Here is a 461,373-nt window from a genome sequence, read left to right on the forward strand (position 1 = left end):
CGCGAGGACACACTCTTCTGTCCCGTCTCCGCCGCGCAGGATTTCGGAGCGCATGTGACCTCCGGCGTTGCTGGATTGCAGTCCATGTTCGCCGAGCAAGTCGAGCCGTGGAACCGCTCAGGGTTGACCAAAAGCGAACCCACGCATCCGCAAGCTGAAGTGTTGATCAAAGGCGCAATGGACTTAGCCCACGTACGCGAGCTGCTCGTTTCGTCCGGCGCCATTGAAGACGAGGTGCAGCGACTGGCGGCGCACTACCACAGAAAAGTCACGACGCGCGTCTCACCCAAACACTTTCTCTGGCCCGCGCGGCTAAAACACAAGTAAACCGAAAACGGCGACTCGATGGAGTCGCCGTTTTAGTTACACAAAGAAAGCACCTCGCTCAAACCAGCGTGCTGCACTCGTGCTTCAAGAGCCACGTCTTGCGGTCAATACCGCCCGCGTAGCCGGTGATTTGATTTTTTTGGCCGACGACGCGATGGCAGGGGACGACTACCGCCACCGGATTCATGCCGTTGGCCACGCCGACCGCGCGGGCGCCGTTGTCTATCATAAGACGCTTGGCAATTTCACCGTATGTCGTGGTCGTGCCGAAGGGGATCAACTGCAATTCGCGCCAGACTTCCAACTGAAATTCCGTCCCGCGAAGATCCAGCGGAATCTCAAAATGCGTGCGCAAGCCCGCATAATACTCCGTCAATTCCTTGCGCGCCTGCTGCAGCAATTTGGTTTCGATACACTCGCCGTCGGCCTCGCGTGGCTCGTCACAGAACTCCGCGCGCATCAGCCCGTGCGCGCTGGCGGTCAAGCGCATGCGTCCCAGCGGCGTCTTCAGGTCCGTCCAGTAGCGCTCAACTTGCGGCGCGGCATCGGTCAGGAGTTGTGTAGGAGCGTGTACCATATATAAAAAGTTGCGTACGAACGAAAGGGCCGCCAACTCTCCGTGATGCGTTTCGTCTCGTCCAGCGTGGCTTGTCGGCCTAATCGATACTGCCGCGCCAATGCGTTGCGTAATCCGATGTCTTCATACGGACAGGCGTCCGCATCGCCATGCACGCGCATCATCGCGTACTCTACCGACCACGGCCCGATGCCGCGAATGGCCAATAGGCGCGCCCGAATCTCGGCGGGGTCAGCTTCGCTTAACAGTGATTCATTAAGATAACCCAGCGCAACGTCTCGCGCAAGGCCCTGAAGGTACTCGCCTTTTTGCCGCGACAATCCACACTTACGCAACTCCGCTGCCGTCAGACTGAGCAGCGCCTCCGGCGCGGGAAACCCCTCATAAACCTTATCTTGCCACGCCACCACGGCGTTGCAATACAGCGCTAACCGTGAGCGCACTGCAAACGCAGATGCTACGGATACCTGTTGTCCAATGATGGACCACGAGAGGCATTCCCACAAGCTGTGCACACCCACCAGCCGCAATCCGCAATAGTCACGCGTCCAACTTTGTAAACGGCGATCACTTTCTGAGAAGCGATAGAATGCCAACAGTTCGTCATCGGGCCCGAACGTGCGCTTCACAAAATGTTCAAGCTGCGCCTGCCGCGACGCTGTGCGGTCGCCGACAACGATGCGCGCGTGGATACTGTTCCGCTCACAAGGGGTAATTTCCACCAAGTAATAGCCGCGCTCATCGGCCAGCACCTGACAAAAACGCTCGCCGGACACCGCGTGCGTCTGCGCATTCTCATAGCGGCCTATGTAAAGCGCCGTCCTGGCAAAATCAAACGGCGCGGTGAAGGTGTGAGTCAGCATAGAGTGGAATAGAGACAACAAGCCCCGGCCATTCCAAGGTGGCCGGGGCTGTTGGAGGTGGTAGGTTGGTTAATTGACCTCGACTGCTTCGAACGTCTTCACGCCGTCGCGCACAATGCGGAACAAGACGGCCTTGTTCGAGTTGCGCAGCGCCGCGGCAATCTCCTTGAAGCCGTGAACGTCGTCCACGGGCTTGCGGTCAATCTCAATAATCACGTCACCTTCACGCAGCTTCTCACGCGCCGGCGAGTTCTCATCTATCTCGTTGATGATCACGCCATAGGTGCCATCCAGCCGCAGCGCACGGGCCATGGATTCATTGACAACGCCGACGTCTATCCCCAACCAGTTGCTCGATGGCTCGGGACGCTGTTCGCCTTGACCCATAAATGTGGCCAGCGCCGCGCGATCACCCAACACAAATTCCAACGACTGCGGCTTGCCTTCGCGAATGATCTTGGCCACCACGCCGCGGCCCGGCGGCACGTCGGCCACCGCCATGCGGAACTGCTGCACATCCTTGACGACCTTGCCGTCAAACTCCGTGACGACATCGCCCGCTTCCAAACCGCCCACCGAGGCCGGGGTATTGGGATCCACGCGCTCGACAAACACGCCGTGCTGCTCCGCCGCGACGCCGGTCGCACTGCGCAGCTCCGCCGTCAGCTCGCGCGGCAGCATTCCCAAATAACCGCGCGCAACCTTGCCGTTCTCGCGCAACTGGTCCACGACCTTCATCGCCATGTTGATCGGAATAGCGAAACCGATGCCTTGACCACTCGGGTTGATCGCGGTGTTCACGCCGATAACTTCACCGTGAATGTTGCACAACGGACCGCCGCTGTTGCCGAAATTAATGGAAGCGTCGGTCTGAATAAAATCCTGGAAGCTCGGGCCGCCGCCCGCAATCGCAAGATTGCTGCGCCCGCGCGCCGACACGATGCCCACCGTAAGCGTCCACTCCAGACCCAACGGATTGCCCATCGCGATGGCCCAGTCGCCAACGCGCAGGTTATCGGAATTTCCGATCAAGGACACTTCATTGGCTTCAAAATTGTGATCCACCTAGATCACGGCCACATCCGTTTCGGGATCCGCGCCGATGATCTTGGCCTCGTATTCCTGGCCGTTCTGCGTTTTGACGGTCACCTTGTCCGCGTTTTCGACGACGTGATTGTTGGTGAGGATGAAGCCGTCGCGGCTGATGATCATGCCCGATCCGGTGGACGGAGCATGAAACTCGCGCGGCCGATTGCCACCGCCGCCGCCGCCATCACGCTTATGGAAAAACTCCCAAAACGGCTGATTCTCAAAAAATTCATCCATCGGATTCGCGCCGCTCATGACCTTGTCCGATGAGATATGTACCACCGTCGGACCGACCCGCTCGGCCACGGGCACGAACGGACTCTCGCCGTGGTCATTGATTAACGAATTGTACTGCGCGAATTGCGCGTTCACCGGCGGCGCGACTTCCTGGGCGGTCGCCGTCCGGTCCATCTTCATTTCGGAGGTGAAAAGCACACCCACCACCACTCCGGCCAGCACGAGGCCGAGGCCAATCCAACTCAGTTTTCGCATAGTACGTCTCTATCTGTAGGCTGAAAATTGTTCGATTAGGCGACTCGCGCTGGACAGTCCTCCGTCTCAGCGCGGCGCGTACCACAATATACGAAATGAACCGTAATCAGTTCCCAAGTTCCCGTCTAAAAGTTAAGTTGTTGATTTTCATGTAACTCTGTGGAGAATCGGGGGTAGACTTCTGCTTACTGGACGGGTCAACGGCCAGCAAGTTGCATCCGCCCAGAGTTGCAAATCCGTGGCCGGAAATGTACCTTAAAAGTTGCCTATCGGATATCGCCGGGGAGCAACCGATTTCCCCGCTTCACACTGTCTCTCACCCATTGGACTCTTCCCGCTTTGCCCCGTCGCTTTCGCATTGAACCGCTCCTGATCTTCCTGACCATGCTCCCGGTGACGGGGGTTGTGCCAATCTTGAAGTCGTTTGTCATGGACGGCTTCGGAGTCTCGGGATTCTGGACACACGCATTTCTCGCGGCCAATATGCTCGCGGCGTTCCTGTTTGCGCCAATCGCCGGCGGCTTGGCGGATCGCATGGGGCGGCCGAAGCTCTTTGTGGCTATCGCGGCCGCGCTCGACGGGTTGTGCTTCCTGTTGATGCCACACATTCGTGACTTCACCGTGCTGATGTCCCTGAGGTTTGTGGAAGGCGTGTTTCATATCGGGACGCTGTCGCTGCTTTTGGCCGTGGCCGGCGCGCGCGGTGCAGAGGGACGCAGCGCCGCGATGGGCCGTGTCGGTGCGGCGATTACCTTCGGCGTCGCGCTCGGTTCGCCCATCGGCGGGTGGCTCGGTTCGATTTCGCCGTTCTATTCACTCTCCTTGGGCGGTGTGTTGATGATCGCCGTCGGTGTACTGACGGCGTTGCTCGACATGCCAAGCGATGGATTGGCGCGCCGCCAGCCGCTCGGTGCTATTCTCGCAAATCTCGCGCGCGAACCCCGCCTTCGCTTGCCCTATCTGTTCGCCTTTCTGGATCGTTTCACGGTCGGTTTCTTTGTGGCTTCGTTTCCCATCCTTGCGACGCTGAAATTCGGATTCACACCCGGGCAGATCGGTGGCCATATTGCCGCGTTCATGCTCACGATGGGGCTGCTATGTCCGCCGGTCATTTGGCTGGCGCGGCGTTTCTCGCAGACGCAAATGCTGCTCTGGGGATCGCTGTCCTACGGTCTGTTATTCGCCGGAGTCGGGTGGATTGCTCCGCCGTGGCTGATGGTCTGGATGTTTGCGCTCGGAGCCACATCCGCCGTGATGTTCATCCCCACGCTGCAACTCTCCGCGGCGTTCGCACCGATTGGGCAGATGGCGGCCTCGATGGGCGGCTTTACGTCCGCGGGGTCCCTGGGTTTCCTGCTCGGGCCCTTAGTCTCTGGAACGTTGCTGTCCCTCCTGTCGGGCAACATGACCACCGAGGCGGCCTACGCGATCGTGCTCTGCTGCGGTGGCTTGCTGCAATCGCTCGTCGCGGGCGGGCTGATCGTGCGCGCTTCGCTGGCCGAACGCGAACCTACCTCCTGATCTTCCTGTCGCGGCTTTCCAACGCCCCCTCTTCACCGCGCTAAGTATCTAAATTTGCAACTCATTCCTTGCCGGATTTCCGTTCTAAATTCTTGAATTTGAGAGGCTTTGAGTTGACTTTTCAGGTGATATGTTCTAAATTATTGCTTTCCTCATAAAGAGTGACATCCAACCAGGAGCTCGTGATGCGTCTAAGACTTGCTTTGTTAATGATTTGCTTGATGCTGGCGGCATCGGCTGCGCAGGCGCAGTTTAATGCCATTTTGTACAACTTCTCCCAGCCCATCACGGACAACTGCGCGGGTGGCACTCCTATCGAGGACGGTGCCGCATTCGTCCAGATTTTCTGGGATTCACTCGGTAACGGCCCGACCCCGGACGATCGCTTGCCCCCGAAGGCGGCGGCCCTTACGAAATGAACCTCAATCAGTTCGCCATCAACGGCGTGGAATTCCTCGATGTACCGGGCGGATTCTACTCCGAACCGGCGTTCGGTGCCCCGTTCTTCACCCCGAATCCGGAACAGAACACGGGCCACCCGCTGTTTTGGATCCGCATCTGCTACGACGCCGCTGACATCACGTGGGTTAGCGATACGTTCCGCGTGCAGAACGGCTTCCAGCAGATCGGCTTCGGCACGGATCCCGACGAAGTCGCGATGACCTGTCTCGCTGGCGGTTGCGGCGAATGCCCGATTCCGGACCCCGTGACCAACCTGTCGGCGACCACGGATGAATGCGATTCGATCGTCGTGACGTGGACCTATGGCGAAGACGATCACGACGGTTTCCGCGTGCTCGTGGATGACGTTCCGCCCTACATCTACATCACGAATCCGGATGCCCGGCGTTATTCGGATGTCGTGAGCTCGGGTGGTGTGGATCACTCGTTCCGCGTGCGCGCCTACAATGTTTGCGATGTGGATACCGCCTTCTCGTCACCGCTAACTACCATTGGTCGCAAGCGCGTTGAGCCGCCCCTGCCGCAGAACATGACGGCGTCGGACGATCAGTGCAGCCAAGTTGAAGTGAACTGGACGGTCAACACCGTCCTCGGCTTGGACAGCTTTGTGATATTCCGTAACGGCGTGGCGCTCGATACCTTGCCGCGTGGCAGCGCCGGCGAAGAGCGTCAGTTCTTCGACAACGCTCCGCTCGCGGGTGTGGCCAACTATTGCGTTAACGGCTGGTCGAATATCTGCGGCTTGGGTGACGGTACGTGTGACAACGGTCAGGCGTCCGGTCTGCCGACCTGCACGATTACTAACGTCGTGGCCTCGGATGACGACTGCGACGAAGTGTGTGTAACGTGGACGGCCAATTGCGCCGACGCGGACTCGTTTGTGATCTTCCGCACGGCCACGCGCGTGGGCGCGATTCTCAATGCGGGCGGCCCAAACTTCTCGTTCTGCTACCCGGCGCCCGCCGGTTTGCAGGGCGGTTTCCAGATTCGTGCCAAGAACGAATGCGGCATGGGTGACTTGCAGCCCGCGACGCCCGAACAGGGTCTGCGTCTGTCGCCTCCGGGACAGGTTGCCAACATCGTGGCTTCGGATACGCTGTGCGACAAGGTGCGCGTGACGTGGAACGATCTCGCCGGCGCGCTGCAATACAAGGTACTGCGCAACAACGACACGCTGGCGACTGTGGCTGAAAACGTCAACTCGTATGACGATCTTACGGCCGTCGCCGGAACGACCTCGACCTATCGCGTAATTGCTACCAACGCGTGCGGTTTGGGTGCTGTGGCCGCCGGCAATCAGGGTACGCGTCGCGCGCCGGGCACTGGCACGGCAACGTTCACGCTCGTTACCGCCGGTCCGCCGAACTGGACCTACACGATGGATGTCAACACGGGCTGCTTAAACACCGTGGTCATTCGCGACTTCTGTGCCGGCACGACGGCGACTGCGCCGACGGGCTGGACGGTTGTGGTGGACAATGATTCGATCATCTTCTCAACCACGACGTCCGTCGGTGCGCAGGATGCGCCCGTGACGGGCTTCGTTCTCTCGCACCCGACTTGCGACGGCGATGGCCGTTGGAACGTCGGTCAATCGGGCGGCTCGATCCGCGGCCCGCTGCCGGTGGGCGAGAATGCGGAACTGCCGACCGAATACGGCGTCAACGTCTTCCCGAATCCGTTCAATCCCATGACGAACTTCAAGATTGCGATTCCGCAGTCGTCACTGACTACGATTCGCGTCTTCAACGTCACGGGTCAGCTCGTCAAGGAGATGGACCTCGGCACGTTGCAGGCCGGTTATCACACCGTGCAGTTCGGCGCCAGCGATATGGCGTCGGGCATGTATTTCGCCCGCATTGAAGCTGGCAGCTTCCACTCGACGCACAAGCTGATGCTGATGAAGTAGCCAGCACGGATACTGGACCCATAGCCGCGGGCGCATTGCGCCAGCGGTGGTAGAGTTAAGCAGGCGAGCCAAGTGGCTCGCCTGCTTCGTTTTCTTCGATCCAATTGTAGCGACACGCGCCAGCAGCAACGGGTCCAGCGCCGGCGCTGGCTCGCCTGCTTTTTGCTCTATGGTGCTCGGACGGCGTTTATGTGTTCGAATCGCGACGACATTAATGGGTTGAGGCGCTTCGCATGTTGAGATTGCGTGACATGGTGTTGCTAATTCTTGTTCCGTGGTCATTGGCCCGTGCGGACTATGATTTCTGGACCGTTGAGCAGATCCTGAATGATTCGCTGGCGGTCTATCATGGCAATGTTGCAGTCGAGGTGTATCAGCACGATTCGCTGATCTTCGCCTATCGGTCGGGTTCGCTTGCGGGAGATACGACTCAGACACGTCAAGCCATAAACGAGTGGATCGCCGCGGCTCTGATGCTGACCCGCACCGACGGTTCGCATGGCGCGAGTGATCACGATTTGCCGGACACGAGCCTCACGTCCGCGTCGGATCCGTGGCCCGCGCAGTCCCCCTATTTTGCTTATGGAGTGCCGCCGACGCGCGTGGCGGGCCTGTGGGTCACGGCGTTGCAACCGGAATCGCGTACCATTGAAGAACTGGCCTTCCCGCATGAGAATGGCTCGTTCGTTTGGCTCGATCATAAGCGCGGTTTGCGGGGAGTCCTGTTGACGGATGCTGCCGATCGCCGGGGCCGCGCCGTGTCGAGCGAGCTCAAGCTCGTGCACGCGATTCGAGATGTGATGGACTGCCAATTGCCCGTCGCCGATCTGACGATTAACTACGTGGTCAACTCGGGCGTGGAATTGCGGTGGACCGGACACTTCGCGGGCGTCTATTCGATCTACTCTTCCGATAATCCGGATCGCGCCTTTCCCAATGAGTGGTCGTTCGAAGGGTCAATCCCCGCCGGCGGCGACATTCTTACGGTCTTTGTGGATCCTGAGTTGCAGCAAGAGCAGGCCTATTACAGGATTCAGCGCGTCTGCGGCAAGTAGGCGGCCTGTTTGGATATGCAAGCGGGGCGAACCAGTTGGTCCGCCCCGCTCTTTTTTCCTGAATTTCGCCGCCGGCTATTTGCGCTTGTAGGTCATGTCCATCGTCTTGGCTTCCTGCGGCGTGCCGGGATACTCCAGCACTTCATAGCGCAGTTCGTGCTCATTGACGACGTGCCACGTGTGCCGCACGGGCAACTGGCGGATGTTCTTGCCCGGGCTGTCCATCAAGCCCTCAAACACGATACTCTTTCCGCCGTCGCGCGCCTCGCCCCACATCGAATAGATGCCCGTAGACATATTGTCATTCCACGTGAACCAATAGCGCTGCGTGAAATTGTCATAGCCCATCATGCCGAATCCCGTGAACGGCATGCCCTGAAAGTCCATGGTGAAGTGCTGCACCTGCACGCGGCCGTCGAGCATCATCTCGATTTTCACATCGCCCTTCATCGGCTGACCGCGCTCGATCATGTGCACTTCGTACTCCCCGCACCACTTCGCCAAATTCGCATGCGGCTCGCCCGGCGTGGCGTTGCGCATCCAATTGGCCATCATTTCCTGTTCTGTCATCGTGGGTCCTCTTTCAAGAAACATCTCCTGTGAAAGAACGGCAGCTCATGGCTGCCGTTCAAAATTCTATTCATCTGCATTCACTGCTTTGGAGCGCGACGCGCCAGCGGCAATGGGTCCAGCGTCCACGCTGGTTATTTCTTGCGCGTGTAGGTGATCTCCATCGCCTTGAATTCGTGCGGCGTGCCGATTTCGTCCCAACTTTCGAAGACATGCGTGTTCTCGTCGAGTATCTTTGAGACCATCCGCACCGGCTTGTCCTTAACGTTCATCGTCGGCTCGTCCATCGTGGTATTGAAGACCACGGTTTTGCCGCCGTCCGTGGACGTGCCTTCCATGAACATGAATCCGGTGGACATGTTGTCCATCCACGTGGACCAATAGGTCTTGTTGAAATTGTCATAGCCGGTCAGGCCTTCGCCTTCAAACGGCATCCCCATCATATCGCCATGGAACGTGGACTTCACCGCACGGCCTCCGTTGACCACGGTGTTTGTGCAGGAGCCCTTGCTTTCCATCATCGGCTGGCCGGGACCCATAGCAAACTTCGTCACGCAATCCCATTCGCCAGCCATTTTCGCCAGTCCAGCGTGAGCTTCGCCCGGCGTGGACATTTCCATCCATATCTTCATCATGTCCGCCTCGGACGGCGAATTTCCCTCTTGCGCAAATGACAGCGCAAAACAAGACGTAACCGCAAACAAAACAAATAGTTTTCGCACCATGACCGTTCCTCCGAATCGTTGTTTTGGTGAATTTTGAGAAATATAACATTTGTTCAAATAAGAGTCAAGAGCCAGCACGTGAGAATTCAGCGAACGGGTGGCCAGGGGGCATGGAAACAACGTTGCTAAACCTCTTGGCGGCTGGCGTGTCATACTCCTGTCCAACCGCGTCAAACTGGAGTCCTGTCGTCATGGCCCGTCCTGCTCGCCTGATCTTCCTTACAGCAATTCTCATTCTTTCTTTAGCGCTCGCCGGTTGCAAGTCCACACCACTTGCCGCAGAGTGGTATGCAGCGGCATTTGATATCAACGGCCAACCCGATCTGGGTGAATTCAAAGGACTGCGGATCCCTGATGTGCAGGCGCGCTTTGTGATTGCCAACGACGACGAACGACTGCTGTTGTCGATTCAGACGACGGATGAGGCGCTGCGGCGGCAGGTTCATATTGGCGGCGTGACCCTATGGCTGACCAATCCGCAAGATCGTCGCGAGACGTTTGGCGTGCGCTATCCGGCGTTGCCGCAGCGGGGTGTGCGGCCCCGAGAACAGACTGGCCCGCACGATATCGGCAGTGACGCGCCGCCCTTTATGCAAGATCAACAGCCGCAGGCGTTGGCGATCCTGGACGCCGACGGGCGGGGCGAGCGTGTGATGTCGGCCGATTCGGCCCGCGCACTCGGTCTCGATGCTGTGACACGACACGAGGCCCGGACGGTCGCGCACGTCATCGCGATCACATTGGATTCCCTCGCGCCGTGGCTCAAGGCGGGGGATGAGGTGCTCTTGTCGCTCGAAATTCCGAAGATCGAAGAACCGACACGTGTTCCGGACGACGGCGAGCGTCGCGGTCGGCCGACGGGTGCGATGGGCGGGATGGGCAATGGCGGCAATCGCGGCGGCCATCCCGGCGGACCACCGGGCAGCACGGCTCCTCACGCCGAAACAGGAAAGGCGATCAGGATTACACAGATGCTGGCGTTGGCGCGCGGCCCCCTTGCTGAAAAATAGGCGAAGCCCCGGAAGTCGCGATGCGACGCAGGATTGCTCCTGCACCGTCAATGCCTGAATTGATGACATAGCTCGAGTAACGGTGGACTGGTCTAATCTGAAGTTCCGAAAGTTCGTTGCGGTCATCATAACCAAGACCAACACCATTGACTCGTCGTGTGAATCGCGTTAGGCAAAATAAACAGGGCGAGCCGGTTGGCTCGCCCTGTATTCTGTTCTCTACCCCGTTGAACTCAGAAGCGGTCAGGACCGTCAAAGTCGTTCATTGGCAGCGGATCGCGATCGTGCTTGCTCGACGCGCGCGTTGCGCCCAATTTCAGTTTCTGGAGTGGACGTTTGAGTGTGCTATGGTTGGTCCAACCTTGCATCTCGGAAACACCGTGCGAGTTACCGGAACTGCCATTTACAAGCAGACTGAGTTCCATAACCAATTCACGCAATGACGACGCTTGTCCGGCTGATTCTTCGGACGCTGCGGCCGCTTCCTCTGCATTCGCTGCGTTGGCCTGCGTCGCCTGATTCATTTGCGATATCGCTGTATTGATTTGCCCAATACCGGAGGATTGTTCGTCTGATGCCGCCGAAACTTCGTTGTTCAGACTCGTGACTTTATCTATATGAAGCAATGACTGCTCAATGTTCGATTTCAGTCCTTCAATAATCTGCACGCCGCTGTTCACACGCACCGTATTTTCTTCAATCAGCGAATTTGTGTTCTTTGCGGCTTCGGCTGCGCGCATCGCCAAGTTGCGTACTTCCTCGGCGACAACCGCAAATCCCTTACCTGCTTCGCCCGCCCGCGCCGCTTCCACGGCTGCGTTCAACGCCAATAGGTTTGTCTGGAATGCAATTTCGTCAATGGTCTTTACGATCTTGGAGGTCTGGTCCGACGCCGTCTTGATGTCCCGCATCGCTTCGTCCATGAACCGGGCATTTTCCGAAGATTTTTTCATTGCCTCGCGAGCCTCAACGGCGAGCTGTGACGCTTGTTTCGCATTTGACGCATTCTGATTCGTCATTGCCGAGAGTTCCTCGACCGCCGAACTTGTTTCCTCGATTGAGGCCGCTTGCTCCTGCGATCCTTCAGCAACGCCTTGCGATGACGTGGACACTTGGTTGGCTGCAGAAGCAATCTGAGAAGCGCCTTCGGCGGCAGATGTCGCGATCCGGTTCAGATTCCGCGAGATGCTCAGACTCAAAAAGACTCCAAAGCCGAGCGCGCTCAAAAAACCACCAATCGCGAAGATCAGCGCCATGGACTTGCTCGTGGCTGACCCGGCTATTGCTTCATCGGTTCCGGTGTCCGCGAGACGTGCATTCAATTCAATGATCTTTTGCAGATCCGCGGCGGATTCTCTGGCATTCTTCGCCATTGATCCAGTAGCAAGCTCGGTCATTCTTTGGTATAATACATCCAGCCTGTTGGGATCAGTTTCGCTCAACGAGGCGAGGGCTTCCCGATGATAGGTCTCCCAGTCTTTCCTAAACCCGTTCCATGTTATCTGAAGTTCTTTCCACAATGCTGCCTCTTCTGTAGTTTGGGGAAGGGGCTCGTAGATCTTTTGCCCATCTTCTGCTCGCTGCCACGCCTCTGCAACCAGATCAGGATAGTGTTCACGGGTTTCCAAAGGCAAGTCACGGTTCAACACCAAATAGTTGTTCACACGAACGCGATTCATTCCTGCTTCCATCATAAGGAGGCCTTGGAGCGACGGCATTCTAACAAGGCCGACTTCTGTAATGGATTCCGATGAGCTGACGAGTCCGCTGTATCCGACCCACCCGACGATGCAAGTTATCATAGCGACGATGCAGAACGACCCGATTAGCTTGCTTTTTAGCGAGAGATTTCTAAACATTTATGTTCTCCGTACCATTTACCCTTACGTTATTTCGATCAGGAATCGCCTAAGAATTGCGCTGTAGCGGGTCTCTTAGATGGCGCTTATGCGACGCGTTCGCGTCAGTTTAAGCAAAGCATATGCCGTTCTATCAGAAGTTGAGTCGCTGTCCTCACAGCTTGCCGTGCGTGTTGGTTCGGCAACGGTTGCATAGCAGATTTAGCGGCGATTACGCACAATTGGCGCAATATTGCAGTTTGACGGTAGGCGGTTTCATGCTGCGGGCCTTTACGGCTGCGGACAATCGGACATGCCGCGCTCTTAATTCCCTAACTCTTTGGCAATAATTGTCTTTTTGTCGTGTGACGTCGCCTCCCTTGAAGAATCATTATTGAAAGGCCTTCTTGAAGTTTGAGCAAACATAAACGGCGCAGGATTGCTCCTGCGCCGCTCGTCATTTCCGCCGCGACTGCTCAGTCGCGCTATCTTAGTAGTCCATGCCGCCCATGCCGCCCATGCCGCCGCCACCGGGCATTGCGGGCGCGGGGTTCTTCTCTTTCTTCTCGTGAATGGCGCAATCCGTCGTCAGCAACAGACCACCCACCGACGCCGCGTTCTCGAGCGCCACGCGCACAACCTTCGTCGGGTCAATCACGCCGTCTTCGAGCAGGTCCGCATAGAGTTCGCTGGCGGCGTTGAAGCCGTAGCTGTACTTGCCGTTTTCGCGAATCTTGTTCACCACGACGCTGCCTTCGTGACCCGCGTTCTGCGAGATCATGCGAATCGGCTCTTCCAACGCACGACGCACGATGTTCACACCGAGCTGCTCGTCGCCTTCGAGCTTGAATCCATCGAGGACCTTCTGGGCACGCAGCAGAGCCACGCCGCCGCCGGGGACGATGCCTTCTTCCACGGCCGCACGCGTCGCATGCAGGGCGTCTTCCACGCGCGCCTTCTTCTCCTTCATCTCGACTTCGGTCGCCGCGCCAACCTTCAACACCGCCACACCGCCGGCCAGCTTGGCCAGACGCTCTTGCAGCTTTTCACGGTCGTAATCCGAGGTCGTGGATTCGATCTGCTTCTTGATCATCGCGATGCGGCCCTTGATGTCTTCGCTCTTGCCCGCGCCTTCGACGATCGTCGAGTTGTCCTTGTCAATGATGATCTTCTTGGCCGTGCCGAGATCGCTCATCACCGCATTTTCGAGCTTGAAACCCGCTTCTTCGGAAATCACGCGGCCGCCCGTCAGCGTCGCGAGATCTTCCAACATCGCCTTGCGGCGGTCGCCGAAGCCCGGCGCCTTCACCGCGGCCACACGCAGCGTACCGCGCAGCTTGTTCACCACGAGCGTCGCCAGAGCTTCGCCCTCGACGTCTTCGGCGATGATCAACAGCGCGCGACCGCTCTGCGCAACCTTCTCCAGAACCGGGAGCAGGTCCTTCATCGAAGCGATCTTCTTGTCATAAATCAAAATATACGGGTTCTCGAGGTCCACTTCCATTTCGTCGGGGTTAGTGACGAAGTAGGGCGACAGATAACCGCGGTCGAACTGCATGCCTTCGACGACTTCGAGCGTCGTCTCCATGGACTTGGCTTCTTCGACGGTGATGACGCCGTCCTTGCCGACCTTATCCATTGCATCGGCGATCAGATTGCCAATTTCGGGATCGTTGTTGGCCGAGATCGTGCCGACGGCCGCGATGTCCTTCTTGCCGCTGATGGCCTTGCCGTTCTTCTTCAGATCGGCGACGACCTGCTGCACGGCCTTGTCAATGCCGCGCTTGAGACTCATCGGATCGGCGCCGGCGGTGACGTTTTTCAGACCTTCATGAATGATCGCCTGCGCGAGCACCGTGGCGGTCGTCGTGCCGTCACCCGCGATATCGCTGGTCTTCGACGCGACTTCGCGCACCATCTGGGCGCCCATGTTCTGCACGGCGTCTTCCAGTTCGATTTCCTTGGCGACGGTCACACCGTCCTTGGTGATCGTGGGCGCGCCCCACTTCTTCTCGATCACGACGTTGCGGCCCTTGGGGCCCAGCGTGACCTTCACGGAATCGGCCAGAATGTCTACGCCCTTTTTCAGCGCAGTACGGGCTTCGACATCGAAGTCAATCAGTTTGCTTGCCATGTGTGTATTGTTCCTTGTTTGATGATACTTGTTAAAGGCCCCCTGCTGATTCCCCCGTCGAAGGGGGAAAGCCAGAAGTTACTTCACGACAACGGCCAGGATGTCGTTACGGCTGATGAGGATGTATTCCTTGTCTTCGAGCTTGACTTCCGTGCCGCCGTAGCGCGCATAGACAATCGTGTCGCCCACCTTGAGCATTTCAGACATCTTCTTCTGCTTACGATCCGAGACTTCGACATCGTCGCCCATGGCCACGATTTCACCCATCTGCGGACGGTCTTTTGAGGCGGTGTCGGGGATAATGATTCCGCCGGCGGTCTTCTCTTCTTTTTCGAGCGGCTTGATCAGCACGCGCTCGTCAATCGGCTTGATTTTCATGGTCTTAGGTCTCCTGAACCGTTTAGATTATGGTAAGTTGAATGGAGTTGGGCTGTTAGCACTCACGACACGTGACTGCTAATAATACCCCAAATATACACTCCAAGTTCCCCGGAGTCAACTCGGCCTCCTATCTCTTTACCCCAACAAAAACAAACTCCTGAACAGTGTTCAGGAGTTTACAGAGAGGACTCACAGCCGGGTGGGATGGCCTCGATAGAGTGTCTGCCGTTACCGCTTCGGCGATGCCCAGAGCAGGATCCCCGCGAGCAACGGCGCACCACCGAGCAGGAGTGCCGTGGTGAGGGCGTCACCGGTTTGCATGTTGCGCGGCGGCGAAATCATGTACCCGATCATCAGCGCGCCACCCAAGCCGACCAGCAGACTCGCGCCGAGTTTTTCTTTGCGCCAGGCGAGGTAGGCCAACCCCCAGAGCATGGCCAGGCCGCCGATGATGACCGCATACCCCTTCGTCTGCTCGGACGAAGGCACCGTGTGACGATTGTCAAGCAGATTCGCACCGAGAAAATAGGTCCAGAACAGCACCCACAATCCCAAAATAACGCGGGCGATCGTGCGCAGCCACTCAGGGCGCGCGGCTGCCGTTGCTTCCGTTGCCATTTCTTTGCTCCTTCGTACTGAAACTCTATTCGACGACGACTTCCGGTGTTTCGTCAGCCGGGCGAATCCACAGACACGTTCCCGCGACATACAGCGGCACACAAATCAACAGCGCCGTTGCAAACTGACCGACCGTCAGACCTTTGCCCAAAATGAAGAACAGCAATACCGTCGTCGCCGCAAACACCACCCCGCTAATCGTGCGCGGGAATTTTCGCGCCAGCAGCCCTAATGCAATCATCGTGATCCACGGCGAACCCTCCATCAGCGTTTCGAGCGACAATCCGTGACTCATCACGACGAACAGCAGCGCCATCGCCCCAACGCCAATGATAATCCGCACGGCCGCGCCGCGATAGTCCTTCACCAGCAGCACATTGAACAGCGCCTTTGTTGCAATGCCGAGGATGATAATGATGTTGTACATTTCGGCCTCGGGATCACCCTTAGCGCTTTGTATCGCCGCCAACACCACCGTTGCCACCATCATCACCGCGAACGCGATATTGCCCGAACGGTAGTGAATCGCCATCTGCCGTTCGTCTACCAGACGCTTGGCCACACCGAGCGAGGCGAGCGTAGGCCGCAAAAGATACGAGGCCAGCATCAGCGTCAACCACATCTGCTCGCCCGTGATCGCAAAGATCGCGATGGCGATGGCGAAGATGGCGAGCGCTGACCAAAACACGGCGTCAATCTTAAACATGGTCCTGCTCCTCCAGCACAAACAGCTCTTCCACTCTCGCACCTAATTTCTTGCTCAACAGCAGAGCCAGTTTCACCGACGGCGCGTAATCGCCCTTCTCAATCGAGACGATCGTCTGCCGCGACACACCTACGCTGTCGGCCAACTCCTGTTGACTGAGTTCGCCGTGTTCAAAACGGTATTTGCGCAAGGTGGTTCTCATGGGCGTTGTCTGTCCGCCAATATAATGGAGAAAATGACGATTGTCAAGTAAACTTTACATTGTGGTAATGATACTTGACATTTTGGCAATGCGCTCTATTTTAAATTATTGTTATATAACAATAAAGCCCGACCGGCAGGGTCGAGCTTTGGCGGGCGGAAACCCCGATAGCGGCAGGGAATCTGGGGAGGAATCCTCAGCGGAGCAGAATGGCCCGTTGCGACTGGCGGATGCCGTCCACCGTCACGGAGACCAGATACGCTCCGCTGGCCAGGCCGTCGCCGCTCACGACAAGCCGATGGATTCCCGCAGTCAGTCTACCCGACGCAATGGCACGCACCTCCCGGCCAGTAATATCGAATAGTTTGACGTTGACTTCCGCGGCGCGGAGCAATGAGAACTGTATCTGAGCCTCCGCATTGAACGGATTGGGAAACACCTTCGCCAGGTCTGCACTCCACGGCGAACTCGTTGGAACTGTACTTGTTTCACCAACGGTGCGCGTGACCTCGATGCCGACGTGGAATGCGGTATCCTGCCGCGCTGAGGCCATGACCAGACCTTGATCCGGCGCATTTTCAATCGAGGGTAAATAGGGAACCACGCCGCGCAGCGTATCCCCGTAAGGTTCGATCCAAACTGTGTCGCCCGTCGTCAGGTCGAATTGCACAATCATCGGTTGAATGCTCAGGACATTCGGATCGGGAATGTACTTTCCGCCCGACACTACGATTGACGTCTCATCAATCAATGTGTATGACGTGAATTCATAGAGGTCATTTACCGTGCCGTCCGTACTGTAAGTCTTGAGGGGCAGTCGAAAGGCCAGGTCAATTCGGCCCATCTCATCAGCGACGATGAACTCATTCAAATACAATTCAGGCGGAAAGTCTGATCCGTCATTCACCAGATAGCCCAGCAGCCCGTCGTTGAAGACTCGCAGTCCGACCGCGACTTCCGCTTCATCGTCGTACTCCACTCCGAATATCTCCGCGCTGGTCGAATCTATGCGGTGAGCAACCAAACGGGGCGTTGGCCGCTGGTGAAGAACTGAACCCAACACAACCATTCCATCCTGATAGCGGCGCAGAAAGAACGGCAGGCTGGCGGTCATTTCTCCGAAGGTCTCTTCCCACAATGGTTCGCCTCCGGGCGATACGCGCGCTGCATGCAGTCGCTCCTCGCCCGTGGCGCTGGCGAGAATCAGCCCAGCGACATACGCGCCGCCATCGTTGGCGGCAATCGCCTGACCATTCGAACAGAGCAGCTCTTCGCTTGCAAAACTCCACAGCACATCACCCGTCACTGCATTGATGGCGGTCGCGTAAAGTTGCGATGTCGGCGCTGAATAGTCGGCCAATGTGCCGCCGACGATGAGCGATCCGGTTCCCGCATCATCAATGCCGCCGAAGCTCAGTTGCTCGTCAAGTGTACCAGCTCCATAGTAACGCAGCCATTGGCGCTCGCCATCTGACGATAGCTTCAGCACAAATGCTCGACCCCCAAATTGACTATCGTTCGCGCGACCGCACACGAAGACTTCACCGGCCGCGGTGACGGCATGATCCGCGTAGGTCAGCGAAGTGTCGCCATCGAAATAGCGGTACGACCACGCGATTTGCGGAGGAGTTGGTTGCGCAGCGGCCAACAAAGGGAGCAGAATGAAAATGCAGAGCAGCATTGTTGAACCTTGAGAAAATTTCGCGTGATCTGATGAGATTGCTCCTCTTAGAACGCGCATTTGCAGGCCAAGTTTCGTGTAAGTGCGAGTCTGTGAAACGTCAGCAGCGGAAGGGACAAAACAAAACAGGCAGACGGAGGCCGCCTGCCTGTTCAAAGTCCTACGCGCAGCTTACATCAATAGCACGCTCGGGTCAAGGTTGCCGCCGCTGAGGATGACGCCGACTTTGTCCGGCGTGTCCAGCCCGGCCAACAGGGCCGCGACACCCAAAGCGCCGCTGGGTTCGACGACGAGTTTCATGCGCTCGAACAAGAACTTGGTGGCCGCGATGATTTGCGCTTCCGTGACGTTGACGAACTCATCCACGTTGGCCCGCACAAGCGGAAAGGTGAGTTTACCAAGCGAGGGTGTGCGCGTGCCGTCTGCAATAGTCGGAGGATTCTTCACCGTGTGCAAGGTGCCTGTGCGCCAGGAAAGCGTCGCATCGTTCGCGACTTCCGGCTCGACGCCGATGACTTTGCAGTTCGGATTCACATGCTTCGCCGCCAATGCGCTGCCCGAGAGCAGTCCGCCGCCGCCGCAGGGTGTCAGGAGCATTTCGATATCGGGATAGTCCGTCAACAACTCGAGCGCGGCTGTGCCTTGACCGGCGATGATGTGCGGATGATCGTACGGCGGGATCAACACATAGCCGTGCTGCTCTTTGAGTTCCGCTGAAATTTCTTCGCGTGTGCGCTCTTTAGGATCATATACGACCACCTCCGCACCGTAGCCGCGCGTCGCGGCGAGTTTGGCGGGCGGCGCGTCCTGCGGCATCACGATGACCGTCTTAATATCGAGCAGCGAGCCAACCAACGCGACGGCTTGCGCATGATTGCCGGAAGAGTGAGTAATCACACCGCGGCGGCGCTCGTCGAGCGTCAGGCGCGACATCGCATTATACGCACCGCGAAATTTGAAGGCGCCGACGCGCTGGAAGTTCTCGCACTTCAGATATACATTCGCGCCGGCCTTGGCATCAAGCGTGCGCGACGTGTGCACCGGAGTCTTGTGTGCGACGCCTTTCAAAACTTGCGCGGCATCGAGAACGTCATAGGAGGAAGGGAGGGACATGGGAAAAGGAATCGAGGAACGAAGGTTAATCCGGTGTGAGTGTCAAGCGCTTTGACACATAGCCCCTGACCGGAGGCCAGGGGCTATGTGTGGTTAGCTGCGAATTGAGTTGGTGTGAGGTGTGATCATCTCACCAACATCACTTTGTGTACCGCGCGTTGGCCGGAATTGTTCAGCTCGAGCAGGTAGTTGCCGGACGGCAGCGGCAAGCCCTGCGCGTTGACAGCGCGCCAGTTGGCGCTGTAGGTGCCGGTGCTCATGAACGGCGTGTTGACGAGCGTGGCGACATTCTGACCAAGCAGGTTATAGACGTTCAACGCGACGGCGCCGGGCTGGTTCACCACAAACTCGATCGTCGTTTCCGGATTGAACGGATTGGGATAGCTGCGAATCAGCGCCGCCGAATTCGGCACCGGCACGACGCGCGGGTTAATCGAAGACGTCTGATCCAGAATCAGATCATAAGAAATGCGCTCCTCAAGATCATCGGGATTGTGCACCGTCACGCGCAGCGTGTAGTCGCCGACAATCGTCGAAGTATCCGATCCCCACTCGGGATGTGCGGCCAAATTGTATATGTCGAATATCAAGCCGGTGTCCTCTTGCAGCGGCGCATAGGTCTCCGGTATCACGACCACACCTGAATCGGGCGGATAGCAGCCGACATAGGTGCAAATCGAATACATCCGCAGAGGATCAGGAGTTGAAATCGGTTCGAGCGTCAGGACAAGCTGCCGCTCCGCGTCCAGCAGATTGACCAACTGCCCGTGAAAACCGTAGGTATTGAATCCGTCCACGTACGTCACGAGCGTCTCGTCCATCGTGAATTCAAACGTCGGCTCGTCGAGCGGCAGCCACTCGTCCACGTGCGAGCGAATTGTCTGGATGTTTAGTTGATACGGATTCGACGCATAGCGCACGATACCGTCGGCATCAATGACCACTTTGCGGTAGTTGCCGTTGTTCAGACTGCCATAGGTCGCCGCTTGCGTCAGCAGCGGAAACGTAACGCCGGTCACGTCGCGGAAAACTTCCACAGCCGCGGGCGAGCCGTTGTAAATATCGAGGCCCAGCGTGACGACCGGCTGACCGGCGTAGAACTGATGCACACCCGCTTCCATTTGCCCATCCTGGGCACGACAGGTACTTCAAGTGTGGCCAAAAAACATCAATACCACGACATTGCCGCGGTAGTCGCTGAGCGTATGACTGTTTCCCCAGGAATCCGTCAGCGTGAAATCAGGTGCTTCCGTACCGACGGTGAACGCAAACGCGCTTCCGCAGGTCAGTAACAGCGCAAACAGGGGCGCGAGCCAGCGGCGTGTCGTCATGGTAAGTGTCTCCAAAGTTGTGCTATGTTGGCTCGATCGAATTGTAACCTAAAAGATAATACACCCAGCGCGGCGAAGCAAGCTATTTCGCCGCCTGCGCCCAATCCAGCACGGTGCGCCGCGAAACCACCTCCCGGCGTTCGATGGCTCCCCGAATTCGTGCGACAAGCTGCTCCAACTGGAGCTCGGTCAGCTCGACTCCGTCCGTCGCAAGCAACCGCTTTAAGCCATTCTTTCCTAAGAATTTACCAAAAATGATCCGGTCCTCAAGACGGGCCGTCCCACCCACCCACTCGGGCCCGAACGGCTCAAAAGTCAGGGGATCGGCCAACATCGCCTGCTGGTGCATACCAGCGGCATGGAGGAAGGCATTCTGCCCCACAAGGGCTTTGTTCGGTTGGACGACGACCCCGGAGACCTCGCGCACCTGGCGTGATGTCTCGAGAATCCGCGCGAAATTCACCCGGCAGGAGAGTCCAAGCGCCTCGTGGTATCTCAGGATCACGGCGACTTCCTCCAAGGCCGTATTCCCCGCGCGTTCCCCGAGGCCGTTGAGGGTCCCCTCCACCTGGTCCGCGCCGCCTGCCAGCGCGGCCACGGAGTTGGCGGTTGCTAGCCCGAAATCGTCGTGACAGTGGATTCCCAAGCGCAGCGGTTCGGGGAAATGCTGGCGCAGCCTCCCGAATAGTGACTTTGTCTCATCGGGCAAGCCGCAGCCGACGGTGTCCGCGACTACCAGCGTGGTCGCCCCCGCCTGGGCCGCGATATCCAACGCCCGAATGAGGTCGGCTTCGGCGGTGCGAGTAGCATCGGTCGCAATGTACTCAATATCATCAGCGAGCGTCCGGGCAAAGCGGATCGCCTCGCCAATTTGGTCTTCGGCCTGCGTACGAGTCAGTTTCAGCGAGGCGGTCAGATGGCGGTCGGATATTGGCAAGACTATGGAAATTCTTGCTTTATCAGCTCCATCCAAAGCTTTGGCTGTGGTCTCGATGTCTCCGGTACGGCAGCGAGCTAAACCTGCAATAACGCTGGTCTTGATTTCCTGCGCCGCCAGTTGGACGGCCTTGAATTCTGTTTCCGATGCGGCCGGGAAGCCCACTTCCAGAACATCCAGACCCATTTCCGCGAGTTGCCGCGCCAAGGCCAGCTTTTGCTCAACCGAGAATACCACGAATGGCGTTTGCTCGCCGTCTCGCAAAGTTGTATCGTAAAAGAGGATAGAGCGCATAGGGGGATTACCATTTGGCCTGACTTACCGGAATATACGCCCTTGGGTCGCGAGGCGCAACCGCCCGGCGTTTGAATGACGTGAGGATTATGGCTAAATTATGGGTTATGGCTGTCTACGATCCCCTGGCCGTTGAGCGGCTGACGCGCTACAAAGATATCGCACGCTTCATCACGAGCGATGCGCAGACGCTGTTGCTCCGTCCACGCGACGGCACGCGCGTCTGGATCGCCGGCGGTACGGGGCCGAGCACGAGCAGCCTGCGCATGATGCAGGCACAGCGCGGCGGCACGGCGGAGATACCAATCTGCTTTCGACTCGATTTCGACCGCCGTGAACAGCATATCTGGCAGCCGCTGTGGATGGTCAGCCTCGAAGAGGAGCGGCTGCGCTTCGTCGGCAGCGTGCCCACCGAGTTTGAAGCTGACGAAGATTGGCTCGACCATCGCCCGACGCTACCGCATGAGCAGCCGCTGTTCTTCGAACATAGTTGGCAGACCGCGGTTCGGCACATCCAAAATGAAATCGCGCGCGGCACGCTGCGCAAAGCGGTATTGACGCGGCAAATTGAGATGTGGCATACGCACGCGTGGCCCGCACACGAAGTGGCGGCCGCGTTACTCCATGCGTCGGCGGGTACGAGCGTGTTTGCGCATCATTGGCATGGCGGCGTCGTCTGGATCGGCGCGTCCCCTGAAATCCTCTATCAGCGCGAAGGCCGACAGGTCGTGGTGGACAGCCTGGCCGGAACGCGCCGCATGCTCATGGAGGGTGACAGCTTCACGGCCAAGGATCATGTCGAACAGCAGCTCGTTACGGACTATCTGGTTGAAGTGCTCACGCCGCTGTGCGAACATGTAAACGTGTCGCCGGTGTCGCGGCGCCGGGCCGACGATCTTGAACATGTTTATACGCAAGTCACCGGCGTCTTGCGCCATGGCGTGGGCGACGATGAACTGTTGGGCGTCCTGCATCCGACACCCGCCGTGTGCGGTGCGCCGCGCGCACGAGCGATGGAGTTGATTCAAGCGCTCGAGCCACAGCCGCGCGAACTTTATAGCGGCGTGCTCGGTTATTCCACAGGACATGCGACAACCGCACTGGTCGTGCTCCGCTGCGCCAAGCTGCAAGATTCGACGGCGCGGCTCTACGGCGGCGCGGGGATTGTCGCCGGTTCCGATCCCGAACTGGAGTTTGCCGAATGCGGCTGGAAAATGGACATTATGCGCCGCGCACTGCTGGAGCTCACGTGATTCCGAATCGCAACTATCTGCAAGCGCGCCTGATCTGGGACCAACTCGTCCTGGCCGGCGTTGCGCGCGTCGTGATCTCGCCGGGTTCACGTTCGACCCCGCTGGCCCGCACGGCGGCAATGCATGACCGGCTGCAAGTGCACGTGCTCACTGATGAACGCGTCGCAGGCTTCTTTGCGCTTGGACTATGCAAAGGCGCGCAGGAACCGGTGGCGCTGCTCTGCACTTCGGGAACCGCGTCGGCGCATTACTATCCCGCCGTGATTGAAGCCGCGCAAAGCGGCTACCCGCTGATCGTGGTTTCGGCGGATCGCCCCAAGCGCCTGCGTCATCACGGCGCCGCGCAGACGATAGACCAGCTTGCGCTTTTCGGTCGCTATGCGAAAATGGCGCTCGACTTGCCGGAAGCGGTCTCCGCTGCCGAGCCATACCGCCGGATGCTCGCAATGCTCGGGCGCGGACTTTGTGCGATGAACACAGCGCCGCTGGGACCGCTGCATATCAATGTGCCAACCGACGAACCGCTGGCGCCGGACGCCGCCGATCCCGCGCTGCATACGGCGCTGTATGAAGAGTTGCGTCGGGAGCTTGCGCCGCTGAAACTGCACGTGCCGCAACAGCCTCCCGAACTAACCGCGATCAGCACGGCACTGGAATCTGCATTCTGCGGCTTGGTCGTTTGCGGACCTGATGCCGCGCGCAACGAAGCGGAGCGCGAGGCGATTCACACGCTGGCGCGGAAACTCGGGTGGCCGCTTCTGGCCGACGTCGCATCCGGGCTGCGGGACTGCGGTGAGCCGAATCTGCCCGGCTATGATCTCTTCCTGCGGCATGCGGAGCTTGCACGTCTCGCCCCGGATTTCGTCCTTGAATTCGGATCGCCGCCGACCAGCAAGGCGCTCATAACCTATCTCAATGCGCATCGCGCGCGGACCGTGCGCGTGCAGCGCGACACGCTGCCTCGCGACCCGGAAGGCAGGGCCGCTGAGGTTCTCGTCACGGATGTGGCATCCTGCTGCGCGGCGTTGACAGCTCGCGTCAAAGTATCGCGCGATTCGCTTTTGCTTGATCCATTCTGGCGCGTGGCAGGCGCGGCACGCGCGGCCATGTCCGCGCTTTCGACTTTTCCGCAGGCCGAGCTGGCCTATGTTGCTGCGGCACTCGATACGCTGCCCGCCGACGGAAATCTGGTGCTGGCTTCCAGCATGCCGGTCCGTTATGCCGATATGCTGACCGTTCCAACGGGAAAACGGCTCCATGTCTTCGCACAGCGCGGGACCAACGGGATTGACGGTGCACTGGCGCATGCAGCCGGAATTGCGCAGGCGACGGCACGGCCTACACTGCTCATCTGCGGCGACTTGGCGTTTCTACACGACTTGGGCGGATGGATGGCCGCGCGACAGCAGCCGAATCTGCGCGTCCTGCTCCTCAACAACAACGGCGGCGGCATCTTTCACTTTCTGCCGGTCGCCGCGCACGCCGACACGTTTGAACAGCTCCATGGCACACCGTTGAATATCGAGCTGTCCGCCGCTGGCGACCTGTTTGCGATCCAATGGTATCGCTGCGGTGCCCCGCACGAGATCAGCACCCATTTGCAGTGGGCCTATCCTCACGCGGCAGTCTTGGAAGCCCGCACCCAACGTGACAGCAATCACGCCGCGCACGAGCAATTCGTCCAAACGGTCTTGCAAGCCCTCCACTGATGCAGATCGGCACCGGTGATCTCTTCTGGCGCGCGTACGCCGACGGTCCGGCTCAAGCGCCGCCGCTTGTGCTGCTGCACGGCTTTGCGCAGGGGGCAACGAGCTTTAAGCCGCTCCTTCCCGTGCTCTCACGGACTTTTCGTGTGCTGCGGTTGGACTTGCCAGGACATGGCGAGACGCGGCCACGCCATGAGGTCAAGTTCGATTGGCCGCGGCTGTGCGCCAATCTGCACGAAGCGGTTGCCCAATTGGACGAGCGTCCCGCGCATTGGTTCGGCTATAGCCAAGGCGGCCGCGTTGCGCTGATGGCCGCGCTTGCGCAACCGGAGCGTGTGCACAGTCTCGCTCTGCTCGGCGCAAGCACGGGTATCGCGGATCCGTCGGAACGCGCGCGACGGACCGAAAGCGACCGGCTGCTGGCGCAGAATATCACGCGGCGCGGCCTTGAATGGTTCACGCAGTACTGGGAGGCGCTGCCAATCTTCGCAACGCAACGCGAATTGCCCGAGTCCATAAGGACGCATATTCGCGACGAGCGCAATGCCTGTGATCCGCACGGGTTGGCCCTGGCGCTCGAAACCTACGGCACGGCCACGATGCCCGATTGCTTCGCGCAGCTTACGGCATGGACCAAACCGCTGTGGCTGGGAGCGGGCGAATTGGATGCCAAGTTTGTCGCCAGCAACGCGCGCAGCGCGGCGGCCGCGCACGCGAGCCTGCTCTATCACGTCACGTTTCCCGCCGCAGGTCATGCCGCGCATCTCGAACGCCCGGTGGAATTTACCCAATCACTCATCGCTTTCTTTTCAGCAGCTCAAGGTCTATCCGCATGAATAAGTTTCCCTGGCAATCCGCCGGAGAGTATTCTGATATCCTCTACCACAAGTGGAACGGTATCGCAAAAATCACGATCAACCGTCCCGAAGTGCGCAACGCGTTCCGGCCGCAGACCCTGTTTGATATGCAGCATGCGTTCAATGACGCGCGTGAAGATGAAAACGTGGGCGTTATCATCCTGACCGGTGCGGGTGATCTGGCCTTCTGCTCCGGCGGCGACCAGCGCATACGCGGCGACCAGGGATATGTCGGATCCGACAAGGTCCCGCGCTTAAACGTGCTCGATTTGCAGCGGCAGATTCGCTCGCTGCCCAAGCCCGTCGTGGCGATGATTGCGGGATTTGCAATCGGCGGCGGTCATGTGCTGCATGTCGTGTGCGATCTTTCGATTGCCGCGGACAACGCACGCTTCGGTCAGACCGGTCCGCGCGTCGGTTCGTTTGACGCAGGTTTTGGAGCGGGGCATCTGGCTCGGATCGTCGGTCACAAAAAGGCGCGGGAAATCTGGTATCTGTGCCGGCAGTACGACGCGCAGCAGGCGCTCGACATGGGCCTTGTCAATGCGGTCGTGCCGCTCGCCAAGCTCGAAGAAGAAACGGTGCAGTGGTGCCGGGAGATGCTTGAGCATTCACCGATGGCACTGCGGTGTCTGAAGGCCGCCTTCAACGCGGAAACCGACGGCTTGGCGGGGATTCAGGAACTGGCCGGCAATGCGACGCTGCTTTACTATATGAGCGAAGAGGCGCAAGAAGGCCGCAACGCCTACAAAGAGAAGCGCAAACCCGACTTCTCAAAATTTAAGCGCTTGCCGTAGCTGCAATGAGTGCGCTGCGAAGTTGGGCCTTGGCGGCGCGGCCGAAAACGCTGGTCGCCGCGCTGCTGCCCGTGCTGATCGGTGCGGCATGGGCGCATGCGAATGGCGCGTTTGAATGGTCTGTCGCGACGTGGATTCTGCTCTCGGCAACATGTATTCAGATCGGCACCAATCTCGCGAACGATTACAGTGACTTCAAGAAAGGCGCCGATACGCATGAACGGCTTGGCCCGACGCGCGTCACGCAGGCTGGATTGCTGAGTCCGCGCGCCGTTGCCGGCGGAGCGATGACGGCCTTTGCGCTGGCTGTCGTCTGCGCGATTCCGCTGCTGCTGCGCGGCGGATGGCCAATTCTGGCAATCGGCCTGTCGGGTATATTGTTCGGCTGGATGTACACGGGCGGACCGTATCCGCTGGGCTACAACGGCTTGGCGGAGATCTTCGTCATTCTCTATTTCGGCGTGCTGGCTGTGGCGGGCACGTCGTTCTTGTTCTTGCTCGAATGGCAACGGGCCGCGTTCCTGCTTGGTCTGATTCCCGGGATCCTTGCCTGCGGCCTGTTGGCTCTCAATAATGTGCGTGACGAACAGACCGACCGCAAAGCGGGCAAACGCACGCCGGTTGTCCGCTTGGGCCGCACGTTCGGAAAATGGGAGTATGCCGCGACGCTGTACGTGCCCTACGCGCTGCTGCTGGTGGGCCTTCGTGAATTGAGCTGGTCCGCTGCCCTCCTGCCGCTGTTGGCGCTGCCGCTCTCGATCGCGCCGCTGCGGGCCGTGTTCACCAAGACGGATGGCCCGGCGTTGAACACCGCCTTGGCGCAAACCGCGCGGCACATGCTCGCGTTCGGTCTCTTGCTCACCATCGGATTGATTTGGCGATGAGCGAGATTCAATCAATCCCCTACAGCGTTCGATTTACGCCGCCGCTTGTCACGGCGCGCGGCACGGTGGAGCAGCGGCGCGGGTTCTTGCATGGCATCGAGTACGACGGAAAACGCTTTGTCGCGGAGACGGCGCTGCTCCCGCAATTCGGTACGGAGCACTTTGAACACGCCGAGCGGATTCTGAACGGCGAATCCATGCTGCTGGCGTCGGCGCCGGCCACGGTGTTCGGTCTTGATTGCCTCCGCTACGCACTCGAACAGCGGGACGCCGAGACGCTGCGCGTGCCCGTGGCGAAGCTCCTGCCCGGCGGAACCCTGCAGGAGACAATCGAACAAGCGCGCCAGGCATTGCTGGCCGGTTTCGAGACCGTGAAGATCAAAGTCGGCGTGCGCGACCTGACCGATGACATTCAATTAGTCAACTTGCTGGCGCTCGAACTGCCGGAACTCGTATTGAGACTCGACGCCAATTTGAGCTGGAGCGGTGATGACGTGCGCCGATTTGCCGATGCAATCAAACCGGAGTGCGTCGAGTGGCTCGAAGATCCGTGTCGCGCACCGCTGCCGGTATGGTTGACGTTGACAAAGGAAACGGGCTTGCCGCTGGCGTGTGATGAGGCCTTTCGCGAACGTGAGATCCTGCAGCACGCCGGCAACTTCGGCTTCGCCGCGCTTGTCCTCAAGCCCGCGCGGCTTGGCGCGCTTACAGAGCGCCGCGCAGTGTTGGATTGCATGCGCGAAGCTGAAATTCCCGTCGTGCTGTCGTCGCTAATTGACAGCAGTATCGGACTGGCGTACCTGGCACATCTGGCGGCGGAGTGGAGCACACTCGATCTTGCGCATGGATTGGGCACGCTGGACTTGCTCGGCGAAGACACGCTGGAACAGGGGCTGCGCATCGAGGCCGGACAACTTATCGTGCCACCGTTGCGAGACCTCGCTCAAATGCTTAAGCCGAAATTCGCGCAGGAATTCGGATGGCAATAGAGATCACCAGCGCCGCCGATCTGCTCGACCGTGTCCACACTGTGCCGGGCGGCGTGCATCTGCTCGACGGACCGAATACGCTTGACTATGCTGTTACACTGCTCGCCGCCGCCCACGGCCGCTGCGCTGCGGTGCCGCTAAATACGCGAGCGTCCGCGGCGGAGATTGACGCCGTGCGCGCAATCACGGCCAGACGCGAATTGCCGCCCGGAATCTACATCTCCACTTCGGGATCACAAGGTGAACCGAAGCTCGTGGCGCTGACGCCGGATGCGCTGTTCCGGCATGCGCACGCCGTCAATGCGCATCTTGAGGTGAATGCGCAGGACACGTGGCTGGCGTGTTTGCCGTTCTTTCACGTGGGTGGTATGGCCGTCATCTTGCGCTGTGCCGCTGCGGGAGCAAAATTGTGCATCGTACCGCGACCCGACGCCGAGACCGTGCATGAGCAGCTCGACGCCTGCACGCTGGTTTCGCTCGTGCCGACCGTGCTGCGCCGCCTGCTGACGCTGCGTCCAAACGGCTTGCCCGCATCGGTGCGCGCCGTTGTTCTTGGCGGCGGACCGGTGCCCCTGGATTTGATCGAACGATGTCCGCAGGTGTTGCCCACGTACGGTTTGACTGAAGCCGGTTCCATGGTGACCTGTGCGCGACCGCGCTGTGCCGAAAGTGAACGCACAACCGCCGGCATCCCGCTGCCGGGAGCGGCTGTGCGCATCGTTGACGAAAACGGACACGATGTCGCAACGGGCACCGTCGGCCGCATCCTGGCGCAAAGCAGCGGCGCCGCCAGCGGCTACATCGAAAATGAAAATGAAACAGCCCGCACATTTCGTGCAGGCTGGATTCAAACGGAAGATGCTGGTTATCTTGACTGGGCAGGTTGCCTGCATGTCGTCGGACGCCGGGATCGAATCATTGTCTGCGGCGGCGAGAATATCGCGCTCGATGAAATTGAAACGGCGTTGCGGGCCATCGCGCCGGTGAGCGATGCCCTCTGCATCGCCTTGGACGAGCCTGAGTGGGGACAGATTCCGGGCGCGGTTATTGAGACCCCAAATGCCATCAAACTTGCGGAGCTGCGCGCTGCGCTCCGTGCGCTGCTTGCGCCGCACAAACTGCCGCGCGCCGTGCGCTGCGTCACGGCCCTCCCGCTGCTTCCAAACGGCAAACCGGACTACGTTGCCGCGCGCCGGCTATTCGGGTAGGTAGTGACGGCTCAAGGCCTGGCGAAAGTCGTCGGGCAGCGGCGTGGATTTGTAGGTCTTCACTTCCACGCAGACGTGTACGGTTGCCGCGCGCGCGCACGTGGAACCGTCCGGCGTACGCAGCGCATATTCAACACGAAACGAACTGCGGTTCATCTCAACGACTCGCGCCTCAATCGTGACATGATCGCCCACGCGCGACGGCTTGATGAAATCGCCGTCCAGATGCACGAGCGGCAGGCCGAACGGCCGCTGTTTAAGCAGATAGCCGATACTGTAGCCCAACTCGGCCATCATCGCCTCGTAGGCCTCGTGACAGATGCGAAACAGGTTCGCCGAAAAGATGATCCCCGCCGCGTCACTGTCGTGCAGGCTGATCGTATACGGAAAGAGAAACGGTTCTGCGGCCATACGGTATCCCCGGTAAGTGTGCTGCCAAGATAGAGACTTTCCAACCAACATGCAACCCGCAAAAACGAACGGGCCACAACACAGGTGGCCCGTTCTTCTTTTCATGCAGTTCGTTTGCGGCTTAGCGCGCCAGCACCATTTTGGTGACGTAGTCGCGGCCGCCCATGTTCACACGCAGGAAGTAAAGACCCGTCGTCAGCTCCTGGCCCTGCGCACTGCGCGCGGTCCACGAAACCGTATGGTAACCGGCGGCACGCGATTCGTCGAGAATCGTGGCGACCTGTTGACCCAACAAGTTATGCACCGACATCGTCACATGACCCGCGCTGGGCAAGTCGAAGGCGATCTCGGTTTGACCGTTAAAGGGATTCGGATAGTTGCCGCGCAGCGCATAGACCGCCGGAATCGTTGGCAGCGGCGCCGCCGGTGTGGCCACATCGAGCGTCACAGGAATCGTGATGCGATCCGAAATACCGCTATGGCGCACGTCGAGTTCACCGGTATACAACCCGGCCGGCAGACCATTCGAGTTAAACGTCACCGTAATCGTCGCGCTCGCGCCGAACGGAACTACGCCCGGCTCCGGCGATACGCTGACCCAATCCCCGGCAAGCACGTCAATGGAATAGCTCCAATCGCAATCGCCGTCGTTGACCAACTCGAAGGCCTGCGTGAAGATGCCGCCGCCCGCCGCTTGCTGCACAAGCTGATTCACACTCGCATGGCCGTCCGGCGCGCCGAGCTCAACATTGTGTTGAACGTCCGCATTGTTGACCATAGCGTAGTTAGCCAGTTGAGTGTCGCAGTAGCCGTCGCGCACGAAGTCAATCGTCCACGTTCCGACCGGCAGATAGAGCTCCCACCAGCCGTTGGCGTCCGTGACCGTGCTTACGCCCGCCGCATCGCACGTAACGTGGCATGAGTGCAGAGCGTTTTCAGATTCGTCCGTCGCATAGCCCCAGACCCGGCCTTCGGGAACCTGCGCTCCCGTGAAATGCACCGACCAGTCGTTCAACAACCCCTGATCCTGATTCGCTGCATCGTAGCAGACAAGCTGCCACGTTCCGCGCGAGGGGTGATCGTTAAACGACGCCAGTTCGGCTTCGGGCCAGTAGCGGCCCGTGAACGGCGCGGCAGCGCTGGCGATCGGCATGCCCGCCAGATCATCCAATTGACAATCCAGCATGTCATCGCCGCTCCCACCGTTGCGGTTCGACAGTTCAACGCGCTCGCCCCACGGACTCTCCAGCCACAGCATCAAGTCACCAACATACGTATGCGCAAGGTTCTCGATCCGCACCGCGCAGCCCGATATCGTGACATTGTCCGTCACGTCCAGCTCCGCGTATACGGTGTCGCGGTCGGGAATCGTCATGTTCAAATCTGCCGCCGTGAACTCCACGACCGGAACCACCGACAGCGAAAACGTCCGGTTCGACCACTGATTGGTTTGAATCGTCACGTTCGAGTGCGTCTGATGAGTGTAGCCGAACATACGCGCCGTCACCGTGTAGGTTCCCGTCGGAGCGATCGGGAAGAAGTAGTTGCCGTTGCCGTCGGTCGTGGCGTAGAGGTCCGCTTCCACGAGCTTCACCGTCGCGCGATAGACCGGCTGGCCGCCGCTGCTGACGTTGCCCATTAGCGAACCGTAACCGCCGCGATAGAACCACACGGCGCGGCCGTCAAGCGGCGAGCCGCTGTTGCACGCATATTCCAACGCCGTGCCGCCGACATTCTGCTGAATGCCGATGGTCTGAGCGTTGGCGTGCTGGTCGTAGTTCATATCCTGATATTGCAGCTTCACGCTGCCGTTCGCGTACAGGATGCACTCGAATGTGAAATGGTCGTCCGGACGCTGCGGGAATCCGTAGTGACCGACTTCGTCAAACTGAATCACGATGTAGTCGCCGAAATCGCGCCACGCCACCGTGTTGTTGTTGACGTTGTTGTCACCGTAGTACAGATGCAGGTCGTCCCAGAACATGGCGATGGCCGGGCCGCCGAGACTCGCCACCGGCAGACACGCGTTGAACGCCGAACTACGCTCTTCCGTGAACGTGAGAAAGCCGTTCGCGCAGACGAACAGCGACGTGTAGTTCACCCCGTAAAACGGAAAGTAGAAGCTCAACGGTACCGCCGCCGTGCCATCGTCGGCGTCCTCGAAGTCCACCCATGTGGCATTGGCGTCCCCGCGCAGCTCCACCCACGAGTAGGTGGTGCTGTCGCTATTCTGATTGTCCACATAATAATAGCCGTAACCATCGGGACCACCCACTGCGTCAATGGTCTCCGGGCTGCGGCGTTCCATGGCGCGAACGAAAGGTTCAAGTTCAGCCTTCTCCGCCGAAGTCAGGTGTTCCCCCTGCTCCGCGCGCTGCCACAGTGCTTTCATGGCGGCGTCCGAACCGGCCTGCGCCGACGTCGCGGTCAGCAGGACCACGCACGTCAAAATGTTTAGTACGATTGCTGCGATCTTCAAGTCATCCTCCTGGTCTGAACAGGCTATCGGGTGCGCTCACCCTAATATTGTGTAAGTTCCTGTTGTACGGTCCGCAATTGTTTGCGGAGCACCGCGAACGGGCGCTCTCCTGAACGGGGTATCGGCAGTCCTCAGCCGATACTGTAATGAGAGCAGACCCATCGCCGACCAGTATGGATGCAACTATCTTTCCACTTATCTCCTTGCCGTTTCCTTTGTCACTTGCTCATAAACCGCGAGGTGCGCACGCGCGCAATGATCCAGCGTAAACTCCGCCCGAATGCGCGTAGCTGCCGCATTTCCAAGAGTTGCCGCCAGCGTTCGGTCTGCCAGCAGGCGCTCGAGCTGCCCGGCCAGACTGCGCACGTTGCCTGATTCAAACACAAACCCTTCGCGCTCGTGGCGGCAAACTTCCCTGCAACCCCCGGCAGAAGTGACCACGCCAGGCTTGCCAAATTGCATGGCCTCGGCTAACACAAGCGAAAATCCCTCGACGAGGGACGGCACCGCGCAGATGTCCACGTTGAACATGAAATCGGCTCCCGAGCGTTGGCCGCCCACAATGTGAATGCGTTCGGCGAAGGCACTCGCCTGGCGCTGGGCCGTCAATGTCTCACGAAAATGCGTATCGCCGCCGACGTCGCCGCCGGCAATGACCAGATGAGCGTCGGGATAACTTCCCGCAATGCGATCAAAGGCGGAGATCAACAGATCGAAACCTTTGACCGGTGCAAAGTATCCCAACGCACCAATCACGCGACTCCCCGCAGGTACACGCCAAGCTGCTCGCTGATCGGTCAGCGTCGCCGGGTCGGTTAACGTGATACCATTATATATGGTCGTCGTCCGTGACCGCGACATGCCGACTTGGGCGTAGCTATTCCGCACGTAATCGGACACCGTCGTAATCCGGTCCGCAGCACGCGTCGCCCAAGCGTCACCCAGGCCGTGACGAAAGTTTAAGTAGTGCCGCAACCACGGCCGGCGTAAGCTATCCGGGCCATGGCCGAAGCTCGTCCAAGGTTGGTGCACATGCGGAATCCACACGAATCTGCGCACGCGCTTGCGAATGCGATCCGTCAGCAGATGCGACAGAGACAGGTGCGTGCACAGGACGTCCGGCGAGAAGTCGTGCAATATTCTCTCATAGCCGCGCTCGGCCCCCGCCCAGCGTGCCCATTTCGACAGATTCGTTTGCGGATTGTCGAACGCCAGCACCTTGGCGCCGAGCGCTTCCGCTTTGGCGACCGAGGTGCTTCCGTCAAGGTAGCACAATTGCGCATCCACGCCGAGCCGCTGTTGGGCGGCGCACAGCAGCGCGGCCAACTGATAGGAGCCGCCCCAGTTCGGGCCGTTCATGACGTGCAGGACTTTCAACCGGATACTGAGCCTTGCATCGCGCGGACGGCCCGCTGGCCGAGCACCTCTTCGTACACCCGGATATGCTCTTGCGCGCAACGATCGAGAGTCAACTCAGTGTGCGCACGCGCACGGGCCGCTCGCCCGAGCCTTTCGGCCAAGGCGCGGTCCGTCAAGATGCGATCCAATTGCCTCGCAAGGTCGGCGATGTTTCGCGACTGGAAAACCAGACCCTCTTGTTCGTGCCGACAGACCTCGCGGCACCCGCCGCCCGAGGTGATGACGCCCGGTTTGCCAAACTGCATCGCTTCGACAACAACCAGAGAGAAGGCCTCTTCTGTCGAGGGAATCGCGCAGATGTCTACATTGAACATGAACTCCGCGCCGGAGCGCTGCTCGCCGAGTATGTGAATCCGGTCGGGACAGCGAGATTCGCTGCGCAATTGCAGTAACCGCCGCCGATATTCGGAATCGCCGGACAGGTCGCCGCCCGCGATGATTACGTGCACGTCGGGATGACGATCGGAAATCCGCATGAAGGCGCGAAGGAGCAGATCAAAACCTTTGCGCGGGTCGAAGTAGCCGAGTGTGCCGATGATGCGGCTGGTGCGCGGTATTCCCCACAGCGGGCGCAAGTCAGGCATGTCCGCCGGGTCGTTCAGGACGATTCCGCTCAGGATACTGGTCACGCGCGTGCGCCCCATCCCGACCTTGATGCAATCTTGACGCACCGCGTCCGAGACAGTGGTGATGCGGTCAGCCTTGCGCGTGAACCAGGCGTCGCCCAAGCCGTGCCGCATCATCATGAAGTACTTCAGCCAGGGCCGTTTCATTACATCGTGACTGTAGCCAAATTGCCGCCACGATTGATGCGCCAGCGCGACCCACTTGTGCGGAGCAATGCGCGACCGAATGCGGTCCGTCAAGACGTGCGACAACGATAGATGCGTGTTGATCAGTTCAGGCTTGAACTCGCGAACAATTCGCTCGTAGCCCTGCTCAAGATCGGCCCACCGCGCTAATTTGTTCGGATACTTGCGCGACGGATTGTATGATAGCACCGGTGCTCCCAGAGCTTCCACGCGCTGTGCCGCTGATCCGCATTCCAAATAGCAAACCCAGGCATCCACGCCAAAGGAGCGCTGCCGCTCACAAAGCTGCGAAACAAAGCGATACGAGCCGCCCCAGTTCGGGCCGTTCATGACGTGCAGGACTTTCACGCCGACAATCCTCTTCGGTAGGTCGCTAATTCGCGCAGTGTTCCGGAGAACCGGCGGCGCATATTGCCGATATTCAGTAACGCGGGCAGTCCGGTCATTGCGGCGCGCAGCATAAGCGCCCACCGCATCGCCCGGCGCAATGCCCGGTAGCCGGATTCGCCGTGGTGCTTGCGAAAGTAGGCCATGGCGCTCTGCGCGTGGTATTCCCGCGTCCGTTCGTAGTGGCGGCCCATGGTCGTCGAGATATGGTGTTTTACTTCAACCGAAGGCACAACATGAATCTCAAATCCCGCCTCGCGCACGCGTTTGCACCAATCCACCTCTTCAAAAAAAATAAAAAAACGTTCATCCAAGTCTCCGACCGCTTGCCGAGCGGCCGCGGAAATCAGCAGGCAGCTCCCTTCCACCTGCTCCACTTCATCCAAGCTCTCAAGCGCGCGCTCGCCATACAGATAGCCGTTCCAATAGGGCGAGTGCGGGAATAGCCGCGCCAACCCTGTCGCCGAAAAGACCAGGTCGCGCACGGTTGGCAGGCGGCGCGCCGCGCGATACGGCCGGCCCGCGCCATTCACCATGCGTGCGCCGACAATGCCCCACTGCGGATGCTCTTGCAGTGCTCCGAATAGTGCGCTGACGGCAGCACAGTCGGCTTCCGTGTCCGGATTCAACAACAGGATGTTCGTGCCTACCGCCGCTTGCATCCCGGCATTGCATGCCGCCGCGAAGCCGCGATTTTCATGGAGAAGCAGAACGCGCACGTGAGGATACTGCGCTGTAATCAGCGCAATCGAGCTATCCGTTGAACCGTTATCTGCGACGATAATCTCGCAGCGATTCGAAGCGAAATTCTGCTCAAGCGAGCGCAAGCACGCCAGAATTTCCGGCGCGCTGTTATAATTTACGATCACGATCGCAAGCGAGCTTGAACCCGCGTTCGTCACTCCATCGCCCTCCAGTTTCCGCGCTCGAGCCTAAAGTAAATACTAAAGATAGGCAATTCGACCGGGGCTCGCAAGTTGCGAATTTGTCGTAAATCCGGATATGACATGATTGGCTCTTATCTTGCGTTCGTGTGGGTTTGGCTAAGCGTCCCGAGGCGGGTCACCGACGCTAAATCCATTGATTTCATTGACAAAGCTGGCAAAGGGTTTGCTTGGGCCAATCGCGACATGGCCCCTATTCAGCGAATTCTACCACTCGACCTGACAAGTCTTGCCGTCCAATGAACCGCACCCTGTTGCTTTGTGACGACGACCGGCTACTTGCCCTCTGGTTAACCCGCTTAGTCAAACCGTGGGGTTGGCAGGCCATCGCCACGCATTCTGTGGGCGAGGCTATGGCCGCTCTCAAGGGCGCTAAGCCCGATGTTCTGATCATTGACCTGTTCATTGCCAACGAAACCGCTGCGGACCTGATCAAGCGGATGAGCGCACTGCCGCAACTGGCTAACGTGCCCTCGATCTTGACCACCAGCGCATCGGACAGCGAGATTGATCAAGTTCTCGGGTCGCATGACATGCCTATCTTGCGTAAGCCCGTGGACCCAACACGCTTGAAGACGCTGCTGGACGCGCTGCAGCCGACGGTCGCAGCCGTTGACCCAGGATCGCTCTCGATCCTGATGATTGACGATGGCGGAATTCAGTCCAAGGTGCTGGGCCGCACGGTCGAAGAATCCGGCGCTTTCGTCATCTACGCGCCGGACATCGAAAGCGCGAAGTCTCTGATCCGCAATGTGCGGCCGGACGGTGTCCTGCTGCAATGCGACGGTTCGGCACGGGATGCACTGGAACTGTCGGCCTTCTGTTCGACCAACAGGATGCAGTTGCCGCCGATGGCTGCTGTTTGCTCTGTGATCAATCAAACGCTCGTCGAGCAGCTCCTGCGAGTCGGCGTGATTGATATATTGCTCAAACCGATCTCCACCGCGCGGCTCCATGATACCGTGCGCCGCATGGGTGGAGCCTTGAGCGCGCAACCAGTGTTTGCGCAGGACCGCCGGACGATCATGGTCGTGGAAGATTTCACGATTACGGCCAAGATGCTGGAGCGCCTGCTCCTGCAAGCGGGCTACGTGGTGCATGTCGTTCGCACGGGCGAAATGGCCTTCGAGATGATCCGCCGCGTCCGCCCAAGCATGCTGCTATTGGACTTAAATCTGCCCGGAATCTCCGGCGCAGATCTCTTGCAAGGTTTGAATGCGAGCGGGCAGGCCGTCCCCTCGATTGTGATCACTGGGGAGCGCGATCCCCAGAAGTTGCGGGCCGCGCGCAAATTGGGCACGCTCAGGATCTTTCAAAAACCGCTGCCCGCTGAGGACTTGATCGCCTACATCGGCGGCTACTTCTCCGATCCGCATGCCGTCATGCGCAGCCGCGCTGAGTATGATGTGCTGCTGGCGCTTGCGGATGAAGCCACCGCGTTGGTGGTGGCCGGCGCGCTTGAATCGGCGGGACTCTCCTGCAAGGTCGTGTCCGACGGCTATCAGGCCCTGCACGAGATATCCCGTGAACCTCAGCTCGTCGTGCTGGATATCGTGATTAGCGGTCTGGATGGCACAGAGATTATGCGGCGCGCTAACAATGTCCTCCTGAAGGGCCGCGTGCGCCTGCTGGCCATCGCCGAAGAGCTTGACGATGAAATCATCGCTGAACTACGGACACTCGGCGCGCACGACACGCTGAGCAAACCGTACGGCATTGGTACCGTCACGGAAAAGATTCGAGCGCTTATTGCTGGCTCAGCCCCGGCCATCAGCGTCCGCGAATTGGCCGACGAGATCATTCCGGAATTGCGCCGGGCGGGTGCGCTGCCCGATCAGGAACTATATCAAACCGCCGCGCGATTGGCGCATAATCTACGCAGCACCGGAGATCTGGCCGGACTGCCCGCGCTCTCAAAATTGGCCGCCGCGCTGGGCGACGCCGCCCGCACACAATATCGCAAGACGTGCGAAGACATCCTGTCCGAAATGCGCGTCGAAATTGACCGGGCGTTAATGATGACGCCGCCATAACAAAATTACGAACCGTTACGCATAGATTAACTACTCCATGAATTCTCTTACGCTCATCGCCGAAGCGGCAATGCTGTTATCACCGGGTGATGCCGCCGCCAAGAACGTCGCGGCAATGCTCGACGGCTACGCCAAGGCCGCCGGACTCTCCGCGCAACTGCGCGATACCGCCGTGGCTGGGGCGAAGCTGGCCAAAAAGGTCGCCACGAAAAAAGCCACGGCTGAGGATTTGCAGGCGCTCCTTAATTTGCTCTCGCAATTAGAACGAGACGAGAATCAGGCAGCCGGCTCATCCGTCACCGCGGATCTCGTGGCCGAATATCTGGCCACACAGGGCTCTGTGCTCGAAGATTTTGAAGAAGCAACGATGAATCTCACTGCGCAAGGTGAGGCTGGTCTGCGCGCGCTGCGGCGGCAGGTTCACACATGGAAGGGCGAAACCGGCATTATCGGCGTGGATGAGCTCGCGCGGGAACTTCACAAGATTGAAGACGCGCTGGATAATATCCCCGTAGATCGCTACCCGCAGGTCACCGATGCCCTGCTCGAGCTCAAAGATAATCTCGGCGTCTGCTTCACCGCGTTGCGCAATGGGGGCTCGGCCAAGCTGAACACCCAGCGCATCCTTGATCTTATGGCCGGAGTCGCCCAGGACAACGACGTGCCGCCTATCGCGGAATCGCTCCCGGCGGCAGTTGCCGAACCTGAAGCCGCACCCGTTGCCGCCGCTGATCCTGCAAATGTGCTTCCTTACGAACAGCGGCGCGCGCGTCTGAGCGGCACCAGCGGTGACAACTTCGTAATTCCGTCCGGTGTGGATACTGAATTGGTCGGCGAATTCCGCAACGAAGCCGACGAACACTTTCAGAACATCGAGCTCGGCCTGATGAATCTGGAGTCGGCACCTGACGATCTTGAATCCGTCAATAACGTGTTTCGCGCGTTCCATACTGTCAAGGGCGTCGCGAGCTTTGTCGGCATCAACTACATTACTGAACTGGCCCACAAAGCGGAGAACCTGCTCGACCGTGTGCGCAAAGGCACCCTCGCGCTGGAAGGACCGTTCGTGGATCTGGCGTTTGAGTCCATGGACCTCTTGCGTCGCATGATTCAATCACTGCCCAACGCCGTCGCCGAAGGCAGCTACCCAGTACCGCCGAACTATGCGGCGTTGCTTTACCGACTTGAGCATCCCGAAGAGGTCCGCGCGGCCTTTCATGCTTCCGGCGGCGCCGCGGCGCGTGCCGAGCAGGCCGCTGCCGAAGAGCAGGCCGCAGCGGCAGCCGAAACCGATTCGGAAACCGTCGCGGCTCCCGCGGCTGGTGGTGAACGCAAGAGCGACGCGCAGGCGGCCCCCACCGATGCCACGGTCAAGGTGAATATGTCGCGCCTCGATGCGCTGATCAATATGGTCGGCGAGCTTGTTATCGCTCAAGCAATGGTCAGCCAAGACCCCGACATCTCGCGTTCCAATAACCGCAAGCTCGTGCAGAACGTCGCTCAGCTTGCCAAGATCACGCGCAGCTTGCAGGAACTCGCGCTGTCCATGCGCATGGTGTCGGTCAAGCCTACTTTCCAGAAAATGGCGCGGCTCGTGCGCGATGTCGCGCGCAAATCGAATAAGATCGTCGAATTCGAAATGTGCGGCGATGACACCGAACTCGACCGCAACATGGTCGAGGCGATTGCCGATCCGCTCGTGCACATGGTCCGCAATGCCGTGGATCACGGCGTCGAACCGCCGGACGTACGGATCGCGGCCGGTAAGACGCGCCACGGACTGGTGACCCTGTCCGCCGAACACGAAGGCGGTTCGGTCGTTATTACCCTGCGCGACGACGGCCGCGGACTGAATCGCGACAAAATTTTGTCCAAAGCGATCGAGCGCGGCATCATTGATCCCACCGCGCAGATGACGGATCGCGAAATCTATAATTTGATCTTCCTGCCGGGCTTCTCAACCGCCGATAAGATCACCGACGTTTCCGGCCGCGGCGTTGGCATGGACGTAGTCCGCACCAACATCGAAAAACTCCGCGGCTCAGTCGAGATTGACTCAACGCCGGGCGAAGGATCGGTCTTCCGCGTGCGCTTGCCGCTGACGCTCGCCATTATTGACGGCATGGTCATCCGCGCCGGGTCACAGCGCTTCATTATTCCGACAATCGCCATCACCGAATCGCTGCGGCCCGTGCCGCAGGATGTGGTTACGGTGCACGGACGCGGCGAATTGGTCAAATTGCGCGGCGCGCTTCTGCCAGTTTGCCGCTTGCATAACGCCTTTGAAATCGCCGACGCCAATCTCTCGCTGACCGAAAGCATTCTGGTCGTCGCCGAAGCCAAAGCAAATCGCGTCGCCATCATGGCCGACGCACTGCTCGGACAACAACAGGTCGTCATCAAATCGCTCGGTCAGATGTTCGACGGCATGCCCGGTGTCGCCGGCTGCGCAATTCTGGGCGACGGCCGCATCAGTTTGATTCTGGATATCGAAGGGCTGCTGCGAGTCTCCCAGGCGACGGCCGGCAGCAGGCTTGAAACGGAAGTCCCCGCATGAAAAATCCTACGGCAACGGCACTCGGCGCGACACAATCTCTGAAGATCAGCGACGCCGAATTCCGCAAAGCCTCCGAGCTTGTCAAATCGCTGGCCGGAATCAATCTGACTGACGGCAAACGTGAACTCGTCAGCGCCCGGCTGGCCAAACGGCTGCGCTCGCTCGGACTCGCAACGCTTGACCAGTATCTCGATATCGTGCGCGAAGATCAGACGCAAGAAGAGCTTGTGCTGATGCTCGACGCGCTCACGACCAACCTGACGAGTTTCTGGCGCGAGTCCGATCACTTCGATTATCTCGCCAACCAGTTGCTGCCCAAAATCGAAGCGCGCCGCTCGGGCGAGATTCGTGTCTGGTCGGCCGGCTGCTCAACCGGTGAAGAACCGTACAGCCTCGCCATGTGCATCATGGGCAACTTGAGCAATCCCAATTCTACCAAACTGCGCATACTGGCCACCGACCTCTCGACGCGCGTGCTGGGCATCGCCAAACGCGGCCACTACGGCCCCGAACGAATCAAGAACATTCCGCCCGACTTACGCAACAAGTTCATTACCAAAGAGCGCGGCGACGCGGACGGCGAACTCTTCGCCGTAAATCAACAACTGCGTTCCACGATCTCGTTCGCCCGATTGAACTTGATGGAACAGTGGCCAATGAAGGGACCGTTCGACGTCATCTTCTGCCGCAATGTCATGATCTACTTCGATAAGCCCACGCAGGCCAGACTCGTCCAGCGCTTCCATGGCCTCCTGCGCAGCGGTGGATGCCTGTTCGTCGGACACTCCGAGAGTCTCGCCGGTGTCCAACATGAATATCGCTACGTCAGACCAACGATTTACGAGAAACCGTGAGCTTACTTGCAACTACACAGGCGAAACGCCTGATCGTTGGCGTCGCCGACATGAAAATCGGTCGCGGAGCCGGCAACTCCATTGTCACGCACGCGCTGGGGTCCTGTATCGGGATCGCCGTGTATGACCCCGGCACCCAGATCGGCGGCATGCTGCATTTCATGCTGCCCGATTCCACCGTCAACCCCGGACGCGCGGAAGGTAATCCGTATATGTTCGCCGACACCGGAATACCGCTGTTCCTCGCCCAGCTCTACAAACAGGGCGCGGCCAAACAGCGGCTGATCGTCAAAGTCGCGGGCGGCGCGCAGTTTGTGGATCATAAGGATTTCTTCGCCATCGGCAAACGCAACTACACCGCCATGCGCAAGATCTTCTGGAAAGAAGGTCTGCTCTGCAAGGGGGAGCACGTCGGCGGCACCATCTCGCGCACGCTCTACCTTGATTTGGCCACGGGCAAAACGTGGTTCACCAATGCCGGACAGGAGGTGGAATTGTGATCTCCATTGCCGCCATCTCGCTTGACATTGAACGGCTTGAACCGATCTCGCCGACGGTACCCCGGCTGGCGGGTATCATCGCCGACGACGAGTCGAGTCTTGACGACATCTGCCGCGTGATCGAATACGATCCCGCCCTGACCGCAAATTGTCTGAAACTCGCCAACTCCGCGTACTTCGCGTCACCCGCGCCGGTGAACACCGTGCGCGAAGCCGTTCTGAAGATCGGCGCCGGACGGATTTTGCAGGACGCCGTCGGCCGCGAAGTGGGCCCGCGCTATCTGCGACCGCTGCCCGCGTACGAAATGGAAGAGCTCGAATTGTGGCAGCATTCGATCGCCGCCGCCACCGCCGCGTCACTCCTGCCGCGCTATGCCACGGTTGCCATTCCACCAATGGCGTTCACCGCGTCATTGCTGCACGACCTCGGCAAGTTGATCATCGCGCGTCATTTGGATGAAGAGTCCCGCCGCGAAATTCGCAGCGCCGTGAATGATCAACATCTCACGTATGTCGTCGCCGAACGGCTGGTGCTCGGATTCGATCATGCACAGATCGGCGGACTCGTGGCTCGCCGCTGGCGCTTCCCCGACGAGTTGGCCAACTGCATCACGTGGCACCATCTGCCGCGCCGCGCCAACATCGCCAGCCCGGCCCTTGACGCCGTTCACATCGCCAATGCCGTCGCCAAAACCATCGGCACCGGTCTCGGAGTGGAAGGCATGAACATGCAGGTCGAAACCGCCTCCGTGGAGGCGCTGGGCTTGACCTTGCATTCGCTCGAAGCGCTCTGCGCGCAAACTATGATGGAATTACCTCGTACTCTGGAACTATTTGAGGACGTTCACAGTGGCGTACAACATACTCATCGTTGATGACTCCGCGCTGACGCGCACCGTGATGGAACGCACCGTACGCATGTGCGGCGTGGAAGTCAGTGAAATCCGCATGGCCGAACACGGCAAAGCTGCGCTCGATGCCCTCAACGGCTTCTGGCCTGACATCGTGTTCTGCGATATTAACATGCCTGTCATGGACGGGCTGCAATTCGTCCAAGCCCTTCAGAACAGCGAGGAATGGCACGACCTGCCCGTCGTTATCGTCTCGACCGAAGGCAGCGAAACCCGCATGGAAGAGCTGCGCCGATCCGGCGTGCAAGGATACATCCGCAAACCGTTCGCGCCCGAAGAAGTCGCGGCCATGATTCAGCAAATCCTGGGAGTGCAGAGCAATGCAGGTCAATTCTGAGCAGGCCATTCTCGAAAGCGCCAGCCGCGTCTTCGAGACCTCGGCTTTCTTGTCCGTCGCACCGCTGCATGGAAACGAAGAGCTCGCCGACCCTGATCAGTCGGCTACAATGACGTTCCGCGGCGCCGCCGCCGGACGCGTCTCGCTGCGCGTCTCATCGGAAATGCTGGATATGATCGCCAATAACCTCCTCGAACCCAGTGAGGATCCCAACGAGCAGGCGCAGCGCCGCGGCGATGTGCTCAAGGAAATGCTCAATATGCTCTGCGGCAACTTACTCACCGAGTTCTTCGGCGCGGAACCCGTCTTCGACCTCAGCCCGCCGGAACTGCTGGGTAACGACGAGCTGCCGCCGCCGTCGTCCCAAGATATGCATCGCCTGCTCATGAATGTGGAAGACACGCTGGCCGAGGTGCTCTTCGAAGTCCAAGAACGCACGAACTGCTGAGCGCACCCCATGGTAAAAGTTCTGGTCGTTGATGATTCCGCGCTCGTGCGCCGTGTGCTTACCGAAGAGCTGGCCCGCGATCCCGAAATCCAAGTCGTCGGTTCTGCGCCGGACCCGTATGTCGCCCGCGACAAGATCCTCTCGCTCGCGCCTGATGTCATCACACTCGATATCGAAATGCCGCGCATGGACGGGCTCTCTTTCCTGCGCAAGCTGATGAAGCATAAACCCATGCCGGTCATCGTCGTCTCGTCGCTCACGCCCAAGGGCAGCGAAATGGCCGTGGATGCGCTGGCCCTCGGCGCTGTGGATGTGCTCTGTAAACCCGGCGAAGCCTATTCGATCGGCGAGCTCTCCAAAGAGCTGACTTATCGCGTCAAAGCCGCCGCCCGAGCCCGTATCCGCACCCAGCCCGAGGCAGGCGGAACACCCGTCAAGCCCATGGAATCACTCAAGGCAACAACCCTCAAAATTATCGCCATTGGCGCCTCCACCGGCGGCACTGAAGCTCTGCGTGATGTGCTGCAACGATTTCCCGCCAATGCGCCGCCTACCGTGATCGTGCAGCATATGCCTGAGAAATTCACCAAGGCGTTCGCCGACCGCCTGAACAGCCTGTGCGCGATTGAAGTGCGCGAAGCGCAGGATCACGATACACTCCGGCCCGGATTAGCGCTGATTGCTCCTGGCAACAAACACATGCTGCTCGAGCGCAGCGGCGCCGTCTATTCCGTGGCGGTCAAAGACGGACCGCGCGTACACCACCAGCGCCCGGCCGTGGATGTGTTGTTTAGGTCCGTGGCGCGCGTGGCCGGCAAGAACGCGGTCGGTGCCATCCTCACTGGCATGGGAGCCGACGGGGCCGACGGTATGCTCGAAATGAAACAGGCAGGAGCCAGAACGGTGGCCCAGGACGAGCGCTCCTGCGTCGTCTTCGGCATGCCCAAAGAGGCCATCGCCCGGGGCGGCGTGGACGCGATTCTCCCACTCGAACAGATCGCTCAGGGAATCATGAGCAAACTTTAGAATTACTTGCGATTCTGCCTGAAAAGGCGTATGTTAGCCCTCGTTCCAAATTGAACGAGGGCTTTCTATGTTTAAGATTTTGCTGGTATTGTGCTGTATGGTCTGGGCCGTGGGATGCGTCCCCGAAAAACCGCAGAAAAAAGCGGATTCAGCACCGAATGAACAGAAAATGAATGAACGTCCGATGGGCGACCGGCAAATGGGCGACCGACCTGCTAATCCCCATGAGACCTCTGGTCCCGGACTCGATGTCAACAGCTTGATGGCTGACCTCCCGGCCGGATGGAGCAAAACCCAGCCTTCGTCGAACATGCGCCTCGCCCAGGCCGCACTCGCACGCTCGGACGGCGACAACGCCGACGGTGAACTGGCCGTGTTCCACTTCCCCGGTACCGGCGGCAGCGCCATGGCCAACCTCGAACGCTGGCAGGGCCAGATGAAGGGGCCGCACGGCGAGCCCGGTGCCTCGGTCGCCAAGACCGACACCATGCGCTTGGACAATGGTATTCTCGTGATCACTACGGATATCTCCGGTACGCTGCTGCCCTCCACGATGGGCGCCGGCCCCTCAACGGAGCAGGCCAACTACCGCATGATCGCTTCGGTGCTCGAAACACCCGCCGGGAATTTCTTCCTGAAGCTCACCGGCCCGCAGAAGACTATCGCCGCCAACACCGATAAGTACCGCGCCTTCATTAAGCGCGCCAAACTCGGCGGCGACGCGTAGTCCTAATCGGCCAAGATGACTTAGCCCCCGGCCTTCGGCTGGGGGCGCTTCTTCTGCACGAAAAACGCCCGGCTTGCGCCGGGCGTTTTTGCATACTGGTCGCGCGATCCCGCGTTCGTCTACGCCGGATATCTTCCCAGGACCAGGTTTTCCATCTGTTGCTTGTGGTACTCTGTCTCGTCCAACCGGGCCTTAACCAGGTCGCCAATCGAGATCATTCCCACCAATCCGCTGTGATTTACCACCGGCAAGTGCCGAATCCTGTGCGATGTCATGGTCGCCATCGCTTCGTCCACAGTGTCATCAGGCTTGCCCGTGATGACGTCCCGTGTCATGAACTCGCCCACCTTGAGCTTGACCAGTTCACCGGCGTTCCGCGAGATCAATCGCAGAATATCGCGCTCTGAGAATATCCCCACCAGCCGATCGCTGGTATCGAGGATTGCCAAGGCACCAATGTTGTGCGAGACCAGCGTCTCGACCGCCGACAACACCGGATCCGACTCGTGGGCCATATGGACCCGCGTCCCTTTTTCAAACAGAACTTCGGCCAGCTTCACTCCCGTAGCCTCCCTGTCGTGGAACCGTTATCTCAAATATAGGAGTCCACGTGCCGCAAAGTCAAGCGTTTTCTTGGGTCAAAAAAAATTCCCTAAGACTTGTTATTCCATATCCTACACCTTTTCACCTTGATAAAAGTTTGTGAAATGGCACGACCGGATGGCCCAAGAGGTACAGCCAAACGCAACGCGGCGGCCCAGACGGGTCGCCGCGTTCTTGTTGTTCCGATTGTCCCAAGCGCCTGCGTCAGCGCTGGTTAGGGCTGATAGCCGACCACAACGTAGTAGCGCATCTCATCCGTGGCCGCGCCACCAATGATCGTAAAGCTCGTCTGGTCCGTTTCGCCTTCCAGCACTTGCAGAGGACTGCTCTGATCAAGGGACGAATAGACTCGATACAGCGGATTGCTGTCCGCCGCCCAATGCAGAACCACATCTTCGCCATCCACAAAGATCGTGAGATCTTGTGGCACCGGGATATCAGCCGTGCCGACCGCCTGCACCAGCACGTCGTCAATATACCAGCCTTCGCGCTGCACGCTGTTGTCTGAACCGAAACGGAACCGCACTTGCAGGCTCGAACCCGCATACGCCGCGAGGTCCAGCGTGTACTGCGTCCACGTCGTCTGATTTGTCGCAAAGCATGGCAGCCCGGGCATCGGTCCTTGCACTGGTACGCCGCCGCCGGACAAAATGCGGAACGTGTTCGTGTATCCCGGCGTCGGTGTGACCTGCGTGTACGCGCCACCGTCCACCGAGATCTCAACAATACCACCGTCATACGCCGAATCCGGATACGCCGTCGAAGTCTCGCCTTCAATCTGCATCCAGAAGCTCATCACGGACTCGTCCGGCAGATTGTTCATCACCGGTGACACAAGCCGCGCATCGTTAAACGCGCGGTATTGCCCCGTCGTATTCGAGCCGCATTTGTAACTGTGTGTCGTCGAGCGCGCGCGCTCGGTCGAAATGTGCCAATCGTCCACCCACGTCCCGCCCGCGCCCGCGTGCGTCCAATCGGCCGCGCCGTCCTCAAAATCTTCGCTCAACACAGTGATAATCGGCAGCGGCGTCAGGCTCACATCCGCAACCACCGTGTCACCTTCAACAATCACGATGCCCGTGACGGTATCCGACAGATAAGCAAACTTGCTGAACGCGAAATCATACGTGAAACCGTCCGGCAACGGCATGAAGTAGTTACCGCTGGCATCGGTCGTCGTCGTCCGCGTGCCGCCAATCTGACTCACCGTCACACCAGCAAGCGGCAGCGTCGTCACGTTGTCCGTCACCGTGCCGCGCACGAAGCCGCCCGCCTGCGGATCAAATCCATCCAGCGTCATCACGCCGCTATTACCCGGATCAAGATGCGTGCGCAGGCCATTCGTCATCGAGAGCGAAAATTTGCCGTAGTAGTCGTCAATGTTGTTCGTGCAGCTCGCCGTGCCGCCGTGCAACTGGCCCGTGATACGATGGTTCTGGTCAAACAACGGTGAACCCGACGAACCGGGCTCAGTCGTCCCGTCGTCCCAATTCAAAATGCGCCAATGCGAATTGGCCGGAGTGCCCGACCATGTACTCGATACCGGCGCCTGATTGTCAAATGTGATCTTCTTGATGTCGCCGCTCGGATGGTGAATACACACCGAGCTCGTCCACGCCGCGTCATTCGCGTTCCAGCCGCTGAAGTACGGATTGTACGCGAGCGGCACGCTGCTGTTCAAGCGCACCAGAAATACGTCGGACGCGCTGCTGTTGAACAGAAGCTGGCAGCCCGCCACCGTCTGATTGGTCGGTCCGTTCACGTTCGGACAGCCCGGGCTTTCGTAGTTGAACATGAACACGTCGCTGGTGCTCGGCGTGCAGTGGTTCGCCGTCAGAACGAACGGCGTCGCATCGTTGGCAGTGCTATTGATCAGCGAGCCCGAGCAGTAGCGGGAACCGCCGCTCGTGAGCAGCATCACCACGCCGCGCTTCTGCTCTTGCCAATTCGCGCCCTCAGGGCAGTTCGCGTTGTTGTTGCAGGTTCCGCTATCGCCATAATTGTCGAGCGGATTCTCTGCTCCGCGGCCGAACAGATTGCGATAGGCATGCACGACGCGCATAATCGAGAGCTCGCCTTGCCCCTGTGCTTCGTACGGCTCGATGTACTCAATCGTAATCGCGTCGCCCGGCACCGGCTGTGTGCCCAGATCGCCCGACGGCGCTTCGTTCGCTTCGGTGAACGCGCCAATCACGTAGTCGTAGGCGTCGTTGTAGATAAACAGTCGGCCGCCGGCGGGCACGTCAAACCGGTCAAACACCAGATTGATTGAATACGCCCCGCGCGACTCCACGCGCAGCCGCCACACGCGGCCGTCTTTCGTGTCTTCCCACGTGCCGCTATTGTCCAAATTGAAATTCACTTCGTGCGGATAACCGAACCGCAGCGCCACATCCTTGCCTTCCTGCGCGTCTTCGGCCAGCAGCGCCGCATGATCCACCGCGGGCAGCGTGCGCGACAGCGCGGCATTCAGCGGGTTAGACAAACTCGCCGGCGCGCCGCCCTGCGAAATCTGCGCGACACTCGCCGCCGCACAGCAACACAGTATCACAAGCGTCAACAACATTGGGGACCGTTTCATCGTATTGTCTCCGAAAGAAAATATGAATTATGAAGTATGAAATATGAAATCTTATCCTATGATGCGCCAGGACGGCCGTTACCGCAAACCGCGCTACGCGGACTTGCGCCAATTCACCAGCGCTATCCCCGCGATGATCAATCCGCCGCCGACCACGATGTCCCAGTGCAGCGGTTCATCCAGAAAGAGCACGCCCAGCAGCACCGCCGTCGGCGGAAACAGAAACGTCGTCAACGATGTGCGCGTCGCGCCCCACTGATTGAGCAGGTAAAACCACGCGACCGTCGAAAGCGCCATCCCCAATATCCCCATCCAGCCGCACGCCAGCCACGTCAGCGTTTCGCGCGGAACGAACTTGTCCTCGAACAGCAGCGCCGCCGTCATGATGAAGATCAAACCGCCGAGCATCATCGGCAAACCGGTTTGCAGCGGATGCAGACCGCGCAAGAACTTTCGCTGCGTGACCGTGCTCGAAGCGTACAGGAACGTCGCGGTGATCATCGCACCTTGTCCCAACAGATCGGTGCTCGCGCCAAAATCCGGATTCATCAGCACCCAAATGCCCGCGATGCCGGACAGCAGACCCGCGAGCTTCGGCAGCGTGAAGCGCTCGTCGTGCAGAAAATAGTGCGCGAGCACCATCGTCCACAGCGGCATAGTCGCGTTCAAGACACCCGCAAGCCCCGAGTCAATGCGCGTTTCCGCGAATCCAATCAAGCTGATCGGAATCGCCACGCTGGTAATCCCCAGCACGAACGGCAGCCAAAAAGTCAGACCCGACCACGTCAAATCGAAACGCTTCCACTTGACGATCAAGTATGTCACAACGGCGCCGAAGATCAGCCGCCAGCTAACCATCGTCATAGGACCAATTTCGCGCAGAGCGAGTTTGATCCACAAGAACGACGTGCCCCACGCGAGACACCCCAAATACAAGAAGACAAGCCACTGCCGCATCAGACTTGCCTCCCTGTCCGCTGAATGTGGGTCGCCCCGATGTTCACGTCGTCCTCAGACCCATAAGATAATATCCTCATTCGCTCTTCGCAACTCATTTTTGCTTTTCGGCCTGTCCGGCGTGTGCTGTGGGGCAGTGATGTTTGAAATTGGGAACAACGTGCACAGGAGCTGCGCACAGCCATGAATAACTGCCTGCGTTTTGCGTCATATCGCATACGCAAACGGCCCGGAGGGAGTCTCCAGGCCGATCCGCGCCCGCCGCGCACGCAGGGGCGAAGGAGGTTGTCGCCTACGCCGGCATCTCGTTTTCGACCAGCCCGATCAGATTCCCGCTGGGGTCCGTGAACTGCGCCATGATGACCATCCCCGGTATCACGGTACGTCCCATGACCACCTTGCCGCCGAGCTTCGTCACGTGTTCAAGCACCGGATCAATCTTCTCGACCGCGATATACACCGTCACATACGGCTTGCCGCCGGGCTCGCCTGCGCCGATGCCGCCGCCGATGCTCTTCTCTTCCGCCGCCACCAAACCGTATTGCATCGGATTGTTGGCGTCAATTTTCCAACCGAACAGTGCGCCGTAAAACGTCTGTAATTGCGCGCCATCCTGACCAATGATCTCAAAGTGAACGACTGGCATGCCCATCGCTGTCTCCTCTGTGTTGCTTGCTGTGTCCTGGCTTATCGAGCGGTTGCAGGTCTTGCACCGTACTTCTGCGTGGCCCAACCCAAAATCAGTCCTACCAGCGAACCGGGAATCATGATCTCGAACCAGTAATGCTCACCGTTCTCCCCCGGCATCGCGGCAATCATCGCAGCCAATCCCAGACCGACGATGAATCCAAAGATCATCCCCTTGGTCATGTCGTTCACTTTCCGTGAGAAGAAGCCGATGATCAGCCCGGCCAGGAGGCCTTTGACCGACGACCACATGACGATCCCCGCCAGCATGTCGCGAACCGCCGGCGTGAACCACGCCGTCATACCATCAAACGCACCCAGTACCGTCCCGAGAATGATCCCAAGCAGGGGTTTCGACATATTGCCTCCGTGATGTTGAGTTGCCTTCGCTTGATCATCAATACAGCAAATCCACCGAGCCCTTTAGCGCCGCAAGGCCAAAAAGAAAATGAGTCGTATCAGCATGTATGTTAAGAGGATAATAACGATAAACCGATGTTTGCTGAGCAGTCGCGCCCCGCGTTCGAGAGGTGTTTCGCGCTGCGCCGCCACGGGTTCGCCATCGAGATAGCGCACGACATCCGCGGCTAAGTCAACCGCTCCGGCGTAACGCTGCGTGTAGTCCGGATGCATGGCCTTTCCAACGACCGCGCGCAAGGGCCGCGGCAAACTGCCCACCGCGCGGGGAAACGCGTCATCCGTCGGCGGCACGCGCGTTAAGATGTGCGCCAGCGTCGCACCCAGTGCAAAGACATCGGCGCGTGCATCGAGCGCCTCCCCGCGCATCTGCTCCGGCCCCATATAACCCGGCGTTCCGTGACCGGCAGTGTGCGCACCATGCTGACTGTGTCCGCGCGCCGTGCCCCAATCGAGAATCAGCACTTCGCCGAAATCGCCGACCATGATGTTCGCTGGCTTCAAATCGCGATGCAAAACGTCCTGACTGTGCGCATAGGCCACCGCTTCGCATATCTTCACAAAAACGCGCAGCCGCTCGGCCACCGATTCGCTCTGCGCCGCAAAGGCGTCGAGTCGTTGACCCTGCACGAGCTTGCTGACATAATAGACACGGCCGTCCGGCAACTGCCCCAAGTCGTGTACAGGGATTATGCCCGGATGTTCGAGCCGCGCCGCAACCTGCGCTTCCGCGCGCAGCCGCTCCGCCAATTCACCCGCGCTATCCGCCACGCGCAGCACTTTCAGCGCGACCTTGCGGCGCAGCGTTGTGTCCTCGGCCACATACACATTGCCCATGCCGCCCTGACCGAGCGGCTCGAGCAGGCGATAACGCGTGCCGGACAGATCCGGCTCGTCGAGCGCAACGCTCAAACGGTCCAGCGCGTCATCCGGAATTCTCATCGCGCCCCGCCCCGCGCGCCGAACAGCGCATACGATTCTTCCAAAAACTCCGCTTCACTCGCCGTTATCGAGCGCAATTTCTCCAGCAGCGCCAGCCGCACTTTGACCCGGATCGCGTGCAAGTGGTTGGTCACGGCCGTCACGCTGAGATTAAACTCCCGTGCCAGGTCGTCATACGTCAGTTTCTCCGCCGCGCCGCGCTCGACGTCATAACGCCGGAACAGCGCAAACTGCAACCGCGCCGTGTCAGTCGTGCACAGGCTCTCGATTTCCGCAATCGCCGCCGCGAAGAGACTGTGCCGCCATTCCCGCTCGAAAAGCTCGTCAAGCTGTTCCGGATCGGCGGGATCCAGCGCGGCGCCATCCGCGCCCGCCGTCTCCAAAGACGTCACCATTCCCCCGCCGCGCTTCTGCGCCGTCTGCGCATTATGTTCGTTGATCAGAAAGCGCTCAAGGCAGGTGCGCAGAAACGTGCGAAAACGCGCTTTGTCCGGATCAAACTTCGCCAGCGTGTCGCGTTCCAAAACATAGGCAAAAAAGCTCTGCGTGGCGTCACTCGCGTCAGGCTCGGTCGCCCGCCATTTCAGTCGCACATAACTCTCGACGGGCCGCCAATAGAGCCGCGCCACCACATCCCAACCCAATTGCCGCGCCGCACTGTCGTCGCTTTTGAGCGCGCGGATCGCCGTCCAGCGCGTTTCGGGAAAGGGTGTGAAACCGCTCATGCTACCGCCGCGTGCTCCACTGCGCGAGCCACACCATCAGATCCGCGCCGACCGCCAGTGCGTCCGGATGAATCGTGAACTCACTCGTGTGGATGCCGCCCTCGCCAAGACCGTCTTGCGCTATGCCGAGACTGAAATAGAGGCTCGGAAACTCATGCGTGTAATACGCGAAATCCTCAGCCGTCATCCGTTGTATGCTCTGGCCATCCGCGCGCAGGGCCGGAAATTCGTGCGCCGCCGCGAGCAGCGCATCACACAATTGCGGATTATTTACCGTTGGCGGAGCGCCGCGCCGCAAGCGCAGGGCCGCCGTGCAGCCGTAGGCTTCAGCCGTATTGGTGATGTACTGCGTCATCAGCGATTCAATCGTCCCGCCGTTCTGTATTGAATCGGCGATATCAATATACGCGCGCACCGTGCCGCCAAACGAACACTCGCCCGGCAGCACATTGTACGTGTGCGACGTATCGCAATCAATCCACGCGACGCTCATAATGCACGGCTCTTCGAGTACATTCATCTTGCGCGCAGGCAATGAGGTCAATCCAGCCGCGATATTGGCCAGACACGACGGTACGTCGTCGCCCTGATGCGGGTAGGCTGCATGCGAGCCGCGCCCCTGCACTGTCACGCTGTAGTAGTTGCTTCCGGCCAGCACTGGTCCCGGTGCAATCCGCACGACGCCCACCGGCAATCCCGGGAACACGTGCTGTGCGAACATCTTCTCAACGCCGAGCTTGTGCAGCGTGCTGTCGTTCACCAGATCATCCGCCCCACCCTTGATTTCTTCCGCCGGCTGCCACAGGAACACCACCGTGCCGTTGACGCGCTGGTCGTTTTTCAACCGCAGCGCCGCGCCCAGCAGCATCGCCGCATGCGCATCGTGACCGCAGGCGTGCATGCGCCCCGGCACCACCGAGCAGAGATCGTGCGTTGAATCTTCGAGAATTTCCAGCGCATCCAATTCCGCGCGCAGACAAATCGTCGGGCCGGGCCGTTCCGTCCGCAGCACCGCGATCACTTCGGTCTTGAGCGACGGCGCATCCACGAATTCGCTAAACCCGGCGCGTTCCAATTCCGCGCGAATCACCTTCGCCGTTTCGAATTCCGCGTGCCCCATTTCCGGATTCCGGTGAAGACGTTCGTAGACTGAGCGCACGACGGCATCTGCGTCCGCCCAAGCCAGCGGCGCAACCGTCAACAGCATCATGAGACCGTAGACAACCAAGAGCCTGTCTTTCTGCCGTGAACTTTCCGGCGCGAGATTTTCATCTGACTTCCTGTTAGCACGAAGCCCCACGCTAAAATTGCGCGGGGCTTCAGAGTTTCGGGTGCCCGAGCTCGGATTCGAACCGAGATGCCTTGCGGCGCTACCCCCTCAAGATAGTGTGTCTACCAATTTCACCACTCGGGCGGCTGGTTAAGCCGTGTTTCCCGCTTGCGCGTTGCGCATGGCGGAGCGGGGCTGCTTAGTTACCGCTGTTCGTCGGCTGCTGGGCCGGGGTCGTCGCGGGAGCCGTACCGGTTTGCGCGGGAGTTGTCGCGGGAGCCGTTTCGGTCGGCGTCACCGGACTCACCTGTGTTCCGCCCGGAATGGAAGGAACCGGACTGTCAATCGGCGCACTCTGCACCGCCTGCTGTGTCACCGATACCTGCTGCGTGCTGCCGCCCGAAAGCAACGCCATCAGCAGACAGTTCACGAGAAACAGCGTGGCCAGAATCGTCGTCGCCTTCTGCAGGAAGTTCGCCGCCTGACGTCCGCCGAATACGGTCGAGCTGCCCATGCCGCCCGCCACACCCGCCAGACCACCGCCCTTGGCGTTCTGCAACAGAATCGAGACCACCAGCAGAACCGACACCAGAATCTGAATTGCGATTAAGAGTCCGTAAATCATGGGAAAAACAAATTAGAAATTAGGAAATCGAAATTGGAAATCAGGCCGTCGCCCGCACGCATTCTCGATGCAGTGCAAGCAAACTGTCTACCTGCAAACTCGCGCCGCCGACCAGCGCACCGTCAATATCCGGCTGCGTCATTAGCTCGAAACAATTGTCGGGCTTCACGCTGCCGCCGTAGAGAATCTGCATCTTCGTCGCGGCGTGCGCACCTCGCTTGGCCAACACACTGCGGACAAACCGCTGCGCGTCCTGCGCCTGCTGCGGGGTGGCGACCACTCCGGTGCCAATCGCCCAAACCGGTTCATAGGCCACAATCACTCGTTCGAGCTGATCGTCGCCGACCTGTGACAAACCGATTTCAACCTGCCGCGTGAGCACCGTTTCGAGTTGACCAGCGTTGCGCTCGGCAAGCGTTTCGCCAATACAAAAGATCGGCGTCAAGCCCACCTTCAGCGCGGCGGCGACTTTCTGACCGATCAGCTCATCGCTCTCACCGAAAATCGCGCGGCGTTCACTGTGCCCCAGCACCACATAGCGGCAACCGAGGTCAACCAGCATCTCCGGGGAAACCTCCCCGGTAAACGCGCCGGAACTTTGAAAGTAACAATTCTGAGCCCCAAATGCAAGCTGAGAAGGGCCCTTACCACTCTCTTTACAAGCACTTGCAACCGCGTCCACCGCCGTCGTTGGAGGCAGAAGAACGGTCGGGACTGCCGAATCTGCCAATTTGGCGGCATACTCGCGAACAAAGCCCACCGCATCAGCAGTGAGCTTGTTCATCTTCCAGTTCGCGGCCAGTAGGATCGGACGACTCATTGTGTTTTATGCGTTTGTCAGAGCTGCCACGCCCGGCAGCACCTTACCCTCAAGGAACTCAAGGCTTGCGCCACCGCCCGTCGAGACGTGCGAGACCTGGCTTGCCAAGCCGAACTTCTCCATCGCCGCAGCACTGTCGCCTCCACCCACTACGGTGATTGCTCCGGCCTGCGTGGCCCGTACAAGGGCTTCCGCAACAGCCTTCGTTCCGGACGCAAACTCATCAATTTCAAAGACTCCCATAGGGCCGTTCCAGACCACCGTCTTGGCCTTCAGGATGTAGTCGGCGTAGAGTTTCTCGGTCTCCGGGCCAATATCGGCGGCAAGCATGTCTTCGGGCACTTGATTAGAGGCGGCCGCTGAGGTCGCTTCACCCGATTTCAATTCGGAGGCCACCCGCGAGTCCGGCGGGAGCACGAGCTTCGTCGAGGAGCCTGCGGCCTTCTTGATCAGTTCGAGGGCAAGGTCCATCTTGTCGGCTTCGAGAATCGAGTTGCCGATCTCGCCGCCCTGCGCCTTATAGAACGTGTAGGCCATGCCGCCGCCCACCAGAATCGTGTCCACCTTGCCGATGAGATTCTCAATGACGTCAATCTTGCCCGAAATTTTCGAACCGCCCAATACTGCGACAAACGGATGCTTCGGTTCGGCCAGAGCTTTGCCGAGGTAGTCGAGTTCCTTCTGCATCAGGTAGCCCGCAACGCATGGCTTGATAAACTGCGTCACCCCTTCTGTTGAAGCATGCGCGCGATGCGCCGAGCCGAACGCGTCGTTCACGTACAGATCACCGAGCTTGGCGAGCTTTTTGGCGAACTCGGCGTCGTTCTTCTCTTCTTCGTTGTAGAAGCGCAGATTTTCGAGCAGCACGACCTGTCCCGGCACCATCGCGGCGACGGTCTTCTCGACCTCTTCGCCGATACAGTCCATTGCCATGGTCACAGGCTTGCCGAGCAGTTCCGCCAACCGCACCGCTGCGGGAGCCAGCGACATGTCCGGATTCTTCTTGCCCTTCGGTCGCCCAAGGTGACTCATCAGAATCGCCTTGCCGCCGGCGGCGACAATCTTCTTTATCGTGGGCAGCGACTCGCGAATGCGCGTGTCGTCGGTGACCTTGCCCTCGTCCAGCGGCACATTGAAATCCACGCGCACCAACACGCGCTTGCCGCTTAAGTCAACCTGATCAATTGTGAGTTTGTTCATCGGGGGGATGAAAATTTAGTCTTTCTATTGTAGGGGCGGATGGCCATCCGCCCGTTCTGTATTGCCTGCATGGCGCCCGATCTCGCGGCGGCATGCGCTGCGCGTGCCCCGCAACCGTCGTCGCAAAGCATTCGCGTCGTCATTCTTCAGGCCGCTGCGGCCTGAAGAATCCCGCGGGAGTCTCCAGGGAGATGTTTCACGATGTTCAGCAGGACGACACGCACGAAGGTGTCGCTCTCGCCTGGGGATTTTGCCCAGCAAGCTGGGCGCTACAATGTGCCGTCCCCTCACGCGGGCGGAACTGGTTCCGCTCCTACTCTTCGGCGAAGACTTCGTCGAGCTGATTCTCGATGAGCGTGATGCGCTTGGTCAAGTCCTTCAGCGCCGTCTCGATGCGCGTCAACGCTTCCATGACTTCGGCGTTGCCACCGCCAGCCGGACGCGGACCACGGTCGGCGAAATCACGACGCGGCGGACGATCCGTCCACTCACGCTTCGGGCCGGTCGAACGGCCACGCGGCGGACCGTCACCGTACTCGCGGCGCGGACCACGCGGCGGACCATCACCATACTCACGACGCGGACCACGGGGCGGACCATCCCCAAATTCACGGCGCGGACCACGCGGCGGACCGTCACCAAATTCGCGGCGCGGACCACGCGGCGGACCGTCACCGAACTCGCGACGCGGACCACGCGCCGGGCCTTCACCCGCCGCACGACGCGGCGCACGCGCCGGACGTTCGCCATCATCAAATTTCTTGCGCGGCGGCGGACGATCATCGCCCTCGCTCCACTTGGGCTTGGCCGGACGTCCCGCACCCGCGCCACCCGCGCGCGGCGGCTTCGCCTTGACGTGTTTCTTCTCTTTGTCTTTCAAACGATAGCGGGTCGGCTTGTCAGCAGGCACCGGTTACTCCAATTCGTGAATGTATTGAGCGGCTCGAAAAATAGCGCAGCTCCTGCTTCACGAGCCTGAAGCACTGCGAAAAAATCGGGTGTGAAACGCAGCGGCAGGTGCTTGCACCCGCCGCCGCGTACTACAACTATAGTCCCTTTACCGACGCGCCCTTGATGCTTACCATGATCGCCGGAGCCGGACAGGCGTGGCCTTCCGTTTCGCCCTCGTGCTTCTCTTCCACCGCGCCCGGCGCGTTGGGATCATACATCAGCGTACCTTGCAGCGTGATCTGCTTGCCCAGCGTCTCCTGCGGGAACGTCACCACGTCACCCATGCTCTTGCACAGGATCTTCGAATGATCGGCCTGCTCGATTTCCACCCAGCAGCCCGCGTGCTTGCACATATCCACCACCGTGCCCGATACCAGCACGTCCTTGTCCACGTAAGCCGCCGGATTGGCGTTCAGCTCGGTGATGTTGTGAGACTTCTTCAGGGTCGGCTCTTCACCAAACGACGTACACGCCTTGCTGCCACAGGCACAAGAGACCGCGAACAGCGCGGTGATGGCCAAAATGAGAATGGTTTTTGTCTTCATGTCAAATGCTTGTTTTGATTACTCGTTCTAATCTTGTAAGTCAAACGGTTCAGGATCAATCTGGCGGGATTTAAGGAACCTCCGCAAATCAAACTTCATCAGTGAAAAGAGCTTCGCGACGACAAACGCATCGTCCAGCCAGCCAAAGAACAGGAAGAAATCGGGAATCAAGTCGAACGGCAGGGCCACGTACAACGCAATCGCAATGAGTGCGATGATCGTCGCCCAGGGCGTCCGAGATTTGCCGCGCAGGACTTCCGCCATCATTTTGCGCCACAACGCAAAACGGCGGTAAAGGAATTGCCAGCCGCGTTTCGTCTTCGGGAGAATCGCGAACCAGCCGAGCAGAGCGCCGAAACCGAACCTGCGCTTGCGCGTCACTAACTATGCTTGCGGCTTGTCGTCCAGCGGCTTGCCGTCGTCACCCAGCGCGTAATCGCTTAGTTTCAAATTGCGCTCCGCCGCAAAGCGCTTCAGGTCCACGCGAATCAGCGACAAACAGAGCCCGATGACCAACGCGTCATCGAGGAAGCCCAGGCCCGGAATGAAATCGGGCATCACGTCAATCGGCGAGATCAGATAGAGCAGCGTCGCGGTAAGCGCGGCTACAGTAGCCCACGGCACGTCAAATTCCTGCTTGGCGCTGGCCCGCAGCATCTCCCACAAGAGCTTGGCTTGCTTGCCGAGCTTGACGACGTAGTCCTTGCCCGAATTGAGCAGCTTCTCGATGCCCGATTCGGCCTTGTCCACGGCCTTGGCGACGTCTTCCTTGGTGACCGTGTTCTTCTTCTCTTCGAACCACTTGCCGGTCTTGTCAGCCACTTTCTCAATCGCGGAGTGCGTCTCGGTCGTCACGCTGCCCCACAGCTTGCCAATGGACTCCTTGGCCTCGTTCAGGTTCTCTTTGATTTCAGACGGTTTCTGCGGTGCGTCGCTCATGGGTATTCATCCTTATGCGTTGGCGATTGGCGAACGAAATGCGCTTAAGCACTCATCATGACCAGCAGGTCTACGCAGCGCATGGAGTAGCCCCACTCGTTGTCGTACCAACCGAAGATCTTCACCATCTTGTCGCCCATGACCATCGTGGACTTGGCGTCGAAGATGCACGAATGCGGATTGCCGATGATGTCCACCGACACCAGCTCTTCTTCGGTGTATTCGAGCACGCCCTTCATCGGGCCTTCAGCCGCGGCCTTGAACGCGGCGTTGACCGCGGCAATCGTGACGGGCTTGGTCGTATTGACCACGAGGTCCGTGATCGAGCCGGTCGGCGTCGGCACGCGCAGCGATGTGCCGTCAATTTTGCCCTTGAGCTCCTTGATGATCTTGCCCACGGTCTTGGCGGCGCCCGTCGTCGTGGGGATGATGCTCACCGCGGCCGAACGCGCGCGGCGCAGATCGCTGTGCGGCGCGTCAAGGATGTTCTGATCGTTCGTGTAGCTGTGAATCGTCGTCATGAACGCGTGCTCGATGCCGAAGTTGTCCAGAATGACCTTGGCCATCGGCGCGACGCAATTCGTCGTGCAGCTCGCGTTGGACACGAGCTTGTGCTCGGGCTTAAGATCGTGGTCGTTGATGCCCAGCACGATCGTCGCGTCAATCTCGTCTTTCGACGGTACGGTCAGGAGCACCTTCTTGGCGCCCGCATCAATGTGCTGCTGAATCCCCGCGCGGTCGCGGAACGACTTCGCGCCGGTGGATTCGACCACGATATCCGCGTTGTACTTTTTCCAATCGAGCTTCTTGGCATCCTTCTCGGCGGTGACTTCAATGTGATTCTTGCCGACTTGAAATCCGGTCGCAGTCACTTCCACCGAACCGCCGAACTTGCCCTGCGTCGAATCGTACTTGAGCAGATGCGCCAGCGTCTTGGCGTCGGTCAAGTCGTTAATGGCGACCACTTCAAAGCGCGGATCATTGTAAATTCCGCGAAACACCAGGCGGCCGATGCGCCCGAATCCGTTAATAGCTATGCGAATTGGCATGGGAGAGTTCCGAAGTATGAAGTATGATGTATGAGATCTGAAAACCAGATGTCAGAATGCAAATGTGTTAACCGCTGCCGGCGCGCAATGGTGGTCACTAATTGGGGGACTACCCAAAGAAGATCTCGGCGATTTCGTACATGCGTTCGTCTACGAAACGCGTCTTGCCCTTCATTTCGGAGAGCGGGACGGTGACCAAGTGGCCGTCGCGGAGGGCGACGAAGTGGCCGAACTGGTCTTGCGACGCAGCTTCTACCGCGTGCACACCCATCGTGGTGGCGAGCAGGCGGTCTTCGGCGACGGGAGTGCCGCTGCGCTGGACATGGCCGAGCGCGGTGACGCGCGTCGAGATGCCGGTACGCTGTTCGATTTCACGGGCGACGCGATAGCCGATACCACCGTACACCGGACGACCGAAGTTGTCCAACTGGCCGCTGGTGATGATGCCTTCGCCTTCGGCGACGGCGCCTTCAGCCACCACGACGATGGAGAAGCGCTTGATTTCATGGCGCGTGACGAGCTGCTGGCAGACCTTCTCCCAGCTGAACGGGCGCTCGGGGATCAGAATCAGGTCGGCGCCGCCGGCGATGCCTGCGGTCACGGCGATCCAGCCGGAATTGCGGCCCATCGTCTCGATGATCATGATGCGGTGATGCGATTCGGCGGTGGCGTGCAGGCTGTCAATCGCATTCGTCACCGTTTGCACCGCCGTGTAGAAGCCGAACGTGGCATCCGTGCCCGTGATGTCGTTGTCAATGGTCTTGGGAATGCCGATGATCTTCGCGCCGTGCTTCGACAGCTCGTAGCCTGCGGACAGGCTGCCGTCGCCGCCGATGACGATAATGCCGTCCAATCGGTGCAATGCGATGCTTTCCAGCACATGAGCCAGCGTGTCGGGGTCGTGAACCGGGTTGAAGCGCGAGGTGCCCAGAATGGTGCCGCCGCGATTCAGGATGCCGCCGACCGACTTGGAGGGCAGGGGGATGATATCGCCGTCGTGCAGCCCTTTCCACCCGTTGCGGATGCCGACGGTTTCATAGCCGAAGCGGTTGTTGGCGGTGCGCACAACGGCGCGAATGGCGGCATTCAGCCCCGGGCAGTCGCCACCGGATGTAACCAGGCCTAACTTCATATTATTCAGGGTTCGTTTTGGACGCGGAAAACAGAATTTACGGCTTTGTCGCCCGAGAGTCAACCGGCGCCGTTTGGGGGTCTAAGTCGTGTATTTGCGATTTGGCGCTCACAATTGTCGAAACGGAAGGGTTTAGGAATTGGAGGGTTGATTTTTGTCTTGTGAATCGGATAACGAGAATTTGCGGTTGCGTTGGGCGGCGCGCAAGCTCTGGTAGAGCGTGTTGAGGTGGTGGTTGATGCGGGAATCATAGCGGGAAAGGCGGTCGAGGTGGGGGAGCATCGTCAGGCCGGTACTGTCGAGATTCATGCCGGCGTTAATCGTTTGGTGTTCCAAGCGATAGAAGCGGTATTGACGATAGAGGTGAATGGCGATTTTGTCCACGATGAGTTCTTCGACCGAGGATTGCGGCTGATGTTGGGTAAACAGCATGTCGCGCAGGCGTTCGAGAATGGCTTGCTCATCGGGAGACAGGCGGGACAGGAAGATGGGATCGGTGGCTTCGAGGCCGTGTTTGAGGGCGTTTGCGGGCGACCCGCGATGAGGGGGGATGGAGGGAGAATTCATGTTTTTTAGGGGGTTAGGAGGAGGGAGACGAGGCGGTAGGATTCATAATATATGAACATTTGGGCCAAAAGTCAAGGGGGGGCGGAGAAGTCTGAAATCAGCAGTATGAAGTATGAAGGCGGAGGGTAAACCCAATAGACTTGAGATTGTGTTGGGTTGGTGGTAGATTGGGTGAACTCAGACTCCCTCGTTGTTCTCCGCGCTCGCGATCAGAACAAAGGCAAAACCAGAACGGGCGGATTGCCATCCGCCCCTACATCCAGAATGAATACACTTTATTACGGTGATAACCGCGATATTCTGCCGCGCTAAATTCCCTGATTTGCGACATTGCCTTGGGGGATTTTGCCCAGCAAGCTGGGCGCTACGGCGAACATGGACGGGAAGCGCGTTCGGGGCACCCGCAGCGGGTGCCGCCGCGAGTACTATCCCTGACGGGATGACAAGGCGATAGAATTCTTTTCAATCTTACACATATATGCACTGCTAACTTTGAGGTTTAATCATGCGCATGCTGCTTCTGATTTTCTGGTTGATGCTGGTTGTTGCCAGCTGTACGCCTGAAGGCGATATCAACTACAACACCTACAACAACACACCCAAGAGATTCGGGGGCCGTATCAGTCTAATCACTTCACCAGGCACTGGTCTTGACGGATTCAGGCGCCACGAACTACTCCTGTCCGTGGGGATTTCGGAGCGATACGTTCCTCTATGCCGACGTCACGACCGATATTCCAGGTGTCATTGTGGAGGCGCGTTTGTTCAGACGGATTCAGCAGTATGGGGATTTTAGCCAATACTCTGTCGTGAACTTTCCGACCGGCAGCAGTTTCCGGTTGCCGTTGGCGAGTTTTAACAACAACTTCGCGTCCTATATGTCGGAGGACTTTAGCATCACGTTTTGGGTCAGTTTGATGACCGAAGACAGCGCGAACTACGCCAGCCCAACGATTACGATTCAGACCGTTTCGCGCGTGCATTTCGACACGGCGGCCGCGCCGCTGGCGCCGGTGATTGACACTCTGTTTGAACAGTCGTATCAGCAGCGGATAGATATTCTATGGTGCCGCCAATCGCCGAATGTGGATAGTATCCGTATGGCGATTCGCGCGGACGAGTCAGGTGCAACCGATGCGGGGGGACTCCGGGGAGGGGTTTTGCCGGTCGGTCTGGTGGGGGGGGGGGGGGGGGAGGGGGGGAGGGCCCGACGCTTCATCTGACGACACAGGAGCCTGTGCCGGTGGACAATCTGGCGGCAATCTCGTACTCGGACGGCAGAGTCATTCCCCCGGGGGCGAAAAACCCCCCCCCCGGAAATGGCTCGGGCGCGACGTGGTACGCCCGATTCGTGGGCAACGATTCGAATGCTGGCTTGTCAAAACGGCTACTGCCCGAATAATTTCGACGACTCGACGGCGGTCAGCGGCGCGTTGGCTTACTACCGCATCGGCCTGCAATACGAAAACGGTACGTGGTGGTCGCCGGATTCGGTGGGGGCGTGGATTCCGTAGGTGCAGAAACAGAAATGGCGACCGTTGGCCGCCATTCATCAGTCAGTTCGTCCGTGTCACGCTGGGCGAGGTTGCAGGTCGGGTTTGCGGCCGATGGGAAAACGGACGGTGAAGGTGGTGCCCATGCCCGGTTCTGATTCCACGTCCATCATCGCACCGTAGCGCGAGAGAATCGCGCGCGACGACGACAGACCCAAGCCGGTGCCCGCAGGAGTGCCGTCCGGCACTTCATGCTGTTTGGGTTTGGTGGTGTAGAACGGTTCAAAAATGCGCGCCTGCACGTCCTTGCTCATCCCCGTGCCCGTGTCGGCGACCTGCAAGACGAGATAGCGCTCCTGCACAAACGCCTTGAGCGTCAGGTGCTTCTTGGGCGCTTCGTACATCGCGTCAATGGCGTTTCGCACCAGATTACCGATGACCTGCGACAGGTCAATATAGACGCCGTACAGCGTGGGCAGATCGTCGGCCAGCAGGAGCTGCGTGGTGACGTGATGCTTGAAGAAGAGATTGCCTTCCAGGAAGCGCAGTTCGGTGTCAATTATTTCGCGCACGTCGAGATCGCGCGGCTCAACTTCGCGTTCGTTCCGCGACTTGTGCAACAGATTGCCGATCAGATCCCGCATCACACCGGCCTGTTTGCGAATCTGCTCGATTTCACTGCCCGCCAGGCCGCGCATCTTCATCAGGTCACAGAGGCCGAGAATGCCGGTCAGAGGTCCGTTCAGATTGTGCGCGATGCCCGCGACCAGCACGCCGAACTCAGCGAGCTTGGATTCGCGGGTGAGTTCGAGTTCCAGCAGATGATTCTGCTTTTCCATCATGGCCTGCTCGGTGATGTCCTTGCACATCAGCATCACCTGACTGGGCTTGCCGGTTTCAAACAGGAAGCTGCGCGTCACGAGGAACATGCGGCCGTCGCCAATGTCGAGCTTAAGCGTCTTGCCGCCGTAGGCCGAGGTCAGGCCCTGCAAGTCGGTGCGGTCATCTTTGGAGAATTCCTTGAGCCAGCGGTGACAGACCACAGGCAGCTCGTAAGATTCAAAGAACGTCTCCATCGTGGGATTGGCATAGCGCACGTCGCCGTTCACGTCAAGCAGCGCGAAGCCGTCACGCATGGCGCGGATGAAGGTGTTCAGGCGGTCACGTTCGGTGCGCAAGTAGCGCTCGGACATGGCTCGCTCGCCGACGTCACGACCCACCAAGAGCGCAAACTCGCCGCCTCCGGAATCGGAGCGGCGAGTTGTAAATTCGACCAATCGAGTGTTCAGCGCGGGGTTTGAGGGCGTGATCTCGACGACGTGGACGCCGCCGGCACCCGCATCCTCGTAGAGCGTGCGCACAATCTTGCGTTCGCTTTCGGGGAAGATGGCCAGCAGGGGACGATCAAGCAGGTCGTCGCGCGAGCGACCGGTCCATTCGCAGAAGCGCGCGGAAACTTCCACAATTTCGCCGCGTTCACGGTGGACGACCACTAAACCGTCGGGGCCTTCGAGCAACAGGTCCAGCAGCTCGGGGGCCTGCTCGGCAGGCGCCCCGGTCGGCGCGGAATCACCGCGATGCAATAACCCCGTAATCAGACTCGCCAGCCCACGCGCCCGCTGCGCGGCAGCCGGGGAGGCGGCTGGCGGCGTCGGACCCACTCCATTCCCGTTGGCGACTTGCGCCTCCTCGGAGGGGATGTTGGCTGGATTGAGTTTTGGGGTCATAGACAAATTCAAACGGGCACTCTTTGCCCGTACGGAGCGGGATTGACCCGCTCGGACGATATGAGCAACGAGTTAGCTAAGTAAAACAAATGTTTACACCACAGTGCGCGGGACCCTCCATCGCATTTGCCATATAGGGCAAGAGTAGTGCCAGTTGCGGTCTATCTACACTTGCCGTTCTGTCGGCGGCTCTGCCCGTACTGCGATTTCTTCAAGAAAGTGCCGCGACGGGACGACTTGGCGCGCATCTGCGAGGCGATTCTCTCTGAGGTATCGGCAGTTTGCACCCGGGAATCGAGTTGGGTCAAAGGACCAATTACCTCTGTCTATTTTGGCGGCGGTACACCCAGTCTGCACAGCGCCGAGCAGATCGGGGCCCTGCTGAACGGCGTTTCGATTATGGGTGATGTTCAGCAGTGCGAGGTGACGCTGGAAGCGAATCCGGGGACGCTGACGCTCGACAGCCTGCGGGCGCTGCGGGCCGCAGGGATCAACCGGCTGTCGCTGGGTGCGCAGTCGTTCTCAGCGCGCAAGCTGCACTTGCTGTATCGCGATCATGCGGCCAGCGAGACGCTTGACACGGTACGCAACGCGCGCGCGGCGGGATTTAAGAATCTGTCGCTTGACTTGATCTTTGGGTTACCGGGTGAGACGATGGCAGAGTGGCAGAGTGATATGGAACAGCTCCTGGCCTGTGAACCGGATCATGTGTCGCTTTACAATCTTGAATATCATGAGGCCACGCCTTACGGCAGGTGGCTGGAGCAAGGGCTGATCGAACCGCCCGCGCAGGATTTTGAAGCGGAACTCTTTCTGCTCACGCACGAGACGCTGGAACGCGCCGGTTTTGAGCATTACGAGGTTTCCAACTTCGCGCGTGAAGGCTATCGTTCGGTACACAATCAGGTCTATTGGGAAGGCAAGCCGTATTTAGGCATCGGGCCGTCGGCGCATTCGTTTGACGGACATGCGCGGAGGTTCGCCAACGTCGCCGATTTACACGACTATGAACAGCGCGCGGCGGCAGGCGTGTCGTGCGTGGATCGCGAATGGAAGAACAACGAAAGCGAACGGTGGGAAGAGTGGATTTCGGTGCGCTTACGGCGCAAGGAGGGGATTTCGTGGAGCGCCTGTCATGACGAATGGGGCGGCGCGCATGCGCGGAAGTTGTGGGAGAAGGCGGCGGGCTTGCCGAGTCATCTGCGCGTGCTTGATGAGCAGTGTTTTCGCCTGACGCCGGAGGGGTGGTTTGTGGAGAATGAGGTGTTGCTGGCCAGCGTTGACGCTGGACCAAGTTTCCGCTAGCGCCCGCGCTTCAGGATTTCGAGGCGCTTGGCCAGCGGGGCACCCGCAGCGGGTGCCGCCGTGAAAATGGGTTGAGGATGTCACTGGTCTTGGCCGCCTTTTGGGGAAATTGAGTTTGACGGCATGCAAAGAAGCCCCGGAGAAAATCCGGGGCTTTTGCTTGTCTTGCTGTTGTGTTGCTATGGAGCGAATGTGCGGATGACGTAAAACTGCATCGGTTCAGGAGAATCGAGCGCGAAGCTGTCCACGTAGGTCGTGTCGAAGAGCGCGGATTCGAGGATGTTGAATTCACCGGTGGAGGGATCAGCTTTGAAGACTCCGTACATGCTGCCTGAATCGGCGGGCGTCCAATAGAGTTGAATGTGCGGCGATGCGGCTTGAATCACCAGACTGTCTGGCGACGTAACGAATGCCCAGGGCCGAATCTCCATACAGCCAGAGCAGAGATCAAACAAGCCGTCCGTATTCTCAATGCGAATTGCACGCGCGCCAAGGCCGATGGATTGCGGAGTCATGAACGTCATCGTTTGATCATTGATGATGTTCAGATTCGTGACGGGCAATCCTCCGATGGTGACGATAGCGCCGGGATTGAAACGTTCGCCTATTACAGTGATCAGACGCGGAATGCCGATGTAAGTCCACGTCGGTGTAACGCCCTGAATTTCCGGCGGCTGAACATTGTCCACGGTGAAACAGAAGTTGCATCCGCCCGCGAGGCCGTCGGGATTGATGACCGTCACGTTATAGACATCACGACGCATGTTGGGCACGATAATTTGCGCGAGGTCTTCCGCGAGCACGACGGATACGCAGAGCTGATCACCGATGAAGAACTGCGCGCCGCTGCGGAAGTTGTCGCCGTGGACGTGGATCAAGTTGTCGCGGTCGCCGCGATTGGGCTGCATGTGCGAAATGTCCGGCGGCGGATCGCCCGCACCTGTGACGGAGACTTCGTCAATCAGCCAACCACGAAAGCCGTTGAACAGTGGATCCACGGTGTCAAAACGAAAACGAATCGCGCAGAGGTTCCCGGTGAATTGATTCAATTGGAACGCGTGGTGAACCCAAACACCGGGCTCGCCTACCCCGCCGGAGCTGTAGCCAACATGGTCGGCGGCGTTGACATCGTCAAGTGGATTCAATTGACCAGAGCCGACAGGCGACCATGTCGAACCACCGTCGGTTGATGCTTCGACCAACATCAGGTCGAACCACGGCACATCCACACCCTCGATCTCCCACCATGTCCAAAAAGTCAGGGTCGCTTCGCCGACATTGGTGAGATCAAATTCGGGCGTGATTGCCCAGCCGGTGTTCGAGCCGTTTGATGTGCCGCCAGAATGGCTGCCTTGTATGGGATCAAAGTCTGACCCGATGAAGGAGCCGGTCGAGGTTTCGCCGTACCACAATACGTGATTGCCGTTGTGAGCTGTCGGCAGAAAGCCCTCATCCGGCAGCGACACCATCGTCGGGTTAATCGTCGGGTTCAGCACCTCGTGAGTCTGAGGATCGGCCGTGACATTGAAGAAGCCCGAAGTTGTCCAGAGTGCGCCGCCAGTTTCAAAATCGTCACTCCAGGGGATGTTCACGATGGTAGATAGCGGACTGCGAATCGGAGTTGCTGGTGGCGCGGATCGCGGCGGTAACGGTCGACTGGGAGCGGCGGAGGCCATGATAGCAAACAACAGCAGAGCGGCGTAAAACCATACGGTCTTATTCATTTCATACCTGCAAGATAAGTTGAAGATCAAAGGTGAGACACAGGGAGTTGAGCAAGGAGCCGGAGAGCATATTTGCAAGTGCGGTGCCACACCAGACACGGGTATCCAGTTATTGTATTTAATAACTGTTATTTTTGAGTTTGAGCTTTTGATTTCGGTGCGACATGCTATGTCGTTGTGCAAGACAGGTTCGAATGATATGGGGCACCAATGCCACAAGTCTAAATTAACAAATTGATTTGTTTGATTTTATGGGTTGTGGCGTGAATGGGGCGGGCCGTGGGCGAAGAAAAAGGCTGCGACGCGTGGGCGTGCAGCCTTGAGGTGGTTGGGTGACATGGGCCCGTTGCCCCTACCCGTTTGCCGCGAAAGCGGAAAGAGGAACTGGTTGGAGCCGTCAAGCTGCGAACTCCGGCGGGGAATCGCGCTTTGGGCTTAGACCACTGCTCCGCGGAGATCGTTCTTAGTTTCGGGCAAATGCAGACCTACCGCAGCGACTATCTCTGAATTCCGGAGCGAGCGGGGAGGCGGTACCTTGCGAGGGCGCTCAGGTCCTGACGAACTTGATAGAAGGCCTTGTCAAGTGTTGTCAAGATATTCGTGTCGGTGAATGTCACGTCGGTCGTTGTAGCGATTTCGGTGTAAGGACCGTCGGTCGAGGGTGCGCGTTCAATGTGCATGACTGCGCCGCCGCTATCGCCGGGCTGCCAGCGCAGGACGATGTCTGTGCCACTGGAAGCAATCGTGAGCAGCGGAGCGATCAAAAACGTGTCCACTTGCGTTTCGCTCCAGATGCCGCGATTGTCACGCACGCGGACGCCAGCGATGTAGAGGCCGACGGGTAGACCGCTCAAAGAATCGGTGAATTGCTCGTCGCGCTCATCGTACAGTCCATCGTCGGGAGTCAGGGGCACGCCGTTGCCCACGCCGGGGTCGCTGTTGATGTAATACTCGGCGGCGGTCAACCACAGTGGCGCTCCGGGACTGCGTGGCCCGAACAGATAGAAATAGCCGTCGAGATTGCCGGTGGTGAGACCGCGTTCGTCGCGAAAGTCGAGCGCCAACTTGTGCATTCCCTCGGGCAAAGTATCCGTCCCCAGAGTCACGCCGTGACCTGATTGCGAGCTGTCTGGGAGATCAATCGTGCCGATGGGGATATCGTTCAACGTGAGGTCGGCATTTACGATTTTGAGGTTGTTCCAGCCGGTGTCGGGCGGAAACACGAAAAGATAAGAGCTCCGCGCACGGGATGGACGGCCCGACTCAGTGGTGTAAATAACCGAGATGTTTTGCAAGCCCGGAGTCACGGTATCCGTTTCGAGAGTCTCCGAGAAGTGCACGGTATCGTTTGGCGACAGGGACAGAGAGCGAATGGTCGCTCCGTTCAGCTTCACAGTCGCCAGATTGATGGAATCGAGCGCGGCCGCATTTGCCAAAGGGACATAGTAGTACTGGCGGCCTTGGGATTCGCTCCAACGGCCCGTAGAGTCCTGATAGCGGACAAACAGCGTGTGAAAGCCGGACTGCGAAAGTGATGGCAGGTCGGCGCTTGCGCTGACGGAATCATCGGCCACAATACTCAACGGCGTTCCGGAGCCGTAGCCGGGATCGGTGTCCCAGAAGTATTCGGCGGAGACTATCGTTTGCGCGAGACAGAGCGCCGCGCTCAGCAGTAGTGCTGCAAGCAGGCGCATCAGTATTGCGGGCCGATGCGGCCGACGGAATTCAGGTCAACGTTCGTTCCGACCAAAGCCGTCGCGGGACTGGTGGCGACCGTAATGGCAAATGGATAGGCTGGAGCGCCGGTGTCCACCATGGGCGTGGGGCCGCCATAGATGCCGAGATCGGAAACGCTGCCGTCGAGATCGAGAATGTCCGGATGACCACCGTTGTAGGCGGGCGATGCCGGAACAACACGGAGATCCGACGTGCCGTAAATGAAGTTCTCGCTGTCCACGTAGTTGACAAATGGATTGCCGGGTAAGAGCAGCGCGTGCGTGCCCGGCGGAGTTGAAGCCGTGGACGCATTGTAGTCCCAGACGCTGCCGGGATGCACCGTGCCCCATGACGCCGTGCCCCAGTCGGCGAACAGGTTGTTAATGAACACAGAAGGTTCGGTGCAGTTCATGTTGAAGACATCATTGAAGCCGAGAAACGTGCAGTTGTGAAACTCGGTGCGTGTGGTCGAGCCATCTACGGCGTTGTGATTGTTCGACGCGAGATGACTCGCGAACAGACAATTGCGGAAATAACTGCGGCCGCCCGAGCTGACGCTGACCAAATCAAGACCTGATCCCCCCGTGAAGGTGCGCAGAAAGATACAATCTTCGACATACATGCGGCCATTGGCCGGACCAATGAGAAGGACCCAGAGGCTGGTGTTCTTCAGCATGCAGCGCCGCACGGTCACAGAATCGCTGGATGAAAAAACCATCGCGTCATTGCTGGACTGATCGAAGCGCATGCCCTCGACTGTGCTGCGCGAACCGCCTGTGTTGAAGGTGAATTTGAGTGTCGAGGCCACATCGAAGCCCGCGCCGATGATATGCAGGCGGCGGTTGATGCTGGTAACTGACTCGTTGTACGTGCCGGGGCCGATGAGAATCGTATCGCCGGCAGCTGAGGCGTTGTAGGCGCTTAGAATCGTGAAGTAGTCGCCCGAGCCGTTCGGTGTGACAAAGATAATATTGGCCGCGGCGGCCAGCGACAACAGGAGGGTCAATAGAATCGCAAGAATGGGCATGGTTGGTCGAGGTTATTCAATTGTTTCTGAGGAAAGGGAAATATAACCGCAGGTTGCCAATTTTCCAAGAAAGCGGCGGCAGAAATCTCACATAAACCTTTTGGTTGAAAGCGTGTCAAAGAGAGTGTATATTGGGTAACGGACCCTTGTGACTGAGAACATGGGTAAACAACTAATTTTTCTGGAGTTGGAAATGAGAACTCTGTGGATTCTGGTGCTCGCTCTGGCGAGTTTTTCGTTCGTCGCCTGCTCGGGGGGCAAGAAGGTGTCGCGGATTGACGTCGAGGAAACCGTTGATTTGTCAGGGAATTGGAACGATACTGACAGCCGACTGGTGGCCGATGAGATGATCAGCGATGCGCTGTCGCGGCCGTGGCTCGACAACTTCCTGCGTGACAAGGGCAAAAACCCCGCAGTGATCGTGGGCAACATGCGCAATCTGACCGACGAGCATGTGGCGACGGGTACGTTCGTGGGCGATATCGAGCGCGCGTTCGTGAACTCGGGCAATGTGCGCGTCGTGGCGGACCGCGTCGAGCGTGAAGGTGTGCGCGAAGAACGCGAAGATCAGCAGGCCAATGCCTCGCTCGAAACGATGAAAAAATTCGGGATGGAGCTGGGCGCGGACTACATGCTGATCGGCGAGATCAACAAGATTCTCGATCAGGAAGGCAAAGAGAAGGTCGCGTTCTATCAGGTGGACTTGACGCTGACGGATATGCAGAGCAACGAGAAGGTGTGGATCGGGCAGAAGAAGATCAAGAAGTACATCGCCCGCAAGAACTATAAGCCGTAGTTATGCCACGGCGATCAAGATTCCGGCCGGGTTGCGCTATGCTTAACCCGGCTCGGCGCGTAACAGCGATGCGAGGAAGGCAGATTCCGGCGGGGATGAGCGTTTGTCAGGCCAGAGGCCTGACCCAGGAATTTCCTTGCTCGGCGATGAGGCCCCCCTTGGTCCCCCCAAATCCGCAGACGGACTTGGGGGGAAAATCGGACAGCACGGGCGGATTGCCATCCGCCCCTACATGGTTGTTGCTGGCAGCACTTTTGTTCGTTTTCGGCTGCGCCGGAAAGCGCACGCTGCTGATGGAGCAGGTGCGCACGGAGTTGCGTTCGACGTCCACGGAGCAGGCGCTGGCGGCGTATGAGAAGGGCGTTAAGAAGAACACGGAGCGTGTAGACGAGCTGCTCAACCTGGGGCTGCTGGCGCTGGAAGCCGGGCAGTATGACAAGGCGCTGACGTCTCTGAACGAAGCGGACAAGCTGGCCGAAGAGCGGTTAACCAAGAGTCTTTCGCGTGAAGGGGCGTCGCTTCTGACATCCGATCGCGTGCGAGCTTACCAAGGGACCGTGTATGACCGCGCGATGATTTACTATTATCGCGCGTTGTGTTATCTCTTGAAAGGCGACGCGTCCGCGGCGACGGTCGAGGGACGGAGAATCGCCAGCTACCTCGAAGTCAACGCGCGGGAATCGAAGCACACCTACAAGAACGATCCGTTCTTGCAGTGGTTCTCGGGCGTGATGTACGAATCATTCGGGCAACACAACGATGCTTGGATTTCCTATAAGAACGCCGCGCAGCTTTATCCGTTCTACGACTTTGAGACGCCGGGCTATCTGTGCCGGGCGGAATATGCGGCCTTGAGAGAGGTGGGGGCGAGCGCGGAAGAGGCGCAGTTGCTGGAACGCTGCCCCGACGTTGACAAGGACTTCGATCCGAACTGGGGACGGGTGGTTGTTTTGTGCGAAGCGGGCATTGCGCCCCAGATTCGCGAAAACAACATCATGTTTCCGATCATGAAGTATGAGAAGCGCGAATTCAAGAACGACGAGGAGCGCGAGCACTACGCCGAAGAGGTGTATTGGCGCGGGAGCGACTATCGTTACGAAGAAAGCGAACTGGATTACTTCGTGCGTGTGGCGCTGCCGTACTATCCCGACGATTCCTACGGCACTGAGGTGGCCCGGGTGTCCGTGCGCGGTGAGGGAATTGACAAATTGGCGGAACCGGCGGCCCCGGTGGCGCGTATTCTCAAGCAAGACCTGAATGACCGGATGCCGGCGATTGCCGTGCGGGCGATTGCGCGAGGGATTATTAAATATGCCGCCTCGAAAGCCGCAGAAGACGCAGGCAAGAAAGACAGCGAGGCGCTGGGGCAGATTCTCGGGTGGGGAGTGAACCTGCTCGGAGCCGCGACTGAAGCGGCTGACACGCGCTCGTGGGAGACCTTGCCTGATCAGATCTTTGTGGCCGATTTTCAGTTGCCGCCGGGTGAACACGATTTGCGGGTCGTCTTCGAGGACGGCAGCGGGACGGCGGTCGTGCGCAGTGATTTGCCTAAGGTGAATATCCGAGCTGGTGAGTTGACAGTGTTAAGGGCAAGGTGTTGGCGCTGAACGCAGAATCCTCCCCCCGGCCCCTTCCCGGTGAACGGAGAAGGCGAGCCAGCGCCAGCGTGAACGCTGGACCCATTGCCGCTGGCGCGAAGGCTTAGGTTTCGGCCGGGTTGCGGCGGCATTAACCCGGCTCGGCGATATTTTGCAGTTTTCGATCTGCTTGAGTAGATCCCTGACGGGATGATAAATCTCAAATTGTTCACACCTCTCTTGGGGGATTTTGCCCAGCAAACTGGGCGCTACGGTCGGACAGCACCCCCCTCTTTATCCCCCATTTCTTGACTCATTTTGTTGATACGAAAGACACCGGATGCGGTGAGCTGATCATGGCTTTGCACAAGCTGATGCAGCCGATTGCTCCGGGAGATGTGCTCGACGTGCGCGCCGAGGACGCGGGCGCGCGTGAAGATATTCCGAGTTGGTGCAATATGACAGGACATAAACTGCTCGCCGCACAAACAGGCGAAGACAGCAATCACTACATCATCCAAAAAAAGGAGAGCTGATGGCAAAATTCATGGTAAGCTGTACGTTCGCAAAGGACAACACGGACAAAGCCACGGTGGCGTTCGTCGTGGCCAATGCGTCCGTGGCCTCGGGACAGGACACGGTGGTCTTTCTCTCGATTGAGGGCGTGCGTCTGGCCGTTCCGGGGTACGCCGACGACATTCATGAAGAGGGTTTCGCGCCGCTGAAAGAGCTGATGACCAACTACATCGCGGCCGGTGGCCAGATCTGGTTGTGCAGCCCGTGCTTCAAGAAGCGCGCGCTGAATGAGAACAACCTGACCGGCAACACGACGATAGTCGGCGGCGCAAAGGTGGTTGAATTCCTGACGACCGGCGGTACGTGCATTAGCTATTGACAGGCCCACGGGCAACCCGTAGGGCTGCGCAGGGCAGCATGACTGTGTCCTGCGGTTGATTTTATCAATTTTGAAATATGATCTATGAGTGAGAGCCTCGAAAAACTTGAACAACCTATTGCCACTTCGCATATCTGCGACGGAGGGAATCTCGATTGCGGTTCCGGGTTGCTGCTGGTAATTCGACGGGCGATGGAGCAGGTGCCGGAGGGAGATGTGCTGGAGATTCGTTCGACGGAGTTTTCCGTGTGCAACGATCTGCCCGCGTGGTGCCGGATGACGGAGAATCCGTACTTGGGCTGGATTGAAGGCGGTGCATCAAACCGTTTTTTTGTGCAGCGCGGCGGCAAGACCGAAGATGTCCACGCGGAATTGGCCAAAGCACGCGCGTACAAATTTCAAACGCGGGTGCGCTGGAAAGGCGAAATGACCGCCACGGTCTATGCGCGCAATCACAGCTATGCCATCGGGCAGCCGGCGAGTTTTGACGTGAGCGATGCGGCGCCGAGCGCTCTGGAGTATTTGTTGGGAGCTTTAGGGGGGTGTCTGGTGATGGGGTTGCAGATGCACGCATCGCGCGAGGGTGTGAAAATCGAGCAGATCGAACTTGCACTCCATGGAAAGCCGGATAATCTATTGGTGTTTTTGGGAATTGAAGAAACCGGACACTCCGGCTTGACCGAGATCAGTGGCACGGCGTATGTAGAAAGCGACGCACCGCTCGAGCAGGTACGTTCGCTGTGGGAACATACGCTGCGGGTGTCGCCAGTGACGAATACACTGCTGAGAGGTGCGAAATTGAATTTACAGGTGCACGCACTTGATTAACCATGGATTGCCGGAGTTTCCCGTCACGGTGGTGGGCAGTTTGCCGCGACCGCAGGCGATGCGCGACGCGCTGAAACTGAAGCGCAAGGGGAAGATTGCCGAGTCTGAGTTTCAGAAGATTTCCGACGAAGCGGTGCGCGCGGCGATTGCACTGCAAGTGCGCGCTGGCGTGGACATCGTCAGCGACGGCGAGATGCGGCGCGAGAATTTCTATTCGTTCATCGCCGACGCGGTGGATGGGATCAAGCTCTTGAGTCTGGCGGACTTGCTTGATTACGTCGAGGACAAGTCGGGTTTCGAGCGGCTTTTGCAGTCGCTGGACGTGCCCGCTTTTGCGATTCACAATCCGGTGGTCGAAGGGAAATTGCGCGTGAAGCGCCCGCTGGCACTCGACGAATTCAACTATGCGCGGGGCCTGACCGACAAACCCATAAAGACAGCGCTGCCGGGGCCGTATCTGCTGACGCGCTCGATGTGGGTGAAGAGTCTGTCGTATGACACCTATCCGACCAAGGAGAGCCTCGGCGCGGATGTGGTGGCGATGCTGCGCGATGAGTTGATCGCCTTGCGCGATGCGGGGTGTTTTTTTGTACAATTCGACGAACCGGTCTTGAGCGAAGTCGCGTTCGCGGGACCGCATGCGACGCATACGTTCATGTGCGCGGCGCTGTCCGAGAAGGCTTCGCCGGAGACGGAATTGGCCTTTGCGGTGGAGCTGCTCAACGCCGTCGTGGATGGCGTGAGCGGCATCAAGACCGGTTTGCATGTGTGCCGGGGAAATTGGAGCCGACAGGATGACGTGCTGCTGGCGGGCGCGTATGATCCGCTGATTCCGTACTTTTCACGGATGAACGTCAATCAATTTGTTTTGGAATATGCGACTGATCGCGCAGGACCCGTGGAGAGTCTGCTGGCGCTGCCGGATGATCGCGAGATCGGACTGGGAGTCGTGAACCCGCGCACGAGTGAGATTGAAACTGTGGAATTTGTGCGAGCGAAAGTCGCGCCGCTGCAGGCGAAACGCGCCGCGGGCTCGATCTATCTCAATCCGGATTGCGGATTCGGAACATTCTCGGACCGGCCGGTGAATGACTGGGAGACGGCGGAAATGAAATTGTCGGCGTTAAGTCGAGCGGCCCGCGCCATTCGCTGACGAACACATTTCGCGAAGGCTATGATGACCGTTCAAAAGCTCGGGTGGTTTGTTCTGATTCCGCTCGTGATTGCGGCTATTGCGTTGTATTTGTCGTTGCCGCGCGGAGCAGCGGTCGTGTGCTTGGCCGCAACGCTATTCTTAATTGTTCGGTTGATGTTCGCAAGACGACTATAGAGCGGATGTCGGGCCGGAGGCCCGACCTGTGTTGATGTTTTGTTCGCGAGGGTAAATAGAAGAGCAGAAATGAAATTTTCTACCAAGTGCATTCATGCGGGTGTGACGCCCGATCCGTCGAACGGCGCGATTATGACGCCGATTTTCCAGACGTCCACCTATGTGCAGCCGGAATTGGGAGTGCACAAGGGATATGAGTATTCGCGCACGGACAATCCGACGCGAGCTGTGCTGCAAGAGGCGATTGCCACGCTTGAAGGCGGGAAGTTCGGGTTGTGTTTCGCGAGCGGCATGGGCGCGATTGATTGTCTGATCGCAACGCTGTCCGGCGGTGACCATGTTATCGCCGGTGATGACGTGTACGGCGGCACGTTCCGCATCTTCAAGTTCGTGCGGGAGAAGCAGGGAATCGCGTCGGACTTTGTTGATCTGACCAATCTTGATCTGGTTGAAAAGAGCATTACGCCTAAGACGAAGTGGATCTGGCTCGAAACGCCGACGAATCCGCTTTTGAAGCTCGTGGACATCCGCGCGATTGTCGAGCTGGCCCATGCCAAAGGGGTGCGAGTGGCCGTGGACAACACGTTTGCCACGCCGTATTTTCAGCAGCCGCTGGCGCTCGGCGCCGATCTGGTGATGCACAGCGTGACGAAATATTTGAACGGCCACAGCGATGTGGTGATGGGTTCGATGGTCGTCAATGATGAAGAGCTGTACCGGCAGCTCAAGTATATTCAAAATGCCTGCGGCGCGGTGCCCGGACCGATGGACAGCTTTCTGGTGCTGCGCGGACTGAAGACGCTAGCGGTGCGAATGGAGCGGCATCAAGCGAACGCGGCGATGCTGGCTAAGGACCTGGAGATGGACAGCCACGTCGCGTGGGTTCGCTATCCGGGTTTGAAATCGCATCCGCAGCAAGCGTTGGCCATGCGGCAGATGTCGGGCTTTGCGGGGATGATCAGCCTGGAATTGAAAGGCGGCCTCGAAGCGGCGCGCAAGTTTGTGAGCGGCCTGCATCTGTTTGCGCTTGCCGAGTCGCTCGGCGGGGTCGAGTCGCTGTGTGATCACCCAGCCATCATGACCCATGCGACGATTCCGCGTGAACTACGGGAAAAACTGGGCGTCACGGACGGTCTTATTCGGCTCTCGGTGGGACTGGAAGATGTGGACGACTTGCGACAGGATTTGCAAAACGGCTTTGCAAAGCTATAGCAGCAGTTGCGAGAAAGTTGAAGCGCCCGGCATCCTGCGATGCCGGGCGCTTACTTTTTTTCGATGGTCCATGCTTTGCTCCGCAGAGAGCGGTGCCGGAGCGCCGGCGCGCAGACAAATTCCCCTGAACTGACCACTCTCCAGTGAGGAGCGCAATGACCATACTCTCAGTTGATGATTCCACCACCATTCGCCGCATCGTCAAGCGCAGCTGCGAAGAGATGGGGCACACCGTTCTTGAAGCTGCGGAGGGTGCCGCCGCGCTGGCCGTTTTGGCGGAAAAGGCCAGCGAAGTTAGCCTGGTCATTCTCGACTGGAATATGCCGGGGATGACGGGGCTTGAAGTGCTCAAGGCCATTAAGTCGGACCCGAAGACCAAGAACATCGTGGTGATGATGCTGACCAGTGAAGCAGACATGAATTTTGTCAAAGAAGCCATCGCGGCCGGCGCCCAGAACTATTTGACCAAGCCGTTCGACCAAAAGATGCTCGCCCTGAAGATTCAGGAGAGCGCGGGGATGCTTCCCGCTTAATCCGAATCTAATAGAGGCAAATCATGAGTGCAGAAGTAGCTTTGATCGGTTTCCCCCGCTTGCAGGAGCAGATCGCGACGCGCCTGCTGGAGGAGCATGACGTGCACGTCGAGCGCGTGACCCATGACGAGGCGGGAGCGCGGCTGGCGATGTTTAATTTGGCGCTGTTCTTCTGGCCTGACACAGGCGAAGCGGCCATTCAGCGGCTGCAGAAGATGAAGGAAGAGCAGCCGGCCTGCCCGATTGTCATCGTGACCAGTCATATTGGTCAGCATTCGGCCCAAAAAGAGGTCGGGCAGAATGCGGAAGACATGATGTTGACGCCGCTGCAGCCGCACGATGTTTCGCAGAAGCTGGCCAAATACGCTGGCGTGGGCAAGACGCGCGAAGCCGTTGCGGTGGATGCGGACTACGTCAATCCGTTCATTTCGGGAACGCTCGATACGTTGAAGCAGATGGCCGGGATGACCTGCGAACGCAAAGGTCTGCGGCTGTCCTCAGATGCGACCGCGAGCGGGTACTACTCGGGGACGATCGGCCTGTCAGGTAACGCCGAAGGTTTCGTGTCGGTGACCTTCTCCAAGGAGCTGGCCACGCAGGTCGTGTGCAAGATGCTCTCGATGACTGAGGAGGAGATCACGGAGGAAGACATTCGCGACGGTGTCGGTGAACTCATGAATGTCGTTGCTGGTGCGGCCAAGGCCGAGCTAGTCAACACGAAGCATGCCTTCAGCCTGTCCATACCGCAGGTGTTCAGCGGCGGGCCGCACACAGTGGCGCAGCCGCGCGGAATTCCGGTGTTCATTATCGAGTTTCTGGCCGACGGAGCGGAGTTTGACGTTATGGTCTGTCTGCGGACAAAACACGCATAAGCATAGACGAGAGTGGCTTTGTCAAGGCCGGGTTTTGCCCGGCCTTGATTGCTCTTGCGGGTTGGGGTTGTTTTCGTTACCTTTGTGGATGCAATTGGCCGACCGAACCCGACTGTTGTGAGTCACAACTCCCGCGGCGGAAGCACCGCCATTTACGTGCTGGGCAGCGTGACCGAAGGCGTGCTCGTCATGGCCTTCACGATGGTGCTTGTGCGGCTGATCGCACCGGATGAATTCGGCGGCTGGCGGCAGTTCGCGGTGCTGTCGGGGATTGTGTGGAATGTGGCAACCTACGGGCTGTCACGGAGCCTCGGCTATTTTTACAGCACGGCACCAGCCAACGAGCAGGGGGCGATTGCGCGCCGGACGCTGCTGATCTGCCTTGGACTGGCCGCCATCTGCATGACCGCGTTTTATGCGGCCTTGCCGTTCGCGGCGGAGCGCTTTGACAGTCCAGCCCTGCGGGACGAGGCCGGACTATTCAGTCTGTTTCTGGGACTGAACTTTCCCATTCAGATCTTCATTACGCTGTTGCTGGCGGCCGGGCGACGGACCACGCTGGCGCTGGCTAAGCTGTGTTTCGCGCTGCTGAGGCTGGCCGCGCTGCTGGTGCTCGTGTGGTCGGATGCGACGCTGCATAACTTTCTGTTGGCTATGAACGGGTTCGCGCTGGTGCAGTTGGGGATCATGCTGGTGCTCTATCAGCGTACTGCCGGCCCCGTGCTGTCCCCGCTGTTCCAGAACGCCCGCGCACAAGGGAAATTCACAGCTGACTTGACGGGACAGAGTGCGGCGGGACAGTTCGCGGTGGAGACGGACAAGCTGCTCGTGTCGGCGGCCTATCCGCCGGCGAAATTCGCGGCCTACTCGGTGGGAGCGCGCGAGTTGCCGTTGGTGCCACTGATTCCGTTCAGCATCACGGAGTCCATTGCGCCGGATTTGAGCCGCATGGCCGTGGCACGGAAGCAGGATGAGTTTCGCGATCTATGGCACCGTTGGATGGGCCGAGCCGCGCTATTGATGTATCCGGTGTTTGCGCTGGTGTTGTTTCAGCATGAAGCGATCATCCGCGTTTTGTACACGGCGGAGTATCTGGATGGCGCGCTGCCGCTGTTGATTATTGGCTGTGTCATTCCGCAGCGCGTGACGTCGTTCTATCAGATTCTGCTGTGTTTGAACCGGTCGCGTGTGGTGTTGTGGGCATCGGTGGCGATGCTGTTTTCGAATATCGTGCTAAGCCTGCTGTTCATGCGGCTGTTCGGAATGTGGGGTCCGGCCTTAGCGGTGCTGACGTCCGAGTATGTCATCAACAGTTTTGCGCTGGGGCAGATCGCGCGCACGATGGCTCTGCCGATATCCCGCGTTATGCCGTGGAGCTATTTGCTGAAAGTTCTTGTGACGGCGGTCGGGGCGGGCGCGTTAGCGTTGCCGGTACTGGGGTTATTGCCGGAGGCTGCCGTGCTCTGGCGGCTGGTGGCGTACGGCGCGGTGATGATGGTGATCTACGGCGCGGCGGTGCTCACACTGGGATTGGTCACGCGTGAAGATATGAAGTTGTTGCGCGCGCGTTTGCCGTAATGCCGGACCGCTTGCCGCTACGCCTGACGCTTGGAGTGGGCGGTCACGCTGGCACTCGCTGGCGCTCAATGCGATTGACCGTGCCGGGCAGTTTTACTCTCTTGATTCCTCCGGTGAACAGGGGGAATGCGAAGGACATTATTTGAATCTCTATTTGAGGTGAGCTTTCGTGCAGATTCATTCGTTTGATCGCCTGCAAGCGACGCGACAGAACCGCAAGTGGCGCAACACCTGCGCCGTGGTGGCGGGTGTGACGGGGATCGTCGCCGCGGTGCTGGGGCTGGATCCTGTCGTCTCGAACGAACCGCTGCAAGCGGTACCGCTCCTCATCGCCAGTTTTATCTGTTTCTTGTGCGCGGGGTTGTCCGTGTACTTTCACATGAGGTTTATCAGTCGTGACTAATTTGAGAGTCGGTGTTGTCGGCGCGGGTTACCTCGGGACGATTCATGCGCGCTTGCTGGCGCAGAATAGCGACGTAACCTGGTCGCGGATCTATGATATGGATCAGAATAAGGCGCAGTCGGTGGCCGAACAGTTCGGAGGTTTGGCGGCGCACAGCCTGGAGCAGGTGATTACGGAGAGCGACGCGCTGCTCGTTGTATCGGCGACGTCGTCGCACTATGCTGTGGCCAAACAGGCGCTGGAAGCGGGTAAGCACGTGTTTTTGGAAAAGCCGATCACCACGACGGTAGCGGAGGGCAGCGAGATCGTCGCACTGGCGCGGGCCAAGCATTTGAAGCTGCAAGTGGGCCATGTCGAGCGCTTCAGCCGCGCCTTTCGCGCGCTGGGCACGGAGTACCCGCATCCCAAGTTCATCGAAGCGCATCGGCTGGCACAATTCAAACCGCGGGGAACCGACGTGGCCGTGGTGCTTGATCTGATGATTCACGACCTGGACATGATCCTGAAGCTCATGGGCGAATTCCCGACTCACGTCGAAGCGTCCGGCGTGGCAGTCATCAGTGAAGCGGCAGATATTGCCAATGCGCGGCTGACGTTTCCATCGGGCGGCGTGGCGAATGTCACGGCCTCGCGGATCAGCGCCAATCCGATGCGCAAGCTGCGGATGTTCTCCGAGGACAGCTATATTTCGCTTGATTTTGCCAAAGGCGACGTGCAGCAATTCAGACTCGCGCATGCCGACGAAGTGAGCGAGCCGGGTACGTTGATGCTTGGGGAGATTGACAAGGGCGCGGTGAAACGCAAGATCCTGATGGGTGCGCCCACGGCCCCGGAAGGCAATGCGATTGACATGGAGCAGCGCACGTTCTTCGAAGCAATTCGCACCAACGGCGAACCGCTCGTGACGGGCGAAGACGGCCTGAATGCGCTGCGTGTCGCGGTGCAGATTCTCGAAAAAATGGGCACTTCGGAGATCGCGACGGGCAGAGAGTAGTTGCAGACCCACGATCTCGTCTCCCTTTGACCATGAGCGGAGGGTTAGGGCGGGGTCAATGCGGGGCCGAAGGCCCGACCCAAGGATGCAATTGTTAGCTCTCCCTCCTGCCCTCCCGCAGAATCGGGGGGCGCGGAGGCGGGTTATTTGTGATTGCACCTATTTTTGCGGGGAAAGTTGAGAGAGTTGGCGCGCGTGGCTTGACAAAGCGGGGGTTTGGCCCTTTCTTAAGGGGTGATCACCTTAAGCGTTGCTTCTCTGCCTTTCACCTGAGGAGGTGGGTCATGATGCGGATGCTGTGTTGGGCGACTTTGGTGCTGGTGACGGCGCTGTGGGCGGACCCCCGGCAGTGGGCGGACGGCGGGGTGCCGCTGATGCAGGCCGAGACAATCCTCGAGGTCAGTTCGGCGACGAACGCCGAGGGTTACACGCTGTGCGTGTGGGCAGGATCGTTAGGACAGCAAAGTGTGGTCATCGGACAGATGATTGCACCGACAGGCGAAAGATTATGGGACGTTAACGGCCGGATGCTGGCGCAGGGTAACTTGCGTGCGGGCAGTCCGGCTGTTGTGTCTCTGGACGGTGGCTGGGCGGTGGGTTGGCTCGATGCCTTCCTGATGGAGCCGCTGGATCACGGTGAACGGCAGGCGACCGCCGCGATTCGCGTGACCAAACTTGATGCCGCCGGGGAACCCCTATGGCCCAGCGGGCGGGCGGGGGTCGAAGTGTATGCGCAACGCGACTGGTGGACCTACCGCCCCTTCAAGTTGATTCCGAGCGCAGGCGGCGTCTTCGTGACCGTGGGCGATACCTGGGAAACGGCCGGCATGTCGGCGCGGCGCGTGGATGAAACCGGAGTGGCGTGGGCCGACTCGGCGGAAGTGACCGGCAGTCTGTTAGGCTGTTACTACGATGTCGTGCCGGACGGACAGGGTGGATTGCTGGTGGCGTGGATTCGCGCGTATTATGGCGACTCGATCGTGTATGCCAATCGCCTGTTACCGGACGGCCAGTTGCTGTGGTCGGATGCAGGCTGGCGCTCCATGATCGTGCGGCCCGGTGAACATGCACCGGTACGTATTACGGCGGACGGCACAGGCGGTATGTTTGTTCTGGATGATCTTTATCAAGGTTTCAGCGGCAGTGACGTACGGGCTTTTAGGTTTGACGCGCTCGGTGAACCGCTGTGGGATGCGAACGGCGTTGTGGCCTGCGTGGATGGCAACGCGTGGAGCGGAAATTCCTGCGTCACGTCTGTGAGCGGCGGCATGCCCGATGGAGTCCTGATTTTACTCGGCGGAGACCAGAAACGCGTGCAAAAAATCGGGCTCGACGGCAGCCGGCTGTGGGGTGACTGCGGCGTGACGGTGTGCAACCAGCCGCCGGCGACGCTCAACTACCTCAACGTGGCCACGGATGATGCGGGCGGTGCGATCGTGACGGGCGGAATCGAAGTCTACCAAAACGACGTCTATCAGTATCACGAGCTGCGCATGACACGATTGGGCAGCAATGGCGCGGCGGTGTGGGGAGAAGCCTGCGTACAGGTTGCCCATGCGGTGGTGGACCAGTATTCCGGCAAGGCACCGTACCTGCAGACCGGTAATAACAAGGCGCGGCTGCTGTGGCATGAAGCAGACGATCTCCTGACCTTTCGCGCGCAAACGGTTGACATGTGGAACGGCCAGCTTGAGCAGGCGGAACCGCTGACCGTTAAAGCCTCGGCCCTGCGCACGGTCATCGGCTGGAACAGCGAAATACAATCCGTGCGGCTGCAAGATAATCGCATCGCCCATGTGTGGGGCGAACAGTGGGTCGGTGAGCCTACAGCACGGTTCCAGATTGTTGATTTGACGGGACAGCCGCTGCTCGCGACGGGCGGCGTGCCGCTGGCGATGACGGCGCGCGATGAACCCATGCCGATCCGCTCATTCACAACGTGTGAGGACGGCAGCGGCGGCTTTTTTGCATTCTTCGTGCGCGAGACCGACGCCGGTGCGCTCGTGCGGTGTGTACACTATACCGGCGCGGGCGAATTGCTCACCGATGCGCAGGGTGAGCTGGTGCTCTACGGCAGTTCCCTTGGCAGCGGGTTAATCGTCAGCCTGCCGGACGGCGACGGCGGTGCGTTTGTCGGAGCGGCGCTGCGAGATGCAAGCGAGCTGGTTGTGACACAGCTCATGCGCGTGAACGCGAGCGGCGAAGCGCTGTGGGAAGATCCGGCAGTAGTATATCCCTTGCTTGACGCTATCGGGCCGTTAGCGCTCGTGCCCGGCTCCGACGGTGCGTGCGTGCTGGTGCTGGGCGAAGCCATAAGCTATCCGCAAAACCGGATCACCTGCCAGAGCATCAGTCGCGACGGAGTTTTGGCATGGAATACCGCCGTAACGGATTCGGCGCTCTACGTCGGCGAGCGATCGGCGGTGTGCAGTGATGCCGCGGGCGGGGTGTATGCATGCTGGACGCAATCGCCGGAGGGATCGCGAGTGCAGCGTGTCGGCGCGGAGGGCGAGCTGCTGTGGGGGGAAAACGCCCTGCCGATTGCGGGCGGCGTGTGGTATGATGGGGGTATGGCCTGCGCGGCGGATGCGCTGGGTAATCTGACCGTCGCTGCGGTGCAGGAGTATTGGACCAACTCGGACTTAGTTGCCCAACGCTTCTCGCCCGAAGGGTGGCTCATGTGGGCGGACGGCGGTATGGTGATCTGCGATGCCGAAGGGTACCAGTTAAAGCCGCAGATCGCCGTGGTCAGCGATAACGAACTTTACATCGCGTGGCAGAATCAGGCCTATGAGTCGTATTGGGGCGCTGAGGCCGAAGTGGCTGTAACGCATCTCAATGCCAGCGGAGACATCACGGCGGATAGCTGGTGGCAGCTGGGCGGCACATCGCTTGTAGCCTCGGCGTACCCGAATATCGGCGCGAAGCTGACGGCGGATGCGCAAGGCGGCGCCGTTGTGACGTGGCTCGATCAGCGCACGGGATTTGAATATGACCATTGGTCGCTCTATTCACAGCGGCTGCTCGATCCGTTATTCACCGACGCCAAGCCCGTGCCGACTCTGCCGACGGAGTTTGCGCTGTTGCAGAACTATCCGAATCCGTTTAATCCGGAGACGGTGATCGAGTTTGCTCTGCCGCATGCGGCCAGGACATCGCTGAAAGTCTATGACGTGCTCGGCCGCGAGGTGGCGACGCTCATTGATGCACCGATGAATGCGGGTGTGCAGCGCGTGAAATTCAATGCCGGTGCGCTGGCATCCGGCGTCTATTTCTATCGGATCGAGGCCGGGAAATTTCAGTCCGCGCGCAAGATGGTGGTGATGAAGTAGCGCTGGTCCCGGCCGAGAGTGTTCGTCTTAATTTGGCTCGGTTAGCTTTTTGCTCTTAGAAGTTACGGTTTCTTTGCTACGGAGGTTATCATGATTCGCTTACTTTGTTTGACAGCATTGGTACTGGCCGGAAGTCTATTCGCGGACCCGCGGCAATGGGACGCGGAAGGGTTGTTTGTTTACGGACCGCGGGAGATTGTTGATTTCGCGCGGGCGACGCGCGACGACGGCACGACCCTCGTGGTGTGGTCGCAGTCGCTCGGCGATGAACAGGTGGTATTGGGGCAATTACTCGCGGCGGACGGAGCAGCGCTGTGGCCCGCAGGCGGTCTGCTGTTGGCCCAAGGAGATCATAAAGCCTCGTACCCCGATGTTACCGCCGTCGAGGGCGGCTGGGTGATTGTGTGGGGCGACATGCAGATCATCGCCGGTTACGGACCCAATGCCGGCTGGGACGGATATGGATCGCTGCGCGCCATCAAAATTGATGACAGCGGCACGCCGCTGTGGACCGGTGGCCGCGCCGGACATGAGCTCACGACAGACACGCCCGCCTGGGGAATGCGCTCGCAATTCGTGCTGCCCAGCGGGGATGGCGCGATTGTCTTGTGGTATAATACCAACCGCTCGGCGCTACGGCTGACCGCGACCGGCGAGCCCGCGTGGCCCGAGCCCCTTGAGATCGCCTCCCGGCTGCACGAAGACCGCAGTGATTTTGCGAGCGATGGCAACGGCGGCGTGCTGCTGCTGCGCCGACAGGGCAACGAGCCGCAGCGAATCTTGTATGTCAACAAGCTGCTGGCGGACGGCACGTACGCGTGGCATGACTCGGTCGGCGTCGAAATCCGGCGCGGATCGTTTAGCTATCGCGACGTTCTGGTATGCAATGATGGCAACGGCGGCGCGTACGTGGTATGGGGCGAGCGCGATGGAACACCGCCGCGAGCGCAGCACGTCAATGCCGCCGGAGGATTGCTGTGGGCCGCGGATGGCGCCGCAGTGACTAACGCCGAATATATGACGGAGGTCACGGGCATCGCGCGCTCGTTTAACGCCGGCGTGGACGACGGACTGCTTGTTTCCATGACTGATGACGATGCCGCAGGGTGGAACCGGGCGGCGGTGCAAAAGCTCACGCTCGATGGAGCGCCCGTCTGGGGCGACACGGGAGCGGAACTGTGCGCGGAAGACATGTTTGAGGCCGGATACAGCAACGTGGTGACATCGTCCGATGGCAGCGGCGGCGCGGTGGCCGGCTACACGGTCTGGGACTACGCCGGCTCCTCGCAATCCGCCTACCACGTCGAACGCGTGGCGGCTGACGACAGCCGACCGTGGGGCGCCCCATGCGGTCTCCTGCTCGGCGACTCGTCCCTCGTTTGGCCCGTTGCCTTTGCACCTACAGTGCGCAACAACGTGGTCGAAGTGATTTGGCTCGACCGCTTGCTGGACACGACGCGGGTTCAACAGCAACGGATCGAGATCGGCAGCGGAACACCGGAATATCAAGTGCCGCGCGAATTGAATGAGGGTATTCACCGCTATGCTACGCGGGTCAAGGTGATCGCGCTGGGGGGCGGTGCAACCGCTACGGTGTGGGAATTGAGCGGCTACTCCACGCGGCAACTGTGGTACCAGATGCATGATGCGTTTGGGACGCCGAGGTTCGCCGAGGGCGGACGGATTCTGCTCGATCGGGGTACGGGTGGAGCTGTATATGATGATCTGTGCGCCGTGGATGCGGACGGCCAGGGCGGATTCTTTGTCGCACTTTGGGAAGAAGTGCAGGACCAGCCGCTGCGTATTCTGCATCGTGACCGAAACGGCGAGCCTGTCGGTGAACCGACCGGAGAAGTGCTCGTGTATCCCAATACCTACGGCGTGGATCGCTACACCGTTCATCTCATGGCCGACGGCGCAGGCGGCGTTTACGTGACGATGGGCGTTTTCGACCAGGACTTCATCGTGAAGACCTACCTGGAGCGGCTGGACGGCGAATGCCGGCGACTCTGGGCGGATCCCGTCATCCGCGGCAACAATGCCGATCATTACCCGCAGATACTTGGCCCGGCGGCCAATCACTCGGTGATCGTCGCGTCGTTGCGCTATACGTACACGAATTCGACGCTCTCCGTCATGCGTGTGCGGCAGGACGGCACGGTTGCGTGGGATGTGGATGTGGCGTCTAATGTGCGCGTGCAGTCCAGCCGCGTCAGCGGGTGCTCGGATCATCAGGGCGGCGCGGTGCTGGCGTGGGTGGAAACGCCGGTGGGCGGAACCGCACGGTGCGTCGCTCAGCGCGTGGGCCCCGGAGGGTGTGCGACTGTGGGGCCAGGGACTTGTTTTGGCCGACTCCAGTTCGTTGTTCGGTGTTTCCTGTGACGTGGATATGGCCGGAAACGCGACGATCGCCTGGGAGCAGTACCGAGAAAGCAGCATGGACATCGCAGCACAGCGAGTCAATGCGGCGGGCGTCGCCCTGTGGCCGGACGGCGGATTGCCGGTCGCAGAGCTGCCCTTTGATCAGGACTCACCACAAGTCGTGGCCCTGAGCGATAATGAAGTGTATGTGCTGTGGCGGGACAATCGCAACTCGTCGCAGTACTACTGGTTCAGCGACCTGTACGGGACCCATCTAAACGCGCGCGGCGAAGTGGACGGAGATTCGTATTGGCTGCCCGGCGGGAGCATTGTGTGCAGCGCCGAGCACACGCAGAACGACTTTTCGGCTGTGAACGATGGAGCCGGAGGCTTGACTGTCGCGTGGCTCGATCAGCGCGGTTCGTTTGCATGGGATCACGGCATCTACGCACAGCGGCTGTATGATCCGATCTTCACCGAGGCCGCGGAATCGCCGACCCTGCCCGCTGTGTTCAATCTGGCGCAGAACTACCCGAATCCCTTCAATCCCGAAACAGTCATAGAATTCGCGCTGCCGAAGGCCGCGAATACACTTTTGAAAGTCTATGATCTGCTGGGCCGCGAGGTCGCAACCTTGGCCGATGCGCCGCTCGAAGCTGGTGTGCATCGCGTCGCGTTCAACGGCAAAACGCTCGCGTCCGGCGTCTATTTCTATCGCATCGAAGCCGGTGACTTCCGCTCCGTCCGCAAGATGGTCCTGATGAAGTAATCGCTCGCACGTTGGATCGCACTCCCCCCAGCTCGCTTGCAGAGCTGGGGGGATTCCACTATTATACTGAGGTGAGTCATGCTGTGGATTCTTGCCGTGCTGACATTGGCTCTCGTGGGCAACCTAACCGCCGAGCCGCGCACGTGGGACCTCGACGGAGTCGCCGTTCGTGAAGCGACCTCGCTGCAGAATTCGGGTGGGACCGCAACCGCCGATGACGGATCGCTGTTTACCGTCTGGGCACGCGGTGATCGAGAGTATGCCGCACTATACGGCCAGAAATTGTCACCGGATGGCACAAGATTGTGGGAGTTGAACGGCCGACTGCTCGCTCGCGGCGGCACAATGGGCGTTGACTATCCGAAAATTGTCTTCACCGGCGACGGATTTCTGGCCGTCTGGATGAAACTCGACATGAACAACCTCTCTGAGGAGGTTGTTCTGCTGGGCGATATCCGGGCGATGAAATACAGTCTGGACGGTACCCCGCTCTGGAATGATCCCGAACAGGATGGCGTCCTGCTCTATGATCCCGGTGATGAGAGCATGCGCGAAGAACTGGCGATTTGCGACGACGGCGCGGGCGGAGCGTTCGTGCATTGGCGACTGTATGATCAATGGTTCCTGCAGCGGATTTCGCAATCCGGCGAAGTCTTGTGGAATCCCCCTGCGGAGCTGCCAAGTTCGTCGTATTGGGCGCTCTATGGTCTGGCCGCGGACGGTTCGGGCCATGCGTTTGCCAGCTGGTATAATAATGTCGGCTACTATCTGCAAAAGTATGACGGCGCGGGCAATGCTGTCTGGGAACTGCCGACGCTGATCGTTGCCGAAGCGAATTTCGATCGGCTGCTGGGGTCTGTTACCGCCGATGGCGTCGGCGGCGCGATGGTTTGTTGGTATGACTTTCGAGACTATCCTCAAGACGCGATTTACGGTCAAAGAATAGATAGCAACGGCCAACCCGTGTGGAACAGTGCTGGCCTTCCGTTGACTGTCGGGTCAGATGTGCGTAATGCTGTCGTCGCACAAAGCCGCTCGGCCAATGCCGTTGACGGCCTGCTCCTTGCGTGGCGTGCGAGGCCCGCCACTCTATGGGACCGCGTCCATGCGCAGAAAGTCACGCTGGGTGGAGAAGTGCTCTGGAGCGGCGACGAGCTTTGTCCGCCTGATGATCCCGACACAGACCAATCTTCGGCGCGCATTGCCAGCGATCTGCAAGGCGGATCCGTGGTTGGCTGGTTCGATAACGCCTTTTCCCCTAACGCGACCGTGCGCCTGACGCGAGTCAATGCACAGGGCGATCGTCCCTGGAACGGTTGTGCTGTGACTTTGGTCGGTCCTGGCGGAATATCATCGCTCTATGGAATGTTCGTGGGCGTGGGCGGCAACGACAACGTCCACGCGCTCTGGTCGGTGCGCGGGCGGGACGACGGGATCATGTGGGCAGCCGCGCGCGATTTCGACACGGGACAGGCCGAGGCCGAGCCACAGCGACTCGATGACCAGAATGTCGGCACCACCAGCAATCCCGCGCATTAAATCTTGCACCGGGCGAACGGTGACCGTCTGGGAAGATTCGCGCGACTACAGCCTTGGCCGCAACGCATATTTCAAAATGCTGGACGAAAATGGTAACTCCAGCAACCCGCCCTACGGCGAGGAGCTGGTTGATCTGGACGGCGGTCGTGATGTTGATCTGTGGGGTGCGCCGCTCTGCTCAGATGGCGCGGGCGGCTTTTTCTGTGCCTTTCGAGTCGTCAGCACTGCTGGAGTATACGAGGTGCGCATTACCCGCCGCGCGGCTAATGGCACAAGAGTCGGCCCGAGCAATGGAACGATCGTAGACGAGCCGTTTGTAGACCAAATGGCCCTATTGCGCGCCGGATGGTGCCGGAGGTGCGTTCGTGGCCTGGGGCGGATTCGATGAGAACTTCATGTTAGATACGTGGCTGCAGCGCGTGAACGACCAGTGCGTTCCGATCTGGCCCGAAGCGGTTCGCTTTTCGCAGGACTTGAACAGCGACGACGAGATGATCGGCATCGTACCCGCCGAGAACGGCTCTTGTATCGCGCTCTACAGGACCGGCAATTGGCCGGACTATCAAGTCCGAGCGGTCAGAGCGACTGCTGCAGGAAACCTCCTTTGGGATGTTGCGGTTGGACCGGTCGGTCTCTATTACAACGAAACGGTTATTCCGGATGGCGTCGGCGGCGCAGTGTTTGGCATGCGCACCGAAGATGAGACCGACTTCAGCAAAGTGCGTGTCCAGCGTTTGAATGCCGACGGTGAATTGGCGTGGCCGCTTGATGGCCTCCACGTTGATTCTACTTCGATCCATCAAATCTATCCGGACCTCGCTATTGACGAGCACCAGAACGTCTTCATCGCCTATACTACATGGACAACGACCGGCGAAGCAATGCGAGTGCAAAAGGTAACGCCGGACGGAGTTGGCGTGGGGTGCGCGCGGGGCTGACCTTGGCTGAATCAGAATATGGAGTTTATGATCCGAGCATTGCCGCTGTCAATTCCCAGAACATCTATGTTGCGTGGGCCGAGCCTGAGAACGGCATTTCGCGGCTCAAGCTGGTTCATCTCGATGCCGATGCCGAGTTGGCACCCGACCCCTACTGGACCGATCTTTCGGGTGCGGATGTCTGCGGCCTGCCGGGAATTCAAATGGAACCGCGTTTGATGCCGGATGGTCTGGGCGGTGTGGTCGCGTCGTGGACCGAGCATCTGTGGACCTCGATGGAGTTCAGCATTGCCGCGCAACGCTTCTTCGATCCGATTCCCGTCAGCGCCGAAGAATCACTTCCTGTCCCCAGCGAGTTTGCCCTCGCGCAAAATTACCCGAATCCGTTTAATCCGGAAACGGTGATTGAATTCTCGTTGCCGAGCCCTGCCGAGGCCAAGCTCATCGTGTACGACATTACCGGACGGGAGGTCGCGACGCTGGTGCGCGGACCACTCGCGGCGGGCGCGCATCAGACGCGCTTTGATGCTGCGGCGTTTGCATCCGGCGTTTACTTTTATCGGCTCACGGCCGGCGAGTTTGTCCAGACGCGGAAGATGGTGCTGGTCAAGTAGCCGTCGGATTTCCGAGACCGCCATCTCCTCCCGGCGCGGCGAGGTTCTTCAACGCGCCGGAGGCTTACCAGGCTGCCTCACGTCGCACCCCCGGGAGGACTATGGGACAGCGGCGGTGGAGGCGTTTGCCTTTGGAGGCGGAATCAGGTAACTTGCCAGCCGGAATGATGATTAACTGGTTATCCTGATTTGACGCAGCCCCCTCTCTCCCCCCCGACTCGCGGCAGGGAAATGTACGTCTTCATCTCAGCGGGCGAAGCCTCCGGGGACTGGCACGGCTCGCATGTTGTGCAAGCCCTTAAAGAACAACGACCTAACTTAAGGTTCTTTGGCCTCGGCGGGGATCGAATGGCGGCGCAAGGGGTCGAGTTGCTGTTCCATGCGAAGCGGCTGGCCTTCATGGGCTTCGCCGAAGTCGTGCGGCACCTGCCCTATGTCATGCACGTGCGGCGGACGGTTCTGCACGAAATCCTCGAGCGCAAACCGGAGTTGATTATCCTGATTGACTATCCGGGACTACACTTTAGCCTCCTCAGATACTTGAAATCGCGGCAAACTGTTTACAAGCCGAGAATCTTGTATTATATTGCACCTCAAGTATGGGCGTGGAAGGCCGCTCGGGGTCCGAATTGGCTCGGCTGGCCGACCGATTGCGGTGATTTTTCCGTTCGAAGAGAAGATTTTTCAAGATTTTGGCGGAAACGCCCGGTTCGTGGGCCATCCGTTGCTCGATGAAGCGGGAGAAATTCCGCCAAGAGGCGAGTTTTTCAGGAGATTAGGCCTCGAACCTGATGCCCGGGTCTTGGGCCTTCTGCCCGGCTCACGGAAACAGGAGTTGCGGCGGCACCTGCCCATTGTGGTGGAAACGGTGCGCGTCTTGCGTAAGGTGATTCCGGATTTGCAGGTGGTGCTGGCCGAGTCGCCGACGATTGCACCCGAGTTCTATGACCGCTATCTTGCCAGTGCGCCGCCCATCATACGAGCGCGCGGCGTTTCGCATGAGATTCTGGCGCATGCCAATGCGTGTCTGGTGAAATCCGGATCGTCCACTGTTGAAGCGGCCTACTTCGGTAATCCGTATGTGGTGTTCTATCAAACTTCGGCGCTGAGCTATGCTATCGGCAAGCGGATCGTGAAGGTTCCGCATATTGCGATGGCGAATTTGTTAGCCGGAGAAGAAGTTGTGCCGGAATTTGTGCAGCACGACGCGACGCCGGATAAGCTGGCCGGGGCGCTGTTGCCGCTGTTGACGGTGCCGGATGCAATCCGCAACGCGCGCGAAACTGGCGAAGGTACGCACCCAGTTGGGCGAGCCGGGCGCGGGACGGCGCGTCGCCGAGATGGCGCTGGAGCTTCTGCAAACTAAGTAATGTAACCCGGCACTCGCGGAGTGCCCTTGTCGGATAACAGGATGGGTCCCAATTAACCATCTGGGGAGTCATGATGAGCGCGCTACGATTTGCTTCCATTCTGGGAATTCTGTTATGCAGTTCGGTGCTGTTTGCCTTTGAACAGATGCCGGACGATCCTGCCAATACCATGGCGCCCAAGCATGTCAAGATGTTGCAACTCTGTTCGCCGACGGCTGACGCCGGGGCGGGTTGCAATCCGGCCGACCGCGTGTCGAAGTCGGCGTCGTATGCCATGCGCAACGGCGTGAACGCGACGGTGGCCACGGTCCGCTTCGGTGTGAGCGAGCTGTCGCAAACTCCGCGGATGGTGCGTGAATCCATTTCGGCCACGGGCGCGACGATCCGCGGCGCATCGGAAGTGTCCGTGCAGACCACCGATTCGTTGTTCACCGTCCTCTACACCCTGACGACGACTTTCCTACGCATCGTATTCTCTTCTATCTCGGCACTCGCTTCGGCCATCTGGCCCTTCTGATTCTCGGAGCAACTTGGCGGCTGCGTGTGACGGGCTTCGACGAGGTCGAGGCGCGCCTGCGCGGCGGTGTGCCGCAGGTGATGTTCACGTGGCACGGCCGACTGCTTGGTTCGACCTATCATTGCCGCAACCGCAACGTAGTGGCGATGATTTCGCAGCACAAAGACGGCGAACTGGTGTCGCGCGTCGTCGAGAAAATTGGTTATGACACGGTGCGCGGCAGTTCGACGCGCGGCGGCTCGGGCGCGGCGCTGGGGATGATTGACAAGGTACGCGCGGGGCAGACGGCGGCCATGATTGCCGACGGGCCGCGCGGACCAATCTATAAGATGAAACCGGGCGCCGCATATATTGCGCTGGCATGTGAAGCGGCGGCGGTGCCCGTGATATTCGCCGCGTCACGTTCCTGGGTATTTCGCTCGTGGGACCGGTTTACAGTTCCAAAACCGTTCGCACGGGTTTTTTTGTTTTATGGCGAAGCCATTCCATTCCCCGGAAAGGACGCCGACCTGCGCGCCTTCACGCACTCTGGAAGATGCCTTAGAAGCGCTGAGAGCCAAAGCGGAACTTGTGGCAACAACTTACTAACTGATATTTCTTAATGCCGCTGTCGTGGAACGAGATTCGTAGTCGCGCAATCGAGTTTTCCAAGGAATGGGAGAACGAGTCCTCAGAAGATGCGGAAGCGAAACCTTCTGGGACTCGTTTTGCGTATTTGAGTAACACGCCGCCGCATCGCGTCGTTTGAAGTTCCGGTAAGTACGGACGGCAAGGGCGGTTTTGTTGACTTGCTAGGAAAGGGGAGTTGCTGGTTGAGCACAAGTCGCGCGGCAAAGACCTTGACAAAGCGTTCAAACAAGCCACGGACTACTTTCCGGGAATTAAGGAACGGGACCTACCGCGCTATGTTTTGGTTTCGGATTCGCGCGGTTTCGACCTATGACCTTTGACGAGGACAGGCAGTTTGAGTTCACGCTGCGGGATTTCAGCAAGAACATCCGACTGTTCGGATTTATTGCGGGATATCAGACGCAGACCATCAGTGCCCAAGACCCCGTCAACATTGAAGCGGCGGAACGGTGGCAAGCTGCACGACCTTCTGAAGGAGCGGGCTACGAAGGCCACAAATTAGAAGTCTTGCTTGTGCGGCTGCTCTTCTGCCTTTTCGCGGAAGACAACACGATCTTTGAAAAACAGCAATTTCGAGAATTGCTGGATAAGCGAACAAGTGAAGATGGCCCGATTTGGGCATGTGGTTGAGCAGCCTCTTCCAAGTTCAATCACAACAGAAGAACGTCAGACGAGCCTTGATGAGCACTCGCGGGTTTCCGTATATTAACGGAGGCTTTTTGCTGAACAGCTTGCGGTGGCCTCGTTCAACCGCGCCAGCGAGAGACGCTGCTTGAGTGCACCGCGCTTGATTGGTCACGGGTGTCGCCCGCGATTTTCGGGGCGCTCTTTCAGTCCATCAAGGACAAGGTTGCGCGGCGGAATTTGGGGGAGCATTACACGAGCGAACAGAACATTCTGAAAGCGCTCAATCCGCTTTTTCTGGATGAACTCAGGCGCGAATTGGAACGCGCCAAGCACAACAAGACGCGCTTGCGGGAGTTCCAGAAGAAACTGGCGGCGCTCAAGATTTTGGATCCAGCATGCGGTTGCGGAAACTTCTTGGTCATTGCATACCGCGAACTGCGATTGCTCGAACTTGAGGCATTACACAGGCTAAACACCCGGATCGAGACCTTGCCGTTGCAGGTTGAACTGATGTCCGTGGATGTGGATCAGATGTACGGGATTGAGATTGAGGATTTCCCCGCACAAATCGCTCAGGTCGCGCTGTGGATGACCGACCACCAGATGAACATGGCGTCAGCTGTTTGCCCTGGGTGCGTTTGCCGCCAAGAAGTCGCCCAACATTCTGCGCGATAACGCTGACATATGATGGAAGCTCGTCGCGCCGCAGGTGCTAAGCTATATCGTTGGCAATCCGCCGTTTATAGGCCATCACCTTCAGACGGAAGAGCAGAAGCGCGAGATGCTTGCCTCGTACGGGCCGGATGCGTCATCTGCGGGCGTCATGGATTATGTAGGGGACCCGCAAAGCAGCAGATTATACGCGCACCAAAATCAAAGTCGCATACGTCTCCACGAATTCGATCACGCAGGGCGAGCAAGTTGAATACTGTGGCGAGCGCTGTTCGACGCCGCACCTGCATATTATCTTCGCACACAAGACATTCAGGAGCACGAGGCTAAGGGCAAAGCTGCCGTATTTGCGTGACCGGAAGAGTTGAGCAAGCTCCCCCTGGTGAAAGCGCGAGTGAAAGCAGTGGACGCTTTTAGAAAGTCAAGTAAAGCGAAAACCACGCGCGAGTACTCCTTCCCAATGCTGTTCCGCCAGGTTACGCAGCCAAAGTCTGACTATGTTGTGATTCCTGCGCATACTTCGGAGACAAGGGCGTATATACCCTTTGGACTTTTGAGCCGAAGCCAAATTGTTGGCAATAGTTGCTTCTCGCTCCCGAACGCCAAACTCTTTCACTTTGGCGTCTTGATGTCCTCCATGCACATGGCTTGGGTGCGGTACACCTGCGGAAGATTGGAGAGCCGTTATCGCTATTCCAAGGATATCGTTTATAACAATTTCCCGTGGCCGCAACCAACTGACGCACAAAAGAAGGCCATTGAGAGTGCCGCACAAGGCGTGCTTGACGCGCGGGCCAATCATCCAAAGTCCACACTAGCTGATTTGTACGACCCAGTGGCCATGCCGCCGGACCTTCGCAAGGCGCATCAGAAGCTCGACAAGACCGTGGCACTTGCCTATCGGAAGTTGCCCTTCGCAACCGAGGCTGAGCAAGTAGCCTATTTATTTGACCTGTACTGCAGATTACCGCCCTTGGAAGTTGCGGAGCGAAAGCGGCAATAGACCTGCCTTCGGACCCCCCTTCTGCCTTCCCTCCTGCCCCCATATTTGACGGAGGTGACCTCTGGCCAAGCACGATCTGTTTAGGAAGAAAACGCTCGAAGCCTGTCTGGCTGAAGCTGCCGGCGAAAACCGCCTGCGGCGCGTGCTGACCGCAACGGGCCTGACCAGCCTCGGTGTCGGCGCGATCATCGGCACCGGTATTTTTGTGCTTACGGGGATCGCCGCGCATGACAAGACAGGCCCCGCCTTGATTCTGTCGTTCGTCGTCGCGGGATTGGCCTGCATCTTCGCGGCGCTGTGTTACGCGGAGTTCGCTTCGATGGTGCCAATCGCCGGTTCGGCGTATACCTATGCCTATGCCACGATGGGCGAACTGTTCGCGTGGATCATCGGGTGGGATTTGCTGCTGGAATATACCGTGGCTTCCGCGACCGTGGCCCACGGCTGGTCGCACTACTTCCAGGAATTCATTTCGATTTTCGGATTGGAGTGGCCAAAGATCTTGGCCAAAGCGCCCTTCGATTTCGACCCCGCCGTCGGCAGTTTTGTCATGACCGGCGCGGTGGTGGATTTGCCGGCGGTGCTGGCCGCGCTTGTTGTGACAGTATTGCTGGTGCGCGGCATCAAAGAGAGCGCGACGGTCAACAACGTGATGGTCGCGGTGAAGCTGGCCGTGGTGCTGCTCGTGATTGTCGTCGGCGCATTTTACGTGAATCCTGATAACTGGACGCCGTTCGCGCCGTATGGATACACTGGCATCAGCTTCTTCGGGAATGTGATTCACGGCCAGTCGGGAGCGGGGGGCGTGCCGCTGGGCATGCTGGCCGGAGCCGCAATCATCTTCTTCGCGTATATCGGCTTCGACGCGGTTTCGACGCACGCCGAAGAAGCGAAGAATCCCAAAAAGGATATTCCGCGCGGCATTATCTGGTCGCTGGTCCTGTGCACGGTTCTTTATATCGCGGTTTCCGCCGTGATTACCGGAATGGTCCCTTATGACCAGATCAATATTGACGCACCGGTGGCCGCGGCCTTTGATCAGGCCGGATTGGGATGGGCGCACTTTCTGATTTCAATTGGCGCGATTACGGGAATTTCGTCGGTTCTGCTCGTGATGATGCTCTCGCAGCCGCGCGTGATGCTGGCCATGGCGCGTGACGGTCTGGTTTCCGAAAAAGTGTTCGGCGCAATTCATCCACGCTTCCGCACGCCGTGGGTAGGAACGATCATCAACGGCTTGGTAGTGGCCACTCTGGGTGGTCTGCTGCCGCTGCGTGTGCTGGCGGAGCTTGTGAATATCGGCACGCTGCTGGCTTTCGTGATGGTCTGCATTGCGGTCTTGATCATGCGCTACCGGCATCCCGAAGCCGAACGGCCGTTCCGCGCGCCGTTCTTTCCGTGGATACCGATCGCGGGAATTCTCACCAGTTTGCTGCTGATGATGTCGCTGCCGGTCGAGAATTGGTACCGGCTGGCCGGCTGGCTGCTGATCGGATTCTGCATCTACTTCCTGTACGGTAAGACGCACAGCTACATCGGCCGGAAGCAGACCGCGTGAAGCGCGAGCTGAAGCTGCTCGATGCCACGATGCTGGTCGTCGGTTCGATGATCGGCTCGGGAATTTTTATCGTCAGCGCTGACATTGCCCGCAACGTCGGCTCGGCGGGTTGGTTGTTGGTGGTCTGGATTGTCAGCGGCGTCATGACGCTCATTCCGGCCGTCAGCTACGGCGAATTGTCGGGGATGTATCCGCAGGCCGGTGGACAATATGTCTATTTACGCAACGCTTACAATCCGCTGATCGGATTTTTGTACGGCTGGACGTTCTTTCTGGTCATCCAGTGCGGCACGATTGCGGCGGTGGCGGTGGCGTTCGCGAAATTCACCGGCGTGCTGATTCCGTGGTTCTCGGAGAAACACATCCTGTGGCAGGCCGGTGACTTCAAACTGTCCGCCGCGCAGCTCCTGGCTGTGGTGCAGATTGCGGGCCTGACGTTGATCAACTTGCGCGGCGTGCATGAAGGTAAGACGGTTCAGAATCTGTTTACCTTCGCCAAGATTGCCGTGCTGCTGTTCGTGACGGCCCTCGGTTTGAGTTTCGCGGCCAACCCGGATGTGATCGCACAGAATTGGGCGAACGCGTGGACGGCCATGCGCACGACGGTGTCCGATGGCGGACAGATTTCGCGCCAACTGTTGACGGGCACGGATTTGTGGACGGCCTTTGGTCTGGCCTCGGTGGGCTCGCTGTTTGCGCTCGACGCGTGGAACAGTTCGACTTTTACGGCGGCCGAAACGCACAATCCGGTGCGCACAGTCGGGCGCAGCCTGGCCTACGGCACGGGAATCGTGACGCTGCTCTATGTGACGACAAACATATCTTACCTCGCGATGCTGCCCGTCGTCGGTGATCCGGCGGCGACCGATGCGCTGGGGCGCGGGATGCAGTTCGCGACGAGCGACCGCGTGGCGACGGCGGCGGCCGAAACGCTGTTCGGCGGCGCGGCGGCGGCGTTGATCGCGATCTGCGTGATGGTCTCGACGTTCGGCTGTAACAACGGCATCGTGCTCACGGGTGCGCGTGTATATTATGCGATGGCACAGCACGGCTTATTCTTCGAACAGGTCGGCAAACTCAGCAAGCGCAATGTGCCGGCGGTGGCACTGATCGTGCAAGGAGTATGGGCGTCGGTGCTGTGTCTGTCGGGAAGATACGGCGACCTACTCGACTATGTGACGTTTGCCGCGATGCTGTTTTATGTGCTGACGATCTTCGGCATCATGCGGCTGCGTAAATCGGAACCGCACGCCGAGCGGCCGTTCCGTGCACCGGGCTATCCGTACTTACAGTGGCTGTACATCGCGTTCGCGGTGTTGTTCTCACTCAATCTGCTGATCAACAAACCGGAGTATACCTGGCCGGGCTTGATCATCGTGCTGTTGGGTGTGCCGGTCTATTTTTGGTGGCGACGCAAGAGTGAATCCGCTTGATGCCTCCCGTTGTCCCTCCGCGCTCGCGCGCGAACCCGGGGGGAGATTCAGAATCCATGTCACGCGCTGACTTACATATTCATACTAAGTACTCGAACAGGCCCACGAACTTCTTCTTGAAGAAGCTCAAGGTGTCCGAGTCCATGACCGATCCGCAGGCGGCCTATCTGATCGCCAAGCGGCGCGGAATGGATTTTGTCGCGCTGACGGACAGTGACACGCTGGACGGCTACGCACAGCTCGCGCAACACGCGGACGTGATTCCGGCGTGCGAAACGACCGTGCAATTCCCCGAAGACGGCTGCCCTGTGCGGCTGCTGGTGTATGGATTGAACGACGCGCAGTTGGCCAAGCTGTTGGCTTATCGCGGCAACCTCTACTCGGTGCGCGATTATCTGCTGGCCGAGAATCTCTACCACGTCGTCGCGCAACCGCTCGAACCGCACGACGGCAAGCTGTCCGCGGATCACCTCGAACGGATGCTGCTGCTGTTTGATCATTACGAGGCGCGCAGCGGCGGACGGCAAATGCGCACAAATCTGTTTGCGGCAGCGTTTCTCGATGCCCTGACGCCCGAATATCTTGACCAGTTGCAGCGCAAATGGAAGATTGTACCCGCGAGCGAACGTCCGTGGCAAAAGGGACAGATCGGCGCCTCGAACGACTATTGCGCGCAGTATATCGGCTTGACGTGGACGGAAACGCCGCGCGTCAACAATGCCGCGGAGTTTATGCTCCAGTTGCGCGCGCGCGCAGGAGTGCCGCAAGGCAATCACGGTTCGACGATTGCATCGGCGCATTCGATGTATCGCGTCGGCTCGCAGCTTTATGCGCAGAAAGTCCTGAAGCGCGAAGGCGACCTGCAGGGGATTCTCGAACTCATTCTGACGCGGGTGTTGTCGCCCGAACGCCCGTCCCGCCGACAGGTCGTGCGCACGCTGATTGGGAGCATCAAGGGTCTGTTCAAGATCCGCAAGGCGCCGTCGCCCATCGAGCGCAAGCTGATTTCTGAGATCATTCGCGCCTACCGCGCGCTTCCCAAGGAAGACCGGCTGGGCGGCATTGAACGCGATGATCTGCCGACGTTTGACGCGCGGCTTTACAATATGGCCGACCGCGTGCTGAGCGACGTGAGCTACCGACTGCTGGCCGACGCGATGAAAGATTTCGAACGCGGGCAGATCGGCGGCGGGTTACCGCTTATCGCCGCCCTGCTGCCGATTCAAAGCGTGATGGCGCCGTACCTCTATTCGTTCGACAAGCTCAATCGCGACCGCAAATTGATCGCGGAAGTGACTCAGCGCGTGGATGGCGTGCTGGAGCTGCCGAAAAAGGCGCCGCGCAAGAAGGTCGCGTGGTTTTCCGACACGGTGACCGACGTGAACGGCGTCTCGATGACGCTGCAGCGAATGTCGGAGATCGCCGAAAAACTCGACGAGGATTTGCAGATTATCTGTTCGGTCGCGGAATCGCGCGCGCCGCAGGGCAGCAAGTTCCTCAATTTTCCGCCCGTGGGTGAAATTGCGATTCCTGATTATGAATTGCAAAAACTCTCCGTGCCGCCGATCTTGCGCATCGTGCAATATCTCGAATCGCAGGATTTCGATGAGTATATCATCTCGACGCCGGGGCCGATTGGCTTGATCGCGATGTTTTGCGCGCGGCTGTTCAAGGTGCCGGTGCGCGCGATCTATCACAGCGACTTCCCCCAGCACGTGCGGCAGATCACGGGTGACGAAGGACTGGAAGAAACGACGTGGAAGTTCATGCGCTGGTTCTACGGACTGGCCGACGCGGTCTATTCGCCGTCGGACCACTACCGCAAACAGCTGGTCGAGCACGGCTTCAATCCGCGGCGGTTGTTCATCTACACTCGCGGTACCGATCTTGACTTCTATAATCCGCGGCATCGTGACGAGACGTTTTACCAGCCGCACGGCATTAGCAAACGCGTGATCTTCGTCTATACCGGCCGCGTTTCACGTGAAAAGAACCTCGACGTGGTGATTGACGCCTTCCTGCAGGACGAAGTCTTGCAAAAGAAGGCCGCGTTGGCGATTGTCGGCGACGGACCTTATCGCGAGGAGCTTGCCGCGCGCAATCTGCCGCCGATGATTGTCTTCCCTGGCTTTGTCAAAGGCAAGCAGTTGGCGAAGGCGTATGCGTCGGGTGACGTGTTTGTGTTCCCTTCGACGACGGACACCTACGGAAACTCGGTGTTGGAAGCGCAGGCGTCCGGTTTGCCGTCGCTGGTGTCTAATGAAGGCGGACCCAAAGAAATTATTTTACCCGGCGAAAGCGGACTTGTGCTGCCGGGTTATGACGTCAACGCGTGGCGCGATGCGATGCGTTCACTAGTGGAATCGGACGATCTCAGGCATCGTATGGCCGCGGCTGCGCGTGCGCGCGCCGCGACGCGTGATTGGACCACAGCTTTCCGCGAATTCTGGGATGAAGATCCGTATCCAAAGGCGGACGAAGCCGTGCGCGCGGTCGTCATTGCCTAACCCCCCGCGCCTGCACCAGTGTGAACGCTGGATCTGTCGCCGCTGGCGCGCGATGCTTGAAGTGAGTTGCATTGTTGATTGCGTGACCCCCCTTGCTGCCTGGACGTCCGGGGAGCGAATATGCATAGGAGACGACACAGTTGCCCGTAATTGAACACGCGCGAAAAGCGCGCCCCGATGGCTACACTTCCGATAATCACCGGAAGTGGGAGTTTAACAACTCGCTTTATCAGAAGCACCTCGAGCTCTATCTCGACCACATGTACAAGCTGCTGACTTTCACCGGCGCGCAGAATGTGCTGGACGCGGGCTGCGGCGAGGGCATCGTCTATCGCTCCATGGTCGAACGCGGCTATAAAGGCAAGTGGACCGGATTCGATTTCAGCGCCGAAGCGATTGAGTTCGCAAAGATCGCGTCGCCCGAAGCCGATTGGCACGTTGGCAGCGCGTATGAAGTGCCGTTCAAGGACGAACAGTTTGATGTCGTGTTCTGCTCGCAGGTGCTGGAACACTTGCCTAATCCCGAGAAGGCTCTGGCGGAACTCGACCGCGTCGCCGAGCACTGGCTGTTGATTTCCGTGCCGTACGAGCCGGTGTTCCGCACGTTGACGTGGATTTCCATTAAGCTCGGACTGGGCGGCGACCCGGGTCACGTCAATCACTGGCGACCGGCCGACTTTCGCAGATTCTTGCGCCGTGCCGGAAAACTGCACGCGTGGGAGCGCACAACCGTCTATCAGATCGGCCTGGTGGATGTGCGACCGAAGCATCACACGAAGCCAGTTTGACCATATCGCGCTGGCATCCAACACGCGACGGAGCACCGCAATTGTGTCGCGGAATACGGATTGCAGAATGCATGGAGCAAATGCTATAGGTTGAATGAACACAGCCGTTTGTTGAAATGACGCGACAATGATGGGGCGATGCAGCCCGCGCGAAGCATCGTCTGAATCTCGGGTCACGTTAGTAAACTCAAGTTTGAAATATAGATCGCCGTTCCGCTGACCCGGAACGGCGATTCTATTTGGATCAGGTCCGCGCTTTGCCTTAAGGAAAGCCGAGCATGATGATGATGATAAGGTGACGATACGATGAACAGCTATGGGTGGAACGTGTCCGAACAGCGTGTGCCGATAGACATACTGCTGATCGAAGACCGGGATGAAGCCATCGAAATGGTGGAAGGAGCGATTCAGGAGACGCGTCTCCGCAATCGCATGGTGGTCGCGCGTTCGCAGCTTGAAGCGCTCCACTACTTGCGGCATACGACAGCGCTCGGGCCGCAGGACGCCGACGCGGGCTTGAACAAACCGGGCTTGATCTTGCTCGACATTAACATGGATAAGCAGCAAGGGTTCGATGTGCTGCACGAAATTCGCACGGACCCGCGCTTGATGACAATTCCCGTGGTGGTTCTGACCGACAACTTGGCGGAATCAGACCTTGCTTACACGATCTCGCACGGCGTGACGGGTTACTTCCTGAAACCGATGGACCCCGCTCAACTACGCAAAGTCGTGCGCGACGTGGAAGACCACTGGAACCTGCTGTGGAACGCACCCTGCGCCAATTGATTGCCTGAAACCGTATGTGACGTGACTACGCGCTACGATGAATAAGAACGCCCGCCGATAACCTCGGCGGGCGTTGATGTTTTCGGAACGGCGAGCGACCGGCGCGCTACGAGGCGGGAGCCGGTACGGGTTTCTTGACCGCGTTCAAAGCGGCCAATCGGTTTGAGGCGTCGAGCGCCGCGACCTTGTAGCACTCGGCTAAGGTCGGGTAGTTGAAGACCGCGTTGATGAGATAATCAATCGTGCCGTTATGCGCGATCACCGCCTGGCCGATGTGAATCAGTTCAGTCGCGCCCGTGCCGATCGCGTGCACGCCGAGCAGACGGCGCGACTGTTGGGCCACGATGAGTTTGACGACGCCGGTTTCGTCGCCGAGAATGTGCCCGCGTGCGATTTCGCGATAGCGCGCGACCCCGATCTCATAGGGAATAGACTCCTGCGTCAGAAGTGCTTCCGTCGCGCCGACGGTGGAGATTTCGGGAATCGTGTAAATGCCGTACGGATAGATATCGGCCACCTGCCGATCGTCGCGCACTCCGCACAAATCGAGAGCGACCATGCGGCCCTGTTCCATGGACGTGCTGGCCAGCGCGGGAAAGCCGATGACATCCCCGACCGCGTAGATATGGTCGAGGTTGGTGCAGCAGCGTGAATTCACTTTGACCCGGCCCCGATTGTCCACTTCGATGCCGGCCTTATCAGCGGAGATCAGGTCGGCATTGGCTTGGCGGCCGGCGGAATAGAGCGCGGCGTCCGAGACGACGATCTTGCCGGACGCGAGCTTCGTGACGGCGCGCGGCGTTTCACCCGTGCGGTCAATTTTGACGTCTTCGACTTTTTCGCCGAGCCGGAAGACCACGTTCAACTGCCGCAATTGATAGATCAGTGCGTCCACGATTTCGGTGTCCACAAAGTTCAAGAGCGAAGCGGCCTGGTCTATCACCGTGACATGCACACCCAGCGCCGCGAAGATGCTCGCATACTCCAGCCCGATGACTCCGCCGCCGATACAGGTCAGCGAACGCGGAATCTGGCGCACGTCGAGAATTGAGTCCGCGTTGAGTATCGTCAGGCCGTCATGCTCAATGCCCGGCGGCATGTACGGACGCGTGCCGACGGCAATCACGATGTTCTCACCGTACAGCTCTTGTACTTCGCCGTGATGCTCGACGGCGATCGTATGCGCATCCACGAATCGCCCTTCGCCGACCACGATGGTCACGTTGTTGCGCGTCAATTGATTGCGAATGACCTCCCATTCGCGCATCATCACCATCTGAGTGCGATGCCGCAGGTCGTCGGCGGTGATGTGTTCCTTGTTGCGATAGGCGGATCCATAAAAGGCGCGTTCCTGAATTCCGCTTAAGTGAATCGCGGCTTCGCGCATCGTCTTAGAGGGGATTGTTCCCGTGGCCACGCAGACGCCGCCCAACTCGCGCATGCGCTCCACGATGGCGACATTGCGGCCCAATTTTGCGGAAGCGATGGCGGCGCGCTGACCGCCGGGGCCGCTGCCGAGAACAACTAAATCGTACTTTTGTGATGACATTCGCGATGTCCGGCCTTGACCCGGGAAAGTTGGAGTGACCCGATGTGAAAGTTATCCGCGCATTGAATTGCAACATCTACTCCACGGATGGTTGCAAATCGCCGTCACCCAGATGTTGCAAGAATACAGCGGCGATTTTTCAACTGATGCGTTCTCAGTTAGTTGCGAACTCGAAATTGTTGGCCCCGCAGTTGCGTAAGCAGGAACTGGAATCACCCAACCCGATACTACCATGAATCAGCGCGGCATTACAACACTTGAACTCATGCTCGTCGTTGTGATTATCGGCATTCTGTCCATGATCACGATGACCGAGTTCTTCAAAGTTCACAATCGCGCCTACGTCGGCGCGGCGCTCTCCGACCTGCAAGTGCTCCGGCAAGCGATTGCCATGCATGACGCAGAGTACGGCTATTTCCCAGACGTGGACGCCAACAGCCTGAATGGTCTGGTGTCGCAGTTGATTGATCCCATGGGTCATCCGTATTTAAGTCCGCCTTCCGGACGTAACTGGTCCACGTTTGCGTATGTCGCTCCAGATCCGAGTGATCTCACCGGTGACTACGAGCTCACAGTGGTCTGTATGGATCACCAGCGCACGCAAATCACCGTGCACTGGAATTCTGTCGTCGAGTACCTCCGGCTGGGTCCGTAAAAGTTGTCAGCATGACTGAATTCATGCGGTCAGCACTAATCTGCTGGCCGCATTTTTTTGCGTAGCATCCCAGCCAGAGGCATGCGCTCATGACTGACTGGGAGTTTTTTCGTGCACTTTGCAAAGTGACCCATTCTTCACAACCGTCGTCTATCGGGTCAATATTTGTGCATGTCTATTGGGGGCCTTGGCTTAGTTGTGACGCTCATATTTAACATGGTATGTATAGTGTTATCCTAATGAAAAGCCTGCTCTTGCCTTGTCTCGTTGCCATCTCTCAACGTATATTGTAGCGTAAATTGAAGCAAAAATGTCTTGATGGAATCAACCGCCGAGGAGCAACATGAACAAGCTGAAATTTGTTGTAGGAGTATTTGCACTGACCCTGATTGTGGGTTTCGGTGCCACAAAAGCAAATGCCTGGTGCGACCCGCTGGATATCTACTGCGGGTTCACGATCACGGCAGATATTTGGTCACAGCATGATGACGTTTCGCGTTATCGGCACCTGGGCAGCAGCTCGGACTATTGCACACCGGGCCCGGACTCGTCGCGCTGGCGCGGCCGCTCGGATATCTACCGTATTCACAACCCCGGCGATCCGTTCACGCTGACGCTGGATTGGGAGGATGACCCCAACTCGCTGCTCGATGACCTCGTGTTGGTCGTTCTGGAAGATTGCGACGCCAATCGCTGCATCGGTTCGGACTATCACACGCTGGAGTTCTCGACGGCCAATGGCAATGCAATCGTGGACGACGACGCCAACGGCATTTGGGTTATCGTGGACAGCCGCACCGACATTCACAAGGAATACACGTTGAGCGCATACTGCGGCGACTTCCCGTTCGCCGTGGAGCTGATGTCGTTCTCAGCGAGCCGCAGCGCCGATGGCATCGCGCTGAACTGGAGCACCGCCTCGGAAACGGACAACGACCGCTTTGAAGTTTCGCGCCGTGATCTGACCGGCGACGACTGGATGACCGTGGCCGTTGTCAACGGTCAAGGGAACAGCGCAGCGCGTCACGACTACTCGTTCGTGGATCGCAACATCAACAACTCGGGCTATTCGTACGAATTGGCCGGCTACGATGTGAACGGCGTCCGTCAGGTGTTCGGCACCGTCGAAGTTGAAGCCGCGACCCCCGTCGCGCCGGTGCTGGAGTCGTATGAACTGGTCGGTAACTACCCGAATCCGTTCAATCCGACGACGAACATTCGCTTTGCGCTGGCGAACGCCACGGAAGTGCAGTTGACGGTGTATGACATCGCGGGTCGTGAAGTCGCCGACCTCGTGAACGGCATGGTTGAAGCCGGCGTGCATGACATCGAGTTCGACGCAAGCGGTCTGTCCTCGGGCGTCTACTTCGCACAGTTGCGCGGCGCTTTTGGCAGCGACGTGATGAAGATGGTGTTGATGAAGTAAGCTACCCTGCTTAATACATGGAAGCGGCTGGCGCGCAAGCGTCAGCCGCTTTTTTGTTTTACGGCAAACGGTAGAGCACATTCGGCCGCAGGAAATAGACGCGCAATTCTGCCGGAGCGCGACCGATCACTTCGCGCAGCAGCGCGGCATAGTCCTGCAATTGCGGGCGATGAACTTCCGCCCGGGCCGCGGCCTGGTCTAAGAGCAAATGGTCCGTTTTATAGTCGAGCACAATCCACTCGCCGTGCTCATTTTCAAACAGCAAGTCCACCGCGCGTTGCTGAACGACGCCCTGCGGCGCGGCAAACAGCGGGAGTTCGGTCAGAACACGGCGAGCCCGCGGCAATTCGTGCGCGAAGAGCGCGGAGGCCATGATTTGTTCAAGCAGTGATCGCGCTTCGGCCTGCGCATCCGCTTCCAGCACGACAGCGGCCTCGGCGGCACGCCAGGCGTCAGCAAATGCAGACTGATGGGCAAGTCGTTCCAGCGCGGCATGCATAAACGTGCCGAACCGGCGCGCGCGAACCTGCTCCCACGCGACGACCGGCACATCGTCGTCGGCAGATACGGGCGCCGCGCACAAACGAGCGATCTGCGCGTCGTGAACGGCTGCCCACGTTTGCAATTCGGTCGCATCGGCGGGACCTGCGTCTTCGGTAAGAGCCAACGTGTGCGCGTATGGCCGAAATCCGCGCAGGGGCTCGCTCGCACTCTGTGCGCTGACCACTTCGTGCTGCCCCGCAACGATCTCGGGATGAGCCGCGGGCCAATACCGCGCCGCAAGCACCGCCGGGCGATCAGGATTCAAATCGCTCTTCCGGGACGAGCGGCGCCAGCCCATTGGGACGACGAGCTTGTCGCAAGCACGCGTCAACGCGACGTAAAGCAGGCGGTCATTCTCCGCATGGGTCGCCGCTGTCTCAAGCGTATTGGCCTCCGCATAATTTGTCGTAAAGAGTTCGGCCTTCTTGGATTTACTGAAGGCGATATTCGGCCCTTGCGAGTGGCGACGAGACAACAGCCAACCAGCTTGGTCGCGCTCCTTGTCGGAATACGCGTACAGATACACCGTCGCGAATTCAAGGCCCTTCGATTTGTGTATCGTGAGAATCTGCACGGCATCTTCTTGTCCTTCACTCGCGTCGAGCTCGGTGCTTTGAACGAGCTTATCCATTTCGTTCAGCGACTCCACGATGCGCGACAATGCGGTCACGCCGCCTTGTTCGAGCCGGCGAATAATGGCAACCACGGTGCGAAGATTCTGCACGCGCTGCATGCCGTCCGATTTCAAACCATACACGATATCGAGCGAAAAACTTGCGAGCAGCCGCTCGGCCAGCGCGGATGCGCGTTGCCGCTTGGCGCGCTCGTGCCAAACACGCAACTCCGCCAGTGCGCGGACGACCGGCGAATCATCGCCCTGCGCGATGGTGTACACAAACGATCCGCCGGTGATCTTGTGCTGATAGAGCTCGTCGTCGGACAACGCAAACCACGGCGAACGCAGCACGCCGACCACAGCGACCGTGTGCTGCGGATTGGCGAGCGCCGTCAGCATCGTCAACAGCGACTCGACTTCGACGCGCTCGGCGAACGTGCTGTTCATGAAACTCACGAAGGGGATGTCGCGCGCGCTGAGCGCCTCCAGCAGGTCGTTTAACCGCGTGCCTTTGCGCAGGAGAATCGCCGTGTCGCCGTAGCGATGCCCCTCGACGCGGCGTTGGACGAGATGCTCGGCGATGGCTGCGGCTTCCCAACGGCCGCTGGTGACGGCGGATTTATCGTGGCGGGTGTAACCGGACGGCGGCAGCAGTAATTCAATGGCGTCCGCCGCGTGCTGTGCGCCATCATGCGCGACCAACGGCTCATAGCTCGGAATATGTTCATCCTGCGAATTCATCACTGGTGTGAACAGCGCGTTCACTTCCCGCACGATGGAGGGACGACTGCGGAAATTCGTCGAGATCGCCAGCACACGCCCCGCCTCGGCGATGCGCTGGGCCACATCACGATAGACCAGCATGTCCGCTCCGCGAAAACGATAGATAGACTGCTTCGGATCACCAACAATGAAAAGTTTGCCCGCTTTGAGATTTACATTGCGCCAATCGGCCGCGAAGTCACCGTCCTGCTCGCAGAGGTAGAAGGCGATTTCGACCTGCAACGGATCGGTATCTTGAAACTCATCTATGTGAATGTGGTCGTACTGCTTCTTGAAAAAGTCCCGGGCGATGCGCGAGTCGCGCAGCATGTCCCGGCAATAGAGCAAGAGATCGTCGAAGCCCAGCGCGCCTTGCACCCGAAGTGCGGCGCGATATTCATCAATCCCCGGACCTATCCACGTGACGAGTTCGCGGACGATATTGTTGACGAGCGTGGAGCGGACCTGCGCCGAGATGTCGGCAAGTTGCGCTTGGGCGTCTCGCGCTGCCGCAATCGCCTGTTTGTCACACCAATTCTCCTGCTTTCCGGTTCTGCTATTGCCAAGCCGCAAAGCCCTTAGCCAACGCGCGCCGGTAACGGAATAGATTTCGGCAGGTTGCTCTTGAAGCCAGGAGCGCACACCCTCAATGACAAGCATCATCCCGTCGTCTTGCACGCGACAGTTGCCCGCGTGTGCAAGAAAGCGCTGCGCGGCGGCGATCATGTCGGCGGCGATGGAGTTGAGCGCATCCCCGTCTGCTGCAACGAAGACAATCTCCGCGGGTCTGATCCGCGCCTGCACGAGCTCATTAAAGAGCGACGCCACGCCGCTGCCACCGCTATCCAATAGGTTCCATCCGCAAGCGTCGGCGATCTCGAAGGCGCGCGGCACGTCGCGGTCGAGCGCGGCGGCCAACCAGTTGTCACGAAACTGCGAGAGCCGCGCACGCTGCTGCAATTCATCCAGAGCAATGAAATCCGGCGGAAGATTGGCCTCAACGGGCAGTGTACGCAGCATCTCGCTGGCCAGCGCATGAATCGTGCAAACGGTCATGCGATCGAGTGCGTTCAACGCGGCGCGAACGCGTTCTGTCTGCGCCGTCGTCTGAAGCATGGCACGCAGCCGCTGTTTTAGGTCACCGGCTGCTTTCACTGTAAACGTCACGGCGGCGATGCGGTCGGCAGCCACACCGGCTTCGATCAACGCGAGAATGCGCGTAATCAGCAGACGCGTCTTGCCCGTGCCCGCTCCCGCTTCGACAAGCATCGTCTCGTTGTGCGTGTGCGCGGCATGATCGCGCGCGGACTGGTCACGCAGCATCGGCGTCCTCCCCTTCATCCGTAGGAGCACTCCGCTCGCAACGCAATCCCGCTATCGTCGCCCTGGAAATTTCTTTGGCCGCGTGACGCTGTGCTCCGCAAGCGAGCTTGGCGGTGCAACGTCCGCAAAGTCCGTGTTCGCCGGGGTCGGGATGAGCCACAAAGACGCCATGACGCAAATCGCTGCTCAGATCAACCGCCACGTGCAGGCGTTGATCACGCTCGACCTGATTAATCAGCGTCTCTTCCTTCAAGTCTCCAAAGTAGACATAGCGGCTGGCGACCGTAGCGTTCGGCTCCGTCTGACCGGCAACAAGATGGTAGACGCTTAATTGCAAACGGCACTGTGCGGCGCGCGACTTCTTGGGCGGTTGCTTGCCGGACTTGTAGTCTGTGATCACGATTTCGCGGCCATGCTCGTCGCCATCCCAGCGGTCAATGCGACCGCCGAAACTGATGTGTTCGCCGTTTGCCGCGATGAACCGCACGGCATCGGGGAACGGCGGTTCACCGTAACCGAATGACTCTTCGACGTGACGCGTCCGCAGCGTGGTGCTCGAATGTAACAATTCGCGGTGATAATATGCAAGGTCGTCCAGCAGGTCGCGCTCCAAGCGCTCGGCCGCGTAGCGCGATCCAATATCGTTGCGGCGCGCAAACTGCGCAAGCACGGTGCGTGTCACAACGGCGAGATCATTCCATTGAAAATTGTCCGCCGTGAACGGCAAATTGAGGCGGTCGGCATGGTAGCGTTGGAGAATCGTGTGCAGCAATTGACCACGGTCGAGTGCGGTGACTGGCGCGAGCGGCGACAGTTCCTCCGGCGCATACGCCTCTAACTCACGTTCAACGAAGGCGCGAAACGGACACATCCAGTAGCGCTCGAGGTGCGTCGGAGAGAACACGTGCGCAGGTGCATAGCGGTGCGTGAGATCAGCGCGGGCTGCTTCGCTCGTCAGCAAACCGTCGTACGGTGTGAAAGTTGAGGAAAGAAAGCGCGCCCCTTCCACCCGCAGAGCCCGAACGCAGCGGGGATTCCCGCGCAAGTGGCGCAGTGGCGCGATCGTCCGCTCGCTCAAGGCCCGACCCAGCGACAGACGGTCAAATTCCGCCATATGAAGAGCGACTTCGCGGGGCACGCCGGATAACGCATTGGCCGAGACGATTCGACAGCGCCGGGGATCGCGATACGCAAGTTTGTCAAAATCGTCGGCGGGATCGGCGTCCGGATGGAGGCTGCGCAACAATTCCGTGGCGTAAGACGACACGAGCTGCGGGCGACCTTCTGTGTTGGCGCGCGCGATGCAGAGATACGCATGCCGCGTGGCTGACGACAACGACAGTGCCAGGAAGAAGCGTTCGCGATCCTGCCAGGCCGTGCGCGCGGGCAGGTCGCAGTGAAGTTCGTTGCGAATCACCGCGCGGTCGCCATCGAGCAGAAGCGGATCCTGGCGGTCGGCGTGCGGCAGCGTGCCCTCGTTGAAACCGGGCAGGAAGACGTGGTCGAAGCGCGCACCGAAAAACTGCTCACGCGCCGCAATCAGCGGCGTACTGCTGCCGAACGTGCCGAGACGTTCACCGGGCGTTTCCAGCGCCGCCAACATAAACTCACGCAGCGCGGTCGGCGTGCAGCGCACACGGGCATGATCCAACAGCGCCGCTTGTTCCAATTGCACGGTTACATCGGCGAACGATTCATCCAGCACGATGCGCGATACGTAGAAGTCCCAGAGTAACGCAACAGCCCGGCTCCAGTCGGTCGCGGCTCGCGCAGCCGTGATCACGGCGACAAGAGATTCGACAAACATGAGCAGCCGCTCGCACTGCGCGAACGATTCCTTGACCGCCGCGAGCGTGGCAGTCTCTTCGTCGCCGCTGCGTTCGGCGATGCGTTCCATACGGTATTGCAAGCGCGAGCGCAACTGTTCGAGCCGTGTCCGCCATTGCGCGGCGCCGGCGCGGATACGCGCCTCTTCCGCAAGCCGATGCCACGTTCCGCAATCGGCGGCGATATCGCTATTGAAAGGCGATGCCGCGAGGAAGGATTGTACGGAGGCGAGCGTGAATTCACCGTCCAGCAAATCGGCCAACGCCGCGAAGCCCGCACCGGCGGCGGATTGCGCCAGCGTCTTGGCCTGATACTGATACGGCGTAAGCGGAATTAACGCGCATTGGTCTTCCAGCAGTGCTGCGAGACCACGTGCGCCCGGCGGCAGCACAATGGCAACGTCCGGAGTCTGCGCCGTGTACAGAATATCACGGAGTATTTCCGCCGCGACGCCACTGTCGTCCGGCGCCTTCACAAAGTGCAGTTCGGGCGGCGGCGCGTTGTCCGTCAGCCGTTGTTCTGCGCAGCCGCGATCAAGGTACCATTGGCGCAGCGGCGCTGTGTAGTTGTAGTCGGCGTCATCCGGAATAAATGGCAGCAGCGCGGTGGTGTGAGTCGCCCTCATGGCCGACTCAAGTATGGCTCGTGACAGCGGCGGCAGCTCATACAGAGCATAGAGTACCAGCGGCGGCAGCTTCGGCGTGTCGTGAGTGACCGCGGTCAGGGCTAACTGTTGAAGTAGTGCGCGGTCGCAGAGCCGCAAGCTGCTCAATTCCGCCGCGATGGCGTCGCAAAGCAGGATGAGGTCGCGGACTTTGGCGGCGCGCTCTTTCTGCGTGAACTGTGCCGGGTTCAACTGCTGCGGCGCGATTCGTGCAAGGACAAGCTCTTGAAATGTGCGCATCAGCGCCATACGAAATCCGCGCGTCGCGGCCACGGGTCCAAGATATTGCAAGCGGGCTTGCAACCGCTCAACGATCCGCGCCAGCAGCGGATCCACGATACTCTCGGGCAGCGTACGCCAACCGTCGCGCAGCAACAGCGGTTCGGCGAGCTTGCGCATCAACTCGTGCAGCGTGAGGGCGCGAATGTTCGCCGTCACACCCAGCGACCGCGTGAAAACGCGGCGCAGATGCAGCCGGGTCAGTTGATTCGGTACAACGACCCACGTCTCCGCAAGGCGATCAGACGATTGAAGCGCACGCACAACCTCCGGCAGCTCGGCTTCAAGCGAAGCAAGCTGACCCGTGTAGAGCGTATGCTGTAGCATGGCTTCGGTCATGTGATGCTTGGAAGCGCGATCATGTGGGGCAACAGCACAGGGGGCACGGCTGTTGCGAAGTGTGGAATCGGACGCATGTTAATTTACTGTGTAGAATCGAAGCCACTTCCTTAAGATGCTATGGCAATAGTTGGAATCATCGTTGTGCTCGGCGGCGTGCTGGGCGGATTCATGATGGCAGGCGGCAGCCTTGGTGTGCTGTTCCAGCCATCTGAGTTCATTGTGATTGGCTGCGCCGCGATCGGCGGTCTGCTGATCTCGGTGCCGATCGCGACCTTAAAAAATCTCGTGGCGGACATTGTTGGTATCTTAAAGGGCAACATGGGCCCGTCGCGAGATACCTACATTCAAACGCTGCTGTTGCTCAACGAGCTGTTTCAAATGGCCCGCAAAGACGGTATCATCGCGCTCGAGTCGCACGTGAATGACCCGCACAAGAGCAAGATATTTCAAAAATACCCTAAAGTGTCTCACGATCACGGCGCAGTGTCGTACATCTGTGACACGATTAAGCTGTTTTTGGCCGGGTCCGTACCGCCGCACGAAATTGAGATGCTGATGGATGCGGAAATCGACTCGCATCACGAAGAAGCGGGCATTACGGCGACGGTCATCACTAAGATTGCGGACGCGCTGCCCGGACTTGGTATCGTGGCCGCCGTGCTCGGTATCATTATTACAATGGGTCACATTGACGGCGATCCGGCGGTCGTGGGCGGTCACGTCGCCGCCGCGCTCGTCGGTACGTTCCTTGGCGTGCTGATGGCCTACGGTTTCTTTTCGCCGATGGCCGCCAACCTCGAAGCGCGCAACCGCAATAACTCGCGTTTGCTGCACGTGATCAAAGCAGGCATCTGCGCCTTCGCCAAGGGCATGGCGCCGTCCGTGTCCGTGGAATTCGCGCGACGTTCGATCTTTCACTCCGACCGCCCGTCTTTTGAAGAGACTGAGAAGCTCCTCAAGGACGCCAAGAACGCCAAGTAACCGGCCGACAAGATGGCTGAGCATAACAACGATCCACCTGTCATACGCATTGTCAAGAAGGGCCACGGCCATGCTCACCACGGTGGTGCGTGGAAGGTAGCCTTCGCGGACTTTGTGACGGCAATGATGGCGCTCTTTATTGTGCTCTGGATTCTCGGTCAGTCGGAAGACGTGAAGCGCGGTATCGGCGGCTACTTCCGGGATCCGACCGGTAAAGCGCTGCTCGGCGCCGGTCCGGCTGACGCCTTGAGCAATGCGCAGAGCAAGTCCATCATCAAACTGCCGACGTCGTTGCAGCGCTATGCCATGCCCGACCAGGCGCTGGAGAACGAAGCGCAGAACCTCAAAGAGGTCATTGAAGAGAACGAAGTGCTGAGCGGCATGCGCGATCAGATTACCATCGAAGTATCACACGAGGGCCTGCGCGTCGAGATCAATGAAGGCGAGAAAGCCCCGCTGTTTGAATCGGGCAGCTCAAATCTCTCGCCGAAACTCATTGAAGCGTTGAAAGCGCTGGCCGCCGAGTATCAGAAGGTCTCCAACAAGCTGATCATCGAAGGCCATACCGACGCCGTGCCGTTCTCGAGTGACGGCATGTCCAACTGGGAACTCTCGACGCAGCGCGCCAACGAAGCCCGACGCGTGCTGGAAGGCGCGGGCTTGGCCGAAGATAAAGTGTTAATGGTGCGCGGTTTCGCCGACCGGCGCCCGCGCTTTGATGATCCGCTGGATTCACGTAACCGGCGCATTTCGATGCTGCTGGTCTCAGATCAAGGTATGGATATCGCGTTGGGCAAGTTGAGTTTTTACGGCATCGAGGACAAAGAGACGCCGCCTGCGACGCCGGACGCACAGCCGCAGAAATTCCGCGTGTCGCTCTATGCCACCGACAAAGAGGGAGATGAGTAGTGAGCTCGAACTTGCGCGTCAGAGCGCTCTATCTCCTGCATCCGGATGAACGCAGCGCGCCTGAAGTGGTGCATCTGGCGTGTGAAACGCGCTGCATACGCCGCGGTCACGATCCGGACTTGTCCGTCAAACAGTTTGATCCGGCGGTGATTGTCATCGGAGCGCCGCTCGACCACGAAGGCCATGTAGCGATTGATCGCGTGGCGACGTTAATGCTGCCCGTCGTGGGCTACGGCACCGGACCGAGTGATCGGCTGATGTGCGATGTGACGGCGACGATTTCAATGCCGGATTTCCGTTCACTGCTGTCGCTCTTGGCCAGCCCGGCCGCGCTCTGCAATCTGCCGCCGGGCACCGGCGCCAACGGCATGGGCACTTGGCTTAAGCATTCGGCCGATGACTTCGCGCAGATGATGGAACACCTGTTAGCGCTGCGCATGCCCGACTATCGCGACCGCGCGGAGCGGGTCGTGCAGGCATGTCTGTGGATTGCCTCGCATCTCGGAATGGGCGGCGAAGAGCTGAATACACTGCAGCTCGCGGCGCGCATGCGCGAAATAGGCAAGCTCGGCTTGCCCGACAAGATATTGTTCACGCCGCGCGATCAACGCTCGGAAAATGAACAGAGTATGTACGACCGCTATCCGATGCTCGGGGCGCGCGTGCTGCGGCAATTCCCGGTGTTTACGGCGGCAGCGAAGATCGTCGAGCATCATCTCGAGAACTTCGACGGATCGGGTGCAATGGGGCTGTTCTCGCATCAGATTCCGCTCGGCTCACGCATCCTGCGGGTTGCCGGAGCGTTCGGTATGATCACCGAAATGGGAATCAAGGGCCGCGATGAACTGGTACACATTCTGGGGCGCGGCCGCGGGATTCTCTATGACCCGATGATCGTCGGGCTGGTCGAGAATTACGCGACGCTGGCCACATCCACGATGCAGGTCGGTATTCCAACGCGGCGCGTCCGGATTTCAGACCTTCATGAAGGGATGATCCTGGCCGAGGATATCTGGAGCCGGACCGGCGTGAAGATCGTCGGCACCGGGACCCGGCTGAATGAGCATATCATCCGCATTCTGATGACCCTGCCCCTTAATATGGCAATAGAATCGGTAGAAGTCCAGCGCGATTCGATGTACTGACATGGACTCTTTCCAACTCTGGTGGCTGCTGGTCGTCTTGCCGATTCTGAATATCTTCGGAGCGTTGCGGGACGCGTGGACTGCGCTGCTGCATGCACAGGACGACGAAGAGCGGCGTGAGATCATCGGCAGCGCGGGCGCCCGAGCCTTTGTCAATACGATTCTGGCCATCCTGATTGCCGCCGCTCCCTGGCCATACAAGCTGCTGGGCTTTGTCCCGGCGCTGTTTCCCATCGTCGCGCACATCCTGGCGGAGTATTTCCATATCTACGTTAGCGTCCGCTTCCGGCACCGATAGCGCCGGAGATTGGCCAACAGCTAGAGAAACAGAAAGCCCCTCGGCGTGAGCCGAGGGGCTTTTGTATCGAAAGAGAGGCGGGAACTACTTCATCAACACCATTTTGCGAGTGGCGCTGAATTCGCCGGCTTCAAGGCGATAGATGTACATGCCGCTGGTGAGGTTCGAACCGTCGAAGTTCACCGTGTGCGTACCTGCCGCCGTCTGGCCGCTCACGAGCGTGGCGACTTCCTGGCCGACAAGGTTAAACACGCGGAGGGAAACGTTCGAAGCGACCGGCAGCGAGAAGCTGATGCTCGTTTCGGGGTTGAAGGGGTTCGGGAAGTTCTGCGCCAGGCCGAAATCTTCCACCGCACCCGCCGAACCCGGCGTGGCACTGGCCGTCGCGTACGTCGAGGTCTGACCGCTCAGGTCCACGCCCTGCAGCGTGTAGTGGTAGGTCTCGCCATTGCGCACGTCCGTGTCCACCCACGAGTAGGTGTGGCCGGTCGCGCTGTTCGTCGCATTGACCTGTTCCACCATGACGCCGTCGCGGACGACGTTAAACTGATCCATCTGCGATTCGCTGGCGGTCGTCCAGGCGACATTCACCGAGCCGTCGCCGGCCACGGCGGTGAAGCTCGACAGCTCCACGTCCAACTGATCGTCAAAGGTCAAGCAGAAGCAACCTTCACACAGGCTGAAGATTTCGATTTCCCAGTAGCCGTCGTGGTTCCAACGGTAGGCAATTTCCATGCACTCGTTGTAACCAGCCCAGTCGCCTGCGTCCGGAAAGAAGACGCCGCCACCCAGCACGAAAACGCTCGGCGGGGTAACAGGGCTGCAATTGGCGTCACAATTCGTGCTCATGGGGTTGCATCCGGCCGCTGTCAGAAGAACCGGAATACCGGCTTCATCGCGGTCTGCCCCAAGGAGCAGGAAGTTGACGAAGCTCATCGGGCACACCTTGATGCAGGCCGACTGGCCCAGCAGAAGTTCAGTGTTCAACGTAAACGGGGCGCCGTTAAAAGTCGGGACACAAGGCTGGGCCTGCACCGCAGACGGCAGGGCCAGCGCCATCGCACCGACCAACAGCAGCATAGCAATTATTTTCTTCATACAGTCAATCTCCGTGGTTGGTTTGGTCTGATACTGAGGCGGATCTCAGAGTCGGGACTGCTTACTTGAGGTAAAGCAGCTTGTTGGACTGGCTCACTTCACCAGCCTTCAGGGTGTACAGGTAGACACCCGTCGCGAGGCCTTCCGCCGACCAGTTCACGGTGTGCGTACCGGCGTTCATCGCGCCTTCCACAACCGTCGCCACTTCACGGCCCAGCATGTCATAAACCTTCAGGCTCACGTCCGTCGCGGCCGGCAGGTTGAAGCTGAACGCCGTCTGGGCGTTGAACGGGTTCGGATAGTTCTGCGACAGCGAGAACTCGCTGGCGACCAGACCACCCTGCGGCGTGGCTTCCGCCACCACCGACTGACCATCAATATTGTAAACGGAGATGTTGCCGTTCATGTCTTCGACGTGCAGCTTGTAGTAGTAGGTCGTGCCGTTCTGCACGTCTTCGTCCACAAAGCTGTACTGGGCGCCGGCGGCGCTGTTCTGCGCGTCCACAGAACCAATACCGAAGTAGCCGCCTTCACGCGTCAGGCTCTTGCTGATGCGGTATTCCTTCAGGTCGCTTTCGCTGGCCGCGGACCAATTCAGGCTAACCTGATTGTCGCCGGCAAGAGCGCTGAAGCCATTGATCTCGACGGGCAGAATGAAGTCAGAGCGCCAGATGCAAACGCAACCCGGGGCCTCACCGCAATAGGTCATCGTCAAGAACAGCAAGCAGTTCGGGAACACGCGAATCTGCCAGTTGAACAGCGACCAATCAACACCCGGGCAGTCCGGGTTGTTGCAATGCGAGCCCAGCGCGGGATCGCAACGGTTGGTCACGGTGACTTCCAACGAGCCCGGCGTGTAGCCCGGATCTTCACATTCGATCGGAATCAAATACGAACCGTGGCAGATCGTGGCACAGAATGCCGAGTTCACCGGAATCGTCTGCGGCACGACCGGCGTGCAGTTGTCGTTCAGGTACTCAAGCGTCTGACCATTCAGGGTCTGCAGACCGTTCCAGTCCACGATATTCTGCGTGCCGAAGCTCTGCGACCAGTCGGCGCTGTAAAGCGACACGTTGGCCTGAACATTGACGGCTTCGCCAATCGGCAGGTTGCCGACATACAAATCCAACTCACACCAGTGGCCATCCACATTTTCGGCCACGACGCCCGACACCAGCTCGCCATCTTCATAGCGCAGCGGGAGGCCGCATTCGGCCGGAAGGTGCACAAACTGAATAACAGCGCTGAAATTCTCGTTCGCTTCCAGCAGCAAGTGCATTTTCTGATTAGTCTCATCAAACGCAAGTGTCGCCGTCGTCAGGTCGAGCGCAAAGCTGCGGCCGCCCACGAGGGCCAACATCGCCAATGCCAAAACAAGTCTCATTTTCTTCATCCGATCACCTCTCTAATGGTCAAATGACTGCTCCGAAGGGCGTAGTCCACCCTCAGGGCCTTTTCCGTTTCCTTATAACTGTGGTAAATATACTTCCAGTCACCCAGCATGTCAAGAATTCTGAAGCGAAATGTAATTTTCTGAGGTGTTTAGGTAAGCCTTGAACCTGCCACTTTTTTCTGCCGTTAATATATGAATGTATTGAATTAAACAGACCAAAATGGAGCATAATCGGAGTGATTATATCACATTCAACCACCGTTTGCGGGTCACGAGTGCTCTTTGTGCCTCTTCCAGCCTCTATTTGCTTAGTGTAAGCCGCCGGTCGTTGAGGAACAGTTTCTCGGCTGTCGCGGTCGTAATGCGGGCCACTTCGACAGGACTAACTTTATGTATTTCCGCGAGTTTTAGAGCAATCTCCCGAACATAGGCTGGCTCGCAACGCTTCCCGCGGTAAGGCATCGGGGCCATAAACGGTGCGTCAGTCTCGAGCATAACAAGGTCGAGCGGAATCTGCTGGGCCAGGGCAGGCAAACTCGAGTTCTTGTAGGTCAAATTGCCCGTGAACGAGACGAGGAAGCCCTGGTCAAGCACTCGCCGAGCATAAGCGTAATCCTCTGAGAAACAGTGGAATACCCCTTTGGAATTGCCGGCTGCTTCGATCATCTCAATCGTGCGCTGCCCGGCTGCACGGTGGTGGATGATTACCGGAAGGTCCACCCGCCGGGCCAACGCCAGCAGGCGCTCGAACAGCTTTTCCTGACTGGCGAGATTCGTCTCACCGCGGTAGATATCCAAGCCAATTTCGCCGACAGCCACGACCGCCGGGTCCCCGACGGCCGCCTCCAACCAGTCCAAATCCGCTTCCGTTACCTGATCCGTCTCGCTCGGATGTACCCCAAGCGCGCAATAGACTTGACCGGGAAAACGACTGACCAGATCAAGGCACTGCGAACCCGTCGCACGGTCCACGGCAATCGTAATGGCACGATCCACCCCAGCCGCACGCGCGCGCACCATCACCTCATCAAGATCATCGGCAAACTGTTCGTAGTAAAGATGGCAGTGGGTATCAATCATGGCTATTTGTTCATTTCAGGTAGACGAGCCGCACCGGCGCAAGCAAGGGCGTCTGGTTTGCGCCCACCAATTCTACAAAGTAGCTGCCGCTGGCGAGGTCGGTCGGTGCAAAGTCAACTCGGCCCGACAGCTCGCGCAGTTCTCTGCGCCAAACTTCGCGGCCAAGCAGATTGACAACGCGCAGCGTAGCCGACACGCCGCCGGGAAGTGAGTACGACAATTCGGTTGATCCGTTAAACGGGTTTGGATACGCCTTCAGCGCATACTCGCCGGGGAGCACGACATGGTCGGGAATGGCGGTTGCTTCACCCTCGACAACATCCATTGTGATGTTGGAGACGACATTCGTGAAATACTCTGTGAGCCCCGACGGCCAGCGAATCTCGATGGAATCGGCAAATTCGGCGGCGCTCAAGCCGAAATGCTGAATCAAACTGTTATGGCCGTTGAAACTGTTCTGGGTGTTGACTTCGCGGGTTTGCCACATGGCCTGGCCGTTGATCGCCGCTTTCACCCGGACAATAGCGCCAATCGCCGCGCGATTCGCTGCCGTGCCGGTTAGCCGCAGTTTGAGCCAGTGATTCCCGTTGACCGTTTCATTGCGATAAAAGCCCTGCGCGGCGCCGTCGGCCGTGATAAACAGATCGAGATCGCCGTCGTCGTCATAATCGCCCGCCGCCGGACAGCGAAAACTCCCCGCCACCGTGAACACGGTCGCCACACTTTCAAAGGTGCCGTCGCCGTTGTTGCGGTAGTACTTATTCGTGCCCGTCTCGTTGGCCACAACGCAGTCAAGATAGCCGTCATTGTCAAAATCGGCCCAGCAGTTGCCGAGCGATACCTGCCGATCCGTGACGATTGTGCCCTCAGTTACACGAACATAGGTTCCGTCGTCGTTGCGATACAAGTCGTTGGCACGGCCATTGTTGAATCCGGCCGTGTAATTGGTAATGTAACAGTCGAGATCGCCGTCATTCTCGATGTCAATCCAATTGATGTTCTGGCCGTCGCGCGTCTGATCCGTAAGCTCGACGCCCGTCCAACGCACCAGAGCCGCGTCGCCCGACTCGCGCAGAGTGTTGCGATAGAAGTAGTCAGGACTGGCGGCGCTGACCTCGCCGGTGCCGATGAAGAAATCCAAATCGCCGTCAAGGTCGTAGTCCGCAAAGCTGCCGACGGTGTAGGCGTCAAGGCCCGTCGCGACGTCGCCGGTCGTGACACGCGTAAACGTGTAGTCCGGCGGGCCGTCGTTATGAAACATCAAATTGGGAAGACTCGGATTCCCGAGAAAACCCGCCGGATGTGTGATGATCAAATCAACATTCCCGTCGCTGTCGAAATCACCCCACGCGCCCGACCAGCCGCGATAGTCGTGGCCTGTCGCGCCGATGTCGCCACTGTCTACTTCGGTGAAGACCGCGTTGCCGTCGTTGCGAAAGAGCGCCGAGCGCGGCGAACTGGCAAGATACAAGTCGAGATCGCCGTCGTTATCGTAGTCCGCCCACGAACCGCCGCTGCCAAGGCCGTTCTGCGGCGCGATGCCGATCAACGCATTATCAAAGACGCCGTTGCCGTCGTTGCGATAGAGCAAATTGCGATTAACCCAAAGGTCCTCGTCTCCGTCATTGTCATAATCCACCCACGCACAGCCGCGATAGCCGGTCTGGCCGGGTGTTACCGCCGCTTCATTCTGCGGATCGGTGACGCGAACAAAAGTCTGCGCATGCGCGGCGTGAACAAAGAGTACGAGCAGCAGTACGGTGCGAATCGAAGCAAGCATGGTTCCCTCCAGGGCGTTGTTGTGCTTGCGAATCGGTCTTAGAGGGACCCACCTCTCAACCCCGACTCCGCCGATTCCGCGTGTGAATGATTATGTAGTTTCTTCGGATGTTCCGGGTAATGTTCCGCGTTCGACCCAACGGACTCCCGCGGTGATGGCCAAATTTGTGAATAAGACGATGCAAATCGTGACGGTGATGAATTCCGCGTTGACCTTGACACCGTATTGCAGCGGAATCGTGGCGAGCACCGCCGAGGCGAGACCGCGTGGCATGAACAGGAACAGCGCCCGCGCGGCGGCGCTGTGTTCCGTCTTGTTTTCGCCGATCTTTATCCAAATCACGGTGAGCCACCGCGCAACGAGCAGCGCCAGATAAATTGCGCCCGCTTGGAGCAAAATCTTGACCGAGATTGCGCTATAGTCAAACAGCATTCCCAGAAAGACGAAGAAAAACGTACGCACGAGAAATGTCAATTCGGCATGGAAGCCGCGCACGTTCGCGCCCATCCACTCCCGCAATTCTGCGCGGCCGTTCGTCCCCGGCCAAAACCGCCGCAGCAGGCGCGGCCCGTTGGATAGAACGGTCGCGAACAGAAACACTCCGAAAACACCCGAGCTGTGCACCGCTTCGCAGGAGGCATACACGACAAGCATTGCCGCGAACGTCGCCAGATACACTAACGGCTGATCACTGAGGCGTCCGATGATCCAGCCCCATGCGAACGCGGCTAACGGCCCGATCCACAACGCACCAGTCAAGGATGCCAGAATCAACAACGCCGGATTGCCTCCGTCTGAGGGCTTGGCGAAGATGTTCAGCAGCGTAACGGTAATTAGAACGGCTATTACGTCTGACAGGGAACTCTCAAGTTCGAGCACCGTCTGAACAGGTTTGGCCATTCGCACCTGCCGCACGAGCGGGACGACAATTGCTGCGCTGGTGCAAGACAGCGCGGAGGAAAGGAGTAACGCGTTCAGCCAGTGGTATTCAAAAACATACAGACAGATCGCCGCGATGAAAATGAAAGACAGCACGAAAGCGAGGGCCAAAAGCGCCAGAGAGTTGCGCCATTGTTTGATCACATGCGCGAAATCGAGATGCAGTCCGCCTTCAAACATGATGACCAGAAGCGCGAAGGCACCGAAATAGGGCGCGATGGAGAAGACAAGTGAAGTGTCCACTTTCAAGAACTCGCGCAAAGCCACGCCTGCGCCAATCAACAGCATCGCCTCCGGCACACGCGTGACCTTGAACAGCCATGCGCCGAGGAAGCCGAGGCCGATGATGGCCGCGATCATGAAGAAGAGTGTCGGTACGTCAATCAAAGTTTCAGCAATTCCGTATTCGGATAGTAGTGTGCCAGAATTCTCTCCATACTCCATCCTTCCTTGGCCATCGCCACCGCGCCGAGCTGACACAGACCCACGCCGTGACCCCAACCGCCGCCCGTCAGCGTAATTGTGTCGCCCATAACATGCGCGAAGAAATACGACGACGGCAAATGTGATGCCGACAGTGCGCGGCGGATTTCCAACTCGCCATACAGCGTGATCGTGCCCGCTCCGCCGCGCAACTCAAGAATGGTAATGCGCCCGGACGGACTGCGATGCCGCACTGTCAAATGTTCGACCGCGCCGATACTCTGACCTGTCTTGCGCGTCAGCAGGGCTCCAAGTTCGATCTTATCATACTCCCGCGTCCAGCGAAACAGCGCGTCTTCATCCCATGGCTTGGGATATGGATAGTGCTCAGGATTGCAGAACGCGCGCGGTGGGTTATGCAGAAACTCCTCCGCGATCTTCTCATCGCTGAGATCCGGTACAGGAAAATCGCCACACGGCCGCACGGCGAAATAGCCGGGCTCTTCTTCTCCCCACACTTCCACGAACAGATCACTCGCGCCGCCGCAGGACTTGGCGTAGCGCGCGTCGGCGACGCGACGCTCGTGAAGCAATACGACTCCACTCGTCGCCCGAATCGGCGCAATCACCGCATTGGCTTCGCGCACGATCCCCTGATAGCATTGACAGTGATCGTCGTGGCAAAGATCGAAGCCGTCGCTGTAATGATGGCGATTGGCCGTGGCGAGTACCGTCGAGCGCGCCGCGACGGCTTGCGCTTGTGAGAATGCAGCGGGAAGATCGTGGCGCATCTCGCTGCCGACTGCGGTTTCGACATACTGCTCGAGCGACAGACGATTCGCCGCGCTCAATCCACCGTCTGGCGTGGCGAAGAGTTCGAGTTCACCGCGATAGGTCAACGGCTCGCGGCGTTCCCAATGAAAACCGCGGCCAATCGGAACGCTGTCGAGCGTGAAGGTTGCGTGCTCATTGTGCGGGATCAATTGCACACGCACAACGGTTGTGGAGAAATCACCGAGTGTCAACTCGAAGCGCGTTTTCATCTCGGGACGCGACAGGCGCACGAGCGTCAAGCCGATAGGATGCGTGGCGCGTAAGGCGTGCATGGCCGCGCCGGCATCGTCGCGGGAGTTGAGTTTGATCACCGGCCACCAGACGCGGTTGTCGAGCGCACCGTGCGACGTTTCCCAGATTTTCCCCGCTTCGAGAATTTCGCCGTGCGCGAGCAAATTGGCATCGGTGATTTTGTTCAGGACGCGCTCGGCGCTCTCATGTGTTAGGCATTCGCCTAGGCGAATGGCCCATTGCAGTGGCGCGGGTTGCGAGTCGTTCGCAATCGCCGAAAATTTGCACGCGCTCAACTCGCGTTCGAGCCAGCGGTTGCACTCGGTGAAGCAGCGCGCGGTGAAGGTGCCGGAAAGAGAACCGAGGATGTGGGGCTCGTTCCAGAGGAGGCCGATGGAGACGGAAAGCAAGTCAGAAGTCAAGAGTCAGAAGTCAGTTGATTAGGAACGAGGTATGGAAAATGTCGAGTCGCACTGGTGTCAACTCAAGGCGTAACAAAACACCGCTGCTGCGGTGACGAGGTTTAAACTCTCCGCGTCGCCTTGCGGTTTCAGCGTTAGTTTCTGTGTGCACAGCGCCTCAAGATCGGGATGCAGCCCGCGCGATTCGTGGCCGAGCACGAGCAGCTTGGGCTGTTTCAAATTTGTAGCTTGCGCGAGTTCGGTGCCCCCGTGCGCGACCAGAGCCAGCGAGTCGCCCTTCCATTTGTGAATGAACGACTCCAGATCGGCGACCTCGCGCGCGGGTTGATGAAACAGCGAGCCCATCGAGCCGCGTACGACTTTTTCATTCCATACGTCGGCGGAACCTGCGCCGAGCACGAGTTCGGACACACCGAAGAAATCGGCCACGCGCAGGAGTGCGCCGCAATTGCCGGGATCGCTGACCTGCTCGCACAACAGCGTCAGGCCGCTCTTGCGCGGGTGCAGTTTGAACTGTTTGCCGATGGCCGCGATGCCCTGCGTGGTCTCGACTTGCGACACACGGTCGAAAATCTCCGGCCCGACGCGATAGCAGAGCAGTTTCGGATGCTTGCGCGTCAGCGCTTCCCAGCGCTCGGCCTCGCTATTCAGCACGAGCAAACAATCCACTGATTTGGCGTGCAGCGCTTCGCGCACGCAGACTTCGCCTTCAATCAGGAATTGTCCCGATTCGCGGCGATATTTTTTTTGCGACAGCCGCGCCCAGTCGGCGACCTGTTTGCGCGTGGGGGTGAGAAGATCGGTCATGGTAAAGTTGCTTCTAAACAGTTAATCGGAACCCAGCCCGCTGCGCCCTGGGCATTCACGCACCAGACCCACGACGACAGCGTTTGCAATACGGTGACTTCTTCGCCGGCCTCGACGTCGAGTTCGCGCGCGTCGTAATCCGCACTCAAACATGCGTTCGCGCTGTCATTCACACTCTGATGTACCCACCCCGCACGTCCCTCCGGACCGACGCACCAAATCCAATCAGGATTTTCCGCGTCGGGTTCGCCGATTTCCAGCGCATCACGCAGTTTGCCGCGAATGGGATCGGCGTAGGTTTTGGTGTAGGACTTGGTGATGCACATGTGCTTTCATTCCGTCCTTAAAAACCCGTCTTTCCATAATCCTAAGCCGCCGATGAGCATGACGACTGACCAGACGATGGCGAGCGTGGTGTTGAGCAGGAGCACGTAGCCGAGGCCCAAGGTCAGGCCGAAGACCAGTGCCAGGCCCCAGGCGAAGCCGCGCAGGGCGCGTGCGCTCGATTCGGGTTTGGGCACCATCAGGCCATTCGCACGCGCATACTCTTTAACGGGACCCCAAGCGCCGTAGGGTTTCGTGCGGCGGTAGAACTCGGCGAGCTTATCGAGCGGCGCGGGTTTGGTCAAGAGTGTGACCCCTAACCAGATAACCGCCGAGCCGAAGGTGATCACGAGCAGCCGTTCGCCGAAATGCAGTCCGCTCGCGCTGAACAGATAGACCGTGATCGCACTCGACGCAATCATGGCCGAAATTTCGCTCCACGCATTCACGCGCCACCAGAACCATCTTAAGATGTAGACCGGCCCCGTGCCTGCACCGAAGGCAATCACAAATTTGAAGGCCTCGGTCACGCTCTGCGTGTAGTAGGCCGCCAGTCCCGCGGCAACCAGCACCACCGTCGTCGCGACCATGCTCATGCGAATGTAGTGGCGGTCGGTCTTCTCACGCGCGAACAACGGTTTGTAGAAGTCCGTCACCAGATAGCTCGCGCCCCAATTTAGTTGCGTAGAAATCGTGCTCATGAAGGCCGCAATCAGCGATGCGACCAGGAGACCCTTCAAACCGGACGGTAGCAGCTCCATCATTAAACGCGGATAGGCCTGCTCGGGATCGGCGATGTTCGGGTAGATAATCAGCGAAGCGAGCGCCACAAGCACCCACGGCCACGTGCGAAACGCCAAATTCGTGAGACTGTACCACAGCGTCGCCAACAGCGCGTGCTGCTCGTTCTTGCAGGCGTTCTGCTTCTGAATCACCTTGCCGCCGCCGTCGGAATTGACGTTGGCCCACCACGTCACGAAACTGTACGTTGCAAAACCCAAGAACGCTGGTGTCCAGAAGTCCGCGCTGAGTATTGAACCCGCACCGGGTGTCGGCACCATGTCTAACAACTGCGGATTGGTCGTGACTTTCATCACGCCGTCTTTCAAAGCCTGCAAGCCGCCGACTTCGTTCACGGCATAGATTGCGAAGACAATCGCGCCGCCCTGCATGATGACATATTGCACCAAATCGGTCAGCGCGACGCCCCACTGCCCCGAGAGCAGCGTGTAAGTATAGGCCAGCCCTGTGAACAGAATAATCGCCGTCGGTTTGTCCCAGCCGACGGCTTCATTCATGATCTTGTACATCGCCAGAATCACCCAGCCCATCGCGATCACGTTGATCGGCAGCGCGAGCCAGAGCGCGCGAAACGTGCGCAGGCCGCGCGTCACCGGCGAATCACCGTAGCGCAAGACTGTCAGTTCGACATCGGTCAACACCTTCGCGCGGCGCCAAAGTTGCGCCAAGAAAAACGTCGCGAATAGCGAGCCGATGCCGAAGCACCACCACTGCCAGTTCTCGTAAATCCCCGCCGTGCGCACGAGCTTGGTCACATACAGCGGCGTGTCGCACGAGAACGACGTCGCCACCATCGTCGTCCCGGCAATCCACCACGGCAAGGCCCGCCCCGCCAAAAAATATTCCTCGGTCGAGGAGTGCGCGCGCTTCGTCATGACTAAGCCCACAACCAGGCTTAGCAAATTGTACGCGATGATGAGGGTCCAGTCGAGCGTAGACAGCATGCAGGGTACCTTGAAATGAAAAGCCGGGCGGCAGGGGCCACCCGGCTAATGAACGAAAGTTCAGCCAATCCTGCAAGTGCATCACTTCAGCAGCAGCAATTTCCTCGTCTGGCTCTCGCCGCCCGCTTCGAGGCGGTAGAAGTAGAGTCCGCTGGCGATCTGTTCGCCGTTCAGCATGACGCGGTGGTGGCCTGCGGTGACTGCGCCGTCGAACAGCGTGCGCACGAGTTGGCCCTGAATGTTGTAGAGCTTCAGGGCTGCTTCCATCTGCGCGGGCAGCTCGAATTCAATCACCGTCGTGGCGTTGAAGGGATTGGGATAGTTCTGATGCAAACTGATTGACGTTGGCAGCGAGACCGGAGGCGCGGGGGTTTCAAGATTCTGCGTGCGCAGTAACTCCATTGACGCCTCGAGGATATCCTGCGCTGGCGCCGCGGGTATGAAATAGAGCGGGAACCCAAACATGATTTCACCCGGACCTACTACTCCACAGACTGCATCGACAAATCCCGTAGTGTCATCCTCGTGCAAACGAACTTCGCATAACGGCCAAGTGTTCCCGCGGGGCCAAAAGAGGTCCACGCCCGGCAGGTACTCGAACCCCGTCCATTCGATGAAAACCAGCGCAGCCAGCTTGCTCTCGTCCCAGGAAAAGTGCGGCGGGAACATTGTGGGACCAAAATCTGCACCAGTAACCATCACCTGAGTGCCGGGAATGGATGGGTTAAACTGCGGTGAAGTACGCACAGAGTCAAAAGTCAGAGGCGCAAGCCGAGCAAGTTGACTTGGCGACGATTGAAGGCCGCTTCCCATTCCAGCGGCAAGAAGAGAATGGCGGCCAAAGCGAATCAATTTGCCGCCAATGGAAACGTATTCGCGCAGCGCCGATTCGCGTTGGGTAATCTGCACACCGGTCCGCGAGTTCTGCGGATTTTCGCTGTGCCAAATCACGATTTCATATTGTGCCAAGGACTGCAACGACAGTGGCGCAGCATTGTTGGCGGATCTACGTAATCAAATGTCTCGCCAGAGGCATTCAGCAAGGAATCATACCAGAACCGAACAAGCGAATCGTGAACGGCACCGCGGAATAGGTCTGCTGCCGTTGGCGATTTCGTCTCGTCATACACCAAAATCGAATTCGCCGGCGCAAACGGCGTGAGCGTCACGCTATTCGACGGCAAACTGGTGATACCGAGCGAATTGTGCAGATACAGCGTGTACGAGTAGTGGCGGCCCGAAATGACATTGTCGTCATTGTAACCCGGTGTTGTTAGATTGTCGAATTCGGTTTGTACCGTCGAATCGAGGCGCACGAGGCGGTAATGCGAGAACGTTGGATCATCTGTCGCGATCCACGAGAGCGAGTTGACACCACCGGCGTTGATCCTGCTAAGGGAAATACTGTCCTGGGGATTGCGCCAACACGCACGATCTGCTTGGAGGGTGCGCTTTCGAAACTCTGCGCATCCACAGAAACGACCTCAATCAACCAATCATCACCATTGGTCAGGCCGGTGACAACAAACTCTTCGTCAACAATCGTTCCCGTCGTCAACTCGACGCGCTCACCTTGTCCGCTATCGGGACGGCCATAGACGCGGTAACCGGCAATCTCGCCGTGCGCAGGCGAATCCCATTCGAGCGGAATTTGGCCGCTTTGTGCTTGCACGACCTGCATGTTCTGCGGATGTGAGGGCGGTTGGAAGGTGTAGTCCGAATCATAAACTACCCGAGAGAGAGCGTATGTCCATCGCAGCCCTTCGTAGTGGAAAAGCGTTGAGTCGAGATTGGCCGGATCCGGTTGCGGATGAGCGGGGTCGTGAAAGTACTCCCCGATGAACATAACAAATGTTACAGTTGACGTTTCATGCGGTTCCAGTCGGTAGTGGCATGCACCAGTAGTGTCGGTATAGTCGTATCGTCCGAATTTCTCTATGCCCAACAGGAACCTGACGTCGTAGCCGTCGGCTATATCCCGCTGGGTCTGGTCATCTAGATTGACTTGACGCCATTCATGCTCACCGCCTGTATGACATTCATAGTCATCATTCTGTGCGGGATGTGTGGCTCGAATTGCGTACGTGCCATAGTCAATTTCGTTTCCGGCCAATATGTCGTAGCTTTCGCTATCTCTTATCGGTGTTCCCCGGGACGAAGTCCACGTGGGCGTATCTTGCCAGGCTGGCCCGAAGTCGAGATTGACATCTGGATTGGGATTCCACCAGTTGTATGAACCAGGGTAGTTTGCCGCAATTGAACCAAGTTCAATCGAGAGCGGGGCCATACCGAATGCGTGCGGCAGCACGATGGGACCACCCCCAACTGATCTTCCGTCGTTGTCGGCCGTCCATGCGATCGTCCTATCCGTTTCGCTGTCAATTACGAATGCGCCGGTGATGTCGTCAATATGTTCATTGTTAACACCAGCGACTCCAACATCGCAATCCATGTAGAACCCGATCACGGGATCAACTAACGCGTGTTCGCCGATATTTTCAATTTCATAGTCCAAAATGACAAACCGCGCGAACTCAGGAGCAGTCCAGAGGCGCGCGATTTGGGTGATTTCAAGGCCGAGTGGTCGGTGTTGCCCATCAAGTGGAACCGGCATTACGAACAACTGATCCGTTAGCGTGTCACTATAGACCGCCACGGCTTCAATGTTAGCTTGAGCGTTCGGATCGTAGATGCTGTTGCCAAAACAATCGGTGGCGTCGGGCAGGTTCGAACGTAGGACAATGCCGTTGTTCGGAGCTTCGCCGGCGTGAAACTCGGCAACGGACGGATTTTGCCAGCCGTCCGTACCAACTGAAACACGAGGCACAAGTGAGTCACCGTAGTCAATCAACGCGCCGACCCACAGCCCCCCCTGAAACAGATATTGCGCGTCACTGCCTTCGGGATACTCGAACTGCGGCGCCCATGTACCTGAGCAGGGGTCATCCAGCGAAGACGACTGCGAAGGGCCATCATTGCCGAAAAAGCCGAAGTTGGTGAAATTGAAGGCAAGCGTGCCATTGCGCAGGACGTAGTTTTCATCCTGCGGGTTGGCGATGTCGAGGGGTTGGCGCGGGTTGCGGACGGGGCCGCGGTCCAGGGGGCGGGGCAGGGCGACGGTCGTCGCAAGGAGGGAGAATAGTAGCATCAAGCGGAACATAGGACACCTCCGGCAGCTGTGCGCTGCATGATGCGAATTACCGGGATCCGCTTATAATCTATTGCGCAATTATGGGATTGTCGGGGAGAAGGTGATCGGAATGGGGTCCTTGGCCAGTCGAGTCGGGCGGCGGTTGCCGCGCGGGGGGGGGGGGGGCCCGGGGCCCGGGCCGCGGGGTCATATACAATCCGATACAAATAAAGATAATAGCTGTGGACACCCGCGCCCACCTCTCAAACGACGACAGTCGCGTGAACAGTCTGGCTGTGGCTTGCGCACTGAAGACGATGACGGCCGCGAAGGCTAAGACGGGGAGTGCCGTGCCGAGGCCATAGACTGATGGAAAGATTGCAATGGATTCGTGGCGCACGGCCAACGGGATCAAGCTGCCGAAGAACAGCGCCGCGCTGACCGGGCAAAATGAGATTGCGAAGAGCGCGCCCAACATCAACGCGCCGAGTCCACCCCACCCTTCGGCGCGTTTGGCCAAACGCTCGAGTCCGGCACTGCCGCTGAGTACGGGCAGCTTCAGCCAACCGGTCAGTAGAATACCCACCACGATTAAGAACGGGCCGAGCGCCTGATGCATGTACTTCTGCAAGCCGAACGAGAGTTTCGACAGCGAGAGCACACTCCACACCACCAATGCGCCGACGACGACATAGGCGAGCATGCGGCCAACGGTATAGAGCACGCCCGTCCACAGCGCTTGCCGCGGAGCATGCGCGCGCCGTGCCACAAAGGACACGGCGGCGATATTGGTGGCCAACGGACAGGGGCTAATCGAAGTTAAAATCCCCAACCACAGCGCCGAACCCAAGCCGATGACAAAGTCGTTCATTCGCCGAGGAAGCTCGCGACTTCCGCCGTCACGTATTTCTTGAAGGCCGCTTCATCACCCAGTAACTCCCACACCTTGTCGCAGTTCTTCCACTTGACCTGCGCGCCGTTTTCATAGCGTACCAGCACGAGGGACTTGGTGAAGAGCTTGTACTCGTCAATGAAGTGCGCATTGGCTTCTTCGTCGAGGTTTTTCATCATCCACGCGAGCTGACCAGCGGCGAGCTGGGGCGCGAAGCCCGCTTCAATGGCTTCGTGCGAATATTTCTCGATCTTTTGGCAGCTCGGGCAGCGCACGGTGTTCATGAAATAGTAGGCCACATTTGTGATCTGCGGCGTTTGTGCGCTGTCGGGTGTGGCGACGGCGGCTTCTTCGGCAAGGACAGGCGACGCAAAGAGGGCAAGCAGTAGTACGGTAAACAGTGTTTTCATGATCACTTTCCGCCAGTTGACGTCAGCAGAGTTTGTAATTCCGGCTCGGTGGGAATACGGCCCGAGACTTTGATTTCGCCATCTACCAACAGCGCAGGCGTCATCATCACGCCCGCCGCAAGAATGGCATTGATATCCGTGACTTTCTCGAGCGTGAAATCGAGTTGTTTTTCGCGCGCCACACGCTCCGTTAGCTCGGCCAGTTTGTGACACTTCGGGCAGCCGGTGCCCAGGACTTGAATCTTCAAATTATCGGACTCCTATACAAAATTTCCATACAGCCACCCGGCCAGAGTGGACAACGTTACAACCAAAGAAACAAACGCCATGGTTTTGCGCAAACCTAACAGAGAGTGAATCACCAGCATACTCGGCAGCGACAACGCCGGACCAGCCAGCAGAAGCGCTAGTCCCGGGCCTGCGCCCATACCGCCGCTCATCAGCCCTTGCAGAATCGGCACTTCGGTCAAGGTCGCGAAGTACATGAACGCGCCGATAGTCGCGGAGATGAAATTGGCGACCAGTGAGTTGCCGCCAACTAGTTTAGCGATCCACGACGACGGAATCAACCCGTCGGAGCCGGGCTGACCCAGCAGCAAACCCGCAGCCAGAATACCCAACAGCAATAGTGGTACGATCTGCTTGGAGAAATCCCAGGTGGCTTCTAGCCACTCGCGGCTTCTCCCGCCCGAAAGATACAGAATCAGCGAGAGCGCGGCAATGGCCAGCAGAAAAACTGCCTGCGGGTAGTCGGGAATTGCGACTGCCGCGCCAATCGTCACGACGATTCCTGCTGAAAGATGCGGCAGTCTCGTCTGCATCCATCCGGCCATTTGCACGCACAGTAACACTGCTAATCCGCCCGTCAGCCACCACTTATAGGGATATATCCCCAGAGATGGGCCGAGCGTGGCGGCAACCAGAATTGAGCTGAGGGTCGCAAACCAGACAGCCGTTCTGAGACCGTTTGAAGCGGCCCGCTTCTCCATTGGCGCGGCGGCCAGTCGTGCGACTTCGTCACGGCGGAAGAGCCACGCCATGAGCAGGCCGATGATGATTGAAAAGAGCACGGCGCCAACCGTGCGGGCAATTCCCATGCTCAACCCGAGTACTCGGGCCGTCAGGACGATGGCCAAGACGTTGATCGCCGGACCGGCATAGAGAAATGCCGTGGCCGGGCCGATGCCTGCACCCATCTTATAGATTCCGCCGAAAAGCGGCAGCACGGTGCATGAACAGACCGCCAGCACGCTGCCCGAAACGGAGGCCACACCGTAGGCCACCAGCTTGTTGGCCCCCGCGCCGAGGTGCTTCATCACTTCGCCTGACTGGATGAACGTGCTGATGGCACCCGCAATAAACAGCGCCGGGATCAGGCAGAGGATAACGTGTTCGCGCGCGTACCATTTGGTCAGCGCTAAGGACGACTGCACCGCCTGCGGAAGATGCCACGAGTCCAGGGGCAGGAAATAGGCCCCGCCGAACAAGGCCATCATCGAAATCAGGCGGGTAAACTGGTTCTTTGACATGTAAAAACAAAATGATAGGTACTGGTTCGTTAAAATACGAAATAAGAACCGGGAATACAACGCACGAGGCCAGAATTGGTCCATTGCGTGCGCTTGTCACACGAAACATAAATTGTCGCAGAATGGACCACTATCACCGACCATGCGCTATTGTGCCTCATTGCCTCTCAGATTGGATTTTGCTACCTTTTCTATGTAGTGGTGAGAAAGCGTGTCTTTCTCGTTAACTTAGATTTTTCAATCAGGTACGCATACAATACGGAGTAGCTCCCCATGCACGATCGCCTATTTATTCCCGGTCCGGTGGAAGTTCGTCCTGAATTGCTGCAAGCGATTTCCAAGCCGCAGGTCGGCCACCGCACGCAAGCCTATATGGATGTCCACTCGGCCACCATTCCTCTATTAAAGAAGATCCTCTATACCGAGCAGGATGTCCTGCTGTTCACTTGTTCGGCGACAGGGGTGATGGAAGGTTCGTTGCGCAATCTGTGTCAGAAGAAGGCGCTGGTCACGGTCAACGGCGCGTTTTCCAAGCGCTGGTTCCAAATTGCCGGCTTCAACGGCATTCCCGCCGACAAGCTGGAAGTGCCGATGGGGCAGGCGGTCAGGCCTGAAGCAGTAGACGCGGCTTTGGCGACCGGACAGTATGACCAATTCTGCGCTGTCTTCAACGAAACTTCGACGGGCGTGCGCGCACCGCTGGAGAAGTATTCGGAAGTGCTCAAGAAATATCCCGACGTGATGTTCTGCGTGGATGCAATGTCGGCGATGGCCGGTGACAAGATTGAAACTGACAAGCTCGGTCTCGACGTGTGTTTGGCCGGGACGCAGAAGTGCTGGGGCCTGCCGACGGGGATGTGCGTGACGATGATTTCCAATAAGGCGATGGCTAAGGCCGCGACGGCTAAGGCGCCGGGTTACTATGTGAACTTCGTGGACGCAAAGAAGTACAACGACAAGCATCAGACGCCGCATACGCCGGCGATTCCGATTTTGTTCGGTCTGCATGCGCAGGTTGAACACATCGTCAATGTCGAAGGACTTGACAACCGTTGAGCGCGCCATCTGGAAATGCAGAAGCTGACGCACAGGTGGTGCAAGAAGGCCGGATTTGAACTGTTCCCCGAGAAGGGTTATGAATCCGTAACGCTGTCGTGCATCAAGAAGCCCGATGGGTTTGATTTCAAAACCTTGAACGGTCAGCTTTCAAGAAGCATCATTGCGTGATTTCCAACGGTTATGGCGACATCAAAGAGCAGACATTCCGCATCGCGCATATGGCCGATACGACGGTCGCCGAGATGAAGCTGTTGTTCGGATGGATTGACGCGATTCTGGCTGAGACGAGCGTCACCGCGTAGCAGACGGTCAAGATGACAAGGGATGGTGTAAGGCCATCCCTTTTCTCTCCGAAGCCGCGCAGAACGCGACTTATCATTTACCAAGGGGAGGCGGTATGGCTGGCTGGAAATTTGTACTGTTGTTTGCAGTCGGTTTGTTGGTCGTGTTTCTGTTGCTGTGCCAGGATACGCAAAACGGCGGAGCGCCGCCCGCTCCGGTGCCAGTGCCGGTCCAGCTGCTGCCCGGCGGAGGAACGACCCGTCGTATCGGCAGCCGATTGTCGGAGCGTCTTCGACGGCGCCTGCGCGCTGGACACAATCTGTCCATCCCGGCGGTCGGACTGTGTGACAAAATCGTTTGTTGCTCAGAAAGACACGGTGTACCATTTGTACGCCGTCTATGCCAACAACGACACGGCACAACCGAGCTGCGTCTTGTGCGCGAGCTTGTATCACATTCGCGCGGCGGGCGATACGGTGCTTGTGACCAGTATAGAAACCGCTTGCCCGACCGGCGGGCCGTGGGCGGACCATCCGAGGTTGGCGAAGGACTCGACCTACATGCTGTCGGCGTGCCTACACAAGTGCGGCGACATGTCCAATTGCCAATGCGGCGAGATGGTTGATGCGTTTGCCATCGTTTCAATGCGCGATCTGCTCGATGAGTTGAAGCGGCATTTCAGATAGCTTCTCTGCTCGGCGATCGACGCTCTCCTTTGCGGTGGGTCCCGCTACCAATTTGAGGGAGAAGATTATGCTTGCGGTTATTTTGCTTCTTATGGTGAGCTGCGCTTGGGCGCAGCCGTGTTCTCAGGCCGTATGGGGTGTATGAGTCGGCGTCGCGGATTGGCGACCTTGAAGCCTGTGTGCGCGGCGATACGTTGGATGCAGTGTGGATTTCGGATGCGCAGGTGGTTTGGCAGCGATTCAACCTCGCAGCCGCCGCGCCGCTGGCGATGCGCGGATCGTTGACACACTTCACAATTGGCCAAAGCTCGAATTGCATGACCTCACTGCGCGAAATGACTCGTCGTGGTGTTGTGTGGTGTATGAGGATGAGGCGGTTGGCTACGGTATGCCAGGGCCAATGTTTCCGGTTTCTTGTGTCCCGACAATTACGTATGGTTGGACTCAAGTGTCTCATACTACTACATCGGCAAGGGTCCGCGCAGCTCCCCCGGTGCGCGGACGCGAGGGTGGTCACGCCACCGTCATGTGGCTGGGAGAACATTGGGACCCGCACATGTACGGTATCACCATCTTTGGTGCAACGATTTCCGCTGATGGAGAAATCCTGAATAAGTGGGACGTTGCGGAATCGCCGCTTGACAGGAATCGCGCCACACGAGCAGTTGATTGGTCCTCAAACGACACTTTTGTTCGCACATTGTTCCCCGGCGTCGTCAACACAGGCGTCATTTCCTGCTACGTAACGGCTGAATCAGGAGGGTGCGACTATTCCGGTGACCTAAGCAATCCCATTTACACGATGATCGAGCTTGAGCGCATCACTGGCTCACTTGCCCTTGCCCTCTATTCGGAGGACAATTCGCAAGATGATCCGAGAGTTGCCCGGGTGAGCCGCCCTGATTCCACACAGTTTGAGTTTGAGTATCTCGGCCCGGTCGGCCTAAATTACGTCACATCGTCTTTCTTCCACCGCGACTTTGGGTTTGCAGTGGTCGAGGCCAATCCGGGTTATCTGCTGGTTGCGCGTGTGGACACGACCGGACAACCAGTGCAACCGGTGGGAGTGCTTTACGAAACGGCGGCACGAGCCTGATCGCCAACGCGGATGTCACCATCACCGACGACGGCAAAGTCGTGTGTGTGGAGCGAGTATGACGACGGGCGAAGGCCCGCGCAGGCTGAAGACGGCGTGGGTGGCATGGGACGAGTTTGTAGATACACCTGATCAATCTGCTCCAGCGCCGCAGGAGTTCACCCTTTCCGCCTACCCCAACCCCTTCAACTCGAGCGTGACGATTTCGTTTGAATTGCCGCGCTCCGGAGGTGCGGAGCTTAATATCTTTGATCTGAACGGGCGGCTCGTCGAGACACTTCGAGACGATTTCAGCACGGCCGGAACGCATACGTTGAATTGGTCACCGAAAAGCGCCGCCAGCGGCGTATATTTTGCCACGCTCGAGGCGTCATTCGCCCACACCACGCAGAAGATTCTGTACCTAAAGTAGCAAGGGAATTCGCGCCATGATTCGTTTGTTGACCGCTGTTTGCATGTTCGCAATCGTCTGTACCTTTGGTTACGGGCAAACCAAGCCCATTACCGTCGTTCGCGCCGACACGCACGAGCCCATTGTCGGCGCATGGGTGTATGACGAAGCGCAGCTTGTGGTCGTTCAAACGGATGTGAACGGCGCGTTTGATCTCGGCAAGTTCGACGATCATCAACCCCTGGTGTTTTTTCATCCCGACTACGTGCGGCGGCTGCTGAACCGCGATCAGATCGGCAACGAAAATTTTACGGTCGCGCTCGAGCGCGTGAGCTATACGACCGACGAAGTGGTCATCCAAGGCCATCGCTTCGGCAATGATCCGCGCAAATCGCCCAGGCGATCGCCGAAGTCACCGCCAAGCAAATCGAGTTTCAACAGCCGCGCACGACTGCCGAAGTGCTCGAAAGCGGCGGTGTGTTCGTGCAGCGCAGTCAATACGGCGGCGGCTCGCCGATGCTGCGCGGCTTCACGGCGAACGGCGTGCTGCTCGTGCTCGACGGCGTGCGCATGAACAATGCGATCTATCGCGCCGGAAATTTGCAGAATTCAATACAGGTGGACGCCAATGCGCTGGGCTCGGCCGATATTCTGTTCGGGCCCGGTTCGGTTCAATACGGCAGCGACGCGATGGGCGGTGTGATGGTCTTTAACACCACTGATCCGCTGCCCTCGCTCTTGAAAACGGCGAAGGTTGACGCACGCGCCTTTACGCGCTACGCGACAGCCAATGATGAACGCACGGTCGGCGGGACAATCGAATACGGGATGCGAAAATGGGCGCTCCTCGGGAATGTCACCTACAGTGATTTTGGTGATCTGCGCTCGGGAAACGTGCGCAGCGACGCCTATCCCGATTACGGCTGGCGGCGCGAATATGTGGCGCGCGAAAACGGCGCCGATGTCATTGTGCGGAACGATCACTCGACGGTCCAGCGTTTCACCGGGTATACGCAGGCCAATGTTCTCGGCAAGGTGCGCTATTGGCATAATGCGCATCTCAATCTTACCTACGGACTGGTTTACGACCTCGTCGAATATTCCGCGCTACGACCGTTTGGAACAGTATCGCAACGGTGCGCTGCGCTACGCTGAATGGTATTACGGGCCGCAAGAGTTGCTGCTAAACCGACTGACCGCCCACGCATCGGGTGGCGGAGCGCTATTTGACGAAGCCGAGTTTACGGTCGCGCATCAGGACTACCAAGAAAGCCGCCACGACCGTACGCGCGACAACGACAGCCGCAATGATCGCACTGAAGACGTCAGCATATTCTCCGTGAACGCCGACGCCAGGTCGAGCGCTGGGCTCGGGCACGCTGTTCTACGGCGCTGAAGCGGTACTGAATGATGTGCAGTCTTCCGCGCAGAAGTACAATATTGTGACCGGCGAAACCGCGGCGCAATCCACGCGTTATCCCGACGGCGGGAGCAACACCACGCAACTGGCCGCATACTGCGGTTGGCGGGCGCCAGTGTCCCGCGCGATTGTCATGACTGCGGGCCTGCGCTATTCGCATAACATGCTCACATCAAAGTTTGACGATCAGTCGTTTTTTGCCTTCCCCTTTGACGAGATCAAGTACGACAACGGCGCGCCGACGGCGAGCCTCGGCGCGGTCTACAACGCGGCGGCCTGGCAGGTGCGCGGCGCGTTGGCGAGCGGTTTTCGCGCGCCGAATGTGGATGATGTCGGCAAGATCTTTGACACAGGGAACGGCGTGGTCATCTTTCCCAATCCCGAACTGAGTTCGGAGTATTCTTACAACGGTGAGCTTGGCCTGGCGCGTGACTTCGGCCGCTTCAGCGCCAGCGCTACGGGTTACTATTCGATGCTGCGCGACGCCGTGCTGGTGCGCGACGCACAGTTCAACGGCGCGGATTCGATACTCTATGACGGCGCAATGGCGAAAGTCAAATCGCTGCAGAATGTCGGCGAAGCGTTTATTGCCGGGCTGGATGTGCAGGCGAAGTGCGAGATCAATGAACGATTGACCGCGAGCACGCAGCTTTCCACTGCGCAAGGCCGCGACACCGAGAGCGATTTGCCGCTGCGCTCCGTGCCGCCGCTGTTCGGGCAGACGAGTTTGATCTGGCAGCAGGAGCGCTGGGCGGCGGAGCTGTTCGCGCGTTATAACGCATGGAAACAGCTTGATGACATGCCGATTGCCGGCGGCGAGGTTACGGCGTATACGGATGATGGCGTGCCGTCGTGGTGGACGTTGAATGTACGCGGAGACGTCAAGCTTGTTGAGCATCTCGAACTGGTCGCGGCGCTGGAAAACATTCTCGATCTGCATTATCGCCCGTACGCATCGGGTGTGAGCGCGCCGGGCCGGAATCTGATTCTGAGCTTGAGGGCGGAGTTGTAGGTTCTTGTTTTCTTCTTCGGTGGGTCCCGAGAGGAGAGGTGTTATGCGATGGATTCTTGTGGTCATCGTTTTCTCCACGGTCAGCTTGGCGCAGCCCGTGGAGATGTTTGAGATTCCGTTCAGTGGCGTGGCGGCGCCGCTTGAGGTGTTGGCGGTGGCGAATGACGACAATATCGCGGATGTTTTTGTCAAGTCAACGGACGGTTCGGTGTATAAGCTGACGTATGATTTGGTGGCGCACGAAGTGATCGGAACGCGCGTGCCGATTGCGCTCGGCAGTTCGGTGCGCTACGGTTTGCTGAATGCGGCGTCCTTGGGGAACGGACAATGGGCCGTCGTGCTGAGCGGCTGTTTTAACTGCTCTGTCGCGGCGGAGCGCTACCAGGCCTTTCTGATTACGGGTAGCGGCAATGTGATGGACTCAGACGAGATGATTTATGACGTCGCGGCTGGCGGCATCTTCGCTACGTTCGGACCGTTGACGGACGCGCGAATTGCGCGGCATCCCGAGGGCGGATTCTTTGTCACCGGATCGGCAACCGGAATGTGGGGCGTTGAACCGACGGCCGAACTGTTCAGTTGGGCACATGATCTTAGTGCGCCGTACTATTCCTATTACTCGGTGGGCGACCACATCATGCGCGTGTTTCCGCAATTTCTGACCGGTGACACACTGTTGATTCTGAGCACGCGCAGTCTGGGCGGAACAGCGGCCGCGTGGTTGTCGCCCTGTCTGACGCCGGAGTGTTCAACACAAGTTATGGGATGGGATGTTTCGTTGTTCGCTGAAGCCATGCTGCGGACGCCGGGAGGCCGCATCATCGCGTGGCGTGGGGATCAGATAATGGAGCTGTTGTCTGATGGCGGACTCGACACGCTGAACGATGCGGCAAGCGAGCCGCATTGGTCCGCGCGCTTTGCGGCGCATCCGGATTACGGGTTTGCCGCGATTTGGCAGTACGGGCAGTCCACGATGCTGGCTCGCGTGGATACGAACGGCAGCGCGCCGGCGGCGGATGGCTCTGTCGCCTGGAACGTCGTGCCGCAGTCCGCGTTCGTGAGTTTTGACGGCGACGGTGCGCTATTGGCGGGCTATGCAGTCAATGACACGACGGTGGGCCTGACAAGGGTACCGTGGACTGCGCCGCTGAATGTGCCTGCCCCGCCGATGGTCATTCCTAAGACATTCCTGCTCAGAGCATTTCCCAATCCGTTTAACTCGTCGGTCAGTATTGAGTATGACTTGCAAAACGCCGCCGACGTCCGCCTAAGTATCTTCAACACACTCGGTCAGGAGATCGCCACGCTCGTTGATGGCCGCTCCGCCTCCGGAACGCATAGGCTGGTCTGGTCGCCCGCTGCCGCCAGTGGCGTCTACTTCGTCAAGCTCACGGCGGGTGAACTTGTAATCAGTCAGAAGATTTTGTACATTCGATAGGTTGTGGCCGAATTGTCTGGCCCGAGGCCCAACCTAGGTTTCCCTCGGCATTTTTAATTTTCCCATTTTCAATTTTCTCCTCTCCCATGCCTAAAATTCTGCTCAACGACGGGATTGACAAGTCTGCCGCTGAAGCCCTGATCTCGTCGGGCTTCGACATTGATCTGAATCACTACGAAGGCGCCGAACTGCTCGCCAAGGTCAAAGATGTTGAAGGTTTGACCGTGCGCTCGGCTACCAAAGTCACCAAAGAAATCATTGACGCCGCACAACATCTGAAGATTATCGTGCGCGGCGGCGTCGGCGTGGATAATATTGACGTGGCGTATGCAGAAGCGCAGGGCATCGCCGTGCGCAATACGCCCGCCGCATCGTCCACATCCGTCGCGGAGTGCGCGCTGGGGCTCATGTTCGCGGTGGTCCGCGCCATTCCCGCCGCCAATGCTTCCATGAAATCCGGCGAATGGGACAAGAAGTCGTTCTCGAAAGGCATTGAACTCGAAGGCAAGACGCTCGGCATCATCGGCATGGGCCGGATTGGCACGCGACTCGCCGAGAAGGCCGCCAGCATCGGCATGCGCGTGATCATGGGTTACGATAAATTCCCCGATAACGTGAAAGCCAAGGGCTTCCAACTGCGCGAGCTGGACGACGTGTTTGCCGAGTCGGATATCATCTCGCTGCATATTCCCAAGAGCAAAGATGAACCGGCCCTGATCGGTCCGGCGGAGCTGGCCAAGATGAAAAAGGGCGTGATTCTGATTAACACGGCGCGCGGCGGCGTGATTGACGAAGATGCGCTGTTGGCCGCGATGGAGTCCGGTCACGTATACGGCGCAGGCATTGACGTGTGGGTCGGTGAGCCCAAACCACGCCGCGATTTGGTGGAGCATCCGAAGGTTGTTGCTCTTCCGCATGTCGGAGCGCAGACCATTGAGGGGCAAGGCCGCGTCGGCGGCGAAGTCGCCGATATTCTGAAGGAGTACTTCGGGAAGTAGTAGTTGAGCGGCGGCACGTCGTGAGCATTGCGCGCTAGCGGCCCTGGGCCCAGCAACTGCGCTAGCTTGCGAGTGGCATCGTTCGTGCGTATCTTATCGAAGTGGGCCACACCGGGCGCTTCCTATATATGTAGTGCCCGATGGTGTCCATCCGACCGACATATCCCCTTGTCTTTGTTGCACTTCAGACCGGAGTGCCCTGCGTGCTCTGTTCCAGCTTCGACAAGGTTAATTATCTGATTTTTAAGGCCTTCCGCTGCGAGCCACCGCTCGCCGGGAGGCCTTTTTGCGTTGCGAAAGCAAACCCAGTTCATGCAAAATGGGGAGGTACTACTCCATGAAACACTCCGTGCTGTGCCTCTTGGCATTACTTCTGACCGTTCAGCAGCTTTCCGCGCTGGAAAATCACTTCTGGTTGACGGACGGCGAAACCTCGCTGACGTTCCCCACTGATATTTCGCGCTTCTTCGGGCGCGACACCCTGTGGGGCCCGATACGCTCCAATGATTGGATTGCCACACAGAATGACGTCAATGGTTTGCCGGTGTTCTATGTGCAGCCAGTCACCGCCATGCCGAGTTTTCGCCCGGGCAGTCCGAATCCCCCGGGGCAATTCTTGGGCGGCCCGCCGATATTCAATGCGCCGATCATCGAGTTTCCGGACAGCTTGAGATTCCTGCGCGCGGATGCTCTAGAGCAAGAGCGCTTTCTTTTTGTCGAGGGACACGAATGGTACGGCACGATTTGGAGCACGCAAGTCCGCTTTTACCACTGGCCGGTAGGCACACCACTCGACACGCTCGAAGCCGCGTTCCTTGAGTTTCCACTCAATGACTACAGACAGGTGTTCTTTGTGGACGGCCAACTCGATTTGCGCGGCGAGATGTTCCCCAATGATTGCCAATTGCTGCTGGGCGCAAGCGGGGATATTCGTTTGATTGACAATGTCATGTTCGCGGGAACAAACTGGACGAACGGCACGCTGCCGGATGGTGTGACGTCGCGCATCGCGCTGGCTTCGGAACAGAGCATCGTCGTGGCCAATACGTGGGAGAATGGCCGCGAGAATTGCTCGGGGCCGGGCGGCCTGCACGACCGCTGCAACATCGTCGTTACTGCATTCATATTCGCACTGCGGGGCAGTTTTACATTCGAGCAGCAAAACGACACGGATGACGACTATATCTCGCCGACGCAACCCGATGAGCGCGGAAATCTTGTGATGACCGGCGGCATCACGCAATGGCGGCGCGGCTATGTGCATCGCTCCAATCGCGGCGGCACGGGATACAACAAAAGGTATCACTACGACGCGCGCGCCACTGGCGCACGGGTATTTTTGAGCAAATTGATCCGTGGCGAAAGGCTACTGAGTTCACCGATGTTACCGAGCGGCTCTTCCCGGCGCAGTTCACGCTGATCGTTTCGCCCAATCCGTTCAATGCGAGCACGACGATTCGCTATACGCTGCCCGAAGCGGCGCATGTGCGCGCTGTCGTGTATGATGTCACAGGCCGCGCGGTTACGGAATTGATGGACGAAACCACCGCCGCCGGAAGTCACGCGCTGCAATTCGACGGCGCGAATCTCTCGTCCGGTGTATATCTCCTGCGGTTCGCCGCAGGCGAGCAGATTTCAACTCACAAACTGCTCTTGATTAAGTAACTCTTTCATAAGCCCTGTCTGGAGGGACGGCTGATGAGACGAATGTGTTTTGCTTTGACTTTGCTCGCGGCAGTTCTTGTCACCGAAATGTCGGGCACCGAGAACTACGTGTGGCTCACGAATTGGGAAACACCCGCGCTCTTCCCGGGCACGGCTTTGCCTTTTCGCGGCGGCGACACGCTGTGGGGACCGGTGCATTCGAACGATTGGATCGCTACGATGAACGCGGGCGGTCAGCCAGTGTTCTATGATGTGGTCAGTACGACCAAACCAAGTTTCAGACCGGGTAGCCCCAGTCCGGCAGGCATCTTTCTGGGTGGACCACCGGAGTTCAGTGTCCCTCCGATCATGCTGCCACCCGATCTTGAACGCTTGCGGACATTGGCTATGGTGCGCTCGGCCAACTTTGAGATTGACGGGCAGGAGTGGTTTGCAGAACTTGCGGACGATACGTTGTACGTCGCACACTGGCCGGTCGGAACGCCGCGGGATACCATGCTTCCGCCGTCGTATTCACTTGATCTGGTGACTCACCCTCACGTGTTCTTCGACGGCCCGCTCGACGTTCGCGGCGTTCTTAATCCGAATGAACTTTTCGTGACAATTGGCTCGTCTGAGAACATTCGCGTTCTCGATAATGTGATTATCGCGGGCACTGATACCGTCACAGGATTGGTTCCTGCTGATGCGACCTCGGCGCTGTGTTTGGCCAGCGAACGCTCAATTATTATTGCCAACACATGGGAGAATGGACGGGAGAACTCCTCGTCCGGCTCAAACGTAGTCATTACCGCAATGCTTTACGCGACTCGTGGATCGCTCGAATTCGAGCAGATGAACGATGTCGCAGACCCCTATGTCTCTCCTGTTACGCCGGACGAGCGCGGAGCACTGATGATCACGGGTGGCATTGTGCAATGGCGGCGCGGTTTCGTGCATCGGTCGAACAACAATGGAACGGGTTACCGATTGAAACTTCGATACGACGAGCGACTCCGCTATTGGGATGCGGGCGTTAGTGATGAGAACGCACTTTATCCGGACACGCTCTTCTTCGTTGATACTCGGACTGGTGAGACGGGTATGACACGCTCGTGATTGAGGGAAACGGCGCGTTTTCAGGCGCACTCGCGTCCTATCCGTTCGCCACGAACGCAACCTATCAATTTGCCGGACCGTTTACCGTTCCCGTTTCATTCACGCCGCCGTTCCCGGGGCCGCACACGGGCGTGCTCTCGTTCTTCATCGGCGGGCAGTATCACTCCATCGCTTTGCGCGGGAACGGTATCTCTGCCGGCGCTCCCCCCATCGCCCCCGAAATTTACCCCAACCCGTTTAACAACGTCACATCGTTGAGCTTTACACTTCCCGAAGCTGCGCATGTGCGCGCGGTGGTGTATGATGTGCTCGGACGTGAAGTGGCGCGATTGGCCGATGAAGCCTTCATCGCCGGGCAGCACCGCCTGTCCGTGCAGGCCACCGCGTGGAGCTCCGGCGTCTATTTCCTGCGCTTTGAAACACTTGGGCAAATCGAAACGCGGAAAATGCTGTTGATAAAATAGGGGTTGGAATGTCAACCGTCCCGGGCACGCGCGGCGCGTGCCGCGGCAAGTGTGCCTGAAGGGCCTGACCAGCGCAGAACCCGCTTGACACGCGGTTGCAAATCTGTGCAAAAATCCTTATCTTTCACCCCGTGCTGATTGCCTACTTGGCCCTGCTCGGGGTGACTGTTTTTTGGGGGTTCACTTTCCCCGTCGTGCAGTGGTCATTGGACGATTGCTCGCCCGTGCTGTTCGTAGCCCTGCGCTTCGCACTCGCCGCGCTGCTCTTTCCACTCTTCTTCGGCAAGAAATCACTGTCGCTTGATCCGCAACTGATCAAGCGTGGCTTGTGCTCGGCGCGTTTCTGTGCGGCGGCTATATCTTTCAAACGATCGGACTGCGTTACACGACCTCGGCGCGCGCGGGCTTCATCACCGCGATGTATGTGCCGCTGACGCCAATTCTCGCGTGGTTGTTGTTTCGCGCCAAGACCCGCCGCCGCATCTGGCTCGCTGCGGCAATCGCGTTTCTCGGCATCGTCACGATGTCCCTGCCGGAGACCTTCGTGGACGGCAAACCGATGCTCGAGCAGATGGTGCTTAATTTCGGCGACCAGTTGATTCTGCTGTGCGCGCTGTGCTACGGTTTTCATATTCTCTATATCAACCGCTGGTCGCGCGCAGAAAATGAGTTGACGTTGACATGGCTGCAATTGACCGCCACGGGACTCATCGCTGCCGCACTGCTACCGTTTGAAAAAATTCACTTCGCCCTGACAAGTCAAGTGGCGCTCGCGCTGGGCTTCACCGCGATCTTCGGGTCCGTCATCGCGATTTGGGCCATGATGCGTTTCCAACCACGCGTGCCCGTCGCCGGAGCGGCCGTCGTCTATTCGATGGAGCCGGTCATGGCCGGACTCGCCGCGTGGCTTATGCAGGACCAAGTTCCGCCGCCGCTCACTATCTTCGGCGCGGCGCTGATTATTCTGGCGATGCTCATCGCCGCCACCATCCAAGAACCCGAACCCGCCCGATCATGATGTTTCGTTTGGCAATGCTGTTGCTGTGCGCCGTCTTTACGCTCGTCTCCGCGCGCCCGCGCGTCGTCGTCGAGCGCGATTCCACCTTGATGAACCGCGTTGATCCGAACATGCAGCCTTACTACATTCCCGGCACCGATACCAGCGCGCCGCGCATGGTCATTGATCCGGGCGCCATGGTATACCAAATGCAAGTGGACTCGATCAACAAGGCCGCCGAGGACAAGATCCGCGAGCAGATCATTGCGCTCGAAAAGCACTTCGAGGATCCCGAGTTCGAAGAGAAGACGGGCGCGTCATCGGCGCAATCGTCGTGGAACAGCAGATGGCGCTGCTCGATATCCAGATTGACCGCGCCGTCTCGCTGCGCGATACGCTGCTCCTCATGGGCTTGCAGGTCGGATTGGGCGAGTTACTGAAGGCACATCCCGAATGGAATATGAACTGCTGAACCTCGACAAACGGATCAGCCAGAGCTTTCAAATGCTCTATGAGCACACCACAAAGCCGTAATCACGCATGATTGAATCTCCGTCTCCTTTCGCCAAACCGCATCCCGGCTTACGCGTTAAAGAATATCAAGCGGTCGTCCCGCGCCCCACGCCTGATCAGATCGGGCGCTTCCCGCAGGACGCCACTGAACTGCTCGATCGCATCTGGACGCGGCACAACGAGCTGATTCCCTATGGGCAATACGGGCTCGATTGGATTCGCGGACGACATTTCATTATTGCCGGCGGCACCGGACCCGGTCTCGGCGGCGCGCTTGAAAGCGCGATTCGCCGCTTCGCGTCCGTGGATGGCAGCGTCACCGTCGTGTCGCGCGATTTGTCGCGCTCAGTCGGGTTTGAAATGGGTAAGCAGATGGTGCAGCGCGCGCAAAATATGGGCTTCGGCTCGCGTTACCATCTGTCCAATGACGGTATGGCGCTCGATGGTCCGAGCTTCGATTGGATTTTGCAATCGCTCAAAGAATCCGGCGCTAAAGAGGTCATTACATCAATTGCGTCGCCGCCGCCATGGCCGGGATGCTGCCGGATACGCCGCCGATCTATGTGGAAAGACGTGGACGAAGAAGGATTGTTTCAGTACAAACTTCTGCCGCTCACCGATCAGCAGATTGAGAACACGCGCCACATCATGGGCCGCATGGCCGTCGAGTTTCCCGAAAAGCTCGTCGAAGCAGGCATAAAGGTCGCCGTCACCACGTATATTGATTGGCGAGGCAGTCTTGACGTCATCAGCCGCGATCCCGAAAGCGTGTTCTATGGCAGACAGGGACCGTATTCGACAAGCCTCTATCTGCCTAAGGAATTCCTGCAAGCGGACACGATCAAGTCCTACGGCCACGGCCGCATCGTGCTCGATGTGTTCCTGCCTGTGATGCGGACGCGCGCGTTGGGATTTATTCCCGGCGCCATTCCGCAGTCGTTTATCTTCGAGAAGATGATGAAGCTCTCGGGCATTCGCCATCGCGACGTCCCAGAGCTTGCGCTCGGCACACTTGACCAGATCGGACGCGCACTGTCCGGCGGCACGCACAATCCCTTCCCGCGGCTTGACGAACACGAAATTCCGCTCGAAGAGTGGTATTGGCAGATCGTGCAGCGGCTCAACGACGACCCCGCCAGCGAGTTCTACTGGAAAAAGTGGATCGAGATGTAGCCAGCGGAGACGCTGGGCCCCTTCCCGCTGGCGCGAGCGCCTGAAATAGAGATCGAGTTGAGAATGCGAAAAGCCCGGGGTACCTGGCCCGCTTTGGGGGGGAAATAAGATCAGTTGAGAAGGAAAAGCCGGGTAATCACCTCGGGCTTTTTGTTTGCAGAGTCGTGTCTTGTTAGGGTATTGGTGGGCTGGCCATGTAGTTCAGCATGGCCATCGCCGTGAAACCTGCGACATCGGTGAAAAGTTGCGGCCGCAGCGGGAGGGAGGCCGCAGTGCCGATTTATCAGTGCCTCTTGTCAATATAGCCAACTTCAGCATTCCCCGCAATTCGGACACAAGAAGTCAGATTTCAATCCGTGAGTTTTCGCTATTTTCTATCGTAGGGATTTGATACATTGTGTTGACTAACTATCGTACACAATCAAGAGCATATCCGCACTATGGAACTCGACTACTTCCTGACTGAAGATCAATTGGCACTGCGCGATCTCGCGCGGAAGATCGCCGAAGAGAAGGTCCGCCCGGTCGCCGCGCAGTACGACCGCGACGGGACGTTCCCGTGGGACATCGTCAAAATCTTTGCCGAGTCCGGGCTCTTCGGGATCGTCATTCCTGAAGAATTCGGCGGCCTCGGCATGGGCGTGTTTGAATTGGCCATCGTTACCGAAGAGCTCTCCAAAGCCTGCGGCGGTATTACGCTGGCCTTGGCGGCCTCGGCGCTTGGCACGTTCCCGATTCTGCTCTCCGCCAACGAAGAACAACAGAAACGCTACCTACCCGATCTCGCCGAAGGAAAGTACCTCGCGGCCTTCGGTCTCACCGAGCCCAATGCAGGCTCCGACGCGGGTTCGATGCGTACGCGCGCCGTGTGTGACGGCGACGACTACGTTCTCAACGGCTCCAAGATATTCATCACCAACGGCGGTGTGGCGCATCTCTACACCATCATTGCCGTGACCGATCCTTCCAAGGGCTCGCGCGGCACGACGGCCTTCATCGTGCAGGATGATTACCCCGGCTTCAAGGTCGGCAAGCACGAAGACAAGATGGGTATTCGCGCGTCGGCCACGAATGAAATCGTCTTCGATGATTGCCGCGTCCCCGCGGCCAATCGCATCGGTCGTGAAGGTGAAGGCTTCATCGTCGCCATGAAGACGCTCGACAAATCGCGTCCCGGCGTCGCCGCGCAAGCCTTGGGCATCGCGCAGGGTGCGTTTGATCTGGCGTTGGATTATGCCAAGCACCGCTATCAATTTGGTCATCCGATTCTCAATCTGCAAGCGATTCAGTTCATGCTGGCGGACATGGCCACGTCTATCGAGACCGCGCGCGCGCTGCTCTACCAGACGGCGCGGCACATAGATAAGGGCAACAAGGATATCGGCCGCTATTCGGCCATGAGCAAACTCTACGCAGCCGACGTGGCCATGAAGGTCACGACCGATGCCGTGCAAATATTTGGCGGCTACGGATACATGCGCGACTATCCCATCGAAAAGTATATGCGCGACGCCAAAATCACACAGATTTACGAAGGCACCAATCAGATTCAACGCTCGGTCATCGGGCATTCGCTGGTAAAAGGCTGACCCATCGCGGGGGCAGGCCATAGCACCCGCCCTGCGATTCCCACAATAGAAACGCCTGACCAATCGTGGTCAGGCGTTTTCATTTCCTTCGACGGCCGGCGTGGCTATGCGAATAGCAGGCTCCCGAAATAGACCAGCGACAGACCGCTGATGACGACGACCATCAGCCAGCAGATGATATTGTATAGCGGGCCGTTGACGTATTCATCCATCAGCGACTTCTTGTTCACCATGATCAACATGGGAATTAGAATGAACGGCAGCAGGACGCCGTTGACCACCTGCGACAAAAACATGACGCGAATCAGCGGCAGTCCGGGAATCAACACGAAGGCCGCGCCGAGCACAATCAGCGACGTGTAGATTATGTAGAATTGCTTGGCCTCATCGAACTTGTATTTGACTCCCGACTCCCAGCCTAACGCCTCGCAAATCGTGTACGATGTCGAGATCGGCAGGATCGAAGCGCCGAATAGACTTGCATTCAGCAAGCCTAATCCGAACAGAATCGCTGCGAATTCTCCGGCCGCCGGGGCCAGCGCCTGCGCGGCTTGTGCGGCCTCTTCAATCACAATCCCCAATGGATGAATCGTCTGCGCGCAAGTTACGACGATGAACAGCGCGATCACGCTCACGCCGACGCCGCCGACAATCGTGTCTATCCGCGAGTACTTGTAGAGCTTGAGCGGAATCTCCTTCTCGACCACACTCGCCTGCTGATAGAATTGCATCCACGGCGCGATGGTCGTGCCGATCACGCCGATAATCATCAGCAAGTAGGGAAACCCACCGGAAAGATCAGGCGTGATCAGCGCCGCGCCGACCGCCTGCCAATCGGGATGCGCCTGCACTCCGGCAATGATGTAGGCCACATAAAACAGAACTGCTACAAGGAACACGCGCTCAATCGTCGCATAGTTCGCCTTCAACACCAAGCCCCACACAAGCAGCGCGGCGAGCGGCACGGAGATGTACTTCGAAATGCCGAACAGTTCACCGGCCGCGGCGATTCCCGAGAACTCAGCGACGACGTTGCCGAAATTGGTCAGCAGAAGCGCGACCATCAGATAGAAGGTCCAGCGCACGCCGAACGTCTCGCGAATCAGATCGGAGAGTCCTTTGCCCGTCACCACGCCCATGCGATTGGACATCTCCTGAATCATGATCAGCGTGATCGTCATCGGAATGAAGATCCACAGTACATGCAGTCCGAAATGCGCGCCGGCCTGCGAGTAGGTCGTGATGCCGCCTGCGTCGTTATCAACGTTCGCCGTGATCAGCCCCGGTCCCATCACCGAAAGGAACAACAAAAACCTCGTCCAGGCGGGCGAGGTTTGAGTTTTCAATCTGGAGAGCAGGGAGGACATGGGAATGATGAATTATGACCAAGTGAACGCTATTACAGCCGCGACTTTAATTGACCATTCCGACTTGATCAAGAGATCATCGTCCCATTTTTCTCGGGATGCTGGGACGGCGATGCGAAGAGGTGAACGTCTTCTTCTGCGGACCGACGGTGCCGCTGGTCTTCTGCAGACTGTTGGCCTTCTCCGGCGCGGGAACCATGTAGTCAAAATGATTCAGCGCGGCGCGCGTCATGCCGTGACCGAGATGTCGCTCGATTTCACGCAGCAAAATCTCCTCGTCCGGCGCGACCAGCGAAATAGCGTCGCCTAACCGTTCGGCGCGCGCCGTGCGACCCGTGCGGTGCACGTAATCTTCCGGCGTCGCGGGCAGATCGTAATTGATCACATGCGTGATCCCCGTCACGTCAATACCGCGGGCGGCGATATCCGTAGCCACGAGCACATTGTGTTTGCCCTGCTTGAAACCGTCCAGCGCGGCCATGCGCTGCTTCTGCGTGCGGTCGCTGTGCAGACTCGCCACTTCAAATTTCTTCTGCGAGAGCATCTTCTGTATCCGGTCGGCGCGATGCTTTGTGCGCGTGAACACCAGCACCGCCGGTGAACTCACTTCGTAAAGCAATTCCGTCAGCAGATCGGGTTTCAAATGCGCGGGCACCGGGTAGGCGGTGTGCGTCAAGCCGCGCGCCGCGCTGCCACGCGTGCCGATCGTTACCGTCGCCGGATTCACCAGAATCTCTTTAGAGAGCTTCAACACTTCCGCCGGGAACGTCGCCGAGAAGAGCATCGTCTGCCGTTCCTTCGGGACGCGCGCGATGATGCGCCGCACGTCGGGCAGGAAGCCCATGTCGAGCATGCGGTCCGCTTCGTCGAGAACCAGCGTCTGAATCGTGTCCAGATGCAGCGCTCCCTTCGAAACATGGTCCAGCAATCGTCCCGGCGTGGCGACGATAATATCCGGTCCCTTCTTCAAGCCCTCCAACTGCGGGCCGTAGCCCACACCGCCGTAGACCGCCAGAATGCGCAGCTTCGTGTACTTCGCGTATTTCTTTACCGCGTCTTCAATCTGCACCGCCAATTCGCGCGTCGGAGAGAGGATCAGCGCCACAGGACGCTCGTATTTCCCGGTGAGCACGCGCTGCAATATCGGCAGACCGAAGGCCGCCGTCTTACCCGTTCCCGTTTGCGCCGCGCCCATCAGGTCGCGGCCCGCCAGCGCCACCGGGATCGCCTGATCCTGAATCGGCGTCGGGCGCTCATAGCCCATGAATGCTACCGCGCGCAGCAACCGCTCGTCGAGATTGAATTGCTCGAACGCCGTGTGCACCGCGAGAATCTCTTTGTCTTTGTCTTTTTCTTTCGTCACGTATCCTTCTTCCAAGTCTTGTAGAGCGTCGGCATCAACTCGTCCAGCGAGTCCTTGAAGCTAACCACCCCTTTTTGTACGCCCTTGTCATCCACCACCGGGATGAACAAAAAATTATAGGTCAGGAACAGCTCGGCGATCTCGTGCAATCCGGTGTCCGGCGCAACTGAAATCAAGCGGCCCGATAATATGTTCCCCAATTGCAAGGCCGGGTCGGTCGTGAGCAGACTGCGCAATGACACCGCGCCCAACAGCACGCCGTCGTCGTCGTGCACGTAAACGTAGTAGTACGCTTCTATCTCTTCGGCATTGCTGCGCAGGAGAGCGAGCGCGTCTTCCACGGTCTGATCTTCCGACAGTTCAAGATAGTCGGTCGTCATTAACGCACCGGCCGTCTCTTCTTCGTACGTCATGAGTTCGGCCACTTCGGCCCGCTCATCTTCGTACTCAAAATTCTGAATAATCTGCTCGGACGCCGTCTCGTCCAGGTCCGACAACAGGTCCGCCGCGATGGACGGCTCCATCTCTTCGAGAATGTCCGCCGCACGCTCCGGCTCAAGGCTCTCGAAAATCGCCTTCTGCACGTCGTAATCAGTCTCTTCAAGCGCTTCCGCAGCCGTCTCGGGATCCATGGCCGCAACCATCGCCTGCCGCTGCCCGTGATCGAGCTCCTCGAGAATGTCCGCGATCTCGCCGGGGTGCAGCTCTTTCAGACGTTGAGCGCCGATCTTCAGCCGAACCGGACCGGGAGCACCCTGCGAATCACTCACCGGCTGCACGTACTTCCACGAGATCAGCTCGTCTTCGAGCTTCCGGCCAACCAGCTTCCCGGCCCGCCGCAAGGCATGTTCGTAGCCCAACCGCCGCGCCAGCCCCGACAGCCCCACGTCCACATGCACGACCCACTGCCGCTCGCCGATCAAGAGCTGCACGTCGTTCACCCGCACCACCTTAGCCCCCTCAACATCCACAATCTGTCGGTCCCACAGCATGTCCCGCACGGACATGTCATCCGCCCCCAGCTCCAACGGCACAATCTTGTGCTCGTCAACCTTCAGCCGCCGTGTCTGAAGCAGGTCAAAGTACTCCTGCCCCGTGGCCGGGTAAAGCACCAGCCGACCGCCGTTGCGCAGCACCAGCCCCTTGACTTCCGGGAACATCTCGGTCACCTGCGCCACGACATCCCAGACTTTGCCCATACCCGTCCCTAACGTCCGGGAATAGGCCGGTCGGCCAAGCATCGAGGACAGATAGACCAATTCTTCGGGATGGCGCATCGAGGGGTGGGGGGTTCGGAGCGCTTGGGATAGGGCCCGGCCGCGCTTGGGGAGAGGCGGACACGATGCTGGCTTAACCCTGTAAAATACGCAATCTGAGGCACTTAGTCAAACTGCCCAGCTTGCGGATTTTCACGCATTTGCGTATCTTTTCACAGTCCTTTCACTGTTTTTCCCACACGGAGTTTCCGGATGGCCCGCATTCACCCTTTTCGTGGTCTAACCTATTCCCCCGCTTTGGCCGCGAAGCTCGACAAACTCGTCACGCAGCCCTACGACAAAATTGAAAACCCGCTGCAAGAAAAGTACTACGCGCGCGATCCGCACAACGTGATCCGTGTCATCAAGTCCGACGAAACGCTCAAAGACCCCGAGTCGCTCTACCCGCAAGCCGCAGCCACACTCAAACAGTGGATTGCCGAAGGCACTCTCGTCGAAGCGCATAAGCCGGCCTTCTATCTCTACTACCAGACTTTCACATTCAACGGCAAGACCTACGTCCGCAAGGGCTTCATGGCTTCCGTCGCGCTCGAAGAAGAGCACGTCAAGTCGCACGAACACACGTTGGCCGGCCCCAAGGCCGACCGTCTGCGCCTGCTGCGCGCACTCGAAACCAACGACGAGTGCATCTTCATGCTCTACTCCGATCCGCACAGCACCAGCGTCACGGTGATGGACTCAATTGCCAAGTCGCACAAGCCGCTGCTCGAGTGCCGCGACGATTTCGGCGAACTGCATCAGGTGTGGGCCGTGACGGACGGTGATCTGATTGAACAATTGCAGAAACTACTCGAACCGTGCGACCTGTTTATCGCCGACGGCCATCATCGCTACGAAACGGCCTGCAACTTCAAGCGCGAAGCGGGCGCCGCCGGGTGGAAACCGGTCGGTCACCAGGGCTTTGACCATCGCATGATGGCGCTGTTCCCTATGGAAGACCCCGGCCTCGTCATTTTGCCGACGCACCGGTTGATTCGCAATGTTGAGAATTTCACGGCGCAAAAACTCGTCGCCGCACTCGGTGAGAGCTTCAGCATATCGCCCGTCTCGAGCGCCGATGCACTGTTCGCGCAAATGGACAATGTCGGCACCGATCAGGTGTTTGGCATGAAAGCTGTCGGCACGCGCGACAACTTCTATTTCCTGCGGGCCAATGAACCGCTGGGCACCACGCGCACGCTGGGTGTGACCATCCTGCATTCACAAATTCTCGAAAACGAGCTCGGCATCAACGCGCAGGTGCTCACCGCCGGAACGCATGTCGAATATGTGCGCAGCCGTCAGGAAGCCATTGACGCCGTCGGTCACAATGGCATTCAGGCTGCTTTCCTGCTCAACCCGACCAGCGTGGACGACGTCAAAACTGTCGCCGCCGCCGGGCAACGCATGCCGCAAAAGTCCACCGACTTTTATCCCAAATTGCTCGCGGGTTTGGTCATGATGAAGCTCGACATACAAAAGTGATTCACAACGGGGCATCTAAACAGGGTGCCCCGCGTTGTTTCGCGGCGGCACCCGCTCGGGTGCCCCGAATACCAAGTAATCCATGTCCTTCTCCAACGTTTACGAAGATGATCGCCGTGCCGCGGCCTACGACCAGCTCGAATTCCCCGGCACGTACTACCTGGCGTTTAGAGATGTTCCCGCACTGATTGTCCAGCATGTTCACGGCGACATTGCGCTTGATTTCGGTTGTGGTGCAGGACGCTCGACCCGCTTCTTAAAGAAACTCGGCCTGCAAACCGTCGGCGCGGACATTTCAGAAGACATGCTGGCGCGGGCGAGAGTACGCGATCCGCAGGGACTATATATTCAGACCAGTGAAACGCTCGACGCCTTAGGCGACGGGCGTTTTCATTTGATCTTCTCCGCGTTCACGTTCGACAACATTCCAACCGCCGAACAAAAGCTCGTCTATTTCCGGGAGCTCGCCGCGCGATTGCACGACGGCGGACGCTTCATCAATCTTGTCTCCTCCCCGGAAATCTACACGCACGAGTGGGCCTCGTTCACGACCAAACACTTCCCCGAGAACAAGTCCGCCCGCAGCGGGGAGCAGGTGAAGATCATCATGACCGACGTGGAAGACTCGCGGCCCGTCGTGGATGTGATATGGTCTGAAGCTGCATACCGCGATTTGTATGCGCAAGCTGGCTTGCAAGTTCTCGAGCTGCACCGCCCGCTCGGCAAACCCGAAGAGCCGTTCGCCTGGAAAAGCGAAACCACCGTCGCGCCGTGGACGATCTATGTGCTGGGACGGTAATCGGGGACGCCCGGCTTTTTCTGTTTTTCTATCTTGACCTTTTCTTTATCCCCTCGTGGAGGTGGCTTATGAAGCGCGCCTTATTCACTCTGTTCTGCACCCTCTCCGCACTTGCCCAGTGGCCGACCGATCCCGCGCAGAACCTGCTCATCTGCGATCACACCGGTGAACAAGCGCTGCCGAAGATTGCGGCCCTTTCCGATGGTGGTTGCTACATCGCCTGGCAGGATCTGGCCTCCGGGAACTATGACATCTACTTGCAGCGGTTGGACGCCAACGGCGTTCCGCAGTGGGCAGATCCCTGTGGCATACTGATTTCCGATTACCCGCAAGACACTTGGCTGACCGATTGGGATATTGCTACGGATGTGTCGGACAATTGTATTCTCGCGATTAACGACATTCGCAACGGCAGCGACCGCGACATTACGGTTTACAGCATCGGACCGGAGCAGGACTTTCGGTGGGGTGCGGATGGCATCGCGCTGTCGAGTAACGACGGCTTCGAACCCGACCCGCGAATTCTGGCCATGGCCAACGGAGATGTCGTATTTGCGTGGCAGGAAGAAACCTTTATCCACGTGCGTAAGCTCGACGCCGACGGCAACGATGTGTTTGATCCGGAGTTGATCTACTTCACCCAGGCGAATGGTGTTTCGATTCCGCGTCTGGCGGCGCTCGATAGCACCGGATTTGCTCTGTCCTACCTTGCGCAACAGGGTTCGCAATTCACGTCGCCGCGTTACCTCTATGTTCGCGCCTATAACGACGACGGCAGCGCAAGGTGGGTTGAACCCGGCATCGAGATCATGAACCTGAGCGGCATCGGCATCCAGATGCGCCCTGACCTGATCAGCGACGGCGCGGGCGGGGTCTACGTCTATTGGTACGATGCGCGCGGCAATGTGCATCACTGCTACGTCCAGCATATTGAGAATGACGGCGTGGCCCATTGGACCGCTAACGGCGTGAGCGTGGATGCCTCCGCCGCTGAATTGCAGATGTCGCCGTCCGCAGTCAATACCGGTATCGGGGTGGTGATTTTTTATCAGGCCACCAACACCAGTCAATCGCAAGGCGGCTTGCAAGCACAGTACCTGAACACGAGCGGACAGCCGCAATGGAACATGAACGGCGTGGTGATCGCACCGCTCTCCGCCGAGCCGTGCTTCAACGTGAAGGCCTATGTCCAGAACGGAAACTACGCCGTCTTCTATTCGCAGTATGCGCCGGGCAGTCAGATCAGCACACTCCTTCGCGCCAGCCAACTGACCGAGGCCGGGCAGTCGGCATGGACACCGGCGATCACGACAATGTGTTCCGCGGTCAGCGAAAAAGGCCGCCCGTATACCTGCCTGAATTCGTTCAATCAGATTATCGCGGCGTGGCCAGACGCCCGTGACGGCGACATGGACATCTATGCGCAGAACGTTAATTCCAGCGGCTCGCTCGGGCCGTTGCAGGATATTCCACCGCTCGTCCGCATTGATGCGCCAGAAGACGGTGCTATTGTGCATGCCGCGAGTGTTGATCTTGTGTTCGATGTTGACCACTTTAACCTTGGTCCGAACAACCGCGAAGGCTCCGTCCTGATATTTGATAACGGCATAGCGGTTGATACGCTTCAGCAAGACGGCGTGTATTCCATGCCGCTCGTCGAAGGGTTGAATACAATTCGTGTTGAACTGTTCGACCTTGATTTACAACCGCTCGAGCCGCGCGTGGTGGATTCTGTGCATGTGACTTCCTTGCTTCCCTCCATTTCAATCACGTGGCCCTGGCAGCCGCCGGACACTCTGTGGTGGAGCAATGACAACTATCCTTACATCCGGTTTTCGGTCGAGAATTTTGTCGTCGCTGATTCCGGTGGTGATGGTAGACTTCACTTACTGGTGCGGGATGTATGGCGTGGCGGTGATCCTAATGGATCATACCATGTGACATTTGATTCAATTGAAGTTCCTGTATGGTATTTTACGACAAACGAAGTTGTTCTCTCGCTGGTTGGAAACGATGGTTTTTCGTTGCCCACAGATGTTGCCGATACTGTGTATATCCAAGCCTGGCAAGTCTCCGCCGACCCCATCCCCGACCTGCTCCCCACCGACTTCACCATCACCGGCACCTACCCCAATCCCTTCAACGCCAGCACGACCATCGAATACGCACTGCCCACTCCGGCACACGTGACACTTGACGTCATTGACATCACCGGACGCAATGTGCGCACTCTGCTGGACTCTGAACAGCCCGCCGGATTGCACCGCCTGACCTTCGATGCGAATGGCTTGCCCAGCGGCCTCTACTTCGTGCGCCTGACCGCGCCGGGCCGGACCGATGCCCGCAAAATCGTCCTGCTGAAATAGCTTACTCTACAGCACCACGAAATGACATAACGGCGAGCCGATTCACGGCTCGCCGTTTTCGTTGCGAGAGGCGGGTGGAGGGTCAGCGAAATTGGTTTACTCTAAGTTGTTATAATACAATATCAGTCATATTCTACCTGTTTGTTTTATGGGCACTTCCACATTTATTTTGAGCCGTTTTCTTCGTATATTACCGGGTATTTCGATATTCCAGCTAATTCCGTCATTTTCTTGAAAGGACAACGCATGAAATCGCTTGCGACCGGGCTTCTGGCCCTCATGTTAGTACTCGTCGGCTCTACCTCGGCAACCATCCGTTACGTCTCCGCTTCGGGTGCAGGAACGTACACAACCATCAACTCGGCTGTAACCGCGGCTGTCAGTGGCGACACACTTCTAATCGGACCAGGGTCATTCTCCGTGGCTGCCCAGATCAACGAAGCCAACAAACGCTACGTCGTCATCGGCGCAGGCTGGGATCAAACCTTGATCACTATGACCCAGGAATGGTATCTCAACGGCGCAAATCGTTCGTCCTTTGAGGGCTTTTACTGCAATACCAGTACATTCTTCGGCACGTCGTCCGCCGTCGACTCATCCACGTTTCGCCGGTGCCGCTTTAACTCCACGGTAACCGCCACTCCCATCCTGAGCTGGTCGAGCGCCCGTTCGCTGACCGTGGAAGATTGTATCTTCACGGCTTCCTATACTACGAACGGCACCGGCCAAATAACGATCGCCAACTCGAACTTCCCCACGACGATTCGCAACACCGTCTTCGCGAACTCCGGAACGAATACGTTGACAAAGGCACTCTACGGCACCTCGACTTCCGGCACGGTGGAGCTTTACAATTGCGTCTTCCTCGGCTTCTCCGCACCGCTCACCCTCAGCACCGCCGGTGGTCCGGTCGTCGGCATCAATAATATCTTCCACGACTTCCTCGCCTCGCCGTCAGTCGGTACGTACAACGCTTTGAGCGTGTGGGATTACAACGCCGCCACGACGATTACTCCTCCGGGAACGAATGCGCTGCTGCTCGCTGGCGACCCGTTCGTCCTGTATGACGAAGCGCTGAACTATCAGCACGGCACGAGCGACCTGCATCTCGACCCAACCAACGGCGCGAGCTGCATCAACAGCGGGCATCCGTCACTGCTTGACTTCACCGACGGCTCGCAGTCGGATCGCGGCGTCTACGGCGGTCCCAAGCCGCTCGTGGATAACGGCGTGCCCAACTACCCGTGGGCCGTCAATATCCTCTTGAATCCGAACCTCGTGGGTGTCGGCACTCCTGTCAACGCTACCGCCACGGGCCGCGTCGGACCCCAGTACTAAACCCAAGGAGAATCTCAGCATGAAGAAGATTCTTCTGCTCGCGCTGCTGGCGCTCGGCTCGCTTGCGTTCGCGCAAACCGCCGTCGTCACCGAGTGCGAATGGTACACCGGCGCCGATCCCGGCGTTGGTAACGGCAACGACATCGCAATCGGCACACCCGAAGCAACTGAAGCGCTTGGCTTCACCGTTGCCACGGGTTCGTTCAATGCCGGTGATCTCGTGCGCGCCAAAGTGCGCTGCCGGATGGACAGCGTGCGCTCTGGCGCGACCGGCATCTGGGGCGTGACCACCGATGCGTTCGTACTGCTTAGCCCGGCCGCCGGTACCGCGCGCGTTGTGGCTGCGATGAGCTATCAGTGGAACAACGGCGCATTCACCAACATTGACGTCGCCGATGCCGCAAGCACACCGTTCAATCAGATTATCTCAACGGCGGGACTGCCCGATGGTTTGAACAAGCTGCGCATTCGCGCCACCGACGACCTCGGCCGCACGGGTCTCGTCGTGGACGGTTTCGCGGTGATCTCGAACACCGCAGGTTATACGAATCGCCTCGTCACGCAATTCGAGTACCGCTTCGACGGCGGCGCGTTCACTCCGGTTGATGTCGCCGATGGCGGCATTGTGAATCTGAATGCAATTGTGGCCACTGTCGGCTTGACCAACGGCTTGCATCGCCTGCAAGTGCGCACGACGGATGACCTCGGACGCATCGGACAAGTTCACGACGGCTATCTGGTCATCTCGAATACGTCCGCCAACTCCCCGCGCCTCGTGACGACGATGGAATACCGCATTGACGGCGGCAGCTACACCAGCGTTGATTATCCCGACAACGGTCTGATCAATTTCAGCGAAATCATCGCCACCAATGCGCTGAGCATCGGCCTTCACTTGGTGGATCTGCGCTCTGTTGACGATCTCGGTCGTGTGGGACAGCCGCATCGCGCCTATCTGATCGTCTCATCGCCGTTCGTAGGCGGCATGGATCACGATGTCGTGGCCGCTGAAGTCTTCGTCGGCGCGGATCCCGGCGTCGGCAACGGCGTGGACATTCCGCTGCCGCAAGACGGCGCGTTCGATGAAGGCGCCGAAGACTTCCTGCAAGTTTACACCGACTTCCCCGTTGGCTACTACCGGGTTGGCTTCCGGGTCCAAACGGATGACGGACGCTGGTCACAAGCCGAATACGATTCACTATTGGTCGGCCCGATCCTCGTCGTCTCTTCACTCGGGAACGATGTGATTCTCAACTGGCAATTCCCCGACGGCATTGACCAGTACTACGTGCAACGCGCTGCGGCGACCGGTGGACCCTACACGGTCATTGACTCGACGACCGCCCGCACCTATACAGACACCGGAATCATCTCGACACAAAGCACCGGCTACTACACCGTCACCTTTCGTGACGACTCTATCTCGCTCCAACAGCCCGGCGGAACTCCGGTCGGCAAATGACACTTTCTTAACAAGCTAAGGACAAACGCATGAATTCTCTTGCGACCGGGCTGTTCGCCCTCGTGATTCTGTTGGCCACGAACGCCAACGCCACCATCCGTTACCTCTCCGCTCAAGGTGCCGGACAATATACCACCATTGACGCCGCTGGCACTGCGGCTGTGACCGGTGACACGATTCTGGTCGGACCCGGTGCTTACAGTGTGAGCACGGTCAATCAGTCAACCAAACGCCTGACTTGGATTGGAGCAGGTTGGGACCAAACGACCGTCAACATGACAAGCATATGGTACTTCAACACCACTACCGCAAATCGAACCTCGGTTGAAGGATTTAATATCCAAGGCGGAGCTGGATTCCAGGCGGCAAATAATTGTGACTCGAGCACGGTGCGCCGTTGCCTGATTGCAAACCCGCAAGCAAACTTCAATTTTTCCGGAGGTCGTGGGCTTACGATTGAGGACTGCATCTTGTATTACACCGTAGCGGGATGGCAAAATGTTGCTGTTTCAGATGCTAACTATCCCACCGTCATCCGCAATTGTGTCTTTACCAGCCCGACTGGAAGTAACAGCGGCTCCTCGATCACAGGCAACGCTACGTCCGGCACCGTTGAAATTTACAATTGCACTTTCGTCAATACCCGTCAATGGCTTGCTCTGAACACGGCTGGCGGCCCCGTCATCGCGGTCAACAATGTCTTCTGGGATTGGAATTCTTCAAGCGCAGTTGGTACCTACAATGCCGGATCAGTCTTTGACTACAATGCTGGCCCTGCATCACCCGCTCTGCCCGGCACAAACCTCTTAACCATCGCGAGTGATCCGTTCGTCAACTACGATGAATCCGTCAACTACACCGGCTTTAACGCCGACTTGCATCTGCACCCGACCAACGGTGCCGCGCTGATCAACAGCGGACACCCCAGCTTGCTCGACTTCACTGATGGTTCGCAATCTGATCGCGGAGTCTACGGCGGCCCCAAGCCACTCGTGGATAACGGCGTTCCCAACTACCCTTGGGCCATCAACGTGACCGCTTCCCCGAATCTCGTCGGCGTCGGAACCCCCATCAATGCTGGAGCCACCGTCCGCGTCGGACCCGCGTACTAAACAAGAGGAGAAACACCCATGAAACTCAGGGTTCTCCTGAGCCTCTTGTGCTTGCTGTTCGCGTCAGGCGCGAGCGCACAAGTCCGGCTCATCACAACCGTTGAATACCAAATTGACAACGGTTCCTTCACATCCTTCAATGTTGTGGATGGCGCCTCCGTCAATTGGGCCGAAGTTGTCTCAACGCTCGGTTTACCTAACGGATTGCATCGCTTGCGAGTTCGCGGAATAGACGATCAAACCCGCACCAGCCAAGTCACTGACGGATTCTTTGCCACCATCAGTAACGATGCCTCCGGCCAAGCTCGTGTCGTGACCGACTTGCAATATCAAATTGACTTGGGTTCATTCACCAACGTCAATTTAACGGATGCGTCAGAAGTAACTTGGAATGATGTGCTTGCCACGCTGGGCCTGCCCAACGGTTTGCATCGCTTGCGTGTTCGCGGAACCGATAACGCCGGCCGCACAGGCGTCATCTCCGACGGGTTCTTTGCTACCATCAGCAATGATGGCTCTGGTTTGACTCGCGTCATCACCGATCTCCAATATCAAATTGATGGCGCTGCCTTCACACCTGTGGATGTCACAGACGCGACTTCCGTCAACTGGGCCGACGTGCTCTCCACAATCGGTTTGCCCAATGGCTTGCACAGAGTACGCGTACGAGGAACAGATGATGCCGGCCGCACGAGCGTCATCACCGACGGCTTCTTTGCCACCATCAGCAACGACTTTTCAGGCCAAACACGACTTGCAACTTTGGCCGAATATCGGATTGACGGTGGAAGCTATACACAAATTGACCCTGCCGATGCTCCGATCTTCAACGTAAACCAAGTTATTTCCACGAATGCGCTCGCAATCGGCTTACATGCGATTGATTTTCGCGGCGTTGATGACTTGAACCGCGTTGGACAAATCATGCGCGCCCTCGTCATCGTCACCAGCCCAACGGTAGTAGGTGAGGCCCGCACCATTATCGCCGCCGAAGTTTGGTTTGGAACCGACCCCGGCGCCGGCAACGGTATTCCAGTTCCGCTTCCGGTGGACGGCGCATTTGATGAGAGCGGAGAAGATGTCACGACTGTCTTCACCAATCAACCGGTAGGCTATTCCGTCGTGGGCTATCGAGGCCGCGACAACACCGGACGCTGGTCAAGCAACGTCATTGACTCCGTGCTGGTCGGCCCGATTCTCGTGGTCTCGTCCGCCGGTAACGACGTGATTCTCAACTGGCAATTCCCGGATGGTATTGACCAATACTACATCCAACGCGCCGCCAATACCGCCGGACCGTTCACGACCATTGACTCGACTACCGCCCGCACTTACACTGACGCAGGGATCATTGCAACGCAGGCACAAGGTTACTACACCGTCACCTTCCGCGATGATTCGATTGCGGTGCAATTGCCGCCGGGCACTCCGGCCGCCAAATAGTCGTCCAAGACGATTTCCGCTCACGTTTGAACAATAAGGGCTACGTATGAAAACACTTGCATTCGGGCTGGCCGCCTTCGCATTGTTGCTTTGCTCTTCGGCACAGGCAACTCTCCGCTACGTCTCACAAACCGGCGCCGGTACCTATACGCTGCCCAGCGCCGCGCATGCCGCCGCTGTGAATGGCGACACGATTCTCGTCGGCCCCGGCGCTTACAACGAACCTGTTTCGGTCGTCATTACCAAGCGTTTGACGTGGATTGGCGCGGGATGGGACCAATCTACCGTGAATGGCTTAGGCAACTCAGGAGCTTTTCAATTCAGCGCGACAACCGCAACCGGCAGCTCCGTTGAGGGAATTCGCCTCAACGGTAGCGGAGCCGGCCAGTCCGGACTCTATAACGCAACTGCTAACTGCGACTCCATTACCATTCGCCGGTGTTTGGTCACAGGTGGAGTTAATGCAAATGCGGTGAACTGGACGGCTACAGGCTTGGGCAGACTGTATATGGAAGATTGCATAGTCCTGCATAACTACCAATTCGTGAATGGCATCGAAGGACCACGCGCTGGTGGTATGTTACGCAACTGCATCGTCGCCTCCATGGTCACTCCCAGCCCCGGAAGCGCTTGGGCGATTGGTTCTGGCACCGCCGCAACCGGTCCGCTTGAAGTTTACAACACCGTCTTCCTGAATTGGAACGTGATCTTCAACACCTCCACCGGTTCACCTGCCAGCATCTTGATCAACAACGCCGCTTTCGATTTTGTCGGCACTCCGTCATGGGGCACCATTCCCGGAGCTTCATTAGTAGATTACAACGCGGGACCCGCGGGCGTTACGGCGATCGGCACGAACTACATCACCATTCCCAGCAATCCGTTTGTCACCTATGACACGGCATTGAACTACGTCATCGGCACAACCAACTTGAACCTCATCGGTGGTTCAAACTTGATTGATGCGGGCAACCCGGGCATTCTGGATGTCAACGGCTCGCGTTCGGATGTCGGCGTCTATGGCGGCCCGCGTCCCTTGATTGACAACGGCGTGCCCAACTATCCGTGGGCCGTCAATATTGTCAATGTTCCCAATGTCGTTGGACAGGGCACGCCCGTCAACGCTACGGCCATCGGTCGCGTCGGACCGCAATAATACTCTAACCGCAAAGAGGTACCAACATGAGAAGATTCCTTCTCATACTTGGCCTTGTCGTGGCGTCGGCTGCTTTCGCGCAACCGACCATCACGAATGCTGAGTATTATATCGGCGCGGATCCGGGCCCCGGCCTGGCCACGGCGATCACCGTTGCGGCTCCCAGCGCCGCTGTTCCGCTCGCCTGGACAATTCCGACCGGTAGCTTGACTCCCAATCTCTATCGAGTGTTCGTGCGCGTGCGCACCAATCTCGGCCTCTGGGGTCCCGTCACCAACAGCTATCTGATTGTATCCGCCGCATCGCAAGTGCCGCTGCTCGTGACGCAGTTTGAATGGTCCGTTGATGACGGCTCGTACACGATTGTTGATGTCACCGACGCGAGCACGGTGAATCTCAATCAACTGCTGTCAACGGTCGCGCTGGCGCCCGGCGTTTTGCACAGAGTCAATCTGCGCGTGACCGACAACACGGGCCGCACCGGTCCGACGACCTTGGCCTACCTTGCCATTTCCGCGCCCAACCATGTCACCAGACTTGTCACGCAGTTTGAATACGCGGTGGATGGCGACGCCTTTACGCCGGTGGACATCGCGGATGTTAATCCGGCGAATCTGGCGCAGGTCATCTCCACGGTCAGCCTGACGCCCGGAATCTTGCACTCAGTCAAGTTTCGCATTACCGATGATCTTGGCCGCGTGAGCGTGATCACCAATCAGTACTTGCCGATTGCCGGACCGACGTTTGTCACAAGGAGTGTCGCGTCGTTTGAATATTGGGTGGACTCGAACCCGCCGACGGTGGTTGACAATGTTGACGCACCCATTATCAACATCAGCGAGCTAATTGCCTCCAATAGCATTCCGGTCGGCTTGCATCTGCTAAATATCCGGCCCACGGATAACACCGGAAGAGTCGGCCCGGTACACAACGGCGCGTTTATTGTCATGTCACCGTTTCAGAACTCGCTGCCCAGAACCATCGTCGCCGCCGAAGTTTTTGTCGGCAATGATCCGGGAATCGGCAACGGAGTCAACGTGCCGCTGCCGACAGACGGAACCTGGGACGAAGGCAATGAACCGTTCGCGCAGGTATTCACCGGCTTTGACGTCGGCTATTACCGGATCGGCTATCGCACTCAGGATAACCTCGGACGCTGGTCGGGCGTGGCCTATGACTCACTTCTGGTCGGTCCGCTGTTGACTGTTATCTCGTCCGGAAACGACGTGATTCTCAATTGGGAATTCCCGGACGGCATTGACGAGTACTACATTCAACGCGCCGCGAACACCGCCGGGCCGTTCACGACAATTGATTCAACCACGGCGCGAACCTATACGGATACAGGCATCATCACCACGCAAGCACAAGGCTACTACACCGTCACCTTCCGCGACGACTCGATCTCCGTCCAGTCACCGCCAGGAACGCCGGCTCGCCAGTAGGTTTGCCATTTCTCGGTATTTTGCGTAACTTACGGGGTGGGCCTTGCGGCTCACCCCGTTTTTTGCGGAAACGCTTGTAACCCTTTGAACTACAAGCAGGACCCAGAGAGGTTGACATGAAGGACCCGCTCCTCTACCTCGGTTCGGTCATGATTCTGACCGGCCTGTTCGGCTACACCACTGTTGCCGACGACCTGCGGCATCCCGGCGAGCTGATCGCCGTCAGCGCCATCCTGCTCTTCGGAGTCGCGCTGGTAGCCGCGGCCATGCGTGCTCGCCGCATGCACAGTGCGGTGCCCACGAGTCCAGCTCTCTGGGCGGGCGCGCTGTTGACGCTGCTGGGCATCATCGGATTCGGCTTCGTGGCCGACGATCTCACTCACCTTTTGGAATTCTACATCAGCGGCGCAGTCCTGTTGTCCGGCATCGTGCTGCTGGTCGTTGCGTGGCGGCAGCATCGCTTGCCGTCGCCGCGCTAATCTGTACGACGGTATTGCAACTCACTCCTTCACCTTTCGAGAATAATCATGTGTTGTGCTGAAGGCTGCTCAATGGCGTGTTGCGCCCTGATGGGGATCGGCTGGTGGCTGCTCGCCGCGATCTTGCTGGTTCTGACGTGGAACAAGGTTGTGACCGTCGTCGTTCTGAACGTGAAGCCCATCAAATTCTGGCACGCGCTGCTCGTCGTCGCCCTGCTGATCGTGCTGTTCGGACCCATGACGTGGTGCGGTCAGTCCCGGTGCGGCAGCCAGCCGTGTGACTCGAAGTCCTGGCAATGCAGTCCCGATTCCTGCGGCTGAGTTTCTCAGGCCGGCCCTTTCCTTATCATGCGAACATTTCGCACCGCAAAGACAATTCTGCTTCAATAAGCACGGAGTACCCAATATGCTGTCGAAAAAAATGTACGAAGCGCTGAACGCGCAAGTCAATCACGAACTCGAAAGCGAGTACGTTTATCTGCAACTCGCCGCGTGGTCCAAGGCCAATAACCTCGAAGGTTTCTATAACTGGATGAGCCATCAGGCCGAAGAAGAGCGCGAACACGCCATGAAGATCCACGACTTCTTGATTGACAGCGGTCACGAAGTCGAGTTGACGGGCATTGACAAACCGAAGCTCACGATCAAGTCGCCCGTGGATATTTTCCGCGCGTCACTCAAGCACGAGCAAAAGATTTCCAAGAACATTCACGACTGCTACACCGTCGCGCTGGCCGAAAAGTGCTACCGCTCGCAAGTCATGCTGCACTGGTTCATCGAAGAACAGCTCGAAGAAGAAGCCACCGCATCCTCGATCCTCGACAAACTCGAAGCGCTGAAAGACAGCCCGTCATCCGTCTATTGGATTGACAAGGAATTGAAGAAGCGCGGGAAAGAGTAAAGTTGTCGGCAAGGTATCAAATGGAAGCGGCCCGGTCATTTGACCGGGCCGCTCTTGATCTATTCGGAAATCGGCTTAGGCTTATCCGCGAATTTCTCTCGTATCGAATGCAAGAATGCGATCATCAGCCCGCTGATGATTATTCCTGTGAAGTGGCCGATTGTATTAGCCATCGGGGAATCAATCCGATTTGTGCTCGGATCGGCCAGCGCCCGATATTCGTCCAATCTTGGAATAATCAACAGCCCGTTGATAATTCGATAGATCATCAGTCCGATCATTGCCTTGCGGGCTAGATCGCTCATGCGCAGGAAGCCTATCCCGCAATAGACGACTACGCCTGATTCGAGAAGTCCGATAAGGGCAGCCGGAGTGCCTGTGAGGATCATACCAAGCAAGGTCGTCGGAACATCCAGAAACGAACCCAATAAACCCAGCGACCCAAGAATAATCATCATCACCGCAAGGATGGTGATGCCGTTAGGCCTGTGGCGACCGCCAACCTTAGCACCGCAGTTATGGCAATAAGTATCACTGGCGGCAACCGCCTGGCCGCAGTTTGGGCAGGATTCCATGACTACTCCTCACGTACTATTAGCGCAATTCTAGACCGACACGATTATTTGCGCTTTGAATTTACGACTTAATCATGTAATAGTGAACAGGAACTCTGAAGCACTACTTTACCACTTTTTCAGAATTCGTGCTTACCGCCTCTGTGAACCCCCCCTTCGCCTTGCATCTTACCCCTGAATTCACCATATTTTAAGTGGCCAATGGGCCACCGCAAAGCGGACAGGAGACTGGCCGCTTTTCTTTAATTTCCAATAGCTTAGGGCTTCGCTTGCGCCTCTTTTCGCAAGCCCTGACAGCCCCGTTGATCCCCCCGGACACCCGCGGGGAAATTGAGGACTCGCCTCGTGACTTTTGTCATCACCGAAAAATGCCTCGGCGAACGCTACGCCTCCTGCATGCAGGTCTGCCCGGTCTATTGCATCTACCCGGCAGAACTCAAAGGCGAAATCTTCGCTGTGATTGATCCCGAACTGTGCATTGACTGCGGTGCCTGCGTCCCGGAATGTCCCGTCGAAGCCATCGTGGACGACCCCGATCTGGCGCCCGAATGGGCCAAGATCAACTCGGATCTCGCACCCCAATTCAAAGACAGCCCCATGCCCGACGTGCGACCGGCCACTGATCCGCCGCGCAAAGGCAATGTGTATAACGATCCCCGAAAGAAATAGATAGATGGAAACCAGACGACTCGGAAAATCCGGACTGCAAGTCTCCGAACTTGCCCTCGGAACTATGACCATGGGCTGGCGCAATGATGAGCGCGAATCGCATCAAATTCTGGATGTCGCGTTCGATCACGGCATCACGCTGATTGACACCGCCGACATCTACTCGCGCTGGGTCGAGGGCAATCCCGGCGGCGTGTCGGAAACCTATATCGGCAATTGGCTGAAAACCAAGTCGCGCTACGACGTCGTCATCGCCACCAAGGCGCGCGGCCGTATGTGGGACGGCCCGTCCGGTGAAGGACTGTCGCGGATGCACCTGATCAAAGCGTGCGAAGATTCGCTGCGCCGCTTGAAGATTGATCACATCGATCTCTATCAGTGCCATTATCCTGATGAGAGCACCCCGATCGAAGAAACCGTTGAAGCGCTCGGCGAACTCGTGCATCAAGGCAAGGTGCGCTATCTCGGCCTGTCGAATTTCCCCGCGTGGATGCACGCCAAGATGAACGGCTACGCCGCGATGAAAGGCGAACCCGCGTTCGTCTCCACGCAGCCGAAATATAATCTCGTCTGCCGCCGCGACGTGGAAAAGGAACTCGCGCCCTACTGCACCGATGCCGAAGTCGGCGTGATTCCCTATTCGCCGCTCGAAGGCGGTTTGTTGACGGGCAAATATCGTCCCAACGAAGAGAGCCCGGCTAACGCGCGCCACACGATCAACGGCCGCGCGCAGGACAAACTCACCCCGCAGGTCGTGCGCACGCTCGAATCGCTCGCGCATGTCGCTGCGCAGCGCGGCGAAACCATGACGCAGACTGCGCTCGTATGGATGCTCTCCAAAGAGTTCATCACCAGCCCGATTATCGGCGCGACATCGGTTGAACAGCTCCTCGATTCCATTCCCGCCGCCGGCAAGCGCCTGTCGCTCGAAGAGCTCGACCTGCTCGACGCCGTCAGCGAAGGATTGTAAATCTACGGAAGCACCGCAGCTTCTTCTTCAGGTCATTTTGTAACTCTCATAGATAGAACCTCCCATGCTAAAACACACCTCCATCGGTAACGGCCCGCCGATTGTCCTGTTGCCCTCCATGCTCGGCACAATTGATTCCGAGTGGCGCAACTACATGAAGCCCATCGCCGACCTCGGCTATACGGTGATTGCCATTGATTGGCCCGGCCATGCGCAGAGCGATATGACCAAGTCGTTCACCTTCCGCGTGCTCACCGAAGAACTCGAAGCGCTGTTCCAGTCGCTCAAGACTGAACCCGCCGTGATCTTCGGCTATTCGATGGGCGGCTATGCGGCGATTCACTATGCGCTCAAACACCCGACGCGCGTCGTCGCCATCTGGATGCACGGCACCAAGTTCTACTGGTCGGGCGAAGAGGCCGAAAACATGTCAGCCGAACTTGATCTGGCCTGGATGGAAGAGAATAAGCCCGAGCGCCTCGAACGTCTGCGCGCGGTGCACGGCGACAATCTCGAAACCCTCATGCCGTGGCTGGCCAAGATGGTTTTGAATCTACCGGACACCGGCTTGACCGAATTCGAATTGGAAGACTTCAAGACACCGGTGCTCGTCTCCGTTGGCGACCGCGACGAACTCGTCCCCGTCAATGAAGCCGGTGACTTGGCCGATGCGCTGCCCAACGGTCAGCTGGCCGTCTTCCCCGACACCAATCATCCGTTCCAGTCCGCTCGCGAGCATCTTGTCCTGACCGTCATCAAGGATTTCCTGAATAGACTGGATTGAGCGGGAAAGACCTAGGTCTTGCCTCAGGCAAGACGTTCCGCATGATAAGTCGCGGCGGCCCAATGGGTCGCCGCGCTTTTTTTCAGAAATGCCGTTCGATTATTGACAAACTTAGATTTTGTCCGTATGCTCTTACATGGTGGGTCGCCAACAATCTCAGAAAGGTAGGATGCTATGAAGGCCCTGTTTTTTTTTCGGCTTAGTGCTTAGCGCAAATCTGGCGCTGGGACAATGCACCTTCGCGCCTGTCTCAATCTACGACGTAACCTGCTCCGATTTCGAGGGATGCAGCAACCTCAACGGTTGCGTATCCCAGACAGTCACGGTGCCATGCGATTCATGTTACTACTTAACTGTGAAACTCGATTGCCCTGACAAATGTAAATACTGTCGGGCGTGTGCGGTATTGTACAACGGCGCATTTCGAGTTGGCGATGACTGCCACACTCAAGACTGCGACGGTGATCCCTGTTCCTACAGTTGCGACGCTACGCGCTTCCGCCTAACCGCAAGCACGCCTTACACATTGTATGCATGTCTTATCCATTGCGAGAACGTTGAATGCAGCGAATGTGAAAGCGGCTGCAGAGCGATAGCCACTCTGGAGCGGTCTTCCGTTGCGTGCCCGTGAGTTTTTGACGATTGGCGTCGTGCTTTGCACAGTCGGAGCGCGCTTTGCATGGTCTGAGATTCTCAGGGTCCCCTCCGAGTTCTCTTCAATTCAATCTGCTTTGAACTCTGTGCAGGAAGATGACACGGTACTCGTATCATTAGGCATTTATCAAGAGGCGCTCACTGCGCCTCTTGTCAGTTTCTCGCTGTTGGGCGATGTTCTTCCTGATTCAACACTCTCGAACTTGCCAGTTATAGACCCTTCAAGTTTGCCTCATCCTGGGGAGCTAGCTTGCCTGACATTCGTGCAGTCAATACCGCTTTGCCGCATTGAACGGCTCACCTTTCGCAATGGCCTGGAAATGTATCCGCGTGATGAAATCGGCGGAATAGCAGGGAGTGTTTCGCATTTGGCATTGAAGCATGCTAAATTTGATTCGACCTATTACGGCCTTGCCCGTGTACAGGGCACCGGCGAGTTGATTGAACTCGATTCCTGTCTGTTCGTGAACAACCCGGTGGGTTGTGTCAGTACCGAGGAGCACCGCGTTGTTGCGCGCAACTCCTTCTTTAACGGAGCAGGCTTCACGCTCGTGAATTGTGCTTCAAACAGCCAGTTCGAAAGATGCCGCTTCAGCGGAGCGACCTCGGCTTATCATCTGCTGATTGACGGAGAAGCCACGGTCACGCAGTGTGATTTCAGCGGAAACTCCCCTGACGTCAACGCATGGCTCTTCCTTCTGAACGGCAGCGGACTCGTAGCGGAAAACATTTTTCATAATGGTCAATTCGCAACATTTGCCGTTCATGTTGAACGCGACTGCGCTTTCCCATTATCAATTTCGGGCAATATCTTCAGTCAACTTTTTGATGTCACCCCTATCGTGATTGAGTGCCTTTCCCCTGGCTTGGTTCCAGCGATGGTTGATTCAAATATCTTCACCGCGATTGTAACACCGCGCGCCAAGGCAGTACAAATCCAACCCGACGCGCAAACGCTGATATCTGGGAACCGCATGATCGGACTCTCTCCACCCGACCACGCAACGATATTTTCCGCTTGCGACAGCGTGGTGGCGCGTCGAAACATCTTCATTGGCAACGGCCTGGCTTATCAGGCGTTTTCCTACAACGACGCCCGTCACAACTACTGGGGCGACTCCACAGGACCGTACAACGCGCTGCATAATCCACAGGGCCACGGCGATAACGTCTCCGATTCCGTCGTCTTCAACCCGTGGTATCCGGATACGTCGTTTCTGGTGAATGCCGCCGCGCCGCAAGTGGAGTTGCCGACACAGTTTGAGTTGCGCGCCTATCCCAATCCCTTCAACAGCACCGCGCGCATTGAACTCGATGTTCCGGCCCCCTTCATCGGTGAAATCACCTTGACAAACCTGCTCGGTCAAACCGTTCGCACCATCCATCGCGGACCGCTCTACGGAAGGGAGACGTTTACGCTTCAAGCACACGATCTCGCCTCCGGGCTGTATTTCCTGTACGTCCGCGACGTTATCAAAAACACCGTCGCCGCCTCGACCAAGTTGCTCCTGCTGAAATAGCCACACGATTCCGCTCCAAACTAAAACGGCGGCCACTTGGCCGCCGTTTCTTTATGTTTTTCAAATGATTACGTCTTCGCATTCAATTTCGTATCTTTTTACTTGCTTTTTGTATTTCTTTTTGTATCTTTATTGTATCTGTTTGTACACTATTTTGGAAGCGACTATGAACCTGCGCTCTATTGCAAGAAGCCAGAAGATCGAAAAACTGGATCTACTTCGCCGACTGCTTTCCTCACAGACTCGCCCTAAGTCCGGTTGGATCACGACCGTACGTGAGGCGTTAGGAATGACAACGGAGCAAGTCGCGCGTCGTGCCAATACTACCCGTGCGTACGTCTCAAACAGCGAACGCGCGGAACGGGCAGATGAGATTACTTTCAGAAGAATGCAGCGCATGGCCGAAGCGATTAACTGTGATTTTGTCTATTTTCTCGTTCCACGCGGCGAAATCAGCAAAACCATTGAGGCACAAGCCGAAAAACACGCACGCGCGTTATTAAGAAAAGCCGGCGTTCATATGTCCCTTGAGGGTCAGCAGTTAGATAATGCGCAGCAGGAACAAGAAGTCCGTCGGTTAACGCAGGAGTTGATTGCCAATCCACCTCGAAACTTCTGGAGTGACCCGTCATGACTTTTGAGTATCCCAAAGGCGCGACGCCGCTTGACCCGGATGATCTTAACGGACTAAAACACGGGCACGTCACAACGCGCGGCGAGCTTGATCAACTCGAGCAAGCGAACATTGTGGAAGGCCTTCGATGGCTTGACCGCGTGAGAAATCCCGATATTCTATCCGGAGCTTTCATTCGAGATTTGCACCGCAACATGTTTGGCGAAGTATGGGAATGGGCAGGGCGGTTCCGAACAAGGGAAACAAACATCGGTTGTCCTCCGTATGAGATTCCCGTTTTGCTTCGTCAATTACTTGATGACGTAAAGTACTGGATCGAAAATGAGTCCTATCCAAAAGTCGAAATCGCTTTGCTGTTCCATTTTCGCCTTGTCAAGATTCATTTGTTCCCCAACGGAAACGGACGACATGCACGGATATTAGCAGACGAGCTTCTGCGCAAAGTACTGGGCGGAAATCCTATTGATTGGTCAAAAGGCTACGACTTGCAGGTTATGAATCCCCGACGAATCGAGTATCTTGAAGCTATTTACGCCGCCGAAAAGGGAGATTTAGGACCACTTCTAAGATTTGCGGGAGTTGAGTAGATTGACGGCGGCCAAGTGGCCGCCGTTTTGTCACTCGTTAACTTTATCTTTCGGCGAATCATTCCACCCGCAGCAACTACGCCAGCGCTCACGCATCTTTTCGCGCTCTTCGGAACTCAGATTGTGCAAACGATGCCCGCCGAAATGCTGCCCACCGCAATGCCCGCGATGAAAACCACCGAACAGAATCCGCGCCAGCGCCAGCAGGCCCAGCGATTGCCAATAGCCGATCTCGCGCACGCTCAGTAGGTCGGGCAAAATCGCGTTCCACAAGAGCATCACCGCCAACGCGCCCAACAGCGCGAACGGAATGAACATCAATGGAAAGAAGAACGGTCGTCGCATTTTTGTATCTCCTTCAATAGGTCTTGCGAATTATGCGCCAAGATAGTCGCGGCGCACAAGTTCCATACGCGCTCGCAGCTTCTGTACCGCGTAGCGCTTGCGCGAAATCAGCGTTTTGGGATTCACACCTGTGCGGCGCGCAATCTCGTCAAAGGTCAGCCCGTCTATTTCGTTCTGAATGAACACGTCGCGCTGTTCGGCCGGCAGCTCGTTGACCGCGATCCGAAACTCTTCCCATAACAGGCGGTTTAACGTCTCCTGCTCGGGCGTGCTCGTTTCAATGAACATCAAGTCTTCGAGCGTCAGCTCATCCTCACCGTGCTGTGGCAGTTCGCTCATGGTCAAGGCTCGCCGTTTGCGTTGATTGTCAATGATCTTCGAGCGCGCCACCGTATATAACCACGCGCCCAGCTCTTCAATCTGATCGAGGTCACCCGCCCGACTGAGCTGCAGCCACACATCCTGCAGCAGGTCTTCGGCTTCCTCGCCGCGCACCCGCTGACGAATAAAACCCAGGAGCCGCCGACCATAGGTTTGGACGGCCGCTACAATCCGCGTTTCACGCACGCTGCTCATGGATGGGGTGAGGGCCTCAGTCATACAACATTAAAGACGAACCAACCCGCAAATTACTTTAATCAAACGCTATATGCCAACCTCTGACCTAATTGTATACGAAACAAGCTCCCCGCCTGTTGGCGGGGCGTTTCAATTGAGCCCAGATCATCTTAACCCTGACGCGCTACTGAAGTTATAGCAAAGAAATCATGAAGAATTGGTGGTTGCTTCTTCCGTCCTCGATGCCGCTATAAGCGCCCATGTTCAGTGAGAAGACCGTCCAAACGAGCGAAATCGTTTCATTGTGAATGGGCAATTCCGCTTCTTTGGTACCCGGCTTTATCAAGGTATGCGTATCGAGTTGCGTTGGCCGTCTACCACTCCCTCCCAGGTTGAAGGCTGGACCTTTGGAACTGCTAATACCGAATGCCTTTTGTCGAGTGATGTGTGCACTAAGATGCGTTTTAGGCTGGAAGAAGATGTTTCGATCTTAATTCGACAGGAAGAGGATCCAGCCCGCGCCTCCTCGCCCTCGATGCGTCACGGTGACCTGACGATGTGGAACCTGCGACGCCTCGCCCTGACGCACCCTCACCCCAATCGCCAGCACCCACCGGAGGCAGACGATAGTAAGGGTGATTAGTTGTTGCACGGCCCCACCTCCCCGGCGGGGCCGCTCTTTTTTCCCCTCTTCCTCCCCCATTAAACCTCTCCCCCTTCCGCTTGTCCAACTTGCAGAAGCGCTTAAGAACCGGATTCTCGAAGAGGGACCCATGACCCGCTACATCATCATCATCGCAAGCCTGTCCGCTCTGCTGGTCGCCGCGCCGCTTTTCGCGCAGGACGACCCGGACCGCCAGCCGCCGCGCCCATCCGAACGCCCGCTAACCAAGGACGAGCGCCAGGCCCTGCGTAAGCACATGAAACATCGCCAGATCGCTCAAGAGCTCGAGCGCAAATCCATGAAACACAGAATGCTGGCGCATGAATACGGCCGCGAATTCCGCCACGAGCGCTTCGGCCCGCCCAGCGGGTCCGGACCTCAAGGCGGACCGCCCCCCATGGAAATGCGCCGGAAATTCCGCCGCGACGGCTTCGGCCCCGAGATGGGCTTTGGCCCACACATGGGACCAGATCGGCCCATGGGACCCGGACCGCAGGCCGACATGCCGCGCCACTTCCGACACCAGCAATTCGGTCCGCAGATGGCCCCTGAACATCCGCAGACTCCACAGCACCTGCGCCGTCAGCATGGCCGACATGGCCCGCGCGCGATGTAACCGCACCCATAGCCTGAAGGAGAACTCAAGATGAACAAAACCCTGATCTGGACGGCGTTGCTCTGCACCGCCCTCCTGACCACCGCCGCCAGCGCGCGCCATAGTGACGACCTCGACCGCATCCGCATCGAAGGACGCATCGAATCCATCCGCGGCCAAATCGCCTATATCGAAGACGACTGCGGCGAGACCTTCCGCGTCCACCTCGGTCCGCAATGGTATTGGGATGACCGCGACTACTACCTGCGCAGCGGCTGGTACGTCACCGTCATCGCCTGGCAGGATCCCTACGAAGACTACTGCTATGCCGGCGAAATCCGCGGACGCGATTTCTGCTACGACCTCTGTGACAGCCGCGGCTACCCGCGCTGGCGCAATGACGACGGCTGCTATTCCGGCTGGCGCCCCACCCGCTCGTTTTTCGAGATCTACTTTGTGATCGGCGACCCGCTATGGCATTGCAGTCACCACCGCCACTATTCCCTGTGCAGCGATGCCTGCTGGCACGACGGCCCGCGCCATCGCCGTTGGTATTCACACGATGATCGCGACCACGACCGTCACGGTCGCGACGGGCGCCGTGATCACGGCGGGGGAGGCCGCTTCAGTGACAACGATGACCGCGGCGGTTCCGGCAGCGGCGAAGATGTGAAAATCGTGAAGCCGCGCAGCTCCGACCGTATCCCCGGTGGCGAATCCAAGGGTGGCTCAAACTACAAGATCGAGAAGCCCCGCAAGATCGAGAAATCGCACGTCTCGACGCGTAGCAGCTCATCACGCGCCAATACCAAATCCGAACGCAAGGTTCAGGTGAAATCGGAAAAGTCGTACGCGCGGAAATAGCAACGCTTGGCCTAATGTTCAAAGGCGGTCCGCACGGGCCGCCTTTGTCATTTTCGACTGGTCACTTGCAACTCAATTCTGGCCCGCTATCTTGAAGCTCTGGGTCCCGCGCACATCACATCTGAGCCCGGGAGGTTACATGTATCCGTTCGCTATCCTGTCTCTCATCTTCCTGTCAGCAAACCTGACCCTCGCGGTCATGCACCGCGTCCCCGCCGATTTCACGACCATCCAATCCGCGATTCTCGCCGCGACTCACGGCGACACCGTGCTCGTCGCTGAAGGCACCTATGTCGAGAACATAGACTTCCGCGCGCGCAATATCGTCGTTGCGAGTGAATTCCTGCTCGATGGCGCGATTGAACACGTTCCCCTGACGATTATTGACGGCAGCCAACCTGAACATGCCGACACAGGCTCCGTCGTGCGCATCATCGGCGGAGAAGATTCCACTGCTGCGTTAATCGGATTCACCATCACCGGCGGCACAGGTACCAAGTTCCGCGATCAATCCGACAACCTGTTCTACGTTGAAGGCGGCGGCATTCTCATCGAGAACTCCGATCCGCTCATCGCCTACAACTACATCCGTAATAACGCCGCCACGCGGCGGCCGCAAGGCGCGCAAAGCGCAGGCGGCGGCGCCCTGCGATATGGCTATTGCGCACCGCGAATCTACAACAACGTCGTAGTCGAAAACGAAGGCCGCTATGGCGGCGGCATCGTCAGCTTCTTTGCCGACGGAGACTTGCGCAACAACGTCATCGCCAACAATGACGGCGGACAGGATTACGGCGGCGGCGGTCTTTGGATCGGCGGCGCCGGACACAGCACAACGCTGCGCAACAACACTATCGTCGGCAATACCAGCACTCTCACCGGCGGCGGCATTCGCTTATACGCTGGCGTGCTGAATGCAGAGGGCAACATCGTCTGGGGCAATCAGTCCGCAGCGGGTTTCGATCAGGTCGGTGGCGTCAATACGAATTTGCATTTTGACTACGGCTGCGTGTCGCAAGACCTTACCGGCGTCGGCAATATCAACGCTTACCCCGATTTTCTCGAGCAGAACCTGCGCCTCGCGCCGACCTCACCTTGCATAGATGCGGGTAATCCGGACGCCGCCGGGAACGACCCCGACGAAACGCGCAACGATCTCGGCTGCTACGGTGGACCCGGCGCGACGTGGTTCTTTCCATTCAGCATACCGCGCATCGTGCTGCCCGACGCCGTCTATCAGTTCATCGGCGACCCGCGCAACGCCACGGCCGCCATTTCCAACTACGGCACCGCCACGTTGGTGCTCGATAGCTTGCGCTTCGTGGACGGATCGTGGTTCAATATCCTGTTCTTCCCCGAATTCGTGCTCCCACCGGTTTCTGGCACTGACCTAATCATTGCCTCCGAAAATGGCGGCGGCGTCACACTGTACGATACTTTGCTCGTCTATCACAATGACCCCAGCGTGCCGAATCCGTGGCCATTGCCCATCCGTGACGAAGGCACCCCGATCCATGGCGAAGCGCCGCTTCCCCTCGACTTTGCGCTCCACCCGGCTTTCCCGAATCCCTTCAATCCCCTCACGACCATTTCCTTCGACCTACCCACCGACCAATTCGTAAGCCTGACCGTTTCTGACCTTCAGGGCCGCAAAGTTGCCGACTTGCTCTCTGAGAGGTTGGCCGCAGGCACCCACCAATTCACGTGGAATGCCGCGGGTATGGCCAGTGGAACCTATTTCGCCACGCTGCGCGCCGGGAAGTGGAGTGAACACACTAAACTTGTGCTGCTAAAATAGCATGTCCTGCCTGCGAGCATTTCTCTTTCTCCTGTTGTGCTCCACAGCCTTGGCGCGAATCGTCAGCGAGTCGGAACCGAATGACTTTTTCGACGACGCAAACGATATCGAATGCGGCGACACCGTGCAATGCGCGAACCTCGGTCTGCTCCAGCCCGACTTCTACCGTTTGGTCATTCCCGGCGGTGATTCAGTCTATATCACGTCCTTCCCTTGTCAGGCAGACGTGAATACGACCATTGTACTCTATGATAGCCTGTACCAATTGCTCGGCATTGATCTCGACAGCGGCCTGGGCAGCTACGCGTCATTGGGTTGGTTTGCGCAATTCAATCAAACATGCTATCTTCAAGTGTTCTGCACGCAGGGCCCCGGCGGAGACTACTCTCTGACGGTCACCTGCGAAACACAAAACAACTCGGGGCACGCCCTCTGCTCAACGGCCCGCCCGGTGACTTTCTGGCCCTACTATGACGAAAGCTCCACGCTCGGTGCCGGCAACGAAATGGGCACAGCCGCTCCCGACGTGTACTATACCTTTTCGCCCCCCACCTCCGGCGATTTTTTGGTGCAAGTCTGCTCGGCAGCCTTCGATTCCCGCGTGCAGCTGTTCGGTTTCTGCACCGGCGAGCTTATGGATGATGCCAGCGACGGAACCTGCCAGTTCGGCGCCGACCTCTATCTCTTCGGTCTGACCACGCGGACCTATTTCATCGTTGTCGAAGGCATGTCCGCCAGTCAGTTCGGCGAGTTCACGATTGAAATCAACCCGATTCTGCAAGAGTGCCCCGCGCCGCTTGAGCTCGTGCTGTTCACGGTCGGCGGTCTTCCTTTCCTTGATTGGCAGACCGTTCCCGAAGCGGATTACTACCTCATTGAACAGTCGTCATCCGCCGCCGGACCGTTTGAAGCGCTCGCGACAACAACGGAATCTTTCTGGCAGGATAACCTCGGCTTTGCACTGGCCACGCGCTTCTATCGCGTCCGCAGCATCTGTCAATAACCTAATCCCGATTCCATGAGCCTGCTCGCCGACTTCGAAGCCTATCGCGCCAAAATGAATGCGCGCATTCTGGCCGAAGATCATCAGCCCGTCAAGCGCTTCTTCGGCGTGGACACCCTGACCTACCAGGACGGCGCGCTGGATCATAGAACCAAAGAGATGCTCGGTCTCGTCTCATCGCTCGTCCTGCGCTGCGACGATTGCGTCAAATATCACATCCTTGAGTGTCACAAACTCGGCGTGACCGTCAAGGAATTCTTCGACATTTTCTCCGTCGGCCTCGTGGTGGGCGGATCCATCGTGATCCCCCACATGCGCCGCGCCGTCGAATTCTTGGATGAGTTAGAACAACTTAAGCACACGCAAACTGTGTAAGGAAGGAGCAGGCGCGAGAGCGCCTGTTTGTTTATGGAAGATTCAAAACTTCGCGACGCTATTGAAAAATTCTACCTGCGCTACGGATTCTCGACTCGCTGTCTGCACGCCGGTGAAAAGGTCGGGCAGCCCAAGCTGAAAAGCCACACTAACGCCATCTTCGCCACCTCGACGTTTACCTTTGACAATGCCGAAGAAGGTGCCGACCTGTTCGCACGCCGCAAATCGGGTTACATCTATTCGCGCATGGGCAATCCCACCGTCGTCGTGGCCGAGGCCAAACTCAACGCGCTCGAAGGCCGCGATCTGAAATTGCAGGACCCCGATCGCTGCATCTCGTCGCTGCTCTATTCGTCCGGCATGGGCGCCATTGCCGCGCTGGCCTTCGGGCTGCTCCGCCCCGGCGACGTGCTGCTGCGCGGTGAAACGCTGTACGGCTCAACCGACGACTTCTTTCAAACCATGCTGCCAAAGTTCGGCGTACAGTCTGTCGTCGTCAATACCGCCAAGCCCGTCGAAATGCGCCAAGTCATCGCCGCCCATCCCGACGCGCGCATGCTGTTCTTCGAAACGCCGACCAATCCGCTGCTCGAATTGACCGACATCACCGAGACCGTCAACATCGTGCGCGCAGTCAATCCTAAAACCGTCATCGCCGTGGACAACACGTTCGCCACGCCGTACCTGCAGCAGCCGCTGTCGCTCGGCGCCGATGTCGTCATGCATAGCACGACGAAATATCTGTCGGGCCACGGCGCCCTGATTGGCGGTTCGCTCACCACCTCGCAGGATTGGATCAAGGAAGAGCTGTTCCACACCATGAAGGACACCGGCGCGTGTCCGTCACCATTTGACACGTGGCTGCTCAACATGGGCATGAAGACCCTGCCCTTGCGCATGGACCGCCATTGCAGCAACGCGCAGACCATGGCGGAGTGGATGGAAAAACACCCGCGCATTCGCAAAGTCTTTTTCCCCGGCTTGAAGAGCTTCCCGCAATATGAGTTGGCCAAGCGCCAGATGCGTCTCCCCGGCGGCATGATCTCGTTTGAGATTGACGGCGACTACGCCGCCGCCGCGCGTGTGCTCAACAACGTCCATCTGCACACGCTTGCCGTCAGCCTCGGCTGCGTGGATTCGTTGATTCAGCATCCGGCTTCGATGACGCACGCCATGGTATCGCCCGAAGCCCGCGCCCATGCCGGCATCACCGATAACCTGATTCGGCTCTCCGTCGGTATTGAAGAAGTTGAAGATTTGATCGCCGATCTCGATCAGGCTCTAAAAGCCATCTGACGCCTGCCGATATACGCCACAAGAAAAGGGTCTCGCGAGAGACCCTTTTTTATTTACAGAGATTATGACCGCTACATCCACCCGATAATCGTCACCGTTTCAAACATCCATACACCGGCAAACAAACCGAGCGCCATTAACAGCGAGAGCCTCCGCCACGGCGGCGCGCCGTTCCACGGCTGCTGCTCCACATAGGCCGCCGCGCCTAATATCACCGCGGGCATCAGCGGAAAATGATAGCGCGGCAAACCGTAGCTGACAAACGCCGCCAACGCGCCCAGCGACAATTGCAGGATGAAGAATCCCCGCGCCGGAAATTTCTTGACAAGATAAAATCCGCACAACCCCAGCAGCACCAGCACCGCGTACGGTATCGCCATCAAGATCAAGGCCCCCAGCGGCTGCATGTGCAGCGTCTCGGCCAACGACGTGGAACCGCGCACCGGCGCAAAATGTGCCAACATCGCCATGTCCGTGGACCACAAATGCGCAAACTTCGTTGGCCACATCTCAATCGTCTTGCGCAAATTCCCCTGAGCATACTCGCGCGCCGCATGATTCGCCGCCACGTCGCGCTGCGCCTCCGTGCGGGCTTCAACGGGAATGATCGCCTGCACCCGATCGTCAAACTGATACGCCCCGTTCCCGTACGGATTGTTGCCGATCAGCAGATTGATCCCGCCGTTCGTGTTCAACGCGAACCGCTCCATCACCATCTGATTGCGCACCATCCACGGCAGCATCAGCAACAGCGCGCCGATCAACACAAACGACACGGCCTTGGCCCGCTGTGCCAGCGGCGTCTCGTAGCGAATGAACAGCACATACGCAAACACCGTCGCCAGCAAGATCGCCCCCGCCGCGCGTGTCAGGCACAACAGGCCCAGCGTCCCTCCCAACAACAGCGCGTCGCCGACCCGGTAGCCGTGCGCGTCCAGCCGATCGTGCAGCCAAATCGCCAATACCCACCAGAACACAAACAGCGTCTCCGTCAGCAGCAGCGACGTGAACAGCGCCGTCGCCGGATAGAGCATCCACACCGTCAACACGAGGTAGGATATAGCCTCGCTGAAACGCGCCCGCGCCACCTGATAGAGCAGCAATCCCGTCAGCAGGCTTAACACCAACTGCACATAGAATATCGGCTTGAAATCCCCGCCGGAAACTGTCATCACACCGGCAATGAGATAGGGCAAAAGCATATCCCGATAGCCCGTCGGCGCACCGTCCAGCGCAAACCCCTGTCCCGACCAAATATGCTGCGCGATCTCCAGATACTCAGGCTCGTCCGGCGCGTATAGCAACGCCGCATCCGGCCGCAAATCCAGCACAAATAACCGGAAACCTGCGCCGATAACCAGCAAAGATAAGAGGATCGAGAGTCGTTGCATGCGAAGTTTTTTACTCAGCGAAATGAGAAAACGGAGAGGCCTTCCTCTCCGTTTTGCTAACTACTCCGTCCGTGAATCAGGCGGAAATCTTGATCGCTTCGTCCATCGTTGCCCGCAAATTCACTAAACAATCCGGGCTCGCGTACTGGCCGCCGGGGCAGTTTGTGACGTGCTTTACGAAAGCCGCCAAACGCTCCAGCGTGTCCTCCTCAAGGTGATGCTCCATCACCGACGCTTCGCGCTCAGCGGCCTCTGCGCGGACACCCAGAACTTCTATCAAAAATTTGCGCGTCAAGTCAAAACGATCGCATATCTGACGGCCGATCTCTTCCCCTGTCGCCGTCAACTGTATCTTGCCATAATTCTCCTGCGTGGCTAAGCCCAACTCGCGCAAACAGTTGACAGCATGGCGCGCCGTCGGCAGGCGAACACCTTCCGTCCGCGCCAAATCCGTCAGCCGCACGCCATCCGTGCCGCGCGAAAGTTGAAACAGCGTGCGCAGATAGTTCTCGCGCGTCGCAGTCAATCCCTCAATATTGTTTTTCGAGAACTTGCCGTATGTGTGGCCTGCGCCATTTCCGTTTTGAAACGACTTGCCGTTCCCCAGTCCGTTGTTATGCATAGCTCCTTCTGGATAGTGTCACTTCACGAGGCGCATGGGCATGAAGTATACTGAAATTTTCCCGCCAAGGCAAGCAATTCCGAGTCGCATTGCTCATCGTTTCGCAACACAATACGCGACTTACGATAATCAAGAGGAGCAAAGCCTGCACACCCCGCCCGAAGCCCGCAATTCTAAGTTGAGTGATGTCAACAACCACAAATTCTGGAGCGACTCGTCTATCATATACCCCCCGCGCAAGCCTTGCAACCCGGCACCGAGAGGCGCATCATCGCCTCTTCCCGCATGCCTCAAATACCGCGTGTTATGCGCTCTTCTCACGGCCGGATCCTGCACCAACTCGCCATTTGAAATCGGCACACCTGTCCTCTACCGATCCCACGGGTCTCGGGAATTCTCTGTGCAAATTCTTGTTTTACTTTGTTTTTTATTTTCGTTCCGAGCGATTAAGTGTTTTATGTCGCGTGGCCCCAATCGAATCATAACTTTGTTTTGGTATTATGTACCTCCTCACCAAATGATTAGGAGAAAGTCCGAATGTACCGTTCCCTGCGACTGTTTGTTCTCGCCCTTGGCCTGTTGGCCAATCTGAATGCCGCGCTCGCCGTCGGCCCCGCACTGACCTTCGTCGGTCAATACCAGACTGGAATCTATGATGCCGGCGCCTGTGAAATTTCGGCGTTTGATCCCGTTACCGAACGCCTGTTCGTCGTCAGCGCCGCCGCTTCCAGTATTCTCGTGCTCGATCTCAGCAACCCGGCGACCCCCACGCTGCTCTTCACCATTGTTGGCGCTCCCTTCGGCGCGTCCTTCAACAGCGTCGCCATTCACAACGGCATCGTCGCAGCCGCCGTGGAAGCTGCACCGCAGACCAACCCTGGCAAGATCGTGTTCTTTGATACGAACGGTAACTACCTTAACGATGTTCCCGCCGGTGCACTGCCCGACATGGTAACCTTTTCACCCAATGGCCGCTATGTGCTGTCCGCCAACGAAGGCCAGCCCAATGATGCCTATACCATTGACCCCGAAGGCAGCGTCACCATCGTGGACCTCGCCGGCGGCGTGCTGAGCCCCGTTGTGCAAACCGCGTCGTTCGCGGCGTTCAATGGTCAGGAAGCTGCCCTGCGCGCACAAGGGATCCGGATCTACGGACCCGGCGCCAACTCCGCCATGGATTTCGAGCCCGAATATATCGCCGTGGATGCCGCCTCCGCGACGGCCTACGTGACCCTGCAAGAAAATAACGCGATGGCCGTGATTGACATCGCCACCGCCACGGTCACTGCGCTGCATCCCTTCGGATACAAGAACCACAACCTCGCGGGCAATCGTCTCGATCCGAGCGATCAGGCCGGCGACGGAATTGACATCGCCAACTGGCCCGTCTTCGGTATGTACCAGCCCGACGGTATCGCCGCCTATGAAGTCGGCGGAGCAACCTACCTCGTCACCGCCAACGAAGGCGACGCGCGCGCCTACTCCGGTTTGAACGAAGAGATTCGCATGCGCTCCGGCATCACGCTGGATCCGGTGCTCTATCCCAATGCCGCGACGCTGCGCGATAACTTGAACCTCGGCCGCCTGCGCTTGACCAATCAGCTCGGCAATACCGACAGTGACGCGCAGTTCGAAGCCATGTACGCCTACGGTGCGCGCTCGTTCTCGATCTGGGACGAAAACGGTAATCAAGTGTTCGACAGCGGGGACGATTTTGAAGTTCGGCTTGCCGGCATGCTGCCCGCCGTCTTCAATTCGAGCAACTCCGGCAATCAGTCGTTTGACTCGCGCTCGGATGACAAGGGCCCCGAACCCGAAGGCGTCGTCGTCGCCGAGGTTTGCGGCCGCACCTTTGCCTTCATCGGCCTCGAACGCATCGGCGGCGTCATGATCTATGACATCACCGACCCCGCCAATTCCTACTATGTGGACTACGTCACTGCGCGTGATTTCAGCGTCGTCGTCAATCCCGCCGACAGCGCCTCACTCGCCGCGGTTGTTGAACTGGGCCCTGAAGGCGTCCTCTTCGTATCCGCCAACGATTCGCCCAACGGTCAGGCAATGCTCGTGCTGTCCAATGAAATCAACGGCAGCGTAACCGTCTACACCATGGAGTGTGATGAAATCCTGCCCGTCGAGTTTGGCAGCTTTGACGCCGTCAGCGGTGACGCCGAAGTTACGCTGAACTGGAACACGTTGAGCGAAAACAACAATGAGCGCTTTGAAGTTACCCGCAACGGCGTGATCGTTGCCAATGTGGCGAGCCTCGGCAATTCGGCCCATGGGCACCACTACGCCTGGACCGATCACGCGGTCAGCAATGGCACGACCTACAGCTACACTCTGAGTTCCGTCGCCCTCGACGGTACACGCGAAACCCTCGGCAGCGCCAGCGCCACCCCGAGCGCCGCGACCGGTCTGCCGACCGATTTCGCCTTGCATGCCGCCTATCCCAATCCGTTCAACCCGAGCACCTCGATCAGCTTCTCGCTGCCCGCGTCGTCGCACGTCACGCTCCAAATCTTTGACGTGAACGGCCGCGGCATCGCGACGCTTGTGGACGGCGCTCTCAATGCCGGAACGCACAGCGTCACCTTTGACGCCGCCAATCTCGCCAGCGGCATCTACTTCGCCCGCATCAACGCCGGCTCGTTCAGCGCGTCGCACAAGCTCGTCTTGATGAAGTAAATGATTTGATGCGTTAGATCTGGACACGATGAAAACAAACGGCCCGTCCAACTTGGACGGGCCGTTTCGTGTCTATCAGCATGACCGCAATGCTACCGGCAGCGCGCGCCCGCACTCTCCAGAAACTCTTCGATCGTCCCGAAATGATCCACCGCCGCTTCCAACGCGGAATAGCCGCGCAGTCGCCCGACCTTCCACTCCTTCAATCCTTCCATGTCGAGCAGAGGCCGCAATTCCGGATCGTCATAGCGCATGTCCTGCAGCAATTCACAAAAGCGCGCGATGTCCTTCGTCGGCGCGCCGTCCAGTACCGTGAAATTACAATGATCATAGAGCGGCGTGCGCAATAACACCTTCGTCGCCCCGGCGGTCAGCGTCCCTTCCTGTTGGAACATCGCGTAGTTCGCTTCGAGCATGCACGCCGCTTCCGCCGCGCCGCCCGCCAATGCCCGCGCCGCGTCACGCTCGCCGCCCACGTGATCACCATGCAGACCGACCAGCACGTCAAACGGTACCACTTCGAAATCGTCGTGCGCTTCCAACCCGGCCAGCGCCAGCATATGCAGCGGAATCAACGTTGCTTGCGGCGAGTCCTTGGCTCCGACCGCCACGCGCCGACCTCGCAGGTCGGTCACCGAGGCAATGCCGGCGTCGCTTCGTGTCACAATCACCGATGTCAAATCGCAATCGCTGTCGCGCATCATCACCGCCACAGCGTGCCGGTTCGTCTGCTGCGCCAATCGCTGCGCCTGAAGCCACGCCAACGGCGAATTCCACGCGACATGGATCATCCCGTCAAAATGCGCCTCGACTTGCCGTTCATAGTTGCTGAACAAAACATAATCGAAGTCCAGACCATTGCGCATAAAATATTCGCGGAAACCGTTCCAGATCGTCACGACTTTTGGGTCGTAGGCCACCGCGCCCATCAGCAAGGTGCTCAAGAGTCCTCCTTAGAACAACGGCAGGCCGGTCACAGCCTTGCCGATAAAATCGTACAACACATCCGTCGTCGGCGCCATCACTCCCGCTGCGCGCGCGTCGCGGAACAAACGCTCCACTCCAACGTCCTTGCGAAACGCCATGCCGCCGCATACGCGCATCGCTAAGTCGAGTACCTCCGTCGCCGTCTCGCCTGCCGCCGCTTTGCATTCCAAAACGCGCAGCATCGCATCGGCCCGCCCCTGTTCCAACGCCGTGATCGTATCATCGAGCAGCGCCTTGGACATGTCGGTCTTGATCTGCATGCGCGCCACATACGCGCGCACCGTCGGCAATTCGTTCAGCGCCGTGCCCGAATATTCGTACTTCGTCCCCACGTGTGCCGCCGTGCGCGCCACTGCGCCTTGCATCAGCCCGATCGCACAGCTCGCGTTGCAGACATTAAAGAGCGGCAGCACGATACCCATCATCACGTCGAAACCCTTGCCGTCTTCCCCGAGCATCGCACTCTGCGGCACATGCACCGCTGTCGCCGTCGCGGGCGAGGAATCGTTGCCGCGTAATCCAAGTCCGGTAAACGGTCCCTGCACCTTTAGACCGGCCACTGTCGCCGGCACAAGCCAGATCGTACTTAACCCCTCCGCAGCAAGCGGCCTCGAAGACCACACGTATGCCGTGGCTTTCGAGGCCGAGGTAATCCAACTCTTCTTGGCATCCAGCACCACGCCGCTGCCGTTCTGCTTTGCCGTGCTCACCGGCGCCCAAAAATGACTCCGCGATCCCGCCTCGCTGAACGCTAACGTCGAGAAATGCTCGCCCGTGGCCGCCGCTTTGCGCGTCGCAACATCGCCAAACGCTTCCAGCACCGCCGTCCCGCAGAAATGCATCGCCACCACCATCCCCGTCGAACCGCACTCCTGTGACACACGCCGCACGATTTCGCTCGCGCCGCGCGGTCCTAATGCCAATCCACCGACCTCCGTCGCGCTCACCGCGCCCAGCAATCCCGCTTGCGCCAACGCCTTCACGGATTCCTCGGGAAATCTTCCCTGCTCATCCACCTGTGCCGCGTGTCGGGCGACAACCTCCGCGGACACGCGATCGAGCGCTTCCTGCCAACTCGTACTCACATCTGCCTCCTTGTTGTGCGCGACACCCCCGTGCACGAACAAGCAAGCGCCTGCTCCTACACCGGTGTGTCGTGCCGTTGTGGTCTGACGCCGTCAGACCGTTGTCTGCTTCACCGATAGTAGGTCATCTTATTCACCTTCAAATTCCGCAATCTGGGTTACACTGCCCACGGAACTGTCAAAATACTCCTGCCGCACCGCCTTGTAGCGCGGATCACCAAAAAAATCCCGCGCATGTTCTTTCGACGGAAACACCATCATGAACACCCGATTGATCTCCACGTCGCAGCACTTCTTCAAGACCTCCTTGATCGTGAAATCATAGTCGAAGCGCCCGCCGTACTCCTCCATTAATGGCGTCATCCGCGCACGATACTCGGCGTAGCGCCCTGCATCCGTAATCTGCATCGCCATGATTCGCCGATAGCTCATCCAGCTACGCTTGCACCAAAATGAAGGTCATGCCGTCGTAGCCCTTCGCCCCGACGGTCTGAATCGTCGTCACGTCCAGCCGCGGCTCGCCCTTTAAATACTCGTTCATCCGCCGCACGCCCTGCGTCATCGGCGACGTGCTGTCCGGATTGATTACGTCCCCGTCGCGAATCACATTGTCCACCACAATCAGCGCCCCCGGCCGCGTCAGCTCAAGCGCCCATTTCACATAGTGAACGTTGTTCTCCTTGTCCGCGTCAATAAACACAAAGTCGTAGACGCGCCCCGCTTGCTTCAGAAGCGGCAGCGTCTCCAGCGCTGCGCCTTCACGCAGCTCAATCTTGTGCGAGAATCCGGCGTGCGCAAAAGCTCTCCGCGCCGCCGCCGCGTGCTTCGCATCCACCTCCAAAGTGGTCACCCGGCCGTCGTCCGGCAGCGCGCGCGCCAGCAGAATCGCGCTGTATCCGCCCAACGTGCCGATTTCCAGCACTTGCCGCGCCTGCATCAGGCGCACCTGCATCTGCAATAGCTTGCCTTCTAACGGCGTAACCTGGATCTCCGGCAGTCCGTGCGCTGACTGCTCCCGCAACACGAATTCCAGCGCGTCGTCGGGCCGGACAAAATGCTCGCGGGAGTATTGTTCCACCTGGTCCCAAAGATGCTGCATGCTCATTCCCTCGTCCGCCCCATTCGATATTGATGCCGCACAAATTCGCGTCCGCCGCCGTCGTAGGTCACATAGCGAGTTAGTGTCACTGAATCCGCCACGCCGATGTAGAGCGCGTTGCGCACATGCGCCGACCGCGCATTGTCCTGCGCCGGACCCTCAAACACCATCGTCGTCCCCGCCGGCGTTTCCCGCGCAGCCGAGACATGCCACCACTTCCCGTCCATCCAGAGCTTCTTCCCGTCCCGCGTCACGCATAGCGCCGTCGTTTTGTCATCTGACGTCAACCCGAACAGCTTCGCCACCGACTCCACAAGCGTCACCCCCGAGTCATTCGCCGCAATCTGCCATTCCGCATCTCGCACGACCAGCGTACTATCGTCTTCCGTATCCACCAGCTTCAACGATCCCGCCCAATTCCCCACCAACGGCGAAAACGTGGATGCCGAAAGCGTTATCGGCGTTTGCGCGAAAGAAAGACACGCAAGAACAAGGAACGTGACAATGAAAACCAGGTTAAACCTCCGAAATTGCGCGCAAGTAGTCGTCAATCGAAACACTGATTTCGTTTAGAATATCGCGAATCAAAGGTCTCGTTAAATCGCGCCCCGGATGGTTCGGCACAGCGGTTCCGCGCCCGTCAGGATGCTTGAACACAACGTGGCTGCCGCGTTGTCGTACCGGGTCAAAACCGAGCCTCTTCAGAACCTTTTCAAAAGTCCTGAAGTCAACAACCGGGAGCTTCGTCATGCAGAGAGTTCGATTTGCTGCAATCCGATGAACCGCGGAATCTCTTCTTCGTCAAGGTGAAACTCCTCCATGCACAACGCGATGACTTCCTTCAGGTTTACCTGCAATTCATCAAGCGTCGCCGCCTGCGTGTGCGCACCGCGAATGCCCACCACCGAGCCGATGTACATTTTGCTCTCTGCGTCGTATTCTACCACGGCTGTGTACACTCTGTTATGTCCGTTTGTGGCCATTTGAGGTTCCTCTTGGTCTTATCGTGGTCTTGGTGAATACAATATCGTCGCATGTGTATCGGCATAGTCCGCTGGTGCCGGTTCGCCATGTACCGGAGTGCCACATTCGCCGCCATCCGAATGCCCCAGCACAACAATCAGCAGGCTTGCTTCGATGCGAGTTATTGTGTCGGGCTTCATCTGGCAAGGAATGAGCAATGTATAGTAGCCGAGGGACATTACCTGGACGGTATCCACTCCAGGCTGCAAACTGTCAAGCACGCATGTGCCATTCATTTCTGTCGATGCACCTCGCCCGTTTCCCAATAGTTTGACTGAAGCGCCCGGAACTCCGTAGCCAGCATCAACCACGCACCTGACCGCGCCAAACTGTGCGAGCACACTACCGCTCAACACAAGCCAGATGCTAAACAGCGCACCCACCCACCTCACGTCTTCAATTCCTTCTTCCGCGCCGCCGGGAAAAGCACGTTGTTCAAAATCAGCCGATACCCCGGTGAGTTCTTGTGCAGCGCCAGTTGCGTCGGCGGATCCCCCACCTGGTGCCGGTAATCCTCCGGATCATGGCCCCCATAGTAGGTCCAGAATCCGTCGCCGAATTTGCCGTGAATATACTTGATCTCTTCGGTCCCTTCCCGCTGCGCCAGCACCGTCACCGTCGGCTTCAGATATTCCTTATGAAACGCCGTCGTCTGCCCCAAGAAACCCTTCACCACATTCGTATGACACTGCGTCAGCATCGTCGGCACCGGATCAAACTTCGCCGAAAAATCAAACAGCGTGAAATAGTCGCCCTCGCCGCCCTGCGCCAACATCCCCGAAGTCGGACTGACGTCAATGGACGAAAATTCATACACCATCGGATCGGTAATCAGATTGTAATTCTGAAACGCGAACGCGCTGCCGTAATCCATCTCTGACGCATAGTTCGGGCTGATGCCGTCCCCGTCAAACACCGGCGCGACAATATCCGTCGCCGCCGCCGCCAACGAAATGTCGTAGCTGTCCGTCGCCGAACACATCGCAAACAAAAAACCGCCGCGCCCCACGTAACCCCTGAAGGTCCGGGACACCGCCAGCTTCATCTCCGAAACTTTGCCGTAACCAAGCGCTTTCGCCGAGGCCTCTTCCTGCTGCACCTGCCGAATATACCAATCGGCGTTGCGGTACATCGAATAGAACTTTCCGTACTGTCCCGTGAAATCTTCGTGATGCAAGTGGACCCACTCATACTTCGACAGCGCGCCGCCCAGCACGTCCGCATCGTAAATTACTTCAAACGGAATCTCCGCGTACGTCAGCGCCAAATTCACCGCGTCGTCCCACGGCCCCTCGCGCACCTCGTCCGGCGCGTAGATCGCCACCTTTGTCGCCTTCTCAAGCAGCACCACTTCCATGTTGCTGTTCTCGATTTCGAGATAGATGTCACCCGCGCTCCCCGCGTCTTCGGCACGCACGCCCCGCAAACGGCATTCGTTGGCGATACCGTCATCGCTGTCAATCATGAAACTGCCGCCGCGATAGTTGAGCAGCCACTCGACGTTGATCCCCTGCTGCAGCGCCTTGTACGCCACGCCGTAGGCCTTGAGATGATCCGTCTGCGTCAGATCCATCGGGATCAACAGCTTCTGAGCAAATGCCGGAAGTGCGGAGAAAGTGATTATCGAGAAAAGAAAAAGTCGAAGCATGGAGATTGGGTTGAGGGTCGGAAAAGCGAGGCGCCTCGCGCAGCGGCCAAGGGTCCGGAGTTTACGCTGTTTGGCGCTCGCGCCGCTTGTCGCGGGCGTGCAGAAGTTCACGCGGAATCGTCAGCATCAGCAAATGCAGCACAATCCCGATGAGAATCGAGAGAAATAGCAGCCGGAAGCCGATCTCCCACGTCATCACGAAGTAGTAAAATGTGTAAAGCGTCAGCGGCAGCAGCACCATGATGCTCGTAAAAGTGCCCGGCGAATAGCGGTTAGAAGTAAGCGATGTCGCGATGTGAAACCACGCATTCACGAATAAGATGCCCATCGCAGGCATGGCCAGCCACATGTTCCCCAGCCCCATGAAACCGACCGCCGCAAAGAGCGGCCAGCCGAAAACAATATTGATAACCACTGCCGCCACATTTGAAATCGGCGCGCGATCATCGTCGCTCTTGAAGACCTCCCGGTTAAACCAACGCAAGAAGCCGCCCGGGATGACGTATTCTTCAAGTTGATGCAGCATCAACGCGGGAAGTGCGGCCCAAAACACCCACTGCGGATGCCGATAGAGCCAGTCAAATAATTCAGCCAGTGGAATGTCCTGAAGGTGAAGGTGCTTTATGAAACCTTATTCGCCAGCACGCGCGCCTTGCGCCGGGCTTGCTCAAGGTAAAGAGATCGCGGGTACTCAACCAAATAGTCCTGCAGCAGCTTCAACGCCTGATCTTCGTTCTTAAGATCTTCAAGCGTGATGACCGCCTGCAAATACTTCGCGCGCGGAAGGTCCGCCGATTCCGGAAAACTCTCGGCAAACTTGTCCAGCGCCGCAATCGCGTCCGCGGGCCGACCCGACAGCCTGAGCGCCTCGGCCTCCGAGATGCGGCACCACTCGGCCAACCGGCCATAGTTCAATTGCGTCGCCGCCTCGCCGTATTTCGCCGCCGCCGTCGCGTGATCACCGCGAAAATCAGCGTAGTCCGCATCCGCGAACGCGCGCAACGCACCGTGAAATCCGCCGCCTTCCAGTAGCGCTTGAAATAGAATCGCGTCGTTAAATGTCGTGTTCTGCGTGCTGCCTTTCAAAATCGAATCGAGCGCCGCACCGGCCAGCGCCGTCGAGTCGCGCCACATATTCGCCCGCGCTATGCGCAGCAGCAACTGCCCAAGCTCGTCGGTTATCTCACCGCGCGGACCCGGCGCCGCCTTGCCCCACGCATCAATCGCCGGCCCGTACTCACCCAGATATGCGTGAGCATCGCCAATCCGCATCCCCGCGCGCGACTTCAACGGCGGCTTGCTGCGCTGAAAAATTCCGTTGAACTCAACCAGCGCGGCCTGCGGATTGTTCTCGCGCGTAAGCAATATCTCGGCAATGTGAAAACGCGCTTCTTCGAGCTCCGGTGACTTCGTGCGACCCGCGATGAAACGCTCATACGCCGACTTCGCGTCCGCATAGCGCCCCTGGCCCTCTAAACATTGCGCAAGTCCCAGTTCCGCGCGTTCCGTCAACTGATCCGCCGCTTTCCAGGCGATCACCCGCTCAAATCCCCGCCGCGCCAACTCAATTTCTCCTTCGGCCAAGAGCTGTTGCGACGTCGTCAGCACCGTCGCGCCGCCCGCTTGCGACAACGAATCCGCAGCAATCGTCGCATCTAACGACTTTTCGAGGCGCCCCGTCTTCATCGTGTAACCCGCGTACATCCGCCAGACCGCCGCGTCCTTACGCTCCCGCTTGATGGCCTGTTCCAGCACCCCGGACACACTCGCTTCAACCGTCGTGTCGTCGGGGAAACGGCTCAAATAGGTTTGCGCAATCTGCCACGACGTCGGCGATGTCTTCGCATAGAGCAGCAGCTCTTCGGTCGCGCCGACAAAATTCATCTGCGCCTGCAGGCTCGACGCGAGCTCCAACGCCATGTAACCCGGATTCCGCTGCTCCTTGCGATAGTCGCGAATGAGCTTCTCGCTCTCTTCCCACCGCCGGTTGCGCTGCAGCAACAACACCAGCGACCGCACCGCGTCCGGATTGTTCGGCTGCGTCGCCAGCGCGCCCCGCCAAATCTCCCACGCCGCGTCCGAAGCATCCCGCGCCAGCTTCACTTCGCCCAACGCCAACGTCAAGCTGAACACGCTCGCCGGATCCTGCCAGGTCGTCATCATCTCATAGAGCTTCGCCCGTTCGATCTGTGTTGTCAAGAACTGCTCAGCTTCGTCAAACTTGCGCAGTTGAATCAAACAGTTCGGTATCGAGGTAATCGCCCCCGGATCGCGCGGCGCACCCTTCATCACCTCGCGCCAGTTCGTCAACGCGGCTTCATAGTTGCCGCGCTGCTCGTCACGGCGCGCCCGTTCCGCAAAGACCTGCTCCGCCGTCTTCTGGACCGGCTGCTTGGTCGGTTTGGTCGGTGCCACAAGAATCTGTTGCGCACTGAGCGGCAGTGCGCACCACAGCAAGGCGATCAGAATGATTCGAAGTTTGGTCATTTCATTAGGGTCAGCGGCAGCACGCGCGTGGCGTGATCCGCGGTCAGTCGAACAAAGTATCTCCCGCTCGCCAAATCACCGGCGTCCCACACAACCTGCTGTCGGCCCGGCGCGTAGGTCTGCTGCGCGATCGTCGCCACTTCGCGGCCCAACAAATCATAGACGGCCAACCGCGCCGTCGTTGCGTGCGCCAGCGTAAACGTCAACTGCGTCTGCGCATTGAATGGATTCGGATAGGCCCCCAGCGACAACTCGAACGGCAGCGGCATCGGTGAATCCGGCGCGTCGAGCAGCGTCGTCAATGGAAAAGCCGCGACTTGCGCTCCGCCGCCAAACGAACCGTCCGCCGTAATTTCCGTGATCGCATACACCACCGAGCCGGCATGCTCCGCAATACGCAGCCCATTCAGCGCGTGCGTCGGGTCTATCCCCTGTGTGTGTATGCTGCCATTGAACGTGCCGTCGCCGTCCAGCCCCATGAACCACAGCTCCTTGATCGCGTCGTTGCGCACAAACGCCGCCAGCACAAAACGCGCATCCGAAGTCCGCAGCACACCCCAATGCGTGATGTACGCGCCGATCGGCAGCGGACCCGGATCCCACGGCGGAGCAGTCATCACCGCTTCACCGTCATAGCTCGTTAGCCACACACGAAAATTGTTGAGCGAAGCCCCCGGCGTCACCGACCCCGCCACGACCGTCAGCACACCGTGATTGAACTGGAACGCGTAGCCCGCGTTGTTCTCCCCGGCCGCCAAATCAACGCGCCGGATCAGCGTGCTGTCAACCAGCGTCGCGTTGCCGTCAAACTCATAGGCCACCGTGCGCACGACCCAGTGACCGGCCTCAATATCATACTGCTGGGACACCAGCCGCGGCTCGCCGTCGTACGCAAATGAATAGAAACACTCACCCAGGGTCAGCGTGTCCCCATGCACCAGCGCACCTTGCGCATTGTAATGGTAAACCAACTGCCCATACTCAAAATTGCGCACCGATACGAAATAACCGTCATTCACCTGCAGAAAGTGCGGCAGCAGCGCCGGTGTCAAGTGAATATCTTCCAGGATCTGCCCCTCCGGGGAGAAAAACTGGAGCGCGGTCTGCTGAAGTCAGCCGTGATAAGTCATTTTGCACCACGCGCCGCCCGTTAGCCGCTGATACTCCACAAGCGGCGGACAGCTCACGATACTTGTGCTGGCGATATCCAGTGTGTCCAGCGCGCCGACGATCGCTCCGTTCATGTCCACTTCGCGGCCGTACGCCCCGATCCAATCCGGATTCGCGCTCGCCCATGTGCAGCGCACATGATTCTCCGGCGTGATTGCAATGGTCGGAAAATAGAAATTCTCATCCGTAGCCGGATCGAGACGGACCGGACCGAACTGCGGCTGACCGTACGCCGCCCCGGACAGAAGGCAACAGAGCAGGATCAACGCAGACGCGAATTTCATCAACTTCCTCATCGTTCAATGCTGGAATCGCAACCACCGGCAACTGTTGACGGCTGCGCTCTGTTCGGTGGCCGCGGTATAGGCGACCAGAATATCCTCACCAGACTCTGCGGCGCAAAACTCCTGAATCGTCGGCTCCACCGCGGCGCTCGCCTCCAGCGCCCAAGCGCCTTCGCTGTTCTGTGCGAGCAGGACAAGCTCACTGCCCTCCGCTGACTGCGCGAGCGCGACGATCAGCGGAAACTCACCGCCCGTCGCCACCGCGCGGCACGCCACGTACGGTTCTCCGCCGCGCAACTCCGCCGACGCTGTATGGTGCGACTGCACCTTCGCGCCCGCAATATAGAACGTCTCAAACTCCACGGCATCCCGCGTCGGCGCGTAGCCGCTGACCATAACCAGCTCGCCGTCCTGCACGAAGTAGTCCGTGCCCAGCGACGCTCTCGCGGTATATGCCCGCTGCACAATCGCGCTATCCACCCAACTGCACGCTCGCCCGATGTGATAGATAGTGAAATGGTCGTCATAACCCTTCACCATCGTCACGCCGCCCCCCACAGCCGCCGCATGATCCGGACCGGGCAGCGCCAGCGTATCGCGGCTAAGCTCCCGGCCGCGCCGGTCCATCCAAACGACGATTAGACCGTCTTCCGTTGAGCTCTCGTGCAGCACCACAAACAGCGAATCCACTTTCAACGGATACGTTTGAACCGCCGGAGCCGCCAGCCACGCCGCTTCGCGTTTGCCCAGGCTGTCCTGCCACACCATGAAGCACTCTTGAATGCACGAGTGCGCCACGAATGTTGCCGTGCCGTGTTCGCGATTCGTCCAGCGCACCAATTCCGGCACACACACGACATACTGCCGTTCAATGAACCCGTAACCGCGCGTGCTGTCAAACGTCTGCGCCGCCGGATTCCATGTCGCCCCCGCTCCACCGATCGAATCGCGGTGAAACTCGACCCACTGACAATTCAATGAACCGTCATCCTGCGCTATGAAGCGCGGCAAAAACACCTGCTCGCACGAACCCGTATCGAGCCGACCCGTCTGCAGAGAACGCGAACAGCCAACCAGCAGCAGCAATAGCGCCGATAACAAATAGGTGCGTGAAATTTGCGTGGTAATCAAAATGGAAAAAGGTCCAACATCCGCGTGCGCTCCGCCTTCCGACGGCTCCCGGCATCCACGCCGGTTACTGCCACTTCGAAAGCGCGTCGAAATATTTGCGGATCAGATCTTCATAGTCCGGCGTGTATTTCGCGTCAAGCGCGCGCAACAGATCTTCGCGCAATTGATCCTCGCCCGGCTTCTTCGGCAGCTCGCGCGGTGAAGCCCGCACCATGTCAATGCCCGTGCTCGATTTGCGCTGCGGTGAAAACTCGCGCTCGCGGTTCGCGCGCTGGAAGTCCAAAAGTTTCGACTCGATCTTGTTCTGGCGCTCTATCGTCTCCGGCGTGATCTTGCCGGAACGCAAATCCGCCGCAACTTTCTCCATCTCTTCCTTCATCCCATCGAGTCGCCCCACGGTCTGCTTCGACGCCGACGCTTCCGCCGCCAGCTCGCCCGCCGACTTCGCCAACGCTTCCTGCTCCCCAGCCAGCCGCTGCATCGCCGCCGCCTGACCCTGTGACATCGTGCCCGGATTCGTCATCATGGACGATGTCTGCTGATTGATCTGCCCCTGCTTCTGGCACATGCCGCCGGCCTTGTTGCAGTTGGAATTGCTGTTCGGCTTATTGCACTGACTTTGACACTGCTTGCACGCGCTGTTCTGCTGCTTCAGCGTCTCGTTCAGAGCCGCCAAGGCCTGCTTGCGATAGTGCGAAGCCGTGCGCGAATCGCGCTCTTGCGTCGCGTTGCAGGCCTTCTGCATCTGATTCAGCGTCTCTTCCATCGCGGCCATCAGCTTCGGAGTCACCGCCATGCTCTTCTTGGCAAGCTCCTGCATGTCTTCCTGCACCCGCTTCATCGCCTGCTTCAAATTCTCCTGCTCTTCGGCAAGCTCGTTCATATGCGGACTGTTCGGATCCGTCTCCTGAGATTCCTGCCAAAGCTGCTCCTGCCGCATCGAAAGATCAAGCATCTTGTCGCGCGCCTTCTCCATCTCCATCATCGTTTCCATGTCCTGATTGGACTGCATCTGCTGCCGCAAATCCTGCATCTGCTGCGCCATCTCCTGCATCTTGCGCTGCATCTGCTTGCCCTGCTTCTTCGCCGACTGCTTCTGCCCCATCTTCATCTGCTGCTCGTTCTGCTGCATCTGCTGCGAGAGCTGCTCCTGCTGCATCTCCTTGTTCAACTCTTCCATCTTCTGCTCGCCCTGCAGTTGATCCTTCTTCATCTGCTCGGCAAGCTCTTTCATCTCCTGCTCGATCTTCTTCATCTCCTGCGACAGCTTATCCTGCTGCTGTGCATTCTGATCCGCGTTCTTCTTATCCTGATCGAGCTCGTTGTTGAGCTGCTCCTGCTGCTTCGATAGTTCGTCCAAACGCCGCGACAATTCGTCCAGCTTTTTCTCCGCCTGCATCTGCTTCAGCATGTTCAAGGTCTGATCCAGCGCCAGATTGAACTGCTCCTGCATCTTCTGGAAATTCTCGAGCGCCTTGCGCATCTCCTCCGGCGACGGCTGCTGCATCGCTTCCGACAGCTTGCGCATCGCCTCGCGCATCTCCGGAGTGATCACCTCTTCGACCAATTCCTGTATCTGCTGCATCTTCTCCATCACTTCCGGTGAATAGAGCGAGCGCATTTCGTTGGCGATCTGCTGCTTCTCAATGGCCTGCGACACCTGTTCGAGCACCTGCGACATCTGCTCCTGCTTCTCCATCAACTGCGCGATCTCCTGCTTGCGCTCGTAGCTCATCTCAGGATTCGACTTGTACTCCTCAACCGCCTTCTCCACCTCTTCGCGCAGGTCCTGCGATTCCTCTAACAGCTCTTCAAGCGTGATCGTTCGCTTCTCTTCAACCTGCTCCTGCTGCTCGAAGATCTCCGCCATCGAGGGGAAACGCAGCACGCGCACGTCGCTCTTGGCCCGCTTCGGTCCGCTGATTCGGTCGTTATCCCACACCTCGACGAACATCAGCACCTGATCCTCAGGAAGCAGTTGCAGCGGCGTCAAATCGAATACCGTCTCAACCACGCACCGGCCCGGCTCCGTCAACCGGTAATCCAGCGCCATACGCTCGTAGCTGTCATCCGGCACGTCCCACGGCTGATCCCACGGCGACGTGCGGTAGTAGCGCAGCGTCATCTTCGAAAAACCGTAGTCATCCGCCGCGTCCGCCACCAACGGTATCTTGATGTCCGCCGCGATTTCCAGATCGTTCGCTGGTTCCACAAGGGAAATCACCGGAGCTTCGTCCGGTCGTGCGTTGATCCGGTAGCTGATCTCGTCGCGGTTCTCACGGCCTTCGCCGTCCCGCAGTTTGATCTGGTACGTGCCGCTCTTCGTCACCGTAAATTGGCCCGTCGCCTTGCTGCCTTCGAGCGTCAGCGCTAACGTCTCGCGCGGCGTCGTCAGATTCTCCCCGGTAATATCAAAGAACTCTATCGCCGCCGATTGCAGGGTCTTCGTCGCTGAAATCACCAGCTTCGCCTGCGTCCCCACCACCGCCGATATGTCCCCCACGTTTTCTTCCAGCGTCAGCGGCTGCAACTCCGTATAGGCGGGCGGCGTCAGCGTCAGCGACAGATAGCGCACCGCCGGCAGCTCCTGAATCGTCGCCGTATATTTCGCGCTCGTCACCGCGCCGCTGTAAGCCCAATATTCAAACGATGTCGCCAGTCCCGTCCATGTTACGGTGTATTGGCCATTCTCATTACCTTCAACGGTCAAGGGAGCATCTGCCGTGCGGCCTTTCTCCTTGCGCGTGATCGTAAGTTCTTTGGGAAGCGTGCCGGTGGCTGTGACAATCACTTGAAGCGAGTCGCCACGTACGAGTTCGACGTCGCCCGGAGCCACGTGCAGCACAAATTCCGGGCTCGGCGAATAATCCTGACTCGGATTCATCACACGCTCAGCCGCAGACATTAACGGACGACCGAACACCACCAACAGCGCCACCGCCGCCACCGAAGAAAACAGCGCATAGCGCGCGTGCTGCTTCAGTCGCGCGCGATCCGGCAGCGCCGCCGGTGCAATCGGAACCAACTCTTCGGCCACACCGCGCCCCGCCGCTAAGATCAACTCCGGCGACACACCATCGCGCTCGGCATTGTCCACCTTATCAAGCAACTGGAGTGCATTCAACACCCGGTCACGAATCCCCGGAATGCGCTCGGCATACTGCCCCGCCAGCTTCTGGTCCGTCGGCGCAAACAGCGTGAACTTCAAGATCGGCCAGACGACGCCCAATCCCAGCGCCGCAATCGCTGACGCAGCCCACACGCTCAACAGCGCCGTGCGCGCACCGCCGCCAAAATGACCGAGCGATTCCAGCACGAGCACAAGAAGCGTCACCGCGATAAACGCCGCCACCGCCAACAGCGCATGGCTCTTCAATGTATTCAGAAGAACAGCGCGCCTCAAGCCCGCCATCCAGTTGCGTATCGTCGTCAAAACTTCTCGTGCACCCATTGTCGTCTGTTTCTTTCTTCTATCGTTAGTGCGTCACTCGCACAATTCCCATCCTAGTCTCGCGGCGGCACCCACCGCGGGTGCCCCTATGCCTATATACTCTTCCTGACTTCCTTCAAGATCCGCCGTTGCTGTGTCCGCCAGCGCGCCATCGCCACCTTCAAGCGCTCGCGCACCACCGACGGCGGCAGTTCACCCGTCTGCAAAAATTGATAACCTTGAATCGAGTGAGTGAAGTACCAACCCGTCAATTGCTCCACGGCGTGCTTCACAGGTCGCCGCGACGTGCGTGCTCGAAGAAGTGCCAAGTGAACCGTCCTTAGTTACCGAACATTGCCGAAAACAACAACACCAATCCCACCACCGCCGCCAACGGGTGTATCAAGGCGATCCCCGCCGGAATCGGCGCCTTCATGCGCCGCAGCGCAAAGAGTCCCACACCGCCGAAAAATGTGATCAGCAGCACCATGAAGGCAAACCACGGCGTCGGTCGCGGCGACGATGTCGCGTGCAGAACCATGAATGACATCCCGATAAACGCCAGGCTGCCGTGAATCCACACAAATTTCATCTTGGCTGGCAGCTTGCGAATCAACTGCCACAGCGGATTCGTCCCCACCAGCGCCGCCAAAATCAAAAATATTGATGCTAGTCCGAGATACATCGAATCTCTCCCAAGTTGCTTTCTCAGTCCCCCTCGCTTAACCGGGGGCAAAGGGGGTCAAACACCCAAGCGCGTTATCTTCTCATAGCGCCCAGCTTGCTGGGCAAAATCCCCCAAACAATATCGCAATCGTCCAAGTCTTTCCCATTCCGCGCCAGCGGCAAGGGGTCCAGCGTCCACGCTGGCGTCAGCGCAGCGTTGCCCACTTTTCAAGTGGGCTACTCGCTTCCTCGCGTCAGCGCATACACCAGCACATTCGTCCCCATGTCGAGTGCCGCTTTGCGCTTTTCCGGCGGATCGTTATGAATCTCTTCGGCTTCCCAGCCGTCGCACAGATCGCATTCGTAGTTGTAGTAGCACACCATCACCCCATTCACAAACAGCCCGAACCCTTGCGCCGGTTGCTTATCGTGCTCATGAATCTTCGGCAGTCCGCTTGCAAAGCGGGTCGTTGAGGAATAGATCGGGTGCGTAAACGGCAGTTCGTACCATTCCGCGTCCGGCAAAACTTTTTTCATTTCGCGCCGGAAGCTCGCGTCCATCCCGTAGTCATCGTTGGCGAACAGGAAGCCGCCCGCGTTGAAGTAGGCGCGCAGGTTGTTCACCTCATTTTCCGAGAACGAGACATTCCCATGGCCGTTGATGAAGGTCACCGGATAGCTGAACAGCTCGTTGGAGGACGGCTCGACCGCGCGCGGTTCCGGATCGAAATCGGTGCCGGAGGTCCCTTCGGCATAGCGCAAAAGATTGCCCAAAGCTCGCCCGCCCGAGTACCAATCGCCCCCGCCGTTATACTTCAGCAGGCCGACTTTCAACCCACTTTCCGCACCGAAAGAGGCCGAGCACACCCCCAGCCAGAGCGCGCAAATCACCAGCCAACCCAGCCCCAGCCGGGAAGTCCTATACAAAGGTAGTATTTTCAATTTGTTATTGTCTGTGTACCGATCCGTTCACTCAACCCTTAAACTCTTGGAAATTAACGTTGGTTGCGGGGGGGCGAAGAATTCGCTTCTTAGACCGTTCATTGCTGCCTGCCTGACCTGTTCATAATAATCGCAGATATTCTCAATTGCCGCGCCCTCCCTTTCAGCCTATCGACGATTTCTTGGTCAACGGTTTTTGTTTCAAACTGCACTATCGCCGCGTCGTCCGCCACCCATGTAATGCTGGGCATCATGATCCCGCGTTCGGCCGCGATACTCTTCAACTCAGCATCGAGTATTTGCTTGATTGGCAATTCTCGCTCGATTGGGGAATAGCTTAGGTCGTGGAGCCTCGGTCCGAGTGTGATCATTCTTGACTCGTTTATTTGGGTTTGAATCAAACCCGACAAGTATTCGATCTTTTCTTCGACGGAAAGCGGCGGTCTAGAACTCTGCGTGTGCAACCGCATTCCCAAGTACTTCCATAGCGAGTTCTCTGCTCCGCTTCTCTTAACAGATTCAAGTATATGCTCTTTCAGGAGATTGATGTCCCCCTCCTTTTTCCAAGAAAAGAGAGCTGCATCATAAGTGTAATGATTGATCATCCCCGTGTCGAATGGAATATTCTCGGTTAGGCTATCTCGCAAGAGGCAGACCGGCTTGTTCAGCGCCGTTCGGACACCAAGCTCAAAGAACACATTGGGGTTTAGAATCGAGATGTCGCATAATACCAAATCACTGTCTTCAAGATTGTGAATTATGTCTGCCTGAATAATCTCAGACCCCGCCGATGATGGCGGAATAGGTTCAAACCCCGCCGCTTCAATCGCAGGCCGGAAAAGACACTCATAAACGTGCGTAAAATGATCCGGTCATCTCTGTATTTGGGCACGAGATGCCCGGGAGTCGTAATTGGCATTATGACAAAGCACTTTGGCATTACTATTCCTTCGCAATTGTGGGATACTTCTTGAATCGCTCGTCCAGTCGAACTTCCCGAAATATCGGCCATTCATGTAATGAGTCAATGCTGAGTTCTTGACGTTCTATCAGGATATCTATTTCTTTGAATGCTTCATCAAGCTTTCCAAGCAGCACGTTTTTCACTGTGAGGAAGATCGGCTCTTTTGCAGAAACATCGAATCGTTCAATTTCTGTCTTTACTTCCTCAAATTGGCCGGTCCATTTTCTGGCCTGCCAGTAATTGACTTGACCGATCAATCTGCTCTTCTCGGAAAGACCTTTGTCATACATTACGAATTTTGACAGCCACTCGCCCGTCTGATACCGTTCTTCGTTTATGGCTTCCTGTTCTTAGGCCGAACAAGCGCACAATTGTGAGCAAGTCCTTTATGTGAGTCCCGTTGGTTGAACTGCTTTGCGCCTTCATGAGGAAGTCAAAATGGATTCGCACTGAGCCAAACGATGTCCGAACTGTGGAGTTACTGGCTAGCATGAAGGCCTTTGCGCCTTTGATTTAAATTTGTATTTTTGTGTTTAAAGGAAGTGTGTCTAGAATTAACCATGCGCTTGTGCACAACAGATGTCCTACTGTTGCCAGACTCCTCGAGAGTCCGGTTGTTGGAGATCTTGGATTAGGCTCTATTGAAAGGTGACCATGGGTCTCGCTCTTAGGAACGGTTCCGGCTCTTTCGGAGGAGACCCGTCAGCAAACAGACTCGTCGTTTGGATTCAATTGTTTCATATTTGCACTTTCCAAATGCCGACTTGGAAAGAAGAAGTCCTGAAGTGTGAATCGGTTTCACCGGTCAAAATCTGCGGCTGGTTGCGCGCAATGGTGGTTCTATGTGTACCTGGACAATGCTGCTGACCAAGCTGATAATTCGCACTTCGTCTAAGACTGCGGTGAGGTGTTCCCGGTCATGAAAGGCCGTCAATTGCTTGAGGGCAAGTCAAGGAATCTGTCTGTAATGACTCTGGCACTGTTCGGCCTTAGCCGATGTCCGGCTTATTTCTCAGTACTCAAAGGTAATCCTGACGAGCGGCAGCTTGCTGGGGTCGACCCGGGGTATTAGCTGCGGGAAAGCGCTTCCGTGTTTCAGTCGACAACGTTTGACCAGATTCAAGAGGTTCATCTGATTCGCTTTGCAGTTCCTGCATGGGAAGCAGATCTCTTGACGCTGGGCCTTGAGATCTCCATCAATCTCTGCCTTGCTCCCAACCCATCGCCCGCACAAGCGCAACAACGAATACCAAATTGCTCCTGTCCCTTGCGGTGCTTTTATCGGTCGAGCACAACTGATTTCACTCGCCTACGGACGTTACGTTGCCTACGCTCGAAACGTCTGAAGCTGCTTTATACATGAATTGCCATCTTGTCAACTGGAAGAAATTCTGCAAATTAGGCCAAATTACTTTCTCCCGCACCTGCACACTGCCCGCCTTTCATCCCCCCCTCTCCTCCTCCCCAAATCCCTAACTCCAATGCCAATCCGCGCAACCCCACATTGCACAAACGTTTAGCTAAATGCTTGTTTTAAGCAAATAATTCTTGACAACACGTCTACAATGTTGTATATTGTACGCACAAAATCGCTCCTTCCCATACCCCCACGGGCCAGCGCTCTCGACCTCTGCCGCGTATGATACACCCCCCCCCGGGTCCCTTTACAGCGCGCCACGCCGACTACCCTAACCGAAACACGATCGAAAGATCGTGATACAACCGTGGAAAACTCTCGCGGATTTCCCCCGCCCCGCGTTCCCATCCATCAAAGCTGCCTCTCGACCAAACTACCGTGCGCCCACACGCGCTAGCGGCAATAGGTCCAGCGGTACGCTGGCTCTCGGAATAGAACAATCGCTGCAGTAGCACTCAGCGATGACGGCAAAGCGGTCACGGGGCGATCTGCCTGAGCGTAAACCTCAACTCTCCGGCCCTAATCCCAGCCCAATCAACTGCTTACAAACAGCCAAACCCCCGCAATCCCCCAATCTAAACACCGAATATAGCAGTTTTTAGGGTAAAATACCGCTCCCGGCTTGCCCAACTTATAGAAAAATGAGTATCTTGGGCGGTCAAAACGGTCAATTCCCCACAGGATCCCCCTTGAGCCACACCTACGACGATAACCGCCAGCTCGACAGCCGCATCGGCGCCGACGATACCCTCTACGACCCGGGTAACAAGGCCCGCACCGAGCGCCTGATGAAAATGCTCAACGCCTATTGGGAAAAATACCCCCTGCGCGAACGCTGGCTCGATGTCGGCTCCGGCGAAAGCTACATGCGCGACGTCCTCCGCGACCGCACCGGCCTAAAAATCGAAGTCAGCGAAGCCGACCTCGATGTGGACCGCTACGACTATCCCGATAACTCGTTCCACACCCTCACGCACTTCGAAGTGCTCGAGCATCTGTTCAACCCGCTCTTCCATGTGCTCGAAATGAAGCGCATCATGGCCCCCGGCGCAAATCTGTTTCTGGTCACACCCAACGACTACAGCCTGATCTACAAAGTCGAACACATCTTCTCGCGCAAATATCGCCCGCACTTTCATCAGTTCAACGAGCGCGACCTGCGCGACCTGTTCCAGCGCGCCGGCCTGAAGATCGTCCACTTGCAGACCTTCTACAAATCCCCCACCGGCACCATCGCCAGAATCAGCCAAAACGGCTTCTTCCTGCACGCTCAAAAAGCGTAAGCGGTTCAAAGTCATAAGGCATATAGAAAAGCGGGCCAGAGAAAAACTCTCCGGCCCGCTTTGCATTATCGCGTCCTTGCAGACTAAATCAGATTTCTCTGCTGCGCCGCGTACTTCAGTTCATCGCGGAACTGCGGATGCGCCACGCGAATCAACGCCTGCGCGCGTTCCCGCAGCGTCTTGCCGTGCAGATAGGCCACGCCAAATTCCGTCACGATATAGTGCACGTCCGCACGCGACGTCACCACACCCGCGCCCGGCGACAGCGACGGCACAATGCGCGAAATCGAACCGCTCTTGGCCGTGGATTCCAGAGCGATAATCGGCTTGCCGCCCTTCGAACGCGCCGCGCCCCGCACAAAGTCAACCTGTCCGCCAAAACCCGAGAAGATCGTATGCCCGATCGAATCGGCGCACACCTGACCGGTCAGGTCCACCTGCAGCGCGCTGTTGATCGAAATCATGTTGTCGTTACGCGCGATGATAAACGGATCGTTCGTGTGATCCACCGGACGAAACTCGACTAACGGATTGCTGCGCACGAAATCATAAAGCATCTTCGAACCCAGCACAAAACTCGCCACCATCTTATCCTTGTGCAGCGTCTTCGCGCGGCAGTTGATCACACCCTTCTGCACCAGCTCCACCGCGCCGTCCGAGAACATCTCGGTGTGCATGCCCAAGTCGCGCTTGTCACCCAGACTCGCCAGCACCGCATCCGGAATCGCACCGATTCCCAATTGCAGACAGGCGCCGTTCGGCACCAGCTCCGCGCAAAACAGACCAATTAGTTTTTCCTGATCACTCGGCGTGTTGCGCGGCAGCTCCGGCAGCGGATGATCGTAGTGAATCAGCGCGCGGAACATGGACTTGTGCAAGAAATTCTCGCCATAGACCCACGGCATCTGATCGTTGACCAAACCGATGACGTTCTTGGCATTGCGCGCCGCTTCAAGCGTACACGCGCAGTCAATTCCCAAACTGCAATGGCCGTGCGTGCCCGGAGGAGTTACCTGCAGCAGGCAGGTGTCCACCTTCAGCGCCCCGCTGCGAATCAGCCCCGGAATCTCCGACAAAAACACCGGCGTATAGTCGCCGCGGCCCTCGTTGACCGCCGTGCGCACGTTTGCGCCGGTAAACAGCGCGTTCGCCCGGAAGCTCTTCTCCATCCCCGGTTCCGCGTAGGGAGCCGGACCCATGGTCATCAAGTGCGCGATCTGAACGTTTTCCAGCTCTGCCCCGCGCGCGGACAAAGCGTCCACCAACAACTGCGGTACGGCCAATCCTGACCCCACGAAAACACGGTCACCAGACGATACACACCGGAGGGCGTCTATCGCCTCAGCCAGCACTTCGGGCGGGGCAGCAGAATGCTCTGCAACATGCGAACTCATTGCTTCTATGTCCTTAGATATTTGGCCCGCGAAAGCTGACACTCACAGTCAGTTTATGCAACGCGGGAACAATTGTTTGCGATGAAGAATGTAACTTATACGGCCTACAACAACCGTTCCAAAATACGCAATTGCTCGCAAAATTTCAACGAGCCATTTTCGGAGGTGTATCATGCTATCTTTCCGCAAGATCTTGTGCCCGACCGACTTCTCTGACCCGTCCTTTCGGGCCTTGGCCACGGCGGACGAGCTCGCCCGCCGCTATCAGGCCGAGCTGCACGTGCTGCACGTCGTTTTGCCCGTGCCGCTGGTCGAACTGCCTCCCGGTGCCGGTTCCGTCGCCTTTGATGTGAAGCAATACGAGGCCGACATGCTCAAGGCCTTCCGCGCCAGGCTGGACGAAACGCTGGCCCAGTTCGTAAAACCGGATATTCCTATCCACCGTTATGTGGAGATCGGCGATCCCGCCCATGAGATAGTGCAGCTCGCCGACAAAATCAAGCCGGACGTCATTGTGATTGCCACGCACGGCCGCACGGGACTTAAGCGTTTCATCTTCGGCTCCGTTGCCGAAGCCGTCGTCCGCCGATCGCCCTGCGCGGTCCTGACGATTCCGATGCACTAACCTTGCGGCCCGCCGTTCATGAGCGGGGCAAGCGCTTCAGCAAAATTGAAAAGCCGAGTCGGGTGACTCGGCTTTTTGATTGTGCGTTGCGACGGTTTTTAGAGCTTGCGTTCGACGTAGGTTTCGTCGGCGATCTTTTCGACCCAACGCTTGAACTCGCCTTCTTGCTTTTTGGCGAGCGTCATCTGCTCGATACGGCTGTAGTCTTCGTTGAGCGTGATCTTGCGCGAGAAGACGCGGTCGGTCACTTTCAAGATATGCACGCCAAAGGCCGTGCGAAACGGATCGCTGTACTCACCCTTCGACTTGCCTTCAATCGGCGTCTTAAACTCGTCCGGCAGCTCGGTTGGACTGAACCAACCGAGGTCGCCGCCGCTGGCCGCCGTTTTCGTATCCGCCGAAAGGTTCAGCGCGAGTTCGGCGAAATCATCGCCGCCGCGCAGCCGCACCACCAGCGACTCCGCCGCACTCACCGTGCTCTGCAAATCTGCCTCCGCCGGCACGATCCGAAACAGAATATGATTCGTGTTAACCTTCTCGCCCGTGCGCTCGTTTAACCGAATGACATGCACACCGAACGGCGAGACCGTGGGCGCGCTGATCGAATCGGGCTCCAACACGTAGGCCGCCGCCTCATATTCCGGCACCAGATCACCGCGATTCGTCGTCCCCAACGCACCGCCGCGCTCCGCCGAACCCGGATCCTCGGAATAGCGCGAGGCAAACTCCTCAAACGTAATCGAACCCGATAAGATCGCTTGCCGCGCCGAGTCGGCGCGCGCAATCGCCGCGTTCGTCGAAGCCTCGGCAATCCGATCGGCCAGCAGAATGTGCGACAGCCGAATCGCATCCCCTGAGCGGCGGCAGCGAATCCTTGATCGTCTCCCAGAACTCCAGCACCTCGTTCCGCGATACGCGCACCTGCTGCATGTGCTTGCCGCGCGTGCGCTCGATCAACAACGTCTCTTCCACCAGCGGACGAAACTGCCGCTTGATCTTGGGCAACGGCATGCCGTAGTACGATTCGAGCTTCTCCTGCCCGCCCACCTGCGTCAAGAGATTGCTGACACGGTTGTCGAGTTCGCGGTCAATCTCCTTCGGAGTGACCACAATCGAGTCCTTGCGCGCCTGTGTCAACAGCAGTTTCTGCGCGATCAACTCCTCGAGTACTTCCTTGCTGAGCGTGTCCATCTGCGCTTCAGAAAGCGAGTCCAGCGCCACGCGCGCTCCAAGCGTGTATTGCAAATACTGCAACACTTCGCTTTCGAGAATTATCTCGTCATCCACCACCGCGACAACCCGGTCAATCACCTCTTCGCCGCGCGCCAACGCGGCGCACAACGCCAGCGTGATAAGCAATGCTCTGATCATTTCGTGTCACCCATTAGACGCGGCTGATAGCGGCCGCGCAATTCCGTTTCCCAACGCTCCTGCCTTCTTTGACTCTGCTCGGTCAACAGTCGTTCCCGTATCTCCTGCCGCACAGCATCCAGACTGAGCTGCGCCCCCTCCGGATAGAGTTCATGCAGCCGCAACAGCCGATAGCCCTCGCCGAACGGCAGCACCGGCGTCATCCGCCCGCGGGCAACTTGCGCACAGCCTCAAGCAGTATCGGATCCAACTCGCGCGAGTCCGTCAGCCACTTCCCTTCCCAAATCACCATGTCCGAACGCAACTGCGACGTGTCCGCCCGCTCTAATGCGCGGCGAAACGCCTTCAGCGTGTCGTCCGACTCGCACCAAAATCCCTCGATCAGATAGCTGTCCATCGGGCGCCGAAACTCCGCCAGATTCGTCGTGTAGTAGTCCGCGATCAACGAATCGGTAATCTTCGGTTCCGGCAGACGCGCCAACAACACGGCACGATGAAAACGCGCCAACAACTCGCGCTCCTGCCGGGAAACGTCGGCGTCTTTGCGCAGCCCCGTGGCCTCGACCTCCTGCTCAATCATGGCCAGCTCCAGCCATGCATTGACCAGCGGCTGCCGCGCTTCCGCACTCAAACTGTCGAAGGGCACGCCCGCCCACGTCGCGAAGTCCGCGCGACTAAGCGTTCGTTCGCCTACGCTTGCCACGAGGTCGGCGGTGTTTGTGCGATTGCAGGCCGCCAAAAGCAAACACAGCCCGACCAGCCAGATGCCCTTATTGATCACGAGCCGCGCGTTCCTGTCGTTCGGGGGGAAGCGGCCACATCGATCCGAGCAGCTCGTCGTTCACTTTCAGGGGATAGCGCGACACCAACAGTTTTTCCAACTCCTCTTGCAGCTGCTGTGTGCGCGCCACGCGGTTCTCGCGCCGCGCATCGCCCTTCGCTTCGTCCCACGTCTTCGTACGCGACGGATAGGCCGCGATGAGCTGGAGCACCGAGTAGTTCTTCCCAACCTTCACAACCTCGGACACCGCGCCCGGCTGTCCGAGCTGAAAGGCCGACTTGCCAATCATGCCAAAGCGTTTTTCTTCAAATGGCCCGATCCGGCCCGAGTCGCGTTTCGTGGATTCCTTTTCGTTGAACTGCCAGGCGAGCTTCGCAAAGTCTTCGCCCTTCAGCGCGCGATCGCGCACGCGCACGGCCTTCGCGCTGTCTTCCTTAATGAAGATCTCGCGGATCAAGCGCGTCTCCGGCTGAATAAACGACTCCAGGTTGCGCTCGTAATACGCCTTGTCCGATTCTTCGCTGCCTTCGAGCTTCTCGGTGATTTCCACCTTCTCGACCATGCGCTGGATCGCCGCCTTCTTTTGCGCCACGACGTTCGAATCGGCATAGGCCTTTTTGATGTAACCGTCTTGGCCGGCCTTGTCCTCAAGGAACTGCGGTTCACACAGAGCGTTCACGAGATCATGCACCGACTGCGGATTCTTCCAATCCACGCGATAGGCGTTGCTGCCGACCTTCTGAATCATATCTTCAATCGTGATCTTGCCGAGCTTGTGCGTTGCCGCCACGAGCGCCTTCTCGTCGCCCGTGAACATCGGCCCGAGCTCCTTGTTCAGCGACATCTGCGGATCCGTCAGCTTGCCCGTGAACATCGCCAGCGCGTTTTCGTCATACTGCAAGGAGTACTCCGTATGCAGCGCGTTGACAAAATCCCGCGCGCGCGCGCCGAGCTTCAGACTTTCGACCTCGCGCAGCCGCATCGCCAAATCCTTCTTCATCTCTTCAAACGGCGGGCGGCCCGTCACATCACGAGTCGAATCCACCCAGATCAGGTGCCAGCCGAACGGCGATTCCACGGGACCCGCCGTTTTGCGCAGCGGCGCGGACCACACCGCGCGCTGAAACTCGTCTACCATCCGGCCCCAGGGGAACCAGCCCAAGTCACCGGAATCAACAGCCGTCGTCGCGTCTTCCGAGAGCAGCGCCGCCGCCGCTTTGAAATTGAGACCGTTGTCTATCGCGGTCTTGATCGAGTCAATGCGACTCTTCAGGCGCGCCGCCGCCGCCGCGCTCGAATCCGCCGCGCTCTTCTTCACCAGAATATGCCGCGCGCTGATTTCCTTCGCTGACCTGTCATAGTGCTCACGCAACAGCTCATCGGTGATCACCGGCGCGATGATGCGCTCTTCGTACAGCAGATCGAGCGCTCGGCGCTTGGCCGCCGCTTCGAGATTTGTAGCGATCTCCGGGTTCTCGTCGTACTTGCGGGCCAGACCCTCAAGATATTTCGCTTCTTCGATCGCCATGTCGTGCGCGATTTTCTTGCGCTCTTCAAGGGGCCGTTGCTTAATGTTGTCGTCGGTGCGAAATTTCGAGAGCATCGCGGCGCGGTATTCCTGCTCCGTGATGGTTTCGTTTCCGATTTTGGCAATGTAGTCTTTCTTGCCTTCGCAGCTCGCCAGCCACATCATGGCCAGCAGACTCAACAGAAGTCCTGTTCGTTGCATGGTGTTCCGGTTCATTTATGTTGTTTGCAGATTCAAAACAAAATGGTAGCTCGTGATGCTCATCCCGTGCTTGTGGTAGAAGCGGTGCGCGTCATATCGGCCAGCGTGGGTTCCGCTGTCCAGATGGACGGCTGCCAGGCCCTCTTCCCGCGCCTGATTCACGATAAAATTGAACAAATGGTCAGCGCGGCCCCGCCCACGGGCCGCCGCAGCGGTGACCAAATCGTCAATATACAAAACTTTTCCCCAATGTAGCAGTTCCGTTCGCCGGTACCCCGCCGCCGCCAATGGCTGACCGCTCTCCTCTATGTGAGGATGTAGCCATGTTCCCGCATCTGTCGCAATACCTGCTCAACGAATTGGTCCGCGGTAAGGTGCGGCCGGAGTTCGCGCATGACATTGTATACAAGCCGAATCTGTTCCGGAGATGTAGCGTGGTGGATCGTCATGGGCTGTAGTGGTTTTACCTTGTTCGCAGGTCCGGCGAGGAACGGTTGTAAGGTTGGTTACGTATACGCTATTCTTCCCATACGCGCTTCACCATGATCACACTCATCCGGTTCCCCGCCATGGCGGTCGGCACGAATGCAAAATGATTCACGTCCGCCACGCCGAGTAGGTAGTAGCCGCCCATACCGGCCGGATATTCGTGCACCTCATAGAGCGAATCGTAGTACGCGCCGGTCCAATTCAGCCGCAGAGAATCGCCGTCCACCGTGATCGTCAAATCGTGAATCACGCTGTCCGCAATGCCCCATTCCGCGTGAACGCCAGGACATTGCCTGCCATGTCGCGCGCGCGCAGGGCAAAACGATAGCGCTCGAGCGGCGGAGTCAGCAATGTGAAGCGCTGCATCGCCGTGTGCTGATCACCAGAGCCGTATAACTGGCGGAAGTGGCGCGGGTCACGCGCGGCGACAGTTCCGACAGCTCGGTCGTGTCGTACACAATTTCGTAGGTGTCAAAATGCTGGTCGTACGCGACGCCATCCCAGCGAATATCTACTGTGGACGCGTTCACGCGCGACACCTCGCGCAGATAAACCGCTTCCGGAGCCAGCGTGTCCGGCACCTCGTGCCACGTCAGCGCAGAATCCACCGCAGTTACGAACGGCGCGAAATAGTCTATCACCAATCGAAAGTTCGCCAACCGCGCGGGCGGGCGCCCGGCAGCCAGCGCGCAAAATCCGTCGGCTGCCACAGCGCGTCAGGATACTCGTCGAGTTCGATATGGACGAAATTCTCCGTGTCGAAGCGCTCGTCGTGATTCGCATGGCATGCGTTGCCCTGCTGGTTCTCCGGCACGCCCAGAAAATCGAACACACTGCGCAGCGCGACGGTGTCCGCGCCGAAATAGCTGTAGGCCGGGCTGCACCATAGCGACACGTATTCGTCCACGCGTGTGACGACGCTTTCATCGCCGTCGAAGCCGTTGATCGGAAACAGCGGCAGCGCGTGGATATAGTCCCGATGCCGGGACACGTCACGCAGCGGCGGATTGGGAAAATGATCGTCGAAGAAGCACGAAATCTGCATGTCGCCCAGCGGCCCATGCTCATTGTGATCGTACGAATGCAACTGGATTACCACAAACTCGCTGACCGGCGGCGCGTCCCAGACCGCAATCGCCGCTTCCGTGGCCACGGCGAACGGATGTCGGCCGTTGCGCGACGGATCCGAAAGCGACAGGCCGTTGTTGTACGTTGCGAAGGTCGTGTCCCACAGCACTTCGCGGCCTGCTCCGGCAATCATCAATTGCGCCAACCCGTCGCGAACAAACATCTCTGTCGCCACCGGCGGCGCCATGTAATCATCTTCCGGATGCGGCACCTGCACAATCGCCCGCGCATGCCGCGCCTCCGGATTGAACACGAACACGCCCCAGCCGTTGCGAAAGCCGCCGATCACAGCACGCGCGCCGGTCGAATCGCCGTTGGTGTCCACATAACTCGAATCCAACCGCTCGCGCAGCAGATAGTAGTGCCGCCGCACGCCCGGCTCCTGCAAGCGCACAAGTTCATAGCGCCACTCGGCTTCGTGCCGCATGAGCAGCGAATCCACTTGCGCCCACTCTTCGGCAATCGCGAAGTCAAACACCTGCCGCCAACGCGCCAGCGTCGAATCGCCCGTGCTGTCGTCGGTAATGTAGGTGAATCCGCCGAAACCGTTCGTCACCGGGTCGAGATTGGGCGGACCATAGTCGTTGTAGTTCGGTCGCACCAGGCGTTCCGAGACATGTGACAGCCAATTGTCATACGCGCAGGCCGAGCAACTGTCCAGGAGAAATCCGCGCAGAAAACCTGTCTCATGCACGATTCCCACGCCGAGGCCGGCAGCCACAGCAACAGCACGGCCCACCACTTCACCGTTCGTCGGTCCGATTCGTCATTCGCCGGCCCCCCTCTTAGATTACCCGCGCTATTCGATCACCCGCTTCACCATGAGCACACAGACGCCGTTCCCGGAGTATCCGGTCGGAACAAACACAAAATTGTTCGTCAGTGTCGTGCCCAAATAGTAGTAGCCGCCCAATCCCGGCGGGAATTCCCAGACTTCATAACGGTCATCATTCGGCTGCGCGCTCCACGTCATTCGCACGGAATCACCGTCGCAGAACGCTGCCACGTCACGCACCATGCCGTCCGTGATGCCCAGCGCGGGCGACAGCTCCGATTCGTAGCCCAGCACATCCTTCGCGCGAATTGCAAACGTGTAATCCCACACCGGCGTGCGCAGGCCCGACACCGTGATGGACGTCCCCAGCATGTTGCCCAGCGCGTTATAACCCGTGTTCGTCCGCGCAATGTGCGGCGACGACAGCGACACTTCATTGGTATCGAAGAATACCTGATACGTGTCAAAGTGCCGGTCGTAGGCGGGCGCATCCCAAGTAATGGTCACCGCGCCATTCGCTAAATCATACGCGCCAGTCAGATTGCATACCAGCGGCGGCTCTTCATCGGGGATTTCATGCCATGTCAGCGCCGAATCCACCGCGGAAATGAACGGCTGATAGTAGGCCAACGCGTGACGGTACGTATTCCACTCCGTCGGCGGCGTCCCCGGCAGCCAGCGCGGCCAATCGAGCGGCGCCCACAATTTGTCAGGATATTCGTCCAATTCGATGTGAATGAAATTCTCGGTGTGCCGTTGCACGTCATGCCCTGCATGGAAATAGTCGCCCACGACATTATCCGGCGCGCCGATCAAATCACCGACTACGGGAATCGTCAGCGTCGTCTCCGCCGTCGTATACACGTACGCCGGATTGCTCCACAGGCCGATGTAGTTGTTGACGGCCACGTCAATCGTGTCGTCGCCGTCCACGCTCGTCACGGGAACACCGGATGCGCGTGAAACAGGTCGCGCTGATTCACGAAGTTTCGCAGCGGCGCGTTCGGGAATTCGTCGTTATGATAGCAGGAAACCTGAATGTCCGGCAGTGGGCCGTGCGTGGCGTGATCGTACGAGTGCAATTGAATCAGCACCAGCGGATTCACCGGCGGAGAGTTCCATGAGTCCTTGATCACGCGCGAGAGCTCCGAAAATGGATGCCGCGCATTGCGCGATGGATCGGAAAATGTGCGCGCGTTATTGTACTGACCGGCCGCGCTGTCGTACATCACTTCGCGACCCGCGCCCGCGATCATCAGAATCGCCATTTCCGCCTGTTGAAACAGCTCGATGCCAACGGGAATTGACATGAAATCGTCTTCGGGGTGCGGCATCTGCACGACCGCCCGCGCGTGCCGCGGAGCGGCGCTGAACACAAACACGCCCCAGCCGCGGCGAAATCCGCCGTGCACGTCGTTCGCCGTTAGCGTGTCGCCGTTCACGTCCACGTAGGATGAGTCGAGCCGTTCACGCATGACATAGTAGCTTGCGCCGGTCGGCTCTTCGATGCGGGCGAGTTCATAGTTCCACGCGCTGTCCTGCCGCGCGATCAGGGAATCCGCGCACTCCCAATCGCCATGGATGGCGCACAAAAACACCTGCCGCCAGCGCGCCATGATTGAATCCCCGTGCGCGTTCGCATAGATGTATTGAAATCCGCCGAAACCGTTCGTTTGCGGGTCCAGGTGCGCCGGACCGTAGTCATTATAGCCGGGCCGTTGAATGCGCTCCGACACGTGCGATTGCCAGTTGTCGTAGGCGCATGTCGCGCATGTGTCCATCAAGAATCCCGTCAACGTTCCATTTTCGATCACCAACGCGCGGGAGAGCGCCGGTGATAGAAGCATTAAGACAAACAATAGCCGACCCGTCATCGCAGGGCCTCGTATGATTAAAGTGACTCCACTAATTCGCCATTTACCGCCGCCAAATATTCCTCCGCATAGCGCAACTTCGCGCTCCATTCAGGCCGCTTGCTCAAGTTCAACCGGACCGTCACTCCCCTCGTCGCGTCCAACTCGATCGGATAGCCGTCGCTGCGCCGCCAGCGCCAGCATCTTGTCACGCGCCGCATGATCCGCCGCAAAGCCCAACTCCATACGCGCCGCCATTACGTTCACTTCATCCGCGCCCAATTGCTCCGCAAGAATCCGGATGCGCACCATGTCAAACAGCGTGCGCGCCGGGTCCGGCAAGCTACCGAAACGGTCTTCGACTTCGCGCGACAGCTCCATGACCTTCTTCACGTCCTTCGCGCGCTAATTCTCGATAGATGTTCAGCCCCAATCCGCCTTCAGGCAGATAGTGCTCGGGCATGAACGCGTCCGTGTCTATCTTCAATTTGACTTTTCCGTCTGCACCTCGCGGACGGCTTCCTCGATCAACTGCTGATACATCTCAAACCCGATGGAGTTGATGTACCCCGACTGCTCGCGGCCCAGGAGATTTCCCGCGCCGCGAATCTCCAAGTCGCGCATCGCCAACTGAAAGCCTGCGCCTAACGACGAGAAATTGGTCAGCGCAGACAATCTGCTGCGGGCGATCTGCGACATCTCGAAATGCGGCGGCACGAGCAGGGTACGCGTAGGCCTTGCGCGAACTGCGCCCGATGCGCCCGCGCAATTGGTGCAACTGCGCCACGCCCAGCCGGTCCGCGCGATTGACGATCATGGTGTTGACATTCGGCATGTCCAAGCCCGGATTCGATAATCATCGTCGAGATCAACACGTCAAGATTCTGCTCTCGGAGAAATCGAGCATCACCTGCTCCAGCTCGTGCTCGTTCATCTGACCGTGCGCCACGCCGATGCGTATGTTCGGCAGCAGACGGTGCAGCATCTCGGCGACAGGCGATGCTTTGAATGCGGTTGTGCACGAGAACACCTGACCGCCACGCGTCAATTCGTGCTGCACCGCTTCCTTGATGACCTTTTTCTGAAAACGGCACGACGTCGGTTTCAATCGGCTGCCGTCCCGGAGGCGGTGTGGTGATCTGCGACAGATCGCGCGCGCCCATCAACGCCATGTGCAGCGTGCGCGGAATCGGCGTCGCGCTCATCGCGAGCACGTCAACATTCGCGCGCAGCGAACGGATCTTCTCCTTCTGCACTACGCCGAAGCGGTGCTCTTCGTCTATGATCAGGGACCGAGTTCGTCGAACTGCACATCCTTCGACAGCAGCCGATGCGTGCCGATAATCACGTCCACGTCACCCGCCGCGAGCTTCTTGAGCGCCTCGCTTTGCTCGCGCTTGGATTGAAAACGCGAGATCACGCGCACGTCCACGGGCCAGTTCTTGAAGCGCTCGCGGAATGTGCGATAGTGCTGCTGCGCCAAAATCGTCGTGGGCACGAGCACCGCCACCTGCTTGCCGTCGGTCACGGCTTTGAAAGCCGCACGCATCGCGACCTCCGTTTTGCCGTAGCCCACATCGCCGCAAATCAGTCGGTCCATCGGCATCGGGTTTTCCATGTCGCGCTTGACCGATTCGCTGGCCGTCAACTGATCGGGCGTGTCTTCGTAGGGGAAACTCGCTTCCATTTCGCGCTGCCACGGCGTGTCGCCCGAAAAGATGATCCCGCGCTCCGCGCGTCGTTTGGCGTAGAGTTTGATCAAGTCTTCGGCGATGGAGACCAAGGACTCTTTGGTCTTACGTTTGACTTCGCGCCATTCCTTGCCGCCGATCTTCGACAGCGGCGGCTGAAAACCTTCCTTTGCCGAGTACTTCTGCACCGAGGCGAGGTTTTCGAGCTTGACAAACAGATGGATGCCGTCGCGGTATTCGATCTTCAGCACTTCGCGCTGCATGCCGCCCACCGCGATTTTCGTCAAACCGCAATAGCGGCCGATGCCGTGCTCGACGTGCACCACATAGTCTCCGACCTGCAGCGCATCAATGTCATGCAGCGGCACCGCGTTCCCGAACTTCGGTGAACTGGCGCTTGCGCCGCTTGCGCCCGAAGATGTCGTGGTCCACGAGCACTACGAGTCCGGCCGCCTCGAGCATGAAACCGTGCCGCAGGCCACCTTCGCGCGCGCTGAAGGAGTGCTCCGGCACGCCGCGCTCGACCAACACTTGCGCCAGGCGGTCCGCCGCCAATTGATTGTCGCACAGCAGCACGGTTTCCAATTCGCGCGCGGTGTATTCCTTCACGCGTTCGGCAAGCAACGGCAGATTCGACGCGAAGCGTTCCTGCGGCGCGCCGGCAAAGTCGAGCGTATGCGACGGCGGCTGCGGTGACGTTTGCAGGAACACCTGCGCGAATCGCTGGACCGCACCGTAAATCAACTCCGGCTCCATCCACTTCCCGGGCTCGTGCAGCGCACGTACCTGTTCGGGAATCGTGACCGGAATCTCTTCGTCGTCTTCATAGACGATGTCGTGCAGGTCTTCGCTGAGATGCGCGTCATCTTCGTCGTCTTCGTCCGGCGCGGAGTTTCGCAAATCGCGCAGCCGCAGGCCGGGCTTGGCCGTGCGCTCTTCATAGCGCTCCTTGACGGCCATATGCGCCGGTCGGCCTTCGGACCAGACAATGATCGTGTTCTCCGGCAGATGCTGGAGCAGATGTGAATTCCCCGCGCCGGGCGTCTCCGCCGCCATGATCGTCACGTCACCGAGCTTGCCGGTCGAACGCTGCGTCTGCGGATCGAAGCTGCGCAAGTCGTCAATGTCATCGCCGAAATATTCCACGCGCACCGCATGCGATCCGCCGAACGGATAGATGTCGAGCACCGCTCCGCGCACCGCGTATTGCCCCACGCCTTCGACCATACTTCGCGCGTATAACCCGATTCGTGCAAGAATTGAATCAGCGAGTCGCGCGGCAGCGTCTCGCCCTTGGCGAGCGTGTAGGTATTGCGCGATACCTCCTGCAAGTCGGGCAGCGGATCGGGCAGCGCGCCGCGGCGCGACGATCAACGGCTGTTTCGACCGCGCGAGCGTCATCAGCACTTCGGCGCGCTCCGACAATTCAATCGGATTCAACTCGCGGTGGTAGTCCGGCAGCCCCGGAAAAGGCTCGTGACATTTTCACCCAGCAGTATCGTGAGATCGTCGGCAAATTCCTCGGCGTCCTCGAGCGTTTCGGCCACCAACAGCAGCGGCCGCCGCGATTTCTCAAACAGGTAGCTTGCCACCAGCACCGGCAGCGCGCCCGGTACGTTTTTCACGAGCACGCCATGCCGCGCCTCCGACAGCGCGGCCAACGTCTCGGCAAAACCTGCGTATGAGTATATTCGTTGCTTTAATGAATCCATTATTGATCAGACGCTCCGCCAATGTATCTCCAGCGTCTGCAGTCCTTATTCACTTTCAGAGCACGTCACTTCCACTTTGATCCGGTCGGGGTCTTCGAAAAACACGGCGTAGCTGTCTGGCCCGCCGGCGTGCGGATGGCGGTCTTGATATAGGATGGTCACACCGCGCTCCCGCAGCTTGGTTGTCAGCGCGTCCACCTGCGCGGGTGACTGCGCGTGAAAGGCCAGATGATTCAGGCCCGTCCGGCAGCGATGATACTTGACATCCAGAAACCTCGGCTCGGTCTGGACGAACACCTTATATGTGGAACCAGCGCGAAAGCTCACGCCCTGATCCCACTGATGATAGACGGTGTAGCCTAACTCATCGCACAAGAGCCATGACCAGAACGCCAGGTGCGCGCCAAGTCAAAGACATAAATTTCAATATGATGGAGCATGCTTCGCTTGTCAGGCTTTTGCGCTTGGCTTGACCCATTTGCTCGTGTCGCCGAGTACCTTCTCGCCCCACACCACACTGGGATCGCGGGAACGAAGGCCGACCTGCTTCACATCCTCAACCGTCAGAAAGGCCTGCGGATCGAGCTCGTTAATCGTGCGCAAGAGCTTGGGCACGTTGCGGCGCTTTTCGGCCACGAATAGGATGTCCACTTCGCCGGTCTTGGTCTTGCCGTCCATCTCGACGACCGAGTAGTTACGCTCCCACAGCTTGTCGGCCAACCCTGCTTCACGCCGGGCAATCACGCGTACCATTTGATGACCAATGGCTATCCGCGACTCGATCCACATGCCCACGAAGCTGCCCGCCGCGAAGCCCGCCGCATAGACGACCCCGAGATACCACTCGTTGAGATTGCGGATGACCTGCGCGACGACGTTGATCCAGATCAGAACCTCGAGAAACCCGAATAGCGCGGCCAATACTTTGAAGCCGCGCACAATCGAGATCGTGCGCATGGCGCCAAGCTCTGATCGGCGATACGCGCGCAAAATATCCCAACGGCCAGGAGCCAGACTTGCCCCTGGCCGACGCTCGTCAGCCAATTGGCCAGCTCCGTCAGCAAGCCTACTTGCCTTCCTTCGGCTGCTGCTGCATCATATAGTCCATGCGCTCCTGGCCTTCACGCATGTGCCGCCCGCGCAGCGTCTCGAGCTTGGCCTCGGCCTCTTTGAGTTCGCCTGAAGACTCGAACCGCGTCCACTCGCGCTCTTTGGCCCACTTGCCCAGATCGCTCTCCCAATTCACCGCTCCGCCGAACAACACCACCGTCGGCTTGGAATATTGCTCGAAAGCCATTTGAATCGCTGTCGCCAGGGCCGCCGAGTAGATCTGTCCGCTCGAGCTTACGCGCCGCAGGTCTAACAGCAGCCCGTCCTTCTTCGACAAACTGTCCACGGCTGCCGCCAACTCGCGATCAATCTTCACACTGTCCGCGTGCGGCAGGATGGTTATCTGTCCTGAATGTTCGCCCGTGGACTTGTACCCGACCATCTGCGCCGCTTCGACATTTGTCCACAGCATCACACAGATTGTCCACAGCAGAATTCCCGTCATCCGTCTCATCTGTCGTCCTTCTCGAAATTATTGGTGGCTTTCTTGTCCCAATTTACTCAATTCCAAGCGTGATTTCCGCGCACTTCCATTGAGCTTCCGCAGTTTTACTGCTTATCCACGCACTCCACACATCCACAATGCTTGTCCACAATAGTACACATTGTGTGGATGAGTAGTGTGGAGAGTTTGTGCCGCGCTGCATGCTCACGACTCAGGCGATCTCCTCCCAGGCTTGCTCCCAGGTCGTGAACAAGTGCGTGGTTATCCTCGCTTTGTGCGCGGCTTCACGATTTTTCGCCAGATCGTCAATGAACAATATTCGCTCTGGTGCAATGCCTGACTCCGCGACAATTGTCTCAAAAACACCGGGATCGGATTTCATCTTGCCGCGCTCGTAGGAGGTCAGCACCTGCTCCACTTCGAGTGCCCACGAGAACTCGCGCCGAACCCATTCGATATGCAGCGGATCGGTATCGGATAGCACCCAGACCGTGCCCCACTGCTTCAACTGTGCCAGCGCCGCACGCGCTCCGGGAAATTCGTCAAAAATATCGCACCAAATCAACCGCAGCCGCTCGCGGTTCGCTGTGGTTGCCGACCAGCCCAGAAACTCGCGCAGCTCTTCAATGAACTCAGGAGCCGAACGCTGGCCCCGTTCGAAGCGCTTATTGCTCTCACCTACTATGTACCGCTCGCGAATCTCCTCCCGCGACCGCACCCCACGCTCCGCCGCACGCGAGACAAACCGCTCAAAGTCAAGCTTCAAGAGGACGTTGCCGAGGTCGAGGAGGAAGAGAGGGGGTGTCATCGGTGTCGTACAATGTCACTTAGCCAATGCATTCCCGCTACTTCCCCTTCGCTTCGACAATCGTCTCGAAGCCTGCCCAGTACATCTTCTTCATGTCGAAGAGCGGTTTTTCTTTCATCATCTTCTCCATGCGCGGGTCGTGGAGCATCGCGAGCATCGTTTTGTCGCGGTGCTTGCGCGACTTGAACTCCAAAACCGAGGTGATGGCCACCTCGCCGCGTTTCAAGGGCAGCACGTTCGTAAAGGGCGGTGCATATTTCGGCTTCAAATCCTCGCCAATGAACTCGCGATAGTGCAGCGCGCCATGATCCACCGCCACCCGCCCGAACCGCCGCGCCAGCTTCTTGTACTCCGCCAAATTCTTCTTCGGCAGCGGCAACAGGAATAGAACTACATAGCCTTTCATTTTTGGTCTCCCTTTGTTCAAATGGTTGTTCCCACTCATTTTGTCAGCGTATCACTAGCAAAACGAGCACTCGATTAGCGTGGACTTTCTACCCTGCCTTATTCAGATAAGTCGTCGATTTCGCCAGTTAACTGCTCGCGATAAGTTTGTGCACGATTTTGCCAATCCCGAAATTCACTTTCGCTTAGCTCGTCAATGTTCGAAAGGTGGTACTTTGCTTTGTAGTACTTGGTTGTTCCTGACATGAAGATGTATGGCTGCCTAACGGCCGAAGCTGTCAGGCGAAGATAGTGATTGTCTTGACCAATCGTGTAGCATCCGGCTATCTGGATTTGACCAAGCTCGTCTTCAAATGCTAGCGGGGCGGTCTGTAACAAGTCAATTACACCCGGAAGCAAGAATGTACTTTCCCGAACTTGGTTCTTCGTCCGAATCGAAAGCAGATCGCCGCCTTCGCTCATGTACCATTTGCGAAAGGCCTCGCGATACTCTTTTGTGTCTTCTATCTTTTCCCACGACTTCTCTGTCATCTTAAGCTTTTTATACTCTAGGGTTGTCTTGAATGTCGCCTCTGCTTCGCCATCAAGCGATCTTCTCTCTCTGAAGATGAAGCTCACGTGATGACGCAAGCCCGGAACGAAGAACTCTCGATCAACCAGAAATCCGCTCCAGAGTTCTTCAAATTCACTTGTGTCGGCGGGTGGTACGCTGGTCGCTGGATACGAGATGGCCGGAAAAGACCAGAGGAGGTCGCGAAACATATAGTTGCTGCTTGTCCTTATGTCTCGCGAATCAAGCGGGATAAACACGTCGCCCCGCCATAGTTGGCGGTTTGTCCCAATTTCATACAACTCAACCGAAATTGACGCTTCAAAATAGATCGCCTGCGTTCTTCTGGACCACGTAGCCGTGCTAATCGAGGCAGATTGCCATAATCCCCCGATTAATGACAACCCCGTCAGGAATTGAGCGGATCCTGGAATTGCTGTGTAACTCAAGCTGCGCAATTCGGTTTCATCAGTGCGTTTTTCTTCGACGCCAAAATAGACTCTCAGTACGGCCGCTGCGCTGTCGTCAACGATGTGATATCCTTTGCGCTCAAGTAAGAGTGACGCTTCTGTAAGCAAGTACTCTTCCAGAATCTGGTTTCGAGATTGATCGGGCGTGCCTCGCTCGCGCAAATCCAGTTTTAGTTTGTCGTATTTTGACCAATCTACGCCAGGTGACGAATATACTCTTGTCTCTAGCGGCGGGATTGGCCGAGGTGGCACTACTTTAGGAACCGTCGAAGCACAGCCCAGAACTACTGCCAAGCAAAACTGAAAGAGAAGTAATCTGTACATAAAGACAGCTCCAGATGAAAATAGAGACGAGTGATCGCCTGCTCTTTGCCCAAACGTTCGCGCCAGCGGCACTGGGTCCAGCGTCAACGCTGGGTGCGCATATCCTTCTTCCACATGACATACGCCTGCAGGTAGTTGCCGAACTCGGTCCAGCCCTGGCAGTTTTCGAAGGCGTATTTCAGGCCGCGCGCGCTCCAGCCGGACTCGGTAATGGTCAGCGTGACTACGCCTTTTTTCTCCGTGAACTCGAACCGCACCGTTGAAAGCTGCGTCTTGGAGCCATGCAGCGGCCAGTGAAACTCGAGAAATTGCTCCGGTGCATATGCAACAGGATAGAGCGGAAACGTGCCGTGACTCGGCCAAGTCCAGAACACCGTTTCGAAATTCTCGTTGAAGTCGCCCTTGACCTTGTGCACGAAGAACTTCTCAAGGTGCTTGGCCTGCGTCGCCGCTTCCCACACCTTCTTGAGCGGTGCGCGCATCGTCGTCGCCACCGTGAACCCGATCTTGCCCGAGGCCAGTTTCACACCGGCGCTCGTGGTCACCGTCTTCTTTTTGGTTGCCATGGATTATCCTTTATCCCTTGTCCTTTAATCGTCGTCTCGTTCGCCGCCTTTGTCATCTAAGACTGGGACGGCGCCGCCGCGCACTTCCGGATGATTAATCTTGCCCCCCGCCGCACCGACGTTGGTGAGTAACGAGATTGCCACCACCATCACCACGACCGCTCCCCAGGCCGCCCACGGCGGCAGCAGCGTGTGCTTGCGCGTGAACCACCATAGCCCGAGAATCAAGATACCAAACGGAATGATGATATTCCGCGCCGTTTCCGCCAGCTCTTCATGCGGATGAATGTAGCCTTCCATATTCCGCGCGTCGGGCTGCGCCTCGATGATGTGCTCGGCGTCTTCGCCGAATGAGAACACCACGCCGGTGCTGATGGTCGCGGCGACGATGAACCCCAATGCCACGCGCTGCCAGCGCCCGTCTCTCCACAGCGTCGCCAAGACTAACATGGCCGTGCTGACCATCAACAGGATCGCCGGAAAGTGGGCCAGCACAATATGCCAATGCGCCGCGTTTACAGGAATCGGAATCATTGTTTTTACTCCGTTTGTCTACGGTATATTCCGTGAAATATTTCGTACCAATTTGCGCCATCGTCGCTCGAGGCGTTCCATGAGCTGTTCGACTGATCCATCCGGAAGCGGAGTCATGGTCATGCGGGCGCGATAGGGCGGCAGTCCGGGATCGTTTCCGGTCCCTTCCAACACCATCGCGCCATTCCGCAATCCTCCGGTGTATTCCATCTGCCCCCCGTCGCGGTCAATCCATGTCTGGTGCCACAGGCTGTCGGCGCGGCTGAAGTAGTTGATGCTCTGGCCCGGTGGCCCGACTCTGACTGCCATTGTTCGTGGATGAAACAGCCGTGCTCTGTCGTGGTCAGCGTATTGACGCCGGCCTTCTGGTTGTTGCTCAAAAAGTACACATCCCATACGCCGACCCAGAAATCCAACTCGCGCATGCGTTGATCGTACAGGCAGGGTTCGACATAGCGGTTCAACTGCTCGCGCAGGCTCGCCCACTCGCCGCTCGTGCGCAGCGGAGCGGATCTGTGTCGCTGTCAATCTGTGCGCCCGGATAGCCGTTGCTCAATCCGGTCTCGAGCTTGATCGCTGAGGTGCGCAAGTCTCCCAATTGAGCCAACGCGCAGGCCCAGTTGTAGTTCGTGTAGGCCGGGTTGAACTTCAGCGAATCGGCTTTGTGAAAATGTGCGGCAGCATCCGCATAGAGCGCGGCTTTCAGCTCGCAGTAGCCGAGGCGGTACCAGGCGCGACCCGACTCGGGATGCTCGGCCACGAAGGCCGAGTATTCCGGAATCGCCGCCGTGTAATTTTGTGCGAAGTACAATGAATCACCGCGCGCCGGAGTTTCCGCGGCGAGCAGCCTCGGTACCCACAGTGCGCATATAATAAGGAGAGCGAGACGAGACAAAATGGCCTCCCGTGGGAAAATTGAAAGCTCTGTTGGCTACTTCGTTTTGCGCGGCGTCTTTTCGCGCATCACATCCACGCCGAACTTGAGGTAGGCCTTCAGATAGGTGTGGAATTCCGTCCAGCCTTCGCACATCATGAACGCGACTTTCAGGTCCTTCTGCTGGTAGCCGTAATCATGCACGCGGAAGATGGTCTCGCGGGGGCCCTTCTTGACGAATTCGAAGGTCATGGTGGTCATGTACTTCGGGCCGTAGGCCGGGCCGACGAAGACGATCTTCTCGTATTTCTTGTATTCGATCGGGTACATGTCCATGGTCTCGTCGCCGTACGCTTTCCACCACCAGCGCACCGGCGCGAGGTCTGGACCCCATTCACCGATCTGCTTGTCGCAGAAATATTTCTTGAGGTGCTTGTCTTCCGTCACCGCTTCCCAGACTTTTTGAGCGGCTGCTTCATAATGTGCGAGGTGGTGTATCCGAGTTTACCTTTGGATACGGGAGTTTTTGGTTGTGTGGCATGGTGGGGGGTGGGTGTTTGTATGTGATGTTGGTTTGGTGTATTTGTAGGGGCGGATGGCAATCCGCCCGTGCCGGACAGGATCGAAACCTGTGGATCTATTCTTCCCAATACACGCCTTGGAGATCGGGATTTTCCTTGTCCAATTCCCAGTTCAAGGGATTGTCCATGATGTATTGCCGCGCTAGTCCCAATTCATGTTCGTTGCGGATAATGCGATCGTAGAAACTGCGCTGCCAAACTTCCACGCCTTTTGTTCCACGGATTTCGTTGATTCGTTTCGTGGTCGCGCGTTTGAAGGCGGCGATGATTGTGCTCAAGGGTGCCGTTCGCGCATACGTGGTTTTGACGGTGACTCTGGAATGATCCGCCTCGCTTGGGGCGGGCGGATTGCCATCCGCCCCTACATCAACGTTTCGCGCGGGTCCTGCAAATGGGCCGATATAAGTATCGTCAATCCGCAGAATCGCATGAAAGTGATTTGGCATGATCATGAATTCGTCCAGCCAGATAGCCTCCCGAATCTCAGCGGTCTTCTTCCATTCAATTTTAACCGCCTCGCCAAACTCGTTGAGCAACATGGTTGCGTTTACAACTTCACCAAAGAGTTTGTGTCGCCCCTCCACGCAGATTGTCACAAAGAACGTCCGCGGATGGCGGTAATCATGTCTCTGCAACCGCAGTGAATTCTTGCGTGTGTATCGCTCTTTCATACCTTAGGTCGGATTCACGAATCTATGTAGGGGCGGATGGCAATCCGCCCGCGCAGAACAGGGCATCAAACGAATGATCTGATCTGGTAATCCGTTAGGAATTTCCTTTTCTCGATCGCCCCCGCCACCTTCCCACCATTCTCCTCCAGCCAATCTCGCGCGTGCTCGGCGGTGACGCCGCGGAAGTGCATCACTAACGCGGTTTTGAGTTCGCCGTTCGCCATGGTCAGGAGTTCGTCGGCCCACTCGTAGTCGCAGCCGGTGATCTCGATCAGAATCCGGCGCGCGCGCGCCTGCAGCTTGCGGCTCCCCATCCGCAAATCCACCATCAAATTCCCGTAACACTTCCCCATCCGCACCCAGGCCGCCGTCGTGATCATGTTCAACGCGAGCTTGGTCGCCGTCCCCGCCTTCAGCCGCGTCGAACCCGTCAACACCTCCGGCCCCACGGGCAACGAGATAATGACATCGGGCTGTGCGCTGGTTTCCTCATATCCCATACTCTCGGCATCGAACTCGTTGCAGATGAGGAGCGCTGTGAAGCATCCGTGTTGCTTGGCGTATGATAAACCACCCAAAACGTAGGGCGTGCGCCGCGACGCCGAAATGCCGACGACCACATCGGTCCGGCCCAAACAGCAGAGCTCGAAATCGTGAATCGCGCCGTGAGGATTATCTTCGGCACCTTCGGCGGCTTTGCGCAGGGAGTCGTAGCCACCAGCGATGAAGCCCTGCACCATGGTCGGATCGGTCCCAAAGGTCGGCGGGCATTCGGACGCATCGAGCACGCCCAAGCGCCCGGATGTGCCGGCCCCTATATAGAGGAGACGGCCGCCAGCTTGGAAGCTGGTCACAACGCGTTCCACGAGCTTTTAAATTTCGGGAATGGCCCGCGCGACCACGTCGGGCACTGTCCGATCTTCGGCGTTCATCGCTTCCAGAATTTCGCGCGTGGTCATGCTGTCGAGATTCAGCGTGCGCGGATTGCGGGCCTCGGTTGCGAGCCCCGCGAGTTCTTTGAATACGTCTTCTTTCACCGGTCAATAACGAGTTTTAGCAAGCGCCCGCCGTCGGGTAAGTTGAGTTCGGAGAGTAGGTTAAGTCCCAGTTCTTCGGGCCAGGCCTCGTGGCGCCAGTCCTGCCCTTTCCAAAACAGAAAGTAGCCGTCCCGCGCCAACAGGGGGCGGCACCACTTGGACAGAATCGGCAATTCGGCCAGCGCCCGCGCCGTAATGCAGGCGTAGCCGGGATGCTCGGAGTGGATAAGGTCTTCAACACGTGAACAAACCACTGTAAGCCGTTGTGCGAGCTCTGTTTCACGTGAAACACGCGTCAGAAAGGCGGCTTTTCGCTGGTTCGACTCGACCAAAGTCCATGTCAAATGAGGAGTTAGAAGCGCGAGGGGGATGGCTGGAAAGCCCCCGCCGCTGCCCACGTCGAGGATGTGTCCGGCCTCGGGGAGCAGGTCCAGCCCCGCGAGGGACGGGGCAAGGTGGCGCTCCTCCAGTCGGCCACGATCGCCGTGCGAAACCAGGGGAATCCCCGCCTCGGCGACGCGCTTCATGTAGTGCGCAAGGTGTTCTTGAGGGGTCAATGTAAATCGCTATTCACAGCTTGTTCACAGTGCCGGCCTCGCCGGACTCATCCGATCCTATTATCTTGGAGCCTGAAAAAGCAGAACTTGAATGCTGTAGTGAGAGTGTATCCTGAGCAAATCCAGAGAGTTATCCACGAGCGAGTGTGGATGTTTCACGTGAAACGCTCCAAAACAAGAGCTTACAAATGGCCCAGCCGTTTCAGGTGAATCAGCAGGGCCGACGTGTCGGACGGACGAACGCCGGAAATCCGGCCTGCCTGCCCGAGCGTCAGCGGTCTAAAGAAGGTGATCTTCTCGCGGGCCTCGTGCGACATGGAGTGCACCTGCCAGTAGTCCAGCGTGTCCGGTAGCCGGACCTCTTCCCAGCGTCGGACCTGCTCGGCACGATGTCGCTCTCTTTGGATGTAACCTTCATATTTTACATCCATTTCCACACCAGCCAGGAGATCGTCATCCGGATCGGTGATGCGTGCGGAAAGCTGCGCGCTGTCCTGAATCATCTGGCTGAGGTCGGCCTCAGGACGTTTTAGGATGGCGGCGAAGCGGCTACCCTTCAGCTTGGGGTCTGAGAGCAATCCTGACTCGGCAAGCTCGTCGAGCCGCGTTTCGTATAAGAGCGAAGTGATTTCGTTAAGTTTTTGTTTCTTTTCCAAATAACGTTCGTGCTGCGCTTCTGACACCAGACCGATCTCGCGCCCAATTTCCGTTAACCGTAGATCCGCGTTGTCCTGGCGCAAGAGCAAGCGGTGCTCGGCGCGCGACGTGAACATACGGTAGGGTTCCTCGGGCGTTTTGGTGATCAGATCGTCAATGAGCACCCCGATATAGGCTTGGTCGCGGCCCAATGTAAGAGGTTGCTCACTTTTCAGCATGGCCGCTGCGTTGATCCCTGCCATTAGGCCTTGCGCTGCCGCCTCTTCGTAGCCCGTAGTCCCGTTGATCTGCCCGGCGAAGAACAGACCTTCTATCACTTTGGTTTCTAACGAGTAATGAAGCTGATGGGCGGGAAAGAAATCGTACTCAACGGCATATCCGGGTCGCATCATCTCGGTCTGCGCGAGTCCGGGTACGGTCCTAAGTGCTTCAAATTGAACGTCTTCGGGTAGACTCGAACTGAACCCGTTCATGTACACTTCCGACGTGTCCCAGCCCTCGGGCTCGAGGAAAATCTGGTGGCGGTCCTTGTCGGCGAAGCGGACGATCTTGTCCTCGATAGATGGGCAGTAGCGCGGCCCGCGCCCGGTGATGCGCCCCGCGAAGAGCGGAGACCGGTGCAGGCCACTCCGTAAGATATCGTGAGTCTTTGTATTTGTATAAGTTAGGTGACACGCCAGTTGGCCGCTAATGGTCTTTCCACTGCGCACGGAGAATGGCACGATCCGGCCGTCGCCGGGCTGATGCTCGCACTGACTGTAATCAATGGACCGACCATCCAGCCGGGGTGGTGTACCGGTCTTCAGCCTGCCGACTTCAAACCCATGTTTCATCAGCATTTCGCTAAGACCGAGCGCCGGGGCTTCGCCGATACGCCCGCCTGGGAGTTGCCAATCCCCCATATGCAACAGTCCATTCAGAAACGTGCCGGCGCAAAGCACGGCCGCACGGCACTCCAGGCGCTGGCCGCTGGCTGCGATGCAGGCGGCCAGGCGGCCGCCTGTAGTCTCGAAGTCTATGATTGTATTCTGCTTGAGATCGAGATTGCGCTGTCCATTCAGGGTTTTGCGAGCTTCATGAGCATACAGTGTACGATCGCACTGCGCCCGTGGTGACCAGACGGCAGGGCCTTTCGAGCGATTCAGCATGCGAAACTGCACGGTGGCCAGATCGGCCAGCCGACCCATCTCTCCGCCGAGTGCATCTATCTCCTTGACTAATTGGCCTTTAGCAAGTCCACCGATGGCGGGATTGCAGGACATTTGACCGATTGTCTGGAGGTTCTGCGTCACCAAACAGGTGCGGAAGCCCAGGCGGGCCGTGGCCAGCGCGGCTTCGATGCCTGCGTGGCCGCCGCCGATCACGACTACATCATATATATGTGTTATGGCCATCTACTTCTTGCTAAGTCGAGTACAATGAGTTGTTTGAGAAAAGTTTGTGAATCAACGAGCAATTCGTGATCAAGGGTCAATTTTATCGCTAAGTTGAGCGCAGAGAGTGGTTTAACAGGGTGTTGGGCCGGCATTAGGAGAGAGATCCTTCAGGCCGCGACGGCCTTCAGGATGACAATGCGATTAGGGTGACTGGTGCATTACGCGGGCGGATTGCCATCCGCCCCTACATAGGCGTTGTAACGAGCTTGAAATGCTCGATTTGCACGGGGGTTTTTGCCCAGCAAGCTGGGCGCTACGGAGGAAGGCAGGTTCCGGGCGGATTGCGGCGGACCTTGACCCGGCTCGGCGAGTCGCTGTGCAAATTGTTCGGCTTAGCCCTCTAACCTGTTAAGTTGAGTGCAGAGAGTGGTTTAACAAGGGATTGACCTAAGGCATGCCGCACCATGGTAGCGGGGGCCGCGGCTCTGGCATGCCCCGGGCGAGAGTCTCGAATCTCGCTGCTTGTTCAGATTTCCCGATGCTCTTTGCCGCTGCGGCGGCTTTCAAAAAGGCATCGCGATCCTTCCAGCCCTGCGCAATCATATGTTCGGCCAATGCGATGACGCGCTCCGCCGGTTCAAACTCGTAGGCAACCAGGACACGGCTACTCGAGACCCTTGATGAGTCGGCGAAACTCGCAGCCTGTTGAAATTTCATTCCGTGACGCAGTGAAGCGCGGCGTGTTCCATCTGGAAAGCGCGCGACGGCAAGGAGTGAGACATAACTGCCGGCCAGCGCTTCCGGAGCGCGCCCACGAAAATACCAAGTCGGCAAGCTCCCCTCACGCCCAGGATTTAACGGGCCCGGCACGACAGAATACATCTCAAGATCGCCAAGTGTGAGCGGTATTGAGGTTCGATCCGCGAGATCTTCTTTGCTAAACTGAAGAGTAATCTCGATCGCTTGGGCAAGCTGGAGAATTGAATCCAGCTCGCTTGGCCGCTCATGCATCAACGAGACTTCCACAAAAATCTCGGAACCCACCAGAATCGAGGATCGCGGGTTGCCGATGACACCTCCCATTCCTGCACGTCCGAACTGCGCAATCGGCTGGGCGGCGAAAAGAGCTACGGTCAGGATGTGTGAAAGCAGAATGTACTTTAGCATGAGTTCTCTACGGGCGGGTTGTCATCCGCCTTTACATACATTTCGTAAGGCGCTCTTAATGCTCGATTTGCACGAGGGTTTTTGCCCAGCAAGCTGGGCGCTACCGTCAGAACCCTGAGAGATCCTTCGGGCCGCGACGGCCTTCGGGATGACAATGCGATTAGGGTGACTGGTGCATTACACGGGCGGGTCGCGGCGGACCTATGCTTTGCGCGGGCGTTTTGTCCGGCCAGAGGCCGGACCTAGGTTCTTCGCTGCGCGTTCTGCGGCTTCGATGGCGAGTTTGCCCAATTCGCGTAATGCGTCGTCGTCCTCCAAATCCTCAGAAGACAAGGAGTAGTAGTGCATGCGCATGTTCGGTTTGTCATCGAAGGGCGCGAACTGTTTCATCTTGCGCGACTCGAAGCGGGCGCGCGTTTCCTCGTCGCCCTTTATGTAGACATCATCGCCGTCCGTGAGCGCGAACATCTTGCCGTTCAAGTAGAAGCCTGCGCCACCGAACATCCGCCGCGCGGTGATCTTCCCGCACAGTCCGGCCGGGAGGCCGGACCTATGGGCTACAATGACGTTCAGACGTTCGGTGTAGTAGTTGAGGATGTCTTGGTTGAGGGGCATATCTATTGCTCCACGTGAAACGTATGCTATCCTGCAACCGCGGGCGGATTGCCTGCCGCCCCTGCGGTAGCTTTGCTCCTTGAAAACACCTTCACTGCTTCCCACAATAATAATACAGCGAGAACAATTAACACGAGCGCAACCCATGGGACGAAGTTCGTGGGTAGCGCGAGGCCATCGGGTGTAACAAATCCTCTGGAAACATATTGTAAGAGCGCCCAGCCGCTCATCACATACATGATGATGGTTGGTATACCAGCGATGGGCCAAACCCACTTGGCGCGATAGGTACGGTGCAGCCAGACGGTGATGCCTAACAGGCCGATCGCCGCGAGCAGTTGATTGCTTGCGCCGAACAACGGCCAGAAGACACGCCAGCCGGGAATGACATTGCCCGCAGCATCGGTTGTGGTTTGCAGAACGAAGATCAGCGGAATGAATGCGGTCAATGCCGTCGCGAAGTAGCGGCCGAGATTGCCCTGCCAACCAAACAGCTCCTGCAAGATATAGCGGCCCAGGCGCGTGCAGACATCGAGTGTGTCATACACAAAGGTCGTGAAGGCCATCAGCCCGAACAGCACGCCGAAGCTGGCGGGAATCCCCAGCACCTCCATGAAGCGCCCCAGCCCAAGTGCATAGATGAAATTGGGTTTGCCACCCAAATCGGCAATGGCTTCCTTGGACAGGATCATCACGCAGGAGAGCGAGACAACCGCGACCATCGCTTCAAGCAGCATCGCGCCGTAGCCGACTTTCTTGGCATCGGGTTCCGTGCGCAACTGTTTTGAACTCGTGCCGCTGGCGATGATCGAATGAAACCCGGAGCAGGCGCCGCAGGCCACGGTGATAAACAGAATCGGGAAGAGCGACGACGTCCCCGCGCCGGCGGGCACGTTCCAACCGATGAAGGCGGGGTATTGGATCTCGCTGCCGCTCAACAGCACGCCGACTGCCCCCGCGATCAGCGCCGCGAACAGAAAGAAGCCGCCAAGATGCCCACGCGGTTGGAGCAGAATCCACATCGGGGCGATTGCGGCAATGAAACAATATATAAGGAGAGCGACGATCCAGAGTTTCTGCGCGATGAGGTCGGAGACGCCGAACCAGCTTGCCAAATCGAGCGGCAGATATTGACCGAACCAGATGGCAGCGCCGACCAAGGGCAGGAAAATCAAAGTGGTCGTTAACAACGACAGTTTGGTCCAGCGGAGGACGAAGGCCATCACGATGGGCAGCGCGAGATAGAGCAGAGATGAGGTGGCGATGCCCGCGCCGCTCACTTGCTGGCCGCTCTCGAGGGTGATGTTGCCCACGAAGCTGCCGGCCACGATGTCCGTGAACGCTACAATAATATAGATGAGCGCGATCCAGACAAAGGTCAGGAAGAGCAAGTAGCTGCGGCGGGTCATGTGCTCGCGCACGACTTCGGCGATGGAGCGCGCTTTGTGGCGAATCGAGGCGACGAGCGAGCCGAAGTCGTGAATGCCGCCGATGAAAATCGCGCCGAGCAGTATCCATATTAATGTGGGCAGCCAGCCGAACATCATCCCCGCTACGATCGGCCCGACGATGGGCCCGGCGGCGGCGATGGCTGAGAAGTGCTGGCTCATCAAGAACTTCCAGTCAATCGGGTCGTAGTCCACACCATCGGCCAGCTCGACCGCGGGAGTCTTGCGATTGGGATCCAACCGGAGCAGACGCGCGAGCAGATTGCCGTAGGTTTTGTAGGCAATCAGCAGGACGAGGGCGGAGGTTAGGATGATGGTGAGGAGCACGTTTTTATAAAGAGGAAATTAATCTAAGCCTTTTCTGTCATCTTTTGTTGGGGTCTATTTTGGGGAAGCCGGTTTTTCTTGATCAAGCTTTTCGAGAAAGTAAGTGCGTTCTCTCTTATATAAATCCGCTTGTTCGGCTTGGGATCCTCTCGATGCAATTCCACTTAGCGCTACTTTTTCAAATGAGTTGTACAGGGTATCCAAGTAGCTGATTGCTTTTTCCCAGTTTTGAGATCGAGATGCGGCGCTCTTGCCTTGGTCGGCGAGTTCAATGAAGCCATAAGCCATACCGGAATCGGCGGTCATAAGACATTCTTCAAAACGTTGGGCTCTTAGAAGATTGTTTGCCTTGAATATGAAAACTCGAATAGAGTCGTTCTTTGTTTGCGGTTGCTTGACGTACACGAGATCTTCCAGTTGCTCGCCGAAATACCCGGTTGCAATCGGGCCGTATGGCAGCGGGTCGAAACGCGGTATAATTCTGATTGTCTTGCCGGCAAGTTCTTGCGGAACCTCGAAATAAAACTTATAGTCCGGGTACAATAAGCGAAGCTTCTCTCGCTGATAGTTCTCGTGGCCTGCTCGAAACATGCTGTCACACAGCATGTCATACCAGTCGTTAAAGTAGTCGAGTTTTGGAGGTTGAATCTCTATTGTCGATAGCGGTGCGAACTCGCCGTTTGGTTGAAGCTCGGCGAACTCTATTTGCAGCCACTTTGGACACTCTTGCGGTAAACCGTGGTACTCTTGATCCAAATCTATTTCACCTTCGCTTGGGTTCAGCGTCAGGAGAATGGTTTGTCCGGAACCGACGAGGATTGTGTCAACTTCCGACGAGTTAAACGGGTCACTTGAAACTGCGCTTACTGATATTCCGTAACATGTGTTGCGAGCGTGGGCAAGTGACGCGCAGACAAGACATGCCGTTATGAATAGAGACATCTTCATGTGCTGACTCGGATTGCGCTTGGGGTGATTGGGTCCTTTTACAAGATCCTTCACTGCGTTCAGGATGACAAGCGTTTGAACTTCATGCCATCGTGATCACAACCTTGCCGCGGGCGTGGCCGGTTTCTACGTGGCGGATGGCTTCTGGGACTTCGGCGAGCGGATAGGTTTTTTCGATGACGGGACGAAGTTTGTTGGCTTCGATTAGATTTTTAATGTCCGTCAATCGGTCGGGGTTGGGGCTTGATGCGACCAGTTTGAATTTCTTGCTGCCGAGCGAGTGGAACGGGCCGAGAAACATGACTTCTAAGAGCAGCTTGTTGCCGCCGCCGGGCATGGCGTAGATGCCGTTGGGTGTGAGCACGCGCTTGAAGTCGCGGATGGGATAGTAGCCGTTCACGCACAAGATGGCGTCGTAGCGTTTGTCGCCTTGCGTGAAATTCTCTTTGGTGTAATCTATCACGTGATCCGCGCCGAGTTCGCGCGACTGTTCGAGGTTGCGCGTGCTGGAGACGGCGGTGACTTCGGCGCCGAGCGCTTTGGCGATTTGCACCGCGTAGGTTCCAACGCCACCGGCGGCGCCGTTGATCAGGACTTTGTGGCCGGGCTGAACTTTGGCGATGTCGCGCAGTCCATAGAGTGCGGTGACTGCGGCAAGCGGTATTGCGGCAGCTTCGACGAACGACAGATTCATGGGTTTGGCGACCAGCATTTTGGCGCGCGCGCAGGTGTATTCGGCAAATGCGCCGAGGCCGTCGTTAAACACATCGCCGAAAATTTCATCGCCGACTTTGAATTCGGTGACGTTCTTGCCGACTGCTTCAATCGTTCCGGCGATGTCGCCGCCGAGGATGTGAAATTTTGGTTTCGGCTTGGTCAGGCCTAGCATGAAGCGCACGGGAAACGGTTCGGCGCGCAACAGGTGCCAATCGGCGGCGTTTACCGAGGCGGCGTGAATCTTGATTAAGACTTCGTCATCGTTCGGCGACGGCGTGGGGACGTCTTCGTATTTTAATACATCGGGGGAGCCGTAGTTGCGGAAGGTAATGGCTTTCATAAGGATATGATTTTGTCTAATTCATTCCTGCCGGGTTGCGCTGTCGCCGGGCCGGAGGCCCGACCCAGGTTTGTCCGGCGCGGCGGAATTGGGTGACGAGAACGCGACAGATTCTCTGAGGGGTCCTTCACTACGCCGAGCCTTCGTTCAGGATGACAGTGCGCCTGATGTTGCTGAATGCGCTCGGGGGTTTTTGCCCAGCAAGCTGGGCGCTACGGCGGAGCGGATTCCAAATTCAAGATTCTTGTTTCGGCGAAGATCTAATTCAAGCCTACGAGTTTGCGGAAGTCGGGGTCTTCTTGGTAGGCTGCGAAGTCGGGGTCTTCGCGGGCGTTTAGTTTGGCCAGTGAATCTGTGGCGATGGCATCGGCGAGTGCGGTTAGTAAGCCGTCGCGTTGTTTCAGCTTGGCGTAACAGCAGGCGCGGTTGTATTTCACCCAGACTTGATTGGGCACGAGCTTGTCGGCCTGATCGAGCGTTGTGATCATGTCAGCGTAGCGCTCAAGCTTGTAGAGCGCGATGGCTTTGTCCAAGTAGCCGAAGTAGTGTTTCGGATTCAGAGCGAGCGCGGAGTCGTGATAGGCGATGGCTTCTTCGCACTTGTTGGTCATGCAGAGCAGCCAGCCTTTGAGATTCACGAGAAAGTAATAGTCTTCGACCGACTTGTTCTGGAAATCCGGTTCGATTGAAGCGAGCGCTTCTTCGGCGCGGCCCATCTTGGCAATGATCATCGCGCGGTACCAGCGCGTGTTGGCGCTCGCGGAATTCAGAGTTAGGGCCGAGTCGAGCGCCGCCAGCGCTTCCGGAAATTTCCCGAGATCGTTCAGGATGGCGCTCTTGGCGACCAGCGCGCGCGCGTTGCGCGGACTGATGGCTAAAGCGGAATCTATGCTCGATTTGGCCGATGCATAGTCACCCATGATCACGCGCTCACCGTTGGCGCGCAGCACATAGTAAACGACCGCCATACTGTCGGGCAGCGTATTTCTGTTCACGCGCGAGATCAGATGCATCGCGCTGTCCATCTCCAGCGCCGCCATGTAGAAGAGCGCGCTGTCCAGCGTCGTCTTCTGCGTCGGCAGAATTTGACTTAGGTTGGCTTTGTAGCGGTTCGGCGCTCCATCGGCGCGCCCGCCAGTCATTCCGGTCAGATCAATCAGGTCGAGAGATGCGAGAAAGACGCGCTTGTCTCCCTTGTCCTTTTTTGATTCAGAGTTCGTGTCCGGCTGCTTGCATCCCGCCGTTAACAGAGTTAAGAGACATGCTGCCGTCAGCAACGCCGTGAGAATGGACTTCATCGCGTTTTCCCCAAGGTTCTTTCTAAATTTCTTTGCGTAGCTGATTTGGCGATCAACTTCCTAAACGCCGAGCTTGTTGGCGCGCACAGCGTGAATGTAATCCACGTACGGCGGATCGTAGCCCTCAGCGCGCAGCTCGGCATTGATCTGGCCGCGATGGTGCGGTGCATGCAAGACCAGATGCACGAGAATATCGCGCACGCTGCTCGCGTAGCGATCACCCTGCGAGTTTACATAGTTCACCGCGCGCGCCAGCGACTCCTCCGACAAATTCTCCAGAAACAACGACCAGCGCTTGTCAAGCTCGCGCTGCTGTTCGTCGCAATCGAAAATCTGCCAATCGGGCCACACGAGATGGTTGCGCGGCTCTTCGCCAAGGCGATCAAGCCACAGATGCTCCGCGGCCAACATATGCGCCAGCAGCCGCACGGCGCGCGCCGGCGGCTGTTCGAGGTTGAGCAAACACTCTAACATCTCAGAGTTCGCCCAGCGCGTGTAGTGAAGCAGGTGCTTCAGGTCGGATACAGTCATCACGACACTCCGTGCCCCGCGCGGCACCCGCGTTGGATGCCGCGCTGGGGCGAGTAGTGAATTTCAGTGCTTGGAGAAATACTCGTGCCAGCTGAAGCTCGAGTCCGGCTGTTCCGGCAGAGCACTCAAGTAGCTAAACAGCGCGGCCATTTCCAGACTGTCGGCGAACTTGGTGGCGTAAATCGGCATTGCCAGCGTATCCACCACGGTGCCGTCGGCGCGAACGCCGGTTTTGAGAAAATGCGCGAACGACTCGTTGGTGTAGTGCTTCATGTGTTTCGTCAGATTCGCGGCGGACGGCCATTTCGGATCGCCTTCAAACACCTTGCCGCCCGAGTAATTCTGAGCGTGACAGCCCATGCACGCGATTTCGGCGAGGTACTTGCCGTATTCGGCGGTCGGGGCAATCTCTGGGCGCTTCGGACTCTTAAAGTTGTGATCCGTGATCGCGGCTTCAGTCAGCAATCCGCCTTGTACCAGCACCATTTTGCCGATGGGGCCAAGCGAAAAATTCGGCCGTTCTTTGTCCACCTTGGGCGCGGTTTTCAAGTATGCGTAAATCGCCGCGAGGTCTTCGTCAGAAATGCGGTTGAGATGAAAGCTCGGCATGATCAGCGCGCCGGTTTTGTCGCGCTTGATGCCGTGACGCACGATCAAGTCCAAATCCTGAATCGAGTAGTTCGCCGGCAATCCGCCTTTGCCAAATGTGATGTTGGGCGCGACGTAGTAGGCGAACGGGCCCATGTCCTGCTCCTGGCCGCTCAAGTCCAGGCCGTGGCACGCGCCGCACGTGCCGACGCCGCGCATTAGCTGCCGTCCGCGCGCGACCGTGGCGCTGTCGCTCGGGACGTAGATGTTCTTCCCTTTGATGTCGGGGTAGGTTTGGCTCATAATGCTCGACGCTTGCCAGAAGATATAACCGGCGAACACGACGAGCACAAGCACGAGGATGCCGAGCGCAATGCCCAGCCATTTCAGAAACGGTTTCATGCAATCTCCCCTTATTGAGTTGCTGATTGGTTTGGTGTGTTTGTTTACGTTTTGCGGGGTTTACCTGCTTTCGATGATATCATCACTAATTCGTTGTAGGCGAGCGAAGCGGGCTATTCGAGATATTCGGGCGCTTGTTCGCTCAGAAGCTCTTCAAGTTGAAAAGAGTGCCGGAGCGGGTGAACGACGGCATGTTCGAGCATGGATTCGATGGCCATATCCACGCCCCAGCGTGACGCGAACACCAGATCAAGCTGATCGTCGCGAATGTTGGCGAGCGGCTCGCGCCACTGTTCCAGCAGATGATCCAGGAATTCGTCGCCCTCTTCTTCGATCTTTTCCACGGCGGGAACCGGATTGATGGCCGGGTCGGGCAGTTCGAGTTTTTCGCAGATCCAGGTCATGTAGCCGCGCCCGGCGCGCAGCACGTGAACGAGCAGATGATCAAGGCTCAGATAGTCCGGGTCGTCGGTTTTGGGCAGCTTGATGTCGGCGGACTTGGCCGCCCACCAGATATCGAGGAAGTCCTGCATGAACTGTTCGTGCATCAGTACGCAGGCGCGGGCGCCGCGGGCGCGGTAGTGTGAAAGCTCGGCCATAGTTGTGCTCCTATGAAGACAGAATCCACCAATTTACCTAAGCTGAGAATATACGAAACTTGAGGGACTCTAATGCGACCAATTGCGCTGATTGGGAGTACGGCTCCGGAGTAGGATTTTTGTGTTTTTCTTTGTGCAAATACAAAAATAATAGTTGCTTGCGTGTGCATTCAGGATTAGGTTGAACGAGAGGGATGAACAATCAAAAACCCCGGCGTGTGGCCGGGGTTTTTGTAATGGGAGTGTGTGCTTTAACTGTTTAAGCGCGGGCGGCGATGCGGTCAATCATTCCTGTGAAGATGAGCTTATGCAGCGGGTAGATAGAGTACCAGTAGATCTGGCCGCTTAAGCCTTTCGGCTCGAAGAAGGCGGTTTGCTCAAGTGAGCAGGTTCCATCGTCGTGCGGCTGAACTTCAAATTGCAGCCACGCACTGCCGGGCACTTTCATTTCGGCATGTAGCCGCAAGAGTCGCGGCGGTTCGACGGCCTCGACCCGCCAAAAGTCCACCGGGTCGCCGACTCGTAGGTCTGTGTGGCTCCGTCGGCCGCGCCGCATGCCTACACCACCGACGACGCGATCCCATAAACCGCGCAGCTCCCACAATGCATCGGCATATGGCCAGCCAAAGTCGCCACCGATCCGAGTTACGCTCTCGAAGAGGCACCCGGCAGGTTTGGCGACACGGCGAATTCGGCGTTCGAGCACCATGCCTTCAATCTGCCGCATCGTGAATGTCGGCGGCAACGACTGACCGAGCGCGGAGAAGGAATCGCTCCAACGCGTGGTGACCTTGTCGTTTACGACGCGGGCCAGCGCGAGATTGATGGCTTCTTCGACCGTCGTCGGGCGAATCGCAAATTCGTTACTCGCGCGCAAATCTCGCAAGATCATCTCCGTGCGCAAGCCATCAATCAACGGGCGCGACACCGAGGCTGGAACCGCAGTCACGAGGTCCACCCAGTACGACGACAGACGAGGAGTCAGAAACGGAACATGAATCATGCGTCGCTTCAGACCGCGCAAGCGCGCGTACATCAGCATCAGGTCTTGATAGCTGACGACGTCCGGTCCGCCAATCTCGTAAACTTCGGTTGCCGCCAATCGCCGATCGTGCGCGGCTATGAGATAGGATAGAACATCGCGGATGGCAATTGGCTGTGTGCGGGTGCGTACCCAACGCGGACAAATCATGATTGGCACGCGCTCGGTCATATCGCGTAGAAGCTCGAATGAGAGGCTCCCACTGCCCACCACCATGCCAGCGCGAAACTCGATGACGGGTGTCGCACCACGGCGTAAGACCTCGCCTGTGACATGTCTGCTTGACAGATGCTTCGAGAGCGGTTCGTTGTCCGCGCCAAGTCCGCCGAGATACACGATGCGTTCGATACGGGCGGCAGCCGCCGCGCGCGCAAAAGAGGAAGCCAACTCCACGTCGCGTTGCGCAAAGTCACCCGGACCACCCATCGAGTGTATCAAGTAGAAGGCGGTCGTTACGCCATGCAGCGCTGCGGCCAACGCGGCCGGATCCAACCCATCGCCCTCGACGATTTCAATGTTCTCCCACCCGGAACGCCGCAACCGACCGGCGCCGCGCGCAAGACAACGCACCTTGTCGCCGCGCTCCAAGAGCGCGTTGACCAATCTTCCGCCAATGTAGCCCGTTGCGCCCGTTACGAGAATCATGAGAGCGCTTTTTGCAATTCGTCCATGTGTTCCACTATCCGCGCGACGCCGATGGAGCGAAGGCGGTCGGCTGCGCCGGGGGATTGGTGGCGGCCGCCGATGAAACCCCAGACGGTCATGCCGGCACTCAGAGCCGCGGTTGCGCCGACGACAGAGTCCTCAATCACAAGACATTGCGACGGCGCGATATTATTTTGCTCGGCGGCAAAGAGATACACGTCGGGTGCGGGTTTGGGGCGCGCGACCATCGAGACGCTGTAAATGTTATGCCCCTTGCGGCTGCTCGTCAGCAGCGGGGTCGCCGCAGCGGGGGCGGCCGCGTGCAATTCGAAATGGTGCAAGAGGCCGACGTGCTCGAGCATCATTTCGATTTCGTGCGGGCTACTGCTTGACGCAATCGCCTTGGGGCGATGTCTGATGCGCTCGAGCAGGTCGGCGACGCCGGGGATGGCTTCAAGTTCTTCGTGAAACGCGCGCTCGACGCGAACCCTCATGATGTCGCGGAACTCGGGCGGCAAGCCGTTCAAACTCTCAAGATATTCGGGTGAGCGCGTCGAGAGGCCGACGTAACGGCGAATGTACTCTTCGATCGAAATCTGCTGGCCGAACTCGGCGCGAGTTTCCACTTCGATACGCGCGACAAGCCATTCGCTGTCTACCAGCACGCCGTCGCAGTCGAAGATCAGGAAGAAGTCTGAGGTCAAAAGTCTGAAGTCAAGAGTTTGGGGCAAGCGCAGGCACCTGCCGCCGCGAATCGTCGCCTTACGCCTTGCGTTGGTCGGTGAAGCTGGCGCTGATGGCGATGCCGCCGCGGGTGTTGAAGTGGACGACGACTTCGACGTGCAGCGGCTTGACAAACTTCATGAAGTCCTTGCCGATGTCCACCGCGAGATGCTCGTGAAAGACGCCGACTGCGCGAAACGTCTCAAGATAGAGTTTCAGTGACTTCGACTCGACGACATATTGGTCGGGCGTGTAGATGATTTCGATTTGTGCGAAGTCGGGCTGGCCGGTCACCGGACAGAGGCAGGTGAACTCCGTGCAATTCAGCGTGACTTCGAGCATGCCAGGCGAGTGATTGGGAAAAACTTCGAGTCTGCGCGCGGCTCTCGCCTTGCGGCCCAGCGATTTCAACGCCTTGGTGTCGGTTTTCGTAGTGGGCACGATGCTACTCGCCGCTGCGATTAAAGCTGGCAACCGGCGCCGGGTCGGGTTCCGTGATCAACTGCTTGAAGTTGCTCAGCGCTTCTTCGACTTCGTACGGCTCCAGAGCGAGCAGCGGCTCGGGAATCGTATTGAAAAGCAGCAGGCGTTTTTTGGTGACAATTCCTAACTGCTTGGCGCCGTTGCGCGTGCCGGTAAACAGATAGACGTGCTTCGGCCAGAAATTAAGATAAGCGCCGATGCGCATCGCCACCTCGTAGGCATAGAGATCATTTAATCCGGGAATCGGGAGCACGGCGCGCTCGACGGTTTCAAGGACCGCGTCAAACGTCTTGGCCGTTTGCAGAGCTTCGAGGCGCTGCACGAGAATTTCCTCGGCCTGCTTGAACGCGGCTTCGGTGCCGCGGCGGGCCTGCCGCGGACGCTTGGCGCCCGAAAATGAACCGAGTGCAGCGGCGCGCACGGCGGATTCCAACGATTCTTGTTCGACGAACCACGTGAACTCCGCCTTGTTGCGCGGCCGGTTCATTTCAATGTAGTTCTTGACCACCGACTTCAATACCGTGTCACTAAGTACGGCCATGTCATACCCCTTTGTCTACTTACCAATACAAAATTGCGAGAAGATGCGATCGAGGATCGCTTCGCCGATGGATTCGCCCGTGATCTCGCCTAAGGCGTTGGCGGCGTCGCGCAGGTCGGCGGCCTGCAGCGCGGATTCGTGAAACAGTTTGGCTGCGCGCGTGAGCGCCGTGTGGCTGCGCAGCAGAGCGTCGTGGTGGCGCGCTTCAGTGATCAGAAGCTCGCCGCCCTGTGACGCGTCATCAGAGAACGTAAGAGCGATCGCAGCGAGCAGCTCTTCGACGCCGCTGCCCGACAACGCGGAAATATGAAAGATGCCGCGGTGGGTCGGGAACGGAGTGGGCCACTCGGTATGACTGAGATCACTCTTATTATACACAACTAACGGGGCTTTCGCCGCAATTTCGGCTAACATTTCGCTCGCAGGAAGGTCGCCGGTAGCGCTATCAATCAAGAGAAGTGTAATATCGGCCCGCTCGATTGTGGTTCGGGCGCGCGCAATACCAATGTTTTCAATCTCGTGATTCGTGTCGCGGAGTCCCGCGGTGTCCTGAAAGATGACCTCGTGGCCAGAAAGTTCGAGATGTGCCTCTACCACATCGCGGGTCGTGCCGGGGTGCGGGGAGACGATGGCGCGGTCGTCGCCGACGATGCGATTTAGGAGCGTGGACTTGCCTGCATTGGGTGCGCCCACGATCGCGACACGCAGGCCTTCGCGCTCGAGACGGCCCCGGGCGAAGGTTGAAATCAGGAGCTGAATCTGGGCCTGCAGATCAGCGAGATCTGTTGCGCGTGATTCCTGGGACTGGAAGCTCACATCTTCTTCGCTGAAATCCAGTTCGAGCTCAAGCAATGCCAATAAATCCAAAATCTTGGAGCGCATCTCGTGGATGCGGCGGGAGAGCTTTCCAGATAGCTGAGTAAGCGCTGCACGAGCGGCGGCCTCGGAGCGGGCGTGAATCAGGCTGGCGACGGCCTCGGCTTGGGCCAGATCGAGCTTGCTGTTGAGAAAGGCCCGCTCGGTAAATTCACCGGGCCGGGCAAACCGAATATCCTTCGACAATATCAATTTTAATAATCGCTTCGAGGATATGTTGCCGCCGTGACAGGAGATCTCGACAACATCCTCGCCTGTGTACGAATGCGGGGCCCGAAAAAAGCTGATCAACGCTTCGTCAATCAGCTCGTGGTCTTCATTATATATGTGGGTGTGGCGGATGGTGTTCGGGGCGACTCCTTCCAGCCCCCCCGCAGAAGCGCGGGGGGAAGCGGAAAGCTCGATCGCGACATCCCACGCCTTCGGGCCGGAGATACGGATGACGGCGATGCCGCCGATGCCGGGAGGCGTCGCGAGGGCGGCGATGGTGTCGGGGGACAACGTCATGGAGTAAACGCGATCAGCCGCGAATCGCTGCGAGCATAGAGCGGATGTTTGGGCGAGCCGTCGCGATTATGGGCGATGCAATGAAGTTGCGCGGGAAGTTGGGACAACACTTCGCGCGCGCGATCTTGCGCGTAGAGATGGGCGCCCCATGCGACAACGATCGGGGCTTCGAGCTTTGCCAGATGCAGATCGTTGCGTGGGCCGATGCGCTCGCGTTCACCATATTGCTCGCGCAACTTCGTGGGGCACGTACAGACGCGCGCGTAAAGGTTCGCCACTAACACCGATCCAAAACCCCAACTGCGCGACAGACCAATAACTTGGCGAATCGTGGGATCGTCTTCGTGTTCGTTCGCCCGCGACGGATTCAACAACACCCACGTGACGCGCGGCAACGCGTCCTCCCAGACGCGCGTGAGCGTGTAACGATAGTTGCGGTCGGTGGAGAATTGGGCGCTTGATTGCATCACGATGCGGGGCATGCGCAGCGCATGCCGCCGCGACAGTTTATTTCAAGCGCTTCTTGACGGAGTCAATCTTTTCGGCGAGCTGCGCAATCTTGCTGTCAACGTCGGCGAGCTTGGCTTCCTTCTCTTCGCGCCAGCCGGCGACTTGGTTGGCGAACTCGTCGGTGCGCGCGTTGCGTTCCATGTCGTTTAAGCGCGCAATTTGCTCTTCCAGGCGCACGCGGAAATCACGCATCTTGACGAGCTTGTCTTCCCACTCCGTGACCAGGCCCGATGTGCGCTCGGTCCACTGTTCGTATTGTTTCTTGCGTTCGGCGCGTTCACCTTCGATGCGCGCGGCGGCGATTTCCCACGCCGCGTCGAGCGCTTTGCGAATCTCGTCGCGCTGCTCGCGCGAGAGCTCGGCGGAGCGCTGCCACGGGCGCAGCTCTTTAATCTTCTTGTGACAATCAAAGGGATCACCGGTCGCGGCGAGTTCGGAGCAGCTTTGCATGTGCTCTTTGCCTTGCGCGTAGTTATCCTCGCGCACGGCTTTGCGCTGCGCCCAGACGGAATCGTCGGTCGTCTTCCACAGCTTCCACAGCGCTTCGCGATCCTTGGGCACGAGCGGACCGGGGTGGTCTTTGGTGCCCGTGAAGGCTTCGCGGATGTGTTTCAGTTTGTCCGCGAGCGCGTTGAAATCGTCGGCGAATTTCGCGTTGCCGCTGTTCTGCTGCAATTCGATCAATTGCGCTTCGAGCTTGCCGCGCAGTTCGAGCGACGCGAGCTTCTGCTCTTCGCGCTCACTGTTCTGCTGAACGCGGACGTCGTCGCAGAGCGCGCTGAACTCCTGCCAGAGGCGCTCGCGGTCGGCGTGCGGCAGCGGCTTGAGTGTTTTGAAGAGCGCGCCGACTTCTTTGGCGTGATCGAAAAATTCCTTGTACTGGCGCACGCCGTTCTGCATGTGACCCCGGTCGAGCGCGGCAATGGCGGCGGCGAGCTGCGCGAGATTTTCGGCGGCGTCGCCCTCTTCTATCGGGGACGGTGAATGGGGGATAGGGGATGAAGTGTCGCCGCTCTCCAGCGAGTCGGTGGAAAACGATTCGGTCGGCTGTTCGGGCTGTGCGTCCGCAGTCTGTTCAGGTTGCTCGTCGGGCGTAGTCGGCTCGGCGGTGTTGGGGGTCTCGTCGTCGGGGTACATGGGGGTGAATGAAAGGTTTATTCTTCGAAGTAATCTGAGTCGAGTCGCTTTATGGTGTAGTTCGTCACGGTGCTGACGCCGATGTCGTGGTCTATCATGAGTTGGGCGAGTTCGTATCCATCTATCAAGACAATCTTCTTTGCGCTCAAGTTCTCTGCGTATGAGCGTGCCTCTTTTGTATAAGTACTCGTTGTGATGAACACGCCCTTTTTTGCGCCGTGTGGATCCAAGCTACCGGAGAAGTCGCCCACAGTCCGACATCTACCAGGCCGTCTTTCCATCGCTTTGCTTGCACATAAATCATGTCCAGGCCGAGCTTGTCCTCTTTTATTATGCCATCAATGCCACCATCACCGCTTCGGCCTACGACCTTGCCCGCATCTTCAACGGAGCCGCCATAGCCCATTTTCACCAGAAGTTCAACTACAAGCTTTTCAAAGAAACGGGGCGAACAAGACTTTACCCGCGCAAGTGTCTCGTCCGCAAGAGCAGCGCGAGACTGGGTGTAGCCCTCCGCGATTCGCTCGAGGGGTGTGCTTAGGCGGGCTAAAGTGATTGAGTCCTTGTCGTCATCATCTTGGTCGCCGCCAAACTGGTTCTTCCACTCATTGTACGCAGGAAACTTCTTTAAGTAGCGCATGTCTATTCTATCTGGCGCCGTTTTCAGAGTCTTTCTGCCTAAATCGGTGATGACATATTGGCCTCGTCCTCGTCGCTCTAGCAGTCCCGCTTTCATCAAATACACAAGCGCCCAATTCGCACGATTATCATACATTGGCTGCGCTCCGCTCGGAAGGGGGTGGCTTCTTTCCTCCTCCGTCACGCCCAATGCCTGCGCAAGTTGGTCGTATGTCTCGCGATTTGAGCGAACGACTCCGTCCGCATGAATGCGAAGTATTGGCAGCATCATCGTTTGAAAATCAGGGATTGCCATATTTCAACGGAGTTTGTGTGACTTGACAAGTTTCTTCACCCGCGGCGGGTTCAGGACGACGATGCGCCTTGTGGTTGTAAATCGCGTCTGGGGGTTTTTGCCCAGCAAGCTGGGCGCTACAATGCGGATGAGGAACCGGGTGACAAGGTGTTGAGCGTCGTTGGTGTTCTGACTGCGGGCGGCAGGGTTGCCGCCACTACATTACTTCTTCGGCTTCTTGCGCGGTTTGTCTTCTACTACCACTGCGGGGGCGAAGTCGGTGGGGAGTTTGATCAGCCGTTGCTCGACGATGGCCCAGACGTTAAACAGCGTATAATAGAGCGACAGACCGCTGGGGAAGTTGTTGAACAGGAAGACCATCATGAACGGCATGATGTAGAGCATCGCCTTCTGATTCGGATCGGTGAGCGTGGCCTTGCTCATGAAATATTGCGACACACCCACCACGATCGGCAGCAGACCGACGCCCGCGCCGTACAACGGAATCGTGAACGGCAGGTGAAACAGAAAGTCGGGTTGGCTCAAGTCGCTGATCCAGCCCATGAACGGCGCCTGGCGGAATTCAATCGTCGAACGGAAGACGATGAACAGACCGTAGAGAATCGGCATCTGCAAGATCATCGGGATGCAGCCGGCGGCGGGGTTGGCGCCGCGATCCTTATAGAGCTGCATCATGGCGGCGTTGAGCGCCTGCGGATTCTTGGCGTGCTTTTCTTTCAGCGCTTCGAGCTCGGGCTTGAGCGCGGCCATCTTCTTCATGGCGATCTGCGACTTGCGCGTCAACGGCCAGAGCAGCACCTTGACAATGATCGAGAAGATAATAATCACCACGCCGTAGTTGTGCAGGATCTTGCCCATCTGCTGCAACAGCCATAGCACGGAGAGCGAGAACGGCTTCACGATGGTCCAGCCCCAGTTCATCGTGTTCTCTAAGCCGACATTGTAGGCTTCGAGATTTTTCTTGATGATCGGGCCCCAATAGACTTGTACGCGCTGATCAAAGGTCGCACTTTCCCACGGCAGGCGCAGCCCGGCATCGTAGAAGTGCGGCTGCGTTTTGTCTTGAGGGTTGCGCGTGCGGCCGAGCAGATCGGCACCGACGCCGGGTGCGACGGGAATCAGCGCGGCCATGAAATACTTCGAACGCGTGGCGACAAACGGCGTGCGGCCGGTGGCCGAAAATTCCACCTTGGGATCGCTGCCCAGCGCGTGATTCTCGAGCTCCTCGCCGATCAGCGCGTAGGTGCCACCAAACTCATGATCCGATGCCGGATCCGGTTCCGTCGAGGGTACGCCGCCTTGCCAGGTGAGTTTGGCTTCGCGGGTTTCGGTGGGCTGGAAACCAGTCGCCTGGATATTCAAGTCGAAGCCGTAGCGTTCGGCATCCACTATATAGTAGAGCGACATGCGGCGGCCTTGCGGATCGGTGCTCACCAATTCGAGCGAATCAAGACCGCTGGAGATGTTCAGGCCGCGGCGGTTGGATTCAAAGTGGAAGCTACGTAAAGACGTGAAGCTACGCGGACCAAAGTCCAAGTCCCACGTGCCCAGAGCTGAATCGCGGCCTGAGGCCATCGTGTGCAGGTTAACCGGCGGGCCGTTCTTCAGGTTGTAATTCTTGAGGATGTAACCACTGGGGCGACCGTCCGAGCCAACGATCAGGCGAAACTTGGGAGTCTCGATCGTGACCAGTTCGGGGTTGTAGGGGCGCGCAGGGACAGAGTCGGTGAATGAGCCCTGAGGGGTGAACGAGGAATCGGGAGTTCTTGTCGCCGTTTCTTGCGCTACAATTACCGATTTATCAGGTGTTTCGCGTGGTTTGACCGGTTCGACAATGGTCTCGGTCGGTGGTGTCGGCGGAGGGGGATTCAACCATTTCATGTAGGTCGGCATGAAGAGCAGGATCAGGCCGACGAAGACGAGGGCAATGATGGTGTTGCGATCGAACACGGTATCTCTCAGTTAAGCGGTTGTTGTTTTTGACTCTGGCACGTTGTCTACGCCTCCGGGATGCCAGGGGCCACACTTGACCAGACGGCGAACGGAAAGTGCAAATCCTACGACAAACCCTTTTTTACTAAGCGCTTCTATGGCGTATTCGGAACAGGTCGGGTGAAACCGGCAGCGGCCCCCGAAATGTGGTCCGAGCGAAGCCTGATAGGCGCGAATCAAAAGAATAAGGACGCGGGACACTGGACTATTGAGTGGAGGGTGGGGGATGAGGGATGGAAGCCAGAATACGGCTTAGTCTACCCTCGATGTCGGACCAGTCGGAAATGGGGCGGCGGATGAGCACAAGATAGTGTGTCTGCTCAGGCCAAAGGTGCTTGTTCAGGCGGTAGAACTCCTTGAGTTTGCGCCGGAATCGATTGCGCACGACAGCCGAGCCGACCTGACGAGTGGCCGCACAGCCGAGCTTGCGCTCGAATTGACCGGGCAAAAAAAAAGAACCAGCTCCGGAATTGTCCGGCGCTGGCCCATCTTACGTACCCGTTCCAGCTCCGAACGGCCCGACAGGCGCTCGGATGATCGGAACTTAGTGTCGCTCATCAGAGACGGTCAGGCGCTTGCGGCCCTTGGCACGGCGGCGGGCCAGCACCTTGCGGCCCGTTCTTGGTGGCCATCCGCGTCCGGAAGCCGTGGCGATTCGCACGGCGGCGGCGCGATGGCTGATAAGTTCTCTTCATGGCTGGGGTTATCCTTCTATTTTCAGTAAATCTTTAGCGATTGTAGGCGAACCTGAAAAATAGGGAAATCCATGATGAGAGGCAACCGGGGGAGCGAGAATTTAAGTGTTTTGTGGGACTGGGGTTGCGGGAAATGGCGGCACGGCGGGGGAGGCGCTGGGGGAGCCGGATGAAAGACAAAGGATGAAATGCGGTTGGCGGAGGGTGAAGCGAGGTGCTCCTTGGGGCTCGAGCCCAGAGCCGGCGACGGAGCGGTATGGGAAAAATGTATGATGGGTTGCAGGCCAGGCAGAAGTTGCCATTATTAACGCACAGAGTGGATAGGGAAATTTTGACCTTGTTGACGAGTTAGAAAGTAAGAACTCCTCCGGGTCGGTTTTGCCTCTCTGAGAGAAGGCCAAGAGGGGGCACCAGAGCACGAATTAACAACTCTCTAACGGTTGTAAGTGCGAGAAAAAGAGGAGTTATTCTCCTTGACACTCCCTGTGGATGTGTTATATTATGAGCCCGTTACGTGAGGTATGTGGCTACGTGCATGTCTCACAACGCTCTGGCTAATCCTTCCGCTCACCTCTTTAGTTTTCGATAGATCTCACCTATGGCTTCAGTTGCCACGTCTCCCGCGACGGATTTGTGGACCGCAATTATGTCTGCGGTCGCGCCGTCTGTGTCAGAGACCACCTTCAGCTCGTGGATCGAGACGCTCAAACCTGAGAAGCTCGAAGACCGCGTCCTGACCTTGCTTGCCCCTTCGAAATTCCACCGTGAATTTGTAGAAGAACACTTCGTCACGGGCCTTGAGGCCGTGGCCCAGGAAACGACCGGCGAGCCGATGCGCGTGCGCGTGCGGGTGCAAGGCGGCGGCGAGATACCGCGGCAACGCAACCTGCGTTTCGTACCGCCGAGCCCGACACCTGAAGCCCCGAGCAGCAACGGACATGGCGTGAGCGTGACCGAGGCGGCCATCGAATCGAACCTGAATCCGCGCTATCGGTTCGAGAATTTCGTGGAGGGTGATTGCAACAGTTTCGCGCGCGCGGCCTGTTTAGCAATTTCAGATTTATCACGGCCCACGTTGTGGAACCCGCTGCTCATCTATGGCGGCACGGGCCTGGGCAAGACGCACCTTCTGCAGGCCATCGGCAATCGCGTGTTGTCGGTGCGCCGGAATGACGGCATTCGCGTGCGCTATGTCTCATCGGAACGCTTCACGCAGGATTTCATTCAATCTGTGCGCTTGCAGCAGGGCTCGGATTTCACGGACAAGTACCGCAATGTGGACCTGCTGCTGGTGGATGATATTCAGTTCTTTGCCACGAAAGAACGCACGCAGACGGAATTTTTCCACGCCTTTAACACGCTGCATCAGAGCGGACGGCGAATCGTGATGACGTCGGACCGGCCCGTGCATGAACTTGCGGGATTTGATGAACGCTTGATCTCCCGGTTTGATTCGGGGCTTGTGACCAACGTCAATCCGCCGACGTATGAAACGCGGCTGGCGATTTTGCAGGACCGGGCGAAATTTGAGAAATTTCCGCTGCCATTAGATGTTGCGGATCTGTTGTCCACGCATATCACCAGCAATGTGCGGGAGCTGGAAGGCGCGTTCGCGGCGCTTGTGGCACATTGTCAGTTCGGGCGCGTGCCGCCGACGATTGAATTAGCGCAGCGAGTGATTCAAGAAAAAACCGGTAAGCGTACGGGACGGCCGCCGGTGGAATTGATTCAAGCGACGGTATCCGAATACTTCCGCATCAGTCAAGATGCCTTGCGCGGCAAGACGCGCAAGCAGGAGATCGCCTATGCGCGCATGGTGGCGATGTACTTGATGACGGAATTAACGGAACATTCGCTGAAGGCGATTGGCGGATTCTTCGGCGGGCGAGACCATTCAACCGTGATTCATGCGCGTGACACGATTGCCGATCTGCGCAAAGACGACGATGTGAAGACGGTAGCCGCATTAAATGACTTGGAACGCCGGCTTTCATTGGGTCCGTTGATGCGGACAAGTATGTGAATTGTTGTCAGTAAGTCCGCATGTTGTTGACTCGCGGAGTGGACGGCGGGGGATCAGGGCACAGTTAACAGACGCGGCGGGTAAAGAGCGGATAGGTCAGGTGAGTGGTACACTCGGTTATGCAGGAGACAGAGTACCACAAACACAGATAGTTCGCGCGGTTGTCCACGAATTCACCGGCTCTGTTACTACAACTACTCTTTTTTCTCTTCTCTTCAGATTCAGATTCAGAACCCTTCCATGAAATTTTCCGCACCTCAAAGCAGTTTGGCAGCAGCACTCGCTCCGCTGTCCACCGTTGTTCCGCAAAAGAGTCCGATGCCGGTGCTCTCGCATTTTCTGGCTGAACTGAAGGGCAACAAACTTGTTCTGACCGGTTCCGGATATCGAGGTCACGATGCAGACCGAGCTTGAAGTGCAGGGGCAAAAGGACGGACGCACGCTGTTGCCGTCGCGCAAGTTTTGGAACTGATGCGCGGGCTGCCGGACGTGACGGTCACGATTGAGGCATCGAAAGAGCATCGCATCACGATTACCGACACCGAAGGCAAGAAGTACCAGTGTTCCGCGGAATCGGTGGATGTGTATCCGCAGGTGCCGCAGCTTTCGGAGACGCAGATTTTCAAGATGCCGCGTAACAAGCTGCGCCGCATGATCAACAAGGTTTCGTTCGCCGTATCGCGCGACGAACTGCGGCCGCAGTTGACCGGAGTGTTCATGGAGCTGTCGCAGGATCATTTCCGACTGGTGTCCACGGACGGTCACAGGCTTGTGAAGATGAGCACGAAGGCCGATGGATTCAAGGGTGAGATGCAGACCGCGATCGTGCCGTCGAAGGCGATGAACGCGGTGGCGCGGATCGCCGAAGGGGAAGGCGACATCGAGATCGGTTTCGCGGGTTCGCAACTGGGATTTCGCGCCGGCAACACGACGCTGATTACACGATTGATCGAAGGCCGTTATCCGAACTACGACGCGGTCATTCCGACCGAAAACAGCAAGGTGTTGACGGTCGGTCTTGATCCGCTGTTTTCGGCGGTGCGACGCGCGAATATTTTCTCCAACGAGATTTCGCGGCAGATCCGCGTGAAGTTAGAGAAGCAGGAATTGCAGATCAAGGTTGAAGACATCGAGCAGGGCAACGAGGGGTTTGAGACGATTCCGTGCGAATTCAATGGGGATTCGATGGACATCGGCTACAACGCGAACTACGTGACCGACATGCTGCGGCAGATTGACACGCCGGACGTGCGCTTTGAGTTAGGCTCGGCCACGTCAGCGGGCATCGTCAAGCCGACCGAACAGGAAGAAAATGAAGACCTGCTGATGCTGATCATGCCGGTGCGCCTGAGCTGAGTCGCAGCGGCAGAGACTCGTTCGAGAACATTGGCGGGCTAATAACAACCCCCGGCGTGCGGCGCCGGGGGTTGTGTGTTTGTGGGGGCGGAGTGCTTGAGAAGGCCGGGCAGAAAACGTAAATTGTGGCTATGGGGTGGAATGCGGAAGCCAGATCCCGGTGGGGAATCGCGATCGTCAGGCCAGAGGCCTGACCCAGGTTGATCCCCGGGCGGCGGAAGGCCGCGGTGGCCTTCAGGATAACACGGTGAGGTCCGCTTGTCTTTCAGTAAGTACAAAATAAACAACATAGTATGATACGAGTTCGGCCGATTGATAAGGTCCTTGATGCGTTGCTGCGGGACAAGAGGTACCAGCGGGGGCTACGGCTGGCGCGGATTGAGGAGCATTGGGTGGAAATCGTGGGGGAGCAGATCGCCAAGTACGCGCACGTCCAGGGGTTTGAAAAGGGGCGGCTCATGGTGCAGTGCGACCACGACGTGTGGCGGGCAACGCTACATCATACCAAGCCCGAACTGCTGGCGCGGATTGAACAAGTTGTGGGCAAGGGCGTGGTGAGGGAGATTTTTCTTTCGTGACGGACAACGGAAAAGGGATATAGGATGAACAAGAGATTCGCGATTATCGGGACCATGCTGGCGTTGACAGTCATTGTGACGTGCTATACGAATCCCGAGACGGGACGGCGCGCGTTGATGCTGTTTAACTCGTCGCAAGAGGCGGAGCTGGGGTTCTCGGCCTTCGAAGATATTAAGAAGAACACGCCGCGCACGCGCAACAGCGACGAACAGGCGCTGGTGGAAAAGGTCGGACGCAAGATTTCGAGCGTGGTCAGTCTGCCGAGCGCGAAGTGGGAATACGTCTGCTTTGACTCCGACGAGCCGAATGCGTTCTGTTTGCCGGGCGGGAAGATCGGCGTGTATAACGCGATATTGCCGATTACGAAAAACGAAGCGGGGCTGGCGGCCGTGATGGGGCACGAGGTTGCGCACGCCACGGCGCGGCACGGCGGCGAACGGATGAGCGAGCAGATGGTGATCGGGCTGGGCGGCATCGCCCTGGATGTGGCATTGTCCACCAAGAAAAAAGAGACGCACGATCTGGCCATGACGGCGTATGGCGCGGGCACCACGCTGGCGCGCACGCTGCCGCATTCGCGCTCGCAGGAATTGGAGGCGGATAGGCTGGGCCTGATGTACATGGCGCGGGCGGGTTATGATCCGCGTGAAGCCGTGAAATTCTGGAAGCGCTTCAAGGACTATAAAGGCGGCGGCGCGCCGATCGCGTTTCTATCCACGCATCCGACGGATGACCGGCGCATTGCGCAGCTTGAAAAGCTGATGCCGGAGGCGGTCGCGGAATGGGAGAAGCGCGGGAAGTGATGGAATGATAAATGATGAGTGATGAACAGGAGGACCATGAAGATAGCTCTGTTGGCGATGTTAATGGCGACGACGCTTGCGGCACAGACTCCGGCAAGCCCGCCCGCTGACGCGAGTGGGGATCGGAGTGCGACGCATTTACGCGTCGAAGTGGAGACGAAGTATGCGTGGATCTATCAGAAATCGGTGGCGCGGGTGTGGGCGACTGTTTCTAAAGATGACACGACACGGGTGAACGTGGGCGAGCTGTGTTTGCAACTCGATTGCTATGGACAGCATAAGATCTGCGAAACCGACACGAGCTACCTTGAAGTCAGCGAAATCAAGCGGCGCATCGGCGTGTCGAAAAAAACCGCCTACGTGAAAGCGTGGACGAATGACGCGGCGCTGGATACAGTGCGGGTGGAGATGAAGCCTTGAGATAATCGTGCAAGGTCACATGAACGAAAGGAACACTTAATGAGCAACTCTGTAAAGTTCATGCTGGCGGCGCTGCTGGTCTGTGCCGCAAATGCGTTGGCGCAATGGAACATGACCAATCCGAATGAAACCGCGCCGGGACGACCGCGCGGAGGCAAAGGGTTGGCGGTGGATCCGCCGGGGAATGCGTATGTACTGCCGGTGGTGAGTGGCGATCTGTATATGCGCTGGCGCTCCGTAGGGTCGGGTCAATGGTCGGCGAATGAATGGGTCAGCGATTCCAATGCAACCGCGCCTGTCAACGACGCAGCGATTGCGTGGAATGTGCAGCTTGACCAGCCGGTTGTGGCGTACGAAGCGAACAACCGAATCTGGTTTGCAGCACGCAACGACTCGACGGGCTGGGTGCGCACGGCGCTGAGCGCGGCCGATGAAACGGCGTGGACGCCGGATATCGCGTGCAACGCTGATGGTATCCTGTACGTCGTGTGGGTGGACGAGGACGGCGACGAATATCAACTCAATTATGCCTACTTTGACGGCGGAAGTTGGGAGACCAATGATATCGCGGCAGAATTGGGAGCATTCGGCACGGGCGCCGCGCCGCGCGTGGCCGTAGGACCGGACGGCGAGGGGCATATCACCTTTCGCGGCGTGGTTGTCGGCGCCTATGCCGCGCAGCATGCGACAAATGAAGCGCTCGGCGAGGACAATTGGATTATCACGACGCTGCAGGTCCCGCACGCGGAGAGCTATCCGGGAGATGTTGCGGTGGACGCCAACGGCGGCGTGCATTGCGTGTCTCAGGGGAGCGAAGGATTCGGAATACCGCGACAGGTTTACTACCACACGCGTGATACCGCAGGGGAGTGGGCGTTTGGCACCAGCGTATCGGGGGAAACAAACGCAGGCGATGGACGCGTGGCTGTAAACAGTTTGTCCATGCCGCATTGTGTGTGGTTGGAGATTTCCGGAAACTTCTATACAGGGATGCTCGGCTATGCCACGGCAGAAACGGGCTGGACGGTCGGCACCGTGTATGGGAACTCGGACGGCGACGTCGCCTTGGCGATTGACGGCGGCAACTTCGGGCATCTGCTGATCAATGACATGTCGGGCAACGCGATTTATGAACGCTCGACGCTGCCGCTGGCGCCGCCGGAGCATTGGCCGGAGGTGACGCTCTCGCCGGACACGATTGATTTTGACACCGTCGTAGTTGGTGAAGGCGGCGAGATCATCGGCTGGGTACATAACTTCGGCGAGGTTGGTCTTGAGTTGGAGCGCGGGTTTGTTGCCGGAGACGGTTTCTCGGGCGGCGGAGTACTGCACGGCACGCTGTCTCCCAATGGCGGCGGGATGGGTACGAGTATCCACTTTGCGCCGGACGCGCCGGGCGAATACAGCGGTTGGTGGGTTGTTGAAACCAATGCGCCGACGTCGCCGGATTCGGTGGTCATGCGGGGCGTGGCGGTGCCGGATACGGTCTTTACGCCGGAGCTGCTGATTGATCCCACCGATATGCGATTTGATTCGGTGCGTGTCGGCGCGGACAGTGTGATGGCGGTGCGGTTGGAAAATGTCGGCGACAGCGTGCTGACGCTGTTTGACTTTGAGGTATTCGGCGAGGTCTTCAACGGGCCGCCGGGCTGGATCGTTGTCAATCTTGCCCCCGGCGCGTTCATGACAACCGGCGTGCGGTTCGCACCGACGGATGAGCGGATGTACGAGGGCTATGCCGTGGTGTTCAGCAACGCAGCGTCGAGCCCGGACACGATTTCGCTCGAAGGATTTGGAATTTGGCCTGACGCCGCCGGTGACGCACCGCTGCCGGACGAATTTTCGTTTGCGCCGCTCTATCCGAATCCGTTTAACGGCGCGGTGAATGTATCGTACACGTTGGCACGCGCGAGCTTGGTGTCGCTGCGGGTGTATGATGTGCTGGGTCGCGAGGTGAGCGTGTTGGTGGACGCGGCGCAGAGCGCGGGCGAACACACGCTGCAATGGAACTGCGACGAGTGCGCGGCGGGAATCTATCTGCTGCGGTTGGAAGCGGCGGGGAATGTGCTTGTGCAGAAAGCGGCGTTTGTGAAATGAGAGATTAGAGAGCTCGAGGCGGAGCGATGCCGGAAGGCTGGGTGATGTTCCTGAAGATCGCCGGGCTGTTGATCTTGTGGGTCGTGACGGACAAGATTGGCGATTTTCTGCTGGGGTTTTGGTCCACGGATAGCGGATCAATACCCGGGATGATCGTGCGGGTGTTTTTCTATCTCGGCATCGTGTCACTGATCTGGTGGCTGGTGCCGTAGGGGAAAAGAAGCAATTAGAAACGGGGTCGGCCGATGGATGATCCTGAACTTGGCACGTATTTAGTCTTTGGCGGCGCGTTCTTGTTGTGGGTCGTGTTCGAGCTGTGGTATTGGTTCGGGCGCCGCTGGTCGCCGGGCGAGGATTTCAAAGACGAAATCGTGCGGCAATATGGCGCGGCGAAGGCGTGGCGCTATTTGTTCATGTTCGTGATGATGCTGTTGGTGATCTGGGTGGTGATGACGAGCGGGTAATGAAGTCAGAAACATGGTCATGAGAACTATCGTAACGATTGCGCTGATCGGCGCGTGGGCGGCGTTAGAATATTGGTGGTGGCGCTGGGAAAAACGGCGCGCAACGCAGCCGGAGTTAGCGGCGAAATATGGCGCGGCGCGGCGGGTGTATTATCTCGCGCTGGTCGGGTTGGTGGCCGTGGGGGTATGGTGGGCCTCGACGTGCGGTTGGTCGCCGGCTTGACGTGTGCCACCCCCCTCGGGTAGGGGCGAAGTGACGCAGTGACGGAAGGCGGACCCCCATCCCATGACCACATTCCTCTTGAACAGAGGAAGGGGGAGCGGAACGGGATGTGGTGGATTGTTGTTTAATGTGGACTATTGCTCGCGCCGGGCCATCGAAATGAGGAATGTTGTATGCTGCGAAAACTGACTATCTCCAGTGGAATCCTGCTCTTACCTGTGTTGGTTTGGGCACAGTTCTATTGGCCCCAAGACGGGATGGCAATTCGTCAGGGGGCGCATCTCGGTTGGAGCGGCGCCGCAGTGGCGGCGGGTAACGACGTGGCGCTGTTCTACTATGATTGCTTGCGGGATGGTACGCGCGACGTGTGGGGGACGCGCATCGCTGCAAATGGCGAACACGTGTGGGGCCAGGACGGGACGCTCGTAGCGGGCAGCAGCAGCGAACAGCGCGCGCCCGTGGCAGCGGCCTACGCGGATGGGAGCGTGCTGGTGGTGTGGGAAGACTATTCAGTCGGGCGCTTCCGCGATCTGGTGGCGCAGCGCTATGATGCCAGCGGCAATGCGCTGTGGTCACCGCAGAGTGGCGTGGTTGTGGTGCAGCAGGAGCGCGATCAGTTTGACGCAAAGCTCGCCATAAATGCAAACGGCTTCGCATTTATCGCGTTCACAGACGACCGCTTGACCGTGGGCGCTGAGACGCGCCTGAATAGTTTTGCGCAGGTGCTCACACCGGATGGTCAGCGCGTCGGGCCACCCGACGGGATTCAACTGCTGGACCGATCGGTGGAGTACAATCAGGCGCTTGACGTATCGTGCGTGGGCGATGACGCGTACGTTCTGAACAGCATGAACAGCGTTACCAACGACTTGGTCATCCAGAAAATTTCCACCGACGGTGCGTTAGGTTTTCCAAACGAAGAAGCGGTGGCCGAGTATGCCGACTTCGGTACGCACCGGTTGATCGCCATTGAAAACGGACTGGCGCTGTCGTGGGCGGCGCGGGGCGGCGACAACTATGGCGATGCGCGCCTGACGCTGCTGGATACAAATCGGCAGCCGCTGCCGGGCTGGTCGGCGGCGGGTGTGCTTGTTGCGGAGGGACCGCAGGTGCAGGCGATTCGCGCAATGACCGAAGCGCCGGACGGCGGAGTCGTTGTGGCGTTGGCGGACTTTGAATTTGATCCCGATGAAGCGGGACTCGCACTCTATCGCTTCAGCCGCGACGGAGCGCTCCTGTGGGGGCCGATTGAATTCGGCACGGCGGCGCTGCGTACGACGCCGGTGGATTGGTATTGGGAGGGTGATGAGTTGGTGATCGTGTGGACGGAGATCGAGAATTTTACGCACTATGTGACACACACCCAGAAGCTGGCCAACAACGGTCAGAAGCTGTGGGGCGAAGCGGGCAATGTCGTGTGGGAACGCGAGGGTAAGAAGCTGCGCGCGGAGGTTGAGAAGCCTGCTAACGCGGCGGCGCGGCTGGTCGTTGTATCGGGGCGTTCGATCATGCAGCCGGAGAGTTTGTTCGTCGGCGAACTGAATAGCGCCGGACAATTGGCGCAGGCGGAATTTGTCAGCGGCGGTTTGACGTATGACACCTACGATCCGCGGTCGGCAGTGATGGGCGACGATCGGTTCGTGGTGATTTGGAGCGACAGCCGGTCGGACCTGAATCGCGACGTGTACTTTCAAATTCTGGATCGCAGCGGGAACGCGCTGTTGGAACCCAACGGACGGAAGCTGACTTCACACACTGAAGTTTCGATCTATGATCCACCGGCGGCGAGCGGTGACGGCGCCGGCGGCGCATTCATCTCGTGGATCGCGGATTCGGTCGGCGTGGCCAACATGCTGAACATCCAACATATTGATGCCAGCGGAGCCTTTCTGTGGGATGCTCCGGCGACGGTGTACACGCAGCACGGGTATCATGGACAGACGTACTTGATTCCCGACGGAGCGGGCGGCGTCTTTGTGGTGTTCGCGCGGTTCAACGAAGCCTTTGTGGCGCGGCCCTGCGTCGCGCACATCAACACGAACGGCGCGTTCACTTGGCAGCCCGAGTATCACGAGTTTCCCGGTGAAGCGGGCAACGACGTGATCTTGAGCGGCGCGGTGAGCGACGGAAATGACGGAGTGTTTCTGTCGGGAATTACGGGGCCGTGGACGGACACGCAGGCGGTGCTCTATCACATCGAGCGCGACGGTAGTTTCGGCGACGGATGGACGGATGCGGGGCGCACGTACGGCCCGGCGAACTCACGTGAACGGAACTCGCAGTTGCTACGGGTCGAAAATCACGCTTTGTTGACGTACGAGGTGCCGCACAGCGCAAACTCGGCGTTGTATCACGTACACGGTGTGCTGGTCACGGCGGAGGGCCAAGACGTGTGGGGCGCGGACGGCCGGCGGCTTTCACCGGATGGCGCGGCGGTGGTGCGGCACAAATTATCGGAGGATGGATTGGGCGGATTCCTGCTGGGCTATGAGGATTTCCGCACCGGTGATCACGCGCACGCCTATGTTGCGCGCTTTGATCAAAACGGCAATGCACTTTGGTCGAATGTCGAACGGCGCGCCGCTTCGCACAACGGTGATCAATCTGCGCTGGCGCTCACGCATGACGGACAGGGCGGCGCGTGGCTGGTGTGGGAAGACCTGCGAAACAGCGACCTCTATTCGGAGATAGACCTCTACGGCACGCATATCGCAGGCAACGGCGAGTATGCGACAATCGGCGGATTTACTTGGCCCGCGGAAGGCTACCCGATTTGCGATGTGCCGACCTACCAGCAGGAACCGGTGCTGATGCCGTGGGTAAGCGGCAGCGCGCTGGCGGTGTGGAAAGACCTGCGCTCGAGCAATCCGGGGCGCTGCTGCGGCGCAGGGGCGGTGGGAGATATTTTCAATAATGTTTACGGGCAGGTGCTGTCGGAAGTGTCCTTGGGGGTAGACGACGAACGTAGCGCGGTGCTGCCGGACGCAATAGAACTCGCGGCCTATCCCAATCCGTTTAATCCAAGTTCACAATTGGCGTTTACGCTGCCGCGCAACTCGCATGTGACGTTGACGATTTACAATCTGCTGGGTCAGGCGGTCGAGACACTGCTTGATCGGCCGATAAGTGCAGGCGCTCATGCGCTGATGTGGGACGCGAGCGCGCAAACCAGCGGGCTGTATTTTGCAAAACTCGAAACGGATGCGGGGTTGAGCGCCGTGACGAAGTTGGTGCTGGTAAAATAGCCAGCGCAGGCGCTGGACCCGTTGCCGCTGCCGCGAACATGGAAAAGCCGAGGTGATCAACCTCGGCTTTTTGTTGTGTGTCGCCGCGCCAGTGACGCGGCTTAGGTTTGTCGAAAGCAAGGCGAGGGGAAGCCGAGAACTACCGGATGTCCCACTCGCAATTGTTGGCCGAGAAGACGGTGAGGATGTTGGCTTCGTAGCGCAGGCCGGTGACATCGCCCGAGGAGCGGCAGGTTTCGCCGATCTGATTTCCCGTGATCACATCGTACGGTGTGAAGGATGAGCCGCTTTGCGCAATGGCGAGCGTGTTGTCGGGTGACAGCCAGACGCGCTCGGCGCCGCGAATCTGCATGAACATGTCGCCGCGCGGAATCGTGCCGTCAAAGAAGCCGGCGTTGACGAGCGTAAGTGTGCCGGTGTTCTCCCAGATGCCCGCGACGGTGCAGGATCGGCCAAATCCGTAACCTTTCGCGGAGAGCGAGTATTGCTTCAGGCCGATGCGCTGATTCTCGGGCAGATTGGAATTGTCGTCGCACTCTTGACCTTTTTCCTTCAGTAGATCGTAGAACGCGATGCGACCGTTGGCAACCTTCGCGCAGATGTTGCGGCACTCGACGGAGTTACCCAGCGTCTGCAGCACTTCGAACGATCCGGTTTGGCGCACGACTTCGACTTCGATTTGCAACTCGGCGGGAGTCTTCATTCCAAAGGCCGAAGCCAGCAGCGTGAAACTGTGTGTGCCGCGGCGAGCTTTGCCAAGATCAGGCGTGATTGAGACCACGACTCTGCCCGGCGGGTCCACGATGGCAGGTTTGATGGCGACATTGAGCCACTCAGGAGTGTCGGCTGCGGGTGCGAGCTGTATGGCGTACTCTTGTCCATTCTTCCACGAGACGTTGATGGGCACTTCGGCGGTCGTGCCCCACTCAACTTGCAGCGAAGATTGCTGCGCTTCGATAACAAGATCGCTTTTCTGCGCGGTGCCAAAACCTTCGGGCGCACTCTTGGAGCCGCCGCTTTCGGGGCCCTGGCAGGCACGCGTGAAGACAGAGGCCGCAATAACAAACAGGGCAATGGTTTTCATGGGTGGGACACTTTCTATTTAATGAGCAGAATCACGTTACTTAATGTCGAACGACCGCGGGAAGAATGTATTGCTCGATGATGGCTTCGGGCTGCCAGAAGCGGCCATTGCGGAAGTTGCCCGAGGTGACGACGATGACCAAATCAAGTTCCGGGATCACGGAGATATATTGTCCACCTGCGCCGCGCGCTTCATGCGCAATGAACGACTTGCCGCTCCAGTCATATTGGCGCTCCCACCAGAAGTAACCATAGCCGTTGTGCTGCTCGGTATTGGCGAGGGTGGTGTGGCGGCGCCAGGAATCCGCGACCCACGCGGACGGGAGCACGCGCCGACCTTGCCACTCGCCGCCATTCAAATAGAGTTGACCGATCTTGAGCATGTCGCGGGGGCGCATGAACATGCCGCCTGCGCCGTAGGTCTGTCCGGAGAAGTCGGTTTGCAAAATGTAATCGGTGATGCCGAGCGGCAGAAAGAGCGTTTCGTCCAAGAAGAGCTGCGGTGGCAGCGGCGATACGCTTGCGAGTATCGCACCGGCCAGACAGGCGTTGGCGGATCCGTAATTGGCAACAGCGCCGGGTTCGTTGATCAGCGGGGCGCTAAGAATCGTGCGTGGCCAGTCGGGTGTTTGCTGATAGGCATCTTCCGAGGCCGCGGATTCGTGGTCGGCGCCGAAATCCACAGCATCGAGTCCGGAGCTCATGGTCAGCAGATGGCCCACGGTGATGCGCGCTTTGCGCTCGTCGGTTGCGCGCGTGTCGAGCAACGCGGCGGGCAGATAGTCGTAGATGGGCGTGTCAAGACTCTTGAGCAGTCCGCGCTCGATCGCGCTGCCGATGGCCGCGCCGGTGAAGGTCTTTTGCGCCGAGCGCAGGTCGTGCGGTGTGACCGCGTCGTAACCCGCAAAGTACTGCTCGTAGGCTAATTTGCCGTGACGCGCAATCAGCACGCTGTGCGTGGCCGTTACAATTCCGGCGGCAACGCTGTCGGCAAGCCGGGATAGCGCACGCTCATCAAATCCGGCCGAGCTTGCTGAAATCTGTGTCCACTCGTCGGCATCGGACGATTTGCTTGGTTCAGCGCGCGGGGCCCAGGATTCAGTTGCACGCCGCAGCGGAATTTGTGCAACCAGTCTTCCTGCCAGTTGCGGCATGAGCACGATCTCGTCGGCGCGCAGAAGTGCAGCAAACTGTAATCCGGTGCGAAAGTCGCCAAAGAGCAGCGTGTCACCGTTCGCGGAAAAATTTCCGCACATGAGGCGCGGTGCGCGGCTGTCGCCGAGGATCAGGTAGGCTTCGTAGCTGTCGGCGGTGCAATTCTCTATACTGAGCAGGACGCGGTTGTCCATCTCGGGGAGCATGAACGGAGACCAGTAGCCTGTGAAGGCCGACGCGTCGCTGCGTGTGAACGCGATGTGGTATTGGTGCACACCGGACTGGATAAAGCCGCGCATACCGAGCGAGTCCCGCAGCCCGTCAAACGTGACGCCGCCAAAGTCGGCGTGATCACATCCGTTCTGAGGTTTTAGCTCGGCAAGCCACTGCGTTGTGCCATTCGAGAGCGAGAGCAGCGTGGCCGTGTCGTTCGACAGAGACAGCGACACATTGAATCGGAATGGCGTGGGTGAAGCGATGGTGCCGCTCCAGCCACCTTCGTAGGTGCGAAGGTCGGCCGAGAAAGCTGCGGCAGTCAGCATGAGACAGAGCAGGCAGGGGCGAAGCATGGGTGGTCCTACATGGTTGGGTCTGCGGGACCTCAACATGTTGCGGCGAAGAGCGTCACGCCAGAGGCGTGACCCAAGGCTGTGATCAAGATAGGAGGCGGGATTTCAGCGCGGCGAGGTGTTCGGGACCGATGCCGCAACAGCCGCCGAGAATATCAGCGATGGCGGAGACTTTAATGGCCCATTCGGCGAATTCGGCGGGTGACAACGTCTCGTCATGTGCGTTCGGATAGACGCCAAGCAATATGCCTTGCGGCACGTGCATACTCATGTTCATCACGGCTTGCGCGGCGATGTGCAGCGGCGTGCAATTGATCAGCACGGCGCCCGCGCCGAACTTGACCACCGTGCGCGCGGCTTCTTCGAGTGAATCGCCATTCAACAGCTCGGTCGGTGACTTCAAAATGAACGATGTCCAAACCGGAATTCCTGTAGCGCGCGCGAAGTGCGTGGCGATGCGGGCTTCGCGCAGGGAATTGTGCGTCTCGACCAAGATAATATCCACGCCCGCGTTGGCCAGCGACTGTGCGTTGTGACGGTGCTCGGCTTGCAGGACTAAGTCACCGGGCGCAAGTTCAGGGTGGAAGCAGTCTTCGAGCGGGGCGAGCGATCCTGCCACCAGCGCAGGCGCTGGACCCATTGCCGCTGGCGCGTCTTCGCTAAGTTGAGTTGACCGCGCTTGGGAGTTTACCCCCCCTGGCCCCGCCGCGCCAGAGGCACGGCCTAGGTTGGGGACGGCGGAGCGGGCGAGTTCGACGGCTTGCTTTGTTAGGTGTTCGGCTTCATCGGCGCGATTGACCTTGGAGAGGGTCCAGCGTGTGGTGCGGAAGGTCGCGGCGGTGATGACGTGAGCGCCAGCTCTAATGTAGCTCTGGTGGATGGCGCGGACGAGATCGGGGTGCTCTTCGACCGCTTGCGCGGTCCAAAGTGGGAGCGGCAGATCGAGGCCACGGCACTCGAGCTCCGTGCCGAGCGCGCCATCTAATAGGATAGGCCGCGTGGTCAGGCTCTGCATGCTATGCGGCCCGGCGCAGGGTTTGCGCGGATTTTCTCCTGCAAACCATTGTTTTTATTGGTAGGTACATGGTTTGCAATCGAAGCAGGGGGGAGTTTGAGCCTTTGTGAGCAAGACACACAAGGTGGTCGGCGCGTTGCTCACGGTGTGTGAAATCCGTATCTTAAGTTGTTGCAACTGCTCGAATTTGCCGAAATCTGTGGAGAAAGGCAAGGTGGGCGATGGGACGGAAATATCTAATCCTATTCTGGTGTTATGTGGTGCGGTGGATGCGCTGGGGCAGGAGAACCTTGACACGCTGTGGACACAGACGATTACATCGCCAGGCATCGAGAAGTATTGCCCGGGCTTGTTCAGGTGTACGCCCGCAACTTTAGCCATGGGGCCTACGAAGTACCCGCATTGCAGACAAGAAGTCTTAGCCAGCGTCACAGCATGTCCGTACTGCCCTCGGGACATATTACGCAACGAGCAGGCCGACGCTCAACGGAAGAATAAACGCCTGCAAGGCCGGCGCGGTACTGGTATGCGGAATTATCTTTGCTGGCTGTGTTGCGACAGGCCACAAGGACGCGACCCCAAAGGCGAAAGTTCAAACCAACCCTGCTTCCCAAAGACGCAAAGACCGACGGCAAATTGTCAACACCGTCATTTGAAGAAATTGGGAAGTCCATAGAAGAGCTATCAAATTCGGGGCTTGTGAAGAGGATAGATAGTCAGACCAGAGAAGCGTTCGTTGACACCAATATCTGGAGCATGTTGGCATACGACTAAAAGCAAATGGCGGCAGTCCTCTTCGCCGAGTACATGGCCCGGCTCCATAATGACAAGCACCCCGATGTGGCAATTCGTGACAACATGTCTGGACAACGTTTGATGAAATACTCGTCTGTTTTTGGATTTTCAGACAATTGACCTGGAACTACACAGCGCACGGCAAAGTGCTGCTGCTGAAATAGATCACAATCAATAGCCATAGACCCATGTACGCATTCCTCGCACTGCTTCTGCTTGCCTCGTCGCTGTTCGCGCAACAGCGGCCGCCAATCAATGTGTTCGACCAGCTTGAGCCGTTCCGGCAATATTACAGTTCGCGGGACGAGTGGCCGCGCGCGCATGGCTATAAGCCGTACATGCGCTACTTGTATGATGTGGAACAGCGCGCCTATCCCGATTCGACGATTCCCGCCGGTGCGCGCTGGGAAGCATTTCAACAGATGGGGCGCATGCCGCGCGTGACACTCGACGAGCCGTGGGCCGCGCTCGGGCCGTTTAATCACGGCGGCCGCACACGTGTGCTGAGATTTCATCCCAACAATCCCGAGATCATGTTCGCCGGGTCGGTCGGCGGCGGCCTGTTTCGCAGCGACGACGGCGGCGATTACTGGTATCCGATTACGGACATGCTGCCGAACCTGGCGGTCGGCTGCCTGGATATTGCGGCGTCCAATCCCAACATCATGTACATGGGCACGGGCGAAGGCTACTTCAACGGCGACGCTATCGGCGGAGTCGGTCTGTTCAAGTCCATTGACGGCGGCGTGACGTGGGCGCTGACCTCCATGAACTACAACTACAGCAGCGGCACGTGCATTTTGCGCGTCAACGTTGACCCGCGCGACGCGAATATCGTGCTGGCCTCGACGGGCGAAGGCCTGTATCGCTCGACGAACGGCGGGGACAGTTTTACGCTGGTGCGTGCAGGCAACATCAACGAAGTTAAACGCGATCCGCAAGACCCGGATGTGCTTTTGTGCGCAGCGGGTTACCCGTACGGGTCGGGAGTGAACGGCGTCTACCGCTCGACGGATAACGGTGCGACGTGGGTGAATGCAAATACCGGTCTGCCCAATCCGACGATTATTGGCCGCATCGTGCTTAGTTTTGCGCCGTCGAATTCGCTGGTCGTGTACGCGGGTATATCGGGCGACTTCGATTTTAACGGCTCGGAAATGATCGGCGTTTATCGCTCGGCGGACAACGGACAGACGTGGGAGCGCATGTCGCAGGACGGCGAGACGAGTCACTACGCCTCGCAAGGCTGGTACGACATGGCGCTGGCCGTGGATCCCGATGACCCGCTGACGGTGTTCAACGCGGGTCTGGATATCTATCGCACGGTGAACGGCGGCGAGTCGTGGTCACAGCGCTCGTGGTGGTGGCACGCTTACGGCGAACCGTCGTTTGCACACGCGGACCATCACGAATTGATCTTTCACCCGGAGAATTCGGACGAGCTGTGGGATGTCAGCGACGGCGGCATCTTCGTATCGTATGACAACGGTCAGACTTGGAACGAGAAAAACCTCGGTTACAACACGTTCCAGTTCTACGCCATGGGGAATGCGACGCTCGACACGGTGTTCGCGCTGGGCGGCACGCAGGATAACGGCACGACGCGCTACAGCGGATCGGGCGACTGGGAATCCGAGTTTGGCGGCGACGGCGGCTATTGCGTGATTGACTACACGAATAACAACACGTTCTACGTGGAGTATCAAAACGGCAATCGCTATCGCACGGACGACGGCGGCAGCAATTTTGCGGAAATCAATCCGGGCATCATCGGCGGCGGACCGTGGGTGACGCCGATCGTACAGGATCCGTTCGCGCCGAACACGATTTACACCACAACCAACAGCTCGGGCGCGAGCGTGTGGATGTCCACGAATCAAGGCCGCAACAGCAGTTGGGTGAATATCGGACCGGTGGGCAACTCCAACCAGGTGCTGGCGGCATCACCGGCTGTGCCGGGACGGTTGTACCTGGGGAGCGGCAGCAGCGTCTATCGCTACGATGCGGCGGACGGCAATTGGGTAAACGTCTCGGGGAATATGAACGGCAGCTATATCACGCACGTTATTCCCGATCCGTTCGATCCGAATACGGTTTATGTCACGAAGTCGGGATTTAACGGCGGGCAGGTGTGGCGATCCACGACGGCCGGGGGGCAATGGACGAACATCACGGGCAATTTGCCCAACGCTCCGGTCCAGGATCTGGCTGTGGACTTGAACAATCCGACGACGCTTTATGTCGGCGGCGATTTGGGCGTGTACTACACGACTGACGCGGGCCAGACGTGGGCGATCCTGGGCGAAGGGTTGCCGGTTGTGCGTGTGGATGATATGGACATTCAGCCGCAAACCGGTGCGCTGCGTGTGGCCACGCACGGGCGCGGGATGTGGGAGATTCCGACGAGCGCGGCGACGCTGGCGATGCTCTACCCCAATGGAACGGAAACATTGGCGACGGGCGGCAGTGTTACGATTCGCTGGTCGGGGATCGCCGTGGGCGGAGATGTTACGCTGGCGGTGAATCGCGGCTATCCGGGCGGTAACTGGGAGACGATAGCGGCGAATATTGACAATGACGGGGCGCATCCGTGGATCGTCACGGGGCCGGTAACGGACCACGCGCGGTTCAGAATTGTGCATACAACCGACGGCAGTCTATCCGATACTTCGAACGCGGATTCGCGCATTGCCAACCCCGGCGTAGTGGTGCTGTCGCCGAACGGCGGCGAGACGGTATTCACCGGTACGAATGACATGATTTGGTTCGAGCGCACGTTGACGGACGGATTTTTGACGATTGAGATCAACCGCAACTTCCCGAACGGACAGTGGGAGATGCTGGCGGACAATGTGACGCATCCGCAATACTACGTTTGGCGCGTGATGCAGCCGGGTGGGGAAAACTGCCGCATTAAGATCACCAGCATCGAGCAGGAGTGGCTGAGCGATGAAAGCGACGGTGACTTTGTGATGCGGGCGCCGATGATGACGATTCAGGCGCCGAACGGCGGGGAGACGGTGCAGCTGGAGCAGCCTTATGACATCATGTGGTCGGCGGCAGAATTTGTCGGAACGTTCCGTATCCTGCTAAACCGCAGCTACCCCAATGGGAATTGGGAGCTGCTGGCGCCGACGACAGAGAATGACGGCAGTTTTGTGTGGACGCCGCGCGGAGCGGCGACAACAACGGCGCGCATTCGTTTGGCGACGGCGCTCGATCCGCTGGGTACGTTTGTTGAAAGCGCGCAGGATTTCACAATTGACGACGGTACCCCGGCGACCGAGGAAATACCCCGGGCCTTTGCGGTGAGTGAAGCCTATCCCAATCCGTTTAATCCACAGACGCAGATTTCCATTGCGGTGCCGGTGCGCACGCAGGTTACGGCGCGAGTGACAAACGAACTGGGACAGACGGTTGCGACGCTGTTCGACGGAACGCGCGAGGCTGGTCAATACACGCTGACGTTTGACGGCGCAGCCTTCGCGTCGGGAATCTACTATTTGCGCGTGGACGGCGCGGGCACCACGATATCGCGCAAGTTAGTGCTGCTAAAATGACATTTGAATTAGATCATCATAAGGAGATGCGATGCGACTCTTAGGTAACTTGTTTACGCTGTTGCTGATGGCAACGGCGGCCGGGGCGACGACGCACAACGTGAGTTTGAGCGGCACGACGTTTACACCGTCCCTGCTGACCATCAACAGCGGCGACTCGGTGCGCTGGACGAACAACGGCGGATTTCATAATGTCGTCCACGTGGGGCAGCCGCCCGCGTTTGACAGCGGCGATCCGTCGAACGCCAATTGGGTGTTCATCCATCACTTTACCGACCAGACGGCGGCAGTCTATCCGTATGTTTGCGAAGTTCACGCGGACATGGGAATGGTCGGAGCGATCACGGTCCTGCCGCCGAGCGCGGTGGGAGATGCGCCGCTGCCGACCGAGTTTGCGGTAAGCGAAGTCTATCCCAATCCGTTCAATGCGCTGGCGCATCTGGAGTTGCATTTGCCCGCCGCGGCGAATGTGCGCGCGGAAGTGTTCAACAGTTTAGGGCAGAGCGTCGCGGTGCCGCTCGACGGATTCTCGGCCGCGGGAACGCACAGCATCGCCGTGGATGGGTCGCAGTGGACGAGCGGATTGTATTTTGTGAAGGTGAGCGCACTGGGTCGCGACGTGTTCAAAAAGATGGCGCTGCTGAAATAGTGACGCCGCTTACCACGCGCGCGAAGAAGATCGCGGCGGAACTCCTGCGACTCTATCCGCAGCCCGAGTGCGCGCTCACGCACGAGAATGCGTTTCAACTGGCCGTGGCGACGATTTTATCGGCGCAGTGCACCGATCTGCGCGTGAACATGGTGACGCCGGTGCTGTTCAGAAAGTTTCCGACGCCCGAGACGCTCGCGCGCGCGACACAGAAAGAAGTCGAAACAATTATCCAGAGCACGGGATTTTTTCGCAACAAGGCGAAGAATATTTTAGGGTTTGCCAACGCCATCGTACATGAGTACGGTGGCGTTGTGCCTCAAGAGCTTGACGCACTTGTGACCTTGCCGGGCGTCGGGCGCAAGACGGCGAACGTGGTGCTGGGTACCGCGTTCGGAATAGCGTCGGGAGTGGTGGTGGATACGCACGTGATGCGATTGTCGCAGCGCATGGGTATGACGAAAGAAGATGACGCGGTGAAAATCGAGCGCGACTTAATGAAGCTATTGCCGCAAGAGTCGTGGATCGTCTTTTCGCACGCGATGATCTGGCACGGCCGAAGAGTATGCAACGCGCGCAATCCGAATTGCGCGGACTGCACGCTGGTGAAGCTGTGCGATCGAGTGGGGGTGGAGCGATGAGGCATCGAAGGAGGTTGATGTGTTGAAACATGGACGCGTATGTATATATGAAATAGAAAAGAGAGAGTTTGTCACACTTCACAAAAAGTACTTGACCCCCCCCCCATTCGTTTTCTTATATTATGATTAGCCTCTTGCGCAAGGGCATGTGTTGTGTATGGATGCAATAACAAATCATAACTGGGGGTTCAACATGAATCGCGCGCATTATCTTGCGATGTTCGCCGTGGCCTTTTTGGTGGGAATCATCGGCACGGCATTCGCAACCTATGACAGTCACGTGCATACTGGGAATGGCACGATTGACACTTGGCCGACGATTACGGTCACCAGAGTTCACAAGATTCGCGTATGTGCGCCAACAACGGGGACATTGAGCGCATACACGTGGATAAGCGGATCTGGAATCGTTGACCAAACGGACGCGAGCAACGGAAACGCCAACACGTCGGTTGGGGCCACGTTGACTCAAGGATCCAGCGTATTATTCTCGTCGTGGGTATCGAACTACGGCTCGGGAATAGGCAAGGCGTATCTCGCTGACACTGGCAGATCACTTCCCAATTGCGGCACGGAAGCACCGTAACAACTAACAAGCCGCCCCCGCAGCAATAGCTGCGGGGGCGGACCATATCAGAGGTAGAACTAATGCCACGACTCAAAGTCTGGGCTTGCATAACTCTATTTGCTGTACGGGCGGCGTATGCCGATACATTATATGTTGCTCCCGGATTTGATATTGCTGACGCTATCGCGGCGGCGGATTCCGGTGACGTGATTCTGCTCGAGCCGGGTACGTTTGGCGGTCCAGTCTTGCCTTACGGGAAAGATCTAACCATTGCCAGCCGCTACCTGCTCGACGGTGACACGGCTTGGATTCGACAAACGATAGTAAGTGCGCCGGATGGTGATTCGTCGAGTACGGTGATTGCAGCGTATGGCGAGACCGCGCTGAATCTCGTTGGGTTCACCCTGCAGGGGGGATCGGGGACCTATGATGAACGCAACGAAATCTCCGGTGGGGGCGGGATGTATGTTCACGCAGCAAATGTCAATGTTCAGGCTTGCCGGTTCGACGGGGGACGAGCGCCATTGGGTGGCGGGGTGTTTGTCAGCGGCTCGGCATGGGAGTGGAATGCCCACGTCCGCATTCGTGATTCAGAGTTTAACGGCTGCAATGCGGATTACTGGGGGGGTGGCATTTATGCGGATTTCTGCTCGCTGACGGTGGCAAAATCGCTACTGGTAAATTTGACTTGCGACATGGCCGCAGCCGGAATCCACTCCGGAACGTCGCAAATTGCTATGGACTCGGTGGTTGTAGCGGGGTGCTTTGGTGGTGAAGGCGGAATTGGCCTTTACGAAGGATGGGGACGAATTTATGCCTGTGAATTCGTTGGCAACGGAACTCCCTCGACGGGATTTTGCAACGACATTTCCGCAAACAACTTCTGGGGCGAAATCACGCGGTGTGTGTTTCGCAATACAGATGGATTGTGGCCGTCTGTTCACATAGGGGGACGGTATGGCAGCACGAGATTTGTCGGAAACGTCTTGGAAAACAACTCGACAAGCATGGCAACGGGAACGCTGATCGTCAACGACCCCAACAACACGGAGGTATCGCATAACATTTTTCGGAACAACACGAATGTTGAGGGTGGCGCGGTTTACGCGTTCGGGCGGGCAACCGCGCGAGTAGAGTACAATACTTTCGTTGGAAACTCGAGCTTAAACCCATCCAAAGGGGCCGTGCTTCAGTCCGTCACGTTTGGTAGCCCACGTTTCAGCCAAAATATCATTGCTGGCAACGAAGGCGTCGCGGTGACGTTTTTTCCCGACTATCCGGTGGTTCTTGATGTACGATACAATTGGTGGGGGCACGCGAGCGGTCCGTATCACGAAGGGCTAAATCCGAACGGACAGGGGGATACGCTCTTCGGTGATTCCGTGTTATTTAGCCCGTGGCTGACCACCCCACCGGACACGTCTATGCTGTTCGTGGTTGATCCGCGCGAGGTGCCAATAGCAGGCACTTGGGATTTACAGAGGGTGTTTCCAAACCCGTTCAACAACGCCTTCACTGTGTCGGTGTCAGGTTTTGCAGATGAAAAATTCGAACTGGCGCTGCACAACATCCTCGGCCAAAAAGTAATGACCTTGCACCGCGGCTCTGCGACAGGTGGGATGTTCACGTTTTCCGTATCACCCGATATCGCAAGCGGTGTCTATTTCCTCGTTGCACATGACGGTCAGATTCGGGAGTCCATCAAGGTTGTGCTGTTGAAATAGTGTCATGATCTTCCGAGCAAGACAGAAAAAACCCCGGTGATGAGCCGGGGTTTCTGTTTTCATTGTGCGAGAAGTTTGTGATGATGTCCGGCCGCTTGATCCCCCTTACCTTCCCAGAGGACCAGAAGTACGAACGTTCCTACTGCTCCAGAATTTGCCGGGGCTTCTGGCCTTTGCTGGAGAGCGCGTAGGACAGCGCTTCGATTTCGATGGCCATGTTTTCGTTGCGGACGGCAACGCCCTTCGGGACGAAAATCGAGATTGGCGCGAAATTCAAGATGGCGCGAATGCCCGCTTCGACGAGCTGATCCACGACTTTCTGCGCGGCGTGCGCAGGCACGGCGACCACGGCGATCTTGATGTTCTCGTCTTCTATCACACGCTTGGCCTGCGCGAAGTCGCGTATGATATGCTCGCCGACGCTTTGGCCAACCTTTTGCGTGTCGCTGTCGAACACCACGCGAATCATGAAGCCCTGCTCCGCGAACTGCTTGAAATGTACGAGGGCGGTGCCGATATTACCGACGCCGACCAGACAGACATTCCAGGTGCGATGCAGACCCAGAATCTTGCTGATCGCGCGATGTAAATCCACCACGCTATAGCCCAGACCACGCCGACCGAACGCCCCGAAAAAGGAGAGATCCTTGCGCACCTGGGCGGCCGTCAAGCCGTTCAAGCGGCCGATCTCTTCCGAGGAGATTGTGGTCTTCTCGGCGCTGAGCGCGTTCTGAAGCGTGCGATAGTATTTGGAGAGCCGCTTAACCGTGGCATCGGAGACGCGGTTGCCCGGCTTGCCGTTCTTGGCGCTGGCGCGGGGCTTTTTGCGCGGCTTGCGCGCCTTCTTTGACTGTTGCTTTCCGGATTGCTGTTCCGCCATAGGAGATTACCTACATTGCTCCCTTGCCCGAGATGACTGCCGCGAACGTGCGCAGCAGAATACGAATATCCAGCCAGAGGCTCCAGTTCTCGACGTAATACAGATCGTAAGCGGTGCGTTCTTCAATCGTGGTTTCACTGCCACGGAAGCCGTTGACCACCGCCCAGCCGGTCAGACCGGCCTTGACACGATGGCGATCGAGATAGTTCGGAATGTACTCAGCGAACTTGTAAACAAATTCGGGACGTTCGGGACGCGGACCCACCAGCGACATGTCGCCGCGCAGCACGCTCCAGAATTGCGGTAGTTCGTCCAGCGACCAGCGGCGCAGAAAGCGCCCCACGCGCGTGACGCGGGGATCGTTGCGAACGGCCCAGACGGCGCCGGTGCCGGATTCGGCATCAGTCTTCATCGTGCGGAATTTCAGCATGTCAAACTCATTGCCATCCATACCGACGCGCCGCTGACGGTAGAGGAGCGGCTTGCCGCTGTCGAGATAGACCGCAATGGCAATGAGTGCGTACAGCAAAGAAAAGCCTACGATGATGAGAGCAGAGACAGAGAAATCCATTAGGCGTTTGGCAACGTAGCCCAAACCGGCCATCGTTAACGTCTTCAGCTTGAGTACGGGTTTGCCGCTGATTTCAGTAACGACGACACGGGAGCGTGAGTAATCCACCGCGAGGGGCATATAGAGCAACTCAAGCGGCGTGCCTTCTGCAGCGCGCGCGACTTCGCCCAGCCGCGGCTCTTCATCGGAAGAAGGCGCGAGCATCACCGCATCGAGCTCATGCTCTTGCCACAGGGCGCGCAGGGCGGAGACATCGCCGAGAGTGCGCCAGTCGGCAGATGGGGCTGGTCCAAGGGCACCGACGAGATCAAAGCCGCGGCTCTTCTGATCCGCAAGATTCATCCAAAGCCGGACGGCTTCCTTGCCGCTACCCCAGACGGCGATGCGCAAGACGCCGATGCCGCGCTGAAAAAGGCGCGCCGCATCCGTTGATAAATAGCTCGGGCAACCACGAGCAGCGGTATCATCAGCGCCAGCGTCAAGAGAAATGTCAAGCGGGAGTAGCTGAACTCGCGATAGAAGAAGATCGCGGCCATGACGAGTCCCATCGCGAAGATCGCCCCACGCAAGATCCGTGCGATTTCGCGGTCGAGTGGGACGGAAACTTCGGTCGCGTAGTGATGATAGATAATCTCCGCGCGTGGGAATCATCACGGCAGGATAGAGATCATTAATCGGACCCCAAAACCTGAGCAAGAACGCGCCTTCCGCCGCAGCGATGACTGCGGATATGTCCATAACACTGCCTGCCAAGGGCAGCCAGAAGCTGGACAACAGAGACCGCTTGCGAGTCGAACCGCTGTTCGTGCGCGCGGTCGTTTTGGGTTCACGCCGAGTCACAGTCATGCCATCTCGTTATGCCGGAGTTTCGAGTTCCATCTCATCGCCGTCATCCTCGTTGACGACCTTGGCGACGTCGGCGACCTTGTCGCCGTTGTCGAGCTTGATGACGCGCACGCCTTGCGTGACGCGGCTCATCGAGCGGATGTCCTTCACGCATTGGCGAATCACGACGCCCTGCTCGGTGATGATGATCAGGTCGTCGGTGTCGCCGACTTCCTTCATGGCCAGCATACGCCCCGTCTTGTCCGTGGTTTTGAGTGCCAGCACGCCGCCCGCACCGCGCTTGGTCAGGCGATAGTCGGTCACGTCGGAGCGCTTGCCGTAGCCCTTTTCAGTAACGGTGAGAATCGTCGAATCGCCGCGCACCACGATCATGCCGACGGCATCCACAGTCGGCTTGAGCAGCACGCCGCGGACACCGGTGGCCGAACGGCCCATCGCGCGTACGTCCGTTTCATGGAAGCGCACGGCTTTGCCTTCGGTCGTGCCGATGATCACTTCATTGCCGCCGTCGGTCAGCTCCGCGCCAAGCAATTCGTCACCGTCTGCGATATTGATGGCGATGATGCCGTTCGAACGCGGGTTAGAGAATTCAGAGAGGGCGGTCTTCTTGACCGTGCCGCGCTTGGTGCACATGAGCACATAGCGGTCGTCGGAGAACTCCTTGACGGTGACGTAAGCGCGCACCTTCTCGTCGGCGCTGCGTTCAATCAGGTTAACGAGCGCCTTGCCGCGCGAGCCGCGGCCCATGGATGGAATCTCGTATACCTTCAGCCAATAGCACTTGCCGCGGTCGGTGAAGAAAAGGATATAGTCGTGCGTCGAGGCGATGAAGAGCTGTTCGACCCAATCATCTTCCTTGGTCGTCGCGCCTTGCGAGCCGCGCCCGCCGCGGCCCTGTTTGCGAAAACCCGAGACCGGGAAGCGCTTCACGTAGCCCGCGTGAGAAATCGTGACGACCATCTCTTCGGGCGCGATCATGTCTTCAATCGTGACTTCGGCCTCGTCGTCCACGACTTCGGTGCGGCGTTTGTCGCCGTACTTTTCCTTAATCTCCTCGAGTTCCTGCTTGACGACCGCCAATCGGAGCGCGCGATTCTCATCGCGAGCCAGCGGCTCGAGTTCGGCGATTTTGGCTCTGATGTCCCTAATCTCATCGGCGAGCTTCTGGCGTTCAAGTCCGGTCAGGCGAGCGAGACGCATATCAAGAATCGCCTTCGACTGCTTTTCGGACAGACCGAAGCGGTCGCGCAATTCCATCGCGGCGGTCTCGGGCGATGAGGCGCCGCGGATGATACTGATGACTTCATCAATATGGTCCACCGCGATTTGCAAACCGTCCAAGATGTGCAGGCGATCGCGAGCCTGCTCAAGTTCGAAGCGAACACGGCGCAGCGTGACTTCGTTGCGGTGCTCGAGGAATTCGGAAATCAGATCGCGCAGCGTCAAGACGCGCGGCACTCCGTGCACGAGGGCGAGCAGAATCACGCCGAACGATTCCTGCATCGGCGTATGCTTATAGAGCGACGCCATGACGACTTCAGGCACCGCTTCGCGCTTGAGCTCGATGACGAGGCGCATACCGTCGCGGTCGGATTCGTCGCGAATATCGGCGATACCTTCGATCTTTTTGTCGTTGACCAATTCCACGATGCGCTCGATCAGGCGCGTCTTGTTTACCTGATAGGGAATTTCGCTGACGACGATTTTGACGCGGCCACTGGCCTTCTCGGGCTGCTCGATATTGGCTTTGGCGCGCACGATCAGCCGGCCGCGGCCCGTCGTGTAGGCGTCGCGGATACCTTGACGGCCAAAAATGATGCCACCGGTGGGGAAATCAGGCGCGGTGACGTACTGCATCAGTTCGGCGGTCGAAAGCGATTCGTTGGCGATCATGGCGATCGCGGCGTCGCAGGCTTCGTGAAGATTGTGCGGCGGGATGCGCGTGGCCATACCCACCGCGATGCCGTCCGAGCCGTTGACGAGCAGATTGGGAAACTTGGCGGGCAACACCGACGGAATCTGGATGGATTCGTCGTAGTTGGGAACAAAGTCCACGGTGTTCTTGTCAATCTCGTCGAGCATCTCTTCGGCGATGCGGCTCATGCGCGCTTCGGTGTAACGCATGGCGGCCGCGCCGTCACCGTCCACCGAACCGAAGTTGCCCTGGCCATCCACGAGCGGATAGCGCAGCGAGAAATCCTGCACCATGCGCACGAGTGTGTCATAGATCGCCTGATCGCCGTGCGGGTGGTACTTACCCATGACGTCGCCGACGATACGCGCACATTTCTTGTAGGAGCGCCCCGCCCCGAGGCCCAGCTCAAGCATGCCGTAGAGTACGCGGCGGTGCACCGGTTTCAGACCGTCGCGCACGTCGGGCAGGGCCCGCGATACGATGACGGACATGGAGTAGTTGATGTACGAAGACTTCATTTCGTCTTCGACATTCACCGGGATGACGCGAGCGTCGCCGTTGCCGTTGCCGGCAAGCGGCAATTCGAGATTATCTTTGTCGGACATTTGCTATCGTGTTAGACTGTCAGCGCTTATTCTTCGTCTATCGCACAGTGGTTCACACTGCCGTCGCTTAGGTGCCGTCGAGATGCTTGTACCAACTGAAGCCGTCACCCGAGATCGCCTTGGCGCGCATGACGATTTGGCCCGTGTGGTACGAGAAATGTTCGACGGAGTGGTAGATCGCCTTCAACAAGGTGTATTCATAGCCCTGCACCGTGCGCTTCTCGGTCATCCGGGCCGGATCGAACTTGGCCAGCACGTGGCAGGCCTCGAGCACCGTTTGACCGAGCGCATCGAGCAGTTCTTCGCGCGACGCTCCTTCGCGCGCAGCGAATTCGCGCGAACGCTGGCGCTTGTCAGGCAATCCGCCGCAGTTGGAAACGATCCACTGGCGGACATTGCCCTCAAGATGCATTAACAGATTGGCCACGGAGTTCGAAGCTTCGTTGGGCCGCCACCACAACTGCTCAGGGGTCAGGCGTTCGCACGCCTCGCAGATGCGGTCGAAATGCTCGCGCAGAAAAGTCTCGCTGGCGAGCAGGAATTCAGTATTGGCGTCTGGCTTGTGCATGTGCGGAAAATATGAAGCATAAATTGCAGAGCGGCGCCGACCGGGCATGGCTTACGTCTCATTCTGCATACCCAACTCAGTACTCGAAGGAGTCCTTCTCCTGCTTGCCGCCGGCCGGCTCGAATCTGAAATTGCAGTATACTTCCTTGCCGTCCACATAGGTGTGCACACCGATGGAGCTCTTGTTGCCCGGAAGCACATCCACGAGACGATCGTAGGCGATTTCGGCGGCGCGAATCATATTGGCGTAGCCCTTCTGTTCGAATAGGATACGCAGGTGCGTTAAAATCTGCTGCTTGTTCTTGCATTGAGCAATAACCCGCTCAAAAGCATCCCAATTCACATCGTCAACGGGCTGCCAGCCGCGCTTGATTTTATCTTCAGACATTCTGTCTCGTACTCCGCGGCTTACTTGGATTTCTCGGCTTCCTTGGCGGCCCGGCGTGCTTCCTTGTCCGCGCGCTTGGCCTGCTTCTTTTCCATCTTGTGCTGCTTGGCGTCAATCTTGAGTTCCTTCATGCGCTTGGCAAGGTCCTTCTGCGAGATGTTGTTGCTCTTCAACTCGAGTTTGGCAGCTTGCAGGCGGGCGGTCAGGTCGGTGATCTCCTGTTGGAGTTCAATTGCGCGCTTGTCGAGCATCGTCTGCTCTTCGCGCATGGCGCGGCGGCGCATTTCCAGCGAATCGGCTTCATCGGCCAATTGCTCTTGCTTGGTGGGAGTGCTGTCCTGCGCGTAGTTCAACTTAGCGCCGGACACCAACAGTAACGCACACATCAAAAATAACAGCTTCTTCATCATTCCTCCGGGAAAGTCAAGAGTTTTAGTCTAAAAGGTGAAGCGAATCAGGCCGCGCGGCCTGGATCGGGAAAGTCGCGATAGAGCGCGGACTTGAAATCGGTGACCATGACGAAGACCTTGCGATGAAGGTCTTCCATTTCGCCGACGCGCTGGGCGACGTCGCCGAAGGTGTTTTCGAGTTCGACCAGCGAAGGGAATTCCATCGTGATATGAAATTCACCCAACTCCGCCGGCCCGAAACCCAATTTGCGGCGCGTCATGCGCCACGCTTTCATCTGCCCGTGTGCGATCAGAAATTCCATATAGCCGCGCACGTTCTCGCAGAACTCGAGGTCGCGGCGGGATTCCTTCAGGTTCACCCAGACGTGGTAGATGTTCATCGGGATTTGGTCCCCAACTTCGCCAAAACCATCCCGCCGAACGCCCAGCGGATAGCACCGTCCAGGATGTTCACGAGGACGTAGCCGGATGTGAAACTCCACCAAATCCACTGCTCAAGCTGCACCAGCGCCATGCCGACCGTGCCGGCAATCACCACGAACAACACCTTGCCCATGAACGTCAAGTTGGGTACGGCTTGCAGAAGAAACAGCATCATGAACGACATCAGCACGAGGGCCGCGAAGTCGAGAATCATCGGCGTCGCCATGCCGTCCTTACCTTCGCGATGGAACGACATGAAGATGTTCGGCCCCCTCGCACCCTTGTCCCACGCTTCGTTCATGCGCCGCTCTTGTTGCTCGCTTGTCAACCCCTCGTCGAGCATTCCGGCCATGGGCGCCACGTAGATTCCCGAAACGGGCGCTTCCTTCATCAGCACCTCGGCAACAAGGTCTTCATCACGAAAAGTCTGCATCGTCGCCTCGTGCCACGGCAGCATCATGTGCGAGGCCGCGCCCCAAGCAAACATCACCAGTCCGGATAGAATTCCCGCCAGCCAAAAGCGTGCACCCATGACGACCTCCTTGTGAGTGTGATGCTACCAGCCGTAACGGCGGCGCGCGGCATGAATCTGTGCCAGATGATGGCGGCAATGCCAAGCGGCATACTCAACCTGCTCGTCAAGCGACACTGGACCTTCGCCGTGCCACTCAAACATCCGGGCATAATCGGACACCGTCAACGAGTCGAGCACGGCAGACCATCGCGCGTGCGCGCCTTCAAGCATGGCAAGCGTCGGCGCAACGGGCAAGCGGTGGTCGGGCGTCTTGACCCAGTCGTTCTCTTCGAAGCCAACAATCAGCGGCGCAGGTTCGGCGACTACCGCTTTGACGCGGCAATAGATATGCACGTTAACATCGCCAAGATGGTGAACGATTTGGCGAATCGTCCAGCCGCCGTCGCGGTGCGGCGTATCCAACTGTGTGTCGGTTAACTCCGCGACCGCTGTGCGCAACTCCGCGGGAAAGGCGGCGATGACGCGGGCGCGTTCCTGACAATGTGCAGGCGACGCCGGCCCGGCATAGACAAATTCACCGATAGGAAACCGAATATCCGGCAAGCGCGTTACCAGCCCATCCGCTTGCGCAGTTCGCTGATGTGCGCCGTGTGATGACGGCCGTGCCACGCCGCGTAGGCCACGATGTAATCGAGTGGCTCCTCGCCGCGCTGCGAGTGCAAGTACTTGCGGTCGAAGTCTTCCTGCTTCAAGGATCGCAAGATCGCCGCCCAGCGCACATGCAGCCCGGTCAAGAGTTCCAGCGCAGAATCCACGGGCAGCGCGTAATCCGGAGTCTTGAGCCAATCCTGTTCGTCGAAGCCCATAATCGTGGGCACGTTGTCGGTCACGACAAATTTCGTACGGCAGTAGAAGTGGATATTCGCGTCGGTCAGGTGGTGTACGACCGTGCGCACGGTCCAGCCGCCGTCGCGATAAGGTGTGTCGAGCTGTGCATCGTTCAGCGTGGCAACCGCGTTGCCCAGTTCGAACGGCAGCTCTTCAATCATCTCGACCGCCAGCTTACGCTCAGCCGCGTTCATGCGGCCCGCAAACTGAAACGGCCCGATGGGATAACGAACATCAGTCATGTGTCACCAGCCCATTCTGTCGCGCAGCCTGGTGATGTGCGCGACATGATGCTCTCCGTGCCATGAATAGAGACCGAGCAGCCACTTGATATCGAGCGTTTGTCCGGGCCGCTCGGGATGTGTCATCGTGCGGTCGAATTGATCGTGGGACAGGCGCTCGAGGAGCAGACACCACTTAGCGTGAACGGCGTCGAGCACTTGTAATGAGACTTCCGGCGGCAGCGCGCCATCCGGAGTGTTGACCCAATTCGATTGGTTGTAGGGACGAATCTCGAAATTATCCTCGGTCAACGCGAATTTCGTGCGCAAATAGGCGTTGATGTGCGAATCGCTCAGATGATGCACCAGTTGCCGCACGGTCCAGCCGCCTTCGCGGTAGGGTGTATCAAGCTGTGTGTCACTCAGTCCGGCGATTGCGGCGCGAAGCGCCGCGGGCAGGGCGCGGATCACGGCGATACGGGACGCACGCTCTTCGGCGGTCGCGGGGCGGGTGCCGTCGTATTTCCCGATAGGATACTTTAGAGCTTCGAGGTCCATGAGCTATCTTTTCCTTTTGCGGTCTTGGATCAACTTCGCTAAACTCGCGGGCATTTCGCGGCACGTGCAATGCTTCGCGTGCTCTTCATGCCAGTCTAATCTCTGCTCTAATGTCGGATTCTTCGGCATCTTGTGCGCCAGATGCCATTCCTTGTTAATCGTGCCCATACCAAACACTCGATAGAATTATCAATCAGCGGACAGTTGCTTGCCCCACCATTTCAAACTTTCGTCGTAGCGCCACTGCACGTTGAAATGGCCGCCTTCGTATTCTTCGTGCGTGTGCGGAACTTCGGCGTCAGTCAATCTTGTCGAAAGAATCCGCGCACCCCACTGCAAATGAAATTCATCATTAATTCCGCAATCAATGTATAGTCCCGCGAGTTTCTTCAAATTGGCGATGACACGGTCGTCGGCGGCCATGCGCACAGGATCGTGCACGAGCCAGCGCGCCCACACGTCCTCGCGCAATTCGCCGGTTTCCAAATCAAAGGGATAGTCAAAACCCCACGGCGAATCGGGATTGGGCGAATAGCAGGCCGACATCGCGGTAATGTTGACGGCTTCATTGGAAATGCGCTTCTGCTGATTACCATAGAGGGCAATCATGTCGCGCGGCGAAGCGTGTTTGCGCAATTCGATCAAGGCGTTCGGAAACTCGGCCAGATAAACGTAGTCGAAGTAACAGTCGCCGGAATGCATGACGCACCAGCCGAATAGTTCTGGATGGCGGGCGGCCAATACGAACGCGCCGTAGCCGCCGGAGGACTTGCCAATGATCATGGCCTGATCAGCCGTCACTCCCGCGCGGTATTCGCTGCGCATCCACGGCAGCAGTTCACCGCAAAGATAGTCTTCGTAGTCGCCGGTCGCCGAGGAGTTAATATACTGCGCGCCGCCAAGCCGCGTGAAGCAATCCGGCATGAGGACAACGCATGGTGGAATGACGCCGCTGTTGATCAGCCGTTCGATACGCACGGGAAACGGTTCGAGCCAGGCGCTCCAATTGACATGCGTGAGTCCGCTGCCGGTGAAGCCCGAGAGTACGACGAGCAACGGATAGTCGCGCGACTTCGAATAGCCTTCGGGCAGATAGACGGGAGTTTCGCGCACCGGGTCGTCGCCCAGCGGGTTGCCCGTCAGGCAGCGCGAGCGAAATTCCTCGATGATTACTTGTCCGCGCAGACGCATGCTATTTCAACACCACAAGTTTTGTAATTTCCCGCCGATTGTCCGCGGTCAGCACCGCGAAATAGACGCCGCTCGGCTCGGCTTGGGCATTCCATGCGACGACGTGTTCACCGGCTTCACGGCGCGCGTTCACGAGCGTCGCGACTGCGCGGCCCGTGACGTCAAACAGTGTCAGCGCCACAGCACTCGACCTTGCCAGCGAGTAGCTCAAACGAAATTCCGCATTGCCCGGATTGGGGTAGACCGCCAGCGCAAGCTCCTGCGGCAGCGGCGCATCTTCGGCCGACGACAGAGCCGAGCCGACCGCTACCAGCGCAAGGTATTCACTGCGATCGGTCTGCACGCGCAGGGACGATGTGAATTCACCCGCGATGCCCGGCGCGAAGGTGACGTCCACCGTCATGTCGGCGCCGGGAAGGAGAATAACGTCCTGCCCACAGCAGTTGGCGATGAACGGGCCGCTATCGAGCCAGTCGGTCACGGTGATCGCGGCATCGCCGATGTTCGTCAGGACGGCTTGCAGTGTTTGTGTCGCGCCAGGTTCGGCGGCAAACGCGAGCGTGTCCTGCGCAAAGACCAGCACGGGGCCGGCGGAATCCGGATATTGCAGATGCGAACGCCATACGCCGCAGCGAAAATCGGCGAAATAACCCGCAGCGATAATGTTGATATAGCCGCCGCTTTCGCGGGCGTAACCGAGCTCGGTGATTTCCGCTTCGACTTCCAGTTCAAGGTCCCACGTCACGCCGCCGTCAGTCGTGCGCCAAACCCTGCCGATGGCATCGTTGGCCGAGCCGCCTGCCGCATAACCGAGCGTGTCGTCCATAAACAGCACAGTGCGCACCGGAACGTCGGTGTTCAACGTGCGCTCGGACCAGGTTTGCCCGAAGTCGGTCGTGTAGCGCACCCAGCCGACGGGCGGATCGGTGCGGCCTCCGCTGACCAGAGCGCGGGCGCTGTTGGGCGCGAAGTCAATGTCCGTGTCGCCGAGCGGATCAGCGGACGTCATGGTTTGCCATGAGAAACCGCGATCGAGCGAGAGCCAGAAGGCGGATCCCGCAGCGTAGAGAAAATTTCCCGCCGTGGTCAATTCGCCGACCCACGAACCGGTGAACTCGTAGGGCAAGTCATCCCACGGCGTCGGCGCCTGCATCGAGTCGTTGCGGAAAATGCGCGCATCCAGCCCGGCCAGAGCGACGCAGATGCTGGAATCGGGAGCGGCAACCGCCGTGATCCAATCGTCGACCAGCAGCAAGGTGTCCGGCCACAGCACGTGCGTGGTACCACCACCGCGCATCATGCGCACCATGCCCGTCTCGCCGGCGCTATTGTAGACCGCGAGATAGAGCGAATCGCTGTTGAGTTCGACGCGGCGGATTGGCCGCCAGCAGATATCGGAAATGAAGTTCGGCGAGCGAACAGACAGGTAAGGCGAGACGGGAATAGGCGGCGGCTGGGGGTCGAGGTTGGTCCACGACCGGCCACCGTCCACAGTGCGGAAGACGGTGTGAAGCGAGGCGATAAAGGCGCGGCCGAGCGGTGCTTTGGCAAAACCAACGGGAACCGCGCCCCAAAGTTCAGGGAGCGCCGACGACGCATCGTAGAGCGTCGTGACGTAGAGCCAATTTTCGTCGAGCGTGTTCTCGCGCGGCACGCGAAACTCGGGCAGTACCGCCGGTTTCTCGGGCGGCGCGAACGGTGGCCGGGCGAGCGCAAGGCTGCCGCACAGCAGCAGCAGACTGACCAAGATCAATTTGGGGCAGGTCAAGGCACCTGCCACCGCGAGACTATTGGCAATACGTCGCCGCATCTTCAACTCGCGGTTAGAGTCTGTATTTCGGCTTGGGCGGGCAGGCGCGCAGATAGACGAAGATGGACATGACGAGCCAGCCCGTATTTTCGAGCACCTTGGTCCAGCCGACCTTGGTGGCGAGTGCGGCGGCGGCAGGCGAGCTGCCGAAGCAACCACAGTCAATGTTCAATCCCCGCAGTACGGCCTGAATGATCATCACGGTGAAAAAGGCCATGAGCAGCATGATCATCAGGGCCGCGCCGCGCCGCAGTTTGGGCACGAACAGGCATACTGCCGCGACCATCTCCAGCGGCGGTAGTAACATGGCGGCCAGATAGACGTAGTTCTGCCCGATACCCGGCAGACTGACCCGATAGTTCGTGATGGACTTGGCGAACTCTTCCGGGCCGAGAAGTTTGGGCCAAGCGGCATAGAGGAACAGACCTGCCAGCGCTAACCGGAAGGCCCAATCCAGGCCGATCAAAACCTGCTGTCGAGGGCTGCGAATCATAGCCTTAAATCTTAATGAGATTTTTTCACAAAGTCAAGCCAAACTCACCCAATTTTCAAGAACTTACGGGGAAAAAAACGACGCAAACCGAGACACGGAGAGGCAGAGCAAATGCCGGCCGCTTCGACCACCTACTGGGCGACTCCATTACAACTCGACAAGGCATCCCAACCGATCCCGTATTGGGTTCTCTTTGTGACCATTGCCGTAGCCATCTTGACCGTGGGGGCCCACCCCGGCAACCGGTGGAAGCGGTGGAGCTTGAAACAGAAAAGCCCCGATGATGAGTCGGGGCTTTGTGCGATCTTGAAAAGGGTGCACCCTCAGCGGGTGCCGCCACGCGCTGGCTATTCGCCGCCGGTGGCGATCATGTCCGTCTCTTTGCTCCACTCGGCCCAACCGCCGGTGAAGACCGCCAAGCGGCCGAAGCCGTTGGCCAGCGCAAACTCGGCCAAGTCATGCGACAGATGGCAATCGCCGCCATCGCAATAGAGGACAATCAAATGGTCCTTGGGCAGCGCCAGAAACTGCTCGCCGTACGTGTCGAGATGCTCAAACGGAATGTTCACCGCGCCCGGAATATGCCCCGCCTTATAAAGCGTGTCCTCACGCGCATCCACAAAATGCACATTGTCCTTTTTGCGCTTCATATAGAGCACCATCGTCGTCGCCAGATTCACTTCGTAAGGCTTATCCGACACGGCAAAGGCGCTGTCCACGGGCGCCGAGATCGCTTCATCCGCCAACGACAGCTTCGGCGCAACCAATTCAATCGGCTGCCAAAAGCCCCAGAAGGGCAAGTCGCTCTTGGTCGTCACACGCGCACCCAATCCCAACAAGATGGCCGCTACAAACAGCGTCGAAATTTGTTTCCCCAGACTCATGCTTCCTCAGTTGTTTCAAAACCCCGTGATACGTCAATCTGACCGACCAAAAAGTTGAAGGCTTCATCCACGTCGTCGGTGAGATGAAACAGGTCCATGTCGTCGGGCGAAATCACGCCCCAGCGAATCAGCGCGTCGAAATTCACGACGCTGTTCCAGAAATCCGTGCCGTACAACAGAATTGGCAGCTTGCGTCGAATCTTCTGCGTCTGCACCAGCGTCAGGCACTCAAACAGCTCGTCAAACGTCCCAAAGCCACCGGGAAACGCCACCAGCGCCCGCGCCAGATACACGAACCAGTACTTGCGCATGAAGAAGTAGTGAAACTCGAACGTGTAGGGCGGTTCGAGATAGGGATTCACACTCTGCTCGTGCGGCAAACTGATTGAAAGCCCGACGGTCTTGGCGCCGATCTTCTGCGCGCCGCGATTGGCCGCTTCCATCATGCCCGGACCCGCACCGCTGCAGATCACATGACGATCGCGCGGATCGGGCAATTGCTGATAGTGCGCGGCGAGCTTGGCCGCCAGACGTTCGGCTTCGTGATAGTAGTGCGTCAGGCGGCGGTACGACTCTTCGCGCTGCGTGCGCGCCGCGGCGGACAACCCCAGCTCCTGCGACCACTGTTCATGCAGCTTGGCCAATTGGCCGTCCAACTGCTCCTCGGGCACCGAGCGTGCCGAGCCGAAAAAGACAATCGTGCTGCGGATCTTTTGAAGACGCAGGCGCGACTGGGGTTCAAGATATTCAGACAGAATGCGCAGCGAACGGGCGTGCGCGCTGTGCAAGAAGCGCGGGCTATCGTAGGCCTTGGGGTAGAACTCTTTGTCGCTAAAGGTCAAGCTGGCAGGTCCTTTCACCTTCGCCGAGGGCGAACGTATGTATTCTCAAACCCATAAGTTGCAAATGTTGTTCCGCAATGTCCAACCACGGCTTATAGGTAAACACCTGTTTTTATTGGGTCAATTGCGATGTCGGGTGAGCAGGGGAGGCTATTTAGGGAATTTCACCCTGACTTTGAACTTGGTCTTGATCTCTTCGTTGGGCGGGAGAATCATCGTGAAATGCAGATCGTCCCGAGCGACGCGGTCGTCGCGGCGCCGCACATTGTATTCGACATCGGCGGATTCAACGGTCAGTTCACCGTTGAAACGCACCTGACAGGACACGGCGACGGTGTCGCTCTTGCTGCTCTTGAGGGTGTGCTCGAATTCGAGATCGCGCGTGCGCTTTTCGCCCGTCTGCGAAAGCGTCCTGCTCACGCATTGAATCTCGGGATCGCCGCCGAGATTCACACGCACCGTGTCGCCGGCCTGTGTGCGTTCGAGCCGGTGGCTGCCGACAAACTGTTCGAGTCCGTCTTTGGTGCTGCGGAACAGCTGCAATTCAGCAGCGGGCAACGCGAGTCCTAAACCCTCCTGCTCTTTGTTGACCAGTTGCAAGGTCACCGCCGCCGGGCCGCTGCGGTCGAGACCGCCGAAGCTGTAAATCTGATAGGCTTTGACCTTGGAACTTTCGAGCAAGACAATCTCGGTCTGTGCGCTGTCCTTGAGCGTGGCTTCAAACGGCAGCGAATAGAGCGTCAAGTCGCCATGGCGCTCGGAGGAATATGTTGCGGCGGGGGCGCGCTCAGGGATAACCGCGATTTGGTCTCCACCGAAACCCTGCAATTCTGCACCAGTGAGGCGGCTTGATTTCGAGGCCACGTCAAGTTGAACCGTTGGTTGTCTTGCCGTAGTGATCGAAACCCCGTCTTCCGTGAACATCATTTCTGAATCGCGCCCACCGCGAGCATGCAAGCCGCCGTCAACTTGAAACCCTGCTTGTGAAGACACAATTCCGGCGATCTGATTCTCATCCAGCCGATTCCCGAGCGAGAGATTGCGATAGCGCCCCAGATTGCCCTCAACCAGCACGACATCACAATGGTCATAAGTCTTGCCCACGCGATTGAGAATGCTGGCCCAGCCTTCCAAGAAGCCCGTCGAGTCATCGTTCAACAGCAAACGATAGCGCGCGTCCCACTGCATCCCCGCGGCCTCATAGCGCAGATCAACCTGCTTGCTGCCCGCCGCATCGCTGTTCAGTTCGCAGCGAATCTCGGCGGCCTTGCGCTCCTCCTGCAAGGTGGGGTTGACGAATGACCAATCGCGAGAGGAATTCTTGTAGAACATCCGTACCACGCTGTCCGGCGACTGCACAAAGATATAGCTGTCGGTCGCCTGTAGGAGTTTGCCCTTGACGACCGTGGCCGAATCTATACGGAACGAAATGAGCTTGCCGCGCGCATCCTTTAAGAAGCCTTCAAACGAATAATCCGCCGTGCGCGGCTCCAGGAAGTTGAACTGCCGCACCGCCACGCCGCGCCCGCCGATCTGAAACGATTCGCCCAGAATATTCTTGGGCAGATCGGAAACCGTGACGGCGTTGTCCCCGGCGGTGAGATTGAAAGATCGGCTCTCGCGAACGACGGCATAGCCGTCGGAATAGATCGTGACCACCGTGTTGTCCGCAGCAAAGAGAGCCGCGGAAAATAGCAAGACACACAATATCCGCATGACTAATCTCCCTTTCAGGTTCTTTATGCCGATTCCGCTTGTAGCGCCCAGCTTGCTGGGCAAAAACCCCCAGAGATCCTCGAGCGTCCCCGGGGATTTTGCGCGTCAAGCCGCGCGCTACAACAGAAACACCAATCTACTAAATCCTATCGTCTATTTCACGCTCACCCGCGCAATCACCAACACATGCCCGTCGGGGTCGCGGTAGTAGGCCGCGTCATCCCCCCACGCGCGGGGCTGCCAGGGCGATAGTTCGACCGCTCCGGCGGCCAGCAGTTTGGCGCATTGCGCGGCGGGGTCGGCGCAGTGAAAATAGAGTTCCGCGCCCGAGAGTGCGCCGGGCGCGACCTGCGGCGGCACAATCCCGGTGTTCGCGCCGAAGCTGTGACGCTCGTACAGCCCGAGCCTGCGGCCATCGGGCAGCTTGAACTCGGCATAGACCGGCACATCCACGGTCTGCTTGAAATCAAACGCCGCGCGATAAAATTTCAGCGCCGCCGCGAAATCGTGCACGGCCAAAATCGTCAGGACATGTTGAATCACTTCAGCAGCACCATTTTGTGTGTGGCGACAAAATTTTCGGTTTCAATTCGGTAGAAATATACCCCCGAGGCCAGCCCGGCGGCATCAAAGCTGACGCTGTGCGTTCCCGCGTTCAGCGTGCCGTTGACCAACTGCGCCGCTTCGCGGCCCGCGAGGTCGTAGATGGCGAGCCGCACCGTGCTCGCTGCGGGCAGTGCGAAACGAATCGTCGTCTGCGCGTTGAACGGATTGGGATAGTTTTGTTCCAGCGCGTATTCTGTGGGCAAGCCGAACACCTTGCTGTCATGCTCATCTTCCGGTGCGGGTACGAGTTGCGTGATGTTGTCGAGATCGCGCAGCGTCGAAAGATAGAGCCGGATTTCGTTATCCCCCGCCGCGAGAATGTCGGTGTCGGTATCGCCGTCGGCATCGAGTGTGCTCACGAACGAAGCCTGCGGCAGATTGTCCGTCACAACATTGCGATAGAAGCGGTTACTTGTGTTGCGCCACCATGTGACTTCGTTGCCGCTGGCAAGCACAAGGCCTTCGTAAAGACCGTTGTCAATACGACCGGTTGCGACGTGGCGGGGGGAGGCAATAATAGAAGAGATCGTCATCACCGAGTCTCCAGATTCATCCCACAATCCGAAGAGTCCGTTGTCCGTGCAGAATGCGACATCGGTCGAGCTGTCCGACGGCGAGGCCAGAATGCCAATCACCGAGGCGGTGATGCCGGGAATCGTGGCCAGAGTGATTCTTACGTATGATTCGCCCGTACGATACCAGACCGCCAATTCGCCTGTGTCATGTGCGACACCACAGACCCAGAGAAACCCTGGCGCCACATACCAACGGCTCGTCAGCGCGCGTACGCCCGGCATGTTGGCGGCAAACTCTCCACGCGTGAAATTGCCGTCGCCGACATAGTTCCAACGGGAAACCTCGCCGTCCGTCGCCGCCGCCGTGAGAATTTCCAACGGGCCCGCATTGTTCAAATTGGCCAACTCGACGTCGCTGGCACCATTCACCGCGCCCGCGATGGGATGCACCGTGAAGCCGTTCGCCGCGCGTTCAAACCACACCAGTGAGTTTTCGAAATGCGCCACCGCCGCAATATCCCAATCGCCATCTCCGTCAATATCGCCGACATCCACGGCCCGCGCGCCCTGCCAGCGCTCGATAAGCACATGCTCGGTGAAATTCCACTGGCCGTCGTTCTCGTACCACGCCACCTTGTCCGCGAACATGCCCGCACCGACGACATCCACATCGCCGTCATCATCCAAGTCCGCAGCTTCAGCCGACATCACTCCGGCAAGATTGTTGGTGACACGGACTTCACCAAAGATAACCGGTTCAACCGTTGAGCGCCGACCGCGGGCTTCTACGCTTAAAGGGCCGGCGCCGCATACTGTGTCAAAGCCTCGTACCCGGTAGAGGTATTCTTGACCGGGCGCGGCCGTGTAATCCGCAAAATGGACCACATCGGCCGTTGTTGTCCCAATCACTTCATAATGCGGCGTGTGGGTGAACTCGCTGCGGAGAATTTCGTAGCCCGATTCACCAACAGCATCCACCCAAGCTATCTCAACGTGATCATCGACATTTGCGCTGGCGGTCGTGGCGGATGGCGCGAGCAATACTCCGGACGCGTAACCTTGGGTGCCCCACGCAATCCCACCTGGACCACATTCGTTGACTGCAATGACTCGATAGGTGTATGTGACAGACGGTATTGCTGTCAAGTCTGAGTAGAAAGTCGCATCTAGAACCGTTGCAATTGTGTCATTATTGCGCAACACATAGTAGAAGTCAGTGCGCGGCACAGCATTCCAACTAACCAATACCTCACGACAGAGATCATCAGATGCTTGAAGCTCTTCGACCGCATCCGGCTCGAACACCGCACAACCCTGCACGGGATCACTAATTGGCCCGGCTCCGGCTCCATTATGTGCTTGAACTTCATAGCTGCGGCAGTTGGTGCCGGGCGGCAATTGGTTGTCGCTAAAAGACGCCGCCTGAATCGCTGCAACTAACATCCCGTTGATGTAGATTCGATAGCCGGTCGCCGCTTCAACGGGGTTCCAGGTAACCATGACCTCGTGGCATAAATCCTGTGAAGCTTGCAGCCCAGTTACTGGTTCGGGCACTTCATTAGTCGGACACGGCCCGCACGTCCATTCGTCAAGTTCAATAAAATTGTGTACTGGATGGATTGTGAATACTTCAGATGCCCAGCAAAAGTTCTCGTCACCACCAATTAGGGCACGCACATAAAACGCGCTTGGCATCGGTATGTCTGCTGGGAAAAAGAACGGCGGTTCTGTCCAAAACGTTCCTTGTATGCCAATCATCTCGTTGCCGTTCATTTCAAAGCAGCTAAAAATAATTCCTTCCGGGAACGGATCGGTTTCATCAGGCCCATCGTTGTCTTGATCCCAGAATATACAAACAGGTGTGCCATCCGGAAGCGGATTGCCGCCGTCACACGCGTTGGTCAAGGGCACAAATGTAGAGATTTCAACATAGGTCTGCGCAAACGCCCGCTCAATTCCCAAGCACATTACCAGAATCATCAATCCAACAGTCATCATCTTCATGGCATCCTCCCTTAGAATGCTGTCTTCCGAAGTGTTCTGTTGCGCACAAAAAAATCGGGCGGATTACTCCGCCCGGAAACCTACTTCCTAAATCCGATCCAACGCGCCTCGAGTTCTGCTTTCATCGTCTCGAAACTCATCACCGCTTCCTGCGGATGCGCGCCGGGTGGAATCTGACCGAGCAAAATCGCTCGTGTAATCGCCGCCGAGGGGAACGAGGTCATCTGGCCCATCGCCGAGATGTTGTTGACTTCGTCTTTGATGACATTCAGTTCAAGCGTTTCCTCGCGGCCGCCGTCGCCCGTCGCCCACACACGCACCAATACACGGTCGGGAGCATTCTTCGGCAGCGTCTCTTCCAAAACATTCCCAAGCACTTCGCGCGGTGACACGCTCGTACCGCCAAAAATATAGGCACGTGTCGAAGTCAAGCCGACTTCGCGCAAAAACTGTAAATAGTTGGCGTGGCCCGGAAAACGAATCGTCTTGTAGTCGAGCCGGTCCACCTTGCCCAGCAGCGTCCGCGGCAGCGTCGAAGTGCCACCCGCCGTGATAAACGCTTCCAGCTCGCCGACGCCCTCAAAGTGCAGCGTCTCGACCTCTTCCAGCGATGGTACGGTCACCTCGCGGCCGCCGCGAATTTCGCGCGCATCTTCGAGATACTCGTTCAGCAATCCGTGAATGGAGAAGAACTGCGCATACTTCAAACGGCCCTCGGGAACCTGCGGCAGACCGCCGACGCGCACATGCACGTCGTTGCACTTCGTAAAGCGGTGGACGAGTTCCATCGCTAAAATATTCGTCAGGCCGGGCGCGAGGCCGGTGTCCGGAATCAGGCTGATACCCTTGGATTTGGCTTCGGCGTCCATCGAGAGAATGCGGTCGGTGACTTCGGGATTGCCGCCAAGGTCCACGAACGACACGCTCTTTGCCAAACAGGCGCGCGCGATAATCGGGTTAAGAAAATAGGGCACGCACGACTGACAGACCTTGATGCCCGCGAGCACCTTGTCGAGCGAATCGTCGCGGCGCACATCTACGACGGTGCCTTCGACATATTCCGAGTTCAGCCACGCGACCGCGTCATCCACCGCGCCGCGCGACAGATCGGCCAAGCGCACGCGGTAGGGCCCGGCGTGATGATGCACAAAAAAATGCGCGGCCACACGGCCCATCAGGCCGGCGCCGAGTATCAGAATTTCAGGCTGCATGGGGTCCTTACCACCCGCCAAAGCGGGCTATATTTAGGCTGGTTCGAGGGTGCGCTCGGTGGGCTTATTCAGGCCAGCGGGCACTTGGTCCAGGTCAACCAGCACATTTGTGCGATAGGTCAGCAGTTCTTGTTTGACAGGCGGGTATTCGCGCACCAGCTTGTCAGCCTCAGGGATATGGCGGACCTTCAAGAGCCAGATTCCGCCGACCGAAGAGAAGTAGCGGCCCGCGAGAATCAGGTAGCCGCCGCCGCGCAGCGTGTCGAGATAGGTCGCAATATCGCGGCGCAATGCGTTAAGAATACGTTTCGTGGTGCCGGGTTTACCGGCGAAATGTACTTGTACAATGAATCCGTCAGCCAGTGACGAGGGCAATTGACGGGTGGTACGCCGTCCGCGGAAGTTACGTCCGCCTTTTCCAAAACTCATAGCCGTGTGTGTCTGTCATGTTAAGTGGTGCGAGCGATAGCCAACATAGTCCTCCCCAGGATTTGTATGGTAGGTTTCTCAGGCCTCTTGTGTGAAGTGCGCAATCAGCGCACGATCGTGGCCAATTCCGTATGGCGGATATGACCCGGATAATGTGCTCCGCGCGTGGCGCCGCGCGTGAAGTTCGAGGCGTCTTGCGGACTAACCGACTCCGCAACCTTTCCGATCTTTTCCAAATAGTAGCCGCCCCACGAGTTGCGCATCATCGTGGCTGCGGCTTCGTCGGGAAAACCGGTCATCTTCAAATGCAGCGTCGTCTTGCCCGCATGCGCTTCGAGCCAAAACTCTTGCCGCACAAGGTAGCTGCCCTCTTCAGGTTCTTCAGGATTCTTGGGAACGGGCGCCAGACAGGCCAGCCGCGCGCACATGTCGTAAAGCAGAATCTCGGCTTCAAAGAGCAGCCCGTCTTCATTACGCGCGCGCAGTTTGCCGCCGACGCAGGCGTCGTTCTGCGCCCAACGGTTGCCATCCCACTGCGTCAAATACTTAGGATCCGTCAACGCCAGCCAAAGCTGCGCCGCCGACGCGGTTGTAGTGTGTTTTAGTTCAAAGGTGTGCATGGATAATATCCTTAGGTCGCGAATGGATTCATCCTCATTAGACGAAGAATGAACCGCGCCGCGTCATCGTGTCAATAATCGTCGGATGCCATCACAACTCTCGTTCGGCAAGTGCGACGAACATCTCCGCCCTTTCAATCTGGAGCAGGGCAACCTCCGGTTCAACGGTGTGCGGTTTCTCATAGTCCGCTTCTGACCGATAGTCGTAAGCATCAATGATGAAGCGATGAAAGTCGCCCGGGACGCGGCCTGCGAGGCAAAACTCCTTGCCAAACGCGCCAATGGTTCCTTGGTGCTTTGAAAATGCGAGGCCCTTTTGAAGCAGAAAGGCTTGCGCGACATAGAACATGGCATAATAAGCGCGCGACGCGGCGATTCCGGGCAAGTCGAGATCCATCATCCCTTTCGCACCAACGATGTTCTTTCGCGCCGCTTCAAGCAGTTCTTCTTGATCAATCGTCACAGTCTCAATCCTTCACGCCTCACGTTCAGAATCAACGGACTGTTGCGCGTATGATACCGTTCTGCGCTCATCAAGTGCGGCACGACCAGCAATCCATACTTAATATTCATGTCGCACATGATATCCAGCCGCCGTTCATGCTCTTCATGAGTCTCCTTGCCCCCCTCCAACACCACCAGCACATCCACATCCGAATCTTCGGTGGCGTCACCCCGCGCCTGCGAGCCGAACAGAATCAACTGCGATAGGCGCTCGCCGTAAAGTTCGGTCAGGCGCTGCTTCAGCTCGGCGAGAATGGGTTTGAGAGATTCGTTCATCTTTCCTACGCATCAATCGCCGTCGCGTACTTCGCGTTCTTCTCGATGAACTCGCGGCGCGGTTCGACCGCGTCGCCCATCAGCATCGAAAACGTGTGGTCGGCGGCGGCGGCGTCTTCGAGCGTCACGCAGAGCAGCGTGCGGTGGTCAGGATCCATCGTGGTTTCCCAGAGCTGATCGGGATTCATTTCACCGAGCCCCTTATAGCGCTGCACCATCACGCCCTGCTGCGAACCGCCGAATTCCTTCTGGATAATCGCGTCGCGCTCAACCTCGTCCATGGCGTAGCGCTTCTTCTTCCCCTTTGAAATGCCGTAGAGCGGCGGCTGCGCAATGAACATCTTGCCGTGCTCAATTAACGGCCGCTGGTAGCGGAAGAAGAACGTCAACAGCAGCGTGCGAATGTGCTGGCCGTCCACGTCGGCGTCGGTCATGATGATGATCTTGCCGTAGCGGCAGCGCGTGATGTCGAAATCCTCCTCGGTCGCGATGCCCGCGCCGATGGCCGTGATCAGCGTGCGCAATTCCTCGTTGGCCAAAATCTTGTCGAGCCGCGCCTTCTCGACGTTGATGACCTTGCCGCGCAGGGGCAGAATCGCCTGAAACTCGCGGTTGCGGCCCTGCTTGGCGGATCCACCGGCCGAGTCACCTTCGACAATGTAGAGCTCCGACTTGTCTATGTCCTTCGTCGAGCAGTCGGCCAGCTTGCCGGGCAGCGAACCCGACTCGAGCGCAGTCTTGCGGCGCGTTAAATCACGCGCCTTGCGCGCCGCATCGCGGGCCCGCGCCGCCAGAATGGACTTCTCCACGATCTTCTTGGCGTCGTGCGGATGCTCCTCGAAATATTCCGCGAGCTTGTCGTTCACCGCCTGCTCGACGATGCCTTTGACTTCGCTGTTGCCGAGCTTGGATTTCGTCTGACCTTCAAACTGCGGCTCCTGCACACGCACCGAGATCACCGCCGTCAGACCTTCACGCACGTCGTCACCGGACAGGCTCATCTTGTCGTTCTTGAAGAGCTTGTTCTTGGCGGCGTAGTTGTTGAGCGTGCGCGTCAGCGCGGCCTTGAAGCCGACCAGATGCGTGCCGCCCTCGATCGTGTGAATGTTGTTGACGTATGTGACGATATTGTCGGTATAGCCGTCGTTGTATTGCAGCGCAATCTCAATCGGCACGCCGTCGCGGTCCGTGGCGAAATAGATCGGCTTCGATTGCAGCGGGTTGCGATTTTCGTCGAGATACTTCACGAATTCGGCGATGCCGCCCTTGAATTCGAGCGTCTCTTTGGCGCCATCGCGCTTGTCTTCGGCGATGATGCGCAGGCCGCGATTGAGGTACGCCAGTTCGCGCAGCCGTTCGAGCAGGGTGCCGAAGTTGAACTCGTTGTTCTTGAACATCTGCGGGTCCGGCATGAACGTTACCGTCGTGCCGCGCCCCCGCGCCTTGCCCATCTCGTCCACTTTCGAGGTTGGCACGCCGCGCGCATAGCTCTGCTGATAGCGCACGCCTTCGCGGACGATTTCGACCTTCAACCACTCGGAGAGCGCGTTCACGACCGACACGCCCACGCCGTGCAGACCGCCCGAGACTTTGTAGGAGTCCTTGTCGAACTTACCGCCCGCGTGGAGCACGGTCATCACCACTTCCAGCGAGGACTTCTTTTCGGTCGGGTGCATCTCGACGGGAATACCGCGGCCGTTGTCGCGCACGGTCACCGAGCCGTCGGTGTTGACGATCATCTCGATTTCCGTGCAATGCCCGGCCATGGCCTCGTCCACCGAGTTGTCCACGACTTCATAGACCAAATGGTGCAGACCGCGCACGCCCACGTCGCCGATATACATGGCGGGGCGCTTGCGCACGGCCTCTAATCCCTTAAGCACCTGAATTGCAGATGCACCGTAATCTTTGCTCACATTGCTTTCGAATAGTGTGTCGGACATGAGATTCTTCGTTTATGATTGCTCGCCGTACCCCGAGCGAGGATCAATCGTGTTTATCCCGAATACTTAAAGCGCCGAATGAGTCATCCACGTCATCCAACGCCGGTTCATACTTCGCCCGTTCGAGATAGTCCAGCTTTTCCAACAGGTAATCGTGATAAAGTGAATACGAACTCAGCGTGTCAATCTGGCCTGCCGCGAGATCGTGGCTCACGAAATCCAAGCTCTCCGCTTCCACCGGCCAATAGCCCGCAATCCAATAACGCTCGTCGTCGGACAATCCCTGCAAAGAATAGAACAGCCGCCCGTTCTCAACCAGGCAATTGTCCTGCACATACATGGTGACATTGCGAATACCCTTCCAGCCGTCACCGCACACCGCCGCGATGTTCACGTTGAAAGCCGGATATGCTTCAACTGCGGGCAGGATTTCCGGAATGCGTAGAATGTCGCCATTTAACGCAGCTTTCAAATCCGCCAGCCGCTTGTCAAACTCTTTACGTTCCGCGCCGTGAAAAATCGCGCGGTATTTCTTGATGTCGAGCGCACGTGCGTGCGCTTCCAACGGGCTGAACCACGGCGTCAGCGAATCACCTTCGAACGCGATGCAATCATGTGTCGGCCAGCCGTTAAGAAAAGGCGGCTCGTCGCTGTGGTTTGGGATGGCAGCGATTTCGAGTCGCATCGTCGAATTTGTACCGCGACCCTCTTCTAACTGAATAAGTCGCGATCCACTCGTGCATCCGACGAGCAGAAGAGCACACAACACCCAGCGCATCAAACCGCCACCCTCCTCCTATCCAACCAACCCGCCAGAGCACTAAACACCACATACATCACCAACCCTGTGCCTGCCAAAGCCGTCGTGTCCGGCGGAGCTTGACCGGAGAAAGTTGTCATGGCAAACGTCGCGAGCAAAAACAAACACAGCGCGAGGATGCCCCATTTGCCGCGCTGGCCGTCGGGCTTCGTGGATTTCAGATAGACCCACAGACCGCCGAGCAGAAAAGCGCTCTCGATAGCGACCGTTGCAATCGTACTCTGCCACAACCCCAGCCCCACCATCGGCGAATCGCCGAACGCCAGCGGCAAATCCGGTAAATGCACTGGCACATCGAGAAACCAATGCGAGATCGTCACCGCGCCCAACACCAGCGCCGCGCGGGCATTCCACAAAAACCGGGCAACGCCATAAACGACCGCGCCCCAAACGATCGCCATCAGCAAGCTATGTGAATACGGATACGAAACGAAATTCAGCGGACTGGCCGCCGTGTGCCCCGGATGGATCTCCACACGCTCAAGCCCAACCAGAATAAACAGCGTCCACAAAATATCTACGAACTGCGATGCCACAAACAGCCACCCGAGCGAAAGCGTCGGTTCCACACGCTTGGCCGCCAGAGCAATGCCGTAATGCCCGATAAACAAGTGGTCTCCCCTGTATCTGAATATACCCGCTGCGCGGCGGAGCACATACTATGGCTCCGCCGCGCAGCGCAATCTTCACCGTTGTTTAAACGGCCTACGCTTCCGCGAGAATCCCTTCGCGCGCCGCTTCCATTTCGGCGACCGTCGTCACGTGCTGGAAGTTCGCGAACGTCACCGGGAAAGCGTCAATCTCTTCAATCGTGGCCTTGCCCACCAGCGATTGCAGGATGCGATTCATGCCGAAGCCGCAGCCCGCATGCGGCAGCGCGTGCGAAGAAACCTGCTCGATATAGGGCGCAAAGTCGGCCAGCACCGAGGCTTCAACTTCGCCTTCGGTGACATTCTTTCCCGCGCGCGCAAACCACTCAAAGCGGCGCGACACAAGATGCTCAAACATCAGCGAATTGGTCAGGCGCTCCTTCAAAAGATCGAGCAAATGCAGCCGCACCGCCGCGCCGACGCTTTCACCGCTGCCGGGCAAAATCAAATCCGCGCTGTCAATCCGGCCCTTACCATCGGGGAACATGTTGAAGAACTTGATCACCCGCAGTTCGCGGCCTTCAAGTTCCGGATGGTCCCACATCGGATCGGGGAACTTCGTCAGAAACACCGGGCCGTACATGTCGGCGAGCTTGAGTTCCTGCCAGTGCGTGAAGTCCATTCCCCACTGAATCTGCTCACCGCTCTTCTGCAGAATCGCGATGGCTTCGTCGTAGGTCAACTTGGCGAACGGCGTGGTCGCCCACTTGTGCAGCTTCTGCTCGTGCGTCTTGGAAATGCCGAGGTCGTGCGCGTTGGCCGAAATATTCGAGGCCAACGACTGCACAAAGCCTTGAATCTCATGCAACAGCGCGCCGTAGAGTTCGTTCTGCTCGCCCGTGAATTCGATTTCATGCAGGCTGAACTCCATGCAGTGGCGGCCGTCGGAAGGATTGTGACGCTCGCCACGGAAGCTGCGGCCCACCGTGAAGGTCTTGGGGAACAAACCCAATGCGCCTTCAAGGTGCAACTGGCCGGTTTGCTTCAGAAAGACCGGCTGCGCGGCCCAATTCAGACTCGAATCGAGCGACGCTTCCATCAGAGAATCCACAAATTCGCAGGCGCCTGACGCGCGCACCATCGAAGGAACTTCGACGTAGTGATAACCGCGCGCCCACCAGTGGCAGAAAGACGTTTGCGTGGCCAGGTGCCACAGCTTAACTTGCTGTCCGAGAGTCATGATCGTACTCCTTGTGTTACTAACCGTGAAAAATTTCGGTGCGGCTCACTGTCCGCGCCATGCCGAATCCAAGCGGCGGCTCGCTGTCCGCCATTACTTACCGGTAGCTACCGGAGCAGGCTTTGCCTGCAAAGAGTATGGTTTGTGGGGTCTCCTTGAGAATGCTGATTTTCAAAAGTCGCTGACGTGACTGCTGTCGCGATATTGAAGAGACTTCCGAAAGAAAATTTCGTTCATCGCGATTCAACCCAAATCCGATAAAGATACCGATTTTCAACCTTTTAATCCAATCCTGCGGCGCAATGAGCCAAATCCCGCTTGTACCCCAAAACCACCCAAAACTGACCCGCAGTCGAGAACACAAAGACAACTAACACAATAATTTATAGGCATTCACGCGACGCGATCGTGCCACCTCGCAATCTGCCCTTGCAGAATCCCCGCTATCACCACCCGTCAGCGACAGAGGAACAAGTTAACCACAATAAAAACAATCTCCGGAAATTGGCCCCTGCGTTGCAGTAGTATGAACCGAAGCAAAGGAGCCCGGATCATGCAAAAACAACGCGGATTTACCCTGGTCGAGCTGCTGGTCGTGATCGTCGTCCTCGGCATCATCGCGACTATCGCTGTGCCGCGTTTCCTGGCCTCCCAGGACCGCGCACACGTCGTGGCTGCCGTCGCTGACGTAGATCACTTCCGCAAGGCGCTGGCCGTCTACGAAGTGGATTACGGCGCATACCCCGACCAAGGATTCGGCAGCGTGGCCGCCATCGCCGCAGCCCTGATTGACCCGTCCGGCAATGACTATATGATCCTACCCGACGGCCAGAACTTCTCGTCGTTCACCTATACCCCGGTCAATAACGGCGAAAGTTACGAAATCAGCGTCGTGGCCACGGATCACGAAAGTACCCCCGTCAGCGCCGATCCCGAAGGCACGGCGGTACAATAAGTCCGACGTTTGAAACCTGAAATATGAACAGCGGCGGCTCAGCGGGAGTCGCCGCTTTGTGTTTCTCGCGGCTTCGGGGCACCCGTAGCGGTTGCCGCCGCGGGAAACCGTTTCGGTATCGCCCCGGACAACGGCGGGCAAACAGAAGCCCCGCAGCACGAGCTACGGGGCCTTCTTTTATCCAGCCACTATCTTACCGGCCACCACGCCAGCGGAAACCGGGTCCAGCGTCCACGCTGGCGCTGGTTACTTGGCGGCGCTGAGGTGCTTGCTGACCAGCTTGGTCATCTCGAACATCGAAACCTGCTTCTTGCCGAACAGCTTCATCAGCTTCTCGTCGGCATTGATCATACGGCGGTTCGCCTTGTCCTGCAGGCCGTTCTTCTTGATGTAGTCCCAAATCTTCTTGGTCACATCGGTGCGCGGCATCGCCTTGTCGCCAATCACGGCGCCCAGCGTGGCCGACGGCTGCATCGGAGCCATGAACGCGGCATTGGGCTTACGCTTGGCAGCGGCTTTCTTCTTGGTGGCCTTCTTCGGCGCGGCCTTCTTGGCAACCTTCTTCGGGGCGGCCTTCTTGGCGGTCGCCTTCTTCGGGGCGGCCTTCTTGGCGGTCGCTTTCTTCTTGGTGGCCTTCTTCGGCGCGGCCTTCTTGGCAGTCGCTTTCTTCTTCGTCGCCTTCTTGGCGGTAGCCTTCTTCTTCGTCGGCATGGGAGTAACTCCTTTGGGGTTGGTTTCCTTGAACAGGGATTATCGTGCAGTCTGTTGTCGTTATCTGTCAGCAAACAGGGGCTGCTGGTCCCCGGATGTGCGGGCCGTGCGGCGGCCCGAAATCTATGCGAAAAGCCCGAGTCACGAGCACTCGTCAGCTGAAACAAAGGAGCACGGCGGGTGCGCTAATCAAACGCGCACATCCGTATTCGCAAATATACTCTCTTCGAGAATTTTGTCAAGAGGGGGCGAGCACCGTTTCCCTATAGACAAAACCGGCCGCCACAGTGTTGCAACACCGTCTGCGCTGCGCATTAGACGCACGCACTTCCCGCGAAAGACGCTGCGTGAAGATGCGGATCAGAGCACGCCCTGCCGCAGCACGCCTTGCGCAACACGCCAAGCCATGAGGCGAGAAGTCATTGAAACAGAGTAAGTTGAGACCACGCCCTGCAACGGCGCGTGCGCACGCGATGCCGTGGCGCGGTGCCTTGCCTGAACAGTCGTCTGCCGCGATGATCGGGCACGCACGGGCATTCCCCTATGGCACGCGCACACTGCGAAAAGCATCCGTCACGGGCATCCCGCTGGGGCGACAACGAAAAAGTTGACCAAGAACGCCTCCTCTGTAGGGAGAAAGACGAATGATGAAGGATGAATGCAGCGCGCAGCAGGCGGATGGGATGAAGCATGGCGGATGGGCCATGGATCTGCCGCGCGGCTTCATCGTTTAGCCATAATTCGCCCGGAGCCGTCCGGTTTGAGTTTCCAAGGGGAAATGGGTATATTTAGGGTTGAGCAAAAACAGAAATTAGATCCCGCCCGGGGGTGCCCCGGCCGGAGGCTCACGACAGGAAAGGACCTAACATGAGTTCAGAAACGCACACCGAGCCGAAGCTGTCGCTGGAAAATATCCACGATGGATCGGCCTATAACCCATATCGCGGCGAGGCGCTCCCCGAAGATGTCGAAATCCGCGAGTGGATCGAAGCCCTCGACTACGAATTCGAGACCGGCGGCCCCGAGCGCATTCAAGCGCTGCTGTCGTGGCTGCAGATCCACGCCCAGAAGAAGGGCGTCTCCGTCCCCTTCCCGCTGACCACACCCTACGTCAATACGATTCCCGCCGACAAGCAATCGGCCTTCCCCGGGCACCGCGAGACCGAGCGCCGCATCAAGAGTATTATCCGCTGGAATGCCATGGCCATGGTCGTGCGCGCCAACCGCGCCGAGGAGGGCATCGGCGGCCATATTTCGACCTATGCGTCTGTAGCGACGCTGTTCGAGATCGGCTTCAACCACTTCTTCCGCGGACCCGAGCACCCGGACGGCGCCGACATGATCTACTTTCAGGGGCACGCGTCGCCCGGCATCTATGCGCGCGCGTTCCTCGAAGGTCGGCTTTCGATCGAGCAGCTGCGCAACTTCCGGCACGAACTGCGCCCCGAAGGCGGCCTGAGCTCCTATCCGCACCCGTGGCTCATGCCGAACTTCTGGCAATTTCCCACAGTCTCCATGGGATTAGGCCCCATCACCGCCATCTATCAGGCGCGCTTCAACCGCTATCTGGAAAATCGCAGCCTCAAACCCAAGCAGGATGCGCACGTCTGGGCCTTCCTCGGCGACGGCGAAACCGACGAACCGGAAGCACTCGGCGCCATCGGTTTGGCCGGACGCGAAAAGCTCGACAACCTGATCTTCGTCGTCAACTGCAACCTGCAGCGACTCGACGGGCCGGTGCGCGGCAACGGCAAGATCATCCAGGAATTGGAGACGATCTTCCGCGGTGCCGGCTGGAACGTCATCAAGCTGATCTGGGGAAATGACTGGGACTTCCTGCTCTCCGAAGACACGAGCGGCAAGCTCGTCAAGCGGATGGGTGAAGCGCTGGACGGCGACTTCCAGAAGTACACGGTCGAGTCGGGGCCTATATCCGTGAGCACTTCTTCGGCAATGACCCTGATCTCCTGCGCATGGTGGACCATCTGTCCGATGAGCAGCTCGCCAAGATGCGCCGCGGCGGACACGACCCGGAAAAGGTCTATGCCGCGTACAAGGCCGCCGTGGATCACAAGGGCCAGCCGACTGTGATTCTGGCCAAAACAGTCAAGGGCTACGGCTTGGGCGAAGCGGGCGAAGGCCGCAACATCACGCACCAGCAGAAGAAATTGAACGACGACGAACTGCGCCATTTCCGCACGCGGTTCGGGATTCCCATCTCCGACGAAGCCATTGCCGCGACGCCGTTCTACAAGCCGCCGCAGGACAGCCCCGAGATGAAGTACATCAGGGAGCGCCGCGAACAGATGGGCGGATTCGTCCCCGCGCGCGTCGTCAAGGTCGAGCCGCTCGCGCCGCCGGTTGAGGAGTTCTGGAAGGAATTCCACGAAAGTTCGGGCGACCGCGAGATGAGCACCACCATGATCTTCGTGCGCATCCTCGCCAAGCTGCTCAGGACGAACAGTGGAGCAAGCTGATTGTGCCCATCGTCCCCGACGAGGCGCGCACGTTCGGTATGGAGGCGCTGTTCCGCCAAATCGGCATCTACTCCTCCATCGGTCAGAACTACGAACCGGTGGACCGCGCGTCGCTGTTATACTATAAAGAAGCGAAGGACGGCCAGATTCTCGAAGAGGGCATCACCGAAGCCGGCTCGATGTCAAGTTTTATCGCGGCGGGAACGGCCTATGCGAATCACGGGCTCAACATGATCCCGTTCTTCACCTTCTATTCGATGTTCGGGCCGCAGCGGATCGGCGACTTGATCTGGGCCGCCGGCGATGCGCGCTGCAAGGGTTTCATGATGGGCGCCACCGCCGGACGCACAACTCTGAACGGCGAAGGCCTCCAGCACGAAGACGGCCACAGCCACGTCCTCACCCTGCCCACCCCAAACCTGCTGACCTACGACCCGTCGTTTAGCTACGAACTCGCGCTGATCATTCAGGACGGCATGAAACGGATGTATCTGGATCAGGAAGACGTCTTCTACTACCTGACCATTCAGAATGAAAACTACGCGCATCCCGCCATGCCCAAGGGCGTCGAAGCAGGCGTCCTGAAGGGCATCTACCTCTATAAGAAGAACGACGACAAGAAGGCCAAGCTGCGCGTCAATCTGTTCGGCTCAGGCTCGATCATGCTCGGCGTGTTGGAAGCGCAGAAGCTGCTCGCCGAGAAATACGGCGTGGCGGCGGATGTGTACAGCGTCACCTCGTACAAGAATCTCTACAGCGAGGCGCTGAACTGCGACCGCTACAACATGCTCAATCCGACGGCGCCGCCCAAGGTCCCGTTTATCACACAGGCCATGAAGGGCGCGGCGGACGTGACGATCGCGGCGTCCGATTTCATGAAGACGATGCCTGACTTGGTGCGCAGTTGGGTCCCCGGTGAATTCCACTCGCTCGGCACCGACGGCTACGGCAGAAGCGAAAGCCGCGAAGCACTCCGCGACCACTTCGAAGTCTCCGCACCCTACATCGTGCTGGCCGCGCTGCACAAGCTCGCCGCCCAAGGCAAACTCAAACCCGAAGTCGTAGCCCAGCACGTCAAAGACTTCGACATCAATTCAGAGAAGCTCGACCCGTGGGTGAGCTGATTCTGCCTTCCCCCCGGTCCTCCGGGGGGACAAAAGGGGGGTCAAGCGGAAATGCGCTGCGCACCCGCTGTAGCGCCCAGCTTGCTGGGCAAAATCCCCCAAAGAGGAAAATAAACGTCACGCGCATTGTCATCCTGAAGGCCGCCGCGCCTGAAGGATCTCTCTGAGAGAACGGTAGTTAGTCTGAGCATTCCTGGCGGACATCGCCGCAAGATTTCACGAAAAAAGCAAATGAAGCAGACATTCACCGACCCTTTGAAGACGTTTGATTTTGCCGATCTGGACGATCCGGACTACTAGGAAGATGCTGTCCGTGAAGACGTGTGCATGCCCCTTATTCACGCTCTCGGTTTCTCTAACAAGAAACCGAACAGGGTAATACGGAACAAGACATTTGATCACCCGTATGTAAAGGTTGGGGCTAGAAAGCGACAACTTCAATCTACGCCTGATTACCTATTTGAGAGAAATGGGAAGTTTGTCGCGCTACTTGATGCGAAAGCTCCAAATGAGCAAATCGGCGACGGAGAACATCGTCAGCAAGCCTACTTCTATGCAATTCACCCAGAAATACATGTTGGTGTTTATGGGTTATGCAATGGAAGAGAAATCGCAATTTATCGAACAACCGACACGAATCCGGCCTTGTTTTTTCATCTGTCCGACCTTCGCGAGAATTGGGACAAGCTGACCTCTATTCTATCGCCAAGGGACGAGATGGAAGAGGCACCCGAAGTTCAGCCAGTCGCGCTGCAAAGCAATTCAACTGAAGACTCATTCTATCTTGCAAGGCCTTTGCTACAAGAAATTGCCGTGCGAAAACAGCAAGCGAGAAGGCATTTCCGGAGTACACGGATGTTTCACAAAGCAGGCATGGAATGTGGTACAGGAGTACATTCGAAACTTTTTCACGGCCAGGAGACGTCGTGCTCGACCCTTTTGGAGGAAGCGGAGTTACAGCTGTCGAAGCACTGGTCTTGGAAGCGTAAGTATTCATGTCGATATCAACCCTCTGTCGGTGTTCTTGGTTGAGTCGCTCTTAGCAGATGCGCCGATAAGCAAAATCACCGCACGTGCAACCAAGGTCTTTGAATCGTTTGGGAAAAGACGGCCAAAGTCAAAGAGCCAGATCAAGAAGCTTCTTGAAATCCTGTGGTATCCTCGCGATGTTCTGCTCCCGCCCACTGCCGACGTAAGTGTTATACAGGATCTCTTTACAGAGAGGCAACTCGCAGAACTTGCCCTTTTGAGAGACGAGATAGCAAAAACGCGCGATAGTAAGGTTAGAAAGGTATTGCTTTTAGCCTTTTCTGGTACATTAAGCAAGATCAATCGAACATATCATCCATCTGGGTCCAGAGGAGATAGCGGCGGGAGATAACGCACCTTCCGATACTATCGATATCGACTCGCGAATAGGGAAGTCCATCTTGACATTGCCGAAGTTTTTCGTACAAAAATTGAGAAAATTGTGGCCGCTAAGAAGGACATTCAAACACATGTCTCATCCCACGAATTGGCAGGAGTAGATGCGCGCAAGGGAAACGCCGCAAGACTTGATTTTGTGAAGTCAGACTCTGTGGACTATATCTATACAGATCCGCCATACGGCGAGAAGATCCACTACCTCGATCTGTCCATAATGTGGAATTCTTGGCTTGGGCTGGAAACGACCGGGGACCGATTTCCTGAACGGGACGATAGAAGGGCGGGTCAGGGGGCTACAGTCGAGCGATTACCAAGTCGCCAGGGAAGGCGATTGCCGGGGATGTATCGAGTGCTCCAAGTACAACAGATGGATGAGTTTCGTTTTTGCTCACAAAGACCCAAAGTACTGGCATTTCATTGTTCAGACTGCCGAGGCGGCCGGATTTGAGTATGCGGGTTGCGTAGTTCAAAGCAATGGCGCTCATAGCTTCAAGAAGAGGCAACACCCTTTCTCCGTGCTTTCAGGTCAGCTGATAATAAACTTCAAGAAGATCAAGAACCCAAAGAGAGTCGAGAAGCTGGTACACGGGACAAGTGTATACAGTCTGATTATCGAGACAATAGAGTCCGTGATTGCCAGCAAAGGTGGAGCAAAACTCGAGCAGATAAATGACGAACTAATCATAAAAGGTTTGGAATTTGGCTTTCTCGACATCTTGAGCAAGGAATACCGCGATCTCACGCCACTCTTGTTTGATAATTTCGACTATGACGAAACAAGTCAACAGTTTCACATTAAACGTGAACGAAAATTCAAGGCGCAACTTCCACTTGAAGTAAGAATTAAGTACTTCTTGATCTCCTATCTAAAGCGAAGCGAAGCCGAGAAAAGATCGCCAACAACAGACGAAATCATATTGCATATTATGCCCCTCTTGAAGAATGGCATAACCCCCGAGAATCAGACCATTTTAACAGAACTTGAGAAAATTGCCGAGAAAGTAGATGTCGATCAGTGGAGGCTTCGCAGCGACGGGAACTTAGAGTTAGACTTGCGTTGATTGCTGATTCTTGTCTACACATCAAACATCACCCACCATGCCAAATTTCAAAATACCATTTCTCGGAGACGGCATCACCAAAGGTGATGTCGTCAAGCTGCTGGTCAAGGAAGGCGACACCGTTGCCAAGGACCAAGCGCTGTTTGAACTCGAAACCGACAAGGCGGTCGTCGAAGTGCCGTCCGATGTCGCCGGAACCATCCGCAAAATTCTGGTCAAGCAAGGTGACAAGGTCGCCATTGATCAGGTTGTGATGGAAATCGAAGGCGGGGCATCGGCCGTAATCGAAACGCCCAAACCTGCGGCCGCTCCCGCACCGGAGCGCAAGCCCGAACCGATGGTCGCGCCCAAAGCAGTTGCGGCTCCCGTCGTGCCCGCGTCCGTCGCCACCTCCAATGGCCATCATCAAGACGACCGCATCTCTTCCCGCTGGACCTTCCGTGCGCAGATTCGCGCGCGAACTCGAGTGGTTTGGGTCAAGTCAGCGGCACCGGCCCACGCGGTCGCATCTTGATTGACGATGTGAAGCTGTTCGTGCGCACGTCGGCGAAAGTGCCAAGCGGTGGAGGTACTACAGTCGGTGCAATCGGCCCGCAGCCGTTACCCGATTTCAACAAGTGGGGCGCTACGCATCGCGAGCCGATGTCGAATGTGCGCCGTGCCACCGCGCAAAAACTCGCGCGCGACTGGAGCACCGGCCCGCAGGTCACGCAGTTCGATGAAGCCGATGTGACACAGCTAAGTCTTGCGCAAAAAGTTTGCGCCCGCTGCCGAAAAAGCCGGCGGCGCGCTGACGATGACCGCGATTCTCTTGAAAATTTCCGCCGCCGCGCTAAAAGTCTTCCCACAGTTCCGCGGCAGTCTCGATTTCAACAGCGAAGAAGTCGTCTTCAAGGACTACTATCACATCGGCGTTGCGGTGGACACCGAGCGCGGCCTGTTGGTGCCTGTGATTCGTGACGTGGACCAGAAAAACCTCGTACAGATTTCCGTCGAGCTGACCCAATCTGCTGAACGCGCGCGCGAACGCAAACTCTCGCTCGACGAGATGCAGGGCAGCGTGTTCACGATTTCCAATTTAGGCGGCATTGGCGGCACGAACTTCACACCCATTGTCAACCAGCCCGACGCCGCCATTCTCGGTGTCTCGCGTGCGGTGATGAAGCCTGTCTGGAATGGCAAAGAGTTCGCGCCGCGCCGCATCATGCCGCTCGCGCTGTCGTATGATCACCGCCTGATTGACGGTGCCGACGCCGCTAGATTCCTAAGATGGATCTGCCAAGCCGTAGAAGAACCGTTCGTGCTCAGCGTGGAAGGATAATCTCCCCCGCTCCCCCCCCCCCCCCCCCCCCCGGGGGGGAACCAGGGCGGGCCCCCCCCCCGCCGGCCCCCCCCCCCCCCCCCCCCCCCCCCCCCCCCCCGGCCCCCCCGGGGCGGGCCCCCCAGGGGGGCCGGCCGGCCCCCCTGCCCCCCCCCCCCCCCGGCCCCCGCCGGGGCGCCGCGGCCCCCCCCCCCGCGCCTCCCGGCGCCCCCCGGCCCGGGCCGCCCCCCCCCTCCCCCCCCCCGCCGCCCGGCCCCCCCCCCCCCCGCCCCCCCCCCCCTCCCCCCCCCCCCCCCCCCCCGGCCCCTCGCCCCTCCCCCCCGGGCAGCTGCCCCCCCCCCCGCACCCCCCCCGGCCCCCCCCCCCCCCCCATGTCCGATAAACTTCAAGTCACCGTTCTTGGCGCGGGCCCCGGAGGCTACGCTGCCGCATTTCATGCCGCCGACCATGGCCACGATGTCACCCTGATTGACCTCGAAGCCAACCCCGGCGGCGTGTGTCTTTATCGCGGCTGCATTCCCTCCAAGCGCTGTTGCGCACCGCCAAGCTCATCACCGATGCACGCGACGCCGCCGCGCACGGCGTGACCTTCGACGCACCGAAAATTGATCTTGACAAATTGCGCGCCTTCAAATCCTCCGTCGTGACCAAACTCACCGGCGGCCTCGGCCAGTTGACCAAGCAGCGCAAGATAAAATACGTGCAAGGCCGCGGAAAATTCGTCTCGTCCAACGCCATTGAAGTCGAGTTGGTCAAAGGCGGCACAGAGCGCGTCGAATTCCAAAAATGCATTCTGGCCAGCGGCTCCGCGCAGCGCAAATCCCCAGCTTCCCCAACGACTCACCGCACCTCTGGCACTCGCGGGCCGCGCTCGACTTGCCCCGAAATCCCGAATCGCCTGCTCGTCATCGGCGGCGGTTACATCGGACTCGAACTCGGCTCGGTCTATAGCGCGCTCGGTTCCAAAGTCGTCGTCGTCGAAATGCTCGACACCCTGCTCGCCGGTGCAGACGCCGATCTCGCGCGCTATCTCGTGCAGCGCTTGACCAAAGAGTTCGAAGCGATTCACACGAGCACGAAAGTCGCGGCCGTGACCGCCGACAAAACAGGTGTGACTGTGAAATTCGAAGGCAAACACACCGCCGAAGAGCGCTTCGACAAAGTGCTCGTCTCAATCGGCCGCAAGCCAAACGTCGAGAACCTCGGCTTGGAACACACGCGCGTAAAAGTCGGAAAAGACGGCTTCGTCGAAATAGACGCCGCACGCCGCACGCACGATCCGAATATCTGGGCCATCGGCGATTGCGCCGGACAGCCGATGCTCGCGCACAAAGCCAGCGCCGAAGCGCGTGTCGCCGTCGAGTCGCTCTCAGGCAACAAGAGCATTTTCTCACCCCGCGCAATTCCCGCGGTCGTCTTCACCGATCCCGAAATCGCCTGGGCCGGGCTGACCGAAAACGAGGCCAAAGCCGCCGGACGTGAAGTCAAAGTCTTGAAATTCCCCTGGCCCGCCTCAGGCCGCGCGCTCTCGATGGTATCGGCGAAGCCGTCCTCGCCATCGAAATGGGTGCCACCGCCGAAGACGTCGCCCTCTCCATCCACCCGCACCCCACGCTAAACGAAACACTAATGGAAGCGGCGGAAATGATCTACGGCAGCAGCGTGCATTTTGTGGGGAAAAAATAATGTGGGGGCGGATGGCAATCCGCCCGCGTGAAGAACAACACACCCGAATTCGCCGGAGGGGATTAAGCGCGTCAGCGCGGTTCCCCGCCGGAATCCGCTCCGCTGTAGCGCCCAGCTCGCTGGGCAAAATCCCCCAAGCGGGATCGCATCATCCAAGCGCAATCTCGCGGCGGCACCCGCCGCGGGTGCCCCGCAACCCAAGTTGCGCGCATGATACTACAGCTATTCGCCGTCTCTTGCCCAGCAAGCTGGACGCTACAATAGCATCACTATAACTTCCCTATTCATGAAAACACTATCCATCCTACTGCTCTGCTGCTTGCTGACGTCAACAGCCTTCGCTTCCCCGCGCTTCGGCGTCAAAGGCGGCTTGATGTTCGGCAACGTCGAAGAAGACGTGCTCGTGCATCCCATCGCATCCGAAACCACCACACGCACCGGCTTGGTTGCAGGCCTTTGGGGCGAAATTCCGCTCGTGATCCTCGAGGGTTTCGCCATTCGCGGAGATGTGCTCTACGCGCAAAAGGGCGCCAAGTTCGAAATATTCAATGAAGATGTTAGCATCATCGCCGACGAGTTGACCTTCACGCCGTTCGCAGTCTATTACCTGCCCATCCCCACCGTGCGGCCCTTCGTGGAAATCGGCCCGGAAGTCGGCATCACCGTCAAAGACGGAGTTGCCATTGATGACGAATACTGGGACTCCAACGGCACATGGGAAGATGTGAACTTCTCGCTCAACATCGGCGGCGGTCTCGATTTTCAACTCGGCAGCCGCGCCATCACACTCGAACTCAAATACAATCGCGGCCTGACCAACATGGGCGGCTGGGCCGAGAACGTACCCGGCTACCCTGCGCCCGAAGCCAAGACGCACGGCGTCCAGCTACTGGCCGGCATTCAGCTGTTTTGATTTGCCCCTCCTCTTGACTTCTTGCCCAAATGTTCATATATTGACCGAGGCGGTCAAACGGGAGCCTTGCACCAGCAAGCACAAGAAGAAATGCTAAACTTCTGTTTGTAAATAACTCCCGTTCCGACCATTGTTAGCACGAACACCCAGAAACACGACTTACAAGGACCCCCCCATGCAGATGTCGAAGATGATGATTCAGCCCCGCCTCGACTACTTCCACATGATCCACGGCGTCACCCGCCGCATCGTTGACCAGATTCCGGCCGACAAATTGGACTACAAGCCAACCGATGCCGTGCGCACCTTCTCCGAAACCGTGCAGCACATGTACGGGTGCCTCGATTCAATGATGAAGATGACCAAGGAAGGCACGTTCTGCGAAGACACCAAAGCGGACATCAAGACCAAGGCCGATCTTAATAAGTTCGTGGATGACATGTTCGCGTCAGCGATGAAAACATGGGAAAGCGTCACCGATGCGGAGCTCAACCGCAAAGTGGACGCCTACGGCACCTCCTTTGATGCTTGGCAGTTCCCGTTCTTCGCCGTGGACGAACACTGGCACCATCGCGGCGCACTGACGATTTACCTGCGCATGCTGGGAATCGCGCCCATCATGATTTACGATTACCAGGGTTGATCACCCGGTCGGTAGAAGAGACTCTCGCCTGGGCTGAGTCGCTTGCACAGCGGCTTGGCCCGGGCGATGTCGTCTGTCTGAGCGGTGAACTCGGAGCAGGGAAATCCGTTATCGCCCGCGGCGTGGGCCGTGGACTCGGTGTAACGGATGAAATCGTCTCGCCGACGTTCAACTACGTCCTCGAATACGCCGGCCGGGTCCCGTTCTTCCACGCCGACCTCTACCGCCTGCAAGGGATTCAGGACTTTGTAGCACTCGGACTCGAAGAGTACTTCGAACGCGACGGCGTGTTCGTCATCGAATGGCCTGAACGTGTCGCCGACCTGCTGCCGGACAATTGCTATAGAATTCACGTTGACATTCTCCCGAACATGAGCGAACGCCAAATCCTGCTCACGGAGCCGCGCCGATGATCCTCGCTCTGGACAGCTCCGGGAAGGAGACGCTCCTCGGAATCGCCGGCAACGGGCGGCAGCGCGCCGTCATGTTGCCTGATCGCGACAGCCTGATTGGGGCGTTCCGGGACCTCCTGAGTGACGTAAATTGCTCTCAGGCGGAGCTTGCCGCAATTGCTATAGGGGCTGGGCCGGGCTCTTTTACGGGTTTGCGGGTCGGGTTTGCCTTTGCGCAAGGGTTGGCACGAGGTTTGGATATTCCAGTGTGGCCTGTGCCCTCGTTCGAGGTGCTCGCGCACAACCTGTTGCCGAATCACGACACCGTAACGGTCGTGGTCCAAGCGCGCAAAGAGCGCTGGTTTGTTGAGAGTTTCGGTCGCGATGCCCGTCACCGGGTGGTCGTTGCACCCACTGCCTTAGAGGACGCAATCCCCGCCGACAGCGCGCTGTGCGGCCCCGGCTGCCTTACGCTGCCCCGCGAAATCGGCACATTCGGCGAGCGGATCTTTCCGGATGAGTGGGCGCACCATCCCCAGACGGCGACGCTGATCGCGTTAGCACAGGCGAGATGGCAACACCGTGAGCCGCTGCCCTTGGGACAGGTGCTCCCGGACTATGGACTGGAATTTGGAGCGATGTGACGACTCTTGTGAGACACTCTTCTGCTACTCGCTACCTGACGTTGTGCATGACCATGCTGTCGTGCGCGGCGTCGTTGTTCGCACAATTCCCGGTCTCCATGATGCCGGGCAACGAGCGTGCGCCAGAACCTGCTTGGGCACGGCACTTCGGCGGCCCTGAAGATGACGGCGCCTATGCCGTGATCGCGCTCGAGGACGGTTTTGCCGTCGCAGGCGATTGCATTGATGAACAGGGCAATCGCCAGATGTGCCTGAAGCGGTTGGGCCGCCACGGCGATCTGCTGTTTGACCGGCTCTATCCCGGTGCCGGGATTTCTGCGGCGCGCACCGTGCGGGCTACGAACGACGGCGGCTTCGTGCTGGCCGGCTCCACACGAGGTGCGGGCGGCTTCGGCACGGACTTGTATGTCGTCAAGACCGATGACGAAGGCGACATCGAGTGGTCGCGCATCTCGCAGGATCGCGGCGGTGACTTTTCCGAAGACATCCTGCACGCGCGCGGCGGCGGCTTCGTGAGCGCTGGGCGCAATGCACTCGACTTGCAGGGCGGCTACCATCTCGTCAAAATGAACAAGCCCGGCACGGTCGTGTGGACGCGCAACTTCACAGGCGAGCAGGCCAACGCGATTATCGAAATCAGCAACGGACACATTGCGGCGTTGGGGTTGACGCGCACTATTCCGGCGGCGGCGCGTCCGCTGCTGCCCGAGGAGAATCCGCCCTTCCCGTGGGTGGAAGACAAGAAGAAGACCGTGCGGCCCTGCGAAGAAGAAGCGGGTTGGCTATTTACGGAAGTAGATTGGAAGGGCGCCGTCGTGCGCGAGCATGTCTACTTCCAGAGCGGCTTCTGCGAAGGCAATGCGCTGGCGCAGACGGGAGACGGTGGCTACCTCCTGGTCGGCTCCGCGGGCGGTTGTCCGCAGGACGTGCGCGGCTATGACTGCTGGATCGTGCGCACGGACAGTTTGGGCGATACCCTCTGGACCAAGAGCTTTGGCGGACCCGGTGACGATCAAGCGTTCTCGGTGCTGGCCGAATACGGCGGCTATGTGATCGCCGGTTCGACGCGCTCGTGGGGCGCGGGCGCGCGCGATGCGCTGCTGTTCAAGATTGACGAACAGGGGACGCTGTTGTGGAGCACCGCGATCGGCGGACCCGGCGATGAAATCTGTTATGAAGTGCAGGCCGCCGAATACGGCTACATCCTCTCGGGGACAACCACTTCCTACGGCGAAGGCGACAGCGACATGTACTTAGTCAAAGTCGAACCGCAGGCCAAACGGTAGCGCGGTACTCACCACACCCTATGCAAAGCGGGCAGCCCATAAGGCTGCCCGCTTTGCGTCCAAGCACAACAAAACTAATAACAGGTCACGCGGCGCGTCACGCGCAATCAGTCGTCCTTGCGGGAGATGTCGAAGTCGTAGAGCAGCTCGACGCGAAACGTGCGCGGGGGCATGCGGTAGCGCTCCATCTCCTCGTAGGCGTCATTGAGCAGGTTCTCGACGTGCAAACTCAGACGCGTGCTCTGGCGGAATTGAAACGCCATGCGCGCCGCAACGAGTGTGTAGGCGTCGGGTGCGTCATTCTGATAGAACACCACCGTGTCCGTCTTCGTGACATGGCGCGCTTCAACGCCGTAAGTCGTGCGGCGGTGCGTGTATTCCGCACCGACGAAGAAGCGCCATTCGGGAACGTAGGTCAGCGGCCCCTGATCGTTGATGTCGGTGTTCAGATAGGTCGCGCTGAACACCGTGTTCACATTGCGCGGCCAGGCGCTGCGCAGGCTGAATTCGCCGCCCTGAATCTGCGCATCGGCTAGATTCTCTGTCTTGAACGTGCCGCCCGCCAACACCTGCCAACGAATGATGTCTTTGTAATTGTAGTAGAATCCAGCCGCGTCAATCACGGCGTGATCGTTCAACCGGTAGTTGACGCCAATCTCGCCGAAATCCACGGTCTCGGGATCGAGATCAGGGTTCGGTTCAAACTCGTAGTCCTGCGTGCCGACGCGCTTCAAGAACATCTCGGCAATCGAAGGATTGCGGAATGCATGACCGACCGAGCCGCGCAACACGAGATTCTGCAAGGCCTCGTAAGACATGCCAGCCTTGGGCGAGAGCTGCTTGGTGGTGCGGCCGCCCACCAGATGCCGGTGGTCAAGACGCCCTCCGGCGGTCAGATGCATCCGCGGATGCACGGTCCAATCGTCCTGCGCAAAACCCGCCAGCGATGAGGCCTGCTGCTTGCCATAAAGATATGACACGGGCGCTCCATCCACAAAATCCCACGTCGCGTCAAAGCCGAATACGAGCGTATGCCCGCCGGGCAAAATGCGCGTGGACTGCTCGAGTACACCGAGCTTCTGTGAGAGTGAACGCGTCTGAAAGTCGAGCGGCGTGTCGCCGTCGCGCGGATCGCTGGAGGGATTGAACAGCGAACGTGTGAGATCGCGGTTGTAGAACAGCCGCAGCGTATAGTTCGAGCGCGGCGATTCGATGCGGCGATAGACCAGATCGGTCGAGAACGTCTGCTTGCGCTGTAAGTCGTTGCTGTAGATGTCGCGCACGCGCAGCGGCTCGGCGAGGCTCTCCCACGGATGCGGATAGTCGTTCTCGCCGCTCAAGAAAATCGTCGAGAGCGTCAGGTTGCGCTCGGGCGTGTAGTCGTAGACGAGCTTCGTGAACGCCGTGAGGTTTTCAAGCGCCGACGTCTGCCGCCAGCCTTCTGAATTGCGGCGGGTGAAGTTCGAGAAGTAGCCCAGACGACCGACGGAATTGGAGTGGCTGAATGAGAGATCGCTGCGCGTAGTCAGACGCTCGGTGTAGCGCGCCCAAACCGGCGGGCGTTCGTAGATCCCGTACCCGGCGCGGATACGCGTGTACTCACGGTGTGAGGGCGAATGCGTGATGACATTGACCACGCCGCCCATGGCGTTTGAGCCATAGAGCGCGCTGTAGGCGCCCTTGACCACTTCGACTCGGCCGATGACATCTTCGGGATAGAGCGACCAGCTCGCGCCATCGGTGTCGGAGATCACGGCGGGCCGGCCGTCCACCAGCAGGAGCGTGCGATTGCCCACGCCGCCGCCGAGCTTGTCGGATGAGCCGCGGATCGAGACGTTCGAAACGATGGCCCCGCCGGTGCGGTGCACGTCCACTCCGGGGACGGCGTCGAGCACGCGGTCGAGTGAACTCGGCGCACGCGCCTGCACTTCGGTGGAACGCACGACTTCAACGCGCGTCGTCGAGAGCCGGGCGGTCGTCTCGCGGGCTTGCGCCGTGATCACGACTTCATCAGCTTGGAGCGGATCTTGATCGAGGCTGAGCGTAACGCGCTGCGTGTCGTCCGCGGCGATCGTGAATTCGTGTTCGAGCGTGCGATAGCCAATACTCGAAACCCGCAGAGTGTGCCGCCCGGCGGCCGGGATGTGCAGATGGAACTGACCGGCTTCATCGGTCGAAGTGCCGCGCAACGTGCCGACAAGCTGAATATTCACACCGAGCAAACCCTCGCCGGTGTGGTTGTCCACGATCGTACCACGCAGCACGGTGGCGGCGAAGGCGGAAGACGATACCAGAGTTACGGCAAGAAAGAATAGATAAATGTATCGCTGCATATGAGATATCGTGCGGCGGGAGTCTTCCCGCCGCGGTAATTTACGTTCATGTCGTCATATTGAACGACAGTCAAACATCCCCCCTGAGACGTTTAGCGCGCTTCTTCAGCCCCCAACGGGCCGTAGAATGAGAAAGCGCTTTGTCGGAGATGGTCGTTGACAACAAGAGCCGTCACGGACGGCTCTTGAAGATAACAAATCGCGGTGAAAATCGAAACTCAGTTGCTGAGATTGATATTCAGATGGCCGAGCGTCGTGCCGTCGAAGACCAGCGGGTCCGCTTGACCATTCTCGTCTGCATCGTAGCTGCCGTGCAGGGTCGCGCTGCCGTTGGTGATGTTGTCGTAGAGCAGAACATAGAACGTACCGTCGGCCATCCCGGTCAGGGCATAGACGGTTTCGGTCGGGTCGAGCGCGTACCAGCCAGCCGGCGGTCCCATCAGCACAGGCGTCGGGCTCAGCACGACGGCCAGGCCGACAGCGGGACGCTCACCGGTAAACGTGACCGTGCCGGACACATAGTGCGGCGCGGGCGCGGCGAGGTTCATCGCGGGCAGTGAGGCCAGCGGAGCGTCGGCGGAAAGCGTGATCATATCGCTGGCGGCATCCTGGGGGCCAATCGGCGAGACATTGGTGAAGACTCCGTAGGCGCCGAGATACCTGTTGTTAGGCGGCTGCTCGTTGGTCCAGAACGAGACGTAGTAGCTGCCGTACGGCTGCGAAAAGCTGAAGGTCGGGTTGTTCTGATCCGTGATGGCCGAACGACCGCGATAGCCTGCGATACCACCCGGCTCCCATACCGTGTAGGGCATGGTCGTGATGATCGCGGCGATGCCGCCGGAGCCGCCCGTGGGCCAAGTGCCCGTGAAGTTGATCGAGCCGTCAATGCGGCCCAGATCGTTGCAGCCGGCAACCGGGAGCGTACGCTGGAACCAGACGTGCATTTCGACAGCCTGAGTGGCGGCGTTGCTCGAGAAGGTGATCGCGTCGGGAATCGTGTCATTCGTACCGGCGACCGCGCCGTACATGCCGATCACGGGTTCATCACACTCGACATTGCCGGTTTGCGATGCTGCCGGCACGCGCCAGCCCGCCACGGCAACATCATAGCTGCCAAGCGTAATACCGGTCAAGGCAAAGGTCAGCGTGTCGGCCGCGCTGGTGTTGGTCGGGTCCGGGTCCTGGAAATGCGAAGAGGGCGTGTAGTAGGAGGGCGGTCCGCCAGCGGACATCGCGCACCACCAGCAGCCAGTGCCTTCGTTGTTCCAGTTCTCGAAGAGCGAGACTTGCACCGTGCCGGAATCCGGCCAGTCGCCGTGGAAAATAACGGTCCCGTTGAGGGTTCCCGTGGTCGGCTGCGAGTCGCCGTCGTCGTCGCTGTCACAGGCCACGAAGAGCGCCATGACAAGGCCGAGGGTCAGCACAATCGCAGGGAATCGTAGAGAATAGAGCTTCAACATGATGAATCCCAGCTTACTTTGTGAAAAGAGACGCAAACAGACACAATATAGAAGTTCGACCGGTCTTATTCAATAGGCAATATTGTGCGCTTGCGGGTTTGAGAGGAAATCGTTACTCTGCGCTCCCCCTCGGGAACTTCTGCTTGACAGGGAGCGTTCATGGAGTAATGGGTTAACCCGTCCCCACCTCCATTATCTCCCTCAACCCCCCACTTATCCAGTATTTACATGAATATTCGAGCCAATCAAAGTCTTGAACGATACCTCCAGGAAATCGGCGAAGTCCCGCTGCTGACCCCGGATGAGGAGATAAAGCTCGCAAAGCGCATTCGCAAGGGCGATCAGATTGCCCTCGAGAAGCTGACCAAGGCCAACCTCCGATTTGTGGTTTCGGTGGCCAAGCAGTACCAGAATCAGGGGCTGTCGCTGGGCGACCTGATCAACGAGGGGAATCTGGGCCTGATCAAGGCGGCCAAGCGGTTTGACGAGACGCGCGGCTATAAGTTCATTTCCTACGCGGTGTGGTGGATCCGCCAGAGCATCCTGCAGGCGCTGGCCGAACAGTCGCGCGTCGTGCGCTTGCCGCTGAACCGCGTCGGCGCACTGAACAAGATCGGCAAGACCTTCTCGTCGCTGGAACAGGAATATGAGCGCGAACCGACCGCATCAGAAATCGCTGACGCGCTGGACATTTCGGCATTTGAGGTGACGGACACGCTGCGCATGTCGGGGCGGCATCTTTCCATTGACGCGCCCTTCGCGCAAGGTGAAGACAACCGCTTGCTGGATATCGTTCACAACGATACGCAGCCGCCGCCGGACGCGACGTTGATGAAAGAATCGCTCAGGCAGGACATTGAACGGGCGCTATCGTCCTTGACGCCGCGTGAGGCCGAGGTGATTCGGCTCTATTTCGGACTCGACCGTGAGCATCCGCTTACGCTCGAGGAGATTGGCGAATTGTTCAAGCTGACTCGTGAACGCGTACGCCAGATCAAGGAGAAGGCGCTCCGCCGACTGCGGCACGCATCGCGCTCGAACGCGCTGCGGAGCTATCTGGGATAAGCCCAGCGAACCATGTTGTGAAATTCAAACACAAAAGCGGCGGCCTTGGCCGCCGTTTTCCGGAACAGGACTCGAAATTGCTTGTTATTCCACCGAAAATGCTCGACAATTCGAACTTAGTTCCTTATCTTCAGGCATGGATAAGCAGGATTAGCTGATATATGATGAACTTGGTTGAAACGGATGTAATGAATCGTCACTTGGGCTCGCTGGCGCTGAAGCGCTTCCTCGGGCGCAATTTGATGATCGGACTGGCGATCAGCATTGCCGTCCACGTCATCGGCGGACCTTCGCTGTATTATGCGTGGTCGTCGCTGTTTGATCGAAAACCCGAAAAGGTGCCGCAAGAGAAGATGATCGCGCTGCACCTTTCGCCAAGGGTTGTGCCGCCTAAGCCGGAATTGAAGCGGCTGGAACCGGCGCCGGCCTCGCGAGGGTTGCGGGGGTCGAAAGGCGGTGGATCGCCCGGACAGATCGCGAAGCCGTCCATCACGATGCGGATGCAGCCGGTGGCCTCGCTGGACCTGCCGCAGTCTGACAATCAGGCGATCAATACCGAACCGGTGCCGAAAAGTCCGCGGCCGGACTTTCCCAATATGTTTGTCAAGCCCGTCGCGTCGGCGACCGAAGACCTGTTTGTCGAGGTCAATGAGCCGGGCTTTGCCGGAGGAGCGCGAGAAGGCCCCAAGACCTATGGCGGACCCGAGACGCTCGAACCCTCGATGCTGCCGACGCGCGGTGTGCCGGGTGGGCCGCCGGGGACGGCGCTCAAGGGCAGTTTCGGAGATGAGATGGGCGTCATCGGAGCGGGTCGCGGCGGCAGCGGGCCACCGCCCGGAAGCGGTGTGGGCGGCGGCGGCGAAGGCTCGGGCTCGGCTGCGTACGGCGTAGGCAGGGGCAGCGGACCAGAGGGGGTCGGCCGGGCGGCGGAAGGTGATTACAGTTCAAGCGTCGGGTCGGGCGGTACAGGTTCGACAGGTATCGCCGACGGCGAGCCACCGATTTCAAAAACCGAGTTAGCTGGCTTGGTCGGGTGGCTGAAGACGCAGAACGCTGCGTTCTCACCCGTGCTGCGGGCGTATTTGGGAACGAAAGACAGCGACCTGTGCGGGGTGACGAGTTACAGCGGGTGGAACATCTTTGTGCAGTTCTCGGAAGTGTCGCATCAGCTCAAGATATTCCTGACGCAGGGCGCGCATGGGATTCTGTTGGCGGACTCGGATTTCCGGCAGCGGTCACAGTATTTCGCGGCCGGGAATGTTACGCGCGCGGAAGACAGCATCACGGCCATTGAAGCGGTGCGCGACAAGCCGAGCAGTCAACGAACGGACGAATTCTATCGCGTGTTCGGCAATTGGATGAGCTCGCAGGGATTCGCGCTTACCCAACGCGCCAGCCGATAACAACGGCGCACCAGCGCGTACAACACAACATCATCAACTGGCGGCCCATCGGCTGCCAGTTTTTTTGTCCGTGCCGTAGGTCGAAAGCTCATGTAATGCGTCAACAATAACAGGAGTAATCTCGCAGATTCTGCTGCGGCATGGCGCGTTTATTGCGCAGAATTTCCTCACAAGAAAACGTTCACATTCGACCAGAGGAGAAAATCGCTGATGCAAGAGGCGAAATCCATTAAAGTTCATACCGCGCAGACCCTGGAGTCTGACCCGCGCGCTGCGGTTGCCGAACTGGCGCAAGCGTTGAGTTGCCCCAACATGGCGGCCGTGGTGTTCTTCTGTTCTATTGACTACGATCTTAAGGAGTTGGCAGCGGCGCTGTGTGAGACATTCACCTGTCCGCTGGTCGGGTGCACGACAGCGGGCGAGATCGGGCCGGCGGGCTATCGTGATCACAGCATCACGGCGTTCTCAATCGAGAGCAAGCTACTGCGGGTCTACCCCAATTTCATTCCAAATGTAGAAGAGTGCGAATCGCAGACAATTGAAGCGCTCGCGAGCGATGTCGCTACGGAGATCGGCGATGCGCGGGTCGAGCTGCCGGGCGCGATGCCGTTCGGATTCCTGTTAATTGATGGTTTGACCGCCAAGGAAGAGCAAGTCATCGGCCAGCTTTATCACGCGCTGGGTAATGTCCCGATTGTCGGCGGATCGGCAGCGGGCGGCGACAGTTTCAAGAGCACGTACGTCTATTACAAAGGCGAATTCCACACCAAGGCCGCGACGTTTTCCGTGTTTGCGACGACGCTGCCGTTTGAGATCTTTCGTACCCAGCATTTCATTCCGAGTAACACGAAGCTCGTGATTACGCAAGCGCGGCCCGAGGAGCGGCTGGTCCTGGAGATCAACGGCAAACCGGCGGCACAAGAATACGCGCGCTGTCTGGGACTTGACAAAAATAACCTGACGAGTGAAATCTTCGCGATGCATCCGGTGATGCTGAAGCTCGGCGGCGAGTACTACGTGCGGTCTGTGATGCAGATGCTCGACGACGGGACGCTCAAATTCGCCTGCGCGATTGACGAGGGACTTGTGCTGACGATTGCCGAGGGTGTGGACATGGTCGAGAACCTGCGCGACTCGCTTGAGGCGCTGCAACGACGGATGCATCCGCAGGTGATTATCGGCTGCGAGTGCTTCTTCCGCAAAATTGAAGTGCTGGAGAAGGACATTAAGGAATCCATGGGCCGGATCATGAAACACCACAACGTAATCGGCTTTCATACTTACGGCGAGCAGATCAATTCGGTGCACGTGAACCAGACCTTCACCGGCGTGGCCATCGGAGGCGAGTAGTGTCGGCGGAAGCAACTTGGCAGGCACGAATCGCCGAATTGGAAGCGGAACTCGGCGCCCTTGAGAAGATCAACCGCGCGCTGATGAGCCGCGTCGAGCGGAGTACGGACTCGGCGGGCAACGCGTTTTCCCTGTTTGAATCGAATATCATCCTGCAGCAGCGCGTGCAAGAGCGCACGCAGGATCTACAGCAAAGCAACGCGCGGCTGCAAGCTGAAATCGCGGAGCACCGCCAGACGGAAGGCGAGCTGCGCAAGCTGCAGCGGCAGACCCGTTTGATCATTGACACGGCGCTGGACGCCGTGATCGCGTTTGACCGGTCGTGGCACATTCTGGATTGGAACCCGCGCGCCGAGATCACGTTCGGCTACGAGGCCGGCTTCGCGACGGATCGGCTGAACTTGGCTTCGCTGATCGCAGCGGGCGGGCACGATCAATTGAGCCAGTATTTGCAAGAGCGCGCGCAGCACGAGGGCGACGCGGTGTATACGCTCGAAATGGTCGGTCGTCACCGAGACGGTCACCAGTTTCCGATGGAACTCGCGGTATCGGTGCTGAGCGGCGGCGAGGCGCCGGTCTATAGCGCGTTTATCCGTGATATTACCGAGCGTAAGCTCGCCGAAGAGGCGCGCTATCGCACTTTGTTTGACAATTCGCCGGTGTCGCTGCGTGAAGAGGACTATTCGGACGTCAAACGCTACGTGGAGAAGCTGGCGGGGCAGGGCATCGCCGACCTCAAAAAGTACTTCGCGGAATTCCCCGAAGCGCTGACGCACTGCATGTCGCTCGTGCGGATCATTGACGTGAACTTAGCGACAACGCGGCTGTTTCGCGCGCGCAGCAAGCAGCATTTCCGTGACCACTACAACGAAGCGCTGCGGGGGAGTGCGGCGAATCTGTTTGTCGAGGAGCTGTCTGGACTATGCGGTGGCCGGTCCGCGCTCGAAGCCGAAGCGACACTGACAACGTTTGACGGACAGACGCTCCATGTTGTGATCAATCTTTCCGTGGCGCCGGGGCATCGCGAGACGTGGTCCAAGGTTTTTGTTTCGGTGCAGGACATGACGGACCGCAAGCGTGCCGAGGACGAGAAGGCCAAGCTCGAAGGGCAATTGCGGCAGGCGCAGAAGATGGACACGATCGGCACGCTGGCGGGCGGCATCGCGCACGACTTCAATAACATGCTGGCGCCGATTTTGGGTTACGCGGAGATGATCGCCGACGCGACCGACGATGAAGCGGGCATCCGCGACGCGACCGAACAGATTATCGCCGCAGCGCGGCGGGCGCGTGATCTGGTGCGGCAGATTCTGACATTCAGCCGGCAGGTGGATCAGGAGCTGCGGCCCGTACGGATGGAGTCGGTTGTCAAAGAGGCGCTCGAATTGATGCGGGCATCGCTGCCGTCCACGGTAATTCTACAGACGAATTTGTCCAGCGGCTCGCACGTCGTAATGGCCGAGCCGACACAGGTGCATCAGGTGATCCTGAATCTGTGCACGAACGCGTTTCAGTCGCTGGAACAGGCTACGGGATTGATCGAGGTGGAGTTGCGGAATGTGAATGTCGGCGTGGATCTGGCCTTGCGGTCGTCCGTGCTGCGGCAGGGTCCGCATATCTGCCTGACGGTGCGCGACACCGGCAGCGGCATTGATCGCAAGCTCTTGCACCGGATCTTCGAACCGTTCTTCACCACGAAAGAGGTCGGCAAGGGCACAGGAATGGGATTGGCCGTCACGCACGGCATCGTGCAAGGATTAGGCGGCGAGATTCTGGTCGAAAGTCAGCCCGGACGAGGGTCGAGTTTCCACGTGTATCTGCCCGCGATTGACGAGGAACCGGCCGCCGATGCAAAGCCGACAGCTCGGCCCGTCGTTGCGGGGTGCGGACGACTGCTGGTCGTAGACGATGAGCCGATGGTGGCGCAGGTCACGGCGCGGATGCTCGAACGCCTGGGATACTCCGTAAAGGCGATGACCAGTCCGGTCGAGGCGCTGCGCCTGTTTGCAGCGTCGCCGGAGCAGTTTGATGCCGTGGTGACCGATCAGACGATGCCCGAACTGCCGGGGCACGTGCTGGCCGAAGAGCTGCGGCGGATTCGTCAGGGAATTCCGATTGTGATGCTGACCGGTTACAGTCAGATCGCTGCCGATGGCGACAAGCGGTTCACGAATGTCAATGAGGTGCTGCTCAAGCCGGTTTCGGCGGGCGACTTGTCTTTGGCCTTGCAACGAGTGCTGTCCGAGGTGGCGGGACGTCCGTAGGGGAAACTGTCGTACCCTTTGTCGAAGCCGATCCGGGAGGGTCGGCTTCTTTGTTCGGGAACTTTGGACTGGGAAACATAGTTGTTTTGATATGAAGCTAATTCATATTGAAGCAAAACGAAAATTGGGAGTGGGAGCCATGATCAAAGTACGCAAGGCAGGCGACCGGGGATACGCAAACCACGGCTGGTTAGAGACTTACTTTACTTTCAGTTTCGCCGACTACCGGGACCCCGAGCGTGTACACTTCCGCAGCCTACGGGTCATCAACGACGACAAAGTCGGACCGAGAGCGGGGTTTGGAATGCATCCGCATGATAATATGGAGATTATCACCTATGTCATGGAGGGCGAGCTGACGCATCAGGACAGCCTCGGCAACAAGGGGGCGATCCGGGCCGGAGAGTTTCAGATGATGCACGCCGGAACAGGTATCCTGCATGCTGAGAAGAACGACTCGGACTCGCGGACGCACCTCTACCAGATTTGGATTTTCCCGGACAAGCGCGGACACACGCCGGGCTACGACCAGCGGCCAGCGCTGAATGGCGACTCGGCAAACAAGCTGAACCTGATCGTCTCCGCTGACGGCCGGGACGGCTCGATGCAGATGCATCAGGATGCGAGTTTGCATTTAGGGAAACTCGATACGGGAACGTCGCTGGAGTATGCGATTGCACCGCAGCGCTACGCCTGGGTACAGGTCACAAAAGGGATGTTGACGCTCAATGGGCTGACGCTCGCCGCTGGCGACGGCGCGGCGGTGTCGGGGGAAACAACGCTGGCGTTTACGGGTGGAACAGGCGGCGCGGAATGGCTGTTGTTTGATCTGAATTGAGCAGACTGTAAGCGTGCGAACCAGAAAGCAGCCGAGGTGGTAAGCCTCGGCTGCTCGTATTTTGTCTGGACAGTTGAGTCGCGCGTTTGCAGGAGAGGTTGGCATGAGCAAAGAGCCGGCAATTCGGCAGAACTTGTAACTGTTGTGAATGGTCACTAAATTAAAGCACGTACTATATCGAAAAAGGTGATCGAAATGAACCCATCTAGCAAGATCCGAAGGGCAACGAAGGCGCTACTCATGCGCCGACTACTGATGATTGCCATCCTGTACTGTGGCTTGCTTACGTGGGGCTGTGACAAAACATGCGAGTGTACCTACTCCCCTTCACCGACGGAACCGTCAGACGAAGCGAGCATTGTGGTGACCGGCCCGGACTCCACGGTCACGGCGTGGCGCGGTCATCCTCTGCGCATCACGTGGACATCGGCAAACGTCGTGGGCAGTGTGAAAATCCTTTACAGCCGGAATGATGGCGATACGTGGCCGTTCACCATCATAGAGAGTACGATCAATGAAGGCGAGTTCTTCTGGACCGGGGACGCTCCACTGACACGTCATTGCCGCGTTCGCATACAAACCACCGGATCACCGCTTGCCTACGGCGAAAGCCCGTCCTCTTTCACACTTCAGACTTATGGCTGGACCATTGATGGTCCGGCTTCGCTATTCACCGTTCGCGCTACTGCTACCAACGGAGTTGACCTGTTCGCTGTGGGTTCAGGCGGGTCCATCAATCAGCGCTTTGCCGCAACCGGTGAGTGGAGTGATCGAAACAGCGGCACAACGCGGGGACTCAACGACGTGCATTTCGTGGATCAGCAGGTAGGTTGGATATGCGGAGGCAACGGCGTGATTCGACGCACAACGAACGGCGGCGTCACTTGGAGTTCGATCCCCAGTGTCAATACGATTGAGGTCCGCGCGATCCATGGATTTGACAGTATGACGGCCATGGCCGCCAGCAATATGTTGTGGCACACGGCCAACGCCGGCGCATCATGGGACACCGTGGCAGGCATGGACACCGCTATCGTGAATCGGCTGTTCTTCCACGACAGCCAACGCGCCTGCGCTGTGGGTAACAACGGATTCATTGCGATCTCCGAAGACGGTGGTGAAACGTGGGCCGTAAGGAACTCTCATCTCTTTGCGACACTGGTTGATGTTCACTCCGCAGACGGGCAAACATATTATGCTGTGGCCTTGGAAGGCCAGGTGGTCAAGTCTGAGGATCGCGGGGAAACGTGGCGAGTCCTGGACCTTGACAACGCTCCGGCGCTAAGCTCCGTGCGTTCGCGGTCAGCACTCGAACTTCTGGTGGCGACCGGTGACTCGCGGCTGCTGCACAGCATTGACGGCGGCGATACATGGGTCTACTACAACGTTGGATCAGAACACTACTTCAACACCCTCCTGATCGAACCGACGGGTGATGGTTGGGTCGGAGGTTCGGGCAACGTGCTTTATCGCTTAGGTATCGTAGATTCCGAATAGGAGCGATTGGCGTCCAGTTGTTGCAGAGACGCGAAAAAGCCGGGGCAGTTGCCTCGGCTTTTCGCATTTTTCGCCGAGCGCCGATGTGTTATTCCGGGTCAGATTTGCTTCTATGCGAGGAGACGGGTAAATTCTTGTGCATCGAGTTTGGTTATATAATGTCCGGGTATATTCATGCGAATCTTCTTGTATTTATCAGTGGTCGGACAGTTACTGCTGTTCGCGGCGCCGTCCGTAGCAGACAGTTTGAATGTAAGCCGATTGAGCAGGTTTACGGCAACTTGGAATGAATGCTACGCCGTGAGCGTGCGCGACTCCTTCGCCTATGTGGCGGCGGGAGACTACGGGCTGCGGATTATCAATCTTGCGAACCCCGCGCAGCCCGTCGAAGTCGGATCCGTGGTGACGCCGGGTTGGATGTGGGGTATGACGGTGGCCGGCAACTACGCGTACGCCGGCGATGGATCGAGTGGCGTTCAGATTCTTGACATATCGAATCCGGCAGCACCCGTTCTGACTGGGACCTATAACACACCCGGCTTCGCGTGGGGCGTCGTCGTGGCCGGGAGTTACGCGTATGTCGCCGACTTGGACCGCGGATTGAGAATTCTGAATATCACCAATCCCGCCGCACCGACGCAAACGGGATTCTTTGACACGGCGGGCGAAGCCTCTGACGTGGTGATCGTCGGGAATCTTGTCTATTTGGCGGACGGCACCGGGGGACTCAGGATATTCAACGTCACCAATCCTGCCGCGCCAACGCAGACGGGAACCTACAACACGCCGGGCGTCGCGTATGGAGTGGCGGTGGCAGGAAACTACGCGTATGTTGCCGATGAAGCAGCCGGACTGCAAGTCATCAACGTCACCAATCCCGCGGTGCCGACGCTGACCGCTACTCTGAACACCGCGCAGACCGCGCTGAGCGTGAAGGTCTGGGATGACTTTGCCTTCGTCACCGACGGTTCGGGAGGGTTGCGGGTGATTGACATTTCAATGCCGTCAGCACCATTCGAGGTTGGCTTTTATGATGGACCGGGAACGTCGTGGAGTGTCGCGGTTGACGGCTGCAAGGCCGTTGTCGCGGAAGGAACGGCTTTAAGCACCTATGATGTGTCCGCGTGTGCCTGCCAAGTGCGACCGAATCCGCCGGGACAGTTGGTCATTCGCTGCGCGGATGTCCCGAACACCATCCGTCTGCAATGGAACCCCGTTGAGCAAGATGAAGCCGGGAACTCCATCAGCATCGCACGCTATGTGATCTACCGCGCACCGAGCCTCAACAGTGCCGTGTGGGATTCAATCGGAGTTCCAACGCCGCCCGACACGACCGTATTCATGGACGCAAACGCCACGGCGGAGATTCGTTTCTATCGTATCCGGGCCATAGGCGAGTAAGCGACCCTATAGGAGACAACAAGAAAGCCGAGGCTCATCACCTCGGCTTTTTGTTGTCGAGCCGGAAGCTCGAGCTATCGGTATCGCGTCAAACGCGGGCGGATTGGCATCCGCCCCTACATAAAAAACGCGGCGACCCCTTCGAGCCGCCGCGCAAGCGCAATGGTCCAGCGTCCACGCTGGCTACTTCATCAGGATCATCGTGCGGCTGAATTGGTTGTCGCCGACCTTCATTAGATAGAGATAGGTGCCGGTGGCGAGGTTTGAGCCGTCGAAACTGACCGTATGCGAACCGGCGGACTGATAACCGTTGACGAGTGTGGCCACTTCGCGGCCCGTCAGATCGAAGACCTTCAGCGAAACTTCCGCGCCCTCCTTCAACTCGAACGGAATCTGCGTCGTGGGGTTGAACGGATTCGGGTAGTTCTGCTTTAGCTCGAAGTTGCCGACCAGTTGCGGCGCTGCTTCGAAAGTCGGCGCTTCGGTATCCGTGCCTTCAATGATGCGTTCGACCTGGCCGTGCTCAGCATGCATTGCCTTTAGTTCTTCGGCTGTAATGGTCTTCTCACCATTCACCGTGAAAGTCTTGCCGCCATCCCGGCTTTCAATAACCATCGTCTTTTCCATCGGGCCCGAGCCGTCGCCTTTGTCTGTCACATCGGCTTCGACGAACACCATCTTCTTTGCGCCATCTTTCTTCAGCAATTCGGCATTGGCCGGATCGGCCGGATCAAAAGTCCACTCGCCATTGCCGCATTCGGTTCCCATCCGCTGCATGTGCGCGGCAACGGAATCGGCCGGGCCTTCGATCTCCATCGTCTGAATATGATACTCCTGCTTGCCGTCCGCGGACGTGAAGAAGGCCTCATGCCGGACGACGCGCACGACATCGTTCACCCAATTGGGATTGGCGACGGTCAAACCCGTCAAACCCACGACAAAGACGAGCGTGGCGGCGAGTACGGATGCGCGCATGCGGGCACGCGGCTTGGTCGAATGCAACTTGTTGCGCAGGGCCTGACGATGCGACGGGACCGACGAGTCGGGCGCATCAACATGATTCAGCTTCTGTTCCCAGTTTTCCATTAACGGTTCTCCATGGTTACCTGACCTGCCTCGATGCTGAATTCGCTGAAGTCTTCGCGCAGGCCCTGATCCGCGCGAAGTTGTGCGATGCCACGGTGAATCAGGGACTTCACCGTGCCGACCGGCCGCCCGAGGATGGCGGCAGTCTCCTCTATGGACATATACTCAAAGTACCTTAGGATCAACGGTGCGCGATAGCGCTCGGGCAGCTTGCGCAACGCCTTTTGTAAGAGTTGATAGCCTTCGTTGCGCTCGATTTGGAAATTTACGGCTTCGACTTCACCGTGGTCGCACTCAATTTCGCCGGTTTCCCGCCACCAGTGCTTGGGAAAGGGGATGACCCGAGTGATCTGCCGCCGCCGGAGTTCGCGCCGCCACTCATTCACGGCGATGCGAATCAGCCAGATCCTGGCCGGAACCTGCTCCCGAAAGCGCGGCCAAGCCCGGCAGGCGCGGCTCATCGTCTCGGCGGTCAGCTCCAACGCTGCCGCTGTATCTCCTGTAGTGTGCAGAAGATAGCGCCAGACATCGTCGTAATGGCGGTCGTAAATCTCTTCAAAAGGGGTCACGTTCATCGAGGCTCCACAGTGGGGGTTCATGAGAAGGAACCTGCGTCGAGGGGAAAGGTTGCACCAGCGTGGACGCCGGACCCATTGCCGCTGGCGCGTGATGCAAAAGCCGAGGTGATGAGCCTCGGCTTCCTTGTGGTCGAGCCGGAGGCTCGACCTAAGTACATTTGTCGAAGGCGGGCGGATTGCCATCCGCCCCTACATTTACGGGCGTCTTCGCGCTTCGACCTGCTCTTTCAGCCAGACCAGAGTCTCGAGAGTGTTCTCGGGATGATTGTTGAAGACCGCACAAGGCTCGCCTTCGGGGTTGATCAGGTAATAGCGCGGGTGCTCGGAGATGCCGCCGAATTGCTCGGAGAAACGACTCGTGCTCCAGACGAAGTTGAGATTCCATTCGCGACCGTTGGCGTCGGTGCTGTCGAGAAGCGCGCGCGCACCTTCAAGTTCACCGCCGGTGTGGAAGCAATAGAGCGGAAAGGGAAGATTGTTTTCGTATGACAATTGGTTCATAAGAGGCAGCGACCGCTGCACGCAGGTCTGTCAAAGGTAAGTCCAGCACTCGATGACCGAGTAGTGGCCCCGGAAGACATCTTTGGAGAGCTTGCTGCCGTCCTTGGCAAGCGTCACATCCAGTTCGAGCGGTGCGGTCGGCAAGGCTTGCGGCACCAGCGCAAAATACTCATCAGGCATCTTGTGCGTGGCATAGTGCGTCAGACGAAAGTCGCGGATGATCTTGTCGGCAGGGTCGCAAACCGCGCCGGCCTCGAAGGCCTTGATGGCCTTGTCGTCTTGTCCGAGCTGCTTGTAATAGAAGCCCGTGTAGAGATAGGTGTCGGGTCGCTCCGGATTGGATTTTATGGCGCGCTCCATGAGCTCAATCACGCGCGGCAGAGAATCCGGGCCACCCGCACCAATGGCGACGCCTTTGAGACGCAATCCCCAGTAGTCATTGGGATTGCCGGCGAGAATCTGATCGGCGACGCGATTCGAGATGGCTCCATCATTGGCGGCGCGAGCGTACAAATAGTGAGCGGCATTGCTGTTGTGAGAGTTGGCAAAATCTGAAAAGAACTTGACCGGGTTGTCAAGCAACGGAGTCAACGCATCCTGCGCGATGCGGCCGATGCTCACGTCGTCCGGGAATTTCTCCAGTGCGACGATCGCGATTTCCTTGCGCTTAATGTCATCCGGGGCATTCGCGAGGTCGGCGCGCAGCTTGGTCTCCGCCTCCGGAACGACATACAGCCTGGGCGAGTACTGCGCCTCCGCCTGGGCAAGCAAAGCCAGTAAACATAACAAAGTCAAAAGTTTCATCGGGCACCTCGGATTGGGTTGCGGGACCTCACCTATTGGCTTAGACGGGACGTAATCGAAAAAGTTACCGGCGCGGAAACAGAAGCCGAGGTGTTTGCCTCGGCTTTCTTGTTGGGCCCAACTGTTTGACCCCCCCTAACCCCCGGAGGACCGGGGGGAATGCCGAATCAATCGTATCTGCCCAGCCACCAGACCATTTTGGCGTCTTGCTGGATGACTTTGTTCAGTTCATCAATGGTCATCTTGCGCAGGCTGGGGTTGGGCGATTGGCGTTTGGCCGTTTCGTAATTCGTGCCGTTGATAAAATTCTCAATCGGCGTCACGCCTTTGTATTGACCGATCGGGCATTGGAAGATGTAGCCGTCGGCAAATTCGGCCAAGGTGAAGCCCGGGTAGCCCTGCGCGTAAACAGACGTTTCGCCGGGAAGTTGCCCGAACGGCGTGTCTTTCAAATCGAAACCGACGGGATAGTACGATGGGCCGAGTTTAGCGAATAGCGCGTCAATTTGCCCGTTCGCGGGATAGACGAAAATTCCGCCGTAGCCGTCGCGCGGCGGCCAGATGGCGTGCAGATAAATCGTCATCACGCGGTCGCCGAGCGTGTTCTTAAGAAAGTTGCCCATACGGCCCGTTTCGAAGCGCACAAATTCGCCGTCTATAACGATGGGCTGTTTGTAGCTCGAAAAACCGTGGTGAATACCGCAATGGACCAGCACTTTGTCTCCGCGCAAAGTGGCATCCACGACCGTTTGCGCCCACAGGTGCTCGCCGCCGCCGCGCCAGACCTTGCGCTTGATCTCGGAGTTGTCGCGATCTTCCTCCTTTTGGATGAAGCTCCAATCGGGCGAGTCGTTCACGCCGACAATACGAAATCTCGGTGCGCTGTCGGGCAAGGTCTGATTGAATTGCCACGCGACTTTGAAAATATCAACGTATTCCTGAAAGCCCCAGAACGGCAACTGGTTGAAGGTGATTTCCCTTGCCAATGCTTCATCATAAGCAGCGCCGCTTAACAAGCGGTCAATCAGCGGCTGGTCCTCGCGGCGCGCGAACTCGGTGGCGAAGACGCGCACGCCGTTCATGTAGCATTTGGGGATCAGCTCGTGATAAAGCTCGAGGTTCTGCTTGATGCGGTGGAACTCGCCGAGAATGACAACATCGTGATCCGCGAACTTGCTCAACACATAATCCGCCGGTGCGAGCTTGTTGTAATCGAGATAGTTCTGCAGCGCAGGCGCGAGCTTCTCATTCAGCGGCGGCGGCGCGTGCCGGTTCGTAGCGCAGGCGGAGAGGAGGAGAAGAGAAAGGAGAAGGATGTATTGCATATAGTTGAATAAAAATCAGCACATCATGCGCTGCCTTAACAAGTGCGCTATTTCTTGGGTTTCTGACCCGGAAAGCGGCAGAGTTTTCGAATTTCATCAATGATATCAGAACTAGTCAAGCCGACTGCTCCCGCACTGTCAGGTGCGATATTGGCAGGAGCATTGACCTCATAACCTATATGCTCCCAAGCATCGGGAACTATGCTTCCATGATGTGTGTAACTCTGCGTAAAATTGATAGCTTTTGCCAAACGGGCGATACGCAACACTTTAGCTGTATCGCAGCGTCCTTCGGTGACCGTATCGGCATGGTATGAATGAACCTTCAAGCGCCCATCAGCATAAAAGAGGACGGTAACCTGTCCTCCCATTGTCGTGCGTTGGAAGGTTATCACAGCTTCCCTCTTCAGACCGTCTAACAGATTGGGTTGAGCAAGTGACGGAGCGGCAATTGCCATGACAAGAAGCAGAAGTAGAGTTCTCATATTGACCTTCAAATCTTGCGATGAACCTACCGCATCAACAGCAATTTCGCCATCGCTTGTTCACTCCCAGCCGAGAGCTTGGCGAAATAGACGCCGCTGGGCTCTGACAGTTCGAGCGCGTGCGTGTGTGTACCGGACGCGCGATAGCCGAGATTCGATCTCAGCACTTGTTGACCGAGTGTGTTATAGACGGTTAACGACACGTCGGCGGGAGACGTGAGCGAGTAGCTAAGCGTGGTGCTGCCGTTGAAAGGATTCGGGAAGGCGGCGGAAAGGATGAAGGATGAAGGATGAATGTTGAATGGATCAGCGGCGGCATTTGGCTCGAAGACGGAATCAATGATCGCGACGAAGGCGTCCTGATCACCTAATCTGGTGTCGGTCCAGACGCAGACGGCTTTGTCGGCGGAGGCATGCCAGCCGATGTATTCGCCGATTAAGCCTGCATCGAGCGTGCCGGCGCCGGGATTGCATGAAACCTCGGTGATGCGCTCGTTGGCGCGCCACGTCTGACCGCCGTCTTCGCTGACGGTGAAATAGACATCCATCAACAAATTGTTGGGATCGTTGCGGCGGTCGTACCACGCGCACCAGACGCGGCCCGCTTCATCCACGGTAATCCACGGGTGAAACTGATCTACGGGATAGGCACGGTTTTCGTCATCAATCAGAACCGGTGTCGTCCATGTGTCACCGTGATTGTCGCTGCGCGTGAAAAAGACCTCGGTGTGATCGTGCGTCGCGTTGTCGTTGGTGTAGAGCGCGTAGATGCGGCCGCGGTTCGGGCCGGTCGTATTGTCCACGGCCATGACCATGTACGAAAAGACCAGCAGCGCCGGTTCGATGTTGGCGCTGGTGAAGCTCGTCGGAAAGAGATCGTCTTCGGCGGTCCAGGTCGTGCCGCCGTCTAATGAGCGCGAGAACATGATCGCGTCGTTGCTGTAGCTGCCCCACGTCAGATAGACTTCACCGTTGGGACCGGTCGCGACATTAGCCCATTGCACGGAGCGCGTGTCAGAAATAATTTGCGGAGGCGCATAGGCTTCACCGGGACGCTTATAGACGAGATTGATGTGCGTCGAGTCGTAGTTGCCGGTGTCCGGGTTGCGATAAAAGCGCGCCCAGGCCAGATAGTGCGTGCCCTGATAGGGCGAATCGGGCGAATTGTCAATTGCAAACATCTGCTTGTCTTCAAACGACGATTCGTCGGTTGTCAGCATCCCCCACACGGAGTCCTGCCACGTCACGCCGCCGTCGTACGATGACACGGAGAGCAGGCCGTTGTCGGTATTGCCGCCTTCTTCAAACGAGATGACGTTGGCCGTGAAGACGCCGTTGTGATCCACGGCCAGCGTGGGATCGCTCTGCCACGCGTAATACATCTGCGGGAAAAGCGTATCGTGCCACGTCGTACCGCCGTCGAGCGTATAGCCCACACCACAGCGCCGATAGCCTTCGCGGAAGTCGCGCCACACGGCCACCATGTTATCGGGATCGGTGGGATTGATGAGCACCTGCTCTTCATTCTGGATCTCACCCGAGTGGTCGCTGTTCAGCCGCTGATTCAGATATTCGTCAAAGCGCGGCGTGAAGGCGCGGTGCTCAAGCGGCACATGCTGCCAAACCGAGTGCGGCTTCTGAAATTCCTCAAGCGGCGTGACGCGGGCAAAGGCGAGGGAGGAAAGGAGGAGGAGTATTGGGATGCGGAACATGGTGCAAACCTCGTAAGCTGTTAGCTGTAATATACCTCTCCCGTTCGCGAGAGGCAACGGCACTTTTGTTGCAGAAGCGAGTTATTCTGCTATCTTAAGCAAGACGGCGGCGAATATCCCGTCGCTAACATGTTGATATTGTTATGGTTGAAACGATTGTTGTCCTTTCATAAGTCCTTGAATTGCCCCGAGTTGCCCAAGGGGCGTTAGAAATATGTCAGAACCTCTGCAAAACCCCCTGCCGAAAGGCGCTTTCCGGATGACGTACGAGCAGCAGTTGGCGCTCGTGCCGTGGCCGTTCAAGGGCTACTGGAAAACGCTGGCGGCGCGGAACCGCTACTACAATCACGAATTCATGCAGGCCTTCGGCGACGGACTCGAACACGAGCCGGTGCTGGAAGCGGGCTGCGGCGAAAGCAGCGACTTGACGCGCCGCGAAGTCAAGATGCACCACCTCGTGGGCATTGATCCGCTGCCGGATGATATTCTGAAAAACGAAGGCCTTAAGTTCAAGGCCATCGGCGTCCTGGAAGACCTGCCCTTTCGCGAGGAGTACTTTTCGGCGTACTACAGCGATTCGGTGTACGAGCACATTGACGATCCGGCCAAGTGCTGCAACGAGGCGTTTCGCGTGCTGAAGCCGGGCGGCAAGATTCTGATTAACACCAACTCCGTGTTCAATCCGTTCATGTTCCCGAACAAATTTCTCTCGATCAAGTGGCGCGAGCGACTGAAGCGCTCAGCTAAGATTCAGAGTGAGGGGACATTCCGCGCACCGTACAAGATCAACACCGCGCGACGGCTAAAAAAATACCTGCGCGAGGCAGGTTTTGTGGATATTCAGATCTATCGTTGGGGCGTACCCTCGATGTACCGGCCCAAGTGGGTGCTCTTTCTCTTGCTGTGCATGGAACTCTTGGGCGAGACGCCGCTGTTTTGCGGGCTCAAACATAGGTTGATGGCGACGGCGCGGAAGCCAGCGCGCTAACCCCCGTGCGCAGCATCAGAATTTCCAGAGCGGCTTCGGCAGTTTGCTGTTGATGAAATCGCGTTCTTCTTTTGAGAAGCCGCGATTGATCAGTGAGAACAGCAGGAACAGCACGCTGAAGATGAACACACTGGCGATGACGCCGAGCAGGCTGTTCAGATAGGGTTTCAGTAAATAGATGACGGCTCCGGCCGCGACAGCATTCAGCCAGATGCGAATGTTGCCCCAGACATCCATGCGCGCATTGGCGATGCGCTTGACGTTGTAATAGACGATGTTGTTCTGTAACACCATCGCCAGCCCCGTAATCCAGGGCATGACATTGTAGCCGTATTTCGGCAAGAGCAGCACGCCTGCGATGATCTTCAACACGCCCGCGATCTTGGCGTAGATAAGAATATCCACCCGCTCGTGGTTTTGCATCATCAGCCCGAGCGGCTGTCGCAGCGAGACGGCCGGGAGAAACAGCGCCATCACCGCGACGAGCATCCAGGCGTCGGCATAGCGCGGATCGAAAACGTAAATGATCACTTCCTTGGACATCACGGCCAGCCAAACGGCGACCGCAACGGTGGGGAAGAGCGTGGCTTTGATCAGCAGGCGGAAGCCAAACTCGGCTTTCTCCTTATTCGCGCCGTACTCGCTGAAAAAGAGCGGCTGCACGACCGGGCCAAGCATCTTCATCGGCAGCACTTTTTGCGCGAGGTCGTTGATGCGGTTGGCCAGTCCGTAAAAGCCCGTGGCGATGCCGCCAAGCATCCCGCTGACCAGAAAGAAATCCGTGGCGACAGAGAGAATCGAAACGCCAATCTCATTGAGATAGCTCAGGCTCGCGAATCTCTTCATCCGCGGCCAGTCAAGCGCGGGCGCGGCGGATTCCGACGGGGATACGTTCGTGCGGCGATAGGCGAGGGCGTAGAAGATCAGGCAGCCGAGCAGCGCAAGACCTTCGGCGATGACGACGGCCATGAAATCGCGGTAGAGAAAATACACGCCGCCCAGCAGTAAGAGCCGCACGGTGTTGTAGGCGAGCGTGACATTGAAGATCGTCTGCTGACGAAAGACCGCGCTGAAGACCAGATGATAGACTTCGGTCAGCAGATAGAGTATCGCGGCAAGACTGAAGACGCGCAGGATGTCCGTGTCGCCGGGGAAATTGATCCAGCGCGAGATCTGCGGCGCGAGGAAGAAAACCACCGCACTCGTGCCCAGCGCGACCAGGAGTTGCGCACGCATTACCGTCTTGAAAATCGTGTGTACACCGCGCCAATCGTGCAGGTTGAAGCGCTCGGGAATGTAACGCGTCAAGAGATTGGGTGCGCCAAGCTGAAAGACCATCGAGAGATTGACCATCACTCCGATGAACAGCAGCGAGTAGAGTCCGTACTGTTCTACGGTCAAAACATCGAGCAGCAATTTGATGACGATGTAGGAAAACACGGCCCCAATCGCCTTGCCCAACAGGGAAAAGGCGGCGTTGCGCAGCGTGCGGCGGCGCGGCTTCGTGCCGGAAGATGTGTTTAAGTCGTCGGACAAGATGCGGTTGACTTGATTGTCTCTGAAGAAACTGGTATGTTACTGACTCAGTTGAAGAGGTTGCGAACGCCGAAAGGCCGCTGATTCACCGTGTTTCGCTACGATCTGCATACGCACTCCTGCGCTTCGCATGACTGTAAGACCCGTTACCGCGATCTGGTCGAGATGACTCGGCGCCGCGGACTAACGGGCATTGCCCTGACGGATCATGACACAATCGAGGGCTGCGCAGCGCTCCAAAGTATTTGGCCGGAGGATTTGCATTTGATCCACGGCTGCGAACGCACGCTGGAGGACGGCTCACACATCATCGGACTGTTTCTGAGTGACGTTCTGCGCGGCTCTACGCTGCGCGACGTGGTAGCGGAGATTCGTGCACAGGGCGGCCTGATCTATCTGCCGCATCCGTATCGCGAATATTCAGGCGTGCTCGGTGCAGCGGCGCAGCATTCGGAAGACGATCGCGCTTGGATCGCCGCCCAGGCCGACTTAATCGAGATCTACAATCGCAAATGCACCGCGGCGGAAAACGCCCGGGCGCTGGCGCTGGCGAACGAACTGCAGAAAAACTTCGCGGGGGGCAGCGACGCGCATCGCCCGCATGAAATCGGTTTCGGCGTGACTGAATTCGCGGCGCGCCTGAGTCCGACGGAATTTACCACACACGCCGCCCTTGGTCTGTCCGAGCAGGCCGCCGCCTTGCAGACGGCGCATCGTGAGGTGACGCCAAGCACGCGGCCACGAGACGTGGTACGCAATTTATTGAAAGACACCGGACTGCTGAAACCGGCGCGCTCCTTGCGCAATCGCTGGCTCAGCCGTCAACAACCTTCGCTCATACGATACCGATGAACCCGAACGCATTTTCCGTCAATCGGCTGGATACGATTCAGCCGTATAAACCAAGCAATCAGGTCGCGTGGTTCCTGCCGCCGGAATCCCGCCCGCTTAAACTCGATTGGAACGAGTCCCCGTTGCCGCCGTCTTCGAAAGTGCAGGCGGCCGTGCGCAAGTTCCTCGAACATCCAAACGCGCTGAACTGGTATCCCGATGCGAACTCGCATGATTTGCGCATTAAACTCGGGCAGCATTGGCAGGTGGCTGAGGAGTGCGTGCAAACCTACTGCGGTTCGGATTCAGCGCTGCATTCGGCGGTGCGGATTTTCACGCGGACCGGCGAAACGGTGCTGATGGTGTCGCCGACGTATGACAATTTCCGCATTTATGCGCTCGAAGCACAGTGCAAGGTCGTGCTCGACGGTCCGCAGGACATCTACACGCTTACGGGAGCCGAGCTGGCCGCGCTTGTCGAAAAACACAAACCGCGTCTCGTCTACCTGTCCAATCCCAATAATCCGACGGGTTGGCTTGTGCCGGAGCGTGACATCGTCGAGACGGCGCAGCGCTTCCCCGAAACAATGTTCATCGTGGATGAGGCGTACGCCGAGTTCTCGGGGGTGACGGTGATTCCGCGCGCAGTGGACCTGGCCAATTTGGTCGTGTTCCGCACGTTCTCCAAGGCCTACGGGTTGGCCGGACTGCGCATCGGTTACGTGATTGGCTCCCCCGGCAATATCGCCAATCTAAACTTGATTCGCAACGGCAAGAACGTCTCCATGATCGGCCAGGTGGCGGCGATTGCGGCGCTGGACGATCAAGATTACCTCAAGGAGATCCTCGAGCGCGTCCGGGCCGGCGAGCAGATTCTCGAGGACGGGCTGACGCGGCTGGGCTTCGGTTACCGTGCCTCACCCGCGAATTTCGTCTTGGTGAAATTCCCCGATGCCAAGCGCGTGCAGGACGGCTTGGTCGAACAGAATGCGTTCGTGCGTTCAATGAGCCACCTGCCGGGCATGGAAGGCTATTTGCGCATTACGCTGGGCGACCGTGAGCAGATGACGCGGTTCATGGCGGCCTTGGAAAAAACGCTCTAAGACCCTCGATGTGGATTGCCTTCACGCTGAAGCGTGGTGAAGCCGCGGACGCGGCGCGCGTCGTGCGCGGCGCCACGTGGAATCTGGTCATCGAGCGCGACGACCACAACGGTCCGTTCTATCCGCACGTTCTCGAAGCGGATGGAGCGGATCGTTTTCGTTTTGTGGCCGGACGCATCGTCGGACACGCACATAACACGCTGCCCGATGTGCCGCCCTTCGCGGGCGCGCGCGAGCCGGACGGCGGTTTCATTGCGCTTGAGTTTGACAAAGCGAGCGGCACACTGAAGATCGCGTCGGACGTGTTCAATGCGCAGCGCTGGTTCTATCGGCAGACGGAAGACGGCTGGCTAATCGCCAATTCGCTGCGGTGGCTTTATCGCGTGAGCGCCGTGAAACCTGCGCTCGAACTACGCGCGGTGCCGTATCTGTTGCGCATGGGCTACATTCCCGAGCCGTACACGCCGCTGACCGGCGTGTTAAGTTTAGCGACGGGCCAGCAGCTCGAGATCGAGCACGGCACTGCGACCGTCAGGCAGCGCGCGGCCATTCCCGTTGAACGGCGTGCAACAACGATCAGCGCCGACGCACCGCACCAGATCGCCGAACTGCTGCGCGACGAAGTGAAGCGGCAAATCGGCGGACTCGAACAGGTGTGGATTCCTCTGTCAGGCGGCATTGACTCACGCTTTCTGCTGGCATGCGCACTGACAGCGGTGCCCGCGGAGGCGATTCACACGATGACATTCGGCAGCAGTCATTCGCTCGACGTGCGCATCGGTTCGGCGCTCGCCAGACAGTGCGGCGTGAAGAATGTCACCTTGCCGTTAGACGAGCGCTCGATTGCGCCGATACTTGACGACAATTTCGCCGTGGCCGAGGGCGTATATTGGACGGTGCCGGACTACCCGGTGCGCGCATTCGGCGAAGCGCTGCCAGACAATACGATTGCTCTGAGCGGATTCGTCGGCGACCCCGTGTTCGGTTCCAAGGAAGGCAAGTTGAGCATACTCGAAGCGGCGGCGGGACGCGAGAATGAGCTGGCGAAGACGTTCTGGAAAGGCGGTACGTATGTCAGCGAAGAGATTGTCAACGCGCTGTGCGACTCAAACGAACACGACCCGCTGAAGGTCAAAGACATCTTCCGCGCGATCCCCGGGCGCACGATGATGGAGCGCTACGACTATTGGTATTTTGGGCAGCACAGCGTCAACCGCACAATGTTCGCCGTAACACCCGCACGGGCCAAAGCGTTTTACGCGATGCCGTTTATCGCGAACCCGGTGCTTGATCTGGCCTTTGCTCTACCGACTGAATTGCGCCGCGGGCAACACGCATATTTTGCCGCGCTCGAAACGGGCTTTCCCGAGTTCTACAACTTTCCCACTACGCGCAATCACGGTTTTCCGCTGCACGTGCGGCGTTCGCCGGCGCTGGCATTGACACGCGTGCGGCGCGGACTGTTGCGCGCGTTGGATGAAAAGCTGGGAAACCGCTTCGGCTGGCACCTGTTTCATTCACCGCGCGCCAACTACGCGCATCCGCGCGAATTGCTGCGCCGGAAGCATCGCGCCGACGTGTTGAGCGCGCTCGACGCGCTGCGTGCGATGCCGGTGTTGAACCGCGCACAGTTGGAAAAAATCGGGCGGCACGTGACGCGCGGCTACGGCGTGGATCCGTTGCTGCTGCGCGGACTCTTGACACTGGCGCAGTGGTTGAAGGAATATCGGTAGCGAAGGAGCGCAAGTTGCCGAAAATTCTCTTCGTCACGCAGTACCACTATCTGCGCTATACCGGCGGCGCGGAATTGCAGTGCTGGATGCTGGCGCGGGAGTTTGCGCGACGCGGGTGGGACGTGCATTACGTGAGCGAGAACAACCGGCCCGACGCCCCGCGTGAGCTCGACTCGATTCGACTGCACTATCTGCCCGAACTGCCGCATTGGCGCGATGGAAACCGCCGACAATTGGCCGATGTGTTCGAGAAGGTGCGGCCGGACGTGGTGTATAACCGCGTGTTCAACCTCTACACGCATCACGCTATGACACTCGCGCCGCGCGAGGCCGTGACGGTCTGGGCGTCGGCTTTTGTGCATGACGGAAGCGTCACGGCGACGCTGCCGGAATTGTGGGCCACGAAATCGCTGAAACAGTTTCTCGTGCTGGTGCATCGCACGCTCACGATTCGCGCGCGGGCGCGAAGGGCGGCGCTGGCCGCGAAAATTCAATTGGCGCAATCCAACGAGCAGATCGAAATACTGCGCTCGCGCGATTTTGCGCCGGTGCTCTTGCGCAATAGCTTCGAGTTTCCTGCCGACATGCAGGTGCAGACGCACGACGGCAAGCCGCTCGTCCTGTGGGTGGGCGGCGTCAAGCAGCGCAAACGACCGGAGCTCTTCTACGAATTGGCGCGGCGCTGCCAGGACATAGATTGCGAGTTTGTGATGGCGGGCGAACTACAGGACGAACAGAGCAAGCAGCCGCTCGCTGCGGCGCAGCGCGAGCTGAAGAACTTCCGCTATGCGGGATTCGTGCCCGCGGATATTGTGGGCAAGCTCTATGAACGTGCGCATGTGTTCGTCTCGACGAGTCAATCGGAAGGATTTCCGAACACGTTCATTCAAGCGTGGCAGCGGGGTGTGCCCGTGCTCTCGCTCGACATTGATCCTGATGGCTTGTTGTCGGACGAAGGAATGGGCGTGCTGGCGCAAAACATGAATGACATGGAATCGCAACTTCGAGGAATGCTGGCCGACCCACAGCGGCGCCGCGTGATGGGGCAGCGCGCGCATGACGTGGCGCGGCGCGAATTCAATTTGGAGGCCAACGTAAATCGGCTGGAAGAGATGATCCGCGCGAAGATGCGGAGTTAGTGCGGCCGGTTCCGCTATTCCCGTGAGCAGTTGGAAATGGAAAATGAAGCGGGCGCCGTGAAGCGCCCGTTTGCTATTTCATTTTGGAAAGCTCGATGCGTTCTCGAGCTTTGCGGATTTCGATAATCGGACAGCTATCACAGGCCTCCACATGGCCGGTGCTCCAATCACGTGCAATCGTCTTGGCCTTTCGCAGCTTGCGCCACGCGAGATAGAGAATCGCGGCGGCGACGACGGTGATGACCAGAAGAATGTCAAGAGTCGGGGTCATCTACTTGGCGACGGTTAGCTGAGGCCGATCAGTTTGCCGCCTTGATAGACGGCGAAGGCGCCGACCCACGCCAACACGGTCATATAGGCGATCATGAAAACGGGCCAGCTCCAGGAATTGGTTTCGCGGCGCACGATGGCGACTGTGGACATGCACTGACAGGCCAGCACAAAAAACACCATCAAGGCGATGCCGACCAAGGGAGTGTAGAGCGGCGCACCCGCTTCATTTGTCGCGGATTGTAAAGTCTGGCGCAGCGTGGTGGCATCTTCGTCGTCGGCGGAGATGCCGTGTACGACCGCCAGCGAACTGACAAAAACCTCGCGCGCGGCGAAGCTGGCGATAATGCCGATACCCATGCGCCAATCAAATCCCAGCGGCGCGATGACCGGTTCAATCAGCTTGCCCATCTGACCGCCAATGGAATTCTCGGTGTGCTGCGCGGCCTGCCGCATGTCAATCTGGCTCAAAGCCGCGGCTCGCGCGTCGGCATCGAGGACGCTATTGGTGAGCACAGCCTGCCGTTCCAGATCGAACCCGGCGACGTTCGTGGGCGCCAGCTCGATGTTCATCAATGCCCACAGAATAATCGTCACGGCCAGAATCACCGTGCCCGCGCGAATCATGAAGAGCTTGGCACGGTCCACGAGATTCATCAACACGGATTGCAGCGACGGCAGCTTATAGGTCGGAAGTTCGAGATAGAGCGGCGGCGGCGGACTTCTCAGAATGGTCTTCTTGAACAGCGCCGCAATCGAAATGCCCGCGAACACGGAAAGCAAATACATGCTCATCAGAATGAGTCCGCCGACCGTGAAGACGCCCCAGACTCGCTCGTTGGCCGCGAACACGGTGCCGATGATCAAGGTGTAGACGGGTAGCCGCGCACTGCATGACATCAACGGCGCGACGAGTATCGTGACCAGGCGATCCTTCTTCCCGGCAATCGTGCGCGTAGCCATGATGCCCGGGACGGCACAGGCGAAACTCGAGAGCAGCGGCACAAATGCGCGGCCATCGAGGCCGACTTTGGCCATAATGCGATCCATGAGAAACGCGGCCCGCGCCATATAACCCGAGTCTTCCATCAGGCCGATAAACAAAAACAACAAGAGAATCTGCGGCAGGAAAACGATAACATTGCCCGCTCCGGCAATCGCACCGTCAATCACGAGATTGCGGAACAGGCCGGGTGACATGATCGAGGCCACATGGTTCGAGATCCAGCCGATCAGCCCTTCGGCGGCGCCCATCGCGGGTTCAGCCCACGAAAAAATGGACTGAAAGACAAAGGCCATCACGCCCAGAAAAATGATCGGTCCGAACAGACGATGCAGGAGCACACGGTCGAGTGCTTCGGTCACGCGGTGCGGCAGGTCCTGCTCGACCGCCGCTGACAGCACCATTAGGTTACGCAAGTACTGATAGCGCGCACTGGTCTCGATGGCGCGAATTTCTATCGTGGTTAGCTTGCGTTTGTCGAGCACGCGCTTGGCCAGCGCCGTTTGCGTGGGCGATACGTGTATGGCTTCGTCGCCGTCCAAGGTCGAGACCAGGAGCCACAGCGCTTCGGCGCGGGCGTTCTCTTCCCGCGCAAGACCGCTCTGTTCGAGCCCTTCGGCCAATTCGCGGACCGTGCTTTCGAGCGGCTCGGGCAACGCGTCAATAAAGCGCGGCAACTGCGCGGCCGGTCCATCCGTGTGACGGTCGGCGGCAAGTTGTGCGAGCAGGTCGCTAACGCCTTCGCCGGTGCGCGCAACGATCGGAACAACGGGGCAGCCGATCGCGGCGGAAAGTTTCTGACTATCAATATGGAAGCCGCGCTCGCGCGCGATGTCCATCATATTCAACGCGACGATCAGCCGCACACCCATGTCGCGCAATTGCGTCGCGAAATACAGATTGCGGCGCACATTGGAAGCATCGAGCACTACGATGACCGAGTCCGGACGACCAAGCCCCGCGCTCTCGCCGACTAAGACGTCATGCGAAATCTGTTCCTCGGGAGAGCGCGCGGCGAAGCTGTACGTGCCGGGCAAGTCCACGAGATCCACAACCTCCCCGGACGGCAAGGTGAGCAGTCCGACCTTGCGTTCAACGGTGACGCCCGGATAGTTGCCGACTTTGTGACGCGCCCCCGTCAGACGATTGAACAGCGTCGTCTTCCCGGAATTGGGATTGCCCGCAACAGCAACAAGCCGACGTGTTGGCGTCGGCTGGTGCGAAATCTCACGCGAAGTAGGCGTCATTAGTCCGTGTTCAGGGCTGGCAGGGGATTCACCAGAAGATGGCGTGCGTCTTCGCGACGGACCGCCAAGGTGCAACCGGGCAGGCGGATGCTAAATGGGCTATTCAGCGGCGCGGTACGCTCGACGGTCACGGACGTACCGGGAATAAGCCCCATTTCCATCAGACGGAGGATGTTCTCGGAGGGATCCTGGATCTCAATGATCTCGCAACGGCTCCCAAGCGGCATGCTGTCCAAGGGACACAGGTCTTCGGCATTTCCTGTGTACTGGCACCTAAGACACTGATAGCACTTATCTTCCATCTTATTTGTTAGAGCTCTCTAACTTTAGGGCATTATTCTTCGAGCAATCTTAGCTTTTCATGTGCAAATATGCACAATTTGTAGCCCGAAGTCAAGAATCCGTACTATTAGAGAGATCGTCTTTCTTTGCTTATCCCCGCAAATTTAGCGATATTCCAAGATTAACGATGACCCTTCCAGCCTCCTCGTGCGCATTCTATTTAGCAATGCCTCATTAATGTGGGGCGGCAACGAAAAGTGGACCCTTAACGCCGCCGAAACTCTGGCCCGGCGTGGCCACGACGTGTGGATCGCCGTCCGCGCCCGGGAGTTGTGGTTGGCGCGGCAGAAATCAGACAAGGTCCGTTGGGTTGAGCTGCCGTTTCTAAATGATGCGGATATCCGCACTATCTGGAAGTTGCGACGCATCCTACAGGATGAGCAAATCGAGATCTTCCTGCCGACGCGCAGCCGTGACTATTGGCTGGGCGGCTTCGCACGTTTGGGAACACGCGCGAAATACGTCATGCGCATGGGAATCACACGCACGCTGCCCAACACCATCAAAGAACGCTTGCGCTACAGCATCTGGCCGGACGGCATTATCGTCAACGCCGAAGCGGTGCGGGCCTCCCTAACGGCCCATCCGTGGATCAAGGCCGACCGCATTCGCGTCATCTACAATGGAGTAGACGACCTAACGGCCGAACCTTCGCCACACCCGCGTCCAACCCGCCAGGAATCAGAAATCCTGGTCCTTGCAGCAGGCCGCGTCGAAAGTGAAAAGGGCTTCGATGTCTTGATTGATGCGATGAAACTGGCGGTGGAGCAGGAGCCCCGGCTGATTTGTGAAGTGTGGGGGCAAGGTGATCAGGTAGATGTACTCAACGCGCAGATTGAACGCCTCGATCTCGGCGAACACGTGCGCCTGCGCGGATTTACTCCGAACCTGACACAGCAGCTCGCGCGGGCGCACATCGCCGTCTCCTCGTCATACCGCGAGGGTATATCAAATTTCATTCTCGAAGCGTGGGCGGCGGGCGTGCCGCTGGCCGCAACCGCGATTGAAGGATCCGCCGAAATCGTGCATGACCGGCAGCGCGGCCTGCTGGTTCCGCCGGGCGATGCGCCAGCCATGAGCCGGGCTATTTTGGAATTCGCGCGCGACCGGACGTTGCGCGAAACGTGTATCGCCGGCGGGAAACAGGCTATCGCCAGCACGCACAACTGGGACGCGATGGCGGACAAAATGGAAAAGTTCTTCCGCGAAATTGTAACAAAAAATTAGATAACCGAAACGTCGAATAGGGCCTCTGCTTCCACATTCTCCATTTCAAGTTTGACATTCTTCCTTGATTACCTATTTAAGCTTCATAAATCCCTTCAAACGCTATCCGCGCCATCTGATCCTGACCGGGTTGGCGACTTTGTGTTATGTGGTGTTTAACACGCTGTCTATCTGGCTGATCGCGCCGGTGTTGAATATCATTTTCCTGCCTAACAAGGCCGGTGAATCCGCACAGACTGAAATGCTCACGGGCGGTATGCGCGGTATTTACGACAGCATGAAGCAGTGGTCGTGGGAAATCATCGGCGCGGGTGACCCGCTATCCGTGCTGCCCCGTTTGTGCATCGCTCTGATTGCGGTGTTCCTGCTGAAGAATATCTTCGCCTATCTGCAGCTGCACTTCGTGTCGTATGTCGAACAGCGCATGATCAAAGATCTGCGCGACCGTGTCTATGCCCATGTGATCCGGCAACCGTACGAATTCTATGACCGCAGCTCGACCGGTGAACTGATGAGCGCGGTGATGAACGACGTTAACACTCTGTCCGTGACGTTCCAGCGCGTGTTCACACAGGCCGTACGTGACCCGATTACCGTCGTGACGCTGCTGATCATTCTGTTCAGCATCTCGTGGCAACTGACGCTGGCCGCGCTTGTGATCGTTCCCGCGTTTGGAGTGCTGTTCCGCAAAACCGGAGGCAGCCTCAAACGCAAGTCCGGAAGGATTCAAGAAGGACTCGCCGAAATCACCGGCGCCCTGCAGGAAACCATCAGCGGCGCGCGCTTGATCAAGTCATCGGCCACGGAGCAGCCCGAAACCGAGCGCTTCGAATCGCGCTCGGAGCGCCTGTTCCACAATTCCTTGCGACTCGCGCGGCTCGAACGACTGGCCTCGCCGCTATCAGAAACAATCGGCGTGATGATCATCGCGCTGGTGCTGTTGCTGGGTGGTCAACAGGTGCTGTCGGGTTCGCTGTTGGATGCCGAGGATTTCATTCGCTTCATCGTCGTGCTGTTCTCAATGCTCGCGCCTGCGCGGGCGGTGGGAAACCTAAACAACTATCTGCAAATCGGCTCGGCAGCGGGCGCCCGCATTGATGCCCTGCTGGCACAGCCGATTGAAAGCGATGTCGCCCAGGATGGCGGCCAGCCGGTCAGCGACCTGCGGCAAGAACTGCGCTACGAAAACGTCTGGTTCCGCTATCCGACATCTGAGCAATGGGTCCTGCACGACGTGTCGCTGACCATTCGCTGCGGTGAACGCGTCGCTCTGGTCGGCAGGTCCGGCAGCGGCAAAACGACGCTGGCGAATCTGCTGCCGCGCTTCTACACTCCTGAACAAGGCCGTGTGCTGTGGGACGGCGCGGATGTGCAACAGCTCGACCGCGCGGCGTTGCGGCGCCAGATTTCACTCGTGAGTCAAGATGTCTTTCTCTTCAATGAAAGCGTGCGCTACAACCTGACTTACGGCTTGCGCGATGTCACCGACGACAAGTTGGCCACCGCCATGAAGCGCGCCCAATGTACGGATTTCGTGGCCAAACTCCCCCGTGGTTTGGAGACGATTGTCGGAGAACGCGGAGCGCAGCTTTCCGGCGGACAAAAACAACGCATCGCGATTGCACGCGCGCTGCTCAAAGATGCGCCGCTGTTGATCTTTGACGAAGCGACGTCAGCGCTCGATAACGAGTCCGAACGGTTGATTCAGCACGCGCTGGAAGAACTGTTCCGCGAGCGCACCGTGATTATCATCGCGCATCGGCTGAGCTCGATTCGCTTCGCCGACCGCGTGGTCGTGCTCGACGAGGGCCAGATCGCGGTGGAAGGCCAGCACCCGGCACTGCTGGACACGAGCGAACTCTATCGCACGTTGACGCAGCTATACGAACGCGAAGCGCACAAGTTGTGAACGTCCTGCTGGTGAATTCCGCCGCGCCCGCATTGTGGGGCGGCGGTGAGAAGTGGTTCGTCGAAGCGGCGGAATGGTTGCGCGGACAAGGTGCGCAGGTGACGATCGTCGCCAGACCAGCCTCGCAATTGCTCCACCGCGCCCAGTCCAAGACTATCGCAACCATTGCCTTTGGTTTCGGCGGAGACTTTGATCCGCTCGCGATGCTGCGTGCGAAGAAAGTCGTGCGCGAGACGGGCGCCGATGTCGTCGTGACGAATTTCAACAAAGAGAGTTGGCAGTTCGGCATCGCCGGGAAATTCGTCGGCGTTCCGGTTCTGGCGCGGCACGGATTCACGCTGTGGACAAACAAGCCGCATCATCGGTGGCTCGCCGCGCGTATCTTGACCGGTGTGGTGGTGAATGCGCAAAGTATAGCCGATCACTACGCGCGGCATAACATCGTCCCGCAACGACTCGACGTAGTGGCCAACGGCGTGAAGATCGCCGCGCACAAGCCGGGACGGCTGCGCGCCGAATTGGGTCTGTCTCAAGATGCACTGCTGCTCGTCGCGGCCGGACGACTGGAAACACAAAAACGCTTTGACAAACTGTTGCGTTGCGCCGCCGCGTTGCGTCAGCACCTACCGTTCACGCTGGCGATCTTCGGCGTGGGCCCGCACGACAGTGAATTGCGCGCACAATGCGAAGTTCTGCAGATCGGCGATCTTGTTAAGTGGCGCGGTTTCGACGAAGAGCTTGCTGACAAAGTTGGTGACGCCGATCTATTCCTGCTGACGTCGGACAGTGAAGGAACACCAAACGCCGCGCTCGAGGCGATGGCCGCGGGCGTGCCCGTGCTCGGGTTTGACGTGGGAAACATGGCCGAGATCCTGAACGGTGAGTTGAGCACGTTTCTCATCCCGGCCGGCCGCGACGAGCTGTTCGTGGAACGATTGCACGGTATCTGCGCGAACCGCGCGGCCTTGCACACGGTACGGCAGGCGTTTCGCGAACGAGCGATTAATGAGTTTAGCTTTGAACGATCCATGCAACGCTATTGGCGTATCTTGCAGGAAATAACGGGACGGTCATGAACGAACAGCGTGAGCGAATGGCCGGCGCGGCGCTGTTTCTCGTGCTCATCGGGGCGGGTTGGGCGCCCTATCTCGTCGCGACAATGCGCGCGGGTTTTTACGATGCGCCGGCGGTTCTGTTCGGCGGTTTGTGCGGCATCGTCGCGGCGGCGTTTACGTACGACGCGGCGGAACGGATGCTTGGCGCGGGCCGCGGCGTTTACGCCAGTGCCGTTTTGGCGACGTTCATACCGACTGCGATTGTCATCAGCGAGCCGCCGCTGATGTCCTACGCGAGTCTGCTCTTTGTCACGTCAGCGGCGTTGTGGATGGCGGCGCGCGCCACCGAGAGCAATGTGCGCGAAGCGCTGGCCCTTATCGGGCTGCTGTCAGGTGTCGTACTCGCAGTCTTTGGTGTATGGCCGCCCGCCATGCTGCCGCTGTTAGCGCTATTCGTTTTGCGTGCGCGGGTGCGTGTGAGCATGCAGGCGATCTTGGCGACTTTGAGTCTGGCCCTGCTCGGCATTGTGGCGGAGAAATTCATCGCGCTGCCTTCGTTGTTTGAGAAACAGCCTGACGTGGCCGTCGTGCCGTGGGAAGCGGCGTTGCTGATGGCGCCATGGGCCGGATTTGCTGTTTGCACTGCTGCGGTCGGTGCGCGGTGGTATCGGTATGTGCTGATTTCTCTGGTGCTGTTGGCCGTCCTGCATGGAAAGGTCGGCGGCGAGTGGTTGGCGCTGCTTGGCGTCGCTGGACCATTTGCGGCAATCGCCATTGCCGCGTTTGTGCTCAAGTGGTTTGAACACGAAAGCGAAAACCGCTGGAAAGAAGCGCGCTGGATGGCGCTGATCGCGATGGCTTTGCTGCTTGTTCCGCCGCTGGCCCGAATCGCGCACTGGGAGCAGATGACGACCAATCGCAACTGGGCGATGGCGTGCGTCGCGGTGGCGACGGCCTTGGTAGTCGGCATGATCAAGGACAATCGGCGCTGGCTCTTCGGGGTTCATGCCCTGGCGGGCATGTTCATCGGTTCCTTGTGGTGGTATTTCTGGCCGCAGGAAGAACTCTACGTGGATGATGATGTTCGATCGGTACTTCCGCTCGATATCGTCCCGTGGTTCTTTGTGGCCTTTGCATTGGTGCGGATTACCGTACGCGTGCTCTATGGCCGACGGATGCCGCGCTCACTGCGTAAACCGGTCGCCGAGCATTCGTTCGAGCCGGTCATGTTCCGCCGCTTCGATGAACTTGGCCGCGCCGAGTGGAGTGGCGCGCCCGTGGCGGTCAATCTGCCGGATACGGACAGCGTCGACTTCGCCATCTTTGGTGACACGGCCGGATCGGAGTTTCCCTTTTCGTCGCGCCGCTCCGGCTACGCGGCGTTGCGTGCGTTAATGGCGCGACTAATCGAGCGTAAGCCGCGTTTTGTCGTGTCCACGGGAGACTTGGCCACGCAGGCCACGCATCTCGCCTACCGTCGCTTGCGTAAAACGCTGGGACATCTTCCCCTTCCGTTTATCACCACACCGGGGAATCATGATCTGGTTGAGCGCCGCATTGTGCAGGCGCAGTATTTTCGCGCGCTATTCGGGAGTGACCATGGCGACATCACGGTCGGCCCGGCGCGGTTGATATTGATCAATAACGCGTGGGGCAGTCTGAGCGACGCACAACTTGACTGGGTGGAGACGACGCTGGCCCGACCGACTGAGGCCGCGTTCACCCTCGTGTTTTGTCACAAGCCGATCTTTGATCCGCGCAGCGACGCCTACTACGGCATGGAGCACCGGCCGCACGCGGAGTGGCTGCATGAACGCTTCGCGCGCGCCCAAATCAGCGCGGTCTTCTCGGGTCACATTCACAGCCTGCTGCACACCGAGCGGGACGGAGTGAACTATGTCATCTCCGGCGGAGGCGGCTCGAAACTGAAAAACACGGACGACCGCCACCACTATCTGTGGTGCCGCGTCGCACCGGACCACATGCGGATCACGGCGCACGACGTGGCCGCCGACGCCGTACTATTTGAACTGACGCTAACTCCGCGCAGATGAAGATTTCCCGCTCCGTACCCAATCTGAATCCACACCGCATTCTGATGGTGCAGTTGCGGCGCATCGGCGACTGCCTGCTGTGCACCCCGGCGATTCGCGCCTTGCACGAGCGCTTTCCAGCCGCGACGATTGATTTTCTCGCGGAATATCCGGGCCGAAGAAACGCTGCGCGAACATCCGCTGCTGCGCAAGGTGTGGGTGGCTCCGATGGAAGGGCTTGGCGCAACAATTGAACTCATGCGTGCCTTGCGGCGTGAACGCTACGATCTGGCGATTGACTTCTTTGCGAACCCGCGCAGTGCACAGTTTGTCTTTCTGTCGGGCGCGAAAGTCCGCGCCGGTTTGCGCCGACGAGGCCGCACGTGGGCTTACACACATCACTTTGAAGAAGAGCCTCACGATCGCGACGCGTATGCCGTGGACCTGCGGCTCGATATGCTGCGGCTGCTGGGTATTCCCGCGCATACGCGAGCGCTGGAAATTTTCTGCGATCAAGGCGACGCTGCCGCGCGCGCCCGCGTCAACAAACTTGTGGATGCCCAGACGGGCGTGCTCGTGGCCGTCGCCGCAGGCGGCGCCAATCCCGCGAAACGCTACCCGGCCGATCTAACGGCGCAGGTCATCGAGCTATTGCGCGCTTCCCATCTGGAGGTGATTCTCACGAGCGGTCCGGGTGAAGCGGAATTCGCGCAGCGCATTCTGAAATACTTGCCCCGCCCTGTGCCGCATTTCGCTGATGCCCGTGTTCCCGATTTGGCGGCGCTCTATCGTCATTGCGCACTCTACATTGGACCCGATTCGAGCCCGAAGCACATTGCGGTCGCGTGCGGCTTACCGACGGTTACAATCTTCGGTCCCGGAAATCCCCAGAATTGGAACGATCCGCAGAATGAGCGCAACGTCCTGCTGGCCGCGCCCTGCGCGATGCGGCCGCACTGCGTCGAACTCGACTGCGCAAAACTCGGACATATCGCCAAAATTCAGCCGCGTGAGATCTTGGCCGCGACGTTGAAGCTGCTGTTGGAATAGAAAAGGCGACATTGCTGTCGCCTTGCGTGCTCGGTTGATTCGCACCGCGCCGTCGCGGTGCGTTCGATGGTCAGCTCCCGCGAAATTTATCAATGTCGCGGCGGTCCTTTTTCGTGGGACGGCGGCTCTGTTCCTTCTTGCCTGAATCGCGCCAGATTCGGTCGGACTCCTGAATCTGCCGAAACTTCTCGGCGGTCGCCGCATCCGTAATCTCTTCATACATGCGCGGCGCTTCTTTTTCGACAAATTGATGTCTTCGGCCTCAAGAATGCGAAAGGTGCGGTAAAGCCCCTTCATGCGAATCTTGATGATCACGCCGACATCCACGGTGTCTTTGGGATCGGCGAATTTCTCGCCGACCATGATCTTGCCCTTCTTTGCAGGCCTCCGTGGCCTGGGTGCGCGATTTGTAGAGCGCGCGCGATTCAGCCAAATATCAACCCGGAGTTTCATGCGAGCCTCAGCCAGCCGTCTGCGGCGGCAATAGCGGCGGCCCGATGTTCCGGATCGAATTCGGCGTCGGCCAACAAATGCGCCAAAGCCGCGACCACCGTGCCGGGCAACACGCGGTAGTGGTCATGCTCGCCGCGAGCAAGCTGCGCATAGACCGTCGGAAATTCCGTGATAATGCCCGTGAGGCGCGCCCCTTCACCTTCGGTCACCTCAAGCGCAGTCAAGTCCAGCAAGAGCGACGAAATATACGAGGCCGCGTCATCATCCGCCGCGCACAGCAGAGTGGCCAACGCCGTGAGGGCCCAGCCGTTTAGTCGGCCGTCCACGCCAGCATCGTGAAACGCGCAGACGCGCTGAAAGGCGTACACGGTTAAGCCCTCCGACCAGCGTTCCAGATGAATCTCCTCTACCGCACGTAGCGCGTGATCCTGCCGACTTACGTTGTCCGTCCACGATGGAAACAGCTCGCCCAGCAGGTTCACCGCATTGATCATAGCCAACGCGCGCCCGCGCTCGGGATACGAGAGAATGCGCCACAGGTAGTCGCGGGCAGCGGCGGGCTGCGAGATACGCGGTGGCTCGAGTTCGGCCACAGCTACCGCCAGCGCACGCGGCGGCACCGCGCCGCCAGCCGCCCAGTCCGCGCAAGCCCCCAGAAATTCCGAACAATCTTCTGCATTGTTAACTCGCCGTAGATATTCTGATAAAGATAAACTTTCCCGTCCACACTTGCCACTCCGGGGTGTCCCGCTCATGAAACACTTGACTTTCCTTTGTTTGCTCTGTCTTCCCTTGTCGCTCTTCGCCGCGCCGGATGTCGCGCAGTTGCGTAAAGATGTGGGCGTCCTGGCCGCCGACGCGTTGGAAGGACGCGGTATCGGAACTAAGGGGCTGGATAGCGCCGCCAGTTATATCGCGCAGCGCATGGCGCAGATCGGCCTCGATCCCGCGTTTGACGGCAGCTACTTTCAACCGTTCAAGATGGGCTGGGGCTTCACGCTCGGCGAGAAGAACTTCCTGACGTATAAAGACCAGACCATTGACACCAAGACCGGCATTATGCCGACCGGCTTCTCGGCGAAAGGCGAAGTGACGGGCAAGGTGCTCTTTGTCGGCTACGGCATCACCGCGCCCGAATTCGAATATGACGACTATGCCGGCATGGACGTGAACGGCGCCATCGTGCTGTGCATGCGCAAGGAGCCCGGCGAGTTCGATTCGACCAACAAGTTTGAAGGCGTGAACGCCACGCTCCACTCGGCGCTGCGCACTAAGGCCAGCAACGCAAAACAGCACGGCGCGGCGGCCATGCTGCTCGTGGATGGACCGCTCTATGCCGACACCTCCGAAGTCGAAGAGTTGGCAGCGCCCGCGACCAATGAAGCCTATATTGACTGCGGTATGCCCGTGCTGCGTATTACGCGCGCCGCCGTGGCCAGGTTATTTCCCGAGTTTGAGCTCGACAAACTACAGCGTTCGATTGACTCCAACACGCAGCCCCGCAGCCTTGACGTCGTCGAAGACTCCGTCACGTTATCCACCGACCTCTCGCGCGAAGAAGTAGACGTCAAAAACGTCGCCGGTATTCTGCGCGGCGGCGATAACATCCTGGTCGTCGGCGCGCACTACGACCATTTGGGCTACGGTCAAAGCGGAAGCCTCGACGAGAAGCTCAACGTCATTCACAATGGCGCGGACGACAACGCCAGCGGTGTTGCGGGTATGCTGGAAACAGCGAGCATGCTCAAGGCCCAGCCGCTCAACGCAACCGTGCTGTTTGTGGCTTTCACCGCCGAAGAAACCGGATTGGGTGGCAGCGGTCATTTGGTGAAGAACTTCCCCTTGCCGTTCGAAAATGTCCGCCTGATGCTCAATCTTGACATGGTGGGCCGCTTGAATGAAAAGAACGATTTCACAGTTCTCTCGTGCAAGTCAGCCGAAGAGCTCGCCGACCTCGTCACACGCGCCGCAGTGGGAACCGGCCTCAACATCACCTGCAAAGGCGATGGATACGGACCGTCGGATCACATGAATTTCTACCTCGCGGAAAAGCCCGTGCTGTTTTTCTTCACCGGCGCGCATGCGGACTATCATAAGTCCACGGATGACGCCGAGTTGGTAAATTATGACGGTGAAGCGAAGGTCGTGCAACTGGCGGTCAATGTCTTGCGCGAATTAGACGCGCCGCGAGTCCGTTGACGTACGTGAAGGCGACCGAACCCGCGGAGCAAGGCGGCGGCAGCTTCCGCGTCTATTTCGGCTCGATTCCCGATTACGCGCAGCCGGATTCGCTCATCGGTGTGCTGCTCTCCGGCACGAAAGAGGGCGGTCCCGCTGCGCTCGCGGGTATCAAAGGCGGCGACCTGCTCGTGCGTATGGGCAAGGTGACCTTGAACAATATCTACGATTTCGTCTTTGCGCTGCGCACCTACGCGCCGGGCGACACGGTGGATGTGGAATACGTGCGCGAGGGCAAGCATGAACTGGCCAATGTCGTGCTGAAGACGCCGCCGATGAAGCATTAGTATGCTCACCAACGCGATACTGTTCTGGTTCGCCTTGCTGGTGACGGCGGTCGTCAATGCCGTGCTGCGCGAAAAAGTTCTGAAGCCGTGGCTCGAGCCAGCGATCGGGAAGTGGGCGCACCAGCTAAGTGTCTTCACCGCGTTTGGCTTGATGTTGGCGCTGACGGTGCTCTTTCTCAGCTTGCAGCGCGCGCCGTATACTGATGCGGATTTGTGGCGCATCGGATTCTTGTGGTGCGGCATGACCGTGCTGTTTGAGTTTGCGTTCGGCCGCTCGCGCGGCTTGAGCTGGGACAACCTGTTCGGAATGTATCGCTTCTGGACGGGCGAACTGTGGAGTCTGCTGGTGCTCAGCATGCTAATCATGCCCTTGCTGGCGGATAGACTTCTGAAATAGAAAACTGAACATAGGATACTGAAATGAGCAAGGTAACCATGCTGGGGATATGCGTCTTGATGATCGCGTCGCTGGCCGTCGCGCAAACCGCCGATTCACTCTGGTACGAAGGCGAAACGCACATGCGGAACGTCAAACAATTGACATTCGGCGGCGAGAACGCCGAAGCCTACTTCTCCGCCGACGGAAAGTGGTTGGTCTATCAGGCGACGCGGGACAGCTTTGACTGCGATCAGATCTTCACATATAATCTCGAATCGGGCGAATCAAAACTGGTCAGCACAGGCACGGGTGCGACAACGTGTTCATTTTTCGTACCGGGCCAGGATGAACTCGTGTTCTGCTCTACGCATGAACACGGCGCGGAATGTCCGCTGAAGCCGGACCGCAGTCTGGGCTACGTGTGGGGTCTGTTTGAGTTTGACGTGTATAAATGCAAAACGGACGGCTCGGGGCTCGTGCGGCTGACCAATGAAAAGGGCTACGATGCCGAGGCCGCGGTCTCGCCCGACGGCAAGGAGATTGTGTTTACGTCGGGCCGCGACGGAGATCTCGAACTCTATAAAATGAACATTGACGGCTCCAACGTCACGCGCCTGACGCATACTGTCGGCTATGACGGCGGACCGTTCTTCTCGCCCGACGGCAAGCATATTATCTATCGCGCCTTTCATCCCAAGACCGCCGACGAATTCGCGCGCTGGCAAACGCTGTGGGCCAATCAGGCTGTGTCGCCCGTCCGCTTGGAAATCTGGATTATGGACACCGACGGCAACAACCAACGGCAGGTCACGAATCTCAACTCGGCGAGCTTCTGTCCGTACGTTCATCCCTCCGGTGAGTGGGTGATGTTTACCACAACCTATGCCGATAGTATGGGCAACCGTCGCATGCCTAACTTCGACCTGTTCCGCATCAAGCCTGACGGGTCAAACCTCGAACGTCTCACCTACGGCCCAACCTTTGACGGCTTCCCCATGTGGTCCTACGACGGCAAGAAAATCGTCTGGGCCAGTAACCGCGGCAAGCACGAAAAAACCAGCGAAACCAACATCTTCATCGCGGATTGGGTGGAGTAGATCGACAAGTCACCAACAATGCCTGCGCCGATGCCTTTGCGAGGTGGTGTGAGGCGAGATTTGCGCATTCAATTGTTGAGCGAAAAACGTTGCAACTCTGCAACGATTTGAATAAATTCTAAACATTCCGAGCAGACAGATATTATTCCGGAAAGGCAGGAAACAATGAGGCATCGTAAGATTCTATGGTTGGCGCTGCTGGGGCTGGCGTTTGCAGCCGCGCTGCTGGTAAGCTGCAGCTCCGACGACGGCGGCGACGATGGCGGCGGTCAGGCCGAATGGACCATCATGCTCTACGGCGCTGGCAACAACGACCTTGACCAGGCCAACAACGGTACGTCCTACATCGTGCAGGATGTGCAGGACATGGAGAAGGTCGGCAGTCAGGATGGCATCAACATGATCGCCATGGTATCGCGCTTCGGTGGCGGCGGAAATGCCCGCTACTACAAGATTGGCTTTCACCCGAACGAGAATCCGAATGCGATAAGCTCCGAAGAGCTTCTGAATCTCGGCACGAAAGATATGTCCGACCCCGCGACATTAAAGGCCTTCATCAACTATTGCAAGCAGAATTTCCCCGCAAATAGGTATCAGTTGATTATTGACGACCACGGCGCGGGTTGGCCGGGCAGCTGCTCGGATGATCTCGCCGGTGCGGGCGGCCTATTGACGATGCCCGAGTGCCGTGATGCGATTGCCACATCCGATCTCGGACGCGTGGACATTCTCACCTGGCATGCCTGTCTGATGAGCATGGCTGAAGTAGCTTACGAGTTGCGCAGCGTCTGCGAATACATGACCAGCTGCCAGTTCACGATGCCGATGGAAAATATTCTCGGCGCGGATTTGTGGCTGGGCTGGCTCAAAGACAACAAGACCTCGTCCAACGAGAACTATGCGCGCAAAGTTGTGGAAAGCGTCATCCAACGCGCGCAGTTCAAGCAGAAGACGACGCACTATGCGATGATCAAGATGTCCGAAATGCAAAACCTCGGCGCGGCGCTGGGTACGTTCGGCAATATCCTCGTGCAGGAAGGCGGCCAGCATTGGGGCGAAGTCTTGAATGCGTGGAACAGCACGCATGCGACGAATCTTGATAATCCGACCTATGTGGACATTCGCGAATTCACCAATCAGATTCAGGCACAGCCCACGCTCTCGACGATTAACCTGATCGTCTCGAACTGCAACAACGTGCGCAACGCCATCAACGCCGCTGTGCCCTTCACCGACACGTACTTCCACCTCACCGACGCAGCCTGTACCGCGCGGTGGTTTGAATGTCTATATTCCGTGGCAGGTGAATCAATACGTGCCCGACTCGGTGAGCTATTCGAGCTTGCAATGGCGCGCCACGAATTGGCATTCGTTTGTTTCGACCTTCGTGCGTTCGCTCGGCGGTGGTGATCCTACCGCCGTTGCTGCTACAACAACAACACACAGTGCGCTGACAACGCGACGCAAGCCGACTGCAACGGCGTCGGCGGAGTGTGGACCGAGGGCGCGACATGCGCTCAGGGCTGCGGCGGCGGCGGACAGCAGTGCGCCACAACCTGCGATCAGGCCTCTGCCATTCAACTCAACCAGATCTATTCCTGTGACCTGCAGGGCGGTCGCGGTGCGGCGAATTGGTTCCGCGTGGGCATCACAACGGGAACCTTCCGCTTTGAAGTGGCTACGGCGCAAGGCAACGACTATGATGTGTACACCTTCTCACCCTGCGGCAGCGGACCTCGGATGTCAAAGCGAAGCGACCGGTTCGACGGAAGACTTCACTTGCGACTTCACCGGCTCGGGGATCTCTTTATCGCCGTGGCCATCTGGGACGGCGGCGGCCCGTTTGATTTCCGTGTTACCCAAGTCGGAATCACCGACCAACCGGGCTCGATCGCGCTGAAGTAGCGCGGTTTCTTCCTTTCAATCGGGGGCGGTTCAGCGATGAGCCGCCCCTGTCTTTCATGCACAATGCGCATACGAATTCTACTGCTGTTTCTGAGTCTCTGGATTTCGGCATCTGCCGCGCCGATGTCGCCGCGCGAGCTGCGCGTCTATTTGCCGCCGGACTACGACAGCACGGCGCATTATCCAGTACTCTATATGCATGACGGGCAGAACCTCTTTGACACGCTCGCCACGCACGCCTTTGAATGGCGTATAGACGAATCGCTCGACAGCATGATTCGCGGCGGATTAATCGAGCCGCTCATCGTGGTCGGCATTCCGCACGGCGCGGAGTTTCGTCGCGCTGAGTACGTGCCCGTAGATGTGCTTGACAAGCTTGACGATTCTGTACGTGGCGAGTTCATGCAGTTGATTGCGCACGAACCGCGATCGCGCGAGTATCTCGACTATCTCATCGGTACAGTCATTCCGTCTGTGGACAGCCTCTACGCGACAGACACCACGCGCCGCTATATCGGCGGCTCAAGCACCGGCGCCATCGGCGCTCTGGCGGTCGCGCTTACGACGCCTGCACGCTTTGCTGGCGTCTTGTGCTTCTCGACGCATTGGACCGGACTCTTTCGCCAAAACGACCCAATCCCGCAAGCCTACCTGAACTATCTTGCGGAAAACATACTCGCGCCCGGTGTGCTGCGCTTCTACTTTGATCACGGTGATGAAGGATTGGACAGCCTTTATGCACCCCATCAATCGCGCGTGGATTCACTCTTTCACGCTCGCGGTTATGAGTCAACGTCTTTCCGGTCGCAGAGCTTTCCGCTTCACACTCACAGCGAGCAAGATTGGGCACGACGCTTCCCTGCGGCCCTGCAGTGGATGCTGAAACCATAACTCCCTCCCGGCGGCATCCGCCGCGGATGCCCCTTCTAATGTATTTCCGGGCGGCCCCAAAGGCCGCCCGGTTTCGTTTTCTTCCGATTGTAGCGCGCGGCTTGACGCGCAAAATCCCCCAAAGCGGCGCGAGCGTCTTAGGGGCTCTTGCCCACAAACCTGGGCGCTACATTCCGTCTTCATACTTGACTTCATACTTCATACTTCTCCGCCCCCTTGACAAATTGAACAAATGTTCATATATTATACCCTGCCCGTAACCCGCCCCGACCCCACCCAATCCTCTCGCACCCCCGTTCACACCCCCAAAACCAACCCCCTGTTTCCCATCACCCTCCGTTCCGACCATTGTTAGCGCCGCCCTGTTCTTTCCCAACTTACAGCCTCCCCTCAAAACTCACCCTCCCTAAGCGCAACGCGCCAGCGGCAACGGGTCCAACGTCTACGCTGGCGGGTGGCATGAGGGTTGCGTTGTTGAAGTCCGGCAGAAGGTGCTGTGGCATCTGTTATACCGAGTCACATGAAAGCTAAAATTTTAATTCTACTTCTCTTGGTCGGCTCCTTGGAGGCCCTAAGTTGGCCCTCCGGGGCGCGTCCCGACCTATCCGCAGGGGCAAACCTGTCCCTGCCGGGCACTTCCGGTTGAGCGGATTTGGGGCACAATTGACCAATGACACGTGGGACGACCAACGCCTCGGCATCCGGTTCGAACTGGGTGTGGCGCGCGGTCTGGCCCTCGATCTGGCGTCAGGCTCAAGAGATGTATCAGGACACGGCGCGTTCCAAAACGGTGCCGAAGACATGCGCGTCGGGCTGGCACTGTGGCCGCTCTCTTATAAGGATAAGCTCAGCCTCGGCGTCAGCGGTCACCTGCTTCTGCCGACAGGCTTCCGGGATGGCCAGAGCTACTACGACTCCACCACCAATGCCGTCGTCAGCCTGCCCGCCTTCTCCTTAGAGCAAACCGCCGGACAGTTCGCACTCGGCGGAGCCTGGACCCCGGGCCGCGCCGCGGAACTCAGCGGCTATCTGGGCTACTTTGGGACCTCGGACAATAGTGAACAGGCCTTGCGCTGGGGGATGAACTTCGCGCTGATGCCGTTCGGCAAGCGCATCGGCGCCTCGATGGGCTATGCGCAATCCATCACCCGCGTGGGCAAGCTGCCCGACACCGAAGCGCTGCGCGCCGGATTGGACATACAATTGCCGTGGGGCTTCGCGCTGCATCCGGGAATCTATGCCGAACTCGAAAGCGACCCGCTGATGGGCGGAGCCGTCGGACTCAGCTTCACCAGCCGCATGCCGCGCTCAGTGTTCCCGCCGCGACCCATGCCGAAGTCGGCGCCGCTGCGAACCGGCGCGATCATGCTGCCGCCGCCGCTGGCCGAATCGCCAATGGCTGGCAATCAAGAACTCTGGAACGAACTGCGCGAAGGACTCGCGCCCGCTTTTGAATATGTGGTCCCGCTCGAATCGCTGGACCGGCCCGGTCTGCCGTTTGACGAGATGAACCGCGCGAGCTTCTGGAATTCGATGGCGGCTCTGCACGCGGCCTATCCCACCGTCCGCTGGCTGTTGATCACGCACGTCGAAGACGAGACATTCACGCGTGACCGTGGCCTGGGCATTCCGCTGCTCGTCGCACAGCCGAAACTCGAAGCGGCCTGCAAACTGCGCGTGCAACTGGTGGACCTGTTCGAGCAGACCGCCTATCCTGAGCGCACCGTGCTCGCCACCGCCATGATGAGTGACGGCGTCAAAAGCCCGCTGCTCTCGACGATTGAAGACGAGAAAATCAGCGTGGCCCAAACCCGCGAAATCACCCTGCTGGCCTATCGCAATGCAGGCCGCGAAGTGGCGCTGGCCTTGCCGCCGCGCGAGGACGGCGAATGAGAGTCCTCCTGCTTTACGCGCTGCTCCTGACTGTCGTGTCCTGCACGTCGCCGACCGCCTCGCAAGATGAACAGCCGAATACGCAAGATACGCGCGTGCTGTCGGTCGAAGCGCTGCCCGACGCGATTCCGGCCGACGGCGTCTCAACGATGACGATCTTCGTCGAGTATCGCGTCAACGGAGAACCCGTGGCGGACTCGACGCGGATCATCCTGCTAAACCCGATGGGTACGCTCGCCGCCGGGACAATCTACACCGCCGACGGCGTGGCGCTCGATACGCTGACCGCCGATACGGTCGCAGGTTTGGGATGGCTGATGGCCTACGCCGACGGCGTCCGCGATTCAATTGAGATCATGTTCACGAGCGTGGACGCCGGACCCGGTGCGTTGGCGCGACCTTCGTCAGGAACTCATGAAACCAGCAACTAATCAGATACTCGCAATGGCCAAGACCATAACGGCACTCACGCTCATCGCCCTGCTCTGTTCAGCCTGCGGCAGCGGCGGATCTTCGGGACCGACCACACCCATCGGACCGGACGCGTTCGCCGTTGACTACTGCCGCGTTGTAGACGTGGATGGCCGGATGCGCGTAGAGTGGTCGGCCAACCGACCGACGACGGGTGAACTGCGCTACGGCGTGTCGGTGTTCACGCAACTGCTCAACATCAACGTGCTGGCCGATACGCACAGCGTCGGGCTGAACAACTATGCGTTCAACACGAACTACATCTATCGGCTGACCGTGATTGACGCAGAGGGCGAGCGCCTCGACTGCTCGGGTGAATTCATCACGCCGGACAAGGCGACGCCTGAACCGGTTGTCACGCAACTGACGATCACGGAGATTACCGAATCATCCGCGCTGGTGACTTGGGAAACGGACGAACCCGCGCGCACAATTCTATACTACGGCGTCGGCGCGGCGACGGACTCATTCGCGCTGGCCGACCTGTATATGGATCATACCGTACTGCTCGAAGACCTCGCGCCGTCAACAATCTACGCGATTCGCCCGGAAGCCGTGGACGCCGACGGCCTGCGCGGTTACGGCGTGGACTCAAGTTTTGCCACTGCCGCGCAATTGACGCTGTGGATTCCCGCGACACAAATCGCGCTGGGTGACACTGCCTTGATTCCAGTCCATATCGAAGCCGCCAACGACTTGGCCGCGCTGCAATACGCGCTGACTTTCAGCAGCGGCAACGTGGAAATCGTCGGCATCACCGAAGGCGCGTTCTTCGACGATCATCAGGGCTTCAACTTCTTTCGCAATATCGCCCACGCCGACAATCGCCTGACCAACGCGATGACATGGGCAATCGAATACAACGGCAATGAGCGCGTCGGCACGGCCGCCGACGGCGAAGGCGTGCTCGCCTATCTCGAACTGCGCGGACTCGAACCCGGCGCAACGGGCGCGGCATTCGATCCCGATTCGACTTTCGGCCTCGACATGCTGGCGCATGCGCGCACCTGTTCGCTGCGGGTCGGAACCATCACGGTGACGCCGTGAACCATCACATGAAGATTGTACACTTCAACATATCCGGCTACATTTGCCGGAACATCCGGAGCATGACCATGCGTAATTGGCACATTCTCTTTGTCACGCTGCTTATCGGCATTCTGAGCGCGACGACGGCACAAGCTGCCGCCACGTACCGTTCATTCATTGAATGGAACGGACCGTACTATCAGGTGCGGCACGGCTTGACTGCCGACTCCAGCAGCTATTTGGATTATCAAGTGAACAGCCCGCTGCCGCTGTTCTCCACACCGTTTTCGACGCCGAGCGCGGTTGAGTTGTTCGGATCGGTTGACGCGATGCGCGCCTTTGTCGTGGACCACGACCATCGCCGCGTGCAGGTGTTCGCCGTCCCGGTCAACTGGAACGTCGAAGGGCTGTTCTTCAGTGGTACGCCCGTGCAGGGCAACTACGGCGGACGGTCCATCAAATTCTCGCTCGGCGAAGTGGTGCCGGGCAGTGAACGCGTGTGGATAAACGGCAAGTTCTTCCGTCGCGTGAATTCTCTGACCGGTTACACGTCCACGGACTCGGTTTACACCATCGTCTATACCGGTGTGCCGAACGCAGGCGGTGTGGCAACGCTGCCGCTCGGTTGGGACTTGCAGTCGGCAGACAGCGTGCGCGTGGAATATGCGTTCGCGACGCCGCCCGGTACGTCCGGAGCCGGCGAAGTGGACTACGTGCTCTATCAAAACGCACCGACCGACATTCCATTGCAATTGCATGAAGCCACCTCGTCAACGGATCCGGCCATGACTGACTTGACTTCACTGGCGATCAATGCCTCGGTGCGCTCAGGCGCGGTTGTGGATCTGTACTTGGTCAACGCGTTGACCGGCGAGAATGGGACGCTCGCCAGCTACGATCTCACCAATATCGGCTCGGCGGGAACTTTCTCATTCGTAGACGAATATCCGGGCGCGATGGGGCGGCCGTATGACGTTGAAGTCGTGGATCGCGGCACCAACACCGACGGCATCGTCGCTGAAGGCACACCCGCTGGCGCGGCGAACGGCACGCTCACCGAGAGCATCACCAATCAGAACACCTATCTCGGTCACGATTACCGCATCACGTTCAGCTTTGACACGAGTACGGCCATGAACGGTTCAGCCGCGCCGGACGCCGAAGAAGTGGACCTGGCATGGGATGTGGCTCGCGGTCGCTTGCACATGGTTATGACGTCTGACAATGACGATCCCGGCACGGCCTACAGCTACAGCGATGACTACGGTCAATCGTGGTCGGATCCGATCACCATTTCGGCGGCAACGTTGACGGGGGCGCATGATCGCCCGCGTATTGCCCTCGAGAGTACAGGCAATCTGCACGTCGTGTACGAGGCCGTGAACGGTTCCGGCGATCGCCACCTCTATCACTCGATTTCATCTGACGGTATTAGCTGGTCAACCGGCGTGGAACTCACCACGACGCTGACTCCCGCAACCGTGACCGAGAATCGCTACGCAAACTTGCTGGTTGACCCGTCCGACAACGTGCATCTGTTGTGGGCGGGTGACGACGACGTCTACTATCGCGTTTACAACGGATCGTGGGGCGCGGCGTCGCTGATCGCAAACGGCGGCGGAACCGGTTTCGCGGCGCCGCATGCCGTGATAGACGCCGTGGGCCGCATCTACCTGGCCTATGTGTCGGATGCTGCCGCACCTGCGGATATCAGCTTCCTCCTGTTCAATGGCGCGGTGTGGGGCAGCTATGAAACCGGCGGTTTCACGGCCGCCACGCCTGATCCGGTGACCACGGCAGCGGGTTTCGTGGCCGATGGCGGTGGACGCGGCGAAGCGTTCCCCTTACCGCAAGTTGCCCGAGTGGATCAAAGCATCTACGTGTTCTGGGCCGGCACCGGCACGGAGACGTACGGCGTTGATCAAGCCGACTTGCGCTACAACATGATCTCAGCACTCGACGGCAACTTCACGAGCGGCGCTGGAACGGCAGTCACAACGGGTGACGATGTCGCCCCGATGTCGTTCAGCGTGGCCGTGGACGCCGATGACGACATCCATATCCTCTATCCGTTCGGTACAACCGTGGATCAGGAAGGCTTGCGTTACAAGAAGTACTTCACGGCGACGGATACATGGTCGCCGCTCACCACGGATGCGGGCCGCGAAATTCTGGCCGTAGGCGGCGCCGCGACCGAGTTTGCGCTCGAACCGCGTCTGGTTTGCCCGGATGTGGCAGGACGTACTGCTCCGTTCATGGCCTGTGCCAAGGCCTACACTACGCTCGGCGGCGGCTCACCGCGCGGCATGTTCAAGGTGCTCGACGGTGTGGTAACCGTGACGGATCAGACGACGCTGGCGATCATTCAGTCGTGGCGCGTGTGGACGCACGGCGAAGCCGATGCGGCCGGTATTCCGGGTCTGTCGTTCACCATCACGAATACGTCCGATGCGATCTCTTCGACCGACGATGTGGACGCCACAAACTTCAACGTCGGCGACTACTACGAACTCGACGGCACGCCCGCCGAAAAGAACGACCTGCTGTTCATTTCTGATACGGACAATCATCGCGTGAAGGTGATTCGCGCGTATGAGAACATTGACAACTGCTTCGCCGGCGACGAGCGCTGGGACGTTCCCGGGCAGTCGGATGGCACGCCGGGACAGACCTTCAAGCTCGCAACGATCGGCGGCGAGAACAGCTTCACCGTCTGGGCGAGCGCCGACAGCGTGCCGTGGACGATTGTGGACAATCTGTTGATCGCGGGTCCGACCGACCGCTACTGTGAAGTGAACCGCTATACGCGTGAACTGCGCTTCGGCGACGGCGCCCATGGCGCGATTCCAGCGGATGGTATCTTCATCCGGGTGCGCTACGAAGAATCGGTGGACGAGGCGGAGTTCGGGATGATGGGCAGCGCGAGCGGTCAATTGTCCTATCCGCGTGGTATCGCTGCGGCCTACAACGAAAATCTGGGCGCCTATGACGTCTACGTCTGCGACACGGGCAATGACCGTTTGCAGAAGTTCTCATACACGCCGGACGAAAGCGTCAATCCCGATTCATGGTCGAGTCCGATTGTGAATTGGCAGCAGGTGACCGGCGGAACGGATCTGCTTAGCGCACCGCAGGACATTGAAGTCGTGACGCTCAACAACGAGTCCTACCTTGTTGTCAGCGACAACGGCAACGACCGGGTGGTGATTTACAAGGACGGTGAAGCGACCGGATCGGGCGGCAGCTCGGCGCCGGAATACGTGGCGCTGGCCGGAGCCTTGGGCAACTCACTCAATCAGTTCGTCAATCCGCTCGGTCTGGGCGTCATGTCCGAGGACAGCGGGTTGGTGATTCTGGCGGCCGACGGTGACCGCGACCAAGTGATGAAAATCGTCAGCCGCGATTGGCTGGTGGAATTCGGCAGCGACAGTACGGACGGAACCGACAGCACCAACGTGACGCCGGAGCTGGCGTTTGTTGACGGCCTCGATAATGACAGCTATCTGTTGTTGCAGCCCGGCGCCGTGCGCACGCTGTCGCTTGTGCTCAACAATCCTGATTCACTGATCTCGGTGCGCGCCTCGTGCACGTTCCCGCCGGCGATGATTCAGGTCTTGAGCATCAGCGAAGGTAGTCTGTGGAGCGGCGAACGCTTCACCAACACGGTGTTCCTGACCGACGTGGATAACGCCGCGGGCACGTTTGATATTAACGCGGCGATGGTGGGTGACGACGACGGTCTGTCGCTCTCGGGTCGCCGCACCGTTGCCTCGGTGACGGTACGCGCCTTGACGGCGTTGACCGTGCCGGCGACCGGCGCAATCAGCTTTGCCGCGGCGACGGATTTGCGCGGCGTCGGCAATGTGGCTGTGACCAACGGCGTGCGCACGGGCATTTCGCTGCGCGTCGGCTATCTGGCCGATCTCGCGACGACCGGCGGAACACCGGGTACGGCGCCGACGATGCGGCCCGAACCGGACGGGCAGATCAACTTCGCCGACGTGAATGTGTTCACGCAAGGCTGGAACGGCGACGGTACAATCTTCGATCCGATCGCGGACATCGGGCCGTACATCGGCACGACGGTACCGGCGCTGATCGCTAATCCCGACGGCAAACTTGACGCCTTCGACCTGCTCTCGCTCTCCACGATGTATACGTGGTTTACAAGCCAGGGCGGTGCGTTTAGTGAGCCGCGCCGGGACGACGCGGGCGCGCTTGATGACACCGAACAGCTCAATATCACTTATGCGACACAGAACGGTATGACGACCGTGACGATCAATCTGCCTGAGGCCGAAGATCTCACGAGCGCGCACTTGTATGTCGAAGTGCTCAATCCGGGCGCGGTGATCAGTGACGTACGCGAAGGCAATCTGCTCGCGCGCGGCGCCCAGACGATCTTCCTGTCGCATAACGACCGCGGTGTGGCTGACATCAGCATGGGCCGCTTGAGCCGCACGGCACCCGGCGTGTCGGGCAGTGGATCGCTGGCCGTGTTAACGACGACGTTGCCGGAGAATACGCTGCCGATGCTGCGCGTGCGCTATGAACTGCGCGACAGCGAGAATAATCTTGACGGCATCGGTGAAACGCAGACGATCAGTGCGGCGACGCTGCCGACCGAGTTCGGTCTGAAGGGCGCCTATCCGAATCCGTTCAATCCGAGCACGACTCTGAGCTTTGTGCTGCCCGCAACGGCGCAGGTCAGCATCCGCGCATTCAACGTGCTGGGTGAAGAGGTCGCCACGCTTACCGAAGGCCGCTTCGAAGCGGGCGAGCACACCCTGACATGGAACGCGGAAAACTCCAGCGGCAAGTCCTTGCCGACGGGCGTCTACTTCGTACGCCTTGACGCGCTGGGCCGTCAGAGTCTGCAGAAGGTCATTCTGCTAAAATAGTTCGCCATTCGCCTTGACAGAAAAAAACCGGGGCGGCTCTACTGAGAGCCGCCCCGGTTTGTGTGTAAACTATAAACAGGATTATAGGTCCGGCAGATACCGGCCGCCCTTGTCCATGTAGTCGCGCACGTAGCTCTGCACGAACTCGCCGAAACGATCGGCGAATTTCGGCAGGCCTGCCGCGTTGAACTTACGCATGTCGGCGCAGGTCTCGTATTGATAGCGATTGCGCAGGTCTTCAGGCATCGGAAAATATTCGATATTCACCGGCTTGCCCAGCGCGTGAAAGACGTTCTCGGCCAACTGATTGTAGGTGTGCGGCGTCCCCGTGCCCAGATTAAAGATGCCGTTGACTTCGGGCTTCTCCAGAAGGAACTTGATGCCCGTCAAGACTTCGGCGATGTGTATGAAGTCGCGGCGCTGTTCGCCGTGCTGAAAATCGGAACGATGCGATTCGAACAGCCGCACTTTGCCGGTGTCGCGCGCCTGCGGATAGGCGTGCAGGATGACGCTGGCCATGCGCGCCTTGTGATACTCGTTGGGACCGAATACGTTGAAAAAGCGCAAGCCCGCGACCTGATTCTGCAGGTGATGTTCGAGTACCCACATGTCAAACAGCCACTTCGAGAAGCCGTACGCATTCAACGGACGCAACCGCGGCGTCAAGCTGTCGTCGTCGGAAAACCCCAGCGCACCGTCGCCATAGACCGCGGCCGATGATGCGTAGATGAAACGCACGCCATGGCCGAGAGCCCAATCACATAGCAGCTTCGAGTACTCATAGTTCCACGTGAGCAGATAGTCGCTGTCCACCTGCGTGGTGTCGGCACAGGCGCCCATGTGAATGATCGCTTTGACTTCGAGTGCCCAGTCGGCGTGCTCGAGGTCGTCGAACAGGTCGCCGCGCTCCACGAACTCGCGAAAGCGAAGCCCGCGCAGATTCTTCCACTTCTCCGCCTTGCCCAGACTGTCCACCAACACAAGGTCGGTGATGCCGCGCTGATTGAGCGCCCAGGCACAGGCGCTGCCGATGAATCCCGCCGCTCCGGTAATGAGAATCATTTCGAGACTTTGATCTTCCAATTTTTCGAGTCGCGCAGCATGGCGGACTCGTGCTCTGTGTCCGTGAAGTCCGTCACCGCCGCGGCGTCGCGCACTTCACATTCGAAGACGTGCGATTCCCACGGTTCCAAATCCAAATACAATCCGCGCAGCATCAGTTCCATCCCGTCGCGAATATAGACCTTCGACGAAATGCGATCGCGCAGCAGGACCTCCTTGCCCTGCAAATTGCCGAAGCCCAAGTCCACCCAGCACTGACTGCGATAGTCGGCCCAATTGACGAACACGCGCAGGTGCTGTTCGCCCAAATCCCATGCTTGAGAAAGCACCTGCCAATGCGAATCATTGCCTTGCCAGGCCTGCCGCGGATGCAAAAAGCACCATGCGCCTTCGTGCACTGCAGGCAACGCCAGCACGGGCAGAAGCTGATCGTAGAACTTCACAATCTCGGGATCGGGATCTTCCTTGGGCATCCGCAGCAGTTGCACCGGAGCTTTGAGCTTGTTGCCGAAGATCTGCCCGATGTAGAAGAGATTCGCCGACGGCAAGAGATAGATCCAGGCCGCCGCCGCGCGATGCACGGGGAAGGAGAGCCGCGCCGCGATGCGTTCTTCGTCGTGGTTTTCGAGGAAACGCAGGCGGTTGCGATGCTTTACATCGTCATAGTCAAACTGCACACGGGAGAAGCCCGTCGGACCGACGGCCCAATCGAGCGGCTCTTTGTCGTAGGTGAAGTCGAAACCCATGTCGGTCAGCTCTTTGTCGAGCCCCCAATAGACTTCGGCGACGAAGATGAACTCGGGATATTGGGCGCGAATGCGCTGCACGGCCTGCGGCCAAAACTCGCGCATCTCACCGCCCCACGTGCGCTCAAAGACGTGCGACAATATGAGCATCGCCATGTCGCAGCGCACGCCGTCGCAGCGGTCGGCCACGGACAGCATGCACTCGATAATCGCGGCCTGCGTCTCGGCTTTCCGCAGATCGGGTTGAGCCGTATCGGTCCAAGCGGGGAAATAGGGATCGCGGCCGTGCGCGATGACCTTCGGTCCGAAATCGCTCTCGACTTTAAAAAATGAGTCCGGATCGCGCGCCAAATCCGCTTCGGTCGCCTGCACGTAGTACTCGGGGTGCGTCTTCGTCCACGGATGATCGCGGGCGGTGTGGCTGGGCACAAAATCAAGCATCAGCGCGAGGCCGTGCGCGTGCAGCAATTCGCGGAATTTGCGCAGACCGGTTTCGCCCCCCAGTTCGGGATTGACCTCATAGCCTACGATAGCGTAGGGCGAGGCCGTCACGTCGGCCGGGGTCCAATCCGGCAAAACGGCCGCGTAATCTTTCTTGAGGCCCTCGTGCGTGCGGGCGATTTCGCGTGACGCAGCGCTGGGGAGCCAGACACCCATCATCCAGACGATGTCAATGCCGCGCGCCTTCCAACGGGCCGGAAACTCCGCCGACACCTCGCCCAGCGGGAGCGGCGAACCACCCCCCAGCTCGCGCAGCCAGAGCCGGGTATTGATTTCGAGTATGTTACGGTTCGCAGGCATGGCCAGAGGCCTTTCAAGAATAAATGTATGTATGAGTTGCGCCAGACGGCGCTTTTCTTATATTAAGGCTTTGCACAGTGAAAAACAAGGCCATTTCCGGCCCGATTCCCGTCAAGAAGGACTGTTATGAAGCAATTCCTGCGACTTACCGCCGCGTGCGCCCTCGCAGCCCTGATCGGCTGTGGCAATAAGACCACTGAAACCGCCAAGACCGCGCCTGCGGAACCCAAGAAGACCGAAAATACCAAGACGACTCCCGTGACTGATGACTCCAAGCCTGCCGGACCGCTCGATGTGGAAGGTGACCGGCGACACCGTGACCACCGCGTCCGGGTTGCAGTATGTCGTGATGACTCCCGGCACGGGAGACAGCCCCAAACCCGGGGACAAGGTGCAGGTGCACTACAGCGGCTGGTTCCCCGATGGCCGCAAGTTTGACAGCTCCGTGGATCGCGGCATGCCGTACAAATTTCCGCTCGGACAAAAGCGCGTTATCGCCGGCTGGGATGAGGGCGTCGCATTGATGAAAAAGGGTGGCAAGACGCAGTTCATCATCCCCGGCAAACTGGCCTACGGCGAGCGCGGCTATCCCGGCGTGATTCCGCCCAACGCCACACTCGTCTTCGACATCGAATTGCTGGGATTCGAATAGACCGGATTGCGTAGTAGGTCTGCACCACAAAACTGACGATTGTTATTGGTGTGAAGTTATTAGAGTGCACAGAGGCGAGCCATACGGCTCGCCTCTGTTGCTTTACAGCACATTTGTAGGATCAAATTTACGCGGTCGCGTGTTCGGTGCGCGCGTGTCTCAAACGCGTCAGATCATCCTGATAGTAACGAACGCGCTGACAGAGTTGCGCGATCACCGGATGCTCGGGCGAAACGCTCTCGCCGCGCGCCAGAAACTCGTGGCACTTGGCACCCAACGCTTCCTGCGCCGTGCGCAGCCGCCGCTCCGTCTGAGCTTCATCCATCCGGATGCGACCCTGCCGCGCCAGCTCTTCGCCGCGCTCGCGCCAGTCGCCCAAACCGCCCAACACCGTTTCGCGTACTTCATCCCACAAATTCTTGCCCGCCGGGGGCACGGTCGTTGTGGACATCTGCGGCTCACTTTCCAATTAATTCAGCTTACTCATTCAACGAACTCCCTGCGGTTTCTGTTCCAGATCGCAAGGATCGCGCCGATTGCTATGGCAATTGCTACAATCCGATCTCCTTCATCAGCCAGGCGCGGTAGCTGTCGCCAATGCCGGCGACGTCGAAAACGAGCAGCTCCGGTTCACTGTACGGATGCTCGTCGGCAAAATAGCTTTCGATCTCAGACAATCGCGAATGATGCGATTTAATCAATAACACGATCTCCGGGTTATCGGTCACTTCAGCGAACTCCCAGCGATACATCGAATGTCCACCCGGCAGGCGCGTTACACAGGCCGCCAGCCGCTTGTCCAGAAGGCCTTTGGCAAAGCGCACCGCCTTCTCTTCATGGTCAATCGTCGTAAGGATCAGAATCTCGCCATGTCCTTTGGCCATCGCCGCCTCCTATCAGTGGAATTGCAGGTCTATGGTAATTTCCTGTGTGTCGGAGAGCTTCATAAACAGGAAGGCCGGGCGCGGGATCTGGTGATCCTTCAACTGCACGGGCCAGATGTATTGGGCGCGCAGCGTCCCGTCGGTTTTGTCAAATGACAGCGAACCGAGAATCTCGTACTCCTGCTTGACGCCATGGAGGTCGAGTTGACCCCGCACGAGCGTTGCCGCGACGCCGCCGCCGGAAATGTCAGATGGGTCAGCGGATGCAATGGAGGTAACGGTAAAAACGGCATCCGGGTGCTCGGCTGTATGCAGATGATTCTCACGCATATGCTGATTGCGCAGCGACAGGCCGGTGTCGAGCGTTTTCAAGTCCACGGTCACTGTGCCCGCAGCCCCGTCTGTCAGGTTGGACAGATTGAGGCTGATTTTGCCAGAAATTCCGTCGGCGCGCCCGACGATGCGTTCGAGCGGAGCGTCCGAGACAAACTGGACAACCTGCTTGGCCCCTGTTGTCTGTAGTGAAAAATCCGTATTTTCGGCTATGCTGGAACTGGACAGGACCAGCAGCGTTGCAATCAGAGCGAACCGTATCATCAGGCCTCCGGGGACCGCAGTTTCAGCGAACGAGCTCTTCAAAGTAGGGCGCGGGAGCAAATTTGGGATACTTGCGCGTAGCGGGAGGGGCCGGGGTCTCAGGTGTAGCAACGGCCCGGGCTTTGCGCTCGGCAAGATAAAACGACCCGAAGTTGTTTATCGTCACCTTGTCGCCATCCCACACCGCATCTTGGATGGTTGCGACGACAACTTGCAACATCTCACGGACGGTCTGGTCCGGCAAGGCGGTGCGGGCACAGACGGCGGCTATCAATTCCCGTTGGGTCATTCTACAACAAATTCTTCATTAACATAGGATAAAACCCATGCCGGTGTACGAGTACAAGTGTGAAACCTGCGGCAACGTGGTCGAAGTGCTTGAGAAGCGCATGCAAGATCGCACGCAGGGCTATTGTCCAAACTGCGAAGCCGAGCGTAACCTACAGAAATTGTTCTCTTTGACAGCATCTCCGCACAAACAGAACTTTGAAAGTGTCGGCATGTGCGGGGAGCCGAGAGGCACGTGCGGAGGCGGCGGCTGCGGTTGCGGCGGACACTAAGTCAGGCGCTTTTTGAGCTCCGCGATGGCGGTTTTGACTCCGGGAAATTCCTGTTCCTCGCGCAATGGAGGCACTGGTTCCAGGGGTGTGGGCGTTTCCGTTAGCCGTTTGGGCCGCAGCACGATGGCCCCCGGCTCGACCGGATGTGCTGTCGAAGTGATTTCAAATTCAACGAAATCACCCTCCTTGAGACCGATATGGGTGACCAGCCGCTGCGGGAGTGTGATCTGATTTTTGGGGCGAACCCGGGCGGACAAACGTTTGGCCATCTTGTGGTCTCAGTGGGAATTTCCAACTTTCCTAAGATACGCTTTTGGCCTGACCCATGCAATATGCACAGTGGGGCGCGAAAAGTGTGGAAAACTTGGCCGCAGATTTGCAATATTTAGCTTGACAAGTTGCTATTTATTTGTTACTTTCGGCCTGCATTGTGAGAAGACGCACATGGTGTTTTAAGCGCTTTCAAAACAATACCCTAACGTTCATCGTCCGGCCACTAATTGCTATAAAGTTCGCGCTGGTGCCCCCGGAGATTGGGTCCCGCAGCCCGCTGAACCCCAAGATGTTGTGGTGACAAGAATTCGAGTTGAATGGCGAATCGCAAGTTTTCATTAATCTTACTATCGCACGACCTGAGCAAGAAGGTCGAGTTCACGTTCTCGCGAGCCAAGGCGAAGGCCTTGCTGGCGGGTTTGGTGGCGAGCTTCCTGCTCTTTAACGTCGTGACCGGATTCCTGGCCAGTCGAATGGTTGGGGATTCCGATAAAGCTCAGCTCGAGGCCGAGAATCAGGCCTTGCGCGAGCAGTTGGCTACTTTTGATAACAAGATCAAGTCCGTCGAACAGAAGCTCTCGACTCTGGCTGAAACCGATAACATGCTGCGCCTGATGGCCGACCTGCCGGTTATTGCCGAGGATGTTCGCAAGGTCGGAGTGGGCGGTACGGTCGAATTGCTGCCGCCGGGACCGATGGTGCCCGAGGCGACGGAATTGGCTTCGGTGCTGGATAAGCTGGATCGCGAGCTTGAATTGCAGAAAACGAGCTTCCGGGAGATCCATTCCAAGCTCGAGCAGAACGTGCAGCTCCTCGAGAGTCTGCCGACTTTGCGCCCGTGCGAAGCGGGCTATTATACGTCGGGCTTCGGTGTGCGCGTTGATCCGTTTACCAAGAAGGCAACGCACCACGACGGCATGGATATTTCCGCGCCGCGTGGAACGCCGGTCATTAGCACGGCCGCCGGTACGGTGATTTATGCCGGACGCTACTACAACTATGGCCAGTTCATCGTGATTGATCACGGCGGCGGCTATCAGACGGCGTATGGCCACCTGCATAAGATCTCGGTGCGCAAGGGCCAAAAGGTCAACAAGGGAATGGTCATTGGGCAGGTTGGCTCGACAGGCCGTTCGACGGCGCCGCATCTGCACTATGAAGTCCGCGTGAACGGCGTGGCCGTCAATCCGCTGGATTACGTGTTCGAAGAGATTGACACCTTCCCGGGTTTTGCGCGTACTGATGCGCCGGCCGTGGCCGAAGACACCGAACAGGTGGATGGGTAGTTTACCGAAGGAGTGAGGGCACTCCGATCATGAGATATTGCAAGCCCGAAGCAGCAGCTTCGGGCTTTTTTCGGCATTGGACTTGCGCAGTCAGTGGAAGTGAAGTACATTAAAGTACGGCGGGAATATGACGTTAGGTCGCTGGATCGGTGCATGGTTGTTGCTGTTGGGCTCGACCGGGCTGGCTGCTGCGCCGCGGTGGGGCTGCGATCTCTCGATCGTACCCAGGCTTGAGGCCCACGGCGCGACCTTCGCCCGAGCCGATTGCACGCGTTCGGCGCCTGAAATTTTGCGCGCAGCGGGCGTGGATGTCCTGCGCTTACGATTGTGGCACTCGCCGAGTGAACCATGGCACGGCATTGACTCAGTGCTGGCCTTTGCCGCGCGCGCGCAGGATTTGGGTTACGAACTGCTGCTTGACCTGCATTACAGCGACACTTGGGCAGACCCCGCGCACCAAGCTTTGCCCGCCGCGTGGGAGAGTCTGAATTTCGCGCAGCTTGAAGACTCGGTCTATCGCTACACGAACAACGTGATGCGACGCTTCCGTGACGCGGGCGTGCTGCCGGAGGCCGTGCAGATTGGCAATGAAATCGGCGGTGGAATGTTGTGGAATTGGGGACGCATCGGCGGCGCGTTTGACACGCCGACGCAGTGGAACCAATTGACCAGTCTGCTCGATCAGGGTGTCCGCGGCGTGCGCGACAGTCTGCCGCCGGTGTCGTGGCCGCGCATCGTGATGCATCACCAAGAGGGCGGCGATGCTGACGCGTGCATCTGGTTCTTCGATCATCTTGTCGGGGCCGGAGTCGTCTTCGACGTGATAGGTCTGTCGTACTATCCATGGTGGCACGGCACGATCAATGATCTCGTGAATAATGTGACGGCGCTCAACGCGCGCTACGGATGCAGCGTGCAGATTGTCGAAACGGCATATCCGTACACGACAGGCTGGTGCGATAGCGAGCCGAACATCGTCGGTGAAGATACGCCGCTGTTGCCCGCGTTTCCGGCGACGCCGCTGGGACAGGCGTTCTATCTTGGAAATCTGCGCGACCGATTGGCGGCGATACCGGGATTGGATGACCCGCTGATTTGTCTGTGGGAACCCGCGTGGATTCCGACTGCGACATTTATGTCGCCCTGGGAGAATCTGGCATTGTTCGATTGTGCCGGCGACGCGCAGCCCGCGTTGGATGTGTTTCCCGGATTGACGCCGCGAGGTTTGACGATTGCGCTCGCGGGCAATGACTTACGGTTGCGGTGGAACGACGATGCAAATCTGTACTATCAAGTGTTCGCCTACGACGCGCAGAGTGACGCGGCCCCCGTGCTGCTGGGGACGACCGGTGAACACGAGTGGATACTGGAGAATGAAATACTAACCTATGACCGGCGCTGCTATTTTCTGCGCGGCAGCGTGACGCCATGACAATCCGTACATGATCTACGAGTGCCATCCTGCCAACCCTAACGCGCGCGCGATTCAGAAAGCCATCGAAGCGCTGGAACGCGGCGAACTGATCGCGTACGCGACCGACACGGTCTACGGACTGGGCTGCGACGTGCAGAGCAAGTCCGCCATGGAGCGCGCGCTGCAGCTCAAGGGCTACTCAAAATATCATGCGCTCTCGTTTTTGTGCGCCGATCTGTCCGACATCAGCAACTACGCCAAGATCGAAACGCCGGTTTACAAGATGATGAAGCGCTGCATTCCCGGACCGTTTACGTTCATTCTACCGGCGACGCGGCAGGTGCCTAAGCTCTTGCTGACAAAACAGAAGACGGTCGGCGTACGCGTGCCAGCGCATCCCGTGTGCCGCGATCTGTTGAAAGCCTTCGGCCGCCCGATTCTCTCGACATCGGTAACCGACCGAGACGGAGATCCGATGCTCGACCCCAATGAGATCGTGCATCATTGGGGCGAGGCCATTGCCGTGATACTGGATAGCGGTGTGCTGAAGAGCGATACTTCGACGATTGTGGATTGCACCGACCCCGATAACCCGGTCGTGCTGCGCGAAGGCCGCGGCGATGTCAGTTTGATCTATTAGCCGGCCAGCGCAGCCGCCGGATCCAATGTGCCGACGCGGGCGCTTGGTGTGGCAAAGTTGCTTTGGTGTTTGCTCCTTCCTTATCCCCTGTCCGCGGGGGAAATCTGATGCATGACTACTCCTGACTTCACACAATTTACACGGCGCGAATTGCGTCGGCGTGCGCGCACGTGGTTTCCCGTGCTCGTACGCTCGATGGCGATGCGCACACTGCTGTACGTCATCGTGCTGCTGGCGGTGGGTGTGACGTGCCGACCGTGGGAGTGGGATTGGCTTCGGCTCGATGAAGCGGGCGCGATAGCCGAAGAGTTCTTGTTCAAGCAGGGCGTCAAGCTCGATGAGTACTCGCTGATTCAGGCGGCGGAGTACCGCCATGACGGTGTATGGAACGCGGCGCGGGATGAACATGCGTTCGGCTACGCACCCGCAGTGGGCTATGTCAACCGCTATTTCCATGTTGAACGCCGCGATGACAGTTGGACGATTCTCGTTTCTCCGGCCGGCAACATCTATGGCGTCGAGCGCGATATAGATGATTTCGAGCCCGGATTGAAACAGGGCAAGACGGAAGCGTACTTCGCCGTGATGGAGCAGTTGGCCACCGGACTGGGCATCGGTGCGGACCGGCTGACGTTGGTGAAGGATTCGCTGGCGCAAATGCCGCAGCGCAACGACCATTACTACACGTTCACCGACGCGCAGGCGACGGGCCAGACGCGTTACTACGATGTGTGCATGACGGGGCGCGAGCTGACGTCCTTTGCGGTGCGCGCGGCGCCGGAGGCGGTGCCGCTGATGGCGCGGCCTCCCGGCGCACGGTTGCGCTTGCTGGCTTTTGTGCTGATCATTTTTGGAGTCTTCCAGATCATCCTGCACCATCGTCACCCGATTTCGTGGCGACGCGGCGCGTGGTGGGGTGTGGTCTCGATGCTGGTCGTGCTGATAGCCCGCGCACTGACGATGTCGCAAGCGACGCTGCTGATTCCCGGCGGGAGCGAGGCCGAAGATTTTGTGCTGCGCGTGTCACTTGCCGCGGCGGTCGAGGCGTTACAGACCGGCATTCTCATCACGCTGATCGTGGCATCGGGTGAATCCATCTCACGCGATCTGATGCCGAATATTTCGACGCTCACGCGGATTGCCCCGTCGCACCGCGGCTGGACTGGCGCGTGGATTCAGTCGGCACGGTGGGCGTTGCCCGCTGCGGCACTGTTTCTGACGTTCGAGGCGGCGTTCGGGTATTGGGATGAAGTCGGCGGACTGGCGGGTGAAAGTCTGCGGCACATCGCCGAGATCATCGCGTCGCCGGCGCCGATGCTCGCCACGCCAATACTTGTTGCGAAGTCGGTGCTGTGGGAGGAAATGGTCTTCCGGCTCTGGCTGTTCCCGCTGCTGATTTTCTGGGTGCGCGGGACGATGACGGCGCTGCTGCTGATGGCAGGAACGGCGGCCTATTTCGTGGGTTTTGACGCTTCAAATTGGCTCTCGGTCGGGGCCTTGCACTGGGTCGTTTGGTCGCTGATGGCCGGTTGGCTATTCATGCGTGTGGGAATTCTGGGGGCGCTGCTGTTCCACGCGCTGGTGCTCGGCGGCTACTTGGCTCTGGCCCTAATATGGACTGGTTTTGCCATGCCCGCCGGGGTGGCTTTCATCACGCTTATTGTCGGGACGCTGGCAGTTGTGGCCATCAAGGGAGAGCACCTGCACACGAAGAGTGTGGCAAATACTTGAAACTTTGAGCAAAAATGGCTAAACTTACTACTTGTTCTCCCCTTTTGTAGCCATTCATTTTATTTGACTTACGCAACCCGTGAACATTCTTTTGCTGCTTAAGGCCGTCGCTGACAGCGAGGCCAACATCAAGCCCAGCATGGACGGCAAGTCCGTGCACCTCGACGGCGTTACCTTTGTGCTCAATCCATTCGATGAATTTGCCGTGGAAGAAGCGCTGAAAATGCGCGATGCCGCCGGCTCTGGCGAGGTCGTGGCAGTCAGTCTGGGCGGCGATGACGTGCCCAAAGTGCTGCGCACCGCGCTGGCCATGGGCGTGGATCGCGGGATTCATGTGAAGGCCGAGACCGGCTTTGACGCGTTGGCTACTGCCCGCGCACTGGCCGCCGCCGCGAAGACGCAGACTTTTGATTTGATTCTGTGCGGCAAGTCCGCGATTGACTCGGATAATCACGGCGTCGGCTTGATGGTCGCCGAGCTGCTGGATCTACCCTCGGTCAGCGTGGTCGTCAAGATCGAACAGAAGGACGGCAAGCTGTTGTGCGAGCGCGAAGTGGAGGGCGGCGTCGTTGTGGTTGAAACGCCGATGCCGTGTGTGATCACGACGCAAAAGGGTCTGAACGAGCCGCGCTATGCATCGCTCAAGGGCATCATGGCCGCGAAGAAGAAGCCGATTGACGATGTGGCGGGCGAAGCAGGCGAGATTCAAGTGATGGCCCTGGAAGTGCTGCCCAAGCCCGACCGTCAGCCCGGCCAGATTCTGGGCACCGGCGTGGATGCCATCCCCGCGCTGATCCAGAAGCTGCGCGAAGAAGCGAAGGTGCTGTAATACAGCGTTCATGATTCTCTCTCCGAAGGCGGCGATTCAGGCATTGCGCGAGGGGAACACGCGCTATATGAACGGTATGCCGCAGCCGTGGCGCGCTGACGCGGCGTTGCGGGCCAGGCTTGTTGAGTCACAAGAGCCGTTCGCGTGTATAGTCACCTGTTCGGATTCGCGCGTCGCGCCGGAGATTTTGTTTGATCAATCACAGGGCGACCTGTTCGTTGTACGCGTGGCGGGAACGATTCTGACGCCGGAAGTCGTCGGCTCGGTCGAGTTCGCCGTTGAAGCGCTGGAAGTGAAACTCGTCGTGGTAATGGCGCACTCGAGCTGCGGCGCAATTCAAGCCGCCGTCTCGGACCTGCCGCTGCGCGGCGCCGTTTCAGCCGTTATCGCCCGACTGGGCACCATCGTGGTCGCCAAACGCAAAGAGGGCTTTTCGGGCGACGAGCTGGCCGCCGAAGTCTCCCGCCAGAACACGCGCAATATCGTCGCGCAGCTTCCCCAGCAATCTCCCGCCATTCTCGATGCGCTCGAAATCGGCACTATCGCTATCGTACCGGCGTTCTACGACCTCGCGACCGGGGCCGTCCGCTGGGATGTCTAATCCGCAATCCACTATCCATTCATCCGCACTAAGCTCCGGCAGGAACCGCTTATGACCGACGCTCGCACTGTTCACCATGTTGCTCCCGACCGCGCAGGTGCGTTTGCCACGCCCGCAGAGGCCGTGGCGAAGGCCGTCTCCGGTGACGTCATTCACATTCATCCGGGGAAATACACCGGATCGTTCTCGATAGACAAAGACTTGGAAATCGCCGGCATCGGCTCACACGAAGATATTGTGCTGACAACCGACCGCGATTCCGTGATACTCTGCGCCGCAACAACCGTTGTGCTGAAAAACCTCTCGCTGGTCGGGAAGGTGCGCACCCAACCGGTACTGCACATCACGAGCGGCAATTGCGACGTGACCTTCTGCTCGATCGAGGGCGGGAAATACGGCATCGCCGCAGATTCGAGTTCGCGTATAACGGTGGCGAACAGTTCGATCGCCGATTGCGAACGCGGCGCACTGTTCGCAAAAGAAGCGCGCATCGTTCACCTTGACAATTCTCTAATTGAGCGCATCGGCGGCAGCGGGGTGATCACCGAAGGCTGTCAAGAGGTGCGTGTGCTGCACAGCACCTTTAGCGACACGACGCCGCACGCGATTGAAAGCACCGGCAACGGCATCTTTGAAGTCGTGGATACCGAGTTCACGGCCGTATCACACGCACAAATCCTGGACAACTACAAGCCGATCAAATTTGAAAACGAAGAGCGTTCGTGGTATGCGCGCAAGCTGGTCGGCGATAGCGATGCGTAAACTTTCGGCCATGATCTGGCTCGGCGTGCTGCTGCTGGCGGCCGGTGCGGCGGCGCAAACACCGCTCTCCGACATCCGGCGACAGCTTCTGATCCCGGGTGATTCCGTGTCCATCGAGCTGTCGCTGATGAAGGGCGACTTGCTGCACTGGTCCCTGCTGCTCGAAGAGGGGCAGATGGACGACGGGGAGACGCGGGTCAGCGTCAACTCGAACATCGGCGGCGAGATCTGGTCGCGCGCCTTTGGTCCAGCCCGCGAAGATTTGCAGGAAGAGCTCAAGATCGCAACGGACGCGCTCTATCGCATCGTCGTGCGCAAGGCCGGGACACGTGCGCGACCCATCGTGCTCGCCGCCTGGCCGCAATTCGGCAAGAGCGGTCGTACGCCGTTTCCGGTACAGTCGGTGCAGAAAGATGTTGTGGTGATGGCCGCTGGCGACCGGTTCAGCGTGGACTATGAGTTCATGATGCCGGACACGACGCGTTTTGAGACAATTCTGAATCTCGAATTACCGTCCGATCTCGTGCGCTTCTGGGCGATGACGCCGGCGGGCGATTCGATTCCCGGCGATGTGACCGTGAAGCGCTGGCTGGGAGACGCCGGCACAATCTCATTCCGGGACCGCGCCAAGCGCGGCGGTAGTGTTACGCTGCGACTCGAATGCGACATTCCTGAGGCCGGGGAGATCATCTTTCACCGCGCGCCGGGCCGCACGCCACCGCCGTGGTTACCGCGTGAAGCGCGTGTTGCCACGCAGGTTGAGCACTCGCCGTGGCTGGCAATTACCGTGCTGCCGTTTACAGTGTGGCGCGAGGGGAAATTGCAGGAAGAAGTGTTGCCGCCCAAAGCGAAGTATGCCGCCCAGGGATTACGGGTCAGCGGCGTGGATTCACTGACCGTCGCGGCACTGCGGCAGGTGTACGAGCAGCGCGATTCGATCTATCTCGAACGGCGCGGCCGGTTGGGCACCGTCAGCGGATACGACTCGACGTTCATCGAGCATGCTCTGGCCTTTGACCCGCCGCGACTGCACGTAACGACGACAACGACGCTGTCGGGTGAACCCGGCGCCAAAGCGCCGACCAAGGCCCTTAGTTGGTTCGTGGAATCCGCGTCGGGCCGTGAAGTGACGGGGACGCTATTCGCCTGGCAGTATGACGAAGTCGTATTGACCTATCCAAGCGCACCGAACGATCCGTTCTGGTCACGCGAGATGCTGCCGCTGTCCAAGAGCTTGCGCACGTTTACTCCGACAAGCCGCGACTATCCTAATACCATTCCGCTGCCGCCCGCGCAGACGCTGCGCCCGAAGCAGGCGACGTTTGACGGTCGGGCAACGCGCGATGACAGCCGCCGCGTGTTAGGGTTGTTTTTCCACAATACTTCGCCGGAAACGGTTTATCTCGCCTATCGCGTGGCCCTGCCGATCGAACGCACGGCGCTGAGTTCATTCAAGAAATGGCCGAAGGCCGCGCGGTGGGCAATTGGCGTGGCCATCGTCTGCGCCATCATCGGCGGTTTTGCGATTTGGGAATTGCGGCAACGCGACAAGCGCCGCCGTAAGCAGGCGGAAGAGTATGCGCAGGAACTCGAAAGCGCGCGGCAGGTGCAGCAAAAGCTCCTGCCTAAGGGACCGATGGAGGTGCGCGGTCTGCAAGTGCTTGGTCTGCACCAGAGCATGCAGTCGGTGGGCGGCGACTACTACGACTTCTTCCCGCTGGAGGACGGTCGCGTATTGATCTGCGTGGCGGACGTGGCCGGGCACGGTCTGCCCGCCGCACTCTTGATGTCGAATTTGCAGGCGACGCTGCACGCTATTGCCAACCAACGCCGACCGGTCAATGAAATGGTCGCGCTGCTTAACAATGAAATGGTGCGGCGCACCTCGCCGGATCGTTTCGTGACAATGATGATGGCCGAAATTTCCGCCGACCGCTCGATGCTCACGATCTGCAACGCCGGTCACAACCCGGGCTATCTCGTGCGCAAGCACGGCGGCATCGTGGAGCTTGACGCCGGCGGCATCATGCTCGGCGTGATGGAGATGTTCCCCTACATTCACATGGAATATTCGATTGAACCGGGCGACCTGCTCGCGTTTTACACCGACGGTATTCCTGAAGCGGAAATCGGATTCGAAGATATGTTCGGCTACGAACGTTTGCAGTACTTCCTGTCCGAACATCGCGACAAACCGCTGCCGGATATCGCGCAGCTTCTGTTCCAACGGGTGACGCCGGACAACACAAGTCTGGGCGACGACATGGCCGTCGTGCTCGTGCGCATTGCACTGGGCGCGGGCAAAGTTGAATTGAACAAGAGTGATAAGGCTCAGGCGTAGCCGATTTCCTGCACCAAGTTTGATTCCATGCGCGCACTGATTACCGGAATCACCGGACAAGACGGCAGCTACTTAGCGGAGCTGCTGCTGGCTAAAGGCTATGACGTCTGCGGCATGGTTCGGCGCAGCTCGGGCGATAATCTGGGACGCATCGAGCATCTGCGCGAGCGCGTGACGCTGCTGCCGGGCGACCTGCTGGACACGAATTCTCTGCAGCACGTCGTGCGCGAAGCCAGGCCTGACGAAGTGTATAATCTTGCGGCGCAAAGTTTTGTGCCGTCGTCGTGGGCACAGCCGAATCTGACCAGCGAATACACCGCGCTGGGCGTGACGCGCCTGCTGGAAGTGATTCGTCAGATCAACCCGGCGATCAAGTTCTATCAGGCGTCGTCATCGGAAATGTTCGGCAATGTGCGCGCGACGCCGCAGAACGAATTGACACCGTTCCATCCGCGCAGCCCCTACGGTGTGGCCAAGGTGTACGGCCATTACATTACGGTCAACGCACGCGAGAGCTACGATTTGTTCGCGGTGTCGGGGATTTTATTCAATCACGAATCACCGCGGCGCGGTAAGGAATTTGTCACGCGCAAGATTACGCGCGGCGCGGCGGCGATCAAGCTCGGTCTCGTGGATGTGCTCGAATTGGGCAATCTGGATGCGCATCGCGACTGGGGTTTCGCCGGGGATTATGTCGAGTCCATGTGGCGCATGCTCCAGCAGGATGCCGCGGAAGATTTTGTCATCGCCACTGGCAAGACGCATTCCGTGCGCGAGTTCTGCGCGCTGGCCTTCGGCGGGTTAGGGCTTGATTACGAGCAGTACGTGCGCGTCAATCCGAAGTTTGTGCGGCCCGCCGAAGTTGATTTGCTTGTTGGCGATGCGAGCAAAGCTAAACGGCTGCTGGACTGGGAGCCGCGTGTGCAGTTGCCGGAGCTCGTCCAGATGATGGTGGCGCAAGATCTGTCCGAACTCAAAGCCGGCGCGCGCGATTTTCCGCGGCCGGAGTGATGGCTGTTTCCGATTTCATTCCTCATACCTCATATTTCATACCTTCCTCGATGATTCTCGTATTCTGTGATTCCAAGGGCGGCAAGCTGAAGCCGTCCGCGCGCGAAGCCGTGAGCGGCGCGCACAAGCTCGCGCAAATGCTCTCCACCGAAGTGGTGGCCGTGACGTTTGCCGAATGCTCCGACGCGGCGACGCTCGGTGCGTTTGGCGCGAAGAAAGTCATTCAATTGACTAATCCTGAACTGGCGCAGTATTCCTCCGAAGGTTACGCGCAGGCGGCGGCGGAAGTCATCAAGGCCCATTCGCCTAAGGCCGTCGTGCTGAGCGCGAGTGCACAAGGCAAAGATTTTGCTCCACGCTTGTCAGCGCGCGTCAACGCGCCGTTGCTGACTGATTGCACGGATCTGAAAGTGGATGGCAACGCAGTCTGTGCGCTCCGTCCGATTTATGCAGGGAAGGTGCAGTTGTGGGCGAAGGTCACCGGGCCGTTTGGTATTTTGAGTTTGCGTCCAAAGGCATTTCTGCCTGTGGAAGTGGGCGGCAGCGCCGAGGTCACGAGTACGAGTGTGGCCCTTGATGCATCGAAAATTCGCGCGAAGATTGTCGAAGAGAAGATGCAGGAAGGCGGTATGGTGGATGTCACCGAAGCCGATGTCGTGGTTAGCGCGGGCCGCGGCATGAAGGGCCCTGAGAATTGGAACCTGATTGAAGACCTGGCCAAGTCGCTCGGTGCAAGCATCGGCGCGTCGCGCGCGGTCGTGGATGCCGGATGGCGGCCGCATCATGAGCAGGTCGGTCAGACGGGTAAGGTCGTTGCGCCGAGTTTGTATGTCGCCGTCGGTATCAGCGGCGCGATTCAGCACGTCGCGGGCATGAGCACCAGCCGCACGATTGTCGCCATCAACAAAGATGCCGATGCGCCGATTTTCAAGCTCGCCACTTACGGTATCGTCGGTGACGCGTTCGAAGTTCTGCCCAAGCTGACGGAAGAGATTAAAAAGGTTAAGGCGGAGTAGGGGCTGCCAGCGTGGATGCTGGACCCATTGCGGTGACGCGGCATCCGCCTAACTGCGCCTTTGCATATCTGCTTGTTTCAGGCTTACAGCGCGGGTGCACATACCCTCGCGCTTGAAGCCGACCACCTGGCGACTGGACTCTACTTCGTGCATTTGCGATCCGCCGATTTTTCCACTACCCGCAAACTGCTACTCGTGAGATAGACGATTGAAAGCAATTCTTTTTGGCATTCTTCTACTTGGCTTGGGTCTCGCGGGGGCGTCGGCGCAAACGCTCGATTCACTGCGCATCGCCGCGCAGACCGCCGTGGACGAAGGACGCTTTGAAGAAGCCGAACTGACGGCCTTGCGCGGACTGCGGGCGGCCGAGGGCGTGGATGATTTGGCCGAAATTCCCTTCCGCTTTGTGCTCGCCACAATATATGTCGCGCGTGAACAACAGGGCTTCGCGCTGTCCGAGTTCCGCCGCATTATCGCCATCAATCCCGCCTTCGAAGTGGACCCCGTGTTGACCTCGCCGAAGATCGTGACGGTGTTCGGTCAAGCCAAACGCGAATATGTCGAGCAGGTGCTCTCGCAACCGGAAGCCTATCGTTTGCCTGAAGCGGATGCGAAACTCTCAGCCTCTTGGCGCAGCGCGATGCTGCCCGGCTGGGGTCAAGTCTATAAACAGCAGCGCGTGAAAGCGACTGTGTTTGGTGTCCTGCAAGCGGCTACGCTGGCGGCGTTTGTCGCGTTCATCGTCGAGACGAACACGCGCAAGAGTGACTATCTGGACGTGAACGTATACGGCAGTCCGCTGCTTGAAGAGCGCTACAACGATTACCAGAGCGCCTACCGCACGCGCAATATTCTGGGTTACCTGACGCTCGGCGTGTACTTAGCCAACTACTACGACGCGCTTTATGCGCCGGTGAGGAAGAATAGTAAGCCTTGAACATCGTCTTTGTCGGGCCGGCATGGCCATATCGCGGAGGCATCGCGGAAACGACGAACGCGCTCTATAAGACGTTTGTCGAACGCGGGCACAATGTGCATATCGTCGGGTTCAAGAAGCAGTTTCCCAAGCTGCTCTTTCCCGGGCAGACGCAGCTTGACACGTCGCGCGACATGAGCCTGCCATCGCAGCGCACGCTGATTCCGTGGATGCCGCATACGTGGCCCGCGACTGCCCAAGCGATTCGCGCCCACAAGCCCGATCTGCTGATCTATAAGTGGTGGATACCGTTCATGGGCCCGGCGTTCTGGGGCGTGTCGAAGCTGCTGGGCGACGACTACATTCGCAAAACGGCCTTCGTCTGCCATAATGTGCTGCCGCACGAGAAGCGCTTCGGCGATATTCCGTTTACGAAGATGGCGCTGGGACGCGGATCGTTCATCATGACCTTGAGCATGGCCGAAGCCGATACGGCGCGCGGTTTGTTTCCTGACTGGAAGTCTGAACAGATTCGCGCCACGCCGCTGCCGGTCTATGAATGCTATGAGCCGTTCACCGAAGGCCCTGCCGCCGCGCGCGCGAAACTCGCTATTGACGCGAAGAAGCTGCTGCTGTTTTTTGGCTTGGTGCGGCACTACAAAGGCGTTGATGTGCTGCTGCAGGCGATGCCGGAAATCATTCGCCGCGATCCGGAGATCAAGCTCGTCGTTGCCGGTGAATATTACGACGGCCAGGAGAAGTACGAGAAGCTCATTGACGACCTGGGTATTCGCGACCATGTGATCGTGCGGCCCTATTTCATTCCGTCGCACGAGATCGGCACGTATTTGGCCGCAGCCGACTTGAACGTCTTGCCGTATCGTCACGCGACGCAATCGGGAATTCTCGTGACGGCCTATTCGCACGGCTGTCCGGTGCTGGTTACCCGCGTCGGTGGTTTATGGGAAGTCGTAGACGAAGGCAAAAGCGGTTTTGTCGTAGAGCGCGAGAACCCGCAAGCGATTGCGGATACGGTCGCAAAATTTTATGCCAGCGGCGGCCGCGCCACCTACGAAACGCACGTGCGCGAAAAGGCCAAAGAATTCTCATGGCACCGGCCCTGTGAGATATTAGAGGCTTTTGCAAACAAACTGTAGCTGCACAACGATGCGGGGCACCCGCAGCGGGTGCCGCCGCGAAAATTGTCCGGCCAGAGGCCGGACCTAGGTTTATCCTTCATCCTACATCCCTTATCCCTTGTCAGATCACGCCATAGATTACGATCCCGTCAAAGCATCGCTGGGCCGCGTCGTCGCGCGTCAGGCGCTGCTGCGCCGGTTGTTTTACACGATGCTGGGCGCGCTGTTCCTGCGCAATTGGTATATTCGCCGTGAGCTCAACCGTGTTCGCAACACGAAGCCGAAGTGGGATATCTTTGACGCCGGTTCGGGGTTCGGTCAGTTCTCTTACAAGATGGCCAAGACTTTTCCCAACGCCACGGTCTATGCGATAGACGTGAAGGAAGAGCAGATCGAAGACTGCACGTGGTTCTCGAAGGCCGTGGGTCAGACCAACGTGAGCTTCAACATCGGCGATCTGGTCGAGTACCGCAAGCCCGAAGCGTACGATCTGATTCTCAACACCGACGTGCTCGAGCACGTGCTGGAAGATGAGAAGATGTGGGGAAACTTCTTTGCGAGTCTGCGCAGCGGCGGCTACATGATCGCCACCACGCCAAGTTCAAGCGAAGGCCAGCGCGAATACGCCGAAGGGGATATCTCAGTCATCGGCGAGCATGTGCGGGAAGGGTACTCCAAACAGGAATTCATAGACAAGGCGACCCGCGCCGGATTCAAGATTGAGCGGCTCGACTATTCCTACGGACCCTTCTGGGGCGCGTTGGCGTGGAAGATTCTCCAGCGCATTCCGATGCAAATGCTGTCCATCTCCAAACTGTTCTTCGTCATCGTCGCGCCGTGGATGGTTTTGCTCTACCCAATTGCGGCGTTCGCGATGTGGATGGACATGCGGACCAATAACGCCAAAGGCGGCGGCTGGATCTTCGTGGGCCGCAAGCCGTAACGAAATCGTTCGGCCAAACCAGAATGAGACGAGGTGGTTTTTTGAAACCACCTCGTTTTGTTTTTCTGGGCCGTGGACGAATGAAAACACCCGAAACGCAAATTGCCCACGCGGTTGAATTCGCGCAACGCAGTTCCACCAATGGTTGAGAAGGCGCGACACACGCCTACAGGGTCGTCAATCTAAACGCTGATTCTTCCTACTGTTCGTTGTACCCATTGCATTATACGACACTGGCGCATGGCTTGCCAAAAGCAGATACGTCAGATGGAATCACATGCATGCACGAACTTGTGCGAGGAGAATAACGATGAAAACCCTATGGATGATCGTGACCCTATGCGGACTGTTGCTCGGTTCGGCTTTCGCTCAGAGCTTTGACGTGGTGGCAACGCCGGAATTTGCTACCGAGGTATACAGCACCGTCGCGTGGGGCGATGTTGACAACAACGGCTACCCAGACCTGTTCTGCGGCGCGTCGGGGGACGCCGTCAGCCAGCTCTACCTTAATAGCGGGAGCGGTTGGAGCGATGGCGCGGAGTGGTTTGACTTCCCGTCAATCACTAATGTGCGCACCGCGCGTCTGGTGGACTACAATCAGGACGGTTTGCTCGACCTGTTCTGTCTGACGAGCGAGGGCGATGGAGTCGCGCTGTATCGCCAGACTGAGTCGCGCCGCTTCCAGCCGGTAGCGCTCGACCTCGATGGTCAAACCGATGAGGCCATTCGCGCCGCCGTTTGGTGCGACGCCGACTTGGACGGCAATCTCGATCTGCTGCTCAGCAACCGTTCGACCGACGATCAGTCCACCGTACTGCTCGTGCCGTCCGATGAAAGCATGATTGAAGTACGCGGCGCGGACGGACCGTTCGCAGAGACCGACGTACTGCAAATCAGCGCGGTAGATTTTGATCAGGACGGCGACCTTGACTATTTCATGAGCAAGGGCGACGGCTCCACCAGCCTGTGGGTTCAGCGCGATGGCGGCTACTCGAATTACTCGGACTATCTGTGGTTCCCGACCAAGATCGCCACAACCGGCATCACGTGGGCCGATTTCGACCGGAACGGCACGCTCGATCTGTTCGCCAGCGGTTCGTCGAAAGACAATTGCATGTATTATCAGGGCGACGGCAACAACGTCTTGCCGTGCAGCTTTGATAACGTGTCGGAACAGACCGGCCTGCGGGCCCTCGCTGCGGGCGCCGTGGATGCGCATGCCGTGGATGTCAATGCCGACGGGCGCACGGACCTCTTCCTCAACTGCGAAACCGACAACAAGCTCGTGTTCAATACGGCTGACGGTTGGGAAGCCGCGCCGCGCCACCATGCGCTGATTCAGCCGGGCCTGATGACCACGGGCAGCGCTTGGGCGGACTTTGATCGTGACGGCGATTTGGATGTCGCGCTGATTTCAGCCCGCGGCGGCGTGCGGCTGTATAGCAATCAGGTCGAGCAAACGCGCGAGTACATCGGCTTGAATCTGTGCAGCGCGCAAGGGACCGCACCGCTGATGAACTGTCTGGTCAAGGTGCAATTTGAAAGCGGCAAGCAGTGGGCGGCGACGTCCATGTACACCGCTTCGGTCGGCGCCGACGAGCAGACGGTGCTCCTTTATAACCCGTCGTGGTATCACAGCGAGCAGTGGGTGGTCAGCGTGGCTTGGCCGAATGGCATGGTTACGGAGCTGACGCAGGATGATCTGCCGCTCAACGCCAACTCGATCTTGTGCATGCCGCTTGTGCCGCTGATTGAAGCGCCGAATCAGGGTGTGTCACTGGCGGCAATTCCCGACATCAACAACTATCCCAATCCGTTCAACCCGACGACGCAAATCGAGTTCAAACTCGACGCGGCGGCGGAGATTACTCTGAGTGTGTTTAACCTGCTTGGCCAGGAGGTCGCTGTCCTGGCCCGCGGAACGTACGACGCCGGGCAGCACTCCCTGGCGTTCGATGCGGCCGCCCTGCCGTCCGGTCTCTATCTCGCGCGCTTGGACACGCCGGCGGGATCGGTCGTGCACCGGATGCTTCTGACCAAGTAGGACGGGCCTTGAGCAAGCCCGAGGCTGCGTAGGACCCCTCCCTTTCTGCGCTGCCCACCTGCAAAGCCCCGCGCCCCTACGCGCGGGGCTTTGCTTTTGGCCGCGCTGAAGAACGCGAAATCGGCGCTCTGCGGCCCTTGACTAATGGCGCAAATTCCCTTAGCTTCTCGGAGAAACTTGCGTCTGGAGGGACAAGCAAGATGCTCGAACGACACTTCACAAGACTGCTCGCGCTGCTGACGGGCGTGTTCGCGGCGGTCCGGCTGCTGGCCTATCAGCAGATGTCCGGATCCATTGTCACCAAAATTCCCGTGCTCGACAGCGATACCTATTTCAAATGGGGCTATCAGTTGTCGCAGGGCGGAGGGCACCCGCCCGGACCGTTTTGGCTCGGGCCGGGTTATGCGCAGTTTATCAGTTGGGTGTTCCGGGCAACGGGCGACATTTCACCGCAGATCGTGCTGCTCGCGCAGATGTTTCTGTCGGTCGTGACGTTTGTGCTGATAGTGCTGCTGGCGCGGCGCTGTTTCGGCCGGGCGGCGGCTGTGGCCACAGGCGTCTTAGCAATCTTCTATGCGCCGTGGCTCTACTATGACGGCATTCTGCTGTCGGCGTCGTGGATTCTGTTCTTGAACAGCGCGATGCTCTATCTCCTCGTTGAACACGGCGGAGTCATGGACGATGCGCCGCGCAGCATTTGGGCATGGGCCGTGGCCGGTGCGTTGTGCGCGCTGTCGGCGATTGCGCGGCCTTCGGTGCTGCCGTTCGCCGCGCTCCTGCTGCTATTTGTCTGTTGGCGCGTGTGGAAACAAAACTGGAAGGTCGTTTTCCCGCTCGTCTTCACGCTGGCGCTTGTGCTCGTGCATCTTCCAATTAGCGTGCGCAACAGTTCCGCGGGCGGCAGTTCCGTGTTTGTCACGGCGTCGGGCGGCGTGAATTTTTTCATCGGAAATCGCAGCGGCGCGACCGGCGTCTACGACGAATTGGATTTTGTGCGGTCGTTTGACGCGCAGCGCGAAGCGGAAGGCTACCGCGCGGAAGCGTCGCGGCGGTCCGGCAAACAGTTGACGCTTCCGCAATCGGCGGCGTTCTGGCGCGACCAGGCGCTGCGCGACGTCTTTCAAAAACCGCTGCTGTGGGTCGGCGTGCAACTCAAAAAGTTCTGGTGGCTCATTCGCAATGAAGAGGTCGCCAATAACTTCTCGTTTCGCGCGATGGAGATGAGCAATAGCGTCGTTAATCTGTTGCCGCTGCGCTGGGGGCTGCTGCTGCCGCTGGCGCTGGCAGGGCTCTTTCTATTGTGGCAAACGCGGCGGCGTTTGGTCGTGTTTGGATTGTATGCGGCAAGCTATGTGGTCACGGTGATGCTGTTCTTTGTGTCATCGGAGTACCGCTTCCCGCTAATCGTTCTGTTGCTGCCATTGGGCGGCGCGGCGATAGCTCAACTATTGGATTCAGTGCGCAGCAAGCGCACGACAGCGGCGGCGATCGGATTGGGGATCTATGTCGTGCTGGTGCTTGTGGCGAATGCACCGTCGCGCGAAGCGGCCCACACCGTCGAGCCGCGCGTAGACTATGCCAACCTTGGTTCCATTGCCTTGAGCTATCAGATGTATCCCGAGGCCTTGGCGATGTTCGCGCGGTCGTTGTCAGTAGATCCGGATTTTCAAATTGCGCGCCTGGGATTGGCGGAAGCGCTGTGGGCTACGCGCAACTATGATCAGGCGCGTGAAGAGTATGCCCGCGCCGGGGTCGCTCCACCGGATAGTCTGTCGGGCGCTCCGCTCGACGCCTTGCGCGCCATGCTCGACAGTGTGAGCACCAGTCAGGGTGACTCGGCAGCGCTGGCGATGCTGGATCGCGAAATTCCGCATCCGGAAAGTCTGGCCATTCGGGATCTGTGGGTGGAGCGCGCGCGCTTGCAGGCAGCTTCCAACAACTATGGCGGCGCGTATCTCTCGATTCTGGAAGCGCACAAGCTCGATCCCGATGATCCTGAGTGGCTGTTCTGGGCGGCGCAGTATATCTTGGAACTGGACTTCCCGCAGCAGGCTGACTCGCTCTACCAAGAGGCGATCAACCGCTATCCGGCCTATGCGCCGGCGCGGGTGGAGAAGGGCTTCCTCGCCCTCGAGCAGGGGGACATTGACGAGGCTGTCCGACAATCGCGCGAGCTGGACAAGATCCAGATCGGAAATGACACGATTCAGGCCGCAGCCGACACACTTGATGCGGCGCTGCGGAGGCTTAACTGGTAGAGGGTTCTCTGCTATATGTTGAAAGCCCCGCCTCGAAAGAGGCGGGGCTTTCTCGTTCTGCCTTTCGCGGCGCACGCCTCATTTTGCTTGACTTTCACCTGGTCGAGTTGTATATTTCGAGGCATCGAATTAAGGAAATCGAGAGATGAAAGAGCTGTCGAGCGCCGCAGAAGACTGTTTATTATTCGCTTACAGACTGTCCGAGCGAGGCGAAGAGCTGTCAATTTCAGCACTTGCGCGCGGCCTGGGGCTCACGGATTCAACCGTGACGGCCATGATCCAGAAGCTGGCGAAGCAGGAACTGGTTAACCATATCCCCCGCCGGGAAGTCAGCCTGAGCGAGCGCGGGGCGGAACTGGCCCGCAACCTGATCCGCCGCCATCGGCTGATCGAGACCTACCTCCACAATAAGCTCGGCTACACCTGGGATGAAGTCCACGATGAGGCCGAGCGCATCGAGCATGCCGTTTCGGAGAAATTCGTCGAGGCCATTGACCGCGAGTTGGGTTTTCCCAAGTTCGATCCGCACGGCGACCCGATTCCCGATGCGCAGGGCCACAGTGCGGTACGCAAGCTGCGGAAGCTCTCCGAGATGCACGTCGGCGAATACGGTAAAATTGCGCGGGTGGTCGGCGGTAAGCCCGACGCGCTGCTCTATTTGACGCGACTTGGCATTACGCTGGGCACAGACGTCGAGGTGACGTACGCGCCCGCGCAGGATGAGATCGTCCACCTGTCGGTGGAAGGCGTGCAACGCACGTTGGGCGCGGCCGTCGCGTCAAATATTCTGGTGGAGTAGTTCTTGGCAGTCCCCCCGAATCCGAGATACATGCAACATGCGCCACAAGCAATTTGATCCGCAGATCAAAACATGAGTACTGAAAACCACAACGTCTCACTGTCTGAAGTCCATCGCACTGTAGAGATTCCACAAAAGTCCACCGTGATCCGACGGATGCTGGCCTTTGCCGGCCCCGCGTATCTCGTCAGCGTGGGCTATATGGATCCGGGAAACTGGGCGACAGACCTCGAAGGCGGGTCCCGCTTCGGTTACGCGTTGATCTGGGTGCTCTTGATGAGCAATCTGATGGCCGTACTCCTGCAAGCGCTGTCGGCCCGATTGGGAATCGTCACCGGGCACGATCTGGCGCGGGCCTGCCGGGAAAACTACTCGAAGCCGGTCAGCGCCGTCCTCTGGGTAATATGCGAGATTGCCATCATCGCCTGCGATCTGGCCGAAGTTATCGGTTCGGCTATCGGCTTACAACTGCTGTTTGGCATCCCGTTGTTGTGGGGTGTGTTGATCACGGCCGTTGACGTCTTTTTGCTGCTGCTGTTTCAACATCTCGGTATTCGCAAAGTTGAGGCCTTCGTATTGACCTTGGTCGCCACTATTGGCGGCTGTTTCTTAGTCGAAATGATGCTGGCGCAGCCGAGCATTAGCGGAATATTCAGCGGCTTTGCACCGACCTTGACCGGCGAGAGCCTGTATGTCGCGATCGGTATTCTGGGAGCGACCGTCATGCCGCACAATTTATACTTACATTCGGCGCTGGTCCAGACGCGCGCCGTCGGCAACAATCCGGCCAGCATTCGCCAGGCGTGTAAATACAATTTAGTGGACTCGGCCGTCGCACTGAACCTGGCGTTCTTTGTGAATGCCGCCATCTTGATTCTGGCCGCCGCTGTATTCCATAGCAACGGCGTTGAAGTCACCGAGATTCAGCAGGCGCACGAACTGCTGACGCCGCTGGTGGGCGTAAAGATCGCCAGCACCGCATTTGCCATTGCCCTCTTGGCCAGCGGGCAGAGCTCGACCCTGACCGGAACGCTGGCCGGGCAGGTGGTCATGGAGGGCTTCATCAACCTGCGCATTCGTCCGTGGCTGCGGCGAATGATCACCCGATCGCTGGCTATCGTACCTGCGGCGTTCACGATTTGGATTCTGGGTGAGCAGGGCAGCTATCAGCTCCTGATCCTCTCGCAAGTCGTGCTGTCCATGCAACTGCCGTTTGCGGTGATCCCGTTGATCCAGTTCACGAGCGACCGACGGTTGATGGGCGAATTTGCGAGCAAGCTATGGGTCAAGATACTCGCTTGGTTGGCGGCGGCGGTCATCATCAGTCTGAATATCTGGCTCGTGATCACGACGCTCGGCGAATGGATCGGCACGGCGCCTAACGGTATGGAGTGGTATCACGCGCTGGTGCTGGCGGCGGCGGCAGGGTTGGGAGCGCTGTTGGCATACCTGATTACCGTTCCGCTCTTCCGGCGGCTGGCGCGGCCCGAAATGGTGGTGCCGTCGTTTGAAATTCCCGTTACCGCAAACGTGCAGTACAAGAAGATCGCCGTTGCCTTGGAAGGTACGCACAGTGACCGGGTGCTGTTGGCCCAAGCGCTGGCGATGGCCGAAGATCAGCACGCTCAATTACTCCTCGTGCACGTTGCCGACACCGTGGGACCGCGAGTCTGGCAACAAGAGTCTGAAGATCGCGAAGTGTTGGCCGATGAAATCTACCTGTCCCGCTTGCAAGAAGAACTGCTGGCGCGCGGTATCCAGGCGAAGCCCGTGCTCGGTTATGGAAATCCACCGGACGAGATCGTGCGACTGGTTAAGCAAGAACAGGCCGAGCTGCTCATCATCGGGACGCACGGCCACCGCTTGATCAAAGACCTGCTGCTGGGTGCAACTGCTACTCGCGTGCGACACTTGATCGACATTCCGGTCTTCATGGTCCGCGTAGACCCGTAGGCTGGGGAGCCTGGGGCGGCACCAGGTCCGATGCCCGCGAGCAGAGCCGGGGGAGGCGGCTCTGCAGAATTTCAAACAAAGCGAGGCGACACGGCGCGCATGAATTGCACCTTGTCGCCTCTCTTTTCATAGTGCATGATTGAATACGATAAGAAGGCACCAGTTCAAATTGCAGATCCTGCATCCACAAGAACAATAATTACAATATCTTAATACGATAAACCCTGTCAGCTTTTCGACCAGCGGTCGGTATGTCCAGCTGGGTGCGCCTTTTGCAATTTTAGCAGAGGTGCTTGAAAAGCCCTGAGAAAGGGCTATATTATTAGACAACTGTCTTTTTCCTTGGCCTGAAACTACATTGGACCGGCAACGGAGGAGTTATGATGCTTCGTTTGAGAAGTCTGTTTACCGTGATGACCTTGTTGGCTCTGGCGGCGTTGGCCGTCGCAGTACCGCGGCAGTGCGTCGTCCTCGAGCACTTTACTAACACGTCCTGTGGGCCGTGTTTTGCAAACAACCCGTTCCTGGAAGCGGCTGTCAATGACATGGGCCGCGATACGCTGGTGAAGATCAGCTACCACGTTAACTGGCCGGGACCCAACGACGCCTTCTATCTCCACAATTCCACGGAGAATTCGCAGCGTTGGAACTGGTACGGCGTAACGGGCGTGCCCGATATGTACATCGGCAACCTCTCGCCGAATTTCAATACCGCGCAGATCAAGAGCATGGCGCGCAACGAATTCGCCGAAAACTGCCCGGTGGCCATTGAAGAGTTCCTCGCCTATCAGTTGGACGGCGAAGAGACCACGGTGCATTTCTCCGGTCGTTTGAACGCGGAATCCACGATGCCGGCGACGGCGCGCCTGTTTGTCGCGCTGATCACGACCAACGTTGATCCGTACAATTCTCCCAACGGCGAAGATCATATTGCCGAGCCGTTCCGGGATCATGGTTATCATGCAACGCAGGGTTTGACGATCACCGCCGTTCCGGGTTCGCCGCAGGAATTTACGGGCACGCTGTCGAAGCTCGCCGCGTGGAACGCCAGCGACCTCGAAGCCGTGGCCTTTGTGCAGAATACTTCGGGCCGCGAAATCTTGCAGGGCGAAGTGACTGATGTCATGGCAGAGTATGACATGGCCCAGTCGAACGTGGATGGCCCGACGCAACAGATCGTGCCGGTCGCCGCGGGTGAACATGGTTACATTCTCGAGCTGGCCAACAATGGCATCAGCGACGACGTTTATACCGTCGAATTGGACGGCACGTGGCCGGCCAACTGGACGTTGACGGTTGAAGAGCAGGATGGAACGCCCAGCCCGGATCAGATCACCGTATCGCTGGCCAGCCTCGAAACGCGCTACCTGTTCGTGCGCGCGAACACCAACGGCAACCCCGGTTCGGCTTCCTTCACGGTGCGTTCCACCTCGCAGAATGCCGACGGGCTGGTGGTTGAGAACAGCTATCGCATGATGGCCGGACTCGACGTGCTCGTCATTGACGGCGATGGCGGCGAAACCTACGAAAGCTACTACAACGAGGCCATGGCGGCTGCTGATGACCAGGTGAGCATGGTGTGGGGTTGGTGGGACGCCACGCTTGATGATGTGGACGGTTCCATGTTTGACGGGGTGGACGTGGTGCTGTGGTTCACGGGCAATCGTTGGCAGGAAACGCTGACGCCGCTGGACCAGCTCAATCTGCAAGACTATCTTGATGCCGGCGGCAACCTGTTCCTGACCGGTCAGGGCATGGGCTTCGACATGCGTAACGACCAGTTCTTCCAGGAATACATGCACGCCACCTATCTGCGAAATTTCCCCATCGGCACTTCGGTGACCGGCCTGCCGGGCACGTTGGCGGATGGCGAGGCGTTCGCGATCGCAAGCGGCACGGGTGCAAATAACCAGAGTCGTCAGTCGGCGCTCGCGCCGCGCAGCGATCAGGCGCAGCTCGTGTTTAACTACGATCAGGAATTCCAGGGCGAGTCGCAGGGCGCCGCGCTGCAAGTTGACAACGGCACGTACAAGCTGTTGTACTTGGGTTTTGGCTTTGAAGCAATCGCGACTGAAGAGGCCCGTGTGAGCATGATGACGAATGCTATGGAATGGCTGCTGGGCACGAGCGCTACGCCGGAATCGCCCGCTACGCTGCCGACCGAGTTCAGCCTCGCGCAGAACTATCCCAACCCGTTTAACCCCGAGACCTCCATTCCGTTCGCCCTGCCGGCGCGCGCCAATGTGAAGCTCGCGGTGTTTGACCTGCTGGGCCGTGAAGTCGCCACGCTGGTCGAAGGCACATTTGAAGCCGGCGAGCACACCGTCAGCTTCAATGGCGCGGATCTCGCAAGCGGCGTCTATTTCTACCGCCTCAATGCACAGGCCGGTGAGCAGAGCTTCAACAGCACGCGCAAGCTGGTCTTGATGAAGTAACTGCCTTGCGCGGCGCGGTTGCCATCGCCGGTTTCCGCTCTCTGATTCCGCATCTTTGATTCGCAACCTTTTACATTGGGACGCCGCCAGCCGAGATGACGGCTGGCGGCGTTCTTCCTTTTTCTTGGAGGGGAAAGGACCCATGAACCCTTCGCGTTTGGTTTCCCGACTCTTATGGACCGCCGCCTTTGCGGTGGTCACGCTCCTCAGCCTGCCGTTTAATACGAGCTATCGTTCCACGACGGCCGAAGCCTGTTGGAACAATCAGTTGATCGAGTGTTTCGACTCGACACGCATCGCCTGGCCGTGGTGCAAGCCCACCGGCTCGGGACGTTGCTGGCGTTTCTCGCCAAATCCTCCGGCCCCCTTCGCATGGGGCGTGCAGGATCGCAACTACAGCGTGCGCATTCAATCGTACTGTGGCAATGACGACGACCAGTCTCTCTGGATTATCGGCGAACCGGGAACGGAAGATCCCGACTTTGACAATTATCCCCCGAATCTTAACACGTTCGTCACCTATGGCCCGCTGGACTTGACCGGCGCAGCCGAAGCCCGCGTGCTGTTCAGCCTGCTGATGTATAACGGCATGGATCCGCAGGATACGCTTTGCTGGGGCGCCGACTCGGTCTTCAGCCTGGCGACGACGCACATCTGGATTGACTCGGTGTTTTCCGGCCAGACCGATCAAGGTTGGGAGCTATTTGAAATTGACTTGAAAGACCTCTATCGCAACGTCCCGACGCGCGACAGCGTTTCGGCCTTGGGGCGTCCTGCGGTTTACATCTACTGGTGGTTCCGGTCGGATGCGGACGCCATTCGCGATCGCGGCGCATTCATTGACGATATTATCGTGTCCATTGACAATGGCACGGTGGACCTGCAGCTCGGCGGCATGAGCGTCGTGAATACCGATAGCTTCACCGTCCCGTCACGCATTGAAACCGGTGATTCTGTCCTCGCGCGCATGACGTGGGCGGCGTGTGATGGCGGCGTCCTGTTCTATCCCGATTTCCATGCGCAACTGTTCCTCGATGGCGTGATCGTCTTCGACTCCGTCGTGACCGGCGTGGAGCCAGGCACGACCGAGACGTGGTATACCGAACCGATCGCCATGAACGAAGCCGGCGACCACAGTTTCCAGTTCGTGATTGACGCGTTGGACGAAGTCGCGGAAAATAACGAGGGCAACAACTCGACGGCCTATCCATTCACGGTCTTCCCGCCGAACGAACCGCCGACATTTGAGTGGATCACACCGGTCAGCGATACGTTGGAAGGCGTCGGCTTCGCGCGCCTGCGCTGGTCATTGACCGATCCGGATGACGACGCGTATGTCACCATTCACGTGGACCCCGACAACGAAGGTTGCGTCGGTCCGATTGTCCCCGGCACTCTGAATCGCCCCGAAGTGGGATTGGATTCAGTGGACTGGACGATGAGCGGATTGCCGGTGGGCGCGGTGCGTTGGCTCTACGCGGAGTACGGCGACAATCTATTCTTGGGCTGCGAGTACTCGCCGTTCCCGGTGGTGGTCGGGACCACTGACGCTGATGGCCACCAAGAGTTGATTCCGATTACCTTTGCGCTCAATCAGAACTATCCGAATCCGTTCAATCCGGCCACGACCATTAATTTCAGCATCACGCGCGCCGGTCACACGACCCTCAAGGTGTTTGACATCACGGGCCGCGAAGTCGCAACGCTGATTGATAACGATCTGACGCCGGGACTCTACGATGCGGGCTTCCACGGCGCGAGCCTCCCGTCGGGCGTTTACATCTATCGCCTTGACGCGCCTGAAGGCAATCTGACGCGCAAGATGATCCTGATGAAGTAACCGGCGCCCAGTCGTTTGGCGCAAATCGAAAGTGAAACGAAAAGCCCCGCAATGCTTATTGCGGGGCTTTCTTTATGTCGTTGCCGACCGATGGCAAATTCTCAATGTCCGCCCGGCGCGCTGGGATCAAACGTGAAGCCCGCGTCTTTCAGCACGCGCGCAACGTCTTCCTGAATAGAATCGAGTTTGGCCTGCGATTTCGCTTCAACGCGCAGCACGAGCGTCGGCTGCGTATTTGAAGCGCGCACGAGCGCCCAGCCGCCGTCGAAATTCACGCGGACGCCGTCCAGATCAAACGTATCGAGGCCCCGGCCTTTGAAAGTCGACTTGACCTTGTCCACTACGTCGAACTTCACATCGTCGGGGCAATCCACGCGGATCTCGGGTGTGCTGAACGTCGCCGGCAAATCCGATAGCTCCTGCGTCAACGAATGCGGCAAGCGCGACACGATTTCCAGCAGGCGGCCCGCCGAGTAGATTCCGTCATCAAATCCGAAGAAGCGATCGGCGAAGAAGAAATGCCCGCTCATTTCGCCCGCCAGCGCGGCATGCTCTTCCCACAGCTTGCTCTTAATCAGTGCGTGGCCGGTCTTCCACATAATCGGCTGCCCGCCGTGCTGTTTCACGTCCGCAAAGAAATTCTCGCTGCACTTCACGTCGGCGATAATTTTTGCACCGGGCCTATCCTTCAGAATCGAACGCGCGAACAGCGTCATCAGCATGTCGCCCCACAGCACTTTGCCCTGGCCGTCAATCGCGCCGAGCCGATCAGCGTCGCCGTCAAAGCCTACGCCCACTTCGCACTTGTTGTCGGCAACAAGCTGCTTCAGCGCGACCAGATTCTTCTCCACCGTCGGATCGGGATGGTGATTAGGGAACCGGCCATCCACGTCGCTGTAAATGTCAAACACCTCGGCGCCGATTTCGCGGAAAATCTGCGGACCGCACAGGCCGCCGACGCCGTTGCCGCTGTCTACCGCCACGCGCACCTTGCGATCCAACTTCAGATTCGCCGTGAGCCACGCGATATAGTCCGGCATCACCGTGTAGCTCGAACTGGAGCCTTGGCCCTTTTCGTAATCCTGCCGCTCGCACAGCACGCGAATCTCTTGAATCATCGCGCCGTGAATCGAGGTCTTGCCATAGGCCATCTTGATGCCGTTGAATTCAGGCGGATTATGCGAACCCGTGATTTGAATGCCGCCGTCGGTCTTCAGATGCACCGCCGAGAAGTACAGCACGGAAGTCGGCACCATGCCGACTTCGATCACCTTCAGTCCAGTCGTGAGCAGTCCGGCCTTCAGATCGTTGGCGATGCGTTCACTGGTCAAGCGGCCGTCGCGCCCGAGCGTGAACGTCGTCGCGCCCTTGCGCCGAATAAAGGTGCCGATACCGCGGCCCAGTTCATAGACAACATCAGGCGTCAGGTCATCGGCGACAATGCCGCGAATATCGTATTCGCGAAAAATGTGAGGATTAAGCATGGGGGAAAGAAAAAGTATGAAAGATAAAGTACGAGGGATGAAAGCGGATCAGACGCCCTTGACGCTTCGTGCAAGCTCAGCGTTCAGCATCGCCAGCACATCGGCACGATTCTCAATCGAGCGCAGGCTGGAGCGCGTGGTGCTGCCGTCCGTGCGCGTCACCACCAGCTTGTCTTCGTCCAGCGCGAAGCTCTTGACGTCGGACCACTTGCCGGAAATTCTGTAAATCGGACGAATGCGCATCGCAAAACCTTCGTCCGTGCATCTGAGAGTGCGGAAAGCCAGCAGTCTCTCGTGAAACAAACCGACCGCGACAAACAGCAGACCCGCCAGCATCTGCACCGTGCCCGGCTGAAACCACTCGTCGCGATGCAGTTTGTGAAAGCCCTCGATCATCACCACGACTCCGGCGATCACTTCAAACCACGCGACTTTGCCGTGCGAGTGGCCTTTGTGCATCAGTTCACGTTTCAGCACAAACAACAGTGCCAAACCCGCCGCGATGCCGAGCAGATCAACCCACAGATGCTCGACGTGCCCGCCGAACAGGTTGGACACGCCGTTCAGGATCAGATAGAGGCCAGGCACGGCGTGATACATCATCTGCCCGCGTTTGGCGCGATCCGACAGATGCAGCTTTAGAGAGCGCGCATTCACGCGTGCACCCACACGTCGTGCGGATGATCCCACTTGATGATCTGCTTTTCAATCGTTGCGCCCAGCCGCTTGGCCACATTGGCCGACGGCACATTCTCCGGACGAATCAGCGAAATCACACGCTCCGCGCCACGCACCGCGCGGGCGAAGGCAATGCATGCGCGGGCGGCCTCGGTCGCGTAACCGTGATGCCAATGTTTGCGCAGCAAGAGGTAGCCGACTTCGGTTTCGTCCACGCTGTCAATGTCCTGCATCAGTACGCCGCACTGACCGATGAACTCACCGGTCGCATTCAATTCGAGAGCGTAAAACGAACACCCATCGCGCTCGTAGCGCATCAGTCCGCGCTCGATCCAGCCTTGCGTTTCCGTGCGGTCCATCGGATGCGGATAGTGGCGCATCACCTCCGGATCGCCCAGCAGGTCGCACAGCGGCTCAAGATAGTCGAGTGTCAGCGCACGAAAGCGAATCCGCTCGGTCGGCGGCGGCAGAACGACCCTAAGCAAGCGTCGCTTCGAGAGTGATCTCAGCCGAGCCCATCAGCAAGCGCGAAATCGGGCACGCGCCTTTCGTCTCAACCGCCGCTTCATGAAACGAGGCTGCATCCATGCCCGGCACCTTGGCCTTGCACACGATGTGCGACTTCGTCACCGTTGGCTTGCCTTCAATGAAATCAAGCGTGACGTGCGCAACCGCTTCGATAGATTCCGCGGGATGTCCGGCCTTTTCGAGACCGCCCGACAGCGCCATCGCATAGCAGCCCGCATGCGCCGCCGCGATCAGCTCTTCAGGATTAGTGCCGACGCCGTCGGCGAAACGATCATTGAATGAGTAGTTGAGTTGCTTAAGCGCGCCGGATTGCGTCGAGAGTTTGCCGTCGCCGCCTTTAAGTGTACCGTGCCAAACAGCGGTAGCCGTACGAATAGCCATGGGAGGAGATTGGGGTAAATTAGAAATTGGAAAAAAGAGAGTCGAAGGGGATTGCAGGGGCGGCAGGTGCGCCGCCCGGAAGCTGTTTCGTTACTTGGATGATGCCGAAGCGCGGGCAGCCGTTCGTTTCAGGCAGCGCTCCTCTGTCTTGTGCAACGTGTCCAAGTACAATTTCTCATACTGCGGCATGATGGTGTTGATGTGAAAAACCTGTTCCGCGCGAAGACGACCGGCCTGCCCCATCACGCGCCGCTGATCGGCGTCTTTGACCAACTGCAAAATGCTCGCCGTCATCCCGTCAAGATCGCCCACCGGATGCAGGTAGCCCGTCTCGTCGTGAATCACAACTTCCGGCAAACCGCCGACGTCGTAGCCCACGACCGGCATTTCGCAGCTCATGGCCTCGAGTGCAGACAGACCGAAGCTCTCCTTGTTCGACGGCAAGAAATAGATATCGCTGACACTCAGCAGGTCAATCAGACCCGTTTGCTTGCCGAGGAAGCGCACTTCGCCTTGAATACCCAATTCGCGGACTTGAAGTTCCGCGTTGCTGCGCATCGGACCGTCGCCAACCATCACCAGCTTGGCCTTCGTTTGCTCCCGCACGCGCGCGAATACGCTGATGATATCGGGAATGCGTTTGACAGGCCGGAAGTTCGAGATATGCAGGATGATCGGTTCGTCTTGCGGCGCCAGCCAGTCGCGGCGCTGCACGCACACGTCGCGTTTGTAGAGTTCCGTATCAATAAAATTGTAGATGACTTTCGTCTCGCCCGTGTAGCCGATGTTGTCGCGCGTTTCATTGGCAAGATCGTGCGACACCGCCGTCACCGCGTCAGACTGTTCGAGCGTGAATTTCACCACGGGCGCATAGGCAGGATGCGCGCCAACCAGCGTGATGTCCGTGCCGTGCAGCGTCGTGATGACCGGCGGCAGACCGCCGTTCATCTCGCGCGCCAGATAGGCCGCCGTCGCGTGCGGAATCGCGTAGTGCGCATGCAGCACGTCGAGATGATGCATCTTCACCGCGTCATGCAGCGTCGAGGCGAGGGTCAGCGTGTATGGCGTGTTCTCAAACAGATCATAGCCCACAACCGGCACTTCGTGAAAATATACATTCTGCTGAAACGCCGGCAAACGAAACGGCCGCGCCGTCGAGAAGAAATGCACCTCATGCCCGCGCACGGCCAAAGCGCAGCCCAACTCGGTCGCCACAATGCCCGAGCCGCCGTAAGTAGGATAGAGGATGATGCCGATCTTCATGCTATTTCTTGGCGGCAGCCTTCTTCTTCGCCTTCACAGTTCTTTTCTTCTTCGGCTTCACCAGCATGTTGCCCGAGCAATTAGGCGCGCCGCAGTTGCAGCGGTACTTCTCTTCCCAATCATCGTGCTCTTCGCCTTCGCCCGTAAGGCCGTAGTTGTAGGTCAATTCCTCACCGGTCTTGATCGCGCGCATCGCTTCAATGAACACACGCCCGCGATCTTCCACCGCTTCGCAATTCGGGTCACAGGAGTGATTGATGAAGCGCGCATCGTTGCCGCCGACTGCCGCGTCAATCGCCACCGCGCCGTCACAAATCTGAAACAAGAACGTGTGGTGGCGTTTCATCTTCGAATCGTCGTAGCGAGTGTCCGCTTCGTCTTCCGGAATCAACTGGCCGGTATATTCAATCAAGCGCGTGCCCTTGCGAATGGACTTGACCGCAAACGCGCCTTTGCCCTGAATATCAGAGCCGCGTACAATAAAGTAAGGGGAATCAGGCATGGATGTATGGGTGATGAATGAGTGTTTGACTGCGGTCGCCGAATGGGGATTGGGCGCTGCGGTTCCCTACGCGGTTAAGCCGACTGGTATTTCTTGGGAATCTTGCGGTCGAGCATGATCTTGCGGCACTTGCGCGCGCCGCAATGGCACACGTAGTCGGTCAGCCAGCTCTTCTGAAACGGTCCAGCCAGATAGAGATGATAGTCGTAGAGAATTTCCGCGCCTTTGGGAATCTTCTTCAGCGCGATGATATAGATGCGGCCGTCTTCTTCAATCGTCTCGGCATTCGGCGAGCACGAGTGATTGGCGAACATCGCCGCGTTGCCGCGCTTGTTCGCGTCAATGAAGCTGCCATCGTCCAGCGAAAAAATCACCGTATGATAGGCGTCCGGTTTGTGCTCGTCAATATCCGGCAGCGCGTCGGAGGCGATGCGCTTGCCCTGATATTCGATGATCCGCGTCCCTTTGGGAATGTCCTTGCGCGCGAACAGGCCGCGGCCATGGAGCTTGCTTTGCTTGACGAACCAGAATTCGCCGCGAGTCGCTATTGGCATAGTTTCATCGGATCGTGAACGGGAATCGGCTCCCGCATGTAAAAGACTTCGGCATACTTCACGCCGATTTGGTCGCCAAAATAACGTGCGCGCATCTCCAACCGGTCGAAGAACACAGGCTGCGAGAGAATCGTCATCGGATCACTGCTGTTGGGATCAAAAAACTGCGACTTGTGCGCCCGCGCCGCGCGAATCTTGTGCTCCCAGAAATCCGTGACGTCCACGTACACATTGCAGTCCATCATCCACGACGACGGCCAATAGAGCAGACGTTTCGGATTGTGCGGCGCGTAGTCCGCCGGAAAATTCGCCGCGCCCGCCACGAACATCGAGTGCTTCACCAGATCGCTCGTGCCTTCATGATCGGGATGCTTGTCCTGATTCCAGTGTGTCAACACGAGCTTCGGCTTGTGCCGACGAATACACTCGACGACCTTCACGCGGCGCTCATGCGTGTCCTGAATCTGCAAATCACCGAGGTTCAACACCTCGCGAAACTCGAAACCTAAGATCGCCAGCGCTTCCTGCGCTTCGACGGCGCGAATCTCCGCGTTGCCGCGCGAACCGCGTTCGCCGCGAGTCATGTCCACGATCCCAACCTTGTAGCCCAACTGCTTGAGCTTCAGCAGCGTGCCGGCGCACGACAGTTCAATGTCATCGGGATGCGCGCCGATCGCCAGCACATCCACCACCTGCGTGTTCACTTCACTCATAGGCTATTCCGTGATCACTATTTGATGCGCCGCGCCGTCGGCGGGCAATTTGTCCATCAATTCGAGTAGTTCAGTTACGCCGTAATGCGCCAGCGCCCACGCCGTGCCATAGATGCGCTCCATCGGCTTGCCGCCCGGTTTCGCCGCGAAGAGCACTTTATGCAGCCGCGCCAGTTCCACCGCGTGCTGCTGCTTGATGGCTTTGTTGGCTTTCTGTTCCAACTGTTCGAGAGGATGCAGCGCTTTGCCAGCCGACGAGCCCAGCGCTCCGGCCAGCGTCGGGTCTATGGTTTCCAGCGCGGGCTTCAGCTTCTGAAAGACCGCTTCAATCTCAGCGCGCGCACCGGCGAAAAGTTCGCTCGTGTTCTGTTCATCCGCCGCGCGCAGCACACGCTTCGACAACTCCGGCTCGGAAGTCGTCAACAGCTCTTCCCATGTCAATCCGAGCTTTTCGCGCAGGCGCTCGCACTTCTGATCCACAAGCGTCGCTGACATTCGTGGAAACAGACTCGGCGCGGTCACGCCGAGCATCTGATAAAACGGAGCAAGCTGTGCGTGATATTCCAATTCGCCCGGACCGCCGACATAAGCGACGGTAGGCAAAACAAAATCCTGAAATAGCGGACGCAGCGCGGCCTTGGGACTGACTTGCCACGTCCCACTGCGCAAGCGCGATTTCAATTCCACGGCGGTGACCTGTTCGCTCGATCCGTCGGGGTGCTTCACCGCGCCGTCGAGCAGCACCGGACGACGGACGTAGTCATCGCTCACGACATAGAAGAAATGCGCATCCGGCGTCGGGCTCATCGGCGCGGAGTAGCCGCGCATGCGCACCTCGTCCGAACGCACTTGAAACGCGTCGTGCAGCTCACGACGCGCATCGATCGCACGTTCCCATAACGGCAGCGCAAGCTGCTTCAAGCGTTCATTGCGCCCTTCACAGATCAACAGACCGCGCGGGCCCAGCGTCGCGGCGAGCAGTCGTCCAAAGGCCGTCGACAGGTCACCGTCACCGTAGGCATGCTCAAGCGCTTCGGCGGCTTCACCCGACACGTTGCCCCACTGCGCCAGCAATTCGTGCAAACCTGCCAGCGCCTGTTCGCCGACCGCATAGCGGCCCACTTCCTGATGCGCCACTTCTTTAGCCGGAGAAAACTCCATCGCGCCGAGAGTACCGTCCGCTTGCGGATAACGGCTGGCGCGAATTTCCTGCAAGTCGTGATCTTCACCTTCAAGCCAAAACAACGGCAGCACTGGCAACTTGAGCGTCGCTTCGAGCGCTCGCGCCAGCCGCACCGCATGATAGGCCTTAATGAAGGTGAACAGCGGGCCGCCCAGAAATCCTACCTGTTGCCCCGTCACTACCACCACCGCTCGACCTTCGGCCAGACTCTTCAGCCGCGCCAGTGTCTCTTCCGGCACACCATAGAGCAAACCCTCCGCGTGGAGAATGCCGGCGGCTTCCGCGTAAAAGGGGAAGTTGCGGAGCCGCTCCTCAGCTACCGTTCGGCAAGCCTGCGGATGCGCCGACGACTGGGCAAACAGCCATTCCGCGTCCGGGTGCTCGGCGACGACCGCTTGCCAGGCCGGACCGAATCCCGGCAGTCGCTCATAAGAAATCGCCAGCCGGTTCATGCGGAGAGGCGGGACTGCGGCCCGCGCCAAGGTTGGGGTGTAAGCATTTGCAAAATATACCGATTCATGCACGGTTTGTCAAACACTTGGCCCGTTGGAAAGCCGCTACGATTTCTATCCCTCATTGCTTTTCTGTAAGATAAGTCTATATTTACTTAGATATGCGCCTGATTTTGATTTTGTCTATTCTGTGGGTTCTGGGGCTGGGTAGCTACCTGCTCTATGACCGTTTCTGGCCCGGACACACGGGGACAGTCGTTGTCCTTAGTGATCCCGCTGGAGCAGATATCTGGATGGACCTTGTCCCAACGGGTCGGGTAACGCCGGCCGAAATGCGCGATGTGCCTCAGGGCAAGCACTCTTTCACCGTTCGCAAAGGTGGGGAGCGCCCTTCGCCGTTCGTCCAGGTCGTACCCGTGGCACGCGCCTCAGTTGATACGTTAACATTTGTTTTTGAAGAATCTGGCACAGCTCCTGCGGGATCGGATCTCTACGGTTCAACAACTCCACCGACCCTCGTGCCGCCTGCCGCAGAGGACATCAGCGACCGGGTCAAGCGCGAGCTGCCGTGGGAGGTCGAGCGCAAGATACCGCTTTCGTCCGAGACGACGCACGTCAGCCGAAGCTCGACGCGAACGACGACCTCTTATATAGAAGAGGGCGAACAGCTCAGCGGGATTACCTCAGGCCGCGACCACGGTGCCTTTGTCCGCGACAGCTCGAACACCGATGCCGCCGACATCTCCACGAGCAACGTGGAGATTTCGAGTTCGGTTCCCGGTGCGCTGATTATCGTCAATGACAAGCCAATCGGCAAGACCACGCCCGCCGTGGTCGCGCTGCCGCTCGGCACGCATACGGTCCGCGTCGAACTGGCGGGTTACAATACTGAGCCCGAACAGCACGTTGTGCGGCTGTCGCGCATCGCGGGCGGACAGTTGGTGTATTTTACACTGACCGAAGAGCTGCGCGCGCGCAAAGAAATAACCATTACCACCGAGCCCGTCGCTGGGCCGATCTTTGTCAACGGCGATTCCGTGGGCATCGGACTCGCCGTGATTCCCCATGACTTCGGGGTATTTGAAATCAGCTTTGGTCATATGGAGGGCTACCTGACGCCCGAGCCGCAGCGATTGGTGGTCACACCGACGAAACCCAACCCCACCATCACCGCGAAGTATCCGCGCGCGTTCGAAGTCTCGGCGACCTGTCAGGGCAATGGTGAGGCGGCGCGCACTGGCGACATCCGCTGGGAGACGGGCATTTATGATCGTGACAAAGGCGTGCGAACATCGGACACGCATGGGCCGAAGATTAACGAGATTCCCGGTTCAAGCAAGTCGGGTTGGGAGCTCGCCATGGGAGATCCTAATCGTAACCCGACCGGCGCGGACTACATCGAGTTCATCTTCACGCTGCCCGATGAAGTGCCGCCGTCGTCGCCGCTCAACCTGCGACTCTACCTCTATCGCTCCAACCGCAAGTATCCGCTGTCGCTGTCGTCACGCTGTGAAGTCACCGTGACGGTCAATGGCCGCGTGTTCCTCGATAACTTCCGACCGCGTAACGACCAAAGTTTGGCTGACGCGGGCCGCTACGAAGAGTGGTCGCTGCAGCACTCGCTGGTGACCGGCGAAAATCGCATTCTGATTCGCACCGGAGACAAAAATCAAATCTTCAACTACCTTTGGAAGTTCGAGGTGCTGTAAATCATGAGACAGCGCTTCGCCAAAATTTTCGAACAACCGCCCCTGCGCTTCATCAATCCCGAGATGGCGTGGACAGACGTAGTCAAGTATCTCATCTTGCTCAACGTCACCGTCTTCGCAGCGCAGGAGATTCTTGGACTTTATCCGCAATTCATCGAGAACTTCGCGCTCGTTCCCCGCGAATTCTTCCATGGACACGTGTGGACGCTGTTTACCTACATGTTCCTGCACGGCGGCTTCAGCCACATCCTCTTCAACATGCTCGCGTTGTGGATGTTCGGTTCGATGCTCGAACGCGTGTGGGGTTCCAAAGAATTTCTCAAGTACTATCTGCTTACGGGACTCGGCGGCGGACTCTGCTACGCGCTGTTCAACATGGATTCGTTCGTGCCCACCGTCGGCGCGTCGGGCGCGATCTACGGATTGCTGTTGGCCTATGCCGTGCTCTTCCCGGATAACATCATCTATATCTGGTTCGTGATTCCGGTCAAGGCGAAATACTTCGCGATGATCTTTGGCGTCATTGAGTTTCTGGCCAGCTTCAATCCCGGCTCCGGAGTCGCGCACCTTGCGCACTTAGGCGGCATGTTGATGGGCTACGGCTATCTGAAATGGGGCAAATTGCGCTACAGCGCGCCCGGTCGGCGTATGCGCGAGTGGAAACAGAAAATGGAGGTCGCGCAGCAGGAACGCGAAGTGCGCGAGGTCGATGAGGTCCGCCGCGAAGTGGATGAGCTGCTCGACAAGATTAACAAAGTCGGCATGGACGGCCTGACCAAAGATGAACAGAAGCGGCTCGAAAAAGCCTCAAAGTTCCTCCGAGACAAAGGCATAAGTTGATACACTGAAAAGGCCCGCGCAAGCGGGCCTTTTACTTTGTGTTCATTCCTGCGCAATTTGGAAAATCGTGGCGAGAAGAGACGCAGCATATCACGGCGCAAGGGCGGCGCGCACGATGTAGTATTTTTGTTCAGCGTCCAGCACGGCGTTTGTATCCAGCAGCGTCGTGTTTACCGTGACGCCCTCGAGGGTGGAGAATGAGTCGTGGGTGGAAAGCGCGCTGTAAACATGGTACCACGGCGCGCCGGTCGATTGCCAACGCAGTTGAATACTCGTGCCGATGCGGTAGGCCGTCAACCGGGCCGGAGCGGCCAAGGCGTTGATGGCAAAATCGGCGTCGCTGGTGTCGCCAACGTCGGGGTGATTTAAACCGACGATGCGCAACCGTGCAGCACTTGTTCCCGGTCCGGTCGCGTTCCAACTCCATTCGTGCTCGTCGCTGCGAATGGTGTCAAGCCGCTCCCAGACTCCGGCAGGATAGCTGCGATTCAATTCCACAAGCAGAGTATCTGGCGCATAGCGCAGTGTCCATCGAGCCATGCACGCCGAATTTGCATTCCAGGTCTCGCCGCCGTTCGGGCTGGTCAGCGCCAGGCTGTCGCCGTTGTTCCACCAAGCCGCGTAAATATCGCTGTAATCGTTGCGCGTGTCCGTCCACGCGCTGTGAAATCCGAGATTCGAGAAGGTCAGGCCCGTGTAGTCGCCTAAGAAACCGCGGTTATGCGTATCAAGTTGACGGTCGGAGATGCGCATGTTCGCGCTCCACGTCGCGCCGCCGTCCGTTGAAATCGTGCCGTAGTAGGCATAGTCGCAATTCGCAGGGTCCTCGCGGCGATCGCACCATGACACCGCGACATCGCCCGTCCGCGGATGCACGGCGATCCACGGCCACCACTGATGGCTGCCCGTATCGTCGTCGGGCAGAATGACCGGCTCAGACCACGTCGCGCCTTGATCCTCCGACTTGGTGAAATAGATGTCGTAGTTGTCTTCGACGATCGTGTGCGCGTAGGCGACATAAATCGCACCGCGATGCGGACCATCTGAGATGTCGACCGCCGGTACCGGATAGTTGGTCATGCGATAACCGCTATTGCAATTCAGGTCGTGGTAGACGAGCTGCGGATTGCATTCGCCGATCGTGATCATCGGCTGCCACGTGATGCCGCCATCGAGTGACTTACGAAACTGCAAATCCTCACTCGAAAGATCGGTCCACACAACATACACTTCACCGAGCGGCCCGGTCGCCAGAGTCGGCATGATGGCGTCGGCTTGACTGGAGATGACCAATGGCGTCATGAACGACTCGCCGTTGTCGGTCGAGCGCGTGAAATGCACGTGAAAACCGATCCACGTGACGTAGATATTGTCGCGGTATGGTGAATCGTCGCTGACATCGCAGGCGATCATCTCGCGGTCAATCTGGCTGTTGATCTGCGGAACTGTTGAGATCGTGGTCGGCGGACTCCATGTCACACCGTGATCATCGGAGTAGTGCAGATAGGCGCCATCGTTCGGGTAGTCGCAGCCCATGGCCAAATAGGCCGCGAACATCCGGCCGCTGCTGTTGATCGTCACGACCGGATCGAAAATGCTCGTGCAGTTGCCGTTGACGGCGCCGCTGCCGATTAGGCTCTGCCGCCATGACGAACCCCCGTCGGTGGAGCTATAAAAACGGGTACCGGAATTGCTCCCGAGCGCGTAATCATTCGCTCCGACGAGCAGGATATCGGGATTGGTGGGATCGGCCGCGATCGGGCACTCATTTTGAGCGCGATTGGTTGTGTCCTGATTGCAACGATGATTGGTCCCCACATCATCGAGCGGCGACCAGCGACGGTACGGCACGTCCACGTCGGCCGGGTCCATTCGCCGGGGTGGTCGTCCGGCGAGGCTGGTCTCTTTGATTGCCGTACGTTCGTTGGGTTGCGATTCGCCCAATAGCCAAAGACCGGCCGCGCAGACAACGGCCACAAGCCCCAACCCAACCCAAAATGTCCGAATGGTATTGCGAGATGTCATGGTTCTTCCGGCAAGCTGAGTTCTCGACCTACCTTGGAATGTAACCCTACCGCCGCAGTTTGTCAAGCGATTTCAGATCGAAGCAAAGGCCCGCGAGTGCGGGCCTTTGCTGGTTGCCCCGATGTTCCGGGGGGTAATTGGCATCCAATTCAAACACCGGCGTCACGCGATAGAACTCCTGCGTCGCGCCAGCCCACGGAGTGAGCACGATCTCGCGTCACTAACTCACACTTTCCCACGCCTATCCGCAACACCCCGGCGCACAGCCGCAATCGAGCGGTTTGTAGGCGCGCACCTTCACCGATGCGACCGCTTCGAGCGCTTCGTTGCGCAGCGCGTCGCCGATGCTGTCGAGACCGACATCGTATTGAATCTCGTTGACGATTTCAACATTGATCAAACCCGCCGCGCGCGCGTAGTGCAAATATTCTTCTTTCAACGATGCACCGGAGACGCAGCCGACATAGGCTTCGACATTGTTCTTCAGTTCCGGCGACAACGGGCGATTCAGCACGAGATCGGAAACGAGCATTCTGCCGCCGGGTTTCAACACGCGTGCGATTTCAGAAAACACGCGCGGTTTATCCACCGACAGATTAATCACGCAATTCGAGATCACCAAATCCACCGAATTCGCGCCGACCGGAAGCTGTTCAATGATGCCCTCGCGAAACTCCACATTCGCGGCATTGATCGTTTCGGCGTTCGCGCGCGCCTTGGCCAGCATATCCGGCGTCATGTCCACGCCGATGACTTTGCCGGTCGGCCCGACCTTGCGCGCCGCGAGAAATGCATCAAAGCCCGCGCCGCTCCCCAAATCAAGTATCGTTTCGCCCGGCACAACTTCGGCGAACTGCAGCGGATTGCCGCAGCCCAAACCTAAGTTCGCGCCGTCGGGCACGGCCTTCAAGTCTTCTTCGGCATAGCCGATCGCCGTGGCGATATCATCCACATTGGTTGCGCCGCAGCACCCCGCCGTGCCGCAGCAGCTTTCACCGCGTGCCGCCTCGCCATACTTCTCGCGCACAATTTCGCGAATGTTCAAAAGTTCCATCTTCAGAGTCCCGCCTTCTTCTGTTAGTTCTCTTGAGCCAACTCAATCAGCTTGCTCATGGTGTTGAAATTGCGCGTGGTGGCCGCCACGCCGATTTTCTTCTCGAGAAAATTGTTACTCAGTTTACTGCGTGCCGCACTTCCGGGAATATAGAGATAGGCCGCGCGTTTGGTGATGGCAAGTTCTTCCTCACCGTAATCCTGCGCGAGCAGCTCTTTGATTTTCGCCGCCGCGGGCGCAGATTGAAATTGCATGAAGAACACCCGCGCGATGTCGTATCCCTTGCCGAACGGATTCTCGTCCAGCACCTTCTGCAACTCCGCCGCCGAGCGCACGACAACCGCGAGTTCCGGGCCAATGTGCTTCTTGATTAGGTGTTGCACGTCGGCTTCAATCTCGCGCGGACTTTTGTTCGAATCTACAAGAGCGTTGCCGCTCGCAATGTAGGTTCGCGCATTGCCGTAACCCGCTTGCGTCAACACCTCGCGCAACTGCGCCATCGGCACGCGGTTCTTGCCCGTCGGCATCACGCCGCGCAACAAAATAATGTAGGTTCGCACGCTAACTAACAACAGCTTTCGGTCAGCCCCTCAAAGACCTTGCGAAAACGCGCGATGGCTTTCGGATCTATGCAGTAGCAGATCTTCGGGCCGTCAATCTCGCCGCGAATCCAGCCCGCTTCCTTCAGCTTGCGCAAATGCTGCGACACCGTTGAAGGGGCGACCGGCAACTGCTCGACAATATCCCCCACGATGCAGCCGGGCGAGCTTAACAAGAACCGCAGAATAGCCACCCGGTGCGGGTGACCTAATGCCCGGGCCAGCTTGGCCAGCTCGGTATCCTCCAGGCTATTGTCGGGAGGATGGATGGTAAACTCAGGGGCGTTTTGCATAATTTCCTTTCGTTATTCGTAAAAGTACGAAATGATTTTCGAAATGTCAAGAGAAGAATTGGGCGACCTTTCGGCCGCCCTATTTGCTCACGGATGTACCGTAACTTATTGAGCAGTAACGATATAAGAACTCTTCGCCGGTGTTGGTGCGATATCAAGGTAGCTCGGAGCCGCTGTCTGACCAATCAAATTCGCCGGAATTGGAGTCACAACCTCGACCGTGTCACGGTAGACATTATACAGTGCGGCATTCGTCGAGGTCTCCCAAATTAGCCGGATACCACCCTCTTCCACCAGCGCCATGAGATGCTGCGGCACCGAAGCAGCCGGTCGAACCGTGAAGCTCCACACCGGCCCGGGTGTCGCCCCCGCCGCATTGCGCTCATCTATCCGCCAAAAATACGTCGCACCACGAGTCAGATCGCCCACCGGATCAAATGTGACTGCCGCCTGATTCCCCGCGAACGCCGGCGGATCCACCGGACCAAAATATACGTCGTGCGACGTCGCGCCAGCGCCCGCAGACCAAGTCAATACCACAGTCTCCAAGACGTTTGTGGTAAGATCCGCCGGCAACGGCGACGTGGCAATTCCGGGAAGCGCAGCCGCTTCGGTGGCCGTCAAGACAATCGTATTGTTATTTCCATCAACGTTGCTTTGCAGCGCGGCCGCGTACAGTCTGACCGTGCCCGTCCCGGCGGCTGGCGCCGTCCACGTAAATTGACCGGAGTCATGATTCATGCTCGTGAAATGCACGCCGTTGGTTTCGCCGCTCACATTATACGTCGAGGTGAACTGGCCCGCAGTGATCGCGCCCGCATTGGCCGTACCGCTGAGGCCCACGCGACATGAAGAATTGAAGTTGACAATCGTCCCGCCCGAGATCTTCTTGATCGTCAGCAAATAGGCCGCTCCGGGAGTGTAGGTTGCGGGAAAGCCTGTGACCTGTACCGTGTTTGTCACCGCTCCGCCGTGACAACTGCTCGCGCAAGTTTCAAGACCGGGTGCACCGGACCGCCCGGTGTAGGTTGGGAATGCCGAGGCGCTAATGGCCCACAACAACATTGTAATAACGACGACTGCGTTGCGCATGACTGCTCCTTTAAATACTGGATATTCATCTACACCCGGCGACATCCCGGATTGCCTAATTCATCTGTGTGCTGCGCAATCGTCCGCGATTCAGCTTGTATCGTGGCGATTTGTCAACATCAGAAATCAAAGCACGCGTTCGTTGCGCATAAACCTTGATTGCTGATTGACGCACTCATACTAAACATTTGTGTGCGAACTGTACAGGAATTCCCGCACGACCGAGCAAGAAATGTTATACAATAATCTATGCGAGTACATATAGAAATCACCAATTCCGCCACGAGGAGTCAACTTTGAACAACAAAAAGAGAGGCGCGACCCTCGCGGATCGCGCCCAATTGCTGCCCCTGCACCGGACATTCAGTCCAAAACTTTTGAATCTACCGACCGTTCACACGGTTGCGGCTTGGCAACAATCACCGCCGCCTAACCATGCTGAGCCTGCTTCTGACCAACATACTCAATCGAAAACCGATTGCCCTCCGGGTCCTCGCCCTCGCAGATCCAGATGTTTGGTGCCACCATCCGCGGTTCGCCCATCGGCACCCCACGCTCGGTCAGCTCGTCCCGTGCCACCTCCAGGTCATTGACCCGAAATACGATCGAGGCAGAGTCCTGACCAACGCGCCGCTTACCGCCCGAATGGAGGCAGAGGCGACAGACCCCGGTGTCGAGCTCAATCCACTCCTGCCGCCGAAAATCCGTCACCCCAGCCGGTTGAGCAATGGTTAAACCCATGGCATCCCGGTAAAATTCCACCATTTCCTGCATATTCTCGACATACAGAATCACTTCGGAAAGTCCCTTTAAGCAGCCCATGGAAACCTCCAGTCATTGGATGGTGGCGAATCCCTACAATATAGTAACGGTAAAATCCATCGGCAAATGCCCAGGACTTGCGCTCGCAGCTTAGACCCGTTAAATTAGGGGGTAACCTGTCTAAGGATGATTAAGATGCGACTTCCGTTGTTCTGTCTGGCGTTCCTCTGCCTTGCCGCCGGCTCCGTATGGGCCGACGACACCTCGCAATTGACCCTGCCCCCCTCGTCCCCGTCCGAATTCCACGAACAGGAAGCCACCCGCTGGCGGCTGGCCCTCGAAGCCCGCGACCAGCTGACGTTGGACGAAACTCAACTCGACTACGACGTTCGGTACTACGAACTCTGGGTTGACCTGCGTAATTACACGGGCCGGCAAATCGCCGGTCGAACCGACGTGTACGGCACCGCCCTCACCGCAAACTTCCGGGATGTCGTGCTTGATCTGTGCGATACCCTGAGCGTTGATTCCGTGCGCGGCGCGGGCAACACGACGCTCGCTTACAGCCGCGGCAGTCAACAGATCGTCGTTTCGCTCGAACGCGACTACGCACTCAACGAAGATTTCGCCCTGACAATCTACTACCACGGCACTCCCTGTCTCGGAGGCGGGATCTCGACCTTCGATTGGTACGACCGTTTCGTTTCATCGTACGTCGTGCCGTCTATTCACACGCTGTCCGAACCGTTCGGCGCGCGCGACTGGTGGCCGTGCAAGGATGTTCCCAGCGACAAGGCCGACAGCGCGCGCATCCACCTGACCGTCAGCGACACGCTCGTGGCCACTTCAAACGGCGTGCTGCAAAGCGTTACACCCGTGCCGTCGAACGCCTTGCGGTATAGCTGGTTCGAAAGTAATCCAATCTCGACCTACTTGATTGTGGCCAACGCCTCAAACTACCAGTCGTTCACCGATTGGTACGTAAACTCCGGCGGCGACAGCCTGCCGATAGTTTACTACGTCTATCCGGAAAAACTCGCGGCCGCGCAGACCGATTGGGATTTCACTCCCGACATCATTACAGTATTTGCCGAGAAATTCGGCGAGTATCCGTTCATGGACGAAAAGTACGGCCACTCGATGTTCCGCTGGAGCGGCGGCATGGAGCACCAGTGCAACACCTCGATGGGGTCCGGCATCGTCAGCGGATTCCATTGGTATGACTACATCACCGTCCACGAACTCGCGCACATGTGGTGGGGGGATATGGTCACGCTGGATGACTGGCCGGACATCTGGCTCAATGAAGGCTTCGCCAGCTACAGTGAAGCCGTATGGGTAGAATCGCAAGGCGGAGCGGCGGCGTTGCGAAGCTACATGATTTCAGACCTTGTTGTGAACGATCCTTCCGGCCCGGTGTACAATCCGGCGTCGCTGTTTTCAAGCAACACGGTCTATCACAAGGGCGCGTGGGTGCTGCACACGCTGCGCGGCGCCATCCGCAACGACTCGTTGTTCTTCGCGGGCCTGCGGGAATATCGCGCGCGCTATCAATATAGCACCGCAACGACCGCGGAGTTTCTGGCGGCCATGTCTGACGTCGCGGGTTACGATGTTACGCCGTTTGTGTACGGCTATCTCTATCTGACCAATCGCCCGAGTTACCGTTATTCCTATGGAACCGGCATGTGCGACGGCGTGCTGACAACCGCCGTGCGCCTGCGCCAGATTCACGCGACCCCAGCGCAGCCGTTCACGAACCGCGTGGACCTGCGCTTTGGCGGCGCGCAAACGGTCACACAGACCGTCGTTAGCAACAGTTATCGCGCCGAGTATCTGTTCAATATGGGATACACGCCCAGCTCGATCGCATTGGATCCGGATGAATGGATGCTTGAAACCAAAATGAACGAGCCGCTGCAGCCCATCTTCTTGAATGCAGCGCTGACCATCGGCACGGAAGGCGCGCCTTATGCCGACACCCTCGTTGCGATTGGCGGAGCGTCGGCGTACACGTTCACTTTAATCGGCGGTGCGCTGCCCACCGGTATCACACTCGGCTCCAACGGCATCTTTGCGGGAACGCCGTCTGTCAGCGGAAACTTTCCGCTGACTTTGCGCGTGAACAACACGAGCAACCAATCTGACACGACGCAGCTTGTGCTAAACGTCCTCCCGGTCCTCGACGCGCCGGAGGAGTTGACCATTCTGGCCAACGGTGACGATACGGTCACGTTGCGTTGGATCGCGTCGCCGGACGCGCTGCACTACGACGTAATGGCGGCCACGCTGGCGGACTACTCCGACTTGGTCATACTGGCTACCGTTACAGATACGTTTTACGTGGACGCGGCGACGGTCCCGGAAAAATATTACATGATCATCGCCCGGCCGTAACTGCGGCCCTTCGCTTCAGAGGGCAGACCCGGCGCAGCAGGCCGGGTCTTCTCGTTAGATGTCGCGCGGCATGGGTTGAAAATGTCCGCGCAAAGCGCTATACTCTGGTCTGCCCGGCGCCCCCCAATTTGCATGCTCTGCAACATTAATCATACAAGAGGTTGACCCCATGGCCTTCACGGCAAAAGACTTCGGTACCAAGATTCTCGAACTCGACGGCATCTCGCGCAAGACCTGCGAAGAGCACCTCAAGCTCTATAACGGCTACGTGAACAAGACCAATGAAGTGCTGGAAAAGCTCGCCGCCCATGACGGCGCCGGCGCCAATCAGGTCTATTCGGAAATCCGCGGCTTGAAAGTGGATTTGAGCTTCGCCGTCGCGGGTATGCAGAATCACGAAATCTACTTCGCCCATCTGACGCCCGGCGGCACCGCGCTGTCCGGCGATCTGAAAAAGCAGATCGAAAAAGACTTCGGCAGCTATGACAAGTACATCGCGGATTTGAAGGCGTCCGGCATGGCCGCGCGCGGTTGGGTTTGGCTCGTGTGGTGGGAGGACGGTAAACGACTGATCAACTGGATCGGTGATGCGCAAAATTCGTATCTCGGTTGGAATCTCAAACCGATCATGGCCATGGACGTGTATGAACACGCCTACTTCATAGATTTTGGCGCGGCGCGGCCGGCCTATATCGAAGCGTTCATCAAAAACCTCTGCTGGGAAACCGTCGGCAAGAACTACGACGCCGCCAGAAGGTAAGCATCATGCCCGCTATCAAGTACGGTTGGGAGAAAGCGCTGCCCACGGTCACCTATGACGACGCCATCGCGCGTGTCACCGACTGCCTCAAAGAGGAGGGCTTCGGTGTGCTGACGGAGATTGACGTCAAGACGACGCTGAAGAAGAAGATAGACCTCGAATTCCGCAAGTACGTCATCCTCGGCGCTTGTAATCCGCATCTGGCGTCGCGCGCGCTGGCCGCCGAGCCGCAGATCGGGCTCATGCTGCCCTGCAATGTCGTCGTGCAGGAAGACGAACACGCGGGTTCCATCGTCTCGATCATTGACCCCAAAGCGATGTTCCTCTTCATCGAAAATGACGCGCTTAAACCCGTCGCGGCTGAAGCCGAGGAGAAGTTACAGCGCGTACTCGCCAAACTCTGACGGCTAACAGTCTGGTAAATGAGAACGGGACGCACACACGTGCGTCCCGTTTCTGTTTAGGCAATTTCGCGCCGCTTCAGCGGTCTGAGTTCTTCACGAATCGCCGCCGAGCAAATGTGACATCGGCAACAAGCGACTCGTCACTCCCGCTGAAAATACACCTCAAACTCCAAGCGGTTGCGAAGGTATGTCACGCGCAACGGCCATTCTGCGGTATCAGCGAGCACACGGAATTTACGCGCATACTCAAATTGAGTCGGCTTCCCGTTCGCCTCCGCAACACGAAACAAGAGAGTGTCCGCGCGCACGTTGAAGCGGCCGCCTTCGGTGTACTCCGCGCCGGACGTATCGCGTTCCGTTGGCGCATTGCGAAAATAGTAACGATACGTCGAATCGGTGCGCAGATCCAACGCCATACGTGCAATGTTCAAATAGCCTATGGATTGCGCACTGGCAAACCATGTCCCCACAACTCGCGGCGAGCTCGCAGGTTTAGCGCAGGCGAGCAAGAGCATGAGCGGAATACTGACCAATACGCGTTTCATTTGAGGAGAATCAAGCGCTGTGTGTCACGCACGTCTCCGGCGCGGGCCTGCAGCATATAAACACCGCTTGGCAAGTCGCGTGCGTCGAGAGTCAGCTCCGAATTTGGCGAGTGCATCATTCGGCCAAATAGCATCACGCGCCGACCGCGAATATCATAAAGCGAAAACTCCACCATCTGCTCCCGGGCGATGTCCACGCGAATGCGCGTCTCGGCATTAAAGGGATTGGGATAGGCCGCACGAACCGCAAAATCACGCGCGATGGCCGTGGACTCCGCCGAGACTTCCATCAGGACAAGCGACTCCACTGCCAGCACCTGTGGATCGATTGTTTGTTCTGCATACATCTGAGCGAAGCGCTGCGTCTCCGGCGTGTCATGCTGCGCCAAATAGTTTACCAGACGCGGTTGCACAGTCTGAAACAGCACCGCTACGGTGACGGCGGATGCGCGCGGCAGGCGATACGTGACCACATCCGCGCCGCTGCCCTCGATGCCGTTGGCACGATTGAAATTGTCGTCGCTGTCGGATACTCCGAAAATTTCCGTCGTATCGTACGACGCATGGGTGGACGTAAAACCGAGCGGCGGAAGGCGATTGTCCTTCAGGTGCGCGCCCGCGCGCAGCAGCGTCCACGTCCGCGCGCCGCTGTCGTCGCCCATGACCGCTTCGTACACCTGCACCTGATCGGGCGCAGTGATGAAATCGTAGTGCGGTTCGAATTCGAAATCATAACCGACAATTTCACCGGCCTCATCCACCGCGCCGGACTGGAATACCGTCTGACCATTCCCGTCGCGCGCGTCCACCGCCAGCCACATGCGGCGCAACGGAATGCCCGTCGGTAACTTATGTCCCGTTAGATTTGTCAATGTCACGGTCAGCAAGATCGAATCGCCGACCGCCTGTGCGTCGAGATCAAGCTCGCACGAGCGCTGCGTCAAACTGCGCTGCGTCTCGGCGATCGTCGAATCGAACTGCGCGGCCGTCGCCGTTACACCCAATGAATCGGCGTTGTCCCGCAACAGCCGCAGCATGGACACGTTTCCACCAACAAAAGCATGCTGCATGTAAGGCGCGCGCATCTCCGTATGCCACGGCGGCATTAACGCTATGTCCTGCGGATCACGCGCCGCGCGCATGTGACAATCCTGGCAGCTCGTTTGATTCGCATAGAAACTGTTTTTCCATTCGATATACGGCGTCTGTTCGGGAAACTCACCGATAATGTCACCGGCCGCGTTGAGCGTGGGCGTGATCAGCGTATGACACGTCGCGCAAAGTTCCGAGCGCCGCGTATGTTCGCCTTCGACGGGCGTATAATTGACATGATTCTGCATCGGGCCCGGCAGCGGATCGGCAAACGGACCGAAAATCATCCGCGCGTCGGTGATCTCATAACCGCCGCCGTAACTCTGCGGTGTGCCAAGATTGTTCGGCTGGATCTGATGACAGACGCTGCACGTCACACCGTCGCGATGCAGCGCGTTCTCAGCAAGCTGCGCCAGATTGTATGTCGAGTCGCCGTCGAATCGCGTCTGGGTATTCCCCGCTGGAACGTGACAGACCGTACAACGATTTTGAATCAAGTCCGCATGTTGTGGGAATGCCGCGAGTTCCGTCGCCACTTTCGCCCGCCACAGCGGATCTTTGGCTGAATTGCCCATCATCGTCGCGCGCCATTGCGTAACAGGAGAAATGTCCACACCATCTTGCGTCATGGCGACGCCGTTCGAGACGTGGCACATCTGACAATTGCCTGATCCGGAAAATAGCGTCGTTTCGTCCGTCGGCAGCTCCTGCGCCATGGCGGCGGCGACCCACAAAATTGAGAGAATGAAGTATAACATCAATATGTCCTTGCAGTGTATTCTGCAATGTACAAAATCTTCGTAAACAAATCCACGGCACAGACCCGCAACAAAAAGGGGCAGCCGGCCCCGGCTGCCCCTTGAATAGTCTTGAAAAACGGTTACTTCGTCAACACCATTCGCGTGGACTGCACTTCGCTGCCCGCCATAACCCGCGCGAAATAACTCCCGCTCCCCCACGCGCTGCCGTCAATTGGGAGGACATGCTGGCCCGCGCCGAGATCATAACTCATGTGCTGCACCGCTTGGCCGAGCTCGTTGTAAATCGTCAATTCGACGTGTGAGCTCTTGGCCAATTCAAACGGCAGATTCGTCGTCGGGTTAAACGGATTGGGGTAATTCTGCGACAGTCTGAAACTCTCTGCCACCGGGCCACGCACCGGATCGGCATTCACACCGCCTTCGGATGTGTAAATCAGATCACCCGTCGTGTATTCCGGTCCCGTCGCACCTGAGTTGGTGAACGTCATTCCACGCAAAGGATTGGCGGTCAACCAAGAGTACATCCACGATTCAAACGTGGCGCCGATCTGGATGCCGTTCACGAATGTCATTGAGTAGCCGTGCCGTAACTGGCGCAGCGCAGATTCCGTCCATCGCGGCGTTATCAAGTTGCCCCAGGCGTTGACCGTGTTGATCGCGCTGTCGAGCGAAACATACGTGACGCCCGGAGTCGGCTCCGCGGTCACACGGAATACCGTCGTCCAAGTCGTTCCGTTTGTGCACGGAAAAGGAAGAGTCAACGCATCGTTGTCGGAGATGTTTACAAGTCCGCCGCCAAGGTCCGTCGCAAAACCCAAATACCACAGACCATCGTTAGCTGCACGAAAATATGACCAGTATGATGTGCCCGGCACGCTGCCGGCAGTAGTAGCGGTCGGAAAGTCATCGCTGTACGGCGTTGTGGAGGGATCAAGATACTCGATTCCACCCGTCGTTCCAAAGTCAAACGATGTCATGTCCCAAGTCTGGTTGCCCGATCCCGTCGCGCCGTTCCACACTTGCGTCCCTCCGGAGTGATTCGACACCGATGTGCCAACTTGCGGGGCGCTGTTTTGGTTCAATGTGATCTGTCCGAAAGCGGTGGTGACAAAAACGATTGCCGCGAGCAAAGAGAGTCTCTTCATGCGATAGTCTGTTCCTTAGTTGTATTCCTTACTTCACCAACACCATACGTGTGCTTTGCGCTTCGACTCCGGCCGTCACTTTGGCGAAATAGCTGCCGCTGCCCCATGCGCTGCCGTCAATCGGCAGGCTGTGCGAACCGGCGCTCAGATCGAACGACTGCTGCATCACGACTTGTCCCGTCTCATTGTAAATTGTCATTTCCACATGCGAGTTCTTCGCCAATTCGATCGGCAAATTCGTCGTCGGATTGAACGGATTGGGGTAATTCTGCGATAGCCTGAAGCTCTGGGCAACCGGGCCGCGAATCGGATCGGTGGGGCTGCCGCCGCTGCTCGAGAAGCTCAAATAGCCGCTCGTGAAGTCTGGTCCAGTTCCGGATTCCGCGGCTGTGAAGCTGCCGCCGGTAACTCCGTTCTGCCCGAACCAGTTATAAGACCAGTTCTCTTCCGTATCTCCCTGCGGTATTCCGTTCATCAACACCCAATTGTAACTGTGCGCGAGATCGCGCAGCACGGGAAATGTTTCGACGACCGGGGTTGGTACGGTCAAGTTGCCCCAGCCGTCGATCTCATGCAATTCGCTGTCAACGGAAGTAATGGTGAAGCCTGGCATGAACTCAATGGTCGTGCGTAAGACGCTTGTCCAATTTGTGTTCATCGTGCACGGGAATTCAATCAGCAAGTATTCTTCGTCATAAGGGTTCGCATACGTTGTGTCAACATCCACGACGCCGAAGCCAAGATTGAAGAGGCCGGCGGAAGCGGCGCGGAAGAAGCTATAGGATCCTTCTCCTTCTGCCGCGTGTGTCGCGGTCGGAAAATCTGCCGCAAAGGGCGTCGAGGACGGCGCGACGAACGTGCTGACGTACCCACCTGAGTAGTCAAATGACGATATGTCCCAGTTCTGATTCGAACCGCCCGCACCGGGATCAAATGTTACTTCAGCGTCCGTCGAAAACGACGAAAACTGTGTTCCGACGCCCGGCATATTAGCCTGCGTCAACGTAATCTGAGCAAACGCGCAGCTCGCAAGAAGCGCACTCAGAACGATACCAAGTGGTGTTCTCATGGTTGCTCCTTTAAGGAGTGAATTAACGAAATTAAGCTTCGATCTTCTCAATGTTCGCGCGCGGCAGCGTAACCACTTCGCGCGAAGATTCCAGTTGCACTTTCAGCACGCGAACCTTCGCCTCCGTATCCAGCGCGGTCAGCTCAGGCGGCAACTCCGTGACGGTGCCGATTTGACCGAACCAAGGTTCGCGAATAATGCGCACGAGATCGCCGAGTTCCAGTCCGGCCGGCTCGTGCGTGTGCCCCGCATGGTGCGGAACGTCCTTTCTGGCAATGATGATCTCCGGTCGCATCACGCCCGCGCGAATCTGCGTCGCGCCGCTCACCGACGCCTTGTGACCTTGATTGCGCTGCAGCAGATCAAAGGTCCGGCGCGCCATCGTGATCTTGCCGAATCCTTCGGTGAGCACCAGCGTGACGCCAATTTGCTCGCCGCCCGTAATCGCCACGCCCTGTTCGTAGCCCAACAACTTTTTCAAGTCAAGACTGTCAAAGCCGCCCACGACCAGCGCGGCCGCGCCGCCGGCAATCGCCTTCTTCACCGCTTCATACGTCGCAAATGAGCCGCCCACCAGAATCTCGCGCTTACATGATGACGGTATCTTGCTCTCGTCTATCACTTCGTCCGGCGAGTTTGCAATCATGCGAATGTCGCCGGACGTCTCGCCGCCAATGCCGAAGATGCCTTGAATGAACGAGCCGACCGCCTGAACTTCTACACCTTCGTTCGGAAATATTTCCGTGACGCGGCCCTCGATATACGCCTCAATTTCGACGGGCACCGGCGGATCGCGGAATATAAGCTGCCCCGTCACATCGGACACCGACTCCAGCGACCCGGTGATCGGCGACTTCAGCTTGTTCTTGAACATGCCGAAGAAAGACTTGGCTTCGGCGATGATCTGATCCTTCGCGACCTTGTCACCCTCCTTGATCAGCAGCGCTCCGCGCACGTCGCCCGGCAATATGCCCAGCAGATTCGCCGCGTTAAGCGGAGTCACATTGCCGGGCAGATTCGTACTGGCGACGACCTGCTCAGCGGCCATGTGTTCGCCGACCCGAACCGTAACCTCGCCCTTTAGCGGCAGAATTCGGTCCTTCGTAATCAGCGTCGTCTCGGCGACGCGCAAACCCGGTGTAAATGATGTCGCCATGCTACTCTTTCTTGTCTTCGACGGCGGCAGGCTTGGCGAACAGCTCGGAAAGCATGACACGCATCTCTGTCATGGACGCCTTCTCCGCTTCGGCGTCATATGCTACACCATCCAACCCCGTCTTGTCCGCGTTGGGATTGGTGAAAGCGTGCTTTGCACCCGCGTAGTGGATCACTTTGTAGTTGACCCCGGCTTCCGTCATGGCCTGGTCAAATTGCGTCACCTGCTCATTCGGCACAAAGGGATCGGCGTCACCATGTAAGACCAGTACACGCCCCTTGATGTTGCGTGCCCGCTCCGGATTGGGCGCGGCCAATCCGCCGTGAAAGGACACGCAGCCTTTCAACGGCGCACCGCTCCGCGCCAGTTCGAGCGCGGCTGTGCCCCCAAAACAAAAACCGATCGCCGCCGTCCGCGCCGTGTCCACATGCGCCTGCATGAGCATCTGCTCGTAAGCCGCGTTGGTCATGGTTTCGAATTTCGCAAAGTCCTGATAGAAAGCGCTCGCCAACTTGTTTGCCTCTTCGGCATTGGTTGTCGTCATGCCTTGGCCGTACATGTCCGCGACAAACGCGACGTAACCCAAGTCCGCCAGTTCGCGCGCGCGGCGCTTCACATACTCATTGATGCCCCACCACTCGGGAAAAACGACCACCGCCGGGCGCGGTTCCGTGATCTTCTCATTCTGAACGAGATAGCCCTGATACTCTTTCCCGTCCACGGTGTAGTCCACCAAGGTGGCTTTGAGCGCGGCATTCGCCATAACAGCTCCGCATAATAAAACAGCCAAACACACAAACGTCTTCATCGGGTCCCCTTTGGTTTCTTCTTCTTGACAGTCGTCTTCTTCACCGCCGCGGCCTTGCGCGACGCGGTTGGTTTCGTCTTGGCCCGCTTGATGCAATCTTTGATCACCTGTTCCGCTTCCCAACGGTCCTTCCAACCCATGGAGGTCACATGCTTGCCTTCGAGCTCCTTGTAAACACGAAAGAAGTGATCCATCTCGCGCAGGAAATGCGGCGGCACGTCGGATAGGCTGTGATATGTTTCAAAGGACGGATCCGTTGAAGGCACGCACAAGACCTTCTCGTCACCGCCCTTTTCATCGTGCATCAACAGCACGCCCAGCGGGCGCGCCGCCACCACACACCCCGGAAAGGTCGGCGTCTTGACCAGTACCAGCACATCCAGCGGATCGCCGTCGTCCGCCAATGTTCCGGGGATAAATCCGTAATCTCCCGGATAGTGCACCGGAGAAAATAGTGGGCGATCCAGTACGATCGCGCCGAGGTCACTGTCATACTCGTACTTGTTGCGGTGGCCGTAGGGCACTTCCACCACGACATATATCTCATTCGGAATGCGCGGTCCGGGCGGTAATTCGTGCAGCTTCAAAATAGGGTCCTGCTATAATTGTGGTCGTTTAGGCAAGCGATGTTCCAAGCGCATGCCGCGGAGCATGGCGCCTTGAACCTCACTGCAAATTTGATTAATCATTTTCAGCCCTCCGGAGTCCTTGCGTAGCGCGACCCGTAACGGGCGCGTGCCCGGAGTGGCTTCAAGCATCATAAGCATGGCGTTGCTCACGTCCCGCGGATCGGGCGCGGCCCCGCTGGCCAGGTACTGCTTCGTCTGCGCGTCCGATTGTTCGGCCTCGGCCTGCTCGTCCGGATAGCCGGCCAGCCGCGCCGCATCGTCCGTATCAAGTATGTTGGCCCGAAAATTCGACGGATAGGCGCCCGGCTGAATAATCACTGTTTCAATGCCGTGCGTGATGACTTCGTAGGCCAATGATTCGGCGTACGCCTCAAGCGCGAACTTGCTGGCGCAATAGCCCGACAGATAGGGCAGCACCGTCCGGCCCAATCCGCTCGAAACATAAATCAGCAAACCGCTCCGCTGCGCCCGCATCGCGGGCAGCACGGCACGATTGAGCCGATGCACGCCCACCACATTCACGTCGAGAACATAGCTCAATTGCGCGGGTGTGCTCGCTTCGGCCACGCCGTTCACGCCCATCCCCGCATTGTGTATCACGCAGTCCAGCGCAGCGTCTATTCCCGCGATTGCATTGGCAACCGACTCGTCGCTCGTTACATCGAGCGCGAGTACGCGCACATTGTCGAGTCCGCTTAACTCATCCGCCGCCGCGCGGTTCCGGCCGACCGGATCCCGCATCGTCGCGAAAACCGTATGCCCCGCCGCCGCAATCTGTCGCGTTGCCAAATGACCGAAACCGCTTGAACAGCCCGTGATCAATACCGTGGCCATCGCTATACTCCGTGGTGCTCGTGCTTCTCGTGAACGCGCTTCGGGAAAACCAGCGACGCGACGATCGAAAGCGCCAGCATGCCGCCGACCGCCGCCAGCGCCCAGCCAAGCGGAATCGCGAAGGCCGTGTGGCCGATCAGCATCTTGACGCCAATAAACGTCAGCACGCCGGCCAACCCATATTTCAAGTAGTGGAAACTGTCCATCATCCCGTGCAGCGCGAAATACAGAGATCGCAGTCCAAGGATCGCGAACACGTTCGACGTAAACACGACGAAGGGATCGAGCGTAATCGCAAAAATCGCCGGAATCGAGTCCAGCGCGAACACGACGTCCGTGAAATTGATCACCTGCAGCACCACAAACAGCGGCGTCGCCGCCCAGAAACCGCGCCTGCGAATGAAGAACTTCTCGCCGTAAAACTGGCTGGTGATCGGGAAAATCTTCTTCGTCAACGTCACCAGCGGATTCTTGTCCGGGTCAACGCCCTGCTCGTCCTGCATGGCCATGCGGATACCCGTGTAGATCAGGAACGCGCCGAATACATAGAGCACCCAGTCAAACGCCGCGATCAACGCCGCACCCAACGCAATCATCAGGCCGCGCAAGATCATCGCGCCCAAAATACCCCAGAACAGCACGCGATGCTGGTACTTCGGAGGTACCTTAAAATATTGGAAGATCAGGATGAACACGAACATGTTGTCCACCGACAACGACAGTTCAATCAGATAGCCGCTCACATACTCAACGGCTGTCTGCTCTCCTTTCCACCAATAGACGAACCCGCCGTAAAACATCGCCAGCGTAAACCACACCGCGCACCACGCTAACGCTTCTTTCTTCGAGACGACGTGCGCCGTCTTATTGAAAACACCCAGGTCGAGCAGGAGCAGCGCCATGATCCCGGCGACAAAAAAGACCCATTGTAAAATTTCGAAATCCAAAGCTGCCTTCCGTATCCGACTAATGTTTCTCGATCGCCGTGCTCGCAACGACCACGACGAAACGGTTGCTTAAAGTCAATTTGCCCGACTCATCCGTAAACTGCTGCGCCGCGGCAGCCATGGCCTGTTTCACCGGCTCCGCTCCCAGTTGGCTCACCGAATAGCGCGTCGCCCCTGCGCCGGACTGGCCTTCCCACAGCTCCTCAAAGTGCGCATGGCTGCGCACGAGGTCTATCTCCGCAGTCTCCCGAATCACCAGACCTGCCTGTGAGATCACGTCAAACAGCTTCGCCGGCGGTGACAGAGAAAACGGTCCTTCAAAATGCGGCGGCTGGACGAACAGCTTGCGAACCGCCGCGCCGAGCGTCGCAAAATTGGAATGCTCCGGCGCTGCAAAGCAGCAAATGCCGATCAGTCCACCGCGCTTGGTCACGCGCGCAAGTTCCCGTAACGCAACGACTGGATGCTCCGTGAACTGCAGCGAGTTCGCGGCGAGCGACACGTCAAACGCCGCGTCCGCGAACGGCAGCGACTCCGTATCGGTGACGATGAACTCTCCAGCCGGTACACGTGAGCGCGCGATAGCCAGCATCTCCGGCGCCACATCAGTCCCCGTCACGCGCGCGCCGCGTTCGGCCGCCAATACCATTGCGCCGCCTGCTCCGCAGCCCGCATCCAATACATGTTGTCCCGCACTCACGCCGCATTGCTCAATCAGCCACGCGGACAACGGCAGACTGTAAGCCTCTTGCCGTTCCGCCCACATTGGCGCACTCGGTCCCCACAGCTCAGCTTGTCGTTTCCCGGATGCCATCAGTTCAGGTACAATGCGGCCAGGCGCATCACAACTTTGCTATTCTGCAAAAACACAACACTGTCTTCGCCCACCATGCGGTAACGGTTGACCAATTCCAAACCGCGCAGGAATTCCCGCTCAACCTCCATGGCCCCGTCGCAATTGACTTTTGTCGTCAACATCTCGCTGAACGCGAGTTGTTCACCGTCAACCGAGTAGGTGCCGCCGAAGCGATTGCAGCTGGCCGCGCCTTTGGCGCGATTCGTCTGCAAACTGAGCATAATATAAGGCTCCTGGCGAAAACCCTCCGCCATCGCAACCGCTGCCCCGTTCAGCTCGTACAGCCGCCAGCGCTTGTTTTTCAGCGGCTCGTGCGGTTGTCGCGGCGTCTTCGGCGGCGGCGAGGAAATCGTATCGGGTGACTGCACCACGGGAGCGGGCTTTACCGCATCAGGCGTCGGTTGAAGCACGCGTGACGGTTCAGCAGCCTTGGGCGGTTCGTTTGACTTGCTGCCGCAGCCGGTGACAAGCACGACTGCGAGCGAACATATCAGAATAGTTATGCGAGCAGATGTTTGCACCAGTCCTCGATCGTCATGAGCGGTCCGCGGAGTAAGGCCGCAGCCGCCTGTGGATTTCCCGTTTCACCGTACTGTTCAAACTTCGCCATGAAATCGGCAAAACTGTCAAGCCAGGCCATCTCTTCATCCTGGGCCGCAAGCTCCTTGGCCTCTGCAATCGAAACCTGCTCAACCGGCAGGCCGGGCCGCAACTGTTCACAATAATATTGCAGCGCGTCCAGCATCTTCATGCCGCGCGGGCCGTGTACGGTATACCGGCGGTGGCCCTGCCATTCCTCCTCCTCCATCAACGCCGATACCATCTTCGCGTAGTCGTGCGCCGCGACAAAGTGCCACGTGAGCGGCTGCTCGCCGACCATCAGGCCGCGATCCGGCATGACAAAATAGTCGAGGCTCTCAAAAAACCACGTGCAGCACCACACAACCGTCGGTACGCTGCCCGCTTCGAGCGCAAGAATGCCCTTTGATAACGCCGCGCGTCTGCTCCACGCATGCTGCGGGTCGGGTTCCCAGTCGCCGGAAATAAGCGAGATCTTCTGAATACCGCACTCAGCCGCGGCGTTGGCCACGTTGACCAGGCCCTCGTGCAGAACGTCGTCCGGCGATGCGTCATGATCCGTATTCAGATTGATATGCACCGCCGTGCAGCCCTCGAAACCATGCACGAGCGAATCGAAGTCCGTCACGTCGGCATGGGCATACTCCGGGCGGTTACCCAATTGCTCCTTGGCGGTAATCGGCGTGCGGCTCAAGACGCGCACTTGAAATCCGTCGTCGAGCAAGCGCTCCACCACAGGCCCGCCCAACAATCCTGTCGCACCAATCACTGCAATCATCGTTCTCAGTCGTTAAGGGTTAACAAAATCTGTTTCTGAAAGTGTCACGGCCGGCAACTCGTGTCCGGCCTGAGCATCGTAATCTCCTCAATCACCAGACCCGCGCGCACGCGGCCGTCGGTCGAGTCGGCCTCCGAGCGTCCGCGAAACTCAGCATAGGCCGGTGCGCCGTCAAGCTGCATGCTCACATACGCCCGTTCGACTTCCAGCCAATCGCCCTTGAATTTCACGACGAACATTTCACCCGTCGCACATTCGATGAGTGACGCGGCGTCGGCTTTGTAGGAAAGCATGCCCCGCATCGGCACCGCCTCGGCCCGCTGCTGTTTCGCCGCCTCTCGCGCCTTTCGCCCGGCATTGAATACCGGAAGCAGGAGGAGTATGACGACAACAAGCGCAATGACAGCGGCGGCAATCTTCAAATACTCTCCGTCATCGTTGAGCTGATGCTGAAGGCCGGGTAGCGGCCGCCCGCAATCGCGGCGGGGTCAGCCAATTGGTCCAATTCCGACACATCGCCTGCCGACAATCTAATCTCGAGCGCCTTCAGATTTTCTTCCAATCGTTGGATCTTCTTCGTGCCCGGAATCGGAATCATGTCCTCGCCCTTGGCCAGCACCCACGCCAGCGCAAGCTGCGCTGTGGTGCAACCATGTTGCTTGGCCTTGTCTTCAATCTTCAATAGCCAAGCGCGATTGCTGGTCAGATTCTCACCTTCAAAGCGCGGGAAATGCGCCCGCGCATCGCCCGGCGAGGAAATCTGTGCGGTGTCGGCATAGTGCCCTGTCAAAAAACCGCGACCCAACGGACTGTATGGCACCATCGCGATTCCCAGCTCGCGGCAGACCGGCAGTAGCTCCAGTTCGATGTCGCGCGTCCACATGGAGTATTCATACTGTGCCGCCGCCATGGGATGCACGGCGTGGGCGCGGCGAACCGTCTTCGGGCCCGCTTCCGATATGCCAAGATACTTCACCTTGCCCGCGTCCACCAGTTCCTTCATAGCGCCCCACGTCTCTTCAATCGGAACCTTCGGATCAATGCGATGTTGATAGTAGAGATCAATCTGCTCGACGCCCAACCGCATCAAACTCGCGTCGCAGCAGCGTTTCACATATTCCGGCTTCCCGTTCACACCCAGAAACGAGCCGTCGAAGCTGCGCACATTCGCAAATTTCGTGGCGATAAACACCTCATTGCGCCGTTCACGCAGCACGTGCGAGAGCAGCACTTCATTGAGCCCGACGCCATACATATCCGCCGTATCCCAAAAGCTGCATCCCAAATCCAGCGCGCGATGCAATACCTTGATGTTCTCTTTCATGTCCGATGTTCCGTAAAACTCGGACATCCCCATGCACCCAAGCCCCAGCGCCGAAACACTCGGACCAATCTTACCTAATTTACGTTGTTGCATTGTTGATCTACTTTCTGTCATCCTTCAAAACTACTATTCAGCCATACTATTCACCAGATAGGGGCGGATGGCAATCCGCCCGTTCTGCTTTCAGTTCTCCCCTTCTCCATTCATTGGGATGGGGCCGGGGGATGGGGCCTGCGTTCCGCCGAGCGGGGATTTAGCGCAGCGGTTCCCAACCGGAATCCGAATCGGCGTAGCGCCCAGCTTGCTGGGCAAAATCCCCAAAGCAACGTTGTGAATCCCAGCCCGCTTCTGTCATCCTGGACTCGATGCGCCTGTGCCAGCGCAATGTTGAGCACTTGTTAAGTGCCCTTCCTCACCGTCGCCACACCATCATCATGCGCGTCGGCTAAGATGAAGTCCTGTATCTTCGTCCACTTCTGGATCTTGGCAACGCGATTTTCCGTCTGCGGTGACAAATCCAGCGGACGACCGCGCGTGTCAATCAGCAGGCCGACCACACCGCCGTGCAGCGTCGCTTGAATTTCTTTGCCTGATCCGGCGCCGACGTCAAAGCCTTTTTCAGGCTTAATCGTCGCCTTGATTTCATCACCCGGTGCCAGCGGGAACAGCAGCAACTCACCGAACGGTACGCTCTGATTGAATGCCTGTCCGCTCTTGCTCGTGCCGGTGATCGTCACGCACGGCTTGCCTTCTTTGCTCTTGCCCACGGGACAAACGCATGAACCAAGTCGCACCAGACAATCTTTTTCAAACACCTGAATCGCTGCTTGCTCGTGCACACTCGCCAGCACGCCGAGGTGCGGCATCATGAAGATCGAATCCACCGCGAGTTCAGTCACCCCTTCCGGCTGAAACGCGTCCATCATCATGTGCGCGGCCTGACTGCGCCGCGGCGCATGCGACAGCACACCGCCCGACCCTACGATGATGTTCAAACTCATCATGTTCACCACCGTTTCACCCGAGCCGCTCTGGTCGAAGGTATCCGAAATCGTGCGCTCCTGCTGTATGCCCTTTAATGACGTGGCGAAATTCTTATGCTGCACGAACGCCAGCCTGAGCGCTTCGCGCGAAATCGCCTGCTCGATTTGCAGCTCTTCTTTCGTCTGCGGAATCGTCGTCGGGCGAATCATCTTGTTGGCGATGCGGTTGCGCAATTCGCGCTCGTCAATCACAAACGGCACCCAGCGCATGATGTTCTCAATTCCCGCTTCGGCCAGAACATTCATCACCGAATAGCTCATCCCCAAATTCGCGGACACCGTGCGATTGAACACCGTCTCCTTCGTTTCCGATCCCGGCACGCGGAAAATCGAGAATACGTCCGTCGTCGCGCCGCCGATGTCCACACCCACAAGCGTAATGTCGCGCGCCTTGGCCACGCGCTGCATAATATCTCCCACCGCGCCCGGCGTCGGCATAATCGGCGCATCCGACCACGCCATCAGCTTGCGATAGCCCGGCGCCTGTGCCATCACGTGCTCCATAAACAGGTCATGGATCGCGTCGCGTGCGGGGCCGAGATTCTCGCGTTCGAGCACCGGCCGCAGATTGTCCACCACGAGCAAATCCACCTCATCCCCGAGCACATTCTTGATGTCGTCGCGCGCCTCTTTGTTCCCCGCGTAAATCACCGGCAGCTTGTAGGACGACCCCAAGCGCGGCCGCGGTCGCGCGGCCTTCAAGAGCTCGGCAAGCTCGATCACATGTTTCGTCGTGCCGCCGTCCACGCCGCCCGAGAGCAGAATCATGTCAGGCCGCAGCTTGCGAATGCGCTCTATCTTCTGATGCGGCAAGCGGCCATCATTTGACGCCAGCGTGTCCATCACAATCGCGCCCGCACCGAGCGCCGCGCGTTCCGCCGATTCCGCGGTCATGGCCTTCACGACACCCGACACCATCATCTGCAAGCCGCCGCCCGCCGACGAAGTCGAAATGTATATGTCGCAACCACGGTCGCCCGACTTCGTCTTGATGATGCCGTCTTTTTCCGTGAACTCGCGCCCCATGATCTCGCCGATCTCGGAGATCGCGTTGAGCACACCTTTCGTCACGTCTTCAAACGGCGCTTCCACGGTCGTCGGCGCCTCACCGCGGCACACCAACCGATACTCGTCCCCCTGCTTCTCGATCAGAATTGCCTTAGTGGTCGTCGAACCGCAGTCCGTCGCCAGAATTGTCGTGATGTCAGATGGTTTTTTCATGTGCTATTGCCAATCGTGTGACCTGTCTCCTATTATCTTCAATATGACGCTCACAGTAACTACTTAGATAGACTCTTCTTCGCAGGCTCCACATATTCCAAATAGGGAACTGACGGCACAACTTGCATCGAGTCAAGCACCCCATAACCGCTCCAAGTCTGCGTCGGCGGATAATACACAAATCGCTTTCCCTCCCCATCGGGCATCCACTGCGTCGAAACCGCCACCACCGAGTCAATCGGATATCCGTACAGCTTGATATCCCAATTCGCGCGAATGTACATCGGCAGTTCGACATATCGGCTCTTCACCAAACTCACGACAGTCGGCGCAGCGCCACGGTCCTGATAAAAGACGTCTGCGCTCTTGACCAACGCCAGCACTTGCGATTGTGCGCCGACCGCAAGATCATGTTCTTGTTCTTTGGTCAAACTGCCGAAATGGTAGCCCGGCACACCCGAACCGTGCCACATCCCGGTTTCAACATCATAGCAAACACGGTGGAAATCCGGCAGGCTCACCGTGTTGGCGTTCTTCGCAAGATGCTTCTGCTGCGCACAGAGCTTCAAGAACGAGTTTCCGGTGAAGCGGATCCACCAATCCGCCGTAACGGCAGAATCTAACGTGACATACTTGAGTTCAACAAGCTCGTCAACAGACTCAGGCCAAGCGCCGCGGTCTTGAAAGAAGATCTGTGTTTGCCGCAGTATCTGCGGTATGACCCGTTTCACCTGTTCGATCTTCACCGAATCTTCCGGCAGCACCTCCGGCGCGCGCGGCTCACCGGCGAAAACAATGAAGGCGCCGATAAACGGCCCGGAGATGAGTGAGAACAGAACGATGCGCATGACTAACCCCTGAACAGATGGTTACCATTCTATTGACATCGGAACAATACTGTACAGCTGTCCCATCTAATGAGTTCTAAAGAGAAGCGCAAGTTCCCTTTGAACTCTGTCCCCAATCTAAAGAAAACACCCCATTCTCTTTAGATTCTCTCCGGTGTCTCAAGCTGGCTCAGTTTCTTGGCCAAACCCGCTCGCCGGTCTCCTTGTCCACCAGAAAAATCGCGTTCATCGGGCAGGCGTGCGCGGCCGCGAGAACACCTTCGTCATCCAGGGTGTCCGGCGCAATCACATGCGACTGAAACTCCGCGTCGAGCGCGAAAATATCCGGCGCTTCCATCATGCACAACGTCGAACCGACGCAGCGATTCTTGTCAATGGTGATATTGTATTTCGACATATGCTGTTTTGATCTCCCCCAAGATCTGCCGCAGATTTGGGGAGATTAAGGGGGGCTTCTGAATTACGCTGAATGTTGTATCGGGCACGTCTCCCACACCACCGGGAACTCGTTCAACGCACGCGACACAATCGCCGGTTGATACTCAAGCACATTCGCCGCGAGCTTCGGCAGCTCCATCCGCTCCGCCATGATGCGGAACGTCTCACCCGCTTCCATGCGCGCCAGCGGGCCGCCCACGCAAACGTGTATGCCGTGCGCGAACGACACGTGCGGATTCGGATTGCGCGTGATATCGAGTTTGTCAGGATCCTTAAACACTTCCGGATCACGGTTCGCCGCCGTCAGTGCCAGCAGCAGGCGCTGATCCTTCTTGATCTGTTTGCCGCCCACTTCCTGATCATACTTGGCCCAGCGCACCGTCGCCTTCACCGAAGTATCAAAGCGCAGCAGCTCTTCCACCGCGCTGTCGGTCAACTCCGGGTGCTTCTTGAGCAGCTCCCACTGATCCGGATTCTGAATGAAGGCCAGCGAACCGTTGTTAATCAGGTTCGTCGTCGTTTCGTGACCGCCGAACACCAGCAGCACCACCGTCGCAATCACTTCGTCGCGGCTCAGGATGCCGTCCTTCTCGGCCTGCGTCAACATCGAAATCAGATCATCCTGCGGACGCTGACGGCGCTCTTCAACCAGCGGCGAAAGATACTCGACAAACGAGTTGATCCCCTCGCAGGCAATTTCGCGGCGGCGCGGTTCGTCGGCGCGAATGAAGAACAGCACGCCGATCTGTTCGCTCCAGTACTTAATGTCGTCGCGGTCTTTGTCCGCTTCGGGAATGCCGAGCATGTTCAGAATCACGGTCAACGGAATCAGGTACGAAAACTCCTTAACCATGTCGTACTGCTTCCCCGCTTCGATCCGGTCTATCACCGAATGCACGATCTGCTGAATGCGCGGCTTGTATTTCTCCAGCGCAATCGGCGTCAGCACCGGATTGAGCAGCCGGCGAATGCGCGTGTGATCCGGCTGATCCTTGAAGATGAACCAGTTGGCCAACACGTCGAAGATCGGCTTAAACCGAATCTCGTCGCCGGGTTTCATCTCTTCACCCAAATACTTGATCCGCTGGGACGACCATCCCGCCGGATCGCGCAGCACCTTCACGATATCGTGATAGCGCGTCAGCACCCAGCCGCCCCACTTCTCGTTCCAGTAAACCGGATCATGCGCGCGCAGCTTGTGATAATACGCATGCGGATCGTTCATCACGTCCCGCGTCATCATGTCATTAAAATTGAGTGTGGTCATGGGATGGGTTCGACTAAATTAGATATGTGAAACTAGAAGAGTGTCCTCGGGGAAACGAAAGGCAAAATCAGGTCCGGCCGGCTTCATTCTTGATCGCCTCCAGAAGGGAATCAACATTGATATCAGAAAGCTTTCTGAATTTGATGCAATATCCGGTAATGCTAGCTTTGCCAAGCGATTTCGCGTAAGTCTTGGCAAGGTGCGTCTTGTCCTTGAGGCCCATGATGTACACGGAAATGCCCGTTGTGTTCGCGCTCAAACCAATTTGAAAGAATTCCTTGGTTGAACCGTTTGCATACTTGATGGTGTAGGCACCATATCCAATGTTGGGATTGGAGACCACTTTCCCTACGGTGTTCTTGCCATCGGCGAACCACAGCTTACACTTCGGCAAAGCGCGAACAATCATCTGATGCAATTCTTGCATCTCGCCACGTTTGGGTTCTGCCAGGCTGGCGATGTATCGTTTGATTTGGTCTTGTACGGCCATGTGAGACGGTGCCAGAATGAATGTTCCACTGCGTTTGAGGCTCCGGCATCGGCTGCAACCACGGCAAGAGCGGTCGGCAGGACTTATTGCACGATCCCCGCATTCAACTCCCCCAACACCTCCGCGTACGGACTCTTCCGCACCAACGCTAACACATCCGCGACATACTCCGCGCGCCCCGGAATAAACAGCGGCCAGCCCGTGTCGAGCAGTTCGAGCGCCAGCGCGCCCTGACCCTGGTAGAGCAGCGTCACAAAATCCCGGTGCAGCTCGGCCATCGCGCCCGGCAAGAATTCATCCTCGGCGAGCGTCGTGTAGTCCTTCCACAGCTTCCCATCGCGGGATGCACGCAGCATCGCCAGCACTTCGCTCGCCGTCGGCGTGCGCGCCTGCATCAGCTCCGCATTGGGCACAAAGCCTTTGCGCGTCGCTTCCAGAATTACTTCCGGCAGCGGCGAATCGCTGTGCGGCAGCTTCCAATAATCAAACGTCAAATCGTTGACCGTCACTTCCCACAACCCGTCGCCGTCGCTGTCGCTCCACCGCCCGCCGTGATAGACCGTATCCAGCACCTCAAACTTTGTCCCCAACGCCACGATATACTGCGCGAAACAGCAGTGCGCCCCGCCTGAATAGGTTTCCACAATCGCATCCGGCACGCGGTCGCCCGTCAAATCACGCGCAATTCCCAGTGAATCGCTATTGAGCACCGTCACGAGAAAATCACTGAGCGTCCACAACACCTTGTCGCGCTTAAACACCGTCAATTCGTGCGCCATGCCGTCCTGCACCGGCGCAACCGAAAAAGTGTAATCACCGATCCGCGTCACCACCGGTTCGTCCGCGGCAAATAGGGTGGAGGCAAACATGAGTAACACGACCATTATGCGCATGCCGCACTCCCTTTCGGACCAAAGCTCGCGTAGACCTCACCGTCCGTGCCGCGCACATCCACGGTTTCCCATCCGGCGCGCTTCACCCACTCGCGCACAACAGCGTTGCGCTGCTCCTGAGCGAGCGCATAAAGCTCCTGCAACTGTTCGCGCGTCGGTTCACCGCCATACGCCGCTCGATAGAGATCCGCAAAGCTATAGGCACAATGTGATGACATGATTACCTCGTTCCCTGTCTTCATTGCGGGCCGATCGTCTTGTCCCAGCTCAGAGTCAAATCCGCGTTCAACGCAATCAGCTTGCCGTAGTGCAGGCCATCCTCGCGGCCCGAATTCGTCGTCGCCGCAATCAGCACGCCGCCATTCACCAATGACTCCGCGCCCGTCAAATACGTGCGGTCAAAATGACTCAACCCGGTTTGCGCGATGAACCCGCCGCCGATTGTGACCCTAAATACTTGGATCATCACCGCGTCCCCGCACAGCGGACGATTGCGGCAGACGAGCACAAGATCATGCGTCCATTCGCTATAGAGCACATGCACCGAATCCTGACAACCGGCAAACGGTACGCGAAAACTGTCAATGAAGGACCCGTCGCGTTCAACCATGTACACAAACGCATCCGAATAACCGTTCTGATCCGGCACGCTGCCCGCCAACACTATCGCCGAGTCACCCAAGTTGGCCGCCGAGTATGGGAAATACGGCGCGCCGAAAACGTGAGCGTCGAGAGTTCTGAATGTTTCACCCTCAGGCCCGATCAGTTTCGCTCCCGATCCGCTCGATATCGCCGCGTATTCGCCGTTCGCCAACGGATAGTATGTATTCAGCAATACCGAGTCGCCGCCGCTGTCCTCCGTCCACAGCAGCTCGCCGTGGCTCGATACCTTGCATAACCGCGTGCCCCCGCCAAGGCGCGGACCGATAAACAAAAAGGCGCCGTCCGTCGTGGCATGAATCCGCGTCTGTTTGTATGATAGATCGTAATCGTCGTAGCCAAGACCAAACAGATGATCCGACAGCACCGCGAAGTGAGTGACCTCACGCACCGCGTCAAGCGCGATCACAACCGGCGCCAGGCCTTGGTTGCGTCCGTCCCAAAAATAATCAAAGGCTGCAAACGTTGTCGTGTCGCCGTGCACCTGCACCGCCTGCACTGCGCCAGAGAAGTATACCCCTTCGCGCGGAAAATCATCGGTCCACATTTCACTGCCCGCCGTGTCGTATCGCCGCGCGAGCGCGCGGTTCCACGGACCCGGACACGAGCAATCTAACGGCGAGCGCTGTTCACTCTCGACGTGCTCCCAGTCCAGCATCATGGCGGTCATCTCGCCGCCGTGAACGTCAACACCCAGCAGCAGCATTTCCGAGTCGAATTTGGGGCAGTGGCAGTCCGGGCCGTTCAACCCGCAGCCGCACAGCATCATCCCCGTGAGGACTGTCGCGACGTACCGCATACTCTCCTCGCGCAAAGTTGTCGCTGATAACCCAACAAAATACGAATTTCCCCCCTAATTTCCAACCTAACGCACCCCTAACTCGAACCCACGAGAGGAGTTACAACCGCAAAATGTAAGGGACTTCGTCACAGCGAAATTCCCCCCGGGTGTCGTCCACGTCGCTTCCCCATGCGCAAAAAAGAGCGCATCCAATCAAAACGATACGTTGTTTAAATACAACATTCGCCTATCTTCAACTCCTGTCGTATCTTGAATAATGATTTAATAAAAACAATATATTATGAATAACTCCAATATCTTCAGAGAGGCCGACCCGAGGCAACATTTACCAGATATGCCTCCAGAATCGTAACTTCAATAAACTGCAAATCTAATATTTCAAATCTTTTATTAAGAAAGTATCACAACTTTTTTGAACAAATGGGCCATGGAACTCTGTTGAAAACAATCACTTGTGGTATTTATGCAGAAAATGCTTGACATCCGGTCTCTTTTATCGTACATTATGCCTGTCCACAACGGAGACCCTATTCTATGTCTAAGCCTTCCTCGCATCCCCTCATTACGGCCCAATCCCTCCTGGCCGACCCCACCAACCTCGATCTCGATACCCTTGGGCAACAACTGAATATCGCCGCCATCGAAGCCGATGCCCAGTCCGCACTCATCGCCCTATACGAGGACGAGCTCCGCCGCGAACTGCGCGCTAAGGTAGATTTGGCCGGACCGATCCCCACCTGCCCCGATCCGGAACTGGCCTTCACCCTCAGTGGCGAACAGCTCTTGTCCGCCCGCCGCCAAGCATCCCTCCACTTCAACCGCGTCTTTCAACTCGCCCCGATCGCGCGGAGCGCTAAACCCTCCTCATCGTCCCGCCTGCCGCAAGACCTGTTGCTCCGCACAGGCCTCGGCAACCCCGCCTGATCCCCCCCGCAGAGTTTCGCTCAAACCCAACGCCCCGGCCATCCCCCGCGGACATCTCGCGTCGGCACCCGCATGTCCTTGTCACGACAAGGAGGCTCCGAGTCTCTCGCGCACGGCCAATTTCCCCATAGGAGCGATCACACTCTGATCTCCCCCCGCGAACGCGCGGGGGGAATATTGGGGGGAAGCACTCACAAATAATCTCTTCTCCGAGCGGGGATGAAACGCGTCCGCGCGACTCCCCGCCGGAATCCGCATTCCACGCGGCGGCACCGCTGCGAGTGCCCCGCATCATCCACCAAACAGCACACAACACATGTCTTCAACCTACAAAGTCAACAACGAGGGAGCCGGTGCCAACCTGCTCCTAACCTTCGAAGTAGATACCACTGCCAACAAAGACTTCACGTGGACCGACATTGACAACAACCTTACCGCTGCCGCAATGGCTGACAATAACAAAGTCGGCATGGGCTCGGCCGGTTCGCGCCTAATCGGCAAAGTGATCTCCGTCTCTGACGAGCTCGCCAGCGGTACCGCCGTGCCCGCCTTGTCCACCGTGCAAGTCACCGGCGTGGCGCGCTTCCTCTATTCCGGCACCGCGCCGTCCGTCGGCAACAAAGTCGAGTGCGACGGCACCGGCAAAGTGCGCAAAGCCTTGACCGCGACCGATGTTCCCGCCGGCGGCACCGCTCATCGCGGCCTTGTCATCGCCGTGGACACCACCAACACCACCTGCGACGTCCTCCTCGACGCTTAGGTCCACTTCGCTCGAGGCTTTCCGGGGCGGCCGGGTCCCTCCGCATCCATCCTTCATCACTCACCACTCATCATCCCCAACATGACTCTCGACTTCTCCCAAGCCTATACGCTCCGTGACAAAATTCAGGAGCACTCCCGCAGCGGCAACTTGTCGCTCTATTCCGAAGCGCAAGAGCGCGGCCTTACCTTCACCGAAATGCTCGAAGAGCTCGATCCGTCGCCGCGCAAGCCCGACGGGTCACTCGACGCGCCGCTCGATGCATTCGAACGCCAGCTCTTCCTCGCCGATATCGCCATCGCCGGACGCAATGCCACCACGCTCGAACAGTTCCTCTCCGGACCCGGCATGATCCTCGCACCCGAATACGTCTCGCGCGAAATCCGCCGGGGCTATAAGCTCGTCCAAGACCCCGAAGAGCTCGTCGCCGCCATCGTGCCCGAACGCGGACCCACCGTCACCCCGCTCTATATCAAGACGGACTTCGCCAAGAAATCGCAGCGCCGCAACGACTCCGCAGCCTACCCCGTCGTCAAGCTCGCCTATCGCCAGAAAGAAGCCGGAATGGTGGATCGCGGACGCCAGTTTGACTTCAGCTATCGCATGCTGAAGAATCAAAAGCTCGCCGAGTTCCGCGTCTTCCTGTGGTGGATCGGCGCACAGCTCGCCAACGATGAGATCGCCGAAATCTACAACATCGTCATCAACGGCGACGGTACTTCACCCGCCCCGGCCAACGTCTTCAACGGATCCGCTGGAACCTTTGCCTACACCGACCTCGTGCATCTCGCCATGTCGTTCGACGGACCCGCGCGCATGACGCACCTGCTCGGTGCCAAGTCCGACATCGAAGCCGTGCTCAAGATCAACGAACTGCAGGACGCGCAGGCGTTTCAGGGCGGTGCGTTCCAGAGCACCGGCGATTATCGCACCTTCCTGCCGCTTAACACGCGTCTCGTCGCCGTCGAAGGCGCCACCGCCACGAAACTCGCGGCCCTCGACCATCGCTTCGCCATTCGCGAATCGGTCGCGCAGCCGCTGCTGATCGAAGCTGAAAAAATCATCACGCACAAGCTCGAATCCGCCGTCGTGTCGAAAGAATCCGTCTATACCGTCATGGTGGACGAAGGTATCGCTATGAGCGACTACTAAGTCGCCGCGCCGCCCGCTCCCTCCCCCCGGGTCGTCCCGGGGGGAAGCGGGACGGCAACGCGTCCATCCCCCAACCTTCACTCCAATTCCCCTCCCCACACATGTGCAAAGCCACACTTGCCTACGCGCTCGCCAGCCAACCGCTCCAGATGCTCCACTTCAGCGGCACCGTGACGACCGCATCCATTCACCTGCCCACCGCCGGAGGTATCGCCGGTGACGGCATGCCGATCCCCTACGCCGGCACGCTGATCAAGATCATCGTCTTCGACGGATCCACCATCCGCACCGATTCCACCAACGTGCAATTCGCCGCCAACGATCGCTTCAGTCTCTATTGCCAAAACGTCGGCGCGACCTTCACCCTCAAAACACGCGTCAACGGTGTGTCGAGCAACTTGCAAATCGCGTCCGTTCCCTTCAATTCCACCCTGCAGGTCACGCTGGTCTTCGCGCTGAACCGCAACTAAGGAGCCGACATGCCCTTCATTGATTTACCAACGGTCCGCAAGCATCTGGTCGCCGCCAATATCCCGGCGCTGAAAATTGAAAACACGCGCGTGACCATCACTTCGCTCGGACCCGTGCCACTCGAACATGCCAATTTGGTGGCCAATTCCGAAGCCGTCAGACTCTTGGCTTCCGACGTGCCATATCTCGAAAGCGCTTTGGTGGTCAGTAACGAAGAACCTGTCGGGCTGGCCTTCAAACAGATCGTGCCCGGTACCGTTGTCATTGCCGCGGACCGCGCCTTGACGACCGTCTTCACCGAAGAGACGGACTATCAGGTGGACCACACCGCCGGATCGATAACGCGGCGCGCCTCTGGCGCCATCCCCAACTTCTCACCCGTCTACGTCTGGTACAGCTACTACACCCAATTTGAGATCACCACCGACTACACGCTGGACTTCGCGGCCGGAACGATTCGGCGCGTGGCCGGCGGCGCCATCCCCGAAGGTGCTAACGTCTATGTAGACTATTTCGTCTCGCAGGGCTCCGCCGAAGATGTGCTCATTGATCAGGCGATCATCGAAGTACAGGACATTATCGTGCGCGGCTTGCGCCCGGGATATTCGGCAAGCTCCACAGATCAGGGCCTTAAGACCGGCGCGTGCTATCTTACACTCGCCCATGTTGCCCGCTGCATGAGCGCGCTGGTCCTCACCCGCAGCACCGGCACCGACGCCAATTCGCGCGCCCGCGAATGGATGACGCTCGCCGAAAAGTGGGAAGCCCAAGCCTGGAACATCCTTGCCCCGTTCGTCACTCCGCATCTGATGCGATCCAGCGTCGTGGAGTGAGATGAACGTCTTTAGCGAAGAAGCCAAACAATCGGTGCTCGAAAACCTCCTCGAACTCGCCCGCTCAAGCTCGAGCATTCCCGCCGTCAAACTCTACCTCGATCTCGCCGCCGGTCAATCGCCCGCCGAAGCCCTCACCGTCGAGCAGGCTCTGCTGATTCTGCGGCAGGCCAACGACGCCCCCGAAGATCGCGAGATTCAATCATGACTCACGCCGAATTCTCCGAACTCGCCCGCTGCTGCCGCTCACCGTGGTATTTTCTCACCACGCATGTCAAAACGCAGGATCCGCGGCATGGCGCCCGCGCCTATCCGAGCTACGATTACCTGCGCGCCGTGATTGAAGACGCCCAGCGTCGGCAGTATCTGCTCGTCCCCAAGTCGCGGCAGATGATGGTCACATGGAGCATGGTGGCACTCTATCTCTGGCGCGCCCTGTTCCAACGGCCCGGCGACTATCTCTTCCTCTCGCGTAACGAACGCTGCGCCGAAGAGCTGCTCGATCGCGTTCGCTTCATCCTCGAACATCTGCCTCCGTACATGCGCCCGACTTTCGCTGTGGACAATAAATCCGAGTTGGCCTTCGACGGTCTGCATACGCGATTGCTTAGCCTGCCCGCGACACCCGACGGACCCCGAATGTACTCTCCCGCCGCCGTCTTCTGGGATGAGATGGCCTTCACGCCGTTTGATCAGCAAATCTGGACGGCCCTGCAACCTGCCATCGAGAGCGGCGGTTCCTTCGTTGGCGTCTCATCCTCCGGCGGCGCGCACAACCTTTTTGCAAAACTCGCCCAGTCGAGTTCAACTCGTCATCCAGAACGCAGTGGAGGATCGCCCGGCTCCGACTCGCTTCCTCCGTTCACGGAGGAGGAGCCGGAGCCGGGCGGCTTCCACATCCACCGCATCCACTACTCCCAACACCCCGAACGCAACTCCGCCTGGCAAGCCCGCGCGTCGCAGGGGCTGTCCGTATCGCAATGGCAGCGCGAACAGGAAATCTCGTTCGCGCCTATCGAGGATTTGGTCTATTCCGAATTCGATCCGGCCGTGCACATCCTCACGGAAGAGTTTCATCCGCGGCCCGAGTGGGAACTCTATCGCACGATTGATTTCGGCTATCGCAAACCGTTCGTCTTGTGGCTGCAAAAACTCCCTGCCGGAGAGTTCGTCGCCTTCGCTGAATGGCATGGCAAAGATGCCACCACCGAAGCCATGCACGCCGCTCTCACTCGAACCGATATCTTGTTCGGCCTCTCCGAGTCCGCTTTCCGCTGGACGGCCTGCGATCCCGCCGGCGCGCATGCCCAAGACAGCGGAATATCTCCCGTGGACTATCTCGCGCGCCAGGGAATAAAATTGCGCTATCGGCCGTCGCGCATTCTCCCCGGAGTCGAGCGCGTCAAAGCCGCGCTGCGCGATGCCACGGGGCGCGTTTCCCTCTTCATCTCGCCACGCTGCCAGAAGCTCATCCTCGACCTCCATCGCTATCGCTGGAATGCCGCCCGCGATGAACCGCTGAAGGATGGCGACAGCGACCACTCCCTCGATGCCCTGCGGTACTTCTTCGTCAATCACGATGCGCAGGATGACCGCATCCCGGCCGGTCCGCGCATCGCAAGATGGTGACACAAAAAAAACGGCCCGGTTGCCCGGGCCGCTAAAAGCCAATCAGATTTCGTCAGACCTAATGCTTCTCTTCGTTCAACAATTTCGCCGGATCAGAGACTGGTGCCGACACCGGGGGCACAAAACCGCAATCCACAACCAGCACTGCGTTGACATACGACGGGAACGGACCAAAGAGCATCTCGGAATTGTGGCCCGGTACGCAATAAACCTGAGCATAGTCCAAATAGCCTGATGGAAATACTGCATTCTGATTGGTCGTCAGCCAGACGTGAACATTCCCCGCGCGCGGCTGCCACCAATTCAGGACGATATTGTCCGCTGGGGCCCACTTGATGGTCACGCTGTCCGCCGGAAGACACGGACTTCCCAGACAAAACGCCAATTCTTCGGCAATCCCGGAAGGATGGATGTTGTCTCCGGCAATGGAGGTTGACCAATACCACTGACAACCCGCGTCTCCCAATTTCGCAATGCTCACGTTGCCGCTCGGGATGCCGCACGGCGGATCAAGCACAACATCGTACTGCGACAGGTGAAAGGCGTCAAAGTAAACTTCCGGCAATTGCAAGCCCGTCGCCGTGACATCGTACTGGCACGTATTCGCGCCATCGGTGAATTCTATACGAAACGTCTCCGGTGCGCCGTTGCAAACGACCGGAAACCCCCAGAAGCGCGCTGAAGAAATCGCAGTTGCGGATGCATAATTGTCGAAGTGAACAACCCCGTAATCAACGTGCGACACATGACCCGTTCCGGGTTCTGTCGGCATCATCGGAGGCTGGCTGACCACGCCATTCTCCGGGCACTGTGGGCGCACTGGACAAGGAATATCACAACTCGGCCCTTCGGTGAAAACACCGCCGAAGTCATTGCAAATGGTCAGGCTGGTGAAAAGACAGCTGGGGCTGTCATACAAGTCACCATAACAGCAGCGCCCGGTGCAGGTGCTCACGTCTAAGACAAATGGGCCACAGCCTTCCGAATAGTGTTCAACCGTCAAATAGTAAGTGCCGGGCATCAGCTCCACGCAACTGATCTTCGACAATCCAACACCGCCGCAGCCGTCATCATTGTCCGCCAGTACACTACTGTTGCAGAACGTGGACAAATAAATATGGCTGTCCCATATACTGTCGCCATTGCACATCGAAAACGTCCAGTCAGAAGCGAAGGGAATGTTCACCATGTACGTCAAGTCTTCGCTGGCAGCAAGACTGTTGTGGTTGCCTGCGCCGCAAGTATTTCCCGCAATCGTGCCCGGCGCTTGCAAGAATGCATCAATTCTGCACCCGCTGCAAGGCAAAGCGTCAACACGCACACGGTATTCGCGGAAATCACTGGCAATATTAAGCGCGTCAGTGGCAAGAAGTAGAGTATATTCCCCCGGTTGAACACATGGAACTCTGTACGTCACCGTCGAACAGGGAAAGGCCAGAAACTGGTTGAAGTAAGTCGTGAAGTTGCAATCAAAAGAAGGATAACTGTTGAGCTGAAGCCGCAGCGGCACCTCGGTTCTCAGCGTGATATCCAGTGAGCAAGGCTCAAAAATCTGGAAATAGTACCAATCCTCGTCATGGTGCCCGTTCGCGGCCCAGGTGCGGCCGCAAACCGTTTGAAAAAGATTGATACTTTGAACGTCATTGTACCCGTTACAAAAGTAGTTACAATCGTAAACAGGGTCGCCACCTACTTCCTCAAACCCGCATTCAGAAACATCACCCGGCTGGCACTCAATACCGCAATTTCCCGTGATATTCAAAACATAGCTGCCCGCGTTGTTGTTGTACCCGTCCACGATAATATAGTAAACCTGTCCAGCCGTCAAAAACAGCGACAAGTACGATTGAAAGCTCGGACTACTGTCGTCGTTACATCCAACAGAAAAAAGACCGGGACATGCGCCTAATGTATGCACATACAGATAGGTATCATACGACGATCCCATCAGCGAAATATTGTAAAAATCGCTCACGGTCGGCGTAAACTCGTAAACAACATCCGGAGCGTTCGTCGAGTTGCACGGACTGATTGGACTGAAATCATTCGCAAGTCCGACAGTCGATCCGGTATCATAGAACGGAATTTCCGTAATGACCAATCCCGGGCAATCGTCTTCACCTTGATCCAGTGGATTGCGCTCTTGATTCTCGGGACGAAGCGCATACAACTCGTTGAGCTGCTCTTTCAAATTCGCGAAGCTCACTTCGTCAATGGTCTGAGGCGAGCCGTTACCGAATGCCTGACGTTGAAGTTCCGAAATCTGTGCCTCGAGGGGCGACAGTTCATTGGAGCGGATTATCGTCGATTGACCGAAGCCATCTACTTCGATCGCATGCAAAGTCTTCTTGGTCGCCTCACTCGAATGGGTCTCTAATTCTCGCTCGCCAACCGTCGGCGCGACACTTGATGAGGCTTTCTTCGCCTGCAACTGTGCAGCCAACTCGTTCAACGAATTGAGCGGTGCCACTTTCGCTGTCGACCCTGCCACCACAACGGCAGTCATAACAAGAACTAACACAAATACCTTCATCGACTCCGTCTCGCTTTCCTGAGTTGTTAACGTAACAGCACAAAGTCGGTAATATTACAGGCGTTGTCAACTTTTCTCGACAGATTTTCAACAATTCTGCATGGCTCCAACGAACCACTTTCCCGCCCCCGTTCGGCGATCATTGCCGCAAACAAAAGCGGCCCGATCACTCGAGCCGCCTTTTCCTTGCTAACCTGCCGGACGGGATATCGTGAACTACTTCAAGATGTCCAGCTTACGGAAAACTCCATCCATTGCCGGATTCGGCTCATGCAATGCCGGACCCGAGCAAGACACCGTCAATACGGCATTCAGATACGGCTGGGCCGTGAAGAACGTGCCGCTCTGGTGGCCCGGTACGGCAAACAGCGATCCGTAAAATGTATAGTCCGCGGGATAGACCGCATTCGGACTCGTCGCCGTGTACAAGTTCACGAAGCCGGACTGCGTCTGCCACCAATTCAAAACGTATAAGTCCGCGGATTGCCAAAGTATCGTCACGCTGTCCAGTGGCACGCAACTGAACCCGAGACAGAAGGCCTGATCGCCCGCAATCTCCTGGTATAAGCTGCCGTTGAGCCGCTGGATCGCTTGGCCATTGCCGTCGGCGGACGCCATCCAGGCGAATCCGCATCCCGCTGGATTGCTTCCCCGCGCAGAGAACCAGCCCGACGTGATGGTGCACGGCGGGAACAACTCAGCGTCGTATTGATACATCGGATAAATGCCAAAGTAGGTCAATCCCGTCGCCGTCGGCGTCAACTCAACATCGTAACTCTGCGTTACGTTGGTCACGCTGTCCACAAACGATAGCTCAAATGGCGAGGGGGTTTCAACACACAGACCACCCCAGGCGCCCCAGAAGCGCACCGAGCCGATCTCGCCCGGCACAGTGTAATCGTCATACACCTGAAAACCATTTCCGACGTCGCTGAACGGAACAAACGGTGATTCATCCGGCAGCTTCGGTTGCTGCGTGAATATTGTCAGCTCGTCTTCATTGCAGGTCGGACGGACAAAACACGCGCCCGAGGAACACGGCTCCATGTAGCTGAACACGCCCCCTAACGCGAGACATGCGTCAGGACCAACGTACTCACAGGAGGGATTGATCGGATCGCCGTAACAGCACGAGCCTAAACACTCGAAGACGTTTAACTGAAACGGTCCGCAGTCCCCGGTGCTCCAACCCTCGATCGTGACATAGTAGCCGCCAGGTTGCAACGGGACGCAGTCAATCGTCGAAAGTTCAAAGCCGCCGCAGCCCGCGTCAGCTTCGGCGATGACCCCGCCGCAGCAGGCCGATGATAAATACAGGTAGCTGTCCCACACGCTGTCGTCGTTGCACATGCTGAAAGTCCAATTCCCCGCGTAGGGAATATTCACCCAGTACGTGTAATCCTGCGAATCGCGCAGGTTGCAATCGTTGCCCGTCACGCAGCTATGCCAGGCGCCCGAACCCGGCGCGTTGATCGCCGCGTCAATCCGGCAGCCGTTGCAGGGAATCAGCTCCAGAGATACGCGATAATCCCGCATCTCATTCACGCCCGTAAACCCGGTCGTGCCAACCCACAACGTATAGTTGCCCGGCGCAAAACACTGCGTAATGAACGTCACCGTCGAACACGGGTAGCTGAAAGATTGCACGAAGTAAGTAGAGAACGGACATGTGTTCGCGCCGCTGCCAACCAGAATCGTCGTCGCGGTTTCGCTGCGGAGTCTGATGCGCAGCGAGCAGGCTTCCGTCAGCGTGAATCCGTAGAAATCCGTGTCACGGCGGCTGGACCCGAACGTGTCCACGTACGTGAAGATCTTGCCGCAGATCGTCTGATACGGACTGATCATCTGCCACGGTTGGATCGGACTCTGGTTGTTGCAGGCGCCGTTGCAATCTTCCGTACGGTCCCGGTCGTCACGGAACTCATTCGCGCATTGCAAGACGTCGCCCGGCTCGCAGGGGACCGCGCAATTGTCAAAAACATTCAGCGTGTACGCGCCCGACGCAGTGCTGAAGCCGTCCACGACGATGTAGTAGACTTGCCCGGCGTTGAGCGTTACCGTGATCGAAGACAGCGTGCCCGAGCCCCCGTCGTCATCACAGGCCACATGCGCCGTTCCCGGACACGCGCCGCTCGTGTTGACATACAGGTACGTGTCGTAGCTGCCGCCTTCGGTGTTGATCGTGTAGCTCTGCGTCGCGGGCGGAGTGAATTGATAGATCACGTCCGGTGCGTTACTGGAGTTCGGGCAGTTGACATCCAGTTCCGTATAGTTGTTGGCCCGACCTACCGTCGTGCCGATATCCGTGTAGGGCAAACCGGCAACCACCGTGGCCGGACAGACATCCGCGCCCTGATCCAACGGATTACGTTCGCGATTTTCCGTCCGCTGCGCATAGAGTCCGGCCAGCTGATCCTTCAGACTCAGCATCATGCTTTCATCCGGCTCAAGCGATCCGTAACCGCCGTCCATTTGAAACTCCAAATCACGAATCTGCTGCTCCAGCGGCGATAACGCCTGCGGGCGAATCACCGCGCCAACGGCAAATCCGTTGTCAGCCGGAAGGGAAGGCAGAGAAACTCGCACATTCGCGGCATGCCCTCGCACCAAGGGTAGCAGCTCTTCCAGCCGCGCCTGCCAGGCAGGGTCAACGGGAAAACCAGCCTCGCGTGTGGCCAGCATTCGGGCCTCAATCTCAGCAATTTCAACCGCTGCCGAACTAAGACCGGCGGACGACACAACTTGCTGGCTGCCGGCAAACAGCGCCGACCAACAGGCCAAACCCAAAAAAATCAATAATCTCTTCATCGTGTTCTCCTTATACGTTGAATACTACCAATATAGTCTATTTACCCTCATGAAACAACAAATAGCCTCGCTACCAAAACAAAAGCGGCCCGGTTGCCCGGGCCGCCTAATCAGCAAATCTCGAAACTGACTACTTGATATCTTCCAGCTTCATAAACACTGGATTCGTGGGAACTCCGGCCGCTGATGTCGGAACGCCACAGTCCAAGGTCAAAACGTAGATCACCTCTGCCGACGGATCCGGTGCAAAGAACGAGTTGCTGTACGATCCTTCCGGGACATAGAAGTTAAACAACTCCGTGTAAGTCGCCGGGAACACCGCGGTCGGATCTGTTGACCACCACGCACGCACTACTCCCGCTGGTTGCCACCAGCTTAGAGTGTAAGCATCCGGAACGTCTGGAAACAATTTGATCGTTACACTGTCGGGCGCAACACACCCGGCGCTCAAACAGAAAGCCATTTCCACAGGTAACTGAACGATCTCGTATTGGCTTTCGTTCTGAAGAATTGTGTATCCTAATTGCCCATTGCCGAGCACAGTGTTGAACCAGTTGAAGTAACAAGTCGGCGAAGATGTTTCCGCAATGCTTAACCAACCATCGGTGATAGTACAAGGCGGATTCAGTTCGGCCGTGTACTCCAATAATTGATACACGCCGAAATAAACCAACGGGAGCTCGTTCGCTGTCAATGTGACATTGTAAGTCTGCGTTTGGTTGTTCACGCTGTCAATGAACGTAATCTCGAAACCATGAGGGACTGTATCGCATTCTTGGAAAGCGAAAACACCCCAGAACCGAATGGAGCCGATAGCCGAAGATACCGAATAGTCCTCGTAAACCCGGAATCCCCCCTCTGAATCCGATTGGGATGAACCAAACGTTTCGCCCGGAACAATGGGCAACTGGCTGAAGATCACCTCACCGTTGCCGCAGTCAGGGCGTACGTAGCACGCACCGGTCGAACACGGCTCCTGAGCTGTCCATGCTCCGCCTAATGCATTACAATCGCTTTGTGAGATATAGTCGCAAGCAGGAAATAGAGGATCTCCGTAACAGCAGGAACCCAAACACTCAAAGACGCTCAGGGCAAACGGGCCGCAATCGTCCTCGAAGTATCCTTCCACCGTCAAGTAGTAAGTGCCTGCCGTGAGAGGCACGCAGCTAATCACGGACAAGCCGACTCCGCCGCAACCATCGTCATCAGCACCATAAATCGGGCCGTAACAGGGGCTGGTGAGATACAACACTTCGTCCCAGATACTGTCGTCGTCGCACGTCGAGAACGTCCAGTTGCCGTCATAGGGGATGTTTACGGCAAAAGTGTACTCTTCGCTCGGACGCAGATCATTGTCGTTTCCAGCGCCACATGTATTCCACGCGCCCGTGCCGGGTGCTTGCAGATACTCGTCAACCTGACAGCCGCTGCACGGGATTAGATCAACACGCGCGCGATAGTTGCGCGGCTCGCTATAACCCGTTTGACTGGCAGGAAGAACGGCTAGGGCGTATGTGCCTGGCTGGATACAATCCGTCACGAATGTCACTGTCGAGCACGCATACGTCCAAGTGAAGAAATTGGACGCGAACACGTAGGGGCAAGAGCCTTGAATCACAATCATCTGTGACGCAAATTCAGCGTTGATCGTGAGCGCAAGCGAACACGGCTCTGTAACTGTAAAACGATAGGTGTCCACGTCCCGAAAGGGGTTGCCTGCGACGGTCAAGTAGGTGAACCCAAGACCACAAATGGTTTGGAACGGCGTGATCTCCTGCCATGATTCGCTGCCGCCAAACTCGACGTTCTGACAAGAACCATTGCAGTCGACTGTTTCGAATCCCGGGATGGGGTTCTCAAAGCACTCGAAGATATCACAGAAAGGGATGGGGATTTCACAGAGGTCGTCGATGAACAAAACGTAGTCCCCTTCCCTGCCCGTGCTATATCCGTCTACAATGATGTAATAAGTTTGTCCGGCGTTGAGAACTACTTCAACATAAGACTGCAAGCCAAAGAAGTCATCGTTGCATGCCACCTGAGTCGTACCCGGACAACCGCCATCGGTGTTCACGTAAAGATACGTGTCGTAGGACGAAGCGGCGAGGCTTATGCTGTACGTCTGAGTGGACAGCGGTGTGAACTCATAAATCACATCATTGGAAGCACTCAACTGCGCAGGGCGCAATCGGATTGAAGTCGTTGCCCATGCCGACCGTCGTGCCGGTGTCCCCCCAAGGGACTTCGGGCACAACCACACCCGGACAAACGGAACTGCCCTGATCAAGCGGATTGCGCTCGCGGTTTGCCGGTCGCTGCGCATAGAGCGCGTTCAACTGCTCTTTCAAGCTCGCAAAGGTGACTGGGTCAACACCCTGGAACGACAGACCTCCGGAAAGCTCAAATTCGAGAGCACGAATCTGCTGCTCGAGCGGGGTCAACTCCGTTGGACGAATCACCGCACCCGCTGCGAAGCCTCTTTCTACTTGAAAAGCCTCGAGGCCCGCTGGCACCTTGCTGGCGTGACCCCTTACCAGTGGAACCAGCTCTCGAATGCGAGTGGTCCAAGCGGGATCAGGTGTCTGCTCTGAGGCTTTTGCCTTGGCAATCATGTCCTCAAGTTCAGCAAGTTCAGTCGCTGGTGATTTCACATTCGACAACAACGATGCACTCGGATTAGCTGCAATAGCATAGAATGCACAACACAGAACAACAATCAGTATCGACAATCTCTTCATCTCTTCTCCATGGGATTGGGTATTCCACAACTTAATATAATCTGACTATCTTTGTCAACTATTTGAGTGGTGTACAAACAAAAGCGGCCCGGTTGCCCGGGCCGCCTATCACGATGCGACGCGAAAACTACTTTTGCGCGTCCCGCAAGTCCAACACTGCTGGCGGCGCAGCAGCGGCAGCGGCCGCAGCAGGCGTGCAATTCAGTGTGAGGATAACGCGGACATTGTCTGCTAAGTCGGCATTCGTGCCAATCGAATTGTTCCCGGCAGCGTAACCAAATGTTGCCGAAGCCCATCCGGCAGGATAGACCAAATTCGGATCAGTCGTGAACCAAATGGTCACAGCGCCGCCTTGACTCTGATACCAGCGTAAGGTGGCAATGCCTGGGGCACTCCAGATCCAGGTCACACTATCCACGTCGCACGGTGCTTCATTCAAGCAGAATGCCAGATCAGGGAAAACATTAACCGGATTGCCGTTGTCCGTCTGCACACTCGTGCCATCGCCGAACGGTGAGTTGCACCACGTAAAGTAACAGCCCGCCGGATTATTGCCATAGACTGACAACCAGCCCGTGGTGATTTCGCACGGCGGGAACAATACGGCGTCGTATTGATAAAGCGGGTAGAATCCCAAGTACGTCAGACCCGTTGCCGTCTCTGTCAGCGACAAATTGTACGTCTGCGACGTGTTAGTGACGCTGTCAACGAACTGAAGTTGGATCGGAGCCGGCGACTCCAAACACCCGTCGGCCCAGAAACCCCAGAAACGCACGGCGCCAATCTCCGACGTCACCGTCGAGTAGCTCTCCCACGCGCGGTAGGTGCCTTCCGCGTCGCTGAACGGCGCATCTAAAACCTCGTCCGGCAAGACCGGAGTCTGTGACAGTTCCAAGGCATTCGCGTTGCACTCAGGCCGCGTGAAGCACGCACCGCTCGAGCACGGCTCTTGCGATGTCCATTGTCCGCCCAAACTGGCGCACGCGTTCGGCCCGATGTAATCACAACTGGGATTCAATGGATCACCGTAACAGCACGAGCCTAAACACTGCGAGACATTCAAGACAAACGGCCCGCACCCGAAGGATGACCAGCCCTCAACAGTCAAGTAATACGTCCCCGCGGTCAGCGACACACAGTTGATCGTGGACAAGCCGATGCCGCCGCAGGCATCATCATCCAGCGCAATCACGCCGCCGTTGCATGCCGTGCTGAGGTAAATATAGCTGTCCCAAATGCTGTCGTCGTTGCAAGTCGAGAACGTCCAATCACCATCGTACGGAATGTTTACGCAATACGTGTAATCTTCGCTCGGACGCAAACTGTTGTCGTTACCTGCGCCGCACGTGTTCCAAGCCACCGATGCCGGAGCCGTAAACGCCGCGTCAATTCTACATCCGCTGCAAGGAATCAAATCCAAGCGCATCCGGTACGTACGGAAATCATCGATTCCCGAGAACGCGGTCGGTACGAGAACCACAGAGTATGTTCCCGCTGGAAGGCACGTTGAAATGATGGTCGCCGTCGAACAAGGGTAAACGTAGGGTGCCGAATTCCACAAGAAATCCCACGGGCAGCTTCCGCTCAAGACATAAATCTGATAACCAACCTCCGAGTTCACCGTGAAAGCAAGCGAGCAGGCCTCGGCCAGCGTGAGACGATAGACGTCCACATCGCGGGAGTTGCTTCCGTTCGGACCAATGTAGGTGAAGAAACGGCCGCAAACCGTCTGGCACGGCTGAATGTCCTGCCAGGATTCAACTCCACCATAAATCGGGTTTTCGCAGCCTCCGTTGCAGTTGACCTGAGCATGGGTGCTGTCACGAGTTTCAAAGCACTCCTGAATATCACCCGGCTGGCAGTCAACATTGCAATTGTCAAACACGTTCAACACATAGTTGCCGCTGGCGCTGCTGTAACCGTCCACGATGATGTAGTACGTTTCTCCCGCATTCAAAACGCGCGTAATCAGCGACTGAAGGCCAACACCGTCATCATCGTCGCATTCCACCGTCGTCGTGCCCGGGCATGCGCCGCCGGTTTGGATGTAGAGATACGTGTCAAACGAGCTGCCGTCTGTTGAAATCGTGTAGCTCTGCGTGTACGGCGCCACAAACGAATAGATGACGTCCGGAGCGAAGTTATTGAAGCACCCGCCTATCAATTGGGCCGGATTGTAGTTGTCCGCCTGTCCCGTTGTCGTGCCCGTGTCCGTGAAAGGCAATCCGCTGATCACAGTCGCCGGACAAGCGTCATTTCCCTGATCCAACGGATTGGCAGGATCGCGCACTTCCCGTTGCGCATACAGCTCGTTCAACCGGTCTTTGAGATTGAAACGCGTGATTTCATCCGGCTCCTGTGCGCTGAAACCACCGTCAATCTGCGACTCCAACTCATGAATCTGTTGCTCAAGCTGGGTCAACTCCGTTGGGCGAATCACAGCGCCCGGAGCGAAGCCTCCGGTCAGGTCCGCCGCCGGAAGATCAAATCGAACATTTCCGGGGTGATTCTTGGCCAGCGGGCGCAGCTCGAGCAAACGCTCAGTCCACGACGGATCCACCGGAAAACCGGACTCCTTGGTGGCCGCAATCAGCCGCTCAAGTTCTGCAATTTCAATACGCGGGTCCGTCAAAGAAGACTTCTTCTCCAGACTAGAACCGTTCGGCGCGGCAGCAAACACAGCCATCGCACATACCAGAACCATCCACACAGTGGCAAACATCTTCATATTATCTCCTTTTGGTGATGATAATACAAGATAATCAAATACTACTATTTTTGTCAACAATTCGATTGGAATAGCAGCAATGAAAAGCGGCCCGGTATCCCAGGCCGCTCAAGAAAACTCTTGAATGACTGGCTACTCAGGTCGTTCAGCTGGCAGCAACGGGCCTTGCTCCAATATTGCTCCCGTCGGTTGCGGAGCACAATTCAACGTCACAAGATAACGACGGTTTGGTGATGCCGGGTTCACGTCGGGCCAGATATACCAACCCGCCGGATACCAAATCGGCGCGAAGGCCTGCTGGTAGTTGGTTGGATAGACCGAGTTGATCGAATCCGAATAGTAGCCGCACAGGAATCCATCCGCGAGCGAGCGGAAATTGATGTAGTACGTGAAGTAGTTGATGTGAATGTTGATCGTCACACTGTCCGGCGGTGGACAGCCTTGCTCTAAACAGATGGCCATGTCGTTCGGCAAGGCAACGGGACCTCCCGGATTATGCAGCACGACCGAGCCATTGCCCTGCGGCGATGTCACCCATGCAAAGACGCATGAATTGTTCGATGTGCCACGCACGCTCACTCGGCCGGACAAAATGCTGCACATCGTCGGCAAATCGACGTCATATTGATAGACAGGGAAGTTCGGGCCGTAGTTCTGCAACAGCGCCATGCCCGCCGCTTGCACAGTGTAAGTCTGCACCTGCGGACCGTTCGAACTGTCCACAAACGTGATTTCGAAGTCCTCCGGCTGCGTGAAACAGGCGAGGCCGTTATTGAAATCTATGTACAAGCCCCAGAAGCGCACGGAAGTAATCGGGCCGGTAGCGGTGTAATCTTCCCACAATGCATAGCCGACATAGTCGTCTGAAGCAATCGCTGTCCATGTTTCATCCGGCACGTGCGGCTGTTGTGAAAACGCCGAAGGCTCTTCACAGCCCGGCCGCGGATAACATAAGCCCGGCGTGCATTGACCGCCTAAGGTGAAATTCCCGCCTAATGCCGCGCATTCTCCCTGTGTCATATTGCCGCACGACGGGTTCCACGGGTCGCCGTAACAACACGAGCCTGAGCAATCCGAAACGTTCATGTAAAATTGCCCACAGTCTCCCGCGTTGGCTCCCTCAATCGTGAGATAGTAGGTTCCCGGCATCAGCAGAACACAGCTCATGACCGCGTGCAACCCGTCCGCACAGTCGTTGTCATTCTGCGCGATGATGCCGCCGTTGCATTCGGACGTCAAATAGAGATAGCTGTTCCACTGTGTCGAAGATCCGCACAAGGAGAACGTCCACTCTGACGCGTAGGGAATCACGACGCAATAGGTCGCATCCGCGCTGGGCCGGAGAGAATTGTGCGAGCCTGTTCCGCAGCCAGATGCGAGGAATGATGCCGGCGCAATGAAGCTGCCGTCAATGCGGCAGCCGGAGCAGGGAATCGGATCCACCTTGAAGAAGTACGGCTGTGGAGTCGTCATGCCTTCATAGAAATTCGGCGAAATCTCGAACGCATAGGTTCCCGCTGGTAGACACTGCGTAATGTATGTACCGCCATTACAAGCCGGGATATTCAAGAGCGTTACAAAGTTCTGCGGCACGCAGAAGCCGTATTCGTTGATCTGGACATTGTAGGAAAATGTCGAAAACATCGAGAGTGCAAGACTGCACGGCTCGGTCAGCGTAAAGAAATAGCTATCAATGTCGCGGATACTGATGTTGTTGGGGTCCTGATAGGTGAAGCACTCGCCGCGCTGGAATTGACACAGGTTCATCTGCTGCCACTGCGGAAAACCGCCGTACCACTGATTGTTGCAGCCGCCGTTGCAGTCCCACACCGCGTGCGATGGATCGCCGACCGCCTCGGCGCACTCCTGCTGCCAGTCCGGTTGGTTGCCGATGATACAATCGCCGCTTACACGAAGCGCGAAATTGCCGGAATAATTGCTGAAGCCGTCCACGATGATATAGTAGGTCTGGCCTTGAAACAGAAAGGCTGACACTCGCGATTGCGAACCCCCGAAATCATCGTTGCAAACGACTGCCGTATTGCCCGGACAAGCGCCGCCGGTTCGGATATACAACTGCGTATCGAAGTTTGACCCAAAAGTGTCGAAAGCGTAGTAGCCGCCCTGCACCGGAACAAAGCTGTAGATCTTGTCCGGAGCGGAATTCCCACTACAGGGCGCAAACGAATTGAAGTTATTGCCCGCGCCGACGGTGGTGCCGTAATCGGTGTAAGGAACAGCGCCGGACGGGAAAACCGTCGCGGGACAGGTATCCGAGCCATCGTCAAGCGGATTCTGTTCGCGTGGACGCTGTTCGTAGAGCGCGTTCAATTGATCTTTCAACTGCATGTAGCTCGCGTCATCGAGCGGATTTGAGTGCCCGACATTCTGGAGCCGCCGCTCCAGATCTTGAATCTGCTGTTCCAGCTCCGAGAGCGGCTGAATGTAGATCGGAGACTCAGCATGAAAGTCAATTTCGCTTGCGTTCGTCTCCGCATAAACCTGACCCACAACCACTAACACTAACAGCAACAATGTCTTCATCGCGCGCATGTGCTTACCCCTTGAGTTTGAAAGTGCCACAATGTAAGGGAATTGTGAGCGCGTGTCAATGAATCCCCGAGCAAAACCAAAAAAAGAGCGGCCCGGTCGCCCGAGCCGCTATAGCGGACTAGTTCAAATTGCGGCGGTAGCCGCCGCGGGTGCCCGGCAACTGGTCATTTCACCAACACCGCTTTCTGTGTCGTAGTGAACTGCGGCGAGGCGAGCTGCACGAAGTAGGTGCCGCTCGAGAGATTCGCGCCATTAATTTGCATCGAGTGAGTTCCCGCACCGAATCTGCCTTTGAAAATTTCATCCACTTCTCTGCCTAAAACATCATACACCGCCAGTCGTCCCGTCATTGCGCGGGGCAGATCAAACGAGATCGTTGCCGTGTTGTTGAACGGGTTGGGGTAGATGGCATTCAGCGTGAACGCCGACGCGAACGGCGCGTGCTGTTCGGGAGTGTTGAGCGCGGCGGAAATATCGTAAACCGTTAACTGTTCGGTTTCCGCGGAGAACACAAAGTTGCCATAGCGAAGCGCGTGCGCGGTCTCGGGGTCGCCGTCAAAAAAGGCCAATTCGCGCAGCGCCGTGGGTTGGGAAATATCCAGCACGAGCAGGCCGCCCGGTCCCGTGCCGACCAGCGCAAGGTGGCCATCCACCGTTACCGTCGTCGGAGAGAATGCCGTGACAAACGTATCAAGCACTTGCGGCGCGGCGGGGTTGGTGACATTCAAGGAGATGATACCGCTTGCTTCCGCGACCAGCATGGTGTTTCCCGCGAGGGCAACATCAAATATCGGTCCCTCCGGTTCGAAGAGACCGATCTCCTGCGGATGAGCCGGTTCGTTTAGACTGAAGACGCGGATGCTGGTCTGCTCGGCCAGATAAACGTGCGTGGTATTGGCCGCGACGCCCTGGCACCAGTGGATAGGCTGCGAATCCACGAAGATCGGATCCATCGGATCGGCGATGTCCACCGTGCCGAAGTAATCAAAGGTCGCCAGATAGGCGTAATCGCCCTGGATCACCATGTCCGTCGTGAAGCCATCCATCCACAGTCCGCCAACCGGTATCGGCTCGCGCGGATCCGAGATGTCCGCCGCGACAAAGTTGCTCGATGTTTTCAGCAGCAGAATGTCGCCCGCGACTGCAACAGCGTTCGGCGCGCCATACGCATTCATGGCCTCGATCACGACCGGCGCGGCGGGGTTCGTTATGTCCACAAGATCCAGGCGATCGTTGCTGCCCACGCTATACAGGACGTCGCCCGCGCGAGCGAGGCGCAGCACAGCTTCGGGAGCGCGAAATTCGCCGATCAAGCGCGGTTGGTCCGGATCGGCCAGATTGATCGCCATGAAATCCCGGGAGACGCCGCTGGCAAACAGTGTGTCGCCCACGCTGGCAACGATGTTGCACAGATTCGCCAAGGTCACGTTCGTGACAAACTCAGGCTGCAAAGGATCGCTCACGTCGTACTGATACACTCCACCGTAAGCGGTGGTCAGATAAACGCGGTCTGCGATGCAGGTCACGTCCAGAGCGTCAAACACGTCGGGCACCGTCGCCAGCAGAACGGGCAGCGCCGGTTGTAAGACATCCACCACGTGCAATCCGCCCGTGCCCGCGATATAGAGCAGGTTTTCCCGCACAACCAGACGAACGCCGCCCGCCAGATCAAGGCGCGACAGCCGCACAAGATTGTCCGGTGTGTTTATTCTGAGAATTTCCAGACCGGTGCCGCAGGCGACATAGGCCAGCGTGTCCACAATAACCATCTCGCCGGCCGTAGATTCGGTCGCGAAGGTCGAAACGAGCATCGGTTCAAACGGATTAGACACGTCCAACACATGCACGCCCGTGCCGCGATTGATCAGGTAGGCATAGCTGCCGGACAGCGCGACATAGCTGTAATAGCTGTTGCTCGGATCAATCTCGGCCACCACGAACGGCGCGCGCGGATCGCTGACATCGGCAATGCGCAGACCGCGCGGTCCATCAGCGATGTAGGCATATTGATCGCGAATCACCAGATTGTTCGTACTGCTGTTGGTCGTCAGGCGGCCAATCAGGCGCGGCGCGGTGAGGTCCGCGATGTTCAGAATCTGTAGGCCCGTGGTCCCCGTGGGAATATAGGCCAGCGTGTCCACGATCACGATGTCACCGGACTGATTCCAGGTAAACAGGCCGTCGGCGACGCGCGTGATATTCAGGCTGTCCTGCGCCAAGGCTACGAGAGGCCAACAAAGGAAGGCGACGATGATGCTGCGCATGGCTGTGCTCCTTTGCAAAGTAGTCAAGTTCAAAGCTGCGCGAAGCGGAGAGCGGCTATTTCAACAGCAGGGCTTTCTGCGTGGCACTGTGGGTCGGCGTCTCCAACCGCACGAGGTAGGTTCCGCTGGCCAGCCCGTTCCCCATGAACGGCATCTGGTGCGCGCCCGCCGCCAATCTCCCCTGATAAAGCTCCCGGACAGCACGCCCCGTCACATCATACACCACCAACCGTCCCGTGACCTCGCGCGGCAGATCAAACGATATGTTCGCCGTGTTGTTGAACGGATTGGGGTAGATGGGGTGGAGGGCAAAAGCGGAGATGAAAGAAGGATCAATATCGTGAACGGGAAGCGCGGTGGTCACGTCGAAGATGATGAAATATGGACTCGCGGCACAGTAGACCAGCCCGTCTCGAATGCTCACGTCAGAAATGCCACCTTCACAGCGATAGTAGCCGACTTCCGCCGGCTGCAAAGGATCGGAGATATTTAAGACTTGCAGCGTCGTACCAACGTCCACGACGGCGTGATCCCCAAACAACTCGATGCCGCGAAACACAACGCCTTCTTCTATGAGCCATTCCAAAGAAGCGACCTCCACCGCGTTGGTGGGGTCGCTGATATCGAGCACATGCAGACCATCGAGCCACGTCTCGACATAGGCATAGTCTCCAGCCACCGCGACGCCAGTCGTGCCGCCGACAAATCGCATGGTGTCAACCGTTACCGGAGTAGTTGGATCGGACACGTCAACAATGCGCAAGATCCCGCCCTCCCAATCGGCAACGTAAGCATAGTTCCCCGCGACAGCAACGTCGAGCGCGTACTCCCATTCGTAGCCAGATGAGGAGAATCCGATTTCAGTCGGTGCCAGCGGATCGGAGATGTCGAAGATGGCTATGCCATCGGTGTATAAAGCCGCATAGAGATAGTCGCCGACAAGGGTCATGTTGCCAAACGGGTGATCTGTCGCGAGACTCGCGACTTCCAAAACATGTTCAGGGTCGGTGATGTCGTACACCCGCAGCGTTGTTCCGTCGCCCAAGAATGCGAAGTTATCTCGCACTCTGATCGTATTTGCGCTGGCTGGAGTGTTATAAAGCCCGCGCAATCGCGGTGCGCCGAGGTCTGAGATATCTATGACTCGCAGCCCGTTCGCGCCCTGGGCCACATAGGCATACGATCCTTGCACCGAAACGCCATTCACATAGAGCGGCAGATGGATCGAACTCACGAGCGTGACGTTCGCGCTATCCTGCGCGATGGCAAGGTAAGGCAAACAGAGCAGAGCAATGATGAAGCTGCGCATCGCGGAATCCTCCGCAAGAAAGTGATTTGGAGACCCGTCAACAAGTTACTGCTGAATCAAGCAAGAGTCAAGCCCGAGCGCAGGCGCTGGACCCATTGCCGCTGGCGCGACGGCTTCAAGTCAGGGGCGCCTGCAGCGGGTGCCACCGCGAGCATGACAACGCGTTTCCTATTTCTCGGGGTATTTTGCCCAGCAAGCTGGGCGCTACAGACAGAATTCATCCCCCATCCCATATCCTTCATCCTTTATCCTTTATCCTTCCACCCAACCCCCACCACCATGTTTCCCTTCCGCAAGAAAAACAACACTCAAGAGCCGCCCGCCAAGATGACCACCGTGCGCGCCGCCCAGGCCCGACCCGTCTTCCCGTCGGCTGAACCGATCCAGCCGCCGCGCAATGTGACGGGAAATCTGTTCAGCGCCACGCTCGACGGCAATGAATTCGTCTGGACCGGCACCAACCGCGCCGAGTTCTACCGCTATCTGCGCGACCATGTGCCCATCATCTCGTCCGCTGTGTGGGCGTGGGTCCACCTGAGCGCCACGCAGCAAAGTTACGCGCTGACCGGCAGCGAAGACGAAAAGCGCAAAGCCGACGGAATTCTCGCCGCGCTCGACAAACGCATTCTGGAAAATCCCCTCGTACGCCGCGACGGTCTGGCGCATCTGACCGAACAATTCTTCCTCGAACTCTTCACCACCGGGCGCTTCTGCGGCGAGATTATTCCGCTGCCCGACGGCAAGGGGATTGACTACTTCCACACCATTGACGCCGATTTGATTCAATGGGAGCGCGACGGGAGATGGCGGGCCTATATGGAGGACGACAACGGCAAGCGCACGTATCTGAATCCGCAGCGCTTCTTCTACGCGTCGCTGGGCGCAGACATTCATCATCCGCGCGGTATCGAACCGCTGGCCTCGATTCCGTTCGTGGCGCAGATTCAGGAAGCAATGCTCGCCGACATGGCGCGCAGCGCGCGCATGGCAGGCACGCCGCGCTTGCAGATCAAAGTCAAACCGCCCAAGGCCTTTCAACACGAAGCCGACAAGGAGTATCAGGCGCGCGCCAACCGCTACTTCGACGACACCGTGGCGCAATTCCGCTCGCTTGAACCTGACGACAACATCTTCACGTGGGACGACGTGGAAATCGCGCTCATCGGCGGCGACAGCAATCGCAACTTCACGTGGAGATTGAATCGCGAGCAGGTGGTCGAAGACGTCATCACCGGCCTGCGCCTCTATCCGTGGGTCGTGGGCCGTTCGCACGGGACGAC

General features: G+C 58.3%; 433 protein-coding genes, 1 tRNA gene and 9 pseudogenes (2 of these 443 cut by a window edge). 196 read left to right on the plus strand and 247 right to left on the minus strand.

Features of this window, described 5'->3' with window-relative positions:
* Nucleotides 1-327: the 3' portion of a DUF4433 domain-containing protein gene (locus IPH10_11825; GenBank protein ID MBK6911595.1), read on the plus strand. It extends 324 nt beyond the left edge of the window; the window shows 327 of its 651 coding nt (coding positions 325-651); the start codon falls outside the window, past its left edge; the stop codon is at nt 325-327.
* Between the two features lie 58 nt (nt 328-385).
* Here IPH10_11825 and IPH10_11830 read toward each other — a convergent pair whose 3' ends face one another.
* From IPH10_11830 to IPH10_11845, 4 genes are all read right to left on the minus strand, one after another.
* Nucleotides 386-817, minus strand: coding sequence for a methylated-DNA--[protein]-cysteine S-methyltransferase (locus IPH10_11830; GenBank protein MBK6911596.1), 432 nt, complete (start codon nt 815-817; stop codon nt 386-388).
* Nucleotides 818-876: 59 nt separating this feature from the next.
* On the minus strand, nt 877-1,767 hold the full coding sequence (locus tag IPH10_11835) for a DNA-3-methyladenine glycosylase 2 family protein (protein ID MBK6911597.1): 891 nt from the start codon (nt 1,765-1,767) through the stop codon (nt 877-879).
* 69 nt (nt 1,768-1,836) lie between these two features.
* Nucleotides 1,837-2,832: a PDZ domain-containing protein gene (locus IPH10_11840; protein ID MBK6911598.1), complete on the minus strand. Its 996-nt coding sequence runs from the start codon at nt 2,830-2,832 to the stop codon at nt 1,837-1,839.
* Nucleotides 2,833-3,348 (minus strand): trypsin-like peptidase domain-containing protein, encoded by a 516-nt coding sequence (locus IPH10_11845; protein MBK6911599.1) that lies wholly within the window; start codon nt 3,346-3,348, stop codon nt 2,833-2,835.
* A 339-nt stretch (nt 3,349-3,687) separates the two neighbouring features.
* On the opposite strand from IPH10_11845, the gene IPH10_11850 reads away from it, so the two are divergent.
* The 4 genes from IPH10_11850 (at nt 3,688) to IPH10_11865 (ending at nt 8,295) form a co-directional block, all read left to right on the plus strand.
* Nucleotides 3,688-4,869, plus strand: coding sequence for an MFS transporter (locus IPH10_11850; GenBank protein ID MBK6911600.1), 1,182 nt, complete (start codon nt 3,688-3,690; stop codon nt 4,867-4,869).
* A 185-nt stretch (nt 4,870-5,054) separates the two neighbouring features.
* Nucleotides 5,055-5,288 carry a hypothetical protein gene (locus tag IPH10_11855; GenBank protein ID MBK6911601.1) on the plus strand — a complete coding sequence of 78 codons (234 nt, stop codon included), beginning with the start codon at nt 5,055-5,057 and terminating at the stop codon, nt 5,286-5,288.
* Nucleotides 5,285-7,240, plus strand: a complete 1,956-nt coding sequence (locus IPH10_11860) for a T9SS type A sorting domain-containing protein (GenBank protein MBK6911602.1) — start codon at nt 5,285-5,287, stop codon at nt 7,238-7,240. Before IPH10_11855 ends, IPH10_11860 begins: the two co-directional genes overlap by 4 nt.
* Before the next feature lie 233 nt (nt 7,241-7,473).
* Nucleotides 7,474-8,295, plus strand: coding sequence for a hypothetical protein (locus IPH10_11865; protein MBK6911603.1), 822 nt, complete (start codon nt 7,474-7,476; stop codon nt 8,293-8,295).
* A 75-nt stretch (nt 8,296-8,370) separates the two neighbouring features.
* On the opposite strand, the gene IPH10_11870 is transcribed toward IPH10_11865, so the two are convergent.
* Nucleotides 8,371-8,865 carry a DUF1579 family protein gene (locus IPH10_11870; protein ID MBK6911604.1) on the minus strand — a complete coding sequence of 165 codons (495 nt, stop codon included), beginning with the start codon at nt 8,863-8,865 and terminating at the stop codon, nt 8,371-8,373.
* 134 nt (nt 8,866-8,999) lie between these two features.
* Entirely contained in the window at nt 9,000-9,590 is a 591-nt protein-coding gene (locus tag IPH10_11875) for a DUF1579 domain-containing protein (protein ID MBK6911605.1), read from the minus strand.
* A gap of 191 nt (nt 9,591-9,781) precedes the next feature.
* Here IPH10_11875 and IPH10_11880 point away from each other — a divergent pair, with 191 nt between their 5' ends.
* Nucleotides 9,782-10,600: a hypothetical protein gene (locus tag IPH10_11880; protein MBK6911606.1), complete on the plus strand. Its 819-nt coding sequence runs from the start codon at nt 9,782-9,784 to the stop codon at nt 10,598-10,600.
* A gap of 233 nt (nt 10,601-10,833) precedes the next feature.
* Here the strand turns inward: IPH10_11880 and IPH10_11885 are convergent, their stop codons facing one another.
* The 11 genes from IPH10_11885 to IPH10_11935 all read right to left on the minus strand — a co-directional run bounded on the left by IPH10_11885 (nt 10,834) and on the right by IPH10_11935 (nt 21,835).
* Nucleotides 10,834-12,459, minus strand: a complete 1,626-nt coding sequence (locus tag IPH10_11885) for an MCP four helix bundle domain-containing protein (GenBank protein ID MBK6911607.1) — start codon at nt 12,457-12,459, stop codon at nt 10,834-10,836.
* A gap of 469 nt (nt 12,460-12,928) precedes the next feature.
* Nucleotides 12,929-14,572, minus strand: a complete 1,644-nt coding sequence (groL, locus tag IPH10_11890; GenBank protein ID MBK6911608.1) for a chaperonin GroEL — start codon at nt 14,570-14,572, stop codon at nt 12,929-12,931.
* A gap of 78 nt (nt 14,573-14,650) precedes the next feature.
* Nucleotides 14,651-14,950: a co-chaperone GroES gene (locus IPH10_11895; protein ID MBK6911609.1), complete on the minus strand. Its 300-nt coding sequence runs from the start codon at nt 14,948-14,950 to the stop codon at nt 14,651-14,653.
* 231 nt (nt 14,951-15,181) lie between these two features.
* The gene (locus tag IPH10_11900; GenBank protein ID MBK6911610.1) at nt 15,182-15,571 is read right to left on the minus strand and encodes an LPXTG cell wall anchor domain-containing protein; all 390 of its coding nucleotides are present in this window, start codon (nt 15,569-15,571) and stop codon (nt 15,182-15,184) included.
* A gap of 25 nt (nt 15,572-15,596) precedes the next feature.
* The gene (locus IPH10_11905; GenBank protein MBK6911611.1) at nt 15,597-16,277 is read right to left on the minus strand and encodes a hypothetical protein; all 681 of its coding nucleotides are present in this window, start codon (nt 16,275-16,277) and stop codon (nt 15,597-15,599) included.
* Nucleotides 16,270-16,479 (minus strand): helix-turn-helix transcriptional regulator, encoded by a 210-nt coding sequence (locus IPH10_11910; protein ID MBK6911612.1) that lies wholly within the window; start codon nt 16,477-16,479, stop codon nt 16,270-16,272. The genes IPH10_11905 and IPH10_11910 overlap by 8 nt, the downstream gene beginning before the upstream one ends.
* A gap of 196 nt (nt 16,480-16,675) precedes the next feature.
* Nucleotides 16,676-18,160 carry a T9SS type A sorting domain-containing protein gene (locus tag IPH10_11915; GenBank protein MBK6911613.1) on the minus strand — a complete coding sequence of 495 codons (1,485 nt, stop codon included), beginning with the start codon at nt 18,158-18,160 and terminating at the stop codon, nt 16,676-16,678.
* 171 nt (nt 18,161-18,331) lie between these two features.
* A complete protein-coding gene (locus tag IPH10_11920) occupies nt 18,332-19,273 on the minus strand; it encodes a threo-3-hydroxy-L-aspartate ammonia-lyase (protein MBK6911614.1) in 942 nt (313 codons plus the stop codon).
* Between the two features lie 125 nt (nt 19,274-19,398).
* On the minus strand, nt 19,399-20,394 hold the full coding sequence (locus IPH10_11925) for a T9SS type A sorting domain-containing protein (protein MBK6911615.1): 996 nt from the start codon (nt 20,392-20,394) through the stop codon (nt 19,399-19,401).
* A 27-nt stretch (nt 20,395-20,421) separates the two neighbouring features.
* On the minus strand, nt 20,422-20,604 hold the full coding sequence (locus tag IPH10_11930) for a redoxin domain-containing protein (protein ID MBK6911616.1): 183 nt from the start codon (nt 20,602-20,604) through the stop codon (nt 20,422-20,424).
* An 82-nt stretch (nt 20,605-20,686) separates the two neighbouring features.
* A complete protein-coding gene (locus IPH10_11935; protein ID MBK6911617.1) occupies nt 20,687-21,835 on the minus strand; it encodes a 2-isopropylmalate synthase in 1,149 nt (382 codons plus the stop codon).
* Between the two features lie 89 nt (nt 21,836-21,924).
* Here IPH10_11935 and IPH10_11940 point away from each other — a divergent pair, with 89 nt between their 5' ends.
* From IPH10_11940 to IPH10_11970, 7 genes are read left to right on the plus strand one after another with little or no spacing between them, the layout of a single operon-like run.
* A complete protein-coding gene (locus IPH10_11940) occupies nt 21,925-23,088 on the plus strand; it encodes a chorismate-binding protein (GenBank protein MBK6911618.1) in 1,164 nt (387 codons plus the stop codon).
* Nucleotides 23,085-24,797 carry a 2-succinyl-5-enolpyruvyl-6-hydroxy-3-cyclohexene-1-carboxylic-acid synthase gene (menD, locus tag IPH10_11945; protein MBK6911619.1) on the plus strand — a complete coding sequence of 571 codons (1,713 nt, stop codon included), beginning with the start codon at nt 23,085-23,087 and terminating at the stop codon, nt 24,795-24,797. Before IPH10_11940 ends, menD begins: the two co-directional genes overlap by 4 nt.
* Nucleotides 24,797-25,630 (plus strand): 2-succinyl-6-hydroxy-2,4-cyclohexadiene-1-carboxylate synthase, encoded by an 834-nt coding sequence (gene menH / locus IPH10_11950; protein MBK6911620.1) that lies wholly within the window; start codon nt 24,797-24,799, stop codon nt 25,628-25,630. Before menD ends, menH begins: the two co-directional genes overlap by 1 nt.
* On the plus strand, nt 25,627-26,448 hold the full coding sequence (menB, locus tag IPH10_11955) for a 1,4-dihydroxy-2-naphthoyl-CoA synthase (protein MBK6911621.1): 822 nt from the start codon (nt 25,627-25,629) through the stop codon (nt 26,446-26,448). Before menH ends, menB begins: the two co-directional genes overlap by 4 nt.
* 5 nt (nt 26,449-26,453) lie before the next feature.
* Nucleotides 26,454-27,332 (plus strand): 1,4-dihydroxy-2-naphthoate polyprenyltransferase, encoded by an 879-nt coding sequence (locus IPH10_11960; protein MBK6911622.1) that lies wholly within the window; start codon nt 26,454-26,456, stop codon nt 27,330-27,332.
* Nucleotides 27,329-28,321 (plus strand): o-succinylbenzoate synthase, encoded by a 993-nt coding sequence (gene menC / locus IPH10_11965; GenBank protein MBK6911623.1) that lies wholly within the window; start codon nt 27,329-27,331, stop codon nt 28,319-28,321. Before IPH10_11960 ends, menC begins: the two co-directional genes overlap by 4 nt.
* Complete coding sequence (locus IPH10_11970) at nt 28,312-29,529, plus strand: AMP-binding protein (protein MBK6911624.1); 1,218 nt, start codon at nt 28,312-28,314, stop codon at nt 29,527-29,529. The genes menC and IPH10_11970 overlap by 10 nt, the downstream gene beginning before the upstream one ends.
* On the opposite strand, the gene IPH10_11975 is transcribed toward IPH10_11970, so the two are convergent.
* From IPH10_11975 to IPH10_11995, 5 genes are all read right to left on the minus strand, one after another.
* Nucleotides 29,518-29,940 (minus strand): acyl-CoA thioesterase, encoded by a 423-nt coding sequence (locus IPH10_11975; protein ID MBK6911625.1) that lies wholly within the window; start codon nt 29,938-29,940, stop codon nt 29,518-29,520. The genes IPH10_11970 and IPH10_11975 overlap by 12 nt on opposite strands.
* A 121-nt stretch (nt 29,941-30,061) precedes the next feature.
* The gene (locus IPH10_11980) at nt 30,062-32,419 is read right to left on the minus strand and encodes a carboxypeptidase regulatory-like domain-containing protein (protein ID MBK6911626.1); all 2,358 of its coding nucleotides are present in this window, start codon (nt 32,417-32,419) and stop codon (nt 30,062-30,064) included.
* A 195-nt stretch (nt 32,420-32,614) separates the two neighbouring features.
* Nucleotides 32,615-33,796, minus strand: coding sequence for a glycosyltransferase family 4 protein (locus IPH10_11985; protein ID MBK6911627.1), 1,182 nt, complete (start codon nt 33,794-33,796; stop codon nt 32,615-32,617).
* Nucleotides 33,793-34,998, minus strand: coding sequence for a glycosyltransferase family 4 protein (locus IPH10_11990; GenBank protein ID MBK6911628.1), 1,206 nt, complete (start codon nt 34,996-34,998; stop codon nt 33,793-33,795). The genes IPH10_11985 and IPH10_11990 overlap by 4 nt, the downstream gene beginning before the upstream one ends.
* On the minus strand, nt 34,995-35,939 hold the full coding sequence (locus IPH10_11995; protein MBK6911629.1) for a glycosyltransferase family 2 protein: 945 nt from the start codon (nt 35,937-35,939) through the stop codon (nt 34,995-34,997). Before IPH10_11995 ends, IPH10_11990 begins: the two co-directional genes overlap by 4 nt.
* Before the next feature lie 281 nt (nt 35,940-36,220).
* Between IPH10_11995 and IPH10_12000 the strand changes: the two genes are divergently transcribed.
* From IPH10_12000 to IPH10_12040, 9 genes are all read left to right on the plus strand, one after another.
* The gene (locus IPH10_12000) at nt 36,221-38,014 is read left to right on the plus strand and encodes a response regulator (GenBank protein MBK6911630.1); all 1,794 of its coding nucleotides are present in this window, start codon (nt 36,221-36,223) and stop codon (nt 38,012-38,014) included.
* A gap of 37 nt (nt 38,015-38,051) precedes the next feature.
* Nucleotides 38,052-40,571: a chemotaxis protein CheA gene (locus IPH10_12005; GenBank protein ID MBK6911631.1), complete on the plus strand. Its 2,520-nt coding sequence runs from the start codon at nt 38,052-38,054 to the stop codon at nt 40,569-40,571.
* On the plus strand, nt 40,568-41,425 hold the full coding sequence (locus IPH10_12010; protein MBK6911632.1) for a protein-glutamate O-methyltransferase: 858 nt from the start codon (nt 40,568-40,570) through the stop codon (nt 41,423-41,425). The genes IPH10_12005 and IPH10_12010 overlap by 4 nt, the downstream gene beginning before the upstream one ends.
* Before the next feature lie 50 nt (nt 41,426-41,475).
* A complete protein-coding gene (locus IPH10_12015) occupies nt 41,476-41,925 on the plus strand; it encodes a chemotaxis protein CheD (GenBank protein MBK6911633.1) in 450 nt (149 codons plus the stop codon).
* Nucleotides 41,922-42,800, plus strand: coding sequence for an HDOD domain-containing protein (locus IPH10_12020; GenBank protein ID MBK6911634.1), 879 nt, complete (start codon nt 41,922-41,924; stop codon nt 42,798-42,800). The genes IPH10_12015 and IPH10_12020 overlap by 4 nt, the downstream gene beginning before the upstream one ends.
* Entirely contained in the window at nt 42,775-43,173 is a 399-nt protein-coding gene (locus IPH10_12025; GenBank protein ID MBK6911635.1) for a response regulator, read from the plus strand. The genes IPH10_12020 and IPH10_12025 overlap by 26 nt, the downstream gene beginning before the upstream one ends.
* Nucleotides 43,157-43,621: a chemotaxis protein CheX gene (locus tag IPH10_12030; GenBank protein MBK6911636.1), complete on the plus strand. Its 465-nt coding sequence runs from the start codon at nt 43,157-43,159 to the stop codon at nt 43,619-43,621. The genes IPH10_12025 and IPH10_12030 overlap by 17 nt, the downstream gene beginning before the upstream one ends.
* Before the next feature lie 9 nt (nt 43,622-43,630).
* On the plus strand, nt 43,631-44,647 hold the full coding sequence (locus IPH10_12035; GenBank protein ID MBK6911637.1) for a chemotaxis response regulator protein-glutamate methylesterase: 1,017 nt from the start codon (nt 43,631-43,633) through the stop codon (nt 44,645-44,647).
* A 67-nt stretch (nt 44,648-44,714) separates the two neighbouring features.
* A complete protein-coding gene (locus tag IPH10_12040; protein MBK6911638.1) occupies nt 44,715-45,374 on the plus strand; it encodes a hypothetical protein in 660 nt (219 codons plus the stop codon).
* A gap of 119 nt (nt 45,375-45,493) precedes the next feature.
* Here IPH10_12040 and IPH10_12045 read toward each other — a convergent pair whose 3' ends face one another.
* From IPH10_12045 to IPH10_12135, 19 genes are all read right to left on the minus strand, one after another.
* The gene (locus tag IPH10_12045) at nt 45,494-45,934 is read right to left on the minus strand and encodes a CBS domain-containing protein (protein MBK6911639.1); all 441 of its coding nucleotides are present in this window, start codon (nt 45,932-45,934) and stop codon (nt 45,494-45,496) included.
* A gap of 257 nt (nt 45,935-46,191) precedes the next feature.
* Nucleotides 46,192-48,558 (minus strand): choice-of-anchor J domain-containing protein, encoded by a 2,367-nt coding sequence (locus IPH10_12050; protein ID MBK6911640.1) that lies wholly within the window; start codon nt 48,556-48,558, stop codon nt 46,192-46,194.
* Nucleotides 48,559-48,651: 93 nt separating this feature from the next.
* Nucleotides 48,652-49,515 carry a DMT family transporter gene (locus IPH10_12055; GenBank protein MBK6911641.1) on the minus strand — a complete coding sequence of 288 codons (864 nt, stop codon included), beginning with the start codon at nt 49,513-49,515 and terminating at the stop codon, nt 48,652-48,654.
* Between the two features lie 292 nt (nt 49,516-49,807).
* Nucleotides 49,808-50,167 carry a VOC family protein gene (locus IPH10_12060; GenBank protein ID MBK6911642.1) on the minus strand — a complete coding sequence of 120 codons (360 nt, stop codon included), beginning with the start codon at nt 50,165-50,167 and terminating at the stop codon, nt 49,808-49,810.
* Between the two features lie 35 nt (nt 50,168-50,202).
* Nucleotides 50,203-50,562 (minus strand): hypothetical protein, encoded by a 360-nt coding sequence (locus tag IPH10_12065; protein MBK6911643.1) that lies wholly within the window; start codon nt 50,560-50,562, stop codon nt 50,203-50,205.
* A 63-nt stretch (nt 50,563-50,625) separates the two neighbouring features.
* Nucleotides 50,626-51,561 carry a serine/threonine protein kinase gene (locus tag IPH10_12070; GenBank protein MBK6911644.1) on the minus strand — a complete coding sequence of 312 codons (936 nt, stop codon included), beginning with the start codon at nt 51,559-51,561 and terminating at the stop codon, nt 50,626-50,628.
* Nucleotides 51,558-52,286, minus strand: coding sequence for a sigma-70 family RNA polymerase sigma factor (locus tag IPH10_12075; GenBank protein MBK6911645.1), 729 nt, complete (start codon nt 52,284-52,286; stop codon nt 51,558-51,560). The genes IPH10_12070 and IPH10_12075 overlap by 4 nt, the downstream gene beginning before the upstream one ends.
* A gap of 1 nt (nt 52,287) precedes the next feature.
* On the minus strand, nt 52,288-53,514 hold the full coding sequence (locus IPH10_12080) for an amidohydrolase (protein ID MBK6911646.1): 1,227 nt from the start codon (nt 53,512-53,514) through the stop codon (nt 52,288-52,290).
* 104 nt (nt 53,515-53,618) lie between these two features.
* Nucleotides 53,619-53,700: transfer RNA gene (locus IPH10_12085), tRNA-Leu, on the minus strand.
* A 55-nt stretch (nt 53,701-53,755) separates the two neighbouring features.
* Nucleotides 53,756-54,181 (minus strand): preprotein translocase subunit SecG, encoded by a 426-nt coding sequence (gene secG, locus IPH10_12090; protein MBK6911647.1) that lies wholly within the window; start codon nt 54,179-54,181, stop codon nt 53,756-53,758.
* Nucleotides 54,182-54,221: 40 nt separating this feature from the next.
* Nucleotides 54,222-55,001 carry a triose-phosphate isomerase gene (locus tag IPH10_12095; GenBank protein ID MBK6911648.1) on the minus strand — a complete coding sequence of 260 codons (780 nt, stop codon included), beginning with the start codon at nt 54,999-55,001 and terminating at the stop codon, nt 54,222-54,224.
* A 6-nt stretch (nt 55,002-55,007) separates the two neighbouring features.
* Nucleotides 55,008-56,201: a phosphoglycerate kinase gene (locus IPH10_12100; protein ID MBK6911649.1), complete on the minus strand. Its 1,194-nt coding sequence runs from the start codon at nt 56,199-56,201 to the stop codon at nt 55,008-55,010.
* Between the two features lie 313 nt (nt 56,202-56,514).
* Nucleotides 56,515-57,111, minus strand: coding sequence for a hypothetical protein (locus IPH10_12105; protein MBK6911650.1), 597 nt, complete (start codon nt 57,109-57,111; stop codon nt 56,515-56,517).
* A gap of 136 nt (nt 57,112-57,247) precedes the next feature.
* Entirely contained in the window at nt 57,248-57,697 is a 450-nt protein-coding gene (locus IPH10_12110) for a DUF4920 domain-containing protein (GenBank protein MBK6911651.1), read from the minus strand.
* A gap of 27 nt (nt 57,698-57,724) precedes the next feature.
* A complete protein-coding gene (locus IPH10_12115) occupies nt 57,725-58,078 on the minus strand; it encodes a DUF1232 domain-containing protein (protein ID MBK6911652.1) in 354 nt (117 codons plus the stop codon).
* A gap of 3 nt (nt 58,079-58,081) precedes the next feature.
* Nucleotides 58,082-58,636: a DUF1232 domain-containing protein gene (locus IPH10_12120; protein MBK6911653.1), complete on the minus strand. Its 555-nt coding sequence runs from the start codon at nt 58,634-58,636 to the stop codon at nt 58,082-58,084.
* A gap of 44 nt (nt 58,637-58,680) precedes the next feature.
* On the minus strand, nt 58,681-59,685 hold the full coding sequence (gene gap / locus IPH10_12125) for a type I glyceraldehyde-3-phosphate dehydrogenase (protein ID MBK6911654.1): 1,005 nt from the start codon (nt 59,683-59,685) through the stop codon (nt 58,681-58,683).
* Nucleotides 59,686-59,794: 109 nt separating this feature from the next.
* Nucleotides 59,795-60,817: a 6-phosphofructokinase gene (locus IPH10_12130; protein MBK6911655.1), complete on the minus strand. Its 1,023-nt coding sequence runs from the start codon at nt 60,815-60,817 to the stop codon at nt 59,795-59,797.
* 132 nt (nt 60,818-60,949) lie between these two features.
* Nucleotides 60,950-61,384 carry a hypothetical protein gene (locus IPH10_12135; protein MBK6911656.1) on the minus strand — a complete coding sequence of 145 codons (435 nt, stop codon included), beginning with the start codon at nt 61,382-61,384 and terminating at the stop codon, nt 60,950-60,952.
* Nucleotides 61,385-62,034: 650 nt separating this feature from the next.
* Between IPH10_12135 and IPH10_12140 the strand changes: the two genes are divergently transcribed.
* A complete protein-coding gene (locus tag IPH10_12140; GenBank protein ID MBK6911657.1) occupies nt 62,035-62,607 on the plus strand; it encodes a hypothetical protein in 573 nt (190 codons plus the stop codon).
* 96 nt (nt 62,608-62,703) lie between these two features.
* Complete coding sequence (locus IPH10_12145; GenBank protein ID MBK6911658.1) at nt 62,704-62,898, plus strand: hypothetical protein; 195 nt, start codon at nt 62,704-62,706, stop codon at nt 62,896-62,898.
* 56 nt (nt 62,899-62,954) lie between these two features.
* Here the strand turns inward: IPH10_12145 and IPH10_12150 are convergent, their stop codons facing one another.
* Nucleotides 62,955-64,604 (minus strand): PAS domain S-box protein, encoded by a 1,650-nt coding sequence (locus IPH10_12150; GenBank protein ID MBK6911659.1) that lies wholly within the window; start codon nt 64,602-64,604, stop codon nt 62,955-62,957.
* A gap of 171 nt (nt 64,605-64,775) precedes the next feature.
* Between IPH10_12150 and hemW the strand changes: the two genes are divergently transcribed.
* Complete coding sequence (gene hemW, locus IPH10_12155; protein ID MBK6911660.1) at nt 64,776-65,909, plus strand: radical SAM family heme chaperone HemW; 1,134 nt, start codon at nt 64,776-64,778, stop codon at nt 65,907-65,909.
* A gap of 179 nt (nt 65,910-66,088) precedes the next feature.
* Here hemW and IPH10_12160 read toward each other — a convergent pair whose 3' ends face one another.
* The 3 genes from IPH10_12160 to IPH10_12170 form a co-directional block, all read right to left on the minus strand.
* Entirely contained in the window at nt 66,089-67,633 is a 1,545-nt protein-coding gene (locus tag IPH10_12160) for an IPT/TIG domain-containing protein (GenBank protein ID MBK6911661.1), read from the minus strand.
* A gap of 497 nt (nt 67,634-68,130) precedes the next feature.
* Entirely contained in the window at nt 68,131-69,327 is a 1,197-nt protein-coding gene (locus IPH10_12165) for a hypothetical protein (GenBank protein ID MBK6911662.1), read from the minus strand.
* Nucleotides 69,327-70,376, minus strand: a complete 1,050-nt coding sequence (locus IPH10_12170) for a hypothetical protein (GenBank protein ID MBK6911663.1) — start codon at nt 70,374-70,376, stop codon at nt 69,327-69,329. Before IPH10_12170 ends, IPH10_12165 begins: the two co-directional genes overlap by 1 nt.
* A gap of 193 nt (nt 70,377-70,569) precedes the next feature.
* Between IPH10_12170 and IPH10_12175 the strand changes: the two genes are divergently transcribed.
* The 29 genes and pseudogenes from IPH10_12175 (at nt 70,570) to IPH10_12315 (ending at nt 102,841) form a co-directional block, all read left to right on the plus strand.
* On the plus strand, nt 70,570-71,172 hold the full coding sequence (locus IPH10_12175; protein MBK6911664.1) for a penicillin-binding protein activator LpoB: 603 nt from the start codon (nt 70,570-70,572) through the stop codon (nt 71,170-71,172).
* A gap of 158 nt (nt 71,173-71,330) precedes the next feature.
* Nucleotides 71,331-72,779, plus strand: coding sequence for a hypothetical protein (locus IPH10_12180; GenBank protein ID MBK6911665.1), 1,449 nt, complete (start codon nt 71,331-71,333; stop codon nt 72,777-72,779).
* A 326-nt stretch (nt 72,780-73,105) separates the two neighbouring features.
* Nucleotides 73,106-73,285, plus strand: coding sequence for a sulfurtransferase TusA family protein (locus IPH10_12185; GenBank protein MBK6911666.1), 180 nt, complete (start codon nt 73,106-73,108; stop codon nt 73,283-73,285).
* Nucleotides 73,282-73,644: a DsrE family protein gene (locus IPH10_12190; protein MBK6911667.1), complete on the plus strand. Its 363-nt coding sequence runs from the start codon at nt 73,282-73,284 to the stop codon at nt 73,642-73,644. The genes IPH10_12185 and IPH10_12190 overlap by 4 nt, the downstream gene beginning before the upstream one ends.
* 84 nt (nt 73,645-73,728) lie before the next feature.
* Nucleotides 73,729-74,472, plus strand: a complete 744-nt coding sequence (locus tag IPH10_12195; protein ID MBK6911668.1) for an OsmC family protein — start codon at nt 73,729-73,731, stop codon at nt 74,470-74,472.
* Between the two features lie 58 nt (nt 74,473-74,530).
* The gene (locus tag IPH10_12200; GenBank protein MBK6911669.1) at nt 74,531-75,625 is read left to right on the plus strand and encodes a cobalamin-independent methionine synthase II family protein; all 1,095 of its coding nucleotides are present in this window, start codon (nt 74,531-74,533) and stop codon (nt 75,623-75,625) included.
* A gap of 246 nt (nt 75,626-75,871) precedes the next feature.
* Nucleotides 75,872-77,014: a PLP-dependent transferase gene (locus IPH10_12205; protein MBK6911670.1), complete on the plus strand. Its 1,143-nt coding sequence runs from the start codon at nt 75,872-75,874 to the stop codon at nt 77,012-77,014.
* A 155-nt stretch (nt 77,015-77,169) separates the two neighbouring features.
* Nucleotides 77,170-77,547: a response regulator gene (locus IPH10_12210; protein MBK6911671.1), complete on the plus strand. Its 378-nt coding sequence runs from the start codon at nt 77,170-77,172 to the stop codon at nt 77,545-77,547.
* A gap of 23 nt (nt 77,548-77,570) precedes the next feature.
* The gene (locus IPH10_12215) at nt 77,571-78,419 is read left to right on the plus strand and encodes a chemotaxis protein CheX (GenBank protein ID MBK6911672.1); all 849 of its coding nucleotides are present in this window, start codon (nt 77,571-77,573) and stop codon (nt 78,417-78,419) included.
* 117 nt (nt 78,420-78,536) lie between these two features.
* Nucleotides 78,537-79,997 (plus strand): polysaccharide biosynthesis protein, encoded by a 1,461-nt coding sequence (locus tag IPH10_12220; GenBank protein ID MBK6911673.1) that lies wholly within the window; start codon nt 78,537-78,539, stop codon nt 79,995-79,997.
* A gap of 169 nt (nt 79,998-80,166) precedes the next feature.
* A complete protein-coding gene (locus tag IPH10_12225) occupies nt 80,167-80,400 on the plus strand; it encodes a hypothetical protein (GenBank protein ID MBK6911674.1) in 234 nt (77 codons plus the stop codon).
* 1 nt (nt 80,401) lies between these two features.
* Nucleotides 80,402-81,394 (plus strand): Gfo/Idh/MocA family oxidoreductase, encoded by a 993-nt coding sequence (locus tag IPH10_12230; protein ID MBK6911675.1) that lies wholly within the window; start codon nt 80,402-80,404, stop codon nt 81,392-81,394.
* Nucleotides 81,395-81,678: 284 nt separating this feature from the next.
* On the plus strand, nt 81,679-84,726 hold the full coding sequence (locus IPH10_12235; protein ID MBK6911676.1) for a T9SS type A sorting domain-containing protein: 3,048 nt from the start codon (nt 81,679-81,681) through the stop codon (nt 84,724-84,726).
* Nucleotides 84,727-84,816: 90 nt separating this feature from the next.
* A complete protein-coding gene (locus IPH10_12240) occupies nt 84,817-87,108 on the plus strand; it encodes a hypothetical protein (GenBank protein ID MBK6911677.1) in 2,292 nt (763 codons plus the stop codon).
* Nucleotides 87,071-87,856 (plus strand): T9SS type A sorting domain-containing protein, encoded by a 786-nt coding sequence (locus IPH10_12245; protein ID MBK6911678.1) that lies wholly within the window; start codon nt 87,071-87,073, stop codon nt 87,854-87,856. Before IPH10_12240 ends, IPH10_12245 begins: the two co-directional genes overlap by 38 nt.
* Before the next feature lie 78 nt (nt 87,857-87,934).
* Nucleotides 87,935-89,395, plus strand: a complete 1,461-nt coding sequence (locus tag IPH10_12250; GenBank protein ID MBK6911679.1) for a hypothetical protein — start codon at nt 87,935-87,937, stop codon at nt 89,393-89,395.
* 19 nt (nt 89,396-89,414) lie between these two features.
* The gene (locus IPH10_12255) at nt 89,415-89,783 is read left to right on the plus strand and encodes a hypothetical protein (GenBank protein ID MBK6911680.1); all 369 of its coding nucleotides are present in this window, start codon (nt 89,415-89,417) and stop codon (nt 89,781-89,783) included.
* Nucleotides 89,761-90,333: a hypothetical protein gene (locus IPH10_12260; GenBank protein ID MBK6911681.1), complete on the plus strand. Its 573-nt coding sequence runs from the start codon at nt 89,761-89,763 to the stop codon at nt 90,331-90,333. Before IPH10_12255 ends, IPH10_12260 begins: the two co-directional genes overlap by 23 nt.
* Nucleotides 90,318-90,947, plus strand: coding sequence for a T9SS type A sorting domain-containing protein (locus tag IPH10_12265; GenBank protein MBK6911682.1), 630 nt, complete (start codon nt 90,318-90,320; stop codon nt 90,945-90,947). The genes IPH10_12260 and IPH10_12265 overlap by 16 nt, the downstream gene beginning before the upstream one ends.
* Nucleotides 90,948-91,178: 231 nt before the next feature.
* Nucleotides 91,179-91,682, plus strand: a complete 504-nt coding sequence (locus IPH10_12270; GenBank protein MBK6911683.1) for a hypothetical protein — start codon at nt 91,179-91,181, stop codon at nt 91,680-91,682.
* Nucleotides 91,603-92,313, plus strand: coding sequence for a hypothetical protein (locus IPH10_12275; GenBank protein MBK6911684.1), 711 nt, complete (start codon nt 91,603-91,605; stop codon nt 92,311-92,313). The genes IPH10_12270 and IPH10_12275 overlap by 80 nt, the downstream gene beginning before the upstream one ends.
* A 77-nt stretch (nt 92,314-92,390) precedes the next feature.
* The gene (locus IPH10_12280) at nt 92,391-92,834 is read left to right on the plus strand and encodes a hypothetical protein (GenBank protein ID MBK6911685.1); all 444 of its coding nucleotides are present in this window, start codon (nt 92,391-92,393) and stop codon (nt 92,832-92,834) included.
* 26 nt (nt 92,835-92,860) lie between these two features.
* The gene (locus tag IPH10_12285) at nt 92,861-93,436 is read left to right on the plus strand and encodes a lysophospholipid acyltransferase family protein (GenBank protein ID MBK6911686.1); all 576 of its coding nucleotides are present in this window, start codon (nt 92,861-92,863) and stop codon (nt 93,434-93,436) included.
* A pseudogene (locus IPH10_12290) lies at nt 93,436-95,766 on the plus strand (N-6 DNA methylase). Before IPH10_12285 ends, IPH10_12290 begins: the two are co-directional and overlap by 1 nt.
* Nucleotides 95,767-95,842: 76 nt before the next feature.
* Entirely contained in the window at nt 95,843-97,324 is a 1,482-nt protein-coding gene (locus IPH10_12295; protein ID MBK6911687.1) for an amino acid permease, read from the plus strand.
* Nucleotides 97,325-97,353: 29 nt separating this feature from the next.
* Nucleotides 97,354-98,757, plus strand: coding sequence for an amino acid permease (locus tag IPH10_12300; GenBank protein ID MBK6911688.1), 1,404 nt, complete (start codon nt 97,354-97,356; stop codon nt 98,755-98,757).
* Nucleotides 98,758-98,873: 116 nt separating this feature from the next.
* Nucleotides 98,874-101,264 carry a glycosyltransferase gene (locus IPH10_12305; GenBank protein ID MBK6911689.1) on the plus strand — a complete coding sequence of 797 codons (2,391 nt, stop codon included), beginning with the start codon at nt 98,874-98,876 and terminating at the stop codon, nt 101,262-101,264.
* 140 nt (nt 101,265-101,404) lie between these two features.
* Complete coding sequence (locus IPH10_12310) at nt 101,405-102,052, plus strand: class I SAM-dependent methyltransferase (protein MBK6911690.1); 648 nt, start codon at nt 101,405-101,407, stop codon at nt 102,050-102,052.
* 306 nt (nt 102,053-102,358) lie between these two features.
* On the plus strand, nt 102,359-102,841 hold the full coding sequence (locus IPH10_12315) for a response regulator (protein MBK6911691.1): 483 nt from the start codon (nt 102,359-102,361) through the stop codon (nt 102,839-102,841).
* Nucleotides 102,842-102,947: 106 nt separating this feature from the next.
* Here IPH10_12315 and sthA read toward each other — a convergent pair whose 3' ends face one another.
* Nucleotides 102,948-104,390, minus strand: a complete 1,443-nt coding sequence (gene sthA / locus IPH10_12320) for a Si-specific NAD(P)(+) transhydrogenase (protein ID MBK6911692.1) — start codon at nt 104,388-104,390, stop codon at nt 102,948-102,950.
* Between the two features lie 232 nt (nt 104,391-104,622).
* Between sthA and IPH10_12325 the strand changes: the two genes are divergently transcribed.
* Together IPH10_12325 and IPH10_12330 are read left to right on the plus strand one after the other, a co-directional pair.
* Nucleotides 104,623-105,045 carry a hypothetical protein gene (locus tag IPH10_12325; GenBank protein ID MBK6911693.1) on the plus strand — a complete coding sequence of 141 codons (423 nt, stop codon included), beginning with the start codon at nt 104,623-104,625 and terminating at the stop codon, nt 105,043-105,045.
* A gap of 343 nt (nt 105,046-105,388) precedes the next feature.
* On the plus strand, nt 105,389-106,471 hold the full coding sequence (locus IPH10_12330; protein MBK6911694.1) for a T9SS type A sorting domain-containing protein: 1,083 nt from the start codon (nt 105,389-105,391) through the stop codon (nt 106,469-106,471).
* A 58-nt stretch (nt 106,472-106,529) separates the two neighbouring features.
* Here IPH10_12330 and IPH10_12335 read toward each other — a convergent pair whose 3' ends face one another.
* On the minus strand, nt 106,530-109,715 hold the full coding sequence (locus IPH10_12335) for a UvrD-helicase domain-containing protein (GenBank protein ID MBK6911695.1): 3,186 nt from the start codon (nt 109,713-109,715) through the stop codon (nt 106,530-106,532).
* Nucleotides 109,705-112,824, minus strand: a complete 3,120-nt coding sequence (locus IPH10_12340; protein MBK6911696.1) for a PD-(D/E)XK nuclease family protein — start codon at nt 112,822-112,824, stop codon at nt 109,705-109,707. The genes IPH10_12335 and IPH10_12340 overlap by 11 nt, the downstream gene beginning before the upstream one ends.
* A 120-nt stretch (nt 112,825-112,944) precedes the next feature.
* Here IPH10_12340 and motA point away from each other — a divergent pair, with 120 nt between their 5' ends.
* Genes motA through IPH10_12360 form a run of 4 tightly spaced genes read left to right on the plus strand, consistent with a single transcriptional unit; the run spans nt 112,945 to nt 116,160 of the window.
* Nucleotides 112,945-113,808: a flagellar motor stator protein MotA gene (gene motA, locus IPH10_12345; GenBank protein MBK6911697.1), complete on the plus strand. Its 864-nt coding sequence runs from the start codon at nt 112,945-112,947 to the stop codon at nt 113,806-113,808.
* Between the two features lie 12 nt (nt 113,809-113,820).
* Nucleotides 113,821-114,717, plus strand: a complete 897-nt coding sequence (locus IPH10_12350; protein ID MBK6911698.1) for an OmpA family protein — start codon at nt 113,821-113,823, stop codon at nt 114,715-114,717.
* Nucleotides 114,717-115,862, plus strand: coding sequence for a hypothetical protein (locus tag IPH10_12355; protein MBK6911699.1), 1,146 nt, complete (start codon nt 114,717-114,719; stop codon nt 115,860-115,862). The genes IPH10_12350 and IPH10_12355 overlap by 1 nt, the downstream gene beginning before the upstream one ends.
* A gap of 1 nt (nt 115,863) precedes the next feature.
* Nucleotides 115,864-116,160 (plus strand): hypothetical protein, encoded by a 297-nt coding sequence (locus IPH10_12360; protein MBK6911700.1) that lies wholly within the window; start codon nt 115,864-115,866, stop codon nt 116,158-116,160.
* 84 nt (nt 116,161-116,244) lie between these two features.
* Here IPH10_12360 and IPH10_12365 read toward each other — a convergent pair whose 3' ends face one another.
* From IPH10_12365 to IPH10_12440, 16 genes are all read right to left on the minus strand, one after another.
* Nucleotides 116,245-117,258 (minus strand): T9SS type A sorting domain-containing protein, encoded by a 1,014-nt coding sequence (locus IPH10_12365; GenBank protein ID MBK6911701.1) that lies wholly within the window; start codon nt 117,256-117,258, stop codon nt 116,245-116,247.
* A gap of 61 nt (nt 117,259-117,319) precedes the next feature.
* Nucleotides 117,320-118,642: a T9SS type A sorting domain-containing protein gene (locus tag IPH10_12370; GenBank protein ID MBK6911702.1), complete on the minus strand. Its 1,323-nt coding sequence runs from the start codon at nt 118,640-118,642 to the stop codon at nt 117,320-117,322.
* Between the two features lie 309 nt (nt 118,643-118,951).
* On the minus strand, nt 118,952-119,731 hold the full coding sequence (locus IPH10_12375) for a TatD family hydrolase (protein MBK6911703.1): 780 nt from the start codon (nt 119,729-119,731) through the stop codon (nt 118,952-118,954).
* Between the two features lie 10 nt (nt 119,732-119,741).
* Entirely contained in the window at nt 119,742-121,511 is a 1,770-nt protein-coding gene (locus tag IPH10_12380; GenBank protein ID MBK6911704.1) for a VCBS repeat-containing protein, read from the minus strand.
* A 90-nt stretch (nt 121,512-121,601) separates the two neighbouring features.
* On the minus strand, nt 121,602-122,837 hold the full coding sequence (locus tag IPH10_12385) for a cation:proton antiporter (protein MBK6911705.1): 1,236 nt from the start codon (nt 122,835-122,837) through the stop codon (nt 121,602-121,604).
* A complete protein-coding gene (locus tag IPH10_12390) occupies nt 122,834-124,360 on the minus strand; it encodes a SpoIID/LytB domain-containing protein (protein ID MBK6911706.1) in 1,527 nt (508 codons plus the stop codon). Before IPH10_12390 ends, IPH10_12385 begins: the two co-directional genes overlap by 4 nt.
* 57 nt (nt 124,361-124,417) lie before the next feature.
* Nucleotides 124,418-125,167: an RNA methyltransferase gene (locus tag IPH10_12395; GenBank protein MBK6911707.1), complete on the minus strand. Its 750-nt coding sequence runs from the start codon at nt 125,165-125,167 to the stop codon at nt 124,418-124,420.
* Nucleotides 125,164-125,493, minus strand: coding sequence for a hypothetical protein (locus IPH10_12400; GenBank protein ID MBK6911708.1), 330 nt, complete (start codon nt 125,491-125,493; stop codon nt 125,164-125,166). The genes IPH10_12395 and IPH10_12400 overlap by 4 nt, the downstream gene beginning before the upstream one ends.
* 6 nt (nt 125,494-125,499) lie before the next feature.
* Nucleotides 125,500-127,236, minus strand: coding sequence for a Na+:solute symporter (locus IPH10_12405; protein ID MBK6911709.1), 1,737 nt, complete (start codon nt 127,234-127,236; stop codon nt 125,500-125,502).
* Nucleotides 127,237-127,317: 81 nt separating this feature from the next.
* Entirely contained in the window at nt 127,318-128,214 is an 897-nt protein-coding gene (locus IPH10_12410) for a T9SS type A sorting domain-containing protein (GenBank protein MBK6911710.1), read from the minus strand.
* The gene (locus IPH10_12415) at nt 128,184-128,552 is read right to left on the minus strand and encodes a hypothetical protein (GenBank protein ID MBK6911711.1); all 369 of its coding nucleotides are present in this window, start codon (nt 128,550-128,552) and stop codon (nt 128,184-128,186) included. The genes IPH10_12410 and IPH10_12415 overlap by 31 nt, the downstream gene beginning before the upstream one ends.
* Entirely contained in the window at nt 128,510-130,396 is a 1,887-nt protein-coding gene (locus tag IPH10_12420) for a fibronectin type III domain-containing protein (protein ID MBK6911712.1), read from the minus strand. The genes IPH10_12415 and IPH10_12420 overlap by 43 nt, the downstream gene beginning before the upstream one ends.
* A gap of 58 nt (nt 130,397-130,454) precedes the next feature.
* Nucleotides 130,455-131,237 carry a sulfite exporter TauE/SafE family protein gene (locus tag IPH10_12425; protein MBK6911713.1) on the minus strand — a complete coding sequence of 261 codons (783 nt, stop codon included), beginning with the start codon at nt 131,235-131,237 and terminating at the stop codon, nt 130,455-130,457.
* A complete protein-coding gene (locus IPH10_12430) occupies nt 131,234-131,668 on the minus strand; it encodes a hypothetical protein (protein ID MBK6911714.1) in 435 nt (144 codons plus the stop codon). Before IPH10_12430 ends, IPH10_12425 begins: the two co-directional genes overlap by 4 nt.
* Nucleotides 131,669-131,670: 2 nt before the next feature.
* Nucleotides 131,671-131,916: a TM0996/MTH895 family glutaredoxin-like protein gene (locus tag IPH10_12435; GenBank protein ID MBK6911715.1), complete on the minus strand. Its 246-nt coding sequence runs from the start codon at nt 131,914-131,916 to the stop codon at nt 131,671-131,673.
* Nucleotides 131,917-131,928: 12 nt separating this feature from the next.
* Entirely contained in the window at nt 131,929-133,197 is a 1,269-nt protein-coding gene (locus IPH10_12440) for a permease (protein ID MBK6911716.1), read from the minus strand.
* 273 nt (nt 133,198-133,470) lie between these two features.
* Here IPH10_12440 and IPH10_12445 point away from each other — a divergent pair, with 273 nt between their 5' ends.
* The 18 genes from IPH10_12445 (at nt 133,471) to IPH10_12530 (ending at nt 147,489) form a co-directional block, all read left to right on the plus strand.
* Nucleotides 133,471-134,253 (plus strand): alanine--glyoxylate aminotransferase family protein, encoded by a 783-nt coding sequence (locus IPH10_12445; protein ID MBK6911717.1) that lies wholly within the window; start codon nt 133,471-133,473, stop codon nt 134,251-134,253.
* 15 nt (nt 134,254-134,268) lie between these two features.
* On the plus strand, nt 134,269-134,424 hold the full coding sequence (locus tag IPH10_12450; protein ID MBK6911718.1) for a hypothetical protein: 156 nt from the start codon (nt 134,269-134,271) through the stop codon (nt 134,422-134,424).
* Nucleotides 134,421-134,558 carry a hypothetical protein gene (locus IPH10_12455; protein ID MBK6911719.1) on the plus strand — a complete coding sequence of 46 codons (138 nt, stop codon included), beginning with the start codon at nt 134,421-134,423 and terminating at the stop codon, nt 134,556-134,558. The genes IPH10_12450 and IPH10_12455 overlap by 4 nt, the downstream gene beginning before the upstream one ends.
* Before the next feature lie 324 nt (nt 134,559-134,882).
* Nucleotides 134,883-135,224 carry a hypothetical protein gene (locus IPH10_12460; GenBank protein ID MBK6911720.1) on the plus strand — a complete coding sequence of 114 codons (342 nt, stop codon included), beginning with the start codon at nt 134,883-134,885 and terminating at the stop codon, nt 135,222-135,224.
* A gap of 493 nt (nt 135,225-135,717) precedes the next feature.
* Nucleotides 135,718-136,320, plus strand: a complete 603-nt coding sequence (locus IPH10_12465; GenBank protein MBK6911721.1) for a hypothetical protein — start codon at nt 135,718-135,720, stop codon at nt 136,318-136,320.
* 58 nt (nt 136,321-136,378) lie between these two features.
* Nucleotides 136,379-136,732 (plus strand): T9SS type A sorting domain-containing protein, encoded by a 354-nt coding sequence (locus tag IPH10_12470; GenBank protein ID MBK6911722.1) that lies wholly within the window; start codon nt 136,379-136,381, stop codon nt 136,730-136,732.
* A 369-nt stretch (nt 136,733-137,101) separates the two neighbouring features.
* Entirely contained in the window at nt 137,102-137,866 is a 765-nt protein-coding gene (locus IPH10_12475) for a TonB-dependent receptor plug domain-containing protein (GenBank protein ID MBK6911723.1), read from the plus strand.
* On the plus strand, nt 137,829-138,107 hold the full coding sequence (locus IPH10_12480; protein MBK6911724.1) for a hypothetical protein: 279 nt from the start codon (nt 137,829-137,831) through the stop codon (nt 138,105-138,107). The genes IPH10_12475 and IPH10_12480 overlap by 38 nt, the downstream gene beginning before the upstream one ends.
* A gap of 16 nt (nt 138,108-138,123) precedes the next feature.
* Nucleotides 138,124-139,143, plus strand: coding sequence for a TonB-dependent receptor (locus tag IPH10_12485; protein ID MBK6911725.1), 1,020 nt, complete (start codon nt 138,124-138,126; stop codon nt 139,141-139,143).
* 43 nt (nt 139,144-139,186) lie between these two features.
* Nucleotides 139,187-140,581, plus strand: a complete 1,395-nt coding sequence (locus tag IPH10_12490; GenBank protein MBK6911726.1) for a T9SS type A sorting domain-containing protein — start codon at nt 139,187-139,189, stop codon at nt 140,579-140,581.
* An 86-nt stretch (nt 140,582-140,667) separates the two neighbouring features.
* Complete coding sequence (locus tag IPH10_12495) at nt 140,668-141,579, plus strand: D-2-hydroxyacid dehydrogenase (GenBank protein MBK6911727.1); 912 nt, start codon at nt 140,668-140,670, stop codon at nt 141,577-141,579.
* A gap of 1,242 nt (nt 141,580-142,821) precedes the next feature.
* A complete protein-coding gene (locus tag IPH10_12500) occupies nt 142,822-143,244 on the plus strand; it encodes a T9SS type A sorting domain-containing protein (protein MBK6911728.1) in 423 nt (140 codons plus the stop codon).
* Nucleotides 143,245-143,277: 33 nt separating this feature from the next.
* Nucleotides 143,278-144,342: a hypothetical protein gene (locus tag IPH10_12505; protein MBK6911729.1), complete on the plus strand. Its 1,065-nt coding sequence runs from the start codon at nt 143,278-143,280 to the stop codon at nt 144,340-144,342.
* A complete protein-coding gene (locus tag IPH10_12510) occupies nt 144,339-144,806 on the plus strand; it encodes a T9SS type A sorting domain-containing protein (GenBank protein ID MBK6911730.1) in 468 nt (155 codons plus the stop codon). The genes IPH10_12505 and IPH10_12510 overlap by 4 nt, the downstream gene beginning before the upstream one ends.
* 131 nt (nt 144,807-144,937) lie before the next feature.
* Nucleotides 144,938-145,240, plus strand: a complete 303-nt coding sequence (locus IPH10_12515) for an EamA family transporter (GenBank protein ID MBK6911731.1) — start codon at nt 144,938-144,940, stop codon at nt 145,238-145,240.
* Nucleotides 145,135-145,824 carry a DMT family transporter gene (locus IPH10_12520; protein ID MBK6911732.1) on the plus strand — a complete coding sequence of 230 codons (690 nt, stop codon included), beginning with the start codon at nt 145,135-145,137 and terminating at the stop codon, nt 145,822-145,824. Before IPH10_12515 ends, IPH10_12520 begins: the two co-directional genes overlap by 106 nt.
* Complete coding sequence (locus IPH10_12525) at nt 145,821-146,243, plus strand: hypothetical protein (protein MBK6911733.1); 423 nt, start codon at nt 145,821-145,823, stop codon at nt 146,241-146,243. Before IPH10_12520 ends, IPH10_12525 begins: the two co-directional genes overlap by 4 nt.
* A gap of 100 nt (nt 146,244-146,343) precedes the next feature.
* On the plus strand, nt 146,344-147,489 hold the full coding sequence (locus IPH10_12530) for a hypothetical protein (GenBank protein MBK6911734.1): 1,146 nt from the start codon (nt 146,344-146,346) through the stop codon (nt 147,487-147,489).
* Nucleotides 147,490-147,800: 311 nt separating this feature from the next.
* On the opposite strand, the gene IPH10_12535 is transcribed toward IPH10_12530, so the two are convergent.
* Nucleotides 147,801-147,860 (minus strand): DUF1610 domain-containing protein, encoded by a 60-nt coding sequence (locus tag IPH10_12535; protein MBK6911735.1) that lies wholly within the window; start codon nt 147,858-147,860, stop codon nt 147,801-147,803.
* 69 nt (nt 147,861-147,929) lie between these two features.
* Here IPH10_12535 and IPH10_12540 point away from each other — a divergent pair, with 69 nt between their 5' ends.
* Nucleotides 147,930-149,078 carry an acyl-CoA dehydrogenase family protein gene (locus IPH10_12540; protein ID MBK6911736.1) on the plus strand — a complete coding sequence of 383 codons (1,149 nt, stop codon included), beginning with the start codon at nt 147,930-147,932 and terminating at the stop codon, nt 149,076-149,078.
* Between the two features lie 104 nt (nt 149,079-149,182).
* Here IPH10_12540 and IPH10_12545 read toward each other — a convergent pair whose 3' ends face one another.
* The 3 genes from IPH10_12545 to IPH10_12555 all read right to left on the minus strand — a co-directional run bounded on the left by IPH10_12545 (nt 149,183) and on the right by IPH10_12555 (nt 153,085).
* On the minus strand, nt 149,183-150,445 hold the full coding sequence (locus IPH10_12545; protein MBK6911737.1) for an Nramp family divalent metal transporter: 1,263 nt from the start codon (nt 150,443-150,445) through the stop codon (nt 149,183-149,185).
* Nucleotides 150,446-150,521: 76 nt separating this feature from the next.
* The gene (locus IPH10_12550; protein ID MBK6911738.1) at nt 150,522-151,808 is read right to left on the minus strand and encodes a DEAD/DEAH box helicase; all 1,287 of its coding nucleotides are present in this window, start codon (nt 151,806-151,808) and stop codon (nt 150,522-150,524) included.
* Nucleotides 151,805-153,085 (minus strand): magnesium transporter, encoded by a 1,281-nt coding sequence (locus IPH10_12555; GenBank protein MBK6911739.1) that lies wholly within the window; start codon nt 153,083-153,085, stop codon nt 151,805-151,807. The genes IPH10_12550 and IPH10_12555 overlap by 4 nt, the downstream gene beginning before the upstream one ends.
* A 192-nt stretch (nt 153,086-153,277) precedes the next feature.
* Here IPH10_12555 and IPH10_12560 point away from each other — a divergent pair, with 192 nt between their 5' ends.
* The 12 genes from IPH10_12560 to IPH10_12615 all read left to right on the plus strand — a co-directional run bounded on the left by IPH10_12560 (nt 153,278) and on the right by IPH10_12615 (nt 167,050).
* The gene (locus tag IPH10_12560) at nt 153,278-154,549 is read left to right on the plus strand and encodes a DUF1015 domain-containing protein (protein ID MBK6911740.1); all 1,272 of its coding nucleotides are present in this window, start codon (nt 153,278-153,280) and stop codon (nt 154,547-154,549) included.
* 82 nt (nt 154,550-154,631) lie between these two features.
* Nucleotides 154,632-155,348: a class I SAM-dependent methyltransferase gene (locus tag IPH10_12565; GenBank protein MBK6911741.1), complete on the plus strand. Its 717-nt coding sequence runs from the start codon at nt 154,632-154,634 to the stop codon at nt 155,346-155,348.
* A 68-nt stretch (nt 155,349-155,416) separates the two neighbouring features.
* A complete protein-coding gene (locus IPH10_12570) occupies nt 155,417-157,714 on the plus strand; it encodes a T9SS type A sorting domain-containing protein (protein ID MBK6911742.1) in 2,298 nt (765 codons plus the stop codon).
* 246 nt (nt 157,715-157,960) lie between these two features.
* Nucleotides 157,961-159,052: a hypothetical protein gene (locus tag IPH10_12575; protein MBK6911743.1), complete on the plus strand. Its 1,092-nt coding sequence runs from the start codon at nt 157,961-157,963 to the stop codon at nt 159,050-159,052.
* Between the two features lie 19 nt (nt 159,053-159,071).
* Entirely contained in the window at nt 159,072-160,514 is a 1,443-nt protein-coding gene (locus IPH10_12580) for a hypothetical protein (GenBank protein ID MBK6911744.1), read from the plus strand.
* 29 nt (nt 160,515-160,543) lie between these two features.
* Nucleotides 160,544-161,626, plus strand: coding sequence for a hypothetical protein (locus IPH10_12585; GenBank protein MBK6911745.1), 1,083 nt, complete (start codon nt 160,544-160,546; stop codon nt 161,624-161,626).
* Nucleotides 161,627-161,644: 18 nt separating this feature from the next.
* Nucleotides 161,645-163,069 (plus strand): hypothetical protein, encoded by a 1,425-nt coding sequence (locus IPH10_12590; protein ID MBK6911746.1) that lies wholly within the window; start codon nt 161,645-161,647, stop codon nt 163,067-163,069.
* Nucleotides 163,070-163,115: 46 nt separating this feature from the next.
* A complete protein-coding gene (locus tag IPH10_12595) occupies nt 163,116-164,225 on the plus strand; it encodes a hypothetical protein (GenBank protein MBK6911747.1) in 1,110 nt (369 codons plus the stop codon).
* Between the two features lie 26 nt (nt 164,226-164,251).
* The gene (locus tag IPH10_12600; protein ID MBK6911748.1) at nt 164,252-165,670 is read left to right on the plus strand and encodes a hypothetical protein; all 1,419 of its coding nucleotides are present in this window, start codon (nt 164,252-164,254) and stop codon (nt 165,668-165,670) included.
* A gap of 116 nt (nt 165,671-165,786) precedes the next feature.
* Complete coding sequence (locus IPH10_12605; GenBank protein ID MBK6911749.1) at nt 165,787-166,149, plus strand: hypothetical protein; 363 nt, start codon at nt 165,787-165,789, stop codon at nt 166,147-166,149.
* A 48-nt stretch (nt 166,150-166,197) separates the two neighbouring features.
* Entirely contained in the window at nt 166,198-166,470 is a 273-nt protein-coding gene (locus IPH10_12610) for a hypothetical protein (GenBank protein MBK6911750.1), read from the plus strand.
* An 85-nt stretch (nt 166,471-166,555) separates the two neighbouring features.
* Nucleotides 166,556-167,050, plus strand: a complete 495-nt coding sequence (locus IPH10_12615) for a ferritin (GenBank protein MBK6911751.1) — start codon at nt 166,556-166,558, stop codon at nt 167,048-167,050.
* Nucleotides 167,051-167,109: 59 nt separating this feature from the next.
* On the opposite strand, the gene IPH10_12620 is transcribed toward IPH10_12615, so the two are convergent.
* A complete protein-coding gene (locus tag IPH10_12620; GenBank protein MBK6911752.1) occupies nt 167,110-167,625 on the minus strand; it encodes a zinc ribbon domain-containing protein in 516 nt (171 codons plus the stop codon).
* A gap of 345 nt (nt 167,626-167,970) precedes the next feature.
* On the opposite strand from IPH10_12620, the gene IPH10_12625 reads away from it, so the two are divergent.
* The 6 genes from IPH10_12625 (at nt 167,971) to IPH10_12650 (ending at nt 173,443) form a co-directional block, all read left to right on the plus strand.
* A complete protein-coding gene (locus IPH10_12625; protein MBK6911753.1) occupies nt 167,971-168,294 on the plus strand; it encodes a ferredoxin family protein in 324 nt (107 codons plus the stop codon).
* A 4-nt stretch (nt 168,295-168,298) separates the two neighbouring features.
* Nucleotides 168,299-169,264 (plus strand): aldo/keto reductase, encoded by a 966-nt coding sequence (locus IPH10_12630; GenBank protein ID MBK6911754.1) that lies wholly within the window; start codon nt 168,299-168,301, stop codon nt 169,262-169,264.
* Nucleotides 169,265-169,328: 64 nt separating this feature from the next.
* Nucleotides 169,329-170,048 (plus strand): alpha/beta hydrolase, encoded by a 720-nt coding sequence (locus tag IPH10_12635; GenBank protein MBK6911755.1) that lies wholly within the window; start codon nt 169,329-169,331, stop codon nt 170,046-170,048.
* 917 nt (nt 170,049-170,965) lie between these two features.
* Nucleotides 170,966-172,222, plus strand: a complete 1,257-nt coding sequence (locus IPH10_12640; GenBank protein MBK6911756.1) for a T9SS type A sorting domain-containing protein — start codon at nt 170,966-170,968, stop codon at nt 172,220-172,222.
* A 166-nt stretch (nt 172,223-172,388) separates the two neighbouring features.
* Nucleotides 172,389-172,856, plus strand: coding sequence for a mobile mystery protein A (locus IPH10_12645; protein MBK6911757.1), 468 nt, complete (start codon nt 172,389-172,391; stop codon nt 172,854-172,856).
* Complete coding sequence (locus tag IPH10_12650; GenBank protein ID MBK6911758.1) at nt 172,853-173,443, plus strand: mobile mystery protein B; 591 nt, start codon at nt 172,853-172,855, stop codon at nt 173,441-173,443. Before IPH10_12645 ends, IPH10_12650 begins: the two co-directional genes overlap by 4 nt.
* A 30-nt stretch (nt 173,444-173,473) precedes the next feature.
* Here IPH10_12650 and IPH10_12655 read toward each other — a convergent pair whose 3' ends face one another.
* Together IPH10_12655 and IPH10_12660 are read right to left on the minus strand one after the other, a co-directional pair.
* Nucleotides 173,474-173,764 (minus strand): hypothetical protein, encoded by a 291-nt coding sequence (locus IPH10_12655; protein ID MBK6911759.1) that lies wholly within the window; start codon nt 173,762-173,764, stop codon nt 173,474-173,476.
* Nucleotides 173,765-173,818: 54 nt separating this feature from the next.
* Nucleotides 173,819-174,364 (minus strand): sigma-70 family RNA polymerase sigma factor, encoded by a 546-nt coding sequence (locus IPH10_12660; protein MBK6911760.1) that lies wholly within the window; start codon nt 174,362-174,364, stop codon nt 173,819-173,821.
* A gap of 755 nt (nt 174,365-175,119) precedes the next feature.
* Here IPH10_12660 and IPH10_12665 point away from each other — a divergent pair.
* From IPH10_12665 to IPH10_12690, 6 genes are all read left to right on the plus strand, one after another.
* Nucleotides 175,120-175,626, plus strand: a complete 507-nt coding sequence (locus IPH10_12665; protein ID MBK6911761.1) for a hypothetical protein — start codon at nt 175,120-175,122, stop codon at nt 175,624-175,626.
* Nucleotides 175,627-175,656: 30 nt separating this feature from the next.
* Nucleotides 175,657-176,469 carry a hypothetical protein gene (locus tag IPH10_12670; GenBank protein MBK6911762.1) on the plus strand — a complete coding sequence of 271 codons (813 nt, stop codon included), beginning with the start codon at nt 175,657-175,659 and terminating at the stop codon, nt 176,467-176,469.
* 139 nt (nt 176,470-176,608) lie between these two features.
* Entirely contained in the window at nt 176,609-178,267 is a 1,659-nt protein-coding gene (locus tag IPH10_12675; protein MBK6911763.1) for a T9SS type A sorting domain-containing protein, read from the plus strand.
* Between the two features lie 49 nt (nt 178,268-178,316).
* Nucleotides 178,317-179,270 (plus strand): hypothetical protein, encoded by a 954-nt coding sequence (locus IPH10_12680; GenBank protein ID MBK6911764.1) that lies wholly within the window; start codon nt 178,317-178,319, stop codon nt 179,268-179,270.
* Nucleotides 179,271-179,285: 15 nt separating this feature from the next.
* Nucleotides 179,286-179,645 carry a carboxymuconolactone decarboxylase family protein gene (locus tag IPH10_12685; protein ID MBK6911765.1) on the plus strand — a complete coding sequence of 120 codons (360 nt, stop codon included), beginning with the start codon at nt 179,286-179,288 and terminating at the stop codon, nt 179,643-179,645.
* Nucleotides 179,646-179,678: 33 nt separating this feature from the next.
* Nucleotides 179,679-180,941: a PLP-dependent transferase gene (locus IPH10_12690; GenBank protein MBK6911766.1), complete on the plus strand. Its 1,263-nt coding sequence runs from the start codon at nt 179,679-179,681 to the stop codon at nt 180,939-180,941.
* 71 nt (nt 180,942-181,012) lie between these two features.
* Here the strand turns inward: IPH10_12690 and IPH10_12695 are convergent, their stop codons facing one another.
* Together IPH10_12695 and IPH10_12700 are read right to left on the minus strand one after the other, a co-directional pair.
* Entirely contained in the window at nt 181,013-182,332 is a 1,320-nt protein-coding gene (locus tag IPH10_12695; protein ID MBK6911767.1) for a glycosyltransferase family 39 protein, read from the minus strand.
* Between the two features lie 76 nt (nt 182,333-182,408).
* Nucleotides 182,409-182,954: a metal-dependent transcriptional regulator gene (locus IPH10_12700; GenBank protein MBK6911768.1), complete on the minus strand. Its 546-nt coding sequence runs from the start codon at nt 182,952-182,954 to the stop codon at nt 182,409-182,411.
* 537 nt (nt 182,955-183,491) lie between these two features.
* On the opposite strand from IPH10_12700, the gene IPH10_12705 reads away from it, so the two are divergent.
* Nucleotides 183,492-185,642: a T9SS type A sorting domain-containing protein gene (locus IPH10_12705; protein ID MBK6911769.1), complete on the plus strand. Its 2,151-nt coding sequence runs from the start codon at nt 183,492-183,494 to the stop codon at nt 185,640-185,642.
* A 92-nt stretch (nt 185,643-185,734) separates the two neighbouring features.
* Here IPH10_12705 and IPH10_12710 read toward each other — a convergent pair whose 3' ends face one another.
* From IPH10_12710 to IPH10_12805, 20 genes are all read right to left on the minus strand, one after another.
* Nucleotides 185,735-186,571, minus strand: a complete 837-nt coding sequence (locus tag IPH10_12710; GenBank protein ID MBK6911770.1) for a PhnD/SsuA/transferrin family substrate-binding protein — start codon at nt 186,569-186,571, stop codon at nt 185,735-185,737.
* Nucleotides 186,572-186,595: 24 nt separating this feature from the next.
* Nucleotides 186,596-187,714 carry an acyl-CoA/acyl-ACP dehydrogenase gene (locus IPH10_12715; protein ID MBK6911771.1) on the minus strand — a complete coding sequence of 373 codons (1,119 nt, stop codon included), beginning with the start codon at nt 187,712-187,714 and terminating at the stop codon, nt 186,596-186,598.
* A 129-nt stretch (nt 187,715-187,843) separates the two neighbouring features.
* Nucleotides 187,844-188,146: a DUF1330 domain-containing protein gene (locus tag IPH10_12720; protein MBK6911772.1), complete on the minus strand. Its 303-nt coding sequence runs from the start codon at nt 188,144-188,146 to the stop codon at nt 187,844-187,846.
* 4 nt (nt 188,147-188,150) lie between these two features.
* Nucleotides 188,151-188,819, minus strand: coding sequence for a class I SAM-dependent methyltransferase (locus IPH10_12725; GenBank protein ID MBK6911773.1), 669 nt, complete (start codon nt 188,817-188,819; stop codon nt 188,151-188,153).
* The gene (locus IPH10_12730) at nt 188,816-189,364 is read right to left on the minus strand and encodes a hypothetical protein (GenBank protein ID MBK6911774.1); all 549 of its coding nucleotides are present in this window, start codon (nt 189,362-189,364) and stop codon (nt 188,816-188,818) included. The genes IPH10_12725 and IPH10_12730 overlap by 4 nt, the downstream gene beginning before the upstream one ends.
* Nucleotides 189,330-189,563 carry a type II toxin-antitoxin system HicA family toxin gene (locus IPH10_12735; GenBank protein ID MBK6911775.1) on the minus strand — a complete coding sequence of 78 codons (234 nt, stop codon included), beginning with the start codon at nt 189,561-189,563 and terminating at the stop codon, nt 189,330-189,332. The genes IPH10_12730 and IPH10_12735 overlap by 35 nt, the downstream gene beginning before the upstream one ends.
* On the minus strand, nt 189,560-189,796 hold the full coding sequence (locus IPH10_12740; GenBank protein MBK6911776.1) for a type II toxin-antitoxin system HicB family antitoxin: 237 nt from the start codon (nt 189,794-189,796) through the stop codon (nt 189,560-189,562). The genes IPH10_12735 and IPH10_12740 overlap by 4 nt, the downstream gene beginning before the upstream one ends.
* An 18-nt stretch (nt 189,797-189,814) precedes the next feature.
* A complete protein-coding gene (locus IPH10_12745; GenBank protein MBK6911777.1) occupies nt 189,815-190,072 on the minus strand; it encodes a hypothetical protein in 258 nt (85 codons plus the stop codon).
* Between the two features lie 152 nt (nt 190,073-190,224).
* Nucleotides 190,225-191,484, minus strand: coding sequence for an asparagine synthetase B (locus IPH10_12750; GenBank protein ID MBK6911778.1), 1,260 nt, complete (start codon nt 191,482-191,484; stop codon nt 190,225-190,227).
* A gap of 61 nt (nt 191,485-191,545) precedes the next feature.
* Nucleotides 191,546-192,010, minus strand: a complete 465-nt coding sequence (locus tag IPH10_12755) for an HXXEE domain-containing protein (protein ID MBK6911779.1) — start codon at nt 192,008-192,010, stop codon at nt 191,546-191,548.
* A 95-nt stretch (nt 192,011-192,105) separates the two neighbouring features.
* The gene (locus IPH10_12760) at nt 192,106-193,971 is read right to left on the minus strand and encodes a tetratricopeptide repeat protein (protein ID MBK6911780.1); all 1,866 of its coding nucleotides are present in this window, start codon (nt 193,969-193,971) and stop codon (nt 192,106-192,108) included.
* Entirely contained in the window at nt 193,968-195,023 is a 1,056-nt protein-coding gene (locus tag IPH10_12765) for a T9SS type A sorting domain-containing protein (GenBank protein ID MBK6911781.1), read from the minus strand. The genes IPH10_12760 and IPH10_12765 overlap by 4 nt, the downstream gene beginning before the upstream one ends.
* A gap of 60 nt (nt 195,024-195,083) precedes the next feature.
* Entirely contained in the window at nt 195,084-195,425 is a 342-nt protein-coding gene (locus IPH10_12770) for a hypothetical protein (GenBank protein ID MBK6911782.1), read from the minus strand.
* A 15-nt stretch (nt 195,426-195,440) separates the two neighbouring features.
* Nucleotides 195,441-196,556 carry a hypothetical protein gene (locus IPH10_12775; GenBank protein ID MBK6911783.1) on the minus strand — a complete coding sequence of 372 codons (1,116 nt, stop codon included), beginning with the start codon at nt 196,554-196,556 and terminating at the stop codon, nt 195,441-195,443.
* 64 nt (nt 196,557-196,620) lie between these two features.
* Nucleotides 196,621-199,959 carry a DUF4175 family protein gene (locus tag IPH10_12780; GenBank protein MBK6911784.1) on the minus strand — a complete coding sequence of 1,113 codons (3,339 nt, stop codon included), beginning with the start codon at nt 199,957-199,959 and terminating at the stop codon, nt 196,621-196,623.
* Nucleotides 199,960-200,099: 140 nt separating this feature from the next.
* The gene (locus IPH10_12785; GenBank protein MBK6911785.1) at nt 200,100-200,315 is read right to left on the minus strand and encodes a hypothetical protein; all 216 of its coding nucleotides are present in this window, start codon (nt 200,313-200,315) and stop codon (nt 200,100-200,102) included.
* A gap of 11 nt (nt 200,316-200,326) precedes the next feature.
* Nucleotides 200,327-200,671, minus strand: coding sequence for a hypothetical protein (locus IPH10_12790; GenBank protein ID MBK6911786.1), 345 nt, complete (start codon nt 200,669-200,671; stop codon nt 200,327-200,329).
* Between the two features lie 218 nt (nt 200,672-200,889).
* Nucleotides 200,890-201,546 (minus strand): DUF4159 domain-containing protein, encoded by a 657-nt coding sequence (locus tag IPH10_12795; GenBank protein ID MBK6911787.1) that lies wholly within the window; start codon nt 201,544-201,546, stop codon nt 200,890-200,892.
* Between the two features lie 146 nt (nt 201,547-201,692).
* Nucleotides 201,693-202,292, minus strand: coding sequence for a hypothetical protein (locus tag IPH10_12800; protein ID MBK6911788.1), 600 nt, complete (start codon nt 202,290-202,292; stop codon nt 201,693-201,695).
* A gap of 244 nt (nt 202,293-202,536) precedes the next feature.
* Entirely contained in the window at nt 202,537-202,815 is a 279-nt protein-coding gene (locus tag IPH10_12805; GenBank protein MBK6911789.1) for a hypothetical protein, read from the minus strand.
* Nucleotides 202,816-204,664: 1,849 nt separating this feature from the next.
* Here IPH10_12805 and IPH10_12810 point away from each other — a divergent pair.
* Nucleotides 204,665-205,258, plus strand: coding sequence for a methyltransferase domain-containing protein (locus tag IPH10_12810; protein ID MBK6911790.1), 594 nt, complete (start codon nt 204,665-204,667; stop codon nt 205,256-205,258).
* Between the two features lie 83 nt (nt 205,259-205,341).
* Here the strand turns inward: IPH10_12810 and IPH10_12815 are convergent, their stop codons facing one another.
* A complete protein-coding gene (locus tag IPH10_12815) occupies nt 205,342-206,652 on the minus strand; it encodes an acetyl-CoA hydrolase/transferase family protein (GenBank protein MBK6911791.1) in 1,311 nt (436 codons plus the stop codon).
* A 172-nt stretch (nt 206,653-206,824) separates the two neighbouring features.
* Here IPH10_12815 and IPH10_12820 point away from each other — a divergent pair, with 172 nt between their 5' ends.
* Entirely contained in the window at nt 206,825-207,277 is a 453-nt protein-coding gene (locus IPH10_12820) for a universal stress protein (GenBank protein MBK6911792.1), read from the plus strand.
* A gap of 98 nt (nt 207,278-207,375) precedes the next feature.
* Here the strand turns inward: IPH10_12820 and IPH10_12825 are convergent, their stop codons facing one another.
* From IPH10_12825 to rpmH, 53 genes and pseudogenes are all read right to left on the minus strand, one after another.
* On the minus strand, nt 207,376-207,951 hold the full coding sequence (locus IPH10_12825) for a peptidylprolyl isomerase (GenBank protein ID MBK6911793.1): 576 nt from the start codon (nt 207,949-207,951) through the stop codon (nt 207,376-207,378).
* 55 nt (nt 207,952-208,006) lie between these two features.
* Nucleotides 208,007-208,648 carry a SurA N-terminal domain-containing protein gene (locus IPH10_12830; GenBank protein ID MBK6911794.1) on the minus strand — a complete coding sequence of 214 codons (642 nt, stop codon included), beginning with the start codon at nt 208,646-208,648 and terminating at the stop codon, nt 208,007-208,009.
* Nucleotides 208,645-208,851 carry a hypothetical protein gene (locus tag IPH10_12835; protein MBK6911795.1) on the minus strand — a complete coding sequence of 69 codons (207 nt, stop codon included), beginning with the start codon at nt 208,849-208,851 and terminating at the stop codon, nt 208,645-208,647. The genes IPH10_12830 and IPH10_12835 overlap by 4 nt, the downstream gene beginning before the upstream one ends.
* On the minus strand, nt 208,848-209,429 hold the full coding sequence (locus IPH10_12840; protein ID MBK6911796.1) for a hypothetical protein: 582 nt from the start codon (nt 209,427-209,429) through the stop codon (nt 208,848-208,850). Before IPH10_12840 ends, IPH10_12835 begins: the two co-directional genes overlap by 4 nt.
* Nucleotides 209,419-211,158 carry a peptidylprolyl isomerase gene (locus tag IPH10_12845; GenBank protein ID MBK6911797.1) on the minus strand — a complete coding sequence of 580 codons (1,740 nt, stop codon included), beginning with the start codon at nt 211,156-211,158 and terminating at the stop codon, nt 209,419-209,421. Before IPH10_12845 ends, IPH10_12840 begins: the two co-directional genes overlap by 11 nt.
* Nucleotides 211,159-211,173: 15 nt before the next feature.
* Nucleotides 211,174-211,607: pseudogene (locus IPH10_12850) on the minus strand (GNAT family N-acetyltransferase).
* 68 nt (nt 211,608-211,675) lie between these two features.
* Complete coding sequence (locus IPH10_12855) at nt 211,676-211,897, minus strand: hypothetical protein (protein ID MBK6911798.1); 222 nt, start codon at nt 211,895-211,897, stop codon at nt 211,676-211,678.
* Nucleotides 211,898-211,991: 94 nt separating this feature from the next.
* Nucleotides 211,992-212,306, minus strand: coding sequence for a hypothetical protein (locus IPH10_12860; protein MBK6911799.1), 315 nt, complete (start codon nt 212,304-212,306; stop codon nt 211,992-211,994).
* Nucleotides 212,285-213,496 (minus strand): hypothetical protein, encoded by a 1,212-nt coding sequence (locus IPH10_12865; GenBank protein MBK6911800.1) that lies wholly within the window; start codon nt 213,494-213,496, stop codon nt 212,285-212,287. Before IPH10_12865 ends, IPH10_12860 begins: the two co-directional genes overlap by 22 nt.
* A gap of 78 nt (nt 213,497-213,574) precedes the next feature.
* A complete protein-coding gene (locus tag IPH10_12870; protein MBK6911801.1) occupies nt 213,575-214,492 on the minus strand; it encodes a hypothetical protein in 918 nt (305 codons plus the stop codon).
* Nucleotides 214,489-215,424: a hypothetical protein gene (locus IPH10_12875; protein MBK6911802.1), complete on the minus strand. Its 936-nt coding sequence runs from the start codon at nt 215,422-215,424 to the stop codon at nt 214,489-214,491. Before IPH10_12875 ends, IPH10_12870 begins: the two co-directional genes overlap by 4 nt.
* 90 nt (nt 215,425-215,514) lie before the next feature.
* The gene (locus IPH10_12880) at nt 215,515-215,796 is read right to left on the minus strand and encodes a hypothetical protein (GenBank protein ID MBK6911803.1); all 282 of its coding nucleotides are present in this window, start codon (nt 215,794-215,796) and stop codon (nt 215,515-215,517) included.
* Between the two features lie 90 nt (nt 215,797-215,886).
* A complete protein-coding gene (locus tag IPH10_12885) occupies nt 215,887-216,120 on the minus strand; it encodes a hypothetical protein (protein MBK6911804.1) in 234 nt (77 codons plus the stop codon).
* Between the two features lie 151 nt (nt 216,121-216,271).
* A complete protein-coding gene (locus tag IPH10_12890) occupies nt 216,272-216,511 on the minus strand; it encodes a hypothetical protein (GenBank protein MBK6911805.1) in 240 nt (79 codons plus the stop codon).
* Nucleotides 216,512-216,688: 177 nt separating this feature from the next.
* A complete protein-coding gene (locus IPH10_12895; protein MBK6911806.1) occupies nt 216,689-217,462 on the minus strand; it encodes a DEAD/DEAH box helicase in 774 nt (257 codons plus the stop codon).
* The gene (locus IPH10_12900; GenBank protein ID MBK6911807.1) at nt 217,449-218,534 is read right to left on the minus strand and encodes a hypothetical protein; all 1,086 of its coding nucleotides are present in this window, start codon (nt 218,532-218,534) and stop codon (nt 217,449-217,451) included. Before IPH10_12900 ends, IPH10_12895 begins: the two co-directional genes overlap by 14 nt.
* The gene (locus tag IPH10_12905; GenBank protein ID MBK6911808.1) at nt 218,531-218,806 is read right to left on the minus strand and encodes a hypothetical protein; all 276 of its coding nucleotides are present in this window, start codon (nt 218,804-218,806) and stop codon (nt 218,531-218,533) included. Before IPH10_12905 ends, IPH10_12900 begins: the two co-directional genes overlap by 4 nt.
* A gap of 45 nt (nt 218,807-218,851) precedes the next feature.
* Nucleotides 218,852-219,246: pseudogene (locus tag IPH10_12910) on the minus strand (VOC family protein).
* A gap of 10 nt (nt 219,247-219,256) precedes the next feature.
* Nucleotides 219,257-219,763 carry a DUF2179 domain-containing protein gene (locus IPH10_12915; protein MBK6911809.1) on the minus strand — a complete coding sequence of 169 codons (507 nt, stop codon included), beginning with the start codon at nt 219,761-219,763 and terminating at the stop codon, nt 219,257-219,259.
* Nucleotides 219,764-219,872: 109 nt separating this feature from the next.
* A complete protein-coding gene (locus tag IPH10_12920) occupies nt 219,873-220,370 on the minus strand; it encodes a hypothetical protein (protein ID MBK6911810.1) in 498 nt (165 codons plus the stop codon).
* A 202-nt stretch (nt 220,371-220,572) separates the two neighbouring features.
* Nucleotides 220,573-221,169: an HAD-IA family hydrolase gene (locus IPH10_12925; protein ID MBK6911811.1), complete on the minus strand. Its 597-nt coding sequence runs from the start codon at nt 221,167-221,169 to the stop codon at nt 220,573-220,575.
* 37 nt (nt 221,170-221,206) lie between these two features.
* On the minus strand, nt 221,207-221,575 hold the full coding sequence (locus IPH10_12930; GenBank protein MBK6911812.1) for a DUF1428 domain-containing protein: 369 nt from the start codon (nt 221,573-221,575) through the stop codon (nt 221,207-221,209).
* Between the two features lie 98 nt (nt 221,576-221,673).
* Nucleotides 221,674-223,032, minus strand: a complete 1,359-nt coding sequence (locus tag IPH10_12935; protein MBK6911813.1) for a hypothetical protein — start codon at nt 223,030-223,032, stop codon at nt 221,674-221,676.
* Nucleotides 223,002-223,484 carry an SRPBCC domain-containing protein gene (locus IPH10_12940; protein ID MBK6911814.1) on the minus strand — a complete coding sequence of 161 codons (483 nt, stop codon included), beginning with the start codon at nt 223,482-223,484 and terminating at the stop codon, nt 223,002-223,004. Before IPH10_12940 ends, IPH10_12935 begins: the two co-directional genes overlap by 31 nt.
* A 24-nt stretch (nt 223,485-223,508) precedes the next feature.
* On the minus strand, nt 223,509-224,018 hold the full coding sequence (locus IPH10_12945) for a hypothetical protein (protein MBK6911815.1): 510 nt from the start codon (nt 224,016-224,018) through the stop codon (nt 223,509-223,511).
* Between the two features lie 18 nt (nt 224,019-224,036).
* Nucleotides 224,037-224,327 (minus strand): hypothetical protein, encoded by a 291-nt coding sequence (locus IPH10_12950; GenBank protein MBK6911816.1) that lies wholly within the window; start codon nt 224,325-224,327, stop codon nt 224,037-224,039.
* Between the two features lie 151 nt (nt 224,328-224,478).
* Nucleotides 224,479-224,913, minus strand: a complete 435-nt coding sequence (locus IPH10_12955) for a tetratricopeptide repeat protein (protein MBK6911817.1) — start codon at nt 224,911-224,913, stop codon at nt 224,479-224,481.
* Nucleotides 224,914-224,949: 36 nt separating this feature from the next.
* Nucleotides 224,950-225,339: a hypothetical protein gene (locus IPH10_12960; protein ID MBK6911818.1), complete on the minus strand. Its 390-nt coding sequence runs from the start codon at nt 225,337-225,339 to the stop codon at nt 224,950-224,952.
* A gap of 190 nt (nt 225,340-225,529) precedes the next feature.
* Entirely contained in the window at nt 225,530-226,144 is a 615-nt protein-coding gene (locus tag IPH10_12965; protein MBK6911819.1) for a transposase, read from the minus strand.
* 65 nt (nt 226,145-226,209) lie between these two features.
* Nucleotides 226,210-227,103: pseudogene (gene murQ, locus IPH10_12970) on the minus strand (N-acetylmuramic acid 6-phosphate etherase).
* Between the two features lie 74 nt (nt 227,104-227,177).
* Entirely contained in the window at nt 227,178-227,738 is a 561-nt protein-coding gene (gene rsmG, locus IPH10_12975) for a 16S rRNA (guanine(527)-N(7))-methyltransferase RsmG (GenBank protein MBK6911820.1), read from the minus strand.
* Nucleotides 227,739-227,920: 182 nt separating this feature from the next.
* Complete coding sequence (gene mnmG, locus IPH10_12980) at nt 227,921-229,789, minus strand: tRNA uridine-5-carboxymethylaminomethyl(34) synthesis enzyme MnmG (GenBank protein MBK6911821.1); 1,869 nt, start codon at nt 229,787-229,789, stop codon at nt 227,921-227,923.
* Nucleotides 229,790-230,218: 429 nt separating this feature from the next.
* Nucleotides 230,219-230,938, minus strand: a complete 720-nt coding sequence (locus IPH10_12985) for a hypothetical protein (GenBank protein MBK6911822.1) — start codon at nt 230,936-230,938, stop codon at nt 230,219-230,221.
* Nucleotides 230,939-231,139: 201 nt separating this feature from the next.
* Complete coding sequence (locus IPH10_12990) at nt 231,140-231,553, minus strand: TfoX/Sxy family protein (protein MBK6911823.1); 414 nt, start codon at nt 231,551-231,553, stop codon at nt 231,140-231,142.
* A gap of 26 nt (nt 231,554-231,579) precedes the next feature.
* Nucleotides 231,580-233,328: a carbon starvation protein A gene (locus tag IPH10_12995; protein ID MBK6911824.1), complete on the minus strand. Its 1,749-nt coding sequence runs from the start codon at nt 233,326-233,328 to the stop codon at nt 231,580-231,582.
* A gap of 54 nt (nt 233,329-233,382) precedes the next feature.
* Entirely contained in the window at nt 233,383-234,276 is an 894-nt protein-coding gene (locus IPH10_13000; protein ID MBK6911825.1) for a hypothetical protein, read from the minus strand.
* Between the two features lie 82 nt (nt 234,277-234,358).
* Entirely contained in the window at nt 234,359-235,333 is a 975-nt protein-coding gene (locus tag IPH10_13005; protein ID MBK6911826.1) for an NAD(P)-dependent alcohol dehydrogenase, read from the minus strand.
* Nucleotides 235,334-235,593: 260 nt separating this feature from the next.
* Nucleotides 235,594-236,631 carry a hypothetical protein gene (locus IPH10_13010; GenBank protein ID MBK6911827.1) on the minus strand — a complete coding sequence of 346 codons (1,038 nt, stop codon included), beginning with the start codon at nt 236,629-236,631 and terminating at the stop codon, nt 235,594-235,596.
* 60 nt (nt 236,632-236,691) lie between these two features.
* Entirely contained in the window at nt 236,692-237,162 is a 471-nt protein-coding gene (locus tag IPH10_13015; protein MBK6911828.1) for a DinB family protein, read from the minus strand.
* 63 nt (nt 237,163-237,225) lie between these two features.
* Nucleotides 237,226-238,152 (minus strand): cytochrome c, encoded by a 927-nt coding sequence (locus IPH10_13020; protein ID MBK6911829.1) that lies wholly within the window; start codon nt 238,150-238,152, stop codon nt 237,226-237,228.
* 113 nt (nt 238,153-238,265) lie between these two features.
* Nucleotides 238,266-238,751 (minus strand): hypothetical protein, encoded by a 486-nt coding sequence (locus IPH10_13025; protein ID MBK6911830.1) that lies wholly within the window; start codon nt 238,749-238,751, stop codon nt 238,266-238,268.
* A gap of 259 nt (nt 238,752-239,010) precedes the next feature.
* On the minus strand, nt 239,011-240,438 hold the full coding sequence (locus IPH10_13030) for a DUF2867 domain-containing protein (protein MBK6911831.1): 1,428 nt from the start codon (nt 240,436-240,438) through the stop codon (nt 239,011-239,013).
* Nucleotides 240,435-241,169, minus strand: coding sequence for an HAD family hydrolase (locus IPH10_13035; protein MBK6911832.1), 735 nt, complete (start codon nt 241,167-241,169; stop codon nt 240,435-240,437). The genes IPH10_13030 and IPH10_13035 overlap by 4 nt, the downstream gene beginning before the upstream one ends.
* Nucleotides 241,170-241,200: 31 nt before the next feature.
* Nucleotides 241,201-241,602 (minus strand): NADPH-dependent 7-cyano-7-deazaguanine reductase QueF, encoded by a 402-nt coding sequence (queF, locus tag IPH10_13040; GenBank protein MBK6911833.1) that lies wholly within the window; start codon nt 241,600-241,602, stop codon nt 241,201-241,203.
* Nucleotides 241,603-241,606: 4 nt separating this feature from the next.
* Nucleotides 241,607-242,185 (minus strand): hypothetical protein, encoded by a 579-nt coding sequence (locus IPH10_13045; protein MBK6911834.1) that lies wholly within the window; start codon nt 242,183-242,185, stop codon nt 241,607-241,609.
* A gap of 15 nt (nt 242,186-242,200) precedes the next feature.
* Nucleotides 242,201-243,568 carry a tRNA uridine-5-carboxymethylaminomethyl(34) synthesis GTPase MnmE gene (gene mnmE, locus IPH10_13050; GenBank protein MBK6911835.1) on the minus strand — a complete coding sequence of 456 codons (1,368 nt, stop codon included), beginning with the start codon at nt 243,566-243,568 and terminating at the stop codon, nt 242,201-242,203.
* Nucleotides 243,565-244,050, minus strand: coding sequence for a DUF1643 domain-containing protein (locus IPH10_13055; protein ID MBK6911836.1), 486 nt, complete (start codon nt 244,048-244,050; stop codon nt 243,565-243,567). The genes mnmE and IPH10_13055 overlap by 4 nt, the downstream gene beginning before the upstream one ends.
* 25 nt (nt 244,051-244,075) lie before the next feature.
* Nucleotides 244,076-245,215: a hypothetical protein gene (locus IPH10_13060; protein ID MBK6911837.1), complete on the minus strand. Its 1,140-nt coding sequence runs from the start codon at nt 245,213-245,215 to the stop codon at nt 244,076-244,078.
* Nucleotides 245,216-245,232: 17 nt separating this feature from the next.
* Nucleotides 245,233-246,149: pseudogene (locus tag IPH10_13065) on the minus strand (restriction endonuclease).
* Between the two features lie 201 nt (nt 246,150-246,350).
* The gene (yidC, locus tag IPH10_13070; GenBank protein ID MBK6911838.1) at nt 246,351-248,099 is read right to left on the minus strand and encodes a membrane protein insertase YidC; all 1,749 of its coding nucleotides are present in this window, start codon (nt 248,097-248,099) and stop codon (nt 246,351-246,353) included.
* A 12-nt stretch (nt 248,100-248,111) separates the two neighbouring features.
* A complete protein-coding gene (gene yidD / locus IPH10_13075; GenBank protein ID MBK6911839.1) occupies nt 248,112-248,342 on the minus strand; it encodes a membrane protein insertion efficiency factor YidD in 231 nt (76 codons plus the stop codon).
* Between the two features lie 4 nt (nt 248,343-248,346).
* Nucleotides 248,347-248,589: a ribonuclease P protein component gene (locus IPH10_13080; protein ID MBK6911840.1), complete on the minus strand. Its 243-nt coding sequence runs from the start codon at nt 248,587-248,589 to the stop codon at nt 248,347-248,349.
* Between the two features lie 96 nt (nt 248,590-248,685).
* A pseudogene (rpmH, locus tag IPH10_13085) lies at nt 248,686-248,836 on the minus strand (50S ribosomal protein L34).
* Between the two features lie 646 nt (nt 248,837-249,482).
* Here rpmH and dnaA point away from each other — a divergent pair.
* The 11 genes from dnaA to IPH10_13140 all read left to right on the plus strand — a co-directional run bounded on the left by dnaA (nt 249,483) and on the right by IPH10_13140 (nt 260,046).
* Nucleotides 249,483-250,859, plus strand: coding sequence for a chromosomal replication initiator protein DnaA (gene dnaA / locus IPH10_13090; GenBank protein MBK6911841.1), 1,377 nt, complete (start codon nt 249,483-249,485; stop codon nt 250,857-250,859).
* 240 nt (nt 250,860-251,099) lie between these two features.
* Complete coding sequence (locus tag IPH10_13095) at nt 251,100-251,273, plus strand: hypothetical protein (GenBank protein MBK6911842.1); 174 nt, start codon at nt 251,100-251,102, stop codon at nt 251,271-251,273.
* 48 nt (nt 251,274-251,321) lie between these two features.
* Nucleotides 251,322-252,215, plus strand: a complete 894-nt coding sequence (gene dnaN, locus IPH10_13100) for a DNA polymerase III subunit beta (GenBank protein ID MBK6911843.1) — start codon at nt 251,322-251,324, stop codon at nt 252,213-252,215.
* Nucleotides 252,216-252,508: 293 nt separating this feature from the next.
* Nucleotides 252,509-252,793 carry a DUF721 domain-containing protein gene (locus IPH10_13105; protein MBK6911844.1) on the plus strand — a complete coding sequence of 95 codons (285 nt, stop codon included), beginning with the start codon at nt 252,509-252,511 and terminating at the stop codon, nt 252,791-252,793.
* A 24-nt stretch (nt 252,794-252,817) separates the two neighbouring features.
* Nucleotides 252,818-253,597: a M48 family metallopeptidase gene (locus tag IPH10_13110; GenBank protein ID MBK6911845.1), complete on the plus strand. Its 780-nt coding sequence runs from the start codon at nt 252,818-252,820 to the stop codon at nt 253,595-253,597.
* Nucleotides 253,598-253,633: 36 nt separating this feature from the next.
* Entirely contained in the window at nt 253,634-254,017 is a 384-nt protein-coding gene (locus IPH10_13115) for a hypothetical protein (protein MBK6911846.1), read from the plus strand.
* Between the two features lie 39 nt (nt 254,018-254,056).
* Nucleotides 254,057-256,114 (plus strand): T9SS type A sorting domain-containing protein, encoded by a 2,058-nt coding sequence (locus IPH10_13120; GenBank protein MBK6911847.1) that lies wholly within the window; start codon nt 254,057-254,059, stop codon nt 256,112-256,114.
* Nucleotides 256,115-256,140: 26 nt separating this feature from the next.
* Nucleotides 256,141-256,326, plus strand: a complete 186-nt coding sequence (locus IPH10_13125; protein MBK6911848.1) for a hypothetical protein — start codon at nt 256,141-256,143, stop codon at nt 256,324-256,326.
* A 33-nt stretch (nt 256,327-256,359) separates the two neighbouring features.
* Entirely contained in the window at nt 256,360-256,578 is a 219-nt protein-coding gene (locus IPH10_13130; protein MBK6911849.1) for a hypothetical protein, read from the plus strand.
* A 19-nt stretch (nt 256,579-256,597) separates the two neighbouring features.
* Nucleotides 256,598-256,801 carry a hypothetical protein gene (locus IPH10_13135; GenBank protein ID MBK6911850.1) on the plus strand — a complete coding sequence of 68 codons (204 nt, stop codon included), beginning with the start codon at nt 256,598-256,600 and terminating at the stop codon, nt 256,799-256,801.
* 173 nt (nt 256,802-256,974) lie between these two features.
* Complete coding sequence (locus IPH10_13140; GenBank protein ID MBK6911851.1) at nt 256,975-260,046, plus strand: T9SS type A sorting domain-containing protein; 3,072 nt, start codon at nt 256,975-256,977, stop codon at nt 260,044-260,046.
* A 139-nt stretch (nt 260,047-260,185) separates the two neighbouring features.
* On the opposite strand, the gene IPH10_13145 is transcribed toward IPH10_13140, so the two are convergent.
* The 3 genes from IPH10_13145 to IPH10_13155 all read right to left on the minus strand — a co-directional run bounded on the left by IPH10_13145 (nt 260,186) and on the right by IPH10_13155 (nt 263,868).
* Entirely contained in the window at nt 260,186-261,130 is a 945-nt protein-coding gene (locus tag IPH10_13145) for a hypothetical protein (protein MBK6911852.1), read from the minus strand.
* A gap of 40 nt (nt 261,131-261,170) precedes the next feature.
* Nucleotides 261,171-262,853, minus strand: a complete 1,683-nt coding sequence (locus IPH10_13150; GenBank protein MBK6911853.1) for a serine hydrolase — start codon at nt 262,851-262,853, stop codon at nt 261,171-261,173.
* Nucleotides 262,854-262,938: 85 nt separating this feature from the next.
* Nucleotides 262,939-263,868 (minus strand): homocysteine S-methyltransferase family protein, encoded by a 930-nt coding sequence (locus IPH10_13155; GenBank protein MBK6911854.1) that lies wholly within the window; start codon nt 263,866-263,868, stop codon nt 262,939-262,941.
* A 983-nt stretch (nt 263,869-264,851) separates the two neighbouring features.
* On the opposite strand from IPH10_13155, the gene IPH10_13160 reads away from it, so the two are divergent.
* From IPH10_13160 to IPH10_13180, 5 genes are all read left to right on the plus strand, one after another.
* Nucleotides 264,852-268,223: a T9SS type A sorting domain-containing protein gene (locus IPH10_13160; GenBank protein ID MBK6911855.1), complete on the plus strand. Its 3,372-nt coding sequence runs from the start codon at nt 264,852-264,854 to the stop codon at nt 268,221-268,223.
* Between the two features lie 31 nt (nt 268,224-268,254).
* Entirely contained in the window at nt 268,255-268,872 is a 618-nt protein-coding gene (locus IPH10_13165) for a T9SS type A sorting domain-containing protein (GenBank protein ID MBK6911856.1), read from the plus strand.
* Nucleotides 268,869-269,513 (plus strand): endonuclease III, encoded by a 645-nt coding sequence (nth, locus tag IPH10_13170; protein MBK6911857.1) that lies wholly within the window; start codon nt 268,869-268,871, stop codon nt 269,511-269,513. Before IPH10_13165 ends, nth begins: the two co-directional genes overlap by 4 nt.
* Nucleotides 269,514-269,706: 193 nt before the next feature.
* A complete protein-coding gene (locus tag IPH10_13175; protein ID MBK6911858.1) occupies nt 269,707-270,099 on the plus strand; it encodes a hypothetical protein in 393 nt (130 codons plus the stop codon).
* A 62-nt stretch (nt 270,100-270,161) separates the two neighbouring features.
* Nucleotides 270,162-271,805 (plus strand): T9SS type A sorting domain-containing protein, encoded by a 1,644-nt coding sequence (locus IPH10_13180; protein ID MBK6911859.1) that lies wholly within the window; start codon nt 270,162-270,164, stop codon nt 271,803-271,805.
* A 139-nt stretch (nt 271,806-271,944) separates the two neighbouring features.
* Here the strand turns inward: IPH10_13180 and IPH10_13185 are convergent, their stop codons facing one another.
* The 28 genes from IPH10_13185 to IPH10_13320 all read right to left on the minus strand — a co-directional run bounded on the left by IPH10_13185 (nt 271,945) and on the right by IPH10_13320 (nt 298,247).
* Entirely contained in the window at nt 271,945-272,685 is a 741-nt protein-coding gene (locus IPH10_13185) for a redox-sensing transcriptional repressor Rex (GenBank protein MBK6911860.1), read from the minus strand.
* A gap of 10 nt (nt 272,686-272,695) precedes the next feature.
* The gene (locus IPH10_13190) at nt 272,696-273,994 is read right to left on the minus strand and encodes a sugar transferase (GenBank protein ID MBK6911861.1); all 1,299 of its coding nucleotides are present in this window, start codon (nt 273,992-273,994) and stop codon (nt 272,696-272,698) included.
* A 117-nt stretch (nt 273,995-274,111) separates the two neighbouring features.
* A complete protein-coding gene (gyrA, locus tag IPH10_13195; GenBank protein MBK6911862.1) occupies nt 274,112-276,622 on the minus strand; it encodes a DNA gyrase subunit A in 2,511 nt (836 codons plus the stop codon).
* 67 nt (nt 276,623-276,689) lie between these two features.
* Nucleotides 276,690-277,190, minus strand: coding sequence for a DUF1572 family protein (locus tag IPH10_13200; protein MBK6911863.1), 501 nt, complete (start codon nt 277,188-277,190; stop codon nt 276,690-276,692).
* 76 nt (nt 277,191-277,266) lie between these two features.
* The gene (locus IPH10_13205; GenBank protein ID MBK6911864.1) at nt 277,267-277,578 is read right to left on the minus strand and encodes a hypothetical protein; all 312 of its coding nucleotides are present in this window, start codon (nt 277,576-277,578) and stop codon (nt 277,267-277,269) included.
* 20 nt (nt 277,579-277,598) lie between these two features.
* Nucleotides 277,599-277,985, minus strand: a complete 387-nt coding sequence (locus tag IPH10_13210) for a hypothetical protein (protein ID MBK6911865.1) — start codon at nt 277,983-277,985, stop codon at nt 277,599-277,601.
* A gap of 47 nt (nt 277,986-278,032) precedes the next feature.
* Nucleotides 278,033-278,368, minus strand: a complete 336-nt coding sequence (locus tag IPH10_13215; protein ID MBK6911866.1) for a hypothetical protein — start codon at nt 278,366-278,368, stop codon at nt 278,033-278,035.
* A complete protein-coding gene (locus IPH10_13220) occupies nt 278,365-278,943 on the minus strand; it encodes a hypothetical protein (GenBank protein MBK6911867.1) in 579 nt (192 codons plus the stop codon). Before IPH10_13220 ends, IPH10_13215 begins: the two co-directional genes overlap by 4 nt.
* 24 nt (nt 278,944-278,967) lie before the next feature.
* Nucleotides 278,968-279,489, minus strand: coding sequence for a putative metal-dependent hydrolase (locus tag IPH10_13225; protein ID MBK6911868.1), 522 nt, complete (start codon nt 279,487-279,489; stop codon nt 278,968-278,970).
* Between the two features lie 5 nt (nt 279,490-279,494).
* On the minus strand, nt 279,495-280,016 hold the full coding sequence (locus IPH10_13230; GenBank protein MBK6911869.1) for a putative metal-dependent hydrolase: 522 nt from the start codon (nt 280,014-280,016) through the stop codon (nt 279,495-279,497).
* Nucleotides 280,017-280,019: 3 nt separating this feature from the next.
* The gene (locus tag IPH10_13235; protein MBK6911870.1) at nt 280,020-280,553 is read right to left on the minus strand and encodes a putative metal-dependent hydrolase; all 534 of its coding nucleotides are present in this window, start codon (nt 280,551-280,553) and stop codon (nt 280,020-280,022) included.
* Between the two features lie 189 nt (nt 280,554-280,742).
* Nucleotides 280,743-281,744: an esterase gene (locus tag IPH10_13240; protein MBK6911871.1), complete on the minus strand. Its 1,002-nt coding sequence runs from the start codon at nt 281,742-281,744 to the stop codon at nt 280,743-280,745.
* 1 nt (nt 281,745) lies between these two features.
* Nucleotides 281,746-283,554, minus strand: coding sequence for a T9SS type A sorting domain-containing protein (locus tag IPH10_13245; GenBank protein MBK6911872.1), 1,809 nt, complete (start codon nt 283,552-283,554; stop codon nt 281,746-281,748).
* A gap of 13 nt (nt 283,555-283,567) precedes the next feature.
* Complete coding sequence (locus tag IPH10_13250) at nt 283,568-284,047, minus strand: DoxX family membrane protein (protein ID MBK6911873.1); 480 nt, start codon at nt 284,045-284,047, stop codon at nt 283,568-283,570.
* A 347-nt stretch (nt 284,048-284,394) separates the two neighbouring features.
* The gene (locus IPH10_13255) at nt 284,395-284,931 is read right to left on the minus strand and encodes a rhodanese-like domain-containing protein (GenBank protein ID MBK6911874.1); all 537 of its coding nucleotides are present in this window, start codon (nt 284,929-284,931) and stop codon (nt 284,395-284,397) included.
* Nucleotides 284,928-285,773: a TIGR00730 family Rossman fold protein gene (locus IPH10_13260; protein ID MBK6911875.1), complete on the minus strand. Its 846-nt coding sequence runs from the start codon at nt 285,771-285,773 to the stop codon at nt 284,928-284,930. The genes IPH10_13255 and IPH10_13260 overlap by 4 nt, the downstream gene beginning before the upstream one ends.
* 150 nt (nt 285,774-285,923) lie before the next feature.
* The gene (locus IPH10_13265; GenBank protein MBK6911876.1) at nt 285,924-287,471 is read right to left on the minus strand and encodes a DUF4140 domain-containing protein; all 1,548 of its coding nucleotides are present in this window, start codon (nt 287,469-287,471) and stop codon (nt 285,924-285,926) included.
* Between the two features lie 171 nt (nt 287,472-287,642).
* A complete protein-coding gene (locus tag IPH10_13270; protein MBK6911877.1) occupies nt 287,643-288,032 on the minus strand; it encodes a VOC family protein in 390 nt (129 codons plus the stop codon).
* Nucleotides 288,029-290,614, minus strand: coding sequence for a T9SS type A sorting domain-containing protein (locus tag IPH10_13275; GenBank protein ID MBK6911878.1), 2,586 nt, complete (start codon nt 290,612-290,614; stop codon nt 288,029-288,031). The genes IPH10_13270 and IPH10_13275 overlap by 4 nt, the downstream gene beginning before the upstream one ends.
* Nucleotides 290,615-290,694: 80 nt before the next feature.
* On the minus strand, nt 290,695-291,825 hold the full coding sequence (locus IPH10_13280; GenBank protein MBK6911879.1) for a saccharopine dehydrogenase NADP-binding domain-containing protein: 1,131 nt from the start codon (nt 291,823-291,825) through the stop codon (nt 290,695-290,697).
* Between the two features lie 33 nt (nt 291,826-291,858).
* Nucleotides 291,859-292,254 carry a hypothetical protein gene (locus tag IPH10_13285; protein ID MBK6911880.1) on the minus strand — a complete coding sequence of 132 codons (396 nt, stop codon included), beginning with the start codon at nt 292,252-292,254 and terminating at the stop codon, nt 291,859-291,861.
* A gap of 104 nt (nt 292,255-292,358) precedes the next feature.
* A complete protein-coding gene (locus IPH10_13290) occupies nt 292,359-292,874 on the minus strand; it encodes an SRPBCC domain-containing protein (GenBank protein MBK6911881.1) in 516 nt (171 codons plus the stop codon).
* 91 nt (nt 292,875-292,965) lie between these two features.
* Complete coding sequence (locus tag IPH10_13295) at nt 292,966-293,337, minus strand: HEPN domain-containing protein (GenBank protein ID MBK6911882.1); 372 nt, start codon at nt 293,335-293,337, stop codon at nt 292,966-292,968.
* Nucleotides 293,334-293,654, minus strand: coding sequence for a nucleotidyltransferase domain-containing protein (locus IPH10_13300; protein MBK6911883.1), 321 nt, complete (start codon nt 293,652-293,654; stop codon nt 293,334-293,336). Before IPH10_13300 ends, IPH10_13295 begins: the two co-directional genes overlap by 4 nt.
* A 5-nt stretch (nt 293,655-293,659) precedes the next feature.
* Nucleotides 293,660-295,597 carry a DNA topoisomerase (ATP-hydrolyzing) subunit B gene (gene gyrB / locus IPH10_13305; protein ID MBK6911884.1) on the minus strand — a complete coding sequence of 646 codons (1,938 nt, stop codon included), beginning with the start codon at nt 295,595-295,597 and terminating at the stop codon, nt 293,660-293,662.
* A gap of 43 nt (nt 295,598-295,640) precedes the next feature.
* On the minus strand, nt 295,641-296,375 hold the full coding sequence (locus IPH10_13310; GenBank protein MBK6911885.1) for a hypothetical protein: 735 nt from the start codon (nt 296,373-296,375) through the stop codon (nt 295,641-295,643).
* A complete protein-coding gene (locus IPH10_13315; GenBank protein ID MBK6911886.1) occupies nt 296,375-297,028 on the minus strand; it encodes a hypothetical protein in 654 nt (217 codons plus the stop codon). Before IPH10_13315 ends, IPH10_13310 begins: the two co-directional genes overlap by 1 nt.
* A 94-nt stretch (nt 297,029-297,122) precedes the next feature.
* A complete protein-coding gene (locus tag IPH10_13320; GenBank protein ID MBK6911887.1) occupies nt 297,123-298,247 on the minus strand; it encodes a hypothetical protein in 1,125 nt (374 codons plus the stop codon).
* A gap of 553 nt (nt 298,248-298,800) precedes the next feature.
* Here IPH10_13320 and IPH10_13325 point away from each other — a divergent pair.
* Nucleotides 298,801-299,202, plus strand: coding sequence for a prepilin-type N-terminal cleavage/methylation domain-containing protein (locus IPH10_13325; GenBank protein ID MBK6911888.1), 402 nt, complete (start codon nt 298,801-298,803; stop codon nt 299,200-299,202).
* Nucleotides 299,203-299,448: 246 nt separating this feature from the next.
* Here IPH10_13325 and IPH10_13330 read toward each other — a convergent pair whose 3' ends face one another.
* Nucleotides 299,449-299,913: a hypothetical protein gene (locus tag IPH10_13330; protein MBK6911889.1), complete on the minus strand. Its 465-nt coding sequence runs from the start codon at nt 299,911-299,913 to the stop codon at nt 299,449-299,451.
* 867 nt (nt 299,914-300,780) lie between these two features.
* Between IPH10_13330 and aceE the strand changes: the two are divergent.
* From aceE to IPH10_13380, 10 genes and pseudogenes are all read left to right on the plus strand, one after another.
* Nucleotides 300,781-303,514 (plus strand): annotated as a pseudogene (gene aceE / locus IPH10_13335) (pyruvate dehydrogenase (acetyl-transferring), homodimeric type).
* 327 nt (nt 303,515-303,841) lie between these two features.
* Nucleotides 303,842-304,546, plus strand: coding sequence for a hypothetical protein (locus tag IPH10_13340; GenBank protein MBK6911890.1), 705 nt, complete (start codon nt 303,842-303,844; stop codon nt 304,544-304,546).
* A 626-nt stretch (nt 304,547-305,172) separates the two neighbouring features.
* The gene (locus IPH10_13345; GenBank protein ID MBK6911891.1) at nt 305,173-306,003 is read left to right on the plus strand and encodes a hypothetical protein; all 831 of its coding nucleotides are present in this window, start codon (nt 305,173-305,175) and stop codon (nt 306,001-306,003) included.
* Nucleotides 306,004-306,040: 37 nt separating this feature from the next.
* Nucleotides 306,041-307,324 (plus strand): annotated as a pseudogene (locus IPH10_13350) (2-oxo acid dehydrogenase subunit E2).
* A gap of 371 nt (nt 307,325-307,695) precedes the next feature.
* Nucleotides 307,696-309,010, plus strand: a pseudogene (locus tag IPH10_13355) (dihydrolipoyl dehydrogenase).
* Nucleotides 309,011-309,296: 286 nt separating this feature from the next.
* Complete coding sequence (locus IPH10_13360; GenBank protein MBK6911892.1) at nt 309,297-309,923, plus strand: PorT family protein; 627 nt, start codon at nt 309,297-309,299, stop codon at nt 309,921-309,923.
* A 175-nt stretch (nt 309,924-310,098) separates the two neighbouring features.
* A complete protein-coding gene (locus IPH10_13365) occupies nt 310,099-310,566 on the plus strand; it encodes a DinB family protein (protein MBK6911893.1) in 468 nt (155 codons plus the stop codon).
* Nucleotides 310,563-310,979 carry a tRNA (adenosine(37)-N6)-threonylcarbamoyltransferase complex ATPase subunit type 1 TsaE gene (gene tsaE, locus IPH10_13370; protein MBK6911894.1) on the plus strand — a complete coding sequence of 139 codons (417 nt, stop codon included), beginning with the start codon at nt 310,563-310,565 and terminating at the stop codon, nt 310,977-310,979. The genes IPH10_13365 and tsaE overlap by 4 nt, the downstream gene beginning before the upstream one ends.
* The gene (gene tsaB / locus IPH10_13375) at nt 310,976-311,602 is read left to right on the plus strand and encodes a tRNA (adenosine(37)-N6)-threonylcarbamoyltransferase complex dimerization subunit type 1 TsaB (protein ID MBK6911895.1); all 627 of its coding nucleotides are present in this window, start codon (nt 310,976-310,978) and stop codon (nt 311,600-311,602) included. Before tsaE ends, tsaB begins: the two co-directional genes overlap by 4 nt.
* Nucleotides 311,603-311,610: 8 nt before the next feature.
* Nucleotides 311,611-312,888, plus strand: a complete 1,278-nt coding sequence (locus IPH10_13380; GenBank protein MBK6911896.1) for a hypothetical protein — start codon at nt 311,611-311,613, stop codon at nt 312,886-312,888.
* A 107-nt stretch (nt 312,889-312,995) separates the two neighbouring features.
* On the opposite strand, the gene IPH10_13385 is transcribed toward IPH10_13380, so the two are convergent.
* Nucleotides 312,996-315,221, minus strand: a complete 2,226-nt coding sequence (locus IPH10_13385) for a TonB-dependent receptor (GenBank protein MBK6911897.1) — start codon at nt 315,219-315,221, stop codon at nt 312,996-312,998.
* A gap of 218 nt (nt 315,222-315,439) precedes the next feature.
* The gene (locus IPH10_13390; GenBank protein MBK6911898.1) at nt 315,440-316,681 is read right to left on the minus strand and encodes a hypothetical protein; all 1,242 of its coding nucleotides are present in this window, start codon (nt 316,679-316,681) and stop codon (nt 315,440-315,442) included.
* Between the two features lie 228 nt (nt 316,682-316,909).
* On the opposite strand from IPH10_13390, the gene IPH10_13395 reads away from it, so the two are divergent.
* The 7 genes from IPH10_13395 to IPH10_13425 all read left to right on the plus strand — a co-directional run bounded on the left by IPH10_13395 (nt 316,910) and on the right by IPH10_13425 (nt 326,499).
* The gene (locus IPH10_13395) at nt 316,910-317,746 is read left to right on the plus strand and encodes an RNA polymerase sigma factor RpoD/SigA (protein MBK6911899.1); all 837 of its coding nucleotides are present in this window, start codon (nt 316,910-316,912) and stop codon (nt 317,744-317,746) included.
* Nucleotides 317,747-317,907: 161 nt separating this feature from the next.
* Complete coding sequence (locus tag IPH10_13400) at nt 317,908-319,149, plus strand: hypothetical protein (GenBank protein MBK6911900.1); 1,242 nt, start codon at nt 317,908-317,910, stop codon at nt 319,147-319,149.
* Nucleotides 319,150-319,359: 210 nt separating this feature from the next.
* Entirely contained in the window at nt 319,360-320,499 is a 1,140-nt protein-coding gene (locus tag IPH10_13405) for an FIST C-terminal domain-containing protein (protein ID MBK6911901.1), read from the plus strand.
* Nucleotides 320,499-322,763: a PAS domain S-box protein gene (locus tag IPH10_13410; protein MBK6911902.1), complete on the plus strand. Its 2,265-nt coding sequence runs from the start codon at nt 320,499-320,501 to the stop codon at nt 322,761-322,763. Before IPH10_13405 ends, IPH10_13410 begins: the two co-directional genes overlap by 1 nt.
* Before the next feature lie 139 nt (nt 322,764-322,902).
* Nucleotides 322,903-323,601 (plus strand): pirin family protein, encoded by a 699-nt coding sequence (locus tag IPH10_13415; protein MBK6911903.1) that lies wholly within the window; start codon nt 322,903-322,905, stop codon nt 323,599-323,601.
* 240 nt (nt 323,602-323,841) lie between these two features.
* A complete protein-coding gene (locus IPH10_13420) occupies nt 323,842-325,098 on the plus strand; it encodes a hypothetical protein (protein MBK6911904.1) in 1,257 nt (418 codons plus the stop codon).
* Between the two features lie 174 nt (nt 325,099-325,272).
* Nucleotides 325,273-326,499, plus strand: coding sequence for a hypothetical protein (locus IPH10_13425; protein MBK6911905.1), 1,227 nt, complete (start codon nt 325,273-325,275; stop codon nt 326,497-326,499).
* 183 nt (nt 326,500-326,682) lie between these two features.
* Here IPH10_13425 and IPH10_13430 read toward each other — a convergent pair whose 3' ends face one another.
* The 7 genes from IPH10_13430 to IPH10_13460 form a co-directional block, all read right to left on the minus strand.
* Nucleotides 326,683-327,585, minus strand: coding sequence for a T9SS type A sorting domain-containing protein (locus tag IPH10_13430; GenBank protein ID MBK6911906.1), 903 nt, complete (start codon nt 327,583-327,585; stop codon nt 326,683-326,685).
* Nucleotides 327,585-328,160, minus strand: coding sequence for a sigma-70 family RNA polymerase sigma factor (locus IPH10_13435; protein ID MBK6911907.1), 576 nt, complete (start codon nt 328,158-328,160; stop codon nt 327,585-327,587). Before IPH10_13435 ends, IPH10_13430 begins: the two co-directional genes overlap by 1 nt.
* Nucleotides 328,161-328,358: 198 nt before the next feature.
* A complete protein-coding gene (locus tag IPH10_13440; GenBank protein MBK6911908.1) occupies nt 328,359-328,664 on the minus strand; it encodes a hypothetical protein in 306 nt (101 codons plus the stop codon).
* A gap of 30 nt (nt 328,665-328,694) precedes the next feature.
* Complete coding sequence (locus IPH10_13445; GenBank protein MBK6911909.1) at nt 328,695-329,468, minus strand: hypothetical protein; 774 nt, start codon at nt 329,466-329,468, stop codon at nt 328,695-328,697.
* A gap of 167 nt (nt 329,469-329,635) precedes the next feature.
* On the minus strand, nt 329,636-330,793 hold the full coding sequence (locus tag IPH10_13450; GenBank protein MBK6911910.1) for a ChaN family lipoprotein: 1,158 nt from the start codon (nt 330,791-330,793) through the stop codon (nt 329,636-329,638).
* A 47-nt stretch (nt 330,794-330,840) separates the two neighbouring features.
* Entirely contained in the window at nt 330,841-331,278 is a 438-nt protein-coding gene (locus IPH10_13455; protein ID MBK6911911.1) for a hypothetical protein, read from the minus strand.
* A 26-nt stretch (nt 331,279-331,304) separates the two neighbouring features.
* The gene (locus IPH10_13460) at nt 331,305-332,990 is read right to left on the minus strand and encodes a T9SS type A sorting domain-containing protein (protein MBK6911912.1); all 1,686 of its coding nucleotides are present in this window, start codon (nt 332,988-332,990) and stop codon (nt 331,305-331,307) included.
* 214 nt (nt 332,991-333,204) lie between these two features.
* Between IPH10_13460 and IPH10_13465 the strand changes: the two genes are divergently transcribed.
* Nucleotides 333,205-333,978 carry a methyltransferase domain-containing protein gene (locus IPH10_13465; GenBank protein MBK6911913.1) on the plus strand — a complete coding sequence of 258 codons (774 nt, stop codon included), beginning with the start codon at nt 333,205-333,207 and terminating at the stop codon, nt 333,976-333,978.
* 15 nt (nt 333,979-333,993) lie between these two features.
* Here the strand turns inward: IPH10_13465 and IPH10_13470 are convergent, their stop codons facing one another.
* A complete protein-coding gene (locus IPH10_13470; GenBank protein MBK6911914.1) occupies nt 333,994-335,514 on the minus strand; it encodes a polysaccharide biosynthesis protein in 1,521 nt (506 codons plus the stop codon).
* Nucleotides 335,515-335,604: 90 nt separating this feature from the next.
* Between IPH10_13470 and IPH10_13475 the strand changes: the two genes are divergently transcribed.
* Genes IPH10_13475 through IPH10_13490 form a run of 4 tightly spaced genes read left to right on the plus strand, consistent with a single transcriptional unit; the run spans nt 335,605 to nt 340,320 of the window.
* Nucleotides 335,605-336,366, plus strand: a complete 762-nt coding sequence (locus IPH10_13475; GenBank protein MBK6911915.1) for a PHP domain-containing protein — start codon at nt 335,605-335,607, stop codon at nt 336,364-336,366.
* Nucleotides 336,363-337,448: a histidinol-phosphate aminotransferase family protein gene (locus tag IPH10_13480; protein ID MBK6911916.1), complete on the plus strand. Its 1,086-nt coding sequence runs from the start codon at nt 336,363-336,365 to the stop codon at nt 337,446-337,448. The genes IPH10_13475 and IPH10_13480 overlap by 4 nt, the downstream gene beginning before the upstream one ends.
* 8 nt (nt 337,449-337,456) lie before the next feature.
* Nucleotides 337,457-339,181, plus strand: a complete 1,725-nt coding sequence (locus IPH10_13485) for a hypothetical protein (protein MBK6911917.1) — start codon at nt 337,457-337,459, stop codon at nt 339,179-339,181.
* A gap of 14 nt (nt 339,182-339,195) precedes the next feature.
* Nucleotides 339,196-340,320 carry a glycosyltransferase family 4 protein gene (locus tag IPH10_13490; protein ID MBK6911918.1) on the plus strand — a complete coding sequence of 375 codons (1,125 nt, stop codon included), beginning with the start codon at nt 339,196-339,198 and terminating at the stop codon, nt 340,318-340,320.
* A 73-nt stretch (nt 340,321-340,393) separates the two neighbouring features.
* On the opposite strand, the gene IPH10_13495 is transcribed toward IPH10_13490, so the two are convergent.
* The 3 genes from IPH10_13495 to IPH10_13505 are packed head-to-tail and all read right to left on the minus strand — an operon-like array spanning nt 340,394 to nt 343,142.
* A complete protein-coding gene (locus tag IPH10_13495) occupies nt 340,394-340,591 on the minus strand; it encodes a hypothetical protein (GenBank protein ID MBK6911919.1) in 198 nt (65 codons plus the stop codon).
* Between the two features lie 14 nt (nt 340,592-340,605).
* On the minus strand, nt 340,606-342,840 hold the full coding sequence (gene feoB / locus IPH10_13500) for a ferrous iron transport protein B (GenBank protein MBK6911920.1): 2,235 nt from the start codon (nt 342,838-342,840) through the stop codon (nt 340,606-340,608).
* Nucleotides 342,840-343,142: a ferrous iron transport protein A gene (locus IPH10_13505; protein MBK6911921.1), complete on the minus strand. Its 303-nt coding sequence runs from the start codon at nt 343,140-343,142 to the stop codon at nt 342,840-342,842. Before IPH10_13505 ends, feoB begins: the two co-directional genes overlap by 1 nt.
* Before the next feature lie 187 nt (nt 343,143-343,329).
* Here IPH10_13505 and IPH10_13510 point away from each other — a divergent pair, with 187 nt between their 5' ends.
* The 6 genes from IPH10_13510 (at nt 343,330) to IPH10_13535 (ending at nt 350,456) form a co-directional block, all read left to right on the plus strand.
* The gene (locus tag IPH10_13510; protein MBK6911922.1) at nt 343,330-344,409 is read left to right on the plus strand and encodes a glycosyltransferase family 4 protein; all 1,080 of its coding nucleotides are present in this window, start codon (nt 343,330-343,332) and stop codon (nt 344,407-344,409) included.
* A gap of 64 nt (nt 344,410-344,473) precedes the next feature.
* Complete coding sequence (locus tag IPH10_13515; GenBank protein ID MBK6911923.1) at nt 344,474-346,318, plus strand: ABC transporter ATP-binding protein; 1,845 nt, start codon at nt 344,474-344,476, stop codon at nt 346,316-346,318.
* Nucleotides 346,315-347,394 (plus strand): glycosyltransferase family 4 protein, encoded by a 1,080-nt coding sequence (locus tag IPH10_13520; protein ID MBK6911924.1) that lies wholly within the window; start codon nt 346,315-346,317, stop codon nt 347,392-347,394. Before IPH10_13515 ends, IPH10_13520 begins: the two co-directional genes overlap by 4 nt.
* Nucleotides 347,391-349,427 (plus strand): metallophosphoesterase, encoded by a 2,037-nt coding sequence (locus IPH10_13525; protein MBK6911925.1) that lies wholly within the window; start codon nt 347,391-347,393, stop codon nt 349,425-349,427. The genes IPH10_13520 and IPH10_13525 overlap by 4 nt, the downstream gene beginning before the upstream one ends.
* A complete protein-coding gene (locus IPH10_13530) occupies nt 349,424-349,660 on the plus strand; it encodes a hypothetical protein (protein ID MBK6911926.1) in 237 nt (78 codons plus the stop codon). The genes IPH10_13525 and IPH10_13530 overlap by 4 nt, the downstream gene beginning before the upstream one ends.
* Nucleotides 349,661-349,664: 4 nt before the next feature.
* Nucleotides 349,665-350,456 carry a glycosyltransferase family 9 protein gene (locus IPH10_13535; GenBank protein MBK6911927.1) on the plus strand — a complete coding sequence of 264 codons (792 nt, stop codon included), beginning with the start codon at nt 349,665-349,667 and terminating at the stop codon, nt 350,454-350,456.
* Nucleotides 350,457-350,526: 70 nt separating this feature from the next.
* Here IPH10_13535 and IPH10_13540 read toward each other — a convergent pair whose 3' ends face one another.
* Nucleotides 350,527-350,679: a hypothetical protein gene (locus IPH10_13540; GenBank protein MBK6911928.1), complete on the minus strand. Its 153-nt coding sequence runs from the start codon at nt 350,677-350,679 to the stop codon at nt 350,527-350,529.
* Between the two features lie 226 nt (nt 350,680-350,905).
* Nucleotides 350,906-351,502: a hypothetical protein gene (locus IPH10_13545; protein MBK6911929.1), complete on the minus strand. Its 597-nt coding sequence runs from the start codon at nt 351,500-351,502 to the stop codon at nt 350,906-350,908.
* A 160-nt stretch (nt 351,503-351,662) separates the two neighbouring features.
* Here IPH10_13545 and IPH10_13550 point away from each other — a divergent pair, with 160 nt between their 5' ends.
* The 11 genes from IPH10_13550 to IPH10_13600 all read left to right on the plus strand — a co-directional run bounded on the left by IPH10_13550 (nt 351,663) and on the right by IPH10_13600 (nt 366,000).
* Nucleotides 351,663-353,108, plus strand: coding sequence for a M20/M25/M40 family metallo-hydrolase (locus tag IPH10_13550; protein MBK6911930.1), 1,446 nt, complete (start codon nt 351,663-351,665; stop codon nt 353,106-353,108).
* Between the two features lie 5 nt (nt 353,109-353,113).
* The gene (locus IPH10_13555) at nt 353,114-353,434 is read left to right on the plus strand and encodes a PDZ domain-containing protein (GenBank protein MBK6911931.1); all 321 of its coding nucleotides are present in this window, start codon (nt 353,114-353,116) and stop codon (nt 353,432-353,434) included.
* 1 nt (nt 353,435) lies between these two features.
* Nucleotides 353,436-353,831 carry a hypothetical protein gene (locus IPH10_13560; protein ID MBK6911932.1) on the plus strand — a complete coding sequence of 132 codons (396 nt, stop codon included), beginning with the start codon at nt 353,436-353,438 and terminating at the stop codon, nt 353,829-353,831.
* Nucleotides 353,832-353,854: 23 nt separating this feature from the next.
* A complete protein-coding gene (locus tag IPH10_13565) occupies nt 353,855-354,910 on the plus strand; it encodes a PD40 domain-containing protein (GenBank protein ID MBK6911933.1) in 1,056 nt (351 codons plus the stop codon).
* Between the two features lie 165 nt (nt 354,911-355,075).
* Nucleotides 355,076-356,320: a hypothetical protein gene (locus IPH10_13570; protein MBK6911934.1), complete on the plus strand. Its 1,245-nt coding sequence runs from the start codon at nt 355,076-355,078 to the stop codon at nt 356,318-356,320.
* 81 nt (nt 356,321-356,401) lie between these two features.
* Nucleotides 356,402-356,815, plus strand: coding sequence for a hypothetical protein (locus IPH10_13575; protein ID MBK6911935.1), 414 nt, complete (start codon nt 356,402-356,404; stop codon nt 356,813-356,815).
* 63 nt (nt 356,816-356,878) lie between these two features.
* The gene (locus tag IPH10_13580) at nt 356,879-357,706 is read left to right on the plus strand and encodes an alpha/beta hydrolase (protein ID MBK6911936.1); all 828 of its coding nucleotides are present in this window, start codon (nt 356,879-356,881) and stop codon (nt 357,704-357,706) included.
* A 663-nt stretch (nt 357,707-358,369) separates the two neighbouring features.
* Nucleotides 358,370-359,599 (plus strand): hypothetical protein, encoded by a 1,230-nt coding sequence (locus IPH10_13585; protein MBK6911937.1) that lies wholly within the window; start codon nt 358,370-358,372, stop codon nt 359,597-359,599.
* The gene (locus IPH10_13590) at nt 359,596-360,030 is read left to right on the plus strand and encodes a hypothetical protein (GenBank protein MBK6911938.1); all 435 of its coding nucleotides are present in this window, start codon (nt 359,596-359,598) and stop codon (nt 360,028-360,030) included. Before IPH10_13585 ends, IPH10_13590 begins: the two co-directional genes overlap by 4 nt.
* 13 nt (nt 360,031-360,043) lie before the next feature.
* Nucleotides 360,044-361,117: a hypothetical protein gene (locus tag IPH10_13595; protein MBK6911939.1), complete on the plus strand. Its 1,074-nt coding sequence runs from the start codon at nt 360,044-360,046 to the stop codon at nt 361,115-361,117.
* A gap of 68 nt (nt 361,118-361,185) precedes the next feature.
* Nucleotides 361,186-366,000 (plus strand): T9SS type A sorting domain-containing protein, encoded by a 4,815-nt coding sequence (locus tag IPH10_13600; GenBank protein ID MBK6911940.1) that lies wholly within the window; start codon nt 361,186-361,188, stop codon nt 365,998-366,000.
* A gap of 81 nt (nt 366,001-366,081) precedes the next feature.
* Here IPH10_13600 and rfaD read toward each other — a convergent pair whose 3' ends face one another.
* Nucleotides 366,082-367,062: an ADP-glyceromanno-heptose 6-epimerase gene (gene rfaD, locus IPH10_13605; GenBank protein ID MBK6911941.1), complete on the minus strand. Its 981-nt coding sequence runs from the start codon at nt 367,060-367,062 to the stop codon at nt 366,082-366,084.
* Nucleotides 367,059-368,609 (minus strand): alpha-amylase, encoded by a 1,551-nt coding sequence (locus IPH10_13610; protein ID MBK6911942.1) that lies wholly within the window; start codon nt 368,607-368,609, stop codon nt 367,059-367,061. The genes rfaD and IPH10_13610 overlap by 4 nt, the downstream gene beginning before the upstream one ends.
* Before the next feature lie 265 nt (nt 368,610-368,874).
* Between IPH10_13610 and IPH10_13615 the strand changes: the two genes are divergently transcribed.
* Nucleotides 368,875-369,261, plus strand: a complete 387-nt coding sequence (locus IPH10_13615; protein MBK6911943.1) for an FKBP-type peptidyl-prolyl cis-trans isomerase — start codon at nt 368,875-368,877, stop codon at nt 369,259-369,261.
* Between the two features lie 127 nt (nt 369,262-369,388).
* On the opposite strand, the gene IPH10_13620 is transcribed toward IPH10_13615, so the two are convergent.
* From IPH10_13620 to IPH10_13635, 4 genes are all read right to left on the minus strand, one after another.
* A complete protein-coding gene (locus IPH10_13620; GenBank protein ID MBK6911944.1) occupies nt 369,389-369,712 on the minus strand; it encodes a hypothetical protein in 324 nt (107 codons plus the stop codon).
* 100 nt (nt 369,713-369,812) lie between these two features.
* Nucleotides 369,813-370,145, minus strand: coding sequence for a divalent-cation tolerance protein CutA (locus IPH10_13625; GenBank protein MBK6911945.1), 333 nt, complete (start codon nt 370,143-370,145; stop codon nt 369,813-369,815).
* Between the two features lie 12 nt (nt 370,146-370,157).
* Nucleotides 370,158-370,742 carry a YceI family protein gene (locus IPH10_13630; GenBank protein ID MBK6911946.1) on the minus strand — a complete coding sequence of 195 codons (585 nt, stop codon included), beginning with the start codon at nt 370,740-370,742 and terminating at the stop codon, nt 370,158-370,160.
* A gap of 22 nt (nt 370,743-370,764) precedes the next feature.
* Nucleotides 370,765-371,031 carry an HU family DNA-binding protein gene (locus IPH10_13635; GenBank protein ID MBK6911947.1) on the minus strand — a complete coding sequence of 89 codons (267 nt, stop codon included), beginning with the start codon at nt 371,029-371,031 and terminating at the stop codon, nt 370,765-370,767.
* A 37-nt stretch (nt 371,032-371,068) separates the two neighbouring features.
* Between IPH10_13635 and IPH10_13640 the strand changes: the two genes are divergently transcribed.
* Entirely contained in the window at nt 371,069-371,302 is a 234-nt protein-coding gene (locus IPH10_13640) for a hypothetical protein (GenBank protein MBK6911948.1), read from the plus strand.
* On the opposite strand, the gene IPH10_13645 is transcribed toward IPH10_13640, so the two are convergent.
* A complete protein-coding gene (locus IPH10_13645; protein ID MBK6911949.1) occupies nt 371,299-371,571 on the minus strand; it encodes an AbrB/MazE/SpoVT family DNA-binding domain-containing protein in 273 nt (90 codons plus the stop codon). The two genes, IPH10_13640 and IPH10_13645, sit on opposite strands and share 4 nt — an antisense overlap.
* 321 nt (nt 371,572-371,892) lie before the next feature.
* On the opposite strand from IPH10_13645, the gene IPH10_13650 reads away from it, so the two are divergent.
* From IPH10_13650 to IPH10_13740, 19 genes are all read left to right on the plus strand, one after another.
* On the plus strand, nt 371,893-372,861 hold the full coding sequence (locus tag IPH10_13650; protein ID MBK6911950.1) for a peptidoglycan DD-metalloendopeptidase family protein: 969 nt from the start codon (nt 371,893-371,895) through the stop codon (nt 372,859-372,861).
* 127 nt (nt 372,862-372,988) lie between these two features.
* Nucleotides 372,989-374,293: a glycosyl hydrolase 53 family protein gene (locus IPH10_13655; GenBank protein MBK6911951.1), complete on the plus strand. Its 1,305-nt coding sequence runs from the start codon at nt 372,989-372,991 to the stop codon at nt 374,291-374,293.
* Nucleotides 374,294-374,303: 10 nt separating this feature from the next.
* Entirely contained in the window at nt 374,304-374,915 is a 612-nt protein-coding gene (locus tag IPH10_13660; GenBank protein ID MBK6911952.1) for a threonylcarbamoyl-AMP synthase, read from the plus strand.
* Nucleotides 374,916-375,026: 111 nt separating this feature from the next.
* The gene (locus IPH10_13665) at nt 375,027-376,646 is read left to right on the plus strand and encodes a hypothetical protein (protein ID MBK6911953.1); all 1,620 of its coding nucleotides are present in this window, start codon (nt 375,027-375,029) and stop codon (nt 376,644-376,646) included.
* Between the two features lie 79 nt (nt 376,647-376,725).
* On the plus strand, nt 376,726-377,475 hold the full coding sequence (locus IPH10_13670; protein MBK6911954.1) for an electron transfer flavoprotein subunit beta/FixA family protein: 750 nt from the start codon (nt 376,726-376,728) through the stop codon (nt 377,473-377,475).
* Between the two features lie 10 nt (nt 377,476-377,485).
* Nucleotides 377,486-378,076, plus strand: coding sequence for a carbonic anhydrase (locus IPH10_13675; protein ID MBK6911955.1), 591 nt, complete (start codon nt 377,486-377,488; stop codon nt 378,074-378,076).
* Between the two features lie 51 nt (nt 378,077-378,127).
* On the plus strand, nt 378,128-378,838 hold the full coding sequence (locus tag IPH10_13680; protein ID MBK6911956.1) for a right-handed parallel beta-helix repeat-containing protein: 711 nt from the start codon (nt 378,128-378,130) through the stop codon (nt 378,836-378,838).
* Nucleotides 378,831-381,179 carry a serine/threonine-protein phosphatase gene (locus IPH10_13685; protein MBK6911957.1) on the plus strand — a complete coding sequence of 783 codons (2,349 nt, stop codon included), beginning with the start codon at nt 378,831-378,833 and terminating at the stop codon, nt 381,177-381,179. The genes IPH10_13680 and IPH10_13685 overlap by 8 nt, the downstream gene beginning before the upstream one ends.
* Nucleotides 381,180-381,206: 27 nt before the next feature.
* Nucleotides 381,207-382,190, plus strand: coding sequence for a GDP-mannose 4,6-dehydratase (gene gmd, locus IPH10_13690; protein MBK6911958.1), 984 nt, complete (start codon nt 381,207-381,209; stop codon nt 382,188-382,190).
* A 50-nt stretch (nt 382,191-382,240) separates the two neighbouring features.
* Nucleotides 382,241-383,206: an electron transfer flavoprotein subunit alpha/FixB family protein gene (locus IPH10_13695; GenBank protein MBK6911959.1), complete on the plus strand. Its 966-nt coding sequence runs from the start codon at nt 382,241-382,243 to the stop codon at nt 383,204-383,206.
* Nucleotides 383,207-383,414: 208 nt separating this feature from the next.
* Entirely contained in the window at nt 383,415-384,143 is a 729-nt protein-coding gene (locus tag IPH10_13700) for a hypothetical protein (protein ID MBK6911960.1), read from the plus strand.
* Nucleotides 384,140-385,279, plus strand: a complete 1,140-nt coding sequence (locus IPH10_13705; GenBank protein ID MBK6911961.1) for a glycosyltransferase — start codon at nt 384,140-384,142, stop codon at nt 385,277-385,279. Before IPH10_13700 ends, IPH10_13705 begins: the two co-directional genes overlap by 4 nt.
* A 100-nt stretch (nt 385,280-385,379) precedes the next feature.
* Entirely contained in the window at nt 385,380-386,204 is an 825-nt protein-coding gene (locus IPH10_13710) for a methyltransferase domain-containing protein (GenBank protein MBK6911962.1), read from the plus strand.
* 310 nt (nt 386,205-386,514) lie between these two features.
* Nucleotides 386,515-388,248, plus strand: coding sequence for a T9SS type A sorting domain-containing protein (locus IPH10_13715; protein ID MBK6911963.1), 1,734 nt, complete (start codon nt 386,515-386,517; stop codon nt 388,246-388,248).
* A 200-nt stretch (nt 388,249-388,448) separates the two neighbouring features.
* Nucleotides 388,449-390,506: a tetratricopeptide repeat protein gene (locus tag IPH10_13720; GenBank protein MBK6911964.1), complete on the plus strand. Its 2,058-nt coding sequence runs from the start codon at nt 388,449-388,451 to the stop codon at nt 390,504-390,506.
* Nucleotides 390,507-390,651: 145 nt separating this feature from the next.
* Nucleotides 390,652-391,305, plus strand: a complete 654-nt coding sequence (locus tag IPH10_13725; GenBank protein ID MBK6911965.1) for a metal-dependent transcriptional regulator — start codon at nt 390,652-390,654, stop codon at nt 391,303-391,305.
* 72 nt (nt 391,306-391,377) lie between these two features.
* Complete coding sequence (locus tag IPH10_13730) at nt 391,378-393,258, plus strand: Nramp family divalent metal transporter (protein ID MBK6911966.1); 1,881 nt, start codon at nt 391,378-391,380, stop codon at nt 393,256-393,258.
* 383 nt (nt 393,259-393,641) lie between these two features.
* Nucleotides 393,642-395,693: a T9SS type A sorting domain-containing protein gene (locus IPH10_13735; GenBank protein MBK6911967.1), complete on the plus strand. Its 2,052-nt coding sequence runs from the start codon at nt 393,642-393,644 to the stop codon at nt 395,691-395,693.
* Between the two features lie 142 nt (nt 395,694-395,835).
* Nucleotides 395,836-397,533 (plus strand): T9SS type A sorting domain-containing protein, encoded by a 1,698-nt coding sequence (locus IPH10_13740; GenBank protein MBK6911968.1) that lies wholly within the window; start codon nt 395,836-395,838, stop codon nt 397,531-397,533.
* Between the two features lie 101 nt (nt 397,534-397,634).
* On the opposite strand, the gene IPH10_13745 is transcribed toward IPH10_13740, so the two are convergent.
* The 9 genes from IPH10_13745 to bshC all read right to left on the minus strand — a co-directional run bounded on the left by IPH10_13745 (nt 397,635) and on the right by bshC (nt 405,271).
* Nucleotides 397,635-399,017 (minus strand): phosphomannomutase/phosphoglucomutase, encoded by a 1,383-nt coding sequence (locus IPH10_13745; GenBank protein MBK6911969.1) that lies wholly within the window; start codon nt 399,015-399,017, stop codon nt 397,635-397,637.
* Between the two features lie 48 nt (nt 399,018-399,065).
* Nucleotides 399,066-399,674: a hypothetical protein gene (locus IPH10_13750; GenBank protein MBK6911970.1), complete on the minus strand. Its 609-nt coding sequence runs from the start codon at nt 399,672-399,674 to the stop codon at nt 399,066-399,068.
* Nucleotides 399,671-400,180: a GNAT family N-acetyltransferase gene (locus tag IPH10_13755; GenBank protein ID MBK6911971.1), complete on the minus strand. Its 510-nt coding sequence runs from the start codon at nt 400,178-400,180 to the stop codon at nt 399,671-399,673. The genes IPH10_13750 and IPH10_13755 overlap by 4 nt, the downstream gene beginning before the upstream one ends.
* Nucleotides 400,173-400,604: an OsmC family protein gene (locus IPH10_13760; protein ID MBK6911972.1), complete on the minus strand. Its 432-nt coding sequence runs from the start codon at nt 400,602-400,604 to the stop codon at nt 400,173-400,175. The genes IPH10_13755 and IPH10_13760 overlap by 8 nt, the downstream gene beginning before the upstream one ends.
* A gap of 90 nt (nt 400,605-400,694) precedes the next feature.
* Complete coding sequence (gene bshA / locus IPH10_13765; protein MBK6911973.1) at nt 400,695-401,867, minus strand: N-acetyl-alpha-D-glucosaminyl L-malate synthase BshA; 1,173 nt, start codon at nt 401,865-401,867, stop codon at nt 400,695-400,697.
* A gap of 1 nt (nt 401,868) precedes the next feature.
* Entirely contained in the window at nt 401,869-402,369 is a 501-nt protein-coding gene (locus IPH10_13770; GenBank protein MBK6911974.1) for an SET domain-containing protein-lysine N-methyltransferase, read from the minus strand.
* Between the two features lie 74 nt (nt 402,370-402,443).
* Entirely contained in the window at nt 402,444-402,923 is a 480-nt protein-coding gene (locus IPH10_13775) for an SET domain-containing protein-lysine N-methyltransferase (GenBank protein ID MBK6911975.1), read from the minus strand.
* On the minus strand, nt 402,914-403,636 hold the full coding sequence (bshB1, locus tag IPH10_13780) for a bacillithiol biosynthesis deacetylase BshB1 (protein MBK6911976.1): 723 nt from the start codon (nt 403,634-403,636) through the stop codon (nt 402,914-402,916). Before bshB1 ends, IPH10_13775 begins: the two co-directional genes overlap by 10 nt.
* 3 nt (nt 403,637-403,639) lie before the next feature.
* Entirely contained in the window at nt 403,640-405,271 is a 1,632-nt protein-coding gene (gene bshC / locus IPH10_13785; protein ID MBK6911977.1) for a bacillithiol biosynthesis cysteine-adding enzyme BshC, read from the minus strand.
* Nucleotides 405,272-405,450: 179 nt separating this feature from the next.
* On the opposite strand from bshC, the gene IPH10_13790 reads away from it, so the two are divergent.
* Nucleotides 405,451-406,980: a PEGA domain-containing protein gene (locus IPH10_13790; GenBank protein MBK6911978.1), complete on the plus strand. Its 1,530-nt coding sequence runs from the start codon at nt 405,451-405,453 to the stop codon at nt 406,978-406,980.
* 3 nt (nt 406,981-406,983) lie between these two features.
* Nucleotides 406,984-407,820, plus strand: a complete 837-nt coding sequence (locus tag IPH10_13795; GenBank protein MBK6911979.1) for a rhomboid family intramembrane serine protease — start codon at nt 406,984-406,986, stop codon at nt 407,818-407,820.
* A 90-nt stretch (nt 407,821-407,910) separates the two neighbouring features.
* Here the strand turns inward: IPH10_13795 and IPH10_13800 are convergent, their stop codons facing one another.
* From IPH10_13800 to IPH10_13830, 7 genes are all read right to left on the minus strand, one after another.
* Entirely contained in the window at nt 407,911-409,845 is a 1,935-nt protein-coding gene (locus IPH10_13800) for an exo-alpha-sialidase (GenBank protein ID MBK6911980.1), read from the minus strand.
* A 46-nt stretch (nt 409,846-409,891) separates the two neighbouring features.
* On the minus strand, nt 409,892-410,053 hold the full coding sequence (locus IPH10_13805) for a hypothetical protein (protein MBK6911981.1): 162 nt from the start codon (nt 410,051-410,053) through the stop codon (nt 409,892-409,894).
* 33 nt (nt 410,054-410,086) lie between these two features.
* Entirely contained in the window at nt 410,087-410,899 is an 813-nt protein-coding gene (gene arsM / locus IPH10_13810) for an arsenite methyltransferase (protein ID MBK6911982.1), read from the minus strand.
* Between the two features lie 23 nt (nt 410,900-410,922).
* The gene (locus IPH10_13815; GenBank protein ID MBK6911983.1) at nt 410,923-411,459 is read right to left on the minus strand and encodes a DUF1697 domain-containing protein; all 537 of its coding nucleotides are present in this window, start codon (nt 411,457-411,459) and stop codon (nt 410,923-410,925) included.
* Between the two features lie 5 nt (nt 411,460-411,464).
* Nucleotides 411,465-411,791 carry a winged helix-turn-helix transcriptional regulator gene (locus IPH10_13820; protein ID MBK6911984.1) on the minus strand — a complete coding sequence of 109 codons (327 nt, stop codon included), beginning with the start codon at nt 411,789-411,791 and terminating at the stop codon, nt 411,465-411,467.
* Between the two features lie 105 nt (nt 411,792-411,896).
* The gene (locus IPH10_13825; GenBank protein ID MBK6911985.1) at nt 411,897-412,883 is read right to left on the minus strand and encodes a hypothetical protein; all 987 of its coding nucleotides are present in this window, start codon (nt 412,881-412,883) and stop codon (nt 411,897-411,899) included.
* A gap of 429 nt (nt 412,884-413,312) precedes the next feature.
* Nucleotides 413,313-413,705, minus strand: a complete 393-nt coding sequence (locus tag IPH10_13830) for a VOC family protein (GenBank protein MBK6911986.1) — start codon at nt 413,703-413,705, stop codon at nt 413,313-413,315.
* A 135-nt stretch (nt 413,706-413,840) separates the two neighbouring features.
* Between IPH10_13830 and IPH10_13835 the strand changes: the two genes are divergently transcribed.
* From IPH10_13835 to IPH10_13845, 3 genes are all read left to right on the plus strand, one after another.
* Nucleotides 413,841-416,042 (plus strand): M1 family metallopeptidase, encoded by a 2,202-nt coding sequence (locus tag IPH10_13835; GenBank protein MBK6911987.1) that lies wholly within the window; start codon nt 413,841-413,843, stop codon nt 416,040-416,042.
* 169 nt (nt 416,043-416,211) lie between these two features.
* Nucleotides 416,212-416,802 (plus strand): superoxide dismutase, encoded by a 591-nt coding sequence (locus IPH10_13840; GenBank protein ID MBK6911988.1) that lies wholly within the window; start codon nt 416,212-416,214, stop codon nt 416,800-416,802.
* Nucleotides 416,803-416,807: 5 nt separating this feature from the next.
* A complete protein-coding gene (locus IPH10_13845) occupies nt 416,808-417,206 on the plus strand; it encodes a DUF302 domain-containing protein (GenBank protein ID MBK6911989.1) in 399 nt (132 codons plus the stop codon).
* Nucleotides 417,207-417,346: 140 nt separating this feature from the next.
* Here the strand turns inward: IPH10_13845 and IPH10_13850 are convergent, their stop codons facing one another.
* The 22 genes from IPH10_13850 to IPH10_13955 all read right to left on the minus strand — a co-directional run bounded on the left by IPH10_13850 (nt 417,347) and on the right by IPH10_13955 (nt 437,388).
* A complete protein-coding gene (locus IPH10_13850; protein ID MBK6911990.1) occupies nt 417,347-417,751 on the minus strand; it encodes a hypothetical protein in 405 nt (134 codons plus the stop codon).
* Nucleotides 417,748-419,601 (minus strand): T9SS type A sorting domain-containing protein, encoded by a 1,854-nt coding sequence (locus IPH10_13855; GenBank protein MBK6911991.1) that lies wholly within the window; start codon nt 419,599-419,601, stop codon nt 417,748-417,750. The genes IPH10_13850 and IPH10_13855 overlap by 4 nt, the downstream gene beginning before the upstream one ends.
* Nucleotides 419,602-419,723: 122 nt before the next feature.
* Nucleotides 419,724-420,749 carry a T9SS type A sorting domain-containing protein gene (locus tag IPH10_13860; protein MBK6911992.1) on the minus strand — a complete coding sequence of 342 codons (1,026 nt, stop codon included), beginning with the start codon at nt 420,747-420,749 and terminating at the stop codon, nt 419,724-419,726.
* Nucleotides 420,750-420,777: 28 nt separating this feature from the next.
* The gene (locus tag IPH10_13865) at nt 420,778-421,818 is read right to left on the minus strand and encodes a T9SS type A sorting domain-containing protein (protein MBK6911993.1); all 1,041 of its coding nucleotides are present in this window, start codon (nt 421,816-421,818) and stop codon (nt 420,778-420,780) included.
* A 31-nt stretch (nt 421,819-421,849) separates the two neighbouring features.
* The gene (locus tag IPH10_13870; GenBank protein ID MBK6911994.1) at nt 421,850-422,974 is read right to left on the minus strand and encodes a hypothetical protein; all 1,125 of its coding nucleotides are present in this window, start codon (nt 422,972-422,974) and stop codon (nt 421,850-421,852) included.
* A 1-nt stretch (nt 422,975) separates the two neighbouring features.
* Complete coding sequence (locus IPH10_13875) at nt 422,976-423,737, minus strand: dienelactone hydrolase family protein (GenBank protein MBK6911995.1); 762 nt, start codon at nt 423,735-423,737, stop codon at nt 422,976-422,978.
* Between the two features lie 41 nt (nt 423,738-423,778).
* Entirely contained in the window at nt 423,779-424,369 is a 591-nt protein-coding gene (locus tag IPH10_13880; protein ID MBK6911996.1) for an inorganic diphosphatase, read from the minus strand.
* Between the two features lie 12 nt (nt 424,370-424,381).
* Nucleotides 424,382-425,245 carry an SDR family oxidoreductase gene (locus IPH10_13885; protein MBK6911997.1) on the minus strand — a complete coding sequence of 288 codons (864 nt, stop codon included), beginning with the start codon at nt 425,243-425,245 and terminating at the stop codon, nt 424,382-424,384.
* Between the two features lie 2 nt (nt 425,246-425,247).
* Complete coding sequence (locus IPH10_13890) at nt 425,248-426,147, minus strand: TerC family protein (GenBank protein ID MBK6911998.1); 900 nt, start codon at nt 426,145-426,147, stop codon at nt 425,248-425,250.
* A 64-nt stretch (nt 426,148-426,211) separates the two neighbouring features.
* A complete protein-coding gene (locus tag IPH10_13895) occupies nt 426,212-427,006 on the minus strand; it encodes a class I SAM-dependent methyltransferase (protein ID MBK6911999.1) in 795 nt (264 codons plus the stop codon).
* The gene (locus IPH10_13900) at nt 427,006-427,458 is read right to left on the minus strand and encodes an META domain-containing protein (protein ID MBK6912000.1); all 453 of its coding nucleotides are present in this window, start codon (nt 427,456-427,458) and stop codon (nt 427,006-427,008) included. Before IPH10_13900 ends, IPH10_13895 begins: the two co-directional genes overlap by 1 nt.
* 89 nt (nt 427,459-427,547) lie before the next feature.
* Nucleotides 427,548-428,405 (minus strand): NAD(P)H-binding protein, encoded by an 858-nt coding sequence (locus IPH10_13905; protein MBK6912001.1) that lies wholly within the window; start codon nt 428,403-428,405, stop codon nt 427,548-427,550.
* A 44-nt stretch (nt 428,406-428,449) separates the two neighbouring features.
* Nucleotides 428,450-428,827 carry a hypothetical protein gene (locus IPH10_13910; protein MBK6912002.1) on the minus strand — a complete coding sequence of 126 codons (378 nt, stop codon included), beginning with the start codon at nt 428,825-428,827 and terminating at the stop codon, nt 428,450-428,452.
* Nucleotides 428,824-429,822, minus strand: coding sequence for an aldo/keto reductase (locus IPH10_13915; protein ID MBK6912003.1), 999 nt, complete (start codon nt 429,820-429,822; stop codon nt 428,824-428,826). Before IPH10_13915 ends, IPH10_13910 begins: the two co-directional genes overlap by 4 nt.
* Nucleotides 429,823-430,127: 305 nt before the next feature.
* Nucleotides 430,128-431,993 carry a glutamate mutase L gene (locus IPH10_13920; GenBank protein MBK6912004.1) on the minus strand — a complete coding sequence of 622 codons (1,866 nt, stop codon included), beginning with the start codon at nt 431,991-431,993 and terminating at the stop codon, nt 430,128-430,130.
* A gap of 59 nt (nt 431,994-432,052) precedes the next feature.
* Nucleotides 432,053-432,841: a hypothetical protein gene (locus IPH10_13925; GenBank protein MBK6912005.1), complete on the minus strand. Its 789-nt coding sequence runs from the start codon at nt 432,839-432,841 to the stop codon at nt 432,053-432,055.
* A 169-nt stretch (nt 432,842-433,010) separates the two neighbouring features.
* A complete protein-coding gene (locus tag IPH10_13930) occupies nt 433,011-433,238 on the minus strand; it encodes a ferredoxin (protein ID MBK6912006.1) in 228 nt (75 codons plus the stop codon).
* 63 nt (nt 433,239-433,301) lie between these two features.
* The gene (locus tag IPH10_13935; GenBank protein ID MBK6912007.1) at nt 433,302-434,546 is read right to left on the minus strand and encodes a cytochrome P450; all 1,245 of its coding nucleotides are present in this window, start codon (nt 434,544-434,546) and stop codon (nt 433,302-433,304) included.
* A gap of 67 nt (nt 434,547-434,613) precedes the next feature.
* Entirely contained in the window at nt 434,614-435,036 is a 423-nt protein-coding gene (locus IPH10_13940; protein MBK6912008.1) for a DUF1801 domain-containing protein, read from the minus strand.
* An 83-nt stretch (nt 435,037-435,119) separates the two neighbouring features.
* Nucleotides 435,120-435,929, minus strand: coding sequence for a hypothetical protein (locus IPH10_13945; protein ID MBK6912009.1), 810 nt, complete (start codon nt 435,927-435,929; stop codon nt 435,120-435,122).
* A complete protein-coding gene (locus tag IPH10_13950) occupies nt 435,920-436,147 on the minus strand; it encodes a hypothetical protein (protein ID MBK6912010.1) in 228 nt (75 codons plus the stop codon). Before IPH10_13950 ends, IPH10_13945 begins: the two co-directional genes overlap by 10 nt.
* A 20-nt stretch (nt 436,148-436,167) precedes the next feature.
* Nucleotides 436,168-437,388: a hypothetical protein gene (locus IPH10_13955; protein ID MBK6912011.1), complete on the minus strand. Its 1,221-nt coding sequence runs from the start codon at nt 437,386-437,388 to the stop codon at nt 436,168-436,170.
* 537 nt (nt 437,389-437,925) lie between these two features.
* Between IPH10_13955 and IPH10_13960 the strand changes: the two genes are divergently transcribed.
* From IPH10_13960 to IPH10_13990, 7 genes are all read left to right on the plus strand, one after another.
* Nucleotides 437,926-438,315, plus strand: a complete 390-nt coding sequence (locus tag IPH10_13960; protein MBK6912012.1) for a hypothetical protein — start codon at nt 437,926-437,928, stop codon at nt 438,313-438,315.
* A 316-nt stretch (nt 438,316-438,631) separates the two neighbouring features.
* Entirely contained in the window at nt 438,632-439,075 is a 444-nt protein-coding gene (locus IPH10_13965; GenBank protein ID MBK6912013.1) for a hypothetical protein, read from the plus strand.
* Nucleotides 439,076-439,156: 81 nt separating this feature from the next.
* Nucleotides 439,157-440,227, plus strand: a complete 1,071-nt coding sequence (locus IPH10_13970) for a hypothetical protein (protein MBK6912014.1) — start codon at nt 439,157-439,159, stop codon at nt 440,225-440,227.
* Nucleotides 440,228-440,328: 101 nt separating this feature from the next.
* Entirely contained in the window at nt 440,329-440,697 is a 369-nt protein-coding gene (locus IPH10_13975; GenBank protein ID MBK6912015.1) for a hypothetical protein, read from the plus strand.
* Nucleotides 440,698-440,706: 9 nt separating this feature from the next.
* Nucleotides 440,707-441,531 (plus strand): hypothetical protein, encoded by an 825-nt coding sequence (locus IPH10_13980; protein ID MBK6912016.1) that lies wholly within the window; start codon nt 440,707-440,709, stop codon nt 441,529-441,531.
* Nucleotide 441,532: 1 nt separating this feature from the next.
* Nucleotides 441,533-441,739: a hypothetical protein gene (locus IPH10_13985; GenBank protein ID MBK6912017.1), complete on the plus strand. Its 207-nt coding sequence runs from the start codon at nt 441,533-441,535 to the stop codon at nt 441,737-441,739.
* A complete protein-coding gene (locus tag IPH10_13990) occupies nt 441,736-443,160 on the plus strand; it encodes a hypothetical protein (GenBank protein MBK6912018.1) in 1,425 nt (474 codons plus the stop codon). Before IPH10_13985 ends, IPH10_13990 begins: the two co-directional genes overlap by 4 nt.
* 58 nt (nt 443,161-443,218) lie before the next feature.
* Here the strand turns inward: IPH10_13990 and IPH10_13995 are convergent, their stop codons facing one another.
* From IPH10_13995 to IPH10_14030, 8 genes are all read right to left on the minus strand, one after another.
* A complete protein-coding gene (locus tag IPH10_13995) occupies nt 443,219-445,630 on the minus strand; it encodes a hypothetical protein (GenBank protein ID MBK6912019.1) in 2,412 nt (803 codons plus the stop codon).
* A 279-nt stretch (nt 445,631-445,909) separates the two neighbouring features.
* Nucleotides 445,910-448,501, minus strand: coding sequence for a PPC domain-containing protein (locus IPH10_14000; GenBank protein ID MBK6912020.1), 2,592 nt, complete (start codon nt 448,499-448,501; stop codon nt 445,910-445,912).
* A gap of 130 nt (nt 448,502-448,631) precedes the next feature.
* Nucleotides 448,632-450,674, minus strand: a complete 2,043-nt coding sequence (locus tag IPH10_14005; GenBank protein ID MBK6912021.1) for a hypothetical protein — start codon at nt 450,672-450,674, stop codon at nt 448,632-448,634.
* Nucleotides 450,658-451,239, minus strand: a complete 582-nt coding sequence (locus IPH10_14010) for a hypothetical protein (protein ID MBK6912022.1) — start codon at nt 451,237-451,239, stop codon at nt 450,658-450,660. The genes IPH10_14005 and IPH10_14010 overlap by 17 nt, the downstream gene beginning before the upstream one ends.
* Nucleotides 451,240-451,366: 127 nt before the next feature.
* Nucleotides 451,367-453,967, minus strand: coding sequence for a PPC domain-containing protein (locus tag IPH10_14015; GenBank protein MBK6912023.1), 2,601 nt, complete (start codon nt 453,965-453,967; stop codon nt 451,367-451,369).
* A gap of 132 nt (nt 453,968-454,099) precedes the next feature.
* Complete coding sequence (locus tag IPH10_14020) at nt 454,100-456,511, minus strand: hypothetical protein (GenBank protein ID MBK6912024.1); 2,412 nt, start codon at nt 456,509-456,511, stop codon at nt 454,100-454,102.
* Between the two features lie 173 nt (nt 456,512-456,684).
* Nucleotides 456,685-458,784 (minus strand): T9SS type A sorting domain-containing protein, encoded by a 2,100-nt coding sequence (locus IPH10_14025; GenBank protein MBK6912025.1) that lies wholly within the window; start codon nt 458,782-458,784, stop codon nt 456,685-456,687.
* Nucleotides 458,785-458,839: 55 nt separating this feature from the next.
* A complete protein-coding gene (locus IPH10_14030) occupies nt 458,840-460,093 on the minus strand; it encodes a T9SS type A sorting domain-containing protein (protein ID MBK6912026.1) in 1,254 nt (417 codons plus the stop codon).
* A 279-nt stretch (nt 460,094-460,372) separates the two neighbouring features.
* Here IPH10_14030 and IPH10_14035 point away from each other — a divergent pair, with 279 nt between their 5' ends.
* A protein-coding gene (locus tag IPH10_14035) for a hypothetical protein (GenBank protein MBK6912027.1) crosses the window boundary here: on the plus strand, nt 460,373-461,373 show its 5' portion. The gene runs 292 nt beyond the window's last position; 1,001 of the gene's 1,293 nt are visible here — the first part of the coding sequence; it begins with the start codon at nt 460,373-460,375; the stop codon falls past the right edge of the window.

The sequence above is a fragment of the bacterium genome, assembly GCA_016702305.1.
GTDB lineage: Bacteria > Electryoneota > RPQS01 > RPQS01 > RPQS01 > JABWCQ01.

What these genes read in the sequence shown, in the direction of transcription:
- IPH10_13000 (MBK6911825.1), bottom strand. Translation starts at nt 234,276, where the DNA reads ATGAAGATGTCTCTATTCATAACGGCATGTCTTGTCTGCGCGTCACTT.
- IPH10_12905 (MBK6911808.1), bottom strand. Translation starts at nt 218,806, where the DNA reads ATGGATTCATTAAAGCAACGAATATACTCATACGCAGGTTTTGCCGAG.
- IPH10_12030 (MBK6911636.1), top strand. Translation starts at nt 43,157, where the DNA reads ATGCAGGTCAATTCTGAGCAGGCCATTCTCGAAAGCGCCAGCCGCGTC.
- IPH10_11940 (MBK6911618.1), top strand. Translation starts at nt 21,925, where the DNA reads ATGGCTAAATTATGGGTTATGGCTGTCTACGATCCCCTGGCCGTTGAG.
- IPH10_13875 (MBK6911995.1), bottom strand. Translation starts at nt 423,737, where the DNA reads ATGGCGAATGCCGCGCTCAAAGCCACCTTGGTGGACTACACCGTGGAC.
- IPH10_12945 (MBK6911815.1), bottom strand. Translation starts at nt 224,018, where the DNA reads ATGATTCCGATTCCTGTAAACGCGGCGCATTGGCATATTGTGCTGGCC.
- IPH10_12070 (MBK6911644.1), bottom strand. Translation starts at nt 51,561, where the DNA reads ATGAGAATTCCGGATGACGCGCTGGACCGTTTGAGCGTTGCGCTCGAC.
- IPH10_13625 (MBK6911945.1), bottom strand. Translation starts at nt 370,145, where the DNA reads ATGGCCAAAGGACATGGCGAGATTCTGATCCTTACGACGATTGACCAT.
- IPH10_11830 (MBK6911596.1), bottom strand. Translation starts at nt 817, where the DNA reads ATGCGCTTGACCGCCAGCGCGCACGGGCTGATGCGCGCGGAGTTCTGT.
- IPH10_13675 (MBK6911955.1), top strand. Translation starts at nt 377,486, where the DNA reads ATGATTCTCTCTCCGAAGGCGGCGATTCAGGCATTGCGCGAGGGGAAC.
- IPH10_12600 (MBK6911748.1), top strand. Translation starts at nt 164,252, where the DNA reads ATGAGAAGATTCCTTCTCATACTTGGCCTTGTCGTGGCGTCGGCTGCT.
- IPH10_11875 (MBK6911605.1), bottom strand. Translation starts at nt 9,590, where the DNA reads ATGGTGCGAAAACTATTTGTTTTGTTTGCGGTTACGTCTTGTTTTGCG.
- IPH10_12790 (MBK6911786.1), bottom strand. Translation starts at nt 200,671, where the DNA reads ATGTATCTCGGACTAGCATCAATATTTTTGATTTTGGCGGCGCTGGTG.
- IPH10_12170 (MBK6911663.1), bottom strand. Translation starts at nt 70,376, where the DNA reads ATGCCCATTCTTGCGATTCTATTGACCCTCCTGTTGTCGCTGGCCGCC.
- IPH10_13975 (MBK6912015.1), top strand. Translation starts at nt 440,329, where the DNA reads ATGTGCAAAGCCACACTTGCCTACGCGCTCGCCAGCCAACCGCTCCAG.
- IPH10_12585 (MBK6911745.1), top strand. Translation starts at nt 160,544, where the DNA reads ATGAATTCTCTTGCGACCGGGCTGTTCGCCCTCGTGATTCTGTTGGCC.
- IPH10_13840 (MBK6911988.1), top strand. Translation starts at nt 416,212, where the DNA reads ATGGCCTTCACGGCAAAAGACTTCGGTACCAAGATTCTCGAACTCGAC.
- IPH10_12525 (MBK6911733.1), top strand. Translation starts at nt 145,821, where the DNA reads ATGATGTTTCGTTTGGCAATGCTGTTGCTGTGCGCCGTCTTTACGCTC.
- IPH10_13180 (MBK6911859.1), top strand. Translation starts at nt 270,162, where the DNA reads ATGCCACGACTCAAAGTCTGGGCTTGCATAACTCTATTTGCTGTACGG.
- arsM (MBK6911982.1), bottom strand. Translation starts at nt 410,899, where the DNA reads ATGGAACTTTTGAACATTCGCGAAATTGTGCGCGAGAAGTATGGCGAG.
- IPH10_13550 (MBK6911930.1), top strand. Translation starts at nt 351,663, where the DNA reads ATGAAACACTTGACTTTCCTTTGTTTGCTCTGTCTTCCCTTGTCGCTC.
- IPH10_13325 (MBK6911888.1), top strand. Translation starts at nt 298,801, where the DNA reads ATGCAAAAACAACGCGGATTTACCCTGGTCGAGCTGCTGGTCGTGATC.
- IPH10_12240 (MBK6911677.1), top strand. Translation starts at nt 84,817, where the DNA reads ATGATTCGCTTACTTTGTTTGACAGCATTGGTACTGGCCGGAAGTCTA.
- IPH10_13570 (MBK6911934.1), top strand. Translation starts at nt 355,076, where the DNA reads ATGAGGCATCGTAAGATTCTATGGTTGGCGCTGCTGGGGCTGGCGTTT.
- IPH10_13255 (MBK6911874.1), bottom strand. Translation starts at nt 284,931, where the DNA reads ATGAGTCTGGGGAAACAAATTTCGACGCTGTTTGTAGCGGCCATCTTG.
- gyrB (MBK6911884.1), bottom strand. Translation starts at nt 295,597, where the DNA reads ATGTCCGACACACTATTCGAAAGCAATGTGAGCAAAGATTACGGTGCA.
- IPH10_12280 (MBK6911685.1), top strand. Translation starts at nt 92,391, where the DNA reads ATGAGCGCGCTACGATTTGCTTCCATTCTGGGAATTCTGTTATGCAGT.
- IPH10_12745 (MBK6911777.1), bottom strand. Translation starts at nt 190,072, where the DNA reads ATGAATGGCACATGCGTGCTTGACAGTTTGCAGCCTGGAGTGGATACC.
- IPH10_12740 (MBK6911776.1), bottom strand. Translation starts at nt 189,796, where the DNA reads ATGGCCACAAACGGACATAACAGAGTGTACACAGCCGTGGTAGAATAC.
- IPH10_13915 (MBK6912003.1), bottom strand. Translation starts at nt 429,822, where the DNA reads ATGCAACAACGTAAATTAGGTAAGATTGGTCCGAGTGTTTCGGCGCTG.
- IPH10_13235 (MBK6911870.1), bottom strand. Translation starts at nt 280,553, where the DNA reads ATGGACCTCGAAGCTCTAAAGTATCCTATCGGGAAATACGACGGCACC.
- IPH10_12505 (MBK6911729.1), top strand. Translation starts at nt 143,278, where the DNA reads ATGAGACGAATGTGTTTTGCTTTGACTTTGCTCGCGGCAGTTCTTGTC.
- IPH10_13735 (MBK6911967.1), top strand. Translation starts at nt 393,642, where the DNA reads ATGCTTCGTTTGAGAAGTCTGTTTACCGTGATGACCTTGTTGGCTCTG.
- IPH10_14030 (MBK6912026.1), bottom strand. Translation starts at nt 460,093, where the DNA reads ATGCGCAGCTTCATCATTGCTCTGCTCTGTTTGCCTTACCTTGCCATC.
- IPH10_11885 (MBK6911607.1), bottom strand. Translation starts at nt 12,459, where the DNA reads ATGTTTAGAAATCTCTCGCTAAAAAGCAAGCTAATCGGGTCGTTCTGC.
- IPH10_13445 (MBK6911909.1), bottom strand. Translation starts at nt 329,468, where the DNA reads ATGAAACTTTTGACTTTGTTATGTTTACTGGCTTTGCTTGCCCAGGCG.
- IPH10_14020 (MBK6912024.1), bottom strand. Translation starts at nt 456,511, where the DNA reads ATGAAGACATTGTTGCTGTTAGTGTTAGTGGTTGTGGGTCAGGTTTAT.
- sthA (MBK6911692.1), bottom strand. Translation starts at nt 104,390, where the DNA reads ATGTCATCACAAAAGTACGATTTAGTTGTTCTCGGCAGCGGCCCCGGC.
- menB (MBK6911621.1), top strand. Translation starts at nt 25,627, where the DNA reads ATGAATAAGTTTCCCTGGCAATCCGCCGGAGAGTATTCTGATATCCTC.
- IPH10_12210 (MBK6911671.1), top strand. Translation starts at nt 77,170, where the DNA reads ATGACCATACTCTCAGTTGATGATTCCACCACCATTCGCCGCATCGTC.
- IPH10_12555 (MBK6911739.1), bottom strand. Translation starts at nt 153,085, where the DNA reads ATGCGCCATCCCGAAGAATTGGTCTATCTGTCCTCGATGCTTGGCCGA.
- IPH10_12605 (MBK6911749.1), top strand. Translation starts at nt 165,787, where the DNA reads ATGAAGGACCCGCTCCTCTACCTCGGTTCGGTCATGATTCTGACCGGC.
- IPH10_12130 (MBK6911655.1), bottom strand. Translation starts at nt 60,817, where the DNA reads ATGAAGTTAGGCCTGGTTACATCCGGTGGCGACTGCCCGGGGCTGAAT.
- IPH10_13645 (MBK6911949.1), bottom strand. Translation starts at nt 371,571, where the DNA reads ATGGCCAAACGTTTGTCCGCCCGGGTTCGCCCCAAAAATCAGATCACA.
- IPH10_12350 (MBK6911698.1), top strand. Translation starts at nt 113,821, where the DNA reads ATGGCTGAGCATAACAACGATCCACCTGTCATACGCATTGTCAAGAAG.
- IPH10_11905 (MBK6911611.1), bottom strand. Translation starts at nt 16,277, where the DNA reads ATGTTTAAGATTGACGCCGTGTTTTGGTCAGCGCTCGCCATCTTCGCC.
- IPH10_12005 (MBK6911631.1), top strand. Translation starts at nt 38,052, where the DNA reads ATGAATTCTCTTACGCTCATCGCCGAAGCGGCAATGCTGTTATCACCG.
- IPH10_13990 (MBK6912018.1), top strand. Translation starts at nt 441,736, where the DNA reads ATGACTCACGCCGAATTCTCCGAACTCGCCCGCTGCTGCCGCTCACCG.
- IPH10_12380 (MBK6911704.1), bottom strand. Translation starts at nt 121,511, where the DNA reads ATGCTTGCTTCGATTCGCACCGTACTGCTGCTCGTACTCTTTGTTCAC.
- IPH10_13980 (MBK6912016.1), top strand. Translation starts at nt 440,707, where the DNA reads ATGCCCTTCATTGATTTACCAACGGTCCGCAAGCATCTGGTCGCCGCC.
- IPH10_14015 (MBK6912023.1), bottom strand. Translation starts at nt 453,967, where the DNA reads ATGAAGATGTTTGCCACTGTGTGGATGGTTCTGGTATGTGCGATGGCT.
- IPH10_13030 (MBK6911831.1), bottom strand. Translation starts at nt 240,438, where the DNA reads ATGATTCTCGTAACGGGCGCAACGGGCTACATTGGCGGAAGATTGGTC.
- menC (MBK6911623.1), top strand. Translation starts at nt 27,329, where the DNA reads ATGAGCGAGATTCAATCAATCCCCTACAGCGTTCGATTTACGCCGCCG.
- IPH10_12725 (MBK6911773.1), bottom strand. Translation starts at nt 188,819, where the DNA reads ATGAGCATGCAGCATCTTTGGGACCAGGTGGAACAATACTCCCGCGAG.
- IPH10_13045 (MBK6911834.1), bottom strand. Translation starts at nt 242,185, where the DNA reads ATGGCCGTACTTAGTGACACGGTATTGAAGTCGGTGGTCAAGAACTAC.
- IPH10_13740 (MBK6911968.1), top strand. Translation starts at nt 395,836, where the DNA reads ATGAACCCTTCGCGTTTGGTTTCCCGACTCTTATGGACCGCCGCCTTT.
- IPH10_12665 (MBK6911761.1), top strand. Translation starts at nt 175,120, where the DNA reads ATGACCCGCTACATCATCATCATCGCAAGCCTGTCCGCTCTGCTGGTC.
- IPH10_13540 (MBK6911928.1), bottom strand. Translation starts at nt 350,679, where the DNA reads ATGTATGAAGAGATTACGGATGCGGCGACCGCCGAGAAGTTTCGGCAG.
- IPH10_12050 (MBK6911640.1), bottom strand. Translation starts at nt 48,558, where the DNA reads ATGAAACGGTCCCCAATGTTGTTGACGCTTGTGATACTGTGTTGCTGT.
- IPH10_12770 (MBK6911782.1), bottom strand. Translation starts at nt 195,425, where the DNA reads ATGAAATTCGCGTCTGCGTTGATCCTGCTCTGTTGCCTTCTGTCCGGG.
- IPH10_13010 (MBK6911827.1), bottom strand. Translation starts at nt 236,631, where the DNA reads ATGAAGTCCATTCTCACGGCGTTGCTGACGGCAGCATGTCTCTTAACT.
- IPH10_13935 (MBK6912007.1), bottom strand. Translation starts at nt 434,546, where the DNA reads ATGACCACACTCAATTTTAATGACATGATGACGCGGGACGTGATGAAC.
- IPH10_13565 (MBK6911933.1), top strand. Translation starts at nt 353,855, where the DNA reads ATGAGCAAGGTAACCATGCTGGGGATATGCGTCTTGATGATCGCGTCG.
- IPH10_13560 (MBK6911932.1), top strand. Translation starts at nt 353,436, where the DNA reads ATGCTCACCAACGCGATACTGTTCTGGTTCGCCTTGCTGGTGACGGCG.
- IPH10_13385 (MBK6911897.1), bottom strand. Translation starts at nt 315,221, where the DNA reads ATGCAGCGATACATTTATCTATTCTTTCTTGCCGTAACTCTGGTATCG.
- IPH10_13855 (MBK6911991.1), bottom strand. Translation starts at nt 419,601, where the DNA reads ATGTTATACTTCATTCTCTCAATTTTGTGGGTCGCCGCCGCCATGGCG.
- IPH10_12110 (MBK6911651.1), bottom strand. Translation starts at nt 57,697, where the DNA reads ATGAAGACAAAAACCATTCTCATTTTGGCCATCACCGCGCTGTTCGCG.
- IPH10_13390 (MBK6911898.1), bottom strand. Translation starts at nt 316,681, where the DNA reads ATGTTGAAGCTCTATTCTCTACGATTCCCTGCGATTGTGCTGACCCTC.
- IPH10_13760 (MBK6911972.1), bottom strand. Translation starts at nt 400,604, where the DNA reads ATGGCTATTCGTACGGCTACCGCTGTTTGGCACGGTACACTTAAAGGC.
- IPH10_13865 (MBK6911993.1), bottom strand. Translation starts at nt 421,818, where the DNA reads ATGAGAACACCACTTGGTATCGTTCTGAGTGCGCTTCTTGCGAGCTGC.
- IPH10_12695 (MBK6911767.1), bottom strand. Translation starts at nt 182,332, where the DNA reads ATGCAACGACTCTCGATCCTCTTATCTTTGCTGGTTATCGGCGCAGGT.
- IPH10_12470 (MBK6911722.1), top strand. Translation starts at nt 136,379, where the DNA reads ATGACGACGGGCGAAGGCCCGCGCAGGCTGAAGACGGCGTGGGTGGCA.
- IPH10_13505 (MBK6911921.1), bottom strand. Translation starts at nt 343,142, where the DNA reads ATGGAAGATAAGTGCTATCAGTGTCTTAGGTGCCAGTACACAGGAAAT.
- IPH10_11920 (MBK6911614.1), bottom strand. Translation starts at nt 19,273, where the DNA reads ATGTCCCTCCCTTCCTCCTATGACGTTCTCGATGCCGCGCAAGTTTTG.
- IPH10_13640 (MBK6911948.1), top strand. Translation starts at nt 371,069, where the DNA reads ATGCCGGTGTACGAGTACAAGTGTGAAACCTGCGGCAACGTGGTCGAA.
- IPH10_12495 (MBK6911727.1), top strand. Translation starts at nt 140,668, where the DNA reads ATGCCTAAAATTCTGCTCAACGACGGGATTGACAAGTCTGCCGCTGAA.
- IPH10_13015 (MBK6911828.1), bottom strand. Translation starts at nt 237,162, where the DNA reads ATGACTGTATCCGACCTGAAGCACCTGCTTCACTACACGCGCTGGGCG.
- IPH10_13190 (MBK6911861.1), bottom strand. Translation starts at nt 273,994, where the DNA reads ATGGACATATCCGCAGTCATCGCTGCGGCGGAAGGCGCGTTCTTGCTC.
- IPH10_13465 (MBK6911913.1), top strand. Translation starts at nt 333,205, where the DNA reads ATGTCAGAACCTCTGCAAAACCCCCTGCCGAAAGGCGCTTTCCGGATG.
- IPH10_12700 (MBK6911768.1), bottom strand. Translation starts at nt 182,954, where the DNA reads ATGCATAACAACGGACTGGGGAACGGCAAGTCGTTTCAAAACGGAAAT.
- IPH10_12430 (MBK6911714.1), bottom strand. Translation starts at nt 131,668, where the DNA reads ATGAAAACACTGTTTACCGTACTACTGCTTGCCCTCTTTGCGTCGCCT.
- IPH10_13715 (MBK6911963.1), top strand. Translation starts at nt 386,515, where the DNA reads ATGAAAACCCTATGGATGATCGTGACCCTATGCGGACTGTTGCTCGGT.
- rfaD (MBK6911941.1), bottom strand. Translation starts at nt 367,062, where the DNA reads ATGATTCTCATTACCGGAGCGGCGGGATTCATCGGCAGCGCCTGTGCC.
- IPH10_12820 (MBK6911792.1), top strand. Translation starts at nt 206,825, where the DNA reads ATGCTATCTTTCCGCAAGATCTTGTGCCCGACCGACTTCTCTGACCCG.
- IPH10_12705 (MBK6911769.1), top strand. Translation starts at nt 183,492, where the DNA reads ATGTACCGTTCCCTGCGACTGTTTGTTCTCGCCCTTGGCCTGTTGGCC.
- IPH10_12160 (MBK6911661.1), bottom strand. Translation starts at nt 67,633, where the DNA reads ATGAATAAGACCGTATGGTTTTACGCCGCTCTGCTGTTGTTTGCTATC.
- IPH10_13415 (MBK6911903.1), top strand. Translation starts at nt 322,903, where the DNA reads ATGATCAAAGTACGCAAGGCAGGCGACCGGGGATACGCAAACCACGGC.
- IPH10_13720 (MBK6911964.1), top strand. Translation starts at nt 388,449, where the DNA reads ATGCTCGAACGACACTTCACAAGACTGCTCGCGCTGCTGACGGGCGTG.
- IPH10_13155 (MBK6911854.1), bottom strand. Translation starts at nt 263,868, where the DNA reads ATGCAGAGCCTGACCACGCGGCCTATCCTATTAGATGGCGCGCTCGGC.
- IPH10_13455 (MBK6911911.1), bottom strand. Translation starts at nt 331,278, where the DNA reads ATGAGAACTCTACTTCTGCTTCTTGTCATGGCAATTGCCGCTCCGTCA.
- IPH10_12915 (MBK6911809.1), bottom strand. Translation starts at nt 219,763, where the DNA reads ATGCGCACGATCTCGATTGTGCGCGGCTTCAAAGTATTGGCCGCGCTA.
- IPH10_12035 (MBK6911637.1), top strand. Translation starts at nt 43,631, where the DNA reads ATGGTAAAAGTTCTGGTCGTTGATGATTCCGCGCTCGTGCGCCGTGTG.
- IPH10_13185 (MBK6911860.1), bottom strand. Translation starts at nt 272,685, where the DNA reads ATGGCGGAACAGCAATCCGGAAAGCAACAGTCAAAGAAGGCGCGCAAG.
- IPH10_13495 (MBK6911919.1), bottom strand. Translation starts at nt 340,591, where the DNA reads ATGACCCCGACTCTTGACATTCTTCTGGTCATCACCGTCGTCGCCGCC.
- IPH10_13330 (MBK6911889.1), bottom strand. Translation starts at nt 299,913, where the DNA reads ATGCCGACGAAGAAGAAGGCTACCGCCAAGAAGGCGACGAAGAAGAAA.
- dnaA (MBK6911841.1), top strand. Translation starts at nt 249,483, where the DNA reads ATGTCTGCGGTCGCGCCGTCTGTGTCAGAGACCACCTTCAGCTCGTGG.
- IPH10_12635 (MBK6911755.1), top strand. Translation starts at nt 169,329, where the DNA reads ATGCTAAAACACACCTCCATCGGTAACGGCCCGCCGATTGTCCTGTTG.
- IPH10_12195 (MBK6911668.1), top strand. Translation starts at nt 73,729, where the DNA reads ATGAGTGAGAGCCTCGAAAAACTTGAACAACCTATTGCCACTTCGCAT.
- IPH10_13965 (MBK6912013.1), top strand. Translation starts at nt 438,632, where the DNA reads ATGTCTTCAACCTACAAAGTCAACAACGAGGGAGCCGGTGCCAACCTG.
- IPH10_13430 (MBK6911906.1), bottom strand. Translation starts at nt 327,585, where the DNA reads ATGGAAAACTGGGAACAGAAGCTGAATCATGTTGATGCGCCCGACTCG.
- IPH10_12615 (MBK6911751.1), top strand. Translation starts at nt 166,556, where the DNA reads ATGCTGTCGAAAAAAATGTACGAAGCGCTGAACGCGCAAGTCAATCAC.
- IPH10_13005 (MBK6911826.1), bottom strand. Translation starts at nt 235,333, where the DNA reads ATGAAAGCCATTACCTTCCGCAACTACGGCTCCCCCGATGTATTAAAA.
- IPH10_14000 (MBK6912020.1), bottom strand. Translation starts at nt 448,501, where the DNA reads ATGAAGAGATTATTGATTTTTTTGGGTTTGGCCTGTTGGTCGGCGCTG.
- IPH10_13905 (MBK6912001.1), bottom strand. Translation starts at nt 428,405, where the DNA reads ATGATTGCAGTGATTGGTGCGACAGGATTGTTGGGCGGGCCTGTGGTG.
- IPH10_13435 (MBK6911907.1), bottom strand. Translation starts at nt 328,160, where the DNA reads ATGAACGTGACCCCTTTTGAAGAGATTTACGACCGCCATTACGACGAT.
- IPH10_13630 (MBK6911946.1), bottom strand. Translation starts at nt 370,742, where the DNA reads ATGATACGGTTCGCTCTGATTGCAACGCTGCTGGTCCTGTCCAGTTCC.
- IPH10_13245 (MBK6911872.1), bottom strand. Translation starts at nt 283,554, where the DNA reads ATGCGGCGACGTATTGCCAATAGTCTCGCGGTGGCAGGTGCCTTGACC.
- IPH10_11925 (MBK6911615.1), bottom strand. Translation starts at nt 20,394, where the DNA reads ATGGAAGCGGGTGTGCATCAGTTCTACGCCGGTCAGCCGGTCGTCACG.
- IPH10_13745 (MBK6911969.1), bottom strand. Translation starts at nt 399,017, where the DNA reads ATGCTTAATCCTCACATTTTTCGCGAATACGATATTCGCGGCATTGTC.
- IPH10_12340 (MBK6911696.1), bottom strand. Translation starts at nt 112,824, where the DNA reads ATGACCGAAGCCATGCTACAGCATACGCTCTACACGGGTCAGCTTGCT.
- IPH10_12095 (MBK6911648.1), bottom strand. Translation starts at nt 55,001, where the DNA reads ATGAGTCGTCCGATCCTACTGGCCGCGAACTGGAAGATGAACAAGCTC.
- IPH10_13425 (MBK6911905.1), top strand. Translation starts at nt 325,273, where the DNA reads ATGCGAATCTTCTTGTATTTATCAGTGGTCGGACAGTTACTGCTGTTC.
- IPH10_13680 (MBK6911956.1), top strand. Translation starts at nt 378,128, where the DNA reads ATGACCGACGCTCGCACTGTTCACCATGTTGCTCCCGACCGCGCAGGT.
- IPH10_12630 (MBK6911754.1), top strand. Translation starts at nt 168,299, where the DNA reads ATGGAAACCAGACGACTCGGAAAATCCGGACTGCAAGTCTCCGAACTT.
- IPH10_13525 (MBK6911925.1), top strand. Translation starts at nt 347,391, where the DNA reads ATGAACGAACAGCGTGAGCGAATGGCCGGCGCGGCGCTGTTTCTCGTG.
- motA (MBK6911697.1), top strand. Translation starts at nt 112,945, where the DNA reads ATGGCAATAGTTGGAATCATCGTTGTGCTCGGCGGCGTGCTGGGCGGA.
- IPH10_13480 (MBK6911916.1), top strand. Translation starts at nt 336,363, where the DNA reads ATGAACCCGAACGCATTTTCCGTCAATCGGCTGGATACGATTCAGCCG.
- IPH10_11930 (MBK6911616.1), bottom strand. Translation starts at nt 20,604, where the DNA reads ATGACGACACGCCGCTGGCTCGCGCCCCTGTTTGCGCTGTTACTGACC.
- IPH10_11835 (MBK6911597.1), bottom strand. Translation starts at nt 1,767, where the DNA reads ATGCTGACTCACACCTTCACCGCGCCGTTTGATTTTGCCAGGACGGCG.
- IPH10_12450 (MBK6911718.1), top strand. Translation starts at nt 134,269, where the DNA reads ATGCAGAAGCTGACGCACAGGTGGTGCAAGAAGGCCGGATTTGAACTG.
- IPH10_12540 (MBK6911736.1), top strand. Translation starts at nt 147,930, where the DNA reads ATGGAACTCGACTACTTCCTGACTGAAGATCAATTGGCACTGCGCGAT.
- IPH10_13310 (MBK6911885.1), bottom strand. Translation starts at nt 296,375, where the DNA reads ATGCGCTGGGTGTTGTGTGCTCTTCTGCTCGTCGGATGCACGAGTGGA.
- IPH10_12990 (MBK6911823.1), bottom strand. Translation starts at nt 231,553, where the DNA reads ATGCCCCTCAACCAAGACATCCTCAACTACTACACCGAACGTCTGAAC.
- IPH10_12500 (MBK6911728.1), top strand. Translation starts at nt 142,822, where the DNA reads ATGGCGGCGCGGCTATGTGCATCGCTCCAATCGCGGCGGCACGGGATA.
- IPH10_12490 (MBK6911726.1), top strand. Translation starts at nt 139,187, where the DNA reads ATGCGATGGATTCTTGTGGTCATCGTTTTCTCCACGGTCAGCTTGGCG.
- IPH10_12750 (MBK6911778.1), bottom strand. Translation starts at nt 191,484, where the DNA reads ATGCTTCGACTTTTTCTTTTCTCGATAATCACTTTCTCCGCACTTCCG.
- IPH10_13835 (MBK6911987.1), top strand. Translation starts at nt 413,841, where the DNA reads ATGCGACTTCCGTTGTTCTGTCTGGCGTTCCTCTGCCTTGCCGCCGGC.
- IPH10_13230 (MBK6911869.1), bottom strand. Translation starts at nt 280,016, where the DNA reads ATGACTGATGTTCGTTATCCCATCGGGCCGTTTCAGTTTGCGGGCCGC.
- IPH10_13130 (MBK6911849.1), top strand. Translation starts at nt 256,360, where the DNA reads ATGGATGATCCTGAACTTGGCACGTATTTAGTCTTTGGCGGCGCGTTC.
- IPH10_12835 (MBK6911795.1), bottom strand. Translation starts at nt 208,851, where the DNA reads ATGACGCCGGTGCTGCCGTTCGGCGAGGGCTATCGGCTGTTGCGGCTG.
- IPH10_13590 (MBK6911938.1), top strand. Translation starts at nt 359,596, where the DNA reads ATGAGAGTCCTCCTGCTTTACGCGCTGCTCCTGACTGTCGTGTCCTGC.
- IPH10_12185 (MBK6911666.1), top strand. Translation starts at nt 73,106, where the DNA reads ATGGCTTTGCACAAGCTGATGCAGCCGATTGCTCCGGGAGATGTGCTC.
- IPH10_12400 (MBK6911708.1), bottom strand. Translation starts at nt 125,493, where the DNA reads ATGTGCATCACCAAGTCCTACACCAAAACCTACGCCGATCCCATTCGC.
- IPH10_13160 (MBK6911855.1), top strand. Translation starts at nt 264,852, where the DNA reads ATGTACGCATTCCTCGCACTGCTTCTGCTTGCCTCGTCGCTGTTCGCG.
- IPH10_13970 (MBK6912014.1), top strand. Translation starts at nt 439,157, where the DNA reads ATGACTCTCGACTTCTCCCAAGCCTATACGCTCCGTGACAAAATTCAG.
- IPH10_12440 (MBK6911716.1), bottom strand. Translation starts at nt 133,197, where the DNA reads ATGTCAAAGAACCAGTTTACCCGCCTGATTTCGATGATGGCCTTGTTC.
- IPH10_13485 (MBK6911917.1), top strand. Translation starts at nt 337,457, where the DNA reads ATGTGGATTGCCTTCACGCTGAAGCGTGGTGAAGCCGCGGACGCGGCG.
- IPH10_13895 (MBK6911999.1), bottom strand. Translation starts at nt 427,006, where the DNA reads ATGGCATCCGGGAAACGACAAGCTGAGCTGTGGGGACCGAGTGCGCCA.
- IPH10_13960 (MBK6912012.1), top strand. Translation starts at nt 437,926, where the DNA reads ATGTCTAAGCCTTCCTCGCATCCCCTCATTACGGCCCAATCCCTCCTG.
- IPH10_13845 (MBK6911989.1), top strand. Translation starts at nt 416,808, where the DNA reads ATGCCCGCTATCAAGTACGGTTGGGAGAAAGCGCTGCCCACGGTCACC.
- IPH10_12010 (MBK6911632.1), top strand. Translation starts at nt 40,568, where the DNA reads ATGAAAAATCCTACGGCAACGGCACTCGGCGCGACACAATCTCTGAAG.
- IPH10_12145 (MBK6911658.1), top strand. Translation starts at nt 62,704, where the DNA reads ATGGCTCGGGCGCGACGTGGTACGCCCGATTCGTGGGCAACGATTCGA.
- IPH10_12235 (MBK6911676.1), top strand. Translation starts at nt 81,679, where the DNA reads ATGATGCGGATGCTGTGTTGGGCGACTTTGGTGCTGGTGACGGCGCTG.
- IPH10_13115 (MBK6911846.1), top strand. Translation starts at nt 253,634, where the DNA reads ATGAAGATAGCTCTGTTGGCGATGTTAATGGCGACGACGCTTGCGGCA.
- IPH10_13165 (MBK6911856.1), top strand. Translation starts at nt 268,255, where the DNA reads ATGCGACTCTTAGGTAACTTGTTTACGCTGTTGCTGATGGCAACGGCG.
- IPH10_12365 (MBK6911701.1), bottom strand. Translation starts at nt 117,258, where the DNA reads ATGAAGAAAATAATTGCTATGCTGCTGTTGGTCGGTGCGATGGCGCTG.
- IPH10_12360 (MBK6911700.1), top strand. Translation starts at nt 115,864, where the DNA reads ATGGACTCTTTCCAACTCTGGTGGCTGCTGGTCGTCTTGCCGATTCTG.
- IPH10_13580 (MBK6911936.1), top strand. Translation starts at nt 356,879, where the DNA reads ATGCGCATACGAATTCTACTGCTGTTTCTGAGTCTCTGGATTTCGGCA.
- IPH10_13450 (MBK6911910.1), bottom strand. Translation starts at nt 330,793, where the DNA reads ATGCAATACATCCTTCTCCTTTCTCTTCTCCTCCTCTCCGCCTGCGCT.
- IPH10_11870 (MBK6911604.1), bottom strand. Translation starts at nt 8,865, where the DNA reads ATGACAGAACAGGAAATGATGGCCAATTGGATGCGCAACGCCACGCCG.
- IPH10_13150 (MBK6911853.1), bottom strand. Translation starts at nt 262,853, where the DNA reads ATGCTTCGCCCCTGCCTGCTCTGTCTCATGCTGACTGCCGCAGCTTTC.
- IPH10_11935 (MBK6911617.1), bottom strand. Translation starts at nt 21,835, where the DNA reads ATGCGCTCTATCCTCTTTTACGATACAACTTTGCGAGACGGCGAGCAA.
- IPH10_12075 (MBK6911645.1), bottom strand. Translation starts at nt 52,286, where the DNA reads ATGAGCGGTTTCACACCCTTTCCCGAAACGCGCTGGACGGCGATCCGC.
- IPH10_12335 (MBK6911695.1), bottom strand. Translation starts at nt 109,715, where the DNA reads ATGCTGCGTGACCAGTCCGCGCGCGATCATGCCGCGCACACGCACAAC.
- IPH10_13275 (MBK6911878.1), bottom strand. Translation starts at nt 290,614, where the DNA reads ATGAAGATGATGACTGTTGGATTGATGATTCTGGTAATGTGCTTGGGA.
- IPH10_12670 (MBK6911762.1), top strand. Translation starts at nt 175,657, where the DNA reads ATGAACAAAACCCTGATCTGGACGGCGTTGCTCTGCACCGCCCTCCTG.
- IPH10_13210 (MBK6911865.1), bottom strand. Translation starts at nt 277,985, where the DNA reads ATGAAGAAGCTGTTATTTTTGATGTGTGCGTTACTGTTGGTGTCCGGC.
- IPH10_13105 (MBK6911844.1), top strand. Translation starts at nt 252,509, where the DNA reads ATGATACGAGTTCGGCCGATTGATAAGGTCCTTGATGCGTTGCTGCGG.
- IPH10_13955 (MBK6912011.1), bottom strand. Translation starts at nt 437,388, where the DNA reads ATGCGGTACGTCGCGACAGTCCTCACGGGGATGATGCTGTGCGGCTGC.
- IPH10_12015 (MBK6911633.1), top strand. Translation starts at nt 41,476, where the DNA reads ATGAAAATCGGTCGCGGAGCCGGCAACTCCATTGTCACGCACGCGCTG.
- IPH10_12300 (MBK6911688.1), top strand. Translation starts at nt 97,354, where the DNA reads ATGCTGGTCGTCGGTTCGATGATCGGCTCGGGAATTTTTATCGTCAGC.
- IPH10_13220 (MBK6911867.1), bottom strand. Translation starts at nt 278,943, where the DNA reads ATGGGTGCACGCTTTTGGCTGGCGGGAATTCTATCCGGACTGGTGATG.
- IPH10_12760 (MBK6911780.1), bottom strand. Translation starts at nt 193,971, where the DNA reads ATGACCAAACTTCGAATCATTCTGATCGCCTTGCTGTGGTGCGCACTG.
- IPH10_12590 (MBK6911746.1), top strand. Translation starts at nt 161,645, where the DNA reads ATGAAACTCAGGGTTCTCCTGAGCCTCTTGTGCTTGCTGTTCGCGTCA.
- IPH10_13830 (MBK6911986.1), bottom strand. Translation starts at nt 413,705, where the DNA reads ATGGGCTGCTTAAAGGGACTTTCCGAAGTGATTCTGTATGTCGAGAAT.
- groL (MBK6911608.1), bottom strand. Translation starts at nt 14,572, where the DNA reads ATGGCAAGCAAACTGATTGACTTCGATGTCGAAGCCCGTACTGCGCTG.
- IPH10_13655 (MBK6911951.1), top strand. Translation starts at nt 372,989, where the DNA reads ATGACGTTAGGTCGCTGGATCGGTGCATGGTTGTTGCTGTTGGGCTCG.
- IPH10_12645 (MBK6911757.1), top strand. Translation starts at nt 172,389, where the DNA reads ATGAACCTGCGCTCTATTGCAAGAAGCCAGAAGATCGAAAAACTGGAT.
- IPH10_13530 (MBK6911926.1), top strand. Translation starts at nt 349,424, where the DNA reads ATGAAGATTTCCCGCTCCGTACCCAATCTGAATCCACACCGCATTCTG.
- IPH10_12735 (MBK6911775.1), bottom strand. Translation starts at nt 189,563, where the DNA reads ATGACGAAGCTCCCGGTTGTTGACTTCAGGACTTTTGAAAAGGTTCTG.
- IPH10_12875 (MBK6911802.1), bottom strand. Translation starts at nt 215,424, where the DNA reads ATGACGGGTCGGCTATTGTTTGTCTTAATGCTTCTATCACCGGCGCTC.
- IPH10_13320 (MBK6911887.1), bottom strand. Translation starts at nt 298,247, where the DNA reads ATGACTCTCGGACAGCAAGTTAAGCTGTGGCACCTGGCCACGCAAACG.
- IPH10_13870 (MBK6911994.1), bottom strand. Translation starts at nt 422,974, where the DNA reads ATGGCGACATCATTTACACCGGGTTTGCGCGTCGCCGAGACGACGCTG.
- tsaB (MBK6911895.1), top strand. Translation starts at nt 310,976, where the DNA reads ATGATCCTCGCTCTGGACAGCTCCGGGAAGGAGACGCTCCTCGGAATC.
- gmd (MBK6911958.1), top strand. Translation starts at nt 381,207, where the DNA reads ATGCGCGCACTGATTACCGGAATCACCGGACAAGACGGCAGCTACTTA.
- IPH10_12650 (MBK6911758.1), top strand. Translation starts at nt 172,853, where the DNA reads ATGACTTTTGAGTATCCCAAAGGCGCGACGCCGCTTGACCCGGATGAT.
- IPH10_13110 (MBK6911845.1), top strand. Translation starts at nt 252,818, where the DNA reads ATGAACAAGAGATTCGCGATTATCGGGACCATGCTGGCGTTGACAGTC.
- IPH10_13930 (MBK6912006.1), bottom strand. Translation starts at nt 433,238, where the DNA reads ATGTCGAAATACAATATCACCATTGACAAGAATCGCTGCGTCGGTTCG.
- IPH10_12660 (MBK6911760.1), bottom strand. Translation starts at nt 174,364, where the DNA reads ATGAGCAGCGTGCGTGAAACGCGGATTGTAGCGGCCGTCCAAACCTAT.
- IPH10_13890 (MBK6911998.1), bottom strand. Translation starts at nt 426,147, where the DNA reads ATGGCGCTGCTCCTGCTCGACCTGGGTGTTTTCAATAAGACGGCGCAC.
- IPH10_12675 (MBK6911763.1), top strand. Translation starts at nt 176,609, where the DNA reads ATGTATCCGTTCGCTATCCTGTCTCTCATCTTCCTGTCAGCAAACCTG.
- IPH10_12965 (MBK6911819.1), bottom strand. Translation starts at nt 226,144, where the DNA reads ATGAAAGAGCGATACACACGCAAGAATTCACTGCGGTTGCAGAGACAT.
- IPH10_12135 (MBK6911656.1), bottom strand. Translation starts at nt 61,384, where the DNA reads ATGAATTCTCCCTCCATCCCCCCTCATCGCGGGTCGCCCGCAAACGCC.
- IPH10_12610 (MBK6911750.1), top strand. Translation starts at nt 166,198, where the DNA reads ATGTGTTGTGCTGAAGGCTGCTCAATGGCGTGTTGCGCCCTGATGGGG.
- IPH10_12395 (MBK6911707.1), bottom strand. Translation starts at nt 125,167, where the DNA reads ATGACCGATCTTCTCACCCCCACGCGCAAACAGGTCGCCGACTGGGCG.
- IPH10_13770 (MBK6911974.1), bottom strand. Translation starts at nt 402,369, where the DNA reads ATGCCTGATTCCCCTTACTTTATTGTACGCGGCTCTGATATTCAGGGC.
- IPH10_12325 (MBK6911693.1), top strand. Translation starts at nt 104,623, where the DNA reads ATGAATCAGCGCGGCATTACAACACTTGAACTCATGCTCGTCGTTGTG.
- IPH10_13395 (MBK6911899.1), top strand. Translation starts at nt 316,910, where the DNA reads ATGAATATTCGAGCCAATCAAAGTCTTGAACGATACCTCCAGGAAATC.
- IPH10_11975 (MBK6911625.1), bottom strand. Translation starts at nt 29,940, where the DNA reads ATGGCCGCAGAACCGTTTCTCTTTCCGTATACGATCAGCCTGCACGAC.
- IPH10_13060 (MBK6911837.1), bottom strand. Translation starts at nt 245,215, where the DNA reads ATGTACCCCGACGACGAGACCCCCAACACCGCCGAGCCGACTACGCCC.
- IPH10_13925 (MBK6912005.1), bottom strand. Translation starts at nt 432,841, where the DNA reads ATGCGCATCGTTCTGTTCTCACTCATCTCCGGGCCGTTTATCGGCGCC.
- gap (MBK6911654.1), bottom strand. Translation starts at nt 59,685, where the DNA reads ATGCCAATTCGCATAGCTATTAACGGATTCGGGCGCATCGGCCGCCTG.
- IPH10_12120 (MBK6911653.1), bottom strand. Translation starts at nt 58,636, where the DNA reads ATGAGCGACGCACCGCAGAAACCGTCTGAAATCAAAGAGAACCTGAAC.
- IPH10_12270 (MBK6911683.1), top strand. Translation starts at nt 91,179, where the DNA reads ATGTACGTCTTCATCTCAGCGGGCGAAGCCTCCGGGGACTGGCACGGC.
- IPH10_13920 (MBK6912004.1), bottom strand. Translation starts at nt 431,993, where the DNA reads ATGAAAAAACCATCTGACATCACGACAATTCTGGCGACGGACTGCGGT.
- IPH10_12200 (MBK6911669.1), top strand. Translation starts at nt 74,531, where the DNA reads ATGCGCGACGCGCTGAAACTGAAGCGCAAGGGGAAGATTGCCGAGTCT.
- feoB (MBK6911920.1), bottom strand. Translation starts at nt 342,840, where the DNA reads ATGACGCCTACTTCGCGTGAGATTTCGCACCAGCCGACGCCAACACGT.
- IPH10_13775 (MBK6911975.1), bottom strand. Translation starts at nt 402,923, where the DNA reads ATGCCAATAGCGACTCGCGGCGAATTCTGGTTCGTCAAGCAAAGCAAG.
- IPH10_13635 (MBK6911947.1), bottom strand. Translation starts at nt 371,031, where the DNA reads ATGACCCAACGGGAATTGATAGCCGCCGTCTGTGCCCGCACCGCCTTG.
- IPH10_13725 (MBK6911965.1), top strand. Translation starts at nt 390,652, where the DNA reads ATGAAAGAGCTGTCGAGCGCCGCAGAAGACTGTTTATTATTCGCTTAC.
- IPH10_13025 (MBK6911830.1), bottom strand. Translation starts at nt 238,751, where the DNA reads ATGGCCGAGCTTTCACACTACCGCGCCCGCGGCGCCCGCGCCTGCGTA.
- IPH10_12845 (MBK6911797.1), bottom strand. Translation starts at nt 211,158, where the DNA reads ATGCAACGAACAGGACTTCTGTTGAGTCTGCTGGCCATGATGTGGCTG.
- IPH10_13985 (MBK6912017.1), top strand. Translation starts at nt 441,533, where the DNA reads ATGAACGTCTTTAGCGAAGAAGCCAAACAATCGGTGCTCGAAAACCTC.
- bshA (MBK6911973.1), bottom strand. Translation starts at nt 401,867, where the DNA reads ATGAAGATCGGCATCATCCTCTATCCTACTTACGGCGGCTCGGGCATT.
- IPH10_11960 (MBK6911622.1), top strand. Translation starts at nt 26,454, where the DNA reads ATGAGTGCGCTGCGAAGTTGGGCCTTGGCGGCGCGGCCGAAAACGCTG.
- IPH10_13340 (MBK6911890.1), top strand. Translation starts at nt 303,842, where the DNA reads ATGCCCCTTATTCACGCTCTCGGTTTCTCTAACAAGAAACCGAACAGG.
- IPH10_13860 (MBK6911992.1), bottom strand. Translation starts at nt 420,749, where the DNA reads ATGAAGAGACTCTCTTTGCTCGCGGCAATCGTTTTTGTCACCACCGCT.
- IPH10_12250 (MBK6911679.1), top strand. Translation starts at nt 87,935, where the DNA reads ATGCTGTGGATTCTTGCCGTGCTGACATTGGCTCTCGTGGGCAACCTA.
- IPH10_13695 (MBK6911959.1), top strand. Translation starts at nt 382,241, where the DNA reads ATGATTCTCGTATTCTGTGATTCCAAGGGCGGCAAGCTGAAGCCGTCC.
- IPH10_12565 (MBK6911741.1), top strand. Translation starts at nt 154,632, where the DNA reads ATGTCCTTCTCCAACGTTTACGAAGATGATCGCCGTGCCGCGGCCTAC.
- IPH10_12710 (MBK6911770.1), bottom strand. Translation starts at nt 186,571, where the DNA reads ATGGGCGCGGTGGCCTACGACCCAAAAGTCGTGACGATCTGGAACGGT.
- IPH10_12065 (MBK6911643.1), bottom strand. Translation starts at nt 50,562, where the DNA reads ATGTCGAAACCCCTGCTTGGGATCATTCTCGGGACGGTACTGGGTGCG.
- IPH10_13135 (MBK6911850.1), top strand. Translation starts at nt 256,598, where the DNA reads ATGAGAACTATCGTAACGATTGCGCTGATCGGCGCGTGGGCGGCGTTA.
- IPH10_13175 (MBK6911858.1), top strand. Translation starts at nt 269,707, where the DNA reads ATGAATCGCGCGCATTATCTTGCGATGTTCGCCGTGGCCTTTTTGGTG.
- IPH10_13020 (MBK6911829.1), bottom strand. Translation starts at nt 238,152, where the DNA reads ATGAAACCGTTTCTGAAATGGCTGGGCATTGCGCTCGGCATCCTCGTG.
- IPH10_13360 (MBK6911892.1), top strand. Translation starts at nt 309,297, where the DNA reads ATGAAAACACTATCCATCCTACTGCTCTGCTGCTTGCTGACGTCAACA.
- IPH10_13885 (MBK6911997.1), bottom strand. Translation starts at nt 425,245, where the DNA reads ATGGCCACGGTATTGATCACGGGCTGTTCAAGCGGTTTCGGTCATTTG.
- IPH10_13240 (MBK6911871.1), bottom strand. Translation starts at nt 281,744, where the DNA reads ATGCGTCTGCGCGGACAAGTAATCATCGAGGAATTTCGCTCGCGCTGC.
- IPH10_12685 (MBK6911765.1), top strand. Translation starts at nt 179,286, where the DNA reads ATGAGCCTGCTCGCCGACTTCGAAGCCTATCGCGCCAAAATGAATGCG.
- IPH10_12575 (MBK6911743.1), top strand. Translation starts at nt 157,961, where the DNA reads ATGAAATCGCTTGCGACCGGGCTTCTGGCCCTCATGTTAGTACTCGTC.
- IPH10_12830 (MBK6911794.1), bottom strand. Translation starts at nt 208,648, where the DNA reads ATGATCAGAGCATTGCTTATCACGCTGGCGTTGTGCGCCGCGTTGGCG.
- IPH10_13535 (MBK6911927.1), top strand. Translation starts at nt 349,665, where the DNA reads ATGCGTGCCTTGCGGCGTGAACGCTACGATCTGGCGATTGACTTCTTT.
- IPH10_12375 (MBK6911703.1), bottom strand. Translation starts at nt 119,731, where the DNA reads ATGATTGATACCCACTGCCATCTTTACTACGAACAGTTTGCCGATGAT.
- IPH10_12060 (MBK6911642.1), bottom strand. Translation starts at nt 50,167, where the DNA reads ATGGGCATGCCAGTCGTTCACTTTGAGATCATTGGTCAGGATGGCGCG.
- IPH10_13660 (MBK6911952.1), top strand. Translation starts at nt 374,304, where the DNA reads ATGATCTACGAGTGCCATCCTGCCAACCCTAACGCGCGCGCGATTCAG.
- IPH10_12000 (MBK6911630.1), top strand. Translation starts at nt 36,221, where the DNA reads ATGAACCGCACCCTGTTGCTTTGTGACGACGACCGGCTACTTGCCCTC.
- IPH10_13800 (MBK6911980.1), bottom strand. Translation starts at nt 409,845, where the DNA reads ATGACATCTCGCAATACCATTCGGACATTTTGGGTTGGGTTGGGGCTT.
- IPH10_13120 (MBK6911847.1), top strand. Translation starts at nt 254,057, where the DNA reads ATGAGCAACTCTGTAAAGTTCATGCTGGCGGCGCTGCTGGTCTGTGCC.
- IPH10_12175 (MBK6911664.1), top strand. Translation starts at nt 70,570, where the DNA reads ATGAGAACTCTGTGGATTCTGGTGCTCGCTCTGGCGAGTTTTTCGTTC.
- IPH10_12315 (MBK6911691.1), top strand. Translation starts at nt 102,359, where the DNA reads ATGAACAGCTATGGGTGGAACGTGTCCGAACAGCGTGTGCCGATAGAC.
- IPH10_11880 (MBK6911606.1), top strand. Translation starts at nt 9,782, where the DNA reads ATGGCCCGTCCTGCTCGCCTGATCTTCCTTACAGCAATTCTCATTCTT.
- IPH10_13820 (MBK6911984.1), bottom strand. Translation starts at nt 411,791, where the DNA reads ATGCAAAACGCCCCTGAGTTTACCATCCATCCTCCCGACAATAGCCTG.
- IPH10_13140 (MBK6911851.1), top strand. Translation starts at nt 256,975, where the DNA reads ATGCTGCGAAAACTGACTATCTCCAGTGGAATCCTGCTCTTACCTGTG.
- IPH10_12040 (MBK6911638.1), top strand. Translation starts at nt 44,715, where the DNA reads ATGTTTAAGATTTTGCTGGTATTGTGCTGTATGGTCTGGGCCGTGGGA.
- IPH10_11865 (MBK6911603.1), top strand. Translation starts at nt 7,474, where the DNA reads ATGTTGAGATTGCGTGACATGGTGTTGCTAATTCTTGTTCCGTGGTCA.
- IPH10_13685 (MBK6911957.1), top strand. Translation starts at nt 378,831, where the DNA reads ATGCGTAAACTTTCGGCCATGATCTGGCTCGGCGTGCTGCTGCTGGCG.
- IPH10_11910 (MBK6911612.1), bottom strand. Translation starts at nt 16,479, where the DNA reads ATGAGAACCACCTTGCGCAAATACCGTTTTGAACACGGCGAACTCAGT.
- IPH10_12545 (MBK6911737.1), bottom strand. Translation starts at nt 150,445, where the DNA reads ATGTCCTCCCTGCTCTCCAGATTGAAAACTCAAACCTCGCCCGCCTGG.
- menH (MBK6911620.1), top strand. Translation starts at nt 24,797, where the DNA reads ATGCAGATCGGCACCGGTGATCTCTTCTGGCGCGCGTACGCCGACGGT.
- IPH10_13850 (MBK6911990.1), bottom strand. Translation starts at nt 417,751, where the DNA reads ATGAAACGCGTATTGGTCAGTATTCCGCTCATGCTCTTGCTCGCCTGC.
- IPH10_11900 (MBK6911610.1), bottom strand. Translation starts at nt 15,571, where the DNA reads ATGGCAACGGAAGCAACGGCAGCCGCGCGCCCTGAGTGGCTGCGCACG.
- IPH10_12815 (MBK6911791.1), bottom strand. Translation starts at nt 206,652, where the DNA reads ATGAGTTCGCATGTTGCAGAGCATTCTGCTGCCCCGCCCGAAGTGCTG.
- IPH10_12595 (MBK6911747.1), top strand. Translation starts at nt 163,116, where the DNA reads ATGAAAACACTTGCATTCGGGCTGGCCGCCTTCGCATTGTTGCTTTGC.
- IPH10_12425 (MBK6911713.1), bottom strand. Translation starts at nt 131,237, where the DNA reads ATGAACGACTTTGTCATCGGCTTGGGTTCGGCGCTGTGGTTGGGGATT.
- IPH10_12330 (MBK6911694.1), top strand. Translation starts at nt 105,389, where the DNA reads ATGAACAAGCTGAAATTTGTTGTAGGAGTATTTGCACTGACCCTGATT.
- IPH10_13595 (MBK6911939.1), top strand. Translation starts at nt 360,044, where the DNA reads ATGGCCAAGACCATAACGGCACTCACGCTCATCGCCCTGCTCTGTTCA.
- IPH10_14025 (MBK6912025.1), bottom strand. Translation starts at nt 458,784, where the DNA reads ATGCGCAGCATCATCGTCGCCTTCCTTTGTTGGCCTCTCGTAGCCTTG.
- IPH10_13205 (MBK6911864.1), bottom strand. Translation starts at nt 277,578, where the DNA reads ATGTCTGAAGATAAAATCAAGCGCGGCTGGCAGCCCGTTGACGATGTG.
- IPH10_13940 (MBK6912008.1), bottom strand. Translation starts at nt 435,036, where the DNA reads ATGGCCGTACAAGACCAAATCAAACGATACATCGCCAGCCTGGCAGAA.
- IPH10_13945 (MBK6912009.1), bottom strand. Translation starts at nt 435,929, where the DNA reads ATGCGCATAATGGTCGTGTTACTCATGTTTGCCTCCACCCTATTTGCC.
- IPH10_12205 (MBK6911670.1), top strand. Translation starts at nt 75,872, where the DNA reads ATGAAATTTTCTACCAAGTGCATTCATGCGGGTGTGACGCCCGATCCG.
- IPH10_12690 (MBK6911766.1), top strand. Translation starts at nt 179,679, where the DNA reads ATGGAAGATTCAAAACTTCGCGACGCTATTGAAAAATTCTACCTGCGC.
- IPH10_13300 (MBK6911883.1), bottom strand. Translation starts at nt 293,654, where the DNA reads ATGAACGAATCTCTCAAACCCATTCTCGCCGAGCTGAAGCAGCGCCTG.
- IPH10_13125 (MBK6911848.1), top strand. Translation starts at nt 256,141, where the DNA reads ATGCCGGAAGGCTGGGTGATGTTCCTGAAGATCGCCGGGCTGTTGATC.
- IPH10_12755 (MBK6911779.1), bottom strand. Translation starts at nt 192,010, where the DNA reads ATGCTGCATCAACTTGAAGAATACGTCATCCCGGGCGGCTTCTTGCGT.
- IPH10_13200 (MBK6911863.1), bottom strand. Translation starts at nt 277,190, where the DNA reads ATGCACAAGCCAGACGCCAATACTGAATTCCTGCTCGCCAGCGAGACT.
- mnmG (MBK6911821.1), bottom strand. Translation starts at nt 229,789, where the DNA reads ATGGCCATAACACATATATATGATGTAGTCGTGATCGGCGGCGGCCAC.
- IPH10_13460 (MBK6911912.1), bottom strand. Translation starts at nt 332,990, where the DNA reads ATGTTCCGCATCCCAATACTCCTCCTCCTTTCCTCCCTCGCCTTTGCC.
- IPH10_12530 (MBK6911734.1), top strand. Translation starts at nt 146,344, where the DNA reads ATGATTGAATCTCCGTCTCCTTTCGCCAAACCGCATCCCGGCTTACGC.
- IPH10_13665 (MBK6911953.1), top strand. Translation starts at nt 375,027, where the DNA reads ATGACTACTCCTGACTTCACACAATTTACACGGCGCGAATTGCGTCGG.
- IPH10_13365 (MBK6911893.1), top strand. Translation starts at nt 310,099, where the DNA reads ATGCAGATGTCGAAGATGATGATTCAGCCCCGCCTCGACTACTTCCAC.
- IPH10_12925 (MBK6911811.1), bottom strand. Translation starts at nt 221,169, where the DNA reads ATGACACCCCCTCTCTTCCTCCTCGACCTCGGCAACGTCCTCTTGAAG.
- IPH10_12055 (MBK6911641.1), bottom strand. Translation starts at nt 49,515, where the DNA reads ATGCGGCAGTGGCTTGTCTTCTTGTATTTGGGGTGTCTCGCGTGGGGC.
- IPH10_12720 (MBK6911772.1), bottom strand. Translation starts at nt 188,146, where the DNA reads ATGAGCTATCGGCGAATCATGGCGATGCAGATTACGGATGCAGGGCGC.
- IPH10_12620 (MBK6911752.1), bottom strand. Translation starts at nt 167,625, where the DNA reads ATGGAATCCTGCCCAAACTGCGGCCAGGCGGTTGCCGCCAGTGATACT.
- IPH10_13950 (MBK6912010.1), bottom strand. Translation starts at nt 436,147, where the DNA reads ATGTCATCACATTGTGCCTATAGCTTTGCGGATCTCTATCGAGCGGCG.
- IPH10_12920 (MBK6911810.1), bottom strand. Translation starts at nt 220,370, where the DNA reads ATGAGACGGATGACGGGAATTCTGCTGTGGACAATCTGTGTGATGCTG.
- IPH10_11860 (MBK6911602.1), top strand. Translation starts at nt 5,285, where the DNA reads ATGAACCTCAATCAGTTCGCCATCAACGGCGTGGAATTCCTCGATGTA.
- IPH10_13095 (MBK6911842.1), top strand. Translation starts at nt 251,100, where the DNA reads ATGAAATTTTCCGCACCTCAAAGCAGTTTGGCAGCAGCACTCGCTCCG.
- IPH10_12560 (MBK6911740.1), top strand. Translation starts at nt 153,278, where the DNA reads ATGGCCCGCATTCACCCTTTTCGTGGTCTAACCTATTCCCCCGCTTTG.
- bshC (MBK6911977.1), bottom strand. Translation starts at nt 405,271, where the DNA reads ATGAACCGGCTGGCGATTTCTTATGAGCGACTGCCGGGATTCGGTCCG.
- IPH10_13285 (MBK6911880.1), bottom strand. Translation starts at nt 292,254, where the DNA reads ATGAGTTTTGGAAAAGGCGGACGTAACTTCCGCGGACGGCGTACCACC.
- IPH10_13400 (MBK6911900.1), top strand. Translation starts at nt 317,908, where the DNA reads ATGATGAACTTGGTTGAAACGGATGTAATGAATCGTCACTTGGGCTCG.
- IPH10_12370 (MBK6911702.1), bottom strand. Translation starts at nt 118,642, where the DNA reads ATGAGACTTGTTTTGGCATTGGCGATGTTGGCCCTCGTGGGCGGCCGC.
- IPH10_11970 (MBK6911624.1), top strand. Translation starts at nt 28,312, where the DNA reads ATGGCAATAGAGATCACCAGCGCCGCCGATCTGCTCGACCGTGTCCAC.
- IPH10_13620 (MBK6911944.1), bottom strand. Translation starts at nt 369,712, where the DNA reads ATGTCCACAACGACCGTGCCCCCGGCGGGCAAGAATTTGTGGGATGAA.
- IPH10_13825 (MBK6911985.1), bottom strand. Translation starts at nt 412,883, where the DNA reads ATGCGCAACGCAGTCGTCGTTATTACAATGTTGTTGTGGGCCATTAGC.
- IPH10_13280 (MBK6911879.1), bottom strand. Translation starts at nt 291,825, where the DNA reads ATGCAGCCTGAAATTCTGATACTCGGCGCCGGCCTGATGGGCCGTGTG.
- IPH10_12985 (MBK6911822.1), bottom strand. Translation starts at nt 230,938, where the DNA reads ATGCTAAAGTACATTCTGCTTTCACACATCCTGACCGTAGCTCTTTTC.
- IPH10_11855 (MBK6911601.1), top strand. Translation starts at nt 5,055, where the DNA reads ATGCGTCTAAGACTTGCTTTGTTAATGATTTGCTTGATGCTGGCGGCA.
- IPH10_13250 (MBK6911873.1), bottom strand. Translation starts at nt 284,047, where the DNA reads ATGATTCGCAGCCCTCGACAGCAGGTTTTGATCGGCCTGGATTGGGCC.
- IPH10_13730 (MBK6911966.1), top strand. Translation starts at nt 391,378, where the DNA reads ATGAGTACTGAAAACCACAACGTCTCACTGTCTGAAGTCCATCGCACT.
- IPH10_12215 (MBK6911672.1), top strand. Translation starts at nt 77,571, where the DNA reads ATGAGTGCAGAAGTAGCTTTGATCGGTTTCCCCCGCTTGCAGGAGCAG.
- IPH10_13290 (MBK6911881.1), bottom strand. Translation starts at nt 292,874, where the DNA reads ATGCACACCTTTGAACTAAAACACACTACAACCGCGTCGGCGGCGCAG.
- IPH10_12100 (MBK6911649.1), bottom strand. Translation starts at nt 56,201, where the DNA reads ATGAACAAACTCACAATTGATCAGGTTGACTTAAGCGGCAAGCGCGTG.
- IPH10_13600 (MBK6911940.1), top strand. Translation starts at nt 361,186, where the DNA reads ATGCGTAATTGGCACATTCTCTTTGTCACGCTGCTTATCGGCATTCTG.
- IPH10_12940 (MBK6911814.1), bottom strand. Translation starts at nt 223,484, where the DNA reads ATGGCAACCAAAAAGAAGACGGTGACCACGAGCGCCGGTGTGAAACTG.
- IPH10_12165 (MBK6911662.1), bottom strand. Translation starts at nt 69,327, where the DNA reads ATGCGCCTGCTTGCAGCACTACTGCTGAGCGCGGCGCTCTGTCTCGCG.
- IPH10_12405 (MBK6911709.1), bottom strand. Translation starts at nt 127,236, where the DNA reads ATGCTGTCTACGCTCGACTGGACCCTCATCATCGCGTACAATTTGCTA.
- IPH10_13420 (MBK6911904.1), top strand. Translation starts at nt 323,842, where the DNA reads ATGCGCCGACTACTGATGATTGCCATCCTGTACTGTGGCTTGCTTACG.
- mnmE (MBK6911835.1), bottom strand. Translation starts at nt 243,568, where the DNA reads ATGACGTTGTCCCCCGACACCATCGCCGCCCTCGCGACGCCTCCCGGC.
- bshB1 (MBK6911976.1), bottom strand. Translation starts at nt 403,636, where the DNA reads ATGAGTGAAGTGAACACGCAGGTGGTGGATGTGCTGGCGATCGGCGCG.
- IPH10_11895 (MBK6911609.1), bottom strand. Translation starts at nt 14,950, where the DNA reads ATGAAAATCAAGCCGATTGACGAGCGCGTGCTGATCAAGCCGCTCGAA.
- IPH10_13215 (MBK6911866.1), bottom strand. Translation starts at nt 278,368, where the DNA reads ATGAACATCTACCACGTCTGGGTGAACCTGAAGGAATCCCGCCGCGAC.
- gyrA (MBK6911862.1), bottom strand. Translation starts at nt 276,622, where the DNA reads ATGTCCGACAAAGATAATCTCGAATTGCCGCTTGCCGGCAACGGCAAC.
- IPH10_11845 (MBK6911599.1), bottom strand. Translation starts at nt 3,348, where the DNA reads ATGCGAAAACTGAGTTGGATTGGCCTCGGCCTCGTGCTGGCCGGAGTG.
- IPH10_12150 (MBK6911659.1), bottom strand. Translation starts at nt 64,604, where the DNA reads ATGACCCCAAAACTCAATCCAGCCAACATCCCCTCCGAGGAGGCGCAA.
- IPH10_14010 (MBK6912022.1), bottom strand. Translation starts at nt 451,239, where the DNA reads ATGAAGAGATTGTCGATACTGATTGTTGTTCTGTGTTGTGCATTCTAT.
- IPH10_13145 (MBK6911852.1), bottom strand. Translation starts at nt 261,130, where the DNA reads ATGAAAACCATTGCCCTGTTTGTTATTGCGGCCTCTGTCTTCACGCGT.
- IPH10_13405 (MBK6911901.1), top strand. Translation starts at nt 319,360, where the DNA reads ATGCAAGAGGCGAAATCCATTAAAGTTCATACCGCGCAGACCCTGGAG.
- IPH10_13795 (MBK6911979.1), top strand. Translation starts at nt 406,984, where the DNA reads ATGAGACAGCGCTTCGCCAAAATTTTCGAACAACCGCCCCTGCGCTTC.
- IPH10_13610 (MBK6911942.1), bottom strand. Translation starts at nt 368,609, where the DNA reads ATGCCTGCGAACCGTAACATACTCGAAATCAATACCCGGCTCTGGCTG.
- IPH10_12580 (MBK6911744.1), top strand. Translation starts at nt 159,072, where the DNA reads ATGAAGAAGATTCTTCTGCTCGCGCTGCTGGCGCTCGGCTCGCTTGCG.
- IPH10_12950 (MBK6911816.1), bottom strand. Translation starts at nt 224,327, where the DNA reads ATGGCAGTCAGAGTCGGGCCACCGGGCCAGAGCATCAACTACTTCAGC.
- secG (MBK6911647.1), bottom strand. Translation starts at nt 54,181, where the DNA reads ATGATTTACGGACTCTTAATCGCAATTCAGATTCTGGTGTCGGTTCTG.
- IPH10_12420 (MBK6911712.1), bottom strand. Translation starts at nt 130,396, where the DNA reads ATGTTCCGCTTGATGCTACTATTCTCCCTCCTTGCGACGACCGTCGCC.
- IPH10_12930 (MBK6911812.1), bottom strand. Translation starts at nt 221,575, where the DNA reads ATGAAAGGCTATGTAGTTCTATTCCTGTTGCCGCTGCCGAAGAAGAAT.
- IPH10_13650 (MBK6911950.1), top strand. Translation starts at nt 371,893, where the DNA reads ATGGCGAATCGCAAGTTTTCATTAATCTTACTATCGCACGACCTGAGC.
- IPH10_12570 (MBK6911742.1), top strand. Translation starts at nt 155,417, where the DNA reads ATGAAGCGCGCCTTATTCACTCTGTTCTGCACCCTCTCCGCACTTGCC.
- IPH10_11915 (MBK6911613.1), bottom strand. Translation starts at nt 18,160, where the DNA reads ATGCTGCTCTGCATTTTCATTCTGCTCCCTTTGTTGGCCGCTGCGCAA.
- IPH10_13615 (MBK6911943.1), top strand. Translation starts at nt 368,875, where the DNA reads ATGACTCCAAGCCTGCCGGACCGCTCGATGTGGAAGGTGACCGGCGAC.
- IPH10_13440 (MBK6911908.1), bottom strand. Translation starts at nt 328,664, where the DNA reads ATGAACCAATTGTCATACGAAAACAATCTTCCCTTTCCGCTCTATTGC.
- IPH10_12445 (MBK6911717.1), top strand. Translation starts at nt 133,471, where the DNA reads ATGCACGATCGCCTATTTATTCCCGGTCCGGTGGAAGTTCGTCCTGAA.
- IPH10_13055 (MBK6911836.1), bottom strand. Translation starts at nt 244,050, where the DNA reads ATGCCCCGCATCGTGATGCAATCAAGCGCCCAATTCTCCACCGACCGC.